Raw genomic sequence first — 457519 nt, 5'->3', positions numbered from 1 at the left:
CGCGCGGCGTGATCGTCGTCATCGAGTGCGAGCACATGTGCATGACAATGCGCGGGGTGCGCAAGCCGGGGGCCAAGACGACCACCTCGGCCGTGCGCGGCCAGCTGCGCGACGCCGCGACGCGTGCCGAGGCGATGAGCCTGATACTCGCCCGCTAGCTCCCTCGCCCGCCGGCTCCTGAGCCGCGGGAAGGCCCGCGGCGCCGGAAACTCCGACGGCCGGGCCCCTGCCACAGAGCAGGGGCCCGGCCGTCGTCGGTGGCACGGGGACGGGCAGCGGCCCGTCAGGCCTTGAGGTGGTTGCCCAGCCACTCCAGGGCGGCGGGGATCTCGCGGCGCCAGGTGTTGAAGTTGTGGCCGCCGCTGTCGAGGATGATCGACGAGACCCGGCTGGGTGACTTCGTCTGCTGGATGAACCGCAGCGTCTGGTGGTAGTTCCCCTCGCCCTGCTTGCTGCTGGTGACCAGCAGGTTCACCGGGGGAGCGGGCAGGTGCCGCTGCCGCCACAGCAGATTGTTCTCCCGCTCCAGCTGCGGGTTGCCGCCGAAGAGGTCACCGGTGGTGGCGTCCCGGGGGGCCTTGTAGGCGCCGGAGAGGGCGACGGCGGTGGAGTACGCGTCGGGGTGGCGCATCGTCATCTTCAGCGCGCAGTAGCCGCCGGTGGAGTCGCCGATGACGCCCCAGCTCTTGGCCTCGCGCCCAATTCGGTAGTGCGCCGTGAGGTCCGTGCGCAGGTCCTTGGTGAAGAACGTCTCGGTCTGCGGGCCGTTCGGTATGTCCATGCACTCGGTGTCGCGCGGCGGGTGCACCGTCGGGCGCATCATGACCAGGACCGTGGGCCGCATCCGGTTCTGCTTGAGGAGGCTGTGCTGGGTCTGCGGGAAATGCAGCTTCTTGTAGAGCGCCTCGGCGGTGCCGGGGTAGCCGGTGAGCACCACGGCCGCCGGGAATGTCTTGTGGGCGTACTTCTTCTGGAAGTACTGCGGCGGCAGATAGACGAACGCGGGGCTGGCGATGCCGGAATGTTCGCCGTTGACCAGCACCTTGTCGATGCGGCCGGCGGACGCCGGCCGGCCCCCGTTCTTGACGCTGATCCGTTCCGTGCCCAGCATCTGGAGCTTTGTGCCGTTCGGGCCGGTCTGGTAATTGGTGACCACGCCCGGCTCCTGCTCCTGGCCGAACAGATCGGCCCAGGACGCGTAGAAACCGAAGGAATTGTTGGCGTACAGGCCGATCGAGGCGAATACGGCGAGCTGGGTCGCCAGCAGGAGCCCGACGCGACCGAGGACGGCCCGCCAGTTCCCCTTGGACAGCCGGGGCCAGAGCCAAATCGTGAGGACGAACAGTGCCACCGCGACGAGGACGGCAAGAAGCAGCACTTTCTTGCTGGTGAGACCCATGTGGTGCTTTCTTCCGGGCGGCCGGGCCATCCGTACCGCTAGTGGAACCCCTAGCCCTGAAACGCCGTCATACAGGGCGCAAAAAGTCCAGATGCTGCGACAAGGCTCGCACGTTCTCTCGACCGGGGCGACGGGAAAGTGATGTCTGACAGGCTAGATGGCGAAAAGTCGGAGACGGTTGCGTGGCGAACGCCACGCTGGCTCCGCGGCCCGCGACCCGAGGCGGTGCCGGGTGTCGTCGGTACCGCCGGCGTGATCGTCGGTCTGTTGAACCTCGCGTCCGGGGTGTTCGCGCGCTTCCGGCACAGCCGGATGCACGCCCTGGCCGAGGTGCTGCCGGGTGCGGTGAGCCCGCTGGCGGCTGCCGCCTCGATCGTCGTCGGCATCCTGCTGCTCCTTTTGGCCCATGGACTCAAGCGGCGTAAGCGACGGGCCTGGATGGCGGCCGTGGCGCTGCTCCCGGTGGGGATCGCGGCGCAGCTGGTGTACCGCCACTCCGTCTGCGGAGCGGCGCTCTCGATGGCGCTCCTGGTGTTCCTGGTACGCCACCGGCGGGAATTCGCGGCCCTGCCCGATCCGCGCAGCCGCTGGAAGGCCCTCGCCAACTTCGTCGTCCTCGGCGGCGCGAGCGTCGGCATCGGCCTGGTCATCGTCAGCTCGCACCCCGCGAAGACCGTCGGCTCGCCCACCTTGTGGGAGCGCGTCCAGCACGTCCTGTGGGGCCTGTTCGGCTTCGAGGGCCCGATCAGCTACACCCACCACGTCGACTACACCGTCGGCTACTCCCTGGGCGCGCTCGGCCTGCTGACCGTCGCCACCACCGCGTTCCTCGCCTTCCGCCCCGAGCACCCGGCAGCCCGGCTGACCGACGACGACGAGCGGCAGCTGCGCGAACTGCTCGCCAAGCACGGCGCCCGCGACTCGCTGGGCTACTTCGCGCTGCGCCGGGACAAGGGCGCGGTCTTCTCCCCGACCGGCAAGGCCGCGGTCTGCTACCGGGTGATCTCCGGGGTGATGCTCGCCAGCGGCGACCCGATAGGCGACGTCGAGGCCTGGCCGGGCGCCATCGAGCGCTTCATGGAGGAGGCCAGGGCGCACTCCTGGACCCCGGCGGTGCACGGTTGCAGCGAGACCGGCGGCCAGGTCTGGACCCGCGAGACCGGCATGGACGCTCTGGAGCTGGGCGACGAGGCGATCGTCGACGTCGCCGACTTCACGCTGTCCGGCCGCGCGATGCGCAACGTGCGCCAGATGGTCAAGCGCATCGAGCGCAACGGATACACCACCCAGGTGCGCCGGGTGCGCGACCTGGAACCGGAGGAGCTGGAGCACGTACAGAAGGCCGCCGACGCCTGGCGTGACACCGACGACGAGCGTGGCTTCTCCATGGCGCTGGGCCGCATCGACGCGGTCAAGGACGGCGACGCGGTGATCGCGACCGCGCATCTGGCCCCGGCGGAGGGCGAGGAGCCGGGCCTGTTCGGCGACCTGAAGGCGTTGCAGTACTTCGTGCCCTGGGGCCCGGACGGCATCTCGCTGGAGCGGATGCGGCGCGACCGCAGCGCCGACCCCGGCATGAACGAGCTGCTGATCGTCGCCGCCCTGCAAACCGCGCCGGACCTGAAGATCAAGCAGCTCTCGCTGAACTTCGCGGTCTTCCGCTCCTACCTGGAGCGCGGCGAGAAGCTGGGCGCGGGGCCGGTGATGCGCATCACGCGCGGGACGCTGCTCTTCCTGTCGCGTTGGTACCAGATCGAGTCGCTCTACAAGTTCAACGACAAGTTCCGCCCGCGCTGGGAGCCGCGCTTCGTGGTCTTCCGCGCCACCCGGGACATCCCGCGCATCGGGCTGGCCACCATGCAGGCCGAGGGGTATCTGGAGCTGCCGCGCGTACTGCGCCGCAGGAAGGCCGCGGAGCCGCAGCCGTGCGCGCATACAGTGGAGCCGGTCCGGGCCGCGGACGTGGTCGAGCGGGCGGCCTGACGGACACCCGGACGGCCATCCGGTCAGGGGCGCCGGGCGTCCCGGTGGTCCGACGCCCGGCCGTTCCCCGCACGCGGTGGCCGCAATCCGGCCAGTCGGCACACGGCCTAGGCTGGTGCCATGAGTACCTTGCGTGGCCGGGTGGCCGGACTGCCGGACTGGGACCGCTGCGCGGTGCTGGGCGTCGTCAATGTGACGCCCGATTCGTTCTCCGACGGCGGCGACTGGTTCGACACCGAACTCGCGGTCAAACACGGCCTCGACCTGGTGGCGCAGGGTGCCGACATGGTGGATGTGGGCGGTGAGTCGACCCGTCCGGGCGCGGCGCGGGTGGACGAGGACGAGGAGCTGCGCCGGGTGGTTCCGGTCGTCCGGGAGCTGGCCGCGGCCGGTGTCGTGGTCTCCGTCGACACCATGCGCGCCTCGGTCGCCGAGCAGGCCGTCGAGGCCGGCGCGCGCCTGGTCAACGACGTCAGCGCTGGCGCGGCCGATCCGGCGATGGTGCCCGTGGTGGCGGCGCACCACGTCCCGTTCGTGGTGATGCACTGGCGCGGCCAGTCCATCGACATGAACAACCGTGCCGTCTACGGGGACGTGGTCGCCGAGGTCGTCGACGAGCTGGCGCGGAGCATGGAGCGCGCGGTCGCCGGCGGGATCGACCCGGACCGGATAGTCATCGACCCCGGCCTGGGCTTCGCCAAGGAGGCCGGGCACGATCTCGCGCTGGTCGCCCACCTGCCGCGGCTGCGCGCGCTGGGCCGTCCGCTGCTGGTGGCCGCATCGAGGAAACGGTTCCTGGGCAGGGTGCTGGCAGGCGGTGCGGGAGCCGCTCCACCGCCGGCCCGGGAGCGGGATGCCGCGACGGCGGCGGTGTCGGCGATCGTGGCGCGAGAGGGGGCCTGGGCGGTGCGGGTGCACGAGGTCAGGGCGAGCGCGGATGCGGTACGGGTGGCCCGTGCCGTGGAGGGCGCGGCGGCAGCGGCGGACGCCGGCGGCATGACGGTGAACACGACGGGAACGGTGTGAGCGGCTTGGGCCCACAGACGGACATCGAGCTGGTCGAGCAGGCGAACACGACCCTGTACGAGACCATCGAGCGCGGAGATCATGAAGCGTTGTCCGAGTTGTGGCTGGACGGCCAGGTGAGCGTGGTCCACCCCGGGTGGCCGGTGCTGCGCGGGCGCGGCGAGGTGCTCCGCTCGTACGCCCTGATCATGGCGAACACCGAGTACATCCAGTTCTTCCTCACGGACGTGGAGATCGATGTCATCGGTGACACCGCGCTGGTGACCTGCACCGAGAACATCCTCAGCGGCGGCCCCGCCGAGGACGACGGCTCGGTGGGCCCGCTGATCGGCCAGCTGGTCGTGGCGACCAATGTCTTCCGGCGGACCGAGGACGGCTGGCGGGTGTGGTCTCACCACGGGTCGCCGGTGCTGGCGGACCGTGACGAGGAGGACGAGGACGAAGAGGGGCCCGGGGGGCCGGACGAGGGCGAGGGCACCGAGGGCGCCCTCTGAGGGCGCTCAGGGAGCGGGCGCCGGGCGCGCGAGCCGGTGCGGGCGACGCGGTGTGAGCCTTGCCATGCCGTGCGCCCTTGCGGGGGCGCTGCGGCTCGCTCCGCCGCCACCGTCGGGCGTCAGCCATCCGGGCGAGGGCGCACCCGTTCGAGCCAAGTGCGGCACGGGTAGGGGTGGGGCGTGGGCAGGGGGGTAAGAGGGCCGCGCGGACGATCTCCCGGCCTGTCGGTCGCTGCCCCACAGGGCGGCGCCTAGCAGGAGGACGGGGTCTTGTCCATAGCCCCCGTGGGCGAGGACTGTCGGTGCTCGAAGGTAGATTCGACGGCGGGGCAGTGTTGCCGGATCGCTCCGGTGGCTGCCCGGAATCCGACGAACAGTGGCGCCTCAGGTGCCGTGGACCAGTGGGAGTGATTCGCGTGGATCGTGTCGCGCTGCGTGGGCTGAGGGCCCGAGGCCACCACGGGGTGTTTCCCCGTGAGCGCGAGGAAGGCCAGACCTTCATCGTCGACCTGGTCATCGGCCTGGACACCCGCGAGGCGGCGGCCAGCGACGATCTCGCGAAGACCGTGCACTACGGCGTTGTGGCCGAGGAGGTGGTGGCTGTCGTGGAAGGCGAGCCGGTCGACCTCATCGAGACCCTGGCCGAGCGCATCGCCGACCAGTGCCTCAAGCACGGGGGTGTGCAGCAGGTGGAGGTGGTGGTGCACAAGCCGGACGCGCCGATCACCGTCCCCTTCGACGACGTGACCATCACTATCACTCGGAGCCGAGTATGAAGCCCACCCGCCACCCGACCATCACCGCCGACGGGACCACGCAGCCGCGCCCGGATTTCGGTGACCCGACCGTGCAGCCGGTGCCCGCCTCGGTGGTGGAGCAGGTGGACGCCGCGGATATGACGCTGTCCAACCCCAAACACGCCGTGATCTCCCTGGGCAGCAACCTCGGCAACCGCCTGGAGATCCTCCAGGGCGCCGTCGATGCGCTGGAGGACACCCCCGGCCTGCGGGTCAAGGCGGTCTCGCCGGTCTACGAGACCGAGCCGTGGGGCGTGGCGCCCGGCTCCCAGCCGACGTACTTCAACGCCGTGGTGCTGATCAAGACGACGCTGCCGCCGGCCTCCCTCCTGGAGCGCGGGCAGGCGATCGAGGAGGCCTTCGAGCGGGTCCGCGACGAGCGCTGGGCCCCGCGCACGATCGACGTCGACATCCTGGCGTACCAGGGCGTGGTCTCCGACGACCCCGGCCTGACACTGCCGCACCCGCGCGCCCATCAGCGCGCCTTCGTGCTGGCGCCGTGGCTCGACATCGACCCGGAGGCGGAGGTCCCCGGGCACGGCGCGGTGGCCGCCCTGCTGTCGGCGGTCGGCCGCGAAGGGGTCGCGCCGCGGGCGGACCTGGAACTGCGGCTGCCCGAGTAGTCGTTAAGGTGGCGGGTCGGTTCCCTGCGGGATGCATCCATACGAAACCGACAAGGCGGCCATATCGTCAGGGGTGGTCGTGACGAGGGATGGTCATGACGGTGCGAAGGGCGAGCGCTCGGTGAAACAGCTGCGAATCAAGGTGCTGGTCGGGCTGTTTCTGGTGGCCGGGGTGCTGGCCTGGGGAGGCGCCCGGCTGTGGGACTCGTTCGGCACCCTGCCCAGCGTGCCGGTGGCCGCGCCGATCGTGCTGGCGCTGCTCGCCTCGGTGCTCGCGGCGACCGCCTTCTCGCTGCGGGTGCGACTGCGCGAGCAGCGCGAGCGCCGGCCGGGCGCGAAGGGCGTCGATCCGCTGGTGGCTGCCCGCGCGGTGGTCTTCGGGCAGGCGAGCGCGCTGGTGTCGTCGCTGGTGGCCGGGCTGTACGGCGGTGTCGGCGTCTTCTTGCTGGCCTCGGGGCTCGATGTCGGACCCCGCCGGGACCAGGCGATCTACGCCGGTCTGTCGGTGCTCGCCGGGGCGGCGGTGGTCGTCGCGGCGCTCTTCCTGGAGCGGGTGTGCAAGCTGCCGGAGGACGACGGCAAGGGCAATGGCGGGGTGAACTCGGTGGTGTGACGCGCCGATGTGCGTCGCAATCCGTTTTTCCAAGATCGTTTATGTTCCCGCTTACCGTGCCCGGGTTCCGCTCCCGGCCCCTCGTGTGCTGCGGGAAACGGCCCTGAAGGTCTGAAGAAGAGCCGGATCGAGGGCGTTGCGGAACCGGATCGAGGGCGTTGCGGAACGGGATCGAGGGTGTTGCGGAACGGGATCGAGGGTGTTGCGGAATTCGCCTCCCTGCGGGCCGAATTCCTTCCGTTGATTCGGTGCGGCAGGGCGGTGGAGCGCTCGCCTCCGGTGGCATCTGCCCGACGGTCATGTGGTGACGGAGCCCGCCGGGCCGCGCGGGGCCCCGGGGTGCTGACGGCGGGCGGGGCGGCGGACCGGAACGCCTGCGGCCACCGCGGAATTCGCTGCCGGGTACCGCCGAAGTTCCCCTCCTGCCTGGTAAATCAACTAAATCGACGCAGCGCACGGGCGCATCGGATGCGGAGTGCGAGACCGGCTGTTTCGCGAGCCGGTGGGGGTGTGCGGGCATATGCAGCGTCCACAGGGCCGGTCAAGAAGTAACCAGCGGGAAACGGATTGGTGAGCGCGGCCCCATAGATCCCGCACGCACGGTAAGTTTCTGGCCATGCCACGAGGACGCCACCGCCAATCACCACCCCTCCACCGGCTGCTTCCTCCCGCGACGGTCGCCGGTGCGTCGATCGCCTGCGCCGCGGGCGCGTGGTTCGTCGGCGACGACCTGGTGCAACGGGTGCTCGCCGCGGGCGCGGCGGCCGCCGCACTCACCGGCGCGGTGCTGCTGCGGACCTGGGACCGCCAAGCCGGCCGACAGGTCGCCGAACTCACCCGCGCCCGGGTGCGCGACGAGTGGCGCACCGAGGAGCGGATCGCCGAACTCGAAACGGACGTCGAGGAATCCCGCGAGCTCCGCGCCGCCCAGGACACCAAACTCCGCGCCAAGCGCGCCGAATTGGCCCGGCTGCGCAGCGAACACGCCGACCTGCTGCGCCGTTACGCCACCGCCGAGACCGAGCGGGCCAGCGCGCTGGAGGGCCGCCGGCTGCTCGCCATCGAAGCCGCTGCCCCCTCCCGCGCCCTGTCGGCCGCCGCCGACCGTCCCCGCGCCTTCGACTCCTTCCGGCCGGTGGGGACCTCGGTCCCGGCACGGCGCGAGCCCGCCGCGGACCCGGACCGCCCGGCGACCTATGCGCAGGCCGATCAGGCGCTCCGCCGGCTCGCCCGGAACGCCGCCCGCCAGCGCACCGCCCAGAAGGCCGCGCGCATCCCGCGGGACGGCGCCCGGAGCGAAGCGGCGTCCCGGCCGGAGCCGTCCGGCCGGGAGGCCCAGGACGGTGAGAACGGCCGGGGGAAGGCCCCGGCGGCCGCCGCACCGCGTACGGGCGGGGCGGCGTCCGACCGCACGGCCGACGCCGCCGGACCCGCGCTCCGTCCGGTTCCGGCCGCCGCCACTGCCATCGCACCGTCCCGCCCGGCCGCGTCCCGCGCCCAGGGCGGCTTCGACTTCTTCGGCAATGCGACCGACGCCGGCCCCCGGGAGCTGGCCGCGCCGCTGGAGGAGGATCTGGCGGACGTCGTCGGGGACGAGGCCGTCGCCGAGCACTCGGCCCGTGAGCAGCCGTCCGCCAGAGGCGCCACGGCCGACGGCGAGCGGGCCGACGGGGACACGACCACCGGCACCGGCGAGGTCATCGATCTGACCGCCCACGACGAGACCGAGCAGCTCGACCTCGGCGGCCTGCGCAGCGCCATCTCCTGACCGCCTGCTGCCGCCGCGCGGCCCCGGAGCCGGACGGCTCCGGGGCCGCGCGGCGTTACGCCACCAGGCCCGGCGCACGTTCTCCTCGGGGCGCCCGCGGCTGTCCACAGGGTGTGGACGGCCCGCGTAGGGCAAGGATGTCGCCCGTGGAGGCGGAAGGAGGGGCACCAAGCTGGGACACCAAGCCCCCCGCCGTATCGCCTACTTGTCGATGTCCCCGACGACGAAGAACAACGAGCCGAGGATGGCGACCATATCGGCGACCAGGGTCCCCGGCAGCAGCTCCACCAGCGCCTGGATGTTGTTGAACGACGCCGAGCGCAGCTTGAGGCGGTAGGGCGTCTTGTCGCCCTTGGAGACGAGGTAGTAGCCGTTGATGCCCAGGGGGTTCTCGGTCCAGGCGTAGGTCGCGCCCTCGGGGGCCTTCAGCACCTTCGGGAGGCGCTGATTGACCGGCCCCGGCGGCAGCTCCGCGATCCGGTCCAGGCAGGCGTCCGCGAGGTCGAGCGCATTGTGGCTCTGCTCCAGCAGGCACTCGAAGCGGGCCAGACAGTCGCCCTCGTCGCGGGTGACGACCTTCAGGGTGGACTGCAGCTCCCCGTACGCCAGATACGGCTCGTCGCGCCGCAGATCGAAGTCCACACCGGAGGCGCGGGCGATCGGCCCGGAGACGCCGTAGCCGTGCACCGTCTCAGGGGTGAGCACGCCGATCCCGCGGGTGCGGCCGCGGAAGATCTCATTGCCCAGGACCAGGTTGTCGAAGACGTCCATCCGGGAGCGCACGTCGGCAACGGCGTGCCGGGCCCGGCCGAGCCAGCCCGCCGGCAGGTCCTCCTTGAGGCCGCCGACGCGGTTGAACATGTAGTGCATCCGGCCGCCGGAGATCTCCTCCATGACGGCCTGGAGCTCCTCCCGCTCGCGGAAGGCGTGGAAGACGGGCGTGATGCCGCCGAGCTCCAGGGGGTACGAGCCGAGGAACATCAGATGGTTCAGCACGCGGTTCAGCTCGGCGAGCAGCGTCCGCAGCCAGACGGCGCGCTCGGGCACCTCCATGCCCAGCATCCGCTCGACCGCCAGCACCACGCCCAGCTCGTTGGAGAACGCCGACAGCCAGTCGTGGCGGTTGGCGAGCATGATGATCTGGCGGTAGTCGCGCGCCTCGAAGAGCTTCTCGGCGCCGCGGTGCATATAGCCGATCACCGGCTCGGCGTGCTGGATGCGCTCGCCGTCCAGGACGAGGCGCAGCCGCAGCACGCCGTGCGTCGAGGGATGCTGCGGGCCGATGTTCAGCACCATGTCGGTGCTCTCCGCCGCGCCGCCGATGCCGACCGTCGTCTCCGTCATGGGAACAGTCTCGCAGGACGCCCGGCCGGCGGACCGCGGAGCCCTAGGGCATCCCACTACCTGAGAAGCCCCGCGCACGCGGTGCCCACCGGCTCCAGGAGCCAGCCGAAGCCGCCGAGGCCGGCCGGATCGGTCAGCTCCGCCGCCGCTCCCGCCGCGCTGAGGGCCCGTACGTACCCGGACGGGTCGGTGGCGGCCAGGGCGAGCGGCGGGCGGCGGCCGTCCACCCCCAGGGCATGCAACGCCTCGCGCTGGGTCAGCCGCTCCGCCGACGGCCCGGCACAGGCGTCCAGCGCCACATGCGCGGTGATGTCGCAGCTGCCGTCCGGCACCGGAGGCACTTCGCGGCCGTCACGGAAGCCGGTGAGGGTGCCGAAGGGCGGACGGTCGCCCCGCTCGTGCGCGTAGTCGGCGGTGACCGCGAGCCCGGCCCGCAGCGTGCCCACGGCCTGCGCCCAGGCCTCGTCCCGGGGGCGGCCGATCTCGGCGCGCAGCCCGGGGGAGGGGGCGGTGCCGCCGGCGGCGTCCCGGGCCGGCGGCGCCCACCACCGGCGCAGCCACTCCGCGTCCGCGCCGTCCACCGGCTCGCCCAGCCGCTCCGTACCGTCGGCGCGCACCAACACCCGGCGCGGCACCCCGTCCGCATCCGTCTCGACCACCTCGACCGGCACGTTGTCGAGCCATTCGTTCGCGAACAGCAGCCCGGTGACCGAGCCCGGCGCGGGCAGCTCGCGCCGCCAGTCGATCCGCGCATCGAGGCCCTCGGGGCGCGCGGCACGCTCGACCGCGTACGGATGGAGCCGTGCGGCCACCTCGCCGGGCAGCGCGGCCAGCACGCCCGTCAGCAGCTCACCGCGGCCCGCGCCCACATCGACCAGCGCCAGCTCCCCGGGATGCCCGAGCGCGGCATCGACCCGGCACAGCAGGGTGGCGACGGCGCCCGCGTAGAGCGGGGAGGCATGCACGGAGGTGCGGAAGTGCCCGGCCGGGCCGGGGCCGCCGGGCCGGGTGTAGAAGCCCTCGTCCGGTCCGTACAGCGCCCGCTCCGTGGCCTCGCGCCACCCGCACCACTCGTTCGTCATCTGCCCCACGGTACGGGCGGAAACCGGCCCGCCCATACGGACAGCGGTGCAGGTCGGGCCGTTGCCCACGCGAGGTCGGGCACAACATCTCCACCTTGGGGAGTAGGCCCGGCGCAACAGGATCGCCCCTCCGGTTGACTCGTACACCTATATGGACTGCCTACGCTGGGTTACGTGCAGCGCCTCTACGACTTCCTCCGCAGGCACCCGACGGGAGTGGACTCCTTCTGGGCGCTCGGGCTCCTCGGGTTCGGCAGCCTGATGGTCGTCTTCGATCGTGCCGGCGCCGTGCACATGGCCGCCGCCGCGGTCTTCGTCGTCGGCCTCAGCCTGGTGGTGGCGCTGCGCCGCAAGGCCCCCGTGCAGATGCTGCTGCTGACGGCCGCCATCGGCGTGGGCCAACTGATCACCGGCGTCCAGCCCAACCCCAGCGACTTCGCGATGCTCGTGATCGCCTACACCGTGGCGTCCGCACCCGCCGTCCCCCGCTGGGCCTCCCGCTGCGCCCTCGCCGGCGCCCTCCTCGGCCCCGCCCTGACGTACTGGCGCTATGCGTACGACGACGAGACCCGGCCGGTGACGGCGAACCTCGTGTTCACCACCCTGATCACCGTGCCGTTCGTCCTGGCCTGGGTGCTCGGCGACTCCATGCGCACCCGCCGCGCCTACTGGGCGCAGCTGGAGGAGCGGGCCGCACGGCTGGAGAAGGAGCGCGAGGCGCAGTCCCGGATCGCGGTCGCGGCCGAGCGCGCCCGTATCGCCCGCGAACTGCACGATGTCGTCGCCCACAACGTCTCGGTGATGGTCGTCCAGGCCGACGGCGCCGCGTACGTCCTCGACGCCGCCCCCGAACAGACCCGGCAGGCCCTGGAGACGATCTCCGGCACCGGGCGCCAGGCGCTGGCCGAGATGCGCCGGCTGCTGGGCGTGCTGCGCACCGGCGAACAGGCCGAGGGCGGTGAATACGTGCCCCAGCCCGGCGTCGAACAGCTCGAGGACCTCATGGACCAGGTGCGCGGCGCGGGGCTGCCGGTCGACTTCACGGTCGAGGGCGAGCCGCGGGAGCTGCCCAGCAGCGTGGCACTGACCGTGTACCGCATCGTCCAGGAAGCCCTCACCAACACCCGCAAACACGGCGGCCCCGACGTCGGCGCGACCGTCCGCGTCTCCTACCGGGACGAGGACCTCGAACTGCTCGTCGAGGACGACGGGCGCGGCGCGCAGCAAGAGCTCTACGAGGAGGGCGGGGCGGACGGCCTCGGCCACGGCCTGATCGGCATGCGGGAGCGGGTCGGCATGGTCGGCGGCAGCCTGACCGCGGGGCCGCGGCCGGGCGGCGGCTTCCGGGTCAGCGCCGTACTCCCGCTCAAACCGGCGCGATGAGCGCCGCCGCGCACCCGCCGCCCCGGTGCGCCCCTGCCCCGATGCCCGCCGACGACCCCACCGCACCACCCCGTACGCTCCGTTCCACCCATGCTCGAAGGGACCCCCTGCCATGACCATCCGCGTGATGCTCGTCGACGACCAGGTGCTGCTGCGCACCGGATTCCGGATGGTGCTGGCCGCGCAGCCCGACATGGAAGTCGTCGCGGAGGCGGGGAACGGAGTGGAGGCGCTGGAGGTGCTGCGCGCCACCCAGGTCGATGTGATCCTCATGGACGTCCGGATGCCGCATCTGGACGGGGTGGAGACCACCCGACGGATCTGCGCGGGCGGCCAGCCGGAAGGCGGCCCGAAGGTGCTCATCCTGACCACCTTCGACCTCGACGAGTACGCCTTCTCCGCGCTGAAGGCCGGGGCCAGCGGCTTCATGCTCAAGGACGTGCCGCCCGGTGACCTGCTCGCGGCGATCCGCGCGGTGCAGAGCGGTGACGCGGTCGTGGCACCGTCCACCACCCGCCGGCTCCTGGACCGCTTCACGCCGTTGCTGCCCGCCACCTCCGCCGAGCCGGCCCGGCCCGAGCTGGGCCGGCTCACGGACCGGGAGCGGGAGGTGCTGCTGCTGGTCGCCCAGGGTCTGTCGAACGGTGAGATCGCGGCGCGGCTGGTCCTCTCCGAGGCCACGGTCAAAACGCATGTGGGCCGCATCCTCACCAAGCTGAACCTCCGGGACCGGGTCCAGGCGGTGGTTCTCGCTTATGAGACGGGGTTGGTGCGGGCGGGGGGAGCGGGGGCGTAGGGGGAGCGGGGCGGCCCTGGTGAGCGGGCTCGTGGGGGAGTGCCGGGGTGGAACTGGCCGGAGCGCCGGGCCGGCCCCGGGGACGGAGCGCCTCACGCCGTACCGGCAACGCGGCATGTCCTCAGGGGAGGATGTTCTCAACGCGGCTTGTGTCCAACGAAGTACGTCCTCTGCGGAGCAGGCCCGCAACGGAGCATGCCGTCAACGGAGCACGCCCTCAAGGAAGTCGCTGCCCAGGCGGGCCACCGTCTGGAGGTCCAGCTGGTGCAGCACATAGCGCCCACGGCGCCGCGTCTGGATCAGCCCGGCCTTCTTCAGCGTGGCGATGTGCCGCGACACCTCGGGCGCGGTGATCCCGAACGCGTTCGCCAGCTCCCCCGTCGTGTGCGGCCCCCGCGACAGCGAGCGGCACAGCTGCATCCGCCTCGGATGGGCCAGGGCCTCCAGCCGCTGCTGTACGAGTTCCAGCGCGGCCGGCGTCGGCAACTCCGGGCCGGCGACCGGGTACTGGAGCACCGGGCGCCATCCCGGGGCATGGCCGAACAGCAGATGCGGCCAGCCGAACGACGTCGGCAGGAAGGTGACGCCCGGATCCGCGGGGTTCGCGAACGCCGTCGTACGTCCCTGGGCGAGCTTGTCGACCAGGATGCGGGTGCCGCCGCTGCCGTCCTGTGCGTCCTCCAGGGAGAGGGCCTGCGAGGTCTCGGACAGCGTCTCGGACAGGCCCTTGCGGCGCAGCAGTTCGGTCTTGTGCCGGGCGTCGGCCGCCAGCTGGATGCCCACCCGCCGCCAGATGTCCCCGAAGAACGCCTCTTCGCAGTCCTCGAACAGCCGGCGCAGCCACTGCCGCAGGCCGTCGGGGTCGGTGAGCATCCGGTCGGTGAAGGCCGCCTGCCGCGGGCCGCGCGCGGCGGCCATCTCTCGTACGCGCGCCCGCTCGTCCCGGTCGACCAGGGGTGAGGGCGTGGGGCGGGTGTAGGACGCCGAGCAGGTGATCTCGAACGCCGCGGCCACGAACCGCTCGTCGTCGATGGTGTCCATCTCGTCCAACTCCTCGGCCAGCGTCGCCCTGGGGTGGGCCGGCAGCAGGATGTCGGAACGGGAGGAGCGCCACAGGAAGTCCGCCTCGCACAGCCGGTCGGCGAGGTCGGTGTGCAGCGCCGCGTGGGTGGCGGTGACCCAGACGTGCAGCCCGGGGTGGTGCCCCGGCTCGGACAGCGCATGCAGCGCGGCGCCCAGCTCCGCCAACGGGGACGGGGAGAAGACGATGTGCTCCGGCGGCAGCCCGGTGATGTCGATGACGTTGGCCATGCGCACATCATGCGCGAGCCTGCCACCTGCACGGACGTCGATTGACGGCTCTGGTCAATCGACGCGCAGCGGGCCGGGGGACCGCCGCACAGTGAGGGACATGAACGCCGCCCAGCAGCACCTCCTCGACACCTATCGCGCCGCCCGACGAGCCGAGGCCGCCCCGCCCGCCCCGGGCACGCACACCGTCCGTACCGCACGGGAGATCCGGGAGTGGTTCCGCTTCCAGGCCGTTGTCACCGAACCCGGCGGCTGGTTGGCCGGCTGGGTGAGGCGATCCGCGGGGCGGGCGGGGCGGAGGGGACGTGCGGTGGTGGGTGTGGCGCGGCGCCTCGTGCGGTTGCTCCAGGTCTAGGGCGCTGACTGGTCCGGCGCGCTGACCTCAGCCTTCGGGCTTATCCCGTTCCCCCGTCCCCCTGCCCTCCCCCCCCCGGGGCCCTCCCCCCCCGGGGCCCTCCCCCCCGGGGCCCTCCCCCCCGGGCCCGCCCCCCGCCTCCCACTCCCGCCGCCCTCCCCGCCCAGCCACCTAACCCCGCCCAGCCACCTCACCCCGTCCCGCCGGCCTCACCGTGTCCCCGCCCAGCTCAGCTCAGCTCAGCCCAGCTCAGCTCAGCCCGCCTGGCCCCGGCGCGGCCTGCACTCCTCGCCCCGCGCGCGGCTTCCCCCGGGGCCCCGGCCCCCGCATGATCTGCCGACCTCACCCCCAGCCCACCCCGCCCGCCTAACCCCCGATGCGCTCCTCCCCGATGCGGTCAACCAACGACACGAACTCCCCGACCGCCGCCCGCACTTCCCCCGCCGTCCAGCGCAGGGCGGACGCGGAGACCGTGACCTCCGTCATCGCCACCCCGGGCGGGCAGGCCGGAGCCGGCTCGGACCACCTGCCGAACAGCGCGGTCCCGGTTTCCTCCGCCTGGCGTACGGCGGCCTCGTTCAGCAGCTCGGGCGGGTGCGGGAGCCACACCTGGAACTGATGGGTGTGCGGCGGCTCCGGATGCACCCGGAACCACGGCACACCGGCATCGGCCAGGCCCTCGCCGAGCGCGCGGGCCACGGTCTGCGCGTGCGCCACATACTCCGGCAGCCGTGGCAGCTCACGGTCCAGGCCGATCAGGGCGGCCAGGGCAGCCGGCCACTGCTGGAACAGCTGGCCGCCGTACCGGTGCCGCCAGGTCCGCGCCTCGGCGATGAAGTCCTCGGCGCCCGCGAGCGCGGCGCCCGATATGCCGTCCAGCGACTTGTAGTAGGAGACGTAGACGCTGTCCGCCAGAGCCGCGATCTCCGCGAGCGAGCGGCCGAAGTGCGGTCCGCACTCCCACAGCCGGGCGCCGTCGAGGTGCACCACCGCCTCACGGTCCCGCGCCGCCGCCACGACCGCGGTCAGCTCGTCCCACGACGGCAGGACGAATCCGGCATCCCGCAGCGGGAGTTCGAGGGCGAGCGTGCCGAACGGCTCGGGGAGGTCGTATATCTCCGCGGCGGTCGCCTGCCGTGCGGCGCTCGTCGGATGCACCATGCGCAGGCCGCTGACCGCCGCATAGGCATCGCGCTCATGGACCTCCAGATGCGACAACGGATGCCCGGCGACCGTGGCGTTGCCCGTACGCCCCGCCCAGCAGCGCAGCGCGACCTGCTGGGCCATCGTGCCGGTGGGGAAGAAGGCGGCGGCCTCGGTGCCCAGGGCTTCGGCGGTGCGGCGCTCCAGCTCGCCGACGATGCCGTCGTCGTTGCCGTAGACGTCGGTCCAGCCGTCCAGGTCGTAGGCGGCCGGAGCATCGGCTCTCAGGCGGTCCATCCGCTCGCGGACGGTCTCGCCTCCGCCCGTGCTGCCGACCAGCACGCGCTGCGAGGCACGGATCGCTGCGAACATCCGCTCCCGCTCGGCCGCGGGGTCACCCACCCCAACCGGAGCGCCGCCCGGGGCGCCGGCCGAACCGTCCCGCGCCGCCCCGCCCGAACCGTCCCGCTCAGCGCCCCGCGAGCCGTCGCCCGCGCTCCCCGCACCGCCTCCGCCTGCGTCTCTCATCTGCCTCACACGCCCCCCTGCCTGCCTTTTTCTCCGCGCTCTCGCTTCGTTCCTTTCGCGCGCCGTTGCACCGATGATTGCCCCGCCCCGCGCAGACCCGCGACCCCTGTGGATAACTCTGGTGGGAGACCCCCGTCTCACCTTGTGCACAGCTCTCAAAGCCGCCGGAAACACTCGCGTAGCATGGCGAGGAATCGTCCGGTACCCCCCGCGGACTGGAACGGAAGGCCGTCGCCGCGTGAATGCAACCCCACCCACCGAGGCCCAGGACCGACCCGCCCGACTGGCCGTCGGAGTCGTCGGCGCGGGCCGTGTCGGGCCCGCCCTCGCCGCTTCGCTGCAGCTCGCAGGGCATCGCCCGGTCGCCGTGTCGGGAGTCTCCGACGCCTCCGTACGCCGGGCCGCCGAGCTGCTGCCCGACGTCCCGCTGGTCACCCCCGCCGAGGTGCTCGCCCGCGCCGACCTCGTCCTGCTGACCGTGCCCGACGACGCCTTGGCCGGCCTGGTGAGCGGCCTCGCCGAGACCGGCGCCGTACGGCCCGGCCAGCTGCTGGTGCACACCTCCGGGCGGTACGGAACCGCCGTGCTGGACCCGGCCACCCGTGCCGGGGCCCTGCCGCTCGCCCTGCATCCGGCGATGACCTTCACCGGCACCTCCGTGGACGTCCAGCGGCTGGCCGGCTGCTCGTTCGGCGTGACCTCGCCCGACGAGCTGCGGATGGCGGCGGAAGCGCTGGTCATCGAGATGGGCGGGGAGCCCGAGTGGATCGCGGAATCAGCCCGTCCGCTCTACCACGCGGCGCTCGCCATCGGCGCGAACCACCTGGTCACGCTCGTCGCCCAGGCCATGGAGCTGCTGCATGACGCGGGCGTGCAGGCCCCCGACCGGATGCTCGGCCCGCTGCTCGGTGCCGCCCTGGACAATGCGCTCCGCTCCGGCGACGCCGCGCTGACCGGCCCGGTCGCCCGGGGCGACGCCGGCACCGTCGCCGTCCATATCGCCGAGCTGCGCCGGCATGCGCCCCAGAGCGTCGCCGGGTATCTCGCGATGGCCCGGATGACCGCGGACCGCGCGCTGTCCCACGGTCTGCTCAAGCCCGAACTCGCCGAGGACCTGCTCGATGTGCTCGCCGGCTCCGACGACGGCCCCGGCGCCGCCCCCGGCTCCTTCGGCCCGGGCCCCGACGCCTCCGGCCCCGAGGGAGGCGACCGATGACCCCCTCGCCGACGAGCCCGGACCGTCCGGAGCAGAACCCGGCTCCGGAGACCGCGACGCCTTCGCGCCCGGCCGCGGCCGCCGCCCCGGCCCAGGACGCACCCACGCACCAGGAACCGCACCAGTCCATGGACCCGACCCTCCCCGCCGAGCCGTCCCGGCCCGGCCCCGGCCACCTCCTCCACACCGCCGCCGCCCTCCGCGAGCTGCCCCGCCGCCCCGGTGGCGAGCGCGCGGTCGTGATGACCATGGGCGCGCTGCACGAGGGCCACGCCACCCTGGTCCGCGCCGCCCGCCGCCGGGTCGGGCCCCAGGGGCAGGTCGTCGTCACGGTCTTCGTCAACCCGCTGCAGTTCGGGGCCGGCGAGGACCTGGACCGCTATCCGCGCACCCTGGAGGCGGATGTCGAGCTGGCGGCCGCGGCCGGTGCGGACGTCGTCTTCGCCCCGTCCGTCGACGAGGTCTACCCCGGCGGGGAACCGCAGATCCGGATTGCCGCGGGCCCCATGGGCAGCCTCCTGGAGGGTGCCAGCCGCCCCGGGCACTTCGACGGCGTGCTGACCGTCGTCGCCAAGCTGCTGCATCTGACCGCGCCGGACCTGGCGTTCTACGGGCAGAAGGACGCCCAGCAGCTCGCCGTCATCACGCGGATGGCCGCCGACCTCAATTTCCCCGTCGAGATCGTCGGTGTCCCCACGGTCCGCGAGGAAGACGGCCTTGCCCTGTCCAGCCGTAACCGCTACCTCTCCGCCCCGGAGCGGCGCACCGCGCTCGCGCTGTCGGCGGCGCTGTTCGCGGCCCGCGACCGGCTCGCCGCCGAGGAGGCGCTGCGCGCCCGCGCCGCCTGCGCCGGCCACCCCGCGCCGGACCGCGCCGCGGCGCTGGCCGCCCTCGGCGAGGACCGCGCGGCCGCCGACGCACACGCCGTCGCCTACGCCGCCGCGGTGCCCCCGCACGGCCCGTCCGTCGCCCGCGCCGCGGCCCGCGCGGTCCTGGAGGACGCCGCCCTGCTCGACCCGCCGCTGGTGCTCGACTATCTGGCGCTGGTCGATCCGTCCGACTTCACCGAGATCCCGGACGCCTACGAGGGCGAGGCCATCCTGGCGGTCGCCGCCAAGGTCGGCACCACCCGGCTTATCGACAACATCCGTCTCCACTTCGGGCCCCAGGGCGCAACGGCCGCCCACCCGGGCGGAGCCACCCCGCACACCCCCGGCTCCGGCCCACCCGCCGCACCCCCGGCCCCCTCCCACCCCCAAGGCCCCCTCGGAGCGACCCGATGACCGCCACCGGAACAGGCACCGGCCCCGGCCCCGTCCCAGGCACCGGCATACGTCTGACGGCCCCCGCCCCCGGCTGGTCCATCGAGGCGGACGTCGTCGTCGTGGGCTCCGGGGTGGCCGGGCTGACCGCCGCGCTGCGCTGCGCCGCGGCCGGCCGCCGGACCGTCGTCGTCACCAAGGCCCGCCTGGACGACGGCTCCACCCGCTGGGCGCAGGGCGGCATCGCGGCCGCGCTCGGTGAGGGCGACACCCCCGAGCAGCATCTGGCCGACACCCTCGTGGCGGGCGCCGGGCTGTGCGACGAGGAAGCCGTCCGCACCCTGGTCACCGAGGGCCCGGACGCCGTCCAGCGGCTCATCCGGAGCGGCGCCCGCTTCGACACCGCACCGGGCAGCGAGGAGATAGCGCTCACCCGGGAAGGCGGCCACCACCGCCGCCGTATTGCGCACGCCGGCGGCGACGCCACCGGGGCGGAGATCTCCCGCGCGCTCGTCGAGGCGGTCCGCGCCGCCGGGCTGCGCACCATCGAGAACGCCCTGGTCCTCGATCTGCTCACGGACGCCGCCGGCCATACGGCGGGGGTCACCCTGCACGTGATGGGGGAGGGCCAGCACGACGGCGTCGGGGCCGTGCACGCCCCGGCGGTGGTGCTCGCCACCGGGGGCATGGGGCAGGTCTTCTCCGCGACCACCAACCCGCCGGTCTCCACCGGCGACGGGGTGGCGCTGGCGCTGCGCGCCGGCGCGGAGGTCTCCGACCTGGAGTTCGTCCAGTTCCACCCCACCGTGCTGTATCTGGGCCCGGAAGCGGAGGGCCAGCAGCCGCTGATCTCCGAGGCCGTACGGGGCGAGGGCGCCCATCTCGTCGACGCCGCCGGAACCCGCTTCATGGTCGGGCAGCACGAACTCGCCGAGCTGGCGCCGCGCGACATCGTCGCCAAGGCGATCATGAGCCGGGCGCACGAACAGGGCGTCGAGCACATGTATCTGGACGGCCGGCACTTCGGCGCGCAGATGTGGGAGAGCCGCTTCCCGACCATCCTCGCCGCCTGCCGCAGCCATGACATCGACCCGGTCACCGAGCCGATACCGGTCGCCCCGGCCGCGCACTACGCCTCCGGCGGCGTACGCACCGATCTGCGCGGGCGCACCACCGTCCCCGGCCTCTACGCCTGCGGCGAGGTCGCCTGCACCGGAGTCCACGGCGCCAACCGTCTCGCCTCCAACTCCCTCCTGGAGGGCCTGGTCTTCGCGGAGCGGATCGCCGCGGACATCGCCGCACGCCCCGCGCCGGGGCCTGCCGCGGCGCGCGCGGCGGGCCCCGCCCCGGCGTCCGCGCCCCGTACGCCCCTCCCCCTGCTCGCCCCCGAGGCCCGTGGTGCCGTGCAGCGGATCATGACCGCCGGCGCCGGGGTGCTGCGCAGCGCCGACAGCCTCGCCCGGGCCGCCGCCGAGCTGGAGAGCATCCGGCGCGAGGCGGCGGAGGCGAGCGCCGCCCGGGCCACGCACAAGGCTCCCGAGCCCGGCGTGGAAGCATGGGAGGCCACCAACCTCCTCTGCGTCGCGCGGGTACTGGTCGCCGCGGCACAGCGCCGTACGGAGACCCGCGGCTGCCATTGGCGCGAGGACCACCCGGAGCGGGACGATGCCTCCTGGCGCCGGCACTTCTGCATCACCCTGGATGCGGAGCGTGCACCGGCCCTCCACACGACGGCGACCGCCGGTTTCCCGCCGACCGCCGACGATGGCCTCCCGGCCCCCGCGAGCCCGTGACCACCGATCGACCGCAACGACAGACCACCGGGGCACCCCACCCCTCCTCCCCGAATACGGAGCCCAGCCCGTGAGCAGCACCCGCGACGACCTCCCCCTCCTCCAGATCGGCGGGCCCACCGGGTCCCCCCGGACAGCGTCCGGGGGAGGCTGCGGCGACGCCTGCGGCTGCAGCGGCGGCGACGACGGCTCGTACGACCTCGACCCGCTGAGCTGCGGCCTCGACCCCGACCTGGCCGCGCTCCTGGTGGCCGCCGGGCTCGACCCCGTGCAGGTCGAGGACATCGCACATCTCGCCGTCGAGGAGGACCTCGACCAGGGCGTGGACGTCACGACCGTGGCGACCGTCCCGGAGGACGCGGTCGCCACCGGCGACTTCACGGCCCGCGAGGCCGGCACGGTCGCCGGGCTGCGGATCGCCGAGGCCGTGCTGTCCTTGGTCTGCACCGACGAGTTCGCCGTCGAGCGGCACGTCGAGGACGGCGACCGGGTCGCGGCCGGCACCCCGCTGCTGAGCGTCACCACCCGCACCCGCGACCTGCTCACCGCCGAGCGCAGCGCGCTGAACCTCCTGTGCCGCCTGTCGGGCATCGCGACCGCGACCCGGGCCTGGGCGGACGTCCTGGAGGGCACGAAGACCAAGGTCCGCGACACCCGCAAGACGACGCCGGGGCTGCGCGCCCTGGAGAAGTTCGCGGTGCGCTGCGGCGGCGGCGTCAACCACCGGATGTCGCTCTCGGACGCGGCGCTGATCAAGGACAACCACGTGGTCGCGGCCGGCGGCGTGGCCGAGGCCTTCCTGGCCGTACGGACCGAGTTCCCCGGCGTGCCGATCGAGGTGGAGGTCGACCGGCTCGACCAGATCCCGCCGATCCTCGCCGAGGGCGCCGATCTGATCCTGCTGGACAATTTCACGCCGGAGCAGACCCGCGAGGCCGTCGAGCTGGTCGCCGGCCGCGCCATGCTGGAGTCGTCGGGCCGGCTGACGCTCGACAACGCCCGCGCCTACGCCGAGACCGGCGTCGACTACCTCGCGGTGGGGGCGCTCACGCACTCCTCCCCGATCCTCGACATCGGCCTCGACCTGCGCGAGGACGAGGGCCGGACGGCGTCCCCGGACGCCGCCGCGCGCGAGGACGGCTGACCGCCATGCTGCTGACCATCGACGTGGGCAACACCCACTCCGTCCTCGGCCTCTTCGACGGCGAGGAGATCGTCGAGCACTGGCGGATCTCCACCGACGCCCGCCGCACCGCCGACGAGCTCGCCGTCCTCCTCCAGGGCCTGATGGGGATGCATCCGCTGCTCGGCGACGACCTGGGCGACGGCATCGAGGGCATCTCCATCTGCTCCACGGTGCCCTCCGTCCTGCACGAGCTGCGCGAGGTCACCCGCCGCTACTACGGCGACGTCCCGGCCGTCCTGGTGGAACCGGGCGTCAAGACCGGCGTGCCGATCCTCATGGACAACCCCAAGGAGGTCGGCGCCGACCGGATCATCAACGCCCTGGCGGCCGTCGAGCTCTACGGCGGACCCGCAGTGGTCGTCGACTTCGGCACGGCCACCACCTTCGACGCGGTCAGCGCGCGCGGCGAGTACGTCGGCGGCGTGATCGCGCCGGGCATCGAGATCTCCGTCGAGGCGCTGGGCGTCAAGGGCGCCCAGCTCCGCAAGATCGAGCTGGCCCGGCCGCGCAGCGTCATCGGCAAGAACACCGTCGAGGCCATGCAGTCCGGCATCCTCTACGGCTTCGCGGGCCAGGTCGACGGTGTGGTGCAGCGGATGGCCCGGGAGCTGGCCGAGGACCCGGACGAGGTGACCGTGATCGCCACCGGCGGGCTGGCCCCGATGGTGCTCGGTGAGTCGTCGGTGATCGACGCGCACGAGCCGTGGCTCACCCTCATCGGTCTGCGGCTGGTCTACGAGCGCAACATCGCCCGCTCGTAGCGGGAGCGGCGCCCGTCCGCCGTGGGGCGCCGGCCGGCGCGTACCGCCCTGCTGGACGCCGGGCACCCGGTGGCGCGGCTCGCTGCCGCGCCACCGTTCACGAATTAAGCGGCTTTTGTCGAAAACGGTCGTAAAGTCGCCATATGCCAATGCCAAACGGAACCCGCGGCGGCATGGCGTTCAGCGCCGATGAGTTGCGTGTGCTCCGTCGCGCCCTCGCCCATGCCCTTGAGACGACGTCCCACCCCGCCCCGCTCGACGCCCTCGGGCCCGAGTGGTCACAGGACATCCAGGAATATCTCCGGCTGGCCGAGGCGGTGGACGAGGCGGTCCGCGAAGGCGGCCGGCTGCGCGCCTTCCTCCTCGCCGACCTCGCCCGCTACCGCGCAGCCCTGCCCGGCTCGGCGGTCGGCTACCTCGCGCAGCTGACCGAGGCGCTGGCCGCCGGCCATGTCCCCGGCCCCGACGACCTCGCCGCCCTGCGCGCCCTGTGCGCCCGGCCGGCCACGATGGCCGAATGCGAGCGCCGCAAAGCCCTGCTGCGGCACTGCGAGCAGCTGGCCGAGCACTCCGTACGGGCCCGTCTGCGCGCGCTCCCAGGCGGCCGCTCGGCCGCTCTCAGCGGGCGCGAGCGCGAGCCCGACCGGGAGCCGGAGCCGGAGCGCAAGCCGGAACCCGCCCCCGCGCCGCAGCCGAAAGAGCCCCGGCCGGGCCGGCCGATCCCGACGCCGGGCGAGGTGTTCCCGCCCCGCCGCAAGCCCGCTCCGCCCCCCGAGAGCCGCACCGCCTGAGCGCTGCGTACCCTCGAAGGGTCACACCCTTAAAGGAGGCCGAACGGCATGGAATACGTCGCAGCGCTGCTCCCGCCCGTGGTGATGGCCGTGGCCTTCACCGCGCTGATCGTGACCATGGTCAAGAGCCAGGGCGGGGCGAACAAGTCCAAGGAGGACGCCGCCGTGGACGCCGTGCTGGCCCGCGCCGAGGCCGCCGCCCAGGAGCCCAAGGCGCACGGCGCCTGACCCCCGCCGCCTTTCGGCGGTCCGCGCGCACACTACGACCCGGGAATGACCATCCCGGGTCGTATGTCCTTTTTCCGGCACAAACGCCACGAGATCAACGGGCATTCACGACATCTCCCACTATTCTTCTTGTGTGCCGAGACGCTTGGGTGATCTGGAAGACGCGGTCATGACGCGGGTCTGGGAGTGGAACCGCCCGGTCACCGTTCGAGAAGTCCTGGAAGATCTCCAGAAGGAACGGTCGATCGCCTACACAACCGTCATGACCGTATTGGACAACCTCCATCAGAAGGGCTGGGTGCGCCGCGAAGCAGAAGGCCGCGCCTATCGATATGAGGCGGTCTCCACTCGCGCCGCCTACGCGGCCGCACTGATGAACGAGGCATGGTCCGCCAGTGACAACCCCGCGGCCGCTCTTGTGGCCTTCTTCGGCATGATGTCGCCGGAACAGCGCCAGGCCTTGCGCGATGCCGTACGGATGGTGGAAGTCGACGAACCTGCGGAAGACGCGGAACAACAGGCGCAAGAGGCCGCGCCGGCCGAAGAAGGCGAAGCGCAAGCGGCAGCGCAAGGGGCCGGGGAAGCCGGATCCGCCGAAGGGGATGAACCCGGGGCGAACGCCACCGGCAAGGGGCGATAGCGTCCCGGCATGCCTCCGCATTCAAAAGGCCTCACCGTGCGCCGCGCCAGGACCAGCGATGTTCCGGCCGTACGCCGCCTCATCGACGCCTACTCACGTGACGGGATCCTGCTCGACAAAGCCACCGTCACGCTTTACGAGGACATCCAGGAGTTCTGGGTCGCCGAGCGCGACGAAGACGCCGAGGTCGTCGGCTGTGGAGCGCTGCATGTCATGTGGGAAGACCTGGCGGAGGTCCGCACGCTGGCCGTGGATCCGCGGCTGAAGGGGTCGGGAGTCGGCCACGAAGTCCTGGACAAGCTGCTGCGCACCGCGAGCTGGCTGGGAGTGCGGCGCATTTTCTGTCTCACCTTCGAAGTCGACTTCTTCACCAAGCACGGCTTCGTGGAGATCGGCGATGCCCCGGTAGACGGTGATGTCTACAGTGAGCTGCTGCGTTCCTATGACGAGGGCGTTGCGGAGTTCCTGGGCCTCGAACGAGTGAAGCCCAACACCCTGGGTAACAGCCGGATGCTTCTGCACCTGTGATGAGTGTTCTATGTCCGAATCGCTCCCCTATCTCATGGCTACGGAAGCATGCGTTCCCCGGTCTGTGGGCAAGTGAACCCTACCCAAGGGTTTGTGTTTTTCCCGGAAAAGCGGTTTGCTTTCCGTCGTAATCCGCATTCGATGAAAGGGAAACCGGTGGCACAGAAGGTTCAGGTTCTTCTTGTCGACGACCTCAACGGTGGCGAGGCGGACGAGACGGTGACGTTCGCTCTCGACGGCAAGTCCTACGAGATCGACCTCTCCGACAGCAACGCCCAGAAGCTTCGCGAGTCGCTTGCCGACTTCGTGAAGGCGGGCCGCCGAACCGGTGGCCGCGCTTCTTCCGGTCGTGGCAAGTCCCGTGCGGCGGCTTCCGGCGGCAGCCAGGACACCGCGAAGATCCGCGCGTGGGCGAAGGAGAACGGCTACAACGTCAATGACCGTGGCCGTGTCCCCGCCGACATTCGCGAGGCATTCGAGAAGGCCAACGGCTGATCGGCGTTCGCGCGTTCCGTTTGGGCATTACGAGCATGCAACAACCGGGCACGGTGGCACTCGGTGGCCGCCGCGCTCACGAGACGTACGAGGTCGGGGGCGCCCCCGACGTCCCCGATTCCTGCTCCCGGCCCCGTGGTGGGCAGGGAATTCTCCGCCTCGTACTCGGGTCGGGGAGGCCGCACCCACCCCGCGGCCTCCCGCGAGCCGAATCCGTATGACAGTGCTGGACCAGTGGGGAACGCCGGTGCGGGCATCCGGTCTCCGGTCCCACGCGCCGTAAGATCCGGCGCGAGCGCACCCCACTCCAGCCATTCCAGGATTCCCGGGAGTTCCTCGGCGCCGCCGGCTGCGATGAAGATGAGCAATTTCGGCCGATTACCCGGCCGATTCCCGTCGCGTCCGGTCCGAAGCAGTGCAACCGGTCCGGTGCACCGCAGCCGGCGCAGTACGGCGTACCCCGCACAGGCGGGCATCTCCAGGACGTCGAAGCGCAGCCCCGTCAGCAGTTCCACCGGTTCCGTTCCGGTGGTCGGCCAGCCCATTTCCTCCTCGTACCACCGGCGGACGGTGGGGAGGGGGCTGCGGGGGCGCGGAAGCACGCGGGCCATGCCCGGTGCAACTCCCGAAAACCCAGGAAGTTACGCTGTGTAGACGTTCGGATACGTTCCGTTTCGGCGCGAGCGGTGTGGCGGCGCGTGCGAGGGCGTGCGGATGTTCGCCCGTAGCGGATGGAAGCGGCGTATGCCGCATGGAGTGTCAGTGGCAGCGGGTAAGACAGTCTCAGTGGGAAGAGACCGTGTGACCGGCGCCCGAGGCGTTTCGCCCCGGCTGGTGGCCGACGGCGGACGGCGTGTCGGTACCCGGCGCGTTCGCCACGGGCGTAGTGGCAGAGGGCGTATATGCCTGGCCTGCGGGAACATCGTCTCGCACCATCGAGTTGGAGCAGATGTCAGCTGTTCGGCAGTAAATTTCCCCGCCGGAGCGGGGGTGATCCGGACGGGTGTCGGCAGTTGGAATGAGCTGTCCCGCCCCGCGGGACTAGCATGCGGAAGGACAGGGAGGGGACCGACCCCTAACTGCCTGACCGCTCTGAGGAGCGATTAACGATGTTCGAGAGGTTCACCGACCGCGCGCGGCGGGTTGTCGTCCTGGCTCAGGAAGAAGCCCGGATGCTCAACCACAACTACATCGGCACCGAGCACATTCTCCTGGGCCTGATCCATGAGGGTGAGGGTGTCGCCGCTAAGGCCCTGGAGAGCCTCGGGATTTCGCTCGAGGCGGTCCGCCAGCAGGTGGAGGAGATCATCGGGCAGGGCCAGCAGGCCCCGTCCGGGCACATTCCCTTCACCCCCCGTGCCAAGAAGGTCCTGGAGCTGTCGCTCCGCGAGGCCCTCCAGCTCGGCCACAACTACATCGGTACGGAGCACATCCTGCTCGGCCTGATCCGCGAGGGCGAGGGCGTCGCCGCCCAGGTCCTGGTGAAGCTGGGCGCCGATCTCAACCGGGTGCGGCAGCAGGTCATCCAGCTGCTCTCCGGTTACCAGGGCAAGGAAGCCGCCACGGCCGGCGGCCCCGCCGAGGGCACGCCCTCGACGTCCCTCGTCCTGGACCAGTTCGGCCGCAACCTGACGCAGGCCGCTCGCGAGACCAAGCTCGACCCGGTCATCGGGCGCGAGAAGGAAATCGAGCGGGTCATGCAGGTGCTGTCCCGCCGTACCAAGAACAACCCGGTCCTCATCGGCGAGCCCGGCGTCGGCAAGACGGCGGTCGTCGAGGGCCTGGCGCAGGCCATCGTCAAGGGCGAGGTGCCCGAGACCCTCAAGGACAAGCACCTCTACACCCTCGACCTCGGTGCCCTGGTCGCCGGCTCCCGCTACAGGGGTGACTTCGAAGAGCGCCTGAAGAAGGTCCTCAAGGAGATCCGCACCCGCGGCGACATCATCCTGTTCATCGACGAGCTCCACACCCTGGTGGGTGCGGGCGCCGCCGAGGGCGCGATCGACGCCGCGAGCATCCTCAAGCCCATGCTGGCGCGAGGCGAGCTGCAGACCATCGGTGCCACCACGCTCGACGAGTACCGCAAGCACCTGGAGAAGGACGCGGCCCTGGAGCGCCGCTTCCAGCCCATCCAGGTCGCGGAGCCGTCGCTGCCGCACACCATCGAGATCCTCAAGGGCCTGCGGGACCGCTACGAGGCGCACCACCGCGTCTCCATTACGGACTCCGCCCTGGTCGCTGCCGCTACCCTGGCCGACCGCTACATCTCCGACCGCTTCCTGCCGGACAAGGCGATCGACCTGATCGACGAGGCCGGCTCCCGGATGCGCATCCGCCGGATGACCGCGCCGCCGGACCTGCGCGAATTCGACGAGAAGATCGCCGATGTGCGCCGGGAGAAGGAGTCCGCGATCGACTCGCAGGACTTCGAGATGGCCGCGGGCCTGCGCGACAAGGAGAAGCAGCTCCTGGCCGCCAAGGCGAAGCGGGAGAAGGAGTGGAAGGCCGGCGACATGGACGTCGTCGCCGAGGTGGACGAGGAGCTGATCGCCGAGGTCCTGGCGACGGCCACCGGCATCCCGGTCTTCAAGCTCACCGAGGAGGAGTCCTCCCGGCTGCTGCGGATGGAAGACGAGCTGCACAAGCGCGTCATCGGCCAGAAGGACGCCATCAAGGCGCTCTCCCAGGCCATCCGCCGTACCCGTGCCGGCCTGAAGGACCCCAAGCGTCCCGGTGGCTCGTTCATCTTCGCCGGCCCGTCCGGTGTCGGTAAGACCGAGCTGTCCAAGACGCTGGCGGAGTTCCTGTTCGGCGACGAGGACGCGCTGATCTCCCTCGACATGTCGGAGTTCAGCGAGAAGCACACGGTCTCCCGGCTGTTCGGCTCGCCCCCCGGCTACGTCGGCTACGAAGAGGGCGGCCAGCTCACCGAGAAGGTGCGCCGCAAGCCGTTCTCCGTCGTGCTCTTCGACGAGGTCGAGAAGGCCCACCCGGACATCTTCAACTCGCTGCTGCAGATCCTGGAGGACGGTCGCCTGACCGACTCCCAGGGCCGGGTCGTGGACTTCAAGAACACGGTCATCATCATGACGACCAACCTCGGCACCCGGGACATCTCCAAGGGCTTCAACCTCGGCTTCGCGGCCCAGGGCGACACCAAGTCCAGCTACGAGCGGATGAAGAACAAGGTCAACGAAGAGCTCAAGCAGCACTTCCGCCCCGAGTTCCTCAACCGTGTGGACGACACGGTCGTCTTCCACCAGCTGACCGAGGAAGACATCATCCAGATCGTCGACCTCATGATCGCCAAGGTGGACGAGCGGCTCAAGGACCGCGACATGGGCATCGAGCTCAGCGGCGAGGCCAAGTCGCTGCTGGCCAAGCGCGGGTACGACCCGGTGCTCGGCGCCCGTCCGCTGCGCCGCACGATCCAGCGTGAGATCGAGGACGCCCTCTCGGAGAAGATCCTCTTCAGCGAGCTGCGTCCGGGCCACATCGTGGTCGTCGATGTCGAGGGCGAGGGTGAGACCGCCAAGTTCACCTTCCGCGGCGAGGAGAAGTCGGCGCTGCCCGACGCCCCGCCGATCGAGTCCGCGACCGGCGGCTCGGGCCCCAACCTGAGCAAGGACGCGTAAGGCACCGCGCGCCGCGCGTACCTCTCGCACACGGCACTGCCCCGGAACCGTTTCTCACGGTTCCGGGGCAGTGCCGTTGCTGTGTGCGGCCCGGAAAGGCAGCGCGCTCTGCAAAAGGCTGTTTTTGGCCAGCGGCGCTGCGGCCGGTGCCCGCCCGCTACATCTGCACGAGGCGAATACCGTCGGGAACGCCGCGCACCGGCGGAATACGACGGCCGATCCGCAGGGTGTCCAGTTCCGGAAAGGCGGACAGCCATTCCATGGAAACGCCCAGGTCGTAGGCGAGCCACAGCCGGGTCAGGCCCTCGGCCGGGGCGATGCCCTCGATCAGCTGGTCGGGGGTGAAAGGCCCGGCGATCTGCAGATGCGGGCGGCCGCCCAGCCGGCGCAGGGCATGCAGTTCCGCCAGGTCGGACACCGGAAAGTACAGCTCGGCCGGATCGAGGTGGGCGATGATCTCGCGGGCGTAGCGGGCGGTGTCATGGCGCCGCCATGCCCCGGCGAGCTGCGCGCGGATATCGTGATGCGCCCGCTCGCGCAGGCCCGTCAGATAGTCGATCGCCATGTCATCGGCGATCGAGGTGGCGGTGATCGCCAGGAGGTAGGCCTCGCTGTCGGGCACGTGGGTGGGGTCGGGGAGCATCTCCAGCACGATCGGCCCGATCCAGCCCAGGGCGCGGGCCGCGGCTGGGGTGCTGGGCCGCACCATGTCGCGGGTGAAGCGCCGCACCCGCGCCCGGACCGCCGGATCCAGCTCGGCGGCATGCTCCAGACAGGCCGCCGCCAGCAGCTTGCGGTGCCGGGCCTCGGCGGCGCGTACGCCCGGATGCGGGGCGAGCAGCCCGTCCAGGAGGGCCGCGCACTCGTCGGGGCGGGCCAGCGCCACGGCCATCCGGATGACGTCCTCCCAGTCGTCGTGGTGGGCATGGTCGAGGAGCAGCCCGAAATCGTGCCGCTGAACGGTCGCGCGGGCGGCGAGATAGTCCTGGAAGGTGCGGTGGACGAAGTCGACGGTGCCGGGGGTGGGCTCGCGCAGCAGCCCGGTGCGGTTGAGCAGGTGCCGGAAGACCTCCTCGGGGCCGCCCTGGCGGGCCGCGTCCGGGATCGCGGGCAGATGCCGGGCGAGCGTCTCGACCGCGGTCGCCCGGTCCATCTCGGAGCGGCCGTTGACCAGCATCCAGTGGGCCAGCTTCTGCAGCAGCTGGATCTTGGGCTGCCGGGTCAGCTCGACACCGTCGGTGGCCACCATCGCCCGCTCCCGGTCCCGGCGCTCCAGCAGCATCGACAGCGCCGCGTCGTAGAGCTCCTTGCGGCCGTTGGGCAGATAGCCGCGGCGGTCGCGGTGCAGGGCGCACAGCAGCCCGCACATCAGCGGATTGGTCGCCAGCCGCCCCAGATCGCGGGTGATCCGTACGGCATTGAGCAGCGTCCGCTCGTAATGGCCGAGCCGGTCGAGGTCGGCCGGGCTCTGCTGGGCCGCGGCACGGTGCCAGCGCTGGATGAACGCGGCGACGTCCTCGCGGTTCATCGGGGCCAGCGCCAGCTCGCTGAACCCCTCGTCGGCGAGCCAGTTGCCGGGCACGGCGGACGGCCGGGAGGTGACGATCCAGACGTTGCCGGGGTAGCGCGCGGTCCATTCGACGAGCTTGCGGCGCACCGCTTCGCGGTCGCTCTCGGGAGCCTCGTCGATCCCGTCGATCAGCAGCAGCGCCCGGCCCGCGCCGAGCACCCGCTCCGTCCAGCCGGCCGGCGCGTTCGCGGCCTCCTGGTAGCCGACGGCGCTGAGGAACGTTCCGGGGGCGGGCAGCCCCGCACGGGCGAAGCGGCGTACGGGCAGCAGGAACGGCACCCGGCCGCGCAGCTCCGCCAGCGCCTCGGGCAGCTCTCCGCGGGCGGTGGCGACGGTCAGCCACTGCAGCAGCGTCGTCTTGCCCGACCCCGCCACCCCACGGACCAGGACCTTGCCGCGGCCGGACAGCGCCTGTTCGGCGGGGACCGGCGGTTCGTCCTGCCCGGCGGCGCCCGGCGCGGCGGCCTCGCCGTCCTGGGGGCCGGGCTCGCACTGGAGCCCCAGGTAGGCGGCGTCCAGCGGCCAGCTGTCGGGGGAGTGGGCGAGATCGATGCCGAAGATCGTGAGGTGGTTGTGGAGGGTGGCGGTGGCCTGGGCGTAGCGCGCCTCGAAGGCGGCGTCCCCGGAGGTGGCGTCCTCCGGGGCGGGCGGCGGGGTGCGCGGGGCGGCGCTGCCCTGGCCGTCGATCAGACCGGCGAGGGTACGGGTCTGCTCGACGAGCGTGTGTGCCACGTACGGCGAGCGCCGGGTGAGGAAGTGGAGGATGTGCAGCGCCGCGGCGTCCAGCAGCAGACCGTGCAGCTGAGCCGCGTCGGAGGGCAGGCCGCGGGTGGCCCCGGGCGCGGCCTCGCACAGCCGGCGGGCGAATGCGGCCGGCAGCAGGCGGACCGCGTCGGCGTCGTCCATCCCGGTGTCGGCCAGGGCCCGCAGGGTGCTGGTCAGGGCGGTGGTGAGGGCCTGGTCCGGGGGGCCGGCCGTGCCTCCCGAGGCCTGTTCGACGAGCGTCGCGGCGACGCCGGCGAGCCCGCGCTCGGTCAGGGCCGGCTTCTCGCCGGTGAAGGAGAGCAGCCGGGAGAGGGGTACGGGCCGGTCGGCAGGCTCGGCGAACGGCCCGTCGGGGAGGAAGAGCCGACGGATCAGCGGATCGAGGGCCTGCGGGCTGAGGCGGGCGAGGATGGGCGTGGGATCCATGGGTTCCCCGTAACTGCGGTGCTGAGAAAGGGAGTTGAGGCACCTGCTCGGGTCAGCCTAGGTGCGCGGGCGGGGGTGGAGGGTGACTTTGAGGTGGGGAGGGAGGGGGCTGCTGGGTGCGGGGCGGAGGTAGGAGAGGTACACCTCCTGGAGCTCGGGCAGCTGTGCCAGGGGCGAGAGGTCGACGGGGGCGTCGTTCGCCCCGTAGAGCTGGAGTTTCCGGACGCCGGGGAACGCCGGAAGGGCCGAGGTCAGCAGGGCGCTCAGGCGGGGTGCGGGCTGGCGTGCACTGTTGAGGATGCCGAGGGTTTTCACCTGGGGGAGCCGGAGGCCGGCAGGGATGCGTAGGGTGACTCCGTCGTCCGCCGGGCCGAAGGAAAACGTCTCCAGTGAGCTCAGTGAGGTCAGTTCGCCCCACTGCTCCTCGACGAAGCCTTCGGTGAGGCGCGAAAGGTAAATGCTCCGCATTTCGGGCCAGCGCGCCAGGCCCGTGAATGCGGCGCCAAGGGGCGCACCGAGGGTCAGGTGTCGTAACGGGACGTTTGCGGGGAGTGCTGCCAAGCCACCCGGTGGGAGTTGGGTGCCCAGCGTCAATTCCCTTATGTGGCGCAGGCGAGCGAGTCCGTGCGGGGTCGACAGTGCTTTGCCGGGCGGCCCGGAGATGCTCAGCGAGTCGAGGTGAAGGTCCGCGAGCGGCGCGACGCTTTCGACCCCGGGGCAGTCCCAGAACGACAGGTCCTCCAGGGCCGGAAAGCCGTGGAGGAAGTCGAGTTCGCTGATCTTCGGGTTCTCCGAGAGGTGCAGGCTTTCGACCGGCCCGGTCACCAATTCGTCGCGGAGTTCACGAGCGGTGAAGGGGCCATTCACCGCGACGTGGGAGCGACCGCCGAGTGCCTTGAGGGCACGCAGCTCGGGGAGTGAGACGGCGGTGACGGGCAAGCCGGTGCCGAGGTACTGCATGATTTCCTGGGCATACCGGTCCGTGTCGAAGTGCGGCCAGGACCAGGCGAGTTGGAATTGCACGCGATTGGTCCGATGCCCCCGGAACCGCTTCATGACCTCCAGCGCCGCGTCCGAAGCAAGGAGTGCGGCAGTGGCCACCACCTCCTGTGCCTCATCGTCCTCCAGCCCCTCCGGCCCCGGCAGCAGTTCCAGCACCAGCGGCCCTACCGCGGCCAGCAGCTGCGACTCCTCGCGACTGCGCGGCGGCAGGATCGCCTGGGCTCGCTGATGCACCTCCTCCCGCACCCGCGGATTCAGCTCGGCCGCATGCTCTAGGCAGGCCGCCGCGAGCAGGTGGATACGCAGTCGGCCGGCATCGTCCGCGAGACGGTCGCCCTTGGCCACCAACTCCCGGAGAATCTCCGCCCGTTCCCGCGGCCGCGCATGCGCCACCGCCATCCGGATCACGTCCTCCCACTGGGCGTCCCCCGCCTGCGCCACCAGCAGCCCGAGATCCCCGTCCTCCACGGCGGCCTTGGCGCCGAGGTAGTCCTGGAAGGTCCGGTGGACGAAGTCGACGGAGCCGGGCGTCGGTTCGCGGAGCAGACCGCTGCGCAGCAGCAGATGGCGGAAGACCGCCGCTGCGTCGCCCTGCTCAGCGGCGGCGGGTACGGCAGGCAGCGCCTCGCCGATGATCCGCTCCGCCCGGTCCCGGTCGAGTTCCGTACGGCCGTTGCGGATCAGCCAGTAGGCCAGCCGCTGGAGAAGCTGGACCTGCGGCTCGTCGCTCAGCTCGATGCCCGTGGGGGCGCGCATGTCGCGTTCGCGGTCGCGGCGGGAGAGCAGCATGCCCAGGGCCGCGTCGTACAGCTCCTTGCGGCCGGTCGGCAGATAGCCGCGGCGGTCCCGGTGCAGTGCGCAGATCAGGCCGCACATGAGGGGGTTGGTGGCGAGGCGGGCGAGGTCCTGCTTGGTGTGGACGGCGGCCAGGAGGGACTGCTCGTAGGCGTCGAGGCGTTCGGGGTCGTCGGCGTCGCAGCGCGCCGCGGCGTGCCAGCGGCCGATGAACGCGGCGACCTCGGCGCGGCTCATGGGAGAGAGCGTCAGCTCGCCGAAGCCGTCGGCGGCGAGCCAGTCGTCGCGTACGGCGGAGGGGCGGGAGGTGAGCATCCACAGGTTGTCCGGGAAGGCGTCGAGCAGATCGCGCAGCCAGCGGCGGGTCAGCTCGCGCTCGCGCTCGGGGATCTCGTCCAGGCCGTCGACCAGTAGCAGCGCCCGCCCGGAGGCCAGCACGCGGTCGGCCCAGCCGTCGGGCTGCGAGCCTGAGACGGGGCAGCCGACGGCCGCGAGGAAGCGGCCGGGGGCGGGCAGGGCAGCGCCCTCGCGGGTGAGGGTGCGCAGCGGGAGGACGAAGGGGATGCGCCCGTAGAGGTGGGGGAGGGCCGTCTCACCGGGGGCCTTGGTGCAGGAGACGGCCAGCCACTGGACGAGGGTGCTCTTGCCGGAGCCGGCGACGCCGCGCAGCAGGACCCGGTCGCGCCCGGCCAGGGCCTGGTCGGCGGGGACGGGAAGGGGGACGGCCGGGCCGGTCCGGGGGCCGCCCTCCGCGTCCCAAGGGGCGCCGGCGGCGACCTCGCGGGCCGGGGCGGCCGTCGCCTCCAGACTCATATATGCCGCATCCAGCGGCCACCGGTCCGGGGAGTGGGCGAGATCGATGCCGTAGATGGTCAGCCGGCCGTGCTTACGGGCGATGTACGCGAGATAGCCGCGCTCGAACGCGGCGTCCGCGGCCCGCGGGGACGGATGCCGTGCGAGGAACTCGTCGATGAGCGTGATCAGGCTGTCCAGGCTCCGGCTCTGCTGGACCAGGGTGCGGGCCACGAAGGTCGACCGCTGGGTGAAGAAGTGCACGATGTGCAGGCAGGCGATGCCGAGCAGGGTGGCGTGCAGCAGTTCGCCGTCCCGGGAGAGGCCGCGGGCGGCGTGGGGGTTCGCCGCCTCCAGGCGTTCGGCGAGGGCGGTGGCGCCCAAGCGGACGGCCTGTACGTCGTCCATGTCGAGGTCGCCCAGGCCGCGCAGCGTGGTGGCCAGGGCGTCGGCCACCGCCCGCTCCTCGTCCCCGGCCACCGGGCGCTCGCCGGGCCCGGCGGTCCGTAAGGCGCGGGCCACCAGCTCCGCCGCGATCTTGTGCAGGTCCTGGTCGGACAGGGTCCGCCGCTCGCCCTTGAAGCTGACCAGCCCGGAGATCCGTACCGGCTTCGCCACCAGGCCGGCGCCCGGCCCCGGCTTGACGAAGAGCTTCCTGACGAGCGGTGCGACCACGCCGGAGGCGAGTCGGACGCCCACTGCTGACGGGTCCATCGTGCGGTCCGCCCTCCCCCGTGGCCGGTGCTGTCGTGCGGCCAGGCTAGAGCGGATGCCGGGGCTCCGGGGCGGGGTTCGCCAGGTTCGTGGGCGCGGCGGCGGTAGGCGCGAAAAGGTGTGGCGCCGGTCACGGAATTCGCCGTCGTAATGCCTTCCGAATTGATTTCCGGCGGGCCGTGAGTAACCCGCGTCACAGCATTCCGAGTAGCCCAGGTCACAGGGAAAAGGCTTTTGATCTTGCCTGCTCGTGACATGGCGCACAGGCGATTTCGGCCCTACTAAAGGAATTAGGGGAAGCCGGGGGCGGCGGATCGGGGGTTGCGGCGGACGCGGACGCGGGGTGGGGGCGAGATAAGCGCCGGGTGAGCTGCCGTCCGTGCGATGAAGGGGTAAAAAGCCAGTTCAGGGGCACTTTTGTGGCCACTGGCAACACCCGAGTTGTCCCATTTTGGGGGTTTCATGCAGGGCTCGGGCGTGGCGTCAAGGCCCGGATTTCCCCGGCCTTTGATACGGGCCGGGTTAGTAGAAAGGCCCCTTGGCGGGGCGGCGCCGGCGGGTTACCAAGGTGTGGCGCTCCCGGTCCGCAGCCGGGAAACCAAATCAATTCTCTGGAGGGAAAACCCGCATGTCCAAGTTCACCGCTCTCCGCAATTCGAAGAAGTCCGCGCTGCGCAATCGCGTCGCCGTTGTGGCCGCCGGTGTCGGCGTGACCGCCGCACTGGGCGCCGGTATCGCCACCGCCGCCGACGCGGGCCTGCAGCACCTCACCTCGGGTGTCGGTTCGGCCGTCACCGCGCAGGCCGACGCGCAGGCCAAGTCCGTCGCCCATGCCAAGGCCGCCGCGGCCAAGGCCAAGAAGGACGCGGCCAAGAAGGCCAACGCCTGGGTCAAGCCGGTCGACAAGTACACGCTGGGCGAGCCCTTCGGCATCCCCGGCAGTCACTGGGCGCACAAGCACAGCGGTCAGGACTTCGTCGTGCCGACCGGCACCGCGGTCAAGGCCGTCCACAAGGGCACCGTCGTCAAGGCCGGCCCCTGGGGTGGCGGCGACGGCCCGGCGTACGGCAACGCCATCGTGATCCAGCACGCGAACGGCACGTACACCCAGTACGCCCACCTGTCACGGATCGAGGTCCAGGTCGGTCAGCAGGTCGGCACCGGCCAGCAGATCGCCAAGTCCGGCAGCACGGGCAACTCCACCGGCCCCCACCTGCACTTCGAGGTCCGCACCGGCCCCAACTACGGGTCGGGCATCGAGCCGACCGGATTCCTGCGGGCTCACGGCGATGCCGTCTGAGCTGAGTCCGGCCGGGCTGGCCGGCGGCTCGGCGGGTTGGCCGCCGTGACCAGTTCTGTGGCGACCTCGAGGATGGCCTTGCGCTTCTCCTCGGGGTCGCCCTTCACGTTCTGCATCGCGAACATGCCCGCGTGCATGGAGAACAGCGCCGTGATGCAGCGCACCTGATCCGTCAGCTCCGATTCGGGCTCGTTCAGGAGGCCGAAGAGCGTCAGCATCCGCTCCTTGAAGCCCTCGCCGATGCTCAGATCGCGCACCGCGGCCTGGTTCTCCTGCAGGAAGCGGAAGAACGGCCCGGCCGACCGCAGCGCCTCGCTGTAGCGGCGGATGACCTCCTGCTTGGTCTCCAGGGTGCGGGGCTGCTCCTCGGCCCAGACGATCAGCTCGTCGATGGGCCTGGACAGGTCCTGGAACAGGCTGATGACGATGTCTTCCTTGGTCTTGAAGTGGTAGTACAGCGCCGCCTTCGTGACCTCCAGCTTCTCGGCGATCTCGCGCAACGAGGTCTTCTCGTAGCCCTGTTCGGAGAACAGCTCCAGAGCGACGTCCTGAATGCGCTGGCGGGTGTTCCCCTTGCGCCCTTGTGTGCTCACGGTGCTCTCCTGCGTCGTCGGTACTGGTCAGAGGGCTGCCCCAGCGGGCCCGGGAGAAACTTACTTGACGCCCGGCAAGTTGGCCCCCTACCTTCAGCACCGTACAGAACTAGCCGGGCGGCAAGTAAGTAGGAGTGGGTAATGGGGAAGTCGCAGTCTGCGACCCCGACGGGGGACGGACGAATATCGGCCTCGGCGGCCAGAGCGGACGCCGGGCCGGGTACGGGGGAGAAGCAGCCGGCCGGCGTACGGGTGGTGCTCTTCGCGCTGATGATCGCGATGCTGCTCGCGATGCTGGACAACATGATCGTCGGCACCGCGATGCCGACGATCGTCGGTGAACTGGGCGGGATGGACCACCTGTCCTGGGTGGTCACCGCCTACACGCTAGCGACCGCGGCCTCGACGCCGATCTGGGGCAAGCTCGGCGACATGTACGGACGCAAGGGCGTCTTCCTGTCGTCCATCGTGCTCTTCCTGATCGGCTCCGCGCTGTCCGGCATGGCGCAGGACATGGGGCAGCTGATCGGCTTCCGCGCGGTGCAGGGTCTGGGCGCGGGCGGGCTGATGGTCGGCGTCATGGCGATCATCGGCGATCTGATTCCGCCGCGGGAGCGCGGCAAGTACCAGGGCATGATGGCCGGGGTCATGGCCGTCGCGATGATCGGCGGACCGCTGGTCGGCGGCAGCATCACCGACCACCTCGGCTGGCGCTGGAGCTTCTACATCAACCTGCCGCTCGGTGCGATCGCGCTGGTCATGGTGACCGCGGTGCTGCATCTGCCGAAGAAGCGGTCGCAGACCCGGATCGACTACGTCGGCGCCGCGCTGCTCACCCTGGGCATCACCTCGCTGGTGCTGATCACCACCTGGGGCGGCACCGAGTACGACTGGCTGTCCGGCCAGATCATCGGCCTCGGGGTGCTCGGCCTCGTGGCGCTCGCCCTCTTCGTGCTGGTGGAGCGCAAGGTCAGCGAGCCGGTGCTGCCGCTGCACATCTTCCGTAACGGCAACTTCTCGCTGGTCACCGTGATCGGCTTCCTGGTCGGCTTCGTGATGTTCGGGTCGATGACGTTCCTGCCGCTGTTCCAGCAGACCGTGCAGGGCGCGTCGGCCACCAACTCCGGTCTGCTGCTGCTGCCGATGCTGCTCGCGATGATGGCGGTGTCGCTGTTCGCCGGGCGGGTGACCACCAAGACCGGCAAGTACAAGATCTTCGTCGTGGTCGGCGGTGGGCTGATCACCGCGGGCCTGGCGCTGCTGTCCCTGATGGACACCGGCACCACCCGCTTCACCTCCGGTGTCTACATGGCGGTGCTCGGCGCCGGTATGGGCTTCCTGATGCAGACCACGATGCTGATCGCGCAGAACAGCGTGGAGATGAAGGACATGGGCGTCGGCTCGTCCTCGGCGACCCTCTTCCGTACGATCGGCGGCTCCTTCGGCGTCGCGATCTTCGGTGCGATCTTCACTCACCAGGTGCAGACCACGATGGTCGAGCGGATCGGCACGGCCGGTGCGAAGGTCACCGGCGCCGGGGCCCAGATGGACCCCAAGGGCCTGGCCAAGCTCCCGCCGATGATCAAGGACGCCTACGACCACGCGGTGGCCGCCGGCACCCACCACGTCTTCCTGTGGGGCGCGGCGGTCAGCATCATCGGCTTCGCCGCGGCGTGGTTCCTCAAGGAGGTGCCGCTGCGCGGCGCCCCGACCCAGGCTGCCGAGAGCCCGGAGGGTGGGGACGCTCCGGTGGAACGGGTGGCGGTGGCAGAGTCCGTCTGACCCGGCCGCAGTTCTCGGCCCGCAGCGGCCCCCGGCATCTCCGTGCCGGGGGCCGCTGCGCTGTTTCCGGGCGGAACCGGGCGGCGCGAGTGCGGCGGCCGACCGCTGAGGCACGGGCACCGGGAAGACCGGCGCCGCCCCCGTCAGCGGTCGGGAAGCTGGATGACGGGGAAGCTGCCCGTATTGGTGGGCGCGTTCTCCGGGAGCCAGAGGACGGAGACGGCGCCGGTCGAGCCGTCGGTGAGTTCATCGGCGTTACGGAAGGTGAGGCGGGCGCCCAGGACGCGGGCCTGGCCGGCCGCGATGGTCAGGCCCAGGCCGTGGCCGCGGCCGGCCCGGTCGCTGCTGCCGGTGCGGAAGCGGCTCGGGCCCTCCCGCAGCAGCGCCTCGGGGAAGCCCGCACCGTGGTCGCGGACCCGCAGGACCCGGCCCTCGACGGTGACCTCGATCGGCGGCCGGCCGTGCCGGGCGGCGTTGGCGATGAGATTGCCCAGGATCCGCTCCAGGCGGCGCGGGTCGGTGGTGACCTCGGCGTCCCGTGCGATCTCGACGTCGATGGCGGGGTCGAGGGCGTGCACCCGGCGGGTGACGAACTCGCCGAGCACGACGTCCTGGAGCTCGGCGCGCTCGGCATGGCCGTCCAGCCGGGCCACTTCCAGGACGTCCTCGACGAGCGTGCGCAGCGCCTGCGCCCGGTCGCGGACCAGCTCGGAGGGGCGGCCGGGCGGCAGCAGTTCGGCGGCGGTGAGCAGTCCGGTGACCGGGGTGCGCAGTTCGTGTGCGATATCGGCGGTGACCCGCCGCTCGGCCTCGATGCGCTCCTGGAGGGCGTCCGACATGGCGTCCACGGCCCAGGCCAGATCGTCGGTCTCGTCGCGCACCCGCCCGCTGCCGACCTCGTCGCGGATGCGGACCGAGGTGTCGCCGTCGGCGAGCTTGCCGGCGGCCGCGGCGGCCTTGCGCAGCCGCTGGGAGAGCCGTCCACCGACCAGTACGCCCAGCGCACAGCCGCCGACCACCACTGCGGTCGAGCCGATGACCAGCGCCTGGTCCAGGTCGTCCAGGACGGTGAAGCGGTCGGGGGACCGCTTGTGGACGGAGAGCACCCGGCCGTTGCTGAGCGGGGCGGCGGCCCACACGTCGGGGGCGGCCTCCCCGGTGTCGTGGAGGTAGGTGGCGCGCTTGTTCTTGGCGACCTCGTCCCGCAGCTGCTCCGGCAGCTCCGGATCGTTGATCTTGGCGCCGAACTGCAGCCGGCTGGTCGACTCGAAGATCCGCTGGGTCAGGTCGAGCAGCTCGATCTGATCATCGCGGCTGCTGTCGAGCATGGAGTGCCGGGCGGCGTTGTGCACGACAAGGCTCAGCGCGACCGCGACCAGTGCTCCGACGAGCGCGATCGCGGCGCTGAGCTTCCATCTCAGCCCCGTTCGCAGGGCCAGCCTGACCACCGGAGGTGTCAGCCTCTCAGCTTGTATCCGAAGCCGCGGACCGTTTCGATCCGGTCCTGGCCGATCTTGCCGCGCAACCGCTGGACATGGACGTCCACGACCCGGGTGTCGCCACCCCAGCCGTAGTCCCAGACCCGCTCCAGCAGCCGGTCGCGCGAGAGGACCGTACCCGGCGCGTGCGAGAACTCCAGCAGCAGCCGCATCTCGGTCGGCGTCAGCGCGACGTTCTCGCCGCCCTTGCGCACCTCCATGCCCTCGGTGTCCACCTCCAGATCGCCGAAGCGCAGCAGCGTCTCGGCGGGGTCCTCCGCCTCCGCCCGGACGGCGGCGGCGCCGTCCGGACCGCTGGCGTGCCCGAAGCGGCGCAGTACGGCGCGGATCCGGGCGACCAGCACCGCGCCGTCGAACGGCTTGGTGACGTAGTCGTCGGCGCCGGCCTCCAGGCCGAGCACCACATCGATGGAGTCGGCGCGCGCCGACAGCATGATCACGGGGACCGTCGACTCATCGCGGATCCGCCGGCACAGGCTGACGCCGTCCAGCCCCGGCACCATCACATCGAGCAGCGCGATGTCGGGCCGGTTGGCGCGGAACGCCTCCAGCCCCGCGAGCCCGTCGGGCATCGCGGTGACCGCGAAGCCGTCCCGCTCCAGTGCGAGCTGGGTGGCTTCGCGGATGACGTCGTCGTCCTCGACGAAGAGCACATGAGTCTCGGCCATGCCGTTGTCTCAACCCTCCGATGCCGTGCCGGCGTCCGGCGTGGCCTTGTTGTAGTCCGTGTGAGAGCTGGTGTGCTGGGTGAAGCGGCCGTTCTTCCAGCGGTAACTGATCACGTCCTCGCCGGAGGGGCAGCACACCTTGTCGCGGGCGGTGTAGGTCTGCCGGGAGACCTCCAGCTCGCCCTTGTTGATGCCGGCGTACACCGACGGCTCCTCATTCCCGTACACCTCGTCGTACCCGCCCTTCGCGCCACTGCGCTGGCGGTAGACGTAGGAGCCGATGCCGACGGAGTCCGCGCAGGTCATGACGTTGACGATGATATCGGGGGACGAGTTGCCGGTCAGGGAGGCGTAGGTCACCTCGATCGGGTACGCGTCGGCGGCGCACGGCTTGTAGAGGCTCTTCTTCACATACGTGCCGACCTTCGGGTCGCCCTTCAGCAGCTGGACCGCGTCGACCTTCTTGCCACGGGGGGTCGAGGTCGGGGTGGGGGTGGTGTTCACCGCACCCTTGGGGGCGGGAGTGGGGCCGGCCGACCCCTCGCTGCGCACGCCCTCGCCCCCCGGATTGCATCCGGCCAGCAAAAGGCCGACGGCGGCCACTCCTGCCGTGGCCGCGCCGCCTCTGGTCAACCCGATCCTGGTCAACCTGTTCCTGGACAATCCGCTCCCGCTCACCGTGCTGCTCGCACAGCTGCCGTTCCCGATGCTGTTCCTGTTGAGATTGTCGCGCGTCGCACTGTGAGCCGTAAGGCGCCTGTCGATGTGTCTGCTTTGTCTGATAAAGACGTGATTTTGCGTGTGTGTGGCGCCGTGCGGTGAGACCTGGGCCGTGCGCCGCCGGTCAGGCCGCGCACCGCTCCTGCTCCTGCCCCCGCTCGCCGCGCTCCAGCATCCGGGCGTCGATGTCACGCATCTGCAGCTCCTGGCGCAGCCGGGCAAGCGCACGGTGCAGGGTGCTCTTCACGGTACCGGTGGACATGCCGAGCGCCGCCGCGGTCTCCTCCGTGCTCATCTGCTCCCAGTGTCGCAGCACGACGACGCTGCGCTGCTTGGGCGCCAGCACCCCGAGGATGTCCATCAGCAGGGCGCGGTCGGCGCGCTGCTCGGTGCCGTCGTCCACGCTCGCGTCCGGGAGCTGCTCGGTGGGCACCTCCTCCAGCTTGCGCGCCCGCCACCACTCGGTCCGCGTGTTGATCATGACGCGGCGGAGGTAGGCGTCGGCCAGCGACTTGTCCGCGATGCCGTCCCAGCGGCCGTAGGTGCGGACCAGTGCCGTCTGCAGGAGGTCCTGGGCGTCGACCGGGTCGGGCACCAGGCGCCGGGCGCTCCGCAGCAGTGCCTCCTGCCGCGTCCGCACGTACTCTTCGAAGTCCAGTACCTTGCCGCCGCTGGTCGCCATCTCGACGCCTCCGATCCGCTTGCGATTCCCCACGTTGACCGTGCTGGCGGTCATCTCCAGCACGAGGGAGACGCTACGGAGGGGGTGTTGCGGCGCAGTGTGCGTCGGCACCACAGCGGATGCACGGAAAACCCTCGGTTGTGTAACAGCCCGCCAGGGCTCATCCCTCGGACGGACGGCGGGTCTCCGGACGTCATACTCCGGGGGGAGAAGCGCCCTACCGAAAGGTCTATGAGGGGTGGTGGGGCGGCGATCGAGGCGTGTGACGGTCTTCTTCGCGTCGTATCGCGGAGCTTTTCGGTCATTGTGCATCGAAAGGTGAAACGGAGTCAGTGAAACGACGAGCGCGGCCACCGAAGCGGCCGCGCCCTGTGGAGTGGAGACCTGCGCGCTACGTCAGCGGCAGCCGGTAGCGGCCACCGCCGAGCGGCTCCACCAGACCGTCCGAGACCAGCCCGTCCAGTGCGCGGGCCCGCTGCACCGGCTCGTCCCACACCGCGTCCAGCACCTGCTGCGGCACCGGTGTGACCGCCTCGCGCAGCACGGCGAGCAGCTTGCCGCGCACCTGCCGGTCGGTCCCGGCGTACGTCTGGATGCGTCGCGGCGGACCGTCGTGCACCGGCGACCCGGCCTGCCGCCAGGCGCACTGCGCGGCGATCGGGCAGCGGCCGCACTCCGGCGAGCGCGCCGTGCACAGCAGCGCACCCAGCTCCATCGTGGCCGCCGCCCAGCGCGCCGCCAGCTTCTCGTCGTCGGGCAGCAGCGCCCGGGCGAGCTTGCGCTCCGCAGCGGTGGTGGCGTTCGGCGGGAACTGGCGGCCGGCCACCGCGCGGGCGAACACCCGGCGCACATTGGTGTCCAGCACCGCGTGCCGCTGCCCGTACGCGAAGGAGGCGACCGCCGCGGCGGTGTACTCGCCGACGCCGGGCAGTGCCAGCAGCTGGGCGTGCTCGCGTGGCACATCGCCGCCGTGCCGCTCCTGTATCGCGGAGGCGGCGGCGTGCAGGCGCAGGGCGCGGCGCGGATAGCCGAGGCGGCCCCAGGCGCGCACCGCTTCGCCGGGCGCCTCGGCGGCCAGGTCGGCGGGGCGCGGCCAGCGGGCCAGCCACTGCTCGTAGACCGGCAGCACTCTGCTGACCGGGGTCTGCTGGAGCATGAACTCGCTCACCATCACGCCCCAGGCGCCCGCCTCGGGGCGGCGCCAGGGCAGATCGCGGGCGTGCTCGTCGAACCAGTCGGTGACCGGGCCGTGCAGCGCGGTCCCGTCGGCGGCTCCCGCGGCCGCGTCGGCGGCGGGGGCGGTCTCGGCGGCGGCGGTCGTGGCAGTGGTGGTGACAGGCGTCGAAGTCATGGCACTGCCGATCCTGGCACGTCCGGGGGTGCCCGGGGAACGCGCCGGGCCCGCACCGCCGCGCGCCCACCCGCACGCAGGACGGCCGGGGGCGCACGGGTGGCGGTTACCGGCGGTATGCGGTAACCGGTGCTGCGCCCGGGGCGGGGGCCCGGCGCGCGCCGGCCGGCCGCGGCGGGCGAGGATGCGGTCATGGCGCAAAAGACCGGTACGGAAAACGGAAACGGTACGGGCGGGTCGCCCTGCCCGGAGACGATCCGGCGGGCACTCGCCGCGCACACGACGATGACGCTGGCGTATACGGACGAGGACGGGCCGCAGGCCTGCGCGGTGCTCTATGCGACCGGCGCGGAGAGCACCGCGGCGCCCGCCGCCGTCCCGGGGCCCGTCCTCTACTTCGTCACCGCGGCCACCACGCGGCACGGCCGGGCGCTGGCCGGGCCCGGCGCCCGGGCCGCGTTCACGGCGCAGCGGGACGGCCAGGAGTGGACCGGGCTGACCGGACTCCAGGGCCGGGGGGACTGCCGCATCCTGACCGGCGCCGACCGGGCCGCCGCCTGGCAGGTCTATCTCGCGCGCTTCCCCTTCGTCGCCGGGAGCGAGCGGCTGCGCGACGCCCTGGAGCGGACCTCGCTGTGGGAGCTGCGCCCCGACTGGCTGCGGCTGATCGACAACGGTCAGGGCTTCGGGCACAAGGAGGAGTGGTCGCGGGGGTGAGGCGGGGCGCCTGCGCCAGTCGGCCCGTACGGGAGGGAAACGCGGCCGGGTTGCCGTCTCCGGGCCGATGATGCGAAAAGTTGGTGCCGGATACGGCGGGTACTGGCCAGTGCGGCTGCCGATCTCTCGTAGAGTTTCCGCGTGGGATCACTGCGCAATCCGATCGGGCCGCTTCCCTCCTCCATCTACTGGCGGCGGAGGGCCGTTGCGCTGGCCATCGTCGTCCTGCTCGCCCTTCTGGTGGTGTGGGCCCTCAACTTGGGCGGGGGCGGCGGCAAGAGCGGCGACGAGGGCAAGGGGTCGCAGGGACAGGGACCCGCGACGTCCATCACGCCCGGCCCCTCCGGCAGCGGTCCGGCGATCGGTGAAAAGCCGGGCGGGCGCGGGGAGTCGGGCAGCGGCGGGGGCTCCGGTTCCGGGGACGGCGGCGGCTCGGCGGGTGGCGACGGCGACGCTTCCGGTGGCGGTGCCGGTTCCGGTGGCCCCGGTGGCGGGCCGATCGGCCAGGGCTCCGGCAAGAATGCCGTCGCGGCCGGTTCCTCCCTCCCCAACTGCGTCTCCGATAAGGCCGAGTTGGTCCTGCACAGCGTCAAGAGCTCCTACGCGCCGGGCGCGAAGCCGACCTTCGAGCTGACGGTCAAGAACGCCGCCGGTGCGGCCTGCAAGGTGGATCTCGGGCAGAAGGCCGCGGTGCTCACGATCACCGACAGCGCGGGCGACGACCGGGTCTGGGCCTCGAACGACTGCCCGTCGGGCACCGCCCCCGCGCTGCTGGAGGTGCCGGCCAAGGGTGAAGTGCAGCGCACCGTTGTCTGGGACCGCCGGGCCAGCGGTCCGCAGTGCGCGACGCCGAGTTCGGCCCTGGTGCCCGCCGGCAAGTACCGGATCCAGGCCGACGTCCCGGGGCTGGAGACGGCCCATACGACCTTCGTGCTGGCCAAGAGCTGAGAGCCCCGGACGGGACGGTGTGACGGGCGGGCTTCCGGAATGATCCGGAGGCCCGCTCTCCGTTTGTTTCGCCCGTGGTGATTCCGCCGAGAGCGTGCGCCGCTGGCCCCGGCCATCGCCGTCCGGCACAGTCGCCGTCATGAAGCTACTGATGCTGGGCGGTACGGAGTTCGTCGGCCGGGCGGTCACCGAGGCGGCGCTGGCGCGGGGTTGGCAGGTGACGGTCTTCCACCGCGGGAACCACGCCCCGCCCGAGGGCGTGACGGCCCTGCACGGCGACCGCGCGGACCCGGCCGGGCTCGCGGCCCTGGAGCAGGGCGCATGGGACGCCGTCGTCGACACCTGGAGCGGTGCCCCGGCGGCGGTACGGGACGCGGCGCGGCTGCTCGCCGGGCGGGCCGGGCGCTACGCCTACGTCTCCAGCCGCTCGGTGTACGCATATCCGGCCCCGTACGGGCTAGACGAGGACGGGCCGCTGGTCGCCGGATCCGCCGAGGCCACGACGGCCGAGGATTATGCGGCGGCCAAGCGGGGCGGCGAACTGGCCGCGACCGAGGCGTTCGGGGACCGGGCGCTGCTGGTCCGCGCGGGGCTGATCCTCGGGCCGTACGAGAACATCGGGCGGCTGCCGTGGTGGCTGGGCCGGATCGCCCGCGGCGGCCCGGTCCTCGCGCCGGGGCCGCGGGAGTTGGCGCTGCAGTACATCGACGTCCGCGATCTCGCCGAGTGGACCCTCGGCGCCCTGGAGTCCGGGCTCGGCGGGGCGTACAACCTGCTGAGCGCGCCCGGGCACGCCACCATGGGCGAGCTGCTGGAGAGCTGTGTGCAGGTCACCGGCGCGGACGCGGAGCTGCGCTGGGCCGCCCCGGAGGACATCCTCGCCGCCGGTATCGAGCCCTGGACCGAACTGCCGGCCTGGCTGCCGCCCGGTGAAACGCGGGACGCGTTCTTCGGCGCCGAGGTGTCCCGGGCCCTGGCGACCGGGCTGCGCTGCCGCCCCGTCGGCGAAACGGTCGCCGACACCTGGGCCTGGCTGCAATCGATCGGCGGCACGGCACCTCAGCGCCCGGACCGGCCGGCGGTCGGCCTGGCCCCGGAGAAGGAGGCGGGGGTGCTGGGGTAGCGGGGCAAGGCCGGAGCCCCTGCCGTCATGCCGGTGGCTCAGGCCCTAGACGTACCGCTCCAGGATCGACGACTCCGCCAGCCGCGACAGGCCCTCGCGGACCGAGCGGGCGCGGGCCTCGCCGACGCCGTCCACCGTCTGGAGGTCGTCGACGCTGGCCGCGAGCAGCTTCTGCAGACCGCCGAAGTGGTCGACGAGGCGCTCGATGACCGTGCCGGGCAGCCGGGGGACCTTCGCCAGCAGGCGGAAGCCGCGCGGCGAGACCGCGGAGTCCAGCGTCTCGGGCGAGCCGCTGTAGCCCAGCGCGCGGGCCACGATGGGGAGTTCGAGCAGCTCGGTGTGGCTGAGGGCGTCCAGCTCGGCGAGCGCCTCGGTGACCGTGCGGGAGCGCTTGGCGGTCGGCTCGGGGACGTAGTCGCGCACGACCAGCTCCCGCTCCGGCTCCACTCCGGCGATCAACTCCTCCAGCTGGAGGGCGAGCAGCCGGCCGTCCGTGCCGAGCTCGACGACGTACTCGGCGATCTCGGTGGCGATCCGGCGGACCATCTCCAGGCGCTGGGCGACCGCGGAGACATCGCGGACCGTGACCAAGTCCTCGATCTCCAGGGCGGAGAGGGTGCCGGCGACCTCGTCCAGCCGGAGCTTGTAGCGTTCCAGGGTCGCCAGCGCCTGGTTGGCGCGGGAGAGGATCGCGGCGGACTCCTCCAGCACGCGGCGTTCGCCGTCGACATAGAGGGCGATCAGCCGCATGGACTGGCTGACCGAGACGACCGGGAAGCCGGCCTGGATCGAGACCCGCTGGGCGGTGCGGTGGCGGGTGCCGGTCTCCTCCGTCGGGATGGAGGCGTCCGGGACCAGCTGCACACCGGCCCGCAGAATTTTGGTGATGTCCTTGTCGAGGACCAGCGCACCGTCGAGCTTGCACAGCTCGCGCAGCCGCGTGGCGGTGAACTCGACATCCAGTACAAATCCGCCCGTACACATGGATTCGACGGTCTTGTCGAAGCCCAGCACGATCAGTCCGCCCGTATTGCCGCGGAGGATGCGCTCCAGGCCGTCACGCAGGGCCCTGCCGGGCGCGACGGCGCTCAGCGAGGCGCGCATCAGGGCCTCGGTGCCGGAACTGCCACCGGCCCTGCCGGGAGTCGATGCCCGGTCGTTGGCTGCCACTGCACTCCTCCGTCGCAAGGTCTGTCGGTCCGCAGGCCGCCCGGCCCATGCTGTGGTTGACGTACCAGCGGAGCGTACGCGGCCGACAGGCAATTCTGCGGTGACGGGCGAGACCAGGGCAAAGTCTACCGGCGTGCGCCCTCTTCCTGTGGGGCCTCCCGGCGGACCCGCTTGGGCAGCACGCTGAGCGCCTCTCCGACGTCGGCGACCTCCAGCACCCGCATGCCGTCGGGGATCTTGCCGGGGTCGCTGGGGACCAGGGCGTGGGTGAAGCCGAGCCGGGCCGCCTCCGACAGCCGGCGCTGGACGCCGGTGACCCTTCTGACCTCGCCCGCGAGCCCGACCTCGCCAATGGCGACGAGGTTCTTCGGCAGTGGGGTGTCACTGGCGGCGCTGGCCAGGGCGAGGGCCACGGCGAGGTCCGCGGCGGGCTCGGTCAGCTTCACCCCGCCGACCGTCGCGCTGTAGATGTCGCGCTTGCCCAGGGCGCTGATCCGGCCGCGCTGCTCCAGGACGGCGAGCATCATCGAGACCCGGGAGGTCTCCAGGCCGGAGGTCGTGCGCCGGGGGGAGGGGATCTGGGAGTCGACGGTCAGCGCCTGGACCTCGGCGACCAGCGGGCGGCGGCCCTCCAGGGTCACCGTCAGGCAGGTGCCGGGCACCGGCTCGGCACGGCGGGTCAGGAACAGGCCCGAGGGGTCGGCGAGGCCGGTGATCCCTTCGTCGTGCAGCTCGAAGCAGCCGACCTCGTCGGTGGTGCCGTAGCGGTTCTTGACGCCGCGGACCAGGCGCAGCCGGGCATGCCGGTCGCCCTCGAAGTGCAGGACGACATCGACGAGATGCTCCAGCAGGCGGGGGCCGGCGATGGCGCCGTCCTTGGTGACATGGCCCACCAGGAGGGTCGACATGCCGCGTTCCTTGGAGGCGCGGATCAGGGCGCCGGCCACCTCACGGACCTGGGCCATGCCGCCGGGCGCCCCCTCGATCTCGGGCGAGGCGACGGTCTGCACCGAGTCCAGGACCAGCAGCGACGGCTTGACCGTGTCCAGATGGCCGAGCACCGCCGACAGATCGGTTTCGGCCGCCAGATACAGATGGTCGTCGAGGGCACCGATGCGGTCGGCCCGCAGCCGCACCTGGCTCGCGGACTCCTCACCCGTGACATACAGCGTGCGGTGCGCGTCGGAGGCGGCCTTGGCGGCGACGTCCAGCAGGAGGGTGGACTTGCCGACGCCGGGCTCGCCGGCCAGCAGCACCACGGCGCCCGGGACCAGCCCGCCGCCCAGGACGCGGTCCAGCTCGTCCACGCCTGTGGAGCGGGCGGTGGCCTGCCGGCCGTCGACCTCGCCGATGGGCACGGCGGCCGTGGTGACCCGGCCGGGCGCGGTCGTGCGCACCGCCGGGGCGCCGCCGAACTCCTCGACCGTGCCCCATGCCTGGCACTCGGGGCAGCGGCCGAGCCACTTCGCGGTGGTCCAGCCGCATTCGGTGCAGCGGTAGGAGGGACGCTCCTTGCCCGACGATTTACGCGTTGCCATGGGGTCACCGTAACGGCGGGGTCCGACAACGCGTTCCCCGAGCGGGCGCGGAGCCGGGCTCCCGTAGCCGCCGGTGGCACCGGAGAGTGGTGTCCGCGGAGTGCGCCAGCCGCGGAATGGCTGATTCGTGTCCTCTTTTGAGGGATCTGGTCACCCGTAAGGGTTAAAAGTGGCCAACGCGAGCAAGCCGGGCTGCATCATCCGCCTACCGTCGCCGGGGTGATGAGCAGGCCCGAGCACCCCACGCACTCCACCGGCGCACACCGGTCGCGCGGCGACGCGCAGCGCCGGAGCCGGCCGCAGCCCTCCCAGCGGCCCGACCCGGACACCCCGGACACCCCGCGCCCCCCGGACCCCCGTGACGGCTACGAGCCCTTCCTGGACGGGCTGTTCACCTACTGCCTCTCCGTGCTGTGCGCACACGACGCGGCGACCGCGGTGCTCGGCGAGGTGCTCGCGCTCGCCGACCGGCACCACAACCGGCGCCCCGCCGACCCGGCACTGCACCGCTGCTGGCTCTACGCACTTGCCCGCTGGGCCTGTCTGCGCCGGCTCGCCGAACGGACCGGGCCGGGCGGCCGGAAACCGGACACCCAGCGGCGCGGTCCCGCGGCGCCGGACGCCGAAGCCGCCCGCGACGCCGAGCACCGGCAGCGTGAACTCGCCGCGCTGGCCTGGCCGGAGGCCGCCGGCACCACCCCCGAGCAGCGGGAGGCGCTGGAGCTCTCGGTGCGCCATCAGCTCTCGGCCGACGAGGTCGCCGCGGTGCTCGGGGCCGATCCGGTCACCACCCGTACGCTGCTGGCCACCGCGTCCTGCGAGGTCGAACGGACCCGCGCGGCGCTGGCAGTTGTGGAGTCCGGCCGCTGCCGCGAGGTCGCGCAGCTGGCCGGCGACACCCAGGTGCTGCTGGGCCCGGCGCTCAGCCGGGAGCTGGTGCGCCATGTCGACCACTGCACGGTGTGCCGGCGCACCGCCGAGCGGGCCACCGCCCCCGGGGCGTGGCCCGGTACCGCGCCGGTGGCGCAGGGCACGCTGCCGCTGGTCCCCGCGCCCCGGGAGGCCGTCTCCGGTGCGCTGGCGGCGGCCCGGCACGCCAAGTCGGGCCGGGCGAAGGGAAAGGGCGGTGCGGGACGCGGCGGCCGGGCGGGTGGGGCAAACGGTTCTCCTCGCTATGACCGCAGCGGATTCCCCGTCGGCCCGCCGCCGGACCGGGTGGCCCGCCGGCGCCGGCTGCGCAGCCGGGCGCTGACCACCACCGTGGTCGCCACGGTCGTCGCGGCGCCGGTGCTGGCCCTGTGGGCGGCGTACCACGGCACGCCGGCCACCGACGAGGCCGCGGACGACTCACCCGCCGTGACGGCCAGCGAAACCCACACCGGAGAGCGGATGGGCGGCCGCCCGTACGAGAACGCCGGCAACGCCCGGACGACGCCCGGGCCCGGCTTCACCACCGGCGACGGGGCGCACGATGTGTCCGTCGAGGTGATCAGCGCGAACGGCACCCCGGAACGGACGGGCGGGCCGGACGGCCGGCCGGAGTCGGCGGGCCGGCTGGCGGTCGCCGCGCAGCCGAGCGGCCGGACCACGGTGATCACGCTCAGCGCCGCGGGCGCCCACCCCGTGCGCTGGCACGCCGCGGCGGGCGCGGCCTGGCTCCAGATGAGTCATACGGCGGGCACGCTGCGGCCGGGGCAGTCCACCACGATCACGGTCTACATCGACCACGACCGGGAGCCCGCGGGCCACTGGCGGGCCCGGATCGCCATCGAGCCCGGCGGCACCGCCGTCACGATGAAGGGCTACGGCACGACCGGCCCCGCGCCCGGGCCGCAGCGTCCGACGCCCGCGCACCCCAGGCCGCGGCCCACGCCGCCGGCCCCGACGCCGACACCCACGCAGACCCCGCCGGCTCCGACGTCCACACCCCCGCCCGGGACGCCGACACCCTCGCCGACCAAGCCCGCACCGGGCTCCACGCCGTCGAACACCACCCACCCCGCCCGCTGAGCGCACCCGGGGACCCGCCGCCTCCCGCGGCGGCCCCGGGGCGCGCTCACTTCTGCCGCTGCGGCTTCGGGTCCGCCGGATGCGGCGCCATCGGCAGCGTCGCCGCCAGCCGCTCCTCGCACAGCTCGACGAGCTTGGCGTAGCCCTCCTTGCCCATCAGCTCGGTCAGCTCCGGCCGGTAGGAGACGTACACCGGGTCGCCCGCGCCGTGCGCCGAGGTCGCCGAGGTGCACCACCAGTGCAGGTCGTGGCCGCCGGGGCCCCAGCCGCGCCGGTCGTACTCCCCGATCGTCACCTGGAGGACCCGGGTGTCGTCGGGCCGGTCGATCCAGTCGTAGGTACGCCGGACCGGCAGCTGCCAGCAGACGTCCGGCTTGGTCTCCAGGGGCTCGCGGCCCTCGCGCAGCGCGAGGATGTGCAGCGAGCAGCCCGCGCCGGCCGGGAAGCCGGGGCGGTTCTGGAAGATGCAGGAGCCCTGCCAGCGGCGGGTCTGCCGGTCGCCGTCCTCGTCCTCCTCGACCCAGCCGGACGTGGTGCCCACGTCGTGGTGCTGCCACAGGTCGGGCGTGAGTCGTGCCACATGCTGCGCGACCCGCTCCTCGTCCTCCTCGTCCGAGAAGTGCGCCCCGAGCGTGCAGCAACCGTCGTCCGCCCGGCCGGCCTGGATGCCCTGGCAGCCGCTGCCGAAGATGCAGGTCCAGCGGGAGGTCAGCCAGGTCAGGTCGCAGCGGAAGATTTGCTCGTCGTCGGCCGGGTCGGGGAAGGTGACCCAGGCGCGGGCGAAGTCGAGGCCGACCTCGTCGGCCCCGGCCCCGCCCGGGGTCCGCGCCTCCTCGGCCGCCTGAGCGCGCCGCTTTTCTTCCTTCTTCAGCGCTTTTTCGTGCTTCGCCTTTTTCGTCTTAGCCACGAGTCCAGCGTAAGGCGAGCGGCGACGGGCACCGCGCCGACAGCACTGCGCACCGGGCGCAGTAGGTTTCCCCGTATGAGACTCGGTGTCCTCGACGTGGGTTCGAATACGGTCCATCTGCTGGTGGTGGACGCACACCCGGGCGCACGCCCGCTGCCCGCCTATTCGCACAAGGCGGAGCTGCGCCTTGCCGAACTCCTCGACGAGCGCGGCGCGATAAGCGATGCCGGGGTGGAGCGGCTGGTGGCCACCGTGCTGGAGGCGCTCCAGGTGGCCGAGGACAAGGGCGTCGAGAGCGTGCTGCCGTTCGCCACCTCCGCGGTCCGCGAGGCCACCAACGGCGACGAGGTGCTGCGCCGGGTCGCCGCGGAGACCGCGGTCGAGCTCCAGGTCCTCGCCGGCGAGGACGAGGCGCGGCTCACCTTCCTCGCCGCCCGCCGCTGGCTGGGCTGGTCCGCGGGCCGGCTGCTGGTGCTGGACATCGGCGGCGGCTCGCTGGAGATCGCCTACGGCCTCGACGAGGACCCGGACGTGGCGGTGTCGCTGCCGCTGGGCGCCGGCCGGCTGACCGCGGGTGATCTGCCCGGTGACCCGCCGGAGGCCGAGGACGTCCGGACGCTGCGCCGCCGGGTGCGCGCCGAGATCGCCAAGGTGGTGAGCGAATTCACCCGCTACGGCACTCCCGACCGCGTCGTCGGCACGTCCAAGACCTTCCGGCAGCTGGCCCGGATCGCGGGCGCCGCCCGCTCCGCCGAGGGGCTGTACGTCCAGCGGGAGCTCACCCGCAAGAAGCTGGAGGAGTGGGTGCCGCGGCTGGCCGGGATGTCCGCGCAGGAGCGGGTCACGCTGCCCGGCGTGTCCGAGGGCCGCTCGCGGCAGCTGCTGGCCGGGGCGCTGGTGGCCGAGGCGGCGATGGATCTGTTCGGGGTCGAGACGCTGGAGATCTGCCCGTGGGCGCTGCGCGAGGGCGTCATTCTGCGGCGGCTGGACCACCTGCCGTAGCCCGGCGCCGGGCCACGGACGTCCGGACCTCCTGCCCCGCGCGCAGCCCCGGCCCGTACGCTGTCCTTCGTGACAGAGCCAGTGGTGCGCATCCCGGATGCGAAGGTCGCGCTGTCCACGGCCTCGGTGTATCCGGAGTCGACGGCGACGGCCTTCGAGATCGCCGCGCGTCTCGGCTACGACGGCGTCGAGGTCATGGTGTGGACCGACCCGGTCAGCCAGGACATCGACGCGCTGCGCCGGCTCTCCGACTACCACGGCGTCCCGGTGCTGGCCGTGCACGCGCCGTGTCTGCTGATCACCCAGCGGGTCTGGTCCACCGACCCGTGGGTCAAGCTCCAGCGCGCCCGCAGCGCCGCGGAGCGGCTGGGCGCCTCGACGGTGGTCGTCCATCCGCCGTTCCGTTGGCAGCGCAACTATGCGCGGGAATTCGTCCGCGGGGTGTGGCGGATGGCGCACGAGACGGACGTGAAGTTCGCCGTCGAGAACATGTACCCGTGGCGCTACCGGGACCGCGAGATGCTGGCGTACGCCCCGGACTGGGACCCCACCAACGACGACTACCGGCACTTCACGGTCGACCTCTCGCACACCGCCACCGCCCGCAACGACGCGGTGGAGATGGTGCAGCGGATGGGCGACCGGCTGGCGCATGTGCATCTCGCCGACGGCAACGGCTCCGCCAAGGACGAGCATCTGGTGCCGGGCCGCGGCAGCCAGCCCTGCGCCCAGGTGCTGGAGCGGCTGGCCGCCACCGGCTTCGACGGCCATGTGGTCGTCGAGGTCAACACCCGCCGGGCGATGTCCGCCGCCGAGCGCGAGGCGGACCTGGCCGAGGCGCTGGCCTTCACCCGCCTCCACCTCGCCTCGCCGACCTGGGTCCCGGGCTCGTGAGCGGCAGCGCGAACGGGCCGGACGACGCGTCCTCGGCGCCCGGTACGCCGCCGCCGGCCCGCCGCCGGGGCCGTCCCGCCCGGGCCGCCGCCCAGGCCGGTCCCGGCGCCCGCGAGCGGATCCTGGCCGCGGCCCGTACGGAGTTCGCCGAGCGCGGCTACGACAAGACCTCGATGCGCCGGATCGCCAAGGCGGCCGAGGTCGACTCGGCGCTGGTGCACCACTACTTCGGTACCAAGGAGCAGGTCTTCGCGGCCGCCATCGAGCTGACCTTCGCCCCCGCGCTGACCATGCCCGACGCCCTCGCGGGCGGCGGCGCGGACGTGGGCGAGCGGATGGCCCGCTTCATGTTCGGCATCTGGGAGAACCCGGTCAGCCGGCAGCCGCTGCTGGCGATCATGCGCTCCGCGCTGACCAACGACACCGCGGCGGCCGTGCTGCGCGGCCTGATCGAGCGCCGGATGCTCCAGCGGGTGGCCGGCGAACTGGACGTCCCCGACCCGGAGTTCCGGGCCCAGCTGGCCGCCTCCCACCTCATCGGGATCGCGATGCTGCGCTATGTGATCAAGATGGACCCGGTCGCCTCCGCGGACACGGAGGAGATCATCGCCATGGTCGCCCCCGCTCTCCAGCGCTATCTGACGCAGCCCTGACAAGCGCTGCGGGACCCGCTACGGGCACCCTCGACACGCCCCTGACCTGCACAAACGCCCCCATGCTCCGCTGTCCGCAGTCCGGGCAGCCGTCTCACATACCGGAGAGGCTGTCCAGATCTTGGATCAGAGGCGTAATCTCGTCCTCAGCTGTTCTATGACGCCACCGCTGCGGGTGCAGGTCTGCACACCGCCGACGGCGGTCGTACGTACCCATCCGAGGGAGTGACCATCGTGCCCGATCTGAGGTCCCGCACCGTTACCCATGGCCGCAACATGGCCGGCGCCCGAGCCCTTATGCAGGCCTCCGGGGTAGCGCGCGAGGACTTCGGCAAGCCGATCATCGCGGTCGCCAACAGCTTCACCGAGTTCGTGCCGGGGCACACCCACCTCCAGCCGGTCGGCCGGATCGTCTCCGAGGCGATCCACGCGGCGGGCGGCATCGCGCGCGAGTTCAACACCATCGCGGTCGACGACGGCATCGCCATGGGCCACGGCGGCATGCTCTACAGCCTGCCCTCCCGCGACCTGATCGCCGACTCCGTCGAGTACATGGTCGAGGCGCACTGCGCGGACGCGCTGATCTGCATCTCCAACTGCGACAAGATCACCCCGGGCATGCTGATGGCCGCCATGCGGCTCAACATCCCGACCGTCTTCGTCTCCGGCGGCCCGATGGAGTCCGGCAAGACGACGCTGGTCGACGGCACCGTCCGCACCCTCGACCTGGTCGACGCGATCTCGGACGCGGTCAACGACAAGATCTCGGACGAGGACATCCTCCGCATCGAGGAGAACGCCTGCCCGACCTGCGGCTCGTGTTCCGGCATGTTCACCGCCAACTCGATGAACTGCCTGACCGAGGCGATCGGCCTCTCGCTGCCCGGCAACGGCTCCGTCCTCGCCACGCACACCGCCCGCAAGGCGCTGTACGAGAACGCCGGCCGGACCGTCGTCGAGATCACCAAGCGCCACTACGACCAGGACGACCACACCGTCCTGCCGCGCAACATCGGCACCCGCGCCGCCTTCGAGAACGCCATGGCCCTGGACATCGCCATGGGCGGCTCGACGAACACGATCCTGCATCTGCTCGCCGCGGCCCAGGAGGCCGGACTCAGCTTCGACCTGGAGGACATCAACGCGGTCTCGCGCCGGGTGCCCTGCCTGGCGAAGGTCGCGCCGAACGTCGCGCCGGGCGGCACGTACTACATGGAGGACGTGCACCGGGCCGGCGGCATCCCCGCCATCCTCGGCGAGCTCTACCGCGCCGGGATGCTCAACGAGGACGTGCACACCGTGCACAGCTCGTCGATCGACGAGTGGCTCAAGACCTGGGACGTGCGCGGCGGTTCCCCGTCCGACGAGGCCGTCGAGCTGTGGCACGCGGCCCCCGGCTGCAAGCGCTCGGCGACCGCCTTCTCCCAGTCCGAGCGCTGGGACAGCCTCGATGTGGACGCCGAGGGCGGCTGCATCCGCGACCTGGCGCACGCCTACTCCGTCGACGGCGGCCTGGCGGTCCTCAAGGGCAATCTGGCCGAGGACGGCTGCGTCGTGAAGACCGCCGGCGTCGACGAGTCCATCTGGACCTTCGAGGGCCCGGCCGTGGTCTGCGAGTCGCAGGAGGAGGCCGTCGACAAGATCCTCAAGAAGCAGGTCAAGGAGGGCGACGTCGTCGTCATCCGCTACGAGGGCCCCAAGGGCGGCCCCGGCATGCAGGAGATGCTCTACCCGACGTCCTTCCTCAAGGGCCGCGGCCTGGGCAAGGCCTGCGCCCTGGTCACCGACGGCCGCTTCTCCGGCGGCACGTCCGGCCTGTCCATCGGCCACGCCTCCCCCGAGGCGGCGTCCGGCGGCACCATCGCCCTCGTCGAGGACGGCGACCGCATCCGCATCGACATCCCGAACCGCTCGATCGAACTCCTCGTCAGCGAGGACGAGCTGACCACCCGCCGCGCAGCCCTCGGCGGCGTCTACGCCCCCAAGCACCGCGAACGCAAGGTATCCCAGGCCCTGCGCGCCTACGCAGCCATGGCCACCAGCGCGGACAAGGGCGCGGTGCGGGATGTGAGCAAGTTGGGCTGAGGCCCGGCAGGCAGTAGCAGTAGTGGAAGGTCCCCGTCGGGTGACGGGGACCTTTTGCTGTGTGCCCGCTTGTGTGCCCGCCGTGCGATCAGCGTGTGGCCTGTGGCGGATCCGCCACTGGACTGGGAGGTCCTGAAATGACGAGTAAGTTCACCGAGCTGGCGATCGGGATCGTCGCCTGCGCTCGGCGTGCGGCGTCGTCTCACCGCAGGACAGCCCCCACCCGTCAGCTAATCCCCCCGAGCTCTGGCGCTGCGTAGCATCCGGGCGGCTTGCCGGGTGATACTGGGGGCATGGCCGTGCAGTCTCCTTCGTTTCCGGTGCCGAACGCGTACGAGGTGTTGTGCGCGCAGTACGCACAGCGGCTGCCTGAGCGGTTGGAGGACCTGACCGGTCCCGCCCGCGGCACGGTCGACCTGCCGCTGCACGTGGTGTGGTCGGGCCGCCGCTCCTACGGCCTGGAGCAGCCGCGCTCGCGGATGAGCCTGTACCGCACCGTCCTGGCCGAAGGGCAGCGCCAGGACCTGATCGACTTCCTGAACCGGGATCTGCTCCTCGCGCAGTGGCCTGTGCTGCGCACACTGATCAGCCGCCCGATCAGAGACGTGTGGGAAGCCGCTTTCCCCGAGCTCGCCACCGCGAGGGCCGCGACGGTCGCGTGAACCTGACAGATCTGCACCGCCGGCTCCTGGCCGACGTCCTCGATATCGGTACCCCCTACCCGCTGGTGATCACCGGCGGGTACGCCGTACAGGCCCACGGCCTGGTCGACCGACTCTCCCAGGACCTGGACGTGGCCACCGAAAACCCGGCACCCATGGACGAGATCGTCCGCACGGTCGGCGACGGCCTGGCCGAGCGTGGCTGGGGCGTGCGGCACATCGAGTCCAGCCCGCTGTCGGGGCGACTCATCGCCACCGACCCCGCCACGGGCGAGGAGTGCGAGATCGACGTCCTGAAAGAGGCGTTCTGGGCGCCGCCCACGGTCACCGAGTACGGTCCGGTCCTCTCCCTGGACGACGTGATCGGCACCAAGGTCCGCGCGCTCGCGGACCGCGGCGCGGTCCGCGACCTCGTCGACGTCCACGCCGCCACTCGGCATCGCTCCACCGCCGACCTCGAAAACCTCGGCCGCCGCCACGCCCGCTTCGAGTTCAGCCTCCACGACCTGCGCGACCGCCTCGCCGGCGCCGAGTGGTGGGATGACCAGGACTTCGCCAACTACGGCCTGAGCCCTGAACAGGTAGCCGGCCTGCGCGCTTGGGCCCTGGCCTGGGCCGGTGACCTCGATACCCGGCTCTACGCCGGGGAGGACACGGACGAGACCTGACCTCCCCGCGCAATGGGTTGCTCTGCCGCCCTGCCGCCGCGATGACAGGGGTACGGTGCTCGGCCCCCGTCGCGGGCGAGCGACGGGGGCCGGTCTGTGGGGCGGCCCTTCTGGGCCGGGGCGGGCGAGTCAGGCGCTGGGGAGCTGCCCGCTCTTCACTGCTGTGACGAAGGACGACCAGGTCGCCGCCTCGAAGGTGAGGGCGGGGCCGTGGGGGTGCTTGCTGTCGCGGACGGGGACGGTGCCGGGGAAGCCGTCGGCTACCTCGACGCAGTTACCCCCGTCTTGGTTGCTGTAGCTGGACTTGCGCCACTGAGCGGCGCTCAGTTCGGGGCGGCGGACGGACATGGGACTTCCTCCAGGAGGCGCAGTATGAACTCCGCGGTCTCGCGCGGGGACAGTGCGTGGTCGCGCAGCCGATCGTAACCGAACTGAAGCCGCTCAACTCCTGCGTTGTCCTGGATGAGTTGTCCGTCGTAACCAGTCTCGACCCAGGCCACAGTTCGCCCCTCAGGCAACCGCAGGAGGGCTGTGTCCGTGTTGGCTAGCTCGCACAGTCCGGCGGTGAACGGGAGGACTTGGAGCGTCACGTTGGGCTGCTCGGAAACTTTGGTGAGGTGCTTCAGCTGTTCCTGCCATTCTTGGCGGTCCAACAATCCGCGACGCAGCACGGTCTCGTCGAGGATCGCCCGGAACTGAGGCGCTCCGTCGCCAGACAGAATCTCGCGGCGGTTCATCCGCGCTTCCACTTGCTGATCGAGTTCGGTGCCGGGAGCCAGGCCGCCACGGAACAGCAGCCTGTGGGCGTACGTTTCCGTCTGGAGCAAGCCAGGCACCACGCCGGGCGAGTATTGCTGAATGCCCGTCGCCGCGGCTTCCAGCGTCATGAAGCGCCGATACCGCTCCTTGAACTGCGTAGGATCCCCCGCCGCCAACTCCCACAGCGTCAGCAGCAGCTCCGCAGTCCCGTAATGCTGGTCCAGGGCCTGCACGACCTCCGGGCTGCCCAGGGTCTGGCCGCTCTCCATCTTTCCGAAAAGGGACCAGTCCCAGCCCAGTACTGCGCCGAGCTGCCGCAGGCTGTCGCCCTTCTGTGCGCGTCGTAATCGCAGCTCTTCGACGAACCGTTGACGCGGCTCCTGGCTCCGACCCGTGATTGCTCGTCGCGGTGGCATGGTGATGACCTCCTCCGTGGAAGGTGTGGAACTAGTCGTGCGGGGCGGTGAAATTTGGCCCGCAAGTGGCATTCGCGCCTTTTTCCGGGTCCATTCTCGTAATGGCCGGAACACACACGGTAGTGGCGCTCCGGAGTCTCTGGCAGGGAAACGGCAGACGGGAGCGGTACTGATGACGAGGGAACGACGGGCGACGGCCGAGACGATGACCGAGGCGGAAGCGGCCTGTGGCGAGCTGGCCGCCGTGCTCAAGGAGACCGGCATCGTGCTGCCGTCGCTGGGCGTCGACCCGGTGACGTACGGCTATGAAACGCCGCGTTCCCTGGTCGAGTTGGGGCGCTGCAACGTGGCGACGACGCGCAAGCTCATCGAGGTGCTGCAGAGGGCGGCGGCCCGGTGAGCGGGTGCGTTCCGTACGTCTCTCCGGCGTGCCATGTCGGCAGGCATCCGGGGTGTACCAAGGGCGCCCCGGGGGGCGAGGGCGCCGCGGCCGTCCCAGGGGTGCGGCGTGAGGCCTGTGTCTGCCCCTGTCATGCGGGCGGCGACCGGGCCCCCGGCCGTCACCAGCCCGCCGGGTCCCCGGCCGCCGCCGAGAAGACGCTGCCGTCCGGCGCCGCCGCGTAGACGCGGCCGCGCCGGCCGTCCACCACGGGGGCCGGCAGCATTTCCACGAATCCGTTGTGGCGGCCGTTCATCCGGGGCGGCGTCTGGCCCAGCAGCTCGCCGGAGCGGGTGTTGACGGCGAGCAGCCGCCCGTCCGCCGCGGTGAAATACAGGCGGTTGCCGCTGACCACCGGTGCCGAGCCACGGCTGACCGACGTCTCGGTGTCCCAGGTCCGTTCGCCGACGGCCTGCAGCGCACCGCCCTCGGCCAGCAGATAGACGGAGTCGCCGTGCACCACGGCGGAGGCCCCGTCCAGCGGTGCGGTCAGCTTGAGGCGCCGGGTGTGCCCGGTGGCCGGGTCGTAACGGAGGACGGCGGTGGCGCGGTACGTGAACGTCCGGTCGGTGACGGTCAGATAGAGCGCTCCGGACGTACCGGGCCCGGCCACGGAGAGCAGGCCGGGCAGCCGGTGTGACCAGCGGACGCTGCCGTGTGCCGGGTCGATGGCGGTGACCTGGGTGCTGGTGCCGTCGGGGGTGTTCTCGGCCGCGTAGGCGGTGTGCGGGTCGCCGAACGCGGTGAAGGCGGGCAGCGCATGGCCCGGGAAGCGCTTGTGCCAGAGCTGCTTGTGGGTCGCGCTGTCCAGCGCGGTGACGGTGCCGTCCGCCGCGGTCAGCAGCACCTGGTTCCCGACGATCCGGGCCCCGCCCTCGTACCCGGAGACGTCCTTGCTCCAGCGGGTGGCGCCCTTGCCGTCGGCCGACGGGTCCAGCGCCATCAGCCGCTTGGCATCGGCGGAGAAGACGTACAACAGGCCGCCGGAGAGCGCCGGCGGGGTCGGGGAGGCGGTGGTCTTGAGGGAGTTCTTGCCGGTGGCGGCGTCGTCCTTGCGCCGCCATGCCACCTGGCCGGTGCCCGGGTCGAGCCGGGCGGCCAATATGCCGGCCCGGCCGCAGAAGACGGCCCCGGAGCCGGTGGTGCAGAACGGCAGCTCGGCGGCGTAGCCCTTGGGGCGCTTGGTGAGGGTGGTGTGCCACGGGCGGAAGTTGGCCTGGTCGGCGCGGGACGGATGGATCTGCAGCGCGGGGTCCTGGCCGTCGCCCGCCGGGGCCAGCGCCCGGATGCCGGCGAATGTGCCCGCCCCGGTGACGACCAGGGCGAGGGCGGCCCACAGGGGCCAGCGGCGGGCGCGGGGGCGGGTGTTGCGGGTGGGGCGGCGTGGCCCGGTGGGGCGGCGTGAACCGGAGGGGCCGTTGGGGGCGGCCGGTTGAGCGGGATCGGAGTCGGAGCCGGGGCCGGGATGGGAGTCGGGGCCGGGGTCGGGGGAGTGGCCGGTGTCGGCGGTCTTCGCCGGGCCGGTGGTGAGCTCGGGCGGTACGGGGGCGCGGACATGCGTGGTCTCGGCGCGCGGGGGCGTGGCCCCGGCCCGTATCGGCTGCCGCTGTCCCGGTATCGGTGCGTCCTGCGCCGCGCTTCCGGGGGCCTCGCCGGGCGGTGCCTCGCTGAATGGCGCTCCGCCGAGTGGCGCTCCGCCGAGTGGCGTCTCGCCGAACGATGCCGTCCGCAGCAGCTCCATCAGCGCGTCCGGCGTCGGGCGGTCCGCGGGGTCCTTCGCCAGGCAGCTCTCGATCAGCGGCGCCAACTCCTCGGGTACGCCCGCCAGATCGGCCTCGTCGTGCACCACCTGATACGCGACGAGATACGGGCTCTCCGAGTCGAACGGCCCCCGCCCGGTCGCGGCGTGCACCAGCACCGAACCCAGCGCGAAGACGTCCGCGGCGGGGCCCACTTCGCGTGGCCGCTGGAACTGCTCCGGCGCCATGAACGGCGGCGTACCGATCAATTTGCCGGTCTCGGTGCGCATTTCACTGTCGGACGGACGCGAGATTCCGAAATCGATGACTTTCGGCCCATCTGCGGCCAGCAGCACATTTCCCGGCTTGAGATCGCGGTGTACGACCCCGGCGCGATGGATGTCGCGCAGCGCCTCGGCGAGCCCCGCGGCCAGTTGCCGCACCTCGCCGGGCACCATCGGGCCATTCCGCTTCACATGGTCCGAGAGGCTCGGGCCGGGAATGTGGAGGGTCGCCATCCAGGGGAGTTCGGCGTCCGGATCGGCGTCGACGACGGGCGCGGTGAAGGCGCCACTGACCCGCCGCGCGGCCGCCACCTCCTGCCGGAAACGCCCGCGGAACTCCGGGTCCTGGGCGAATTCGGCATGCACGACCTTGACCGCCAGGGTCAGCCCGGAGGACGAGCGCGCGAGATGCACCACGCCCATTCCGCCGGAGCCCAGGCGCGCCTCCAGACGGTATTGCCCGGCGTATGCCGGATGCTCCGCTTCCGGGCCCAGCCCGGAATCGCGCAGCGCTGGCATGGATCCACCCCCGTGTCGTTCCCATTGCCATGCGGGTCGCAGGTGCGACGCGCGGAGCTTAGTCGATAACACGTACGAGATGAATGAGGCTTGCTAGCGTGCGCGTTGCACTACCACGGCGAGCATCGCCACCGCAGCTAAAAGATCAGTAGCAAACGGGGGAATGAGAAATGACCACACAGGATCAGCAGAGCGCGCAGGAGCCGGCGGAAGAGCAGGCGCTCGCGGGGGGCCTCACCTATCCCCTCGCGCCCGGCCACCGCGTCAACGTCCGGCAGGGCCCGAGCACCGACTCCCCGGTCGTCCGCCAGCTGGCCGGGGGAGCCCGGGTGCAGATCCGCTGCCAGCGGCACGGCCAGCGGGTGTCCGGCCCGTACGGCACCTCGGACATCTGGGACAACATCGCGCCGGGGCAGTATGTCTCCGACACCTACGTCCATACGGGCAGCAGCGGCATGGTCGCGCCGCGCTGCACGAGCTGAGGCGCGGCGGGCGGGTGCCGACGGGGCGGGGCTGAGGCCGTCGGCCCGGTGCCGCTGTTGCGCCCCGCCGGGCCACCGCGCCCCCGCCCTCCGCGTCCCGCCGGGGATAATCGGGGCATGAGCGATCAGCACACGCCCGCCGGCGGTCCGGAGCCGGGCGGCCGGGAGCCCGGTGGTGCCGGGCACGGCGGCCCGGAACCGGCGCCGATCCGGTTCTTCGGCACCACCTGGGTCCGGCACGACGGCGGCTACGGCCTGCGGCGGGCCGGCGTCGCGGTGGGCTCGCTCGCGCTCGCCGCGGCGGGCGCGGCCCTCCTGCGCTTTGCGTTCCAGGGCCTGGAGGTCGCCGCCGTGGGCTCGTTCGTCGGCACCCTCGTCGTCGTCGGCTTCGCTGTCTGCAGCGCGCTGGCCTTCCGCCACACCTGGGCGGGCCTCACCGGCCGCCCGGGGCCGTCCGTGGCAGACGGCTCCGGGCAGGGCCTGCTGTTCATCGGTTTCGTCGGCTCGCTGCTCGCCTACTTCTGCCGCAGCCTGGTCGAGGCTCCCGGGGAGCAGCGGCACCGCGCCGAGTACGAAGCGGCCCGCGAGCGGTACGAGCGCCGCCGCGGCACCCGCACCGGCAACCCGGCCGCTCGCAAGTCCGGGGCCAAGACAGGAGCCAAGCCCGGGGCCAAGAAGCGCCGTTGACCAGAGGGACGCGGCCGACGCGGCGGGCGGCTCAGCCCTCCGCGCCCCGGGCGTCCTCGGCGTCCGGGGCATCCTGCGGCCCCCGCCCGTCCTCGCGCTCCCGCCCGTCCTCGGCGTCCTCCGCGTACCGGGCCGCCATCGTCCGGAACACCTCCCGCGGCTCCCAGCGGGTCTCGTCGAGCATCCGCACCACCCCGTACGAGCTGAGGTCCGCGCCCTTGCGCGTGTTGAAGGCGGCGAAGGTGAACCACAGCGCGGTGTCCACGCCCTCCTCCTCGAAGATGTCCAGCAGTTCGGTGAGGTAGCGCACCTGCTCGCGCTCGTCCGGCACCGCCCCCTCCGGCGGCTGCCAGGCCAGCCCGCCCCGCTCGCCCGCGCCCCGGTAGGCGCAGGTGCCGAACTCGGTCACCGCGACCGGCTTGCCGTGGCCGCGGTGCGCGCGCAGCTCGTCCCGGAACGTCGTGGCGTTGTACGCGGCCCGGTAGGCGTCCACGCCGACGACGTCGAACGGCCGCCAGTCGACGTCCTCCCAGGGGCCCGCGGCATAGCTGATCCGGCCGCCGAAGCGGGCGCGGGCCGCGGCCGCGACCTCGGCGAGAAAGCCGTTGAGCCGCTCCTGCACCGGGCCCAGCGACCGCCACCAGTCCCTATCGGCGCTGATCATCGCCTGTAGCCGGTCGCCGTAGGTGTCCCCGGGAAGGAAGCCCGCACAGAACGCGGTCAGTTCGCATCCGGCGACGAACACCACCTCCGCCCCGCCCGCCCGTACGGCCTCGGCCCGCTCCGCGCAGTCGGCGAAGTACGGCAGCAGCTCCTCAGGGGTGAGATCCACCGGGAAGGGCGCGAACCACACCTCCAGTCCGGCCTCCGCGGCACACTGCGCGGCGATGCTCAGCCGCTCCGGATCACCGCCCGATATCCGCACGGCATTGCAGTGCAGCTCCTCCGCGATCACCGCGAGGTCCTGCCGCACCGCCTCGACGGTGAAGGTCTTCCGGGAGTGGTCCTCGCCGGGGAGGAACCCGATGTCGTAGTTGATGCCCCGTGCCCGCATGCCGCGTCTCACTGCCCTCTCTGGTCTTCTGCCGGGCTGTGTGCCCCGTCGTGTGTCCGGACTTATGGCTGGCGCTGCGACTTGCCCTGTGCCCGGCCTTGTTCCTTGTCGTGCCGGTCGAGTCCGTGGGACAGCAGGTCGAAGGCGAGCTCGACGTCCTCGCCCAGCTGCCGGCGGGCGTCCTCCAGCGAGGCGCCGTCGGCCAGCTGCCGGAAGAAGCCCTCCTGGAGGGTCACCAGTGAGGCGCTGATCTGAGCCGCCGCCAACTTGGCCGTCCGCTCGCCGAGTTCCGCGGTCAGCGCCTGCGTCAACTGCTGCCGCTGCCGGTAGAGCAGGGCGTTCGTGGCGCCGCTGAGCGCGGGGCTGTCGAAGATCACCCGGACCCGGGCGACCAGCACGTCCGGGTCCAGGCCGGTCATCGGCCCGGCGGCGAGCGCGCGGAAATGCGCCCGGAGCGCGGCCAGGGCCGTCGTGTCGGGTGCTCGTCCGGTGACGATGCCCGCCAGGTCGTCGTCCCCCACGCCCTGGAGGGCGAGCGCTTCCTTGGTCGGGAAATAGGTGAACAGCGTCGCCTTGGCCACCTGTGCCGCCTCGGCGATCTCATTGACCGTGACCGCCTCGAAGCCCCGCTCGGCGAACAGTCGCCAGGCCGTGGCCGCGATCCGCCGCCGGGTCTCTTCCTTCTTCCGCTCACGCAATCCCGCCATGAAGACACCATAGCCATACCGGGTTCAAAATTAAACCGGGTATGGTTTTTTGCTCATGGCCTCCGTGCTCTCCGTGGCCCGGGCAGGATGACGCCCATGCCGGAACGTTCTCAGCAACAACAGCCGCCGCGTTCGCCCCAGGACCAGCCGCCGCGTTCGCCCCAGCATCTGACGCCCCCTTCACCCCAGCACTCGGCGCCCGCTCCGCCACCGGCCCATGCCGCCCTGGCCCGGTCGTTCGACGCGGTGGCCGCCCAGTACGCCGCCGCCCGCCCCGGCTATCCACCGGCCCTCTTCGACACGATCGAGGAGCTGGCCGGGCAGCCGCTGGCCGGGGCGCGGGTGCTGGACGTCGGGGCCGGGACCGGTATCGCCACCGCGCTGCTCACCGCACGCGGTGCCCGGCTCACCGCCGTCGAACCGGGCGCCGCCATGGCCGCCGAGCTGCGCGCCGCCCACCCCGGCACCCCGCTCGTCCGCGCGCTCGGCGACGCGCTGCCGTTCGCCGACGACGCGGGCTTCGACCTCGTCGGCTATGCGCAGGCCTGGCACTGGACCGATCCGGCCCGCTCCGTCCCCGAGGCACTGAGGGTGCTGCGGCCCGGTGGCGCGCTCGCCCTGTGGTGGAACGTGCCCGACCCGGACGTCGGTTGGGCGGTCGAACAGGAGGCGAGAATCGCCCGGCGGCTCCCCGGGTACCACCAGCACGGCGTCGCGCCGGAGGCCCCCGACCTGATCCGCGGCCTCGGCCTGGGACTCGACCCGGTCTGCCGCGTCCTGCACTGGACCCGTCGGGTACCCCTCGACACCCACCTCGCGATGCTGGGCAGCCGCTCGTACTTCTCCGCCATCGGGCCCGAGGCCGCCGCCCCGGTCCTCGCGGACGAGCGGACCGCGCTGCTGGACGTCTTCCCGGACGGCATCGTCGAGGAGGCGTATGCGCTGGACGTGACTGTCACACTCCGGCCCGCCGCCTCGTCCTGAGGGGAGGGGCCGGGAGGACCGGCAGGAACGCACGGCGGTCGACGACCATGTAGGACGGCCGTCGGCGACCGCGTACGACAGCAGAGGAGCGGATGATGGCGCAGCCGGATACGGAGGCGGAGGCGGAGACGGGCGCGGCAACGGGGCCGGAAACGGCCGGAGGCCAGGACACGCAGTACGGCGACCGGCTCGCGCAGTTCGAGGAGCAGCGCGGGCGGCTGTGGGCCATCGCCTACCGGATCATGGGCACGGTCTCCGACGCCGACGACGCCGTCCAGGAGACCTGGCTGCGCTGGCAGGCCGTGCCCGCCGGGACGACGATCGCCAGCCCGCGGGGCTTCCTCACCACGGTCGTCAGCCGCATCTGTTACGACCTGCTGGGTTCGGCCCGCGCCCGCCGCGAGACCTACGTCGGGCCCTGGCTGCCGGAGCCGCTGCTCGACGGCGCCGGCGGCCCGCTGCCCGTCGGCGCCGCGGGCTCCGGCCGGACCGATGGCCCCGAGGACCGGGTCACGCTCGACGAATCGGTGGGGATGGCGCTGCTCACCGTCCTGGAACGGCTCACCCCGGCCGAGCGGATCGCCTTCATCCTCCACGACGTCTTTGCGGTCCCCTTCCCGGAGATCGCCGAGACGGTCGGCCGTACCCCCGATTCCGTACGGCAGTTGGCCTCCCGCGCCCGCAAGCGGGTACGGGCCGAGGCGCCGCGCCGTACCGTCGACCGCGCGGAGCACCGCCGTACCGTCGAGGCCTTTCTGTCCGCCGTCATGGGCGGCGATCTCGATGCGCTGCTGTCGGTGCTCGACCCCGAGGTCATCTGGCGCTCGGACGGCGGCGGCAAGGTGAGCTCCGCCCGCCGGCCGGTGATCGGCCGCGACAAGGTCGCCCGCTTTGTGCGGGGACTGGTCGCCCGCGGCGCCCAAGGAGGCGCGCTGCGGGTCGCGATGGCGGACGTCAACGGCGCCGCCGGGCTGGTCTTCGCCCACCCGGAGAGCGGGCAGGCCGGGGTCTTCGCCTTCACCGTCCACGACGGGCGGATCACGGAGGTGGACGCCGTCACCAACCCCGACAAGCTGGGCCACTTGGACCTCGATCGGCTGTGATCAGGCCGGATGACCGGCTGTGACCCGGCCGGAGCCCGGACGGCGCCGACGGCACCGCCCGGGCTCTCGGGAACCAGGCGGCGGATCGCTACACGTGCTCGACCCGCTCCACAGGTATCCACAACTCCGCGTCCGCCTGCGCCTCGTCCTGCGACAGACGGACCCGCAGCATCTCCGGCCCCGGCCTGCTCTCGTACGGATTCGACGGGAACCACTGGGTGAACACGTCCCGCCACAGGTACTGCAGCGCCTGCGGGAACGGGCCGGAGCTCTCGAAGACGGCCCACGACCCCGCCGGAACGGCGAGGAGGTCCATGTCCTCGGGCGCCTCGGCGCGGGTCACCACGCCGTGGTAGTAGTCGAGTTCGGTCCCCTCCGCCCGGCTCGGATCGAGCTGGTCGCTCACCGCGACGATCCCCTCCGGCTGCTGGTCGGACAGCTCCGTCATACGCCGTAGTGTCTCGGGTCCGATGCCCCGGATGAACTCGGCGATCGCCGGGTTGACCCCCTCGTGGACGAGCGGGACCCGGGCCTTCTTGCCGACCACCCGGAACTCCTCCTTGTCCACAATCCGGTATCGCATACTGCTGCTCCCTTCGATGATGAGTCGGAAGGACATCCGTGGCTGGGAGCGCAGCGCCGCACCGGTCCGCCGGGCCTCGCCCGGACCCACCCCGTGCATGCCGCGGAACGCCCGCGCAAAGGCTTCTCCCGACCCGTAGCCGTAGCGCATCGCGACGTCCAGCAGCGTCCGCTCACCGGCGAGCACCTCGGCGCCCGCCACGGTCAGCCGCCGGCGCCGGATGTACTCCGACAGCGGGATGCCCGCCAGCGCGGAGAACAGCCGACGGAAGTGGTACTCCGACGTCACCGCGATGCGCGCGAGATGAGCCACCTCGACCGGCCGGTCGAGATGCGACTCGATGTGCTCCATGGCCTGGTTCAGCCGCTCCAGCACCCCGGGCCTCCTTCCCTTTCGACGAGCACGTTAGGAAGCAGCGGGCCCGCCGCACCCGACATCCTGTGCCCGGCGCGGTCGGGTCCGGAGCGCGTGTGACCTGGGCGGGAGACTTGGCAGCACCGCTCAGGCTCAGTACCGCCGCTTCGGCTTTCCCTCCCCGTACAGCCAGGCCCGGAACAGTGGCGTCAGATCCACGTCCGTGCGCTCCTGGCAGAAGGCGACGAAGTCCGCCGAATCGGCGGTGCCGTAGCGGTACGTGGCGGGCCACTCCTTGAGGATCCGGAAGAACGTCTTGTCGCCGACGGCGTTCCGCAGCTGCTGGAGCAGCATCGCACCCCGCTCGTAGACGGCCGGGCCGGTCACGTTCTTCGCCGAGCCGGGACGGGCCGGCGGGAAGTCCCAGCGCTTGTTGTGCGGGGCGTCCTTGTAGAGCGCGTCGAACTGCTCCTGCGGGGTCTTGCCGCCCTGGTGCTCCTCCCACAGCCACTCGGCGTAGGTCGCAAAGCTCTCGTTGAGCCAGGTGTCCGCCCAGGTCTTCGGCGTCACCGAGTCACCGAACCACTGGTGGGCCATCTCGTGCACCACGGTCGTGGTGTCCGGCGCCCCGGCGTAGATCGGCTTGGTCTGGGCCTCCAGAGCCCCCCAGGTGATCCGGGGCGGCGTGCGGTCGACGACGGCACCCGCCGAGGCGAAGGGGTACGGGCCGAACAGCCCGCTCTCCCACGCAACGATCTCCGGCAGCTTCGCCAGCGGCCCCCGGCTCGCCCTGATCTCCGCCGGGTCCACCGCGACGTACAGCGGCAGCCCGTCGGGCGTACGGGAGGTGTGGACCTGGAATCTGCCGATGGTGGCGGTGGCGAGATAGCTGGCCATCGGCCGGCCGTTGTGCCACCGGAAGGTGGTGTGGCCCTTGGCGGTCCGCTGCGAGCGCAACTCCCCGTTGGCGACGGCGGTATAGCCCTGCGGCACGGTGATCGTGATGTCGTAGGTCGCCTTGTCCTCGGGGTGGTTGTTGCCGGGGAACCACGTCATGGAGCCGGCGGGCTCGCCGGCGACGAACGCCCCGTCGGGGGTCTTGACCCACCCCTCCGTCGTACCGTCCGGATCCGTCAGCTCCTGCGGACTCCCGGAGTAGTGGACACTCGTACGGAACGAGGCGCCTTTGCGCAGCCCGTCGGCCGGCCGGACGAGCAGCTTGTGCCCCTTGCGGGAGAACGCGGCGTCCGCGCCGTCGACCCGTACGCCGGACACCTTGAGCCCCTGCAGATCGAGCTGGAAGGAGCGCAGGTCCTCGGTGGCCTCGGCGGTGAGGTCGGCGGTCGCGTCCAGCCGCCCCTTCTTCACGTCGTAGTCGAGGTCCAGACCGTAATGGCGCACCTGGTAGCCGCCGTTGCCGAGTGCCGGGAAGAGCGGATCGCCCACTCCGCCGCTGCCCGCCGCCCCCCGCGGGCCACTGCCGGTGCACGAGGAGAGCAGCAGGGCGACGGAGAGGGCGGCGGGCGCACCACAGGAGCGAAGGGGCCGGCGGTTCACGGCACTCCAAGGGTCGACGGTCATCAGCATGCCGACCTTACGGACATTTCGGCCGTCCCGCCGGTCCCCTCCGCACCGGTCGCGTCAGGGGGTGATGGACGGTGCTTTCTGCCGGGTGGGTCCGTCCGGACCGCGCCGCTGCTCCGCCCAGCTGCCGAGGGCGGCCATACAGGCATGGTCGAGATGGCGCAGCCCGGACAGGTCCAGCTCGATCTCCCGGTCCTCGGGCAACGCCTCCAACTGGTCGAGCAGCTTCGGCAGCCGCAGGAAGGTGGCATTGCCGACGGCCCGGACGAGGAGCGGCCGCCGGGGTTGCGAGGCGGCCGGGCCCGGCGCTCCAATGCCCGGCTTCCCCTTGCCTGTTGTGGCACGGCCCGCGGCGTCATGGCCGTTCGTGCCGCGGCCCGCCCCGCCGTCGCCCGCCGCCGGCTCGCTCCGCTCCACGATCTCCAGATGGACGTGCGAGGTCTCCCACGCCGACTTGGCCACCGCCATCAGCAGCCCCAGCAGCACCCCCTCGAACATGTTCGTGGCCACGATCGCCACCGCCGTCGCGGCCAGCACTACGGCCTCGCCCCGGTGCTCCCGCCACAGCGGAGGGAACTGCTTCACCGGGATCAACTTGCCGCCCGCATGGACGAGTACGCCGGCCAGCGCCGCGAGCGGCACCACGCCCAGGGCCGCCGGAAACGCCGCCGCGAAGACCAGCAGCCACACCCCGTGCAGCACCCGCGAGGCCTTCGTCCGCGCCCCGGCGAACACATTCGCGGAGCTGCGCACGATCACCGCGGTCATCGGCAGCGCACCGAGCAGCCCGCACACCGTGTTGCCGGCGCCCTGCGCCATCAGCTCCTTGTCGTAATCGGTCCGCGGCCCGTCGTGCAGCCGGTCCACCGCCGCCGCGCTGAACAGCGACTCCGCCGACGCGATCAGGGCGAACGCCAGCACGGTGCCCAGCACCCCGGCCAGCGCCCCCGGGTCCGCCAGCCGCGCGAAGTCCGCACCGCCCGGCGGCTGGACGACATCCAGCAGCCCCGCCACCTCGACCCGGGCCACCGGCAGATCCAGCACGAAGACCACGGCAGTCGCCAGCGCCACCGCCACCAGCGGCGCCGGCAGCACCCGCGCCGCCCGCCGCCACTTGGGCCACAGCACCAGCAGCGCGATGGTGCCCGCACCCACGGCCAGCGCCGACAGCGCCGGGTCGGAGGCGAGGGTGTCCACCAAGAGCCCCGGCAGCCCGGCCAGATTCGCCGGCCCGTTGCCCGGTGCCTTGGCATCCGCCAGGGCGTACAACTGCCCGGCGATCAGCACCAGTCCGATGCCCGCGAGCATCCCCTGGACCACCGCCACGGAAATCGCCCGGAACCAGCGCCCCAGCCGCAGCGCCCCCATGACCAGCTGCAACACCCCGGCGCACAGCACCAGGGCGCCCAGCGCGCCGAGCCCGTACTCCTGCACCGCCTCGTAGACCAGCACGGTCAGCCCGGCGGCCGGGCCGCTGACCTGCAGGCTGCTGCCGGGCAGCAGCCCGGTGAGCAGCCCGCCGACGATGCCGGTCACCAGCCCCAGTTCGGCCGGCACCCCGGATGCGACGGCCACCCCGACACACAGCGGGACGGCGACGAGAAAGACGACGAGCGAGGCGGTGAAGTCGGCGCGTGCGCGCACCAGCGTCTGACGCGACGGTAAGGCCGGCAGGGACGGGCGGAGCCGGGCAACATGGAACCTACGCATGAGCATGCCTCCAGCGAATAGGAGATGCGACGGCGCGCGCGGACGCCCGGGTACGCAGTGAGGACGCACCGGGACACACGAGCGGAACGCGGCGCGCAACCGGCCGGCGACCGCTGGCCCGAGGGCAGCGCTCACCCGCCGCCGCGCCGTGTCATGAGGCGCACGCCAGGAAAGGGATGACGGCTGGATCCGTCGGTTGCGCGGGCCGGGGGAGGCCCTGGGGGCGGCTCTCTGCTCTCAGCAGCGGATCACGAGGTGCCGTACCGGCAGTTCGCCGGATCTCGACAGCGGAACGGCCCGACGGCCGGTGAGCGGGACGGTCACACTCAGCCCGCTCTCGGTGCGGACCGGGCCGGCGCTCGACACGGTCGTGCGCGGCGGGTGCGGCGCGGAGACCGTGGCCGTGGAGCGCCCGCCATGCCGCGTCCGGCAGCGGTCGGCGCCGGACTCCGGGTGCTCGGAGGTCTTCGACGCCCACTGCACGTCGTCCGGGGAATCACCGTCCGGAGAATCACTGTCCGGGGAAGCGCTGCCCGGGGAAGCACTGTGGGCGGCGCTCTTCGCGGTCGCCGACACGCTCTCCCCGTACGCGCCTCCGGCGATGGCCGGCAGGGCCAGCACGAGCGCCACGACGATCAACAGGAGCCGGCCGATACGGCCGGCCCGGGTCTTCGCCATGTCGCCCCTTCCGGCGCGGCTGGACAGGTCACCCCATTGTGTCCAAGCGAACACGCAGCATGGCCACTCGTAATGTAATCACCCTGTGAATGCGGAGTTATCCGACAGGAATGACGGCTTCCTTTCGCTCCGGCGCGCTTTGGCGTCCACGCCGTTCCGCAATGCGCCGCCTTCGTGCTCCACTCCGCCCCTCCCGCCGCCTTGAACGGCCCGGCCGCCTCCCGGCCCCTTCCCGATAGCGGGCACATTCCTCCTTCCCACCCGCTTGACGCCCCACCCCGCCGGGCGCACTATTCATCACATGATGAATTATGGCCGTGATCCAGCCGTCCCCGCCCAGGACACCGCCGTCCACGCCCACGACCTCACCGTCGTCCGCGGCGGCCGCACCGTCCTCGACGCCCTCCGCTTCGACGTGCTTCCCGGCCGGGTCACCGGCCTCCTCGGCCCCTCCGGCTGCGGCAAAACCACCCTGATGCGCGCCATCGTCGGCACCCAGGCCAAGATCACCGGCACCCTCGACGTCCTCGGCCGGCCCGCGGGCGACCCCGAGCTGCGCCCCCGCATCGGCTACGTCACCCAGGACCCGTCCGTCTACGACGACCTCACCGTCCGGCAGAACCTCGACTACTTCGCCGCCGTCCTCCACCCCGGCCGGGCCGCCCGCACCCGCCGCCGCGAGAGCGTCACCCGCGCCATCGACGACGTCGACCTCACCCGCCACGCCGACGCCCTCGCCGGCAAGCTCTCCGGCGGCCAGCGCAGCCGGGTCTCCCTCGCGGTCGCCCTGCTCGGCGCCCCGGAACTCCTCGTCCTCGACGAGCCCACCGTCGGACTCGACCCCGTCCTCCGCCGCGACCTGTGGAACCTCTTCCACACCCTCGCCGCCGAGCGCGGCACCACCCTCCTCGTCTCCTCCCACGTCATGGACGAGGCCGAGCGCTGCCACCGGCTGCTCCTGATGCGCGAGGGCCGCATCCTGGCCGACGGCGCACCCGACACCCTCCGCGAGCGCACCGGTACCGCCACCGTCGAGGCCGCCTTCCTCCACCTGGTCGACGAGGCCGCGGCCACCACCCGGCCGCCGCAACCGGCCCGCACCACTACAGAGGAGCCCGCGCGATGACCACCGCACCCCTCCCCGCCGACGGACCCCTCCCCGCCACCGCGCCCTGGTCCCCGTCCCGCACGCTGGCCACCGCCGCCCGGGTCCTGCGCCAGCTGCGCCACGACCCGCGCACCATCGCGCTGATGCTGGTCGTCCCGTGCGTGATGATCGCCCTGCTGCGCTACGTCTTCGACGGCCGCCCGCAGACCTTCGACGGCATCGGCGCCTCGCTCCTCGGCATCTTCCCGATGATCACGATGTTCCTGGTGACCTCCATCGCCACCCTGCGCGAACGCACCTCCGGCACCCTGGAACGCCTGCTCGCCATGCCTCTCGGCAAGGCCGACCTGATCAGCGGCTACGCCCTCGCCTTCGGCCTGCTCGCCGTCGTGCAGTCCGCCCTCGCCACCGGCCTGTCCGTCTGGGGCCTCGGCCTGGACGTCATCGGCTCACCCTGGCTGCTGCTCCTGGTGGCCGTGCTCGACGCCCTGCTCGGCACCGCCCTCGGCCTGTTCGTCTCGGCCTTCGCCGCCTCCGAATTCCAGGCCGTCCAGTTCATGCCCGCCGTCCTGATGCCCCAGCTGCTGCTCTGCGGCCTGTTCACCCCGCGCGACACCATGCAGCCCGCGCTCAAGGCGCTCTCCGACGTCCTGCCGATGTCCTACGCCGTCGACGGCATGAACGAGGTCCTCCGGCACCCCGACATCACCGGCGACTTCGTCCGGGACGCCGTCATCGTCACCGGCTGCGCCCTCCTCGTCCTCGCCCTCGGCGCCGCCACCCTCCGCCGCCGTACGGCCTGACGCCGTCCCGGCCGGCGGAACGCCGCCGCGCCGCATGCCCGCCAGGTGCGAGGATGACGGCGTAACCGACCGCTCAACGGGCCGGCCTTCGGGCCACCGCCCGGGCACCACCGGCGAGGTGAACCGCAGCATGACCCAGAAGGTCGCCGTACTCGGCACCGGAAAAATCGGCGAAGCCCTGCTCAGCGGCATGATCCGGGGCGGTTGGGCGCCGTCCGACCTCCTGGTCACCGCCCGTCGCCCCGAACGCGCCGAACAACTCCGCGCCCGCTACGGCGTCGAAGCGGTCAGCAACCCCGAGGCCGCCAAGGCCGCCGACACCCTCATCCTCACCGTCAAGCCCCAGGACATGGGCACCCTCCTGACGGAGCTGGCCCCGCACGTCCCCGCCGACCGCCTGGTCATCAGCGGCGCCGCCGGCATCCCCACCTCCTACTTCGAGGAGCGGCTGGCCACCGGCACCCCGGTCGTACGGGTCATGACGAACACCCCCGCCCTCGTCGACGAGGCGATGTCCGTCATCTCCGCCGGCACCCACGCCACCGGCGCCCACCTCACCCGCGCCGAGGAGATCTTCTCCGGCGTCGGCAAGACCCTCCGCGTCCCGGAGTCCCAGCAGGACGCCTGCACCGCACTCTCCGGCTCCGGCCCGGCGTACTTCTACTTCCTCGTCGAGGCCATGACCGACGCCGGCATCCTCCTTGGCCTGCCCCGCGACAAGGCCCACGACCTCATCGTCCAGGCCGCCATCGGCGCCGCGGTGATGCTCCGCGACAGCGGCGAACACCCCGTCACCCTCCGGGAGAACGTCACCTCCCCGGCCGGCACCACCATCAACGCCATCCGCGAACTGGAGAACCACGGCGTCCGCGCCGCCCTCATCGCCGCCCTGGAAGCCGCCCGCGACCGCAGCCGCGAACTGGCCTCCGGCAACGGCTGACAGGAACGCCGGAAGCCACACCCGACGGCCCGGGGCGAGGGCCTTTCCCCTCACCCCGGGACCGCCCCGCCCGGGGACTGAGCCCTAGGCCAACAGCCCGACCGCCCGATAGGCCGCATCCACCCGCGGCCTGGCCAGCGCCCGCGCCCGCTCGGCCCCCTCGCGCAGCACCCCATCGACATACGCCGGGTCGGCGGCCAGCTCCGCATGCCGCTCCCGCGCCGGCCGCAGCAGCTCCACGACGGCCTCCGCCACATCCCTCTTCAACGCCCCGTACGAGGCGTACCCCTCTGCCAGCCGCGCCGGATCACCACCCGTACACGCGGCCAGCACATCCAGCAGGTTCGCCACCCCCGGCCGCTCGCCCCGCTCGTACACGACATCGCTCGCCGTATCCGTCACGGCCCGCATCACCTTCTTCCGCACCACCTCCGGCTCGTCCAGCAGATAGACGATCCCGGCCGTCTTGGCGTGCGACTTCCCCATCTTCGACGTCGGCTCCTGCAGATCCATCACCCGCGCCGCCACCGCCGGATGCGTCACCTTCGGCATCACGAACGTCGCCCCGTACCGCTCGTTGAACCGTCCCGCCAGATCCCGCGTCAGCTCCAGATGCTGCGCCTGGTCCTCCCCGACCGGCACCTCATGCGTCCCGTAGGCCAGCACGTCCGCCGCCATCAGCGCCGGATACGTCAGCAGCGACAGCCGCACACTCCCGCCCCGAGCCTGCTCCCGCGCGGCCTTCTCCTTGTACTGGATCATGCGCCGCATCTCCCCGTCGGAGGCCGTGCACTCCATCAGGTACGACAGCCGCAGATGCTCATCCACCTGGCTCTGCACGAACAGGGTGCACCGCGCCGGATCCAGCCCCGCGGCCAGCAACAGCGTCGCCGCCTGCCGAGTGAGCCGCCGCACCCGCGCCGGCTCGTGCTCCACGGTCAGCGCATGCAGATCCACCACACAGAACAGCGCATCCGCCCGGTGCTGGTCCTCCTCGACCCACCGCCGCATCGCCCCGAGGTAGTTCCCCAGCGTCAGATGCCCCGTCGGTTTCACACCACTGAAGATCCGCGCTCGCTCCACCATCGCCATCCCGCCCGTCCTTGTCGTCCGCACCCTTGCCGGGCGCCTCGGGACCGCCGACCTCACCGGCCGGCTGCGAAAGGGAGAAACGCGAACGGCCGCCGAAGCGGCGGCCGTGGTCATGCATGCGCTACTGGTCGGCCGCCGTCAGGCGAGCCACCACTGCTGTACGAGCGCATGCGTAGTCATGCGCCCAAGCTACCGCGCCGACCCTGCCCCCGCACGGGTTTGAAGCCCCTCACCCCCTCGTGTAGTGTTCTCCGAGTTGCCCCGGAGCCGACAGGCCCCAGCAGCCATCCCGCCGCTTCGCGGCACACCACTACAGAACGGCCCCTCAACGGGACCTATTTCGGCATGCCGAAATTCGGACCGTGACGTGATTATGCGTCAGCGAGGAATTCCGCTAAAGTAGTGATCACGCCGAAAGGCGCGAACAACCCCCTCCGACGGGGAATCGGAAACAAATTCGGACCGGCAACGGAACGAAACGGATCTGATAGAGTCGGAAAGGCCGAAAAGCGAAAGCCAAACGGCCGAGCCCGCTCCAACAGGGCGCCGGACACGGAAACGGATCTGGTAAGGTTGGAAACGCGAAGAAGCCGAAAGGCCGAAACGCACCGGCGAAAATCGGGCCCGCAAGGATCTGATAGAGTCGGAAACGCAAGACCGAAGGGAAGCGCCCGGAGAGCCTCGTGAAACAGGCACAAAGGAAGCGTCCGTTCCTTGAGAACTCAACAGCGTGCCAAAAGTCAACGCCAGATATGTTGATACCCCGTCTACCGGAAACATCCGGTGACGAGGTTCCTTTGAAAGTCCATCCCGCCCATGTGGTGCGGATGGCACACACAGCGAGGACGCTGTGAACGACCGGACCTATTCCGTCTGGTCGTTCCACTCTTCTCGTGTGTGTTTCACCCGATTACGGGTAAACATTCACGGAGAGTTTGATCCTGGCTCAGGACGAACGCTGGCGGCGTGCTTAACACATGCAAGTCGAACGATGAAGCCCTTCGGGGTGGATTAGTGGCGAACGGGTGAGTAACACGTGGGCAATCTGCCCTTCACTCTGGGACAAGCCCTGGAAACGGGGTCTAATACCGGATACGACACACGACCGCATGGTCTGTGTGTGGAAAGCTCCGGCGGTGAAGGATGAGCCCGCGGCCTATCAGCTTGTTGGTGGGGTGATGGCCTACCAAGGCGACGACGGGTAGCCGGCCTGAGAGGGCGACCGGCCACACTGGGACTGAGACACGGCCCAGACTCCTACGGGAGGCAGCAGTGGGGAATATTGCACAATGGGCGAAAGCCTGATGCAGCGACGCCGCGTGAGGGATGACGGCCTTCGGGTTGTAAACCTCTTTCAGCAGGGAAGAAGCGAAAGTGACGGTACCTGCAGAAGAAGCGCCGGCTAACTACGTGCCAGCAGCCGCGGTAATACGTAGGGCGCAAGCGTTGTCCGGAATTATTGGGCGTAAAGAGCTCGTAGGCGGCTTGTCACGTCGGATGTGAAAGCCCGGGGCTTAACCCCGGGTCTGCATTCGATACGGGCAGGCTAGAGTTCGGTAGGGGAGATCGGAATTCCTGGTGTAGCGGTGAAATGCGCAGATATCAGGAGGAACACCGGTGGCGAAGGCGGATCTCTGGGCCGATACTGACGCTGAGGAGCGAAAGCGTGGGGAGCGAACAGGATTAGATACCCTGGTAGTCCACGCCGTAAACGTTGGGAACTAGGTGTGGGCGACATTCCACGTCGTCCGTGCCGCAGCTAACGCATTAAGTTCCCCGCCTGGGGAGTACGGCCGCAAGGCTAAAACTCAAAGGAATTGACGGGGGCCCGCACAAGCAGCGGAGCATGTGGCTTAATTCGACGCAACGCGAAGAACCTTACCAAGGCTTGACATACACCGGAAAACCCTGGAGACAGGGTCCCCCTTGTGGTCGGTGTACAGGTGGTGCATGGCTGTCGTCAGCTCGTGTCGTGAGATGTTGGGTTAAGTCCCGCAACGAGCGCAACCCTTGTTCTGTGTTGCCAGCATGCCCTTCGGGGTGATGGGGACTCACAGGAGACTGCCGGGGTCAACTCGGAGGAAGGTGGGGACGACGTCAAGTCATCATGCCCCTTATGTCTTGGGCTGCACACGTGCTACAATGGCCGGTACAATGAGCTGCGATACCGCGAGGTGGAGCGAATCTCAAAAAGCCGGTCTCAGTTCGGATTGGGGTCTGCAACTCGACCCCATGAAGTCGGAGTTGCTAGTAATCGCAGATCAGCATTGCTGCGGTGAATACGTTCCCGGGCCTTGTACACACCGCCCGTCACGTCACGAAAGTCGGTAACACCCGAAGCCGGTGGCCCAACCCCTTGTGGGAGGGAATCGTCGAAGGTGGGACTGGCGATTGGGACGAAGTCGTAACAAGGTAGCCGTACCGGAAGGTGCGGCTGGATCACCTCCTTTCTAAGGAGCACTTCTTACTCGGACTTGTCCGGGTCAGAGGCCAGTACATCAGCGAATGTCTGATGCTGGTTGCTCATGGGTGGAACGTTGACTATTCGGCACGATCAGGGTGAGGACTGTTAGTACTGCTTCGGCGTGGAACACAGGACTTGAACTGAACGTGTCGGGCACGTTGTTGGGTATCTGAGGGTACGGACTATGGTCTGGACCTTCGCGATGCCGGCCCCAGTGAACTCAGCCTTCGGGTTGGGGTGGTGGGTGGCTGGTCGTTGCTTGAGAACTGCACAGTGGACGCGAGCATCTGTGGCCAAGTTTTTAAGGGCGCACGGTGGATGCCTTGGCACCAGGAACCGATGAAGGACGTGGGAGGCCACGATAGGCCCCGGGGAGCTGTCAACCAAGCTTTGATCCGGGGGTGTCCGAATGGGGAAACCCGGCAGTCGTCATGGGCTGTCACCCGCTGCTGAACACATAGGCAGTGTGGAGGGAACGCGGGGAAGTGAAACATCTCAGTACCCGCAGGAAGAGAAAACAACCGTGATTCCGGGAGTAGTGGCGAGCGAAACCGGATGAGGCCAAACCAGTCACGTGTGATACCCGGCAGGGGTTGCGTGGTTGGGGTTGTGGGATCTCTCTTCTGTTGTCTGCCGGCAACAGGACGAGTCAGAAACCGTTGATGTAGGCGAAGGACATGCGAAAGGTCCGGCGTAGAGGGTAAGACCCCCGTAGCTGAAACATTAGCGGCTCGTTTGAGAGACACCCAAGTAGCACGGGGCCCGAGAAATCCCGTGTGAATCTGGCGGGACCACCCGTTAAGCCTAAATATTCCCTGGTGACCGATAGCGGATAGTACCGTGAGGGAATGGTGAAAAGTACCGCGGGAGCGGAGTGAAATAGTACCTGAAACCGTGTGCCTACAAGCCGTGGGAGCGTCGCACAAGGAACTTGTTCCTTGTGTCGTGACTGCGTGCCTTTTGAAGAATGAGCCTGCGAGTTTGCGGTATGTTGCGAGGTTAACCCGTGTGGGGAAGCCGTAGCGAAAGCGAGTCCGAATAGGGCGTTGAGTAGCGTGCCCAAGACCCGAAGCGGAGTGATCTAGCCATGGGCAGGTTGAAGCGGAGGTAAGACTTCGTGGAGGACCGAACCCACCAGGGTTGAAAACCTGGGGGATGACCTGTGGTTAGGGGTGAAAGGCCAATCAAACTCCGTGATAGCTGGTTCTCCCCGAAATGCATTTAGGTGCAGCGTCGTGTGTTTCTTGCCGGAGGTAGAGCACTGGATAGGCGATGGGCCCTACCGGGTTACTGACCTTAGCCAAACTCCGAATGCCGGTAAGTGAGAGCGCGGCAGTGAGACTGTGGGGGATAAGCTCCATGGTCGAGAGGGAAACAGCCCAGAGCATCGACTAAGGCCCCTAAGCGTGTGCTAAGTGGGAAAGGATGTGGAGTCGCAGAGACAACCAGGAGGTTGGCTTAGAAGCAGCCACCCTTGAAAGAGTGCGTAATAGCTCACTGGTCAAGTGATTCCGCGCCGACAATGTAGCGGGGCTCAAGCACACCGCCGAAGTCGTGTCATTGCAGTAATACTCCCAACGGAGGCTGTGATGGGTAGGGGAGCGTCGTGTGCCGGGTGAAGCAGCCGTGGAAACGAGTTGTGGACGGTTCACGAGTGAGAATGCAGGCATGAGTAGCGATACACACGTGGGAAACGTGTGCGCCGATTGACTAAGGGTTCCTGGGTCAAGCTGATCTGCCCAGGGTAAGTCGGGACCTAAGGCGAGGCCGACAGGCGTAGTCGATGGACAACCGGTTGATATTCCGGTACCCGCTTTGAAACGCCCAGTATCGAATCCATTAATGCTAAGGCCGTGAAGCCGGCCTGGAGTCTTCGGACAAAGGGACGTGGTGGAGCCGCCGATCCAAGGTGGTAGTAGGTAAGCGATGGGGTGACGCAGGAAGGTAGTCCAGCCCGGGCGGTGGTTGTCCCGGGGTAAGGGTGTAGGCCGTGTGGTAGGTAAATCCGTCACACGTTAAGGCTGAGACCTGATGCCGAGCCGATTGTGGTGAAGTGGATGATCCTATGCTGTCGAGAAAAGCCTCTAGCGAGTTTCATGGCGGCCCGTACCCTAAACCGACTCAGGTGGTCAGGTAGAGAATACCGAGGCGTTCGGGTGAACTATGGTTAAGGAACTCGGCAAAATGCCCCCGTAACTTCGGGAGAAGGGGGGCCATTTCCGGTGATGAGACTTGCTCTCTGAGCTGGGGGTGGCCGCAGAGACCAGCGAGAAGCGACTGTTTACTAAAAACACAGGTCCGTGCGAAGCCGTAAGGCGATGTATACGGACTGACGCCTGCCCGGTGCTGGAACGTTAAGGGGACCGGTTAGTCGACCTTCGGGTCGGCGAAGCTGAGAACTTAAGCGCCAGTAAACGGCGGTGGTAACTATAACCATCCTAAGGTAGCGAAATTCCTTGTCGGGTAAGTTCCGACCTGCACGAATGGCGTAACGACTTCTCGACTGTCTCAACCATAGGCCCGGTGAAATTGCATTACGAGTAAAGATGCTCGTTTCGCGCAGCAGGACGGAAAGACCCCGGGACCTTTACTATAGCTTGATATTGGTGTTCGGTTCGGCTTGTGTAGGATAGGTGGGAGACTTTGAAGCGGCCACGCCAGTGGTTGTGGAGTCATTGTTGAAATACCACTCTGGTCGTGCTGGATGTCTAACCTGGGTCCGTGATCCGGATCAGGGACAGTGTCTGGTGGGTAGTTTAACTGGGGCGGTTGCCTCCTAAAGAGTAACGGAGGCGCCCAAAGGTTCCCTCAGCCTGGTTGGCAATCAGGTGTTGAGTGTAAGTGCACAAGGGAGCTTGACTGTGAGACTGACGGGTCGAGCAGGTACGAAAGTAGGGACTAGTGATCCGGCGGTGGCTTGTGGAAGCGCCGTCGCTCAACGGATAAAAGGTACCCCGGGGATAACAGGCTGATCTTCCCCAAGAGTCCATATCGACGGGATGGTTTGGCACCTCGATGTCGGCTCGTCGCATCCTGGGGCTGGAGTCGGTCCCAAGGGTTGGGCTGTTCGCCCATTAAAGCGGTACGCGAGCTGGGTTTAGAACGTCGTGAGACAGTTCGGTCCCTATCCGCTGTGCGCGTAGGAGTCTTGAGAAGGGCTGTCCCTAGTACGAGAGGACCGGGACGGACGAACCTCTGGTGTGCCAGTTGTCCTGCCAAGGGCATGGCTGGTTGGCTACGTTCGGAAAGGATAACCGCTGAAAGCATCTAAGCGGGAAGCCTGCTTCGAGATGAGGGCTCCCTCCCCCTTGAGGGGTTAAGGCTCCCAGTAGACGACTGGGTTGATAGGCCAGATATGGAAGCGCCGTAAGGTGTGGAGTTGACTGGTACTAATAGGCCGAGGGCTTGTCCTCAGTTGCTCGCGTCCACTGTGTAGGTTCTGAAGTAACGACCTGTGATTGCGCCGGGTTGTCATCTTCATAGTGTTTCGGTGGTCATAGCGTTAGGGAAACGCCCGGTTACATTCCGAACCCGGAAGCTAAGCCTTTCAGCGCCGATGGTACTGCAGGGGGGACCCTGTGGGAGAGTAGGACGCCGCCGAACAATCATTGTGGGAAAGCCCCGCACCGTATGGTGCGGGGCTTTTCTGCGTTCCGGGGCGGTCTCGTACCCGCGGGCTGAATTCTCTGGCCAGTGGGGTCGGGGTGCTGGGATCCTGTGCCGCATGGCGTATGTGATCAGGCCGGTGAAGGCTCAGGAATGGCAGCGGCTCAGGGAGTTGAGGCTGGCGGCCCTGGCGGATCCGGTCGCTCGGGTGGCGTTCAACGAGACCCTGGAGGAGGCCGCCGGCCAGCCGGACGAGCTCTGGCAGAGCCGGGCGGCGCGCAGTGAAGAAGGCGTCGCGCCGATGACGTTCATCGGGGAAGCCGCGGACGGCAGTTGGGGCGGCATGGTGGTGGTCCTGGTCGAAACGGATGAGGAGGTGCCGCAGACGCATCTCGTGGGGGTGTATGTGCGGCCCGAGCATCGGGGGACCGGGTTGGCGCGGGAGTTGTTCCGGGCGGCGATCGGATGGTCGTGGGGGCTGGCCGAGCCGGCGGTCGAGCGGGTGCGGCTGTGGGTGCATGAGGAGAACGGGCGGGCCGAGGCGTTCTATCGGGCGCTGGGGTTCGTGGAGACGGGGCTGACCAGTGCCGATCCGAAGGATCCGGCTGCGCTGGAGCGGGAGTTGGTGCTCAAGCGGGGGGATCGCGTGTGAGGTGGTCTCCGTGCCAGCGGGTGTCAGGCCGACAAGGAGTGGTGGGGCCAGCGGGCGCGGGCCTGTTCCTGGGAGCGCATGGTCGCCAGCGTCAGCAGGCCCTGCTTGGGGCCCGTTTCGAGGAGACCGGGGAGCGCGGGCAGCGGGGCGAGGGCCGCGATGTCGTCCAGGACGAGGGTGAGTGGTGGGTCGAGACGACCGTCAGATGACCGTTCGGCCATGCGGCGGCCGTGCTCGACCACGCTCGAGAGGAGTGCGGTGAGCAGTGGCATCGCACCCGGGTCGGTACGCGGATCCTCGATGGGATCGCCTACCACGTAAAGCGTTCCCCCTTCGTTGATAAATGATTCGAGGAGGGCCGAATCTGCTCGAAGTGGATTGCAGGCGTCCCGGATGTGGATGGAGGACAGCGCGGACAGCGCGCGGCCGGCCAACTGCTGGGCGGCTTCGCGGCGTTCTGCGTAGGCGGTGAGCACGGACTCCAGCTCGCCGGCCTGGCCGCCGGAGGCCTTGGGGCTGGTGCGCAGGATGCGTACGGGTTCCTGTGCGGCGCCAGCGGTATGGGCCCAGCGGTGCAGCTGGCGGAACGGGCGGCCGTCCACTGCGGCGGCGTGCAGCCAGCAGCGCAGCAGGGTCTGAGCGGCGTCCGCCACGGCCGAGTCGGGGGCGCCGGCGGGGCGTACGGGAGCCAGCAGAGCGGTGGCGCGGGCGGCGGCGGTGGTGAGGTCCGTACAGCCGGAGGTCGGCGACCAGCGGAGCCGGGCCGGGGTGTCGAGGCGGTGCGTCGGATCGTAGGTCAGCAGGGGGCCGAGTTTGGCGCGGGCGTCCTTGGTCTCGGACCAGAGGGCGGGGTCCGTAGTGGCGACGATCAGCGCGCCCGGGGCGGTGTGGGCGGCGGCGAGGGTTGTGGGGAGGGCGGCGCCGCGGTGGGCGGAGAACTGGAGGCGGGGGAGGGCGGGTTCGCCGGGGTGCGGGGCAGTGGTGGGGGTGGTCGGGGGTGAGGTGCGCTGTTCCGGGAGGGGGCCGGTGGGCGTGGCCTCGGCGGGCGGGGGAGGCGGCGTGGCCGGGACGGCCGGCGCGGGCCGCGCGTCCTCGGCGGGCGCCGTAGGGGCGGTGCGGGCCGTCTCCTGGAGGGCTTCCCGGGCCTGCCATGCTTCCCGTTCCGCCTGGCGGGCCTGCTCTTCCGGTGAGTGCGCCGCTCGTTCCGGGGACGGGGCCGTGGACGTCCGCGCTTTCGACCGGCGGGCCGCCCGTACGGCGCGATAGCGGGTGATCGTCCCCAGTGTGAAGATCGTCAGGACCAGCAGCACCATCAGCTCGCCGATGAGGATGCCCCAGAAGAGGCCGTAGCCGGAGAGCTGGCCCCGGGGGGTCTCGGGCCAGGCGGCGGCCATGTTGTGCGGTGCGGAGACCAGATGGCGCAGCGCCATCGGGGTGCTGGGGTAGGTGACGCCCGTGGGCCAGGCGCCGTGGGCGAAGAGGCCGGCCAGGCCCGTCGCGCTCCACACCAGCACGGTCAGGCCCAGCAGGAAGGCGAGCAGCCCGATCAGCAGGGAGTCGGGGACGCCGCGCCCCCGGGGAGCGGGCGCGTCGCGGTAGCCGCCGCCCCGTTCGTCGTCGTATCCGCGCCTCACGCCACCGTCTCGCTCGACTCGTCTCTCCACTGCCGCTCCATCGCCATCGCCTCGGCGCGCGCCTCGGCCTCGGCGTCCGCCGCCGCTTGGAGGGCGCGTGCCTCGTCCGTCGGCATCGCGGAGGCCTCGGTCATCGCCCGGTCGGTGTAGACCAGCGGGCGTTCGGCCTCGGTGATGAGGTGTTTGACGACCTGCACGTTGCCGTTGACGTCCCAGACGGCGATGCCGGGGGTGAGGGTCGGGATGATCTCGACGGCCCAGCGGGGCAGGCCGAGCACTCGTCCCGTGGCCCGTGCCTCGTCGGCCTTCTGGGCGTAGATCGTGCGGGTCGAGGCCATCTTGAGGATCGCCGCGGCCTCGCGTGCGGCGGCGCCGTCGACCACATCGCTGAGGTGGTGGACGACGGCCACGAACGACAGGCCGAGCCGGCGGCCGAACTTCAGCAGTCGCTGGAAGAGCTGGGCCACGAAGGGGGAGTTGATGATGTGCCAGGCCTCTTCCACCAGGAAGATGCGCTTCTTGCGGTCGGGGCGGATCCAGGTGTGTTCGAGCCAGACGCCGACGATCGCCATCAGGATCGGCATCGCGATGGAGTTGCGGTCGATGTGCGAGAGGTCGAAGACGATCAGCGGTGCGTCGAGGTCGATGCCCGCCGAGGTCGGGCCGTCGAACATCCCGCGCAGGTCACCGTCGACGAGCCGGTCGAGGACCAGCGCGACGTCCAGGCCCCAGGCCCGGACATCGTCTATGTCGACATTCATCGCCTCCGCCGACTCCGGTTCCGGGTGCCGCAGCTGCTCGACGATGTCGGTCAGGACGGGCTGCCGGTCGGTGATGGTCTCGGTGACGTACGCATGGGCGACCTTGAGGGCGAAGCCGGAGCGTTCGTCCAGGCCATGGCCCATCGCGACCTCGATGATCGTGCGCAGCAGGGCCAGCTGGCCGGTGGTGGTGATCGACGGGTCGAGGGGGTTGAGGCGGATCCCGCCGTTGAGGGCGGCGGTCGGGTCCAGGCGGATGGGGGTTATCCCCAGCTCCTGGGCGATGAGGTTCCACTCGCCGACGCCGTCCTCGCCCTGGGCGTCCAGGACGACGACCTGCCGGTCGCGGAACCGCAGCTGGCGCAGGACGTAGGTCTTCTCCAGCGCGGACTTGCCGTTGCCGGACTCGCCGAGGACCAGCCAGTGCGGGGCCGGCAGTTGCTGGCCGTAGAGCTGGAAGGGGTCGTAGATGTAGCCCTTGCCGCTGTAGACCTCACGGCCGATGATCACGCCGGAGTCGCCGAGACCGGGGGCCGCGGTGGGCAGATAGACCGCCTGGGCCTGGCCGGTGGAGGTGCGTACGGGCAGCCGGGTCGTCTCCACCTTCCCGAACAGGAAGCTGGTGAACGCGTCGGTGAGCGCTCCGAGCGGATCGAGCATGGCCATGACGTACGCGCCTCCCAGCGGCTTTAGCGGCGGATTCCGGTCGCGAACGGCAGCGTGTTGACGAACGCCCGGTGGTGCTCGCGGTCGCACCACTCCAGCTTGAGGTAGGACTTGCCGGCCGAGGCGCGGATGGTGCGCTTGTCGCGGGCCAGCGCCTCGGGCGAGCGGGAGGAGACCGTGAGGTAGCCAACGAGGTTGACGCCGGCGGCGCCGGAGGCCAGATCCTCGCCGCGCTGGTCCACGCGGCCGTGGTGGGCGACGTCCCGCGGGTCGACGACGCGGTTCATCTTGGCGGCCCGGCTGGCCTCGGCGTCGTCGTTGGTCTTCTCCGTCAGCATCCGCTCGATGGCGATCTCGGTGGGCTCCAGGTCCATGCAGACCGCGACCGTACGGATCACGTCCGGGGTGTGCACCAGGAGGGGCGCGAGGAAGTTGACGCCGACCGGGGTCAGCGGCCACTCCTTGACCCAGGCGGTGGCGTGGCACCACGGCGCGCGGGTCGTCGACTCACGCGTCTTGGCCTGCAGATAGGTCGGCTCCATCGCGTCGAGCTCGGCCGGCCAGGCGTTGCGCTTGCTCATCGCCTGGATGTGGTCGATGGGGTGGTCCGGGTCGTACATGGAGTGCACGAGGGAGGCGAGCCGGGCCTGGCCCAGCGGCTGGCGGACGCGGATGTCGGCCTCGGCGAGCCGGGCGCAGATGTCGGTGAGTTCACGGGCCATCACGACCGCGAGACCGGCGTCCCGGTCCAGCTTCTTGCGCAGCAGCCCGCTCTGGTGCATCCGGGCGGCGCGCGCCATGGTCTGCGCCTCGGCGGCCAGCTCGCGGGTGTAGTGCATACAGGCGACGAGGTAGGCGCGGTGCTGCTCGGAGGAGGTGGAGACCATGGACTGGAGCTGGTCGTAGGACTCCTGCAGCCAGGCCGGGGAGGAGCGGTCGCCGCGCTGGGCGACGTCCTTGGCGTGTGCGTCCGGGTCGGCGGGCAGCGTACGGGCGAGCATCTGCAGCCGGGTCACATACCCGTCGCCGTTGGCCACATGCTTCAGCAGCGTCCCGAAGCGGTCGACCAGCGCCTCCTGGTCCTCGCTGTCCCGCAGGCCGACGCCCGGGCCCTCGATCTCGATGGCGGCGGTGACCGTCTTGCGGTCGGCGTGCAGCAGGACGGCGATCTCGTCCGGCCCGAAGGGGGCGGACAGCCAGTTGATCCGGCCGATGCCGGGCGGCGGGCCGATCTCGACCTCCCGGCCGTCCAGCCGGATGCCGGCCTCGGCGGCGCCGGAGCGGTAGGTGGCGCCGCGGCGGACAGTACGGCGGAAGCTGCGCCGGATCTCGAACCACTTGTAGAACGTCCGGCCCTTGTACGGCACGTAGACGAGGGCGAGCCCCAGCATCGGGAAGCCGGTGAGGGACACGATCCGCAGCGGCAGCATGGGCACCAGCAGACCGCACATCATCCCGAGGAACGCGCCCACGATGATCAGCGCGATCTCGCCGGTCTCGCGGTTCTTGCCGACGATCGCGTTGGGCCGGGCGCGGCCGATCAGATAGGTGCGGCGGGGCGCGATCGGGTGGGAGTGCGTGCTCAACGCCCGTCACCTCCTGCTGTCTTGCCGGTGCGGGAGCTGCTGCTCGGGCCGGGGTTCGTACGGGGAGCGGGGGTGGCGGGCGCGGGGGCGCGGCCGCCGGCGGTACGGGAGCTGTGTGCGGCGACCCCGCCGGCCACGGCATCGGCCGGCCGGGACTGGCCGCCCTGTGCGCCCTGCGGCTGTCCGCCGCCGTCCCCGCCGGACCTTCGGGAACTGTGGGTCTTGATGCCCTGGGAGACCAGCGCGGCCGGCGAGGAGATCATCGCGGCGGCCTGGCTGCCGTCGGTGGCCCGGCCCTTGTTCGTACGGGCCGAGACCATCTCGTCGCCGAAACCGGGGACGAAGCGGTAGATCACCGCGCTGGCGAAGATGGCGAGGATGATGATCGCGAGGCCGGAGACGACGGCGGAGAAGGCGTTCGGGCCCTTGTCGTGGGAGAGCGCACCGGCGATTCCGAGCACGATCACGATGACCGGCTTCACCATGATCACCGCGATCATGATGCCCGCCCAGCGGCGCACATGCCCCCACATGTTCTTGTCGACCAGGCCCGCGTAGACGACCGTGCCGAGCAGCGCCCCGACGTAGAGCAGTGCGGCCCGGATCACCAGCTCCAGCCACAGCACACCGGCGGCGAGGACCGACACCAGCGACACCACGATCAGCATGATCGGTCCGCCGCCGATGTCGGTGCCCTTCGTGAGTGCCTGCGAGAAGGCGCCGAAGAAGGTGTCGGTCTGCGCCCCTGTCGCCCTCGCGATGATCTCGGTGACGCCGTCGGTCGCCGACACGATGGTGTAGAGGATGAGCGGGGTGAAGGCGGAGGCGAGCACGGTGAGCCAGAGGAACCCGACCGCCTCACCGATCGCCTCCGTCAGCCGCACCCCGCGCACGGCGCGCTTGGCGACGGCCAGCAGCCACAGGACGAGGGTGAGGATGGTGGAGGCGGCGAAGACGACGGCGTACTGCCGCAGAAAGGCGGCGTTGGTGAAGTCCACCTGGGAGGTTGACTGCACCGCGTCCGACAGCTTGGTGACGATCCATGCGGCAGCCTTGGCGAACCCCTTGGCGAGGGAGCTGAGGGGGTCGAGGGGGTTGTCGTCGGTGAGGCCGCCGGGCGGCTTGGGGGCCCCGGAGCCGGCTTTGTCGCCGGATTGGCAGTAGGCCTTGGCGGGGCCGACGATCAGGTCGCAGTTGTCCTTGGGCGACGGGCTGGGCCCGGGCGCGGCCAGGGCACGGGTGGCCAACAGGAACAGTGTGGTCTGTACGGATGCCAACGCGGCAGTGATGGCGAGGGCGCGCCTGGGGTTACCGCGCATATGTGAACCCTCCGTACTGTTTGACCGCCTGGGCGATCTGGTCTGCACCGGACGTCTTGTGGTCCCCGTTGACCGGGGCGGGGCCATCCTGCTGGGAGAAGCCCTCGACCTTCCAGTCTCCGCTTGCCCACTTCAGCTGGAGCCGCATGGTGAACCAGTCGGTGGTCACTGGGGTGGTGGACTTCACGCCGGCCGTACCGAACAGGCCCGTGCACCACACTTCGAGGTTCGCGGTGTCGCCCTCGAGCTTGACGAGTTTGGTGCCGACGGGGACCGTGCGCGAGATGTAGGTCATGCCCTGGGCTGCGTTGCCGTTCGCGTCGAGCCCGAGCTTCTTGAGGAAGGCGGTCGAGTACGCGGCATCGAGCTTGCTCTGCATCTCGTCGACCTTGGCGGGGGCGAATGCTTGCTTGACGATCGAGTGACGTGCGTCGGCCTTGAGGATGTCGGCGGAAACCAGCGCCACCGCATAATTCGCCCCCGCCGACTCCGCCCCCTGTTCCGTCTTCGGGAAGCCCGTGGCGATGCCGCCGTTCTTGCCGGTGACGGGCTTGGTGCCGGTGGGGGCGGTGGGCTGGGCGGCGCCGGTGTCCTTGGGGGAGTCGTTCGACGGGGATTCGCTGTTGCCGCTTCCGCCGCGGTTGGCGAAGGCGATGGCCGCGAGCAGCAGGACGATCACGCCGACGATCGTGATGAGGTTACGGCTGGTCAGGCCGGTGCGGGAGCGCCGTGCCGAGCCGTAGCCGTAGCCTTCGCCGTCGTTGTCGGGAAGTCTGGTCCGTGTCTGGCCCGTCTCGGGACCGCGGTGGCTGTCGCCGCCGTAGCCGCCGTCGTCGCTGAGACTCATCGCGCCTGTGCCCCCTCTACCGCCGTCGCCGTTCGTGCCGTGGTGTTGCCGCCCTCATATGACCGTAGCCGCGCGGGCGGCGACGCGGGTGCTGTGGTTCGAGTACATCTCACCGTGACGGGTCCTCAGATGCGGTACGGCGGAGGCGAATGGGGGACTCTGGGGCATTTGTGCCCATCGCCCGCTCCGTGGTTGCCGCCGCCTTCTTGCGCCTTCTCACTCCCGGGTCCACCTGTCCCCGCGCAGCCGTCGGCCCAATCGGTCCGCTGGTGGCAGCGGTGGCGAGGGCGCAGGGCGGAGCCGTCGGGCCGGCGTGAGGGGGCGTCAGCATGTGGCCTCGGCAGGGGAGGTGGATCCGGTGGGGGGTGAGTCGGGGCACGGGGAGGCGGAGAGAGGACGGGCGGGGGCGCATGGGGGGCGGCGCGGCGACGGACGCGTGTCAGGGTGCGCCAGCGGGTGCCGCCCGGCTACGGCGTGCCTAGACCGCCATGCCGTAGACGATGGTGAACAGCGTCCCCAGGGAGCCGATGATGAAGACGCCGGTCAGGCCGGCCACGATCAGGCCCTTGCCCTGTTCGGCGCTGAAGGTGTCGCGCAGCGCGGTGGCGCCGATGCGCTGCTTGGCGGCACCCCAGATCGCGATGCCGAGGCATAGCAGGATCGCCACCGCCATGACCACTTCGATCATCACGCGGGCCTCGTTGCCCAGGCTTCCGAACGGCCCCCAGTCCGGGGCGATTCCGCCGATGATGGTGGTGATGTCGCCTTTTTCGGCCGCAATGAACATGTGTGAACTCACCGCCCCTTGATGGGTAGTTGTGCGCCTGGCCGGCGCGGTACAGGTCAGCCTCCATCTTCGCTGACAAACGAGCCGTCAGCTGTCGACTTGGCGCCTTTCTTTGACGGATCCCGTGGGAGTGGCGTGTATGTGTGGGCGCACGCCGTCCATTGAACCGATTAGCCTCACTGTGTGTATCACGGTGGATAACCCTGAGCAATGATCATCGGAAGCGGCGGTGGCCGGTCCGGCGCGCCGCGGGGCCTGGTCCGTTCGGGTGGCGGACGCGGCCCGGGTGCGGCGGTTACTCGGTTGCGTGTGACATGGCGAAGATCATGACGAGCGCCACGAGGTGGATGGCGAACAGGAAATAGGCGACGCGCCACCACAGGTGACGGTTCAGCTGCTTCTGATTGTTCGGGTCCACGGCTCTCGTCCTGTCTCGGGTCTCTGGTGCAGTGTCCCTCATCCGGCGGCGCTCCGGGCGCGTCCGTGAGCGGAATCGCAGGACGGGTGACGTGCCCCCTGCCGCCCCTCGTGCCGCCCCCTGCGCCGTGTCATGCACCGCCGTGCGGCAACTCACGTCGGCGGGCGCGCGGGTGCGGCCGGAAAAAGGCAGTGAACCGCGGCTGGATGAGGGAGGGTTGGAGGGTGCGGAAATTCTGGGTGGCCGGAGGGCTCGGGGCAGGGCTGATGCTCTGTCTGCTCGCTCTGCTTGTGATCGCTACGTACACGGTCGCGGCCGGGCTCGGCGGGGCCGCAGGACGGGCCCTCGGGCTGGCCAAGGGCGCGGTGCCGGCCGCCTACCAGTCGCAGGTGCAGAAGTGGGGGACGCTCTGTTCGGCGATAAGTCCCGCGCTGCTGGCGGCGCAGCTCTACCAGGAGAGCGGATGGAACCCGAAGGCGCAGAGCGCGGCCGCGGCGCAGGGGCTGGCGCAGTTCATCCCGGGGACGTGGCAGACGCACGGCGTCGACGGCAACGGCGACGGCCGCAAGGACGTGTGGGACCCGCAGGACGCGATCGCGTCGGCGGCCTCGTACGACTGCGAGCTGGCGCGCTATGTGAAGGGCGCCTCGGGCGACGCCACGCGCAACATGCTCGCGGCGTACAACGCCGGTGCCTATCGGGTGATCCAGTACAACGGGGTGCCGCCGTACCGCGAGACCCAGAACTATGTGAAGACGATCACGACCCTGGCGAAGAGCTTCGAGGCGCGGACCGGGCCGGTGGCACCGTCGCGGCAGGCCGCGGGGGCCATCTACTTCGCCCAGGGGAGGCTCGGTACGCGCTATCTGTGGGGCGGTACGGGAACGGCGGCGCAGGGCGGCCGGTTCGACTGCTCCGGACTGACCCAGGCCGCGTACCACTCGGTGGGCATCGAGCTGCCACGGGTGGCGAACGACCAGTGGAACGCCGGACCGCACCCGAAGCGCGACGAGCTGCTCCCGGGCGACCTGGTGTTCTTCGCCAACAACCTGAACGACCCGCGGTCGATCCACCATGTGGGGATCTATGTGGGAGGCGGCTACATGATCAACGCGCCGTACACCGGGGCCGTGATCCGGTTCGACAAGATCGATTCGCCGGACTACATCGGTGCGACCCGCGTCACCTCGGATGGCGCAAAAGCGCTGCCCGGTACGAACGCTGCGTGAACATAGCGCCCTGAACTGCGGTGATGAATCAAGCTTCGATAACGTCCTGGTGATCTTCCGGTAGAGAATGGAACGCCAGGGGCGGGCATCGCGTTTCCTTGGCGTGGGGACGTAACAGAGCTCGCAGCAGCACCCGCTCGACGACCACGGGGGCAGGCAGCACACGAAGGCGCTCGCGCGCGCGAAAGATAAGGGGCCGCGGCAGATGGCTGGACTCGCACTCGAAGGGCCGAACCCCGACATCGACGTGCTCGACGGGATCAACGGCCTGGCGAAGGATGCCCCCCACTGGGTCAACAAGGCGATGGAGTACATCGGCGAGTACGGCCTGATCGCCGCCCTCGCGGTGCTGTGCCTGGTCGCCTGGTGGTCCGCGCGCCGCAGGCCCGATGCGCCGTCCGCCGTCGCGGGGCTGGTCTGGGCGCCGCTGGCCGCGGGGATCGCGCTGCTGGCCAACATCCCGATCCGGGCGTTCGTCGAGCGGCCGCGGCCGTTCAAGGACCACGCCGGCCTGGAAGTGCTGATCCCCGGCAAGAGCGACTTCTCGTTCGTCAGCGATCACGCGACGCTCACCATGGCGGTCGGTGTCGGCCTGTTCGTCGCCCATCGCAAATACGGCCTGATCGGGATCGCGCTGGCGCTCGCCGAGGGCTTCTGCCGCGTCTACATGGGCGTGCACTACCCGACCGATGTGATCGGCGGTTTCGCCCTGGGCACCGCCGTCGCGCTGCTGCTCGCGCCGCCCGCGCAGGCGCTCCTGGTGCCGCTGATGACGGCGATCGGCAGGTCGAAGCTGGCGTGGCTGGTGCGGGCGCCGGGCGTCGAGGCGGACGGGGACGGCGGTCCCGGCGAGGGCAGCCGGGTGGTGGCCGCCGGCTCGGGGATGGCGCCCGGCCACAAGGAGCGGGACAAGGATCTGGCGGCCTGACGGCCGCGGCCGGCGGAGCCTGACGGCCCGTCGGCAGGGATGAGACCTGGCGGATGCGGACGGCCCGGCCCCCTCGCGGGGCCGGGCCGTCCGTGTGTCCGCCGGCGGTCTCAGAGCGCCTGCGGGAAGGTGCTGAACAGCCGCTGCGGGTCGTAGGTCCGCTTGACCTGCGTGAGCCGGGTGGTGGCGGCGCCGTAGTAGGCGGACTTCCAGTCGGTGAGGCCCGGGTCGGTGTAGTTCTGGTAGGCGGCGCCCGAGGAGTAGCGGCGCATCGCGTCGTGGAACGAATTCAGCCAGGCTGTCTGCTTGCTGGACGAGCCGTTGGCTCCCCAGGACGTCAAGTACTGGGCGAGGAAGCGCGAGCCGCGGTGGACGAACGCCGTGTCGGTGCGGCCGACGCGGTTGATGGCGCCGCCCAGCGCCGTCATGGCCACGTTCCCGCCGACGCCGTTGCGGCCGCCGCGCTCGATCTGGTCCATCAGGGTGCGGATGCCGGCCGTCGACAGCGAGCGGTCGAAGAAGTGCGAGCGGGCGGCGTAGGTCTCCCGGCCCAGCTTGCCGGCGGCGGTGTGGCCGGGCAGCGAACCCGGCATATGGCACTGCGCGGTGGACTTGGAGGAGCAGCCGGCGTACGACTCCATCGCGTCCAGGTAGCCGATCGGCGTGAGGTGGATGCTCGCGGCGGGGCCGGGGCCGCCCGCCTGGTCGGCGAGCTTGTCGAGGGCGTTCTTCAGGTCGCCGTAGCTCCCCATCGAGAAGGCCGCGACGGAGACGCCCGGGGTGCCGCCGGGGCGGGCGTCGAGATGGCAGGCGGACCATATCTCGTCGGCCTGCGTGGGGCCCCACTTCTGCCAGGACGCCACGACCTTCGCCGCCTTGGACCACGGCCAGGTCATATAGGCCATCACCGAGCGGGGCGCCGGGTGGGTACGGAAGCGGAGCTCGGTGACCACGCCGAAGTTGCCGTTGCCGGCGCCGCGCAGCGCCCAGAAGAGGTCGGCGTGCTGGTTCTTGTCGCAGTCGATGGTCTTGCCGTCGGCCGTCACGAGGGTGGCGCCGACGAGGCTGTCGCAGGTCAGGCCGTAGGCGCGGGAGGCCACGCCGTGGCCGCCGCCGAGCGTGAGCCCGGATATGCCGACGGTGGGGCACGAGCCCCCGGGTATCGTCACGCCGTGCGCGCCCAGGCCCTCGTAGACGTCGATGAGCTTGGCGCCGGCGCCGATGCGGGTGATGCCGCCGGACGGCGCGCCGACCTTGGAGAGCGCGGAGACGTCGATGATGAGCTTGTTGTTGCCGCTTGACCAGCCCGCGTAGGAGTGGCCGCCGCTGCGGATGACGACCGGGGTGTCGTGCCGCCGGGCGAAGGAGAGGCACTCGGCGACGTCCGCCGGGTGCTTGACGTAGGCGATCGCCGACGGCTTCAGCGTGTCGTAGCGGGTGTTGTAGAGACGGCGGGCGGTCGCGTAGGCAGCGTCCGACGCCCGTATCAGCTTGCCGTCCAGGCTCTTGCCGAGCGCGGTCCAGGAGGCCTTGGAGGCCCCGCCGCCGGCGACGGCCGCATTGGTGTTCGCCGCGCCCGTGCCGTTCGCGGCCCCCGTGACGGAAGCGGAGGAGGCCGCGCCCGCCTTGCCGGTCTTGGTGTCGCAGCCGGTGGCCCAGGCGACCGACGTGGCCGCCAGTCCGCCGCCGGCCTGCAGGAGTGTGCGCCGCTTCACTGGGATGGATCCCCCTCGATGTCGTACGGTCCTGCCCCGCCCGCCGAGGGACCGGCAGAGGATGCGGGGCGTGTGCGGGGGAGACGGATCCGGGCGGAGGCGGAGGCGCGCTGCCCCGCGTACCGCTGTGCCCATTCATGTCCTGCGCTGTCCGGTACCGTCCCTGAAGTCCGTTACCGGCGCGGGGTTGTTGCCTCCCCTACTAGGCAGATGCCGTACGGGCGCGGGGGGTTCCCGGAACGGAGTTCCTCATTCCCGCGGGCGCTGCGGTGAGGTCCCCGGCTCGGCATCCACCAGATGGCGCTCGGCGTCCGTACGCGCCTGTGAGCGGGCGCGACGGGCCGGCCCCCGCCAGCCACAGTCGCAGCGGGCGCTGCAGAAGGACCCGCGTTCGGTGGTGGAGGTCGTATGGGGCGTTCGGTCGGGCACGCCGCCACGCTACGCCCCGTCCGCCGGTGCGTGACGAGCCCCCTTGACACTCGTTGAACGGATCGGTCGGCGGAACGCCAGATGCGGCGGTGGCGGAACGTCCGGCCCACCCGAGCGGACCGGCCGGCCCAGGCCGCTCCCGAAGACAGCGGCACGAGGGGGCTCGTACGCGATGGTGGTGCAGGACAGGCGAGGCGGCGGCGCGGCCGCCGTGGCCCTGGCGTGCGGGACGGGGCTGGCGGTCGGGCTGCTGACGACGGGATGTTCCCCGGACGGCGCCGCGGCCGACGACCAGGAGCCGCCCGCCCGGGGCGCCGCCGCTGCCGCCGTGCAGGTCAGGCAGAGCGCCGACGCGCTGGTGCGGGCCCGCTCCGCCCAGGTCCGTACGTCCATGGAGACCATCAGCGGCGGCACCCGCGTCGCCATCCGCGGCACCGGCGGCTACGACTTCGCCACCAGCACCGGGCGGCTGCGCGTCGTCCTGCCCGATCCGGCGGGCCGGACCGGCGGCGGCCATCAGCCGATCACCGAGATCCTCGCGCCGGGTGCGCTGTTCATGAAGAACCGTGGGGCCGGGGTGCCTGCCGACAAATGGGTACGGGTCGCCACCGGCTCGCTCGCCGACGGGAATCTGGTCACCGGCGGTGCGACCGATCCGCTGGCCGCCGCCGAACTCCTGCGTGGCGCACGGAATGTGACATATCAGGGCGAAGAGCGGTTGGACGGCGTCACGGTGCGGCACTATCGAGGAGTGACGGACATCCAGACGGCCGCCCAGGTGGCGTCGCCGCGCACCCGCTCCGCGCTGGTCGCCGCGGAGGAAGGATTCACCACCGACGAGGTGCCGTTCGATGTGTATCTGGACGGGGCCGGACGGCTGCGCAAGGTGCGCCAGTGGTTCCGCTTCGCCAACGGTGCGCCCCAGGGCGCGGCGGTGGTCTCCACCACGGAGCTGTCCGGCTTCGGCACCAAGATCACGGTGCAGCTGCCGGACGAGCGCGACATCTATGCGGGAAAGATCGCTTCGGCCACACCGTAGGACTGGTGCGGCAGCGGGCCATATGACGGGGGCGCATGCGGAATGGCGGAAATGGTCCATCCGTGCCATGCGCGGAGCGTGCGCCGCTCTTTACGCTGACGGTAACCACCGGAGGCGTGGGAAGGCGCTCGAAGGAGGAGGTGTTGTACGTGGCCGGACAGCGCCCTACGACGGTCCAGGACCACATCGCCCTCGTCGAGATCGACCTGACCGGTGAGTTGATGATCGCGGCCGCGGCCGCGAGCGAGGATCGGCTCAGCCCGGACCGTATCGACGAGGTGCTGGACGTCGACGGGGAGGGCGGCGGGCGCGGGTGCCCGGTGCCCCCGTCGCCCTAGGCCCCGATCCACCGGACCGGCCCTGGCTGCGGCGCGCCGGAGGGCCGGCCGGCTCAGGTGCGCAGCATCCGCTCGATCGCCTTCGTCGCCTCCTGGACCTTGGCGTCGATGGCTTCGGGGCCCTTGACGGCCGCGTCGGCGACGCAGTGCCGCAGGTGCTCCTCCAGGAGCTGGAGGCCGAAGGACTGCAGGCCCTTGGTGCTCGCCGAGACCTGGGTGAGTATGTCGATGCAGTACACATCCTCTTCGAGCATCCGCTGCAGGCCGCGGATCTGTCCCTCGATCCTGCGCAGTCGCTTGATGTGTGCGTCCTTCTGCTGTGCGTAGCCGTGTGTGCCGCCTGCGGGAGAAGTCTCTGCGTTATCGGTCACGGTTTGAGCGTCGCCTCGGTGGTCGGAGTCCGGCTGCGGGGTGGCGCGGGCGGCGGTGGGTGCGGTGCCGCCGTTGGTGTCGGCGTCCATGGTCGTCATGGCCGTCTCCCGTGATATCTAGGCGTCCATATACCCCTGGTGGGTATATGGTACCGAACTTTGCGGGCAGGTGTGGTACCCCGTGCAGAGCATGCTGTTCGATGGGCGACACTGATGGAATGCCGGTTAGCAGTGGCTGGATGATGCGCCTAGCATCAACCCGACCGAATCCGATGCACCCCGAGGATTTCACGTGCGCTTTCGTCTGACCCCCAGGGAGACGAGCTTCTATGACATGTTCGCCGCCTCCGCGGACAACATCGTCACGGGCTCCAAGCTCCTGATGGAACTGCTCGGGGCGGACGCCTCGGCCCGGGCAGAGATCGCTGAGCGGATGCGGGCGGCGGAGCATGCGGGAGATGACGCCACCCACGCGATCTTCCACCAGCTGAACTCCTCGTTCATCACGCCGTTCGACCGCGAGGACATCTACAACCTCGCCTCGTCGCTCGACGACATCATGGACTTCATGGAAGAGGCGGTCGACCTGGTCGTCCTCTACAAGGTCGAAGAGCTCCCCAAGGGCGTCGACCAGCAGATCGAGGTGCTGGCGCGGGCGGCCGAGCTGACCGCCGAGGCGATGCCGAATCTGCGCACCATGTCGAACCTCACCGAGTACTGGATCGAGGTCAACCGCCTGGAGAACCAGGCCGACCAGATCCACCGCAAGCTGCTGGCGCACCTCTTCAACGGCAAGTACGACGCCATCGAGGTGCTCAAGCTCAAGCAGATCGTGGACATCCTGGAAGAGGCGGCGGACGCGTTCGAGCACGTCGCCAACACGGTCGAGACCATCGCGGTCAAGGAGTCCTGAGCGCCTCCCATGGACACCTTCGCGCTCGTCGTGACCATTGCGGTCGCGCTCGGATTCACGTACACCAACGGCTTCCATGACTCCGCCAACGCCATTGCGACCTCGGTCTCGACGCGGGCGCTGACCCCGCGGGCGGCGCTGGCGATGGCCGCCGTGATGAACCTCGCCGGTGCCTTCCTGGGCAGCGGGGTCGCCAAGACGGTCAGCGAGGGGCTGATCGCCACTCCCCACGGCAGCAAGGGGATGGGCATTCTCTTCGCCGCGCTGCTCGGCGCGGTGGTCTGGAACCTCGTCACCTGGTACTTCGGCCTGCCGTCGTCGTCCTCGCACGCCCTGTTCGGCGGCATGGTCGGGGCCGCGCTGGCCGGTGGCACCACCGTGATCTGGTCCGGGGTGGTCGAGAAGGTCGTCCTGCCGATGTTCATCTCGCCGGTCGTCGGCCTGGTGCTCGGCTATCTGGTGATGGTCCTGATCCTGTGGGTCTTCCGGAAGGCGAACCCGCACAAGGCCAAGCGCGGCTTCCGCATAGCCCAGACGGTGTCCGCGGCGGGTATGGCGCTCGGCCACGGTCTGCAGGACGCCCAGAAGACCATGGGTGTGGTCGTGATGGCCCTGGTCATCGCGGACGCCGAGGAGCCCAACGCGGCGATCCCGATCTGGGTCAAGCTGGCCTGTGCGCTCACCCTCTCGCTCGGTACGTACGCGGGCGGCTGGCGCATCATGCGCACCCTGGGCCGGCGGATCATCGAGCTGGATCCGCCGCAGGGCTTCGCCGCGGAGACCACGGCCGCCTCGGTCATGTACACCGCGTCGTTCATGTTCCAGGCCCCGATCTCCACGACCCATGTGATCACCTCCGCGATCATGGGTGTGGGCTCGACCAAGCGCCCGCGCGCGGTGCGCTGGGGCGTCGCCAAGAACATCGTGATGGGCTGGTTCATCACGATGCCGGCCGCGGCGCTGGTCGCGGCGGGCGCGTACGGGGTCGTGGCGCTGGCCTTCGGCTGACGGACCTGCTGTCGGCCTGCTCCGACACAAGCAATGGGCCCGCCCCCGGGAAGAGGGGCGGGCCCTTCGTCTTGCGGTGGCACCGCCATGCAGCACCGCAGGACGTGGAGGGGGCGGACCCGGCCGGGTGCGGCCGGGGCGCGCTCGCGGCTCAGCCGAAGCGGCCGGAGATGTAGTCCTCCGTGGCCTGGACCGAGGGGTTGGAGAAGATCCGCTCGGTCTCGTCGATCTCGACCAGCTTGCCGGGCTGGCCGACCGCGGCGAGGTTGAAGAACGCCGTACGGTCCGAGACGCGCGCGGCCTGCTGCATGTTGTGCGTCACGATGACGATCGTGAAGCGCTCCTTCAGCTCGCCGATCAGGTCCTCGATGGCGAGGGTGGAGATCGGGTCGAGGGCGGAGCACGGCTCGTCCATCAGCAGGACCTGGGGCTCGACCGCGATGGCGCGGGCGATGCACAGCCGCTGCTGCTGGCCGCCGGACAGCCCCGAACCGGGCTTGTTCAGCCGGTCCTTGACCTCGTTCCAGAGGTTGGCGCCCTTGAGGGAGCGCTCGACGATGTCCTTGAGCTCGCTCTTCTTGTACGAGCCGTTCAGCCGCAGACCGGCCGCGACATTGTCGAAGATCGACATCGTGGGGAACGGGTTGGGGCGCTGGAAGACCATCCCGACGGTGCGACGGACCGCGACCGGGTCGACCCCGGAGCCGTAGAGGTTCTCGTCGTCCAGCATGACCTTGCCCTCGACCCGGCCGCCGGGGGTGACCTCGTGCATCCGGTTCAGGGTGCGCAGGAAGGTCGACTTGCCGCAGCCGGACGGGCCGATGAAGGCCGTCACGGAGCGCGGCTCGACGGTCATCGAGATGTCGTCGATGGCCTTGTGGCTGCCGTAGTACGCGGAGAGGCCGCTGACGTCGATTCGCTTGGCCATGGAAATCACTGCTTCTTTCTGTCGCCGGGCTTGGTCAGCGGCCGGACTTGGGAGCCTTCCAGCGGGCGATGCCGCGGGCCACCAGGTTGAGGATCATGACGAACGCGATGAGGACCAGGGCCGCGGCCCAGGCGCGGTCGTAGGAGGCCTCGGAACCCTGCTGCCACTGCTGGAAAACGTAGAGCGGAAGCGACTGCTGGGCATCCTGGAAGGGGTTGTTGTTGATCGTCTTCGCACCCCACACCAGGAGGAGCACGGGCGCCGTCTCACCGGTGATACGGGCGATGGCGAGCATCACGCCGGTGGTGATACCGCCGATCGACGTCGGCAGTACGACCTTGAGGATGGTGCGCCACTTCGGCACGCCCAGGGCCAGGGACGCCTCGCGCAGCTCGTTCGGGACGAGCTTGAGCATCTCCTCGGTGGAGCGGACGACGACCGGCATCATCAGGATCGCCAGCGCCATCGCGCCGGCGAATCCGGACGGGCCGAAGCCGAGGATCAGGATCCACACGGAGAGGACGAACAGGCCGGCCACGATCGAGGGGATGCCGGTCATCACGTCCACGAAGAACGTGACCGCCCGTGCGAGCTTGCCGCGTCCGTATTCGACGAGGTAGATCGCGGTGAGCAGACCGAGCGGCGCGGCGATCAGGGTGGCCAGGCCGACCTGCTCCAGGGTGCCGATGATCGCGTGGTAGATGCCGCCGCCGGGCAGGGCGTCCGGGGTGGTGCCCATCGAGTGGGACAGGAAGTAGCCGTCCAGCACCTTGGTGCCGCGGGCCACGGTCTCCCACAGCAGGGAGGCCAGCGGGACGACGGCGATCAGGAAGGCGAGCCAGACCAGGCTGGTGGCCAGCCGGTCCTTGGCCTGCCGGGTGCCCTCGACGCCCGCGGCCAGCGCGAACGTGCCCAGGACGAAGAGCAGGCCGGCGATCAGGCCCCACTGGACCGTGCTGTCCAGGCCGGCGGCCAGTCCGATGCCGCTGCCCGCACCGGCCGCCACCAGGGCGAGCACCGGCGGGGTCCAGCGCGGCAGCCGGGGCTGCTTGAGGGAGACGGGGAGCGGGCTGCCGCCGTCGGAGACCGGTCGGCGGTCGGTCATCACACTCATGCCGTTACCTCGCTTCGCGCGGTATCGCATGCGCGAAACACGCACCTCTGGATGATTCGTTCGCTTCGCTCACTCATGCTGCGGCTCCCGAGTACTCCTTGCGGCGGGCGATGATCAGGCGGGCCGCGCCGTTGACGAGCAGCGTGATCACGAAGAGGACGAGGCCGGAGGCGATCAGCGCGTCCTGGCCGAACTGGTCGGCCTCACTGAACTTGCTGGCGATGTTCTGGGCGAAGGTGCCGCCGCCCGGGTCCAGCAGGCTGGTGCTGATGAGGAAGCTGGGCGAGAGGACCGTGGCGACGGCCATCGTCTCGCCGAGCGCGCGGCCCAGGCCGAGCATGGAGGCGCTGATGATCCCGGAGCGGCCGAAGGGGAGCACCGACATCCGGATGACTTCCCAGCGGGTGGCGCCGAGCGCCAGCGCGGCCTCCTCGTGCATCTTCGGGACCTGCAGGAAGACCTCACGGCTGACGCTGGTGACGATCGGCAGGATCATGATCGCGAGCAGGATGCCGACGGTGAACAGCGAACGGGCCGCCCCGCCGCCGTAACTGAGGATGCCGGTCCAGCCGAGGTAGTCGTCGAACCAGCTGTAGAGGCCGCTCAGATGCGGGACGAGGAACAGCGCGCCCCACAGGCCGTAGATGATGCTGGGCACCGCGGCGAGCAGGTCGATGACGTAGCCGAGCGGCGAGGACAGCTTGCGCGGCGCGTAGTGCGAGATGAACAGCGCGATGCCGACCGCGACAGGCACGGCTATCAGCATCGCGATCAGCGAGCTGACGAGGGTGCCGAAGGCGAGTACCGCGATGCCGAACTTCGGGTCGGTGCCGGTGGCGTTCCAGTCCAGCGTGGTGAAGAAGTTGGCCTTGTCGCCGGAGATGGCGAGCACCGAGCGGTAGGTCAGGAAGACCGCGATGGCGGCCATGATCGCCAGCAGGGCGATGCCGGAGCCCCGGGAGAGCCCGAGGAAGATCCGGTCGCCGGGGCGGACCGCCTTGCCGGAGACGGCGGAGCGGTCGGGGTGTGGTGGGAGGGGCGTATCGGTCGTGGAGGAGGTATTCATCGATTCTCCGGTCTGCGGAGCCGGTGAGGGCTCCTGGCGCGGCGGTGCACCGGACGGGCGGCGGCCCAAAGGGGCCCTTGTGAGGGGGCCCCTTCGGTCCTACGGCGGTTGATGGGCCGCCGCCCGGTAGGTCAGGAGAGCTTGGCGACGGTCGCGCGGACCTTGTCGGCGATCTCGGTGGGCAGCGGGGCGTATCCGAGCGCCTTGAGCGCGGCCTGGCCGTCCTTGCTGGCGGCGTAGGTCAGGAAGGACTTGGTGGCGGGCAGCGTCTCGGCCTTGTTGCCCTTGTCGCAGGCGATCTCGTACGTCACCAGGGTGATCGGGTACGCGCCCTCGGCCTTGCTCGTGTAGTTGAGCTTCAGGGCCAGGTCATCGCCCTTGCCGACCTGCTGGGCCTCGGAGATGGCCTTCGAGGCGTTGTCGACGGTGGCGTCGACCGGCTCCTTGGCGCCGGTGTTCAGCTTGGCCGTGGGGATCTTGCCGGCCGTCGCGTACGACAGCTCGAAGTAGGAGATCGCACCGCTGGTCTGCTTGACCTGCGAGGAGACGCCGGCCGAGCCCGAGGCCGCCTGGCCGCCGGTGCCTTCCCACTTCTTCGCCGGCTCGTGCTTCCAGTCACCCGGGGCGGCGCCCTTGAGGTACTTGGTGAAGTTGTCGGTGGTGCCCGAGTCGTCGGAGCGGTGGAACGCCTGGACCTTGAGGTCCGGGAGCTTGGCGCCCGGGTTCAGCTTCTTGATCGCCGGGTCGTTCCACTTGGTGATCTTCGCGTCGAAGATCTTCGCCAGGGTCGGGGCGTCCAGCACGAGGTTGTCCACGCCGGGCACGTTGTAGCCGACCGCGATCGGGCCGCCGACCATCGGCATGTCGATGGCCTGGCCGCCCTTGCAGACCTTCTTGGACTTGGCGATCTCTTCGGGCTTGAGCGCCGAGTCGGAGCCCGCGAAGGCGGTCTGGCCCTGCAGGAAGGTGGTGACGCCGGCGCCGGAGCCGGTCGGCTGGTAGTTGATCTCGGTGCCCTTGCAGGCGCCGGCGTAGGCCTGCACCCAGACGTCCATGGCGTTCTTCTGCGCGGACGAGCCGGACGCAAGAAGCTTGCCCTTGCCGTCGCACTTGATGTTGGACGTCTTGGCGGCGCCGGCGCTACCGCCGCCGGAGGTGTCGTCCGAGCCGCACGCGGTCAGGGCCAGGGCACCGGAGACGGCGAGAGCGCCAACGGCGAGGGCGCGAACCCGGTTCTTGCGCTGAAGCTTCACTGTCGAGATTTCCTTCCTGGGGCGCGCCGCTTCGTCGGCGAGCGTTGGGTGGTGTCGTGATGACTGCCGCGTTCACGGCGGAAGCCGGCCGTGCTGCGCTTGTGCCGTGGGGGACGCGCACTCGGTAAGGCTGAAATTAGGTAGATCAGGTAAAGCGGCCGATGGAGGAGAGTGAACGCACGGTGAACCTCGGCCATCGGCTGGGTGCGGGCCGATAAGTGCCCTTCGAGGGGTGCAAAACGGCACGTCACCCTGTTGAATTACCGGCCGGTATGGCAGCATCCGCGCCTGAGAAGGCGCGAATCGGTGTGGAACGACCGGAGGTGGCTGGTGGGGAGCCAGGGGGTGCGGCAGGGCGTTCGGGATGCACAGGGGATTCAGGGCAGATGGGGCGCATGGGGCATACGGGGTAGCCGGGTGATGGCCTGCACTGCCGTCGTCCTGTGCGCGACGGGGCTGCTCGGCGGTACGGCCACGGCCGCCACCGCCGATGACCCGAAGAACCCGTCCGCGGACCCGGCGAAGGCCGCGGACGCCGATGCCCGCCACCTCGACGACGTACGCAAGAAGATCGACGCCCTCTACCGCAAGGCCGAACAGGCCACCGACGCCTATAACGCCGCCAAGGAGCAGGTCGACGTCCAGCAGAAGCAGATCGTGCAGCTGGCGCGCACCATCGACGCCACCCAGCAGAAGCTGGCCGCCCTCAAGCGGCAGGCGGGCGCGCTGGCCAGTGCCCAGTACCGCGGCGGCGGGCTGCCCGCCGAGGCGAAACTGGTGCTCAACGCCGACCCGGAACGCTTTCTCGACAACGCCACCCTGGCCCGTAAGGGACAGCTCGCCGCAAAACGAGTGATGAGCCAACTGGCGCATCTCAAAGGTGACTTGCAGCGGTATTCGGCCTCCGCCACGGACCGCTGGGAGAAGCTGGAGGCGAACCGCAAGAAGAAGGAAAGCGCCCAGCGCGACATCAAGAAACAGATCGACGCGGCAAAGGAGCTGGAATCCCGGCTGGCCGCGAAGGAAAAGGACCGGCTGAAGAAGCTGGAGGACGAGCAGGCCTTCAAGCAGCAGCAGAAGTGGCTCGACTCGGGCGTCCTCGACGACATCAGCAACAAAGCATCGGCCGAGGGCAAGAAGGCGATTTCGTACGCCACCGCGCAGATCGGCAAGGACTATGTGTGGGGCGCGGAAGGGCCGGACACCTTCGACTGCTCCGGGCTGACCCTGCGGTCCTGGCAGGCCGCCGGCCGGACGATTCCGCGGACGTCACAGGAGCAGTGGCGGCAGCTTCCCCGGGTGGCCCTCAAGGACATGCGGCCGGGCGATCTGATTATTTATTTCTCCGATGCCAGCCATGTCGGGATGTATCTCGGTGACGGCGCGATTGTGCATGCGCCGCGTCCCGGCCGGCAGGTCACGATCACCGGTGCCGGTTCGATGCCGATTCTCGGCGTCGTCCGCCCCGATGGTGACGCCGGCCACTGATGGCGCGGCTCACACCCGAGATAACTGACCTGATTGTTTCGCTCTCTGAGGGTTGCCGCCGCGTCGCTGAATGCACTCAAGCGGGGTGATGTTCGTCATTCCGTATTCCGCCCTCTCCAGGTCAAATGGCTGATCGGTCGGGGCATATGACGATGGCCGATTGCTGTCGGGCATTCCATCCCACTCCGTACTGACGCTATGGTCGCCTGTCAGTGCCCGTCAGCGCCCCGCTCAATTGACCCACGAGCGGCGGGAGCCGGGCACGTGGAGCGCCGTCGGCGCTCCGTCGCACCCCTCGGGGGGAGGGAAGGAAGCAGACCGATGCCCGTACCCGTACCGCACCAGCGGACGGTCGTGCTGCCGCACCAGGCAGGACCGGTGGATGACGCCTGCGCGGATACCGCGCGGGTCGCCGACGCACCGGGCGCGGGGGACGCGACGGCCCAGGACGTGCGCGCCCCGGGCCAGGAGGCGGCCCAGCCGGCAGTGCAGGGCTTCCTTGAGCCCACCCAGCCGCTGCCGGGCGAACAGCGACTTTCGGCCGACCATGGACCCGCCCCCCAGGGCCTGACCCTGCTCCTCATCGGCGAGGACCCCAACAGTCATGTCCCCGAGATGTGGGACTGGGCGGGCCGCAAGGTGCGCCTGCGTACCGCCCGCAACCTCACCGAGGCCGAGCGGCTGCTCACCGACGATGTGCACTGCATCCTGCTCGACCTGGCCCCGCAGGCCCCCGAGGGCCGCGCGGAACGTGACGCCGGTCACGGCACCCGGGGCGACGAACTGGGCGTCCTGCGCGACGTCCTGCGCCTGGCGCCGTCGCACGCCGTACTGGTGCTCACCTACGAGACGGACGCCGAGCGCGCCGCTGACGCCGTACGCGTCGGCGCCCAGGACTACCTTTTCCGGGACGAATTGGACGGCGCGGTGCTCAGTCGTGCGGTCCGCTACGCCGTCGAACGCAAACGCGCCGACCTCGCCCAGCGCCAGCTCACCGAGTCGCGGATGCTCGCCCAGGAGAACGCCCGGCTGGAGCGGGGCCTGCTGCCCACGCCCCTGCTCGACGGCTCCGATCTGCGCTTCGCGGCCTGCTACCGCCCCGGCCGCAGCCGCGCCCTGCTCGGCGGAGACTTCTACGACACCGTGCGCACCCCGGACGGCGCCGTCCACGCGATGATCGGCGATGTCTGCGGCCACGGCCCCGACGAGGCCGCGCTCGGCGTCGAGCTGCGGATCGCCTGGCGCGCGCTGACCTTCGCCGGCCTGTCCGGTGACGAACTGCTCGCCACCCTCCAGAAGGTGCTGGAGCACGAGCGCGCGGACGACGAGATCTTCGCGACGCTGTGCACCGTCGACATCTCCGCGGACGGCCGCCGCGCCGGGCTGTGCCTGGCCGGCCACCCCGCACCGCTGCTGGCCAAGGCCGGCGAGAGCCCGCAACTGCTGCCCTACGAATTCGGCGGCCCGGCGCTCGGCCTGCTGCCGCACGCCCGCTGGCCGCGCCGGCAGGTCGAACTGGGCGGCTCCTGGAGCCTGATGATGTACACCGACGGGCTGATCGAGGGCCGGATCGGCGTCGGCAACCAGCGTCTCGGCCAGGAGGGTATGACCGAACTGGTCAGCCGCCAGATGGCGGCCGGCCTCAGCGGCGAGGAACTGCTGGACGCCTCGGTCAGGGAAGTACGCGATCTCAACGGCGGCGAGCTGACGGACGATGTGGCCGTGCTCCTGCTGGACCGGCGCTGACACAGCCGCGGGGGAAGCGGCCGAGGTGAAGGGGCCGCGAGTGAATCGGCCGAGGCCCTCCGGGGCCTCGCCGGCCGGGCTCAGCGCCCGCCGTTGAAGGGCCCGTACGGCCCGTCCGAGCTGGAGCCCCCGCGGCGCGGGCCGCTGCCGCCACCGGAGACCTCCCGGAGCGCGGGCCGTACGTCAACGGTGTAGACGATCACTGCGATCACGCCGATGATCGGCAGGAACGACATGATCGGGAGAATGAACAGCAGCGCCGTGGCAAGGGTGAGGAAGATCAGCCACATGCCCTTGGTCTGCTTGCTCGCGGCGCGGTAGGCGTCCTCGCGGCGTACGGCGGCATCGATCAGCATCACGGCGGCGTAGACGCCCAGGGCGAGCTGCACCCAGCTCAGAATGCTCTGGAACCCGTAAATCAGCACGCCATCCACCGCCCGTTCGCCGTTCGTGTTCGTCGGTCCGCCACGGCCGTCTGCCGCCCGTGCGGCCCCACGGTACCCGGACAACGGGCCGGGCACCTGAAGTGTGCCCGGCCCGGCCCCGGAACGGCGCTCTCACGCAAGCGTGAGGGACGTCACATCGCGCTCACTTCGCGGAGGGCGGGGTGCTCTTCTTCGTCGGCGCCGGCGCCGGCTTGCGCTGCGCGACGGGCTTCTTCGGCGCGGCGGGCTTGGGCTGCGCCGCGGGGGTGGCCTTGGTCTGCGCCTTGGCCCCGTTCGCGGTCTGGGGCTTCGGGGAGCTCTTGGCCGACGGCTTCGGCTCCGGCTCGATCGCCACCGCGAGGTCCTCGACCTGGTCGGCGGCCTCGCCGCGCCAGGTCGCCACCGCGCCACGGCCGCGCTCGGCGAGCTCCTCGTAGCCCTCCCGGGCCCGCACGACGGCCTCGGCCGCCCGGCCCACGCCCTGCAGCGCCAGCTCCTGCGCCTGGTCGCGGACCTTCTTGATGTCGCCGTCCAGCGAGCCCAGCAGCTCGGACAGCTTCTCCTGGGCGTCCTTGGCCTGCTTGCTCACCAGGGCCTGGACGTCCTTGGGGTCGGTGCTGCGCACGGATTCGAAGTGCTTGGGGGCCTCGGTCCGGATCTTCTCGACGAGCTGCGGCACCTCGCCGAGCTTCTCGGCCGCCAGGTCGACGGTGCCGGCCAGGGCGTACAGCGGGGTGGCGTCGGTCAGGGTCTTGCGGAGGTCATCGGGGATGGCCATGACGTTCTTCCTCCTGGAAACGGAATCGGTTGCTCAGGTGGCGTGCGGGCCGCCGTCGGCCTCTGTGTCGAGGGTGTCCGTGCCGCGCTCGTTCTCGTGCCCGCTCGCAGTGCTGTCCTTGCCGCCGCTCCCGAGCCCGTTCTCCTTGCGGAAGGACTCGTAGATCTGCAGCAGGACCTGCTTCTGTCTCTCGTTCAGCGCCGGGTCGGTGAGTATCGCGGTCTGCACCTCGACCCCGTCCAGACCGTGCCGCTCGTCCAGGATCCCGGCCTGGACGTACAGCGTCTCCGCGGATATCCGCAGCGCCTTGGCGAGCTGCTGCAGAATCTCCGCGCTCGGCTTGCGCAAGCCGCGCTCGATCTGGCTGAGGTACGGGTTGGACACCCCGGCGGCATCCGCGAGCTGCCGCAGACTCAGCTGCGCGGTGCGCCGCTGCTCCCGCAGGAACTCGCCGAGGTTGCCGACGTTGAGTGATGCCATACCCCGATGGTGCCTCGTAGTGCTAACTTTTGCAAGCAAGGCGCTAGCAGGAGTGCTCTGGTGGGGTGAGGGGCGTGGTGAGCACCGGCGGCGTGATCGGCGCTCTTAGAAGGTGTACCCGGTGAAGTCGGCGACCGGAACGTATCCGATGCGCTGGTAGAGGGCGTTGCTGGTGGGGTTGGCCGGGTCCGTGAACAGGACGATGTCCGTCGCGCCCGCGGTCAGCGCGGCCCTGCTCACCTCGACGGTCACAGCGCCCGCGTAGCCGCGCCCCCGGAGGTGGGCCGGGGTGTAGACGGGGTCCACCCGGATCATGCCGCCGACCATCGCGGTCGAGCCTGCCATGGAGACGGGAGTGCCGTCCGGGGGCTCCCAGAACGTGAAGCGTTTGTCGGCGAAGCGCGAGTCGGCCCAGGAATCGGCGTCGATGGCCGGGGCCTCTCCGACGGCGGCGACGAACTCACCGCACCAGCGGATGAGTTGCTCATGGTCCTGCGCGTCCAGGACACGGCCCCGGCCGTCCGGGCGCGGCTCCGGTGGGGTGAGCGTGCCGAGACGGTAGAGACGGCCCCGCCAGCTGGGTACCGGCGCTGCGCCTGTGTGCCGCTGCCATGCCTCGGCGAAAGCGGTGGCGGTGTCGTGGTCCGCGGTGACGCCGGCGAGGGGGTGGCCGAGGTCGACCAGGTGGGCGGCGAGGTGGTCGGCGTGCTCCGGGGAGAGGGGGGTGAGGGTCAGGCGGTGGGACGGAGGGCGGTAGAAGATGGCGCGGACGTCGCCGCCTGACTCCAGGTGGCCGAAGACGGTGGCTTCGGCGCCGTATGCGCTCGCCCCGCGCGTGCGCAGTCTCTCGATCACTGTCAGCGGCGTGTTGTGCAGGGCGGGGCGCGAGCGCAGGAAGTCACCGGCTCGGGCGAGAAAGTCGTCGACGTCTTCGGTGAGGTGCCAAGCGTCCGGGCGCATGCTTCACGATCTCTCACGGACTCGACTCCGGTGAGTGCATTGCCGGAGATCAGCCGTCGCAATGGCTGATCTCCGAGGCCGGTGGGCAGGCGGTCGCCTCGCCCTGCCCGGGGGCGGGGCGGGTCCCGATGATGACCGTGGCGTAGAGCTCGTCGGAGGTGGCCACCTGGGGGAGGAGCCCGTTGCGGGTGAAGGTTTCGACGGCCTGTGGTGCCTGCCGTTCGCTTGTCTCGACCAGCAGATGCCCCCCTGGTGCCAGCCACTGCGGCGCGGCCGCGGTCACCCGCCGCAGGACGTCCAGCCCGTCCGCGCCGCCGTCCAGCGCGACCCGCGGCTCGTGCTCGCGGGCTTCGGGCGGCAGCAGCCCGACCTCGTGGGTCGGTACGTAGGGAACGTTGGCCACCAGGACATCGATACGGCCCCGGAGGCCGGTGGGCAGAGCCTCGAAGAGATCGCCCTCGTGGACCTCGCCCCCGGCGGCCGTGACGTTGCGGCGGGCGCAGCGCACCGCGGCCGGCTCGATGTCCGCGGCGTACAGCTCGACCCGGTCCAGGGCGGCGGCCAGCGCGGCGCCCACCGCACCGGATCCGCAGCACAGGTCGACGACGACCGTGGGCCGCCCGGTGCGGGCGGAGGTCCGCCGGCCGAGGCCGATGGCCTGGCCCACGAGGAATTCGGTGCGGCGCCGCGGAACGAAGACGCCGGGGTCGACGGTGACCCGCAGCCCGTGGAACTCCGCCCAGCCGACGACGTGTTCCAGGGGAAGGCCGCGTACGCGGCGCTCCACCATGGCGGCGAGTGCGTCCGCCGTATGTGCGGTGGAGATCAGCAACTCCGCCTCGTCCTCGGCGAAGACGCAGCCGGCGGCGCGCAGTGTGCCGATGACGGTGGCGCGGGAGAGCGGCGGGGAGAGTCGCGGGGAGCGGGGTGACGCGCCGTCCGGTCGGTGCGGCGACGGCTGGGACAGCACGTGGGGGGACGGCATATGAGGTGACGACATGTGGGCCTTTCGGGGCGCCGAGGGCGCATCCCGGGTCACGTGTGTCGGGTGGTCACCTGCATCGGGTGGACCTGAGGGGCGTGAGCCGGGAGCGCCTGCCTGGTCTGGCGGGGAATCGGTCTCACCTCCTCGTTCGGTCCACTACTGAGGGGGCAACATTACCTGACCTGGGGCGCGGCGCACAGGTGGGTGGCGTGCGGCGGCCGGTTCCGGTCGTCGGGTTCGGCCGTCGCTGCTCGGGCGTCGCGGTGTCGCCCCGGCGGGCTGTCGTGCCGCTTTGTTGACTTGGAGTGCGCTTCAACTCGTAGCGTCCGGGACGGGATTCCGGCCGTGGCTCAGTGCTCAGGCGCTTCCGGTCCGGGATCCAGATACGTCCGTCGTACGCCACGTCCAGGAGGCAACAGCATCATGACCACGACGAGCATTCCGACCCGTCACCTCGGTGAGCTCGCGGTTTCCGCGCAGGGGCTCGGCTGCATGGGGATGAGCCACGGTTACGGCGCGTCGGACGACGCGCAGTCGATCGCGACCATCAACCGGGCCCTGGACCTCGGCGTCACCCTGCTGGACACCTCCGACTTCTACGGGGCGGGCCACAACGAGGAGTTGATCGGCCGGGCCGTCGCCGGCCGGCGGGACGAGGCGGTACTGGCGACGAAGTTCGGGTTCGCCAACCGGCTCGGCGAGCCGACGGCGATCCGGGGCGACGCCGCCTATGTGCGGGAGGCCTGTGACGCGTCTCTGCGCCGGCTCGGGGTCGACCACATCGACCTGTACTACCAGCACCGCGTCGACCCGAACGTTCCGATCGAGGAGACTGTCGGTGCGATGGCCGAGCTCGTCGCGGCCGGGAAGGTACGGCACCTGGGACTGTCGGAGGCGAGTGCCGCGACCATTCGGCGGGCGCATGCGGTGCACCCGATAGCCGCGCTGCAGAGCGAATGGTCGCTGTGGACCCGCGATCTGGAGCACGAGATCGCTCCGGTGTGCCGTGAACTCGGCATCGGCCTGGTGCCGTTCTCGCCGCTCGGCCGCGGCTTTCTGACCGGGCGCTACACCTCGGTGAAGGGGCTGCCGGAGTCCGATGTGCGCCGCAGCCAGCCGCGCTTCGCCGACGGCAACCTGGAGCAGAACCTGGCCATCGTGGAGAAGCTCGACGAGATCGCCGCCGACAAGGGCGTCAGCGCCGGGCAGCTCGCCCTGGCCTGGGTGCAGCACCGCGGAAACGATGTGGTGCCGATCCCCGGGACCCGTCGGCAGAAGTATCTGGAGGAGAACCTCGGCGCACTCGCCGTCGAGCTGACCGCCGAGGAACTCACCGCGATCGACGCCGCAGCCCCCACCGGCCAGATAGCCGGGACGCGGTACGACGAGGCCAGCATGGCGTTCGTCGAGGGATGAGGCACCGGTCGGTGGTGCAGTGGTCCGGCGGCCCGGCGGCCCGGCGCCCCGTGGCCCGGCTACTCCGGTGACATGACCTCGTAGAGGTTGCCGGAGTCATCGAGGAAGAACAGACCGCGGGCGCAGAGCGGATGGTCGGTCCGGCCGTTGTCCGGCTCGGCGGGATCGTTGCCGTAGGGGACGCCGGCGGCCCGGAGGCGGGCGAGGATTTCGTCAAAGGTCCCGGAGTCCACGTCGAAGGCGAGGTGATGGCCTGCGGCGTCCGGGACGGTCATGAAGTCGAGGGTGAGCGTCTCGTTCACCCGGACCGGGGCGAAGTGTCCCTGGCGGCCGGCCGGCGGGAGTTCCGGCAGGCCCATGACCGACGCGAAGAAGTGTGCGGCCGTGCGGTGGTCGGCGGCCGGGACGATGGTGTGGTTGAGGGTTACCGTCATCGGGCGCTCCCGGGGCGGCAGGGGAGCATGGCCATCAGGCGTTCCCGGGGCGGTGGGGGGATGGTCATCACGCGCTCCCGGGGCCCGCGTCGAGGGTGCCGTGCAGTAGTACGGAGATGAGTTCTTCGGGGGTGAGCGGGGTGTCGCCTTCGCCGGCCGGAGACTGCTGTCGGGTGAAGAGCAGGGCGAGGAACGCGGAGGCGACCTTCTCGGGGCTCAGGCGGAACGCGGCGCGGTCGGGTTCGAGCAGCTCGATGATGGCGTGGCGCAGGGCGGCGAACGATCGGGCCCGGGCGTCCGGCGGCGGGGCGTCACCGGCGTTCCGCGCGGCCGGGCCGGGCGCGCGGCCGCGGAGGTGGCCGGAGGCGTGCAGGGCGCCGATGACGGTGCCCATCCGTTCCAGGTGGGCGCGCAGCGCCTCGGCGGCTTCGGTCAGCCGGGTGGCGATCGGCTCGTCCAGGGAGATCGAGGCGAGCTCGCGCAGCACATGGTCCGTGCCGACGGTCTCGGCGACACAGGCGTCCAGCACCTCGTCCTTGTCCTTGAACGCGCGGAAGATCGTGGCCTCCCCGATACCGGCGGCGCGGGCGATCTGGCCGGTGGTGACGGCCGCGCCGTACTCCGCCACGAGCGGTAGCGCGGCGGCCACGATCATGGCTCGGCGCTGCTCGACGCTCATGCCGGGGGCGCGTCGGCGTGAAGGTGAAGGTGATGAAGTCATGCCTTCACGGTACGGAGTGAGCGCTCACTCCGTCAATGGGTGCGCGCATCCCGCCCCCGCTGCCTAGACTTTTTGCAGCGCGGAGAGCCGGTGCCGACGGCAGTCGTTCCTGGGCCGCCGGCCGAACGGAAGGACGGCGCGCCATGGACTGGAAGCTCGAACTGGTGCCGATTCCGGTTGCCGACGTGGAACGGTCGAAGCGCTTCTACAGCGAGCAGATGGGCTTTGCCGTCGATCACGACATGTGCGTCGGCAGCGACGTCCGCATCGTGCAGCTGACGCCGCCGGGGTCGGGCTGCTCGATCGTCATCGGTGCGGGCACCGATGACCCGGAGGTGAAGCCCGGTTCGGTGCACGGGCTGCAGCTGGTGGTGCCCGATATCACCGCGGCCCGTGCGGAGTTGGCCGAACGGGGGGTGACGGTCGGCCCCGTACAGCATGTCGAGAACGGGGCGATGGTCGACGGTCCCGGCGGCGCGTGGAACTCGTTCGTCTACTTCAGCGACCCGGACGGCAACGGCTGGGCGCTCCAGGAACGCCCATCGGTAGGGTGAACTCCCCAATGAATGTGGGGTGTTGGGTTCGGGGCGCATCAGGGCCGGCGAGGGGCGGGGTCCCTAGGATCGGTGGATGACGACGGACCAGGAAGAGTTTCTGCGGGCCTTTCATGCCGCGCACCCCTCGGTGACCGTGCAGGCCATGGCGCACGGGCGGGCCGAGGGCGGCCGGTCCAGTTACGAGATCCTGCGGGACCGGGTCTCGGCATGCGACCGGGTGCTGGATCTCGGCTGCGGCGACGGGCTGCTGCTCCAACTCCTCGCCGAGCGGGACGGGGGCGCCCGGCGGGAGCTCGCCGGGCTCGATCTGTCCGCCGAGGAGCTGGCGCTGGCGAGCCGCCGGCCGGGCGTCGACCGGGCCGACCTCCGTATAGGGCGAGCGCAACAACTACCCTTCCGAGACGGTCAGTTCGATGGCTGTACGTCCCATATGGCGCTGATGCTGATGGGCGAGGTGGAGCGGGTGGCGGCCGAGCTGGCGCGGGTGCTGGAGCCGGGCGGCACGCTGGCCGTCGTCCTGGGCGGCGGGGTGGGTGGCGGTGAGGCGTGCGAGCTGTTTCTGCGGCTGGCGAAGCCGCTGTTCCTGGCGGCGCCCGCGGAACAGCAGATTCCGCGGCTCGGGGACCCGCGGCTGCGGACCCGCGACGGCTTCGACGCGGTCTTCCGCCCGGCCGGATTCGGCCCGGTGGAGTGGGAGACCGTACGTGTCGATCTGACCGGCCCGCCCTACCGGATCTGGCGCACCGTGAGCGCGTTCTACGATGTCGGGCCGCTCGATGCCTCGGTCACGGCGGATCTGCGGGCCCGCTTCGAGGCGGAGTCGGCGGCGATGGCCCTGCCGGACGGGCGCATTCCGTGCGCGATGCGCATGCATGTCGTGACGGCGGTGCGCTGACTTCTGCCTGGCGCGGCCGGCCGGCCGGTTTCGGCGCTGCTGCATGAGCCACCGGCCGTCCGGAACGGACACGTTCGACCAGCAGCCGCCTCCCCAAGACGGCCGGCCGGGCATTACGGTGGCACACGAAGACCTCCGTGCCGTGGAGTCCTAGACAGCTCCGCCGCACCGGAGGTCTTCGCCATGATCAAGACCCAGCGGTTGTGAACGCCGCTAGTGAGCAATACGCCTAGCCGCCGTAGGGGCGGGTCGCGCGGGCCTCGCGGAGGGTCACCGCCCACCAGGTCAGCTGGTGGAGCAGGGCGTCGGCAGCCTTGGCGGCGGCGGCCGGTTCGTGCAGGTCGCCGGCGTCGTCGAAGAGAGTGCCGGCGAGCGGGAAGCTCACCGTTTCGCGCACCGTGGTGGCGTGCAACTCGGCGAAGATCAGCCGCAGTTGTTCGACGGCGCGGAGGCCGCCGGAGATCCCGCCGTACGAGACGAAGCCGACCGGCTTGGCCTGCCACTGGGCGTGCAGCAGGTCGATGGCGTGCTTGAGCGGGGCGGGGAAGGAGTGGTTGTACTCCGGGGTGATCACGACGAACGCGTCCGCCTCGTCCACGCGCTTGGCGTAGGACTCGTACTCCTCGCTGCCGTAACGGAGTTCGTACGGGCGGACCGCGTCCAGGTCGATGACGTCCACGTCGATGTGCGGGTGGCGTTCGGTCTGCCGGGTGAACCAGTTCGCGATGACGGGTGCGAACCGGCCCTCCCGGGTGCTGCCGATGATCACTGCGAGGCGGTACGGGTGCTCGGACATGCGGGGCCCTTCGTGGCGTGGCGTGACGACGCGTGAGTCGGTGACGGCTGGGGCGCCGTCGGGACTCGACGCTAGGACCTCAAGCGAACTTGAGGTCAAGCGCGGGCGGGGCGCCCCGGGCCGCCCGCCAGCCCGTTTGCCGTGCCCCGCCATGCCGCCCGCCGGTCAGGTCACTCCGCCCCGAAAAGCTTCAGCAGCTCCGCCTTCTCGAACATCCGGGCCGTGTCGATCGCCGAGGGGGTGCCCGCCGACGGGTCCGCGCCGTGTGCCACCAGGACCTTGACGACCTCGTCCTCGGCCTTGAAGACCGCGCCGGCGAGCGGGGTCTGGCCGCGGTCGTTGGGGCGGTCGGCGTCGGCGCCGCGCTGCAACAGGGCCTCCACGGTGGCCGGGTGGCCGTGGTACGCCGCCAGCATCACGAGCGAGTCGCCCTTGTCGTTGGTCAGGTTGGCGGGAACGCCCGCGTCCACGTAGGCGGCGACGGTGTCGGTGTCACCGTTCCGCGCCAGGTCGAACACCTTGGCCGCGAGCTGCAGTACCTCGGGGTCGTGCGCGTGCTCGATCGCCTCGGGCCCCTGCGGCTCGGAATTCGCGTCGCTCATGGTCGCCGGCCTCCTGCTGTGGTGGGTGATGCGTGCGCTGTCATCGCCACCTTATGCAGGCCCACGCCGTTGCGGCAGCGGGCACGGGTGGGGCGGGTGCGCGGTGGCTCGTTCGCGGCCGTACGGGCTCGCGGTGAGGTGCTCGTGGCGCATGGAGCGTGCCGTTGCGGCCGGCAGGGGGCGGTGCAGCCACGGCCCCGCAGCCACGGGCCGAGCCGTCACAGCCCCGCCCGGACCCGTCCGCAGCCACCGCCCGGGGCCGTCAGCCCCCGCCCCGGAGCCCTCGCAACCGCCACCCCGAGCCGCCCCCGTCCCGCCCCTCAGAAACTGGCGCGGATTTCCCCGACCCGGGCGCCGCCGCCGAGGAGCGGGGCGTCTTCGAGGCGGGAGAGCACGGGGTGGTCGATGCCCATGAGGCGCAGGGTGCGGGCGAGGACCGGGCCGAGGGTGCGGGTGGCGCCGTCGTCGATCTTGAAGGCCAGCGCGCGGCCGTCGGGAAGGGCCAGGGCCTGGACGGCCTCGGCGCCCATCTTGGCGAGGGTGCCGGGGAGGGCCTGCATCAGCCAGGTGTCGGGGCGGCGGGTGCCGGCGACGAACTCCGGGTGGGCGCGCATCGCGTCCGCGACCCGCCGCTCAGGCGTGCCGGGGGCGGCCAGGACGAAGTGCCGGAAGGCGCGGGCCAGGCCCGTCAGGGAGAGGGAGAGCAGGGGCGCGCCGCAGCCGTCCGTGCCGATGTGGGCGACGTCCTCGCCGCCGGCGGTGCGGACCCCCTCGGCCACCAGCTGCTGCAGCGGATGGTCCTGGTCGAGGTACGAGGCGAGCGGCCAGCCGTTGCGGGCGGAGGCGGCCAGCATGGCGGCGTGCTTGCCCGAGCAGTTCATGGTGAGACGCTCCCGGGCCCGGCCCGAGGCGAGGTAGGCCTCGGCCTCCTCGGGGTCCAGCGGCAGGTCCGCCGGCGTCTGCAGCTGGTCGGCGGTCAGCCCGTGCTCGGCCAGCATGGTCCGTACGAGCGCGAGGTGGAACGGCTCACCGGAGTGGCTCGCGGCGGCCAGCGCCAGCCGCTCACCGGAGAGGTCCAGGCCCGCCCGCAGCACCGCAGCCGCCTGCATCGGCTTGTTCGTGGAGCGGGGGAAGACCGGCGCGGTGACCTCACCCAGCGCCCAGTCCACGCTGCCGTCGGCCGCGAGGACCACCAGCGAGCCGCGGTGCCGGCCCTCGACGAAGCCGGAGCGGACGACCTCGGCGAGGACGGGGTGCGCCGCGACGGGCACCGCCGCCCCGGAAACCGGGGACGTGGCGGAGCCCGGGGTCGGCGCGGATATCGGAGTGGGCGAGGTCATCGGTGGCCTTCCGGGGAGTGGCCTGCGCCCCCGGAGGCTTGTGGCCGTCAGGACAGCAGGTCGTCTACTTGGGCTTCGCCTTCACGGTACCTGCGGGCGATTTCCGCACTGCAATCGTCCGTGGTGCGCTGCAGGGACTGGCGGCGCCGCGACACCTGCTGCTCGTAGCGGATCAGGCGGCCCATCGCGTCGTGCAGCTCCTGGTCCGTACGCGCGGTGAGGTCGGACAGCTCCACCTCACCGAGCATCTCCTCGGCCAGCCTGCGGTACTCCTCGCTGTGCGGGGTCCCGAGCGTCACGTGCCGCGCCGAGGAGCGGTGCCGCGACGGAAGGTCCGTCAGGATCTCCGGGAGCCGGTCGAGGAGGGGGGAGTGCTGGGTGGTCCGGCGGGCGATCTCGGCCCGCAGAATGTCGATCCGGCCCTGCAACAGCCGCCGCACGTAGCTGAGATCGGCCTCTTCCTGCTGCGAATCACGCCGTACCACCCGCAGCTCGGGCAGCCCCAGACCGGACAGATCGGGGGCCGTCGCCGGACGGCAGTGGTCGCGCTGCTGCGGGGGGCGGGGGTGCTGCGCCTTGCCTGCCGGGAGCATGGGGCCGTCCTCCGTGCCGGGGGCCGTTGCCGCGGTCGTGGTCGTCGTCAGGGCGGTGGGCGGCGGTGGGGTGCCGGGTGCCGGACGGGCTGGGTCTGTCGTGGGGGCGGTGGATGTCGTCCGTCCGGTCGGTGTCGTACGGGCGGTTGGTACGGGACCGGGTGTCTGTCCGGCGCCGAGAGTGCTCATGAATCGTTCCGTCCCCTCGTCCGGTGCCGCGTCCTGGGCATGTTGTCCATGAAACGCACCACGTGCACGCATCGTGCCACTCTGGGCGGTCCTTCTGCAGGGCCATGGCACCCGAACGGCCCCCGTGGGGGCACTGCTGTCCGAAGGCGGCGGGCCGCCCGGCATCATGGCGGGTATGCGAGCTGTGGTGCAGAGGATTGACGGCGCACGCGTCGAGGTGGCGGGCGAGACGGTCGGGGAGATCGTCGGTGAGGGGCTGTGCGTGCTGGTGGGGGTCACGCACGACGACACCCCGCAGAAGGCGGCGCAGCTCGCCCGCAAGCTGTGGTCGGTGCGGCTGCTGCAGGGCGAGAAGTCCTGCTCGGACACCTCGGCGCCGCTCCTGGTGATCAGCCAGTTCACTCTCTACGGTGACGCCCGCAAGGGGCGTCGGCCCACCTGGAACGCCGCGGCCCCGGGGCCGGTCGCCGAGCCGCTGGTCGACGAGGTTGTCGCACAGCTGCGGGCGCTGGGCGCCGCGGTCGAGACCGGCCGCTTCGGGGCCGACATGAAGGTGTCGCTGACCAACGACGGGCCGTTCACGGTACTGATCGAGGTGTAGCCGGGACCGGAGCCCGGGACGAGACCCGGGACCGGAGCTGCCCGCCGCGTCACGGCAGCCGTAGCCGGGGCGGGAACCCTCCGCCGGGGCGGGAGCCCGCTCGCCGCTACGGCTCGACGACGACCTCCTGGGCCGCCGCGGTGCCGCCCGCCATCAGCGGGGCGTCCACCGGCACGTTCCGCTTGACCAGGGCGAGCGCGATCGGGCCGAGCTCATGATGGCGGGCCGAGGTGGTGACGAAGCCGAGCTGACGGCCCTCCTCGCCGTCCGCGGCGAGGCGGATGGGGGTGCCGTGCGGCGGCAGATGGACCTCACTGCCGTCCAGGTGCAGGAAGACCAGCCGGCGCGGCGGCTTGCCGAGGTTGTGGACCCGGGCGACGGTCTCCTGGCCGCGGTAGCAGCCCTTCTGGAGGTGGACGGCGCTGCCGATCCAGCCCACTTCGTGCGGGATGGTGCGGTGGTCGGTCTCCATGCCCAGCCGGGGGCGGTGGGCCTCGACGCGCAGCGCCTCCAGCGCCAGTACGCCGATGGCCGGGCCTCCCCCAGACTTCGTCCGGGAGGTACCCCCAGGGAAACCGAGGGCGAACGCCTCCAGGCCGGTGCGCGGCAGGAACAGATCGCGGCCGTGCGGGGTCTCGCGGACGACGGTGTGCTCGGGCGCCTCGGTGATGGAGCCGGCCGGCAGATGCACGACGGCGATCTCGTCGGTGCGGTCGGCGACCTCGACCCGGTAGAAGAACTTCATGCTCTCCAGGTAGGCGATCAGCGCCTCCTGCATGCCCGGTTCGGTGTGCATCCAGGTCGTCTCGCCGTCGTCGACGAGGGAGACGGCATGCTCGATGTGGCCGTGCGCGGAGAGGATCAGCGCCTCGGTGGCCTGGCCGGGCGGGAGGTCGCTGACGTGCTGGGTGAGCAGCAGATGCAGCCAGCTCAGCCGCTCGGCGCCGGTGACGGTGACCACGCCGCGGTGCGAGAGGTCGACGAAGCCGGAGCCGTCGGCGAGCGCGCGCTGCTCCCGGAAGAGGTCGCCGTAGTGGGCGGCAACGCCTTCGTCGGGGGCCTCGGCGGGGACGGCGCCGGGCAGCGACAGCAGGGGGCTGGCGGGTGATTGTCGCAGCATGCGCCCAGCCTACGACTCGCCGGCAACTGCCTCAGCGTCGCCCGGGGCGGCCTTGCCCCGGCAGGCCGCACAGCGCCCGAAGATCGCGAAGTGCTTCATGTCCGTCTCGAAGCCGAACTGTTCGCGCAGCTGCGCCGTGAACGGTGCGGCCACCGACAGATCCGCCTCGATGACGTCCGTGCAGTCCCGGCACACCAGGTGGATGTGGTGGTGGCGGTCGGCGAGGTGGTACGTGGGGGCGCCGTGGCCGAGGTGGGCATGGCTGACCAGGTCCAGCTCCTCCAGGAGCTCCAGGGTCCGGTAGACGGTGGAGATGTTCACCCCGCCCGCCGTCTTGCGCACCTCGGTGAGGATGTCGTCCGGGGTGGCGTGCTCCAGCCTGTCCACAGCCTCCAGCACGAGCTGACGCTGCGGGGTCAGGCGGTATCCGCGCCTGCGGAGGTCGCTCTGCCAGTCTTTGGTCACCACACCGCCAGTATGAAGTGCTCTCCCCGGGACGGCGAAGATTCCTGCCTGCTGTGCGGTGGTCTTCGGCCGCCGTCCACGGCGCGTGGTGCGGAGCGCTGCGCGCCGCGGGCAACCGGGCGTGCGGGAGGAGACCGTCCGCCCCACAACGGGGGCGGACTCTCCCGGGTGCCTTACGGGTTGTAGGGCGTGCCGTCCGGCCGGAAGAAGGAGACGCCGTCCGGCATGTCGTCGGGGAGGCTCTCCGCCCATTCCTTGAGGTCGGCGACCTTCTTCAGATGCGCCGACATGTAGGGCCGCAGCGGCACGTCCGGGGTGGACTTCTCGCCAACCCACATCAGATCGCTGTTGACGTAGCCGTAGAGCCGCTTGCCGCCGCTGTACGGGCCGGACGCGGCGGTGCGCGCGATGGCGTCGGTGGCCAGGTCGATCTGCGGCTTCTGGTCGGCCAGCTCGCCGTACCAGACCTCCACCACGCCCTGGTCGCGGCACATCACGATCTCGACCTTGCGGTCCGCGTCGATGCGCCAGAAGCCGGTTTCGGTCTCCAGGGGGCGGACCTTCTTGCCCTCGCCGTCGAGCACCCAGCTGTGCGAGGTGTATTCGAGGAAGTCACGGCCGTCGTGGGTGAAGGTGACCGCCTGCCCGAAGTTGCACTTCTCGGTCCCCGGGAAGTCGGCGACGCCGGCGCCCTCCCAGTTGCCGAGGAGGAAGGCGAGCGGCACCAGGGCCGGGTTCAGGTCGGACGGGATCTCGATCATGAGAGCTCAGACGATCTATAGAAGGGGGCGGAAGGGGTGCGCGAGGCGCGCGGCCGGCCGGGGCCGGCGGTCGGTCAGCGCTGTCCCTGGTAGAGCTTCTGCCAGGTCAGAGCGGCGAACCCGAGCACACCGACGGCGACCAGAACCAGCAGGGTGGTGAAGAATGCCTCAAGCACGAGCGCGCTCCTTGGACGGAGTGAGGGTGTAACGGACCGCCTGCGAGTCTAGTCGGCGGCGCTGACAGCGGCGCTGTGAGGTCTTCCCCCAAGCTCTGAAGGAGCAGGGAGGCACCCCCATCCTGCTTCTCCCGCCTACTCTTGCCCCATGGCGAAGAAGCTCGTGATCAAGGTGACGGCGGGTGCGGATGCGCCCGAGCGGTGCTCGCAGGCGTTCACGGTGGCGGCGGTGGCGGTCGCCAGCGGCGTCGAGGTGTCGCTGTGGCTGACCGGGGAGTCGGTGTGGTTCGCGCTGCCGGGACGGGCGGCGGAGTTCGAGCTGCCGCACGCGGCGCCGCTGCCGGAGCTGATCGACGGCATCCGGGCCGGCGGCGGGGCCCTCACGGTCTGCACCCAGTGCGCGGCGCGGCGTGACATCGAGCAGAAGGACCTGATCGAGGGGGCCGGGATCGCCGGCGCCCAGGTGTTCGTCAGCGAGATCATGCCGGACGACGTCCAGGCGCTGGTCTACTGAGGCCCGCGGGCGGCCTACTGGGGGTGCTTGTCGTCCCCCCGGTCGTCCAGCTCGCGCCACCAGCGGTCGGACTCCGGATCGCCGGACTCGTCCCACCAGCGCTCGCCGGGCTCCCGGCGGTTGCCGATGATCGCCGCGACCGGCGGGATCACCATGGCGACGACGCACATCCCCACCGCGGCCGGCACCGACCACAGCCGCACCACGCCCCACGCGAGGACGAACAGCACCAGGCACACGCCCATCAGGACGAAGTACCTGCGATGGCGGCGCTCTACGGGCGACCGGCGGTGCGCGTCCATGTCTCCACGGTAAGTCCGCACGGGGCCGGACAGAAGTCGGGCGGAGCCCCGGCCCCGGCCGCGCAGAGCCCGGGCACGGCCGAAGGGCCGCACCCCCGATCAAGGCGTCCAAACCTCTGGGGTGCGGCCCTTCGGCCATCATTGCCGTCAGACGGCGATGGCAACCTCCGCCAGGCCGCCCTTCTGGGCGACGACGGTGCGGTCCGCGGTGCCGCCCGGGACGAGCGCACGCAGCGTCCAGGTGCCCTCGGCCGCGTAGAAGCGGAACTGTCCGGTCGCGGAGGTGGGGACCTCGGCGGTGAACTCGCCGGTGCTGTCCAGGAGTCGGACGTAACCGGTGACGGGCTCGCCGTCGCGGGTCACGCTGCCCTGGATCGTGGTCTCACCGGGCTTGATGGTCGAGGCGTCCGGGCCGCCTGCCTGTGCTCCACACATAGGGGTACTTCCTTGAGGGGTAACGGAGAAGCGGGGGTGGTTACTTGTTGGCGCCGAGCTCGATCGGCACGCCGACCAGCGAGCCGTACTCGGTCCAGGAGCCGTCGTAGTTCTTGACGTTGGTCTGGCCGAGGAGCTCGTGCAGCACGAACCAGGTCAGCGCGGAGCGCTCGCCGATCCTGCAGTAGGCGATGGTGTCCTTCGCCAGGTCGACGGACTCCTCCTCGTAGAGGGCCTTGAGCTCGTCGTCCGACTTGAAGGTGCCGTCGTCGTTGGCGTTCTTCGACCACGGGATGTTGCGGGCGCTGGGCACGTGGCCGGGGCGCTGCGACTGCTCCTGCGGGAGGTGCGCCGGGGCGAGGAGCTTGCCGCTGAACTCGTCGGGGGAGCGCACGTCGACGAGGTTGAGGTTGTCGATCGCGGCGACGACGTCGTCACGGAAGGCGCGGATGGCCGTGTTCTGGGCCTTGGCCTTGTACTCGGTGGCCGGGCGCTGCGGGACCTCGGAGCCGTCGACCAGGTCGCGCGAGTCCAGCTCCCACTTCTTGCGGCCGCCGTCGAGCAGCTTGACGCTGTCGTGGCCGTAGAGCTTGAAGTACCAGTAGGCGTAGGAGGCGAACCAGTTGTTGTTGCCGCCGTAGAGGACGACCGTGTCGTCGTTGGCGATGCCCTTCGCGGAGAGCAGCTTCTCGAAGCCCGCCTGGTCGACGAAGTCGCGGCGCACCGGGTCCTGGAGGTCCTGCTTCCAGTCGATGCGGACGGCGTTCTTGATGTGGTTCTTGTCGTAGGCCGAGGTGTCCTCGTCGACCTCTACGAGGACGACCTTCGGGTCCTCAAGGTGGCTTTCGACCCAGTCGGCGTCTACGAGGACGTCGCTACGGCTCATGGTGTTCTCCTCCGGGGCAGTTGCGGGGGCGGTTGCAGAGTGGCACGCGGTTCCGCCGGGTGTGCGCGGATGATCTCCGGGCGGGAGGTCCGGGCGGGCGCTGTGCGGGGGCGAGCGGACGGCGGCCCGAGGGGCCGGCCGGGTGAAGACGGGCGGGGATGGCCCGTCAGACAGGGCGACAGAGCATGGCGGCGACGCGGCACAGGTCTACTGCCCGCCGCTTCGTCAGTACCGCACGTCCCCGTGGACGGAGACCGCTCAATGAGCTCTGCATGGCTCCGATCGTAGGGAGACAGAGTGGGGCGTGTCACCGGCGTGTCGAATAGCGAGACGTGATTGTCCGCGATGTGGGACGCGATGCGTTCCCGGGCGCGCCTCCGCAGGTCCGCGGGGCCCGTACGCCGGTGGGGGGTCTGGCGTACGGACCGGGGCGTCTCAGGAAATGGACGGCGGTACGGATCCGGGCGGCGGCGCGGGCCGACCGGGCGGGACGAGCGGCCGACGGAGGTGGCGGAACGGGCGGCGGAGGCGGCGGGCCGGTGGGGCGGCCCGCCGTGGCGGATCGGTCAGTCGTGGTGGCCGGTCGGTCGTGGTGGCCGGTCGACCGTGGCGGTCGGTCAGCCGGGAAGCTTGACGTTCTTGCCGGAGGCGGAGATCGAGATGCCGTCGGGCATCGTCACGACCTTCTCCAGCTTCAGGTTGCCGGGCAGCTGCTCCAGCTTCCAGTCGTGGTCGGTCTGGGCACGGACCTTGGCCTCACAGCCCGGGAGGACCTTGCACATCCCGGGGAGCCCGTCGGCCCGCAGCCGGACGGTGTCGCCGTGCACGATGCTGATGGAGCCGGTCACGTCCAGCTGGCTGAGCAGCGGGACGTTCGGCGATATCTTGACCTGGCTGCGGCCGTTCTTCTGCCCGCCGTAGGTGACCTTGACGTCGGCGCCCGCCGCCTTGGTCAGGTCGGCGTAGTTGATCCGGGCGTTGCCGGTCGCCCAGGCGGCGCTCTCGATGGACGTGTAGTCGCTGTTCAGCGTGACCTCGTGGAACTGTGCGGACAGCTGGTCGATGCGCAGCGTGCGTCCCTGGGCACGGGCCTGGATGCCGCCGAGGTCGGCGTCCACTTCCTGGAGGCTGCGCCCGGCGACCTGGGTCAGGAACGGGAACCCCTTGATCGCGACGTTCGGCGCCTTGTCGAGCCCCTGGCTGCTGCGGATCTTGTCCGCCGCCTTGTCCTCGGCGAGATTCACCGCGACCCGGTCGGCCGCCACGAACAGCCCGCCGAGTATGACCACGACGAACAACAGCACGCGCAGTGCACGCATCGAACCACTTCCCCCACACCTGGGCCGGATACCGGCCGACTCGTCCGGGCAGGCCCCCTGCCTGCGTTCCGGGGGAGCCTAGACGACGGGGTACGGGAAGCGGGAGGCGGCGGCCGCCGGACGGCACAGGGTGCTTTTCCGGCGGCCGCCGCTCCGTTTCGCCGCTGAATCCTGTGGTTCCTGTGGTTCCCGCGGATTCTGCGGCTTCTGTGCGTGCTTCGGTGGCTATCCCGGCGTGGTCATCCCAGCGTCCGCCCCAGGACGTAGACCGCGGGCGCGGCCAGGGCCAGCGGCAGGGCCACCCCGGCCGTCAGATGGACGAAGCGGGACGGGTAGTCGTAACTGGCCACCCGCAGCCCGATCAGGGCGCAGCCGCCGGCCGCCAGGCCCAGCAGCGCACCGGACGCACCGAGGCCGGTGAGCTGTCCGGCCGCGATACCGGCGCCCGCGGCGGCCACCAGGGAGACGCCGACCGAGGCGGGGCCGGGCAGCGGCAGCGCACGGGCGAGGGTGGCCACCGCGGCCCCGGCGGCGCCGACCACCACCGCATGCGGGCTCGCCGCGAGCTGGCCGGCGGCGAGCACCACGAGCGCGGTCGAGGTCAGGCCCGCGGTCAGGGCGTACATCCGCTCGTCGGCGCTGCTGCGGTTGCGCAGCTGGAGGACGAGGACGAGCAGACACCACACGCCGAGCGTGCCGATGCCCACCAGCGGCGCGCTCTCCCGGTCGGTGGCCAGCAACGCGGCATCGGTGGTCAGACCGGCCAGGAAGGCGAGCGCGATGCCCTGCCGGGCCGGCCACATGCCGTTGAGCCGGAACCAGCCGGCGGCGGTGACCGCTTGCAGCAGCGCCACCGGGACGGCGAGCACGGGGCGGCCCAGCGGCGCGGTCAGCGCCAGCAGCAGGGCGAGCCCGGCGGTCAGCGCGGCCGGCTGGATGCCGGGCGGGATGATCGGCGAGCGGCCCTCGGCGCGGGCGCGCTGGTTGGCCGCGAGCGGTGCGCTGGAGACCGGCGGGGTGGGCAGCGGCGGCTTGGCCGCGGGCGTGGCGGGCGCCGGCCTGGCCTGCTGGGGGTGGGCGCGGCCGTAGGTGTCCTCGGCCGGTCGCGCGCTCTGGTGCTGGGGCGGCAGCTGCGAGGGCTCCGCGGACGGGAGGCGGTGGCCATCGTGGCCGTAGGGCGGCTGCGGTGCGGGCTGTTGGGGTTGCTGGGGCTGCTGCGGTTGCTGCCGTGCGTGCTGCGGCCGCTGCCCGTACTGCTGCTGCCCGTACGCCTCCCGCCCGTACTGCTGCTGCCCGTACTGCCGGCCGTACGGGTCCTGCCCCGGCTGCTGCGGGGACGCGGCGTGGGCCGGCCGGCCGTACGGCGCCTGCGCGGACTGCTGCGGCCGGGGGGCGTACGGATCCTGTGGGACGTAGGGCTCCTGCGGGGCGTACGGATCGGGGCGGCCGTACGGGTCCTGTCGTGCGGCGGGATCGTGCGGCTGGTACGGGTTGCGGTGCTGGTTGTCGCTCATGATCGTGTGCTCACCCTCCCGCGAACGGCGGCAGTACCTCGACGGTCCCGCCCTCGGCCAGCGGCACCGCCCCGTGGTCGCGGGTGCCGACCGGATCGCCGTCCACCAGGAAGGAGCAGCGCAGCAGTACGCGCGCGAACTCGGGGTTCGCGGCGTGCGCCGCCCGCGCCGCGTCGAGCGCCTCGGCGAGCGTCGCCGCCGCATACGGCTCCTCTGCCGTGCCGGCGGCGGCCTTGGCCGCTGCCCAGTAGCGCACGGTGCCAGTTGTTGTCACGGCGGCCTCTTCGTCGTGTCGGTCGGTCGGGGGGCTGCCCGTGGTGGCGGGCACCCCGTCGTTGCCGCCTCCATGATGGCGTACGTGGCGGGCGGTCCGGTTCCGGGCAATGTCCGGCAAGGCTGACGGTCCGTGCGATGCCGGCCGCGGAATTTCGGTTGCTGTGGGCACATGTTCGCCTAGGCTCACTGTGTGTTGGTCCGACTTGCATGGGCGCATTTGCGGCCCCACAGACGCGCGATCTCCCTGATCGTGCTGCTCCAGCTGATCCAGACCCTGGCCACGCTCTATCTGCCCACCCTCAACGCCGACATCATCGACAACGGTGTCGTGAAGGGGGACACGGGCTACATCCTCGGCACCGGCGGTTTCATGATCGCCGTCACTGTCCTGCAGATCGTCTGCGCGATCGGTGCGGTCTATTTCGGTGCCCGTACGGCCATGGCGCTCGGCCGGGACGTCCGCGCCGCGGTCTTCGACCGGGTGCTGTCCTTCTCCGCCCGGGAAATGGGCACCTTCGGGGCGCCGTCGCTGATCACCCGCACGACCAATGACGTCCAGCAGGTCCAGATGCTGGTGCTGATGACGTTCACGATGATGGTCTCGGCGCCGATCATGTGCATCGGCGGTGTGCTGATGGCGCTGCGCCAGGACGTGCCGCTGTCCGGCCTGCTGCTGGTCATCGTGCCGGTGCTGGGTTTCCTGATCTCCCTGATCGTGCGCCGGCTGCGGCCGCTCTTCCGTGGGGTGCAGCAGCGCATCGACACCGTCAATCGCGTCCTGCGCGAGCAGATCGCCGGTATCCGCGTCATCCGCGCCTTCGTCCGCGACCGCTACGAGCGCGAGCGCTTCGCCGGGGCCAACACCGATCTGTTCGAGGTGTCGCTGCGCTCCGGCCGGCTGATGTCGATGATGTTCCCGCTGGTCATGCTGATCGTGAACCTCTCCAGCGTGGCCGTCGTCTGGTTCGGCGGGCTGCGGATCGACTCCGGCGAGATGCAGATCGGCGCGCTGACGGCGTTCCTCAGCTACCTGATGTACATCCTGATGTCGATCATGATGGCGACGTTCATGGTGATGATGCTGCCGCGCGCCGAGATCTGCGCCGAGCGCATCCAGGAGGTGCTGTCGACCGACTCCAGCGTCATCCCGCCCGCACACCCGGTCACCGAGCTGCGCCGGCACGGCGAACTGGAGCTGCGCCACGTCGAGTTCCGCTTCCCCGGTGCCGAGCAGCCGGTCCTCAAGGACATCTCGCTGACCGCCCGCCCCGGTGAGACCACCGCCGTCATCGGCTCCACCGGCTCCGGCAAGTCGACCCTGCTCGGGCTCGTCCCGCGGCTGTTCGACGCGACCGGCGGAGCGGTCCTGGTGGACGGCGAGGACGTCCGCACCCTCGACCAGGAGACGCTGGCCCGGACCATCGGCCTGGTCCCGCAGAAGCCGTACCTCTTCTCCGGGACCGTCGCCACCAATCTGCGCTACGGCAATCCGGACGCCACCGACGAGGAGCTGTGGCACGCCCTGGAGACCGCCCAGGCGCGGGAGTTCGTCGAGCGGATGGAGGGCGGTCTGGACGCCCCCGTCGCGCAGGGCGGCGGCAATGTCTCCGGCGGCCAGCGGCAGCGGCTGGCCATCGCGCGGGCGCTGGTGCGCCGGCCCGAGATCTACCTCTTCGACGACTCCTTCTCCGCGCTGGACTATGCGACGGACGCGGCGCTGCGGGCCGCGCTGTCCCGGGAGACCGGCCGCGCGACGGTGCTGATCGTCGCCCAGCGGGTCGCCACGATCCGAGGTGCCGACCGGATCGTCGTCCTCGACGAGGGCCGGGTCGTCGGCACCGGCACGCACACCGAGCTGATGGCCGGCAACGAGACCTACCGGGAGATCGTGCTCTCCCAGCTCACCGAGCAGGAGGCGGCGTGACCACCGCGGACAAGGCGCCGGCCGCCGGGACCCCGTCCGCCGGCGGGGGGAGCGCCCAAGCGGCATCCCGAAGGGGCCCGGCCCCGGCGATCGGGCCCGCCCGGATGATGGGCGGCCAGCCCACCGAGAAGTCGATGGACTTCAAGGGCTCCGGCAAGCGGCTGCTGGCCCAGATGCGGCCCGAGCGCGGGGTGATCGGCCTCGCGCTGGTGCTGACCGCGCTCAGTGTGACGCTGACGGTGGTGGGCCCCAAGGTCCTCGGCCGGGCCACCGACCTGATCATGTCCGGCATCGTCGGCCGCCGGCTGCCCGAGGGGATCACCAAGGCCCAGGCGGTGGCCCAGCTGCGCGCCCACGGCCAGGGCGGGCTCGCCGACATGCTCGGCGCGATGCCGCTCGTCCCCGGCCAGGGCATCGACTTCGGCGCCGTCGGCGGGGTCCTGCTCTGGGCCGCCCTGATCTACGCGGGCGCCTCGGTGTTCGGCTTCGTACAGGCCCGGATCGCCACCCGGGTCGTCCAGCGGACCGTTTTCCGGCTGCGCGAGCAGGTCGAGGAGAAGCTGGCGCGGCTGCCGCTGAGCTACTTCGACCGGCAGCAGCGCGGCGAGGTGCTCTCCCGGGCGACCAACGACATCGACAACATCCAGCAGACGCTGCAGCAGACCCTCAGCCAGATCGTCACCTCGCTGCTGACCATCGCCGGGGTGCTGACGATGATGTTCTGGATCTCGTGGCTGCTGGCGCTGGTCGCCCTGGTCACCGTCCCGGCCTCGATCGTCGTCGCCACCCAGGTCGGCAAGCGCGCCCAGCCGCAGTTCGTCCGGCAGTGGAAGACCACCGGCAAACTCAACGCGCACATCGAGGAGATGTACACCGGCCACAGCCTGGTGAAGGTCTTCGGCCGTCAGCGGGAGTCCGCCGAGCTGTTCCGGCAGCAGAACGAGGCCCTGTACGCCGCCGGGTTCCGGGCCCAGTTCATCTCCGGGATCATCCAGCCCGCGATGATGTTCATCGGCAATCTGAACTACGTCATGGTGGCGGTCGTCGGCGGTCTGCGGGTCGCCTCCGGGGCGCTGTCCATCGGTGACGTCCAGGCCTTCATCCAGTACTCCCGGCAGTTCAGCCAGCCGCTCACCCAGGTCGCCTCGATGGCCAACCTCGTCCAGTCCGGCGTCGCCTCCGCCGAGCGGGTCTTCGAACTCCTCGACGCCGCCGAGCAGGAGCCCGACGCCGCCCGGCCGGCCCGGCCCGAACGGGTCGAGGGACGCGTCGGGTTCGAGGACGTCACCTTCCACTACTCGGCCGACAAGCCGCTCATCGAGGGGCTGTCGCTGGCCGTCCACCCCGGGCAGACGGTGGCGATCGTCGGCCCGACGGGCGCCGGAAAGACCACGCTGGTCAATCTGCTGATGCGCTTCTACGAGGTGCGCGGCGGCCGGATCACCCTCGACGGCACGGACATCGCCGCCATGTCGCGCGAGGAGCTGCGGTCCCACATCGGCATGGTCCTCCAGGACACCTGGCTCTTCGGCGGCACGGTCGCGGAGAACATCGCCTACGGAGCACCCGCGGGCACCTCGATGGACAAGATCGTGGCGGCGGCCAGGGCCACCCACGTCGACCGCTTCGTGCGCACCCTGCCGGACGGCTACGACACCGTGCTCGACGACGAGGGCGGCAACGTCTCGGCCGGTGAGAAGCAGCTGATCACCATCGCCCGGGCCTTCCTCGCCGAACCGGCCATCCTCGTCCTGGACGAGGCCACCAGCTCGGTCGACACCCGCACCGAGGTGCTCATCCAGCACGCGATGGCCCAGCTCCGCAGCGGCCGCACCAGCTTCGTCATCGCCCACCGGCTCTCCACCATCCGCGACGCCGACGTCATCCTGGTGATGGAGAACGGCGCGATCGTCGAGCAGGGCCCCCATGACGCCCTGCTGGCGACGGGCGGCGCCTATGCCCGCCTGTATGCGGCGCAGTTCGCGGAGGCGGTGGCCGAGACGGAGTGAGCGGCGTAGCGGGCGGCCGATGCCCTACGCCGGCGTGTGCGCCGTGATCCACTCCCCGATCCGCCCCAGCAGCTCCGGCGCGGCCGCGTTCTCGGCGTGGCCGAAGCCGCGCTCGATCCACAGCTCCGCCGTCGCGGGGTCGGCGGCCGACATCAGCATCCGGGGATGGTCGAGGGGGAAGTACGGGTCGCGGTCGCCGTGGACCAGCAGCAGCGGGGTGGGCGCGATCAGCCCGGCGGCCTCGGTGGGGGAGAGCGGGACCGGGTCCCAGTCCTCGGGGTGGATTCTGGTGCGCAGCCCGAGCCGGGAGACGAGCCGCCCGGTGGGGCGGGTGATCACCCAGTGGAGGCGGCGCATGGCCGCGGTCCCGCGGTAGTACCAGCGTGCGGGGGCGCTCACCGCGACGACCGTGTCGGGGTGCGCATCCGTGCGCTCCCCGTGCTCCCCCGGGCCGTGCAGGGCCGCGTGCCGCAGGACGACCGAGCCGCCCATGGAGAAGCCGACGGTGGCGACCCGGCGGTGGCCCAGGGCGCGGGCCCAGCGGACCGCGGCGGCCAGATCCTCGACCTCGCGGTCGCCGACCGTGGAACGCCCGCCGGAGCCGCCATGTCCACGGAAAGAAAACGTGATCACGTCCGCATGCTGGGAAAATGCGGCAGCTGCCCGACGAAGTGCGGGGCGTTCCAGGGCCCCGGTGAAGCCGTGCGCCAGGACGATCGCCGGGGTGTCGGCGCAGGCCGCCGGATCCGCTTCAGATGGGGCCCGACGGGGGGTGTTGGCGGCCTCGATCCGGACCCCGTCGGCGGTCAACAGGCACACCCGATGACCACTCGAAGTGATCGAGGAAACACAAGAGGCTGCACATTCGGCCTCGGGTCCGGGAGTCATGTGAGCTATTCTGCTGGGCAAGAAGGATCCGGGCAGCGTTGCCCCCGGGTCCTTTTGTGCTTTCAGCCACGTTCACGCGCGGCTGCGAGGACCCGTACGAAGCAGTGCCGCAGACACCCCGGCCGAGGCCGGGAGGTGCCCCCGTCGCAGGGACCGAGGAGGAACCAGACGTCATGGGCGAGCGAAGCAGGCAGGACCGCACACAGCAAGGGGCGGAACACCCCGGCAACCGGGCAGGTGGTCGCGCGTGAGTTCACTCCTGCTGCTGACCAACGCACTCCAGCCGTCGACGGAGGTGCTCCCGGCGCTCGGCCTGTTGCTGCACAGCGTGCGGGTGGCCCCTGCCGAGGGACCGGCACTCATCGACACCCCCGGGGCCGACGTCATACTGATCGACGGCCGCCGCGACCTGCCCCACGTACGGTCCCTGTGCCAGCTGCTGCGGTCCACCGGACCCGGCTGTCCGCTGGTGCTGGTCGTCACCGAGGGCGGGCTGGCCGCCGTCACCGCCGACTGGGGCGTGGACGACGTCCTGCTGGACACGGCGGGCCCCGCCGAGGTCGAGGCGCGGCTGCGGCTGGCCATGGGCCGCCAGCAGATCACCACCGACGACGGTCCGATGGAGATCCGCAGCGGCGATCTCTCGGTCGACGAGGCGACCTACAGCGCGAAGCTCAAGGGCCGGGTCCTGGACCTGACCTTCAAGGAGTTCGAGCTGCTGAAGTATCTGGCGCAGCACCCGGGCCGGGTCTTCACCCGCGCCCAGCTCCTCCAGGAGGTGTGGGGCTACGACTACTTCGGCGGTACGCGGACGGTCGACGTCCACGTCCGGCGGCTGCGCGCCAAGCTCGGCCCCGAGCACGAGTCGCTGATCGGCACGGTCCGCAACGTCGGCTACCGCTTCGTGGTGCCGGAGAAGCCGGAGCGGTCGGGGGAGAGCAAGGGCAAGGGCGACGCCGCGAAGGCGGCGGAGTCTTCGGCCCCGGGAACGGCGCAGCGGGACGGCCGCGGCGCACCGGACGGTGACGGCTCCGGGAGGGCGGTCACCGCGGGCGCGGACTCCCCTGATGCGCAGCCTGCCCGCCGGTAGCACCACCCGCGTAGACTGCCGCGCGTGGCCAAGGTGACGCGGGATGATGTGGCAAGACTGGCGGGTACGTCCACCGCCGTTGTCAGTTACGTCATCAACAACGGACCACGGCCGGTTGCCCCGGCCACGCGCGAGCGGGTACTCGCCGCCATCAAGGAGCTCGGCTACCGGCCGGACCGGGTGGCGCAGGCGATGGCGTCCCGCCGTACCGACCTCATAGGGCTGATCGTGCCGGACACCCGGCAGCCGTTCTTCGCGGAGATGGCGCACGCCGTCGAACAGGCCGCCGCCGAGCGCGGAAAGATGGTCCTGGTCGGCAACGCCAACTACCTCGACGAGCGCGAGGTGCACTATCTGCGGGCCTTCCTCGGGATGCGGGTGTCCGGGCTGATCCTGATCAGCCAGGGCCCCAGCGAGCACGCGGCCGCCGAGATCGACGCCTGGGACGCCCGGGTGGTGCTGCTGCACCGCCGGCCGGACGCCATCGACGATGTCGCGGTGATGACGGACGACGTCTGGGGTGCGCAGCTGGCGACCCGGCATCTGCTGGAGCACGGCCATCCCTACGTCGCCTTCCTCGGCGGTACGGAGGAGACCCCGAAGTCCGGCGACCCGGTCACCGACCACGTCGAGGGCTGGCGGCGGGCCATGCAGGAGTCCGGGAAGTCCGCGGAGGGGCGCTACTTCCAGGCCCCGTACAACCGCTACGACGCCTACCAGGTCGCGCTGAAGCTGCTGGCCGGGCCGGAGCGGCCGCCGGCCATCATGTGCGCCACCGACGACCAGGCGATCGGCGTGCTGCGGGCCGCCCGCGAGCTGCGCATCGATGTGCCCGGTGGGCTGGCGGTCGCGGGCTTCGACGACGTGAAGGAAGCCGCGCTGACCGATCCGCCGCTGACCACGGTCGCCTCGGACCGCGAGGCGATGGCGCGCGCTGCGGTCGATCTGGTGCTGGACGACGGGCTGCGGGTGGTCGGCTCCCGGCGGGAGCGGCTGCGGCAGTTCCCCTCGCGGCTGGTGGTCCGGCGGTCCTGCGGCTGCGGCGGTTGAGGCTGCGGGCGGGGCCCTGAACCCGGCGTCTTTATATCGGGCATACCCACTTCTGTCGGGTTCCTCAGGACGCTCTCAGCCTGTTCTCATGTACCGGGCACAGAGTTTTCGACATGACCGAGAGCTACCGCCGAAGCGGCGATGAGACGCCCCAGGACCGGACGTCCGCGGACGGCAACGACTACGCCTCCGCGGACCGCAACGATTACGCCTCCGCGTACGGGTACGGCAGCCAGTACGCCCAGAGCGCCCATGACGGCGTCCCGGGCGGCGCCGGGCAGGAGGTGCCACCGCCACCCTCGTACGCCCCCTCGTCACGGCGCCGGCCCCGCCGGCCGGTCGCGCTGATCGCGGCCGTGGCGCTCATCTCCGGTCTCATCGGCGGCGGCAGCGCAGCGCTGATCTCCGACGCCACCGACCGGGCGACGCAGAACACCTCCTCCACCCCACTGGTCAATGCGGGCGACAAGCCCAGCGGCAGCGGGGTCTCCGCGGTGGCCAAGGCGGTCAGCCCGGCGATCGTGGAGATCAAGGCCCGGACCGCGAACGGGGAGTCCACCGGCTCGGGCGTGGTCGTCACCAGCAGCGGCGAGATCGTCACCAACAACCACGTGGTGGCCGGCGCGCGCACGGTGACCGTGACCTTCAGCGACGGCAGCCGCAAGACGGCCAAGGTCGTCGGCACCGACCCCGACAAGGACCTGGCGATGGTCAAGGTCAGCGGCGCCAAGAACCTGACCGCGGCCCAGCTCGGCGACTCCGACAAGATCGCGGTCGGCGACCAGGTGGTGGCGATCGGCTCGCCCGAGGGCCTGACCGGCTCGGTGACCAGCGGAATCGTCTCGGCGCTCAACCGGGATGTGACCGTGCCCAAGGAGGAGAGCCAGGGGCAGCAGGGCAACGGGGGCGACGACGGCGGCTGGCCGTTCGAGTTCGGCGGCCGGCAGTTCAACGGCGACACCGGCTCCTCGAAGACCTCGTACAAGGCGATACAGACCGACGCCTCGCTCAACCCGGGCAACTCCGGCGGCGCCCTGATCAATATGCAGGGCCAGATCATCGGCATCAACTCCGCGATGTACGCGCCGAGTTCGGGGGCCGGCGGCTCGTCGGGCGGCTCGGCGGGCAGCATCGGCCTGGGCTTCGCCATCCCGATCAACACCGTCAAGGCCGACCTCGACTCGCTGCGCGGCGGCGGGAGCGGAGGCAGCAACAGCGGCGTCTGATCTCCCACCCTCCCCGGCTACCCCCGGCCGATGCCCCCGGCCCGCCACCACCCCGGCACGAGACCCCTCGCGCCACCCCCGCTGGATTCCCGTCGTCGTGCAAGGCTGAAGAGCAGCCGTTCCTGATCCCACCCGAGGTAGCCACACCCATGAGCCCTGCCGAGCACGGTGACCACCCCGCCCGCATCCTGATCGTCGACGACGAGCCCGCGGTCCGGGAGGCCCTGCAGCGCTCACTGGTCTTCGAGGGGTACGTGACCGAGCAGGCGGTCGACGGCCTGGACGCGGTCGAGAAGGTCGCGTCCGGCGACCCCGAACTGATCGTGCTGGACGTCCTCATGCCCCGGATGGACGGGCTGACCGCCGCCCGCCGGCTGCGGGCGAACGGGGTCACCGTGCCGATCCTGATGCTGACCGCCCGTGACACGGTCGGCGACCGGGTCACCGGGCTGGACGCCGGCGCCGACGACTACCTCGTCAAGCCCTTCGAGCTGGACGAGCTGCTGGCCCGGATCCGCGCCCTGCTGCGCCGCAGCTCGTACGCGGCCGGCGGGGGCGCCCCCCAGGAGGGCGAGACGCTGAGCTTCGCCGATCTGCGGATGGACCTGGCGACCCGCGAGGTGACCCGGGGCGGCCGGCCGGTCGAGCTGACCCGTACCGAATTCACCCTGCTGGAGATGTTCCTCGCCCATCCGCGGCAGGTGCTGACCCGGGAGCAGATCCTCAAGGCCGTATGGGGCTTCGACTTCGAACCCACCTCCAACTCCCTCGACGTGTACGTGATGTACCTGCGCCGCAAGACGGAAGCGGGCGGCGAGCCGCGGCTGGTGCACACCGTCCGCGGAGTCGGCTACGTCCTGCGGGCGGACGGCGGCGCGGAATGAGCGAAGGCACCGGCGCACACGCGGAGGGCGGCACGGGCCCGAGGACGAGCAGGCTCGGCGCACGCTTCGCGCGGCTGCCGCTGCGCTCGCGGCTGACCCTGCTCACCGCGGCCGCGGTGGCGGTGGCGGTGGCGGTCTCCGCGCTGGCCTGCTGGCTGCTCACCCGCGCCCAGCTGCGCGAGGAGGTGGACAACACGCTGCAGAACACCCTCGTGACGACCGGCTACCTCCAGGTGACCTATGCCAACTGCCAGTCCACCGAGCCGCCGGAGAGCAAGAACGCCCCGCCGTCGGACTACAACATCCAGATCGTGCAGGTCGACGGCTCGCGGTGCGTCGGACCCAACTCCCAGCCGGTGAAGGTGCAGCGCGCGGACGTCGGGGTGGCGCAGGGTGTGCAGCAGGACACCCTGCACGACGCCGTCACCACGAGCGGAGCGGACGTCCGGGTGCTGACCAAGCACATCGGTGTCCAGGGCGAGCAGTTCGCGGTGTCCATCGCGCGCCCGCTGACCGAGACCAACAGGTCGCTGGACCGCCTCGCGCTGCTGCTGGCGGCCGTCGCGGGGCTGGGCGTCGTCGGCGCGGGCACGGCCGGACTGGGCATCGCCCGCTCCGGCCTCAAGCCCGTGGACCGGCTGACCGACGCCGTCGAGCACGTCGCCCGCACCGAGGACCTGGCCATCCGGATCCCGGCCGACGGCGAGGACGAGATCGCCCGGCTCTCGCGCTCCTTCAACTCCATGACCGCGGCGCTGGCCGCGTCCCGCGATCTCCAGCAGCAGCTGATCGCGGACGCCGGCCATGAGCTGCGCACGCCGCTGACCTCCCTGCGGACCAATATCGATCTGCTGGTGCGCAGCGAGCAGTCCGGCCGGCCGATCCCGCCCGCCGACAAGGAGGCCCTGCTGGCCTCGGTGAAGGCACAGATGGGAGAGCTGGCGGCGCTGATCGGCGATCTGCAGGAGCTGTCCCGGCCCCCGGAGCCGGGGCAGAGCGCCATCGCGGTCGTCGCGCTGCACGACATCGTCGGCGCGGCGCTGGAGCGGGCCCGGCTGCGCGGCCCGACGCTGACCTTCGCGGCGGACCTGCACCCCTGGTACGTACGGGCCGAGCCGGCCGCGCTGGAGCGGGCGGTGGTCAATCTGCTCGACAACGCGGTGAAGTTCAGCCCGCCCGGCGGCACCGTCGAGGTCCGGCTGGCCGGCGGGGAGCTGACCGTACGCGATCACGGCCCCGGCATTCCGCAGGACGAACTGCCGCACGTCTTCGAGCGGTTCTGGCGCTCCCCGTCCGCCCGCAGCCTGCCGGGCAGCGGCCTGGGGCTGTCGATCGTGGCGCGGACGGCACAGCAGGCGGGCGGTGCCGTACGGCTGCGGTCCGCGGATGTCGGCGGCACCGAGGCGGTGCTGACGCTGCCGGGCGCCGCGACACCACCGCCGGGCGCGCCGGGCCCGCAACAGGCTTAGGAGCCGCCGCGACAGCCCGACGGCCCCGGACCCGTCGGGCTACTTCTTCTCCTGCTTCTTCGCGTCCCCGAACGGCAGATCCGACCCCGCGATGTCGGCGCGGATGCCGTCCCGCTCGACGGAGATGTGCTGGAGCCGGACGTTCCCGGGCGCCTTGGGGAGCTGGAAGGACAGCGACAGCCGGTCGGCGAGCTGCGGCTTGGTCAGGCCGGTCAGCGTGCCGAGGATCTTCGGGTCGATGCCGACCTTCTGCAGCAGCCAGGGGTGGTCCGCGACCACATCGACCAGATTGACCTTCATCAGCTGCTGGATGAAGCGCGGCGAGCCGGTCAGCTCGTGCAGCTTCTCCTCGCTGCGCAGGGCGTCCTGGATGTAGGCCTTGGGGATGCCGATCCGGTCGGCGATCGCCGGGATGCTCAGCATCTGCTTGACCTTGGCGGCCTGCCGGCTGAGCTCGGCGGCGGTCTTGCGGGTCAGCCGCAGGCCCTCCTCCTTGCCGGTGCCGGGGCGGTAGACGGCGATGTCGCCGATGTCCAGGCGCATCCGGCTGATGTCGGTGGAGATGCCGCGGTCGCCGGACCGGTGGATGCGGGCCTCCGCCCGGACGCGCAAGTCATGGCCGGCGATCGGCAGTTGCCCGACCGCGCGGACCGCGTTGGGCCCCATCTCGCTGAACTTGACCTGCGAGGCGCCCAGTTCGCGGTTCATGTCGTCGAACGCGAGCAGCACGCTGCCGTGCATCGTGCCGATCGTGGCGCCCTTGATGGAGCTGGGCAGGTCGCCGTCGAGCTCCACGTCGTTCGCGGTGGCCTCGAATTTGGCCAGCGAAACCCGGTCGGCGGCCAGGTCGGGAACGGTCACCTTGACCTGGTCGACGCGCTTGTCCGCGATCTGGGTCAGGAACGGGAAGCCCTTGATGTCGACTTCCGGGGTGGCGTTCAGATGCAGCGAGTCCTTCAGTTTCTTCGCGGCCGCATTCTGCGCGTACAGCACCGCGAACCGGTCCCCGAGCGCCAGGAACGAGGTGCCGACCAGGACGGCGACCAGCAGTTTCAGGGTGATCCCCATGGCCGCGAAGCGGCCGAAGCCACGCTTCCTGCGGCTCTTGCGGCGGTGGTTCGGCGGCTTCCATGCCTGGTCCACCTCGTCGTCCGAGCGCAGCCCCAGGCCCAGCGGGTCGTCGCTGTCGTCGCGCTCGTTGAGGTAGGTGCGGCGCCGCGGCACCCCGTCGGCATCGAACGAGAATTCCGACTCGGGCTCCGGCTCCGGGTCGGCGAGGGCCGCCAGGTCCGCATACGGGTTGGCCGGGGTGACCGGGGTGAGCTTTCTGGTCTCGCCGGCGGGGTCGTCCTGGGTGCCCGCCGCAAAGGACTCAGCGCGGTGCGGCGCGGCGGGCGAGGGCGAGGGTATGCGTGTGGGGGTGCGCATCCGTACATCCCACCATGAGCGGGCCCCTCGAACGCAAGTTGCCCCGGAAGTACGTCTGTTATGTGCCAGTTGTGGCCTCGGCCTTGAGCAAAAATTGCCTTGCGTGTGGGACGAACTGAACTAGCGTCACACCCCTTGGTGACCTGAGCGACGGGCGCCAACGTGTCCGAGGCCGTTGACCGATACCGGCCCGGCCCACCCCTTCCAGCCTGAACGAGCCCGTACGATCCGCGCTCTCGTCGCTCCTCGGTACGCCATGACTGCCTGCATTCCACACGCAGAGCATTGCTCCTTGCCCAACGACCCTTGCTCCTTTTGCCGTTGCTCTCTGGCCCCACCCACTTAGCGACCCACCAAGCCATCATCGACCCGACAACCCGAAGACGGACGTCATCCCATGAACTCTCCTGACCGCGCCCCCGCCCCCTTGATCGTAGTGACCGGGGCAACCGGCAACATCGGCCGCTGCCTTGTCGACCGGCTCCTCGCGGACGGCGCCGCCGTACGCGCGCTGACCCGCGATCCGGCCCGCGCCGCCCTGCCGGCCGGTGCCGAGACGGTCCGCGCCGACCTCACCGGTGCGCAGGACCTCGCACCGCTGCTGGCCGGCGCCGATGCGCTGTTCCTCAATCTGGCGGCCGGCGGCGGCCAGGCCGTGACCGCGCTGGTCGACGCCGCCGTCGCGGCCGGTGTCCGCCGGATCGTCCTCAACTCCTCGATGGCGGTGACCGATACGGCTGCCGACGACTCGAACCACATCGCCCGCATGCACGCCGACGTGGAGCGCACGGTGCGCGACTCCGGCCTGGAGTGGACCTTCGTCCGCGGCAGCAACTACTCCACCAACACCCTCGCCTGGGCCCCGTCGATCCGTGCGTCCGGTGTCGTGCGCGAGGCACACCCCGGCGCCCAGGGCTCGCCCGTGCACGAGGCCGACCTCGCCGATGTCGCCGCGGTGGCCCTGCTGGACCGCAGCGGCGCGCATCTGGGCCAGGCGTATCGCGTCACCGGCCCGGAGGTGCTGACCGTGGCGCAGCAGGTCGCCGAGATCGGACGGGCGACCGGGCGGCAGACGCAGGTCGAGCAGATCTCCGAGGAGGCGGCGGCCGAGGCGATGGCCGGGCCGCATCTGCCGCTGGAGGCCGCGCGGGAACTGGTCCGGCTGTTCGGCACGATGGTCCACGCGCCGTCGTTCCCCGTCTCGGACGCCGTCGAACGGGTCACCGGCCGCCCGGGCCGTACGTACGCCGAGTGGGCCCGGGACCACGCGGCCGACTTCTCCTGAAGGGGTGGGGGCGCCCCTTCTCCTGAGGGGGCGCCTTCGATCTCGGGGCGGCGGGTCGTCGCGGACGGGGCGGCGGCGCCTCAGAACCGCCGGGCCGACTCCTCCGCGTGGGCCATGCGCCGCAGGCTCAGCAGCACCGGTTCGTACAGCACCGTCAGCGCGACGGCCGCCTCGATCTGCCCGGTCGGGGTCGGCTGCTCCTCGACCATGTCCAGGTCGGTGACCGCCAGTTGCGCTGCCAGCTGCCCGTACGGCAGCAATTGCTCGGTGTCGCAGGGGTAGCCGAGCCGGACCAGCGCGGCGACCGAGTCGATGAGCTGCCGGCAGGCGGGGTTGAGCATGTCCAGGCCGGGACCGTAGGACCAGCCCAGCCGCTCCAGCAGCGCCTCCACCGAGCGGCGGGCGGTCTGCACCGCCGGGTCGTCCTCGGCCGGCTCCTCGGGGCAGGGCAGCGCCCAGGTCGCCGCGCCCAGCCGCATGTGGTGGTCCAGCGACTCGTCCTCCGCGGCAGCGATCACCCCGCGCGCGGCGGCCACCGAAACCCCGCCGATCTGGATCAGCGCCCGCACCAGGCGCAGCCGCCGCAGGTGGTCCTCCCCGTACTCGGCCTGGGTGGCGGAGACCCGGCGCCCGGGCTGGAGCAGCCCTTCGCGCAGGTAGTACTTGATCGTGGCGGTGGACACACCACTGCGCTCGCTCAGCTCCGCCAGCCGCATGCTCTTGCACCTTCCCCTTGGATAGTGGCACTACTCAAGCAGGTTCGTACGAGTCGGTCTACATCGACATGCCGCCGGCCGGTCTGGCTGCGGCATGGGGAGTCGAGCCCGTGGGCCGGCGCGGGGAGCGGGCGGCGCAGCGGCTGGCGAGCGGTCAGCGTGCCTTACGCAGTTCTTGACAGACTTCTGCGCTGCTCGGTCGGTCGGCCGGGTTGCGGCTCATCATCTGCTCAATGAGCTTGCCTTGCCTGCCCGGCACATTGACCGGCCGGTGTGGCTTGTCCACGATGGCTTGCCGCTGGTCTTTCCGGCTGGCGTCGTCCGGGTAGGAGACGTGCCTCCAGCCGGTGGCGGAGATGAACAGGGAGGCGCCCAGCGCGTAGACGTCGGCCTCCTTCGTCGGCACGGCGGTGCCCCTCTCCAAGATGCTCCGCGAGATCTCCGGCGCTTCGTAATGGACCAGGCAGCCCCGGTATCGGAAGTCGTAGCTCTCGGGTACCTCGCCGCCGTGCGCCAGAGCGAGATCGATGAGGAAGGTTTCGGTAGGCCCGATGACGAAGTGGTTGGGCTGGACGTCGCCGTGCGCCCATCCGCGATGGTGCAGCTTTGCCAGCGCAGCGGCACATGACAGCGCTTCATCGGGATGGGGGGTTACGGGCTCCTTGGCGTGTCGATGGGGCTCCCACAAGTTGTAGAGAGACACGCCATCACGCCATGGCTGCGCGCTCCACGTGCCTTCCTCCCATTCTCCGAACCGCACCTCCTCGGAGATGAGTTGGCGAAGGATGAGGGCTTCTCGGGCGGGGGCCCAGGCCGTCCACGCGTGTGTCTGACTGGGGTAGCCCAGCTTGACAGCGAAGCGGCCATCGGGCGTTCGTACGTCCCAGACGGTGGAGCCGCGTCGGTTGATGACGAGTCGTTGGCTCAGGGGCGTGAGAACACTCTGCACGTGGCCAGGGAGAGCGAATGGTCCTTGGCTGGGCATGGCTGAGTCCTCTCGGCGGTGGGGGCCGACCTCCTGGATAAGGGGATCGGCCCCACAGGTCAGGGGAGACTACTGCCGGTCAGTGCAGGTAGTCGCGCCCGTCGTCGGAGTCGCCCGTCGGCGGGTTGCCACCCCCGCCATCGTCGTCGTCCTCACCACCGCCGCGAACGGTTCCTGCGCGCTTCAGCGATTCCTTGAGAGTCAAGGCTGTTACCTCCTCACATCGTCCGGTTCGGGGGCTCTCCCCGATCCGTTGTGCATGTGCTGACCCGCCCGGGGGAGGTGGACGGGCTGTCGCCCTCGGTTTGCGGCCGCCGAGGCGCTCAGGTGGTGATGTGGTGGGTGTTGGGCCCGCAGCGACGGTCACGCGAGGCCCTGCGTTCGGGCGCACTGTGCGTGCACGCGGACGGTGTCACTGGAGAGCTGCTGCAAGGAGCTGCGCGGGAGAACGACTCGTACACCGTCCTCGGCCCACAGGGGCTCGGGGCACAGCTCGCAGCGCTGTGCCGGCTGCCCGAGGTGCATGAGCGTGCAGACGGCGAGGTCTTCCACGAGCCACTCATCAGCGAGGTGGCCGCCGCCCCACCCCTCCGGATACGCCCAGTGCGGTCCGGGCCCGTCGGTGAGGTCGGTTCCCGGTATGCCGAGCTCCTCAAGGCTTGTGAGTACCCGGACGTAACGGGAGATGCGAGCCCAGGGCCAGGGGCGACGGTGGGCGGCGCCGCGCGGGAGCAGCCAGTGCACCGTGGCGTCATCCGGGGTGACCATGTGTGGGACGGGAGTGGTCCCCATGGCCAGCATTGCCTTGCCGACGATGTCGGGGGCCTCGACTACGTCCAGGATCTTGCCTATCCGCACGGGGATCACCTGGGTGCCCGCGGGCGGGCTCCAAGGCGCTTGTGGCGTTCGCTGCTTCCGACCAGGGGCGACCTTCGGCAGGCTTGTCCTTAACGCGTCTGTCATTGCTGCTGCCCCTGGTGATCGATGAGCCATTGGCAGTCTTTTGCTAGCTGCTGCACTTGTACGTGCGCCGAGAGCACACCCGTGCCCAAGCCCTGTCCGACCTGGCGCTCGATGCCATCCAAACGGGAAATCCGCTGATGCCATGCGATGCCGCCGTGCCACAGCTTGTCGACGGCCCCTTTGGCGGACGGCAGCAACCGGTCGATGTAGCCGCAGAGTTCGGATTCCAGCTCGGTCAGCTCGCCGTAGTGCAGCGGCACATTGCTCTGACCTCGTGCGCGGCTGATCGTGAACCGCACGGTGTCGAGGTCGATTCCGTTGAGGTTTGTTGCGGTTGCCTCGCCTGCCGACTCCAGCTGTTGCGGCTTCACTGTGGAGCCTTCAGCCGTCGATCGCGCGTCAGCGCCGGAATGTGACGGCACTCGGCAGCTTTCCGGAGCAGGTTCGGGAGGACTGGGCAGCGGCGCGCGCGGGGTGCCGATGCTTGGAGGCGTCCACATAGGTGCAGTGCTGACGTTTCGTGACGGCATGTCTTCAGTTAACTGCCGTCGCTCATTTGGGTCGGGAGCCCGCAAGGGGGCCAATTGGGGGGCCAATATGGGGGGGCCGGTACAGACGTGCTTGGGGGGCGGCATGAACGAGTCAGGTATCGGGGAGTTGCTCGTTCGGCTGCGCCATGCTCGCGGATCGGTGACGCAGGCGAAGATCGCAGCGGAGTTCAACGAGGTCGAGGGCAGTTCAGCGTCCACGATGACAGGGAAGGAAATCGGCAGGTACGAGCGCGAGGTGCGTCTGCCCTCCGAGAGAACGCGCGGCTTCTTGGCGCGCGTGTTCGGTGTCGACCCCGCGCTGTTGGACCAGGCCCATGCTGTCAGTCGGCGGCGCAAGGCAGAGGAGCCCGGGAAGGCGTCCCCGTCAGCCCCGACGGCTGCAATGGTCACTGCCGGGCGAGCAGCTGTGCCTCCGTCCGCCTGCGCGCTCGCCGCGGACGCAGCCCAGTCGGCGAGGTTCGCGCAATTCATCGCGTCGACGAACTCAAATGAGACCACGATCGAGCAGCTCGAAGCGGATGTTGCCCGGCTTGCTCGGCACTTCGTCAGCCGTCCGCTGAAAGAGCTGTACGCCGAGATTCGCGAGCTGCGTGACGAGACGTTCGAACTGCTGCGGGGTCGGCAACGGCCACAGCAGACGTCCGACCTGTTAGTGGCCGCGAGCAGGCTGTGCGGCCTGTCGGCCCACGTCTGCCTCGACGCGGGCGACTACGACTCCGCCAGCAGTCATGCGCGTACCGCTTGGTCCTGCGCGGAGGCTGCCGGACACCACGAGATGCAAGCATGGGTCAGGTCGATTGAGTCGCTCATTGCCTTTTGGAACGACAACCCGCAGCGAGCGGCGGACCTCGCCCAGCACGGTCAGCGCTACTCGGCCGCCGGGAGCGTGGGAGTTCGGCTCGCGAGCCTTGAGGCGAGGGCTCTCGCCGTCGCCGGTGACGCTCAAGGCGCCGTCGCGGCGCTGGTGACAGCTGAGCAGGCCAGGGATGCGATGCAGGGGCCAGAGGCGATGCCTGGCGTTTTCAGCTTCCCGACGGCCAAGCAACTTACGTACGCCGGGACCACGCACTTGGCCATCGGTGGGCCCAGCCATGTGCAGCAGGCGATCGACTGCGCTGCGACGGCAGTCGACCTGTACCGCGTGGCCGCAGCCGACGACCGCTCGACATTCGACGTGCTTGCCGCAAACCTCGACCTCGCTCGTGGGCACATGCTCGCGGGTGAAACCGACGCAGCCGAGGTGCTGCTCGGCGCCGTCCTGGACTCCGGTCCGGCGCAGCTTTCCGCCAGCATCCTCAACCGGCTCGGAGCTTTGGCCGGCGAGCTGGGAGCCGCGCAGTACCGTGGCTCACCACGCATCGCCCACCTGCGCGAACGCCTCATGAACGCCGCTACGCCCGCGGCACTGCCCGCCGCTGACTGATCGGAGCCGCTGCCGTGACCGACCCTTTCGCCGAGCACCACGCCGCCGTGACCGATCGCGCAATCCTTACCGGTAGTGCCTACAACACCGGGCAGGACCTTTCCGCTCGGCAGTCGATCTATCAGTGGCAAACGCCGCGCTATGACCTGCCGGGCATCGTCGTCGAGCAGTTGCAGGGGACGCGAGGCACGGTCGTCGACGTGGGATGCGGCAACGGAAGGTTCATCGCGCGCCTGCGGCGTGACCGGCCCGACATGCGGCTGCTCGGCCTCGATGTCTCGCTCGGGATCCTCGCCGGAGTGCCGCGTCCCGTGGCTGTTGCCGACGCCGCGCAGCTCCCCTTGGCGTCGGCAAGCGTCGACGGTGCGCTGGCCCTTCATATGCTTTACCACGTCGAGGACATTCCGACGGCGATCGAAGAACTCGCCCGCGTCGTCAAGCCGGGCGGAGTCGTGATGGCGTCCACCAACAGCGCCCGTGACAAAGCGGAACTCGATCAGTTGTGGGAGCGCTCTGCGGGCGACGTGCTCGGCGTGGACAAGGGGCCGGCCCGGATTTCCCTCAGTGCCCGCTTCTCCTTGGAGCAGGCATCAGGGCTGCTCAGCGAGGTGTTCGACAAGGTCGAGACGATCGAGCTACCGGGGACCATCGCCGTGCGCAGTCCCGAGCCGGTCATCGCTCACATGACGTCGTACCGCGCGTGGGCCGCTCAGCATGCCGTCCCGTTCGAGGAAACGGTGGAGCGGGCCCGGGAGATCGTGTCTGAGCGCATCGAGCGGAATGGCGTCTTCGAGATCGGGTGTCTTGGCGGAATGCTCGTCTGTACCGGGTGAGTCTCGCCGACGACCGCGTCCCCGCCCCGGCACGCAGGCGGAGCGGGGACGCGGTGTGCGAGGGGAGCCGAGTCGGCGCCCGACGGCGTCGAGAGGCGCCGATCGGCTGTCGGGGCTACTTCACGACCGTGATCCGGTCCGCCTTGGGCGGCGTGAGCGGGTTGGAGGCCGAGGAGTGGGCGGTCAGGTAGGCGGTGAGGGCTTCCAGGTCGGACTGGCCGACGTACTTGTTCTTGGCTTCCTTGAGGACGGGGAAGCCGTCGCCGCCGCCGGCGAGGAATTCGTTCAGTGCGACGCGGTAGGTCTTGGCGGGGTCGAGGGCGGCGCCGTTCAGCTTCACCGAGTCCTTGACGATGCGGTCGGCGCCCGACTGCTTCATGTCCAGGGTGTAGGTGAGGCCCTTGGAGACCTGGAGGATCTTCGGGGAGGCCTCATTGGGGCCGCTGACCTGCTGCTGGAGGGCGGTCAGGAGCTGGGCGCCGGTGAGGTCGACGACGTTCATCATGTTGGTGAAGGGCTGGACGGTGAACGCCTCGCCGTAGGTGACCACCCCGTCGCCCTCCGAGCCGGACGACTTGAAGGCGAGGTCGGAGCGGATGCCGCCGGGGTTCATCAGGGCGAGCTGGGCGCCGCCCTTGTCGGCCGCCTTGGTGGCCTCCAGCTGGGCGTCGGAGATGACGTCGCCGAGCGGTGACTCGGGTGCGTCGGCGCCGCGGCCCGCGATGTCGGCGGAGATATGGCCGACGGGACGGTTCGCGACCGGCGCGGCCAGCTTGTTCCAGCGGGCGATCAGCGACGTGAGGTCCGCGGCCTTGGGCTGGGTGCGGTTGACGACGTGGTTGACCGCACCGGGCGCCTTGACCTTGGTCCGCACGATGTCACGGGTGCGGCGGTCGTAGGTCAGCGTGGTGTCGGTGTAGAGCTTGCCGTAGGACGCGGCGGAGGTGACGGTGCGCGGCCGCCCGGACGGGTCCGGGATGGTGCAGGCGTAGGCCTGGTGGGTGTGGCCGGTGACCAGCGCGTCGACCTTCGGCGTGACGTGCTTGGCGATCTCGGTGATCGGGCCGGAGATGCCGGCGCCGGGGCCGGGGCTGTCGCAGTTGAAGTTGTAGGAAGTGGAGGCGGGCAGGCCGCCTTCGTGGATGAGCGCGACGATCGCTTTTACGCCCTGCCGGTCGAGGACCTTGGCGTACTTGTCGATCGTCTCGACCTCGTCATGGAACTTCAGGCCCTTGACGCCGTTGGCGCTGACGACGTTCGGGGTGCCCTCCAGCGTCACGCCGATGAAGCCGATCTTGACGCCCTTGTGCTGCCAGACGCTGTACGGCTTGAGCAGCGTCTTACCGCTCTTCTCGTCCGTGACGTTGGCGGTGAGGTACGGGAAGTCGGCGCCCCGGAACTTCCTGCCCTTCTCGTAGCAGCCGTCCTTCGGGTGGCAGCCGCCGTTCTGCAGGCGCGTCAGTTCCGCCCGGCCCTCGTCGAATTCGTGGTTGCCGACGGAGGTGACGTCGAGGCCCAGCTTGTTCATCGCCTCGATGGTCGGCTCGTCGTGGAACAGCCCCGACAACAGCGGGCTGGCCCCGACCAGGTCGCCGGCCGCCGCGGTGACCGAGTAGGGGTGTCCCTTACGGGCCGTGCGCAGCGACTGGGCGAGGTACTCGACACCGCCCGCCGCGACGCTCTTCTTGCTGCCGTCCGGCTGGAGCTCCTCGACGGTGCCGGAGGAGCCCTGCGGCGGTTCGAGGTTGCCGTGGAAGTCGTTGAAGGAGAGCAGCTGCACATCGACGGTGCGGCCGGCGCGGGCGCCGTGGCGGGTGTCGGCGCCGGCCGGCTGGGCGGCGGCGGTGACCGTGGCGGCCGTGGCCAGTACGGCGGCGCCGATCGTCAATCTGCTGATGGTGCGGCGCCGTTGTGGTCTCGCTGGCATGTGTTCCCCTCCTGGATGGTCCTGAGCGGACGGAAGCTTATTGTCGACGCGCGTAGCGCAACAGAGGGAAACGGTGACGAGCTGGTGGCCGGTCAGGGGCCGGGAGCGCGGGTGCTACCCCGCACCGCACCCGGCCGGGTCGTACCCTTCACGCATGACTGACGCTGCACAGGAGATGGGCCGGGTCGGCCGCAGGATCCAGGTGGTCGACGAGATCGCGCCGGAGACGGCCGCGGCCGTGGTCGATCTGATCGAGCGGGCCGCGCGGACGGACGGGCAGCCCGCCGTGTCCGAGCAGGGCCGGCTGCAGCTGCGCGGGGGCCGGCGCCCCGGCGTGCGCCATGTGCTGGTGTACGCGCACGGCGCCGAGGCCGAGGAGCTGGTCGCGTACGGGCAGCTGGAGGACACCGATCCGGTGGAGGCGCCGGCCGCCGAGCTGGTGGTGCACCCCGGGCACCGCGGCCGCGGGCACGGCCGGGCGCTGGGCGGCGAGCTGCTGGAGCAGTCCGGGCGCCGGCTGCGGGTCTGGGCCCACGGCGGGCACCCGGCCGCCCGGCACCTCGCCCAGACCCTGGGGCTGACGATGTTCCGCGAGCTGCGGCAGATGCGGCGCCCGCTGACGGATCTGGAGCTGCCGGAGCCGGTGCTCCCCGAGGGGGTGTCCGTACGGGCCTTCCAGCCGGGGACCGATGACGCGGCCTGGCTGGAGGTGAACGCGGAGGCCTTTGCGCACCACCCCGAGCAGGGCGCGCTGACCCAGCGCGATCTGGACGACCGCAAGGCCGAGGCGTGGTTCGACCCCAAGGGGTTCTTCCTGGCGGAGAAGGAAGGCCGGCTGGTCGGCTTCCACTGGACCAAGGTGCACGCCGACGAGGGCCTCGGTGAGGTCTATGTGCTCGGGGTGCGGCCGGGCGCCCAGGGCGGTGGCCTGGGCAAGGCGCTGACCTCGATCGGACTGCGTCATCTGGCCGCCGAGGGGCTGCCGACGGCGATGCTCTACGTGGACGCGGACAACGCCGCGGCGGTGAGTGTGTACGAGCGGATGGGGTTCGCCACCCATGAGACGGATCTGATGTACCGCTCGGAGACGTGAGTCCGATGTACCGCTCGGAGACCTGAGCGCCGGGCCCGCGGGGCGGGCGCGGAGGGGCGTACGGCGGGGCGGGCCCGGGGCGGCCCGCCCCGCTCCTCATTGCCGGGGTGCGGGGTGCTGCTGCGCCCGCCACTCGCGCGCCAGCATCGCGTAGATGACCTCGTCGGCCCACCCCCCGTCGAGGAACTCGTTCTCCCGCAGATGGCCCTCCCGGCGCATCCCCAGCCGCTCCAGGAGCCGGGCCGAGGCGGTGTTGCGGCCGTCCAGTTCCGCCTGGATGCGGTGGAGTTGCAGCTCCTCGAAGCCGAGCTGCAGCAGCGCCCGGCTCGCCTCGGTGGCGTAGCCGTGCCCCGCGTGGTCGGGGTGGAAGACATAGCCGATCCCGCCCTGGCGGTGTGCGCTGCTCTTCCAGACGAAGGTGACATCGCCGACCAGGGTGCCGCTGTCGCGGACGACGACGGCGAGCTGGAGGCCGTCGCCGGACTCGCGCAGCGTCGTGCGGGTGGACCTGGAGGCGACGAATTCCCGGGACGCGGCCTCGTCGAAGGGGTCCGAGTAGAGGTAGCGGCTGACCTCGGGGCGGCGTCGGTAGGCGTGGATCGCGGCGAAGTCGTCGTCGGCGACGGGGCGCAGGTCCAGCCGTTCGGTGCGTATCGGGTAGTCGGGGGTGTACGGCAGCGGCGGCGTCTGGGGCGCGGGAGGCAGGGGCACGCGGGCAGCGTACGCAGTGGAGGTTGACAGGTGCAGCCCACTTCCCTCACCCTTTCACTACTTAATTAGTGGAATGCATCAGAGGGGGGACGGCGATGCGGCCGACGGTCAGGGGTGAGGTGGACGGCCGGGCCTCGGGGCGCACCGCCATCGAGGCGATCGGCCTCGGCAAGCGCTACCGCCGCCGCTGGGCGCTGCGCGACTGCACCTTCCGGCTGCCGGCCGGCCGTATCTGCGCCCTGGTCGGGCCGAACGGCGCCGGCAAGAGCACCCTGCTCTCGCTGGCGTCCGGGCTGACCCGCCCCAGCGAGGGGTCGGTACGGGTGTGCGGCAACGCCCCCGCCACCGCCGCGGGCCGCCCCGTCCTCGCCCATCTCGCCCAGGACAAGCCGCTCTACCCCGCCCTGACGGTCGCCGAGACGCTGCGGCTGGGCCGCGCGCTCAACCCCGGCCGCTGGAGCGGGCGGTGCGCCGAGCGGATCCTCCACGACGGCCGGATCCCCCTCGACGCCCGGGTCGCCGCCCTCTCCGGCGGACAGCGCACCCGCCTCGCCCTCGCCCTCGCCTTCGCCAAGCGCCCCGAACTCCTGCTGCTCGACGAGCCGTTGGCCGGTCTCGACCCGCTCGTACGGCACCGGATCGCCGCCCTGCTGCTGGCCGAGGCGGCCGCGCACGGCACCACCGTCGTACTGTCGTCGGATCTGCTCGCCGAGCTGGACGGGGTCTGCGACTACCTGCTGGTGCTGGGCGGCGGCCGGGTACGGCTCGCGGGCGAGGTCGATGACGTCATCGGGGCGCACGCCCTGGTGATGGGGGTGCACCGGGGCGAGGGGCTGCCGCCGGAGGTCGCCGCGCACCCGGTCGTCGAGGCACAGCGGTCCGGGCGGCGCTTCACCGCGGTCGTACGGCGCAACGGCACGGTGGCCACCGGGCCCTGGGAGACCGCGGAACCCTCCCTGGAGGAACTTCTGCTCGCCTATCTCCGCGCGCCCGACGCACCCGAGCTGATCGCACCGAGCGCGGAGCCGGTCTCGGCACCGCTGCGCCGGCGGCCCGGCAACAAGCCCGGCATCCCCGGCATGCCGCGCAACGGACCGCCCCGGCCGACGGCACTGCCGGGCGGCCGGGCGGACCCGCCGCGCGGCGCGCAGGGCACACGGCACGACCACCACAGCGGCAAGGGAGCGGCGGCATGACCAGCACGGCACATCTCGGGGCGAGCGGGCGCGGGCCCGCCGCGGACATACCGGAGCGCTCCCGCACGGCCGGCGGCCGCGGGCCGCTGGGCGGCCTCGTCTGGCTGGTGTGGCGCCAGCACCGGCTGGCCCTCGGGGTACTGCTCACCGCGGCGGTCGGCGGCACGGTCTGGTGCGCGGTGCTGCGCGGCCGGATGGCCGGGTTCATCGACGCCCACCACATCGCCGGCTGTTCGCAGATCTCCCTCGTCGCCCGCTGCTCGGACACCCAGGACGCGGTCACCGCCTTCCGCGAGGCCTATGGCTCGTCCCTGAGCCTCGCCGAATCGGGCCTGGTGCTGCTGCCCCCGCTGATCGGCCTGTTCCTCGGTGCCCCGCTGATCGCCCGTGAGCTGGAGGCCGGCACCCACCAGCTCGTGCTGACCCAGTCGGTCGGCCCGGTGCGCTGGCTGGCGGCGAAGGTCGCGCTGCCCGCGGCGCTCGTGCTCGCCGCCACCACGCTGCTGTCGGCGGCCTTCGCCTGGCTCTGGCAGGTCGGCGGCGACGAGGTGTCCGGCTCCTACTGGTACTCGACCCTCGGCTTCAACTCGCTCGGCCCGGTGCCCGTCGCGTACTCCCTGCTCGGCCTGGCGATCGGCCTGCTGGCCGGTCTGCTGCTGCGCCGCACGGTGGCGTCGATGGGCGTCACGCTGACCGTCACGGCCCTGGTCCAGTTCGCGTTCACCCAGCTCAGGCCGTATCTGATGCCGATCGTCACGACCGAGTTCGGGCCGCGTCAGCCCGCTCAGCTGCCGGACAACGCCTGGCAGGTGGGCCAGGGGTACTACACCTCCTCCGGCGCCCATCTGCCCGACGTGCCGTGCCGGCCCGACCAGGACTTCGACGGCTGCCTGCGCCGGCAGCACGTGGTCGGCCAGTACATGGACCAGCACCCGGTGACGCACCACTGGCCGCTGGCGTGGATCGAGGCCGGGATCGTGGTGGCGCTGGCGGCGGTGCTGACCGTGATCGCCTTCCGGGTGGTGCGGCGGCGGTACGGGTGAGGGGGGCGGGGGCGCTGGGATTTCCCCACTCGTCCCTGCACGCATTCCCCTCTCCGGCACATTCCGCCCGGCGTTCCTTTCTCCCGGGAGAAATCCCGGACGCGGGACGACGACGGAGCAGCCCGGCGGCCAAATGCCAGAAGGCGAGGACCTGTTCAGCGCGCGTCGTGCAGAACGGGGCGGCGGGGGAGCGGTCACCCGTAAGGCCTCCTGGGCCCCGCAAGTCGGGTATCCGGCCTCCCGCCAAGCCTCCCCGCCCGCACCGGAGAATGCGCGCAGCCAAAAAAGCCGGAATCCACATGCGTAATAACCGGGGAAATCAAGGCGGCCACACCTCATTCCTGTACACCACCCCTTGATCAAAAAGGGCGGGCAATACCCCGTCTATAATCGGGCGTGTGGCAACGCCTGCGTCGGGGCAGACACAAAAGGCGCGCGGCACCGCAGAGCCCGGCGCCGGGGACCGAACTCCGGGTGCCGTCGTCCCGTACACACCGACCGGGCCCCGGCCGACGGCACCGGAACGGACGTACACACACAGAGTCACGGGCGCACACGCGCACCCCCGACGGCCCTTGGCCGGCACCCCCGGAATACCCCGGGGAGTAGCACCCCGCTTGCCTGGCCGTAATATCCGCGTTACCAGCGATTCAATGTCGCTTGCGAGCATCACTGAATGCAGCCCGCTGTGCCGAACGCCCCGACTCCCAGGCTCCATGTCGCGCCGCCACTCCTTCCTGACGCGCCTGGAACCCCGGGGACGCGGAAGAATAAGGACATGAACCAGCAGCCCGGCGCTCAGGCACAGGTCCAGCCCGAGACGTCGACCACCAAGCCCCCCAAGGCCGCGGCCCCCGCGGCCCAGCCGTCCGTGGGCTCCATCGCCGCGCACCGCCCGCAGGCGGTCCGCGGGACGGTGCCCGGGCTGGAGCCCGACCTCGACGCCGATCCCGATGCGTACGAGGACCGCGGCGTGGTGGGCGTGGACGGCGAGGAACTGCCCAGTGACCGGTTCCTGGACCGCGAGCGCAGCTGGCTGGCCTTCAACGAGCGGGTGCTGGAGCTGGCCGAAGATCCGGCCACCCCCCTCCTCGAACGGGCCAACTTCCTGGCGATTTTCGCCAGCAACCTGGACGAGTTCTTCATGGTCCGGGTCGCCGGACTCAAGCGACGGATAGCCACCGGCGTCGCCACCCGCTCCGCGTCCGGACTCCAGCCCCGTGAGGTGCTGGATCTGATCTGGACCCGCTCGCGCGAACTCATGGCCCGGCATGCCGCCTGCTTCCAGCAGGACATCGCCCCCGAGCTCGCCGACCAGGGCATCCATCTGATCCGCTGGCCCGATCTGAGCGAGAAGGAGCAGGCCCGCCTGTTCACCCTCTTCCGCCAGCAGATCTTCCCGGTGCTCACCCCGCTGGCCGTGGACCCTGCGCACCCGTTCCCGTACATCTCCGGGCTCTCGCTGAACCTGGCCGTCGTCGTACGCAACCCGGTCAGCGGCCACGACCACTTCGCGCGGGTCAAGGTGCCGCCGCTGCTCTCCCGCTTCCTGGAGGCCTCCCCGCAGCGCTACGTCCCCATCGAGGACGTCATCGCCGCCCACCTGGAGGAGCTGTTCCCGGGGATGGAGGTGCGCGCCCACCACATGTTCCGGGTCACCCGCAACGAAGACCTGGAGGTCGAGGAGGACGACGCGGAGAACCTCCTCCAGGCCCTGGAGAAGGAGCTGATGCGGCGGCGCTTCGGACCGCCGGTCCGCCTGGAGGTCGAGGAGTCCATCGACCCGGCCGTGCTCGATCTGCTCGTCCAGGAGCTGAAGATCTCCGACGCCGAGGTCTACCCGCTGCCCGGCCCGCTGGACCTCACCGGGCTCTTCGGGATCGGCGCGCTGGACCGGCCCGAGCTGAAGTACCCGAAGTTCGTGGCCGGCACCCACCGCGACCTCGCCGAGGTGGAGTCCGCCTCCGCCCCGGACATCTTCGCCGCCCTGCGCGCCCGCGACGTCCTCCTCCACCACCCCTACGACTCCTTCTCCACCTCCGTGCAGGCGTTCCTGGAGCAGGCCGCGGCCGACCCGGACGTCCTCGCGATCAAGCAGACGCTCTACCGCACCTCCGGCGACTCCCCGATCGTCGACGCCCTGATAGACGCCGCGGAGTCCGGCAAGCAGGTCCTCGTCCTGGTCGAGATCAAGGCCCGGTTCGACGAACAGGCCAACATCAAGTGGGCGCGGAAGCTGGAGGAGTCCGGCTGCCATGTCGTCTACGGCCTGGTCGGCCTCAAGACGCACTGCAAGCTCTCCCTCGTCGTCCGCCAGGAAGGCGAGATGCTGCGCCGCTATTCCCATGTGGGGACCGGCAATTACCACCCCAAGACGGCCCGGCTCTACGAGGATCTGGGGCTGCTGACCGCCGACCCGCAGGTCGGCGCCGACCTCTCGGATCTGTTCAACCGGCTCTCCGGCTACTCCCGCCGGGAGACCTACCGCCGCCTCCTGGTCGCGCCCAAGTCCCTGCGGGACGGCCTGATACAGCGCATCACCAAGGAGATCGACCAGCAGCGCGCGGGCCGGGCGGCCTACGTCCGCATCAAGGTCAACTCGATGGTCGACGAGGCCGTCATCGACGCGCTCTACCGCGCCTCGCAGGCCGGCGTGCCGGTCGACATCCTGGTACGCGGCATCTGCGCGCTGCGCCCGGGCGTCCCCGGCCTGAGCGAGAACATCCGCGTCCGCAGCATCCTCGGCCGCTTCCTGGAACACTCCCGGATCTTCGCCTTCGGCAACGGCGGCGAGCCCGAAGTGTGGCTGGGCAGCGCCGACATGATGCACCGCAATCTCGACCGGCGGATCGAAGCCCTGGTGCGGGTCGCCGACCCGGCACACCGCGCCGCACTCAACCGGCTGCTGGAGACCGGGACGTCGGACTCCACGTCCTCCTGGCACCTGGGCCCGGACGGCGACTGGACCCGGCACGCGGCGGACGCGGACGGCGCGCCGCTGCGCAACATACAAGAAATGCTCATTGACGCCCGGAGGCGCCGGCGTGGCCCAGCGACATGACCAGCAGACCGGAGGGCCGGCGGGTCTTATCGGCATCGGATACGAGCGCGGCGGGGCGCCCGGAGCCCGCTCCGCAGTGGTGGACGGACCCTACGCGGAAGACGGCAGCCCCCATGGCACCTCGCACGGACCGCTGATGACCTACGCCTCCGGGGACGACGGCACCCGCGCCGGGCCCGACCTCGGCACCGGTCTCACCGCCCGCACGGCCGAGGAGGTCCTGGCCGGCTATCTGCACCAGCAGGCCGCGGACTTCCTGCGCAGCCTGCGGCTGCACCGCGAGAGCGGCTCGGACGCGGAGGGCGCCGGCGATGCGGCCCGCCAGCTGCGCCGCGCCGCCCGCCGGATCAGCGCCACCCTGCACACCTTCCGGCCGCTGACCGAGGAGGAGTGGGCCGACCAGCTCCGCTCCGAACTCGGCTGGCTGTCCGGCACGCTGGCCCGCGAACAGGCCTGCGCGGCCCGCCGCGACCGGCTGATGGCGGCCCTGCAACGGCTGACGGGCCGGGGGGAACGGCTCGAGCGGTCCGAGCGCGGCGGCCCGGACGACCGGGGGGACCAGGCACCACGCGAGAAGCGGGACAGCCGGGGAAACCGGCGGGACCGCCCGGCACCGAGCCGCTCCACCACGGCGGCCGCCTCCCAGCCCGCCGCCTCCGCCACCACTACCACCACCGAGACCGACCCCGACGGCGCACTCGCGGCCGGTGCCGCGCGGGCCGGCGCACTGCTCGACCGCCAGCTCACCCTCGCCCGCACCCGTGCCCACTCCGCCGCCCTCCAGGCCCTGGGCTCCGCCCGCTTCCACGCCGTCGCCGACTCCGTGGCGGTGCTCGCCTCCGAGGCCCCGCTGGCCGGTAAGAACGCTGAACTGCCCGCCGCCGAGGCGCTGCCGCCGCTCGCCGACCAGGCGTACCGGCGGCTGGTGGAGGCGGTGGCCGCGCTGCCGCTGTCCCGCGCCGGCTACCCGTACAACGCCGCCGCGCTCGCCGCCGACCAGCGCCAGGACGCGCCCTGGCACCAGGTCCGGATGCTGGTGCGGCTGAGCCGCTACGCCCGCGAGGTCCTCGCGCTGGACGACACCGATCACCGGCTGGCGGAAGCCGGCCGGGCGCTGGAGTGGCACCGCGACGCCGCGGAGGCCGCCGCCGCGGCCGCCGCCGCGGCCCGTACCCCCCGCATCGCCCCGGCCACCGCGTACGCCCTCGGCGTGCTGCACGCCGACCAGCGGCACGAGGTGGAGGCGGCCCGCTTCGCCTTCGGCCGGGTGTGGCTGCCGCGCGCGGGGGCAGGAACGCACGACCTGCCCGGAGGGATGCCGTGACCGGCCGGAAGGGGCTGAGGACGTGACGGTGGTGCAGCGGCCGGTACGCGCCGCGGGTTGTGTCCTGTGGCGCCGCGCGGCCTCCGAGGACGGCCTGGAGATCGCGCTCGTCCACCGCCCCAAGTACGACGACTGGTCGCACCCCAAAGGCAAGTTGAAGCGCGGCGAGAGCGCCCTGGCCGGCGCGGTGCGCGAGGTCGCGGAGGAGACCGGCATGGACTGCCGTCCCGGCGCGCCCCTGCCCACCTCCTACTACGTGGCCAACGGCCGCCCCAAACAGGTCCGTTACTGGGCAGCCGAGGCCCTCGCCGGCGCCTTCACCCCGAACACCGAGGTCGACCGCCTGGAGTGGCTCTCCCCGGACGAAGCCCGCCATCGCCTCACCCAGGAACGGGACCGGCCCCTGGTGGATGCTTTGCTCGCGGCGCTGCATGTGGCGTGAGGGTGGGGGCGGTTGCCGGCTGCCTCAGGTCACGCTCGAATATGTGGTGGCCCGACGAGACGATCGCCGGACAGCAGCGTGCCGGCCTGCTTGACGTAGTGCAGTACAGGTGAGACCTCCATGCTCTGCAGGCCGGCCAAGGACCCGATGCGATCCGAAGTGAATTCGAAGAGCTCGTCGAGGTCGCGGCAGTGTGCGACGGCGTGGATGTTGTAAGGCCCGGAGACGGCTGCGGCGAAGGCGATCTCGGGTTCCTGCGCAAGCGTGCGTCCCACATTCTTCACCGCTGACGGATGCACCCGCAGCCACAGGCCCGCCCGAGCGTGATAGCCCAGAGCGGCTGCGGCGATCTCGACGTCGATGTGGACGACGCGGCGCAGGAGCAAGCCGTGCAGGCGACGTGAGACGCGCCCCGGAGTGGAGTCCGCCGCCGCGGCGAGGTCGACGAGACTGGCGCGCCCGTCTGCAGCGAGAGCCTGGAGAATCTTCTCGTCCTCAGCGGTGGGGTGCACGGGATCGCGGGTGACGACCGGGGACTCGGTGAAAGGGGAACCGTTGCTCCCGAGCATGGCCTCCTGCTCCGGGGACAGCGCGCCTTGCAGGGCGGCCCAGTAGTGGCCGCGGCCTCCCATGAACTGACGGAGCATGGCGAAGGCGTTGATGTCGAGCACCGCCGCGGTGCGCGGAAGTCGTTGGCCGAGCAGGTCTTCGCGCTGTTCTCGACTCCGTGACTGGGTCGCGCAGGTGACTTCGCAGCCCGCTGCGCTCAGGGCTACCCAGTTGACATCGTCGCGCTTGGCGAGTGCGCCGGCGATCGCTGCGACGCTGCCGGGGCGGCAGCGGAGTCGCACCAGCCACCTGCTCTGTCCCAGCGCCCCCGGGTTGATCACGCCGGCGACGCGGATGACGCCGTCGGCGCGCAGGCGACGATACCGGCGGTTGACGGCGCCTTCGGTGAGGCCACACGCGACCGCGATCGAGGCGAAGGAAGCCCGCGGGGCGATCTGCAGTGCACGAATGATTCGCACGTCATCGGGCTGGACAGCGACGGACTCAGACATTGATGCACCTGCCATGGGGGGAATCCTACGAACAGGCCGCCTCGACTCGCTCCGGCGACGGCACGGTGGACAGACTTGCCACGCACAAAGGCGCAGATGAAGCGCCACAGCGGCACCGACCGCCGCCACCCCGGGTCACGGTGACGGACGCAGGAAGTGAGCTCACCACGTCAAGAACGGAGATGACGCCGGATGTCATCGACTGTCACAGGTCGGCACACGCCGACCGCTCTCATCATCGGGGCCTCGCGCGGCCTCGGCCACGCGATGGCGGCCGAATTCCTCGACAGGGGGTGGCGCGTCATCGGCACGGTCCGCGACACCGCTGCCCGCACGCCCCTGCACGATCTCGCAGACCGAGCCGACGGGCACGTCACCATCGAGCATCTCGACATCAATGAGCCCCACCACCTGGCGCCCCTGCACGAGCGTCTCGCGCAACGCCGGCTCGACCTGCTCTTCGTCAATGCAGGCACCACGAACAACGAGCAGACACCGATCGGCGCGGTTCCCACAGCCGATTTCGTCGAGATGATGATCACCAACGCGCTCAGCCCCATGCGCGTCATCGAAGCGCTCGAAGACCTCGTATCCCCCACCGGACTCATCGGAGCGATGTCGTCCGGGCAAGGCAGCATCACGAACAACACGACCGCAGGCCGTGAGGTCTACCGGGGCAGCAAAGCGGCCTTGAACATGTTCCTGCGCAGCTTCGCGATCCGGCAGGCCGAGTCGCAGCGTGCCATTGTCCTCATGGCCCCGGGCTGGATTCGCACCGCACTCGGTGGGCCGGACGCACCGTTCACCATCGAGGAGAGCGTCCCGCTGTTGGTGGACGTCCTGCTGTCCAAGCTGGGCACGCCCGGTCTGGCGTATCTGGACCGCTCGGGTCGGACCGTGCCCTGGTGAGCCCTGCCCACCGACCACTGGGGACCATGCCTCTCATCGCTGTCGAAGAACACTGGATCATGCCGGACTTGACGTCCGCACTCCGCGCTGCGCCGCACCACGACGAAAGCCTTGTCTTCCACGAGATGGGCGACCATCAGGAACGCCTGGAGGACCTGGGGGCCGGCCGCATCGCAGCCATGGACGCTCAGGGCATCGACGTGTCGGTCCTCGCCCTGACGCCGCCGGGAGCCCAGCCGCTGCCGCCCAAGGAGGCCCTGGCGCTGAGCCGCGCCGCGAACGACGTGGCCACGGCGGCCGTCGCCCGGAATCCGGCCCGTTTCCGATCGTTGTCCACTCTGCCCATGTCGTCGCCGAAGGACGTTGCGGGCGAGCTTGCAAGAGCCGCGGACATGGGGCACGTAGGCACCATGGTCTACGGCCGCTCAGGAGACCTGTACCTCGACGACCTCGCCTATGACGACTTCTTCTCCGCCGCGTCAGAACTCGGCCAGCCGGTGTTCATCCACCCCCAACTGCCCTCGGCTGCCGTCCGTGACGCCTCCTATCGCGGATTCGACCCCATGACGGATCTCGCCCTCGCCACCTTCGGGTGGGGGTGGCACATGGACGCCGCAACAGCGGCACTGCGGCTGATTCTGCGAGGTACGTTCGACCGTCATCCCGACCTTCAGGTCGTGCTCGGCCACTGGGGGGAGATGCTGCTGTTCTGGCTGGACCGAGCCGACAGCCTCTCCCGCATCGCCGGCTTGCAGCGATCGGTATCGGACTACATCCGGTCCAATTTCTTTATCACCACTTCCGGCATGCTCAACCCGGCTCTCCTGCAGCATGCCCTGTCCGTCACCTCCGTCGACCGGTTGATTTTCTCCACCGACTACCCCTTCCAACGGCCTACCAGAGAAGAAATCGATTCGTTCCTGAACCACTTCTCCTCAGACGCGGAACGGCAACAGTTCTCGTCGGTCAACGCGGCATCCTTGTACGGCATCGACCTCTTGGCTCAATGCCCGTGACAGAGCGCCCCGTTCGACCGTTCGGTCACGGGGTGCCGCATATGGCGTGAGGGTGGGGGCCGTGGCCCGCTGCCCGGCCCGGCCTTGGCGGGCCTCGCCCCGAAGTGCAACGGGAGTATCAGAGGCGGTTGCCCCACAGCGAGGGGCTGTTGACGTTTCGCTTGGTCACCATCGGAGCGGGGAGCTGGTCCTCAAGCAGTCCGTTGGGCAACCGGACAATGGTGCTGCCGTGGTCCGTCGGCCCTGGTGAGAAGGTCTGCCCGCGCATGGCCTTCTTGATGTAGCTCATGGCGTATTTCGCATACAGATCGACGGGCTGAGAGACGGTGGCGTCGATCTCTCCCTTGCGGATCGCATCGAGTTCCTGCGGGATACCGTCGTTGGCGACGATGGTGATGTGCCTGGGGTCGCCGACGGGGAACAGGGCGTTGTGGCGTTCGAGGATCGACAGGGTCGGCACCAGATATGCGCCGCCTGCCTGCAGGTAGATGCCTTTGATTTCCGGATTGACGTTGTACAGCGCCTCCAGGCCGGCCCCGGCCTTGCCGGCCTGCCAGGCCGCGGGGATGTTCAGCACCTTGATGCGGGGGTAGTTCTTGGCCATACAGGTGCTGAAGGAGTCCGTGCGCTCCCGGCCGTTGACCGATGCCAGGTCACCCTGGATCTGTACGACCTTGCCGGTCTTGACGGCGTTGCCGAGGTAATGGCATGCCTTCCGGCCGAAGGCACGGTTGTCCGCGCGGACCGCCATGGCGATCTTGCCGCTGTCCGGTACGGCGTCCACTGCGACCACCGGAACCCCCTCCTCCTCGGCCGCGCGCAAGCCGGGCCGGATCGCCGCCGAATCCACCGGCGCGACGACGAGGCCCTTGACGCGCTGGACCAGCAAGGTGTGGATATCGGAGAGCTGCTTGTCGATGTCGGAATTGGAATTCACCGTGGGCAGCGCCTTGACGCCGTGCGCCTTGGCCTGCGGAGGGATGGCAGCGTCGTAGGCCCGCCAGAACGGCGTGGTCGTCGGAAGGACTACACCGACCGCCCCCACCCCCGCGCCGGCCCTGGGACCGCCTTCGGACGCGACGCCGCCGCAGCCCGTTGCCGCAAGGCCGCAGACGAGGGCGAGGGCGGCCGCGGCAGTGGCCATGCGCCTCGTGAGGCCCGGCCCCGGTCGGGTCGAGGCGGGCCGGCTGGGGGCACGGAGTGCCGATCGCCTCCAGAGCTCTCGCCCGTGAGGTGTGCCCATGCAGCCGCTCCCTCGGGAAAGACGTCTCAGCGTGGCGGCAAACCCAGACGGGCCGTTCTCGGGGCCCGCTTCACAACATGCATATTCTTACCCAATCTGTCACATTCTCCCTCGCTTGCGTTGCTGCAGATCTTGCGTCACCGGGATCCGCATCCGAAGAGATCTCTCTTATCGGCCGCTCTCGCTCGGGCCACACGACCTCCAGCTCTCTCGTGCAGACCGCTGCCTCGTCCGGACCTCTTCGGCCCGGCACCGGTGTACACCGCAACGAGGGCCCTCCCCGGTATGCGGGGGAGAGCCCTCGGCTGTGACTGTCGGGTTCAGACGGACTGCCCCTTGGCGTACGCCACGAAGTGCGCCCACTGCGGGGTGGGGAAGAGGAGAGCAGGTCCCTGAGGGTTCTTGCTGTCCCTGACGGGGACGGCACCGTGGGTGTTCGCGTGCTCCGGTGCCCACTCGATGCACTGTCCGCCGTTGTCGCTGTACGAGGATTTGACCCATCGGAGGGGTTCGGTCACGGCGTGCCCTTTCGTAAGTCATTGATCATGGCTACTGACGCCGCTTGGGAGGGGGCGTCGGCCTGTAGTTGATGGTAGGCCGTCAGTATGGGCAGCACCGAGGTACTTTCCCGCTCAAGATGGCCCCGTTGAGCGGACTCGGCATACGACATGAGCGAGCGGTCCGGCAGCGTCAGCACGGTGATCGGCAGGCGGAACGTGCGGCGTTCCCCCATGTCGAACGGGGCGACGTGGAGCACCGTGTTCGGCAGCTCGGCGAACTCGATCAGCCGTGCCAACTGGGCCTCCATGACAGCCGGTCCGCCGATGGGCCGGCGGATGCAGCTCTCGTCCAGCACCACGAACACCAGCGGTGGGGGCGTACGGACGAGCGCCGCTTGCCGTTCCGCGACGAGCGACACCCGTTCGTCCGCCTGCTCGGGCGTGATCGCTCCGCGCTTGACGGCACTCCCCGCGAGCACGGACGCATACTCCGGGGTCTGCAACAGGCCCGGAATGATCCCCACTTCGTACAGCCGGATTTCCGCTGCCCGGCCCTCATGGCCGACGTATTCCGGGAAGCCCTCCAACAGGCTGCCGTGCCGGATCTCGCGCCACTGACGCTCGAACGTGTCCACGGTGCCTTCGGTGCCGAAGGTGCGGTCGGCACTGCGCGAAAAGCGCAAGGTCGGGGGCTTCCGACCAGTTTCGACCGCGGAAATGTGCGTACTGGAATACCCCATTCGTTCGGCAAGCTCATCTTGGGTCCAGCCGCGGGCCTCTCGCGAGCTGCGTAAACGCGCACCGAAGGCTTCCCGAGGGCTTCTCTCCGGCGTCAACTCCTTGCGATTCAACGGGCTTTCACCAACGCTTCCCCCTCCTCTGACAAGTTGAAAGGACTTCTGACTCTAGGTCACGCTGAACCGCCCCGGTAGTGGAACCACTACAGAGAGGAGCGGACGTTGCCCCGGAAGCACACTCCCCCCACACGCCCCACTGCTCAGCAACGCGACGACGCGGACGAGCCGACAGGCGCAACAGCCGGTGCCGGCGACCATCCGGAGCACGAGCGGACCGCCGACAACGACAGCGAGGCTTTGACGCGCCTTCGCGCACGGGTGCATCAGGACTACGCGCGGCGGCAGCAGTACGGACCGCTGGGGCGGTCGCTGTGAGCTGTGCCAAGTGCCGGACGCTGCGAGCCGAACTGGCGGATGCCGAACGGAGCGGTGACAAGACGAAGGCCGTTGACTGCCGCGTGTTGCTGCGACGGCATCCGCAGCATGACGGGGTTCCGGTGGAGAGGGAGGGGGAGCAGTGGATTACGCAGCCCTAGCCAAGACCGCCGTTGCCCCGCGGTCACGCCCACGGGAGCACTACTCTCCTGGGGACGGTGCCGCCGAATCGTGGGGAAGCGAGATGGACGACGAGTCGCTGTCCGAATGGGCGGAGCGCCGGGACTCGAAGATCGGACGGAAGTTGCGGGGCGTGCCCCGCTGCCCGATGCCCGCAAGGGCCTGCGGGTCGGGGCGCATGTCCGGGGGCGCGAAGGAGCACGGCAAGCACGGCAGCCAGGCGACGCCGAAAGCGCTAATGCGCGCGCCCCGCAATATTCTCCGCACGGATCCGAAACTGGCCTGCCGGATCCGTGATGCTGCGATTTCACCGGCGGGACGTAAAATCGCGGCATGGCACAGAAAGTAATCACCATCTACGCGGATGACCTCACGGGTGAAGAGACCGCCGAGGTCAGCACGCACACCTTGGCTCTTGACGGCGTCACTTACGAGATCGACCTGGGCCCGGACAGCTACGACAAGCTGCTGGAGGCCGTCGCGCCGTTCACGCGGGTGGGCCGCAAGACGCGTAAGTCCAAAAAGCCGCGGCAGGCGGCGCCGAGCGGCGAGGACACCGCCGCCATCAGGGCCTGGGCGAAGTCGAAGGGGTACGAGGTCAGCGAGCGCGGCCGGGTGCCCGCCTCCATTCGTGAGGCCTACGGGAAGGCCAAGAAATAGCCAGTAAAGCCGGAAAAGCCGCCGGGGTCGCCGTTGTCGGGGGCCTCGGCGGGCGCCCCGGATGATTGAGTCGGCCACTTCTCGAAAATGGGGGAGTGTTCGTCATCGTCCCGAGGCGGTCCCCGCCGGTCCGCGGGTTCACCGGATTCGGCCGGCAATCGAAGGGCAATCGAGCAGCATATCGCCGGATCGTGGCTCTGCGGTGACCGGCGAATTAAATGGGACAATCAAGAAGCCATTTTTCTTCGAGGTCCGAGGAAGCGCCGGTGGCCGTTCCTGGTCCTGGTGTCGCTCTCCCGGGGAGAGCGGGGAGCGGGCGGGCCTGGGCGCCGTAGCGGTGAAGGCATCGGCTCCGCGCGCACCGAAACGTTCCGTCACCACTCGCTCACGTTCGGTGATTTCACGCCGCGCGAGAGGGCTTCCGGCCAACTCGGTCAGGCGTGGTTGTGCCGCCCGCCGCATACCGGACACAGTGGGCGAGGCGCCGGGTATGTGATGTTCCTGCCGCCGGGCCTTGTCTGGTCTGTCTATCCCTTCTGCGTGGTTCGGGGGCTGGAAGCTGTGACGGTACGTGTGGGCGACATCCGGGACATCCTTGAAGAGGCGGCGCCGGGTGCAGCCATCGAGATCCCGGCATCCTTTCTGGGCGACGGCGCCGTGAGCCTGGTGTTCCACGGCAGCGTGCTGCGCGTCGACGGCGCGCTGTGCGACGCCAAGGAGCTGTGGGTCACCGGGCGGACCGTCACCACCGCGTCCCCGGTGCCGGTGCCGGTCCGCATGGAGTTCACCGCCGAGGACGGGCTGGTGACCGGAGCACTGGCCGCCGCCGATCTGGGCGGCGGCCGTGCGCTGATGCTCGTCGAGGGTGTCCCGGCCGGCAACGTCGAACTCCTGCCCGGTGCCTGGGTGGTGAGGGACGGCCACTACCTTCCGCTGACCGGCAGGCGCCCGGCACCGCGGGCCGACCCGGGACGGCTGGACGGCCTGGGCCGGGCGCTGCCCCCGGCCCGCCTCCGGACCGCTGCCGAGCGCGAACGGGACCGCGCCCCACGGGCGTTGCTCACCGAACACGGCATCCTCACCCCCCGCCCTCCGGTGCGCCGCCGCCAGGGCGTGCGCCTGCTCGACTCCCCGACGGTGCGCGGCTGGTCGCCGATCGGTACGCCCGGCGGGGAGAACGGTCTGAGCGTCGACTATGTGAACCCGCCGCTGCGGATCGCCGGGGCGCTGACCGCGCTGCCGGCCTCCCCGCCGTACAAGACCGTGGTCGGCGGGGTGCTCCTGGTGGACACCGGGGCGTTCAACGGCTCCGCCACGGGTGCGTACGTGGTGCCCGACGGCAGCGGGGCCCAGCCGTCCCTGTTCGCGTACGGGTCGCTGGGCAGCGAGACCGGGTTCGGCCCGCCGATGTTCCAGGTGCGCGGCATCTCCGCCGGGTTCGGCTGGAACAGCCGGGTGCGGGTGCCGTCGGCCGATGCGCTGGGAAGCTTCCCGTTCCTGATCGCCCTCGACAATCCGGGTGAGATCGGCGCCGATGACGAAGAGGTCGATCCGCTCAAGGTGCTGAGTGAGCTGATCGGCGGCTCCGCTCCGTGGGTGCGGCCGCAGGAGGGTGATCTGTGGTTCGCCGCCGGTCTGGCCTTCGACTGCTTCGAGACCCTGCGCGGCCATGCGATGGCGCTGGTGCAGACCGGCTCGGACCTGACGATCAGTCTGCTCGGGGTGGCCGGCGCCCACCTGCCCACCAAGAGCGAGAAGAAAATCGCCCGGGTGGAGATCGGCATCGAGGCCACGCTGCGGCCCACCGCGGGCGAACTGAGCATCAGCGCGGGCTTCACCGAGAAGACCTTCCTCATCGACCCGAACTGCAAGCTGCGCGGCGGCGTCGGGATGAAGTTCTGGTTCGGGGAGCACGCGCACGCCGGTGACTTCGCGCTGATCCTCGGTGCGCTGCCGCGCGGACGGGAGCTGCCCGCCCGCTATCCCAAACAGCAGCCCGCCGGCATCACCTGGGGCGTCGGCTCCACGGTCAACATCACGGGCAGCGCGTACGCCGCCTTCACCCCGAAGTCGCTGATGGCCGGCGGCGGACTGGACGTGGTCTTCCAGTCGGGGATGCTGCGCGCCTGGCTCAGCGCCCGGTTCGACGCCCTGCTGGAGTGGAACCCCTTCTACTTCGATGTGGGCCTCGGGATCAGGGTCGGGGTCTCCGCCACCATCAAGGTGTGGTTCGTCAAGGTCCGGATCTCCATCGAGGTGGGGGTCAGCCTGCGGGTGTGGGGACCCGCGGTCGGCGGCGAGGCCACCGTCCACCTGTGGTTCATCTCCTTCACCATCGGCTTCGGGGCCGACCGCCGCAGCGGGGAACCCGCCCTGGGCTGGGGCGGCTTCCAGGGCATGCTGCCCCCGCCCGAGAACATGGTCCGCACCACCCCGGTCACCGGCTACGTCGGTGAAGGCGCCCCGTCCACCCGCGAGGGGAGCGCACCGTGGCTCGTCGACAGCGGCGGTTTCACCTTCACCGCCGATACCCAGGCGCCGGTCAGCAGGCTGTACCTGGACCGCGACAGCACCACCCCGGTCGAGACCGACGACACGCTGGACATCCTCCCCATGCGGCTCAAGGACCGGCAGAGCGAGCTGCGGGTGTGGCTCAGTTACAACGGCGGGGCGGAGAGCCTGACGGACTGGGCTCGTACGCCGCTTCGCGGCAGTGTGCCCAACGGCCTGTGGGGGGAGAAGGCGGACGCCCCCGGTGAGGGGCTGATCCCGGGGCGGATTCTCGGGGTCCGGCTGGTGTCGCCGCCGGTGGACCACGGCACCTCCACCGGATTCATCGACGAGAAGGGCCTCTCCTTCGACCCCATCGCCCCCGACGGCAACCAGCCGTTGTCCGCGGACGAGGAGGCGGCGGGGCCCGTGCCGGAGCGGCCCGGCGGGGTCATCGGCCTGATCGCGGGCGGGATCGACACCGACGGCACCCGCGGCCAGCGCGCCGCGCTGGCCGAGGCGCTCACCGAGCTCGGCGCCGGTCCGCTCGCCCTCGACGACGACCTGAGCGGGTACGCCCACGCGGCGGGCACCGCCTTCACCGCCGAACCGATGCTGGTGCCGGCCGGCTGAGCCGCCCCGCGCGGCCCGTACGGACGGATCCGCCCCGCCGGTCTGTCCGTACGGACCGCCCTGGCGCCGCACCTCCCCGCCCGCGCCCGCCACGGCGCCTTCCACCACCGCGTCCTGTCGAACACCGCGCCCTGTCGAAAGGCACGTCCGTGACCACCACCCCCGATTCCGGCCCCCGACCTCGCACCAGCACCCCCGCCGCCCGGCACCGCACCCGGTTCTTCGACCACCGCATCCCCTCCCTCTACGCCGGCCGGTACCGGATCGACAACCGGCAGACCCTCCGGGCCGTCGACGGCGCCGACCGCGTCATCGACGCCACGCCGCAGCCGTTCGACGTCGTCCAGCCGCGCTTCGGCATCGCCCCGGCCGCCATCAACGCACGCTTCCCCGTGCCGGACGCCGTCGGCATGTACGGCCAGACCCTCCCGCACCTCAACCTCGACGCGCCCGGCCTGCCGTGGAGCCGCCCGCTCGGACCGGACCACCCGGACGAAGTGCCCTGGATGGCCCTGTTGTTGTTCCGGGAGGACGAACTGCCCGAGGACCGGGACGCCGTCGGCGCCGTCGCCGCCGGGACCGTGCGGGAGTACCTCGACGGTGGGCTGGGCCCGGGCAAGACCCCCGTCCTGCCACCGGAGAGCATGCGGCCCGAGGAGTACGACGAGCACTGTGCGACGGTCCTGGTCCCCGCGGCGCTCTTCGACGCGGTCGCCCCGCTGCCCGTGGAGATGGGCTACCTCGCCCACGTACGGGAGGGCGGCCCGCCCGACGCGACCCGCGCCGGGGACGACCCGGAACCGGACGAGAAGGAACTCAATGCGGTCGTGGTGGCGAACCGGTTCCCTGCCGCCACCGGTGGCCGGCACGTCGTGCACCTCGTCTCCCTCGAAGGCTTCGATACGTATCTGACCGACCCGGCTCCGTCCGAAGGTGTCCGGCTGGTGTCTCTCACCTGCTGGTCCTTCACCAGCGAGGTGGACTCCGGCACCGGCTTCGGCGATGTCTGCCAGAACCTGGCCACCACCGACGGCAGCACCCCGCGCCCGGAGGCGGAGCTGCGGCTGCGGGTGCCGGCCGCCGCACCGGACCGGCCGACGGCTCCGCAGCAAGAAGCCCTCGACCGGATGGCAGGCGGCGCCGTCGCGCTGCCGCAGCGACTGGAGACCGGGGAGCGGACCGTCGCGTTCCACCGCGGCCCCCTCACCGCCCGGCCCGCCGCCGAGTTGCCCGGCCCGGCGGCGACCCGGCTGGAATCCCCCGGCGAAGCGCTGATCTACCTGGAGAAGTACGGGGTCTTCGACACCGCCTACGCCGCCGCCTTCACCGCCGGGCGGGTCCTCGCGCTGGCCGATGACCGGTTCCGCAGCGCGCTGATGGCGTTCCGGTCCGCCGCCCGCACCGCCGTGCGCCGCCTGGCGTCCCACCCCGAACTGGCCGGCCGGGTCGTGTCCGCCCGTCAGCTCACCGCGCCGCTGGCCTGCGAATCCTTCGACCGGATGCTGCTGGACGGCGACGGCACCCGCTTCACACAGGCGGTGGACGGGGCCGGGCCGGATCTGCGGGCCGGCCGGCGCCGGTCCGTCGCCCCCGGCGCCCGCCGCACCCCTGCGGATCCGCGGGCCCTGCTCGCCGATCCGGGCGTCGCCGCCGTCCTGACCCGTGCCGCCGCGGAAGAGTTCACGACCGTCACCGACTGGCTCGACCGGCTGCGACGGCTGGAGATGCTCGGGCTGGAGCACCTGGTGCCCGACGACCGGGCCCTGCCGCCGGAGAGCATCCGTTTTGCCTACGCCGACCCCTGCTGGATCCGGGCCGCGGTGGACGGGGCCCTCAGCATCGGCGTCGGCCACGCGCTGGACGCCGATCTCAACGCCCTGGCCACCACCGGCGGACCGGTCCCGGCCTGCGCGGTGCTGCTCCACTCCCAACTGGTCCCTAACTGGCCACGGACCATCGTCACCGCCTACGCCGGCGGCACGCCCGTCGAGCCGCTGCGCAGCGCCGTCTACGGCACCGACATCCAACTGCTGCTCTACCCGCGCCTGATCGACCGCTTCGAGCTGGCCGAACCGCCGCGCGGGATCTGTTTCGGCATCGGCGACGTCGGCACCATCGAGCTCCGCGAGATCAGCGGAGACTGCATCGGCCACCCCAAGGGCGAGTTCCCGCGGCCGGCCGGCTTCGGCCGCTTTCTGCGTCCCGGCGGCCGCGATGTCCTCAATGTCCACGGCAGCGGCGACGCCCTGGTGCCCGCCCTGTCCGTGGCGCACGGGGTGCCGCGGATCTCGTCCGCGCAATTCGCCCTGCAGTTGATCAACGCCCCGCAGGTGCAGACCTTCTCCCGGCCGTGACCGCCACCCGCTGAGCGACGAACGAAAGGACCCACCGGACCATGTCCGTGGACACCACCCTGGTCGTACCGGTCGAGGTCGCCGCGCTGGCCGTCAACCGGCAGACCCGCGACACCGGCACCGAGCATGTGATCAACCGCTGGATCACCAACTTCAAGGACATCGGCGACGGCGTGCCGCCCGAGCCGGAGCCCTTCTCCAGCCCCGAGGAATGGACCGGCCGCGAGGACCGGCTCGGCGTCTACCTCCAGTGGGAACTGCCCGCCGCGCTCACCCGCGGCCGGCACGACGAGGAGGAAGGCGTCGGCGACTTCGCGCTCGTGCCCAACCGGTGGCTCGTCGTCCGCCACACCGACACCACCCGCGCACTGACGGCCTGGGTCGTCGAGAGCGACTATCTCGACCCGATGGACGGCACCGTCTCCTTCCAGGACCCGGACAGCGACGAACCGGCCGCCACGCTGATCGGCAAGTGCCACGAACTCACCGGCCCCTGGCGCGAACCGGCCACCCCGCATGCGCCCTTCCTCACCGCGATCGGCCCCGGTCTGCTCACCTTCTCCGTCTTCCAGCCGTACAACACGAACGTGTTCTCCCTGCACGACACGCTGGAGGGGGTAGCGGACACGGAGCGGCTGAGCTACTTCGTCGCCGGCTGGTACGCCGATCCGGACAGCGACATCCTGGCCGGCACCGAGGACCTCGCGACCCTCCTGGACCGCCTGCAGTGGACCAGGCCCCCCGGTTCCGGAAGCGGCATCCGCACCTCCGTCTACACCGGGACCGTGCTCGGCCTGGACTGGGACCTCACCGGTCCGGTCCCGGAATCCGACTGCCCCCGCCGGGAGGACGTCACCGCCATCGTCGCCAACAGCGTCGCCGAGGCCGCCGCCGAGCTCGGCTCCCAGGCCGACGGCGCCGGAGCCTTCGACGCCCAGGAGGCGGAGCTCTTCCGCGCCTTCCTCCTCGGCGGCATCGACGCCCTCGACGAACGCGACCGTCCCGAGGCCGACATCCTCACCGACCGCCGCGCCCATGACACCGGCTTCGGCCCGGTCCCGGGCGGCTACCGCTGGTTCATCGGCGAACGCGACCCCGACCCGGACGCCGACCCCACCCCGCCGGCCGCCCGCGCCGCAGAGGCGGACACCGTCGCCGAACTCAACCGCAAACAGGCCGAGCACGATGCCACCGAGGCCGCCCTCGACGCCGCCCGGGAACGCCTCTACCACCTGTGGTGGCTCAGCCAACTCCCGCGCCAGTCCGACGAATTCCGCGACCGGATCGAGGCCGAACTCGACCTCGCCTACCCCGAGGGCGCCGCCGGCCAGGTCACCGCCCTCGCCCGCCGGCTCGCCGAACAGCGCCGTACCGTGCCCTGGGGCAGGACCGAGGACGAGCTGGACGCGCGGACGGCCGCCCTCTACCCCGCCCACGGTCCGCGCACCGCCCGCCGGCTGCTCCGCGTCCCCGCCCAGGACTACGACTACAGCGCCGACCCGGTCCTCGCCCTCGACGGCGCCCACCTGCACGCCCCGCTCACCCGGGACACCCCCCTGCCGTGCCGCACCCCCGAGCGGCTGGTCACCCGCGCCTCGGGCATCACCACCGCCGACGTCGCCGCCGTCGCCCGCCAGCTCGACCTCACCCACCAGCCCGCCTGCTTCCCGGCCCTGCTCAGCGAGTTCCTCATCCTCGACCGGGCCCTGAGGACCGGCGCGATCAGCGAGGTCACCGGCACCCTGCCCGCATATGGCACCACCGCCTGGCGCATGCCGTGGCAACCGCTGTACCTGCTGTGGAAGGCCGAGTACTTCCCGCTGCCGTTCCGCGAAGACGACACCGACCACTGGGCGTTCATCGAACGCTCCCGCTACCAATGGCAGGGCACCGGCGAACCCGGCACCCCCCTGGTCGTCTCCGGACGGCAGATGCTCGCCCCCGCCGCCGGGCACTGTCTCGACGGTGCCCTGGAGAGCTACGCCCGCCTGCGCACCGGCCTCCCCGCCGACACGATGCGGCGGCTGCGCACCGGCGCCCGGGAACGTGACCTGCTCTCCCAGACCCTCGACGGGTTCGGCGCCGCCCTCGCCCAACGCCGGCCGCTCTCCGGCCTCCAGCCCACCGGGGAGGCCGCCGCGCTCATCGGCAACGGCGACTATCCGCCACCGGACCCCGGCGGTCTGCCCGCCAGCGACTGGGACGAGTGGCCCCCCTCGACGTTCCAGGAACTGCGCGCCGGCCAGCTGGCCTTCCTCGACCTGGCCGTCGTCGACCGGTTCGGCCGCGCCGTCAACCTGATCGACAACCCCAGCCACTTCCGGCCCGAGATGTCCCGCACCATGCGCCCGGCCCACCCGGTCAGCGGCTACGACAGCGACCGCCTCGTCGAACTCGGCCCGCGCCTGCTCCAGCCCGCCCGGCTGCGCTTCGACTTCCTGTCCGCCGCCGAGGACGACGACGTCGACCTGACCCCCGGCGCCAACCCCGTCTGCGCATGGGTGCTGCACAACCGCCTCGACCGCTCCCTGGTCGTGTACGCGGCCGACGGCGCCGCACTCGGCGAACTGCGGGTGACGCTGAACGACGCCGGCCGGCGCGAGGTCTCCTGGTCGGTGCTGCCCGGCTCGGAGGTGACCGACTTCGACCAGCTGCGGGACCGCTCGCGGCACGCGCACGACCTGCTGCACGCGGTCCGGAGCCGTGGCCCGCAGACCTTCGACGCCTTCCGGGCCACGGTCGACCGCACCCTGGAGACCATCGACCCGGACGGCCCCGCCGACCCGGGCCTCGGCTTCTTCCTCGGCCGGCCGCTCGCCCTCGTACGCACCCGGCTGACCATGGACCTGCACGGCCCGCTGCGTACCGATGTCAGCTGGCAGGCCCTGTTCGACCCGCCGCAGCCGGAACTGCCGGACTACCCCTGGGCGATCCGCCTCGGCGAGGCCGCGCAGACCGACGACGGCCTCGTCGGATACGTCCTCGACGACGACTACGACCACTTCGAGACGGTGATCGACCCGGCCGCCGGCAGCGGCAGTTATCTGCGGCCGATCGGCGACAACCCCAGCCTGCACCTGAACTTCGGCGACCACCGCACCGCCGTCGCCACCGTGCTGCTGGATCCGCGCGCCGCCGTGCACGCCACCACCGACATCCTCGCCACCAAGCGCGTCTTCGTCCCCCAGGAATTCACCGACCAGGCCATCGCCCGGATGACCGTGAACTTCCGTACCGGCCCCCTACTGGCCGCCACCACCGAACTGCGGGGTGCCCGGGACGAGGTCGAGGAGACCGTGCTCATGCCCACCCCGGCCGGAGTCGTGGGCAGCTGGACCTGGACCGAGCAGCGCGGCGACGCCTGGGAGCAGCTCCCCATCCTCAGCCAGGACCAGTACGACCTGCCCCTGGCCCGGCCCGAACTCCGCTCCGGCTTCCTCACGCTCGACGACGCCGCCGCGCACAGCCGCACCGACCGCTGAGACCGCATCACCACGTAGGCCGCGCCGCTGCGCTCCTCGGCAGCGGACGGCGCGGTCCCTGACGGTTGAAGGAGCACCCGATGGCCCTGGTTTCCCCGACCCGCACCGTAGACACCACCGCCAACGAACCCCTGCTGGCGTACACCCTCACCACCAGCCCGGACCCGTTGAAGGCCTCGCCGGAGAATCCCCAGGCGCCGGAGGAGCCGGGCGAGCTCCAGATCGTCGGGTCACGGCACAGCGGTACGCCGGCGGATGTGCAATGGATCAAGGTCAAGGTCCCGGCCGGCCCGATGTCGCCGGACCTCGCCGCGGACCTGGCCAAGGTCACCCCGCGGATCAGCCTGTCCGGCTGGACGGCCCGACTGGACTCCGCCGCGAAGGAATTCGTCTTCACCCCGTCGGCCGGCCATGCGCCGATCGGCCCGGACACCGGATTCACCATCCAGCTGTCCGATATCCCGGTCAACCGGAAGGTCGGTACGTCCCCGATCACCATCACCGAGAGTTCCCGCACCGGGTCGAGCGCTTTCCAGCCCAGGGCCACCACGTTCAACGTGGGCAAATTCCCGGCGGACTTCTACCTGCGCAATCTCATCTGCACGCCCCTCGTCATCAACAACGGCGGCGACGTCACGTTGACGTGGGAGCGCTCCGCCAACGCCACCTATGAGCTGCTGTACGGCGACACCAATCTGGATGTCACCAACGACACCAGCAAGCGCATCACCAACGTCAAGTCGGACACCACGTTCTACCTGCGGGGCACCACCGGCGATGCCTCGAATCCCGTCGTGCGGATCCTGTCCGCCCAGGTGTCCGTCATCAAACCGGACCTGGAGGTCGGCAACCTCATCGTCCACGGCACCACCCAGCTCAACGGTGCCACCAGCACCAGGAACCTCACCGTCGGCGGCACCGCCAGCCTCAACGGCGCCACCACCACCAAGGACCTCACGGTCAATACCGCAAACACCCTGCACGTCCGGACCATTGAAGGCAGCGGTTCCTACGGTGCGCTCGCGATCGGGGGGCGGCTGACGCTCTCCACCGAGGGCCGCGAGGTCAATGTCCTGAGCAAATTCACCGTCGCCGGCACCACCCAGCTCAACGGCGCCGCCACCACCAAGAACCTCACCGTCGATCCCGGGGCCGACGGATATCTCTGGCTCAAGACGGGCCGCCTCGACACCGCCGCGGGAACGAACCTCAACGCCTACGGCACTGTCGGAATCTTCAAGAACAGCTCGCAGACGCTCCATTCCAACTACATCACGTCTGGTTTTCGAGAAACGACGTACCGGGCGGATGGTGCCGGGTTCCTCACCGTCGTCATGACATGTCTGTACTTCACGTCCAGCACCGGCTGGCGAGAGCTCAACGCATACTTCACCGCGCAGGCGACCACGGCCGGCGTGACACATTCCATCTCCGTACCGCAAGTGACGTTCAGCGGTTCACCGCAGTCGAAGAACCAGATGTCCGTTCCCGTCGCAAAGGGTGGCACCGTCAAGGTGTCCCTCGACAACACCAGGCTCTCCGGTGGCCAAGGGAACGGCTACTTCTCCGTGTACTGGACCCCGCTCGGTGGTGGCCCCAACCTGACGCAGGTGGCGGCCGCCGATCTTCCGGAGCCGGACGAGGAAGAGGTCCTGGAGACCTTCTCGTCGGAGGAGCCGGCGGACGCCGGGGCGGAGCCGTCGGCGGGGTGACGGGAGGCTCTCGGAGCCGGGCCCGGTCCGCGGGACCGGGCCCGGCTCCCGCCGCGCCACGCATACTGGACCGATGCTGTACGCGGAAATCGAGATCGGCTCGTTCCTCAAGGCGCGCCGCGCGGCGCTCGACCCGGCCGAGCTCGGCCTGCCCGACGGGGTGAGCCGGCGCCGGGTGCGCGGGCTGCGGCGCGAGGAGGTCGCCCAGCTCGCCGGCATCAGCGTCGACTACTACACCCGCATCGAACAGGGCCGGGCGCACGCCATCTCCGACTCCGTCCTGGACGCCATCGCCCGGGCGCTGCGGCTGTCCGGCGGCGAGGTGACGTATCTGCGCAACGTCGCGGTGCCCCGGCGCCCGGCTGCCGACGACTGTCTTCCCGCCGCCTCCGGCCCCGCGCAGACCGTGCGCCCGGAGATCCAGCAACTGCTGGACGCGATGGACACCACCGTCCCGGCCATGGTCATCGGCCGCGGTCTGGACATCCTGGCCTGGAACACGCTCGGCGGCCGCTTCGCCTTCGACCTGGAGGCGCTCGCCCCGGACCGGCGGAACACCGCGCTGCTGGTCTTCCTCGACCCGGTGGCGCGGGCCCTGCACCCGGACTGGGAGGCGAAGGCCGTGGAGGTGGTCGGCAATCTGCGCGCCGACAGCGGCCGGCACCCCGACGACCCGCGGATCTGTGCAGTGGTCAATGAACTCCTCGACCACAGCGCGGACTTCCGGCGGCTCTGGGAGACCCAGGCGGTGTACGAGTGCCTGCGCGGCACCAAGCGCCTGCTGCATCCGCACGTCGGCGAGCTCGTGATCACCTTCGAGAGCTTCCGGCTGAGCACCGACCCCGACCAGGCACTGGTGACGTACACGGCCCCGCGCGGGTCGGAGACGGAGCGCCGGCTGCGGGAGCTCGGGGCGCGGGCGGCGGACGAGCGGCGGGCCATGGCGGCCGCGGGGGCGGACGGGTAGCTGCCGCGCGAGGGGGCGGGTGGCTCAGCCCCTAGGGGCCGGATGGCTCAGCCCCTGGGGGCCAGGGCCTCCCACCGCACCGTGATCTCCCCCTGGCGGCGGCGCCGGGGGTCGCCGGCCAGCGGCCAGTCCGTGGCCAGGGCCTGGACGGCGGCGCGCCACCGCTGGCGTGCGCCCAGCGCGCCCAGGGGGGCGGCCGCGGCCCAGGCGCGGTCGAAGTCCCGGAGGAAGGCATGGACCGCCTCGCCCGGGACATTGCGGTGTATCAGCGCCTTCGGGAGGCGTTCGGCCAGGTCGGAGGGGGTCCGCAGGGAGCCGAGCCGGGTGGCGAAGGTGACCGTGCGCGGCCCCTCGGGGCCCAGCGCGACCCATACGTGCCGCCGTCCGATCTCGTCGCAGGTGCCCTCGACCAGCAGCCCGCCGGGCGCCAGCCGGGCGCACAGCCGCTGCCACACGGCGGCCACCTCGTCCTCGTCGTACTGCCGCAGCACATTCGCGGCCCGTATGAGGACCGGCGCCCCGGTACGCGGCCCCGGCAGCGGCACCTCGAAGCCGCCGTGGACGAAGTCCAGCCCGGGCCGCTCGTAGGACCGGGCGGCCTCGACCCGCGCCGGATCTATCTCTATGCCGACGACCCGGGCGTCCGGCCGGACCGTCCGCAGCCGGCCGAGCAGCTCGACCGCGGTCCAGGGCGCCGCGCCGTAGCCCAGGTCGACCGCGACGGGGTCGGCGGCGCGGCGCAGCACGGCGCCGTGTTCGGCCGCTATCCAGCGGTCCATACGGCGCAGACGGTTGGGGTTGGTGGTCCCGCGGGTGGCGGTTCCGACGGGTCGGGACGGTGCGGATGCCGGGGCGGCGAAGACGGAGGGGCGGCGGGCCATGCCGTCGAGAGTATGGGGTGGCCGGGGGCGGGCCGGCAGCCGCGGTACCGCCGGCCACTCCGGCAGGCCGCCCGCCGAGGTGCCGCCCGGCCATTCCGCCCGGCCATTACGCCGAGCCGCTCCCCACCGCCGTACCCCCACCCCACCCTTGGTCACGCTTTGGCAAAGTGTGGGTGGAGCGCTCCGGACGGAAATGGATGACCGGGGTCTGTTGTTGGACGGGGTCGGAGGCGCGCCGCCCGCCCCGCCTAGGAGGTAGCTCGACGTGAGCCCATACGTGTCCCGGCTCCGCAGCCGACCCCATGGCCAGTTCGCGGGCCAGCCCCGGCTGCGCCTGCCGGGCAGCCCCCGCCGCCCCCGCCGGGTGGCCATGCTCAGCGTCCACACCTCCCCGTTGCACCAGCCCGGTACCGGCGACGCCGGCGGCATGAACGTCTACATCGTCGAGCTGGCCAGGAAGCTCGCCTCGATCAACATCGAGGTGGAGATCTTCACCCGCGCCACCACCGGCACCCTCCCGCCCGCCGTCGAGCTCGCCCCCGGCGTCCTCGTACGGCATGTGGACGCCGGTCCGTACGAGGGCCTGGCCAAGGAGGAGCTGCCCGCGCAGCTGTGTGCCTTCACCCATGGCGTGATGCAGGCCTGGGCCGGCCAGCGCCCCGGCCATTACGACCTGGTCCACTCCCACTACTGGCTGTCCGGCCACGTCGGCTGGCTGGCCGCCGAGCGCTGGGGCGCCCCGCTGGTACACGCCATGCACACCATGGCCAAGGTCAAGAACGCCGCCCTGGCCGCCGGTGACACCCCCGAGCCGGCCGCCCGGGTCATCGGCGAGACGCAGATCGTGCGCGCCGCGGACCGGCTGATAGCCAACACCGCCGAGGAGTCGGACGAGCTCGTACGGCATTACGAGGCCGAGCCCGGCAAGGTCGCGGTGGTCCACCCCGGCGTCAACCTCGACCGCTTCCGGCCCACCGGCGGTGCGGTCACCGAGAGCCGGGCCGCGGCCCGGGCCCGCCTCGGCCTGCCCCAGGACGCGGTCATCCCGCTCTTCGCCGGCCGCATACAGCCGCTGAAGGCCCCCGACGTCCTGCTGCGGGCGGTTGCCGCCCTGGTGAACGAGGACCCCTCGCTGCGCTCCCGTCTGGTGGTGCCCGTCGTGGGCGGCCCCAGCGGCAGCGGGCTGGCCAAGCCCGAGGGCCTGCAGAAGCTGGCCGCCCGGCTCGGCATCGCCGATCTGGTGCAGTTCCGCCCGCCGGTCGGCCAGGAGCAGCTCGCCGACTGGTACCGCGCCGCATCCGTGCTGGTCATGCCCTCGTACAGCGAGTCCTTCGGCCTGGTCGCCATCGAGGCCCAGGCCTGTGGCACCCCGGTGATCGCGGCCGCGGTCGGCGGTCTGCCGGTGGCCGTGCGCGACGGCGTCAGCGGCTTCCTCGTCGCCGGCCACGACCCCGCCGACTACGCCCGCGCGCTGGGCCGTTTCGTCGCCGACCCGGCGCTGCCCGCCCGGATGGGTACCGACGCCGCCCGCCACGCCCAGTCCTTCGGCTGGGACACGGCCGCCGCGGCGACCGCCGAGGTGTACACCGCCGCGATGCAGGAGCGGCGCCGTCACCTACGATCACCCCATGGCTGACGACGCGCGACAGGTGATCGAGGCGGCGCTGGACGACGCCGGCCTGGAATGGGAGAGCCCCACCGACGGCACCTTTGTCGTCAAGCTTCCCGGCACCCGCAAGCTCTCCACGACCTGCTCGCTCATCGTCGGCAAGCACTCCCTCTCCATCAACGCCTTCGTCGTCCGCCATCCCGACGAGAACGACGCAGCCGTGCACCGCTGGCTGCTGGAGCGCAACACCCGCCTGTACGGCGTCGGTTACGCCATCGACAAGCTCGGCGACATCTACCTCGTCGGCAAACTCCCGCTCGCCGCCGTCACCCCCGACGAGCTCGACCGCATCCTCGGCACCGTCCTGGAGAACGCCGACGGCAGCTTCAACACCCTGCTCGAAATGGGCTTCGCCACCGCCATCCGCAAGGAGTACGAGTGGCGGGTCTCCCGCGGCGAATCCACCCGCAATCTCGACGCCTTCGCGCATCTGACCCAGGGGCGTGGGCGGCCGGAGGCGTAGGGGGCGGGCTCTTCCGGGCCGGCATGGCGGGCGAGCTCACCCCAGGTCGTAGCCGAAGGCATAGGGCACGGACGGTTCGCCGGCTGTAGTGGTGAAGCTGCCGGTGCCGCGCAGACCGGTCAGCTCTCCGGTGCCCGTGCCGGGCACGACCTCGAAGGCGCAGCGCACGGTGCCGTCCGCCTCGAACGAGCCGCGCTCCTCGACGACGAAGGTGCCCTCGCGCCCGTCGAGCCGGCCGGTCAGCAGCTCCATGCCGGTGAACGTACCGGTCTTCTCCGTGACGTAGACGAGGGTGTATTCGCAGGTGGTGCCGGTCGCCTCGATGCCGCCGGAGAAGGTGTTGACGACGGAGGCGTGGGCGAGCTTCGGGCCTGCTCCGCCCGGACCGACCGGGTGTTCCGTCCAGTCGGCGAAGGTGAAATGGCCGGTGGTCTGCGTGTGCGTGGGCATGGCTGTCCTCTCGATCGGCCGCACGGTTCCGTGGTGCGGTGTGTGAGCAGCCTGACCGCCGTACCTGACACCGTCTGTCAGGTACGGCAGGACAATGACCCCATGCGTGCCGACCGGCTTCTGTCCGTGCTGTTGCTGCTCCAGAACCGTGGGCGGATGACCGCTCCTGAACTCGCCGCCGAGCTGGAGGTGTCGGTCCGTACGGTCTACCGGGACATCGAGGCGCTCGGTGCGTCGGGCGTCCCGGTCTGCGCCGACCGCGGGCCCGCCGGCGGCTACCGCCTGATGGACGGCTACCGCACGCGGCTGACCGGGCTCACCGACGCCGAGGCCGGCGCGCTCTTCCTCGCCGGAGTGCCCGGACCGGCACGTGAGCTGGGCCTCGGAGCGGTGCTGACGACCGCCCAGCAAAAGCTGCAAGCCGTGCTCCCGGCCGAACGGGCCGAGCGGGCCCGGCGTATTCAGGACCGGTTCCACCTGGATGCGCCGGCCTGGTTCCGGGACGCCGACCCGGTGGGGTGGCTGGCGCCGGTCGCGCAGGCGGTGTGGGAACAGCGGGTGCTGCGTGCGCATTACCGCCGCTGGGCCGGCGAGGTGCACCGGGAGCTGCACCCGCTCGGCCTCGTCCTCAAGGGCGGCATCTGGTACCTGGTGGCGCGGGCGGACCAGGCCGTACGGACCTACCGGATATCGCGGTTCCTGGCCGTGGACCTCACCGAAGAGGTCTTCGAGCGGCCGGCCGGATTCGAGCTGGCCGCCTACTGGGCGGAAGCGTCCCGGCGCCTGGAGGCCGCTCTGCACCAGGGAGTTGCCCGCCTGCGGATCTCCCCGCAGGCGCAGCGGCTGCTGCCCGTGCAGTTCGGCGCGGTGGGTGCGCGAGCCCTGGAGAGCGCCGGGCCACCCGACCACGAGGGCTGGGTGCAGGTGGAGATGCCGGTGGAGGCGCCGGAGGTCGCGGTCGGTGACCTGCTCAGGCTCGGCACGGAGGCAGAGGTGCTCGGCCCGCCCGCACTACGGGAGGCCATCGCCCGGGCCGTCTCCGTATTGGCCCAGCGCTACACCACCACAACATCCTGAACTCCACGTGCACCGCCCCCGAGCGACCCGGAGTCAGCGATTCAGCGGGCCAAACACCACCCCGGCGTGCCGTTCGGCCTGACGGGTCAATTACGCATGCAGTCCACCCGGAAAGCTCAGCTCTTCGCTCGTGGGTGACGTGCTCGCGGGAGGAAACGTGACATAAAGGCTGACTGTGGGTCATATCACTACGGTGATTCGGATGGCCGACGCTGTGTCTCCCTTCGCAGTAGGCAGAAAGGAACATCTCCTATGCGCACTGCCCGTACCTTGTTCGCCTCAGCCGTCATCACCGCGGTGCTCGCGGTGACGCCCGCCGCGTTCGCCTCGTCCGCGGTCGAGGGCCCCGCCACGGACAGTGGAACCTCGGTGGCAAGCTCCCGCCACGACGATGGCCGGAGAGGCGACGAGGACCACCGCTGGGGTCGCCACCACGACAAGTGCAAGCACCACCACCACCGGCGTCACCACCACCGTCACCACCGCCACCACCGGCCGGTGGGCGGTATCCACACCGGCGGTGGATGGATGGCGCACTCCTTCCGCTGAGCCGATGCCCTCCTGCTCGTGACCGACTGAGGCGGGAGAACGCCGTGCAGGACGCCGCCGGGGCCCGTGAAAAGGGCCCCGGCGGCGTCCTCATGAGCGGGCCCGGCGGCCGGCCCCGTCGGCGGCTACGGGATCTCGTGCCGCACCAGTGCGCGGGCGAACGGCTCGCCGGTGGCCTTCGCGTACGCCCGCCGCTCGCGGACCTCGGCGAGCGTGCGGGGGCGGTAACCCGGCCCGCCGCAGCAGCTCTTGTGGAAGCGGATGCCCGCGTTCAGCAGTACCGAGAGCACCCGCCAGCCGGCGGTGTCGCGGCGCCGCGGCGGTGCGAAGGCGGAGCCGACGTGGATCAGCGGCTCCGCACAGCGCGGGCAGCGTCGTTCGTGGGCACCGGTGTAGGGCTCGGGGTAGGGCTGCTTGTACGAGGCCCGGCAGGGCAGGCAGACGAAGGACGTTTTCCCGGGGGGCATGCCGGGAGCGTAGCCGCGGCGGGGGCGGGGTTCGACGGGTTTTCGGCGGGCGCGCTGACGCGCCGGGCGGTGTGCGGTTCCTGTCCGGGCAGCCTCCGCAGCAGCAGCCCGTAGCCCGCCGCGGCCACCGTGCCGACGGCCGCGCAGCCGGCCCACAGCGCATCGGCTCCGTAGTGGTCGATGACCGTGCCGCCGAGCAGAGGTGCCGTCAGGGAGGCGATGGACCAGGACAGCGAGTACATCCCCTGGTAGCGGCCGCGGCCGTGCACCGGCGAGAGGCGGACCACCAGGCCCATCTGGGTGGGGGAGTTGATGATCTCGCCGAGGGTCCAGACGGCGACGGCGACCGCGTACATGGCGACCGAGCCCGCCAGCGCGGTGAGCCCGAAGCCGTAACCGGCCAGCAGGGCCGAGCCGACCAGGAGCATCGCCGGACTGCGGTGCTCGATGAACCGCGTGACGGGGATCTGCAGCAGGACGATCAGGATGCCGTTGACGGCGATGACCATGCCGAAGTCGGCGCTGGAGAAGCCGTCCTGGCCCATCGACACCGGCATCGACACATACGCCTGCTGGAAGAGCAGGGCGAGCAGCAGATTGAGGCCGACGACGGTCATGAAGCGGCCGTCGCGCAGGACGGTGCGCAGGGAGACGGCCTCGGGCGCGGGGGTACCGGCCGCTTCATGACTGTCGCCGGGCCGGGTCTCCGGCAGCTTCCGGAAGACGACCAGGGCGCAGGCCAGGACGAGCGTGGCCTCGCCGAGGAAGAGGGCCAGATAGCCGTGCTGGGCGATGAGTCCGGCGGCGGTGGAGGAGACGGCGAAGCCGAGGTTGATCGCCCAGTAGTTGAGGGCGAAGGCGCGGACGCGGTCCTCGGGGGCGACGATGTCCGCCATCATCGCCTGCACGGCGGGGCGGGAGGCGTTGGACGCCATCCCGACCACGCACGCCACCGCCGCGATGGCCACCGGGTCCGTCATGAAGCCGAGCAGCGCGACCGAGGCCGCCGTCGACAGCTGCGCGATCAGCATCGTCGGCCGGCGGCCGAGCCGGTCGGTGAGCACGCCGGCGCCCACGGAGGAGAGCACCCCGCCGAGTCCGTAGAGCGCGCCGACCAGGCCCGCGTACGAGGCGGAGTAGCCGCGCTCGACCGTCAGATAGAGGGCGAGGAAGGTGGCGACGAAGGCGCCCAGCCGGTTGATCAGGGTGCTGGTCCACAGCCACCAGAACTGCCGGGGGAGTCCGGAGACGCTCTCCACGGCGGCGCGGCGCAGCCGGGCCGGCAGGGTCGGCCGAGGCGGCGGTATAGGCGTGGGCATGACAGTTCCCCCGAGGAATGGTGCGGCGCGGCGTGGTCGTGAAAGCGGTGTGGTCGTGAAGAGGCGGGTGGCGGCTGCGCGGCGGCGGGATGGGCGTAAGTGGTGCAGCCGACGACCGCAACCTACTTTCGGGGCGGTGCGCCTCGCCACTCAATTGATCGGAAGCGTCAAACGTCGCCGGGAAGCCCAGGTTCTGGACCCCCGGAGGGCCCTCCCCGGGATTCGATTACGCTCGACGCCATGGCCGACGCACCGTACAAGCTGATCCTCCTCCGCCATGGCGAGAGCGAATGGAACGCGAAGAACCTGTTCACCGGCTGGGTGGACGTCAATCTCAACGAGAAGGGCGAGAAGGAGGCAGTCCGCGGCGGAGAGCTGCTCAAGGACGCCGGCCTGCTCCCCGACGTAGTGCACACCTCCCTCCAGAAGCGCGCCATCCGCACCGCGCAGCTGGCCCTGGAGTCCGCCGACCGCCACTGGATCCCGGTCCGCCGCAGCTGGCGGCTGAACGAGCGCCACTACGGTGCGCTCCAGGGGAAGGACAAGGCGCAGACGCTGGCCGAGTTCGGCGAGGAGCAGTTCATGCTCTGGCGCCGCTCGTACGACACCCCGCCGCCCGCCCTTGAGGACGGCACCGAGTTCTCCCAGAGCGATGACCCGCGCTACGCCGACATCCCCAGCGAGTTGCGCCCGCGCACGGAGTGCCTCAAGGACGTCGTCACGCGCATGCTGCCGTACTGGTACGACGGCATCGTCCCGGACCTCCTTGCCGGCCGTACGGTCCTGGTCGCCGCGCACGGCAACAGCCTGCGCGCCCTGGTCAAGCACCTCGACGGCATCTCCGACGAGGACATCGCCGGCCTGAACATCCCCACCGGCATCCCGCTCGCCTACGAGCTGGACGCCGACTTCCGCCCGGTCAAGGCCGGCGGCACCTACCTCGACCCGGAGGCCGCCAAGGCCGCCATCGAGGCAGTGAAGAACCAGGGGAAGAAGAAGTAGCAGGACCCCGCAGTCGAGCCCCCTGCCCGCGGTTTTTCCGCAGGTGGGGGGCTCGCTGCTGTGCGGGGGCGGGTGGCCGCCCGGGGTGCGGCTCGATCCGGCGGGCCGCGGCGTGCGGGGGCAGCATGGAAGAGGGGCACATGTCCGCAACCTGGAGGATGAGACAGATGCCCAAGTTCATGGACATCCACCGCGGTATGGAGGGCCTCACGGCCGACCAGCTGAAGGCGGCGCACCAGGCCGACCTCGCCATCGAGGCCCAGGAGGGCGTGCACTTCGAGCACGCCTGGGCCGACCCCGACTCCGGCGACGTCTTCTGCCTGTCGGAGGCGCCCTCGGCGGGCGCCGTGCAGCGGGTCCACGAGCGCGCCGGCCACAAGGCGGACGAGATCCATCCGGTGCCGCTCAGCCTGTGACGCGGACGTACGGCCGCGGCCCGCGGGCCGCGGCCACCCCGGGACGACCGGACTGAGACGCCGGCAACGGCAGCGGCCCCGACCGGAAGATCAACCGGTCGGGGCCGCCGTCGCGCTGTGCCGTCGAGCTCGCTAGCAGCCGCCGCCGCACTGGCACGGTCCGCCCGACTGGCAGCCGCAGCTGCAGCCGGGGCCGCAGCTACAGGCGCCGAGCACCGGGAGCCGTGGGCGCTCGACGACCGTCGGGGCGCCGTGGGACGCGGGGTAGTGGGAGTCCGCCATGGGTGCCATGCATTGCCTCCTAGGGGTCACCTGGTGCCCATTGCATGCCCGGGCGACCAGGCGCGTCAACGGCGCGCGGAGGCATACGTCAACCGCGCCCGGTGGCACAGGAAACGGACTCCTGCCCTTCGCCCGCCGCCGCGGTCAGGCGCCCTCCACCGCCGTCGACGAGGAGGCGATCTCGTCGGCGTGCTCGCCGGTGACGAGGTAGACGACCCGCTTGGCGACGGAGACCGCGTGGTCCGCGAAGCGCTCGTAGTAGCGGCCCAGCAGGGTCACGTCCACGGCCGTCTCGATGCCGTGCTTCCAGCGGTCGTCCATCAGGTGCTGGAAGAGGGTGCGGTGCAGCATGTCCATCGCGTCGTCGTCCTGCTCCAGCTGGAGCGCGAGGTCGACGTCCTTGGTGATGATGACCTCGGCGGCCTTGGCCATCAGGCGCTGCGCCAGCTGCCCCATCTCCAGGATGGTGGCGTGCAGATCGCGCGGTACGGCCGTCTCCGGGAAGCGCAGCCGGGACAGCTTGGCCACGTGCTGGGCCAGGTCGCCGGAGCGCTCCAGGTCGGCGCTCATCCGCAGCGAGGTGACGACGATCCGCAGGTCGGTGGCGACCGGCTGCTGGCGCGCCAGCAGGGCGATCGCCCGGGCCTCCAGGTCGCGCTGGAGGTCGTCGACCTTCTCGTCGCCGGCGATGACGTTCTCGGCCAGCTTGAGGTCCGCGTCGAGAATCGCCGTGGTGGCGCGCCCGATCGCGGAGCCGACGAGCCGGGCCATCTCGACCAGGCCCTCGCCGATCGAATCAAGCTCCTCGTGGTACGCGTCCCGCATCTGTGACCTTCTCTCGCATCGAGTGGTGGTGTGGGAGGTGGCACGGGGTACAGGTGACCTCTGCCCACGCTCTCACGGTCAGTGCCCGCACGAGCCGGATCCCAGGAGGGCGATGGCCCACGGAGCGCTCACTCCGCGGTGCCGTGTGCCGGCGGGGCCGACGCCCCGCGGTCACTCCGGGTGCCCGGTCGCGCGACGGTGCGGAATTGCTCCGGCACCCGCACCGTCACCCTGCGGGCGCCGCGCGACCTGCGGTGCCACCGGGGGTGAACCGGCACCGACGTGAAGGTGAATTCTGGGCGACGCATCGCCTGCCGCGGGGCCGGCCGCGCGGTTCACCTGGCCACCCTCCGGCCGGGCGGGGCTCGCGCGGCGTATCCCCAAGGGACATCCGGCCGGCAGCCGCCCGCCCGCGTCCGGTTGCCGGAGTGAACCAGCGCGGACGCCACGGTGAATTCTGGGCGACGTGTGATAGGGCAGCGCCTCGCAACCCTGGGGAAGTGTCCGACCCGGCGCATAACCTGGAGTCATGAACGTGGACGCGGCCGTCGCCGCAGTGGCAGCGATCGCCGGGCTGTGCACCGGCGTCTTCGCCATGCTGGCGTTCCGCTGGAGCGAACGCGACCAGGCCAAACCCACCCGTACCTCGCTGCACACGGACGCCGTGCTGCCGCCCGGGGTCGACACCGTGCTGTCGGTCCTCCGCTCCTCCGCCGTGGTGCTGGACGAGGCCGACGCCGTCGTCAAGGCCAGCTCCGCCGCGTACGCCCTCGGGCTGGTCCGCGGCGGCAAGCTCGCCGTCGAGCCGATGATGCAGATGGCCCGGGACACCCGCCGGGACGGCGAGATACGCCAGGTCGAGCTGGATCTGCCGCGCCGCGGCACCGGCCGCGGCGAGGCGCTCGCGGTCTCCGCCAGAGTCGCCCCGCTCGGCTCCCGGCTCGTCCTGCTGCTGGTCGAGGACCTCACGGAGGCCCGCCGCATAGAGGCGGTCCGCCGCGACTTCGTGGCCAACGTCAGCCATGAGCTCAAGACACCCGTCGGCGCGCTCTCGCTGCTCTCCGAGGCCGTGATGGACGCCAGCGACGACCCCGAGGCCGTCGAGCGCTTCGCCGGCCGGATGCAGAACGAGGCCACCCGCCTGACCAACCTCGTCCAGGAGCTCATCGACCTCTCCCGGGTGCAGAACGACGACCCGCTGGAGGACGCCGAGCCGGTCCGGGTCGACGAACTGGTCGCCGAGGCGATCGACCGCTGCCGCCAGCAGGCCGGCGCGAAGCAGATCACCATGGCCACGTCGATCGGCGGGCCCGAAGGCTCCGCCGCCCGGGGTGGCGGCGGGCGGCGCGAGGACGGCCCCGGCGACCTGAGCATCTGGGGCAACCGCGGCCAGCTCGCGGCGGCCCTGGGCAACCTCGTCGAGAACGCCGTCAACTACTCCCCGTCGCGCACCCGCGTCGGGATCGCCGGGCGGCGGGTCTCCGCCCCCGGTGGCGACCTGATCGAGATCGCGGTGACCGACCAGGGCATCGGGATATCCGAGAGGGATCGGGAGCGCATCTTCGAGCGCTTCTACCGTGTGGACCCGGCGCGCTCGCGCGCCACCGGCGGGACCGGCCTCGGTCTCGCCATCGTCAAGCATGTGGCCGCCTCGCACGGCGGGGAGGTCACGGTGTGGAGCGCTGAGGGACAAGGCTCCACCTTCACCCTGCGTCTCCCGGAAGCCGGGGCCGTACGCGACCGCGAACGGCCCGCCGACCTCTCCGCGGAGGGCCTCGACGACGAGGACCGCCCGTACGAGACCTTCAACGATCCACTCCCTGCACACCCAGCCCCGGAGGTCCTTCCGTGACCCGAGTGCTCGTCGTCGAGGACGAGGAATCGTTCAGCGACGCACTGTCTTACATGCTCCGTAAGGAGGGCTTCGAGGTCGCCATCGCGGCTACGGGCCCTGACGGACTGGACGAATTCGAGCGCAACGGCGCCGACCTCGTCCTGCTCGACCTGATGCTGCCGGGCCTGCCCGGTACCGAGGTCTGCCGCCAGTTGCGTGGCCGCTCCAACGTCCCGGTCATCATGGTGACCGCCAAGGACAGCGAGATCGACAAGGTCGTCGGCCTGGAGATAGGAGCCGATGACTACGTCACCAAGCCCTTCTCCTCCCGCGAGCTCGTCGCCCGCATCCGCGCCGTGCTCCGCCGCCGCGGCGAGCCGGAGGAGGTCACCCCGCAGGCCCTGGAGGCCGGCCCGGTCCGGATGGACGTGGACCGCCATGTCGTCACGGTCTCCGGCGGCAAGGTCGATCTGCCCCTCAAGGAGTTCGACCTCCTGGAAATGCTGCTGCGCAACGCCGGCCGGGTGCTGACCCGGATGCAGCTCATCGACCGGGTCTGGGGCGCCGACTACGTGGGCGACACCAAGACCCTGGACGTGCACGTCAAGCGGCTGCGCGCCAAGATCGAGCCCGACCCGGGCGCGCCGCGCTACCTCGTCACGGTCCGCGGCCTGGGGTACAAGTTCGAGCCGTAAACGCGGCCTGAGCAGCTCAGCGGCCGCCGCCCGGGTGGCGAGCCGCAGTACGCGTCAGGGCGCCCCTCCGAGCCGGAGGGGCGCCCTGACGCCTTGCTGTGACGGGCCGGGGTCAGTGACCGCCGTGCGCCGATCCCGAGGGCTTCGCGGAGCCGGACGGGCTGGCCGAACCGGACGGCTTGCCCGACGCCGAGGGCTTGGCGGAGCCCGACGGGGACGCCGAACCGGACGGCTGCGGCAGCTGGGAGGGCCCGTAGCCCGCGAAGTAGCTCGTCGCCGGGACGACATACGCGTTGATCTTGACCTTGCCGGCCGAGCTCAAGGTGAACGTCAGCGGCTGGGCGTTCCCGTCCTTGACGGCCTCCCGGCCGCTGGCCAGGACGGCCGAGGCGTCGCCCTTGCCGCCGATCACGATGGAGCCGCCGGCGGGCACGATGACCGGGCCCGAGCCGGCGGTCGGCGAGAGCTTGGCCGACTGGCCGGTGCCGTCGACGGAGATCGCGGTCAGCTTCTGGTCCTTGGCGCCGTTGTTGAACACCGTCGCGGAGATCACCGCCGGGCCCTTGGCGTTCACATCGGGCTGGGTGACGACGGACGCGTTCTGGATCTTGATGTCGCCGACGGAGGTCGCGGCGTTGTCCGGCTTGACCTGCAGCGTCTGGGCGTCGTTCCCGGCCCCGCACGCGGACAGCGTGGCGATCGAGAGCGAAAGGACGGTGGCGGCGAGGACGCCGCGTCGAAGGCTGCGGCTCACGGCGGCGGCATCTCCTTGACGAGCTACGGCGGCCGAACTTCGTGCCCGGTCGCGGATGGACGGCTGGGGCGGCACTGCGTACGCGTCATGACGACGGGTGCGTAAAGCCGCCCTAAGGGTGTGTCAGCGCCGCTAGGTTACCGAGCCGTCCTCACGCCGCCGCACCCGACCCGCCCCCAGCGCCCTCAGGGCCCGCCACCACCGCTCACGACCGGTTTCCGGCCCCCGCACGAGGACCTCCGGAGAAACCCGCCACCGGCCACGGAACGGAACACAGAACGAGCCACGGAGTGGACCGGAGAGCAGCCCACGGAACAGGACACAGATCGCTCACCCCGAGGACACACAGTTCGACGCGCAGTTCGGCAAGCAGTTCGGCGCGCACATCCGGACGTACAGATCCGGACGCACCACGAGAACGCGCACCGAGAACGTGGCGGGAATTCGACGAGCGGCCGTTCGGGTGAGAGCAGGCAGGATCCCCCGGTGAAAAGCAGTATTCGCAGAGAATGTGAAGGCCTCGCGGAATTGATCACACTCCTCGGCCGCCGGATGGTGATCAATTCAGGAATCGCTCGGGAGAGGTCCCTGAGCAGCCGAACGGAGTAGCGGAACTCGCTCATGCGGATCTGCGCAAAACGGGACGTTCGACCTCCCGAACCCCGCCTTCCCGGTACGTGACGGGCATGTTTCCACTCACCCGTGCAGCCCCTCCGACCTGCGAATACCCGCCTTCCGCGACCCCTCGCAGCACGTTCCGGTTACTGTTGTCAAGCCCCGAGATATGCCCTGACCTGCGAAAACGCCATTCAGAACGGCCCGTTCCCGTGTTAGCATGGATAGCCACGGAAGGGGTACCTGTCACATGACGTTCAAGGTTGGCGACACCGTGGTCTATCCCCATCACGGGGCCGCGCTGATCGAGGCCATCGAAACTCGCCAGATCAAAGGCGTGGACAAGACCTACTTGGTGCTGAAGGTCGCCCAGGGCGACTTGACTGTTCGTGTGCCAGCGGACAATGCGGAGTTCGTCGGCGTACGCGACGTGGTTGGTCAGGACGGGCTGGACCGGGTCTTCGAGGTGCTTCGCGCACCGTATGCCGAAGAGCCGACGAACTGGTCCCGTCGCTACAAGGCAAATCTTGAGAAGCTCGCTTCCGGCGATGTGATCAAGGTTGCCGAAGTGGTGCGCGACCTGTGGCGGCGTGAGCGTGAGCGCGGGCTTTCCGCCGGTGAGAAGAGGATGCTCGCGAAGGCGCGCCAGATTCTGGTGAGCGAGCTCGCCCTCGCGGAGAACACCAACGAGGACAAGGCCGAGGCCCTGCTCGACGAGGTCCTCGCGTCCTGACGACGCTGTGTGTTGGTCAAGCGCGTGGTGGTCAAGCGTGTGCGGATCATGCGTGCGTGGGTCACGCGTCCGCCGACGACGCGTCCGGCGCAGCCACGACAGCGCCGACATAGCAATGCCGACGTAGTAATGCCGCGGTGCCCGAGTGACGACCACTTCCCAGGTGGAGTGGTCCGTTGCCGGGCGCTGCGGCATATCTGCCGGCGGATCGGCGATTCGCTGAGATCGCCGACGGACCGCCGACTCAGTGTGGCGTGCCGGGCCCGGGCGGCTTTCTCGACCGTGTCACGGAAGGGTCCGGTCGAGGCGTCGCGCCCGGCACTCCCCCAAGCTCTATGAGCTGGGGGCACTCCCAGGCCATACCCACCTCGCCCGAGGAAACAAACCTGTCTGCGTCAATTCCGGGCTTGCCCCGGACTCCGGAGCCATCGATGTCAGATCCCTCCCGCCCGGTCCGCACCGCCGCGGTGATTCCCGCCGCCGGCCGCGGTGTCCGGCTCGGTCCCGGCACCCCCAAGGCGCTGCGCACACTGGGCGGCACCCCCATGCTGGTGCACGCCGTCCGTGCGATGGCCGCCTCCCGTGCCGTCTCCCTCATCGTGGTGGTCGCCCCACCCGACGGCGCCGCCGAGGTCAGCCGCCTGCTGCACGAGCATCCGCTCGCCGAGCGCACCGACCTCGTGGTCGTCCCCGGCGGACAGACCCGCCAGGAGTCCGTACAGCTCGGTCTGGCGGCGCTCCCGGACACCATCGAGGTCGTGCTGGTGCATGACGCCGCGCGGCCGCTGGTGCCGGCCGACACGGTCGATGCGGTGGTCGCCGCCGTACGGGCCGGTGCGCCCGCCGTCGTCCCCGCGCTGCCGCTGGCGGACACCGTCAAGCAGGTCGAGCCGCAGCCGCCGGGCACGCCCGAGCCGGTGGTCGGCACCCCGGAGCGGGCCCTGCTGCGTGCCGTGCAGACCCCGCAGGGCTTCGATCTGGCGACCCTGCGCAAGGCGCACGACACCGTCGTCGAGGGCGAGGGCGCCACGGACGACGCCGGGCTGGTCGAGCGGCTCGGATCGCCGGTCGTGGTCGTCCCCGGCCACGAGGAGGCATTCAAGGTGACCCGGCCGCTGGACCTGGTCCTGGCCGAGGCCGTACTCGCCCGCAGGAGGGCCACCGATGGCTATGTCTGAGCCGCTTCCCACCGGGGCCCCCGCCGCCCCGCTGCTGCCGCTCGTCGGTATCGGCACGGACGTGCACGCCTTCGAGCAGGGCCGGGAGCTCTGGTGCGCCGGGCTGCTCTGGGACGCCGCGGAGAGCGACGGCTACGGCCTGGCCGGCCACAGCGACGGCGATGTGGTCGCACACGCCGCCTGTGACGCGCTGTTCTCGGCGGCCGGCGTCGGCGACCTGGGCGCACACTTCGGCACCGGCCGCCCCGAGTGGTCCGGCGCCTCCGGTGTGACGCTGCTGGCCGAGGCCGCGCGGATCGTCCGGGCCGAGGGCTTCACCATCGGCAATGTCGCGGTGCAGGTCATCGGCGTACGCCCCAAGGTCGGCAAGCGGCGGGACGAGGCGCAGAAGGCGCTGTCGGCGGCCGTCGGCGCGCCGGTCTCGGTCTCCGGTACGACCTCGGACGGACTGGGGCTGACCGGCCGCGCCGAGGGCCTGGCCGCGGTCGCCACGGCGATCGTCTTCCGTACGGCCTGACGGCACGGCCTGACCCGACGTTCTGGCACCGCGCTCCGGCACGAGGTGCGCTGCGGCGCCCGGCATTCCCCCGTATGGCGCGGGAATTCCGGGCGCCGCACGGGTGTTGGAGGAGGATCGGAGTGTTCGTGTCCATCGGAACGGCCCGCAGGAAGGACCCCTCGTGACTGCCACCCTGTCCGACGACCTCAAGAAGCTCCTGGACTCCCCGGTCTTCGTGACCGTGGCCACGATCCAGCCCGACGGCAGCCCGCAGCTCTCCCCGGTCTGGGTGAAGCGGGACGGCGACGATCTGCTGTTCTCGACGACCGTCGGCCGCCGCAAGGAGGCCAACATCCGGCGCGACCCCCGTGTCTCGGTCCTCATCCAGCCCTTCGACGCGCCGTACACCTACGCCGAGGTGCGCGGCTCCGCCTCGCTCACCACCGAGGGCGGGCCGCAGCTGATCGACGAGCTGTCGCAGAAGTACACCGGCAAGCCGTACGCCGACTTCAATCCCGCCGCGGCCGACGACGCCCCGCGGCTCGTGGTCCGGATCACCCCGCGCAAGGTGGTCGGCAGCATCTGAACCGGCGCCGGACCGCCATGAGTGCCGGGCATTTACGGCGAATCGGACGGTTGGCGCGGATCCCTTCCCCCGTGGCTCAATGGGTCGCGGGGCACTGCCTCGTTCCGACTACCCTGGTTCCGTGACGATTCGCCTGTACGACACCAGCGCCCGGCAGATTCGCGACTTCACCCCGCTCGTGCCGGGCTGTGTCTCGATCTACCTGTGTGGTGCCACCGTGCAGGCCGCCCCGCACATCGGGCACATCAGGTCGGGGCTGAACTTCGACATCATGCGCCGCTGGTTCGCCCACCGCGGCTACGACGTGACGTTCGTGCGCAATATCACGGACATCGACGACAAGATCATCAAGAAGTCGGCCGAGCAGGGCCGCCCGTGGTGGGCGGTCGGCTACGCGAACGAGGTCGCCTTCAACACGGCCTACGACGCCCTCGGCTGCCTGCGTCCGACCTACGAGCCGCGCGCCACCGGCCACATCCCCGAGATGATCGAGATGATGCGCGGCCTGATCGAGCGCGGCCACGCCTACGCCGTGGACGGCAACGTCTACTTCGACGTGAAGTCGTTCCCGGGGTATCTCCAGCTGTCCAACCAGGAGTTGGACAACCTCCTCCAGCCCTCCGGCGAGGGGGAGACCGGCAAGCGGGACCCGCGCGACTTCGCGATGTGGAAGGCGGCCAAGGAGGGCGAGCCCAGCTGGGAGACCCCCTGGGGCCGCGGCCGCCCCGGCTGGCACCTGGAGTGCTCGGCGATGGCCCACAAGTACCTGGGCGAAGCCTTCGACATCCACGGCGGCGGCATCGACCTGATCTTCCCCCACCACGAGAACGAGATCGCGCAGGCCAAGGCCTTCGGCGACGACTTCGCCGCGTACTGGACGCACAACGCCTGGGTGACCATGAGCGGCGAGAAGATGTCCAAGTCGCTGGGCAACTCCCTGCTGGTCTCCGAGATGGTCAAGCGCTGGCGCCCGATCGTGCTGCGCTACTACCTGGGCACCCCGCACTACCGCTCGATGATCGAGTACAGCGAGGACGCGCTGCGCGAGGCCGAGTCCGCGTTCGCGCGGATCGAGGGCTTCGTGCAGCGGGTCGTGGAGAAGGCCGGGCCCGTCGAGCCGGCCCCCGAGGTGCCGCCGGCCTTCGCCGAGGCGATGGACGACGACCTGGGCGTCCCGCAGGCGCTGGCGATCGTGCACACCACCGTCCGGCAGGGCAATGCCGCGCTGACCGCCGACGACAAGGAAGCCGCGGTGGCCCGGCTGGCCGAGCTGCGGGCGATGCTCGGGGTACTCGGCCTGGACCCGCTCGACGAGGCCTGGTCGTGCGACACGGACCGCGGTACGGACCTGCACGGCGTGGTCGACTCCCTGGTCCGCCTGGTCCTCGACCAGCGCCAGGCCGCCCGGTCCCGCAAGGACTACGCCACCGCCGACGCCATCCGCGACCAGCTCCAGCAGTCCGGACTCGCCATCGAGGACACCCCCTCGGGCCCCCGGTGGTCGCTGTCCTGACCCCCGTCCCGCGCTCCGCCGGCCACCCGGATTCGACCGCCCCGGTGGCCGCGAGCGACACTCAATCCATACGTACGTACCCACTCCACGTCGCGAGACGTCGAGAGCAGTGAAGAAACAGGTGACCCATGGCCGGCAACAGCCAGCGCAGGAACCGCCGCACGTCCAACAAGAAGGGCGCGCAGGTCGGCAGCGGCGGCAAGCGGCGCCGGAGCCTGGAGGGCAAGGGCCCGACCCCGCCCGCGTCCGCCCGTAAGGGACACGTCAAGAACCGCGTCGCCAACGCCAAGGCGAAGCAGGCCGCGGCGCGCCGTCCGGCGCCGCGCCGCGGTGGTGCCAAGGGCACCGCCGAGCTGGTCGTCGGCCGTAACCCGGTCTTCGAGGCGCTGCGCGACGGCGTGCCCGCGACCAACCTCTACGTCCAGCAGTTCATCGACACCGACGAGCGGGTGCGCGCCGCACTCCAGCTCGCCTCGGAGCGCGGCGACGTCAATCTGATGGAGGCGCCGCGCCCCGAGCTGGACCGGATGACCAACGGTCTCAACCACCAGGGCCTGGTCCTCCAGGTCCCGCCGTACGACTACGCCCACCCCGAGGACCTGGCCGCGGCCGCCTTCGACGACGGCGACGACCCGCTGATCGTCGCGCTCGACGGCGTCACCGACCCGCGCAACCTCGGTGCGGTCGTCCGCTCGGTGTGCGCCTTCGGCGGCCACGGCGTGGTCGTGCCGGAGCGCCGCGCGGCCGGTATGACGGCCGGTGCGTGGAAGACCTCGGCGGGCACCGCGGCCCGGACGCCGGTCGCCCGCGCCACCAACCTGACCCGGACCCTGGAGTCGTACCAGAAGGCCGGTCTGACGGTCGTCGGTCTGGCCGCGGACGGCGAGCTGGAGCTTCAGGACGTCGAGGCGCTGGACGGCCCGGTCGTCATCGTGGTCGGCAGCGAGGGCAAGGGCCTGTCGCGGCTGGTCGGCGAGACCTGTGACGTCCGGGTGCGGATCCCGATGCCGGGCGGCGCCGAGTCGCTGAACGCCGGTGTCGCGGCCGGTGTCGTCCTGTGGGAGGCGGCGCGCCGCCGCGGCTGAGTCCGGGCGCCCCGGGGTGGCCGGTGCGGACCCGCGCCACACCCTGGGGCAAGACCTGACCCACCGTAGGTCTTTGCGCTATCCCGTGATCTTTTGACGGGTCTCGGACAGATCGACCCGGTCAAGGCAGTGTCTTAAGCGCGGGTCACTCGGTTAGATGAGCGTGGACACCAGAACACCCCGCACGCCTACGGGGGGACGCTCGCCGGGCTTCGATGACGAGCCGGGCCTGAGCTCGGTCAAGGTGCCGTGCGATCCCGCGCAGGTCATCGTCAACCACGCCAGCTTCCGCGTACAGCTCGCCGCGCCCGCGGCGCGCCACGCCGTGGCCGACACCGCGCACATCCCCGCCCTCAGCAGTTCGGCCGCCGGTGCCAGACGCCGGGCACCGGTGGTGTGGAGCGGCCGCACCGCACCGGGCGGCACGGCCGGCGCCACCACCCAACTCCTGCACGCGGTGCGCGATTCGGGCATCGGCCTCGACGGCGGCCAGGGTGAGGACGTCGGCACGACCCAGGTCCTGCCCCGGATCCGTTTCGGCGACGGCGCCCCCGCCCAGACCGTGATCGGCCAGCGCGGCCCCGCCGACTCCGACTCCCTGCTGCGCGGCGTACGCCCCGTGGGCAGCGCATACGACAGCGACCACCCCTACCGGAATCCTCCCTACCGCGACGGCGACCGGTTCGACGACGGCTACGACGACGACCGGTTCGAGGCACCGGACGGCTACGACCCCGGCGCCAAGCGGCGCGGCGCCGACTCCGTACGGCATGCGTACTACCCCGGCCGCCGGATGAACCTCGGCGTCGTCCTTCTCCCGCTGCGGATCTTCCTCGGCCTGATCTCCGTCTACGCCGGCATGGGCAAGCTCTGCGACCCGGTCTACTTCGACGGCGGCGAGCGGGGCTCGATGGTCAAGTGGCTGCAGTCGCTCGACCCCTGGGCACTGGCCGTGCCGCTGCGGGACTTCGCGGTCTCGCACCCGGTCGGCGCCGGTCTGACCGTCGCCTTCCTCCAGGTCGTCGTCGGCGTCCTGACCATCTGCGGGCTGTGGCAGCGCGTCGCCGCATCGATCGGCACCCTGCTGTCCGCGGCGCTGCTGATGACCGTCAGCTGGCGCACCGTCCCCGCCTACGACGCCCCCGACATCATCTACCTCGCCGCCTGGAGCCCGCTGATCATCGCGGGCGCCCCGGTCTACTCCATGGACAGCCGGCTGGCCGGCGAGGCCTGGCGGCGGCTCGGCCCCCGCGTCGAGGTTGCCGACCTGCGGCGCCGGGTGCTGCGCCGCGGCGCCATGATGACCGCGATGGTGGCCGGACTGACCCTGCTCATCGGCTCGCTGCTCGGCGGGGCCGTACGGTCCGCGACGGTGGCGACCGTCCCGCGGCCCGGAGAGCCCGCGATCAACAACCTGCCCGGCTCCCCGCTGCCCCGCCCGGACAAGCACACCGCCCGGCCCGGCAAGCGGCACCCCGGCAGCGCCGCACCCCGCCACGGCACGCCCTCCGCGGACGCCTCGCGCAAGGCCCACAAGCCCGGCACCCCGTCCGCGTCGGCACCCGGCACCGGCCGGTCGTCCGGCAGCACCAGCGGCCTCTCCCAGCAGCCGGGGGCGACCACCAGCGCACCCCAGCAGAACCCGCCGACCCGCCACGCCCCGGTACCGAGCCGGGTGCCCACCAGCGCGGGCGGCACCGGCGGCGGCACCACCGGCACCGGAAGCTCCGGAAACGGCGGCTCCGGGGGCGACTCCGGCCGCGACGCCCTGGGCGGCCTCCTGGGCTGACCGTCCCCCTGCCACTGTCCCCGATCGCCTCGCTCGCTCCGTACGGCCCGTATCCACCGGCCACTACGGGGAGGGTGGAGCGGTCGGGGACAGGCATGTACGGGCGTGTAGAGGCATGTACGGGGCGGCGGAAGGCGGTGGAGAACGCGGCGACGGAGAACGTAGCGGCGGGGGAGTGGCGAGGTCGGGGAGCGCGGCGACGGGCCGGCCGCGACGGTACGGGGGCGTAAGGAAGGCCCCGTAGGCCCGTGGGCGAACGCCCCCAACGCCCCCAACGCCTCAACGCCCCTGCGCGCTCAGCTCCTTGGCGGCCTCGATGAGGTCCTTGGCGGTGTCGATGGCACGCCAGTAGGCGCCCTGCGGGAGCGGGAAGCCGGCCAGCCGGCGTTCGCGGGCGAGGCGCGGGAACGTGGTGCGCTCGTGGTCGCCGCGGGTGGGGAGCAGGTCCGCGAAGGCAGCGGAGAAGACGTACACGCCGGCGTTGATGAGATACGGCGACGGCGGCGACTCGATGAAGTCCAGGACGTGCCCGAACGCGTCGGTCTCCACGGCGCCCCAGGGAATGTGCGGGCGGGCCAGCGCGAGGGTGGCCTCGGCATCGCGTTCGTGATGGAAGGCGGCCATGTCACGGAGCGGGAAGCGGGTCCAGATGTCGCCGTTGGTGGCGTACCAGGGCTCGTCCGGGCGGGGCAGCGAGCCGGCCGCGTACTTGAGCCCGCCGCCGCGGCCCAGCGGCTCGGTCTCGACAACGGTCGTGACGCGCATGGGGAGTGGGGCGTCGGCCAGCCAGTCCTGGAGGACGCCGGCGAGGTGCCCGCAGGAGACCACCACGTCCGTGACGCCTTCCTCGGCCAGCCAGTTCAGCTGATGGCCGATGATCGGGGTCCCGGTACCGGGAATCTCGACCATCGGCTTGGGGCGGTCGTCGGTGTACGGGCGGAGACGTGAGCCCTGGCCGCCGGCCAGGACCACGGCCTGCGTGGGGTGAGGATGCTGGGCACCTGTCATGGTGCGCACCCTATGCGGTGCGTGCGGGGGTCACTGGGCGCCGGCGACGCCGGTGGCGAAGGAGGTGTCGCAGACCGGGCGGGAGAAGGCCTGGGCGCGGTGTGCGGCGCCGTACTTGGCGACCGCGGCACGGCCGAGGTCACGGGCGATCGAAGCGCAGTGCTTGGCCAGCGAGGGGCGCTTGGTGGTCGCCTCCTGGAGGTGGGTCAGGGCGATGCCCGGATCCTTCTCCTGGAGCTCGACCAGGAGGCGCTGGCGCAGGGCCTCCTCGGGGGTGCTGTGCGCGGCCTTGGTGGCGGCGCTTCCGGAGGACGCGGTCAGTACCTGTGAGTCGGTGGCCGTCGATGCCCAGGGGACGCGGGTGACCGCGAGGGTCCCGGACAGCACGAGGACGACGGGAAGGACCAGGGCGAGAGTTCTGCCGATGCGGCGGGCTGCGGAGTTCACGGTCGAGATGGTAGCGAGGAGTGATGATTTGGCGACATTTGGTCACCGTATCGAGGGATGCAATGGCCCGTCGGTGCAGTACCGATGTTGACGCACTGGTAGGAAAAGCCCGGTTATGTCCCTGTAGTGGCACTGCCGCGCAGCCGGACAGCACAGCGGCGGCGGTACCGAGTACTACCCCGGACCGCCGCCGCTCTCACTCGATGCCCGTCCCGATGTCAGTCGGTGAGGCGCTCCCCGGACGACGTCGAGAAGACGTGCGTCTCGCCCGGCCGCGGCACGACGTGCAGCCGGCTGCCCTTGTCCGGGACCTGGCGGCCGTGGACCCGTACGACCAGGTCCTTGAGCTCGCCGCCGACCTCCGCGGTGCCGTACACATAGCCGTCGGCGCCGAGCTCCTCGACGACATTGACGGTGATGGCCAGACCGGCCGGTGCGTCCGCGCTCTCCTTGGACAGCGACTGCGCGGCGGCGCCGTTCTGCTCGACGATGTCGAAGTGCTCGGGTCGCACGCCCACCGTCACCGTCCGGTCACCCTTGTCGGCGGCCGCGGCCAGCGCCTCGCGGTTGACCGGCACCACGCTGTTGCCGAACTTCACACCGCCGTCGGTGATCGGCACCTCCACCAGGTTCATCGCGGGCGACCCGATGAACCCCGCCACGAACAGGTTCGCCGGCCGGTCGTACATGTTCCGCGGCGAATCGATCTGCTGCAGCAGACCGTCCTTGAGCACGGCGACCCGGTCGCCCATCGTCATGGCCTCGACCTGGTCGTGCGTGACGTACACCGTGGTGATGCCGAGCCGGCGCTGAAGCCCCGCGATCTGCGTACGCGTCTGCACCCGTAGCTTGGCGTCCAGGTTGGACAGCGGCTCGTCCATCAGGAAGACCTGCGGCTCCCGGACGATCGCCCGGCCCATCGCGACACGCTGCCGCTGGCCGCCGGACAGCGCCTTGGGCTTGCGCCCCAGGTACTCGGTCAGGTCCAGGATCTTGGCCGCGTCCTCGACCTTCTGCCGGATCTCGGCCTTCGGCACACCGGCGATCTTGAGCGCAAAGCCCATGTTGTCCGCGACCGTCATATGCGGGTAGAGCGCATAGTTCTGGAACACCATGGCGATGTCCCGGTCCTTGGGCGGAAGGTGGGTGACATCGCGGTCCCCGATGCGGATGGCGCCTCCGTCGACGTCCTCCAGCCCCGCGAGCATGCGCAGAGAGGTGGACTTGCCGCATCCGGAGGGGCCGACCAGGACCAGAAACTCGCCGTCCTCGATGGCGATGTCCAGTTTGTCGACGGCGGGCTTGTCGGAACCCGGGTAGATACGGGTTGCCTGGTCATACGTGACCGTAGCCATGGTGAAAAGTCCCTTCACCGGCAGGAACGTGCCGGACGATCCGAGTAAAAGGAGTGGTGTAGTCCACTGATATGGACTCTCCGTGACGTTACCCGCGCCCGGCCCCGGTGTCAGTAGCCCAGCAGTCACGAATTGGGGACGGGCATCCGGCGAGCCTGGGTACACTGCTTCACGCACGCCTCCTTAGCTCAGCTGGCCAGAGCACCGCTCTTGTAAAGCGAAGGTCGTCGGTTCGAATCCGACAGGGGGCTCTGAGAAGTCCAGGTCAGCTAGTCCCTGACCTGGGCTTTCTTTATGCGCGGACCCTGCGGGACGGGAACGGGCGATGATCTTCGTGCCCCCATGTGTGGCCATTGTGTGGCCATCGCGCTCGACAGCAGCCTCGGCGATCCGCGAGGGCCTTGTCGACAACGAGCTCGGCGGTCTGGTCGAGGACGGGTTGCTCGCCGGGGTGGCTGGGTGACCCGTCGGGCAGAGTGAACATGAGCCCGGAGTCGACCCACGCCTCGCCCCATTCGAGGCGCTCGGCCTCTTGTCGCAGCTCTTGATCGTCGAGAACTTCGTCGGTGTAGTCGTCGAGGGCGACAATGCGCTCGCCGTTGTCGGTCTTGGGCGTGTTCTCGATGACCTCCCAGCCGTCGAGGACGAGTTGCGTGGCGATGGTCAGAATCTCCTGTGCGCGGTTCCGGTCGGTCTTGCGGAGGCCGCACGCCTCGCCGCGGCGCAGTCCGCGGAAGGTGATCAGGTGAAAGAGGCCGTACAGGCGCTCCTTGGCGTCGGCGAGGAAGTCGCTCTCGACGGTGGGCTGCTCGCCCTGCCCGCCGGTGTCGGCGGCGGGGGCGTTGGGGGTCTCTGGCATGGCGGATCGGCCCTCCGGACATGGGGGCGGGCGTGAAAAAAGGGCCCGCCACGATCGGCGGACCCTTGAAAGGGGTGGAGCTGGCGAACTGCTAGGGCTTGTCCGACGGGTCCGTAGCTCGAATCGTCGGACAGGCTGTAGGGGCGAGACCCTCTTCCTTAGCGACGTAGAAGCAAGCCTGTGCGGCGGTTGTCATACCCAGGCGGTCCAGCACCTCAACGGACTCCAGAAGGAGCTTCGCGTCCATCTTCGCCATGGCTTGGCCGAAGCGATCGCGGTCGGCCAAGTCCTCCGGGGACACCGCGGTACGAAACGCCGCTACCCGCTCGGCCAGCTTCTCGCGCTCGGCCTGCATCGCAGCGAACTCGCGTACGGCGCGGACGATCTCCTCATCAGTCATGCGGCTCATCGGGCCAGCGTGGACTGGGTTTCAGCCATTCGTCAACGTTCCGCACGATCAGCAGCTACACACCAGCCCCAGGCCCAAGGACTGTCCGGCGGATCATGAGCGGAGCCAGAGCCGAACCCCGGCCGCATTTACGGTGCCGTGAAAGCGTTGATCACCCTGCGACGGCTCTTCCAACGCCCGGCTCTCCGCACGTTCTTCTACCCAGAGGCGTTGAAGCACCTCACGTGACATCCACGCCTGACATCAACGGCGGCGAACGCCAGTGCCTTCTCACGGCCAAGCGCAGCCGATACGGCTACACCGATTCGCGCCATGGATAGGCTCGGATCGAATTTGTAAAGCGAAGGTCGTCGGTTCGAATCCGACAGGGGGCTCTGAGTTTGAACAGGGACGAAGCCCCGGGCCGGTGGTTGGCCTGGGGCTTCTGGCGTGTCCGTCCGGGCTTCGCGGACCCTCACGCGTGGTCGGGTCTTCTAGGCGTGGTCTGCCATGTGTCTCCCTCGCGGGCGGCGGCGTATATGCGCTCGATGTCGGGCGGGGTGAGGACGGGGGAGAGTCCGGAGAGTTCGCGGGCTGCGTGGGTTCCGTCGATCAGGCGGACCGAGGGGGCCGCGGTCCGGACGGTCACGATGGCGGCGCCGACCACGGCCAGTACGGGGTGGACCGTCACCGGGAAGCCGCAGGTGTGGGTCAGTAATCGTGCTGCTCTCTGCGCCTCGAAGAGGCTGTTCCGGACGTAGGGGGTCGACTGGCCGTTGACCATGGCGGCGTGATCGCCCAGCCAGATCTTGCTGCCTCTGTGGTGCTTGGTGTTGATGGTGAAGACACCGGGTGGGCCGATGGCCACGTGGTCGATGTCGGCGCCGCTCGGTAGTTCCACCGAGTGCAGGACGTACCAGCCGTCCCGCCGTAGCCGGTTCAGGCTCTTGCCCGCGATGCGCTCGCCCTGGAGGCCGGTCTCCCATGGGCGTAATTCGGCGTCCAGCTTGAACCACCGCTTGAGCGTGCGCAGGAGGGGGCTCGGTTCGACCTCTTCGATCCGGCGTCGTAGCGAGGCTCCCGGCTCGTTCGTGGCCAGGTCTTGGCTCGATGACGGAGCGGCGGTCGCGGGCGGGGCCGGGAGGCTTCGTGGGTCCGCTGCGGGTGTGACATCCGGCTCGGATGCCAGGAACGGTGTCAGGGCTGACAAGGCTTCGTCGCGATAGCTCTCGTCCAGGATGTTGATCTTTCCTGTTCTGCAGTCGTACCAGGCCACTGCAGCCGAGTCCGCTACGCGGTTCACGTACACACGATCGTGTCCGTAGCGGCGCCACCGTTCCGTGCGTAAGTCCCCCACGCGGCCCCCAACCTGATGGTCCAACTCACTTTCAGGGGAGCACAGTTGGCGACGGTCGGCAAGGTGGTGTGGAGAGCGAAGGCCTTCTCTGGCGTTCAAGGCTTGCTGCGCTCGCTACCCGGCGCCGGCGCCGGCGGTCAGCGGCTCGGGCGTGGCGGGGGCGTGTGCCGGGTCGCCGGGGGCGTAGCGGCGCTAAGTTCACCGGCATGGTGACTTCGATGACGCATGAGGACTACGAGCGGCGGATGGCGCGGGCCGGGCGGGCCGCCGCCGATGCCGGGCTGACCGGGCTGATCGTGACTCCGGGGCCGGATCTGACGTGGCTGTGCGGCTACCGGCCGACCGCGATCACCGAGCGGCTGACCGCCCTGGTGATCGAGCCGGGGCGGCGCTCGCGGCTGCTGGTGCCCGTATTGGAGTATCCGGATGCGGAGCGTTCCGTAGGGGCCCCGGTGCTGGAGGTGTCGGGGTGGACCGACGGTGCGGACCCGTATGCCGCGGTCGCCAAGTGGGTGGACCCGCGGGGGCGTTACGGGTTGTCCGACTCGACCTGGGCGATGCATCTGCTGGGGCTCCAACGGTCGCTGCCGGGTAGTGCCTACGCGGCGCTGACGGAGGTGCTGCCGATGCTGCGGGCGGTCAAGGACGCCCATGAGGTGTCGCGGCTGGCCGCGGCCGGAGCCGCCGCGGATGCGACGTACGAGGAGATCCTGCGGCGGCCCTTCGGCGGGCGGCGGGAGTCCGAGGTGGCGGCGGATCTGGCACGGCTGCTGGTCGAGCACGGTCACAGCCAGGTGGACTTCACGATCGTCGGCTCGGGCCCGAACGGCGCCAATCCGCACCACGAGGCCGGGGAGCGGGTCATCGAGGACGGCGACATGGTCGTGCTCGACTTCGGTGGCCTCAAGGACGGCTACGGCTCGGATACGACCCGGACCGTGCACGTCGGGCAGCCGGGCACCGAGGAGCGCAAGGTGCACGACATCGTGCGGGAGGCGCAGCAGGCGGCGTTCGAGGCGGTGCGGCCGGGCGTCGCGTGCCAGGACATCGACCGGGTGGCCCGGAAGGTGATCAAGGCCGCGGGGTACGGCGAGTACTTCATCCACCGGACCGGGCACGGCATCGGGGTGACCACCCACGAGCCGCCGTATTTGGTGGAGGGCGAGCATCTGACCCTGGTGCCCGGGATGTGCTTCTCGATCGAGCCGGGGATCTATCTGCCGGGGCGGTTCGGGGTGCGGATCGAGGACATCGTGACGTGTACGGAGTCGGGCGGGCGGCGACTGAATGAGACCGGGCGGGAGATGGCGGTGGTGCGGTAGTTAGGGGAGGGGGAAGGAAGGGCGGGCGGGAGCCTGGCGGGAGGGGGCGCTCTGGCGCTGCCCAGCCGGCCTGACCTGTCCGCCCTCTTCTTGTTTGCGCTGGCGGCTCAGCCCCTGGGTCCACGGGGCTTCGGCGGGAGGCGTCGTGGCGATCAGTGGCGAAGTCGCAGGTCAGCGTGCGTTGTCAGTGGGGTGGTTCACGATGGGTTGTGCAGGTGCGGAAAGTCGTGGATCGGCACGGGGCGGCGCGGCGCGGCGGGACGGAAGGCGGTGAGCGCGTGGCAGGGCAGCGCGGCAAGGGGACGGTGCGGGCGGTGCGGCGGCCGGAGGTGCGGTTGCCGGAGCTGACCGCGTACGACGGGGGCGAGCTGGAGGAGGAAGGGGATTACGACGGGCTGGAGTTCGCGGACGCCGACTGGGGCGGGCAGTCGGCGCGCGGCGCCCGGTTCATGGACTGCGCGGTCAGGAGGTGCACGCTCGACGAGACGGGGCTCGGCCGGGCGCGGATCATCGACAGTGTGCTGAGCGGGGTGCGCGGGGTCGGCACGGACCTGTCCCAGGCATCGCTGCGCGATGTGGAGGTGTCGGACCCCCGGCTCGGTGGGACGCAGCTGCACGGTGCGGTGCTGGAGCGGGTGGTGGTGCGTGGCGGGAAGATCGACTTCCCGAATCTGCGGACGGCCAAGCTGCGGGACGTCGCCTTCGAGGGGTGTGTGCTGATCGAGGCGGACTTCGCGGGGGCGGTGCTGGAACGGGTGACGTTCGACGACTGCACCCTGGCGCGGGTGGACTTCTCCGAGGCGCGGATGAAGGACGTCGATCTGCGGGGTGCGGCCGCGGTGGACATCGCGCGGGGGATCGACCGCCTGTCGGGCGCGGTGATCAGCGCTGCCCAACTGCTCGATCTCGCCCCGGCGTTCGCGGCGCAGATCGGAGTACGGGTGGAGTGAGGGGGGAGTGGAGCGGGAGGGGCGCGCCAGGGGGAGTTAGGGGGAGTTGAGTGGTGGGTCAGGGGGACCCGGGAGGGCGCCAGGAGGGGCTCGGGATGGGGGCAGGGCGTGGCCGGTCCGGTGGCAGGGTGAGGGGCAAGGCGGCCGGTCCGGTGGCCGGATGCGAGGGAGCTGGGACGGGCCCGGGTGCGCGGGAAGGGGGTCAGATGCGCGGGAAGCGGGCCTGGAGGTCCCAGATGGCGGGGTTGTCGCCGAGGCCGTCGTGCATATCGGTGAGGTCGGCGATCAGGTCGTGCAGGAAGTCGCGGGCCTCGCGGCGCAGTGCGGAGTGATTGAAGGTGAGCGGGGCTTCGTCGGCCGCCATCCAGTCGGCGTCCACGTCCACCCATCCGAAGCGGCGCTCGAAGAAAATCCGGTCGGCCGACTCGGTGAAGTCCAGCTCGGCGTGGATCGGGCGGGCGGAGCGGTTGCCGCGGGGGTCGGTGTCGAGCTGCTCGACGATGTCGCACAGCGCCCAGGCGAAGTCGAGGACGGGCACCCAGCCCCAGGCCGTGGACAGCTCGCGGTCCGTCTTCGTGTCGGCGAGGTAGACGTCGCCGCAGAAGAGGTCATGGCGCAGGGTGCGCACGTCCGCGGTCCGGTAGTCCATCTGCGGCGGGTCCGGAAAGCGGCGGGAGAGGGAGTAGCCGAGGTCGATCACGCCCTGATGGTGTCACGCCGGGGTGGCGGGCTACCGGCCGCGTCGGTTGTCGCGGTCGCCGCCCCGCAGCCGCTGGCTGGGGTTGCCCGATTGGCCATCGCAGCCGCTGGCCGGGTTGCCCGATTGACCCTCGTGGCTGCTGGTCGGGTTGCCCGCTTGGCCATCGTGGCTGTCGGCCGGGGGTGCCGCGGCCGCCCCCGCCGGCGCTCCCCCCACGCCCCCTGCCACTCGCCACGACCCCGATCCCGCACCGCCCCACACCCTGCCCCTACACCCCCGTAAGAACCCGCGGCCCCTCCTCCGTCACCGCCACCGTGTGTTCGAAGTGGGCGGCGCGGGAGGCGTCCGTGGTGCGCAAGGTCCAGCCGTCGTCGGCTGCGTAGTAGGTGTCCTTGCCGCCGGCGAGGAACATCGGCTCGATGGCGAGGACCAGGCCGTGGCGGAGGACGAGGCCGCGGCCGGGGCGGCCCTCGTTGGGGACCGCGGGGTCCTCGTGCATCCGGCGGCCGATGCCGTGACCGCCGAAGTCCTCGGGGATGCCGTAGCCGGCGGCGCGTCCGACGGTGCCGATCGCGTGGGAGATGTCGCCGATCCGGGCGCCGACGACGGCTGCCGCGATGCCCGCCTCCAGGGCCTGCCGGGTGGTGTCCATGAGCTGCTGGTCCTCCCGGCGGGGCGTGCCGACCGTGAAGCTGAGGGCCGCGTCGCCGGCCCAGCCGTCCAGGAGGGCACCGCAGTCGATGCTCACCAGGTCGCCGTCGCGCAGTCGGGAGCCCTCCGGGACGCCGTGCACGATCGCGTCATTGACGGAGATGCAGAGGACGGCGGGGAACGGGGTGGGGGCGAAGGACGGGCGGTAGCTGAGGAACGGTGAGGTGGCGCCGGCCTCGCGCAGGACCGTACGGGCGACCTCGTCCAGGTCCAGCAGCCGCACGCCCGGGGCGGCCGCCGCGCGCACCGCGGCCAGCGCGTCGGCCACGACCCGGCCGGCCGCCCGCATCGCGTCGAGTTCGGCATCCGTCTTGATCTCCACCATGGGTACGACCTCCCGAGCGCGCCGGCCGACCCCGCGGCAGGCGTTATTTCTTTACCGGTATTTGTTTACCGGTATTAGTATCACGGGCATGGTGCGAACTCCACTGACCCCCTGGGAACGTGAACGCGGTGAGCGGCTCGGCGCGCTGCTGCGTGCGGCACGTGGCGCGCGGAGCATGGTCGAGGTCGCGGCGGCGGCGGGACTGTCCGCCGAGACGCTGCGGAAGATCGAGACCGGCCGGGCGCCGACGCCGGCGTTCTTCACGGTCGCCGCGCTGGCCGGCACGCTCGGGCTGTCCCTGGACGAGGTGGCGACGCTGGCCGCCCCGTCCGAGGCGGCCGCCGAGGACGCGGTCGCCTGACGGGGCGTCGTACACCCGCCCGCCCCGCCGCGCCCCCGAAAACGCCGAGGGCCGGCTCCCCTAGGGGGAACCGGCCCTCCGCTGCGCGCTGTGCGCCGGAATGCGGGCGGACGTCTCAGACGTTGACGCCGAAGTCCTGGGCGATGCCGACGAGGCCCGACGCGTAACCCTGGCCCACGGCGCGGAACTTCCACTCCGCGCCGTTGCGGTAGAGCTCGCCGAAGACCATGGCGGTCTCGGTGGCGGCGTCCTCGCTGAGGTCGTAGCGGGCGATTTCGGTGCCGCCGGCCTGGTTGACGATGCGGATGAAGGCGTTGCGCACCTGGCCGAAGTTCTGGCTGCGGTTCTCGGCGTCGTAGATGGAGACCGGGAAGACGATCTTGTCGATGTCGGCCGGCAGCGCCGCCAGGTTGACGTTGATCTGCTCGTCGTCGCCCTCGCCCTGGCCGGTGACGTTGTCGCCCGTGTGGACGATCGACTGGTCCGGCGTGGCCTTGTTGTTGAAGAAGACGAAGTGCTGGTCCGAGTAGACCTTGCCGTTGCCGTTCACCGCGATGGCGCTCGCGTCGAGGTCGAAGTCCGTGCCGGTGGTGGTGCGGACGTCCCAGCCGAGGCCGACCGTGACGGCGGTCAGGCCTGGTGCCTCCTTGGTGAGCGAGACGTTGCCACCCTTGGACAGGCTTACAGCCATGGGATGTCCCTTTCCTTGTCGACTCGTCGAAGCGTCGGGCTCCGTACTGCGGACGAAGCTACCGTCACCCTCCACAACGCCATCAGGGGACCAGGAGGTTCCAGCACTCTTTACTTTCTTTGCCGAATCCTGAGGGCGGATGTGCTGCGATGGACAGGAAAAGCGGATGACGGGGTCCGTGGCGCGCGGGATCATAGGACTCATGTCCGGGCCCTATGTCATCCGCGGTTCGGTCGTCCTTCCGGAGGCCGAGCTCGTATGGCGATTCTCGCGGTCCTCCGGTCCGGGCGGCCAGCACGTCAACACCAGTGACAGCCAGGTCGAGCTGCGCTTCGACCTCGACAAGACGCAGGCGCTGCCGCCCGTGTGGAAGGAGCGCGCCCTGGAACGGCTGGCGGGCCGGCTGGTCGACGGCGTGCTGTCGGTACGCGCCTCCGAGCACCGCTCCCAGTGGCGCAACCGCGAGACCGCCGCCGTCCGGCTGGCCGCGCTGCTCGCCGAGGCCACCGCGCCGCCGCCGAAGCCGCGCCGTAAGTCGCGGATCCCGCGGGGCATCAACGAGCGGCGGCTGCGCGAGAAGAAGCAGCGCGGCGACACCAAGCGCGGCCGCTCGGGCCGCGACTGGACCTGACCAGCGCCGGAGGGAGACCGGCACGGCGGCGTGCCCCGGCCCCCGTGGGCGGCCCGTCCCGCCGGCAGTCGGCCCGTCCTCACCGTCGACCGACGCCTCCCGACGCCTCCCCACCGCCTCCCGACGCCTCCCCACCGCCTGCCGACACCTCCTCGCCGCAGGCCGACCCCGCCTCACCCCAACTGGCGGTACTTCCCCCGGAAGTACGTCAGCGGCCCGTCGTCCTCGCTCGAGACCGAGCTGGCCAGGACGCGGGCGATGACGAGGGTGTGGTCGCCGGCCACGACCCGCTGCTCGGTGCGGCACTCCAGGGTCGCCAGGGCGCCGTCGATGAGCGGAGCGCCGGACACTTCGCCCCGTACGAACGGGATGTCCGCGAAGAGGAGCCTGTCGCTGATACGGCCCTTCATCGCGAATCGTCCGGCAATCTGCCGCTGATGCCCCGAGAGCACCGAAACGGCCCACCGCGGCTGCAGCTCCAGCAGGTCGTCCATCCGCGAGTCGTTGCGAACGCTCACCATCACGAGTGGCGGATCGAGGGAGACGGACAGGAACGCCGTGGCGGTCATGCCGACGTCCTCGCCCTGGGGTCCGTCGTCCGGGTCATGGGCGGTGATCAGCACCACGCCGGCGGCGAGGCGGGACAGGGCGGCACGGAACTCGTCGTCACTCACCCCAACAGAATGCGGGATCGGGGCGTCGTCCGGCACGGATGCGAGGGCGACGGTCGGCGTGGAAAGGGCGGCGGGCCCGGCGGTCGTCGAATCGGCTGGGGTTTTCGTGAACACGCCATGAACGCTAACTTCGGCCGGCCCCGGCGCGCATCGGGCCCTCGCACCACTTGCGTCCTAGGTCTGACGACCGAAGTCCGGAACGCTCGGAATTTGCGTTCAGGAAGTGTAGAAAGGGTGAAGGCGAGCTCCCGTTGCGGGTTATATGGAAGATCGCCAACCGTCCTTCACGGTCTGTGACTTGAGTCACAGCAGGCCCTAATTGTTGACCCTGTGTACCGAGTGAACAGCTCACTGTGATTCAGTGAGCGTGGAATCGGACGACAAAGAATCGTGGAGTTTGCTGTCGAGGTCTCAGGGAGAGCGAACGATGGAGACCGAGTCGGAGCCATACGTCCGCCTTGCGACCCTGCGGCAGCTTCATCAAGTGGTCGCGGAGCTGAATACCGCACGTAGCCTCGCGGACACGTTGCAGACCGTCGCCGATGGCGCGATCACCGGACTCGGCTTCGAGCTGGCCGCCGTCAATCTCGTCCGCCCCGACGGCGATCTCGTCGTCGCCGCGGTCGCCGGCAGCGCGGGCGCCGAGGCGCTGATGGCCGGACGCGTCGGCTCCCGGGCCGCCTGGGACCGCCGGCTGTCCATGGGCGAGCGCTGGGGCGACCTCATCTTCATCCCGCACACCGAGGGCTGGGTGCTCGATGACGACGACGTACCGCAATGGCACACGGCCGGACCCGCGCCCCGGTTCCCCGACGAGTGGCACTCCATGGACCGCCTCTTCGCGCCCATGTACACCGCGGCCAACGGCGGCGGCGAGCTGCTCGGGGTGATCTCCGTCGACCGGCCGCGCAACGGCCGGCGGCCCGGCGCCTGGGGCCAGGAAGCCCTGCAGATGTACGCCTTCCAGTCCGCGATCGCCATCAGCAACGCCCGGCTGCGGGCGAACATGCAGCGGGCGCTGGTCCGGCTGGAGCGCGAGCAGCAGGCGCTGCGGGCCAGCGAGGAGAGCTTCCGGCAGGCGTTCGAGTATGCGCCGAGCGGGATGGCCGTCGCCGAAATGGGCGGTGACCAGCACGGACGGCTGCTGCGCACCAATGACGCGCTGTGCCGGCTGCTGGGCCGCCCGGCGTCCGGGATGCGCCGCTACTCCTTCTCCGACCTCGTCCACCCCGAGGACATCGGCACCCTGCTGCGCACCTCCGCCGAGGGCGGCCGCGCCGAGCTGCGGCTGGCCCGCCGGGACGGCACCTATGTGTGGGTCTCGCTGCGCAACTCCGTCGTCGCCGACACCGCCGACGGCCCCCGGTTCCTGCTCACCCACGTCGAGGACATCGAGGAGCGCAAGCGGCACGAGCTGCAGCTCGCCCACCGCGCCAGCCACGATTCGCTGACCGGGCTGCCCAACAGCGCCGAGCTGCGGGCCCGGCTCGGCGCCAGGCTGTGCTCCCGCCCGCCGGGCTCGATGGCCGACGCCTACGCCTCCGCGGGCGGCCCCGGCTCCGATCCGCACGGCTTCCGGACCGACGGCAAGGAGCCGTTCGAGGGGATCGACGGTTTCGAGGGCAACGCCCCGGCGCCGTTCGACCACCATGTCCATCTCGTCGCCCCCGCGGACGGGCCGGCCGACGACGGCTCCAAGGGGCTCGCGGTGCTCTTCTGCGACCTCGACGGCTTCAAATCGATCAACGACCGCTTCGGCCACAACACCGGCGACGCCGTGCTGATAGAGGTCGCCCGCCGGCTGACCAGCGGCGTCCGGGACGGCGATACGGTCGCCCGGCTCGGCGGCGATGAATTCGTGGTGCTCGCCGACGGCCTCGGCACGGCCGATGCCCAGGACCTCGCGGTGCGGCTGCGCAACGCGATCATCCCGCCGATCCGGGTGGAGGGCCGGGCGGTGCGGGTGGGCGCCAGTTTCGGCATCGGCTGGGCGAGCTGCGGGATGACGGCTGAGGAAGTGCTGGAGTCGGCCGACCAGCGGATGTACGTCGAGAAGCGCTCGCGCTCGAAGACGAACCGGCGCGCCGCGGGCTGAGCGGCGCCCGCCGCCGGGCGCGTACCGCGTCGGCCGGGCCGGATGCCGCGTATCTCACACCCGCCGCGCTCGGCGTCTGCACCAGCTATTCACCGATCCGTAGCGATCTTGTGCCCCTCCGGGCCCGGTGTGCGGGCGTGTCGACGGGGTAGGCTGCGCCGATGCGGCGCGGCGCCGCCGGGGGCCCTGAAGACAGTTCACGCAGCAGATGCCTGCGGACGCGTAGACACGCATGACAGACGCGCACACAGACCGCTTGGGAGTGACACGGAATGACGGCCGGCAACAACGGCGCGGACACGCCGGAGAACGACGACCCGTTCGCCTATCTCTACCGCTCGGAAGGCGGCGAGGGCGGCGCACCGGGCTCGGCGGGCACCGGTGCGCCGACGCGGCAGCCGGGCATTCCGCGGACGTCCTACAACCAGGTGCGCGCGGTCGGCGAGCGCCAGTACGGCCAGCAGCCGCAGCAGCCGACGACGTACGGGCAGCAGAACGCCCACTACGCCGCGCCGGAGACCCTCCCCGGCGGCGACCGCACGCGCAGCGCCCCGGCCCCGGACGGCCCCGAGCCGCGCCGCAACCGCAACGGCCTGCTGATAGGCGCGGTTTCGGTGGTCGCGGTGGTCTGCATAGGCATCGGCGTGGCGATGCTCAACAACGGCAACGAATCCAAGGCCGGCGAGGCCGGCAAGCAGGGCCCCACGGCCGGTGATTCGGTCAAGCCCAACGGTAAGAAGACCGGCAAGACGAAGCCGGGTGCGCTGCCCAAGGAAGATGCGGCCAGCTTGCGTCTGGACGGCGGGGCAGGGGCCGCCACGGACATTCAGGGCTCCCATTCGGCGAGCGGTACGTACGTCGCCGGTTTCAATCAGGTCGGGGCGAAGGTGCAGTGGAAGGCGGATGCGCCGCAAGCGGGCGATTACCGGCTGTACGTGCGCTACGGCATCCCGGGCGAGGACGCCAATGCGACGCTGGCGGTCAATGGCAAGCCCAACGCTCAGCCGCTCGGCCTGAAGAACTTCATCCACTCGCCGAAGGGTGACTGGGAGAAGGGCTGGCAGACCACCTGGGCACCCGTCACCCTGAACAAGGGCACCAACACCATCGAGATTTCCTGCGGGCAGGGCAACCAGTGCAACGCCAACCTGGATCAGGTGTGGCTGCAGCGGGGCGGGGCCAAGCCGTAGGCGGCGACTGCCACTTCGGAGGCCAGGGGGGTTCGTCCCCGCCCGAATGTTGGTTGCCGTGCTCCCCTTGATCATGGTCGACTGATCACAAACGTCCACCTGTTCAGGGGAGATTACGTATGAAGATGCGCGCCTTAGCGCTGACCGGTGCCGCACTGCTGGCCGTTCTGCCGCTCACTGCGGGAACCGCCGACGCCGCTGCCAAGTGCCCGAAGGGCAACATCTGCGGGTGGTCGCAGCCGAACTTCGGGGGCCACGGGTACTCAGTGATCAGCCCCACGTCGGGGTGCAACGGATTCGATGGCGATGTGCGGTCGGTGTCCAATCAGAACAGGCACCGGGTGACCTTCTACAGCGATACAGGGTGCTACGGCAAGCGATTCGACCTGACCGAGGGGCACTACTCGGCCAAGACCCCGTGGCCGGTCAAGAGCATCGCCGTCTGGGGGCCGTGACGCCGCTGCCGGGCTGCAGCGCCCGTAGAGGACCGGCCGCCCTCCCCACTCACGCTGCCGCCGGATGGTCCGTCACCACCACGCGCGGCAGCAGCTCTTCGTAGGTAGCCGCATCGAACTCGCCCGCTGCCGGGGCCCGGACGGTTGCGGCGGACAGGGCCACCGCGCGGGTCAGGCGCTCCGGCCAGGACAGTTCTTCCACCAGCCCCGAGAGCAGGCCGGCCACCGCTGAGTCGCCGGCGCCGGTCGGGTTGCCGGCGATCTGCCGGGGCGGGGCGGCCTGCCAGGCGCCGGCGGCGGTCACCGCGAGCATGCCGGCCGGGCCGAGCGAGGCGGCGACCGCATGGGCGCCGCGTCGGCGGGCGTCACGGGCGGCGCGCAGCGGTTCGGTGCTGCCGGTCAGGGCGGCGAGTTCATCGGCGTTGGGCTTGGCGAGGTCGGGCCGGGCGGCCAGGCCCCGGCGCAGCGGTTCGCCGCTGGTGTCCAGCAGGACCGGGACGCCGGCGCTGCGCGCGGCCCGGGTGAGCCGGGCGTAGACGTCCACCGGGACGCCCGGCGGCAGGCTGCCGCACAGCGCCACCGCCTGTGCCTCGCCCAGAAGTTCGCGGTAGGTGCCGAGGAAGGCGTCCCATTCGGCGGGGGTGACGACCGGGCCTGGCTCGTTGAGCTGGGTGGTGTCCCCGGTGGCCGTGTCGGCGACGGCGACGGTGCGGCGGGTGGCGCCGCCGACCGGGACCAGCGCGTCGGTGACCGCGGTCTCCGCGAGCAGGGCGCGCAGCGCCTCGCCGGTGCCGCCGCCCGCGAAGCCGGTGGCGACCGTACGGTGGCCGAGCGCGGCCAGCACCCGGGCGACGTTCAGGCCCTTGCCGCCGGGGCGTTCGGACACCTCGGTGATCCGGTTCGTGGCGTGCGGACGGAGCCGGGGAACGCGGTAGGTGATGTCCAGGGCGGCGTTCAGCGTGACCGTAAGGATCATGGTCGCCCCTCCGGGCAGTCATGGCCGGGCGGCCGGGCGTCGGGCGACCGCGCGCGGCGGTGCATACGGACAAGTGCGCGAGCGATCATGCCATCGCCGGTGGCGGTTGGCCCAGACCCGGTCCGGCCGACCTGCTCTGGGGCGGTCTTGAACCGTCCCGCCGGCGGTACTCAGTGACAAGGAAATCGTGGACTCGGTGCGCATCCTCGTAGAGGCCCCGGATGGCACGCTGGCGGCGGTCCGGCGCTGAACGGAGCGCCGGTGCCGAGAATTTAGTGGCAACCGTCCTGGAACTGGGGAGGTGCGCGTCTGGCCCGCGACCTTCGATCCGGCCTAATTCCGGCGGACGCCCGCGCTGATCCGCCGGCAGCGCCCCGAAGGCGCCCGCCGGGACCTCACCGATCCGGCGCTGCACGGCAAGCCGGTCCACGCCATCGCCGCCCGCTGGGGCTACCACCGGGCGACGGACTTCAGTCGTGCCTACCGTGCCGCGTACGGGATCGCGCCCAAGGAGCACCGGCGCCGGGCTGTGGCCGCCCGGCCGGAAACTGCGCTCACCCCTTCTGCGGGTGCACCAGCCACTCACCCCGGCGCATGACCCCCACCACGGCGTAGGCCGCGTCCAGCACGACCAGGTCGGCGTCCTTGCCGTAACTCAGGGAGCCGGTCCGGTCGTCGATGCCCAGGAGGCGGGCCGGAGTGGCCGAAAGTGCCTGGACGGCCTGGTCGACCGTCAGGCCGTCGACGGTGACGGCGCGCCGGAAAGCGCGGTCCAGGGTGAGGGTGGAACCGGCGATCGAACCGGCCGTGGGGCCCCCGCTGATGCGCGCGACGCCGTCCGTGACCTCGACCTGCATCGGGCCGAGCGGATACATCCCGTCGCTCATACCGGCCGCGCCCATGGCGTCGGTGATGAACGCGACCCGCCCGTCGCCCGCCTGCCGGACCGCCAGTTGCAGGACCGAGGGGTGCAGATGGGTGCCGTCGTTGATCAGCTCGACGGTGATCCGCTCGTCCTCCAGGAGCGCGGCGACCGGGCCGGGCGCGCGGTGGCCCAGTGCGGGCATCGCGTTGAAGAGGTGGGTGGCGACGGTGGCGCCCGCGTCGATGGCCCGGCGGGTGGCGTCGTAGGAGGAGTCTGTGTGGCCGACGGCGGCGATCACCCCGGCGTCGGCCAGCAGGCGTACGGAGTCCAGGCCGCCGGGGAGTTCGGGCGCGACGGTCATCATGGCCGCGGTGCCGTGCGCGGCGTCGAGCAGCCGGCGGACCTCGGCCGGGTCCGGGTCGCGCAGCAGCTCCGGCTGGTGGGCGCCGCAGCGGTGCGGGGAGATGAACGGGCCCTCGAAGTGGATGCCGGCCAGCTCGCCCTGCTGGACCAGTTCGGCGAGCACCGCGGCCTGCCGGGCCAGGTCGGCCAGCTCGCCGGTGACGGTGGAGGCGACCATCGACGTGGTGCCGTGCCGGCGGTGGGTGCCGATCACCGCGAGGCACTCCTCGGGGTCGGCGGACGAGAAGGAGCCGCCGCCTCCGCCGTGGACGTGCATGTCCACGAAGCCGGGGACGATGAGATGGCCCGAGAGGTCCATGGTCTCGCCCGCGGCGCCCTCGTCCCCTTCCTGGCCGCGGTCGGCGTCACGGCTGCGGACCGCGGCGATCCGGCCGCCCTCGACGGCGATCCGGCCGCGCTCGACGACGCCGGACGGCCGGGCGATACGGGCACCGGCCAGGACGGTACGCCCGGCGTCCGAGGGCCGCTGCACGGACTGTTGCTGAGCCATCAGGCGGTTACCTCCGTGGAGAGAAGATCCCGGGCGAGAAGCCCTGCGCCCAGGCACCCGGCGGCGTCCCCCAGGGCCGCCGGAACGATCGAGGGGAGCCGCTGGAACGTCACGCGCCGGCGGACGGCCTCCCGCAGCGGGGCGAACAGGGTGTCGCCGGCCTCGGCGAGCCCGCCGCCGATGATCAGAGTCTGCGGGTCGAGCAGGGTGAGCGCGGTGACCAGACCGTCGGCGAGGGCGTCGACGGCGCGCTGCCACACGGCGCGGGCCTGCTCGTCGCCGGACGCCACGGCCTTGGCCGCGTCCGCCGCGCCGGCCAGCGGATCCCCGCAGGCCGCCGCCCAGTCCCGGCCCACCGCGGCGGCCGAGGCCACCGTCTCCAGACAGCCGCGCTGACCGCAGCCGCACTCCAGCCCGCCGGGCCGTACGACGATGTGGCCGATCTCGCCCGCGCTGCCGTGCGCCCCGGCCTCGATCCGCCCGCCGATGCCGATGGCGCCCGCGATCCCGGTGCCCAGCGGGACGAACAGGAACCGGTCGGCGTCCCGGCCGGCCCCGATCCGGCCCTCGGCCAGCCCGCCGCAGCGGACGTCATGGCCCAGGGCGACCGGCACCCCGCCCAGCCGTTCGGACAGCAGCGCCCGCAGCGGGACGTCCCGCCAGCCGAGGTTCGAGGCGTAGACGGCCTGGCCGGCCCGCTCGTCGACGATGCCGGGCACCGCGACGCCGGCGGCCGCGGCGGGGGCGCCGTAACGGGCCGTGCCCAGGTCACGGAGCTCGGCGGCGAAGCCGAGGATGGTCTCGACGACCGCGTCGGGGCCGCGCTCGCGGCCGGTGGGGCGCCGTGCCTCGTGGAGCAGCACGGGCCGGCCGGCGGAGGTCTCCCCGCTGGTCGCCGTGTCCACCCCCACGAGGGCGGCCTTCATCCCGGTGCCGCCCACATCAAGGGCGATGACGTGTCTCACGGGAACAGTTTCGCGCGATCCGACGTGAAAGGTCTAGTCCACTCGCCGGACGGATCGCACCCGGCCGGATCGCGCCCGGCCGCCCGCCCGGAAGCCGGCGTGGAAGGAGAAGGAGGGGGGTGGTGTAGACCTTGTAAAGGGCTCGGGAGAGACTCGTACTTCATGCCGTATGAGGGACACCCCTCCGGCAAACGGGCGAGGGCCCGGCAAGCGCGGAATTCAGAACAAAAGGCGGAACAGCAGTGCAGCGGCGGTACTTGGGCCTGACGGCAGCGGCAATCGCCACCACCATGACGATGACACTCACCGGATGCGGCAGCGGCTCCGGCGGCGACGTCACCCTCCAACTGGTCGCGGCGGACTACGGCCACGGCAAGTCCAACGGCTCCCAGCAGTACTGGGACCAGCTCGCCCGCGGCTTCGAGAAGAAGCACCCCGGGATCAAGATCGACGTCCACGTCTACAGCTGGACGGACGTCGACAAGAAGGTCGCGGACATGGTCGACTCCGGCCACGCCCCGGACCTCGCACAGATCGGCGCCTACGCCGACTACGCCGCCAAGGGCAAGCTCTACAGCGCCGACCAGCTGCTCTCCATCCCCACCCAGGCCAACTTCACCCCCTCCCTGGAGGAGGCCGGCGAATACAAGCGCGTCCAGTACGGCCTGCCGTTCGGCGCCAGCACCCGGCGGCTCTTCTACAACAAGAAGCTGTTCGCCCAGGCCGGCATCACCGCCCCGCCGCAGAACTGGAACGACATCGCCCACGATGCCCAGTTGCTGAAGGCACACGGCGTCAAGATGCCGTTCGCGCTGCCGCTCGGCCCGGAGGAGACCCAGGCCGAGACCCTGATATGGATGCTCAGCGGGGGCGGCGGCTACACCGACAGCATCGGCAAGTACACGATCGATTCGCCGGAGAACGTCCGGACCCTCACCTGGCTCAAGGACAACCTCGTCGGCAAGGGCCTGACCGGCGCCGACCCCGCCAAGCTCAACCGCGCGGCGGCGTTCCAGGGATTCGCCGACGGCGACGTCGGCATGCTCAACGGCCACCCCACGCTGATGAAGCAGGCCGAGGCCAAGGGCATCGACTACGGCACCGTCGAGCTGCCCGGCACCAAGGGCAAGGCCAAGGCCACCATGGGCGTCGCCGACTGGATGATGGCGTTCAAGCGGAACGGCCACCGCGCCGAGGCCGGCAAGTTCCTGGACTACGTCTACAGCGACAAGAACGTCGAGAAGTTCTCCGGCGAATACGGCCTGCTGCCCGTCACCACCTCCGCCTCCCAGGCGATGCAGAACGACGACAAGTACGCCAAGCTGCACGGCTTCCTCAAGCAGCTCGCCAACGCCGAGTTCTACCCGGCGAACAAGACCTCCTGGCCGCTGATCTCCAAGACCGTCAAGGCGAAGATGGGCGCCGCGGTCCACCCGAACGGCAACCCGTCCGGGGTGCTCACCGACATCCAGAACACCGCGGACGCGGCCGACAGCGCCGCCGAATGACCAGGCGCGGGCGGCGCCGGCAGCCGTCCCCCGCGGCGGCGGGCCGGGCGTTGTCCGACGGTGCGCTTATCGTGGGAGCGTGATGACGGGCGCCACGGCGGAGACGGGCGGCCCGGGCGGCGAGCGAGAGCCCGTCGGGCCCGGGCCCGACGAGGGCTCCCCGCAGCTCACCGCCCGGGACGAAGCGGTACTCGCCGTCGAGCGCCGCTCCTGGCCGGGCCCCGGCCCCAAGGAGCGCGCCATCCGCGAACAGCTCGGCATCTCCCCGACCCGCTACTACCAGCTCCTCAACGCCCTGCTGGACGACCCCCGCGCGCTCGCCCACGACCCCGTCACGGTCAACCGCCTGCGCCGCATACGCGACGCCCGTCGCACGCGCCGCTGACGGGGACGACTGCCGCTGACGGCGATGCCTGCCGCGGGGGGCGAGGCCTTCCGCGCCCGCCGCCGCGGTGCCCCCGTACGCCCTCCCCAGCTCTCGTCGCGAGGTACCCCCGGCGCCCGCCGCACGCCGGTAAGGTCGGCGCATGGGCAGCCCCCCGAACGCCGCGCCGCACTCCCAGCCGACCCCCGAACCGGGGTCCGTGCCGACCCCGCACACCCCCGCCGGCCGCGACGGCCTCGCCGCGCTGCTGGCCCACCCGGAACGCGCCGTCATCGCCCTCGACTTCGACGGCACCCTCGCCGAGATCGTCCCCGACCCGGAGAAGGCCCGGGCCCATGCCGGTGCCGTCGCGGCGCTGGGCCGTCTGGTGCCCCGGCTGCGCGCCGCCGTGGTGATCACCGGCCGCCCGGCCACCGTCGCGGTCCGCCTCGGGGGCTTCGCGGACGTCCCCGGCCTGGACCACCTCACCGTCCTCGGCCACTACGGCGCCGAGCGCTGGGAGGCGGCCACCGGCACCGTCCACGCCCCGCCGCCACACCCCGGCGTCGCCGCCATACAGGCCGAACTCCCCGGCGTCCTGGACTCCTCCGGGGTCTGGCACGGCACCTGGGTCGAGACCGCCATCGAGCGCAAGGGCGGCCGCGCCATCGCCGTCCACACCCGCCGCGCCACCGACCCGCAGGGCGCCTTCGACCGGCTGCGCGCCCCGCTCGCCGCCCTCGCCGAACGCCACGGCCTGATCGTCGAACCCGGCCGGCTGGTCCTGGAACTCCGCCCGCCGGGCATGGACAAGGGCGTCGCGCTCGCCGACTGGGTCCGGGAGACCGGCGCCGCCACCGTCCTCTACGCCGGCGACGACCTCGGCGACCTGGCCGCCTTCGCGGCCGTCGAGAAACTCCGCTCCGACGGGCTGACCGGCGTCCTGGTCTGCAGCGGCAGCAACGAGGTCGCCGAACTGGCCGAGCGCGCCGACCTGGTGGTCGACGGCCCGGCCGGAGTCGTCGGCCTGCTCGGCGCCCTGGCGGCCCGGCTTGACGCGGGCGGGGCGGACAGCCCGTAGTGGCGGGCGCCCCCTAGCGGCGGGCGCGCCGTTCACCGGCGCTGACACGGCGCCCGGATCCCGCGGATCAGCCACACCAAGCCCACGGACCAGCCACCCGAAGCCCGCGGATCAGTCGCCCGAACTCCCCGGATCAGCCGCCCAGTTCCCGCAGCTGGTCCAGGAACCACCGGGCGGGCGGCAGCGCGGTGGCCGCCGCGGCCAGTCGTTCGGTGCGCGCCGCGCGCTCGGCGTCGTCCATCGACAGCGCCTCGTGCAGCGCCTCGGCGGTCCCCATGACGTCGTACGGATTGACGGTCAGCGCATGCGCGCCGAGTTCCTCGTGCGCGCCCGCCTCCCGCGACAGCACCAGCGCGCAGCCGGCGTCCGACACCACCGGGATCTCCTTGGCGACCAGGTTCATCCCGTCCCTGATCGGGTTGACGAGCGCCACGTCCGCGAGCCGGTAGGCGGCCAGCGAGCGGGCGAAATCGTCCTTGACGTGCAGCACGACGGGCTGCCAATCCGCCGTCCCGAACTCGGCGTTGACGGCCCCGGCCACCTGCTCGACCTCCGCGGTGTACTCGCGGTAGACGGCGAGATCCTGCCGCGAGGGATAGGCGAAGGCGATGTGCACGACCCGCTCGCGCCACTCGGGGCGGTCGGCGAGAAGCTGCCGGTAGGCGAGCAGGCCCCGCACGATGTTCTTGGAGAGCTCCGTACGGTCCACGCGGACCACGGTCTTGCGGTCCCGCCCGCCGATCTGTGCGCGCAGCGCCGTCATCCGCTCCTCGACGTCGGGGCGGTGCGCGCGCTCCCGCAGGAAATCGGCGTCGGCGCCGAGCCCGTGGACGCCGATCCACGTCGTGTGCGCCTTGCGCTCCGGGACGAGCGCGACGAGGCCGGGCGGCCCGTCCTCCGGCCGTACGCGCTCGCACTGCCCGCCGAGCCCGGTCTCGGCGCAGGCCAGGAAGTTCTCGGCCCACCGGTGGGTGAGGAAGTTCGCCCGGTCCGCACCGAGGATGCCCAGCGCCAGCTGCCGCTGGATGTCGTCGGGGAGCATCGCGAAGTACTCGGCGGGGGCCCACGGCGTGTGCGAGAAGTGCGCGATGCGCAGGTCGGGGCGGCGCTCGCGGAGCATGCCGGGCACCAGCGCCAGGTGGTAGTCCTGGACGAGAACGGCCGCGCCGGGAGCCGCGCCGTCGGCCAGCGCGTCGGCGAAGGCCGCGTTGTACGTCTCGTACGCCGCCCACTGTGCCCGGAACTCCGCACCGAAGACCGGTTCCAGCGGTGTCTGGTAGAGCATGTGGTGGACGAACCACAGCACGGAGTTCGCGACGCCGTTGTAGGCGGCGGCATACACCTCGGCCGGGATGTCCAGCATCCGGACACGCTGTCCACCGGTGTCGCCCGGCTCCAGCGCACCACCCGTCCGCCGCACGGCCTCCCGGTCACCGCCGCCGAGCGCCGCACACACCCACACCGCATCCGTCTCGGGCCCGATCGCCGACAACCCCGACACCAGCCCGCCCCCACCCCGCTTGGCGGTGAGCGTCCCGTCCTCCCCCAGGCTGTAGGAGACCGGCCCACGATTGGACGCGACAAGAACCTCGGCACCTGCTTGCACCGCACTGCGCTCGGACACCATGTCGCGACAGTAACCCGCCACAGATCCCCGCAAACGCATGGAAGCGGCCAAGGGCTCGGGGAGCGGGGCGGGTCCCTCAGCCGTCTCCGGGCGCGCTCAACGGTTCGCGGAGCGTCCATGCGGTCTCTAGAGATGTTGGAGGGCAGAGAGGCCTCGTGGCACTCGAACAGATCTCTAGGATGTCTAGAGATCGCCAGGAGGGATGCGTCGCCATGGCCGCACAGGAGAGCTCGTCGCCCAAGTACCGCCGGATCGCCGACGCGCTGAAGTAGGCGATCGCGGCGGGGGAGTACCGGCCCGGTGACCGGCTGCCCGGAGAGAACGAGCTGATGGACCGGCACGGCGTGGCGCGGATGACGGCGCGTCAGGCGCTCGGCGTCCTCACCTCCGAGGGGCTCGCCGAGGCACGCAAGGGCGCCGGCGTTTTCGTGCGGGACTTCCAGCCGGTCCGGCGCCGCGGAGTGCCGCGCCTGGCTCGGGAACAGTGGGGTGACGGGCGGTCCGTCTGGGCGGCCGACGTCGCGGACCGTGATCTGGTGGTGGACGGGGTCACCGTCGGCGAGGAGCCGGCGACGGACGCCGTCGCGGCGCGGCTGGATCTCGCGCCCGGAGACGCGGTCACCGTGCGGCGCCGCCGGTTCGTGCTCGACGGCAAGCCGGTGCTGCTCTCCACCTCCTACCTCCCCGCTGATCTGGTCGCGGGCTCGGCGATCACGCAGCCGGGCACCGGGGCCGGCGGCGTGTACGCCCGGCTCGCCGAGCTGGGTGCGGCTCCCGCTCGTTTCCGCGAGGAGGTGCGCTCGCGCATGCCGGCGCCGGAGGAAGCCGACCGGCTGCGCCTTCCGGCGGGCACGCCCGTCATCCTCATCAGCCGCACGGCCATGGCTCACGACGGACGCACGGTGGAGGTCAACGAGATGATCCTGGACGCCTCGGCCTACGTGCTGGAGTACGACTTCGACGCCTGAGCCCTCACGCCGCCCGGCGCGCCGCGTACTCCGGGATTTCGGTCATCGGGGGGCGTTCCTCGGTGTCCACGTCCGTGGTGCGTGGGATGAAGCCCTGGTCGCCGCGGTCGAACTGGGTGAGGCGGGGGCGGACCAAGTGGCCGCGGGTCAGGCGTAGTTGGGCGGTGCGGTAGATCGCGGCGGCCATTCGGCCCAGGGCCTGGCCGTCCTGGTGGCGGTGCTTGCGGACGCCGACGTCCACCTGGGCCAGGGCGTCGAGGCCGACGGTGTGCAGGGCGTCGACGAGCAGGCCGAGTTCGACGCCGTAGCCGACGGGGAAGGGGAGGCGTTCCAGGAGGGAGCGGCGGGCCGCGTACTCGCCGCCGAGGGGCTGGACGAAGCCGGCCAGCTGGGGCCAGTGGAGGTTGAGGAGCGGGCGGGCGACCAGCTCGGTGACCCGGCCGCCCTGGCCGGCGTCGATGCCGCCGGGGCCGGTCTCCAGGGGGCGGTCGTACATCGCCTTGACGAACTGGATGTCCGGGTCGGTCAGCAGCGGGCCGACGATCCCGGAGACGAAGGTGGCGGAGAATTCGCGCAGGTCGGCGTCGATGAAGCAGATGATGTCGCCGGTCGTGGCCAGGAGGGAACGCCACAGCACCTCGCCCTTGCCGGGGAGGGCGGGCAGTCGCGGGAGGATGCTGTCGCGGTGCACCACCCGGGCGCCGGCCGCCGCCGCGACCTCGGCGGTGCGGTCGGTGGAGCCGGAGTCCAGCACCACCAGCTCGTCGACCAGCCCGGCCGCGTCCGTCATCAGCGTGTCACGGATCGTGGTCACAATCGCGCCGACCGTGGCCTCCTCGTCGAGCGCGGGCAGGACGACGCTGACCGTCCGGCCCGTCTGGCGCTTGGCCTCCAGCAGCTGCTCCAGCGGGCGGTCCGCGGCGGACCAGGAACGGCCGCGCAGCCAGCGCTCCACCTCTTCCAGCACGTCTACGACTCCTCGGTCGCCGCCGGAGGGCGGCCCTTGTGATCCATCTCGCGGTTCGGACGACTATCTCAACTGTCAGTGCCGTCGGTTACAGTCTTGAACAACGCGGATGACCGTCGCATGTCGGGGTCCGTGCCACAAACGCCTGGGTTTCGGCCCAGCGCCATACCGCTCATCCAGAGGGGCAGAGGGATACGGCCCGTTGAAGCCCCGGCAACCCTCCAGCCGGTCTTGCCGCAAGGACGCTCGATACGTCCCGCGCGCGAGGCTCCCGGCTAGGGAAGGTGCCAAATCCGTCTCGTGGCGAGATTCGTCGCGAGGAAGATGAGGAGAAAGGGCCTCGCCTCCATGGCTGTGCAAGTCACCGAAAACACCCCCACCGTCGCTCTGGGCCCCGCCGCAGCGCTGTCCTGCCGTGAGTGCGGACAGCGCTTTTCGCTCGGCCCGATCTTCGCGTGCCAGGAATGTTTCGGGCCGCTCGAAGTCGCGTACGACCTGCCGAGCGGCGACCCCGAGGGGCTGCGGAAGCAGATCGAGGCCGGGCCGGACAACATCTGGCGCTACGCCCCGCTGCTGCCCGTCCCCGCCGACGTGGCCGACAAGCCCAATCTCAACCCCGGCTTCACCAAGCTCGTCCAGGCCGACCGGCTCGCCGCCGAGCTGGGCGTCACCGGCGGGCTGTACGTCAAGGACGACTCCGGCAACCCGACGCACTCCTTCAAGGACCGCGTCGTGGCGATCGCCGTCGAGGCCGCCCGCGCCTTCGGCTTCACCACCCTCTCCTGCTCCTCCACCGGCAACCTCGCCGGTGCGGTCGGCGCTGCGGCCCGCCGCGCCGGTTTCAAGTCCTGCGTCTTCATCCCGCACGACCTGGAGGCCGGCAAGGTCGTCATGGCCGCGGTCTACGGCGGTGACCTGGTCGGCATCGAGGGCAACTACGACGACGTCAACCGCTTCTGCTCGGAGCTCATCGGCGACCCGCTGGGCGAGGGCTGGGGCTTCGTCAACGTCAATCTGCGTCCGTACTACGGCGAGGGTTCCAAGACCCTCGCGTACGAGATCTGCGAGCAGCTGGGCTGGCAGCTCCCGGACCAGCTCGTCATCCCGATCGCGTCCGGCTCGCAGCTGACGAAGATCGACAAGGGGCTCAAGGAGCTGATCGCCCTCGGCCTGGTCGAGGACAAGCCCTACAAGATCTTCGGCGCCCAGGCGGAGGGCTGCTCGCCGGTGTCCACGGCCTTCAAGGCCGGGCACGACGTCGTACGCCCGCAGAAGCCGAAGACCATCGCCAAGTCGCTGGCGATCGGCAACCCGGCCGACGGTCCGTACGTGCTCGACATCGCGCGCCGGACCGGCGGTGCGGTGGAGGATGTCAACGACGAGCAGATCGTGGACGCGATCAAGCTGCTGGCCCGGACCGAGGGGATCTTCGCGGAGACCGCGGGCGGGGTGACCGTCGGCGTGACCAAGAAGCTGATCGAGGACGGCCTGCTCGACCCGTCCCTGACCACCGTCGTCCTCAACACCGGTGACGGCCTCAAGACCCTGGACGCGGTCGCCCCGACCTCCGGGCCCACGGCCACGATCCGCCCGGACCTGGACGCGTTCCGCGCGGCCGGCCTGGCCGGCTGAGGCCGTCGGCCCGTCCGCGGACGGGCCCCGCCCCCGCCCCCGAACTCGTACTCCGCACCACCCGGAAGGCAGAACCATGAGCGTCAAGGTCCGCATCCCCACCATCCTCCGCACCTACACCGGCGGCCAGGCCGAGGTCCCCGCCGAGGGCGCGACCCTCTCCGAGGTGATCGCCGACCTGGAGCGGAACCACCAGGGCATCGCGGCCCGTGTGCTGGACGACGCCGGCAAGCTGCGACGCTTCGTGAACGTGTACGTGAACGACGACGATGTGCGCTTCGAGCAGGGTCTGGAGACGCCGACGCCGGACGGTGCGGGCATCTCGATCATTCCGGCGGTCGCCGGCGGCTGCTGATTTGCGCCAACTCTTCTCCTGCTTGACCGGAATTGCCCCGTCCGCCAGAAAGCGGACGGGGCAATTCCATGTTGTGAAAGGAGATACTATTGGGGTGATCCCCCTCCGGATATCACCGTGCGCGTGCCGAACGCATATGAGACAGCGATCAGTTGTGCTCGAAGTGTGAGCGATATTTGTCGCTTATGTGTGCTACGCCCGGCCCGACTTGCCCTGGAGAACCGGGATTTCACCTCATATTGCCGATTCTCCGGCCCCAGAATTCTCGTCCGATTGACCTGTTGCTCTGGGCATCTGTGCAGATACATTCAGCGGCGGTCGACGCGTTCCGGCGCACACCCCACGGGCCATTCGCGGGGTGAGGTCTGACCCGGGTCCGCGAAGTGCGGTCCTGCGCAAGGGCCAGTAATAGGGGAGTTAGGCATGGCTCAGGGCACCGTCAAGTGGTTCAACGCGGAGAAGGGGTACGGCTTCATCGCGGTCGACGGTGGTGCGGATGTTTTCGTCCACTACAGCGCGATCCAGATGGACGGCTACCGCACCCTTGAGGAGGGCCAGCGGGTCGAGTTCGAGATCTCGCAGGGCCAGAAGGGGCCGCAGGCGGACATGGTCCGGGTGGCCGGCTGAGGCGCCGACCGACTGCTGCGTTGTGAAGGCCCGTGCCCCTGAGGGGGTACGGGCCTTCTGCTGTCTGCCCCGTAGGGGGTATCCCTCGATGGGCGCTTGCACTCGCACCCTGCGAGTGCTAATCATTGGCGTTAGCACTCTCCGAGTGAGAGTGACAATGAAGGACCGGGTCGGTGAGGCCCGCAGGCCGGGTGGGGCAAGGAACCGCCGCGGGTCTGCAGGTCGTCCGTCGCGGGCGCCAGCGCGGTCCGGAGCAATCCACCCCAGTCCGGGAGGACCACTTCACATGGCCAAGATCATCGCGTTCGACGAGGAGGCACGGCGCGGTCTCGAGCGCGGGATGAACCAGCTCGCCGACGCCGTCAAGGTCACCCTCGGCCCCAAGGGCCGCAACGTCGTCCTCGAGAAGAAGTGGGGCGCCCCCACGATCACCAACGATGGTGTGTCCATCGCCAAGGAGATCGAGCTCGAGGACCCGTACGAGAAGATCGGCGCCGAGCTGGTCAAGGAGGTCGCGAAGAAGACGGACGACGTCGCCGGTGACGGCACGACGACCGCGACCGTCCTGGCCCAGGCCCTGGTCCGCGAGGGCCTGCGCAACGTCGCCGCCGGCGCCAACCCGATGGCCCTCAAGCGCGGTATCGAGAAGGCCGTCGAGGCCGTCTCCGCTGCCCTGCTGGAGCAGGCCAAGGACGTGGAGACCAAGGAGCAGATCGCTTCGACCGCCTCCATCTCCGCCGCCGACACCCAGATCGGCGAGCTGATCGCCGAGGCCATGGACAAGGTCGGCAAGGAAGGCGTCATCACCGTCGAGGAGTCCCAGACCTTCGGTCTGGAGCTGGAGCTCACCGAGGGTATGCGCTTCGACAAGGGCTACATCTCGGCGTACTTCGCGACCGACATGGAGCGCATGGAAGCCGCGCTCGACGACCCGTACATCCTCATCGTCAACTCCAAGATCAGCAGCGTGAAGGACCTGCTGCCGCTCCTGGAGAAGGTCATGCAGTCCGGCAAGCCGCTGCTGATCATCGCCGAGGACGTCGAGGGCGAGGCCCTGTCGACCCTGGTCGTCAACAAGATCCGTGGCACCTTCAAGTCCGTCGCCGTCAAGGCCCCGGGCTTCGGTGACCGCCGCAAGGCCATGCTCGGCGACATCGCCATCCTCACCGGTGGCACCGTCATCTCCGAGGAGGTCGGCCTCAAGCTGGAGAACGCCGGTCTCGAACTGCTCGGCCGCGCCCGCAAGGTCGTCATCACCAAGGACGAGACCACCATCGTCGACGGTGCCGGTGACAGCGAGCAGGTCCAGGGCCGCGTCAACCAGATCCGCGCCGAGATCGAGAACAGCGACTCGGACTACGACCGCGAGAAGCTCCAGGAGCGTCTGGCGAAGCTGGCCGGCGGCGTGGCCGTCATCAAGGCCGGTGCCGCCACCGAGGTCGAGCTCAAGGAGCGCAAGCACCGCATCGAGGACGCCGTTCGCAACGCGAAGGCGGCCGTCGAGGAGGGCATCGTCGCCGGCGGTGGCGTCGCCCTGCTCCAGGCTTCCTCGGTCTTCGAGAAGCTGGACCTCGACGGTGACGAGGCCACCGGTGCCAACGCTGTGAAGCTGGCCCTGGAGGCCCCGCTGAAGCAGATCTCCGTCAACGGTGGCCTTGAGGGCGGCGTTGTCGTGGAGAAGGTGCGCAACCTGGCCGTCGGCCACGGCCTGAACGCCGCGACCGGTGAGTACGTCGACATGATCGCCGAAGGCATCATCGACCCGGCCAAGGTCACCCGTTCCGCGCTGCAGAACGCCGCCTCCATCGCGGCGCTGTTCCTCACCACCGAGGCCGTCATCGCCGACAAGCCGGAGAAGGCCGCCGCGGCGGGTGCTCCGGGCGGCATGCCGGGCGGTGACATGGACTTCTGATCCTCGCGGATCAGACGCTGGTCCTCCCGGACCGCACGTCCAGACGTACGTCGGGGCGGCACCCTCCTCCCAGGGGGTGCCGCCCTGGCGGCGTTTTGGGGGTGGGGTGGTGGGGGCGTTGGCTGGTCCGTTGTGTGCGGGGCCGGGTGGGGCGCGTTTCCCGGTCTTCGCTCGGCCGGTTGTGCGTCGGCGGTGTTATCGGCGGCGGGCGATCAGGCAGCCCGCGAGGGAGAGGGCCCCGGCCAGGGACAGCATTACGGCGCCGCAGAGGGTGGCCGGTGCGGGCGGGGCGTCGCGGTTGAGGGTGGTTTCGAAGGCGACCAGGATCCTCACATTGCCGTGTGCGGCGGGCAGATGGGGCAGCGGCCGGTACGAGGGCGGCGTCTCGCCCCACAGAATCAGCGCCACTCCGCCGACGGCCAGCAGGAGAACGGTGAGCGCCACGAGCAGCCGGGCGCGCCAGGGTCGGCGTAATCGGATCAGCATGGCGTGACCCTACTGCCGGGGTCCGACGGCGCACTGCGGTTCGGTGGGCTCAGGGGCGACTGGCGGTGGTGGGGCCGGTGGTCGGATCGGTGGTGGGATCGGTGGCGGGGTCGGTTGGGGGACCGGTGGTGGGGCCGCTTCTTGCCGGGGCGGGGTTCGCGGGGTCGGCGGCCTCCGTAGCGTCTGCGGGGTCCGTGCCCGTGAGGCTGCCCGGATCGACGCCGGCGGTGGGGTGCTGATCGGCGTTCAGCTCCGCCCGCATGTGCTTGCTGAAGCCGAAGAAGTAGGTGGCGAGGAAACCGGCGAGGTAGCCGGCGGCCAGGCCCAGGGCGTAGACGGCGAGGGTGGTGGTGAGGCTTTGGTTGCCCCTGACCAGGGGGAACAGGGCCCAGCCGGAGGGGCCGATGGCGGTGGAGCCGACGGTGTCGCCTAGTTGGTTGAACAGGCCGATGCAGCCGCCGCCGAACGCGCCGCCGATGCAGGCGGTGATGAAGGGGCGGCCCAGGGGGAGCGAGACCCCGTAGATCAACGGCTCGCCGACGCCCAGGAAGCCTGCGGGGAGGGCGGACTTGATGGTCGTACGGATCGAGCGGTTGCCCGGGAGGCGGAGGTAGACGGCGAGGGCGGCGCCGACCTGGCCCGCGCCGGCCATCGCGAGGATCGGGAGCAGGACCGTGTAGCCCTGCTGCTCGATGAGGGTGGTGTGGAGCGGGATCAGGGCCTGGTGGAGGCCCAGCATCACGAGGGGGAGGAAGAGGCCGCCCAGGACGAATCCGGCGAGGGCGCCGCCGTGGGCCAGCAGCCAGGTGGCGGCGGTGCCGGTGGCGGTGGAGACCGCGCCCGCGGCGTACATCAGGCCGAACAGCGTGACCAGGCCCGTGACCAGGACCGTCAGGGTGGGGGTGACCAGGACGTCCAGCGCCTCGGGGACCCTGCCCCACGCTCTCGACCGCGCTCGGCCGGGGAAGATCCCATGCCGGCAGCGCTTCTCCACCTGGACGGCGAGCAGCGCCGCACCCAGCGCGCCGAGCACCCCGCCCTGGCCGGGGGCGAGCTGCTGGCCGAAGGCGGTGACATGGGTGACGCCCGGGAAGACGATGACGGCTGCGACCGCGCCGCCGAGGATCGGTGTGCCGCCGAACTCCTTGGCGGTGTGGTAGCCGACGAAGACGGCGATGAGGGACATGAAGCCGGAGGCGAGGGCGGCGAGTGCCGGGACGAGGGAGGGCAGCCAGCCGAGGTTGGCCAGCAGACCGTTGATGCCGGCGATGATGCCGCAGCCGATCAGGGCCGGGATCAGCGGCACGAAGACCTGGGCGATCCGGCGGAGGAACAGCTTCGCCGGGGTGGCGTTCCGGGATTTCTGCCGGGCCTTGAGGGCGGCACCCTGGGCGGCGAGTTCGTCGGCGGCGGTGGGAGGGGCGCCGGCCGGGCCCGGTGGTGGGGCCGGTGCGGTGGGCCGGGGTGTGGATGCCGGGTCGGCGGGCGATGTGGCGGTTTCGGGGCCACGGGGCGGCTCGCCGGGCGTGGGGGCGATGGGCTCCTCCGCGGCCGCGGGACCGGTGGTCGGTGTGGTGGCGGCCGGTTCTGCGGCCGGCCGTCCGGCGCGGTTCCGCTCCACCAGGCGCTCGAACTCGGGGGTGACGCGGGCGACCGTCCCGGGGCCCAGCACGATCTGGTACGTGTCGTCCTCGACCACGCCCAGGACGGCCGGGAGCGCCCTGAGGGCCTCGTGCCGGACGAGGGCGGGGTCCCGGATGCCGAGGCGGAGCCGGGTCATGCAGTGGGCGATGGAGGTGACGTTCCCGGCGCCGCCGACCAGGGGGAGCAGCGCGGCGGCGGTGGCGCGGTTCTTGTCTTCGGACATGGGCGGTGCCTTGCTGTGGTGACAAATCCGGCGGAGGGGTCGGCGGTTCGGCAGGGCGGGGTGCTGCGGGGTGGGCGGCCTCAGTGGGGCCGGGCGGCTTCGAGGGCGGCGCGGAGATGGCCGTCGGCGGCGTCGAGCAGACGGGCGGCGGTGGGGGCGTCGACTCCGCCGAGGAGGGTCAGGATGGCGTTCTTCACCTCGCCGTCCGTGCTGCTCAGGGCCGTCTCGATCTCCCGGTCACCGGCGCCGGTGGCGAGCGCGACGATCCGGCGCGAGCGGGCCCGCAGTTTTTCGTTGGAGGCGCGGACGTCGACCATCAGATTCCCGTAGGTCTTGCCCAGGCGGATCATGGTGAGGGTCGAGATCATGTTGAGTACCAGCTTCTGGGCGGTGCCCGCCTTGAGCCGGGTGGAGCCGGTCAGCAGCTCGGGGCCGACCACGATCTCGATGCCGTGCTCGGCGGCCGCCGCCAGGGCCGAACCGGCGTTGCAGGACAGGCCGATGGTCAGCGCACCCAGCGAGCGGGCATGCTCGACGGCCCCGATGGCGTAAGGGGTGCGGCCGGAAGCGGAGATGCCGACGACGGTGTCCTCGTCGGTCAGCTTCACCGCGGTCAGGTCCTCGGCCGCGAGCTCCTTGCTGTCCTCGGCGCCCTCGACGGCGGTGACCATCGCGGTGGGGCCGCCGGCGATCAGCCCCAGCACCTCGGACGGGTCGGTGTTGAACGTCGGCGGGCATTCGCTGGCGTCCAGCACGCCGAGGCGGCCGGCCGTGCCCGCGCCCGCGTAGATCAGCCGGCCGCCGTGGGCCATACGGGTGGCGAGGGCGTCGATGGCGGCGGCGATCTCCGGGAGCCGCTCGGCGACGGCCGCGGGGACGGTGGCGTCCTCGGCGTTCATCGTGCGGGCGATGTCCAGGGTGGAGCGGCGGTCGATCTCGGCGAGTTCGGGCCGGAAGGCCTCGGTGGTGAGGCTGTCCAGCTCGGCACGCAGATGTGCGTAGTCGGTGGGGGAGGTCATGGCGTGGCGGCTCTTTCCGGGACGGATGGGCAAGGGCGGCGGCCGGCCGTCCGGGGCGCGGACGGTGGCCGGAGGGACCGCTTCGGGCCGCTGTGGCGAGCGGCTGCCGCGGTGCCCGTCCGGGCCGTCCGGCGGCATACCGGCCCCCAGCGGTGCGAGCGGTGTCAGCGCTGGTGGCTGCGGGGGGAGTGGCGGTGGGCGAGGGCCTCGTAGGAGGCGGAGAGCGCCGGGGCCGCGGTCTCGTACGTACGCTGCGCGACGCCTATGAACAGGCAGTCCACGACCAGCAGCTGGCTGGTCCTGGACGACATCGCGGCCGGCCGCAGCTCGCTCTCGCGGGCGCTGGACGTGGTCAGGATGTGGTCGGCGTAGGAGGCGATCGCGCCGTCCGGGCGGCCGGTGATGGCGATCGTGGTGGCGCCGTGGTCGAAGGCCACCCGCAGGGGCTCTATGACGTCGGTGGTCCGTCCGGAGTGGGTGATGGCGAGCGCGACGTCACCGGTTTTCAGCTGTACGGCGTTCGTCACGGCCAGATGCGGGTCCGCATGCGCGTGCGCGATCAGCCCGATGCGCAGCAGCTTCTGGGCGAGGTCCTGGCCGACGAGATGGGAGGCCCCGATGCCGTACACATCGATACGGCGGGCGCCGACGAGCGCGGTGACGGCGGCTTCGAGCTGGGTGACGTCCAGCCCGGCCGCGGTGTCGGCCAGGCACTGCTGCTCTTCCTGCGCCAGCTTCGTCACGACATCGGCGAGGGAGTCGTCGACCGCTATGTCGGCGGTCACCGCGGGGGCGCCGCCGGCCGCCTGCTGGGCGGCGAGCGCGGCGAGCGCGAGGCGCAGATCCCGGTAGCCGGGGTAGCCGAGGAGCCGGGACGTCCGGACGACCGTTGCCTCGCTGGTGCCCGTGCGCTCCGCGAGGCCGGTGACGGTGAGGGCGGCACAGCCGGCCGGGTCGCTCGCGACGGCCTCGGCGACCCGCTGCATGGAGCGGGTCATCGTCGGGGCGAGGGTGCGGACCTTGGCGGCCAGCGCCGCGGGGGCGGGTGGGGCCGGTGCCGGTCGGGGCTCGACGGGCAGGTCCTTGAAAGTTTCCTTCACGCTGCTACTCACTCTTGAAAAGTAATTTCATCGAGCGCCGGCGTCAATACCCTCTGTGAGTGCTGTGGACAGCGCGCATGATCCGCCCGAGGGCTGTGGACAACTCCGCTCGCCGGCGAGCCGTCGGGAGACAATGGGGGGCATGGAGATGGAACAGGCATTGCATGCCGCGCGGGCGCTGGTGCTCGCCGACCTGATGGCGGACAAGGTGGCCGACGCCGACATCGTCTCGCTCGTGGAGGACGCGGTCGTCCATCGCCGGTGGTGGGTGGAGCAATGGCCTGAGGGCGCGGCATTCGTCGCAGGACTCATAGCGCAGGACGTCCAGGACGCCCTCCTGGACCGGTACGGCCGCTGGCCGCTGTGCCCCGTGTGCACGGAGTCGGGCGATCCTCATGCGCTCGACGTCGAACCGGAGTTGGGGCCCGACCCGCATTGGGTCTGCCCCAAGACGGCCGTGGCGGTGGCCCGGGTCGGGCGGCTCGGCGTTCCTCTGGAGGGCTGAGGCGGCCGATGGTGCGGCGGGCTGACACGGCGATCCGGCCGGAGAACTGACGTGGCGATCTATATCGATCCGCCCACGTGGCCGGGGCACGGCCGGATGTGGTCGCATCTGGTCAGCGACCATTCCTTCGGCGAACTGCATGAGTTCGCGGCGGGCATCGGCGCGCCCCGGCGGGCGTTCGAGCGTGACCACTACGACCTGCCGGCGGAGCGGTACGCCGATGCGCTGCGGGCCGGAGCCGTGGCGGTCGGCAGTAAGGAGTTGCTGCGCCGGCTGACGGATGCGGGATTGCGCCGCCCCAAGCACCGGCCCGCGCCCCCGGAGTAGGGCGCGGCCCCGGTCGGCTGGGACCCGCACCCCGCCGCACGTAGCCGCAGTGCCTGCTGCCCGGTCCCGTTGCGGCGCGTCGTAGCGCCGTCCGCCCGGTCCCGTTGCGGCGCGTGGCAGTCCCGGTCCTCCCGGCCCGTTGCGGTACGTCGCAGTCCCCGGTCCGTCCGGTCCCGTTGCGGCGCGTCGCAGCGGCGGCAGGGTGGCGCGCCTGCGCACGATGGGCCTGAGCGCGTGCCGTACCGAAAGGGGAAGCCATGCCAGCCGTCGAACCGGGCAAAGAGCCGGCCACCGATCTCGCCCCGGACTACAGCAGTGAGGGGGCCACGGCGACCGGCTGGTCCGCGGCCGTCGGCGGAATGACCGAGGCGGACATCTTCTGGCTCACCACCGTCCGCCCCGACGGCCGCCCCCATGTCACCCCGCTGCTCGCCGTCTGGGCGGACGATGCGCTCCACTTCTGCACCGGCCCCGGCGAACGCAAGGCCAAGAACCTCGCGGCCAACGCCCACTGCGTGCTGACGACCTCGACCGCCGGCGGCAACGACCTGCATGCGGGCCTCGATGTGGTCGTCGAGGGCGAGGCCGTGCAGCTCCAGGACGAGGCGGAGCTGCGCCGGCTGGCCGAGCTGTACGTCGAGAAGTACGGCAGCGACTGGCACTTCGACGTCCGCGACGGCGCCTTCCACGGACAGGGCGGCCGGGCCCTGGTGTTCCGGGTCGAGCCGGTCACGGCCTTCGGATTCGGACGGGGCGAGACCTACAGCCAGACCCGATGGCGGTTCGACGGCGGGACGTGACCGGCAGGTTCATGAGCGGCCGGTTTCATGACCGGCAGGGGCGTGACCGGTAGGGGCGTGACCGGCCGGGGTCGGGCACCCCGGGCCGTCCGGTCACGCCCCGCGTGGCTCAATGCCGGTCCGCTGCCCCGGCCGCTTCAGCTGTCGCCTCCACAGCCCCCGCGCTCTGCGCCTTCTGCGACGCGTGGGCGGTGGCCGACGAGGAGGCGATCAGCCGGGAGGTGTTCGTCGCGCGGTGCAGCCGGAAGGCGAAGGCGGTGAGGACGACGGCCGCCGCCGCCAGCGCGGCGCCGGTCCAGGCCACGGACGGATAGCCCCAGCCCGCCCCGATGGTCAGCCCGCCGAGCCAGGGGCCGATGGTGTTGCCGATGTTGAAGGCGGCAGTAGTGGTCGCCCCGGCCAGCGTCGGTGCGGCGTTCGCCACATTGAACATCCGGGCGTTGAGGGCCGGGGCCGTGGTGAACGCGGTGACCCCGAGCAGCAGCGAGAGCGCGACCGCGGCGGCCGGACTGTGCGCGGTCAGCGCCAGCACGGCCAGTACGAGGGCGGAGGCGGCGATACCGCCGAAGAGCGTGCCGAAGAGATGGGCATCGGCGATCCGGCCGCCGATGAACGTACCGATCAGCGCGCCGACGCCGAAGAGCGCCAGCACCGTCGGCACCCAGCTCTCGGCGAGGCCGGCGGTGTCGGTCAGCAGCGGCGAGAGGTACGAGAAGAGGGCGAAGACCGCGGCGGCGTTCAGCGCCGTGGCGGACAGCGCCAGCCAGACCTGCTTGTCCTTGTAGATGGCCAGCTCACGGCTGAGCTGCGGGCGGTCCTCGCCGGTCGGCACGGCCGTGTGCGGCACCGCCGCGATCACTCCGAGCAGGCCGAGCGCGGCCAGACCGGCCACGGCCCAGAAGGCGGCACGCCAGCCGGCATGCTCGCCGAGCAGTGCGCCGGCCGGGACGCCCGCGATATTGGCGATGCTCAGGCCGCCGACCATTACGGCCATCGCCCGGGCCCGCGCGGTGACCGGCACCAGCGAGACCGCGACCGCCGCGCCGACCGCCCAGAAACCGGCGCAGGCCAGCGCGCTCAGCACGCGCGAGACGAACAGCACGCCGTAGGACGGTGCGAGTGCGCCGGCCACCTGTCCCACGCCGAAGAGGGCGAGCAGCGCGATCAGCGTCGTCCGGCGTGGGAGCCGGAGCGTGGCCGCGGCGAGCACGGGCGCGCCGACCACCATGCCGATCGCGAAGGCGGAGACCAGCAGCCCGGCCTGCGGGATGGAGACGCGCAGATCGCGGGCGAGCGGCTGGAGGATGCCGGAGAGCATGAATTCGGAGGTGCCGAGGGCAAAGACGGACAGGCCGAGGACGTAGACGGCGAGGGGCAGGCGGGTGCGGTCGGGCGGTGCGGGCATATCAGCTACTAACCACGGTAGGACCCCGTGCATTCCCGCAGGCGGGCCCGCGTTTCGCGGCGAGCCGCCCCTACGGCCCCGCGTTACGCGCCGGCCGCCTACGGGCCCGCGTTTCGCGCCGGGTCGCTCCTACGGACCCGCGTTACACGCCGGGCCGCTCACGCCCCCCGTTACGCGCCGCCCAGCAGATCCAGCTCCGTGGCGAGGTTGCGGCGGGCGGTGTGTTCCCAGAGGTCGTAGCCGCGGGGGGTGCGGAACAGGCGTGGCAGGGCCAGGAGTTGGGTGAGTACGGCGGAGCGGCCGGCCGTGAAATCGGCGTCGGGGACGAAGGAGTACTCCTCGCGGACCGCGGCGGCGTAGGCGGCGTAGCGGTCGGGGGAGCCGGCCAGTACGGCGAGGTCGGCATCGCACAGCACCTCGCCGTCGGGGTCGTCGGGCGCCGGGTCATGGGTGACGGTGAGCCGCACCAGGCGGGCGACCTCGGCCGTGCGGGCCGCGCCGACGCCGAGTTCGGGCAGTGCGCGCTCGGCGAGGGCCGCGCTGCGCTCCTCGTTCTCGGAGCGGTCCGGGCGGTAGACCGCGTCGTGGAACCATGCCGCCAGCTGAACGACGGCCAGGTCATCGGCGTGCTCGGCCAGTTCGTCGATCCGGTGGAGGACCGCGGCAAGATGCTCGACGGTGTGGTAGCGGCGCTGTGGTTCGCTCCAACGGGACAGCAGGTTGTCCGCATACGGGGCGGGGTCGGGGGCCGTGGGGTGCCTGCGGCCGCGGGCCTCGGCGATGGTGAGCGTCCAGCGCTGCCGCAGCTCCGGCGTCGGGTCGGTGGTGTCTGCCGTACGGGACACGGGAGTCATGCGAGCCATTGTGCCCCGTGCGGGGTGATCCGGAACGGGGGCGGGGCGCCCGGATGCGAGCCCGCGGTGCGCCCGGCGGGGCGAGCGGTCAGGGCGATAGGGGCGGACGGTCCGGACGGCCCGGGCGGTGGCCGGCGCTCCGGGCAGGTGCAGGCGGCGTTCGGGCGGATTCCGGTCGCGCCGGTGGCGATCCGGTCCCCCGGAGGCCGGACGGCCCGTACCCTGGGATATTGGACTAGACCTCTTGAGGGGCGTCCCGTCATGCCGTCATCGAAGGATTGGGTCATATGAGCAAGCGCGCGCTGCTGGAGGTGATCGCGCTCGGCCCGCAGGACGCGGTCGCCGCCCAGGCCGGTGGGGCCGACCGCCTGGAGCTGGTCACCGACATGGCGGCCGACGGGCTCACCCCGCCGCGGGCCACCTTCGCGGCGGTCCGGGCGGCCGTCGGCCTTCCGCTGCGGGTGATGCTGCGCGCCACGGACGGCTTCGCGGCCGGCGCGGTGGGGGCGCTGTGCGAGGAGGCCGAGGCGCTCCGGGCGGAGGGCGCCGAGGAGTTCGTCCTTGGATTCCTGACGCCGGACGGGCGGCCGGACCTCGCCGCATTGGCGGCGCTGACCGAGGTGATCGACGGCTGCCGGTGGACCTTCCACCGGGCCATCGACCGGGCCGCCGACCGGGACGCGCTGCGCAAGGAGCTGGCGGCGGCGCCGGGGGCCACGGGGCTCGACACCTATCTGACGGCCGGCTCCGCGCAGGGCGTGGACGAGGGGCTGCCGACGCTGCTGGCCGAGCAGGCGCGTACGGCGGCGGGCGAGCCCGGGTACGCGCCCCGGATCCTGGTCGGCGGCGGCCTCGGCCTCGGCCATCTGCCGGCGCTGCGCGCGGCCGGCCTCGACGCCTTCCACATCGGGGGTGCCGCCCGGCCTGCCGGCTGGTCCGCGCCGGTGGACGCGGCGGCGGTGGCGCAGTGGCGGGAGGCGCTGGACCGCGCAATGGGCTAGGCGTGCTTTCCGGACAGCACCTGACAGCACACCCAACAGCCCAGCTAGGGGCTTTCGTTTGGATCATCGGGCTGACCAGAGGAAGATGCCTGCGATGTGGAGTCCGGCCAGGTAGATGGTTGCGGTCTTCTCGTAACGGGTGGCGATGCCTCGCCACTGCTTGAGTCGGTTGATGCACCTCTCGACGGTGTTGCGCTGCTTGTAGGTCTCACGGTCGAAGGCCGGCGGCCTGCCGCCCCGGCTGCCCCGTCGCCGCCGGTGGCCGCGCTGATCCGCCGGAACTGGGATTACCGTCCGGATGCCGCGTTTGCGCAGGTGGTCGCGGATGGCGCGGCAGGAGTATGCCTAATGGGAGGCGAAGGCCGGTGGGAGTTGACCTTCGTGGGCGCGAGCCGAGCCTTTGAGTATGCCCGGGCCTGCGAGCCCTGTTGACAAGACGAGGCCGGCTCGCGTCCGGCACTCCGGGCAGGAGTGTTCGGAATCAGGTGGGGTTCGTTCTGCTTGAGTCCCGAAGAGGTCCTGTTACTGCGGGACGGCCCGCCTGCGGTTCTCGGGCACTTGGCTGTTCGTAGTCCGAGCCGGTTGCGCGGATCACCTCTCAGCTCTGCCTTGAGCTTTCAGCTCTGACGCGGACCGAGGGCCGTGCGACTCGCTGGGGTTGCGAACGGCTGGTGGGATGACGTGCCTTGAGCACTTCCATTAGGGAACACGCGCACCCTGCACAGGCTCTGACCTGGGAAGAAAGTCGTCACGAAGGAGGACCGGATGGAGATCACCGGGTTACCGACACCAGTGTTCTGCGGGGTGGACTGGGCCGAAGATCACCACGACATCGCACTGGTCGATGCGGGTGGGCAACAGCTCGCAAAGGAGCGGATCAGCGACAATGCCGCAGGGTTTGCCCAGCTCATGGCTCTGCTGGCCGAGCACGGTGATGACGAGGACACCCCGATTCCGGTGGCGATCGAGACGTCACGCGGACTGCTCGTCGCGTGTCTGCGGGCCACCGGCCGACCGGTCTTCGCGATCAACCCGCTGGCGGTCGCCCGCTACCGGGACCGCCACTCCGTCGCCCGCAAGAAGTCAGACGCTGTCGACGCCGCGGCCCTGGCCAACATCCTGCGAACCGACATGGCCGCCCACCGGCCGCTGCCGACGGACTCCGAACTCGTTCAGGCCATCGCCGTGCTCGCCCGGGCCCAGCAGGACGCCGTCTGGGCTCGCGGCCAGGCCCACAACAAGCTTCGTTCCCAGCTCAGAGAGTTCTACCCGTCGATCCTCGACGCCTTCGCGAGCCACAAGCACGGCCTGTGCTCGAGGGAAGCCCGCAGCATCCTGGCCGCAGCACCGACCCGACATCGGCTGCGAAGCTGACACGGCGGCGCCTGCAGTCGCTGCTCAGGCAGGCCGGCCGCATCCGCGGCATCCAGGCCGAAGCCGAACGTCTCCACGAGGTCTTCAAACGCGACTACCTCCACCAGCTCCCGCAGGTCGAGGCGGCTCTCGGGCATCAGACGTCCGCTCTGCTCAGGCAGCTGAACGCCGCCTGCGACAACGCTGAACAGCTCGAGGAAGCCGCTACGCAGGCCTTCGAGGAGCATCCGGATGCACCGGTCATCCGGAGCTTTCCAGGTCTCGCCGCACTGACCGGCGCCCGGGTCCTGGCGGAGATCGGCGATGACCGGTCCCGGTTCGCCAACGCCGGATCATTGAAGGCATACGCGGGAAGCGCCCCGGTCACCAGAGCCAGCGGCAAGAGCTGCAAGGTCATGAGCCGGAAGGTCAAGAACCAGCGACTGGCTGCCGTCGGCTACGTCTGGGCCTTCGTCTCACTCACCAGGTCACCAGGCGCCAGAGCTCACTACGACCGCCGCAGAGCAGCCGGCGACCGCCATGTCGCAGCACAGCGGAACCTCTTCAACCGTTTCATGGGCATGCTGTTCCACTGCCTCCAGAACGGTCACACCTACGACGAAGCAATCGCCTTCCCACAGCCCTCAACCAGCCACACCTCAGCGGCAGCTTGACGCTTATCCGCGTGGGATGTCTTGTCCGCCAGGACCACGTCCGGCCGGGTCCGCGGCCTTCCGCGGCGGCGGGGAACGCGTAAGCGGGCCATCACGTCCGTGAAAGCGGGTGCATCGCCGGCCTGGCCGGCGGTGAGAACGAACGCGAGGGGCCGGCAGCGGGCGTCTGCCGCCAGGTGGATTTTCGTGCTCAGCCCGCCGCGGGACCGGCCGATGGCATGGTCGGCCGGCTCTGCGGCCGGGGCCCTTTTTTGCAGGCCCCGGCCGCGTGCTGGTGAGCTCGCACGATCGTTGAATCCACCGACACGGCCCAGGTCAGGTCCTCGTCCGCGTCGGCCTGGGCCATCAGCGCGGTGAACACTCGCTCCCAGGTGCCGTCCAGGGCCCACATCCGCAACCGGTTGTAGACACCTCTCCAGTTGCCGTATTTCTCCGGCAGGTGGACCCACTGCGTTCCGGTCTGGAACTTGAAGGCGATCGCATCGATCACCTCCGGTGGTCACGCCAGCGTCCACCCCGCTTCAGCGTCCGGTCCGGAAGCAACGGCTCAATTCGCGCCCACTGCACATCTGTTAACGGCACACCCGGACCAACGACCGACTGATCCAAACGAAACTGCCTAGGGGCTGAGCGGCTTCAGTCGCATCCCGTCAATCCCCTTTCCCTGGCTGGGCAGGCAGGTGTATTCGCGTTGCCTTGAGGACCTCGCCAGGTCGTAGAATTCCCTCAGGCACTTTCCCAGAACCTTCTGGCCGTAGGAGTTGGGGTGGAAGGACTCCTCGACCTGCCCTTGTGAGTGGGCCGCTCCGTGGGACAGGTAACGCATCCACTCCGCTTCCCGGGTGGGAATGGGAGAGCTCAGCGTGTCACCGCTCCTGGCCTGGCGGACCCCCCTGGCGCAGACCTCATGACGGTCGAAACTCCACTGGAGGTCCAGGTAGTGAATTCTTTTCTCCGCCGCGACTCCCTCCAGCATGTCGGCGATGCCCGTCACCAGGTCCAGCCGCGCCCAGTTGGTGTCCTGGTTGTAGAAGGGGCATCCGCCCGGACTGTAGCGCTGGGAAGAAACGCTGACGCCCTCCGAGTAGCGGTATGCAGCGGACAGCGGAACCGGCGAAGGGTACGACTGGAGTGCCAGTACGTAGGAGGAGTCCGGGTGACCCGTTTCCCGCATGACCCTGCGGATCTGGTCGATCACGTTTTTCACCTTGTCCGGGACTTCCCTCCTCAGCTTCTCCTTGACCTCCCAGTCGTATTCATGCCAGCAGTATTTCCCGAACGGGCCGTGGATGAATCCCCAGACGCAGCTCTTGATGATGTCGCTGAACCCCAGATCATTTCCGCTGATGGAGACCTGGATCAGCTTGAAGTCATGGGTATTCGCGAGGGCCCTCAGCTGGTCCGCCTGGGGTGCTTCCCCCTTGAACCGCCTGCCGCCGGACGCCGCAGGCAGGAGGTTGTCCGTGACCGCACCTGAGCAGGCGAGGTTGAATTTTTGATCCACCGGGATGTGCGACTCGATGATCTCGGCGACGTCTGATCTGTGGCAGCCGTTTTCTTTCCCCGTGGTCGGATCCAGATAGGAATCACCCACATAGACCCGGTTCGGATCTTTCCGGCATCCGGAGGGTCCGCAGACGGTGGCCCGGTCCGTGCCGAACATGCTGTCCGTCTCGCTGTACCGCATGTCGACGTTCCCTTGCCATCTGCCGCCCTCGCCCGAGATGAAGCTGTCGCCGAGCGACACGATTGCCGTGGGCTTTGCCGCGCGTCCGCCGGGTAATTTCGGTGCCGCTGAGGAATGGCTCGGCGATACCGCCAGGGCGGTTGAGAGGATTGCGGTGATCGCCGCCGCCGTCATCGTCCTGCGCCGGATGCGGAATCCGGGGCCAGCATGCCGGGAGCGGCCGGAGCTCGTGGCGGGCATGACTTCTCCTCGTCCAGGAGTGCTTTTAGCCGAATCACCCTTTTCGGTGTCCGGTGGGCAGGCCGGGTGTCGCTGCCCCCGGTGGCCGCAGGCAGGGACACCCGCACTCGGCTCAGCCCAAGGAGACCCGGGCGTACTGGTAGAACGTCTGGCCGTTCTCGTCCCCGTTGTGCTGACGCCCGGTCATGACCTCTCCGGCGCCGCCCCTCGAGTGGCTGGAGCTCTCCCGCTGGCCCGGGGTCCATCGGTACGAGGTCAGTGTCACCGGCCGCCCCTGCCAGGTCATCGAGGCGGTCGCATACCTCGTGGGGCCGTTCTCGTCGCCGGAGTGGACCCGGCCGACCATCGCCTTGTGGGGCGCGGCCGTGAAGAACGAGTTGCTCTCCCGCATCGAACCGCTCCAGGCGGGCGGGCCGACGTGGACAAGCTCACCGAAGATGAGGATGAAGCCGCAGTAGTACGTCGTGTTGCCGTTCTCGTCGCCGGAGTGACTCCGGCCGATCAGAACCTGATACGCCGGGCACTCGACGGCGATGCCGGCCGATTCCCGCACCGTCCGGGTGTAGCCCTCGACGATTTCGACGTCGGCGGCCGGGGCCGCACTCACCTCGGCGGCTGTTGCCGTGCCCAGCCCGAGGGACAGGAGAGTGGCGGCCGCGAGGGCCAGGGCACGTCTACCGTTTCGCGAAAAATAGCGCACGAATTCCCTTTCACACGTATCTGCTGGGAATGCGCCTGGACAGCATCATTCATGGTGTCATAGGCGCACAGAGAGCAGGATGTCGGGCACATCTCCGTAGCGCCAGCGCGCTCAAGGGGCGTACGGGAAGCAGGCCAGGGCGCTCGAACAAGCGCCCGCCCCGGATCGGACCGCGGGCGCCGGAGTCGAGCGGATGATCCCAACCTGTCCGGACAACACACCTAGGCCGTTGCCTTCGCCTCATCGGGCGGCCCGAGGAAGACGCCTGCGAGGTGAGCCGGCTCAAGCAGCTGGGCACGGGCGGGCCTTCTTACATCCCTCTCATAACTGCGCCGCAGCGTAGGGATCATGATGACCAAACGCATCGCTGTCGGTGTCGGAATTCTCGTGACGATGGGCCTGACGGGCGCGGCCGCCGTGGCCTCCGGGGCTCCCGTTCCGGAGGCCGGCAAGGCCTCCGCCGCCGCACCCGGCAAAAAGACGGCGAAGAACTACCTGTACTCCTCCATCGGGGATTTCGACGCCAAGGTCAAGCCGCTGATCGATCGCCCGGACGTCGCCGGTGTGCAGCTGGTGGTGCCGTGGAAGGCGATGGAACGGAAGAAGAATCAGTACGACTTCTCGGAGATCGACCGGGCGCTGACATATGTGCAGGCCCGCCACAAGAAGCTGTTCATCCAGGTCCAGGACCGGTTCTTCGCGCCGCCGACCAGGCTCCCGGACTATCTGCTGAAGGATCCGGAGTACAAGGGAGGCGCGGCGCCGACCAAGAACGAGAACGGCCTTGGTCCCGGTGAGCCCGGGGCGGTCGCGGCGCAGTGGAATCCGCAGGTGCGGGGCCGTTTCCAGCAGCTGCTGAAGGCGATGTCGCAGCGGTTCGACGGTCGACTCGCCGGGGTGAACCTGCCGGAGACCGCCACCGAGGTGGACACCAAGAAGGACCACACCGGATACAGCAACGACGCCTACTTCAAGGCCGAGCTCGACAACATGGCCTACGGCAAGAAGGTCTTCACCAAGACGCCGTTCATCCAGTACGTCAATTTCTGGCCCGGTGAATGGAACAACAGCCGCACGTACATGAGCCGCACGTTCGAGTTTGCCAAGAAGCACGGAATCGGCCTGGGCGGGCCTGACGTCCTGCCGAACCGCCAGGCGCAGATGGAGAACTCGTACCCCTTCTTCAAGAAGTACCGGGGACAGCTCCCCATGGTGGCCATGGCCGTCCAGGAACCCGACTTCCAGTACAAGAACCCCAAGACGAAGAAGCCGTACACCCGGCAGGAGTTCAGCGACTTCGGCTCGCAGACCCTCGGAGCCGACGCCATGTTCTGGGCCACCAGTGCGCCCTGGCTCCACCAGCCCGCGGCACGATAGCGCCCCGTCCCCCCCGGCCGGCGGCGGACCTGGCCTCAGCCGTCCGCCAGCCGGTCCGGCAGCGCCGCCGCATGCACCACCGTCAACCCGGACACCGCCCGGGTCAGGCACACGTACAGCCGGCGCAGCCCGGTCCGTTCGTCCGGTTCGCCGTCGACGATCGCGGCCGGTTCGTCCAGGACCACGTAGTCGTACTCCAGGCCCTTGGCGAGGGTGGCCGGCACCAGGGTCAGCCGGGCGGCGGCCGAGGTCTCCTCGCCCGGTGCCAGACAGGTCACGCCGGCCTCCTCCAGGGCCGTACGCAGCGCCGGAATACGGGCCTCCGCGGCGATCAGGCCGATCGAGCCCTCCTTCCGCAACGCGTCGTCGCAGGCCGCGAGGCTGGCGGAGTCCAGGTCCGCCGGCTCGACGGTGCGGATCTCGAAGTCGCCCGCCGACTCGCGGATCGAGGTGGCCTCCGTCAGGTCGGGGGCGATGGCGGGCAGCAGCCGCGACGCATAGGCGATGACCTCACGCGGCACGCGGAAGCCCAGGGTGAGCTCCTCGACGGCCGCACCGGGCTTGCCCAGATGGGCCAGCGCCTCCTCCCAGGTGTCGGTCGCCCAGGGAGTGGTGCCCTGGGCGATGTCCCCCAGGATCGTCGCCGAACCCGTGCTGCAGCGGCGGCCGACCGCGCGGTACTGCATGGGGGAGAGGTCCTGCGCCTCGTCCAGCACCACATGGCCCAGCGAGTGCGTACGAGAGACCACGTCCATGGCTTCGTCGATCAACACCGCGTCCGCGGAGGACCACTTGGCGCTCTTCACGCTGCGGGCCGGTTTGGTCCACAGGATCGTCTTCTGCTCCTCGGGCGTGAGGATCCCCTCGGCCTGTGCGGCCAGGAACTCCGCGTCGCCCAGCAGCCGCAGCACCAGCTTCGCCGGGTCGACCGGCGGCCAGACGGCCTTGACCGTGGCCTTCACCGCGGCGTTGCGGGCCACCGCGTCCTGCACCCGGTCGTCCGGGGCCTCGCCGGCCTGCTCCATGCGGACGAGTACGGCGTGCGCGATCCGCTGCGGCAGCGCCTCGCGGGCCGCGCCGTAGCGGATGTCGCGGTCCATCAACTCCCGGACGATCTCCTCGATTTCGTACGCCGGCACCCGCCAGCGCCGGGAACCGCGCACGACCACGCACGGCTCCTGAGGCAGCGTGATGTGCGAGCGGACCGCCCTGCGCAGCACCTCGGCCATCCGTGCGTCGCCCTTGACCGTCGCGGCGGCCGCCTCGTCCGTGCCGCGCACCTCCACATGCCCGACCAGGTCGTCGACCGTGGCCTGTTTGACCTCCAGTTCGCCCAGGGCCGGCAGCACCTGCTCGATGTAGTGGAGGAACGAGCGGTTCGGGCCGATGACGAGGGTGCCGGAGCGGGCCAGCCGCTCGCGGTGCGCGTACAGCAGATAGGCGACCCGGTGCAGGCCGACCGCCGTCTTACCGGTGCCCGGCGCGCCCTGGACGCAGACCGAGCCGCCGATGCCGGCACGCACGATCTCGTCCTGCTCCGGCTGGATGGTGGCGACGATGTCCCGCATCGGGCCGACGCGCGGGCGCTCGATCTCCGTCTGGAGGAGGCGACTGGTCTGCTCCGCCTCGGCCGGGTCGGTGAGGTGCTCGTCCTCGTAGGCGGTCAACTCGCCCGCTGTGTAACCGAAACGGCGGCGCAGCCGGAGGTCCATCGGGTCCTTCTTGGAGGCCCGGTAGAACGGCTGGGAGACGGGGGCGCGCCAGTCGATGACCATGGGGTCGCCGTCGGCGTCGTGGACATGGCGGCGGCCGATGTAGAAGTTCTCTCCCGCCGCACCCTCGGCCAGGTCGAGGCCGGGCGCGTGGAGGTAGTCGAGGCGGCCGAAGAAGAGCGGGGTGTGGGCCAGGTCGGCGAGCGCCTTGATCCGGGCGTCGATCTCGCCCTGGAGCACCTCGGCGTTGACCCAGTTCGCGGTCACATCGGCGATGTTCAGCGCCTCGGCGTCCGCGCGCATGGCCCGCAGCGCGGAGCGCGAGGCGGCGAGGTGGGCCTTTTCGCGCTGCAGCGGGTCCTCGGACGCCGGGTCGGGGCGCTCGGCGCGCGGCGGTTGTGGTGCGGGACGGTGGGCGTGCGAGGGCACGGCGTTGCCTCCGGTGGCGATACGTCGGCGGGCGCGCGCCGGGGTGCACGGGCGCGGCGGGCCGGTGGCGGTGCGTAGCGCAGGTCCTGCGGTGCGCGGGTCAGCGGCGTGAAGCGAAGAGCCGGCCGGTTTCCGACCGGGCGGCGGCACTCCTCGGCGGGAGGCAGGCAGACGCGCGAGTGTAGTGGGCGGCTCAGGACGGCGCCAACGGATTAAATCGGGGCCCTTGGCGGCAGAGCCGGGGACGAGTGGCCCTTACGGCGGGTAGATCTCCCGTAGGGGGCCGGATGGGCCTGGAGTCTGACTTCCGGCCCCCCAGGGATGGGCCTATGGACCGATGTGCTGCAATCGCGTGAATTTCATCATGGAGGCATGAGCAGCGCAGCGATTCCCCCAGCCTCTGTCCACCCCGCCTCCCTGCACCCGGTCAAGGGCGCCACGGCCCTCGGCGACGACCCCGGGCACGGTGCGGCGTCCGTCCATCCGCACCGCCACGTCGTGGGCAACGCCCTCCGTGCGATCAAGGTCTTCGCCACGGCCGCCTTCGGCGTCGTCGTCATGGGTGAGTACGCGGACGATTGACCCCGCGGCCGCCGGATGGAGCCGAGCGCGTCATCATTCCGCCCTCCATCGGACAAACCGCGCACAATCGCGGACGGGAAACCGGCGCACCCCACCGGCACGCGAGGTGCGCGCTCACCCATGAGCGGCCGACCCGTGTCGACATCCAAATGACCGGAAACCGTTACGGCCGGTCGGCCTCGATCCACTAGCGTCGCCGGCGAGCGCGGGCTCAGCGCAACGGGGAGGGGTCAACGGGTGTCTGCCGCCGACGGATCGGGGTCGTGGAGACGGACCTGGGCACAGAGCATCGCCCGCCCCCGCCGCCTGCTGCTCGCAGCGGCATTGCTCATGGTGTCGGCCGCCGGATTCTGGGCGCTGTACCAGGTCCAGCAGATGCCGATGTCCGACATAGTCGTCTACCGCGCCGAGGGCGAGGCTGCCGCGGCCGGTGGTGATCTCTACGGCTTCACGGTCAGCAAGTGGGACCTTCCGGCCACCTATCCGCCGTTCGCCGCCGTGCTGTTCATACCCACCACCTGGCTCTCGCTCGGCGTCCTGAAGATCCTCGGCGTGCTGGCCAACGCGGCCCTCCTCGCACTGCTCGGGCATCTCTCCGCCAAGGCCGCCGGCCTGCACAAGGCCGCGTACAGCGCGCCCTTCCTGCTCGCCGTCATTGCCCTCGGCCTCTGGCTGGAGCCGGTCTTCCAGACCTTCGTCTTCGGCCAGGTCAACCTCGCCCTGGCCTGCCTGGTCCTGTGGGACCTCTCGCGTCCCGACGGCGCCCGCCTCAAGGGGTTCGCCACCGGCATCGCGGCCGGCATCAAACTCACCCCCGCGCTCTTCGCCGTCTACCTGCTGGTCACCGGCCGGGTGAAGGCCGCCTGCGCCACCCTCGCCGGGTTCCTGTGCTCGGTGGTGCTGGGGTGGCTGGCCCTGCCCGATGCCAGCGTCGAGTACTGGACCCGCCGGGTGTTCGAGACCGGCCGGGTCGGCAAGGCCTGGATCGTCGACAACCAGTCCCTCCAGGGCCTGATCACGCGCGTGCTGCACGACCCCGACCCCGGTCTCCTGTGGGCGGTGCCCGCACTGCTGACCGCCGCGGCCGGGCTCTACGCGGCCCGCCGGGTGTATGTGCGGCGCGGCCTGGACCACTGGGGTGTGCTGTGTACGGCCGTCACGGCGCTGCTGGTCTCGCCGATCAGCTGGTCCCACCACTGGGTCTGGTGCGTGCCGCTGCTCATCACGCTCGCCGCGCACACCAGGGGCATCCGGTGGCGCCAGGCGCTGCTGGCCGCCGTCACCCTCGCCTTCGCCGCCCGCACGATGTGGATCACTCCGCACGCCGGCGATCTGGATCTCCATCTGCCCTGGTGGCAGCAGCCGTTCGCGGCGCCGTACCCGGTGCTCGGGCTGGCCCTGCTGGCGGCGGTGATCTGGTGGACGCGCCGCTCGGCCGGCGTCCCCGCCGCCCTGCACGGCGGCCGCCTCCCCGCGCCGCGCGCCGCGCAGGAACTGTCCGACCGCTCCCCGGCGCCGTAAACCGGGGCCCGCCGGGGCCGCCGCCTCAGACGTCCTCGTCCGCCGCCAGCAGCTCGTCCGCGTCCACGATCCGGTACGCATAGCCCTGCTCGGCCAGGAAGCGCTGGCGGTGCGCCGCGAAGTCCTGGTCGATGGTGTCGCGGGCGACGACCGAGTAGAACCGCGCCTCGTGCCCGTCCGCCTTGGGACGCAGCACCCGCCCCAGCCGCTGGGCCTCCTCCTGGCGGGAGCCGAAGGTGCCGGACACCTGGATCGCCACCGTCGCCTCGGGCAGATCGATCGAGAAGTTCGCGACCTTGGAGACGACGAGCACCGAGATCTCGCCCTCCCGGAAAGCGTCGAAGAGCTTCTCGCGCTGCGCGTTGGTGGTCTCGCCCTTGATCACCGGTGCGTCCAGATGCTCACCCAGCTCGTCCAGCTGGTCGATGTACTGCCCGATGACCAGGGTCTGCTCGCCCTCGTGCCGGCGGACCAGCGCCTCGGTCACGTACTGCTTGCTCGCGGTCGTCGCGCAGTAGCGGTACTTCTCCTCGGTCTCGGCCGTCGCGTACGCCAGCCGCTCCGTCTCGGTCAGATTGACCCGCACCTCGACGCAGTCGGCCGGGGCGATGTACCCCTGCGACTCGATCTCCTTCCACGGGGCGTCGAACCGCTTCGGCCCGATGAGCGAGAAGACGTCCGACTCCCGCCCGTCCTCGCGCACCAGCGTCGCGGTCAGCCCCAGCCGCCGCCTGGCCTGCAGATCGGCGGTGAACTTGAAGACCGGCGCGGGCAGCAGATGCACCTCGTCGTAGACGACCAGGCCCCAGTCCCGGGAGTCGAACAGCTCCAGGTGCGGGTAGACGCCCTTCCGCTTGGTCGTCAGCACCTGGTAGGTGGCGATGGTGACCGGCCGGATCTCCTTCTTCGTCCCGCTGTACTCGCCGATCTCGTCCTCGGTCAGCGAGGTCCGCTTCACCAGCTCGTGCTTCCACTGCCGGGCCGAGACCGTGTTCGTCACCAGGATCAGCGTGGTGGCCTTGGCCTGGGCCATCGCACCGGCGCCCACCAGCGTCTTTCCCGCACCACAGGGCAGTACGACGACACCCGAGCCGCCGTGCCAGAAGCCCTCCACGGCCTGCTGCTGATAGGGCCGCAGCGCCCAGCCGTGCTCGTGCAGCTCGATCGGGTGCGCCTCACCGTCGACATAGCCGGCCAGGTCCTCGGCCGGCCAGCCCAGCTTGAGCAGCGTCTGCTTGATCTGCCCGCGCTCGGAGGGGTGGACGACGACGGTGTCGGGGTCCAGCCGCGCCCCGACCAGCGGCTGTACCTTCTTCGACCGCAGGATCTCCTCCAGTACGGGGCGGTCCGTGCAGGTCAGCACCAGCCCGTGGGCGGGGTGCTTGGTGAGCGTGAGCCGCCCGTAGCGGGACATCGTCTCCGCGATGTCGACCAGCAGCGCGTGCGGCACCGGATACCGCGAGAACTGCACCAGCGCATCGACGACCTGCTCGGCGTCGTGCCCGGCGGCCCGCGCATTCCACAGTCCCAGCGGCGTCACCCGGTAGGTATGGATGTGCTCGGGCGCCCGCTCCAGCTCGGCAAAGGGCGCGATGGCCCGCCGGCAGGCATCCGCCAGCTCGTGGTCCACCTCCAGGAGCAGCGTTTTGTCGCTCTGGACGATGAGGGGTCCGTTCACGCGCCTCGCCTTTCGCTTCCCGGCCGTCGGGGAGCGGCCGCAGACATCGGCCACATACGGCCAAACGTCCAGTGTGCCGCATCGGCGCGCGGCACCGATAGCGATGGGGCGACGGCCCAGGTGCGGCAAGGGGCGGGAGCCGGTGACGGCGCCACCGGGACCTGCGGGACGGACACCCGGCCGCCGCCCGTCCTCGGGCCGCTCAGACCGAGTCGTCCGCCAGCTCCGCCACCCCCGTGATCCGGTGCAGCGGATACGTCCGGACCTCGTCGGCGGTGTGGTCGTAGGCGGTCACGAAGCCGCCCTCGACCCGCACCGGGGCGATCACCCGCTGACTGGCGGCGCCGTCGGCGTTGACGTAGCCGATCCAGAGCGCGGAGTGGGTCAGGACCGCGGCCTGCATGGTGGCGAGGGTCTCCGCGGAGGTGGTGCGGGGGAGCGAGCCGGGGGCCGGAGCCGGGGCGTGCACCGGCTTGCGTTCCGCGGTGGCGGCGAGATCGCCGGCGCGGATGGCGCGTACCGCCGCCGCGAGGAGGGTGGGGTCGGGGGACGGTGGGCCGTCGGGGACCGGCGTGGGGGCGGTGCGCGGCGGGGTGCGGTACGAGTCGGCGCGGGCGATCAATACGTCACCGGCGGCGGACTCGGCGGCCGGGGCGTAGCCCATCGCCCGCAGCCCGTCGAGGAGTTGGTCGGGGGCGGTCTGGGCGGCGAGCACGGTGGGGGCGAGCCGGCGCAGCCGGAGGGGGGCGGCGCGGCGGTCGGCGAGGATCTCGGAGAGCAGGGCGTCGTCATCGCAGCGGACGTAGGCGGAGGCCGCGCCGATCCGCAGATGGCCGTGCCGGCGGGCCACGTCGTCGATGAGGTAGGCGAGCGGCTGGGGGACCGGGGTGCGGGAGTGGGCGGTGAGGAACTCCTGGAGTTCGGCGGCGGAGCGGCCGGCGTCCAGGGCGCGGCGTACGGAGCCGGGCGTGAAGCGGTAGACCGTCGCGCCGCCCTTGGACTCGATGTCGGCGAGGACGCCCAGGGCCTCGGCGAGCGGGCGGTGCAGCGGGCCCGGGGCGACGGCGGTCAGATCCGCCTGGAGGAGTACGTGGTCGAGGGGTTCGGGCAGCAGGGGGGCGAGCCGGGCGGCGGCGCGGGCCGCTGCCGCGTCGGTCTCGGCGGGGGTGGGGGCGGTGGTGTCCGCCGGGAGGTCGAGCAGGCTGCGGCCGTGGGAGGAGAGTGCACCGCGCCCGGTCACCCCGAGCAACTCGGCCTCGGTCAGGGCCCATTGGGCCAGTCGCGAGCGGAGGTCGTCGGCCGGGGCGGGGGTGCCGCCGGGGCCCGCGGCGTCGCCGGTGCCGTCCGTGGACACCTGGCCCGCGGCCGGTCGGCCGCCGCGCAGCGGACGCTCCCACTGCAGCCGGGCGAGCACCGCCGCGGCCGGTACGGACGTGCCGGGCGGCAGGCCGGCAAGGAGGGCGAGGGCGCGGCGGCGGACCTCGGGGGCCGGGGAGCGGTCGAGGTGCGGGCCGAGGGCGGCCAGCGCGCGGCCCTTGGCGTCTGCGGTGCCGACCACCCCCGGGGTACGGGTCGCGCGCAGCCAGCCCGCCACCAGCGCCGCCCAGCGCTCGGGGTCGGGCAGCTGGAGCCACTCCTCGGCGGCCGGGGTGGCCGCGAACCGCTCGTCGGCCTCGCCGTCCGAGGCGATCAGCCCGGCCCCGTAGGAGAGTTCGAGCCAGAAGGCGGCGAGCTGCTCGGTGGTGTCCAGGGCGGTGGCGGTCCGCTTGAGGTCGCGGACGCTCATCCCGCCGGCCCGGAGCACGGCCGGGCCGCCCAGGTCCCACTCCTTGAGCAGCTCCTCGACGGTCGCGAGCGCGGTGAACGCCTGGCTCGCGGCGGCGTTGTCCACAAGCTGTGGATCACGTTCCGTGGTGGGCGAGAGCGGGGGCGGGGCCGGCTCGGTGGTGTGATGGGCGCGCCCGCCGCGCAGTTGCAGCGCCACTTCCCGGGGCAGGACGACATTGCGCGCGCCCGCCGGGAGCAGCAGGCCCCGGTCCAGCAACCACTGGAGATGCGGGGCCGGGCGGTCGGTGACGCCGCCGTACGGCGGGCCCCACAGCAGCTTGTCGAGGACGGCGACGGATTCGGCGGGCGCGGTGTCCAGCAGCGCCGCCATCCGGTCGCGGTCACGGAAGAGCGCGGTGAGCGCGGCGGCCGCGGTGACCGGGTCATGGGTGGTGGGCAGGCCGGCCGCGGCGATGATCTCCTGCAGCCGCCCCGGCGACATCCCCGCCACGGCCTCGGTGACGGTCGGGCCCAGGCCGGTCGGCGAGGGGTGCGCGGCGCTGGGCGCGAGCAGTTCCCGGGCCGTACGCACCAGCCGCAGCCGGTCGTCCGGGCCCCACACCAGCGCCTGCGCCCGCAGCTCCGCCACCGCCCGGGGCAGCTCGGCGGCGACCGCCCGGTCCCCGGCGTCCCCGCCCATCAGCGCGCCCAGCGTGTCGTACGGGCACGGGTCGGGCGCCACCGCCAGCGCCTCCGCGGTCTGCAGCACGAACCGGTCCAGCCGCTCCACCGCGCGCACCACCGACGCCCGCGTCCCGGCGCGGGTCGCGAGCTGGGTGACATCGCCCGGCACCGGATTGAGCAGATCGGGCCGGGCCCGCAGCAGCCCGACGAGCCCGCCGTCCGGGCGGGTCCTGAGCTCCTCGGCGAGGGTGCGGGGTGTACCGGTCATTCGTCCTACGTTAGCGGGGCGGGGGAGGGCAGGGGACCGGGTGGCGGCGCGGTTTCGTGGCACACCGCCCCGGCACCGCCCCCGCGCCACCCACCTCGGCGCCGCGCCCTCCGGCCCGGCCGCCGCCCGACGGGGTACCGTCGAGGGAGCAACCAGCGGACGCCGCAGGGGATTTCGTGGGGATCGAGAGTGATCAGCTCGTCTTTGACTATTTGAGCCGGGTCGGCGACCTGGCTCAGCAGCGGGGCCTGCCCTCCGGCACGCGGATGCGGCTGGTGAGCGGGCTGCGGGCCGAGCTCGACGGCCAGCGGGCCGACTCGGTCTCCGGTGTGAAGCGGATCCTGGCGCGGCTGGGCACCCCGGAAGCGGTGGTCGAGGCCGCGGGGGGCGCCGGCGACCGGACGCCGGGGGCTCCGGGGGCGGCGCCGGGCCCGTCGGCCCACACCGCCGCGGGTGCCGACGGGCCCGCCGTGCCGCTCGGCCCGCTGTCCGGCCGGCCGTCGCAGCCGGAGCCGTCGCGCCCCACCGCCCGCGAGCGGCTCACCGGCCTGGCCCGGCGCAGCGGGCTGACCGGCAAAAGCCCCCTGACCGGCACATACCCCCTGAACGACAAGGCGTCCGCCGGCGGCACGGTGCCCGGCCCGCGGGACGGCGCGCCGGACCCCCCGCCGGCCGTCGGCCTGCCGCCGCATCTGGCCGGCGCGGACGAGCTGGGGGACGGCGCGGCGCCCGACTGGTGGCGGGTGGAGCCGGGGCCGTTCGGTCCCGGGGAGACCGTGCCGGGGTTCGTCGGCGGGATCGAGATCCCCGAGATGTGGGACCGGCCGGAGAGCGAACGCCCGCTGTCGCTCCGGAAGGACGGCGCGCCGGCGGCCGACGGGGACGAGGCGCCGGACGCGGACGGCACCGGCGCCGTACAGCGCGGCCGCCCGCTGCCCCGGCTGCTGCGGCGGGCGCTCGGCCGGCCCCCCGCCCCGGTCGTCGCACCGGCCGGAGCCGAGGAACAGGAAGAGGTGCCGGCCGCCCCGGCCCGCCCGCCGCTCAGCCCGGCCCTGACGCTGGCCGTGCTGCTGCTGGTGGCCGGGGCGGCGCTGGGGTCGTGGCTGGCGTTGGCGGGCGGCTGGGGGCTGGCCTACGCCTCGCGTCGGCTGAGCCGTCCCGAGGCCAAGTTCGCGGCGCTCGGCGTGCCGGGGGCCGTCGTGGGCGGGATGGTGGTGTGGCTGTGGGGCCGGTTCGAGGGGCGCTGGGGCGCCCCGATCGCCCACGGCCGGCTGGGGCAGGAGATGCTCGACGGGCTGCCGGGGATGGTCCGGGTGGCGGCCGTCGCCTCGGCGCTGTTCCTGGTGTGGCGGATGCGGCGCGTGCCGCGCTGAGCGCCTCCAGCCGCGGGGGACGCACAGCCGGCCGGGCCCCGGCCACGTACGGCCCGGGCGCTGGCCACTACAGCCCGCCCGGACGAGGCACCGGCCACCTCCGGCCCCCCTTGCCCCCGCAGGCACAATGGCAGGCATGGCTGCGCACCCCCTGACGGTCGGATTCGACCTCGACATGACGCTGATCGACTCCCGACCCGGCATCAAGGCCGCCTATCAGGAGCTGTCCGCCAGGACCGGCACCTTCGTCGACGCCGAGGCCGCGGTGACCCGGCTGGGCCCGCCGCTGGAGCAGGAGATCAGCCGGTGGTTCCCCGAGGAGCGGGTGGCGGAGATCAGCGCGCTCTACCGCGCGCTGTACCCGGCCCACGCGATCACGGCCACCACGGCCATGCCCGGCGCCCGGGAGGCCCTCGACGCGGTGCATGCGGCAGGGGGGCGGGCGATCGTGGTGACCGCCAAATACGAGCCGAACGCCAAGCTGCACCTGACCCACCTGGGCCTCGCGGCGGACGCCGTCATCGGCGACCTGTGGGCGGAGGCCAAGGCCGAGGCGCTGCGCGCCCACGAGGCACAGATCTACGTCGGCGACCACACCGGCGACGTCCGGGGCGCGCACACCGCGGGTGCGCTGTCCGTGGCCGTCGCCACCGGCCCGTGCGCCGCGGACGAGCTGCGGGCGGCCGGCGCCGAGGTGCTGCTCGCCGATCTGACGGACTTCCCGTCGTGGCTGAAGCGCTACGTGGCGGAAGGGGCCGAGGGGGCGGACGGGGCGGATGCCTCGGAAGTGGCCTCGGCCTGACGGCGCTGCGCGGCAGCGGAGCGGATCACTCCGGCTGCGGCGACCAGAAATCCGGCGCCCATCAGCATGCACAGCCAGTAGAAAACGGACGGCAGCGGTTCGGTTCCGAGGAACAGCGGCGTCACCGTGGCGAGAGTGGCCACTGCGCCAACTAGGAACATGATCGCGCCGATTCGGACCAGTAGATCCCCGGCCTGGGGAGTTTCGTCAGACACCTGACCAGGGTAAGTCCGGGCCAGAAGCACCGAGGATCCACCCGGCGGCGTCTTGTCACCGGCCTTGGGACCATTAGCCTTGGTGGTGGCGGGTCCTGCGGCCCGCTGCATTGCTATCCGGACCGTTTTCTGCCGCAGAATTTCCCAGTATCTCCCGCCCATTTTTTTCCCACGAGTACGAGGACGAGGACAGACGTGCCTACCGGCAAGGTCAAGTGGTTCAACAGTGAGAAGGGCTTCGGCTTTCTCTCCCGCGATGACGGCGGTGACGTCTTCGTACACTCGTCGGTGCTGCCCGACGGCGTGGACGCACTCAAGCCTGGCCAGCGCGTCGAATTCGGCGTCGTTGCCGGCCAGCGCGGCGACCAGGCGCTTACCGTGACCCTCCTCGACCCCGCACCCTCGCTGGCCGCCGCCCAGCGCCGCAAGCCCGATGAACTCGCCTCGATCGTCCAGGACCTCACCACCCTCCTGGAGAACGTCACCCAGCAGCTGGAGCGCGGGCGTTACCCCGACAAGGTGCACGGCGCGAAGATCGCCGGCATGCTGCGCGCCGTTGCCGACCAGCTGGACGTCTGAGGCGAGCGGCCCCGCACCCGCCGGCCCGCCCGGCACCGTTCAGACGAAGCTCAGCGCATCGCGGCCGAGGGGCGGTACGAGCCCCTCGGCCGCGGCGCGGGTGAGCAGCCCGCGCACCGCGGCGTAACCGTCCTCGCCGAGGTCTGCGGTGAACTCGTTGACGTACAGCCCGATGTGCTGGTCGGCGACCTTCGGGTCCATCTCCTGGGCGTGCTCCAGGACGTACGGCCGGGACGCCTCGGGATCGTCCCAGGCCATCAGGACCGAGCTGCGGATCGCCGCCGCGAGCGCGCGCAGCGTCGGCGCGCCCAGCGACCGCTTGGCGATGATCGCGCCGAGCGGGATCGGCAGGCCGGTGGTGAGCTCCCAGTGCTCGCCCATGTCGGCCAGGCAGAACAGACCGTAGTTCTGGTACGTGAAGCGCGCCTCGTGAATGACCAGGCCCGCATCGACCTTGCCGTCGCGCACCGCCGGCATGATCTCGTGGAACGGCAGCACCACGATCTCCCCGACGCCGCCCGGCACCTCGGCCGCCGCCCACAGCCGGAACAGCAGATAGGCGGTGGAGCGCTCACTGGGCACCGCGACCGTCTTGCCGGCCAGATCCGCGGCCGTGCCCTGCCGCCGGGTCAGCACCAGCGGGCCGCACCCGCGCCCCAGCGCCCCGCCGCAGGGCAGCAGCGCATACTCTTCGAGCACCCACGGCAGCACCGCGTACGACACCTTCAGCACATCGAACTCACCGCGCTCGGCCATGCCGTTGGTGACGTCGATGTCGGCGAAGGTGACCGCCAGCTCCGGCGCGTCCGGGACGCGGCCGTGCGCCAGCGCATCGAAGACGAAGGTGTCGTTCGGGCACGGCGAGTACGCGATGTTCAGCGGCCGGGTCACGGGATCCTCCTCAGGGACGGTGCGACTCCCCGGCCGCCCGGGTGGCGGACGTCAGGGCTCCGGGAAGCGTACGGAAGACGTCGGTCAGGGCGGCCAGGGCGGCGCCGATGCGCCAGGCGCCGCGGTCCCGGGGGCCGACGGCGTTGGAGATCGTACGGATCTCCAGCACCGGCACCCCGTGCGCGGCGGCCGCCTCGGCGACCCCGAACCCCTCCATCGCCTCGGCCAGCACACCCGGGTGACGCTCCGCCAGCTCGGCGGTACGGGCCGCGCTGCCGGTGACCGTCGAGACGGTGACGACGGGGCCGGTGGCCGCACCGGCGGCCGCGGCGACGGCCTTCACCAGCGCCTCATCGGGACGGTGCAGCACCCTGCCGAAGCCGAGTTCGGTGACCGGCGCGAAGCCGTCGGGGGTCTCCGCGCCCAGATCGGCCGCGACGATCGCGTCCGCGACCACCACCGACCCCACGGGCGCACCGGAGGGGGCTCCCCCCGGTTGAGCATCGCCGGGACCGGGCGGGAAACCGCCGCCGATACCGGCCGAGACGACCAGGTCGTACGGCGCTCCGGTGAGCGCGGCGGCGGTCAGCGCGGTGGCCGTGCCGGCGGCCGCGGCGGCCGGGCCGACACCGGCGGCCAGCACATCGAGCGCCACCGGCCGGCCGGGCACCCGCCGCAGCGGGTATCCGCCCGGCAGCGTCGCCTCGTCGCAGGACTCCGCCGCGGCACACACCGCGTCGCGTTCGGCGGCCACCGCCGTGACGACCAGGACCCGCATCAGACGGCCCTCCGGCTCAGTTCTCCTGCTTCAGCGTGAAGTGCCACATGGCCTTGGGGCCGTCGCCCGCGTTCAGCTCCGCGACCTGGAGCGTCACGTCCTTGCTGTACGTGGTCTGCCCGGTCTGCGGGTTCTGCTGCATGAAGAGCGTGTCCGCGTCGAAGCTGCGGTACGTCTGCTTGCTGGGCTCGCGCATGACGGGGCCGGCGCCGATGACGATCCAGCCGGACTTGGCGATCTGCGGGTCGACGCCGACGCGCACCTTCTCACCGGGGTGCACGGTGATCGTCTTCTCGCCCTTCTTGGTCAGGCAGGCGGAGATGGCCTTCTTGGAGAGGACCTTGCCGTCTCCGTTGCAGCCGGGGGTGGCTTCGGCCTGCACCGTCGTCGACCCGACGGTCACGGTCGAGAGCGCGGTCGGCTTCTCGCAGGCGGAGAGGGTGATGACACCCAGGGACACGGCACCGATGGCGGCAGCGGCACGGCGGCCCTTGCCCCAGGAGATCAACGCAGCGGTCATACGGGCAGGCTATCGGGCGCCCCGGCACACGCCACGCCCGGGTACGGCGTGCCGCGTGCCCGCGGGAAGTCAGGCCACCCGGGGGGTCGGCGTACCGCCGCGCCGGGCCGCGCTCAGCAGTCCCCGTACGGCCAGCGCCACCCCCAGCATCACCAGCCCCGCGGCCACCGCCATCCCCACCGTGCCGATCAGCGGCAGCGAGATCCCGATCGCCCCGCCCACCACCCACGACATCTGCAGCGCCGTCTCGGACCGGGCGAACGCGGAGGTCCGTACCTCCTCCGGCACATCGCGCTGGATCATCGCGTCCAGCGACAGCTTCGCCAGCGCCTGGCACAGCCCCGCGACGGCCGCCGCGGCGGTGACCACGACCACCGCCACCACCTGGTAGAAGACCGCCGCCAGCACCGTCGCGCTCAGCGCCAGCCCCAGCATCGCCGCGACGATCGCCTCCGGCGCGCGGGCCTTCAGCCAGGCACCGACCGCCGTCCCCAGCGCATTGCCGGTACCGGCCGCCACCGCCACCAGCCCGAGCGAGGCAGCCGCCCCCAGCCCGCCCAGCGGATGCTCCCGCAACAGGAAGGCCAGGAAGAACGTCAGGAAACCGGAGAGCGCCCGCAGACAGGCGTTGGCCTGCAGCCCGTGCAGCACCGACGGCCCGACGGTGCGCAGCCCGGGCTTCCGCCCGCCGCCCGCCGCGGCCCGCACCGATGCCTCCCGGGACGTCAGCCGGGCCCGGCCCTCGCCCTTCGCCGAGTCGACCTTGTGCGGCAGCGAGAACGACAGGAACGTACCGGTGGCAAACACGACGAACGCCCCGTACAGCGGCCAGGCCGGCCCGAGCAGATGCAGCCCGGCACCTATCGGCGCCGCCACCCCGGTCGCCAGCAACCCCGCCAGCGTCACCCGCGAATTGGCCTTGACCAGCGAAATCCGTGGCGGCAGCAGCCGCGGCACCACCGCACTGCGGATCACGCCGTACGCCTTCGACGACACCAGCACCCCCAGCGCCGCCGGATACAGCTGCAGGCCGCCGGTCGCCACCGCGCCCGACATCGTCAGCGCCAGCAGCGCCCGCGCCAGCATCGCGCCCGCCATCGCCGCCCGCCGGCCGTGCGGCACCCGGTCCAGCAGCGGCCCGATCACCGGCGCGAGCAGCGCGAACGGAGCCATGGTCACCGCCAGATACAGCGCCACCCGGCCCCGCGCCTCGTTCGTCGGCACCGAGAAGAACACCGTCGAGGCCAGCGCGACCGTGATCATCATGTCGCCGGCGGAGTTCACCGCATGCAGCTCGATCAGCTTGCCCAGACCCGATTCGCCCGCGCCGTGCGCATGTGTGGCCCGCCGCAGGCCGCGCGCCGCGCCCGTGAACGGACGGTGCAGCGCCCGGCCCAGAGCCCGGCCGGCGCGGCGTGCCCGGCCGCCCCCGTATCCGCTCCGCGTCGAGGCGCGCGACCCCCCGGACGACGTTCGTGCTGACTTCCGTGAGGCCCTCGACACCTTCGACACCCTGGCGGCAGTCACCCGGCCATAGTGCCCCAACTCGCCCACGAGGGGGCACTTTCTCGGCACGGCCGCGCGGGGCGCACCGGTCCGTGATCGTCGCTGCGGACATTTGCCACTCCCGCCGAGGGGTCGTACACCGCTGAAGGGGTAGCGTGTGTAGCGCGCCACCGGCGGTCGTTTTTGGCCGCGTGCCTCCTCGCGATCCCGCAGAATGGGATGTGAGAGGTGCGCTCGACCGAAACGACCGGGCGCGGACGTCGACGCGGTCCCCAGGTCCGCTCCGCCCGCCCCGGTACCGCCGGTCGTCCGGACAGGACAAGGACAGCTCCGGCTGGCGCGCTCGTGAGACTGGCGTAGAAGAGAGAATCGATTCTTGTGAGTGCTGCGATGCGAAGCCGTACCCCCGACCGCCTGTGCGCCGAGGCGGTCGACCTTGCACGGGCGGCAGCGGAGGAAGCCGCGCTGCCCGGAATGGTCGGCGACCACATCGATGCCGTCGCCGACGGAGACCGCGTCGTCACCCACCTCTTCGCCTGCAACGAGCCGGGCTACCGCGGCTGGCGCTGGGCCGTGACGGTCGCCCGGGCCTCCCGTGCCAAGATCGTCACGCTCGACGAGACGGTCCTGCTGCCCGGCCCCGACGCGCTGCTCGCGCCGGAGTGGGTGCCGTGGAGCGAGCGGCTGCGCCCCGGCGACATGGGCCCCGGCGACCTGCTGCCCACCGAGGCCGACGACCTGCGGCTGGAGGCCGGCTTCTCCGGTGACGACATCCCGCCGCCGAACTCCGCCGTCGCGGAGGGCATGGCCGCCGAGGTCGCGGACACCGAGGAAGCCACCGTCCTGCCCGGCTCGCCCGCGATCCAGCCCGCCCCCGACCGCGGCGGCATCGCGGCCGTCGCCGAGGAACTGGGCATGCGCCGCGCCCGGGTCCTGTCCCGCTACGGCCTGCACATCGCCGCCGACCGCTGGGAAGAGGCCTACGGCGCCAAGACCCCCATGGCCCAGGCGGCCCCCGCCACCTGCATGACCTGCGGTTTCCTCACCCCGCTCACCGGCTCCCTGCGCCAGGCCTTCGGCGTCTGCGCCAATGAGTTCGCCCCCGCCGACGGCCGGGTCGTCTCCCTCGCCTACGGCTGCGGGGCGCACTCCGAGGCCGCCGTCATGCCGAAGCCGCCGCGGCCGGCCGCGCCGGTGGTGGACGAGACCGTGGTCGAGCCGTTGGCGTTGCGGCCGGAGCGGGACGGTGGGTCGGTGGAGGAGACGGGGCCGGCGGAGGAGCTTGGTCACAGCTGAGTGTGACGGTGTCGCCGAACGTATTCGGCTGCGGCGCCGTGCCTCGTCTGTTGTTTTCGCCTTCGGCGGGGTGCGGTGTTTGGGCGGGGGCTGCTGAGTGTGTGTGGTGGGTGCCGGTGGTAGGCCTCCGGGGCCTGTGTTGTGGACTGCTTCGCTTTACGTCCACAACACAGGCCCCTCCGGCCCACCACCTCCCGTCCGGGAAAGCGACCCCCGCCCGGTGGGGGGAATGGTCAAAAAGCCAGAAGCTCGGCCGCGTCGTACTCCGCCCAGCTTCTGGCTTTGTTTTTCTTCTGCACCCTCCACCGGGGTGGGGCCCACAACGGCGGGAGGGGGCAGGGGCGGAGGGGTGGGTGTGTGGACGTAAAGCGAAGCAGTCCACACACCCACCCCTCCGCCCCTGCCCCCGCCACCCACCACCCACGGGCCGGGGCCCCACCCCACAACCACCCCCGCTCCCGCCGAAGGCGGGGAACGAACCACAGAACAGCCACGGCGGGAAACCCGGCAACGTGGGGCGATACCGTCAGGGCCACGGACACACATAGGGAGACGGACAGTGACAGCTACGTCCTGGGTGCGAGGCGCAGCCGGAGATCCGTTCGGGACGGGGCGGCTCCGGCGTGGGGTGCTGGATGCCTGGGCCGCGTCGCCCGCCCGGTTCCGGGAGGATGCCAATGCCGAGGAGGACCTCGCGCTCGGCGGCTACCGCGACCGGCTCGTCGTGGAGCTGGCGCAGAACGCGGCGGACGCGGCGGCCCGGGCCGGTGTCCCCGGCCGGCTCCGGCTGACCCTGCACGCGGCCGACCGCGACGCGCCCGCCGTGCTCGTCTCGTCCAACACCGGTGCCCCGCTGGACGCGACCGGCGTCGAGTCGCTGTCGACGCTGCGGGCCTCCGCGAAGCGGGAGCCCAGTGTGGCGGCCGGTGCGGTCGGCCGGTTCGGTGTGGGCTTCGCCGCGGTGCTGTCCGTGAGTGACGAGCCCGCGCTGGTGGGCCGTACCGGAGGCGTGCGCTGGTCGCTGGCCGAGGCCCGGGCGATGGCCGAAGAGGTGGCGGCGCACAGCCCCGGCCTCGGCGGGGAGCTGCGCCGCCGGGACGGGCACGTACCGCTGCTGCGGCTGCCGCTGCCGGCGGAGGGCGGGGCGCCCGAGGGGTACGACACCGCCGTCGTACTGCCGCTGCGGGACGTCGCGGCGCAGGATCTGGCCGAGCGGCTGCTGGCGGGGATCGATGCGGCGCTGCTGCTGACGCTGCCGGGGCTGGCGGAGGTCGTGGTCGAGACGCCCGAGGGCGTACGGGAGTTGCGGCGCCGGCAGGACGGTCCGTACGTCCTGATCGAGGACAGCGAGCGGGGCGCCACCCGGTGGCGGGTGGCGAGCGACGGCGGTCCGCTGGACCCGGCGCTGCTGGCGGACCGGCCGGTCGAGGAGCGGCTGCGGCCGGTCTGGTCGGTGACCTGGGCGGTGCCGGTGGACGACGCGGGCGCACCGGCCCGGCCGGGGACGGCGCCGGTCGTCCATGCGCCGACGCCGACGGATGAGCCGCTGGGCCTGCCCGCGCTGCTGATCGCCTCGTTCCCGCTGGAGCCGACCCGGCGGCACGTCGCCCCGGGCCCGCTGGCGGACTTCCTGGTGGGTCGGGCGGCCGCGGCCTATGCGTCGCTGCTGGGCGAGTGGCAGCCGGTGTCGGTCGGCACCCTCGACCTGGTGCCGGGGCCGCTGGGCAAGGGCGGCCTGGACGGTGAGCTGCGCCGCCAGGTGCTGGAGCTGCTGCCGCGGGTGCGGTTCCTGCCGAGTGCGGGCGCGCCGGGCGACGGTGCGCAGGCCGAGCCCGAGGCGCCGGGCGAGTGGGACGAGGGCGACGGCGGCGTGGACCGCTATGTGCTGCGGCCGGTGGACGCCGAGCTGGTGGAGGGCGCGGGCGCGGCGACGGTCGGGGTGCTGGCCGAGCTGTTCCCGAGCCTGCTGCCGGCCGGCCTCGAACGCCGCCCGGAGCTGCGGGCGTTGGGCGTGGCCCGGGTGCCGCTCGGTGAGATGGTCGACCGGCTGGCGGGCGTCGAACGGTCGCCCGGCTGGTGGTGGCGGCTCTACGACGCGCTGGCCGGCACCGACCCGGACCGGCTCAGCGGGCTCCCGGTGCCGCTGGCGGGCACGGCGGGCCAGGGCCCCGGCGGGGCGAAGGGCACCGTACGGACCACGATCGGGCCGCGTCAGGTGCTGCTGCCGCAGCCCGCCGCCGGCCCCGAGGAGGACGCCGCGGCACGGCACCGCACCCTGGCCCGGCTGGGGCTGAAGGTTGCTCACCCCGACGCGGTGCACCCGCTGCTGGAGAAGCTGGGCGCCACCCCGGCCGCCCCGCGCGCCGTGCTGACCACGCCCCAGGTGCGGGCGGCCGTGGCGAACTCGCTGGACGCGGACGAGGACGCGTACGACGTCTTCGCCGACGAGCTGGGCGGGGCCTCGCTGGGCGCCGAGGAGCTGGCCGAGACGGTGCTCGGCCTGGTCCGGGACGCCGACCTCGCGCCGGGCGACGAGCCCTGGCTGGGGGCGCTCGCGCTGCCCGACGAGGACGGTGAGCTGGCGCCCGCCGGCGAACTGGTGTACCCGGGCAGCGACTTCGAGCGGGTCATCCGGGAAGACGAACTCGCCGCTTGTGACGGGGAGTTGGCCGACCGGTGGGGCGAGCAGCCGCTGACGGCCGTGGGTGTCATGGCCGCCTTCGCGCTCGTCCGGGCCACCGATGTCGTACTCGACCCGGACGAAATGGACCCGCGGGACGGGGATTTCGCCGAGCCGGACGACGTCGGCCTGCTGGACGCGGTGGACGTCTGGTGCGAGGACATCCTCGACGCACTGCCGGAGACCCCCGTCCCGCCGGTGGTGACCGAACTCGTCGCGGTCCGCGACCTCGACCTCGTCGACGACGACGCCTGGCCCCAGGTCCTGGCAATGCTGTCCCAGCCGCCGCTGCGCGACGCCCTGACCGCGCCCGTCCGGGTCCTGCTCCCGGACGGCACCACCGAGTCCGTCCGCCCGTACACCGCCTGGTGGCTGCGCGGACACCCGGTGCTCGACGGGCGCCGCCCCGCCGGTCTGCGGTCCGCCGGCGGTGACCCGCTGCTGGCCGGGCTGTACGAGTCCGCGGACGCGGGGGAGGTCGACGCGCAGGTCCTGCGGGCGCTCGGCGTCCGCACCTCGGTCTCCGCGCTCCTGGACGAGCCGGGCGGCGCGGCGGAGCTGCTCTCCCGGCTCGCCGACCCCGACCTGCCCGTAGGCGCCGCCCAACTGCACGCCCTCTACGGCATGCTGGCCGGCCTGGACCCCGATCAGGTGACCCTGCCCGACGAGCTGCGCGCCGTGATCGACCGTACGGTCCGGGTGGTGGACGCGGCCGATGCCGTGGTCGCCGACGCCCCGGACCTGATGCCGCTCGCCCGTGACCTGGCCCTGCTGCCGGTACGCCCGGGCCGCGCCGCCGCACTGGCGGAACTCCTCCAGGTACCGCGACTGAGCGAGGCGCTCACCGCCGAGGTCCGCTCCGAGGGCGTACGCCACGAGGTGCCGGACGCCGTACGCGTCCTGCTCGGCGCCACCACCCCCGAGGCATACCTGGAACACGAGGAGTTGCTCGTCGACGGCCCCGACGGCACCACCGAGCTGGACTGGCGCCGGACCCCGGACGGCACCGTGCACGCCGCAACCCTGGAGGGCGTCGCAGCGGGCCTGGCCTGGGCTGCCGGCCAATGGCCCCGCCGCTTCGAGGTAGCCGCCCTGCTGGAGGACCCGGAGCGGGGGGAGGAGCTGGCGCGGGCGCGGTGGTTCGACTGATGGAGGGGGCTGGTCCCGGTCGCGGTGGTGCGACGGGGGCCGGCCCCGCGTCATGCGCCAGGAATCGTCGTCATCCTCGTACTGTCTCAGCTATCTGAGCCAGGCAGGGAGATGATGCCGCCCATGCCCCTCGCGATCACGCCTGCCCTCCCCGCCGGAACCCTCTCGGCCGCCCCTCAGCCTTCTCTCCCTTCCACGGGCGGCGAGTTGCTGTTGCGCCCCTGGGAGACGGCCGACGCCCCCGTCCTCCAAGCCGCCTACCAGGACCAGGGGATCCGGCGCTGGCACATGCACCATGTGACGTCCCCGGCCGAAGCGCAGGAGTGGATCGCGGCCGCCCATCGTTCCTGGCGGCAGGAGCGGGACGCCCAGTGGGCCATCACCCGGGCCGACGGCGGCGAGATCCTCGGCCGGGCGGGCCTGCGCCGGATGGATCTGGACCATGGCGAAGCCGAGTGCGCGTACTGGGTCCTGCCGCACGCCCGCGGCACCGGCGTCGCCCCGCGCGCCCTCGCCACGCTGGCCGCCTGGGCGCTGGACGAGATCGGCTTCCACCGCCTCGAACTCGCCCACTCGACCGCCAACGAGCCCTCCTGCCGGGTCGCCGCCAAGTCCGGCTTCACCCTGGAGGGCACCCGCCGCAGCGCCCATCTGCAACAGGACGGCTGGCATGACATGCATCTTCATGCCCGGGTCCAGGGCGACGCTTGACCGGGCGCGGTCGGCCCCCGTCGCGGCGGTGCGGCGGGGGCCGGTTTTGCGTCGTGCGTTGGCGCTGTGCCTCAGGTGCCGAACTGGCCGTCCTTGAGGGCGGCGACGAAGGTGGACCAGCCTGCCTGGGAGAAGACACAGGCAGGTCCGTGCGGGTTCTTGGAGTCGCGTACCGGTACGGCACCGGGGTAGCCGTCGGCCACCTCGATGCACTCGGCTCCCTGGCCGTTGCTGTAGCTGGACTTGCGCCAGTGGGGCAGAGTGGACGCGTCAGGAATCTTCTTCATCCTCGTACCTTCTCAGGTAACCGCGAATCAGGTCGAGAGATTCTCGCTCCGGCAGGGCCTTGGAGCGGGCGATGTCAAACATGTGCGTGAGCTCAAGAACCTTTTCCGGCGCTTGCACTGGCTCCCCCGAAAAGAAGCTCTCGACGTATCCGATCGTAGCCCCGTTGTGGAGGGTGAGCAGGCTCAGGCTGCCGCCCAGCATGGGGTGTTCTCCCTGCGTAAAGGGCAGCACCTGGACTGCAATCTGGGATGATTCAACTACCGTGAGAACATGACGGAGTTGAAGGCACATGCACGCTGGGCCCCCGATCGGGCGCCTTAACGCCGCTTCATCCATGATTGCCCAGTAGTAGGGCACTTGCTCCTTCTCGAAGACACGCTTACGGCGCATTCGCGTGGCGACCCGCTCGTTTATGCGTTCCTCGGATTCGCCGGGAAGTGACTCACGGAACAGTGCGTGCGCATAGTCCTCGGTCTGCAAAAGCCCCGGGATCAAGCTGCTGCCGAATACCTGAATGCGCGCCGCCTTGCTCTCGCCGTCGACAACGACCCGGCCGTAGTCGGGAATCGAGGCGTCCTGTGCCATGGCCAGCAACTCCACGAAGAGGCCGTCCGTGACGAAATACGTGTCCAGGTCCTCGGCGAGCGCCTCCGACGGCAACTGCTCGCCCCGCTCCACCCGACTGAGGTACGTATGCGGGTAACCGACCTTGTCGGCGAGCGCCCGTTGCGACAGGTCCGCGGCTTCCCGCAGGCGGCGCAGACGCCGTCCCAGCACCGTACGCGGGGTGGCCCTGCCGTCGTCCTCGTTGTTCAGCTCCATTGCTCGAACACACCTTCAACTCGCTGTCCACTGACGGACTTTGGTGACACGCACAGCGTGCACCCAGCGTATTTCGTCGGCAATGCTGAGTAACGACGGAAAGACCCCCGCGACCGCTGCAACGGTCCGGGGGCGTGGTCATCACCCCATGAAGGTCGACGACATGAATCACGCTATCGCGAAACATTTCGAGCCCCCGTCCGAAGGCGACGGGGCGGCCGAACATCCCGAACCGGCACGCCTGCTGCCATGGTCCGGCCCCGGCGGAAAACCCTGCTACCTGGTGGGAGACGGCACCGGCTACGTCTCCCGTATCGCCGACGAAATTGAGCGGACGCAGCTCGACATGGCCGACGGCCTCCTCGGGCACGCCGAGGACATGCTCGGCTGTGAGCGGGTGACGGTCCCGGAGCTGCGCTTTCTCGCCCGCGGGTTGACCGACGTGCTGCGGGACGTACGGCGCATCGCGGAGAGCCGGGGTGCGCGGCTCCCGGCAACGGCTCAGGGTCTCGATGAGTGCGAGGGCTAGGGGGTGTCCGACGGGAGGGTGACGGTGGCGACGGCGCCCCCCTCGGGCGGGTTGAGCCAGCTCAGATGGGCACCGATCACTCCAGCCTGCCCGGTGACAATGGCCAGGCCGAGGCCGAGGCCGCCGTTGCCGCCGGTACGGAACCGCTGGGGGCCGTGGGCGATCAGCTCGGGCGGGAAGCCGGGGCCGTGGTCACGGACCCGCAGTTCGGGGCCGTCGACCTCCACCACCACCGGCTCCGCGCCGTGCCGCAGCGCGTTTGTCACCAGGTTGGTGAGGACACGATCGAGGCGGCGCGGGTCCGTCTCCCGCACGGTGTCGTGGATGACCTCCACGGCCACCTCCGCCTGCGGTCGGTCAGCCCGCACGCCCGCGACCACGCGCCGGGCGAGCGTGGCGAGTTGCACCTCCCTCGGCTCGGCACGCTCGCCCCCGTTGTCGATCCGAGCCACCTCTAGGACGTCCTCTATCAGGTCCCGCAGCCGTACGGCGCGCTCGCGGACCATCGCGGTTGGACGGTCGTCCCCGGTGAGCAGGCTCGATGCAGTCAGCAGTCCCGCAACCGGGGTGCGCAACTCGTGCGCGATGTTCGCCGTCACGGCGCGTTCGGACTCGATCCGGGCGGTGAGGGCCTGCGCCATTGCATTGACGGCCGCGGAGAGCTGGGCGATCTCGTCCCGTCCGCGCTGGGGCAGGCGGCTGCCCAGCTCCCCGTCCTTGATCCGGTTTGCCTGGCGGGTGGACCGCCGGAGCCGACGGACTATCGAGGCCGCCAGCCCGAGGCCCACGACGCTCGCGCCGAGCGCGCCGATGACGGCGGCGAACAGCGTGGCCCGTTCCAGATCCTCGAAGAGGTTCTGGGGAAAGTGGCGGCGGAGGGCCAGCAGTTCACCGTCTTCACCGCGGCCCGCGGCCCAGATGGTGGTTCCCGTCTCGTCCTCGTCCAGATAGGTAGCTACCCTGTCCCCGCTGGGAACGAGGTGGCTGCGGAGGGCCTCTGGCACTTCCGCCGGGTCAACTGTGAGACCGGCCGTGACCTGGCCCCAGGCCCAGTATCGCCGTGCGGCCTCCCGGTACTCGGCGGAGACGCTGTCGCGGCGGTCGTCCTGGACGATCTGCGGGACGAACGTGCCAGTCAACGTTGCCGACACCGCAGCCGTTGCAGCGATCGTCATCCCGATCTTGAAACGAAGGCCCATCCGCAGGCCCGTCCATATACGTGTGCCCACATGCATACCCACGCGCACGTTCTACGGCATGCCCGTCCGGGCCCAACCAGCGGGGCCTTCATCCCGCGGCGGTGCACGCGGCGCGGGGTCAGTTCGAGCGGAAGCGCTTGACGAGGCTCCAGATGACGACGATCGCGGAGAGGGCGAGGAGGGGCCACACCCACCAGTCGATAGCGCCGTCACCGGTGCCGCCGCTGTAGTGGTGGTAGTGGTGATGCGAGCGTGCCAGCACCCTGTAGGTCAGGTCCCCCGAGTGGAATGTCATGGGGCCGGAGTGTAGTGGGCAAGGCTGAGGTCGGGCCGTCGCGGTCCGCCGTCAGCGGGAGCCGAACTTCCGCTTGGCGAAAACCCAGATGAAGGCGATGACGGCGCCGACCACGATCATCCACCAGCCGCCGAAGCTGACGCCGGAGGAGTGGGAGTGGCCGGTCGAGTAGTGGCTGACATGGCTGGAGTGGTGGTGCGAGCGCGCCAGCAGTTCGTACGCGCGGTCCCCCGGGTGGAATGTCATGTACACAGCCTAGGGGGAGTGGGGCCGGCGCCGACATGGGGCCCCTCAAGCCGGGAACCGTCTCCCCACCCACCGCCAAGCGATCTCCAGCAGCCCCGCCGCGACCAGCGCGATGGCGACGGCCGCCCAGGGCATCGTCGTCCCGACCAGGCGCAGCGCGAAGAAGTGTTGCAGCCCGGGGGTGACGAGGACGAGGACGAAGGCCAGGCCCATGGCCAGGACGAGGGCGATCCGCCACCAGGTGTAGGGGCGGGCGATGATCGCCAGGACCCAGAGGGCGGCGAGGAAGAGGGTCAGGGTCGCGGTGCTGGTCTCGGCGGAGAGGGAGCCGGGGCCGGTGTAGTAGCTGCGGGCCAGGAGGTAGGTGGCGAAGGCGGCGAGGCCGGTGATCAGGCCGGAGGGGATCGCGTAGCGCATCACCCGGCGGACGAAGTGCGGGCGGGCGCGCTCCTTGTTGGGGGCCAGTGCCAGGAAGAACGCGGGGATGCCGATGGTCAGGGTGGAGAGCAGCGTCAGATGCCGCGGCAGGTACGGGTAGGGGATCTGGCAGCAGGCCACCAGGATCGCCAGGAGGACCGAGTAGACGGTCTTGGTGAGGAAGAGGGTGGCGACCCGGGTGATGTTGCCGATCACCCGGCGGCCCTCGGCGACGACCGAAGGCAGCGTGGCGAAGCTGTTGTTGAGCAGGACGATCTGGGCGACGGCGCGGGTCGCCTCGGAGCCGGAGCCCATGGCGACGCCGATGTCGGCGTCCTTGAGGGCGAGGACGTCGTTGACGCCGTCACCGGTCATCGCGACGGTGTGGCTGCGCAGCTGGAGGCCGGCGACCATGTCCCGCTTCTGCTGCGGGGTGACGCGGCCGAAGACCGCGGCCTGGTCGAGTACGGACGCCATCTCGGCCTTGTCGGAGGGCAGTTCGCGCGCGTCCACCGGGGCCTCGGCGCCCGGCAGTCCCAGGTGGGCGGCCACTGCGCCGACCGATACGGCGTTGTCGCCGGAGAGGACCTTCGCCTGGACGCCCTGGTCCGCGAAGTAGCGCAGGGTGTCGGGGGCGTCGGGGCGCAGCCGCTGCTCCAGGACGACCAGCGCGACGGGCCGTACGCCCCGGGCGACCTCGGGATCGTCCAGCTCCCGTGCGGCCCGGGCCAGCAGCAGTACCCGCAGGCCCTGTGCGTTGAGGTCGTCGACGTCGGTGAGGTGCTGGTCGCCGGGCGGCAGCAGCACATCGGGGGCGCCGAGCAGCCAGCCGGCGCGCTCGCCGTCCGGGCCGCTGAGGGTCGCGCCGCTGTATTTGCGGGCGGAGGAGAACGGCAGCGACCGGGTGCAGCGCCAGGTGCCGTCCGCCGGATAGGCGTCGATGACCGCCTGGAGGGAGGCGTTGGGGCGCGGATCGGAGGCGCCCAGCGCGCCCAGGACCTGGGCGGCGTACGCCTCGTCGCCGTCGAGGACCCGCAGCGCCTTGACGTCCATCCCGCCCTCGGTCAGCGTGCCGGTCTTGTCCAGGCAGACCACATCGACCCGGGCCAGCCCTTCGATCGCGGGCAGCTCCTGGACCAGGCACTTCTTACGGCCGAGCCGGATCACGCCGATCGCGAAGGCGACGGAGGTGAGCAGCACCAGGCCCTCGGGGATCATCGGCACGATGCCGGCGACCATGCGGCGGATCGCCGCGTCGCCGGGCAGCCCGAGGGTGAGCAGATGGCTGAGGATGAGGCCGATCGCGGTCGGGATCATCATCCAGGTCACGTACTTGAGGATCTGGCTGATGCCGGTGCGCAGTTCGGAGTGGACCAGGGTGAACCGGCTGGCCTCCTCGGCGAGCTGGGCCGCGTACGCCTGCCGGCCGACCTTGGTCGCGGTGAAGGCGCCGACGCCGGCCACCACGAAGCTGCCCGACATCACCGGCTCGCCCGGCTTCTTGAGGACCGGGTCGGCCTCGCCGGTCAGCAGCGATTCGTCGATCTCCAGGCCGTCGGACTCCAGGGTCTCGCCGTCGACGATGACCTTGTCGCCGGGCCCGAGTTCGATGAGGTCGCCGAGGACGACCTCGGCGGTGGGGATCTGCCCGGCGGTGCCGTCGCGCCGCACGGTCGGCCGGGCCTCGCTGATGACCGCCAGGTTGTCCAGCGTCTTCTTGGCGCGCAGCTCCTGGACGATGCCGATGCCGGTGTTGGCGACGATGACGAAGCCGAACAGGCCGTCCTGGAGCGGCCCGACGATCAGGATGATCACGAACAGCACGCCGATGATCGCGTTGAAGCGGGTGAAGACATTGGCGCGGACGATCTCGACGGCCGAGCGGGAGGACCGTACGGGGACGTCATTGACCTCGCCCCGGGCGACCCGCTCCGCGACCTCGGCGGCGGTCAGCCCGCGGTTGACCGGTTGCCGGACCGGCCGGCCGGCCGGCTCACCGCCGGGGCCGGGGTGCTCGGCGTCGGCCCGCGCCCGCTCCGTCATGCCCTCGACGTTACGGGCGGAAGGTGCACTTCACCCGCTGGATGGGCGGGTGCGGGGGTGGTCCGGGCGAGCGGCGCTCAGGATTCGGCGTCGGCCGCCGCGGCGGCCCGCTTGATCGCGGCGTCGCGCTTGCGGACGTACCAGATGCCCACCAGTCCCAGGCCGCCGCCGGCCAGACAGCTCCAGACCCACCAGGCGTGGCCGTGGTCGGCGTACCAGCCGTAGAAGGGGAGCTGCCCGAGGAAGAGCACGAACCAGATGATGGTGCCGCCGATGACCGTGCCGACGACGGGGCCCTCCAGAGGCGCCGGGGCCTCGCGCAGTTCGGACTTCTTCCACATGGTGCTCAGCTTACGGGGAGGGGGTGCGGGGGCCGCGGGCGGCGTGCGGGGAGGGGGCGGTGCGGGGACGCGGCGCATACGGGGACAGGTGCGCCAAGGGTCTACGCGCGGAGATAGCGATCAACGAATTGTTTATTCATACTGAACCTTTCTGGGACTGGCCGGATTGGGTCGTCGATTCATCCAAGCTGATCCCTCAGCTTCTGCATCCGTACGTGTTCCGGGCCCTCGGGCCCCCGCGCCTGCCCAGGCCCGTCCTACTGAGGTCCCCGCATGCCCCCCTCGGCCACCACGCCGGTCGACACCCTTGAGAACCCCGGTCCGAAGCCGCCCAAGAACGCCGTGGACCGCTTCTTCAAGATCTCCGAGCGGGGGTCGACAGTCAGCCGCGAACTGCGCGGCGGACTGGCGACGTTCTTCGCGATGGCCTACATCATCGTGCTGAACCCGATCATCCTCGGCTCCGGTGTCGACAAGTTCGGCCATCATCTCGACAACGCCCAGCTGGTCACCGCCACCGCGCTGATGGCCGGTCTGAGCACGGTCCTGATGGGCGTCATCGGCAATGTTCCGATCGCCATCGCGGCGGGCCTGGGCATCAACGCCGTGGTCGCGCTGCAGCTCGCGCCCAAGATGAGCTGGCCGGACGCGATGGGCATGGTCGTGCTCGCCGGTCTGGTGCTGATGATCCTGGTCGCCTCGGGTCTGCGGCAGCGGGTGATGGATGCCATCCCCAACGGCCTGCGGCGCGCCATCGCCATCGGTATCGGCCTGTTCATCTCGCTGATCGGCCTGGTCGACGCGGGCTTTGTGACCCGGAACCCGGACGCCGCGCACACCACCGTCCCGATGGGGCTCGGTCAGGGCGGACAGCTCCAGGGCTGGCCGGTGCTGGTCTTCGTGATCGGCCTGGTGCTGATGTTCGTGCTGGTCGTCCGCAAGACCAAGGGCGCCATCCTGATCGGCATGGTCAGCATGGCCGTCCTCGCGATCGTCATCAACGCCGTCGCGAACATCCCGGACGCGGCCTGGGGCCTGGCGGTCCCGAACGTCCCGAGCAAGATCGTCGACACCCCCGACTTCGGGCTGATCGGGCAGATCAGCCTGTTCGGCGGCTTCAAGGAAGTCGGCGTGCTGACCGGCTGCCTGTTCGTCTTCACCGTGCTGCTGTCCGGCTTCTTCGACGCGATGGGCACCATCATCGGCGTCGGCGAGGAGGCCGGTCTGCTGAACAACGAGACCGGCCAGCTGCCGAACATGGGCAAGATCCTCATGGTCGACGGCCTTGCGGTCGCCGGCGGCGGCTTCGGCTCCGCCTCCGCCAACACCTGCTTCGTGGAGTCCACCGCCGGTGTCGGTGAGGGCGCCCGCACGGGTCTGGCGAACCTGATGACCGGCGGCCTCTTCCTGCTCGCGCTGATCTTCACGCCGCTGGCGACCGTCGTCCCCTCGCAGGCCGCGACGCCCGCGCTGGTGGTCGTCGGCTTCCTGATCATGGCCTCGAACGTGCAGGCCATCGACTGGGGCGACTTCACCATCGGCATCCCGGCGTTCCTGACGCTGATCTCGATGCCGTTCTCGTACAGCATCACCAACGGCATCGGCATCGGCGTCCTGGCCTTCATCCTGCTGCGCGCGGCGACCGGGCGGGTCAAGGAGATCCCCTGGCTGCTGAACGTCGTCGGGTTGTTCTTCCTGGTCTACTTCCTGCTCCACCCGATCGAGCAGGCGCTCGGGGTCAAGTAACCGGCTACTGGAACCCCAGCTTCTGCGACTTGTCGAGCGAGGAGTGGAACCGCTCGTCGAAGTCCTCGCGAATGAGCGTCCGGACCACATAGTCCTGGACGCTCATTCCGCGTTTTGCGGCGTGCTGCCGTATGCGCTCCAGCAGTTCCCCGTCCACCCGCACGCTGAGCACTTGCGATCCCATGCGGACACGGTCCCGTCCTCCTGCTGTCAGGCGCGTCACTTTCCCCCGCGCCCTCACTCGTTCGGGTGATTTGCGCGGGGGTTCCGGCTTTCCTTAGATAAGGTAATGAGTTACGCTAAGGAACATGCCGGAACTGTCCCGCCCCGAGCCTGACGGCCGCGAGGTGCCCCCAGACGACGCAGCCGCGGTGAATGCGCTGCGGTCCGCCGTGATGCGCCTGTCGCGCCGGCTCAAGCACCAGCGGGTCGATGAATCGCTGAGCCCCACCGAGATGTCGGTGCTCGGCACCCTGTTCCGCTGCGGCCACGCCACCCCCGGGGAGCTGGCCCGCAAGGAGCATGTGCAGCCGCCGTCGATGACCCGCATCGTGGCCATGCTGGAGGCCAAGGGGCTGGTCCGGCTCGAACCGCACCCCGACGACCGCCGCCAGAAGGTCGTCACCCAGACCGAACAGGCCGAGGCGATGCTCGAAGAGAGCCGCCGCAAGCGCAACGCCTGGCTCGCCGAGCTGGCCTCCGGGCTGGACGAGGACGAGTGGGCGAAGGTGCGCGCCGCCGCGCCGGTACTGGAGAAGCTCGCCCAGTTGTAGACACCAAGCCCGAGGAGGCGAACCCACTTTGAGTACGGGATCCGGAGCACCTTCCGCCCCCGCACCGAACTCCCACCACGACACGGTTTCCGACGACGCGACCGCGACCGCCCCGGGCACTGCCCCGGCGCTCGCCGCCGGCCCCGCCGCCACGCCGCGCAAGGGCACGTTCAGCTCGCTCCGTATACGTAATTACCGCCTTTTCGCCACCGGCCAGATGGTGTCCAACACGGGCACCTGGATGCAGCGCATCGCCCAGGACTGGCTGGTGCTCAGCCTCACCGGCTCCTCCGCCGCGGTCGGTATCACCACCGCGCTGCAGTTCCTGCCGATGCTGCTCTTCGGCCTCTACGGCGGCGTCATCGCCGACCGCTTCGCCAAGCGCACGCTGCTGTTCCTGACCCAGTCCGCCATGGGCCTGACCGGCCTGGCCCTCGCCGTGCTCACGCTCAGCGGAGAGGTGCAGGTCTGGCACGTCTACCTGGTCGCCTTCGCCCTCGGTATGGTCACCGTCGTCGACAACCCCTGCCGGCAGGCGTTCGTCTCCGAGATGGTCGGCCAGGACGAGCTGAGCAACGCCGTCAGCCTCAACTCCGCCAACTTCCAGTCCGCGCGGCTGATCGGGCCCGCCGTCGCCGGTGTGCTGATCACCGCGTTCGGCAGCGGCTGGGCCTTTCTGTTCAACGGTCTGTCGTTCCTCGCCCCGATCGCCGGACTGCTGATGATGCGTACCTCCGAGCTCCACGAGGTCGAGCGGGCCCCGCGCAGCAAGGGGCAGTTGCGGGAGGGCCTGCGGTACGTCTCCGGGCGCCCCGACCTGATCTGGCCGATCGTGCTGGTCGGCTTCATCGGGACCTTCGGCTTCAACTTCCCGATCTGGCTGACCGCGTTCGCCCACCACGTCTACCACCAGGGCGCCGGCACCTACTCCCTGTTCAACGGGCTGATGGCGGCCGGTTCGCTGATCGGCGCGCTGCTCGCGGCCCGCCGGGCCGGCTCCCGGCTGCGGCTGCTGGTCGGCGCGGCGCTGCTCTTCGGTGCCCTGGAGATCGCCGCCGCGCTCGCCCCGTCGTTCTGGGTCTTCGCGGCGCTGCTCGCCCCGATCGGCATGGTCGGCCTGACGATCAACGTCACCGCCAATTCGAGCATCCAGATGGCCACCGATCCGCTGATGCGGGGCCGGGTGATGAGCCTGTTCATGATGGTCTTCGTGGGTGGCACCCCGCTCGGCGCCCCGGTCGTCGGCTGGGTCACCGACACCTTCGGCCCCCGGACCGGCTTCGTGGCGGGCGGCGCGATCTCCATGGGCGCCGCGGTCGTCATCGGTCTGATCCTCGCGCGGGTGGGCGGTCTGCGCCTCAAGATCGACCTGCGTCGCGGCCGACAGCACGTCGCCTTCGTCCCCCGGAGCTGCCCGACCACCTCGTCCGCGGAGAAGGATTTGGCCCCGGCCGCCTAGCAGGGCTTCCCGCCCTGGGCGGCCTAGCAGGGCTTTCCGCCCTGGTGGAGGACGACCGGCCGGCGCCCGTCTGATGGGGCGCCGGCCGGTGGTGGCTAGGCGAACGGCCCCTCGGTGATAAAGCGCCGGAGGTGGCGCGCGAAAGTCTTGGCTTCGCCGGCCGGCCAGGAGGCGAGGCTGGCCTCGATATGGGCGGACAGCCGCCGGCGCAGGCTTTCCACCGTGCGTTCGCCCTCTTCTGTGAGGGCGAGCAGCGTCGCGCGCCGGTCCGCGGGATCCGGTTCGCGCCGTACGAGCCCGGCTTCCTCCAGTCTGGAGGCGCGGCGGGTGACGCCGGAGCGGTCGAGTCCCACGTCGGGGGCCAGGTGGGCGGCGCTGCGCGGCCCGGTCCTGGCCAGCCCGCTGAGGACCGGGTAGGTCAGCTCGTCCACGGCTTCCCCCATGCCGTCGGTCAGCGTGCGGTACAGCTCCGTGCGGGTGCTGCGCCTGAGCAGCACGCCCAGGGCGTCGGCGATCTCGTCTCCAACATCTGCATCGGTCTTCATCCCTCCAGATTAGCGTGCGCGACGCACGTATATGGGTTATGGTGAGGAAGAAGCGTGCGCCGCGCACGCATTTCCGTGAGGGACGCTCGAAAGGATCGCGCCATGAACCGCACCGGTATCGCCGCCGCACTCACCGACCTGCTCTTCACTCCCGCTCTCGACCTCGACGAAGCCGCCGACCGGCACTTCGCCCCCGACTACCGCCAGCGCACCGACGGTGAGTGGGCCGACCGCAACGAATTCCTCCAGCACATCGCCCATCTCCGCACGGTCGTGGCCGATGGCTCCATCGAGGTCCACGACGAGCTGTCCGACGGCCTCCGCTACGCCGACCGGCATACGGTCCGCGTCACGAAGAAGGACGGCTCTGCTGTGCGCACGGAGGTCTATGTGTTCGCGGAATTCGCAGCCGACGGCCGCTTCCGCCGCATCGAGGAGACCACCCTCATGCTCGAAGGGTCCGACGCGGACCGGGACCTGGGCAGCGCCCGCTGAGGCGGGATGACGAGCCGCATGCGGGCGCGGCCGGCCGTGCTGCCCAACACGGCCGTCCGTGGCGCCAGGTCAGTCCGGCATCCGCTGGACGGGCGGTGTGCTGCGCCACACTGGCCGCATGAGACTCTTCGCCGCCGTCCTGCCCTCCGCTCGCGCGCTGGAAGAACTGGCCGCCGAGGTCGCGCAGTTGAAGGCGCTCCCGGCCGCCGACCGGCTGCGGTGGACCGGCCGCGACGGCTGGCACTTCACGCTGGCCTTCTACGGCGAGGTGCCCGAGGACCTGGTCCCCGGGCTCCGGGAGCGCCTGGCCCGCGCCGCCCATCGCCGTGACCCGTACGAGCTGCGGATCGCCGGCGGCGGCCGCTTCTCGGACCGGGTGGTGTGGGCCGGGGCCGACGGCGACCGCCCCGCCATGCGCCGGCTCGCCGACTCGGCGTCGGCGGCGGGCCGCCGGGCCGGCCTCGCCATGGACGACGAGCACCGCCCGTACACACCCCACCTCACCCTGGCCCGGAACCGGGTTCCCCACCTGGACCTGCGTCCGTACGCGCACGCGCTCAAGGAGTTCGCCGGCACCACCTGGACCGTCGACACCCTCTCGCTGATGCACAGCCGTCTCCCCGCGCCCGGCGAGGCGGGCCGCCGGCCCAGGTACGAGGAGGTGGGGTCCTGGCCGCTCGGCCACTGAGCGGCCGGGGCCGGCCGGCTGCTCGTCCACGGCCGGGCCCATCCGGCTGCTTGTCCATGGAGGGGTTCGGACCCGGGCCGCTGAATCGTTCGGATCTGCCCCGGTTACGCTCAGAGGGTGGATCCCAAGACCCGTAACCGGATCATGTCCGGACTTCTCGCCGTGCTGCTCATCGTCGTGATCGTGGCGGCGGCGTTGCGCTGAGCACCGCCGTGCCCGCCGACGGGCGCCCGGCGTCCGGCCGGTGCCGGCTCCGGGCGCCCGCCCTGCTCACCAGGCGAAGGCCTCCGGGCTCGGCCCGGGGCCGGGGAAGATCTCGTCGAGCGAGGCGAGGAGCTCGTCCGTCAGGGTCAGCTCGACGGCGCGCAGTGCGGAGGCGAGCTGGTCCGCGGTGCGCGGGCCGACGATCGGGCCGGTGACGCCGGGACGGGTGAGCAGCCAGGCCAGCGCGACCTCACCGGGCTCCAGACCGTGCTTGTCGAGCAGATCCTCGTAGGACTGGATCTGGGCGCGGATCGCGGAGTTGGCGAGGGCGTCGGCCGAGCGTCCGACGGTCGAGCGGCCCCCGCCGCCCTCGCGCTCCTTGCGCAGCGCGCCGCCCAGCAGCCCGCCGTGCAGCGGCGACCAGGGGATGACGCCCAGGCCGTAACCCTCGGCGGCCGGGATGACCTCCATCTCGGCGCGCCGCTCGGCGAGGTTGTACAGGCACTGCTCGCTGACCAGGCCGTACGAACCGCGACGGGCGGCCGTCTCGTTGGCGCGGGCGATATGCCAGCCGGCGTGGTTGGAGGAGCCGACGTAGAGGATCTTGCCCTGCTGGACGAGGACGTCCATGGCCTGCCAGATCTCGTCCCAGGGCGTGTCCCGGTCGACATGGTGGAACTGGTAGAGGTCGATGTAGTCGGTGCCCAGCCGCTTGAGGCTGGCGTCCACCGAGCGCCGGATGTTGAGCGCGGAGAGCTTGTCGTGGTTGGGCCAGACCTTGCCGCCCTCCGGCGCCATGTTGGCGTAGCCCTTGGTGGCCAGCACGGTCTTGTCCCGCCGGTCGCCGCCCTTGGCGAACCAGGAGCCGATGATCTCCTCGGTGCGGCCCTTGTCGGCGCCGAAACCGTAGACATTGGCGGTGTCGAAGAAGTTGATGCCCGCGGTCTGCGCCGCGTCCATGATCGTGTGGCTGTGGGCCTCGTCCGTCTGGGGTCCGAAGTTCATCGTGCCGAGGACGAGTCGGCTGACCTTGAGTCCGGTGCGTCCGAGCTGCGTGTACTTCATGGTTGCTCAGCCAACGCCTTGAAGCGCGCTCGAAGCAAGGACCCGGGGGAGCGCCGCCGGGTGTTCGATGCGGAGGGCATGGTCTCCCGCTCGAATTCTGACTGGCCGTCATGTCATCTGTGGGTGTGGGAATACGCCTCAGCCGGGCGATGCTGCTGGTCCGGAGGGTGACGGTACGGGGCGTCAGGGCGCAGAGCGAGGGAGGAAGGTGACGCCTCTGCGGCTGGCGGACGCACCGGCAGGCCGTTGCCGCAACGTCTGTTTCCTTAATTAAGGTAGGTGGTGGGTCCGCGCAGCGTCCGTGCAGCTCGCAGTGCCCGGAGGGCCCCACGCCCGCCCAGCGATCCCCGCCTCACGAGGAGTCCGACCGATGGCCAGGCCCCGCGACCCCCACCGCCGTACCGAGATCCTCGATGCGGCCATCGGCCATCTCGCCGAGACCGGGCTCGTCAACCTCTCCCTGCGGCCGCTGGCCCGGGCGCTCGGGCACAGCACCCGGGTGCTCACCCACCACTTCGCGGACAAGGACGATCTGCTCACCGCCGTCCTGGCACGGCTGGACGAGATCCAGCACGCCCAGCTCCGGGCCGCCGAGGGCTGGGACGACACCTCGCGCGGTATCGGTGCGCTCATACGGGACTCCTGGCGGCGCCACCTGGAGCCCGAACACCTCGGCGCGACCAGGCTCCTGCACGAGATCGAGGGGCTGGCGGCGGCCGGCCGGCTCGGCGGCCGGGTCCCGAAGTTCCTTGCGGACCGCGCCGACTTCGTCGCCGGCGCCCTGCGCGCCCGCGGCCTCGCCCCCGGCCCGGCGCGGGTGCACGCCACGTTTCTGAACAGCGCCTACGCGGGCCTGCGCACCGACTTCCTGGTCCACGGCGACCGTGCGCGGACGGAGGCGGCGCTGGCGGAGCTGTGTGCGCTGGCCGACTCGTGGACGGCGCCGGCCGCCTCCTGAGCGGCGCCGGGCCGTACCGGCGACCGACCTCACGGTGCGGGCAGGGCCTCCTGGAGCCCGGCGGCGGAGTACGGGCCGCCGACGCCCCACGCCTGATGCATCGCCTGGGCGAACGCCCCCGTCAGCAAGTGCTCGCCGTACTCCGACGGATGCGTCCCGTCGTAGGTGGCGCGCTCGATGTCCCACCCGTCCGGTACGGAGGCCAGCAGCAACGGCGAGCCGGGGACGGAGAGATCGGCGACGGCCTTGGCCAGCAGCTCGTTGAGGCGCGCGCACTGCGCACCGAACGCGGCGTCCGTCGCTGCCCGCACATTGGGTATCACCGGCATCAGCACCGCCCGGACGTGCGGCGCGGCCTGCCGTGCCGCGGCCACGAAGCGCCGGACGTTCTCCGCGGTCTGCTCGGCGTTCGTGTAGAAGCCGAGGTCTATCAGGCCGAGCGAGACCAGCAGGGTGTCGGCCTCGTACCGGCGCACCGCGTCGCCGATCAGCGGGGCCATGTGCAGCCAGCCTTCACCCCAGCCGGCGAGATGGCACCGGGCCTCCTCGGGGAAGCCCGGGTCGGCGTAGGCGGACGAGGAGGCGGTGCCGGTGGCGGGGTCATGGAGCGCGCGGCGCGGGCCGACGATGCGGTACGGGTCGCCGGACGTCGCGTCCAGGTGCTGCCACATCCGGTAGCGCCAGGTGAAATCGCCGGTGCTCCCTATCGTCATCGAGTCACCGACGAACATGATCCTCATCCGGTCATGATGGCCGAGAACCCCTACTCCCCGGTACGTGACGCTGGCCACGCCCCGCCCGTCCGGTCCCGCGACGACCGCCGTCGGCCCGCCTGCCGCCGTCCGGGATGGCAGTCTGTGCCCATGCGTTCGCTTCTGTGCGCGGCCGGTGCCGCGGGAATCCTGTGGTCGGCGTCCATGGTGCCCGCCGCCGCCGACGAGCCCGACGGCTTCACCATCAGCGACCCCCGGATCACCGAGTCCAGCGGCCTGGCCGCCAGCCGGGCGCACCCCGGGATCTACTGGACCCACAACGACAGCAACGACGGCCCGTACCTCTACGCCGTCGACGCACGATCGGGCCGCACGGTCGCCAGGATCACGCTGCGCGGCATCGGCTCGCCCCGCGACGTCGAGGCGATCTCGGTCGGCCCGGACGGCAACCTCTACGTCGGCGACATCGGCGACAACCTCGGCGGCTCGTGGGACCACGTATGGATCTACCGCCTCCCCGAGCCGAAGACGCTGCGCGATGCCACCGTCACCGCCACCCAGTTCACCGTGAAGTACGCGGACGGCCCGCGGGACGCCGAGGCGCTGATGGTGCACCCCAAGACGGGCCGGGTCTACATCGCCAGCAAGAAGCAGGACGGCGGCGGCGCGCTCTACGCGGGCCCGCAGCACCTGACCGCCGGTGCCACCAACACCTTCCGCAAGGTCGCCCCGATCGACCTGTGGGTGACCGACGGTGCGTTCTCCCCCGACGGCACCCGGCTGGTGCTGCGCAGCTACTTCGGCGCCCGGATCTACCGCTGGCAGAACGACCGCCCCAAGGACCTCGGCAGCGTGGGCGTACCGGTCCAGCAGCAGGGCGAATCGGTCACCTTCACCCCCGACGGCCGCACCCTGATGTACGGCTCCGAGGGCGAGTCCAGCGAGGTCAAGCCGGTCGGCCTGAGTGATGGGCAGCTGCCGGACTCGGTGAAGGACGACCCGGCGAACGGGGACGGCGCCAACGGGCGGGACGGGAAGGGGGGTTCGGGAACCGGCGACATGGACCCGTCCTTCATCAAGGGGGCCATGGTCCTCGCCGTGGCGACGGCGCTGGTGGTCGGGGTGCGGAGGCTGCTGCGGCGGCGGTAGGCCGGCGGGAGCCGGGGACAGGCCCTGGCCCCTACCCCTCGCCCGTTCTCCCCGCCCCCTCGGTCAGCCGCAGCTCGTAATGGAGCGTCGGCTCCTTCTTCAGCCGGTGGGCCAGGGGTACCAGCAGTCCGTGGATCAGCGGGTACTTGCGGGTCAGTGAGCGCTCCGCGCGGCGGTACTCCCGGGTCTGCGGATCCAGTAGCCGCACCCGCGCCCGGACGGGGGGCCCGGTGGGTCGCCCCCGCCAGGTGGACGCGCAGATCTCCACCTCCGGGAAGTTCCGCATCCGCTTGACCTTCCAGGCGCTGCCGTACGTCCGCAGATAGGCGTGATCGCCGTCGACGGCGATATTCATGGGTGTGCCGACGCCGGTGCCGTCCCGCTTGTACGTGGTCAGCAGGATCGTGCCTTGCCGTTCGAAGGGTGCGAGGCCGGGCACCGGGGGATTCGTCATGGCACCCATACAGGCATATCCGGCCCGTCCGGTCACAATGCGGTGCGTCCGTTCGGGGGAGTCCGGCGGTGCGGGCCGCCCGACGGCACAGGCCCCGGCGGGAAGCCCGCCGGGGCCTGTGGTGCCTGTCCGGCCGGGCCGGACCTGCCGCTACAGCTTGCCGATCACGTAGTCGACGCAGGCCGTCAGGGCCTCGACGTCCGCCGGGTCGATCGCCGGGAACATCGCGATCCGCAGCTGGTTGCGGCCGAGCTTGCGGTAGGGCTCGGTGTCGACGATGCCGTTGGCGCGCAGGGCCTTGGCGACGGCGGCGGCGTCGATGCCCTCGTCGAAGTCGATGGTGCCGATGACCTGCGAGCGCTTGGCCGGGTCGACGACGAACGGGGTGGCGTACTTGGAGTCCTCGGCCCAGCCGTAGAGGGTGCGCGAGGAGGTGGCGGTGCGGCGCACCGCCCAGTCCAGACCGCCCTGGCCGTTGATCCACTCCAGCTGCTCGTTGAGCAGGAAGAGGGTCGACAGCGCCGGGGTGTTGTACGTCTGGTTCTTCAGGGAGTTGTCGATCGCCGTCGGCAGCGAGAAGAACTCCGGGATGTGACGGCCGGACGCGTGGATGGCGCGGGCGCGCTCCAGCGCGGCGGGGGAGAAGGCCGCCAGCCACAGACCGCCGTCGGAGGCGAAGGACTTCTGCGGGGCGAAGTAGTAGACGTCCGTCTCGGTGATGTCCACGGGCAGGCCGCCGGCGCCGGAGGTGGCGTCGACCAGCACCAGCGCGCCCTCGTCGGCGCCCGCGACGCGCTTGAGGGGCGCGGCGACACCGGTCGAGGTCTCGTTGTGGGTGAAGCCGTAGACGTCCACGCCCGCCTCCGCCTCCGGCTCCGGGTGGCTGCCCGGGTCGGCGGAGATGACGGTGGGCTCGTCCAGCCACGGGGCCAGCTTGGCGGCCTTGGCGAACTTCGAGGAGAACTCGCCGAAGGAGAGGTGCTGGGACTTGCGCTCGATCAGACCGTGCGTCGCGATGTCCCAGAACGCGGTGGAACCGCCGTTGCCGAGGACGACCTCGTAACCCTCGGGGAGCTGGAAGAGGTCGCGTACGCCGTCGCGCACCTTGCCGACCAGGTTCTTGACCGGGGCCTGGCGGTGGGACGTGCCGAGAAGGGAGCTACCGGTGGCGGCCAGGGCGCCGAGCGCCTCCGTACGCACCTTGGAGGGGCCCGCGCCGAAGCGTCCGTCGGCGGGCTTGATGTCAGCGGGGATCTGGATATCAGCCACGGGGGAAGCCTAATCCGTCGCGCTGCGGGGTTCGGCGGCGCGTCCAGCGGGTGAGATGCGGCCCGCCCATACGGCGGACGGCCGGGCGGCGGCCCGTCCCCGCCCTCCGCGCCGTCCCCGCCGTCACCCGTATGGGGCGCCCCGGCCAGCGCCCCGCCCAAGGTCCGTACCGCCAGGTCGACGGCCACGGGGACCGGCCGGGGACGCTTCGTGGCCGGGGACCGACTGCCGACCGCCGTCCGAAAAATAGCCCCCGCCGTCTCCAATTAACGGCCCCGTCGACGGGCCACGACCCCGCCCCAGTGGGCAGGCTGGGGACATGGCTGATCGCACGGAGACGGAGAAGCGGAATCTGGCGGAGGAGTTGGCGGCCGCGGTGCGGGGGGAGGTCTCGTTCGCCGCGGCCGACCGGGCGCTGGTGACGATGGACGCCTCGAATTACCGGCGGGTGCCCATGGCGGTCGTCGCGCCGCGGGACGCCGAGGACGTCGCGGCGGCGCTGCGGGTGTGCCGGGAGCATGCGGTGCCGGTGGTGCCGCGCGGTGGCGGCACCAGCATCGCCGGGCAGGCGACCGGGGTGGGCGTGGTGCTGGACTTCACCCGGCACCTGAACCGCATCGTGTCGCTGGACCCCGCCGCCCGCACCGCCGTCGTCCAGCCCGGCGTCATCCTCGACGACCTGCGGGCGGCGGCCGGCGCCCACGGCCTGACCTTCGGCCCCGACCCCTCCACCCACAGCCGCTGCACCCTCGGCGGCATGATCGGCAACAACTCCTGCGGCTCGCACTCGGTGGCCTGGGGCACCACCGCCGACAGCGTCCGCGAGCTGGAGCTGCTCACCTACGGCGGCGAGCAGGTACGGGCCGGCCGGGGCACGGGCCCCACCGGCGCCCCCACCGGCCTTCCGCCGCGGCTGCGGGACGGCGTGAAAGCGCTGGTGGACGCGGAGTTGGCGCTGCTGCGCACCGGCTATCCCGACCTCCCCCGCCGGATCTCCGGATACGCCCTGGACGCGCTGCTCCCGGAAGCGGGCACCGACCTCGCCCGCGCCCTCACCGGCAGCGAGGGCACCCTCGGGGTGCTGACCGAGGCGACCGTACGCCTGGTGGAGACTCCCGCCGCCCGGGCCCTCGCCGTCCTCGGCTACCCCGACGAGAGCGCCGCCGCCGAGGCCGCGCACACCCTCCTCCCGCACGGCCCGATGACCGTCGAGGGGATGGCCGCCGACCTGGTGGGCGGCGCGGCCGGGCTGCCCAAGGGCGGCGCCTGGCTGTTCGTGGAGATGGGCGGCGCGAGCCCCGGCGAGGCGGCGGCCCGTGCCGAGGCGCTGTGCCGGGCGGCGGCCGCGGACGGCACCACCGACCACGCCCTCGTCACCGACCCGGCCGGACAGCGCGCCCTCTGGCGGATCCGCGAGGACGCGTCCGGCACCGCGACCCGGTTGTCGGATGGCAGCGAAGCCTGGCCCGGCTGGGAGGACTGCGCCGTCCCCCCGGCCCGACTCGGCCCGTATCTGCGGGACTTCCGTGCCCTGCTGGCCCAGCACGGCCTGCGCGGCACCCCGTACGGCCACTTCGGCGACGGCTGCATCCACATCCGTATCGACTTCGACCTGCTGACCCCGCCGGGCATCCGCCGCTTCCGGGAGTTCTCCTACGACCTGGGCGAGCTGGTCGTCGCGCACGGCGGCTCGCTCTCCGGCGAACACGGCGACGGCCAGGCCCGCGCCGAGCTCCTCCCGAAGATGTACGGCCCGGAGCTGGTCGGCCTCTTCGAGCGGTTCAAGTCGCTCTGGGACCCGGCCGCCGGCCTCAACCCCGGCATGCTGGTCCGTCCCGCCCGGCTCGACGAGAACCTCCGCTTCGAGCTGCTGCCCAAGCGCCCGGTCCCGGTCGAGTTCGGCTACCCGCACGACAACGGGGACTTCTCCGCGGCCGTCCGCCGCTGCGTGGGCGTCGCCAAATGCCGCAACACCACCACCGGTCCGGGCTCGGCGGACGTCATGTGCCCGTCCTTCCGCGCCACCGGCGAGGAGCAGCACTCCACCCGGGGCCGGGCCCGGCTGCTGCACGAGATGCTCGCCGGTGAGGTGATCACGGACGGCTGGCAGTCGCCGGAGGTACGCGACGCCCTCGACCTCTGCCTCTCCTGCAAGGGCTGCCGCAGCGACTGCCCCGTGGGCGTCGACATGGCCACCTACAAGGCGGAGTTCCTCCACCACCACTACGAGGGCCGGCTGCGCCCCGCCGCCCACTACTCCATGGGCCGCCTCCCTCAATGGCTGCACGCCGCCGCCCCGTTGGCCCCGGCCCTCAACGCCCTGGCCCGTACGCCCCTGGCCGCCCTCGGCAAACGCCTCGGCGGGATCGCCCCCGAGCGGCCGATCCCCACCCTGGCCACCGAGACCTTCACCCACTGGTGGTGGCACCGGCGCCGGACCACCGGAGCCCCCGCCCCCGCCGCCGGCCGTACGGTCGTCCTCTGGCCCGACACCTTCACCAACCACCTCTCCCCCCAGGTCGGCCGCTCCGCCGTCCGCGTCCTGGAAGCGGCCGGCCTGCGCCCGCTCCTCCCGCCGACCGCGCCCCTGCGCACGGGCGCTGCCCCCCTCCCGCGCCGCCACCGCCCGCTGTGCTGCGGCCTGACCTACGTCTCCACCGGCCAGCTCGACCAGGCCCGCGCCGTCATGCGCCGCACGGTGGACGTGCTCGGCCCCGTCCTCCAGGACGGCCGCCCCCTGATCGTCCTCGAACCCAGCTGCGCCGCCGCCCTCCGCACGGACCTGCCCGAACTGCTCTCCGACGACCCCCGGGCGGCCCAACTGGCCACCTCCGTACGGACCTTCGCCGAGGCCCTGGAGGAACTGGCCCCCGACTGGCACCCTCCGCGCCTCGACCGCCCCGTCGCCGGCCAGACCCACTGCCACCAGCACGCGGTCCTGGGCGACGCCGCCGACCGCCGGCTGCGCGAACGCGCCGGCCTCACCGGCTCGCTGACCGGCGGCTGCTGCGGCCTGGCCGGCAACTTCGGCTTCGAACGCGGCCACTACGACGTCTCGGTCTCCTGCGCCGAGGACCAACTCCTCCCGGCCGTCCGGGAAGCCACCGCCGACACGGAAATCCTCGCCGACGGCTTCTCCTGCCGCATGCAGCTGGAGCAGCTGGGCGATCGCCCCGGCCGGCATCTGGCGGAGGTGCTGGCGGAGGCGTTGGGGGAGGGGGACTAAGGCGGGGCGGGCGGGCCGGGCGTGCCGGGGGAGCCCCGGGCGTGCCGCACGCACCCTCAGCGCCCCTTAGGGAACGCAGCGCGCAGCCCGGCCCCATTGAGGGGAAGGGCGGCTGCGCCAATGGCGAGGGCGCAGGTGGCCTGGAGCAGGATGAACCACGTCGGGAGGGTGCCGGGGAACACGTCGATGGCGATGATCGCGACCGGCATGACGAGCGAGATGATGCGCATGCGCACGTAGGCCCATCGGGCTCCGTGCGCGGCGCGGGCGGTCAGCCAGTAGGTGACGGCGGCGCTCGCGAGCACCCCGGCCGAGCGGCCCCACATGAACGAGGTCACCGGGTGCTCGTTCATCGCGAGGACGGCGACCGTGGCGAGGACGGCGACGCTGAGTGCGCCGTAGACGGCGACGAGGGTCTGCACCGTCCCGAAGGCCTGCCGGGTGTGCGGGTGGTCGAGGCGGCCGGCCCCGGCCGTGGTGATGTGCGTGTGGGTTTCCATGCTCAGCGACGCTACGAAGCGCTCGACCGGCGCGGTATCGGCCTGGACCCACGGGTGGGTGGGGCCAGCCCCACTCCCCGGCCGACCAGGGCAGTTGCGTGCTCCTCGCGGTGCACAGTGGACGCACCGAACGGCAAGCGGAGGAAGAGACATGAGACAGCTGGGTTCGTGGCCGGCGCGCGTCGGCGTGGGGTTCATACGGGCATGCCTCGTGGCGCTCGTCAGCATGCTGGTCCCGGCCGTGTGGGCCGCCGCCGTGACGCTGGGGATCTGGTGGGGTGCGGGAAACCCGTGGTCGTGGGTGGCCCCGTGCGTGCTGGTCTGCGTGGGCACCCTCACCCTCTCCCGCCCGGTCTGCCGGCTGGTCCGCTTCCTCGTCGCGAGGTGGACGGGCACCGTCCTCCCCGCCGGCTATCGGCAGGCCGGGCCGGTGACGCGGATGTCCACGGGCTACTGGTGGAACGGCTTCAGCTACGAACGGACCAGCCGTGACGCCCTCCTGGACCAGAAGTGGCGGATCCGGTGGCGCGACCCCGCCAACTGGCGCGACCTGCGGTTCACGGCGATCGCGCCGCTCACCGCGGGCGTGGTCGCCGCCCTCCCGCCGGCCGCGGTGGCCGCGGCGGTTGTGGGGCTCACCCGGCCGGAGCCGGTCGCGCGTGTCGTCGTCGCGGCGCTCGGCCTGGCCGTGGCCGTCGCCTCCGCCCCGTACGCCTGGCGGCCCCTCCAGCCGCTGACCGTCCGCTTCCTGCGCCCGTCGCCCGCCATGGAACTGGCCGACCGGGTGGACGAGTTGACCGCCCAGCGCGCGGACACGACGGTCGCGCAGGCCGCCGAGATCCGCCGGATCGAGCGGGACCTGCACGACGGGGCGCAGGCCCGCCTGGTGGCGCTCGGGCTCTCCCTGGCGACCGCGGAGAAGCTGATGCAGACCGACCCCGACCAGGCCAGGGCACTGCTGCGGGACGCGCGGGCCGGCGCCGCCGCCTCGCTGTCCGAGATGCGCGAGCTGGTCCGGGGTATCAGCCCGCCGGTGCTGAACGAGCGGGGCCTCGTCGACGCCGTCCGCGCCCTCGCCCTCGACAGCCCGCTCGACGTGGCCGTCACCGCCGACGCCCCACTCCACCTGGACCCGCCGATCGAGTCCGCCGTCTACTTCGGCGTCGCCGAGCTGCTGACCAACGCGGTCCGGCACGCCCACGCTTCCCGGGCACGCATCTCCCTCACGCGGGACGACGCCGGCCTCGTCGCCGAGGTCGAGGACGACGGCCGGGGCGGGGCCGACGTCCGGCCCGGCGGCGGACTCGACGGGCTGCGCCGCCGCCTCACGGTCTTCGACGGCACGGTGGAGATCACCAGCCCGCCGGGCGGCCCGACCCGTGTGAGGATGACGGTGCCATGCGAATCGTTGTAGCCGAAGACCTCTACCTCCTGCGCGACGGGATGGTCCGCCTGATCGAGGCGTGCGGGCACCAGGTGGTGGCGACGGCGGCCACCGGACCCGAGACGCTGGAGGCGCTGCGGACATGGCGCCCGGATGTGTCCGTCATCGACGTCCGCATGCCGCCGAACCAGTCGGACGAGGGCCTGCGGGCGGCCCTCGCCGCCCGCAGCGAGATGCCCGGGCTGCCGGTCCTCATCCTCTCCCAGCACGTCGAGCAGCTCTACGCCCGCGAGCTCCTGGCCGACGGCTCCGGCGGCGTCGGCTACCTCCTCAAGGAGAGCGTGTTCGACGCCGACCAGTTCCTCGACGCCCTGGAACGCGTCGCGGGCGGCGGGACCGCCATGGACCCGGCTGTCATCGCGAAACTGCTGTCCACCGGCTCCCCGAACCAGGCACTCGACCGGCTCACCGAACGCGAGCACTCCGTACTGGCCCTCATGGCCGAGGGCCTGTCCAACCAGGCCATCGGCCGCCGCCTCTTCCTCAGCGAAGGCACCGTCAGCAAATACACCACCTCCATGTTCGGCAAGCTCGGCCTCACCGACGACGACAACAGCAACCGCCGCGTCCGCGCCGTCCTCACTTACCTGAACAAGCCGTAGCGCAGTCAGGCGTGTTTGGGCAGGGCAAGCCAGTCCTGCCAGGAGAGGTCACGGCCGAGGTAGCGGGGCTGCCGAAACGGCCAGTCGGCGGCGATCCACTGCGGCACCAGCGCGTCCAGCGCGCGCTCCACCTCGCTGCCGAGCAGGTCGTCCACGACCCACCAGGAGATCTCGCCGTCCGCGCCGACCCGCTCGGGCGGGTCGATGTAGACGCAGCCGAGGAGAGCGGTCTCCGCCGCGTCGAACAGCGCGTAGTTGAAGGACTGGTGGGCAGCTATCTCCTTCTCGTGCCGAAGGAGGTCCACCCGGTCCTCCTCGTAGGACATCGTCTCCGCGGGCCAACCCCAGGCGGGCCCGAAGATGCCCCACAGCCGCTCGCGGGAGCCCATCACAGCCGGGTAGTCGAGCGCGGTATCGGCCTCCTTGATCGGCCGCAGGTGATGTGCGCCGCCGGGCAGCGGAACGTGGATCGGATGGACGAAGTCGTCGGGAAGCCAGCTCATGAGACCTGAAGCTACCGAACCTGCTGCTCTACGGGTACGGGATTGCGAGGACCCCGTCGGGCCCCTCGGGCCTCGTCTGGTCTTCGGTGCAGGTGCGTGGAAGGCCAAGCGGTTGGTTTCAGGGGCACCTGTCGTCATTCGCAGCCTCAGCGCAAGGCGTCAAGCGCCTTCAGGATGAGCGTCCGCGCCTCGGTGCCGTACACGGCCATGCTGCGCAGCTGCTCGAACGCCTTCAGGTAGAGGGCGATTTCGGAAGGCTGGGTGATGTTCACCTGTGCGGACACCAGCTCGACTGACACGAGGTTGTCGTCGTACATGTGCAACGTCTCACGCGGCCACTGCACCCGGTCGCGTGTGTTCCTCGGGATGATCCCGAGCGACACGGACGTCAGGGCATCGGTTGTCAGCAGGTATTCCAGCTGGTCAGCCATCACCTCCGTGTCTCCGAGCTGGTGGTGCAGCACCGCCTCTTCGACGAGCAGATCGAAGCGACGCCCTGGCTCGTGGATGACGCGCGAGCGCTCGACGCGGGCACACGCGGCCTCCGCACTGTCGTCGAAGGGGAGTTCCTGAAAATCGGCGACCGTGCACAGCACTGCGGCCGCGTAACCCTCCGTCTGCAACAGGCCGGGCATGAGGGTGGAGGAGTAGATGCGGAACAGTTGGGTCTCTTGGAATAACTGAACCAAACTGTTCTGGAGTGGCTTCAGCCCGTCGCGTACCTTGTGGCTCCACTCGGTGTATGTCGACTCGGAATTCGGTGACTGCGGCATAATGTGCATCCTTGTGTATCCAGTAGCGGGCGTCATGGGGAACAGAGCGACCGCCGGGCTCTGTTGATCACGTTCTGTGCCTCGGTGCCGTAGACGGCAGATTCTCGGAGTGTGTTCCAGACCTTCAAGTACGTTGCGATGTTGTGTGCATCGTCCAACCACAATTCCGCGTGCCAGTCCTCAGTGATGGCCAGTCGTTCGTCCAGGACGCAGAATCCGTTGGCTGGGGGGAGCTTCAGTGGTGCCCTGAGGGGGACGATGCCCAGCGAGATGCTGTCCATGCCGATGACTCCGGCGAGTCGGTCGAGCTGGGCAGCGAGTACGGAAGGTGGGCAGATGAGAGCGTGTAGGGCCGCTTCCCACATCAGGACGTGGAGCTTCTTTCCCGATTCGTAAAGCCATTCCTGTCGCTTCATCCTTGCTCTCACCGCTTCGTCTGCATCCGGCTTCGATTGCTGGAAATCCGCGTAACGGATGAAGACGTGACGTGCGTAATCGGCGGTCTGCAACATGCCTGCGATGACGGCCTCCTCCCATATGTGGAGGACCTTTGACCGTGCTACTTCCGCGTTCCAGCTCTGCTGAACCGGAAGGTGCCCAGACGCCAATTGCCGACGCCATGAACGGATGTGGGATTCGAAACTCGCAAGCCGAGCGAGTAGTTCGGCCGTAGCCTCCGGATGACCTGTCGCCTCGGCCCACGCTCGCACGTCTTCGGCGGTGGCCGTCTGATTTCCGTTCTCCAGCTTGTAGATCTTGGAGTGGACGCAGCCGAGGCGGGCGGCCAACTGCGGACCGGTGAGCTTGCCTGTCGGGCAGAGTTCCCGTAGTTCCCGGAGTCTGGCTCCCAGGGCGATCCGGGCTTGCTGATAGTCGGTGCTCACCGGTTCACACTCACTACTCTGCGGCAGACACCTCCGCCGCGAACGTCTCGTAGGGGATGGCGTGATGCCATGCGGCGTCACGTACCTGGCAGTATCGGACGACCTCGGCCGGTTCGGTGATCAGCTCGACGTTCACAAGGACGTCGGCATCGTCGAAGTTCAGCAGGGCAACCAACCGGGAGTCAAAGATCCAGAAGTCTTCGGCGGGAAGGTGCAGTTGGTCTGCGTCGGTGCGCCACAGATTGCGTACGTCCTCGCCCGTGGCGGCGTTGCACTGTGAGTAGCCGAGGAGGTAGAGCTGACCGCTCGTCGGGGGGTTGTCGACAATGCGCACCCGTCCGATGTGTTTGCCGGCTGCCGTCTGTGCACGGATGTTCTTGCACCACGCGTCATCGAGGTCCCACGTCACGGTGCCCGTATCGAGGAACGTCTGGTAGCCCTCGTCCTCCTGGTCGGAGGCGTAGCCGCGGCGGGATTCGAAGTGCCATGCCGAATGCTCGAAGGCTTCGAAGAGCTGGCGGAACTCCCCCTGGTCGATGATTTCAGGCACGCGATCGATCTCCTTCGGGCCCCAGTTCACAAGCAGTTCGCGAGGAACGACGACTGCGGATTCCCCCGGACTGAAGTGCTGGAGCTGTTCAAGGTCTAAGGCGTCGCTGAGCGGCGCTCCCTGGACGATGATCTCGCCCGTTTCCATGTCCTCGTGCAGAGCGGGACAGCTGCCTTGCTTGCTGTCCGTGCCCCTGAAACGCAGTCGCCGTGCCATGACCGTCTCCCTCGTTGCGGAGCTGTGAGCCTCCAGCATCACTGGGTCTCGGAGCCCCGCACCACAGCTTGCACTCGCTCGTGTGAGAACAAGCAAGAACATTCGGCCATTCTTCGAGAACATCAGAGAACATTGCGTGGTGGCGTCTTCTCCCGCTTCCTAGCGTCCTGCTCATGACCGCATCAGCAGACGCAGCAGCGACGGACCGTCGAGGCGACCGAATGAGCACAGCCACGAGCGCCTCCACGACGCATAGGTGTCCCGAGTGCGACGACCTGGAGCGCGGCCGGAAGCTGGCAGTGGCGGCCCGGGATCTCAGCAGGGTGACCGACTTCAACGTCCTCATCGCACGGCATCGCGCGCGGCACCAGCCGGAGTAGTGACGAGGCAGAGAGCTGCCTCGCATGTACGGGCTTGAACGAGCCGCGGCTCCTGATGCCCCGTAGCGATTCCTGAACCGGGCCCGTCGGCAGGACGGCGTTCCGTCAGACCCGCGGCGGACCTACGAAAACCCCCGCCCCGGCCGTCATTCCCTGGCAGGACACGGCCGGAGCGGGTGGGCCCACAGGGGGCCCTCGCACGTGCACGACGACGCGTGGACCGACCGCGCGTCGACTCAGCACCCGAGGAGATGACCATGCGCTACCGCCTCGACCCGGTCAAGTACGGCGGCGATGAGGACGACAACCAGGGCGGCAACCCCAACGGCGGCTGCGGCGACGGTCAGGGGTGTGGCCGCCAGTAGGCCGTGTCCGTAAGCCGTGGATCGGGCGGGCCTCATCCCGTACCCCGGGCGGGGGCCGCCCAATCGGACGAGTTCACGGAACAGAGCGTGCGACACCAGGGAGCGAGATGGCCGGACCTCACCACCACGCCTACGTCTGGCTCGGCAGCGGCGATGTCCTCGTGAAGCCGGGGGACGCGCACCGGCGGCCGGATCACCCGGAGTTCCGCTCCGCCCAGGTGATGCCGCTGGCGTGCGCGGACTGGCTGCTGAAGCCGGCTGCCCGGATCGAGGCGACGTTCGAGGAGCCGAAGGGAGGGGCCGAGTGGTATGCGGCGCAACTCGCGCGGTACGGCGAACTCTTCGTGGGGTCGTCGGTGCCGGACCCGGCGTACGAGGAGACCGTGCGGGCCCTGGCCGCCGGTGAGGATCGGGTCGGGGGGTGGTGGGTGAGCGGGGGGCGGTTTCTCTCGGTCAATCTGATCGCCTGTAGTCCGCATCGGGTGCGTCCGGATTACGCCTGCCCGCAGCGGTAGCCCGGCAGGGTGGGGCCCGATTGCGCCTGCCCGCCGGGGTAGTCAGGCGGGCCGTCGCCGGCAGGGGAGGGAAGAGGAGCGGAGCGACTCTCCCCACGTGCAGCCGCTCCGCTGAGCTCCTCCGTCGGACCGGGCCGTGGCGCTGCCGGTCCGCAACCTCTTGATCTTCGGTGTTCGGGACGGTGAGGGGAACCCGGATCCTCATGACGATGTGTGACCGATTGATAACCTCCGTGCATGACGGAAGAGGGGCGCAGCGGGGGCGACTTGGGCGAGTTGGGGATGGTTTCCCGGCATGCGCCGAGCGTTCAGCAGCTGGAATCGTTCCTGGCGCTGGCGGAGGAGCTGCACTTCGGCCGGGCGGCCGCGCGGCTGTTTCTGACGCAGCCTGCGCTCAGCCGTCAACTGCAGGCGCTCGAAGAGCGGTTGGATGTGTTGTTGGTGCAGCGCTCGCGTCGGCATGTCGAGATCACCGCGGCAGGGGAGGCGTTGCTGCCGAAGGCGCGTGCCGTGGTGGAGGCGATGGCCGGTCTGTGCCGGGCGGCCGGCGCCCATGCCCGTCAGGTCGACGGGCGGCTGGTGATCGGTTCCATCGGTGCCGAGGCCGCGATGCCGTACACCAGGGCCATCCTCGACGAGCTGCACACCCGCCATCCACGGCTGCGGACCAGCGTCCGCGGCCTCGATCTCGCCTCCCACTTCGACGCGTTGGAGCGCGGCGAGGTCGATGTGATGTTTCTGCGTCCGCCGGTGCCGGCCGGTGTCGAGACGCTGCTGCTGGCCAGTGAGCCGCGGGTGGCGTGTCTGCCGGCCGACGACCCGCTGGCCGGGCGGGACGAGGTGCGGCTGGCGGAGCTGGCCGGACGCACCGTGGTGGACATTCCGCCGCCGTGCCCCCGGGTGTGGTGGCGGTTCTGGGCGGCCGACCCGCGTCCAGACGGCTCGGTCGTGCGGTACGGGCCGATGGTGCCGGACATGGAAGCGCTGCTGCTCGCCGTCTCCCGGGGCGAGGCCATGGCCTTCCTGCCGGCCGCCGCCCGGCACTTCTTCCCCCGGCCCGGCGTCGGTTACGTGGCGGTGCCGGATCTGCCGCCGGGCACCGCCGCCCTGGCGTGGACCGCCAGGAACCGCGCCCTGCCCACGATCGTCGCCATCCGGCAGGCGGCCGCTGCCGTGCTGCGCCGTACACCCACGGCCCGCTAGGGCCTGTCGTTTGGATCGGGTCGGATCAGGGAGCGATCCAAACGACAGGCCCTAAGGCCCCTCAAGGCAACGATGCCGCGTCACGACCTCTCGCCCGGCCGCCCCATGACCTCGTGCGCCAGTCCGATCAGGTCCCCGATGCCGGGGTGACCCGGGCCGTCGCGCCAGGCGATGACGACCGGGACCGGTGGTGCGTCGGTCAGCGGGACGTACGCCATGGCGGGGTGCGGGTGCATCTCGGCGGTGGCGGAGGTGGTGACGCCCACCGCGCGGCCGCCGGTGATGGCGGCGAGCCAGTCGTCGGTGTTGCCGATGGTGATCGACGTGGCGGGGCGGGCTCCGGCGGGCCACAGGTCGAGGCTGGTGATGCCGGAGACGGTGTTGACGGCGATGGTGCGGTCGGTCAGGTCCGTGAGGGAGAGGGCGGTGCGGCCGGCGAGGGGGTCGTCGGCGGGGAGGCCGGCGACCCGGGGCTCGGTGGTGAGCTGCTCGGTGACCAGACCGGGGGCCTGTACCTCGCCGCGCAGCAGGGCGGCGTCCACGTCACCGCGGGCCAGGCCGGCGGTGCGGTCGTCGATGCGCAGGAGTTCGAGCGGGGTCTCGGGGTGCTCCTCGCGCCAGCGGCGCAGCAGCGCGGTGGTGTCGGTCCCGGCGGCCGACCACGCATGGCCCAGGCGCAGCGGCCATTCGGTGTGGTGGGCGGTGGCGAGCGCCCGGTCGAAGGCGCTGACCGCGATCCGGGCCCGGTCGCGGAACGCCCGGCCGTCCGGGGTGAGCGCGAGATGGTGCGTGGAGCGGTCGACGAGCCGGATGCCCAGCTCTTGCTCCAGCCGGCTCAACGTGCGGGAGACGGCGGGCTGGGTCAGATGCAGCCGCTCGGCGGCGCGGGTGATGCTCAGGGTGTCGGCGATGGCGAGAAAGCAGCGGAAATGACGCAGCTCGATGCTCATGCGTGCGGAGCATAACAACAGGGAAAACGGCATTTCACGGACCGGAAGCGCGGGCCGTAGCGTGGTGGCGTGAACGCTTCGTCCGAGAGCCCCGAGGGCCGTGTGCCCGCCACTGATGCCCCCACCGTGCCCGCCGCCGGTGCGGGCATTCCGTACCCCGTACCGCCCTCGCCCGAGGTGCTGACGGCGGAGGCGCAGGCCGGGACCGCCGGGGCGGCGGGCGCGCGGGGGCGGATCGGGTCGGTGGCACTGGTCATCGGCGGGATCGTCTCGCTGCAGTTCGGCTCGTCGGTGGCGGTGCTGCTCTTCCCGCGGGCCGGTGCGCTGGGGGTGGTCACGCTGCGGCTGGTGGTCGCCGCGCTGGTGCTGGTGGTGGTCTGCCGCCCGAAGGTGCGTGGTCACACCCGGGGCGACTGGGCGACGGTGCTGGCCTTCGGCGTGGCACTGGCCGGGATGAACTCGCTCTTCTACCAGGCGATCGACCGCATACCGCTGGGCGCCGCGGTCACCCTTGAGTTCCTCGGGCCGCTGATTCTCTCGGTGGCCACCTCGCGCCGGATGCTGAGCCTGGTGTGGGCGGCGCTGGCGTTGGGTGGTGTGGTGCTGCTGGGGCGTGAGGGCTTCGACGGGCTGAACCTCGCCGGGGCGGCGTTCGCCCTGGCAGCGGGTGGGCTGTGGGCCGCGTACATCCTGCTCTCCGCCCGTACGGGACAGCGCTTCCCGCAGGCGGACGGGCTGGCGCTGGCGATGACCGTCGCGGCGCTGCTCAGCCTGCCGCTCGGCGTCGTCAGTGCGGGTGGCGCCCTGCTGGACCCGGTCACCCTGGGGCTGGGCGCGGCGGTCGCCCTGATGTCGTCCGTGCTGCCCTACACCCTGGAACTGCTCGCCCTGCGCAAGCTCCCGGCCTCCGGTTTCGCCGTCATGATGAGCCTGGAGCCGGCCGCCGCGGCCACCGCCGGTTTCCTCGTGCTGCACCAGGCGCTGGGCTGGGCCGAGGTACTGGCGATCGGGCTGGTCGTGGTGGCGAGCGTGGGCGCGGTACGGAGTGCGGGGAAGGGCGCGCACTGACCTGTGGCCGGTCGGCCGGTTGCGGCGTGGAAGCGAAGGAAAGGGGCGCGGCCCCTATCCTGGAAAGGAACCGCCGGCGCCAGGGGGTGATCGGGAATGACCACACCGCGGGATCTGCTGATCGTGGCCATGGACGCGGCCCCCGTACGCTCCGTGGAGCGCGGCGATCTGTCGCTCGCGCTGGCGGGGGCCGAGGCGATCGATCTCCTGGAGGCCCAGGCCATCGCGCTCGACGGGGAGCTCATCGTGCCGGGCTACCGGCCGGCCCTCACCGACCGGCTGCTGGACGAGGCCGCGGCGTCGGTGGTCCAGCAGATGCCGTACGAGCCGGTCGGCGAGTGGCTGTGGCGCAGGGGCCGCGGGCTGTCCGCGGCGTATCTGGCCGGCCTGGAGGCGGACGGGCAGCTGACCCGGGAACGCCGCCGTCGCTGGCTGCTGCTCAGGACCAGTGACGTGGTGCTGGTCGATACGCCCGCCCGGCGCGAGGCGGCGAACCGCTGGGCCTCGGGCGAACCCGTCCTGGCCGCCCTTGCCACGGCCGCCGGCCTCGGCGAGGACCGGGCCGCGGACGCCTCGGACGTGACCGATGAAGCGGTGGCGACCGTGATCGGCGCCGTCGAGGACGCGATCCAGGAGCTGGCGGCCGAGCGGCAGCGGCGCGACCGACGGCGCGATGAGGCGGCCGTGGACAACGTGCGACGAGGCTACTGACCGCTGCTCGGATTCCCTGTTGGGATGCCCCTCACCGCGTCGGCCAGAAAATCATGCAGGCGTGCTTGATTGTTTCCGGTGGCGCTGCCACGCTCGGAGCGCACCCGCACCACACCGCACCCGCACGGCCGCAGCAGTGGCCGTCGCTGCCTGCCAACCTGCCCCGCTGTCATGGCAGTTGGGACGATGAGGGGAGTGTCGCGTGTCCGATCCCGGCGCCGTACTGGCCGATCTCAGGGCGGAGAGCGAGGAGTTGGACGCGCTGGTCGCCGGGCTGCCGGCCGAGCGCTGGGCGGCCCCGACGCCCGCCGAGGGGTGGACCATCACCCATCAGATCGCCCATCTGGCCTGGACCGACCGGCAGGCGCTGCTCTCGGCCACCGACCCGGAGGGCTTTGCGCGCGCCGCGCAGGAGGCGTTCGCCGCGCCGCTGACCTTCGTCGACGAGGCCGCCGAGGCCGGGGCCCGGACGCCGCCGGCTCAGCTGCTCGACGACTGGCGGGCCGGCCGCGCGCAGTTGCTGAGGGCGCTCGCCGAGCGGCCGACGGGCGAGAAGCTGCCGTGGTACGGGCCGCCGATGAGCGTGGCGTCGATGGCGACCGCACGGCTGATGGAGACCTGGGCGCACGGCCAGGACGTGGCCGACGCGCTCGGCGTCACCCGGGCCCCCACCGAGCGGCTCCGGCACATCGCCCGGATCGGGGTGCGGACCCGGGATTTCGCCTACGTGACGCATCAACTCACCCCGCCCGACGAGGAGTTCCGGGTCGAGCTGCGGGCGCCGGACGGCAGTGTGTGGGAGTACGGGCCGGCGGAGGCGGCGCAGCGGGTGACCGGGGAGGCGCTGGAGTTCTGTCTGCTGGTGACCCAGCGGGCGCACCGCCGCGATCTGCCGTCCCTGCGGGCCGAAGGAGCCGATGCGGAACGGTGGCTGGGCATCGCACAGGCCTTCGCGGGGCCACCGGGCAAGGGGCGCGCACCGTCGGGGAAGGGAACCACGGCGTGAGCGCCGCCCCCGAGTACGGGAATGACGGCATGAGGGGCGCCCCCGTAGACGGGAGCCACGGCATGAGTGCCGCCCCCGCGCACGGCGCCGGCCCCGTGCGCCCCATAGGCGCGGACCCCGCCCTGCTCCGCATCGGCAACGCCTCCGGCTTCTACGGCGACCGCTTCGACGCCCTCCGCGAGATGCTCACCGGTGGCCCCCTGGACGTGCTGACCGGCGACTATCTCGCCGAGCTGACCATGCTGATCCTCGGCCGGGACCGGCTGAAGGACCCCACGCGCGGCTACGCCAAGACCTTTCTGCGGCAGTTGGAGGACGGGCTCGGGCTGGCCGTCGAGCGCGGGGTGCGGATCGTCGCCAATGCGGGCGGGCTGAATCCGTCCGGACTGGCCGATGCCGTACGGGAGTTGGCCGACAAGGTCGGGGTGTCCGTCCGGGTGGCGCATGTCGAGGGTGACGACCTGCTGGGCCGCGGGGGGTGGGGCGAGGGGGTGCTGACCGCCAATGCCTACCTGGGCGGCGGCGGGATCGCCGCGTGTCTGCGGGCCGGTGCCGATGTGGTGGTGACCGGGCGGGTCACCGACGCCGCGCTGGTCAGCGGCGCGGCCCAGGCGCACTTCGGCTGGCGGCCGCAGGGCCTCGACCAGCTGGCCGGGGCGGTGGTCGCCGGGCATGTGCTGGAGTGCGGCACCCAGGCCACCGGCGGCAACTACTCGTTCTTCGGGGACCATGACCTGCTGCGGCCCGGCTTCCCGCTCGCCGAGATCGCCGCCGACGGCAGCTCGGTGATCACCAAGCACCCCGGCACCGGCGGCGCGGTCACCCTCGGCACGGTCACCGCCCAGCTGCTGTACGAGACCTCCGGCGCCCGCTACGCCGGGCCGGACGTGACGGCGCGGCTGGACACCGTACGGCTGACCGAGGAGGGGCCGGACCGGGTCCGGATCGACGCGGTGCGCGGCGAGGCGCCGCCGCCGACGCTCAAGGCCGGGCTGACCCGCCTCGGCGGCTGGCGCAACGAGGTCACCTTCGTGCTGACCGGGCTGGACATCCCGGCCAAGGCCGCGCTGGTCCGGCGGCAGATGGAGGCCGCCCTCGATGCCGCGGAGCACCGCCCGGCCGAGGTGCGCTGGACGCTGGCCCGTACCGACCGGGACGACGCGGACGTCCAGGAGGAGGCGAGCGCCCTGCTGCGGCTGGTGGTGCGGGACGCCGACCAGGACGCGGTGGGGCGGGTGGTCAGCGGCGCCGCCGTCGAGCTGGCGCTGGCCAGCTACCCCGGCTTTCACGTCACCGCGCCGCCCGGCAAGGGCACCCCGTACGGGGTCTTCGAGGCGGTCGCGGTGGACGCGGCGGAGGTGCCGCACCGGGCCGTACTGCCGGACGGCACCCGTATCCACACCCAACCAGCCCCCGATTCCCAGGAGGTGGTGCGGTTGCCCGACCCGCCGCTCCCCGAGCCGCTGACCGCCGGGGCCACCCGGCGCGGGCCGCTCGGCCTGGTCGCCGGCGCCCGCAGCGGGGACAAGGGCGGCTCGGCGAACGTCGGGGTGTGGGCCCGCACCGAGCAGGGCTGGCGCTGGCTGGCCCACGAGCTGACCGTCGAACGGTTCCGGCAGCTGCTGCCGGAGACCGCCGGCCTGCCGGTCGACCGGCACGTACTGCCGAATCTGCGCGCGCTCAACTTCGTCGTCGACGGGCTGCTCGGCGAGGGCGTCGCCGCCCAGGCCCGGTTCGATCCGCAGGCCAAGGCCGTGGGGGAGTGGCTGCGCGCGCGGCACATGGACATACCGGAGGTGTTGTGGTGACCGTGCTCGCAACCGGGCTCGACCCGGCGGGCGCCGAATACGCCGAGCGTCGTACGGCGATGCTCGCCAAGCTCGCGGAGGTCGAGGCCGCACACGCCGAGGCGACCGCGGGCGGCGGGGAGAAGTACGTCGCCCGGCACCGCAAGCGCGGCAAACTGCTCGCCCGGGAGCGGATCGAGCTGCTGCTCGACCCCGACACCCCGTTCCTGGAGCTGTCCCCGCTCGCGGCCTGGGGCAGCGACTACCCCGTCGGCGCCTCGGTGGTCACCGGCATCGGCACCGTCGAGGGCGTGGAGTGCCTGATCACCGCCAACGACCCGACGGTGCGCGGCGGCGCCAGCAACCCCTGGTCGCTGAAGAAGGCGCTGCGGGCCAACGAGATCGCCTTCGCCAACCGGCTGCCGCTGATCTCGCTGGTCGAGTCCGGCGGCGCCGACCTGCCCAGCCAGAAGGAGATCTTCATCCCGGGCGGCGCGCTGTTCCGGGACCTCACCCGGCTGTCGGCGGCCGGCATCCCCACCATCGCCGTGGTGTTCGGCAACTCGACCGCGGGCGGTGCCTACGTCCCCGGGATGTCCGACCACGTCATCATGGTCAAGGAACGCGCCAAGGTGTTCCTGGGCGGACCGCCGCTGGTGAAGATGGCGACCGGCGAGGAGAGCGACGACGAGTCGCTGGGCGGCGCCGAGATGCACGCCCGTACCTCCGGCCTTGCGGACTACTTCGCCCTGGACGAGCCGGATGCGCTGCGCCAGGCCCGGCGGGTGGTCGCCCGCCTCAACTGGCGTAAGGCACAACCCGATCCAGGACCGGCCGCACCGCCGAAGTACGACGAGGACGAGCTGCTCGGCATCGTCCCCGGTGACCTCAAGGCCCCGTTCGACCCCCGTGAGGTCATCGCCCGGATCGTGGACGGCTCGGACTTCGACGAGTTCAAGCCGCTCTACGGGACGAGCCTGGCCACCGGCTGGGCGCAGCTGCACGGCTATCCCGTCGGCATCCTCGCCAACGCCCAGGGCGTGCTCTTCAGCGCGGAGTCCCAGAAGGCCGCCCAGTTCATCCAGCTGGCCAACCAGCGCGACATCCCCCTCCTCTTCCTCCACAACACCACCGGCTACATGGTCGGCAAGGAGTACGAGCAGGGCGGCATCATCAAACACGGCGCGATGATGATCAACGCGGTGTCGAACTCGAAGGTCCCGCATCTGTCCGTCCTCATGGGCGCCTCCTACGGCGCCGGCCACTACGGCATGTGCGGCCGCGCCTACGACCCCCGCTTCCTGTTCGCCTGGCCGAGCGCCAAGTCCGCCGTCATGGGGCCGCAGCAGCTGGCCGGCGTGCTCTCCCTCGTCGCCCGCGCCTCGGCAGCGGCCAAGGGGCAGCCGTACGACGAGGAGGCGGACGCCGGGCTGCGCGCCATGGTCGAGCAGCAGATCGAGTCGGAGTCGCTGCCGATGTTCCTGTCCGGGCGGCTCTACGACGACGGGGTCATCGACCCGCGCGACACCCGAACCGTCCTCGGCCTGTGCCTGTCCGCCCTCCACACCGCCCCGGTCGAGGGCGCGCGGGGCGGCTTCGGCGTCTTCCGGATGTGAGGCAGCAGTGATCCGTTCCGTCCTCGTCGCCAACCGCGGCGAAATAGCCCGCCGCGTCTTCCGCACCTGCCGCGAACTGGGCATCTCCACCGTCGCCGTGCACTCGGACGCGGATGCCGGCGCACGCTTCGTCCAGGAGGCCGACACCGCCGTACGGCTCCCGGGCGACGCCCCGGCCGACACCTACCTCCGCGGCGATCTGCTCGTGGCGGCCGCCCGGGCCGCCGGCGCGGATGCCGTCCACCCCGGCTACGGCTTCCTCTCCGAGAACGCCGCCTTCGCCGCGGCGGTGGCCGAGGCGGGCCTGACCTGGATCGGGCCGCCGCCCGCCGCCATCGAGGCGATGGCCTCCAAGACGCGGGCCAAGGAGCTGATGGCGGCGGCCGGGGTGCCGCTGCTGGCGCCCGTGGACCCCGGCTCGGCCACCGCGGCCGACCTGCCGCTGCTGGTGAAGGCGGCGTCCGGCGGTGGCGGCCGCGGCATGCGCCTGATCACCGAACTAGCCTTTCTCGAAGAGGAGTTGACCGCCGCCAAGGCCGAAGCGGCGGCCGCCTTCGGCGACGGCGAGGTGTTCGTCGAGCCGTACGTCGTGGGCGGGCGCCATGTCGAGGTGCAGATCCTCGCCGACGCACACGGCACGGTCTGGACGCTCGGCACCCGCGACTGCTCCCTCCAGCGCCGCCACCAGAAGGTCATCGAGGAGGCCCCGGCCCCCGCACTGCCGCAGGGGCTGCGGGACACCCTGCACCGGGCCGCGGACCGGGCCGCCCGCGCCATCGGCTACCGGGGCGCGGGCACCGTGGAGTTCCTGGTCTCCGCGGACGGCCGGGCGTACTTCCTGGAGATGAACACCCGCCTCCAGGTAGAACACCCGGTCACCGAGGCGGTCCACGGCCTCGACCTCGTCGCCCTCCAACTACGGGTCGCCGAGGACCGGCCCCTGGACGGCGATCCGCCGCCCCCGCACGGGCACGCCGTGGAGGCCCGGCTGTACGCGGAGGACCCCGCCGCCGGCTGGCAGCCGCAGACCGGCATCCTGCACCGGCTCGCACTGCCCGACGGCGTCCGGCTGGACTCCGGGGTGAGCGACGGCGACACCATCGGCGTCCACTACGACCCGATGCTCGCCAAGGTCATCGCCTGGGCGCCGAGCCGGGACGAGGCGGTACGCAAGCTGGCGAACGCCCTGCAACGGGCCACCCTCCACGGCCCGGCCACCAACCTCGACCTGCTCGTACGGTCCCTGCGCCACCCGGAGTTCACCGACCCCGGCGCGCTGGACACCGGCTTCTACGACCGCAACCTCGCCGCGCTGACCGCGGCCGACGCGGACGGCGGGGGCGTCTTCGCGCTCGCCGCCGCCCTCGCCGACGCGGCCGGCCGCTCCCGCTTCGGCGGCTTCCGCAACGTCCCCTCTGGCCCGCAGGTCAAGACCTACGCCTCCGGGGACACCGAGTACCCGATCCGCTACCGCCTCGGCCGCGACGGGCTGTCGGCCGAGGACTTCCCCGGCGTACGGCTGCTCACCCACGGCCCGGACGAGGTGGTGCTCGAAGTCGACGGCGTACGGCGGCGGTTCGCGGTCACCCGCTACGGCGACCGCGTCCACGTCGACGCACCCCCGCGGGCCGGCGCGGCCGCCGCCGTCCCCTGCTCGTGGTCGTTCACCGCCCTGCCCCGCTTCCCCGACCCCGCCGCCCGCACCGAGCCCGGCTCGCTGCTGGCCCCGATGCCCGGCACGGTCGTACGGATCGCGCCCGGCCTCACCGAGGGCGACCGGGTCACGGCCGGCCAGCCGCTCCTGTGGCTGGAGGCGATGAAGATGGAACACAAGATCACGGCCCCCGCCGCCGGCACCCTCACCTCGCTTCCCGTCCAGACCGGACGGCAGGTCGAAGTGGGGGCACTGCTGGCCGTCGTGGACGCGGGCTGATTCCCGCCACCGCCCCCGCTCCTCCCTCGTACGGGCACCACCTCACCCACCGCACACATGGAGCCGTCATGAGCAACCCTGTGATCGAGTCCGAGGAACACCGCGCCCTGCGCAAAGCGGTCGCCGCCCTAGGCAAACGCTACGGCCGGGAGTACATCGCGCAGACCGTCGCCGAGGGCGGGCACGCCGACGCGCTCTGGGCGGAGGCCGCCAAACTCGGCTACCTCGGCGTCAACCTCCCCCAGGAGTACGGCGGCGGAGGCGGCGGCATCGCCGAACTCTCCCTCGTACTGGAGGAGTTGGGGGCGGCCGGCTGCCCGCTGCTGATGCTGGTCGTCTCGCCCGCGATCTGCGGCACCGTCATCGCCCGGTTCGGCACCGAGGAGCAGAAGCGGACCTGGCTCCCGGGCCTCGCCGACGGCACCCGCACCATGGCCTTCGGCATCACCGAGCCGGACGCCGGTTCCAACTCCCACCGCATCACGACCACGGCCCGCCGAGACGGCGACGGGGGGTGGGTCCTCAACGGCCGGAAGGTCTTCATCTCCGGCGTCGACATCGCCGACGCGACCCTGATCGTCGGCCGCACCGAGGACGCCGGGACCGGGCGGCTCAAGCCTTGCCTGTTCATCGTCCCGCGCGAGACCCCCGGCTTCGGCCGCCGCCCGATCGACATGGAACTGGCCGCCGCGGAGAAACAGTTCGAGCTGACCCTGGACGAGGTGTGGCTGCCCGCCGACGCGCTGGTCGGCGACGAGGACGCCGGCCTGCTGCAACTGTTCGCCGGGCTCAACCCGGAGCGCATCATGACCGCCGCGTTCGCCCTGGGGATGGGCCGCTACGCGCTGGGCCGGGCCCTCGACTACGCCCGCACCCGGCAGGTGTGGAAGGAGCCCATCGGCGCCCACCAGGCCATCGCCCACCCCCTCGCCCAGGCCCATATCGAGCTGGAACTCGCCCGGCTGATGATGCAGAAGGCCGCGCACCTCTACGACGCCGGCGACGACATGGGCGCCGGCGAGGCCGCCAACATGGCCAAGTACGCGGCGGCCGAGGCCGCCGTCCACGCGGTCGACCAGGCCGTACACACCCTCGGCGGCAACGGCCTCACCCGGGAGTACGGCCTCGCCTCGATGATCACGGCGGCCCGGGTGGCCCGGATCGCCCCGGTCAGCCGGGAGATGATCCTCAACTTTGTCTCACACCAGTCGCTGGGGCTGCCCAAGTCGTACTGAGGGCGCGATGCTGCGCGTGCCGGCCGGGCCGACCCGGCGGGCCGGGCGGCCGTCTCCGCCCGTCGTCCGCCCGCCGCCGAAGGGAAAGGCCCAGGCATGGTGTCCCATGTGTTCCGCAGCGAGTACGCCGACATCGCGCCCGTGGAGCTGCCGATCCACGAGGCGGTCCTCGGGCGGGCGGCGGAGTACGGCGACCGGCCCGCCCTCGTCGACGGCCTCGACGGCAGCACCCTCAGCTACGCCCGGCTCGACCACCTCAGCCGCCGGATCGCCGCCGCGCTCGCGGCCTCCGGGCTCCGCAAGGGCGAGGTGCTGGCGCTGCACAGCCCCAACAGTGTGCTCTTCCCGGCCGTGTTCTACGCCGCCACCCGCTGCGGGGCGGCGGTCACCACCGTCCATCCGCTGGCCACCGAGGACGAGTTCGCCAAGCAGCTGGGGGACTCCGGGGCCCGCTGGATCGTCACCGTGTCGGCGCTGCTGGACACCGCCCGCGGCGCGGCACGGCGGGCCGGCGGCATCGCCGAGATCCTCGTCTGCGACCGGGCTCCGGGCCACCGCGGCGTCCAGGACCTGGCCGCCTGCACCGGGCCGGAACCCTCCGTCGCCCTCGACCCGGCCGCCGACCTCGCCGTCCTGCCGTACTCCTCCGGCACCACCGGCGCCCCCAAGGGCGTGATGCTCACCCACCGCAGCATCGCCACCAACCTCGCCCAGCTCGCCCCGCTGATCTCCAGCGGACCCGACGACCGGGTGCTGGCCGTGCTGCCGTTCTTCCACATCTACGGGCTGACCGCGCTGATGAACGCCCCGCTGCGGCAGGGCGCCACCGTCGTCGTGCTGCCCCGCTTCGACCTGCGGCAGTTCCTCGCCGCGATCGAGCAACACCGCATCACGGCCGTCTACGTGGCCCCGCCGATCGTGCTGGCCCTGGCCAAACACCCCCTGGTCGCCGACTACGACCTGTCCTCCCTGCGCTACCTCGTCAGCGCCGCCGCGCCGCTGGACGCCGAGCTGGCCGCGGCCTGCTCCCGGCGGCTCGGCCTGCCGCCGGTCCGCCAGGCGTACGGGATGACCGAACTCTCGCCGGGTACGCACGTCGTCCCCCTCGACGCGCCGAACCCGCCCCCGGGCGCCGTCGGCAAGCTCATCCCCAACACGGAGATGCGGCTGGTGTCCCTGGCGACCGGCGCGGACGTGCCGCCGGGGGAGAGCGGCGAGATCCTCATCCGCGGCCCCCAGGTCATGAAGGGCTATCTGGGGCGGCCCGCCGACACCGCCGCGATGATCGACCCCGAGGGCTGGCTGCACACCGGCGACATCGGGCGGGCGGACGGCGACGGCTGGCTCCATGTCGTCGACCGTGTCAAGGAGTTGATCAAATACAAGGGGTACCAGGTCGCCCCCGCCGACCTCGAAGCGCTGCTGCTCGGGCACGAGGCGATCGCCGACGCCGCGGTCATCGGCATCACGGACCCGGACGGCAACGAGGTACCCAAGGCGTTCGTCGTCCGTCAGCAGGGGGCCCAGCTCACCGAGCACGAGGTCATCGCGTACGTTGCCTCGCAGGTCGCCCCGTACAAAAAAGTGCGGCGAGTGGAGTTCCTGGACAGCGTGCCGCGCGCCGCCACCGGAAAGATCCTGCGGCGCGAACTGCGCGCCAGGGAAAGGAGTTCGACGCCCCGATGACCGACGCCGCCGCGACACCCCTGGTGCTGCGCTCCCACGAGCGCGGCATCACCACCCTCACCCTGGACTCCCCGCACAACCGCAACGCCCTCTCCACCCGCCTGGTGTCCGCACTGCACCAGGCCCTCGCGGACGCCGCGGCCGACGACGACACCCGCGCCGTCGTCCTCACCCACACCGGCGGCACGTTCTGCGCCGGCGCGGACCTCTCCGAGGCCACCTCGGGCACCGCGAAGGACGGCCCGCTGGGCCTGGCCCGGCTGCTGCGCGCCATCGTCGCGCTGCCCAAACCGGTCGTCGCCCGCATCACCGGACACGTCCGGGCCGGCGGCCTGGGTCTGCTCGGCGCCTGCGACATCTCCGCGGCCGGCCCGGACGCCACCTTCGCCTTCACCGAGGCCCGCCTCGGCCTCGCCCCCGCCGTCATCTCCCTGCCGCTGCTGCCCCGGCTGGACCCGCGCGCCGCGGGCCGCTACTACCTGACCGGCGAGAAGTTCGACGCGCCCGAGGCGGCTCGGATCGGCCTGGTCACCCTCGCCGCCGACGACGTCGACACCGGCCTCGCGCCCGTACTGGACGGCCTGCGCAAGGGCTCCCCGCAGGGCCTGGCCGAGTCGAAGAAGCTGGTCACCGCCCAGGTGCTGGACACCTTCGACCGCGACACCGACGCGCTCGCCGCACAGTCCGCCCGGCTCTTCGGCTCCGCCGAGGCCCGCGAGGGCATGACCGCCTTCCTGGAGCGACGGGCCCCGGCATGGGCGCGCTGACCCCCGCCCGCGGCCCCAAGCAGCCCCAGCAGGAACGCAGTCGCGCCACCCGCCTCAAACTGCTGGAGGCCGCCGTCTCCTGCCTCGCCGAGCGCGGCTGGAGCGGCAGCACCGTCTCGGTGGTCGCCGAGCGCGCCGGCGTCTCCCGTGGCGCCGCCCAGCACCACTTCCGCACCCGCGAGGACCTCTTCACCGCGGCCGTCGAACACGTCGCCGAGAAGCGCCGAGGCGCAGTCAAGGCCGTCGCCCACAACCTCCCGCCGGCCGGCTCCATCGCCCGCACCTGGGTCATCGTCGAGGAACTCGTCGGCCTCTACACGGGGCCTCTGTTCCGCGCCGCGCTGCACCTGTGGGTGGCCGCCTCCGACGAGGAACAACTGCGCGAGCGGGTCACCGCACTGGAGGCGAGGGTGGGCCGGGAGGCGCACCGCACGGCGGTCGCGCTCCTGGACGCCGACGAAGCGGTGCCCGGCGTCCGGGAGACGGTCCAGGGCCTGCTCGACATGGCCCGCGGCCTGGGCCTCGCCAATCTCCTGACCGATGACTCGGCCCGCCGCGACCGGGTCGTCGAGCAATGGGCGAAAATCATCGACGGCGTGCTGAACCCGGCGGATCAGAGCCGGTCGGGAAAGCACCGATAAAACACAAGCGCTGATAAAGCACAAGCGCCGATAAAGCACAATCACCGACAAGGCGCAAAGCACCGGCAAGGCGCAAAGCACCGGCAAGGCGCAAAGCACCGGTGAAGCACCAGCGATTTCAGGAATCCTGTTCCCTGAGCGCCGAGGTTCAACTGCCGGCGGTCACCGGCGTGCAGGTGCGGTTTCGGACCCAGGCGGCGCCGGCTGCGACGGTGCCGACCATTCCGGCCAGCGCCATGGGGACGGTGAAGAAGAGCTGGAAATACCCGATCGCAAAGTCCCCGAAGTAGCCGATCGCGACGGCCAGTACGGCCGCTACCGCGAAAATGACGGGAAGCGCCTTGGCCAGGGTCTGCACGGTCGCTTCGATCATGGAGGCGCGATGATGCCGGAGCGTCTCGCGGACGGCGCGTCGGATCAAGAAGAAAGCGGCAACCACGCAGAGGGGCAAGCCCACCCACATCAAAGGGACGCCGACATTGGGGGACCGACGAATCTCCCGCACCACATGCCCGTCGAGCGTGGTCGTCATGGCTTCGCCGCTGGGGTCCAGGAGGTGGGACCAGTTCACATACCAAAAGGCGAGGGCGGCAAGGGCGGGCAGCACGGCGCCCTGGGCCGCCGCGACGGCGGTCTCCTTCAGGTGCCGGCGCACCGGCACCAGACCGCGTTCGTCCGCCCAGGAAGTGGCCAGCGCCTCGACGTCCCCGCCCATGTAGTCGGCGACCGACCGGCCGTCCGCGGACGCGGCGGCCAGGTCCGCGGCGAGCTCCTCAGCCATCTCATCGGCCGCCGCCTGTTCGACGCCGAGGCGGCGCCACGTCTCCGTGGCCGTGAGTATCGCGTCGTCGACCGTCAGTGTCATGATTCCTCCCGCGCAGGTGGGCCGATGATGGTGTGGATGCTCGTGGCGAATTCGCCCCAGTCGCGGCTCCACGACCGAAGCATCCGCATCCCGGCTTCGCTGGGCATGTAGTACGTACGGGCGGGGCCCCCGCCCCCGCTGCGGCGTTCGACCGTGACCAGCTCGCGTTTACGCAGGCGCGCCAGCGCCGGGTAGATCGAACCGTCCGCGACGTCGAGCCCGGCCTTGGCCAGCTGGACGGTCATCTCGTAGCCGTAGACCGGGGCCTCCGCCATCAGCGCCAGCAGGCACATATCCAGTACCCCTCGCAGCCACTGGGCGCGGGGGGTGGACGTCTCTTCCATGGCCAGTACGTTACACAGCATGAGTCATGCACTACAAGCTAGTGCAGTGCAAGGTAGTGGGGGGGCGAGGTGGTGCGATCTCCAGGGGTGGGCCCCTGGTGATCTCGGCGAGGAAAGGAAGTCCCGCGAACTCCCGCCAACTGCCGCCAACTCCCGCGAATACTTGGGAACTTGACCCACCCGCAAGTAGCATCCGGCCGGCAGCACGCCGCCCGAGCAGCCACCCGCGAAAGGGTCTCCTGCATGCGCCTGACCTCCCGCGTCGCCCCCGCCGCCCTCGCCGTGGCCGCCCTCCTGCTCGGCGTCCTCCCCGCCCAGGCCCAGGCCCACCCCGACCGCGTCCCCGACCGGGTTACGGTCGGTGACCGCACCTTCATCGCCGACGGCCGGGGCCGCGCGCTGCAGTGGCGCGGCTTCAACCTGGCGGATAAGAGCGGCCGGGGCGCCAACGCGTTCGCCGGCATCCACGAGGGCGACCTCGAAGAGATGGCCGCCCGGGGCTTCAACCTCGCGCGTCTCGCGTTCTTCTGGGACGACCTCGAACCCACCCCCGGGCACTACGACCGCGGCTACCTGACCAAGATGCGCCGCATCCTCGACTGGGCCGGCCGCTACCACATCAAGGTCATCCTCGACGCCCACCAGGACGTATACGGACCCCACTTCGGCTCCCGCGGCGTCCCCGACTGGGCCGCCCGCGACGAGGGGCTGCCGTTCGAGCCGGTACCCGACGACTGGTTCTCCGAGTACTTCGAGCCCTCCGTACAGACCGCCTTTGACCACCTGTACAAGGACGCCGACCTGCGCGTCGCGCACGCTCGCATGTGGATGACGGTCGCCTCCGCCCTGGGCAGGCACCCGGCGCTGCTCGGCTACGACCTGATGAATGAGCCGTTCGCGAAGTTCCTCGAAGGCGAAGACCTCCCCGCCGCCGCGGCCCGCTTCGAGGCCACCGAGCTCACCGAGCTGTGGAACCGCCTTGCCCGCGCGATCCGCCTGGTCGACCACAGGTCGTGGGTCTTCGTCGAACCAACCGTCATCGTCGGTACCGGCGTCCCCACCCAGCTGGGCCACATCGACGACCCGCACGCCGGCTACGCGCCGCACTTCTACGAAACCGCGATGGAAACCGGCGCCGACTACGACCCCAACGGCACCTTCATCCCCGCCTACGAGGCCGCGATCAGCCACTACCCGACCCGTCACCGCATGCCGGTGATCGTGGGGGAGTGGGGCGGCAACCCCTACGTTGCGCACGCAGGCCAGTTCGTCACCGACATGACGGCCTCCCTGGACCGCTTCTCCAGCGGCTGGACGTGGTGGCAGTGGTGCCGGGGCGGCGGCTACTGCTTCCTCGACCACACGGGCACAGCGAAGCCCCACGCCCAACTGCTCGTCCAGCCGTACGCGCAGGCCGTCGCGGGCGACCCGCTCACGTTCACGTACGACCCGGCCACCCGCACCTACACACTCACCTTCCGCACCCGCGACAACGCCCAGGGGCCCACCCGGATCACCGTGCCCAGGGACATCTACCCAGGCGGCTACCGCGTCGATATCCAAGGCAGCAAAGCCAGTTGGGACGACCACGGCCAGACCGTCACCGTGACCACCCACGGCAGGGCCGAAGCCACCTACCGGGTCACGATCAGCCCGAGGCAGCTCACCCGATTCCCTCGGGGGCTGCGGCCCGCGGCCCGTCACTGAGACGAGTCACGGACCAGAGGAGCGCTTCCCACGTTGTTGGCTGTCCCGCCGTGGGTGTTGCTCGCCGTTGCGCTTTGCGGCGCGGCGCACGTTGTCGGCTTTCCCGCCGTGGTGGCGTCTCGCCGTTGCGCCTGCGGCGGGCGTGGTGTGTCGGGTGCGGTGCCGCTCCTCCGGACTTCGTCCTGCGGCGCGACCCCTCCCGTGAGTGGGTGGGAACAGGCCGGTGGGGGCGGGCCCCGGCCCTCGTCTGCGTGCAGTCGAGGGATGAGGCCCGCCCCCACCGGTCTTCTTCCACCCCCAACGGGAGGGGCCGGACCGCAGGACGGAGTCCGGAGGGCCGGTCCCGCAGCCGAACAGCCAGTGCAGCGGCAACCAGCCCGCCGCAGGCGAGCCCCTACGGCGGGGAAGCCGACAACGTGCGGGGGCGCCGCAAAGCGCAACGGCGAGAAACCCCTACGGCGGGGAAGCCGACAACGTGCGGGGGCGCCGCAAAGCGCAACGGCGAGAAACCCCCACGGCGGGCCAGCCAACAACGTGGGAAGCCAAGCCAAGCGCTCAAGCGTTTAGCGGGGCGCGATGTCCGCAAACCCCTCGATCTCCCGCGGGCTGCGCGCCCCGGGCCCCACATACCGGGCCGACGGCCGAACCAGTCGGCCCGTCCGCTTCTGCTCCAGGATGTGCGCGCTCCAGCCCGCCGTCCGGGCACAGGTGAACATCGAGGTGAACATGTGCGCCGGGACCTCGGCGAAGTCCAGGACGATGGCCGCCCAGAACTCGACGTTGGTGGCCAGCACCCGGTCCGGGCGGCGGTTGTGCAGCTCCTCCAGGGCGGCCTTCTCCAGCGCCTCGGCGACCTCGAAGCGCGGGGCGGCCAGCTCCTTCGCGGTGCGCCGCAGCACCCGCGCCCGCGGGTCCTCGGCGCGGTAGACGCGGTGGCCGAAGCCCATCAGCCGCTCGCCCTGGTCCAGCGCCTTACGGACGTAGGCGGAGGCGTCGCCGGTCCGCTCGATCTCCTCGATCATGCCGAGGACGCGCGAGGGCGCACCGCCGTGCAGCGGCCCGGACATGGCGCCGACGGCACCGGACAGCGCGGCCGCCACATCCGCACCCGTGGAGGCGATGACGCGCGCCGTGAACGTGGAGGCGTTCATGCCGTGCTCGGCGGCCGAGGTCCAGTAGGCGTCGACGGCCTTGACGTGCTTGGGGTCCGGCTCGCCGCGCCAGCGCTTCATGAAGCGCTCGACGACGGTCTCCGCCTTGTCGATCTCCTTCTGCGGCACCATCGGCAGGCCCTGCCCGCGCGCCGACTGGGCGACGTACGACAGCGCCATCACCGCGGCGCGGGCGAGGTTGTCACGGGCCGTCGCCTCGTCGATGTCCAGCAGCGGTTTGAGGCCCCATACGGGAGCGAGCATGGCGAGCGCGGACTGCACATCGACCCGGATGTCCCCGGAGTGCACCGGGATCGGGAAGGGTTCGGCGGGCGGGAGACCGGGGTTGAACGCCCCGTCGACCAGCAGCCCCCAGACGTTCCCGAAGGACACCTGACCGACGAGCTCTTCGATGTCGACCCCGCGATAGCGAAGGGCACCGCCTTCCTTGTCGGGTTCGGCGATCTCCGTCTCGAACGCGACGATTCCCTCGAGTCCGGGTACGAAGTCGGACATCAGGCGGCTCCTCAAGCTGGGGCCGGCAGACGCTCCTGAGCGGCTGCCGTGCGGTCGTGGTGTGCGGCGCCAGTACGGTTACGCGGCTGCTGGCAGCTCGCGGTCCGAACCGGTCACCCCGGTGTGATGCCCTGCCAGGGCACGGGTCACGCGGGGGTCCTGCCCGCAGTGGTCGGCCACGGGCGGGCGGTGCGGTGCGGCGGTGTGGTGCGTCAATACAGCCGGACGGACACGATAGCTCTCCCTGTCCGGAGCCCACAGTGGGCCGGGCCATGATTTTGGCGGGTCCCTCACCTGCGGGGAAGCGTGAGATCCGGCACAGTGGTCGATTTGCCGTCGGGAGGGTTACGGCGCGCGGCCAGGGGCAGACTTCCGCCCCTCCCAGCTGACCGGGCCGAGCGCGATGTTGCAAGATGAGGCCGTGCACCCAGCCGACGCGCCTCACAACGAGAACCCCGACCCTTCCTCCATGCGTGCGCACTACCGCGCCGAGGGACTCGCCGAGTCCGATCTCGCCGCCGACCCCCATGACCAGTTCGCCCGCTGGTTCAAGGACGCGACCGTGGCCGGGCTGCACGAGCCGAACGCGATGGTCGTCTCGACCGCGGATGCCGCGGGCCGGCCGAGCTCACGGACCGTGCTCCTCAAGGCGTTCGACGACCGCGGCTTTGTGTTCTTCACCAACTACAACAGCCGCAAGGGCCGTGAACTGGCCGAAAATCCGGCCATTTCGCTGCTGTTCCCCTGGCACCCGCTCGCCCGCCAGGTCGTGGTGACCGGCACCGCACAGCGCATCGGCCGGGACGAGACCGCCGCCTACTTCCGCACCCGCCCGCACGGCTCCCAGCTGGGCGCCTGGGCCAGCGACCAGTCCGCCCCGGTCGCCTCGCGCGCGGAACTGGAGGACGCCTACGAGGAATTGGCGGCCCGCTACCCGGAGGGCGAGCAGGTGCCGGCGCCGCCACACTGGGGCGGCTACCGGATCGCCGCCGAGACGGTCGAATTCTGGCAGGGCCGGCTCAACCGGCTGCACGACCGGCTGCGGTACGTCCGCGAGTCCGGGGGCGGCTGGCGAGTGGAGCGGCTGGCGCCCTGAAACGGGCGCGCCCGGCGGAGACGGCTGGGCATGCCCCTCGGCCCGTACCGGCTCTCCGGCCGTACCGGCTCTCCGCCGCCCTGGCCGCACACGCAGACGACCCGCGGGCTGCCTCCTCCGCGCTCGGTGGCGCGAAGGGCCGGTCGGACGAACCGGCAGCCCGCGGGTCGGGTGACTGCTTGGGATTGGCCGGCTGCGCATCTGCAGTATGCGCTGGTCCGGCGCTGCACTTCGGTGAAGCGACGGGCCGCTAGCCCGCAGCCACCTCACGCGTCCGGTGCGAAATCATCTGCCGAACCACCTCCCTTCTCGTGTGCTCCACACATTAGGAAGCCGGTCCGCCCGACACAACCACATTTTCCGGAAGCAACGATTTCCGTGAATCGCGGGTGCTCTGTATGACGGTCCAGTTGAATGTTCCCAGGTGGAGCATGTGTGGCCGCGTTCGTGAGGGGTGCCAGTGACTGCTTCGTCAGCTTCTTCCGACCTTTCCGGGGTCTCCGGTCTTCCCGGCCCTCCCGGCACGGTGGCCCCGGCCCGCCGCGCCACCGAGCAGACCGATGTATCCGGTGACTCCGGTCTGCTCGCCGCGCTCCTGGACGGCATGGACGCCGCCCTCGCCGCCTTCTCCGCGGACGGCACGGTCACCCACTGGAACCACGAAGCGGAACGCATCCTGGGCTGGACCACCGCCGAGGCCGTCGGCCGTACGGGACTGACCGGCTGGGCGGTCCGCAAGGAGGACGCCGACGGGATCGAGGCCGCCCTCGCCGCCGCGATGCGCTCCCCGGGCCGCCAGGTGCATGAATTCGCCCTGCTGACCAAAGACGGCCGCCGCGTGCTCCTGCGCACCCAGTCCTCCGCAGTCCGCGGCCCCGGCGGCCGGGTCGTGGGCGTGTACTGCGCCTTCAGCGAGGTGCACACCCAGCTGGACCTGGAGCGGTCCGTCGCGCTGGCCGAGGCGCTGTTCGAGGACGCGTCGTGGGGGGTGGTGCTGATCGACGCCGATCTGCGGCCCGCCGTCGTCAACGCCCACGCCGGCCGCATCCTGGGCGTGGGGCGCACGGCCCTGCTGGGGCGCCCCTTGGGCGAGCTGCTGGCGCAGGGCGTGGAGGAGCTGGAGTGCGCTCTGCAGCACGTCCTCGCCGAGGGCGCCCCGCCGGCCACCGCCGAACTGTGGGTGACGCTGCGCTCCGAGGGGGCCGAACTCCCGCGCCGGTGCTGGCGCAGCGGCTTTGTCCGGCTGGCCTCCCCGTTGGCCGAGGAGCCGGTGCCGCTGGGCGTGGCCTGGCTCTTCCAGGACGTCACGGACACCAAGCGCGCCGAGCAGGAGAGCTCCCTGCTGCGGTTCCGCGCCCGTCAGCTCCACCGGGCGGGACGGGCGGCCGCGGAGTGCCCGGACCCGGCCGAGGCCGCCGCCGTCCACCTCGACTTCGCCCTGGCGGGCTTCGCCGACCACGGCCTGGTCGACCTCGCCACGACGTCGCCCGCGCCGTACGGGGCGGTCGCCGAGGACGAGGCGTACGACGCCGGCGACGCGGGTGACGGGGCGGCCGCGGCGGGCGGCACCGGCATGCCACCGGGCAGCGCACCCGGCGCGGACGCCGGGCACGGCACGCGCCACGGCAGGCCCCGGCTGGTACGGACGCTGGCCTCCCCGGCCGGTGCGCCCGGCCCGGCCGAGCGCCTTCCAGCGACCGGCATCCCCGTGCCGTACGCGCCGCGCCATCCCGTCTTCCAGGCGTACGAGCGGCGCGGCTCGGTGCGTACCGGCGCCGGACCCGCCTCACCCGAGGGCTGGGCGGCCGCCCGTCACTGGCCGGACGGCACCGTGCACGGCCTGTGTGTGGCGCTGCGCAGCCGCGGCCGCACCCTGGGCGTTGCGACCTTCCTGCGGACCCCGGCGCGCCGCCCCTTCGACCGCGCGGACGCGGACTACGCGGAGGAGGTGGCGGCGCGGATCGCCGCGGCCCTCGACCTCGCGGGCGCCGCGGCGTTCGGCGGCGCGCCGTCCGCTCACTGCCGGTAGAAGATCCGGTCCGCGTACGCGCCCATCACCCGGGCGTTCCAGTCGTGGCCGCCGTCGACGTTCCCCGAGCGCAGCAGCGGCGGGTCGATGCCCCGCTCGGCGAGGGTGCCCGCGGCCGTCGCCACCATGGCCTGCATGATCGCGCTGGTGACGACCGTGGAGGCGGGGGCGAACGGCGCGTCGATGCCGGGCAGCGTCAGCTCCGCGTCGCCGACCGGGATCCGGCTGTCCAGTACGAGGTCGCAGTGATCCTTCAGGAAGCCGCCGGAGGCGTGCCGGGACCTGGTGGCCTCCGCGTACGCCACCGACGTCACGCCGATGACCTTGATCCCCAGGGCGCGGGCGTTGACCGCCATCTCCACGGGCAGCGGGTTGCGCCCGGACAGCGAGATGATCACCAGCACATCGCCCGCCTCCAGGGGGCTGGTGTCCAGGACCGCCGCGGCCAGCCCGTCGACCCGCTCCAGCGCGCTGCCGAGCGTCGCCGGCCGTACGTCCACGCCCACCACACCCGGGACCGACAGCAGATTCATCACCGCCAGGCCGCCCGCGCGGTAGACCGTGTCCTGCGCGGGGAGCGAGGAGTGGCCGGCGCCGAAGGAGAAGATCCGGGCGCCCGCCGCGACGGCGTCCGCGATCAGCTCCCCGGCCGCGGTGATCCGGTCGCCCTCCGCGTCGCGGACCTGTCGCAGCAGGTCGATCGCGGCGTCGAAGTAGTTCCCGGCCAGCCGGTCGCTCCGGTCGCTCTCAGCCATTGCCGCGGGCCCCTCTCGTCGGATCTCGCCGGAATCTCGGCGTCTGTGATCAGTGGCGCGGATCACGTTGCGCTCTGGACCAGTGACCTGTCAACACGGCGACGAGGCTCCGCGGGCGCGGACGAGGCGGCACCGATGTCAGCGGGATGCGTCAGAATTGGAGCAGGGCCACCGCACCACACATCGAGGGGCACGCATGTCAGGACTGATCGACACCACGGAGATGTATCTCCGCACCGTCCTCGAGCTGGAAGAGGAAGGTGTGGTCCCCATGCGCGCACGCATCGCGGAGCGCCTCGAACAGAGCGGCCCGACGGTGAGCCAGACCGTGGCGCGCATGGAGCGGGACGGGCTGCTGACGGTCGCCGGCGACCGTCATCTGGAGCTCACGGAAGAGGGCCGGCAGCTGGCGACCCGGGTGATGCGCAAGCACCGCCTCGCCGAGTGCCTGCTCGTCGACGTCATCGGCCTCGAATGGGAGCAGGTGCACGCCGAGGCCTGCCGCTGGGAGCACGTCATGAGCCAGGCGGTCGAGCGCCGCGTCCTGGAGCTCCTGCGGCACCCGACGGAGTCCCCGTACGGCAACCCCATCCCCGGGCTGGCCGAGCTGGGCGAGAAGTCCGAGGTCGACCCGTTCCTCGACGCCGGCATGGTGAGTCTGATGGACCTGGACGCCGGGGCCGACGGCAAGACGGCCGTGGTGCGCCGGATCGGCGAGCCGATCCAGGCCGACGCCCAGCTGATGTACACCCTGCGCCGGGCCGGTGTGCAGCCGGGCGCGGTGGTGAGCGTGACGGAGTCACCGGCCGGGGTGCTGGTCGGCAGCAGCGGTGAGGCCGCCGAGCTGGGCTCCGAGATCGCCTCGCATGTCTTCGTAGCCAAGCGTTGAAAGCAGTTTCAGACTCTTTCCTTCTCGCACTCCCGCCCGCATTTCCCGCACGAGCCCGCTGAGCTGCGCTGACGCGCCGTTCGGCGGGCTCGGCAAGTTCTTGCCTCTTGAACGGACTTGTGCGAATCCGTGCGATACGGCCGGTCTCGTGTCACGCTGACGCATGGCCGTGCAGCGGCTTGTCCTGGCCGGGAGGGGGCTCGGATGCATCCACTCGTGGTGGGAACAGTCAGGGCCCCGGCGCTGCGAGCAGCCGGGGCCCTGCCTCCCCATGTCCCCCACCCAAGACCCGGAGCCCCGAGCTCTCAGGGTCTTTCCCCACGGGCCCCCTTCCCGGTAGGGCCCGCCTCCCGGCAGATGTCTCCCCGTGGCGGGCGCGGCCAATCCCCGAGTGAGGTCACTCGAACGAGGGGTATTCCGCGCCAACGCGGTGCGTTCGAATAGGGGTTCGATAGTGTGGAAGTGCTCACGGGACGATTGGGGGTGCCAGGGCACATGGTGCGACGCATCGATGTAGCAGGGGCAGGCGGCGTGCGTCTCGCCGCCTGGGAATTCACCGACCCGCCCAAGAGCGGCGGCGGACTGGAGGAGCCCGAGCAGCGTCCGGGTGTGCTGCTGCTCCATGGCCTGATGGGGCGCGCCTCGCACTGGGCGGCCACCGCCCGCCGGCTGAGCGCCCGGCACCGCCCGGTCGCGCTGGATCAGCGGGGCCACGGCCGCAGCGAGAAGCCCGCCGTGGGGCCGTACGACCGCGAGGCGTATGTCGATGACGCCATCGCCGCCGTCGAGCAGCTCGGCCTCGCCCCCGTCGCCCTTGTGGGGCATGCCATGGGCGCCCTGACGGCGTGGCAGTTAGCGTCCCGGCGACCGGATCTGGTGAGTGCGCTGGTGATCTGCGACATGCGGGCGTCGGCGCTGGGTGCGGCCTCGCAGCGCGAATGGACCGAGTGGTTCCGGTCCTGGCCGGTGCCGTTCGCGACGCTCGCCGATGTCCGCAAATGGTTCGGTGAGGACGATCCGACCCTGGAGCGGCCCCGGCCGGCCCGTGGCGAGTATTTCGCCGAGGTGATGGCCGAGCGCGCCGACGGCTGGCGCCCCGTCTTCTCCCGCCGGCAGATGCTCACCGCCCGTGAGACCTGGGTCCATGACGCCCATTGGGAGGAGCTCGCCCAGGTGTCCTGCCCGGCCCTCGTCGTCCGCGGACTCGATGCCGAACTCGGCCGTGCCGAAGCCCAGGAGATGGTCCGGGTGCTGCCGCGCGGCGCCTACGCCGAAATCCCCGACGCCGGCCATCTGCTCCCCTGGGAACAACCCGACGCCTGGTGCGCTGCCATCGAACCGTTTCTCCATGCGGCGACGTTGCCCGGGTGAGTGCCTCTGGCCGGGGCTCTCGGGCCACGGCTCCCCGTGGGGCCGCGTCGCACGGCGTACGTCGCACGGTCCGCGTCGCACACCCGCCTGTGCGGGGCCGTGGCTCCTCGCCTCGCCCCACACCGCCCCATGACGGGCCGATCAGATCCCGCCAGGCCCTGCCAGCTCCCGGCCGGATGGACCAGGGGGGACGTCCCCCCTGGTCCAAGGACCGTCACCGTGCGGCGGCTTGGGGCAGCCCGCGGACCAGGCCTCGTCCGCACGGCACCACTCCCCACCAACCGGCCGGGGCCGCACCCTCACCCCTTGCTGACCGCCCCCAGGATTTCCGGCAGTCGGGCCGCCACCCGGGGCGCCGCCACCCGCAGGCCCGCCTCGGCGAGTCCCAGGCCGTAGACCGCTCCGGCCGGCAGCAGCATCCACAACAGCTGGTGCAGACCCGCCACATGCAGCCAGATGGTCAGCCCCAGCAGCGGGCTGCACAGCACCGCGGCGACCAGGACCCCGCCGAAGAGGCTGAACCAGGCGATCGCGCCCTGTCCCGGTGCGACGTTCTTGTTGCCCTCCGAGGGGATCGAATACGGGAACAGCGCCGACGACATCGCGCCGGTGGCCAGCAGTGCGCCCAGGACGGCCAGCGAGAGGCCGTACACCTCCATGAAGTCCGACCACGGCCCGATGAGTGCCGCGGAGCCGACGACGACCAGCGTGACGTAGGGGGCGGCCACCAGCGCCAGCGTCAACGCGCGGGCCCGCAGCTCCTGATAGGCGTCGCGCGCGGTGGCGAGCGTCGAGGCGACCATCCAGAACGCCGAGGTGTCCTGGCCGAACTGGTTGTACATCATCGATCCGAGCAGCGCGGAGGCCCAGAACGCCATGTACATGCTGCCGTTGCCCTGCGCGGAGGTGGCGATCGGGAGCAGCAGGCCGACGCCGAGCGCGGTGGCCCAGGCCATCTTCGACTTGGGGTCGCGCCAGGCGTAGCGCAGCGAGCGGAGCATGACGGTGCCGGTACGGCCGTCCGGCAGCAGCCGTGCGAGCCCGCGTGCCCCGGTGCCGGACCGGCGGGCGCCGTCCTTCTCCAGCGCCTGGAGGGTGGAGGAGTCCGGGGAGGTCATCAGGGCGGTCAGCGTGCGCTGCCACCACCACAGCAGCAGCGCGAGGGCCAGCGCCGTCAGCGCCAGACCGGCCAGCGCCCGCCCGTACGCCCCGTGCCCGGCGTCGTCGACGGCGCCGAGCGCGGAGGCCGGCGGCACCCAGCGCAGCACCTCGCCCAGCGGTTCCAGTACGGACAGGCCGTCCGGCCGCCCCAGCCGCTGGGCGGCGAAGTTGACGCCCTGCCCGCCGAGCGCGATGAACAGCCCGCCCAGCACGGCGAGATCGCGGCCGCGGCGGCTGGTCAGCAGCCGGACCGAGGCGGTGGCGATGGCCCGCGCCAGCGCCACGCACACCAACAGCACCAGGACGGCGGCCACGACACCCACGACCACGGCGACCGGGCCGTCGGCGACCGCGATCACCGCGCCGGCCACCAGCATGAGGGTGACCACCGGGCCGATGCCGACGAGCGAGGCCGTCAGCAGCGAGACGATCAGCGGCCGCGGCCGCAGCGGCAGCATGACCAGCCGGGTCGGATCGAGCGTCTCGTCGCTCCCGGGGAAGAACAGCGGCATCACCGCCCAGCCCACGGTGAGGATCCCGGTGAGCAGGACGGTCAGCGCACCGGCGTGCGCATTGCCGCGCAGCGCGGTCAGCCCCAGCACGACTGCGGCGGCGAACAGCAGGCCGACGACGATGGAGGCGACATACGCCAGGGTGCGCCCGGTCGACTGGCGCAGCCCGTTGCGCAGCAGCGACAGCTTCAGCCGGACGAAGACGCCGGTCAGGGAGGGTGCGGCGGCGGGGCGGGCGGCCGCGGCGGATGCGGTGCTCATCGGGCGCGGCCCCCGCCCAGCCAGTCGAGGTTCGCGCCCGCGCCGCGGTCCTGCGCGCCGACGAGTTCGAGGAAGGCGTCCTGCAGCGAGGGCGCCGCGCCGCGTACCTCGGCGAGCGGTCCGTCGGCCCGGATCCGCCCGGCGGCCAGCACCGCGACCCAGTCGCACAGCGACTCGACCAGCTCCATCACATGGCTGGAGAAGATCACGGTGGCGCCGGAGGCGGTGTAGCGCTCCAGGACGCCGCGGATGGTCTGTGCCGACACCGGGTCGACGCCCTCGAAGGGCTCGTCGAGGAAGAGGATTTCGGGGTTGTGCAGCAGGGCGGCCGCCAGCCCGATCTTCTTGCGCATACCGGTGGAGTAGTCCACCACCAGCTTGTGCTGGGCGCCCGACAGGCCGAGCACGTCCAGCAGCTGCGCGGCACGCGTGTCGACCTCGTCGCCCGGCAGACCGCGCAACCGGCCTATGTAGCTGAGGAGTTCGCTTCCCGACAGCCGCTCGAAGAGCCGCAGCCCCTCGGGCAGTACCCCGATCCGGGACTTGACCGACACCGGGTCCTGCCAGACGTCGTGCCCGCCGATCTCGACCGTCCCCGCGTCCGGCCGCAGCAGGCCGGTCACCATGGACAGGGTGGTGGTCTTGCCTGCGCCGTTGGGGCCGACCAGTCCGATGAAGCGGCCGGCCGGGAGCGTCAGATCGATGCCGTGGACGGCGGTCTGCTCGCCGAACTTCTTCCACAGGCCCTGGATGCGGACGGCGGGCGGACCGGCCATGACCTCCCCGGGGGCCGTGGCCGGCCCGCCCGGAGCGGTGGTGCTGTGCTGCGGCGGTGCCGTCTCGGCCCGCCCCTCGATGTGTTCCGGCTCGTTCGCCACCGGTCCTGCCCTTCGACGTCCCCGCAGGGGCCGGTCCCGACCCCCGTCCGGCGTCCCACGATACGGCCGGGTTGCCGGACGGAGCCGTTCCGCGGGGGCGTCAGCGGCACGCGCCTGCCAGTCAGCGTGCGCGGGCCGCGACCGCCTCCCGGGCGCAGGCGTAGCCGAGCGGGCTGATCAGCTCCTCCGCGTCCGGCAGCCAGCGGTTGGCGGCGGTGGGGCGGCGGGCCCACTGCACGACGCCGTGCGCGCCCACCCGGGTCGGCGGCGCGGCGATGTACTCGCCCTCGCCGCGGCAGATCAGATCGAGCACCGCCGGCACCCACCCCAGGCCCCGGATGAGGGCGGGCACCTTCGCCGAGGCGCCGGGCAGGACGAGGAAGAGCATCCGGCGGTCGGGGGTGCGCAGGACGGGGCCGGGCGGCAGCTCCATCCGCTCCATGCGGGCCAGCGCCAGACAGCCCGCGGTCTCGGGCACCTCCAGCGCCTCGAAGGTCCGGCCGGTCGGCAGCAGGATCGAGGCCCGCGGTCGGCTGCTCCACAGCCGGCGGACGGCGCTCGCGCTGCCGGTGGCCTCGCCGGCCCAGCCGGGCGCGGTGGGATGCGCGCCGGGCGCAGCGCAGTCGTGGGCGCGGCACGAGCAGCGCGGCGTCCTGCCGTCGTGCTCCAGCCATGCGCCGGGGAACACGTCCCAGTGGCGCTCCTCCGCATAACGCACCGCAGTGTCCAGCAGCTGCTCGCCGCGCTGCGTGGGGAGCTGCGGGGCCCCTGTGACTCCGATGGTCTTTTCCACGCTCAGGACAACTCCCTTTGTGACCAAGGGTTACGCCCAAATGGCTGACGTCCGGGGCGCATCGTTCCCGCATGTGGGGCGCATGGGAGCACCGGTGGGGGCGCGTGTGCGGGCGGGGCCCGGCGAACGGGTAGCCACCTGCCTGACGGGCGGAGAGGCCGCCCGGCGGCAGGCCGGCGTGGATCCCGGGGAGCCCGGCACGGCGGCGCCGCGAACTGCGTACGGACACCGCGCACCAGCCCATTCGTGAACGAGCGCCACGCACCGAGGACGCACCACACCGGATCCACCCCGCTCACCAACCGCGCACAACCGCGCATCCTCGGAACGGTGCGTACCGCTCTGATCCCACTTATCGCGCATATCACGGAACTCTCGGATATCCGGTATATGCCTGGGGAATCGATCACGGGGAACGGCGTTCGTCGGTGAACGCGCGCAGCAGTACTCAGGGGGTACCAGCATGGCCGCCAGGCCACTCGTCGCACGGCAGCCCAACGAACGGCTCCAGTCGCTGATCCAGGAAGCCGCCTGCTCCAACGCGGGCCTCGCCCGCCGCGTCAACATGTGCGGTGCGGAGCACGGTCTCGACCTCCGCTACGACAAGACCTCCGTGGCCCGGTGGCTGCGCGGACAGCAGCCGCGGGGGCGGGCTCCGGCCGTCATCGCCGAGGCGCTGGGCCGCAAGCTGGGGCGCACGGTCACCATCGACGAGATCGGGATGGCCGACGGCAAGAACCTCGCGTCCGGGGTGGGGCTGCAGTTCTCGCCGACCGTCCTCGGGGCGATCGAGCAGGTCTGCGAGCTGTGGCGCAGCGATGTCGGGCGGCGCGACTTCCTCAGCGGCTCCACGGTCGCGGCCTCGGCGCTGGTGGAGCCCAGCCGCGACTGGCTGATCACCGGCGCCGATGTCCAGGTCGCCCGGAACGCCGGGGCGCGCGTGGGGATCTCGGATGTCGAGGCGGTCCGCGCGATGACCTCGGCGCTCAGCGAACTCGACCACCGCTTCGGCGCCGGGCATGTCAGGCCGGTCGTCGTGCACTACCTCAACAGCGTCGTCTCGGGGCTGCTGGCCGGCTCCTACCGCGAGTCGGTGGGGCGGGAACTCTTCGCCGCCGTCGCACGGTTGACGGAGCTGGGCGGCTACATGGCCGTCGACACCGGCCAGCCGGGCCTGGCCCAGCGCTACTACATCCAGGCGCTGCGGCTCGCCCAGGCGGCCGGTGACCGCGGCTACGGCGGCTACGTCCTGGCCGCGAGCATGAGCCATCTCGCCGCCTCACTCGGCAACCCGCGCGAGATCGCCCAGCTCGCCCGCGCCGCCCAGGAAGGCGCCCGCGGCCATGTCACCCCGCGTGCGGAGGCGATGTTCTGCGCGGCGGAGGCGCGCGGACATGCGCTGCTGGGCGACGGCCGGGCCTTCCAGGCGGTGGCCGGCCGGGCGGTCGCCGCGATGGAGCGGGCCGAGGCGGCCGCCGACGCGGGCGACGACCCGGTGTGGATCGCCCACTTCGACCCGGCCTATCTGGCCGATGAACTCGCCCACTGCCACCGGGACCTGGGGCAGCCGGGGCCCGCCGGACAGCGTGCGCAGGAGGCGCTGGACGGGCATCCGGAGAGCCGGGCGCGGCGCCGGGCCATCGGCCTGCTGCTGCTGGCCGGCGCCCAGGCGCAGCAGCGCGAGGTGGAACAGGCCTGCCATACGGGCACGCAGGCGGTGGAGCTGCTCGGCGAGCTGCGCTCGGACCGGGGCGCGGAGTATCTGGAGGACTTCCAGGTGCGGTTGGAGCCGTACCGCGACGAACCCGTGGTCAGGGAGTTCAGCGCACGGCTGGAACTGCGGGCCGCCGCGGCGTGAGCAACCTCTCGCGCGGGGCCGGAGGCGGTATTTGTCGTGCGGCGTCGGGTTTGTCGTACGGCGTGGGCGGGCCGGTGCGTACGGTCCGCCCACCGAGTTCCGAGGTGGGCGGGGGTGTGACCAGGCGACGTGTCGAACGTTGCTGCGACCCGGTAGCGTGCAGCCGTCGATTCGGTAAGTCTGCACGTTGGTAGGAGTCACGGTGACGCAGAGCGGACAGGGTCACGACCCGCAGAATTCTGCGGCCGGTCCCGCCCGGGAGGGCGTTGTGCTGCCCGCCAACGGTGAGCAGTGGGTGCCCGACCAGCAGGCCGCGCCGGCGGCCGGCCAGCCGTGGGGCCAGCCCTGGGGGCCCGGTCAGCAGAACGCCCCCGCCCCGTACGGCCAGGCGCCCGCCCAGGGCCAGCCGCAGGCGTACGGACAGGAGCAGCCGCAGGGTTACGGCCAGGACCAACAGCAGGGATTCGGCCAAGATCCGCAGCAGGGATACGGCGCACCGCAGGGGCAGCCGCAGAACCCGCAGGCCCCGATGCCGCCGCAGCCGCAGGGCGGCCAGGGCTTCCCGGCGCCGCCCCAAGGGCAGCCGCCCGTACCGCCCCCGCCGCCGGCCCCGCCCGCGATGCCGCAGCAGCCGGCGCCCCGGCACGGTGCACCGCTGCCGCCGGCCGGCCCGGCAGGCCAGTCCACGCCGTCGTACGGCGGCCAGAACGCGCCCGGTGCCCTGCCGCCCGCGGGGCAGCAGCCCTACGACGCCGGACAGCAGCCGCCCCAGCAGGGCTACGGCCAGCAGCCCCAACAGGGCCAGCAGCCCCAGCAGTCGTACGGACAGCCCCAGGGCCCGTCCGGAGCGCTGGTGAAGGCGACCCCGCAGACCGGTGCACCGCTGCCGCCCGCCGCCTCGGGCGACGCGGAGGCCACCGCGCTGATTCCCCCCGTGGGCGGGCAGCCGGGCGGCGCCGTGCCGCTGCCGCCGGAGGCGCACTCCCGGCCCGAGACGCCCGACGAATCCACCACTATGCTGCGCGCGATCAAGCCGAAGCACGGCGGCCCCCAGGGCGCTGCCCAGCCGATGCCCGGCGCTCAGGGTGCGGGCGACAGCGAGGCCACCCAGCTCATCCCGCCGGTGGGCGCCGGCGCACCGCCCCCGCCGCCCGGCGCCCCGTACGGCGTGCGCCCCGGCGCGCCCGGTGACCGCCCCACGCCCGCCGAGTTCGAGGGCCTCTTCCGCGACGGTCCGGGGACGCCCGGAACCGGGTCACCGGACTCCACGGCGCAGCTGCCGCGCTTCGAGGACCCGGGTCGCCCGCCGTACGGGCAGGGCCAGCCGCCCCAGCAGCAGTACGGGCAGCAGTTCCCGCCGGCCGGCGGCTACGACCAGCAGGCCAGGTACGACGAGGACGGCGGCGGGCGCCGCCGGCTCCCCACGGCCGCGCTCATCGGCATCGGCATCGTGGTGCTCGCCGGTGTCGGCCTCGGCATCGGCTGGGCGCTGAGCGGCGACAGCAGCGACGACAGTGCCAAGAAGCAGGACACCGGGGCCGGGGCGGCCAAGACGGCGAAGGAGTCGGACCAGCCGAAGCCGTCCACCGACCCCGCCCAGGCGCAGGCCAAGGACCTGGACGCGCTGCTGGGTGACAGCAACAACAGCCGCTCCTCGGTGATCGGTGCCGTCAACAGCATCAAGACGTGCAGCAACCTCGGCGGCGCGGCCAAGGACCTGCGGGCCGCGGCCGGGCAGCGCAACGACCTGGTGAAGCGGCTGCAGCAGCTCTCCGTCGACAAGATCCCCGACCACGCCCGGCTGACCGCGGCGCTCACCAAGGCCTGGCAGTCCTCGGCCGCCGCGGACAACCACTACGCGGCCTGGGCCGGCCAGGTCGGCGGCAAGAAGGGCTGTCACAAGGGCCGGGCCAAGGGCACCGGGCAGGCAGCCGCGGGCAATGTGGCCAGCGGCCAGGCGACCCAGGCCAAGCGGCAGGCGGCCCAGATCTGGAACCCGCTCGCGCAGAAGTACGGGCTGACGGAGCGCCGTCCCGAGCAGCTCTGAACCACCGAGGGGGCGGGCGCCGCCGGGCGGCCCGCCCCGTCCCGCTCAGCTGTCGGGTCCGCTCAGTCGTCGGAGGGCCGCCGCTCCAGCGTGCTGGTGACGTTCACAAAGCCCTGCCGGGCGGCGGCCAACTCGCCGTCCCGTACGACCTGGTAGGTCACCGTCCCGTTCACGATGCGCGGGAAGTCCTGGACGGCGAGCATGTCCTCGTCGCGCCAGCGCAGCTTGGGGGTCAGCCCGCCGGTGTCGACGGCGCGGTCCCCGCGGTCCAGCGCCTTCTGCAGGGCGTGCGAGGTGATGTCCTCGGTGCCCTGGTCGTCGAGCTGCTCGATGAGCGAGCGCAGCACGGTGTAGGCGATCCAGGTGGTCTGGACGCCCTGGTCGGCCGGGTCGATGCGGTTGTCGTCGAAGGCGAAGTCGGTGATGACCTTGCGCATCGGGTCCCAGCGGTGATCACTGGCGACCGGGTACCAGCCGGTGATGTCCGCGCCCTCCAGCGGCCCGGCCGAGCCGCCCGTACGGTTCACCAGCGACTGGCCGACGCTGCCGAGGACGGAGGCGACCCGCACCCGGAGGTTGTCCTCCTGGAGCCGCCGGAACGAGTCGAAGAACGCATCGGTGTGGTCGCCGAGCGAGGCGCTCACGCAGGAGCCGTCCGCCGTGCCGCCGGCCTTGGCCGTGCCGTAGACGACCGGGTCGGCGTGCACCCCGTCCAGCGCGCGGTTCACCTCGGACGTGTAGTCGGTGCCGTCCTCGGGCGCCTTGATGTCCTTGGCCGGGTGCCGATGGCCGCTCGTCAGGCCGGAGTTGAGCAGCGAGGGCATCTTGTCGCCCTGGATGGTGTCCGGGCGGACCAGCGCGACGCGCCGGCAGTCGCCGGCCAGCTGGCGGCCGTTCCCGGCGAGCAGGGACGCCTGGCCCCCGTTGACCGGGTAGGACAGCGGGCTCTCGAACTCCTCGTCCGAGGCGCCGTAGCCGCCGATGAAGGGGACGCCCTTGACCTCCAGCGGCGACATGAACGAGCGGCCGAACTGGCTGTACGAGCCGACCACGGCGACCGCACCCTCGTCCACCGCGCGCTGCGCGCACTGCGCGGCGTACACCGAGTCGTTGCGCTCGTTGCAGGTCAGCACCCGCAGATGGTGGCCCCGGATGCCGCCGCGGGAGTTGACCCAGCGGGCGTAGGCCTGCGCCATGGCCGGCATACCCGGCATATTGGTCGCCTTGGTGTCCTCGGGGGCCCAGGTCATCACCGTGATCGGGTCCTTCTCCCCGGGATCCGCTCCTGGGAGCGAGCCGCAGCCCGAGAGCAGGGATGCTATGACCGCCGTACATGCCGCCGCCGAAGCGATCGGGACCACACGCGCACGGGAAAGGGGGCGGGGGATAAGGCATCGCCGTCCGGTCATGACACCGCAGCCTTCCGTCCTACCCGGAACGGGCGAGTGACGATAAGGCAAGGGATGGTGACGCTGAGGTGAACTCCAGGGGGCTGCTTGAGATCACCTGACCGGAACGTACGATCCAATACTGTGCAAGGTTCGGAGAAGTCTTCCCGTCGTGGCCGTCGCTCCCCCACCATGGGCGGCATGCCGCTCAACGACATGCCGTGGTGGCGCTGGCGCAGCAATGTGCGCTCCGCGCTGCACATGCTCTCCGACCCCGCCTTCCAGCAGGAGGCCTGGCTCGCCGGCCGGCCCGGCTACGGCGATGTCACCGACGCCGTCTACCGGCTCGTCGAGGACACCTGGCTGGACAACTGGTCCGCCGAGAAGTACGTCGGCACGATCTTCCGGGACAGCCAGGAGGCCCAGCTCGTCGACGCCGCCGTGCTGCGGGTGCTGCGGATCATGCACCAGGTCGGCGCGGACGCTCCGGTCGCCGCGTACATGGAGCACCAGGGCTGGCCGGAGGCCGTCCGTGCGGCCCGGGAGGCCCATGTGCAGCTGGCGACCGCGGACGGCGAGGACCCCGATGCGGTGCCCCGCTCGCTGGAGGTGCTGGCCATCATGACCGGTCAGGCGGACGCCCCGGCCTGACCCGCTCCGCGGGTGTGCGACCCTATGAGGTCATGAACGAGTCGCAGCCCACCCAGCCCGGTCCGCACGATCGGAACGAACAGTACGTCCTCACCCTGTCCTGCCCGGACAAGCAGGGGATCGTGCACGCCGTGTCCAGCTACCTCTTCATCACCGGCTGCAACATCGAGGACAGCCAGCAGTTCGGCGACCGGGACACCGGGCTGTTCTTCATGCGGGTCCACTTCAGCGCGGACACCTCGGTGAGCGTCGACAAGCTGCGGGCCAGCTTCGCGGCGGTGGGCGACTCCTTCGGCATGGACTGGCAGATCCACCGGGCCGACGAGAAGATGCGGATCATCCTGATGGTGTCCAAGTTCGGGCACTGCCTCAACGACCTGCTCTTCCGCTCCCGGATCGGGGCGCTGCCGGTCGAGATCGCGGCCGTGGTCTCCAACCACACGGACTTCGCCGAGCTGGTCGGCTCGTACAACATCCCCTTCCACCACATTCCGGTCACCCGCGACACCAAGGCCGAGGCCGAGGCGCGGCTGCTGGAGCTGGTCGAGGCCGAGCAGGTCGAGCTGGTGGTCCTGGCCCGCTATATGCAGGTGCTCTCCGACGATCTGTGCAAGGCGCTGTCCGGCCGGATCATCAACATCCACCACTCCTTCCTCCCGAGCTTCAAGGGCGCCAAGCCGTACCACCAGGCCCACGCCCGCGGCGTCAAGCTCATCGGGGCCACCGCGCACTACGTCACCGCGGACCTCGACGAGGGCCCGATCATCGAGCAGGAGGTCGAGCGGGTCGGCCACGAGGTCACCCCGGACCAGCTCGTGGCGATCGGCCGGGACGTCGAGTGTCAGGCACTGGCCCGCGCCGTGAAGTGGCACAGCGAACGCCGGGTGCTGCTGAACGGCAGCCGGACGGTCGTCTTCGCGTAGCGGCTCGTCTTCGCGTGACGGCTCGTCTTCGCGTGACGGCCGGCATGCCTTTAACGGCCGGAATGCCTTCCGCACCGCTCACGTTGCGAATGCCTTCCGCACCGCTCACGTTCGGAGTGCCTTCCGCACCGGTTCGGAATACCTTCCGCACCGCTTACGTTGTGGCCCCGAGGGGGCGCTCGGACCCCCTACGGGACATGTTCGACCGCCCCCTACTGGCAGGACTTTGCGCCCCCGACCTAGAGCCGGGAGAGCGACGCCGTCGCGAAGAGGACGTCGCGGATCGCGTCGCGTTCGCCGCGCTGGCCCGCGGCGGCCTCCTCGGGGGAGATGTGGCCGGCGGCCAGCTGGCAGAACTCGGCGCTGTCCAGGGCGATGTGGGCGACGGTGTGCTCGGGGGTGCCCAGGGCGGCCGGTGAGTCCAGCGGTATGTACCAGTGGCCGCCGCCGTTGCCCTCGACCTCCAGATGGAGGGTGCGGCCCGGGGCGCCCGCCTCGACCAGCCGCTGCGGCGGCGCGGCGAGCCCGGCCCGTCTGCGGTCGGCCAGCGCGCTGGGCAGCAGCCGGGCGGCGAGGTCGACCAGCTGGTGGAGGTGCGCGGCGGCCGGGGGCTCGTACGGATAGTCCACCGCCTCGGCGATGTCGCCGGCGTGCACCCAGCACTCGAAGGCGCGGTCCAGGAACGAGTCGCGCAGCGGGAGCCGGAAGTCGCCGTAGGGTACGGCGAGTTCGGCGACCTTGGTGCCGGCGAACGACACCTGGCGGATCAGCGCGCTGCTCTGGTCGCGCCACGGGGCGTGGGTGGCGAGCGGGCTCTGCTTCTCGTCCGCCGCTCGCCAGAACGTTTCCGTACGGATGAGGGGATCCGGGGCGCCCGGCGGGGCGGCGGTGCCGAGCGGGTCGGTCAGCCCGAGGGCCGTCGCGACCAGGCCGTCCACCGCCATCAGATGTCCCATGACACCGGCGACGGTGGTCTCCCGCTCGACCGGGCGCTCGCCCTCGAACCAGCGCAGCCGCACCGGGGCGCGCCACTCCGCCGCGCCCATGTCCCGCAGCAGTGCGTCCAGCTTGGCGGTCTCCGCGTCGTACGGCGTCGCCCACTCGGGCACCGGGATACGGGCCGGCCGCCGGCCCAGGCAGCCCTCCAGCACACGGGAGCGCAACAGCGGATCGAGATCGAGGCTGTCGGCGGGGTGCAGCAGTCCGACGGCCTCGCGCAGCCGCAGTGCTTCGTCCGCGCAGGAGGCGCAGTCGGTCAGATGCGCCTCGACGGCGGCCGTCTCCTCGGCGGAGCAGGCCGCCAGCGCCCAGGCGCCGAGCAGCGACTTGAGGATCCGGTGCGGCGGGGCGCCGGCCGGCGCCGGAAGGATCACGGGTGCGATGGGTGCCACGGGCGGCTCGGTCCCGTCGAGGCCGTCCGGCTCGGTGACGGGCGCCGGAGGGGCGTCCGGGAGCGGGCCGCGGTCCTCGGCGGCGGCGCGCGGTGATGGTATCCGCGGCCGTTCGCCGGGGCTGCCGGGCAGTTCGCGGCCGTCCCACTCATCCGGGCCGTTCACAGTGACCGTCCGTGGCCCGGGCCGGGCGGCGCGGCGGTCCCCGGGCCGGTGTACGGGGAGTGCGGCGGGCGCGGGCCACGGGGAGCGTGCGGGGTGCGGGCGGTGGGGGCCGGGTGCGCGGCGCGGTGGGCCGGCGGCAGGGCCTGGTGGTTGCGGGCGGTGGACAGCAGCTGCAGTCCCAGACGGAGCCGGCGCCGGGCCTCGTCCTCCGTGACGCCCAGGTCGGCGGCGGTCTGGCGGTAGTCCCGGCGCTGGAAGTACGCCAGCTCCAGGGCGGCCCGCAGGGGCGCGGGCATGGACGTGACGATGTAGTCGGCGCGGGCTGCGGTGGAGGCTTCGTGAATCTTCTGCTCTATCTCGGCGGGCTCGGGGGCCTCGGCTCCGCCGTCGCGCGCCGAGGCGGCCTCGGTCTGGCGCAGCCGCTGGACGGCCTGATGGCGGGTGACCGCGGCGACCCAGGAACGCAGGGTGCCCTGCTTGGGGTCGTAGGAATCCGGGTGCTCCCAGACGTAGGCGAACACTTCGCGGGTGACGCGGTCGGCGGCGTCCTCGTCGTCCAGGACGCGGTGGGCGAGGCTGTGTACGAGAGAGGCGAAGCGGTCGTAGACCTCGCCGAGCGCAGCGGCTTCGCCGTGGGTGAGCCGCTGTTGCATCCGCCTGTCCCAACGCGGTGACGCGTCGTGTCCCATCGGGTCCTCATCCCTGCCCGCCGCCTCCGGGCTCACACCTCAGCCGTCACACCTGCACCCGCTCCGGGCCTGTGTGCACCCTCACAGGCCCGCCGTGCCCTCGAATGTAATGCGCGGGTCCGACAACGCACGCTCCTTTGCGGCAAACCGAGCCCGGGGTGGGACGGGAATGGTAAGAGCCGGATGCTGGAAGCCCTCGCTTTGTGGCGATACCACCTGATGCTTTGTGGCGATACCGTCTGTTGCTTTGTGGCGATACTGCCCGATCGAAGCGGATCGATGCCGATCGTTCTTGTCCGCTCAGAGGTATGTGTTATCCGTGTGTGACCGGATGTCGGCGAAAGGCAGGGGGCGCCTGGGCATAGCCTTGGGCGGGACGGCCCGTTGCGCCAAGGGTTCCCAGGTGTTTCAGGGGAGAGAGGCCGGGCAGTCGAGGCGGGGAAGGGTGAGTTCCGGACACCACCGGGATCATCCGGTACGAAAGCGAGCGAAAGGCTTCGAGCGCGTGTCGTTGAAGGTGGCAGAAGACGAAAAGGGCCCATGGGCCGTCCTGCAGGTCTCCGGTGAGATGGACCTGGTCACGTCGCCTGCGGTGCGCCAGCATGTGCACGACGCGGTGGCCGACGGCCGGCGCTCCCTCGTGCTCGATCTCTCCGAGGTGAGGTTCTGCGATTCCAGCGGCGTCGGGGTGCTGATCGCCGCCCGCCGGCTGATGCGCTCCTGTCAGGGGCGGCTGCGGCTGATCCTCCCGGCGCAGGGCGCCGTGGACGGTTCGCACGTCAACCGGGTGCTGGCCGCACTCGGCGTCCGCCGCCTCTTCGAGGTCTACCCCGACCTGCTCACCGCCGTCGACGAGGCGGCCGCACCGCTCACCGCCTGACGCGCTCCCTCACTGACGCGGCCCGCCGCCCGAGGCGGATCGCCGCCCGAGGCGGATCGCCACCTGAAGCGGATCGCCACCTGAAGCGCGGGCTTCGACTCACCGGCCCGCACTCACCCGCCCTCACCTTCACCCGGCCCCGTACTCACCCGGCCCCGAGTTCACCCGGATCGGAGCCCACCCGCCCGTACGGCAGCTCCGCCCGTACGACGAAGCCGCCGTCGGAGGTGCGCCGCGCCTCCAGCGTTCCGCCGAGGCTCTGGGCGCGCTCGCGCAGCCCGACCAGCCCGTGTCCGCCGCCGGGCAGCGCAGGGACCGTGGCCGTCGCATCCGGCGGCCCGTTGCGGATCTCCACCCGCAGTCCGTGCCCCGCACGGCTCTCGTCGGCACCCCCGGACCTGCCCGCGCCTTCTCCCTTCCCCTGCACCGCGTCGTCCAGCGGATCCACGCGTATCCGGACCCGTGCCCCCGGCGCATGTTTGCGGACGTTGGTGAGCGCCTCCTGGACCGTACGGAAGGCCGCCCGCTCCACCGTCTTCGCGCCCTGCGCACCGGCCACCACGCCGCCCTCGTACGTCACATCCAGCGCGCTCATCTCGATCAGCCGCGGCAGCTCCTCCAGATCGGGCTGCGGCGCGAGATCCTGGGCCGCCCCGGCGTCGCCGCCGTCCGCCCGCAGTACACCCACCATGTGCCGCAGCTCCTCCAGCGTCCGTACGGACAGCTCCCGTATCGTCCGGGCCCCGGCGCGCGCCGCCGCGTCCTCCGTACTGACCTGCACCGCCCCCGCCTGCAGGCTGATCAGGCTGACCTGGTGGGCCACCACATCGTGCATCTCCCGGGCGAGCCGGGCGCGTTCGGTGGTCTTGACCCGGTCCGCGAGCAGCCGGTCCTCGCGGCGCAGACTGCGGGTCAGATCCTCGACGCGGGAGGCGAGTTCCCGCCGGGTGCGCATCAGCAGGCCCAGGGCGATCGGTGCGGCCGAGGTGACGGTGGCGTCGATCAGCACCAGGGTGTTCTCGCGGTAGTCGGTGAGTTCGAAGTCGGAGATCGGATACGGGAAGAAGTGCGCGGCGATCAGCAGCAGCGCACAGATGACCAGCCGCGCGCGGCCGGGCCGGCGGGCGGCCAGGGTGTAGAGCCCGATCATCGGCGCGAACCAGATGTAGCCGATGTAGAGGCCGGGGAGGGTGAGGAGGAAGACCAGCAGGGGGAAGCGCCGGCGCAGCAGCAGCACTACCGCGGCACCGACCGAGACGCCCAGCTCCAGGCCCAGTCCGACGCCGTTGACCAGCATCGCGTCGGCGATCGCGAGCAGCACCGGGACCGTCACCGGCGTGATCCGGCGCAGCAGCCGTCCCGGGGCCCCGTGCGCCGCCGCGCGCCACGCGGCCGCCAGCGGCCCGGCGGGCCCCCGACGACGCTCCCGCCCCCCGCCGGTGCTCACCACGACCCCCGCGGAGCGCCCGTCACCAGGCCCGCGCGGTCAGCGACGATGGCCGCCTGGACGCGGTTGATGCCGCCCAATTTGCCCAGCAGGGCGCGCACATGGTCCTTGACCGTACTGGGGGCCAGCCCCATCCGGTCGGCTATCTGGGCGTTGCCCAGGCCCTCGCCGAGCAGGGCGAGCACCTCCGACTCCCGCGGCGTCAGCCCGCGCACCGCCCGTGCCGCCGCGCTCTGGTCCTCGGCGGTCAGATAGCCGCCGATCACCGCACGCGTCACCCCCGGGTCCAGCACGCTGCCGCCGTCCGCCAGCGTCCGTACGGCGCGGACGAGTTGCTCCGGGTCGGAGTCCTTGAGCAGGAACCCGGCCGCGCCCTCGCGCAGCGCCGCGGTCAGGTACTCCTGGGCGTCGAAGGTGGTCAGCATCGCCACCGCGGGCGGTTCGGGGGCGGCGAGCAGCCGGCGCAGTACGGTCAGCCCGTCCACGTCCGGCATCCGGATGTCGAGCAGCACGACCTCGGCCGCGCACCCCAGGACGGTCTCCACGGCCTCTGCCCCACTACAGTCCGCGACCATCTCGATGTCCGGGGCGGTCCCCAGGATCATCCGCAGTCCGGATCTGACCAGCCGCTCGTCGTCCACCACAGCGACACGGATCACCGGCCGCCCCTTTCTCCTACGCACCCGTTCCGAGCCCGCGGAACCGCCCGGCGCTGCGCGACTCCGTCCCCCGCCGTACGGGCCCGCCCTGCGACGGACCCACACCCCCGCCGAGCGGCGGGGGTCAGCCCGCGACCTCTGGAGGATGTCCCGGGGCAGGCCCCGTTGGCAGAGTGGTCCTTATGCTGCACCACTGAAGAGGCCACAAGCCCAGGACGCGTTGCAGTTCACATCGGCGGCCGCCGCGACCCCCACACGCGACGGCCGTCTTTGGTTGTGCGGGGGCGGTCCGGAGGGGGATCTCCCCCGCACAACCAGGGCGTTTGCGGCGGTCCTACGCGGACGGGGCATCCTTCGCCCCCAGGCGCGCACCACAACTCTCCGCGACCCCGTTACGCATCCCCGAGCGCAGTGGTGAGCTGCGCCGCCCGATACCGCAACTCCCGTGCGCCCGCCCCCGGTCCGTGCCCGTTATCCCGGAGCCGTCGCCCCTACACCCCGCCGTTGCGCCCCACCGCCGGCGTCCGGAAGCCCTCCGCCCGCACCTCGCCGTACGGTCCGAAGCCGCGCCCGGTGGCCAGGACGACCACGGAGGTCATGGCCGCCAGGCCGTATGCCGTCGTGGCCATGGACAGCGCGCCCGCGGGCGTCTCGACGGACTGGTTGAAGAAGTCCGTGACGGTCAGCCAGACCACGGTGCGCACGGTGAGATACAGCTCCATCGCGGCGAAGACCAGGAGTGCGCCGCGGACTTCCCGCCGGCCGCGGAAGGCCAGTACGCCCAGGACCAGCAGGACGAGCACCGACCCCAGGGTGGTGAACTCGGCGGACGCCGTCATGTCGAGGGTGCCCAGCACCGAGCCGTCGACCGCATCGCGCAGATAGCGCAGCGCGTCCGCCTCGGTGGCCGTCAGATCGGCCACCACCCAGCCGAGCCGGGCCAGGCCCATCAGCAGGAACAGCACGCCGCAGATCCGCGACGAGCGGCGCCAGTCGGCCTCCGGGGCGGGCGCGCTCCGGCCGGCCGGCCGGGCGGAGCGCCACCGCTCGCTCGCCGGGAACATCACGCACAGCACGACCAGCGCCACCACCAGCCCCAGACCGCGGGTGGCCAGCGCCCAGCTGCCCAGCGGGTCGTTGCTGTACTCATGGCGGTAGGCGGCGTGGCACAGGCCCACGCCCTCCCGTAACGAGGCGGCGAGCAGCAGGAAGCCCGACATCAGGGCGGCGGAGCGGGCCAGCCGCCGCTGCGCCAGCGCCAGCCCCGCGATCACCAGGAACGCGGCGGTGAAGGCCCATTCGTACGGGCCGAGCAGCGAGGGCGCGGCGGCGGAAGCCGGATTGAACAGGCCCTCGATGAAGTCCCAGGCGCTGCCGTCGCCTTGGACGATGCCGCAGACCGTCCAGGCGAGCAGCGCGCCCGCGTAGAGGGCCAGGCACAGACCGGTCAGGAGATAGGCGTCGCGGTGCTCCGGGGCGGCCCGGCCCGGGTCGGGGCCAGGGCGGACATCCACCGTTCCTCCGTCCTGCATCACCATGACCGACCCCCGCTCCGCCTCTCGCAGCTGTCGCACCGGCAGTTCCCGTACAACAGCCTCACTGTGTCAAGGACGGCGGGAGAGCCGGTGGAGGTTCCACCCCGTGTGTCGGGTGGTTCCCCTGTCGCATGATCAGCGCACATGGCGGGCGGTGGCCGCGATGTAGTCCCGGATGCCCTGACGGGTGGTGGCCCGCAGCGCGGTGAGGGCCTCGCGGTCCGCGGCCCAGTGCAGCTCGGTCACCGCCGACATCACCTCCTCGCTGCGGCCGAGTATCTCCGGATCCTCGGTCACCATCTGCGCCCGGAACATGGCCTCTTGGGCCGCATAGCGGTTCTTGTAGATCTCCTCGCGCAGCTCCGGGGTGTCCTCGGCGCAGCGCTCGCCCTCGTGCAGCACGAACCAGCGGTGGACGAGGACCCGCCGGTAGTCCAGCAGCGCGCCCGCGTAGGCGCAGTACGCGTCGATCCGCTCCTGCCGCAGCCGCTCCGCGCGGGCGAACCGCTCGCTGCGGTCGGTCGCCCGGCTCTGGAAGAGATGGGTGATGCCGGAACCCAGCAGGGTGCCGACGACGGCCACCACGCTTGCCAAAACTGCTTCCATGGCGGCAGTTGATCACAGCGGGCCGGGCCGGCGGCAGGGTGTGCGCGACCATGGCCGGTCCGTGCGGCGTGACCCCTGGCGGCCGGGAGGTGGTGCGGCAAGATGGGGGCCATGGGGATCGTCTCCGGCGAGGGCAGACTGATCGGCGGCCGCTACCGGCTGGAGGTCCGGCTGGGCCGGGGCGGAATGGGGACCGTCTGGCGCGCCCAGGACGAGCTGTTGGGCCGCCAAGTCGCCGTGAAGGAACTGCACGTGGGGGAGGGACCGGACGCGCCCGAGGCGCGGGTGCAGCGCGGACGGGCGATGCGCGAGGCGCGGACCGTCGCGCGGATCAAGCACCCCAATGTGATCGTCGTGCACGATGTCGTCGAGCAGGACGGCCGGCCGTGGATCGTGATGGAGCTGGTCGAGGGGCCGTCGCTGGCCGACCGGCTGCAGAGCGGGGGACCGGTCGCGCCCCGCGAGGCGGCCCGGATCGGCATCGCGCTGCTGGGCGCGCTGCGGGCCGCGCACACCCGCGGGGTGCTGCACCGCGACCTCAAGCCCGCCAACGTCCTGATGGAGCCGGGCACCGGCCGGGTCGTGCTCACCGACTTCGGCGTCGCCCAGGTCTCCGGTGTCACGACGCTGACGGATACGGGCGGCTTCGTCGGTTCGCCGGAGTACACCGCGCCGGAGCGGATGGCCGGCCGCGGTACGGGGCCCGAGGCCGACCTCTGGTCGCTGGGGGCGCTGCTGTGTGCCGCGCTCAGCGGCGCCTCCCCGTTCCGTCGCGACTCGCTGGGCGCCGTGCTGCAGGCCGTCGTGTACGAGGAGATCGAACTCCCCGAAGCCGCCCGCCCGTTACGTGCCGTCGTCGACGGCCTCCTGGAGCGCGATCCGGCGCGCCGGCTCGGCGTCGCCGAGACGGAGCAGCTGCTGCGCGGCTATCTGCGGTCGGGGCGCGCCCCCGAGCGTGGTCCGGGCGGATCCGGCCGGGGGCATGGCCATGGTGCCGGGCCCGGCCGCGGTCATGGCCATGGCGCCGGGCGCGCGGCCGAGGCCGTGGCGGAGGCGCGCGGGCCGGCGGGTCCCGGCGGGCCGCGCGCCGGTGGTCCCAAGGACCCTTACGATCCCGGCGCCGACGCCCATGCCGCCCTGCGCGACGGGGCCGACGGCAGCCGGCCCGGTGAACACCCGCCCAGCGAGGACCCGTTGGCCGCCGATGTGGGGCCCGCTGCCCGGCCTGGCCCGGGTCCTGCCCCTGCCGCGGACGGCGCCGGGCGCACCGACGGCCGGGCCCCGGGCGCACCGGTCCGGGCGGCGGCGTTCGACGACCGGGCGCTGGCCGCGGCCGCCCGCCCGCACACCGGCCGTACCCGCACCGCCCTGCTGGTCGCGCTGGCGGCGGTGGTGATCGGCGGTACGGGCGTGGGCCTGGCCGTACTGCTGACGCACCGCAGCGGGGCCGACGACGGCACCGGCCGGCCCGGCCGTTCCCCGCAGACCGCGGGCCCGGGGCCGACGCGGAGCACCGGCGGTGCGACGCCCACCGTTACGCCCACCGTCACGGTCACCGCGCCGCCCTCGCCGGCCCCCACCGGCACGCTCCCGGCCGGCTACCGGCTCGTCCGCGACCCGGTCGGCTTCGTGATCGCCGTACCGGCCGGCTTCCGCCGCGCGTACGAGCACGACCGGGTCTACTACTCCTCCCGGGGCAGACGCTTCCGGATCGGCGTCCAGCTGCAAGAGCAGGTGCCCCAGGGGCCGCTGGGCGCGATGCGGACGGCGGACGCGCAGGGCCCCGCCGACTACTCCGGCTACCGAGGGGGGCGCGTCACCGAGACCACCCACAACGGACTGCGGGCCGGGCTCTGGGAGTTCGTCTGGGACGGCGGTGCGCACGACGGCGGCCCCCGGTACACCTATGACCTCAGCTGGGACGAGGGCGGCCGGATGATCGACGTGTGGATCTCCGCCCCGCTCGGCTCGCGCGGCGAGGCCAGGCGCCACCTCGGCACCGCGCTCGACGCCTTCCGGCTGCCGGGGGCGTGAGCCGGGCTCCCGGTTGTCCCAGACCAGCGCCCTTACGGCCAGCAGGCGCTGGCGCGATTGTGCGTGCGCCGTGAAAACTCATTACTCCCGGGTACACAAAGCGTCCGGGGAGGCATACCCTCGCCGACATGACGGACTCGCAGGACACCGGAACAGCCCCCTCCGCCGCCGAGGCCCCCGACGACGCTCCCGTAACGACGGCGCCCGCCCCCGCGCCTGCCGAGGCCGCCACCGACGAGGCCGCCCCGGCGCCCGCCGACGGCAACCCGGTCGCCCCCACCCCGGCAGGCGCCCGTACCGCGGCCGACGTGGTCACTCCGGAGCTCGCCGCCCGGCTCACCCGCGGCGTCGTGGGCACCGGCCGGACCGCCAACCACACCCCGTTCACCGGGGAGAAGCTGGCCGACCTGCCCGAGTCCACCCCGGAGGACGTCGCGACCGCCTTCGAGCGGGCCCGCGCCGCCCAGGAAAGCTGGGCCAAGGTCCCGGTTCGGCAGCGTGCGGCGGTTCTGCTCCGCTTCCACGACCTGGTGCTCAGCCGCCAGGCCGAGGTGCTCGACCTGATCCAGCTGGAGACCGGCAAGGCGCGGCTGCACGCCCACGAGGAGGTGCTGGCGGTCGCCGTCACCGCCCGCCACTACGGCCGCAAGGCCCCCGCCTACCTCCGGCCCAAGCGGCACACCGGCGTCGTACCGACCCTCACCAAGGTCACCGAACTCCGCCAGCCCCGGGGCGTCATCGGTCAGATAGCCCCCTGGAACTACCCCTTCGAGCTGTCCGTCGGCGACGCCCTGCCGGCCTTCGTCGCGGGCAACGCCGTCGTCATGAAGCCCGACACGGAGACCGCGCTGACCGCGCTGTGGGCCCGTGAGCAGCTCATCGAGGCCGGGCTGCCGGAGGAGCTGTGGCAGGTCGTGCTCGGCGAGGGCCCGGTCGTCGGCCCCGCCGTTGTGGAGCACGCCGACTACGTCTCCTTCACCGGCTCGACCCGTACGGGCCGCGAGGTCGCCCAGGGCGCCGCCGCCCGGCTGGTCGGCGTCAGCCTCGAACTCGGCGGCAAGAACGCCATGATGGTCCTCGCGGACGCCGATGTGGAGAAGGCCGCCGCCGGCGCCGTCCGCGGCTGCTTCTCCTCCGCCGGCCAGCTGTGCATCTCCATCGAGCGGCTGTACGTCCACGAGTCGATCGCCGACGAGTTCGTCCAGCGGTTCGCCGCCCGGACGAAGGCGATGCGGCTGGGCAACGCCCTCGCCTACGGCGCCGACATGGGCTCGCTGGTCGGCGAGCGCCAGCTGGAGACCGTCACCCGCCATGTCGAGGAGGCCGTCGCCAAGGGCGCCGAGCTGGTCGCCGGCGGCCGCCCCCGCCCCGACATCGGCCCGCTCTTCTACGAGCCCACCATCCTCGACGGCGTCCAGGCCCCGATGGCCGTCTGCAGCGAGGAGACCTTCGGTCCGGTCGTCTCGATCTACCGCTTCCGCGACGAGGACGAGGCGGTGGCGCTCGCCAACGCCACGCCGTACGGCCTGAATTCCAGCGTCTGGACCAAGGACGGCCGCCGCGGCCGCGCCCTCGCCGCCCGGCTGCGGACCGGCACGGTCAACGTCAACGAGTCCTACGCCGCCGGCTACGGCAGCGTGCAGTCGCCGATGGGCGGCATGGGGGACTCGGGCCTGGGCCGCCGGCACGGCTCCGAGGGCATCCTGAAGTACACCGAGGCACAGACCGTCGCCCAGCAGCGGCTGATGCCGATCGCTCCGTCCTTCGGGCTGACCGATGAGAAGTACGCACAGCTGATGACCCGCAGCCTGCGCGCGATGAAGGCGTTCCGCCTGCGCTGAGGCCGCCCGCGGCAGGTCAGCCGGCCCCGCCGCTCCGCCAGAACCAGCAGGGAGAGCCAGTGCCCCAGGAGAACTCTGCCCGCCCCCAGGAACCGGACGGCGCCGGGACGGACGGTTACGACTACGACGTGCTCGTCATCGGCTCCGGCTTCGGCGGCGCGGTCTCCGCACTGCGGCTGACCGAGAAGGGCTACCGCGTCGGCGTCCTCGAAGCCGGCCGCCGCTTCACCCGGCAGACGCTGCCGAAGAACTCCTGGGACCTGCGCAACTATCTGTGGGCCCCGGCGCTCGGTTGCTACGGCATCCAGCGCATCCACCTCCTGGGCAACGTCATGGTCCTGGCGGGCGCCGGCGTCGGCGGCGGCTCGCTCAACTACGCCAACACCCTCTACGTCCCGCCGAAGCCGTTCTTCGACGACCCGCAGTGGAAGGACATCACCGACTGGCAGGAGGAGTTGACGCCGTACTACGACCAGGCACAGCGGATGCTGGGCGTACGGCTCAACCCGACGATGACGCCCTCCGACGTGCATCTGAAGGCGGCCGCACACGCCATGGGCGTCGGCGACTCCTTCCACATGGCGCCGGTCGGGGTGTTCTTCGGGGACGGCGAGGACGCGGACGGCGGCGCGCGGGGGAAGCCGGGGGCGGAGGTGCCTGACCCGTACTTCGGCGGCGCCGGCCCGGCCCGCAGGGCGTGCACCGAATGCGGGGAGTGCATGACGGGCTGCCGCCACGGCGCCAAGAACACCCTCAACGAGAACTACCTCCACCTCGCCGAACGGGCCGGTGCGGTCATCCACCCGATGACCTCGGTCGTCTCGCTGACCGAGGACTCCCGTGGCGGCTTCGCCGTCGGCACCCTCCCGACGGACAACAAGAAGAAGGGCGCGGGCCGGACGTTCACCGCCCGCCGCGTCGTCCTCGCGGCCGGCACCTACGGCACGCAGACCCTGCTGCACCGGATGAAGGACAGCGGCCTGCTTCCGTACGTCTCCGGCCGGCTCGGTGCGCTGACCCGCACCAACTCCGAGGCGCTGGTCGGCGCGCAGACCGACAACCGCCGCTACCGCAAGCGGCACGGCGCGAAGGCCGACTTCACCCGGGGCGTGGCGATCACCTCGTCGATCCACCCCAACGAGAACACCCACATCGAGCCGGTCCGCTACGGCCGGGGCTCCAACGCGATGGGCGGCCTGACCATCCTCCAGGTGCCCTACCGCCCCGCCGGGCGGGTCGCGGGCTGGCTGGCGAACGTGGCCCGCCACCCGCTGCTGGCCGTGCGGTCGCTGTCCAACCGCCGCTGGTCGGAGCGGACCATCATCGGTCTGGTCATGCAGTCCCTCGACAACTCGCTGACGACGTACCGGAAGCCGAAGGGACTCGGCAAGGGCCTGCTCACGGCGCGGCAGGGCCACGGCGCGCCCAACCCCGAGCAGATCCCCGAGGCCACCGAGGCGGCCACGCTGCTCGCCCAGGAGATCAACGGCTTCGCGGGCAGCAATGTCGGCGAGCTGATGGGGACCCCGCTGACCGCGCACTTCCTGGGCGGCTGCCCGATCGGTGCGGACGCCGACCAGGGCGTCATCGACCCGTACCACCGCCTCTACGGCCACCCCGGCATCTCGGTCGTCGACGGCGCCGCGGTCTCCGCCAACCTGGGCGTCAACCCGTCGCTGACCATCACCGCGCAGGCCGAGCGGGCGATGTCGCTGTGGCCCAACAAGGGCGAGCCGGACCCGCGCCCCGCCCAGGGCCGCGGCTACCGGCGGCTGACACCGGTCGAGCCGGTCCGCCCGGCCGTCCCCGCGAAGGCCTTCGGCGCCCTGCACCTGCCGCTCCTGGCCGTCCCGCCGGTACCGCCGAAGAAGTCCGAGTCCGCCGGCTAGGACGCGCCTTCGGCCCGCCCGGGGCCGTACACCTGCTCGTGACGAGGGGCCGCACCCGCTCCGGGACGCTGTTGGTTCATGCGTCCCGGTCCGGATGCGGCCCCACTGCACTGCGTCCGCCGTTACGCGGCGGCGCCACCGTCCGTCTTACGGCGGCGGACGGCGAAGACCGCGCCCGCGCCGACGACCATGGCGACCCCACCCACGAGGGCGAGGGTGGGCAGCGCGGAGGACGCACCGGTCTCGGCGAGGTTGCCGGTCACCGGCAGCTTGTCCATGCCGGCCTTCGGCTTGGCGGTGCCGACCGGCTTCCCGCCGCCCTGCGGACCGGGCTTGTTGCCGGGCTTGCCGGGCTTGGCCGGCGGGATCTTGCCGGGGTTGCTGCCGGCGGTCAGGATCGTGAAGTCGTACCACTGCTCCTCGGACCAGCCGCAGGAGCCGTCCTTGTTCTGGTAGTCGCCCGCGACCAGCGCGAAGCCGTCACCGGCCTTGGCGCCCTTGTCGGCGCGGATGCGCATCTTGAGCTCGGCGGTCTGGTGCCCGTCGAGCTGGAACCAGCCGAAGTACTGGCCGTCGGTCCACTCGTCGAACGAGGTCCACTTGCCGGTGTCCGGGTTCTGGTACTCCAGGTCGAGCTGGGACTTGGGGTGGTCCATGTTCTCGGTCGGCACCGCGTAGATGACCGGGTAGACCTCGTCGAGCGTGTGGTTGGTGGTGTTGGCCAGGTGCACGCTGAAGCCCTTCCAGCCGCCGCCCGCAACGAGCTTGGAGGGCAGATGGGCGACGGTCACCTTGATCGCGGCGTCGTCGACGGTGCAGTCGGACTCGTCCCCGTCGTCGCCCGGCTCGGTGGGCTCGGCGGAGACGGAGGCGGAGGGCTTGGCCGGGCTGCCGGTCTTCGTGCCGGCGCCGGGGGTGGCCGGCGCGGACGGCTTGGCGCCGTCCCCGGTCTGCTCACCGGTCGTGCCGTCGTCGCCCGGAGTGGTGTCGCCCGGCGCGCTCGCGTCACCGGCGCCCGGCGTCGCCGGCTGGGTGGTGGTGTCGCCGGTCTGCTCGGCACCGGGGGTGCCCGGCGTCGGCTCGGCGCTCGCGCCGGCCTCGGTCTCGGGACCGGTCGTCGCGAACGCGGCGGGGGCCGCCATCAGGGCGGCGGGCGCTATGACGGCCGTCGCGGCGGCGGCCGTCAGGGCACGGCGAAGCTTCATCAAGACCTCTCGGGGTCCAGCGTGCCGAAAGCCGGCACAAGTGAGGTGCGGGCCGTCGCGGTGGGGGCGCGGTATGGCCGTGCGATTGCAGGTACATGACCGGCCATGGCCGAAAAAGGTTGTTCGCTCAACCAGGATTGCCGTCGTGATGCCCGTCACATCCGTCACAGCTGTCTCACAGGCTTCTCAAGGGAAACCCACAGGCCCAGGCCCGGCGGAGGCCGTGCGCCCGGCGCGCGCCCCCCACAGCGAAGGGCCCCGGATGCCGTCCGCGAGGGGGGTGCGGACGGCCACGGGGCCCTTGGCTTTCGGTGCCGGCGTCAGGGCAGCGCCGGTACCGATGGCGGCGCTGGGGGGGGGGTAGCGCCGCTGGCTCTTCGGGGTGGTGCTCGATGCTGCGGATCCCGGCGGTGGCCGGATCCATGGCGTGGCAGAGGTCCCTGCCGGAAGCGGAGTGTGGTGCGTCAAGCATCGTCCTGGATGCGCCTCACCTGGCGCAACCGTTTCGACCGGATGCGGTCGGTCCCGGGCGTCCCCAGGACCGACCACCCCATCGGATGTGACCGGGCTGCTGTCCCCTGCTGACCGGTCACTGCACCGGAGCGAGGTCCCACGACGCGGACCGCGGCTGGCGGTCGGCGTCTCATCGCTCCGGGGTTCCGCCCGTGGGGCGGCGTCTACGCGTAGTCCTGCAGGCCGCGCCTGGCTGGCGTGGCACCGGGAACAACGAAGCCTCGCGGCGGCCGGTCACGCGCCGTACGGGTGAGTCGGCAACCGAACGCAGATCCGGCAGTTGCGCCGGGGCGCGCCCGCTCTGCCACGCGCTCCGCCCCTACCGGAAGCTGCCCGCGCACCGTCGGGAACCAGCCATGCCGCGGGCCCCGGATGCCTCAGATCTGGCCCCGGGACAGCTCCAGCAGGGTCATCGCCAGCGCGGTGCCCGGCTTGCCGAGCTGGTCGCGGTAGTGGGCGAGGATCTCCATCTCGCGGGAGAGGTTCACCCGCCGCCCGCCCGAGGTGAGGCGCTCGCGCTGGATGACGGCCGAGACGGCCATCCGTTCTTGGACGAGGCCGATGATCCGGCCGTCGAGATCGTCGATCCGCTGCCGTGCGTCGGTGATGAGCCCGGCGGCCTCCGGGGTGCGTGCGCCGGTGTCCGCGGCAGTGCCTGCGGCGGTGGGAGTCGTGCCGGGGGCGGTGGGGGTCTCGGTCCTCATGTGCGTCTCCTGGGGTGTGTGGCCCCGGAGCCGACGGCCGGTCCTGACAGACGCAGACGCCCCGGACCTTGTCGGCCCGGGGCGCCTGGGAAGTTGCTCGTCAGTGGATCAAGCAGCACGACCATGGCAGCCGGTTGGGCCGGTGCCATAGGTAAAGACGAAGGTCAGCTGCTTGTTCATGGGGCTCAGTATGAGCCCGTTAGAATCGAAAGTCCAACCCTGCTCCACACCGCCGGAAGGCCGCCGAAGTGCCATCAGCGCCCCCTGCCGCTGCCCCGGACGTCGTCCTCGTAGTCGACTTCGGCGCACAGTACGCCCAGCTCATCGCCCGCCGAGTCCGTGAGGCCCGGGTCTACAGCGAGATCGTGCCGTCCACCATGCCGGTGACCGAGATGCTCGCCAAGAACCCCAAGGCGATCATCCTCTCCGGCGGTCCCTCGTCCGTTTATGCCGAGGACGCCCCCAGCCTGGACCGTTCGCTGTTCGAGGCCGGTGTCCCCGTCTTCGGCATGTGCTACGGCTTCCAGCTCATGGCCACCACCCTCGGTGGCACCGTCGACAACACCGGCGCCCGCGAGTACGGCCGTACCCCGCTGACCGTCACCCGCCCGGGATCCACCCTCTTCGAGGGCACCCCCGCCGAGCAGTCGGTGTGGATGTCCCACGGCGACGCCTGCTCCGCCGCCCCCGAGGGCTTCACGGTCACCGCGTCCACCGACGTGGTCCCGGTCGCCGCCTTCGAGAACGACGAGAAGAAGCTCTACGGCGTCCAGTACCACCCCGAGGTCATGCACTCCACGCACGGCCAGCAGGTCCTGGAGCACTTCCTCTACCGCGGCGCGGGCATCGAGCCGAACTGGACCACCACCAGCGTGGTCGAGGAGCAGGTCGCCGCGATCCGCGCGCAGGTCGGCACCAAGCGTGCGATCTGCGGGCTGTCCGGCGGCGTGGACTCCTCGGTGGCCGCCGCCATCGTGCAGAAGGCCATCGGCGACCAGCTGACCTGCGTCTACGTCGACCACGGTCTCCAGCGCAAGGGCGAGTCCGAGCAGGTCGAGAAGGACTTCGTGGCCGCCACCGGCGTCCAGCTGAAGGTCGTCGACGCCGAGGAGCGCTTCCTGACCGCACTGGCCGGGGTCAGCGACCCCGAGCAGAAGCGGAAGATCATCGGCCGCGAGTTCATCCGCGTCTTCGAGCAGGCCCAGGCCGAGCTGGTCGCCGACGCCGGCGCCGAGGGCGAGGAAGTCGCCTTCCTGGTCCAGGGCACGCTCTACCCGGACATCGTCGAGTCCGGCGGCGGTACGGGCACCGCCAACATCAAGTCGCACCACAACGTCGGCGGCCTCCCCGACGACATCGAGTTCCAGCTCGTCGAGCCGCTGCGCCAGCTGTTCAAGGACGAGGTCCGGATGGTCGGCACCGAGCTCGGCCTGCCCGACCAGATCGTCCAGCGCCAGCCGTTCCCCGGCCCCGGCCTGGGCATCCGCATCGTCGGCGAGGTCACCAAGGAGCGCCTGGACCTGCTGCGCGAGGCCGACGCCATCGCCCGCGAGGAGCTGACCGCGGCCGGTCTGGACCGCGAGATCTGGCAGTGCCCGGTGGTCCTGCTCGCCGACGTCCGCTCGGTCGGCGTCCAGGGCGACGGCCGGACGTACGGTCACCCGATCGTGCTGCGCCCGGTGTCCTCCGAGGACGCGATGACCGCGGACTGGACGCGGATGCCGTACGAGGTGCTGGCCCGCATCTCCACCCGCATCACCAACGAGGTCGCCGACGTCAACCGCGTCGTCCTCGACGTCACCAGCAAGCCGCCGGGCACCATCGAGTGGGAGTGATCCCACTCGCCGCCTGACCCACGCCGCCGTCCGGGCCACCGGGCGGCGGCGTGGTGCGTTGTCGGGGCGGCCGCGCCCCGGTTCACCGCCGGGCGGGCCGCGTCCTCAGCCCCGTACGGCCGAGGCCAGGCGCTCCAACGTCGCGGCCATCGCCGGGGCCATCCGCCGCGGGAAGCCGGGGAGTTCGACGACGAGGCGGGGGAGCCGGGCGCGCGACCAGTCATAGGTGTGGGTGACCCGGGTGACCCCTGCGGCCTCGGTGCCGTCCCTGCGCTCCGTGCCGTCCACGGGCGTCAGCTCGTAGCGCCAGCGCTGCCCGCCGACCAGCCGTCGGCCGCCGACCTCGCCCCAGGTCTCCCAGGCCAGCAGCCGGTCCTCCTCGTACTCCACCACGATGTTCACCGACCGGTAGGCGAGGCGCCCCTGCGCCATGCCCATGCTGAACCGGTCGCCGGGCGCCAGCTGCGACGGCCCCTCCGGGCGGCCGCGCAGCATGCCCGAGCCGTCCAGCTCGGTATGCCGGGCCGGGTCCCGGAGGACGGCGAAGAGCTGCCCCGGTGTGGCGCTGATGTCCTTGCTGACCGATACGGCCCTCATGATGTGCCCCTCCGCTGCCGTTTCTGGTGCGTTCATGATGCAGGCCGACCGATCTGTGTCCGCCTTGGCCCTGGTTACCTGCGGTAGTGAAAGGTAGCTTCCGCTTCGAGCATCAAGAGCCGTACGTGCCAGGAGGAGAGCCGCGATGCCCGAGCCGACGCCCATACCCACCGAACAGCTGCATTTCGCGATGCCGCCGACGCACGAGACCGTCGAGGGCGAACGGCGCCACCGCAAGGAACGCCTGGTCGCGGCGCTGCGCCTCTTCGGGCGCTGCGGCTTCGAGGAGGGCGTCGCGGGCCACATCACCGCCCGCGACCCGGAGTTCCCGCACTGCTTCTGGGTCAACCCCTTCGGGATGTCGTTCCGGCACATCACGGTCAGTGATCTGATCCTGGTGAACGCGGAGGGCAAGGTCGTCGAGGGCCGCTACCACGTCAACCAGGCCGCGTTCGCCATCCATGCCCAGGTCCACCGGGCGCGCCCGGACGTGGTCGCCGCGGCGCACAGCCACTCCACGTACGGCCGGGCGCTGTCCGCGCTGGGTGAGCTGCTGGAGCCGATCACCCAGGACGTCTGCGCCTTCTACGAGGACCATGCGCTCTTCGACGACTACACGGGCGTGGTCGTGGACGAGGAGGAGGGCCGCCGGATCGCGGCCGCCCTCGGCCCGCACAAGGCCGTGATCCTGCGCAACCACGGGCTGTTGACGGTCGGCGACTCGGTCGATGCGGCGGCGTGGTGGTTCCTCACGATGGAGCGCTCCTGCCAGGTCCAGCTCACCGCGAAGGCGGCCGGCAAGCCGGTGCTGATCGACCACCACAGCGCCGTCCACACCCGCGAACAGCTGGGCAACGACCTGGTCGCCTGGATCAACTACCAGCCGCTGTACCAGCAGATCGCCCGCAGTGAGCCGGACCTCTTCGACTGAGGGCGGCCTTGAGGGGGCCTGAGGGGTCTTGGGGGGTGGGGCCTGCGGGACGTCCGTCCGCCCCGCAGGCCCCGGTGTCACGAGGGCGGCAACAGCTCACGCAGCGGCGCCACGGTCGCCGAGATGCCGTGGCTGAACGGCGCGTTGAAGTCCCAGACGAGGAACAGCAGGAAGGCGATCAGCGCGCTGAAGAGCCCGGCCATCAGCAACTCCCGCCCCGAACGCCGGATCTGCAGGGTGAACATCACGCCGATGGAGATGGCGCCCCCGGCGATCAGCCCGAACCACACCACGCCCGGCAGCGTCGAACCGGCGGCGTCCGCACGGGCGGCGCGGGCCCCGTCGGCCGCCGCGACCTGATCGATCAGGGGCTGGTAGGACTGCCCTTCGAAGTCGTTGCGCGGGTGGTAGTCGGTGACGTCCGCCCGGACCTTCGTCAGCAGATCGCTGCCGCGCTGGGTCAGTTCCCCCTGCTCGGCCATGACCGGCCACTCCTTGTGCACCACATACGTCACATAGGCCCCGACATCGGAGCGGATCCGGTCCCGCACCGGCGCGGGATAGGCCCGGGCCCGCGCACTGACCTCGTGCAGCGCCTGGGCCTCGGTCCGTACGGTGTCCTCGGCCGCACTTCTCGCCTCCCAGACGCCGGCGATGGCCAGGCCCAGCACGATCGCGTAGACCACCCCCACCATCATCGTCAGATACTCGATCACATCCGGCGTTTCGGTCGGGTCGTCGTCCTCGGTGATCCGCCGCTCCTTGAGGACGGTGATGGTCAGGACGACGCCGCAGACCGCGGCCATGGCGATGGTCAGCACCAGCCATTGCGACATGGAGACCTCCTACGAGGAACGGCGTCCGGCGGAACCGGACGAGGAGCTCGAACGGGGACGGAGGGCGGCCCCGGCCAGCACGGCCGGAGCGGTGAGCAGCAGGACCGTGGTCACCATCGAGCGCCTGCCGTGCGGCTTGTGGGACACCTGGGCATGGCTGCGGGGCAGGACGGGCGGCGGGGAGAAGGGACGGCGGGTCGGCGCGTGCGTCGGCGCGTGGGTGGGCCGGGGCGCGGGGGGCGGGGGTACGGCGGGGCGGGCACGGTGAGTGGGCCGTGGCGTCGGGGGCGGCGGAGGTGGGGTCGGAGGCGGCGTTGGCCGGGCCCGGGGAGGGGGCGGCGGCGCCGGCCTGGGGGTGTGCGGACGAGGGGCCGGCGGGCGGGGCGGCGGCGGGGCCGGCGGTGTCGTCCGGGTGCAGGGGAAGTGCCAGCCGTGCGGCATGGGAAAGCCGGTCGGCACGTCCACCGGCGGTGCGGTCCCGGCGTACGCGCAGTTGTCGCCGGCGACCGGGCGGCCGTAGGGGGCAGCGGCGGCTGCCGCCGGCGCGGTGGCGAGCAGCGCGGCGGCCCCGGTCAGCAGCAGACATACGGCGGCGGCCGCCAGCAGCCTGGGCGCCAGGCGTCCCAGAGCGCGCAGGAGTTGCGGGAGACGGGCGCTCCGCCGGTCGCCGGGCCGGCGCGGCGGTGGTCCCGCCGGCCGGGGCGCTCTGAGTGACCTGTGCGGTCCGGGTACGTGGCACACGGCGAGAGCTTGCGCAGCACACGGACGGCTCAGCCGTCGCCGTACCCCGGTTCGCCCAAATAGGGGACATGGCTGTATTTCCCGGCGCGCGGCCGGTCGGATGTGCGGACGGATACGTACGCCGGTACGGAAATGCCGGGGCGCACACGGCTCCCCGGCGCTCCCGATGCCGTACGTCAACGCGCCGATGCGCCCCACCACCCGCCGCCAGCTGGATGTTTGATATCGGCCCCGGCTTTCTACGGCACAATTCCCCCTTGTACGGGACAAGTTGATGACGGTGGCGGGGCGGTATCGGACGTGGCGGTGGATGCGGCGGGCGGGATGACCGGTGCGGGTGAGCCGGGGGAGGGCGCGGAAGGCGCCGACGGCGGCGAGTGCCGGTGCGGGCAGTGTCCGCACGGCGCCCGCGTGGGGCACCGGCAGGCGGTGGCGGCGTTCGTCGCGCTGCGGGAGGACTTCGCCGCCGGGCGTGGGGTGCCGGCCGGGCTCGCCCGCTCCGCCGGCGCCTCCCGGCAGTGGGTCTCGGACGAACTCACCCTCTCGGCACAGGAATTGACCAAGCGACGTGCGGCCGAGCGGGTCACCTGGCTGACGACGGTACGGCGGCGCACCCTGCTCGGCGTCTGGGGCGCGGTGGTGGCCGTGCTGCTCGGGCAGGCGCTGACCGCCCTCGCCCATGGCTGGACGGCGACCCGGACGGCGGGGCTGCTCGCCGCCGTCGTCCTCGCGCTGGGGGTGACGGCGGCGGCCTGGTGGCACCGGGCGCACGGCGGGGCGCTGGCACCGCTGATCGGGGAGGACGGGCGGCTGTCCACCTCACGCACGGTGGCGGCCGGCTGGGCGGGTGCGGTGCTGTACGCCGTCCTGACGCTCGCGGTGCAACTGGCGCTGGCCGGCACCCCGGAGGCGCGGCGCACCCTGCTCCAGGGCCTGGCGCTCGCACGGTCCGGCTCCCTGCTGGCGATGCTTGGCGTCGCCTGCGGTGTGGCCGTGCTGGCGTACGGGCTGGTCGGCGCGCGGGTGCGGTCCGGGTGGCTGCAGAAGGTTCCCGCGGAGCGGCCGCGCGCCGCCGATCTGCTGACGGACGACGCGGGGCGCGGCAGCTTCCTGGACGTGCAGTACGTCCTGGTGAACGCCGCCGTCCTGGGCTGTGCACTGGTACGGCTGGCGCGGCAGGCGAACGAACTGCCGCAGCTGCCCTGGGGCCTGGTGCTTCTGGCGGGGCTCTCCGGGACGACCTCCCTGATGGGGAAGCTGGTGACGGGCGGCCGCCCGGTGATCCTCTCCGTTGTGCGCTCCCGTGAGCTGGGCGACCTCGCCGCACCGGTCCGCACCGGTGACGACATCGAGATCCGCGGCGCCGGCTTCGTCCCGCCGGGCGCCGGCACGCCCGACCGGCTCGCCCGGACCGTGGTGCGGATCGGCGACGTCCATGTCCCCGTCCCCCTGGTCCCGGTGGCCGGCGGCTTCGCCAATCCCACGGACGGGGTGCTGACGGTTCCGGTGCCGGTCGATGTCGAGCCGGGCCGGGTGAAGGTCCGGGTGATCACGGCCGCTGGTGTGGAGACGGCTGGGTATCCGCTGGACATTTTGGACTGAGGGGTGGGGTGTGCTCCGGAGTTTCGGGGCTGCGGGCTTCGGATCTGCGGATCTTCGGGGCGGCGGTGGAGCTGGTCCGGGTGGCGTGTCTTGGAGCTGGTGGGGGCGGTTGTGGGCGGCTGCTGCCGGGCGTTGGCGGTCGGGCGGCCGGCGGCGGGCGTCGGGGGCCGGGGGTCGGGTTGTCTCCTCTGCCGGGCCGTCTCCTCTGGCGGCCACCGTCGGCAGGGCCGTCCGCGGTGGTGTGACGGTCGGGGCGTGACCTTTCCGTGTGCCCCAGCGGCCGGAAGTGCATCCATCCGTTGAACCTCTTGCGCATGTGCGTACGTATCTCCCCACGAGGCGCGGGCGCGGGCACAATCGTGTGCGCCCGGTGGTAACGGAGAGGCGGACGTCATGGTTCATGCGAATCGCACGATGGGTGCCGAATTCGGAGGTGCGAGCCTGGACGGCCCCGCCACCGGAATGCGGGGACAGTGGGCGCGCCATGCGCTGCTCCCCTTGCGGCTCTTCCTGGGCGCCACTTTCCTTTACGCAGGCATCGACAAGCTGACGGACCCGGCGTTCCTGTCCGCCTCCGGTGCGGGGTCACTGGGTGAAACACTGCGCCAAGTCCATGACGCGGCGGCGTTTCCGCAGCTCATCGACCTTGCGCAGCAGAATCCGGTGATCTTCGGCTATGCCATCGCGGCCGGTGAACTGGCGGTCGGCCTGGGGGCCTTGGTGGGTCTGCTGGGGCGGCTGGCGGCGTTCGGCGGTGCGCTGATCTCGCTGATGCTGTGGCTCACCGTGAGCTGGGCGACCACGCCGTACTACTACGGCAACGACCTGGCCTACCTGATGGCCTGGGTCCCGCTCGTACTGGCCGGAACACCGAGGTTCTCCCTGGACTCCGCCCTCTCGAACCGCCGCAAGCGGCACGGTGCGCAGCTGTACGGCTAGGCGGGCGGGGGCTGCTGGGCGGGCGGTTGCTGGGTGGCGGGGCGGCCGGGTGGCCGGGTGCGGCGTCCATCAGGGCGGGAGGGCGGCGCCGGGTCAGGTGCGTGTGCCGGGCCAGGAGGATGTGCGCCTGGTCAAGAGGGCGTGACGGGCGGTGGGTCTGCGGGCGGGGTGCGGTGGCGGCGGGCCGAGGTCCAGGCGGCGGCGATGCCGGAGAGGGCGAGGCCGACGGGGAGGGCAAGGAGCAGCCAGAGGCCGGGGGCCTGCCAGAGGTCGAGGGCATCGAGGCCGTAGCCCGCGCCGACGGTGAGGGCGGCGAGTCCCGAGATGAGGCGGGCCGGCTCGAAGGGGTGGCGGTTCACCGGGAGGCTCCCTGGGGGCTCGGGGCGGTCGGCGCGACGGGGGACGGCGGGGCGGAGTCCGGCGCGAGGCGTTCGATGGCGACCTGCCCGGCGCCGATATGGAGGTTCAGATCCACCGAACCGCGCGGCTTCTCGCCCTTCTTGAGGCCGTTGGCGGGCAGGGTGATGGTCCGCTGCCGGTCGCCCGCCGACAGGTCCACGTCGTGGGGTGACTCACCGGGAAGCTGGACATCGCCGATCCCGAGCGAGACATGGAGGCGGGCGCTGACTCCCTGCGGCAGCCGCACCTCCAGGCGGCCGAAGGCCACGTCCACGCTGCTGTGGACCGTACGGCCGTCCTTGAGGGGGAGGTCACCGAGGTCCAGCATGCCTTCCCCCGCCCCGACCTCGTAGTGCGGCCGGACGGCACCGACGCTGGTGGGCGTCCAGGTGCGCTTCTGCCAGTCGGTGGTGAGGTTGCGGGGCATCGCCGCCGCCCCCGTCAGTAGCAGGGCGGTGACTACCACCAGGAAGACCGTGCCGCCGCCGGTCCGTCCGTACCAGGTGCTGAGGACGAGCCCGAGGCCGAAGACGGCCAGCGCACACGCCAGCCCGGCCTGGAGGGACGGGACGAGGCCGTCATGCCGGGAGACGGCGAGCGCGGTGCCGCCGCCGACGAGCAGCGCGAGCAGGAAGGTCCAGCCACCGATCGACCGGCCGCTGTGGCGAGTTCGGCGCGGGGCGGGAGGGGCGCCGTGCGGCGGCGTGGAAGGGTCGCCGGGCGGACGGCTCCCGCCGGTCCAGGAGCCGTACGGGGCGGTGGGCGCGCCGGTGCCGTGCTCATACCGGTAGTTGAGGTCGAGCGGGAGCGGGGCGTTGTCCGGCCCCCACAGATAGGCCGGACCGGTCGCCTCCCTGGAGCGCGGGTCGCGCCACCAGGAGGGGTAGGCCGGCACCGGGGGCGCCTTGGTCTCGGGCGGGGCATCGGCGACGGCATGCGCGGTGGCGGAGTCCAGCGACTCCGGGCCCTGCGCCCCCACCTGCCGGCGCCGACGCGACCAATAGGCGGAGCCGGCCACCGCCAGCATCAGCATGATGGCGAACGGCATCGTGCTGCCCTTGCCGAGCGTGGTCAGGAACAGCCCGCAGCCGACCAGCGCGAACAGCAGGGCCGTCAGCGCCGATCCCTCGACCCGGCCGGAGAGCAGCCGGCGGCCCTCGTTCTCCTCCTCGCCGTCGAGGGGGATGAGCAGCCAGGCGAAGCCGTAGACGATGAGGCCGAGGCCGCCGACGGAGAGCACGGCGAGCACGATCCGGAAGATCACCGGATCGAGATCCCACTGCCGGCCCAGGCCGGCGCACACCCCGCCGATCACCTTGTGCCGCCGGCTGCGGCGCAGCGGGGCAGGCGCCGGGGCGGGAACGGCGGGGCCGGCAGGGTTGCCGGGCGCCGGTTCCTCGACGGGGGCTGTATCGCTCATGGGCCCATGGTGACAAGGAACACCGGGCCGCGGCATCGGTGAAAACCCTGGCGGACCCCTGAGATCTGCGGCCGGTGGCCCCGAGACTCCCCAGGGGGGTGGTGAAATCCCTCGTGCGTTCGCATATGACCCCGGGCTGTTGTCGCGGCTTGAAAGAAGGGCGTGTACGTGTGGTGGCCAAAGGTCTGTCCGCCCGCAGTGGCGACTATCGTTGCGCCCTGGATACGTACGGGGCTCCGGAGGGGCGTGCGGTGACGGAGGCGGCGTCGGTGAACGAGGGGCGACTGGTCGCCGGGCGATATCGCCTGGTTGAACGGATAGGCCAGGGCGGTATGGGGACCGTCTGGCGGGCCCGGGACGAACTCCTCGGGCGCCAGGTGGCGGTCAAACGACTGCATGTCTCGCCGCAGCTCGAAGAGGACGAACTGGCAACGCGTCATGAGCGCACCACCCGCGAGGCGCAGGCCGCGGCGCGCATCAACCATCCCAACGTGGTGGGGGTGCACGATGTCGTGGACGACGCCGGGCTGCCCTGCATCGTCATGGAATACGTCCCCTCCACGACACTCGGCGATGCCATCAAGGAAGCCGCGCGGGCCGACAGTTCGCTCACCCCGCGCGAGGTCGCCCGTATCGGACGCGGCATGATCGCGGCGCTGCGTGCCGCACACTCCGCCGGTGTGCTGCACCGGGACGTCAAGCCGGGCAATGTCCTGCTCGGTGAGGACGGCCGGGTCGTGCTCACCGACTTCGGTATCGCGGTCGCCAGCGGTGCCTCCACGCTCACCAAGACCGGTGAGCTGGTGGGCTCCATCGACTTCTTGGCGCCGGAGCGGGTCAAGGGCGGAACCCCGGGGCCCGCCTCCGATCTGTGGGCGCTGGGCGCGACGCTCTATCAGGCGGTCGAGGGGCGTCCCCCGTTCCGGAAGAACACCGCGGTCGAGACGGCCTACGCGATTGCCATGGACCCGCACGAGCCGCCGAGCAACGCCGGTTCGCTGGGTCCGCTGATCGAGGCGCTGCTGGCCAAGGAGCCGCAGGACCGGCCGTCGGCCGAGGTCGTCGAGCAGGCGCTGCGGGCCTCCGAGGCCGAGGTGGACACGGCGATGCTCGGCTGGCCGACGCTCGCGCTGGGCACGGTCGGGCGCGGCGCCCCGGACTCGGCCACGACGAACGGGCAGACGGATGCGCCGACCCGGGCGGTGGCGCCCACGGGCGGGGACGGCACCGCCCCGGAGTACGCCACGAACGGAACCGGCACATGGAACGGCACGGGTACCGGGACGCGGAACGGTACCGCTGCCGGTACGGCCGCGGACGCTGGCGGCGAGGCCAAGACCGGCCCGGTGGCCGTGCCCTCCGGCGGCAAGAAGCCCCGTAAGCGAAGGGGTGCCCGGGTCGCGGTCTGGACCGCCGTCGGGGTGCTGGTCGCCGGCGGCGGGGCGGGCACGGCCTGGTACCTGACGCAGCGCGACGACACCGGCGTGACCAACGAGGCCGCGGACAAGGACGCCCCGGCGCGTCCCCGTGTCCCGGACAACAGCCTCGGACCGCCGCCGGCTCTCCCCGACGGCTACCGCAAGATCACGGAGTCCGCGCTCGGTGTGACCTTCCCGCTGCCCGACGGCTGGAAGCGGCAGGCCAGGGACAGCGGACGGGAGATCATCTACTCCTCCGACGCCGACCGCGCCCAGATGACTCTCAGCGTCCTGGACTTCTCCTCGCCCGACCAGGTGCAACACCTCACGGACGTCGAGGGGTCCTTCAAGAAGTTGTACCCCGTCTACTCGCGGCTGCGGATGCAGCGCACGGTCTACCAGGGCGACCCCGCCGCGATCTGGGAGTTCACCTTCCAGGGTCGGGCCCGCGCCTTCCGGGGCGTCGACCTCGGGTTCGGCCGCGAGGGCGCCAAGGAGTACGCGATCTGCGTGACCGCGCCGAAGGACAACTGGACCAAGTTCGCGAAGCTCTTCACGCACATCAAGGACGGCTTCCGCAGGTCCGATCCGACCAGCTGACGGCCGGCACCGGGCCCGGGGCAGCGGCCCGCTTCGGCTCCGGCCGCCATGTCCGGCCCCGGGGCTCCCGATCCGCCCCCGGGCCCACCCGGTGAAAGTTCAGGGACGGCTTCAGGGTCGTCCCTGATGCCCCGCGCCGCGGCGTCGTGTGACGATCGGGGACATGACCACCGCCCCACCCCGCGCCGAGACGGGATACGCCCCGGCGCCGGACCCGGATGACCCGCCCGTGCGAAAGCTGTACCGCAGCGCCGACGGGCGGCTGCTCGGCGGTGTCGCGCGCGGTCTGGCGGGGCATCTCGGGCTGCCGGTCTCCTGGGTGCGGATCGTGTTCGTGGCCCTGTTCATGGCCGACGGCATGGGCGCCCTGCTGTATGCCGCGTTCTGGTTCTTCGTCCCGCTGGGCGTCGGCGGCGTGGAGCACCGGCACCCCGCCGCGGCCGACGGGAAGCGCCGCCTGCCGCGGCACAAGCCCGACCGGGGCCAGGTCTTCGCGCTGATCGCGCTGCTCATCGGCGCCTCGATCGTCGCCTCCCGGTTCCAGCTGGGCCGGGCCGACGGCTATGTCTGGCCGGTGCTGCTGATCGGCGCCGGCGTCGCCCTGGTGTGGCGTCAGGCGGACAACTCCCGCCGCGCCCAGTGGCTGGAGCTGGGCCGCCGCAAGGGCGTGCTGCCCGTGCTGCGCGGCGCGGCCGGTGTGCTGCTGGTCTGCGTCGGGGTGACCATCATCGTCGTGCTGCAGGGATCGGTGCGCCATCTCGGCTCGGTGCTGCAGGCCTCCCTCGCCGTCGTCGTCGGCATCGCGCTGCTGGCGGGCCCCTATCTCGTCCGGATGACCCAGGACCTCTCCGAGGAGCGGCTGATGCGCATCCGTGCCCAGGAGCGCGCCGAAGTGGCCGCCCATGTCCATGACTCGGTCCTGCACACCCTCACCCTGATCCAGCGCAACGCCGACGACCCCCGGGAGGTGGCGCGGCTGGCCCGTGCCCAGGAGCGCGAACTGCGCGCCTGGCTCTACAAGCCCGAGGGCCGCGGCAAGGAGGAGGACGAGGAGCCGGCCACGGTGGCGGAGGCGGTCCGCAAGGCCGCCGCCGAGGTCGAGGACCACCACGGCGTCCCCATCGAGGTCGTGGTCGTCGGTGACTGCCCGCTGGACGAGGCGCTCGGCGCCCAGATGCAGGCCGCACGCGAGGCGATGGTCAATGCCGCCAAGTACGGTGGCGAGGGCGGCGCGGTGCAGGTGTTCGCCGAGGTGGAGGGCCGCACGGTCTTCGTCTCGGTACGCGACCGCGGCCCCGGATTCGACCTGGACGCGGTCCCCGAGGACCGGATGGGCGTACGGGAGTCCATCATCGGACGGATGGAGCGCAACGGCGGGACGGCCCGGCTGCGCTCCGCTCCGGAGGGCGGCACGGTCGTCGAGCTGGAAATGGAACGCGCGGCCGAGGAGCACGACGCATGACGGCGCCGGGCCGGGGGCGGCCGGTGGCGACACCGCGGGCCGGCGCACGGGATGATGACGGGGCAGACACCGAGGGACGGGCGGAAGAGATGACCAGCGAGGGCGCACAGCAGGACGGGACCGGCCGCGAGGCGGCCGGCGACCGGACCGTACGGGTCGTGCTGGTCGACGACCACCGGATGTTCCGTACGGGCGTCCAGGCGGAGATCGGTGAGACGGGGCGCACCGGCGTCGAGGTGGTCGGCGAGGCCGCCGATGTCGACCAGGCGGTCACGGTCATCACCACCACCCGCCCCGAGGTCGTCCTCCTGGACGTCCATCTCCCCGGGGGCGGCGGCGTCGAGGTGCTGCGCCGCAGCGCCGCGCTGATGGCCGACGCCGAGCGCCCGGTCCGCTTCCTCGCGCTCTCCGTCTCCGATGCGGCCGAGGACGTCATCGGCGTCATCCGCGGCGGAGCCCGCGGCTATGTCACCAAGACGATCACGGGTACGGACCTGGTCGACGCGGTCTTCCGGGTCGCCGACGGCGATGCGGTCTTCTCGCCACGGCTGGCCGGCTTCGTCCTGGACGCCTTCGCCTCGACGGACGCCCCGCCGATCGACGAGGACCTCGACCGTCTCACCCAGCGCGAGCGGGAGGTCCTCCGGCTGATCGCCCGCGGCTATGCGTACAAGGAGATCGCCAAGCAGCTGTTCATCTCCGTGAAGACGGTCGAGTCCCATGTCTCCGCGGTGCTGCGCAAGCTCCAGCTCTCCAACCGCCATGAGCTGACGCGCTGGGCGGCGGCCCGGCGACTGGTCTGACCTGCGGTCCCCGGCGCGGGAGCCGGGGAGCGGCGGGTATTTGATGAGGGGATGACGAGGGTGTAAAGAAGCACCAAAGACGGGCAACCAGGACTGCGCGGATCACCATCTAAGGGCGCGGAGAGGCTCACTGCCGAAGGCGGGGCCGGAACCATCCCCATCCTTCGCGTAGCTGTCCTGGAAGCGAGACCCGATGAGCCTGACGGGCACGCCCTTCTTTCTCACCTCGATCACGCTGTTGATTGTCGCCGTCGTGCTGCCGCTCGCCCTGTGGGGCCGGATAGCCGGGCCGCCCCTGGTGCGCGGCCTCGCGCGGCTGCTGATGCTGCTGTTCGCCCAGGTCACCGCCATCACCGTGGTCTTCGTCCTGGTCAACAACGCCAACAATCTCTATGACACCTGGGGCGATCTGCTCGGCACCGACAGCCATGTCGCGGCCGCGAAGGACCTCGGCCCCGACGGTATGGGCGGCCAGCAGATCAAGAACGAGCCCAAGCAGCTCCAGCGGTTCCGCCCGGCCGACGACCCCAGGGTGGGCCCCGGTGTGCAGATGACCGACCTCAAGGGCCGGATATCCGGGGTCATCGGCGAGGTGTACGTCTGGCTTCCGCCGCAGTACAACGACCCGGCCTACCGGAACAAGAAGTTCCCGGTGGTCGAGCTGCTGCCCGGCTACCCCGGCTCGGCGAAGTCCTGGTTCGGCTCGATCCACGCGGCCGAACAGCTCCAGCCGCTGATGCAGCGCGGCCTGGTCAAACCGGCCATCCTGGTGGCGCCGCGCACCGATCTCCTCGCCGGCGCGGACACCGGATGCGTCAACGTCCCCGGGCAGGTCAACGCCGACAGCTGGCTGACCGTCGACGTGCGCAAGATGGTCATCGACAACTTCCGGGCCGGCGACAAGCCGGACTCCTGGGCCCTGGCCGGCTACTCGGCCGGCGCGCACTGCGCCGCCAAGCTCGCGCTGTCCCACCCGGACCGCTACCGCGCCGGCGTCGCCATGTCCGGCTACAACGACCCGGCGCTGGAACGCGATTCGCTCGCCGGCAAGGACCCCAAGCTGCGCATCGAGTCCAACCCGATGCACATCCTGAAGTCCGCCAACGCGGCAGGGAAGCCGCCGCGGACCGCGCTGTACGTGTCGGGCGCGGCGGGCGACGGCTACCAGGCCGGCATCGGTCTGCGCGGGCTCGCGAAGCGTCCGACGACGGTGACCGTCCAGCTGATCCCGGCGAACGCGGGCGGTCACACCATGGTCGTATGGCGCCACCAGGTACCGGAGATCTTCCGCTGGCTGGGGATGTACCTCCGGGCGTAATGCTCCGCCCGGCCCGCGCCCAAGCCCCTGCGCCGGGCGGGCCGCCGCCGGCAGTCCCGAGCCGGCCAGGCCGGCGCGGGCAACCTGAGCCCGGCAGCCCCCCGGCCGGGTCCTAACCCGGCCGGGTCGCCGCCGCGAACGGCATCTGGTCGATCGGCGCGATCCGTACCGGCGCCCCCGGATGCGGTGCGTGGATCATCTTGCCGCCCCCGATGTAGAGCCCCACATGGCTGATGCCGGAGTAGAAGAACACCAGGTCACCGGGGGCGAGTTGGGACCGGTCGATGCGCGGCCCGGAGCTGATCTGGGTGTAGGTGGTCCGCGGCAGCGCGACGCCGCCGGACTTCCAGGCGGCCTGGGTCAGCCCCGAGCAGTCGTACGCGGAGGGGCCCGTCGCGCCCCAGACGTACGGCTTGCCCAGCGCGGCGTAGGCGAAGGAAACGGCCCGCGCGGCACGGGGGTTGGGGGCGGCGGCCGCGGCGGCCCCTGAGCCGTGGAGGATCCCGTCGAGAGGGCCGTCCCCGCGCGCCCCCCGGTCCGCACGAGCCGTACCGGCACCGTCCCGTCCCGCCATCCGCTGCCGCTGCTCGGCGGTCAGCCGGCTCAGCAACTGCTCGGCGGCGTCCAGCTTGTGGACGACCGTGACCCGGTGCTTCTTCAGCGTGGCCTCGGTGGCCGCCAGCCGCTCCGCGGTCTCCTCGGCCCGCTGCCGGACCTGCCGTACGCTGCCGAGCCGGCGCGCGTAACCGGCCACCGCGGTCGCCTGATGACTGCCCGCACGCTCCAGCACCGCGGCGCCGTCCAGATAGCGCTGCGGGTCCGCGGAGAGCAGCAGCCGTACGGTCGGGTCCACCCCGCCGGAGCGGTACTGGCTCGCGGCCAGGGCGCCCAGCTCGGTGCGGGCGGCGTTGAGCTTCTGGGTCCGGCGGGCGGCCTCGTCCTGCAGCCTGCTCAGCTCCTGGCGTGCGGTGCCGGCGGCTTCCTTCGCACCGTTGTAGTTCTGGGTGGCCACCTCTGCCTCCTGGTACAGCGCGTTGATCCGGCCCTTGACCTGGGCGGGGGTGGGCGGGGATGCGGCCTGGCCGGTGCCGTCGAAGACGGTGGCGGTGGCGGCACCGGCGAGTGCCAGTGTGGCGGCGGTACGGGCGGTGCGGGTGCCGCCGGTCAGCGAGGCGAGCGGATGCTGCCTGGGCTTGCGGTGCGAGGCCACGGTGGCCGTCACTTCCTTCCCTTCGAGCCGGGGGCCGGCGGCGGTCCGTCACGGGGGCAACGAACCGCCGCCGCACCTCGCGGCGAGGCGGCCGACAGGACGCCGGTGGGGGGCCGGCGAAGGCGGGGAGTCGACCGCCTGGAGGAGGACGCTAAGCCTGGGTGTCGCGCCGGGGAGTCCGATTGCCCGGCATTGTTCGCTTTCGACCGGTGCCGGTGTGCGGATGACCGTGCCGTCGGCGGCTGCACGGCCGGTACCGGTCCGGCCTGACCGAAGCGACGATTGTGGGCGCCCTGCCCGCAGGGCCGTGCTATGCGGCGGCTACGATCCCGCACTATGGACGTAGTAATCAATCTCTTCGTCGGCCTGCACATCATCGGCATCGCCGCCCTGCTCGGCGGCTTCATGACCCAGATGAAGGCGATGGGCGCGGGCACCGCCCGCTTCGTGCCGGCCATGCTGCACGGCGCGCTGACGATGCTGGTCACCGGCGTCGCGCTGGTCGGCCTCAACGAGGCCCAGGGCCACCACGTCAACACCCTCAAGATCGGCATCAAGATGGCCGTGCTGGTGGTGATCCTCGCGCTGGTCTACGTCAAGCGGGACGAGGAGACGATCGCCAAGCCGCTCTTCGGCGCGGTCGGTGCGCTGACGATGGCCAACATCTTCATCGCGGTGCTCTGGACCTGAGCGGCGCCCCGGTTCGAGTCTGAGCGGCGCCCCGGTCCGGACCTGCCCGGCGCCCCGGTCCGGACCTGCCCGGCGTCCCGGTCCGGACCTGAGCGGCGCCCCGGGATTCCGGGCAAGCGGACCACCGCCCCACAACAGCACACCGCGCGGTCCTCGCACTCCGTATTCGGAGGCGACGGCCGCGCGGTGGCGTGTGGGGGGTGACCGTGGGGGGTGGTTCCGTGGGGGAGCGCAGGGCACTGGGCCTCAGCCCGGGCGGACGCTCCCGTAGATCGGCATGTAGTAGATCGATTCCTCCCGGACGCTGGCGCCCGGGTGCGGCGCGTGGATCATCTTGCCGCCGCCTATGTACATCCCGACGTGGCTGATGTCGTCGAAGAAGAAGACCAGGTCACCGGGTTGCAGATCCTTGGTGGCCACTCGCTGGCCGACCTTGACCTGGTCCCAGGTGGTCCGCGGCAGCGTGACGCCGGCCGCCTTCCACGCCGCCTGCGTCAGGCCCGAGCAGTCGTAGGAGCTGGGGCCGGTGGCGCCCCAGACGTACGGCTTGCCGATCTGCGCGCGGGCGAAGGCGAGCGCCTGCTCGGCCTTGGTGGAGGACGAGTCGCCGGTCGAGCTGCCGGTCCCGCCACCGGTCTGGCCGCCCGTCGAACCGCCGCCGTCCTGCTGCCGCTGGCGCTCGCGCTCCTGCTGCCTGCGCGCCTCCTCCTCGGCCTTGCGCTTGGCGGCCGCCTCCTTCTGGCGCTCCAGCGCGGCCAGCCGCGCCTTCTCCTGGGCGGTCAGCCGGGACAGCAGCTGACGGGCCTCGGACAGCTTGTCCTGGACGGAGCGCTTGGACTCCTTGAGGGAGGCCTGGGACTTCTGCAGCTGCTCCAGGCTGTCGGTCGCCTTGACCCGCTGGTGCGCCGCGGCGGCCGCCTGCTCCTGGTAGTCGGTGACGGCCTGCTTCTGCCGGCCGGTCAGCCGCTCCATGAGGTGGCTGCGGTCGAAGAACTGCTGCGGGTCCTTGGCGAGCATCAGCTGCGCCGTCGGGTTCATCCCACCGGTGCGGTACTGCGCCGAGGCGAACATGCCCAGCTGGTGCCGGGACCGGTTCATCTGCTCGGCACGCTTGGCGGCGGCATTGAGCAGCCCGTCGACGGTGTGGCGCTGTGCGTCGGCGCGCTCCTTGGCCCCGTTGTACTTCTCGGTGGCCAGCTCGGCCTGGTGGTAGAGGTCGTCGACCTTCTTCTTGACCTCTTCGATGGTGGGCTTGGGCGCTCGGGGGGCCGCGTCGGCGGACTGCGAGAGCAGGGTGACCGACGCGAGGGCCGCGGTGGTGAGCCCGGCAGCCGTACGGCGGCCTCCGGGCGAGGCGAGGACGCTGGTGCGCGGCTTGCGATGGGACGCCAAGGCCGGCAACTCCTTCCGTGGACCGCCTACCGGGTTAGCTGTCGGGTTCGGGCGGTGTCGATGACGGAAGGCTTGCCCTACGGTCCTGACGTCCGCCTGAGACGGCCGTACGGATCGATTCACCCCGGTGGTGCTGGTGGGTCCCCGGCTCCGGGTGCCGTGAGGCAGGGCCGGACTCGGCGCGGCGGCCCGTGCGGACGCTGTCGTACGCGGGGAGGCGGGCTGCCTGAGCGAGGACGTTAGCCAACTCGTGTGGCTCCTGTGAAGGCTGATGTTCGATATGCCCGAAACCTTTTTGTGACCTGAACGCGATCCGGGGGTTGTTGTGGCAGATGTCGGATTCGGGTAGACGACGCGCGCCCGGGCTGCCCCGGACCCGGCCCCCCGACCCGCGGACCGCCCCGCGAGCCCCGAATTCCGCCGACAATCGGCACTCCGCGGCGGGCTGTCAGTGCGGCGGCCTAGACTCGGTGGGCGATGAGCAGCCTCTTTGACGACAGCTTCCTGGCGGACCTCGGCCACAAGGGCGAGGAGCCCCCGCCGCCTCCCGAGGACGAGCACGAGCCGGCCCCCGAGGAGATCCCCGACGACCTCTTCGGCGGGAAATACGACGCGCCCGGCCCCCGGGAGACGTACTACCGCGACGGCGCCGCCCGCCCCGCCGTCGACCCCGCCGCGCTGCTCGAAGGCCTCAACGACGAGCAGAAGGCCGCCGTGGTGCACACCGGCGGCCCGCTGCTGATCGTCGCCGGCGCCGGCTCCGGCAAGACCCGGGTGCTCACCCACCGCATCGCTCATCTGCTGGCCGAGCGCCATGTCCACCCCGGCCAGATCCTCGCGATCACCTTCACCAACAAGGCCGCGGGCGAGATGAAGGAGCGCGTCGAGGAGCTCGTCGGCCCCCGGGCGAACGCCATGTGGGTCTCCACCTTCCACAGCGCCTGCGTCCGCATCCTGCGCCGCGAGTCCAAGAAACTGGGCTTCACCTCGTCCTTCTCGATCTACGACGCCGCCGACTCCAAGCGCCTGATGGCCCTGGTCTGCCGCGATCTGGATCTGGACCCCAAGCGCTACCCGCCCAAGTCCTTCAGCGCGAAGATCTCCAACCTCAAGAACGAGCTCATCGACGAGGAGACCTTCGCCGGGACGGCGTCCGACGGTTTTGAGAAGACGCTGGCCGAGGCGTACGCGATGTACCAGTCGCGGCTGCGCGAGGCCAACGCCCTGGACTTCGACGACATCATCATGACGACGGTCCATCTGCTCCAGGCCTTCCCCGATGTCGCCGAGCACTACCGCCGCCGCTTCCGCCATGTCCTCGTCGACGAGTACCAGGACACCAACCACGCCCAGTACACCCTCGTCCGCGAGCTGGTCGGCCCCGCCGAATCCGCGGCCGAGCTGTGCGTCGTCGGTGACGCCGACCAGTCGATCTACGCCTTCCGCGGCGCCACCATCCGCAACATCCTCCAGTTCGAGGAGGACTACCCCGACGCGACCACGATCCTGCTGGAGCAGAACTACCGCTCCTCGCAGACGATCCTGTCCGCCGCCAACGCCGTCATCGAGCGCAACGAGAACCGCCGCCCCAAGAACCTCTGGACGGACGCCGGCAGCGGCCCCGGGATCACCGGCTACGTCGCCGACACCGAGCACGACGAGGCGCAGTTCGTCGCCGACGAGATCGACCGCCTGACGGACGCCGGGGACGCCAGGGCCGGCGATGTCGCCGTCTTCTACCGCACCAACGCCCAGTCCCGGGTCTTCGAGGAGATCTTCATCCGGGTCGGGCTGCCCTACAAGGTCGTCGGCGGCGTGCGCTTCTACGAGCGCAAGGAGGTCCGCGACGTCCTCGCCTATCTGCGGGTGCTCGCCAACCCCGAGGACACCGTCCCGCTGCGCCGCATCCTGAACGTCCCCAAGCGCGGCATCGGCGACCGCGCCGAGGCGATGATCGACGCCCTGTCGCTCCGCGAGAAGATCACCTTCCCGCAGGCGCTGCGCCGGGTCGACGAGGCGTACGGCATGGCGGCCCGCTCCGCCAACGCCGTCAAGCGCTTCAACGTCCTCATGGAGGAGCTGCGCACCATCGTCGAGTCCGGCGCCGGTCCCGCCACCGTCCTGGAAGCGGTCCTGGAGCGTACGGGCTACCTCGCCGAGCTCCAGGCCTCCACCGACCCGCAGGACGAGACCCGGATCGAGAACCTTCAGGAACTCGCCGCCGTGGCCCTGGAATTCGAGCAGGACCGCGGCGAAGAGAACCCTGGCACCCTCGCCGACTTCCTGGAGCAGGTCGCACTGGTCGCCGACTCCGACCAGATCCCGGACGAGGACGAGGAGGGCAGCGGCGTCATCACCCTCATGACGCTGCACACCGCCAAGGGCCTGGAATTCCCGGTGGTCTTCCTGACCGGCATGGAGGACGGCGTCTTCCCGCACATGCGCGCGCTGGGCCAGACCAAGGAGCTGGAGGAGGAGCGCCGGCTGGCCTACGTCGGCATCACCCGCGCCCGCGAGCGCCTCTATGTCACCCGCTCGACGATGCGCAGCGCCTGGGGCCAGCCCTCGTACAACCCGCCCTCCCGGTTCCTGGAGGAGATCCCGGGCGAGTACGTCGAGTGGAAGCGGACCGGCCAGGCGACGCCGTCCGCGTCGATGGGCGCGCTGTCGGGCGGTGGCGGCCTCGGCTCCGCCCTGTCGTCGCGCGGCAAGGGCCCGAGCGGCTTCGCCACCCGCCGCACCAAGGACCGCCCGGTGGTCGCGCTGGCCATCGGCGACCGCGTCACCCACGACAGCTTCGGGCTCGGCACGGTCGTGGGCGTCAAGGGCAGCGGCGACAACGCCGAGGCGACCATCGACTTCGGCGGCGAGAAGCCCAAGCGGCTGCTGCTGCGGTATGCGCCGGTGGAGAAGCTGTAACGCAGGCCGTGCGGGGGGCGGTCAGTTCGGGTTGAGGCCGTGGTCGCGCAGCCACGGCTGCGGGTCCACCGCCGCGCCGCCGCCCGGGCGCACCTCGAAGTGCAGATGCGGTCCGGTGGAGTTGCCGGAGTTGCCCGAATAGGCAATCCGGTCACCGGCCTTGACCTGCCCGGAGCGGATCTTGGTGCTGCTCAGATGGCAGTACCACGTCTCGGTGCCGTCGGGCGCCGTCACGATCGCCATGTTGCCGTAGGCGGAGTTCCACTGGGTGCGGATGGTGCCGTCGGTCGCGGACATGACCGGAGTGCCGTAGCTGACCGGGAAGTCGATGCCGGTGTGCACGGACATCCAGTTGACGCCGGCCTGGCCGAAGGTGGCGCTCAGCCCGTGCTGGGTCACCGGCAGCACGTACTTGGGGCGCATGGCCTCCTTGCGGGCCGCCGCCTCCGCCTTGCGCTTGCGGTCCAGCGCCTGGCGCTCCTTGAGGTCGATCCGCTCCTGGGTACGGCTGGCCCGGTCGCGGAAGTCGTCCGCGCTGGCGCTGAGTCCGGCGAGCTGGGTGTCGAGCTTGCTGTTGGCCGCGGACGGTTTGACGGCCCCCGCGTCGGACGCGGCCTGCGCGGTCGCCTCGGCCTTGTCGTCCCCGCCGAAGTGGGCGACGGACGCGGCGGCCACGGCGCAGACGCCCATGGCGGCGACCGAGGGGACGGCGACGGTCAGCAGCGCCGACCGCTTCACCGGGCGCCGCCGGCCCCGGCCGCGGGCGGCCTTCCCGGCTTCCGGCCCGGCGGCCCGGCGGCCGGCGGGGGCGTCGGCCGGGACGGGGATCGGCATGGCCTGTGTCATGGCGTCCGCCACGGCGGCGGCGTCGCCCAGCTCGCCGTGCTCCTCGGTGTCACCGGCGCCGACGGGGGAATTGCCGTCCGTGCCGTGGCGTCCGGTGTCGTACCCGTCGTAGCCGTCGGACTCGTACGGGCCGCTGCCGTGCCGGTCGCTCCCAGGGTGTGCGGCCTCGAAGGGCGCTGTGTCGAAGGGCGCGGTTTCGTCCCACGGGGTGTTGTCCCAGGGGGCGGTCTCGGCCGCGGGCGGGCCGGCCTGCGCCGGGATGCCGGCGATCAGGCCCTGGTCGGTGGTCGACCAGATCGCCGTGGCCTCGTAGCTCGCGGTCTCCTGGAGCGCGGTGGCCTGCCGGCTGAGGGCGTCGAAGCCGCCGGTGCTCTCGAAGGTCTCGGCCGTCTCGTAAGCGCCGGTGGCGTAACTGCCGGTGTCGTAACTACCGCTGTCATAACTGCCGGTCGCGTAACTGCCGGTGTCGCAGCCGCCGGTGGAAAAGCTTCCGGTGTCGAACCCGCCGTACCCGTAAGAGGTGGCTTCGTACGCCGTCGTCTCGTATCCGGCGGTTTCGTACCCGCCCGTGTCGTACGCGGACGAGGAGGAGTAACCGGTGGTGTCCTGCGCCGGCTGCTCGTAGGCGGTGTGCGCGTACGGGTCGTAGCCCCCGGCGGCCGCCTGCGGGTCGGCGACGGCATAGGCGCCGGTGTCATAGGAGCCGGTGTCCCACTGCATCGTGGGGTACGCGCCGGTGCCGTAGGCGTCGCCGGCCTGGCCGCCGTCCGTGGAACAGGCCCCGCCGCCATAAGCGCCGGTGTGGAAGGTGCCCGTGCCGTACGCACTCATCCCGTACGCACCCGTGTCGTAGGCGCCGGTGTCGTACATCCCGGTGCCATAGGTGCCGGTGTCGTACATGCCGGTTTCGTACGAGCCGGGGAGCGAGCCGAAGAGCGGGTCGCCGTCGCCGTATTGGGCGGTGCCGGCCGGGGACTGCTGCGCGTAGGAGTCGTAGGCCGGATAGTGCGCATACGAGGCGTCGGAAGCAGAGCCGGTCGAAGGCTGAGCCTCCGATGGGTGACGGTCGTTCACCAACTTCTCTTTCGCCTCGGCAGCAGGAGAATTAGCGGCGACTGTACCCGGCGGTATGCGATGGCGACAATCTTCAACTGGTTTTACGCTCGGCCAGACCGGGCATTTGGCCGCCTTTCGGCGGTCCCATGCCAGCTCTTGGCGCCTCGTTCGAGGTTTGTTCGACAACACGACAAGATCGTGTCGCCCGCGGGACGCCGCTGATGCGTCGCACGAGGCGGCAGTGGGGACTCTCGGTACGGGCTCGGGTCAGGCCACCGAAATGGTGTCCGCCGCTCCTTCTCCTTCCGCCTCCTCCGCCGATGCCAGTGCCGTGCGTATTCCGGCGGCGACGGTGGCGTTGACCGGCAGGGCGAGATGTCCGACACCGGCGACATGCACATTGTCGGCGATCACATCCGGGTGATCGATTCTGGCCGTCGTGGCCGGAATCATCACCTGGTCCGCCTCACTCCAGAAGGCCACGAATCGGGTGCGGCAATTCGGTGCCGGAAGCGACAACTCCGCGATCACCTCGGAATCGGGCCGCATCTGCCGGACGATCGGGTGCGCCGACATCAGGGGCGCGATACGGGTGCCGGAGTGCGGGGTGCCGAGCGTGACCAGCGTGCGGACATGGGCATCGCCGCCGAGCCGCTGGACGTAATAGCGGGCGATGAGGCCGCCGAGGCTGTGGCCCACGATGTCCACCCGGCGGTGACCGGTCCGCGCGCACACCTCCGCCACATGACGGCCGAGCAACTCGGCGGCCTTGCGGAGATCGCAGGTCAGCGGGGAGTAGTTGAGCGCCTCGACATGGCACCAGCCGTGCCGGTGCAGTGAGCGGCGCAGCAGGACGAAGACGGAGCGGTTGTCGATGAAGCCATGGAGCAGGAGGACCGGCGGATGCGCGCGGCCCTCGGTCGGCAGCAGCGTGGGCGCGGCGACGGCAGGCTGCGGGACCTTCGATGTCAGGCGCCCGTCTGTCCGGAGCCCGTCGGGAGGTTCGGCGGCCGGGGGTGGTGCGGGGCGTTCCTGGGACATACCGGTCGGATAGAGCAGCAGATGGGCGGCGAGCACCGCCAGGTCGACGACCGTGCTGCGGAGAAGAAGAGGAGAGGTGCGGGTGGGGAGCCGGCGCGCGTACTGGAGCGGTGCGGCAAGAAGGCGCGCGAGCAGAAGGGGTGCGGAGAGAAAGGGCAGGGCCTGCATGCCGACCTCCCGAACGGCACGCGGGAGGCGACTGTGACCCCCGTATGCCCTCGTGGGAAGCCATGCGCAGCGACGGCGGGCCTGCGGCGTGGCCCGCCCTGATGCGCGCCCGGCGGCGCGGTGGTTCGGCTGCGGCTCCCCGTGCGCCCGGCCCGCGTGCGCTGCGCCACGAGGCCGTGGCGTAACGACACGTGGAACGCGGCGCATAGCGAACGTGTCCCAGGTGTGATTTCCCCCTCCCCGGATGTCACGAAACGGCTGGGTACGGGATGCTGGCGATAACGTTCGTTCACGCTCGTGGCCGCCGGATCGCGGTCGCGCGATCGATTGTCGGCTCGGCGGCACCACAGTGCCGTGCATGGCTTGGAGGCAGTGATGGGTGTGGCTCGGCAGGACGGGGCGCAAGCGGGGAGCCAGGGCGCGATGGGGGTACCTCCCGGGCCGTTCAGGCACGGGGGAAGGTCGGGGCCGATCCGTGTGGTGGTGGCCAAGCCGGGCCTGGACGGGCACGACCGGGGTGCCAAGGTCATCGCGCGGGCGCTGCGCGACGCCGGTATGGAGGTGATCTACACCGGGCTGCACCAGACCCCGGAGCAGATCGTCGACACCGCGATCCAGGAGGACGCCGACGCGATCGGGCTGTCCATCCTCTCCGGCGCCCACAACACCCTCTTCGCGAAGGTCATCGCCCTCCTGGAGGAACGTGACGCGGCGGACATCAAGGTCTTCGGCGGTGGCATCATCCCCGAGGCCGACATCCCGCCGCTCAAGGCACAGGGCGTCGCGGAGATCTTCACGCCGGGCGCGACGACCGCCTCGATCGTGGAGTGGGTCCAGGCGAACGTGCGCTCGCTGGCGGTCTGAGGCGGCGCCGGGCACGTGCACCACGCGGACACCCTCTGGGGCGGCCGGGGCGCGGCGGGTCATGGCGTCCTCCGGCCGGTCTCCCCGGCTTCCCCGGTCTCCCCGGCCGGCGCGGGGGCGGCGGGCGGCGGCGTGAGTCCGGGCGGCGGCGTGAGTTCGGCACGCATCGTGGCGCGCAGGCGCAGGGTGCCGACCAGGCGCTGGAAGGCCTCGGACCAGTAGCCGCCGGAGCCCGGTGAGGCGCCCTCCGGCTCGTCCGTGACGGCGGTGAGCATGTCGAGACGGTCTGCGGCCGCCGGGTCCAGACAGCGCTCGGCCAGGCCCATCACCCCGCTGAAGCTCCAGGGGTAGCTGCCCGCGTCCCGGGCGATGTCCAGCGCATCGACGACGGCGCGGCCCAGCGGCTCCGCCCAGGGGACCGCGCACACCCCGAGCATCCGGAAGGCGTCCGACAAACCGTGCGCCGCGATGAACTCCGCCACCCACCGGGCCCGTTCGTCCGCGGGCAGCACGGCCAGCAGCTTCGTCAGATCCCGCGACGAGCCGGCCGGTGAGACCTCGGCGGCCTGGGGCGGCGCGCCCGGCGCACCCAGCAGGGCCCGCGCCCAGTCGGCGCTCTGCTGGCGCACCGCGGCCCGGCACCAGCCATCGTGCAGTTCCGTCCGCCAGTCGTCCGCCACCGGCAGCGCGACGATCGCCGCCGGCTCCCGGCCCCCGAAGCGCTCGCGCCAGCTGTCCAGCGGCGTTGCCTCCACCAACTGGCCCAGCCACCAGGACCGTTCGCCCCGCCCGGAGGGCGGCTTGGGAGCCACGCCGTCCCGTTGCATCGCCGCGTCGCACTCGTGCGGCGCCTCCACCGCGATTCTCGTGCTGCCCGACGTACGGTCCAGGCCGATGCAGGCGTGCGCACGCTTGGCCATACGGGCCGCGAACGCGGAGGCCGGCAGGGTGGAGAGGAACTCGGCGGCCGTGGCGCGGACATTGCGGCTGCGGTCGGACAGCGCCCGTTCGAGGAAGGGCTCATCTGCCGCCGAGAGGTCCTCGCGCAGCGAGTCGAGGAACATCAGGCGGTCCTCGGCCCGCTCCGTGGACCAGGTCGTGGCCAGCAGCGCCAGGCCGGCCGGCGGGTCGTGCCGGCGCAGCGCGGTCAACAGGGCGACCCGCTCCGCGAACAGGCCCTCCTCCCACTGCTGCCGTACGCCCTCGGGACCGTCACCGAGGGGGAACCCGGCCGGGCCGCCGATCCCGCGGAGCGCGAACTTCCATTCGTCGTTGAGCCGCGCCAGCCACAGGGCGCGCGGTCCCGCCAGCGCCAGCGCGGCGGGCCGCAGATCCGTACGGGCCCGGGCGGCGTCGAGCAGCTCCGGAAGCAGTGCCTCCGGGGCGCGATAGCCGTATCCGTCGGCGGCGGCCAGCCACTGGGGGAGCAGTTCGGTGAGGTCGGGGGCCGTCCCCCGGCGGCTGCTGCCTCCGGCGCCGCCGCGGTCGGCGAGCAGCAGGGAGAGCCGGCGACGGGCCGCGGGCGGCAGCGGGGGCCGCGGATCGGCCGGGGCCGGGGCGGGCCGCTCGCCGGCCGGCGCGGGGCGTAGCGCGGCGCGGCGGCGCACCGTGCTCACCGCGGCCGCATCCAGGAGCGCGGCCGCACCGCCCTGCCCGGACCGCATCGCCACCGGCGGGGACCGGCGCTCGGTCCCGAGGAGCGCGGCGCTCACGAGGGCGGACCAGTCGGCCGGGGTGGCCGGGCCGGGGGAGGCGGCTGCGGAGGAGGCGGATGTGGGGGAGGTGGATGTGGGCGGTGGGGCGGACGAAGCAGGCGGGGCGGGCGAAGGGAGCGGGGTGGGTGAAGTGGGCGAGGTGCTGCTGGTGCCGCTCATGTCGCTCGTGCCGCTGGTGCCGCTCGTGCTGCTGGTGTTGCTCATGATGGTCGTGGTGCTCGTCATGCTCGTCATCCCCCTCTTTCAGGCCTTTCAGGTCTTCCAGGCGTCGGTGGTGGGCGGCTTGCGCGGAGGGCGGGGAGCCGGGGCGGGCGAAGCCGGGGGCCGGGTCACAGGGACACCGGGGTGGGGTCCCAGACGGTCAGCGGCAGAAAGCCGCGGTGACCGCATTCGCCGAAGACCGTGACCGGCGCCCCGCCCGATATGGCGGCCAGCTGCCACCGGCTCGCCCGGCCGGAAGAGCGCGGGTCCAGCGGCAGCGCCGACTCCCCGTCCGCATCGGCCAGTTGCCAGGGCGCCCCGTCGCGGCCCGGTATGGACGTGACGTCGGTGAGCACCACCGGCCAGGAATCCAGCCAGGGGTCGTCGCGCAGTGCATCGCCGTACGCGGTCAGCGCGGCATCGATGCCGCAGCCGGGTGGCACCGGTCCGGGGGCCGCCGGGGCGTGCCGCTCGCCCAGGGCCGCACGCAGCGGGCGGGCGCCGGGGTAGTAGGCGAGGTCCGCGTCGAGGACCAGACCGGGCGGCAGGGCCAGGTCCAGCGGGCGGTGGGAGCCTCCGAACGACAGATGCAGGGCCATCCGGCCGGTGCGCTCGCCCCGGAGAAAGATTCTGCGGGTGAGCAACTTCCCGTCGTTGCTGTCCTGTTGAGCGAGCACCAGCCAGCGGTCCCGGACCGTTGCCGCATCGGGGCCGGTCAGCAGTTCCGCCGCCTCGGTGGTGAGTCCGACACGGGAGCGGACCGTCGCCGCGAGCGGGGCCGGAAGCCGGTCGAGGCCCAGGAACCCCTGATCGAGGAGGTGCAGCAGCGCGCACTCCTCCAGCAGCCGGGCCGGCCAGTCGGCGCCGGACGCGACCACCGAGCCCAACTCCCGTACCCGCGCGGCGAGGCCGGGTGCCTGGGCGTCGACCATACGGGCGGCCGTCTCGTCCCAGGAGCCGCCCGCGCTCCCGGATCCGCCCGGATGAGAATCACCCCCACCGGTACGTCCGGCCGAGGCCAGGCCGGACTGGAGAAGATCCTCCAGGCGCTGCTCCAGTTCCATGGCTCCGGCGCCGATCCGCTGCATCCGGCGGGCGGCCCGCCGCTCGGCGGCCTCCGGGTCGGCGGGCGCACGCGACGCCGCGCCCCCGCCCGGGGGCGCACCCGCTGTCCGCCCGGCGCGCTCGCGGCGCCCGGCCAGCCACTCGACCGCCCACGGGGCAGGCTCCCCGGCCGTCACCGCCCGATCGCCGTCGCCGCCCGCCCAGAGCAGCAACAGCCCGAGCGCGTGCTTGCACGGAAATTTACGGCTCGGGCAACTGCACGTGAAGGCCGGGCCGTTGAGGTCGATCACGGTCTGGTACGGCTTCTTGCCGCTGCCCTTGCACTGTCCCCACACCGCGGCCCCGTCCGCGCCCGTTTCCGACCACGGCCCGGGCGCCGCGAGCTTGCCGCCCGCCTTGCATGATGCCTCGTCAGGCGCCAGCGCGAGCACCTGATCCGTCGTCCAGCGTTCCCCCTGCGGATTCATGTCTCCGACGCTACGACGCGCCACTGACAATCTCGCCAGGCCGTGCCGAACTCGCAGGCCAGCGCCGGTTTTCGGGGCTTTGTCAGTGGTCTGGTGCAGGCTTGATTCCGCAAGCGGCCGCAGCGGGTTTCGCGGTGCCGGCCGCAGACGTGAGGACGAGGGGGAAACATGTCCGGGAACAGCTTCAGGACGGCGGACGATACGAAGAGTCCGGCGGGCGGGACGACCCTGGAAGCCGCGGGCGGCGTGGTGCTGCGGCCGCATGCCGAGGACAGCTTCGCGGCGGAGCTCGCGGCCCTCGCGGCGGCCGACGACCGGCCGCGGCCGGAGCGCTGGCGGCTCTCGCCGTGGGCCGTCGCCACCTATCTGCTCGGCGGCACACTCGCGGACGGCACGGTCATCACACCGAAATACGTCGGCCCGCGCCGGATCGTCGAGGTCGCCGTGACCACTCTCGCCACGGACCGCGCACTGCTCCTGCTCGGCGTGCCCGGCACCGCGAAGACCTGGGTGTCCGAGCATCTGGCGGCGGCCGTCAGCGGCGATTCCACCCTGCTGGTCCAGGGCACGGCCGGCACTCCTGAGGAGGCGATCCGCTACGGCTGGAACTACGCCCAGCTGCTCGCGAACGGCCCCAGCCGCGAGGCGCTGGTGCCCAGCCCGGTGATGCGCGCGATGGCGCAGGGCATGACCGCGCGGGTCGAGGAGCTGACCCGGATCCCCGCCGACGTACAGGACACGCTCATCACGGTCCTGTCGGAAAAGGCCCTGCCGATCCCCGAGTTGGGGCAGGAGGTACAGGCCGTCCGCGGCTTCAATCTGATCGCCACCGCCAACGACCGCGACCGCGGGGTCAACGAACTCTCCAGTGCCCTGCGCCGCCGCTTCAACACCGTCGTGCTGCCGCTGCCCGCGACCCCCGACGAAGAGGTGGACATCGTCTCGCGCCGGGTCGAGCAGATCGGACGCTCGCTGGACCTCCCGGCCGGGCCGGAGGGGCTGGACGAGATCCGCCGGGTCGTCACGGTCTTCCGTGAGCTGCGCTCCGGCACCACCGCCGACGGCCGGACCAAGCTCAAGTCACCCTCCGGCACCCTCTCCACGGCCGAGGCCATCTCGGTGGTGACCAACGGCCTGGCGCTGGCCACCCACTTCGGGGACGGCGTGCTGCGCTCCGGGGACGTGGCCGCGGGCATCCTGGGCGCTGTGGTCCGCGACCCGGCCGCGGACCGGGTCGTATGGCAGGAGTACCTCGAAACGGTGGTGCGTGAGCGCGACGGGTGGAAGGACTTCTACCGCGCCTGCCGTGAGGTGAGCGCATGACCGGGCCGCTGCTGCTCGGGGTGCGGCACCACGGCCCCGGATCGGCACGGGCGGTGCGCGCCGCCCTGGAGCAGTACACCCCCGCCGCGGTCCTGATCGAGGGACCGCCGGAGGCGGACGAGCTGGTCCCGTTCGCCGCCCGGGAGGAGATGAGGCCGCCGGTCGCGCTGCTCGCCCATGCGCAGGACGACCCCAGCCGCGCGGCGTTCTGGCCGCTGGCCGAGTTCTCCCCGGAGTGGGTCGCGATGCGCTGGGCTCTGGAGCGTGGCGTCCCCGTCCGCTTCATCGATCTGCCCGCGGCCCACTCCCTGGCTATGGGGGAGGACGGGGAGCAGCCGGAAGGGCAGACGTCCGGCGGGGAGGAGCCCGAGGGGGAGCAGCCGGGCGCGGAGAAGTCCGGCGGTGAGCAGCCCGAGGGGGAGCAGGCGGAAGGGGAGACGCCCGGCGGCGACGGACCTGAGAAGGAACCGGGCACCCCGGCCGATGTGCGGGTCGATCCGGTCCGGGTGCTGGCCGAGGCGGCCGGGTACGACGATCCCGAGCGCTGGTGGGAGGACGTGGTCGAGCACCGCGGGGGCGGGGGGACCTCCTCCCGACGGAGCGGCGCCGAGAGCGGGGGAGGGCCCGATGCGGACGCCGCCGCCCCGTTCGCGGCGCTAGCCGAGGCAATGGGCGCGCTGCGGGAGACCTACGGCGACGGCGGCCATGACCGTGATCCGGTGCGCGAGGCCCATATGCGGCTGCGGCTGCGGGCCGCGCGCAAGGAGTTCGGGGACCACATCGCCGTGGTGTGCGGAGCCTGGCACGTCCCGGCCCTGGCACAGCGCACCACCATGGCCGCCGACCGGCAGCTGCTCAAGGGCCTGCCGAAGGTGAAGGCGACGGTCACCTGGGTGCCCTGGACACACCGGCGGCTGTCCCGGCACAGCGGTTACGGCGCCGGCATCGCCTCGCCCGGCTGGTACGGCCATCTCTTCAGCGCCCCCGACCGCCCCGTGGAACGCTGGCTGACCAAGGTCGCCGGGCTGCTCCGGGAGGAGGACTACGCCGTCTCGTCGGCGCATGTCATCGAGGCGGTGCGGCTCGCCGAGGGGCTGGCCACGGTGCGCGGCCGCCCGCTGGCCGGCCTGACGGAGCTGGACGACGCGATCCGGGCCGTCATGGGCGACGGCTCCGACGCCCCGTCCTCGCTGATCCACGACCGGCTGGTGGTCGGTGAGGTGCTGGGCGAGGTCCCGGAGGACGCCCCCGCGGTGCCGCTGCAACGGGACCTCGCCCGCACCCGGCGCACGCTCCGGCTCACACCGGAGGCCTTGGAACGGGAATTGGAGCTGGATCTGCGCAAGGAGACCGACGCCGCGCGCAGCCGCCTGCTGCACCGGCTGCGACTGCTCGGCATCCCCTGGGGAGAGCCCGCCCACTCCCGAAGCAGCACCGGCACCTTCCGGGAGACCTGGCGGCTGCGCTGGGAACCCGAACTCTCGGTGCGGGTCGCGGAGGCCGGCATCTGGGGTACGACGGTGCTCTCGGCCGCCACCGCCAAGGCGGTTGCCGAGGCGTCGGAGGCGTCCGAGGCCTCCGGGGCGGCCACGCTCGCCGGGGTGACGGCGCTCGCCGAGCGCTGTCTGCTCGCCGGACTCCCCGACGCCCTCCCGGTGGTGATGCAGGCACTGTCCGACCGTGCGGCGCTCGACGCGGACGTGGGCCATCTCGCCCAGGCGCTGCCCGCCCTCGTCCGGTCCGTGCGCTACGGCGATGTCCGGGGCACGGAGTCCGCGGCGCTCCGCGAGGTGGCCATGGGCCTGGCCGAGCGGGTCTTCGTCGGACTGCCGCCGGCGTGCGCTGGCCTGGACGCCGAAGGTGCCGCCGCCATGCGCGGCCATCTCGACGCCACCCATCAGGCCGTCGGCCTCCTCGGCCGGCCGGAGCCCGGAGAGCGGCCCGCCCCCAACAGCCTGCGGGCGCGGTGGGCCGCAGTGCTGCACACGGTGAGTGAACGGGACGCCGTACCGGGGCTGATCCGCGGCCGCGCCGTCAGACTGCTGCTGGACGACGGCGAGTTGGGCGAGGAAGGAGCCGAGCGGCTGATGGGGCTGGCCCTCTCGCCGGGCACCCCGCCCGTCGATGCCGCCGGGTGGGTCGAGGGCTTCGTCGGCGGCGGGGACGGCGGCATGCTGCTGGTCCACGACGAACGGCTGCTCGCGCTGGTCGACGGCTGGCTGACCGGGGTGCCGGACGCGGCGTTCACGGACGTGCTGCCGCTGCTGCGCAGAACCTTCGCCGAGTACGAGCCCGGAGTGCGGCGCACCCTCGGTGAACTGATCCGCCGCGGCCCCACGGCAACGCCCCGCCGCCCGCCCGGCGACGCGGCCCCCGCCGCACCCGGCTTCGGCCCCGGCCTGGACCGCGACCGGGCCGCCGCCGTACTCCCCACGCTGCGCCTGCTCCTGGGGATCGAAGAGCAGGGCTTCGCCAGCGAGCCGAGTGGAGCGGCAGGGCCGGCTGGTCCGGCCGAGTCGACCGGAGCGACGGGTCCGACCTTCCTCTCGCCCTCGCCCCCGCCCCCCGTCTCCGAGGAAGAACGACTACGCCGCTGGCGGCTGGTGCTCGGTGGGGGTGGCGCGGACGGTACGGGGTGTGAGCTGCGGGGGCGGGATGCGGCGATGGACGGGGCGCTGGCCTCGCTCTACGGCCGGGAGAGCGGCGACGGAGGCAAGAGGGCCGGCGGCGGCAGGCGTTCGGCTGGGCTCGGGGCCTCGGCGCCCGGAGTGGCGCGCTGGCTCGGCGACATCCGGACGTACTTCCCGTCCTCCGTGGTGCAGGTGATGCAGCGTGACGCCATCGACCGGCTGGGGCTGTCCGCGCTGCTGCTGGAGCCGGAGATGCTGGAGGCCGTCGAGGCGGACGTCCATCTGGTGGGGACCCTGCTCTCGCTCAACCGGCTGATGCCGGAGACGGCCAAGGAATCCGCACGCGCCGTCGTCCGCAAGGTCGTCGAAGAGCTGGAGAAGAAGCTGGCGAACCGCACCCGCGCCGCCCTCACCGGGGCGCTGGACCGCTCCGCGCGGATCAGCCGGCCGCGCCACCGCGACATCGACTGGGACCGCACGATCCGGGCGAACCTCAAGAACTACCTCCCCGAATACCGCACGGTCGTCCCCGAGCGCCTGATCGGCTATGGCCGGGCCGCGCAGTCGATGAAGAAGGAAGTGGTGCTCTGCATCGACCAGTCCGGTTCGATGGCCGCCTCGGTCGTCTACGCCTCGGTGTTCGGCGCGGTGCTGGCCTCCATGCGGGCCATCGACACCCGGCTGGTCGTCTTCGACACCGCGGTGGTCGATCTGACGGACCAACTCGACGACCCGGTCGACGTGCTCTTCGGCACCCAGCTCGGCGGCGGCACGGACATCAACCGCGCGCTCGCCTACTGCCAGTCCCGGATCACCCGCCCCGCCGAAACCGTCGTCGTCCTCATCAGCGACCTCTACGAGGGCGGTATCCGCGACGAGATGCTCAAACGGGTCGCCGCGATGAAGGCGTCCGGGGTGCAGTTCGTGACGTTGCTCGCGCTGTCCGACGAGGGGGCACCGGCCTACGACCGTGAGCACGCCGCGGCTCTCGCGGCCCTGGATGCACCGGCGTTCGCCTGTACGCCCGATCTGTTCCCCGACGTGATGGCGGCCGCCCTGGAGAAACGGCCGCTGCCCATACCGGACATGGCGGAGCAACGGTGACAGGTAGCCCGGGGGGACTTGCGTGGCACCTGGCTGCTCATGCAAGGATCAGGGCATCGCTCGATCGCCCGCGACGCGCGTGACGCCGAGGCTTGTGCCCGGTTGTCCCCGTCCGTATGGGAAGGTCCCCTCCTTGTCCGCTGTGCTCGCCCTGCCTGCTGCCGTGCGCCTGCCGCGCACGGTGGCCGTGCGGCGTGCGCTGCTGGCCGGGCTCTTCCTGGTGGGCTTTGCCGCCCTCGGCTTCGCCTTCGGCCCCGGCGCCCATGCCGCCGACCGGACAGCGGACCTGCCCGGGGTCACGGCCCCGGCCAAGGCCCCGGCCGAGGCGTCCACTCCGGACCGGGCCGCCACCCGGGACGGGGCGGCGGACCAGGCGGGCCGGGCGGATCAACTCTCCGGCTCCGGAGCCGCGTTGGCGCCGCAGGGCAAGGGTTCCGAAGCCAAGCTGGCCGAGCGCGCCCACGACGCGTCCGACGCGGTGAGCGACGCCGTACGGCCCGCCGCCGACAAGGCCGCATCGGCCACCGGCAGGGTCACCCAGCCGGTGAGCCGCGTCGTGCGGGAGCTCGGGGACTCGGCCGGTGCCGCGCTGCCCGTACACCTCCCGTCCGGTGAGCACGCCGGTCGCCCCGGAGACGGCGGTGCGCAGCAGCACGGCCGTACGCCGGGCGGTGACCGGCCGGCAGATTCGTGCACGGCCGGCGCAACGGCCCACGCGGGCGCGGCCCGGTCGGGGCTCATCGACGGCCTGCGCACGCCGGCCGCCGAGCACCCCTCGGCCACCGTCCACGAGCAGCGGGACCCGGGCCACCACGGCCTTCCGGGGAACTTCCCGCAGGGCCCGGTGGCGCCGGCCTCGCACAACGCGGGTGACGGCCACGGCCCCCGTGGCGGGGACCAGCACGCCGCCGATCCGGCGAACTCCCTGCGCTTCCGGCTGATTCCCGGTGGCGTCCGCACGGCCGATGGCGCTCCGACGCGTCGGCGTGCCGAAGAAATCCTCGAATTCCCGGGCTAGGGCAGACCGCTCCGCGTCTGTAACTGGACCTGCCGCGCGGGGGCGGGACAGGTCTGCCCTTTCACCCCTTTTGAATTCGAAGGACTTCACCTCCATGCGCTCCAACATCCGCCGTTCCATCGTCGTTGCCGCTGCCGCCACCGGACTGTGGGCCCTGGGCTCCGTCGCTGCCAACGCCGCCGAGCTGCCCACCGCCGGTGACCTGCCGTCCGCCGGCACGGTGACCGACACCGCCAAGCAGCTGCCCACCGGCGACGTGACCGGCACCGCGACGAAGACCACCCAGAAGGTCACCGACACCGTCGAGCAGACGGCGGGCAAGGCCACCGGTGTCCTCGGCGGCGGTGTGCCGACCCAGAACCTGCCCTCGACGGACGGCGTGCAGAAGCTGACCCACGGCCTCGGCCTGCCGGACACCGGTGCGGTCCGCAAGACCGCCGACGTGAAGAAGGCGAAGAAGGCCGTCAAGGCCGTCAAGAAGACCGCGAAGGCCGCCGACCTGGGCAAGGCCGGCCGACTCACCAACGGCACGCTGCCCGCCGTCCCGGCGCTGCCCGCCACGGGCATCCCCTCCGCCCAGCTCCCCGGCGGCCTGCCCAAGGGCCTGCCCGCCACTCCGGCGCTGCCCAAGGCCCCCGCGCTGCCCAAGGCGCCCGGTTCGGTCGACAACCTGCTGGCCGGTCTCGCCGGTGCGGGTGTCCGCCCCGAGCAGCTGACGAACCAGGCCAAGAACGGTCTGGCCACCGCCCGTCCGGTCGTCGACAACGCGGCCTCCGACGTGCTGCCGCCCGTCGCCCGCCGGGCCGTGGTCAAGGTCGTCCCGGTCGCCCAGGGCGCGGTCGGCAACGCCGGTCAGCTCGCCGGTGACGCGGCCGGCCAGGCGACCCCGTTCGTGATCACGGTCGCCGGCCACGCGCAGCTGTTCGTGCAGGGTGCCGCCGGCGAGGTGGTGCCGGCCGCCAAGGGCGTCGCGGCCCACGCCGCCCCGTTCGCGCAGGGTGTGGCCGGTGACGCCACTCCGTTCGCGAAGGGCCTGACCACCGTTGTCGCCACCGACGCCCAGGGCACCGCCGGCCAGGCCGTCGCCGGCGCGAAGGGCCTGACGCCGGTGAAGTCCGTGCCGTCGGTTCCGTCCGTGCCTTCGGTCCCGGCCGTTCCGTCCGTGCCCTCGGTGCCGTCCGTGCCGGCCGTGCCCGCGGTTCCGGGCAACGTGACCGACGCGGTGGCCGTCCCGGCCGTCCCGTCCGTGCCCGCCGTCCCCGCCGTTCCGGGCAACCTGACCGACGCGGTCGCCGTCCCGTCCGTGCCCGCCGTGCCCGGCAACGTGGCCGACGCCGTTCCGGCCGGCCTGGCCAACGCCGTCGCCGTCCCGGCCGTGCCGGCCGAGCTGTCCGACCTCACCAACGCCGCCAACATCCCGGCGCTGCCCGCCCTCCCGGTCCAGGGCATCTGAGACTCGCGGGACCAGTAGCACCGGTTCATCGGCTGCGGCGGCAGCCGATGCCGGAACACCCGTGAACAGCCGGGCGGACCTCTGTGGGGGAGGACCGCCCGGCTTTGGTGTTTCCCCGGCCCTGGCAACAGGCCACCGACGCAACGGAGTTGAGCCCCGGCCCCCGGCCCCCGGCCCCCGGTCCGGCTCCTACTCCCTGCCCCGCCCCGGACCTGGCCCCCGCTCCCGCACGGCCTCCCTCACCACGCCGCCCGCCCCCCCGGCTGCCCCCATCACCCAGCCCCCCGCCTCCCGCATGGCCACTCACCAGCGCACATCCCCCACGAAGCCACAGCCCAGTCGCGTAACAGCACGGCGCATAAGAGCCCCGCCGATCAGCCCCCCTTCGCCGCCGACATGCGGAAATCCCGAGGAGGCGTAACTTGGCCAAAAGATCTGTGATGGTAATCACCGCTGGAGTGTGATCTGTGATTTAGGGGCTCACGGCCCGCGGCGATAACCTGCGGGACGGACATGCCGCGTATCCGGTCACCGTGTACGCCTCCCCTGTGACAGCGCCGTCACGTTGCCCTTCGCGGCACGCCCATCGCAGACAACGATCCGCGATCACTACGGCGATTCTGAAAAGACAAGGGACGGACGCGCGTGGACCTGTTCGAGTACCAGGCGAGGGACCTCTTCGCCAAGCACGGTGTACCGGTGCTGGCCGGTGAAGTCATCGACACGCCTGAGGCAGCCCGCGAGGCGACCGAGCGGCTGGGCGGCAAGTCTGTCGTCAAGGCGCAGGTGAAGGTCGGTGGCCGTGGCAAGGCCGGCGGCGTCAAGCTTGCCGCGACCCCGGACGAGGCCGTCGCCCGCGCGACGGACATCCTCGGCATGGACATCAAGGGCCACACGGTCCACAAGGTGATGATCGCCGAGACCGCTCCGGAGATCGCCGAGGAGTACTACGTCTCGTACCTCCTCGACCGCACCAACCGCACCTTCCTGGCCATGGCCTCCGTCGCCGGCGGCATGGACATCGAAGAGGTCGCGGAGAAGACCCCCGAGAAGCTCGCCAAGATCCCGGTGGACGCCAACGAGGGCGTCTCCAAGGAGAAGGCCCAGGAGATCGTCGCCGCGGCGAAGTTCCCGGCCGAGGTTGCCGACCAGGTCGCCGACGTTCTGGTCACCCTGTGGAAGACCTTCATCGCCGAGGACGCGCTCCTCGTCGAGGTCAACCCGCTCGCCAAGGTCGCCAACGGCGATGTCCTCGCCCTCGACGGCAAGGTCTCCCTCGACGAGAACGCCGAGTTCCGTCAGCCGGACCACGAGGCGCTGGAGGACAAGGACGCAGCCAACCCGCTCGAGGCTGCGGCCAAGGCCAAGGGCCTGAACTACGTCAAGCTCGACGGCCAGGTCGGCATCATCGGCAACGGCGCGGGCCTCGTCATGAGCACCCTGGACGTCGTCGCCTACGCCGGCGAGAAGCACAACAACGTCAAGCCCGCCAACTTCCTCGACATCGGTGGCGGCGCCTCCGCCGAGGTCATGGCGAACGGCCTGGAGATCATCCTCGGCGACCCGGACGTCAAGTCCGTCTTCGTCAACGTCTTCGGCGGCATCACCGCCTGTGACGAGGTCGCCAACGGCATCGTGCAGGCGCTGGAGCTGCTCAAGTCCAAGGGTGAGGACGTCAACAAGCCCCTGGTTGTGCGCCTCGACGGCAACAACGCCGAGCTGGGTCGCCAGATCCTGTCGGAGGCCAACCACCCGCTGGTGCAGCGCGTGGACACCATGGACGGCGCGGCCGACAAGGCCGCCGAGCTGGCTGCTAAGTAAAGGACGAGGACACAACAACCATGGCTATCTTTCTGACCAAGGAAAGCAAGGTCATCGTCCAGGGCATGACCGGTGCCACTGGCATGAAGCACACCAAGCTGATGCTCGGTGACGGCACCAACATCGTCGGCGGTGTGAACCCCCGCAAGGCCGGCACCAGCGTCGACTTCGACGGCACCGACGTGCCCGTCTTCGGCTCGGTCGCCGAGGCGATGGAGAAGACCGGCGCCGACGTGTCCGTGCTCTTCGTGCCGCCGGCCTTCGCCAAGGCCGCCGTCGTCGAGGCGATCGACGCCGAGATCCCGCTGGCCGTCGTGATCACCGAGGGCATCGCGGTGCACGACTCCGCCGCCTTCTGGGCGTACGCGAAGTCCAAGGGCAACAAGACCCGGATCATCGGCCCGAACTGCCCCGGCCTGATCACCCCCGGCCAGTCCAACGCCGGCATCATCCCGGGCGACATCACCAAGCCCGGCCGCATCGGTCTGGTGTCCAAGTCGGGCACGCTGACCTACCAGATGATGTACGAGCTCCGTGACATCGGCTTCTCCTCGGCCGTCGGCATCGGTGGCGACCCGGTCATCGGCACCACGCACATCGACGCCCTCGCGGCGTTCGAGGCGGACCCCGACACCGACCTGATCGTGATGATCGGCGAGATCGGCGGCGACGCCGAGGAGCGTGCGGCCGACTTCATCAAGGCCAACGTCTCCAAGCCGGTCGTCGGCTACGTCGCGGGCTTCACCGCGCCCGAGGGCAAGACCATGGGCCACGCCGGCGCCATCGTCTCCGGCTCCTCCGGCACCGCCCAGGCGAAGAAGGAGGCCCTGGAGGCCGCCGGCGTCAAGGTCGGCAAGACCCCGTCCGAGACCGCGCGGCTCGCCCGCGAGATCCTCGGCGGCTGATTGCGCCACGGATGGACGTCCTCGCGGCGTCCGTCATCGACACCGCCGGACCCTCGCTCCGGTGACCCCGCACCGTCGCGGCGGAAGCTCCTTCCGCCGTGCCGGGGCCGGTCACCGGGGGAGGGTCCGGCGGTGCGTTGGGCCGGAACGGACGGATCAGCACGGCCGCCCGGCGCCCCCGCTCGGGCCCCTGCCGCTAACGGCTCTCGGGCCTCAGCCGGGCCTGCCGGAGCCGCTTCCGTACGGCCTCGTTCCCGTGCCGGTGTGCACCCCTTGCCTTGTGTGCACTCCCTGCCCTGTGTGCACCCCTGGCCTTGTGTGCGCTCTCGTCACGGTGCCGGTGCCGTTCCGGTGCCACCGGGGCCTGCGGCACCCGCGACATCGACTGCCCCGGCGGTGTGTGGTGATCCGGCGTGACGATCACCGTCAACAGCGTGACCAGCGCGAACAGCCCGATCAGCCCGAAGACGGCCCGCGTGGTCCGCTCGGCGCTGCGCTCGCTGCCGGACCGTACGAACTCCGCCGAGGGCGGCGGCATCTGCTCCGCGGCCGCCAGCCTGGCGAGCCGGGCCCGCAGGATCTCGCCCTGCCGTGCCGGCGGGCGCCCGCCGAGCCCCAACTCCGGCAGCCGCTCGGCGATCTGCTCGCGCGCATGGGCCAGCCGCCCGGCCGCGGCCGGGGTGCTCGCCTCGATCTCCGCCGCGGTCTCGCCCAGCCCGAGCCCCACCCCGTCGTGCAGCACCAGCGTCCGCCGGTACGGCGCCGGCAGGCTCAGCAGCGTCACCAGCAGCGCCTGGTCCGACGGCTCGGCCGGCGCGGCGAGCCGGTCCGGCATACGGGCGGTGCGCAGCCCGGGGCACAGCCGGTGCCACGGCGCCAGCGCGTACTCATAGGTGGCCGCCCGCACCCACCCGGCCGGGTCCGGATCCACCGCGACCTGCGGCCAGCGTTGCCAGGCCAGCCGGAACCCGCGCTCCACCGCCCGCTGCGCCAGCCGTGGCCGGCCGGTGAGCAGAAACGCCTGCTGGGTCAGCGCGGCTGCGTGCCGGGTGTGGAGTGCGTCGAAGGCGGTGGCGGCCTGCTCGCGCTGGGTCATACACGGCTGGGTCATACACAGCAGTGTGGAAAACCCGCAGAAGCATATGTACCGCGACACGTCGGGCATTTCGTCAGTCCATGGAGGAAACGCCACTTGTTGGCAGCATGGCGGCGTGAGCCAGTTCACCGATCGTGGCCCCGCGTTGTCCTCGCACGGCCGCACCGCCGCCGAGCGCTCGTCGGCGATCGGCGCGGCCTTCCTCGGCGGTGTGACGGCCGCCGGCCTCGGGCTCGGCGCGCTGACGGTCGCCGTGCTGCTGCTCTGGGTCGCTTCCCCCTCGCCCGACAGCGGCCCGTCCCGGGCCCTGCATCTCGCCGCCGACCTGTGGCTGCTGGCGCACGGCGGTGATCTGGTGCGCACCGGGACCCACTCCGGCGTCCCGGCCCCGGTCGCGGTGACCCCGCTGCTGCTCGTGGTCCTTCCGGTCTGGCTGCTGCACCGGGCCGCCCGCCATGCCCTGGCGACCGCGGCCGACAGCCGTCCGGCCCCCGGCGACGGTCCCGGCGCCGTCTCCGTGGTCGCGCCGCGCACCCTGCTCGGGGCGCTGCTCACCGGCTATCTGTGCATCGCGGCCGGCGCGCTGCTCTACGCCTGCGCCGGCGGGCTGAGCGCCGAGCCCCTCAGCGTGCTGGTGTACGTCCCGGCCACCGCGGTCGCCACGCTCGCCGCCACGGCCTGGCGCCTGCTGCGCCACCCCGGCGCCGATCTGCTGCCCGACCGGGCGCTGCGCGCCTGCGCCCGGGTCCCGGACGGCCTGCGCACCTTCTTCAGCGGCGCGCGGTGTGCCGCCGCCGGCCGGGCCGCCGGCTACGCCCTCGCCGCCCTGCTCGGCTCCGGCGCCCTGCTCACCCTCCTCGGCCTCGGCCTGCACGCCGGCCGGGTGGGCCACGACCTCCTCCAGCTGGCGCCCGACTGGGCCAGCCGTGCCACGGTGCTGCTGCTGTGCCTGGTGCTGCTCCCCAACGCGGCCGTGTGGGGCACCGCGTACGGCCTGGGGCCCGGCTTCACGGTCGGCGCGGGCAGCACGGTCGGCCCGCTGGGCACCTCGGCCCATCCCGTGCTGCCACAGCTGCCGCTGCTCGGCGGGGTGCCGGACGCCGGCCCGGGAGGCCCGCTGACCTGGGCGGTGGCCGTCCTGCCGCTGGTCGCGGGGGCGCTGCTCGCCCGCTCGGTGGCCCGTACCGCGGAGCCGTCCGGCGCCCCGGGCGGGCCCTGGTCATGGTGGGTGACGGCCTGTGTGGCGGCCCTGGGCGCCGGCTTCTGCGGCGTCGCCATGGCCCTGCTCGCCGGCCTCTCCGGTGGCGCACTGGGCACCGGCGCCCTCGCCGCCTTCGGCCCGAGCTGGTGGCGTACGGGCCTGGCGGCGGCGGGCTGGACCGCCCTCACCGGCATCCCCGGCGCGGTCGTGCTACGGGCCTGGCGGCGGCATAGGGGACGGCGGGCGGACCCGGAGGGCCGGGGCGAGCCTGCGGCTGCGGAGAACCAGGAGAGCGCGGAGGGCGCGGAGAGTGCGAATGGCGGACGGACGGGCGCGAAGGGCTTGACGGCCGCCAAGGCCGCCAAGGCCGCGACGGCCGCAAAGGTCGCCAGGGCCCTGCAAGGCGCCAAGGGCGCGTGGAACGGGAGCGGGAGAGACGACGCGGGCGAGGAGGAGGGCGAAGGGAAGCGGGACGCCGCGGCCGGAACCGCCCCCGTCACCGCCCCCGAATCCGTCGCCTGACCCCGCCCGCCCAACTGGGCACCAACGGGACGCGCCCCGCCCCTACTCCCGATTGCTCAGCAACGGCCGCAGCTCCTTCGGCAGCAGCTTCTCGCAAGACTTGCCGGAGGACTGGGTCAGGGCGTCGTTCACGCAGGTGAAGTAGTCGCGGTAGACGATCTGCACGGTGAAGGTCGCGGCCACCATCATCAGCGCCAGCGACGCAGTCACCAGGCCCGCGATCGCCGCCGTGACCTGCGGGCGGGTGCTGCCCTGGGAGGACGTCGCGCCCGGCTGCCCGCCCGGGGCCGGCTCGGTGGCGGGGGCGGGGCGGCCCTCCATGGCGGCGGTGGTCGCCGCGGCGGTGGCCTTCGAGGAGTCCGGCTTGGCGCGCAGGGCGCTGACGCCCCAGTAGAGCGCCAGCGCAGCCAGCAGCAGCGCGACCTCCGGCAGGCTGAAGAGCACGCAGAAGAACGCCCACATACCGGCGAGCAGCGCATAGCGCGCCCGGCGCTGGGCCGGGTCGGTGGGGTCCCAGCGCAGCCCGCCGCCGGAGCCACCGGGGCCGCCGCTCTGCGGGCCGCCGCGGCCGCCCGGCCGGGTGCCGAAGCCGCCGTTCTGCCGGCCCGGCTGCCGCGGGCTCCACTGGTTGCCCCAGCTCGGCGCCGCATCGTCCTTCGACGGCGCCCCGTCCTCGTCCTGCCCGTCCTGTCCGTCCTGACCGTCCGGGCCGGCGGGGTGGCGCGGGCGCCACTCCTGGTCGGGGGCGTCGGCCGGCGGCGGCGCGAAGGGGTTGTCGCGGTCGGAGCCCGCGGAGTCCGGCGTGCCAGGGTCCGGGGAAGCCGACGACGGCTTGCGCTCACGCGGCAGCAGCACCGTCCCGGGGGCGGTGGCGGGCAGCGAAAGCAGGAGGGCCGCGCGGCGGCGTCGGTCCGTCATCTGGTGTGCGTCTTCCCCTTGTCTCGTCCGTACGCGGGCCTTCGCGACCGGCGCCCGGTTACCACGAACTGCATGCAGTCTTACGCCTGACGCTACCTCCCGTGCCCGCCCCCGTCCCGTGGGGGCCGCGCGGTGTGCCGGTATCGTTGCTGACGGTCGGCGCCTTCGTAGGGTTCCCCGGATCTGCGGTACCCGCAGTCTTGTACGACCACACAAAGCACGCGAGATCGGAAAAGAGAGCCCCGCCGTGGCTTCCTCCCCAGCCCCCGCCCCGTCCGCCCGACCCGGCCGTCCGGCCCGCCTCGTCGTGCTCGTCTCGGGTTCCGGCACGAACCTGCAGGCGCTGCTGGACGCCATCGCCGAGCAAGGCCCCGAGGTCTACGGGGCCGAGATCGTGGCCGTCGGCGCCGACCGTGGCGAGATCAAGGGGCTGGAGCGTGCCGAGTCCGCGCAGCTGCCGACGTTCGTCTGCCGGGTCAAGGACTACGACAGCCGCACGGACTGGGACGCGGCCCTGACCGAGGCGACCGCCGCGTACGAGCCCGATCTGGTGGTCTCGGCCGGCTTCATGAAGATCCTGGGCAAGGAGTTCCTCGCCCGCTTCGGCGGCCGGATCGTCAACACCCACCCGGCGCTGCTGCCGAGTTTTCCCGGTGCCCATGGCGTACGCGATGCGCTCGCGTACGGCGCGAAGGTCACCGGATGCACCGTCCACTTCGTCGACGACGGGGTCGACACCGGCCCGATCATCGCCCAGGGCGTGGTCGAGGTCCGGGACGAGGACGAGGAATCCGCGCTGCATGAGCGCATCAAGGAAGTCGAGCGATCGCTGCTCGTCGAGGTCGTGGGGCAACTGGCCCGGCACGGCTACCGCATTGAGGGACGAAAGGTACGTATCTCGTGACCGCCACCGAAGGTACGCAGCGGCCCATCCGCCGCGCGCTGGTCAGCGTCTATGACAAGTCCGGGCTGGAGGACCTGGCCCAGGGGCTGCACGCGGCGGGCGTCCAGCTCGTCTCGACCGGATCGACGGCCGCGAAGATCGCCGCGGCCGGGGTGCCGGTCACCAAGGTCGAGGAGCTGACGGGCTTCCCCGAGTGCCTCGACGGCCGGGTCAAGACCCTCCACCCCAAGGTGCACGCCGGCATCCTGGCCGACCTGCGCCTGGAGGACCACCGCCGGCAGCTGACCGAGCTCGGCGTCGAGCCCTTCGACCTGGTGATCGTCAACCTCTACCCGTTCCGGGAGACCGTCGCCTCCGGTGCCACGCCCGACGAGTGCGTGGAGCAGATCGACATCGGCGGCCCCTCGATGGTCCGTGCCGCCGCCAAGAACCACCCGTCGGTCGCCGTCGTCGTCAACCCCGCGCGTTACGGAGAGGTCCTCACGGCCGTCGAGGCCGGCGGCTTCGGGCTCGCCGAGCGCCGGCGGCTGGCGGCGGAGGCCTTCCAGCACACGGCGGCGTACGACACCGCCGTCGCCTCCTGGTTCACCGACCTCTACGCCCCCGAGGACGACTACAACGGCCTCCCGGAGTTCGTCGGCACGACCCTGGAGCGCAAGGGCAGCCTGCGGTACGGCGAGAACCCGCACCAGGCCGCCGCCCTCTACACGGACGGTGAGCCGGGCGGCATCGCCAACGCCGAGCAGCTGCACGGCAAGGAGATGTCCTTCAACAACTACATCGACACCGAGGCTGCGCGCCGGGCCGCCTTCGACCACGACGAGCCCTGTGTCGCGATCATCAAGCACGCGAACCCCTGCGGCATCGCGGTCGGCGCGGACATCGCCGAGGCCCACCGCAAGGCGCACGCCTGCGACCCGCTCTCGGCGTACGGCGGCGTGATCGCCGTCAACCGCCCGGTGACGGTCGAGCTGGCCGAGCAGGTCGCGGAGATCTTCACCGAGGTCATCGCGGCCCCGGCGTACGAGCCCGGCGCGGTCGAGGTGCTCGCCAAGAAGAAGAACATCCGCGTCCTGAAGGTCGAGGGCCTGCCGACGCAGCCGGGCGACGTGAAGTTCCTCTCCGGTGGCGCGGTCATCCAGCACACCGATGTGTTCCAGGCGGCGGGCGACGACCCGGCCAACTGGACGCTGGCCACCGGCGAGGCGCTGCCCGCCGCCGAGCTCGCGGAGCTGGCCTTCGCCTGGCGGGCCTGTCGCGCCGTCAAGTCCAACGCGATCCTGCTCGCCAAGGACGGTGCCTCGGTCGGCGTCGGCATGGGCCAGGTCAACCGCGTCGACTCCGCGAAGCTCGCGGTCGAGCGGGCCGGCGAGGAGCGCGCGCGGGGCTCGTACGCCGCCTCGGACGCGTTCTTCCCGTTCCCGGACGGCCTGGAGATCCTCACGGCGGCCGGCATCAAGGCCGTGGTCCAGCCGGGCGGTTCGGTGCGTGACGAACTCGTCGTAGAGGCCGCCAAGAAGGCCGGCGTGACGATGTACTTCACCGGCACCCGGCACTTCTTCCACTGACAGCTGACAACGCCGAAGGGCCGCACCCCGACCGGGGTGCGGCCCTTCGCCGTGTGCGCGCAGCGGTCAGTAACGCGGCCGGACGAACCAGCGGTTGCTCTCGTCCTTCGCCATGAACGCGATGACCAGAATGCCGAGGACGGTGTGCACCAGCCCGAACGGAAAGGTCATCAGGCTCACGAGGGTGTTGGCGACTCCGAAGACGATGGCGCCGACCCGGACGCCCTTGCCGCCGTTGCCGAACTGCAGGGCCAGCGTGATCGCGACCACCGTGAAGATCACGATCAGCGCGATGACGAAGATCAGGAGGCCCTTGCCGACGTTCAGCGCGGAGGTGGTGTCCGCGCTGTCGTACGGCGAGGTGTTGTGTGCGGCCTTGCTGACGCTGCCCAGGCCGATCACGGCGATGATCAGGCCGATGACGTTCAGTCCGGCGAGCACGAACATGATCACCCGCGCGGCCTTGACCCCGCCGGGCATCACCACCGGGTACTGCGGCTGCATACCGGGCATCTGACCGCCCGGGTAGGGGCCGTACGGCGACGGCTGCTGCTGGGGATAGCCGTAACCGGGCTGCTGACCCGGCGGCGGACCGTAAGGGTTCTGAGGGGGATAACTCACAAGCGGTGTCCTTCAAGCGATGTGAACGGAGCCGCGAAGGCCCCGATCGCCCAGTGGCGAGGGGGCCTTCGCGGAGTGGTGCACCTCGGGCCGGGGCGTGGCCCGAACCGCTTACTGGGTCTTGACGACCACCGAGCCGACGGCCTTGTCGGCGAAGGTCTGGCCCTTGTCGTCCCACAGCGGCCACAGCCAGCCGATGTAGCAGGCGATGCTGTCGAGGAAGTGCGCCAGGCGGCGGACGAAGGCCATACCGAAGCCGAGCGGCTGACCGGTGTCCTCGCGGACCAGCCGGATGCTCATGGCCTTCTTGCCCACGGTCTGGCCGGTGTTGCCTTCCTTGACGAGCATGAAGATGCCGCCCGCCATGGCGGCCAGGGCGGCCAGGCCGATCAGGACGAAGGCGAAGGCCGGCGGGCCGGCCGAGGCCGCGTCCGCCCGGCACTGGTAGTCGTCGTAGGCGCAGCTGTCGTAGTCGCTCACGGAGGACGCCGCCATGATGGCCGCGATGCCGTACAGGATGCCGGGCACCAGACCCACGATCAGACCGTCGATGAGCAGCGCGCACAGCCGCGCACCCCAGCTCGCGTACCCCGTGGGCATCCCCATGCCCGGCATGCCCGGCTGGCCGTAGGGGGCCGCCTGCTGCGGGTAGCCGTACCCCTGCTGCGGCGGGACGGGCTGCTGCTGGGGGTAGCCGTACGGCTGCTGCGGGGCCTGCTGGGGGTAACCGTAGCCGGGCTGTCCCTGGGGCGGGACGGGCGGCTGCTGGCCGTACGGGGCCTGCGGCGGCTGCTGGCTGTACGGGTTGTTCGGGTCACCGAAACTCATCTGCGGTTTTCCTCCGTTGGGTCCATCTGTACGGCGTGGCGCGACGCGGAGGAAAAACAGGTTTCACTGGCGACCCCCCGACGATGCCTGCGGCACTGCGCGTCAATCCTTCTAGTTGCGCATTCACTCTGTCCAGTTGGGGTCGGTGGCCGTTGTGCAAGTGCAATGATCAATTCCGGCCACGGACGTCCCAGGGTGCCCTGATTGGAAGGCAGCCGCCCTCATCCGGGAGGATGGGGGCATGACTGCCCAGATTCTGGATGGCAAGGCCACCGCAGCCGCTATCAAGTCCGAGCTCACCGCCCGCGTCGAGGCCCTGAAGGCCAAGGGCGTGCAGCCCGGCCTGGGCACCCTCCTGGTCGGCGACGACCCGGGCAGCCGCTGGTACGTCAACGGCAAGCACCGCGACTGCGCCCAGGTCGGCATCGCCTCGATCCAGCGCGAGCTGCCGGCGACCGCCACCCAGGAGGAGATCGAGGCGGTCGTACGGGAGCTGAACGAGGACCCGGCCTGCACCGGCTACATCGTCCAACTCCCGCTCCCCAAGGGCATCGACGCGAACCGGGTCCTGGAGCTGATGGATCCGGCCAAGGACGCCGACGGGCTGCACCCGATGAGCCTGGGCCGCCTGGTCCTGGGCATCGAGGGCCCGCTGCCCTGTACCCCGTACGGCATCGTCCAGCTGCTGCGGCGGCACGAGGTCGAGATCAAGGGCGCGCATGTCGTGGTCGTCGGCCGCGGGATCACCATCGGCCGCCCGATGCCGCTGGTGCTGACCCGCAAGTCGGAGAACGCCACGGTCACCCAGTGTCACACCGGCACCCGTGATCTGTCGTCGCACCTCAAGCAGGCCGACATCATCGTCGCCGCGGCCGGTGTGCCGCACATCATCAAGCCCGAGGACGTCAAGCCCGGTGCGGCCGTCCTGGATGTCGGCGTCAGCCGCGACGAGGCGGGCAAGATCGTCGGCGATGTGCACCCGGGCGTGGCCGAGGTGGCCGGCTGGGTCGCCCCCAACCCGGGCGGTGTCGGGCCGATGACCCGCGCCCAGCTGCTGGTCAACGTCGTCGAGGCCGCCGAGCGCGCGGCCGGCTGACGGCGTCGGGCCGAGGACCTGAGACCCTGTCCTTGACAGACGGATCCGGACACCGGAAGGGATTGCCCGCCATGGCTGCCGAAGCGCATTCGGAGGGGGCCTCCGAGCCGCAGCGCTCACGCCGCTTTCCGACGCTGACCCGTGACACCGCCCGGCCCGAGGGCGGTGGGCGGGCCACCTCGGGCGGCTACCCCGCGCCCGCCCGGCAGTGGCCGCTGCTCAGCGTGATGAGCGGGGTCGCGGTCGGGCTGCTGCTCGTGGCGCTCGACGCGTTCCGTATCGGGGCGCTGGTGATCGGGCTCTCCCTGCTGGCCGGCGCGGTGCTGCGGTGGGCGCTGCCGTCGGTGGGGATGCTCGCCGTGCGCTCCCGCTTCACCGACATGCTGACGTACGGGGTGCTCGGCTTCGTGATCGTGATGCTGTCGCTGATGGTGCAGCCCAAGCCGTGGATCCACATCCCGTTCCTGGACGACATCGTCCATTTCACCGTGCGCTGACCTGCATGCGCCCCCGCGGGGCGCCGGCCCGCCCGGTACCGCGAGGACGACGGCCCGTCCCCTCCTGACGTGAGGGGGCGGGCCGCCGTCGTGTGGTGGCGCGAAGGGTGCGGTACGCATGTCCAGATAGCGTGCGGAAAGAGTAAAAGGGGGAAACGGAGGGGGTGTCCGCGCCATCATCGGCGGCACAGGGGGCCGCGGCCTCGGGGGAGAACGAACGCGTATGGGGTGGAACATGTCGCGTTGGAAAGGGCTGCCCGACTCGCTGGACCATCGGGTGGTGCGGCTCGTCGTGCAGTTACGCAGGCTGAAGGACCACAGCGGGCTGAGCCTGGCCTCGCTCGCCGCCGGCACCTCCTACAGCAAGTCTTCCTGGGAGCGTTATCTCAACGGCAAGAAACTGCCGCCGCGGGACGCCGTGCAGGAGCTGGCGCGGGTCTGCGGCGGCGATGCCACCCGCCTGCTGGCGCTGCACGAGGTCGCCCTCCAGGTATGGCAGGCGGAACGGGCGGAGCCGGACGTCCCGGCGGTGCCGCAGCCGGAGCCGGAGCCGCCGGTGGTCCCGGGGCCGGCAGCCCCTGAGCCGGCAGCGGGGGCGGTGCCCGCCGCAGCGGCTGCTCCCGAGGCGGCCGCTCCCGCGGCAGGCCGCCGGATACCCCTCGGGCCGCTGCTCCTGGGCGCGCTGGCGGTGCTCGTCGTGGCCGGTGTGACGCTGCTGACCACCCGGACCTGGCAGGACGGCCCGGCGGCCGGGCGCGGCGGGGACTCCTTGCCGGCCGGCGGGACCCCCACCGCCGCACCGGCGTTCACCCACCGGCTGGGGGAGACCTTCGAGTGCCGGGTCCGGCGCCGGGCGGGTGTGCTGTCCGCCGGGCGCAGCCGTACGGACACCGCGCTGCTGGGCAGCGGCGCCACCGGCTGGGACGTCGTCGAGGCGCAGTGTCTGCTGCACCACCAAGGGTGCGACCCGGGCGCGGTGGACGGCATCGTCGGCGGAAAGACCATCCGCGCCGTCAAACGGCTCCAGGCCCGGGCGGGGCTGCCCACGGACGGGATCATCGGTCCCGACACCTGGAAGGTGCTGCGCCGGTGAGCGGGCCCGGCAGCGAACTGCGCGAAGGCGTCGGGAGCTCCCCGCTGGCCGCGGGGCTGCGGGAGCTGCGGGGGCGGACGGGGCTGAGCCTGGCCGGGCTCGCCGCGCGCACGCCGTACAGCAAGTCCTCCTGGGAGCGCTATCTCAACGGGAAGAAGCTGCCGCCGCGGGACGCGGTCGAGGCGCTGTGCCGGCTGGCGGAGGAGCCGGCCGGACGGCTGCTGGCGCTGTGGGAGCTGGCGGATGCGGACTGGAGCGGACGCGGCCGGTCGGGCACGGGCCGGGGCCGGGGCGCGGCTGATACGGGTCGGAGGGGGTCTGCCGGGGGGACGGTAAGTGCCCCGGGCGCGGCGGTGATTGCCGAGACCGTGCCCCGGGCGGAGGCCGTACCTCGGGCGGAGGGCGGTGGGCCACAGGTCGTGCCGGGGAGGAAGCGGCCGCCGCGGCGGGGAGTCGCCGTGCTGGCCGGGGCCTGCGTAGGCGTACTGGCGGTCGTGATGGTGCTGGCCTTCCGGGAGGCGGAGGGAAGCCCGTTCGAGGGCGTCGCGCCCGGGGCGTCCGAGACGACCGGCTGCCGGGGCGCGGCGTGCGACGGCAAGGACCCGGAGTCGATGTACTGCGACCGACCGGAGCAGCTGGTGACGCCGGCGGAGCGAACAGCCGCCGGGGGAGAGCACCTTCAGATCCGCTACGGCACGGTGTGCGGCGCGGTCTGGGGCCGGCTCCGCAACGGCCGGGTCGGGGACCGGATCGAGGTGACGGCTCCGGGGGCGCGGCCGCGGTCGGTGCGGGTACGGGACCGGTTCGACGCCGAGGGCTATCTCGTCACGCCGATGGCGGCGGCCCACCGGCCCGACGGCACCCGGCTGTGCCTCTATCCGGCGGGCGGCGGCGCCGGCGAGTGCTTCACGGGGTAACTCCCGGGCCGGGCACTGCAATCGGGGTGCGCTGCTCCCGATAGCGCGTAGGGCCGGGCCCCTGCCCTTTTTTATTCGCCCCTGGCCGATTCTTGTCGAAATTCGTACGGAACTCGTAGGGTCTCGTCCGGAAATGCCACACTGCACGGGCACGAAGTGTGTTCGGGCGAGAGGTACATGTCCGGATACTTCCGTGTGCCCGGAAACGGAGGCGGCCGTCCTGACCAGGAGGCCGCCCCGGGGGCAGCAAGGAGGGCGGGCCGGGGGAGCCGCGCATGGGCACGTACGCGGGGGGATAGGGGGAGGCAATGCCTCGCTGGAAGGCGCTGCCGGAGGAGCTCGATCCGCAGGTGCGGGAGTTCACCGGGCAGCTGCGCAGGCTCATCGACCGCAACGGGCTCAGCGTGGCCGCCGTCGCGGACAGCACGGGCTTCAGCAAGACGTCCTGGGAGCGCTATCTCAACGGCCGGCTGCTGCCGCCGCTGCGCGCCGTGCTCGCGCTCGCCGAGCAGACCGGCGCGCACCCCTCGCACCTCACCACCCTCTGGGAGCTGGCCGAACGCGCCTGGAGCCGGGCGGAGATGCGCCAGGACGTGACCATGGAGGCGATCCGGGTGGCGCAGGCGCGCGCCGCGCTGGGGGAGTTGGACCCCGAGCCGGCCGGGGCCGAGCCGCCCGCGACCGGTGCCAGGTCCGAGAAGGCCGGGAAGTTCGGGAAAGCCGAAAAGGGCGGGACGCCCGGGGAGCCCGGGCCGGCGCCGCTGTCACAGCTGCCGTCGAGCGCGGACTTTCCCCAGTGGGGCTCGGCGGCCCCGGCCGCGGACGTGACGCCCGCCGAGGGGAAGACCGGCCGACGTGGCGGCCGTTACCGGACGCCGATGATCGTCGCCGGTGCGGCCGGCGCCGTGCTGGTGGCCGTCGCGGCCGTCCTGCTGCTGAACCCGGGCGCCGAGGCGACGAAGAAGGCGGCGGCGCCCAAGCCGCAGGCCGCCCCGCAGCCGAACGTGCAGCCGGCGCTGCCGGACGGGGTGCGCTGCACCGGCGACGACTGTGCCGGCAAGGACCCGGAGAAGATGGGGTGCGGCGGGCGGCATGCCGTCACCCCGTCCCGCGGAATGGCGGGCCGCATGCTGATCGAGGTTCGCTACAGCAGCGTCTGCCACACGGCCTGGGCCCGGCTCAGCCGTGCGGCACAGGGTGATCAAGCCACCATCAGCGCCGGCGGTCACCGCGCCACGGCGCGGGCCGAGCGGGCCGGTGACGCCTACACGATGATGGTCGCGGTGTCCGGGGACCCGGCGAAGGTCGCGGCCTGCGGGACGACGGTGGCGGGCGTGAAGGGCTGCTCACGGCCCCTTCCGGCGACGGCGGCCGGTGTCACGGCCCCCTCCGGCGCCCCCTCCGGCACGGCCGGGTAGCGCGTACGGTGACCGGCCCGGCGGACGCCCGCCGGGCCCGCTCCGGCCAGGTGTCACCGCCCCCGGAGGTTGTCCGAAATACGGGGGGCATGCCCTCCGGTATCCCGGGCAGACGACGGTTATCCCCCCACGGGTGTGGCACCACTGGGCGGCCGCCCGCACTCCCCCCTCCATGGCGCGGGCGGCCGCCGCCCCTTCGGGAATTCCCAGGCAGCGCACACCCCGCACAGCCGTCTGCGGACCGCCGTACGGACGCCGCGGGGCACCCGGTGAGGTGTTCCACACCGGCCCGGCGCCTTGGGCGGGCGGGGGTCCGATAGCCTGACGGCCGGGTCTCTCGATACCAAGAGACCTCGATAGCTGGGCAGGGACACCCACCGCCACCCATGGTGGTCCAGGGGCTTGCCCCCGGAAAACACCGCGCAGGAGATCGCCATGACCCGCACTCCCGTCAATGTGACCGTGACCGGCGCCGCCGGCCAGATCGGTTACGCACTCCTCTTCCGCATCGCTTCCGGTCATCTGCTCGGCGCGGACGTGCCGGTCAAGCTGCGCCTGCTGGAGATCCCGCAGGGTCTGAAGGCCGCCGAGGGCACCGCCATGGAGCTCGACGACTGCGCCTTCCCGCTGCTGCAGGGCATCGACATCTCGGACGACCCGAACGCCGCCTTCGACGGTGCGAACGTCGCCCTGCTCGTCGGCGCCCGCCCCCGTACCAAGGGCATGGAGCGCGGCGACCTCCTGGAGGCCAACGGCGGCATCTTCAAGCCGCAGGGCAAGGCCATCAACGACCACGCCGCGGACGACATCAAGGTCCTGGTCGTCGGCAACCCGGCCAACACCAACGCCCTGATCGCCCAGGCCGCCGCGCCGGACGTACCCGCCGAGCGCTTCACCGCGATGACGCGTCTGGACCACAACCGCGCGCTCTCGCAGCTCTCGAAGAAGACCGGTACCCCGGTCTCCGAGATCAAGAAGCTGACGATCTGGGGCAACCACTCCGCCACCCAGTACCCCGACATCTTCCACGCCACGGTCGCCGGCAAGAGCGCCGCCGAGACCGTCAACGACGAGAAGTGGCTGGCCGAGGACTTCATCCCGACCGTCGCCAAGCGCGGTGCGGCGATCATCGAGGCCCGTGGCGCGTCCTCGGCCGCCTCCGCCGCCAACGCCGCCATCGACCACGTCCACACCTGGGTCAACGGCACCGCCGCCGGCGACTGGACCTCGATGGGTATCCCCTCGGACGGCTCCTACGGCGTCCCAGAGGGCCTGATCTCCTCGTTCCCCGTCACCACCAAGGACGGCACGTACGAGATCGTCCAGGGCCTGGAGATCAACGACTTCTCCCGCGAGCGCATCAACGCCTCCGTCAAGGAGCTGGAGGAGGAGCGCGAGGCCGTCCGCGGTCTCGGCCTCCTCGGCTGACCCACCGCCGCGGCCGCCCCGCTCGGGCGGCGCCGCAGCACCGACGAGCCCGCACGGCCACAACGGCCGTGCGGGCTCGGTCATATGGGCCCGCTCATACGGGCCTGCTCATACGGGCACGGGCAGGCGAGCGCCCCGGCTGTCGGCGACGCGCAGCACATCCGAGAAGGACTGCGTGGTCGCCCGCAGCGCCAGCCGCACCGCATGCTCCCCGGCCTTGCCGTCGTTCAGTACGGCCACCGCGCCCTTGAGGACCTCGGCACCGTCACACAGCTGCTCCGCCTCGATCTCATCGGCCAGCCGGGACAGCACACCCCCGGCGTCGTCCGCGGACAAGTAGCACGGCTTCCCGCCCTCGCCCTCCCACGGCAGCAGGCGCAGCCCCGGCACGGGGGCGGGGACGGCATCCCGGTCATAACTCATGCTCATTGACTCCCAGCAGTTGGTTGCGCAAGAAGGCGGCACAGTCGGCCGAACGACCCATTACGTTGGGTATGTTCAGCGTTGCGCCCCGTAGTGCCGGACCGCAACGTCGGACCCGTGACACTCACCATCTGGCACCAAGGAGGATGCGGTGAGCCGACGACGAAGCAGCACCACGAAGGGGCCGGCAGCCACCAATGCGGCCGTGTTCGGGGAGGTGCTGCGGCACTTCCGGGAGGCGGCGGGGTTCACGCAGGAAAGACTGTCGAAGGAGATCCCGTGCGACCGCTCGCAGGTGGCCCGCGTCGAGGCGGGCACGCGCGTCCCGCAGGAGACGTTCGCCAAGCAGTGCGATGACATCCTGGGTACGGGCGGAGTGCTGCTGCGGTTATGGGGGCGGATCGACTGGTATCCCGAGGTGCAGCATCCGGACTGGTTCGAGCGGCGGGCTGAGATGGATGCGGTGGCGGTGGCTCTTCGGGAGTATCAAGCGCAGGTAATGCCCGGGCTGTTGCAGTCGGAGGAGTACGCGTGGGGGCTGTTCTCCGACCTCGCGAGCGGCGAGAGGGTCGAAGAACGCGTCAGGGCTCGGCTCAGTCGACAGCGGCGCTTCGTCTGTGACGGCGGTCCGCTGTATGTCGCAGTCCTGGACGAGAGCTGCCTACGCAACGTGGTGGGGAGTGCGGCTGTCATGCGCGGCCAGTGCGCACATCTGCTGGCCATGGGTCGACGCCCCAACATCCGTATCCAGGTCGCCCCGGCCCATCGTCCTGGACTCATCCGGCCCAAAACCTCAATGACGCTGATCACCCTGCCGAAGGGGGAGCAGTGGGTCTACTCGGAGTCGCTGGACCGTGGGCATTTCAACGACGATCCGGCCGTCTTCGCCCGCCATAGCGAGACCTATGATGTGCTCAGGGCGGATGCTCTGTCAGCCCCCGAATCCGCCGCTCTGATCGGCGACTTCATGGAAGGGTACGGGGACCATGGACAAGCACCAGCTCAGCACAGCGATATGGATCAAGAGCAGCTACAGCGGCAACAACGGCGGCGACTGCATCGAAGTGGCGCTCACCTGGATGAAGAGCAGCTACAGCGACCGCGACGGCGGCAACTGCATCGAAGTAGCCCCCGGTATCCCCGACGCCGTCCCCGTCCGTGACAGCAAGGACCCGCACGGCCCCGTGCTGGTCTTCCCGACGGAAGGCTGGTCGTCCTTCGTCGGCGCCCTCAAGAGCGGGGAGTTCCCCGCGGCTGTCTGACCCGTCAGCGACCTTGGGTTATCGCGCTGACACGGAGTGCTCGGTTCCCTTATGCTGCGGCTTCCGTAACTTCCCCGCGTCCGGACGCCGTCTCGCGTTCGTCAAACAGGGCGCGGGGGCGGTCAGTTGGGATTTCGGGGGAGAACGATGACTCGGACGGATGTGCCCGCGCAGCCCGAAGGCCCGGACGGTCCGCCATCGTTACGGAAGACGACCGGGAGCGCCGCCGGGCCCCCGCCCCTGCTCCCCGTCCCGCCGGGAGCCAGCGAGGCCACCCGGCTGCTGTGCGCCGGCACGTACCTGGACGACACCTTCCGTGACGCGGTCATCGACGAGCTGTACGTCCACGAGGAGCGGTTCGCCGCGCCCTCGCTGGGCATCGACGCAGCCCGGGTCCTGGCCCACGCGCTGCGTGCCCGGCGGCTCGAACTGGGCTGGGCGGCGGCGATCCTGGGGGTGTGGATCGTGGCGGTCCCGCTGTCCTTCGGTCTCGCGGCGCTCTATCTCCTCCCCGTCGTCCTCATGGCGCTGGGCCGCGCCGTCCGCAGGGCGCCCGTCCCGCAGTGGCTGGCCCGTTCGCTCTCCGCCGGCCTGCGCTGGTACGGCCGGCTGGCGCTGGCGCTGCTGTGGCTGTCGCTGCTGGTGACGGCGTTCGGCGGCACGGTCGGCATCATGAGCGCGGGCTGGCCGTTCTCCTCGCTGCTCCCGGACGGGCTGAGCTCCCTGACGAGCGACGCGCCAGACGCCTACAGCTCGTTGGGCAGTTCCTACAGCGGCGGGACGAGCACTGCGTACGTGGGCGTCGTCGCCGTACTGGGCGTGTGGATCGCGCTGCTGCTGCCGCTGATGCTGGCCCTGCTGGTCGCCCTGCAGCGCGGACAGTTCGCCCGGGCGCTGGCGCGCGAACTGTCCAGGGAGCGCTTCCCCGACGTCATGTCCGACCCCGCCGAGCGGGCCCAGGGTTTCCGCTTCCAGCGGCTGCGGGAGCGGGTGCGCATCGAGCAGCACGGGCCGCTGGTGATGTACCGGGCCGCCGACCCGTTCTGCGGCGCCGGTGACTCCTACCGGACCTGGTCGCTGTCGGTGGAGCTGAACCCGCGGTCCGACCGCACTCCCGAGCCGCTGGACAACAGCGCCATCCTGGCCCGGATCGTCCCGCTGGTGGAGGCGCTGCGGGTGCCGTCACCGCACGGTTCGCCGGAGGTGGCGGCCGCGGTGCGCGACCGGCTGCGCGCGCTGGAGATCGACGAGTGCGTCTTCCTGCCGGCCGAGGGGCTGCCGACCCGGGCGGCCGCGCCGTACGCGCCCGAGGCGTTCGAGGCACACCGGCGGGACGCGGTCGAGGAGGGCGGCGAGACCCGGCGGCACTTCCTGCGCATCCGGGTCGGCGGCTGGAACGAGGGCATCGTCACCACGGTGTTCGTCCGGGTCCACACCCAGGGCGGGATGCTGATGATGGAGGTCGCACCGCATGTGCTGTGGCCGCTGCGGCAGCTCTTCCAGGACGCCGACCGGCTCGCCCACCAGTACCGGCACCACCACCACTTCGGCAAGGCGGTGTGGGCGCTGTCCCGTACGCCTCGGTCGGCCGGGGACGCCGTACTGACGCTGCTGCGGGGCCTGTTGTCGGCCTGGCGGCTGGCCACCGCGGGGCACGGCGCGGCGCTGCCCGAGGGCCCCGCTGCCGCCGTACGCGAGCTGGGCTCCTTCGGCGACTCCTCGCTCTTCCAGGACATGGACGTGGCCCGCTACCTGAAGACGATTCAGCAGCGGGTGGCGGCCGGGGTGACCACGGCACTGCGCGAGGCCGGCTACCAGACCGACGAGTTCGAGCGGCGGATCGTGCATGTCGCCGAGGGCGGCGTCTACGTCGAGTCCGCCCAGGGCGCCGTCGGCATCGGCGACCACAACACGATCACCCACACCACCACCGGACAGGGCTCCGCGGAGAAGGGAAGTGCCCAGCGTGGCAACGGCTGACGAGCGCGGCAACGGCATCCACATCGGCAGTGTCCGGGGTGCCTTCGCCATCGGCGACCACAACACCGTGACGAACAACGAGGGCGGGTCCGGCCCCGCGGCGGATCCGGCGCAGGAGGAACTGCTGCGCGCCGTCCGGGCGCTGCGCGACGATCTGTCCCGGGTGGTGCAGAGCCCGCAGGTCACGGCGCTGAGCGGGGAACTCGCCGAGACCGAAACGGAGATCGCGGACACCGGTGCGGCCGGCCCCGGCCGGGTGGCCCGGCTCCGTACGGCGCTGGCCGACGCCGGCGCCGTGGTGGGCCTGCTGGCCTCCGGTGCCGCGGTCGGCCAGGCCGTCGCGGCCTTGGTGGGAGGCTGACGATGAAGCGCGGCGGGCAGGCCCGCTGGAACAACGAGACCCAGCGCTGGGAGGACGGCACCCCGCCGCCCGCGCCGTACACCGGTCCGCCGCCGCCGCGGCCGTCCTTCACCCCGTCGGCGGGCGGCGCTGCGGCGGGTACCCCTCCGTCGGGTACGCATGCGACCGACGCGCCCCCGACCGACACACCCCCGGCAACTGCCGCCCCACGCACCACCTACCCCTACCCGCACCCCAGCGCGCAGGCCGGTGCCTTACGGGACCCGGCCCACGCTGACCCGTACACCACCGACCGCTACACCACCGACCCGTACTTCACCCCCACCCCCGAATCAGGCGTCGGCTACGCCTCCGGCGCCCGGCGCCGCATGGGGCTGATCGCCGGTGCGGCGGTGGCGGTGATCGTGGCGGCCGTCGGTGGCGGCTATCTGCTCTGGGGCCACGGCGACGATCCGGCCGCCGCCCGCCCAGCGGCCCGCGCCACGTCATCCGCCCCGTCCGGCACGGCCACCGGGCCGTCCACCGGAGCCCCGGACAGCCCCACACCCGCCCCGACCCTCAGCGACCTGCCGGACGGCTACCGCCTCGCCCACGACAAGAAGGGCTTCACCCTCGCGCTGCCCGGTACCTGGACGCGCAGCGAGCGCAAGACCGGGGTGTTCTACACCGCCCCGGACGACCGCGGTCTGGTGCAGATCTTCGAGATCACCGATCCGGAGATCACCCCGCGCGAGGCGCTCCAGCAGGCGTCACAGGGGTTGTCCGGCAATCCCGGATACGAGGAGATAAGCCTGCAGCCGCTGGGCTTCCCGGGACCGGGCATAGACGCCAACCAACTGGTCTACGCCTATGACAGCAAACGTCTCGGGACGCGGGTCAAGGTCGTCGACTGCGCCTTCACCGCCACCGACGGCCGCCAGTTCGCCGTCCTCGTCCTGGGCCCCGAGGAGGACTGGCCGCAGCAGGAGCGGACCCAGGAGATCGCACTTCGGACCTTCGTTCCCCACACCTGAGCGGTGCGCACGGCGCGCGGAGCGTCGCTATCCGGGCAGCTCCGTGCGCTCCCACCACTCGTAGACGGGGAGCGCCCCCTCGGTGGTGTCCTGCTGTCGGCCGGTGGCCCGGAAGTGCTCATAGCCGTTACGGAACGGGATCTTCAGGTCGGACCCGGGCGTCTCGATCGGCACGATCCGCGCGGGGAGCTCTTCGGGCCCGCCTTGGAGCACTGCTTTCGCCGCTGTGTCAGCCATGCCTGCATTGTCGTCCGGGCTGTCGGCGGGGGCCCCTTTGGTTCGGCAGCGCGGGTGACGGCTCGGCCGGGGGCGGACGTGGTCGGGTGGCTCCGGGAGCCGACAACGGTCCGGGTCAGGCCTTGGGGAACTCTTCGGTGGAGAAGGTGATTCCGACGACCGTGTGAGTGAGGTCTACAGGCGTTCCGTAAGCGAGATTGACGTCGAACTTGTAATCGCCGTCCTGCGGGTCGGTGAAGACGCGGCACCTGCCCAGGTAAGGGTCGACGATCAGGTAGACCGGCACCTCGGCGAGAGCGTAAGCCGTCTTCTTCGGGCCGTAGTCGTTCTTGCCGGTGCTCTCGGAAATTACCTCGGCGACGAACTCGATGTCCTGATAACGCGGGTGGCCTTTATCGTTCTTGATGGCGTTTTCGGCCAGCGCCACCACATCGGGGGCGAACCCGTTCAGATAGCCGGGAAAGTCGATTCGCACGTCGGACAGCACGCACTTCCTCGGATACCGCGTGCGGAGCTGTTCGTAGATGTCAGCGATGGTCTCCCAGTGCGTGCCCCGCTGCGGCGCCATGTAGATGGTCCCCTCGACGATCTCAGCCTTGTAGCCCTCGGGGATGTGCATCTGCTCGAACATGTCGTCCAGCTCGCTGCTACTGGCCATCTCGGTCCTGTCGGTCAGTTCGATGGTCACCGTGCCGCTCCTCCCCGCTGCCGCGTGGTACGGGCAGCCGCACGGTTCAACGATACGTATGTACGAACAGTTACGTACCGCACGCAAGAGTCATGCGCTCTCGCTCTGGGTTCCCCGCATCAGGTCTTCCAGGGCCGAGATGTCCGCCGTACTGCCGGGGGCGGGGGTCTTGGAGGACACCGGGGTGCCGTAGTTGCTCAGCAGGATCGTGGCGCTCTGGTGGTCGGCCTCGGCGGTGAGCTTGACGGGGTAGTGCTTGCCGTCGATGGCCACGTAGAGGGTCTGGACCGCGCCGTCGGCCTTCTTGATGACGGGCAGCACGCGGGCGCCTTCATGGGTGGTCGGCCTGCCCTTGGAGAGTGTGGGGGTCACGGAGGGTGACGGGGCGCCGGGCGGGGGCTGCTCCTCGTCGGGGCCCGCGGCGGACTTCTGGAACGCCTTGAGGTCACAGGCCTCGGACAGGCCCCGCAGGAAGGCGTCCCGGGTGGTGCCGTGCAGGAAGGTGTCCTTGTACTTCGCGGCGGCCTCCGCGCCCTTGCTGCCGGGCAGCTGGCTCTTCCAGAAGGCCGCGTCGGGCTTCATCCAGACCTGGTTCCCGCGTTTGACGAGCTCGACGCGGCCGAGCTCGCCCTTGCTGACGGCGCCGGTGCAGTTGCCGGCGCGGTCGAGGGTGAGGTCGAGCTTCGTGGGGTCGGCGCTGGTGCTGGTGCGCAGCCGCAGGGACTGCGCGCCGACCAGCTGGTGGAGTGCCTCGTCGGAGATCTGCTGGGCCGATTTGTGCGCGAGGTCTCCCTCGCCGCCGTCGGATGCGCCGGCCGTCGCTGCGGACCCGGTGCAGGCGATCCCCACGAGGAGGACTGCGCCGCAGGTCAGAGCGGTGGGGGCGGTGGCTGCGTGCCGTCTGCTGGTCATCTGGCCACCTCCGGTCCCCAGGGGGACGAAGAGTCATGGACATCGCCATGGACATACGGCTATTCAGGTTAGGTTCCCGGACATTACGCTGCACCTTGAGTGAGTCGGCTCACTTTCCATGAATGTTTGGGCATAGGTCCGACGCTTCCGGGGAGGGGTCATCGTTGCTGGTGACACCAGTGGTTGCACCAGTGGGAACAATCGGTAACCGGAAGGCAGTAACGACGTGTCGTCAATCGAGACCATTCACGTAGACGGGGTGTGGCTCGCCGCCGCATCCGGCGAAACGCGGGAGGTCCTCGACCCCGCCGACGCGACGACGCTCCAGCTGGTGTCCGAGGGCGGTGCCGAGGACGCCGACGCGGCCGTGGCCGCCGCCCGCCGGGCCTTCGACGAGGGCGACTGGCCCCGTACGGCCGTCGCCGAGCGCTCCGCGCTGCTGCGCCGCGTCGCCGATCTGCTCCAGCGCGACCGTGAGGTGATCGCCCTCATCGAGAGCCGCGACACCGGCAAGACGCTGGAGGAGGGCCGGGTCGACGTCGACGACGTCACCAACGCCTTCCGGTACTTCGCCGATGTCGTGATGAACGAGAGCGGCGGCCGGGTCGTCGACGCCGGATCGCCCGATGTGCACAGCGTGGTCGTGCACGAGCCGGTCGGCGTCTGTTCCCTCATCACGCCCTGGAACTACCCGCTGCTCCAGGCCAGCTGGAAGATCGCGCCGGCCCTCGCGGCCGGCAACACTTTTGTGATCAAGCCCAGCGAGGTCACCCCGCTGTCGACCGTGCACCTGATCAAGCTGCTGGTCGAGGCCGGGCTGCCGGCCGGGGTCGCCAACATCGTCACCGGCGCGGGCCTGCCGGTCGGCCAGCGGCTGGCCGAGCACCCCGACGTCGACCTGTTCTCCTTCACCGGCGGCCTGGTCAGCGGGACGAAGGCGGGCGCGGCCGCGGTCTCCGGTGCCAAGAAGATCGCGCTGGAGCTCGGCGGCAAGAACCCCAATGTGGTCTTCGCCGACGCCTGTGCCACCGACGAGGGCTTCGACACCGCCGTCGACCAGGCACTGAACGCGGCCTTCATCCACAGCGGGCAGGTCTGCTCGGCCGGTGCCCGGCTGATCATCGAGGAGTCGGTGCGCGACCGCTTCGTCGCGGAACTCGCCCGCCGCGCCGAGAAGATCAAGCTCGGCCGGGGTACCGAGGACGGCGTCGAGTGCGGCCCGCTGGTCTCCCAGCAGCAGCTCGACAAGGTCGAGGCGTACGTCGCCTCCGCGCTGGCCGAGGGTGCCCAGCTGCGCTGCGGCGGCGCCCGGCCCGAGCCGTCCGCCGTCCGCCCGGCCACCGGCTACTTCTACGCGCCCACCGTGCTCGACGGCTGCCACCGCGAGATGAAGGTCGTCCGCGAGGAGACCTTCGGCCCGATCCTGACGGTGGAGACCTTCACCACCGAGGACGAGGCCGTCGCGCTCGCCAACGACACCGAGTACGGCCTGGCCGGTGCGGTCTTCTCGGGCGACACCGCCCGCGCCCGCCGGGTCGCCGCCCGGCTGCGGCACGGCACGGTCTGGATCAACGACTACCACCCCTACCTCCCGCAGGCGGAGTGGGGCGGCTTCGGCAAGTCCGGCATCGGACGGGAACTTGGTCCCACGGGTCTGGACGAGTACCGCGAGAGCAAGCACATTTACGAAAACCTCCGGCCGGAGCCGGTGCGCTGGTTCGCGGGCTGAACCCCGGGAATCACTTGGCAACACCCGCACCACGCACTTTGCAAGAAGGAGCACCCCATGCCTGTGTATGACTATGTCGTGGTCGGCGGTGGTACCGCCGGTTCCGTCATCGCCTCCCGCCTCACCGAGGATCCGAACGTCACCGTCGCCGTCATCGAGGGCGGTCCCTCCGACCTCGACCGCGACGAGGTGCTGACGCTGCGCCGCTGGCTCGGCCTGCTCGGCGGCGAGCTGGACTACGAGTACACGACCACCGAGCAGCCCCGCGGCAACTCGCACATCCTGCACAGCCGCGCCAAGGTCCTCGGCGGCTGCTCCTCCCACAACACCCTGATCTCCTTCAAGCCGCTGCCGTCCGACTGGGACGAGTGGGCGGCGGCGGGCGCGGCCGGCTGGGGCGCCAAGGAGATGGACCCGTACTTCGGCAAGCTGCGCAACAACATCGTGCGGGTGGCGAAGAAGGACCAGAACCAGATCGCCACGGACTGGATCGAGGCGACGAAGACCGCGCTCGGCGTCCCCGAGGTCGTCGGCTTCAACGACCAGCCCTTCGAGGAGGGCGTCGGCTTCTTCGACCTCTCCTACCACCCGGAGAACAACAAGCGCTCCTCCGCGTCCGTCGCCTACCTCCACCCGCACATGGAGGCCGGCGACCGCCCGAACCTCACGCTGATGCTGGAGACCTGGGCGCACAAGCTGGAGCTGGACGGCACCGCCGCCAAGGGCGTCCACGTCCGCACCAAGGACGGCGAAGAGGTCTACGTCGAGGCCGCGCGCGAGGTGCTGGTCTGCGCCGGCGCCGTCGACACCCCGCGGCTGCTGATGCACTCCGGCATCGGTCCGAAGCAGGACCTGGAGGCGCTGGGCATTGACTGCGTGCTCGATCTGCCGGGCGTCGGGGAGAACCTGCTCGACCACCCGGAGTCGGTGATCGTCTGGGAGACCGACGGACCGATCCCGGACAACTCCGCGATGGACTCCGACGCGGGTCTGTTCGTCAAGCGGGACCCGGAGCACAAGGGCCCCGACCTGATGTTCCACTTCTACCAGATCCCGTTCACCGACAACCCCGAGCGACTGGGCTACGAGCGTCCCGAGCACGGGGTCTCGATGACCCCCAACATCCCCAAGTCCCGCTCCCGCGGCCGTCTCTACCTCACCTCCGCCGACCCCGAGGTCAAGCCCGCGCTCGACTTCCGGTACTTCGAGCAGGACGAGAACGGGGTCGACTACGACGGCGACACCCTCGTCGACGGCATCAAGCTGGCCCGCAAGATCGCGCAGGCCGAGCCGTTCGCCAAGTGGCTCAAGCGGGAGGTCTTCCCCGGCCCCGACGTCACCGACGACGCGGAGATCAGCGAGCTGGTGCGCAAGGCGGCCCACACCGTCTACCACCCGGCCGGCACCTGCAAGATGGGCGCCGCCGATGACCAACTCGCCGTTGTCGACCCTGAGTTGAAGATCCGAGGGCTGTCCGGCATCCGTATCGCCGACGCCTCCGTCTTCCCGACGATGCCGGCCGTCAACCCGATGCTGGGCGTGCTGATGGTGGGGGAGAAGTGCGCCGACCTGCTCCATAAGGCTCCGACCCAAGGAGGTGATGCGTGATGGCTACCACCTCCGCCGGCGCATCCGAGATACCCAACGCCCGCACGTCCAAGGACGCTTCCACCGCAGCGGAGTCCGACGGCCGTGAGGTCGTCTTCTCCGTCCGTCACCTCTGGAAGGTCTTCGGCCCCAAGGCCGACCGCATCCCCGACGACGCCTCGGTCACCGACCTGAGCGCCCAGGAGCTGCGTGAGAAGACCGGTTGTGTGGCCGCCGTCCGCGACGTCTCCTTCGACGTCCACAAGGGCGAGGTCTTCGTCGTGATGGGGCTGTCCGGCTCCGGCAAGTCCACCCTCGTCCGGTGCCTGACCCGGCTGATCGAGCCGACCAGCGGCGAGCTGGAGATGGACGGCGAGGACGTCCGCGCCATGGACCGCAGCACGCTGCGCGAACTGCGCCGCCGCCGCGCCGCCATGGTCTTCCAGCACTTCGGCCTGCTGCCGCACCGCAGCGTCGTCGACAACGTCGCCTACGGCCTGGAGATCCAGGGCGTCAGCAAGGCGGAGCGCCGCGAGAAGGCCGGCGAGATCGTCGACAAGGTCGGCCTGGCCGGAATGGAGAAGCGCCGCCCCGGCCAGCTCTCCGGCGGTCAGCAGCAGCGCGTCGGACTGGCCCGCGCGCTCGCCGTCGACCCCGAGGTGCTGCTCTTCGACGAGCCGTTCAGCGCGCTCGACCCGCTCATCCGCCGCGACATGCAGGAAGAGGTCGTCCGCCTGCACCGCGAGGAGGGCCGGACGATGGTCTTCATCACCCACGACCTCGCCGAGGCGCTGCGGGTCGGTGACCGGATCGCCCTGATGCGCGACGGACAGATCGTCCAGCTCGGTACCCCCGAGGAGATCGTCGGTTCCCCGGCCGACGACTACGTCCGCGACTTCGTCCGCGACGTCCCGCGCGAGCAGGTCCTCACCGTGCGCCGCGCGATGCGCCCCGTCGAGGACGGCGAGGCCGACCAGGGCCCCGCGCTGGGCCCCGACACCCTGATCTCCGACGCCATCGAGGCGGTCGCCCGCTCCGGCGGCGCGGTCCGCATCGTCGACGACGGCCGCTGCGTGGGCATCGTCGACCACGCCTGTCTGCTGAACGTGGTCGCCCGCGTCGACGGTCCGCAGCACGGTGAGGTGGCAGCCTGATGTACGCCGCCACCACCCGCGGCGGCGCGCTGCGCGCCGTCGGCTCCAGAGCTCCCGCGGCCACCCCGCGGGCCCGGCTGCGCGCCACCCTGCTGCGCCACTGGCGCGAGGCCCAGCGCTGCGCCGCCCTGAACTTCCCGGCCGGCACCGTGAAGAGGGGGCGAGTATGAGCACTGTCTCCGCACCGCCGGCTTCGCAGCGCGGCCTCGGCGCCGACGCCCCCAAGTCCGGCCCGGCCCAGGCCCTGCTGCACCGCCGTGGCCTCGCCAAGCTCCTGCTGCTCGTCGTCGCCGCGGCCGTGCTCGCTCCGCTGCTGCAGGCCAAGTACGGCGCAGCCTGGCCGTCCGCCCTCACCGTCGATGTCTCCGGCCCGCTCGGCAAGACCAGCGACTGGATCATCAACAACCGTGACAGCCACTGGCTGTTCGTCTACTTCCTCGGTCACCTCAGCAACGCCGTGGTGATCTCCGTCCGCGCCGTCTACCTGCTGCTGCTCGCGCTCGGCTGGACGGGTGTGACGGCCGGTGTGACGCTGCTCGCCTGGCGCGTCGCCGGACTGCGCATCGCCGCGACGGCACTGATCTCCCTCGTGGTCAGCGGCCTGCTGGGGATGTGGGTCCCGACCATGCAGACGCTCGCCCTGATGGTCGTGGCGGTGGCCTTCTCGGTCATCGTCGGCGCCCTGCTGGGCCTGGCCGCCGGACTGTCCGAGCGGCTGTTCCGGATCCTGCGCCCGGTGCTCGACACCATGCAGGTCCTGCCCGCCTTCGCCTACCTGCTGCCCGTGGTGCTGGTCTTCGGCATCGGCGTCCCCGCCGCGCTGCTGGCCACCGTCATCTACGCGGCACCGCCGATGGCCCGGCTGACCGCGCTCGGTCTGCGCGGCGCCGACCCCAACGTCCTGGAAGCCGTCTCCTCGCTCGGCGCCACCGGCCGGCAGCGGCTGCTGACCGCCCGGCTCCCGCTGGCCCGCAAGGAGCTGCTGCTCGGCGTCAACCAGACGATCATGATGGCGCTGTCCATGGTCGTCATCGCCTCGATGATCGGCGCGGCCGGTCTCGGTGACCGCGTCTACCAGGCACTCGCCTCGGTCGACGTCGGCGCCGCGCTCGCCGCCGCCATCCCGATCGTGCTGCTGGCCATCGTCATGGACCGCACCACCGCGGCGGCCGGTGAACGGCTCGGCGCGGACACCCCCGTCACCGGCCCGGCGTGGCTGCGCGGCTGGCTGCCCTGGGCAGGCGTCGCCGTGGTCACCGCAGTCTTCGCCGGTCTCGGCCGGCTGAGCGGCTCCCTGGTCTGGCCGGACGCCTGGGCCGTGGACATCGCCCACCCGGTCAACCAGTTCAAGGAGTGGATGGTCAACCACCTCTACTCCGGCGTCCCCGTCATCGGCGGCACCGCCGACTGGGCCGCGCACTTCACCGACTGGGTGCTCAACCCGCTGCGGGACGGCCTGACCGCGCTGCCCTGGTACGGCACGCTGCTCATCGTCGCCGCGCTGGCCTGGCTCATCGGCACCTGGCGCACCGCCCTGACCGCCGTCCTCGCGATGGCCGCCATCGGTGTGCTGGGCGTGTGGAAGCCGTCCATGAACACCCTCTCCCAGGTGCTCGCCGCCCTGGTGGTGACCCTGGTGCTGGGCTTCGGCATCGGCATCCTCGCGGCCGGCAGCAAGCGGCTGGAGTCCGTCCTGCGTCCGGTCCTGGACGTCATGCAGACCATGCCGCAGTTCGTCTACCTCATCCCGGTGGTCGCGCTGTTCGCCGTGGGCCGCGCCCCGGCTGCCGCCGCGGCCGTGGTCTACGCCCTGCCGGCCGTCATCCGCATCACCACCCAGGGCCTGCGCCAGGTCGACCCGGCCGCCATGGAGTCCGCCCGTTCCCTGGGCGCCACCCGCTGGCAGATGCTGCGCCAGGTCCAGCTCCCGCTGGCCCGGCCCGCCCTGCTGCTGGCGGTCAACCAGGGCGTGGTTCTCGTCCTCGCCGTCGTCATCATCGGCGGTCTGGTCGGCGGCGGTGCCCTCGGCTACGACGTCGTCACCGGCCTCGCCACCGGCGACCTGGGCCTCGGCCTGGTCGCGGGTGTGGCGATCGTGTGCCTGGGCCTGATGCTCGACCGGGTGACCCAGCCCACGGAACGCCGCACGACGGGGAAGGGAGCCTGACCATGTCCCGTAAGCGCACCATGATCATCGGGACGGCCGCGCTGGCCGGCACGGCGGTCCTCTCCTTCTCCCTGTCGGCCTGCGGCAAGGCCGACATGACCAAGCAGACCTCGCCGTTCGCCGCGGCCAAGGGCTCCAAGTCGGTCACCCTGTCCGTACAGACCTGGGTCGGCGCGCAGTCCAACGTCGCGGTGGCGAAGTACCTGCTCGAACACGAGCTGGGCTACCACGTCGACACCGTCCAGGTGGACGAGATCCCCGCCTGGGACGCCCTCAGCCAGGGCCGGGTCGACGCGATCCTGGAGGACTGGGGCCACCCGGACCAGGAAAAGCGGTACGTCAAGGACAAGAAGACGATCACCGCTGGCGGCGGCAACGGCGTCACCGGCCACATCGGCTGGTATGTCCCCAAGTACTGGGCCGACAAGCACCCCGAGGTCACCAACTGGAAGAACCTCAACAAGGTCGCCAACCAGCTCCGCACCTCGGAGAGCGGCAACAAGGGCCAGCTGATGGACGGTTCGCCGTCCTACGTCACCAACGACAAGGCGCTGGTGAAGAACCTCAAGCTCAACTATGAGGTCGTCTTCGCGGGCTCCGAGGCGGCGCAGATCACCCAGATCCAGCAGTTCGCCAAGGAGAAGAAGCCCTTCCTGACGTACTGGTACGAGCCGCAGTGGCTCTTCAACCAGGTGCCGATGGTGGAGGTCAAGCTCCCCAAGTACACCGACGCCTGCGCGGAGAAGGGCACGAAGGACCCCACGTCCATCGACTGCGCCTATCCGACCACTCCGCTCCAGAAGTTCTTCAACACCGAGTTCGCCAAGAAGGGCGGCAGCGCCGCGGCCTTCCTGAAGAACTTCAAGTGGACCAAGGACGACCAGAACGAGGTCTCCGAGGACATCGCCTCGAAGGGGCTGACCGCCGACGAGGCGGCCAAGCAATGGGTGAACAAGCACCCGGAGGTCTGGAAGAAGTGGCTCCCCAAGAAGTAGCCGTAAGGGGAGAGCACAGGGCCGCGGGCGGTCGCACCATGGGGTGCGGCCGCCCGCGGCTGTGTGGTGGTCGCCCGCCCCGCTTCCCTCGCTCGTTCGGGTGACGGCCTCGTGTTGCCCCGCCGCGCCCCCACGGGCGCAGCACGCTGGGGAACCGTTGCCGAGGGAAGGCCCCCCATGCCGCTGCCGCCGAAGTGCCCCACCACCGACTGCCACGACTGGCTGTGGAAGGACACCGCCACCACCGACACCGACTGGGACAACTGGCGCTGGTGGTGCTGCCGCTGCGACAAGAAGTGGTACCCGACGGCGGAACAGCTCGCGGAGTTCCGCCACGGGGCGTCGGCGGGGGCGCCGCACTCCGCGTACCGGGACCCCAGGGCCGGGGCGGGGCGGTAGCGGCCGACCCACGCCCGGCCACGCCTTACGTGCGGTCTGTCCGCGCGCGGCCCGTCGTTTCCGCCCGCAAGTCCTCCGCCATCTCCCGCACCGCCGCCATCGCCCTCCACTGGAGCCCCGGCCCGAAGGTGACCCGGGAGGCACCGAGGGCGCCGAGTTCGCGGGGGGCGGGCCCGTCCGGCAGGACCACGGCGTTGACGGGGAGGCCGATGGCGTCGGCCAGGCGGGCCAGTTGGGCGGGTGGGGCGCAGAAGGGGTAGACGCAGTCGGCGCCCGCCTCGGCGTACAGGCGGCCGCGGCGGATCGTCTCGTCCTCGTCCGGGACGCCCCGCAGATAGGTGTCGATCCGGGCGTTGATCACCAGGGCATCGCCCGCCTCGGCCCGTACCTGCGCCAGCCAGTCCGCCTGTTCCTGCGGGTCGCGGAGGGCACCGGTGGCATGGTCGGTGTCCTCCAGGTTGCAGCCGACCGCGCCGGCGTCCATGAGCCGGGCCACCAACTCCCGTGCGGCGAGCCCGTATCCGGCCTCCACGTCCGCCGTGACCGGGATGTCCACCGCCCGTACGATCCGGGTGACGGCGGCGAACATCTCGTCGGCCGGGGTCTGCCCGTCCTCGTAGCCGAGGCTGGCGGCGACGCCCGCGCTGGGCGTGGCCAGCGCCGGGAAACCGGCGTCCGCGAACACCTTGGCGCTGGCCGCGTCCCAGGGGCCGGGGAGGACCAGCGGATCGCCCGGCTTCCGGCCGTGGTGCAGTTCCCGCAGTGCCGCAGCGGTGGCGCTCATAGTTCTTCTCCCGGAGGCTGGCGGACGGTGACGTTGACGCGGTTCCAGTTGTTGATGGCGATGATCACTGCGATCAGGTGGGCGAGTTCCGTCTCGTCGAAGTGGGCGGCCGCCTGTGCGTAGACCTCGTCGAGGAAGAAGCCGTCGGTGAGGACGGTGATCGCCTCGGTGAGGGCGAGGGCGGCCCGCTCGCGCGCGGTGTAGAGGTCGCCGGACTCCTCCCATGCGGGCAGCAGATCGATCCGCCGCGGGCTGACCCCCGCCTCCCGCAGGTTCGTCACATGCATGTCGATGCAGAACGCACAGCGGTTGAGCTGTGAGGCGCGCAGGACGACCAGTTCGGCCAGTACCGGATCCCCCAGCCCCTCCTTGGCGGCCGTGGTCAGCCGGAGCTGGGCCCGGCCGAACGCGGACATCTGTCCCCAGAACTTCATGCGCTGGCTCATCGCGGTCACGCCTTCCCCGGGGTCATGCGGGTGCTCACACCGAACCGGTTCCAGGCGTTGATGGTGGTGATCAGGGCGATCAGGTGGGCGAGTTCCGTCTCGTCGAACTGGGCCGCCGCCTGCGCGTAGATCTCGTCGGGGACGAAGCCGTCGGTGAGGACGGTGATCGCCTCGGTGAGCGCGAGCGCCGCCCGCTCCTTCGGGGTGTAGAGGTCCGGCGCCTCCGCCCAGGCGAGGAGGAGGTGGAGCCGCTCCTCGCTCTCGCCGGCCTTGCGGGCGTCGGTGAGGTGCATATCGAGGCAGAACGCGCACTTGTTGAGCTGCGAGGCGCGGATCTTGACCAGCTCGGCCAGGGCCGGGTCGACGTCCTTTCTGGCCGCCGCGTCCAGCGCGATCATGGCTCGGTAGACCTCGGGGGCACGCTGTGCCCAGCGCAGTCGGGGCCCGTGGTCGTGCGCCGGTGCCGTGCCGGAGGCGCCGGGCGCCGGTGTGTTGTCGGTCGTCATGGATACGACGCTACGGGGGAAATGGCGCAGCGGTATGGTCCACTTCCATGGAGGATTCCTGGGCCACTTTCGGTCGTGATCTGCATCTGGACCTCAGTGGCCCCGGCGGCCTGCGGGCCGCCCTGTTGCGCGCGCTGCGTGAAGCCGTACGGTCCGGGCGGCTGGCCCCCGGCACCCGGCTGCCGTCCTCCCGCTCCCTCGCCGCCGACCTCGGCATCGCCCGTAACACCGTCGCCGACGCCTACGCCGAGCTGGTCGCGGAGGGCTGGCTCAGCGCCCGTCAGGGCTCCGGCACCCGGGTCGCCGAAAGGGTGCTGCCGCGTACGGCGCCCGCCGCCCGCCGCACCCCCGGCCCCTCGCATCGCGCCGGCCGGCCGCGCTTCGACCTCACCGCCGGCACCCCCGACGTCGCCGCCTTCCCCCGCACCGCCTGGCTCGCCGCCGCCCGCCGCGCGCTGACCGCCGCGCCCAGCGAGGCCTTCGGCTACGGCACCCCGGCCGGCCGCCCCGAACTGCGCGCGGTCCTCGCCGACTACCTGGCCCGCGCCCGCGGCGTCCGCACCGACCCCGACCACATCGTGCTCTGCACCGGTTTCATGCAGGGGCTGGCCCTGCTCAGCCGCACGCTGGGCGCCGGCCGGCTGGCCACCGAGTCGTACGGCCTCGGCTTCCACCGGGACGTGATCGAACGCGCCGGTCTGCGCACCGTGCCCCTCGGCGTCGATGAACACGGCGCCCGTACCGAGGAGCTGGCCGCCCTCGACGACCTGCGGGCCGCCCTCCTCACCCCCGCCCACCAGTTCCCCACCGGCGTTCCGCTGCACCCCGACCGCCGGGCCGCCGCCGTCAACTGGGCGCGCGCCACCGGTGGTTACGTCCTGGAGGACGACTACGACGGGGAGTTCCGCTACGACCGCCAGCCGGTCGGCGCGCTCCAGGGGCTGGACCCCGACCACGTCGTGTACCTGGGGACCGCGAGCAAGAGTCTGGCCCCCGCACTGCGGCTGGCCTGGATGGTGCTGCCGGACCGCCTCGTCGATCCGCTGCTCGCCGTCAAGGGCACCGGCGAATGGCAGTCCGGGCAACTGGAGCAGCTCACCCTCGCCGAGTTCATCTCCTCGGGCGCCTACGACCGGCATCTGCGCGGGATGCGGCTGCGCTACCGGCGCCGCCGCGACCAGTTGGTGGCCGCCCTGGCCGACCGCGCGCCGCACGTCCATGTCTCCGGCATCGCCGCCGGACTCCACGCCGTACTGGAACTCCCGCCCGGCACCGAACAGTCCATCGTCCAGGCCGCCCGCTGGCAGGGCCTCGCCCTGGAAGGCCTCAGCGAATTCCACGACCCCGCCGCCCCCACACCGCCCCGCGACGCCCTGGTCGTCGCCTACGGCACCCCGCCCGACCACTCCTTCGCGGGCGTCCTGGACGCGCTGATCAGGGCGCTGCCGCCGGGGGAGTGACGGACGTCCGTGCGCGGGCGCTCGCTGCCGGACGACCATGTGCCGGGCGCGCCGTTGCCGTACGACCGTGCGCCGGCGCCCCGCCGCCGGGGGAGCGCCCCGCCCTACAACTCCCGTACGAACGCAACCCGGTCCAGCCCCGGCCCGTCGTAATCCGTCTGCACCGGCACCCCGTCCTCCTCCCGGTCGCCCGGCTCCACACGGAAGCCCATACGGGAGTGGTACGCGAGGGAGTCACGGTTGTTGGGGCTGGTGATGCAGCGGACCTGACGGCGGCCGGCCTCCCTGGCCAGCGCGAAGAACCGCTCGTAGAGCGCCCTGCCGACGCCGTCCCGTTTGCCGTCCGGGCACACGCCCACGAAGTGGATGTATGCGGTCCGTGGATCCGTCTGGGACAGAAAGCCGATCAGGAACGCGTGCAAGGACCCGTCCGGGCGCTCGACGAGAAAGCTGGTGCCGGCGAAGTGCTGCAGAAACAGCCGCGGCACCAGCAACTGCCGCTGCAGCGCGCCCGCTTCACCACCCAGCCCGCCCCACCAGTCGGCCAGCGCCTCCTGGAGGCGTGGATGGTCCGACGGCCGGGGACGGCGCAGCGTCAGATCGCCCCGTATCGCGCCGGGCGCGGGCACCGGAGTGCTGTCGGTCATGGCGTTACCCTTCCCGCCGTGGCCGGCCCTCGTGGCCGGCTCCAGGGGCCGTTGAGCCGCCGGGCCGCCGGGCCGACGACGGTCCGGCAACGGCCCAGGGGCGGCCCCGGCAACGCAATGTACCGACCGGCCGTCTGTGCCCCCGGCGCCGGTCTGCGCAATCCGTACGCCTGCGGTGTGCGCCTTGCGTGCCCCTGGGGCCGCCGAGCGCTGCGCCATCCGGAGGGAACACCGGGGCAGCTATGGCGCGTACGGGTGAAGGGCGCGCCTACTGATGCCAACGGTCGGCGGGTTGCTCACCTGTCAGGGGACATCGGTACGCCGCAGGCCCGGCACCGCCGGCTGCCCTCACCGCCCCACCCTCATACAGGAAGTTGTCGTCTCTCCGCAGCCCTTCGGGCTCGGGCGGGGCGCACGGCCCGCTGCCCTCCACACACCCATCGAAGGGCACCGCACCATGGCATTGACCCTCACGTTGGCGTCCGCAGCACCGAATCCGGCGGTGTTCGGACAGCCCGTGACCTTAACTGCAACTGTTATCCCCCTCGGGCTGGGCACGCCCACCGGCACCGTCACCTTCTCCGTCTCCGGCGGGCCCACCGTGACGGCGCCGCTCGTCGGCGGCACCGCGACCGCCACCATCAACAACGTCAACGTCGGTTTCCACACCATCACGGCCAACTACAACGGCAGTTTCCACTTCTCCCCCTCCAGCGGTCTGGCCACGCTGACCGTGCTGCAGGCGGCCACGACCACCACGGTCACCTCGTCCCCCGACCCCTCGGCCTTTGGTCAGCCGGTCACCCTCACCGCCCATGTCGCGCCGGTCGCGCCGGGCAGCGGTACCCCCACCGGCACGGTCACCTTCGTCATCGGGGGCAGCGGGGGCGGCACCCTGACGGCACCGCTCATCGGCGGCAACGCCAGCGTCACCACCAGCACCCTCGGCGTCGGCACTCACCCCATCACCGCCACGTACAGCGGCAGTGCCAACTACGCGGCGTCCTCCGGGACCGACACCCAGACCGTGCAGGGCCTGGCGCCGACGATCACCACGGTCACGTCCTCGCCCGACCCTTCGGTGTTCGGCCAGCCGGTCACCTTCACCGCCACGGTCAACCCGCTCCTGCCCGGTCCCACCCCGACCGGCACGGTCACCTTCGTCATCGCCGGCGGTCCGACGCTGACGGCGCCGCTCGTGGCCGGTACGGCGAGCGTGACCACCAGCAGCCTCAGCGTCGGCTCGCACGCGGTCACCGCCACGTACAGCGGCAACGCCAACTACAGCAGCTCCACCGGCACCGACACCCAACTCGTCAACAAGGCCTCGACGACCACCACGGTCACCTCGTTCCCGGACCCCTCGGTGTTCGGGCAGCCGGTGACGTTCACGGCCACGGTCGCGCCGGTCCCGCCCGGTGCGGGCACCCCGACCGGGACCGTCACCTTCGTCATCGCCGGTGGTCCGACCGTGACGGTGCCGCTCGTGGGCAGTACGGCGACCGCGACGATCAGCAGCCTCAGCGTCGGCTCCCACGCGGTCACCGCCACCTACAGCGGTGACGGCAACTTCAACGGCTCCACCGGCACCGACTCCCAGCTCGTCAACCAGGCCTCGACGACCACGACGGTCACCTCGTCCCCGGACCCGTCCTTCGTCGGGCAGCCGGTGACGTTCACCGCCACCGTCGCGCCGGTGTCCCCGGGCGCGGGCACCCCGACCGGCACGGTCACCTTCGTCATCGGCGGGACCGGGGGCGGCACCCTGACGGGGACCCTCTCGGGCGGTACGGCGACCGTCACGACCAGCTCACTCGGAACCGGCACCCATACCGTCACCGCGACGTACAGCGGTGACGCCAACTTCACCGGCTCCAGCGGCACCGACACCCAGACCGTGGGCCAGACGTCGACGACCACCACGGTCACCTCGTCCCCCGACCCCTCGGCCTTCGGGCAGCCGGTGACGTTCACCGCCACCGTCGCGCCGGTGTCCCCGGGCATGGGCACGCCGACCGGCACCGTCACCTTCGTCATCAGCGGCGGCGGGGGCGGCACCCTGACGGGGACCCTCTCGGGCGGTACGGCGACCGTCACGACCAGCTCACTCGGAACCGGCACCCATACCGTCACCGCGACGTACAGCGGTGACGCCAACTTCACCGGCTCCAGCGGCACCGACACCCAGACCGTCAACCAGTCGGCGACCAACACCACGGTCACCTCCTTCCCCGACCCCTCCGTGACCGGGCAGACGGTCATCTTCACTGCTTTCGTGGACCCGGTCGCCCCCGGCGGCGGCATCCCGACGGGCACCGTCACGTTCTCCGTCACCAACGGGGTCACCACGGTGAACCTCACCGGGACCCTGGACGGCGACGGCATCGCGGCCGTCAGCACCAACGGCCTGGTGACGGCCGGGGTTTACACCGTCACCGCGACCTACAGCGGGGACGCCAACTTCACCGGCTCCAGCGACACCGACACCGAGACGGTCCTCCCGGCGGCGACGACCACGACGGTCACCTCCTCCCCGGACCCGTCCCTGGTCGGCCAGTCGGTGACCTTCACGGCCACGGTCGCCCCGGTGTCTCCGGGCGCGGGCACCCCGACCGGCACGGTCACCTTCGTCATCAGCGGCGGTCCGACACTCACCGGCACCCTGGTCGGCGGCACGGCGACCGTCAGCACGAGCGCCCTCACCGCCGGCGTGCACACCGTCACCGCGACCTACGGCGGCGACGGCAACTTCGCCGGTTCCGTCGGCACGGACACCCAGACCGTGGGCCAGTCGTCGACGACCACCGTGGTCACGACGTCTCCCGACCCGTCGGTCTTCGGTGAGTCCGTGACGCTGTCGGCCACCGTCTCGCCGGTCTCTCCCGGTGCGGGCACTCCCACCGGCACGGTGACGTTCGTCGTTTCCGGTGGTCCGACGCTGACGGCGACGCTCGTGGGCGGCACGGCGACCGTCAGCACGACCGCCATCCCCGTCGGCACCAGTACCGTCACCGCCACGTACAGCGGCGACGCCAACTTCACGGGCTCCAGTGGCTCGGACACCCAGACGGTGACACAGGCGTCGACGACCACTACGGTCACGACGTCGCCCGACCCGTCCGTGGTGGGCGAGACGGTGACGTTCACGGCGACCGTCGCCCCGGTGTCTCCGGGCGCGGGTACGCCCACCGGCACGGTGACGTTCGTCGCGACGGACGGTGTGACCACGGTGAGCCTCACCGGCACCCTCAGCGGCGGCACGACCAGCGTCAGCACCAACGGCCTGGTGACCGCGGGGCTCTACACCGTCACGGCGACGTACAGCGGCGACGGCAACTTCACCGGCTCCAGCGGCACGGACACCCAGACGGTGGGCCAGGCGTCGACGACGACGTCCGTGACCTCCGCTCCGGACCCGTCGCTGTTCGGAGAGCCGGTGACCTTCACGGCCACGGTCGCGCCGGTATCGCCCGGTGCGGGCACTCCCACCGGCACGGTGACGTTCGTCGTCACCGGCGGCCCGACGCTGACCGGCACCCTGTCCGGCGGCACGGCGAGCGTCACGACCGACGCGGTGCCGGTCGGTACCAGCACTGTCACGGCGACGTACAGCGGGGACGCCAACTTCACGGGCTCCAGCGGCACCGACACCCAGACGGTGGCCCTCGCGGCGACGACCACGACGGTCTCCTCGTCGCCCGACCCGTCCGTGGTCGGTGAGACGGTGACGTTCAGCGCCACGGTCGCGCCGGTGGCTCCGGGTGCGGGTACGCCGACCGGTACGGTCACCTTCCTCGTGACCGACGGTGTGACCACCGTGAGCCTGACCGGCACGCTGAGTGGTGGCACGACCAGCGTCAGCACCAACGGCCTGGTCACGGCCGGGGTTTACTCCGTGACGGCGACGTACAGCGGTGACGGCAACTTCCTCGGCTCGGTCGGCGCGGACACCCAGACGGTGGCCCCGGCGACGACGGCCATGGTGGTCAGCTCGTCGCCCGACCCGTCCGTGGTGGGCGAGACGGTGACGTTCACGGCGACCGTCACCCCGGTGCTCCCGGGCGCCGGCACCCCCACCGGCACCGTCAACTTCCTCGTGACCGACGGTGTGACCACCGTGAGCCTGACCGGCACGCTGAGCGGCGGCACCACCAGCGTCAGCACCAACGGCCTGGTGACCGCGGGGGTCTACAGCGTCACCGCGACCTACGGCGGTGACGCGAACTTCACCGGTTCGGTCGGCGTGGACACCCAGACGGTGGCGCCGGCGTTGACGACCACGACGGTCTCGTCGTCTCCGGACCCGTCCGTGGTGGGTGAGACGGTGACGTTCAGTGCCACGGTCGCTCCGGTGCTTCCGGGCGTGGGTACGCCTACGGGTACCGTCACCTTCCTCGTGACCGATGGTGTGACCACGGTGAGTCTGGTCGGCACGCTGAGTGGGGGCACGGTCAGCGTCAGTACCAACGGGTTGGTGACGGCCGGGGTTTACGCCGTGACGGCGACGTACAGCGGTGACGGCAACTTCACCGGTTCGGTCGGCGTGGACACTCAGACGGTGGCCCTCGCAGCGACGACCACGACGGTCTCGTCGTCTCCGGACCCGTCCGTGGTGGGTGAGACGGTGACGTTCAGCGCCACGGTCGCTCCCGTGGCTCCGGGGGTGGGTACGCCTACGGGTACGGTCACCTTCCTCGTGACCGACGGTGTGACGACGGTGAGCCTGGTCGGCACGCTGAGCGGTGGTTCGACCAGCGTCAGCACCAACGGGTTGGTGACGGCCGGGGTTTACACCGTGACGGCGACGTACAGCGGTGACGGCAACTTCACCGGTTCCGCCGGCGCGGACACCCAGACCGTGGGCGTGGCGTCGACGACTACTGAGGTGACGACGTCGCCGGACCCGTCTGTGGTCGGTGAGACGGTGACGTTCACGGCGACGGTCGCGCCGGTGTCTCCGGGTGCGGGTACGCCCACTGGCACGGTGACGTTCGTGGCGACGGATGGTGTCACGACCGTGAGCCTGACCGGCACGCTGAGCGGTGGCACGGTCAGCGTCAGCACCAACGGGTTGGTGACGGCCGGGACGTACACGGTCACGGCGACGTACGCCGGTGACGGGAACTTCACCGGTTCCGTCGGGTCGGACACGCAGACGGTGAACCAGGCGTCGACGACCACTGAGGTCACGACGTCGCCGGACCCGTCCGTGGTCGGTGAGACGGTGACCTTCAGCGCGACGGTTGCGCCGGTGTCTCCGGGTGCGGGTACGCCCACTGGCACGGTGACGTTCGTGGCGACGGATGGTGTCACGACCGTGAGCCTGACCGGCACGCTGAGTGGTGGCACGACCAGCGTCAGCACCAACGGGTTGGTGACGGCCGGGACGTACACGGTCACGGCGACGTACAGCGGTGACGGCAACTTCACCGGTTCCGCCGGCGCGGACACCCAGACCGTGACGCAGGCGTCGACGACCACTGAGGTCACGACGTCGCCGGACCCGTCGGTGGTCGGTGAGTCGGTGACGTTGTCGGCCACGGTTGCGCCGGTGTCTCCGGGTGCGGGTACTCCGACCGGGACGGTGACGTTCGTGGTGACGGGTGGTCCGACGCTGACGGCGACGCTTTCGGGCGGTACGGCCAGTGTGAGCACGACGGCGATTCCGGTGGGTACCAGTAACGTCACGGCGACGTACAGCGGTGACGGCGACTTCACGGGCTCCAGTGGCTCGGACACGCAGACGGTGACGCAGGCGTCGACGACCACTGAGGTGACGACGTCGCCGGACCCGTCCGTGGTCGGTGAGACGGTGACGTTCACGGCGACCGTTTCGCCGGTGTCTCCGGGTGCGGGTACTCCGACCGGGACGGTGACGTTCGTGGCGACGGATGGTGTCACGACCGTGAGCCTGACCGGCACGCTGAGTGGTGGCACGACCAGCGTCACCACCAACGGATTGGTGACCGCCGGGACTTACTCCGTCACGGCGACATACAGCGGTGACAGCAACTTCACCGGCTCCGTCGGGTCCGGCACTCACACGGTGACTCCGGCCGCGACGACCACCGCGGTCGTCTCGGCTCCGGAGCCGTCCGTGGTCGGTGAGACGGTGACGTTCACGGCGACCGTTTCGCCGGTGCCTCCGGGCGCGGGAACTCCCACCGGGACGGTCACCTTCGTCGCCACCGATGGCGCCACCACCGTGACCTTGACCGGCACCCTTAGTGGCGGCACGGCCAGCGTCACCACGAACGGCCTGGTGACGGCCGGGGTGTACACCGTCACGGCGGCGTACGGCGGTGACGGGAACTTCACCGGCTCCAGCGGGTCGGACACCCACACGGTGAACCAGGCGTCGACGGCCACTGCGGTCACCTCGTCGCCGGACCCGTCGGTGGTCGGTGAGTCGGTGTCCTTCACGGCCACCGTCGCCCCGGTCTCACCCGGTGCCGGCACCCCGACCGGGACCGTCACGTTCGTGATCGATGGTGGCGGGGGTGGCACGCTGACCGGCACTCTCTCCGGGGGTACGACCACCGTCAGCACCAGCACGCTCGATGCGGGGACGCACAATGTCACCGCGACCTACAGCGGTGACGCCGACTTCAGTGCTTCCAGCGGGTCGGACACCCAGACGGTGAACCAGGCGTCGACGACCACTGCCGTGGCCTCCGCGCCCGACCCGTCGGCGTTCGGGGAGGCGGTGACCTTCACGGCGACCGTGGCGGTCACCTCGCCCGGTGCCGGCAGTCCGACCGGGACCGTCACGTTCGTCATCGACGGCGCCGGCGGTGGCACGCTGACCGGCACCGTCACCGGCGGCACGGCCAGCGTCACCACCAACACCCTGGAACCCGGAACGCACAACGTCACCGCGACCTACAGCGGTGACGCCAACTTCGCCGGCTCCGTCGGGACGGACACCCAGACGGTCAACCAGTCCACGACCACCACTGCGGTGGCGTCGGCTCCGGACCCGTCGGTGGTCGGTGAGTCGGTGTCCTTCACGGCCACCGTCGCCCCGGTCTCACCCGGTGCCGGCACCCCGACCGGGACCGTCACGTTCGTCATCGATGGTGGCGGGGGCGGCACGCTGACCGGCACCCTCGCCGGGGGTACGACCACCGTCAGCACCAGCACGCTCGATGCGGGGACGCACAATGTCACCGCCACCTACAGCGGTGACGCCGACTTCAGCGCCTCCGTCGGCAGTGACACCCAGACGGTGAACCAGGCGTCGACGACCACTGCCGTGGCCTCCGCGCCCGACCCGTCGGCGTTCGGGGAGGCGGTGACCTTCACGGCGACCGTGGCGGTCACCTCGCCCGGTGCCGGCAGTCCGACCGGGACCGTCACGTTCGTCATCGACGGCGCCGGCGGCGGCACGCTGACCGGCACCGTCACCGGCGGCACGGCCAGCGTCACCACCAACACCCTGGAACCCGGAACGCACAACGTCACCGCGACCTACAGCGGTGACGCCAACTTCGCCGGCTCCGTCGGGACGGACACCCAGACGGTCAACCAGTCCACGACCACCACTGCGGTGGCGTCGGCTCCGGACCCGTCGGTGGTCGGTGAGTCGGTGTCCTTCACGGCCACCGTCGCCCCGGTCTCACCCGGTGCCGGCACCCCGACCGGGACCGTCACGTTCGTCATCGATGGTGGCGGGGGTGGCACGCTGACCGGCACCCTCGCCGGGGGTACGACCACCGTCAGCACCAGCACGCTCGATGCGGGGACGCACAATGTCACCGCGACCTACAGCGGTGACGCCGACTTCAGCGCCTCCGTCGGCAGTGACACCCAGACGGTGAACCAGGCGTCGACGACCACTGCCGTGGCCTCCGCGCCCGACCCGTCGGCGTTCGGGGAGGCGGTGACCTTCACGGCGACCGTGGCGGTCACCTCGCCCGGTGCCGGCAGTCCGACCGGGACCGTCACGTTCGTCATCGACGGCGCCGGCGGCGGCACGCTGACCGGCACCGTCACCGGCGGCACGGCCAGCGTCACCACCAACACCCTGGAACCCGGTACGCACAACGTCACCGCGACCTACAGCGGTGACGCCAACTTCGCCGGCTCCAGCGGGACGGACACCCAGACGGTCAACCAGTCCACGACCACCACCAGCGTCTCCTCGGCCCCCGACCCGTCGGCAAACGGGGAGACGGTCACCTTCACCGCCGTCGTCGCGGCGGTGGCACCCGGCAGCGGCATCCCGACGGGCACGGTCAACTTCGTCGTCACCGACGGTGTGACCACCGTGAACCTCACCGGAACCCTGGACGGCCTCGGTGTCGCCACGGCCAGCACCCCGCTGGCCACCGGCAACTACACCGTCACGGGGACCTACGCGGGTGACGCCGACTTCACCGGTTCCGTCGGGACCGACACCCAGACCGTCCTGTAACCCTCCACTCCGATCCATATCCACCACACAGCGCCGGGCCGTCCGAGGGGGCGGTCCGGCGCCTTCCTGTGCCACCCCTAAGCTTGCTGCCCGTTCATACATATGTCCGATCACGGGGGATGCAGAAAATGGCGGAGAAGGCACGGCGGCGACTGCGGTCGAGCACGGTGATCCTGGGCGGGATGGGCGCGCTGGCCGCCGCCCTGACGTCCTGCGGCTCCGAGCCCGACAAGCGCTGCGTGGACCGCAACAGCTACGACGCGCTCAAGGGCTACCGCATCGTCGAGGCCAAGAACTGCTCGGTGGGCAGCGGCTCGTCCTCCGGCAGCGGCAGTACCAGCAGTGGCACGACCGGTGGGTACGGCAAGAACGGGCGCGGCGGCGCGCCGGGCCGGCAGCCGGTGGACGCCCAGTGGTACTACGACCCGAGCAACTCCGGCGGGAAGTACGCCGACGAGGGCACTTTCAGCCGGACCACGGCCGTCAACCGCGGCGGTTTCGGCTGTTCGGGCTCCGGCTCGCACGGCCGGCACGGCTCCTTCGGCGGCTGAGCGGACGCCGCGGCGCCATGGAACGCCACACCATCGAGCCCCGCCCCGGCTGGCAGCAGACCGTGGAGGCGCAGGGGCTGATCTACCCGCTCACCCGCTACCCGGACGATTCGCTGCGTCCGTACTGGGACGAGAGCGCGTACTACGAGTTCACCCTCCCCGAGGTCGAGGCCCTGGAGGAGGTCGTCGAAGAGCTGCACGGCATGTGCCTGACCGCGGCCGCGCACCTCGTCGAACACGACCGCCTCGCCGACCTCGGCATCGAAGACCCCCGCCTGGCCGCCCTGATCGCCGAGTCCTGGCGTAGGCGCACCGAACTCCCCTCCCTCTACGGTCGGTTCGACCTGCACTACGACGGGACCGGCCCGGCCAAGATGCTGGAGTACAACGCCGACACCCCGACCTCGCTGGTCGAGGCCGCCAGCCCCCAGTGGTTCTGGATGGAGGAGCGCTTCCCCGGCGCCGACCAGTGGAACTCGCTGCACGAGCGGCTGGTGGCGGCCTGGAAGCGGCAGGCCCCGCTGCTGCCGCCCGGTGCGCCGCTGCACTTCGCGCACTCCGCGGGCGACGAGCTCGGCGAGGACCTGATGACCGTCGCGTATCTGGAGGAGACGGCACAGCAGGCGGGCCTGGAAACGGTCGCCATCCCGGTGGAGGACATCGGCTGGGACCGGCTCTCCGGCCGCTTCGTCGACCAGCGGCTGCGCTTCATACGGGCCTGCTTCAAGCTCTACCCGTGGGAGTGGCTGGCCACCGACGACTTCGGCCCGTACGTCCTGGACACCCTCGACAACGGTGGCGGCACCGGCTCCACCCTCTGGATCGAGCCCGCCTGGAAGATGCTGCTCTCCAACAAGGCGCTGCTGGCGGTCCTGTGGGAGCTGTTCCCGGGCCACCCGAATCTGCTGCCCGCCTACCTCGACGGCCCGCGCGAACTGGCCCGCACCCGCGGCTACGCCGCCAAGCCGCTGCTGGGCCGCGAGGGCGCCGGAGTCACCCTGCACGAGCCGGGCGCCGCCCCGGTACTGCGCGGCCCCGAGGACCCCTGCTGCTACCAGGAGCTGGCCCCCCTCCCGGACTTCGACGGCAACCGTGTCGTCCTCGGCGCCTGGGTCGTCGAGAACGAGGCAGCCGGACTCGGCATCCGCGAGTCGGCGGGTCCGGTCACCGACGAGTACGCGCGGTTCGTGCCGCATGTGATCCGCTGAATCCGCCGAGGGGGCTGCTCGGGCGCCCCTGCGGGGGTACAGCAGGAAGCCCCGTCCGGTGCACCGGACGGGGCCTTGCGAGACCGGCCCACTAAGGGGAAAGCCTCGGCATTCGCGACTACTTGTTGTCGCTGTCCCCACCACTGGGCTGCGGGTCGCGGGGTGCCTCCGGGGGCATGGGCCCGCCGTCGTGCTTGCCGCCGTCCGTCTCCGACCACACCCGCAGGTCATCGTCGGACGGCCCGGTGCGGCCGTTCTCGATGCGGCTGCACTTGCTCTCATGCCAGCCGGCCCGAGCGGCCAATTCCCGCGCTGTCAGACCCGAATCTTTCCGAATCTCGCGCAGGCGCTTGCCGAGAGCCTCTCGGGCCTGCCGGATGCTGGACGACGACGTCACGTTCGAGCGTTCCGAGTGGGTACTGTCAGACCGGCCGGTACTCCTCGTGGGGAGTCGCCCGTTCCCAGATCGCTTCAAACGCGGATACGCAGGCGTGGGCCACACCGGGGTCGGTCACCAGCTCTTCGCCGGTCATCTCCCCGTCACCGTTGAAGTGGTTGAACAGCACTGACGCACGGTCGAAGATCCAGCAGTCGTTTCCCGGCAACAGCAAGGAAGAGGCTTGCCGACGGGGGAGCCAGCGCACCGACTCTCCGGCCTTGACGTTGTGACCACAGGTGAGCGCGTGTTCGTACCGGATGTAGGCGGATACGGGTTCCGAGACGACCCGCGCTCGGCGCACGTCGACGCCACGGGCCACCGAAGCGGAGACCAGGTCGATCCACCACGGCCATCGCTCGGCGGGGTCGAAGTGGTTGCCGGCGATCCACTCCTGGTAGTCCTCGTCCAGCGCGTATGCGTCCCTGGCCTCGAAGTGCCACGCGCTGTGCTGGGCCGACCGGAACAGCTCCTCAAACGTCGGCTTCGTCGTCGCCACCGCTCACCTCCGGGAAGAACTGCATCATGCGCTTCGGGAACTCGATCACGGTCTCATGGCTGGGAACGTCCATCTGCGCCAGACGCTCGGGGTCCGTGGCCCGCCACCCTTGCAGGACGTAGTTTCCGCTCTCGTCGTCCAGGTACACAGTCGGGGAGCCGTTGTTCGGGCTCTCGGGGTCCTTGCCCAGGCGGTGTAAAGCCATGGTGTCCTCCGTCGCCTCGGACGATCAACAAGTGCGAGCTTGCGCCTGAGTCGCCGCAGCGCGCCAACGACTTGCACGAACTTGTACGCCCGCCTCATCCGAACGCCTCCGCCGGAAGCCGGGGCCCTTCGCCGACGGCATCGTCCGCATCGTCCGGGGCGTCGTGGCCGAGTAATGCGTCCAAGCGCCCGCCCCGGCTCTCGGCCACCCGGCGCACATCGGCAAGCGATGCGGTCAATTCGACGGCCAGCAGGTGCAGTTCCCCGGGTGTCCACGTCCGTGCGTCAAGCACTTGGCAGGCTTCGTCGATGAGATCGGCGGCGGAGCTGAGCTGCTCTGTCTCCATCCGGTCGGCGATGCGGGCGACGTATCCGGTCCCGTCGCCTACCAGGAAGCACGGTTTCCCGTCCGCGCTGGTCCACGGCAGCAGCCGGACCGAGGCCCTCGCTGTAGCGTCGGGCATGTCGTCAACTCCCTTGTAGTTGAGGGCCACGCCCCCGGGCCGTCCACCACGGTCGGGGGGTCCTCTTGTTGTCTCGCGAGAAGGGCCTTCCTCGCTCTGGGCAACCGCTCTGCTACACCCAGCGGTACGGTGGCATTGGAAGCGGCTTTTAAGAGCTTTAAGCGCTCGTGCACACCGGGGAGTTGAGGGCCAGTGAGCACTCGGGAACCGAACCGGCACCTCGAACGGCTCTATCGGCAGACCGGCTGGACGCTGCGGCAGTTCGTCCAGGCCGTGAACCGGCTCGGCACCGAGCGAGGAACCCCGCTCAAGTACCGCGAGCCGTCGGCCCATCAGTGGCGTCAAGGACACCTGCCGAAGGAGCAGGTCAGACCGCTGATCGTGGAGGCCTTGGCGCGGAAGCTGGGACGTCCGGTGACGCAGGCCGAGGCCGGGTTCCCGGCGCCGGTCAATAGCTCCGGTGCCACTCGGGGCACGGTTGAAAGGTTGATCGATCTCGGCACGGGCGATATGGACCCCTCACGCCGCGCCGTCCTCGGTATAAGTCTCTTTTCCGTTGCGCTGAGCGTGCCCAATTGGCCAGATGTGGTAGGCAGAATGGAAGCCGTTCAATCCGGCAGGCCCCGGCGCATTGGCATGCCAGAGGTCGACATGGTCATCGCGATGACCGAGCGAGTGTCAGATCTGGATGACCAATTTGGTGGACGCCATGCTCGCCCGATGGCTGCGGCCTTCTTGGTGAACACAGTAGCCCCGTATCTAACGGCTGACGCCTCCGAGCCGGTACGCAAAGCGATGATGTCGGCTGCTGCTGATTTGTGCTATCTCACGGGATACATGGCGGTAGACGAAGGCGTTCACGGCCTTGCGCAACAGTATTACCTCAAGGCGTTGGAACTTGCCGGAGCGGCAGAGGATCACTTGACATACTGCACAACGCTTCGGGGGATGAGCGTTCAGGCTGTTGATCTAAGGCATGGCAGGCAGGCAATGCGGCTCGCTGCCGCTGCCGCTGCCGCTGCCGCGTCTCCGCAAGCAGGTCCGCGAATGCGAGCATTTCTTGCCGGGCAGCAGGCGCACGCCTCCGCGCAAATCGGCGACCACAGTAATGCGCTGATGTACCTAAGAGAGGCCGAGGTGGCCATGGATAAGGCTGAAGCCAGAGGGAAGGCATTTGGCTCGTATGATCCAGCAGCCCTGAACTACCACATCAGCCAGGTCCGGTACGAACTCGGCGATGTTCCCGGCTCCATCAAAGCCATGCAGGAATCGGACAAGGTGCGTTACGGCGTCTACCGTCGCGCTCGCGTACGCCACCGCGCCACCTTGGCCGAGCGGCAACTGGAAATCGGCCACCTCGAAGCAGCATGCGCGACATGGCATCTCGCCCTGGATGATTACCCTTTGGTGCAGTCTGGACGGGCAGATCAGCGCATGCAAACAATGTTCACGCTCATCCGCCCCCACCTCAAGAACCCCGCCGCCCGCGAACTCCACGAACGTGCCCGGCTCGTCACCCCGGCCTCACTCCTGGCTTGAGCTCCGTCGGAGTGCCTCAGTGGACCTGCCACGAGTCTTTGCGGATGCCCAGGTCTTCTCGGGCTCGTTCGTGATACGTGTTCAGGAGCTTGTGAAAGTCGCCCACAAAAACCACGGAGGGAGGGTCGTGCCTGCGCGCCTGTTTCAGCCCCTCCCACAGAGCCACGTTGATGTCATGGGCTGCCTCAATAGCTGGAGGAGCCGCCAGCAGTACGAGTTCCTCGAAGAGCGCCGAACGTCTGCGCTCGCCGTCCTCCATCGCGGATATGAACTCCTTGTGGGCGTCTGAGCCTTCCTCGACCAGACGAGAGCGTTTCGCAGCGTCAGCCACTTCCTTCACGCACGTGGCGTACTCGATGTATGCGTTGAGCTTCCGTTCATCCCAGCGGGTTGCCATCGAGCGCCGATGCCTGGCCCGTTCGGCCACGCTGACGGAGAGGTACGAAGTCAGCGCTCCGACAAGCACGCCCACCAGTGTCACGATCTGACTGATCATGGCAGTGACCGTATCGCCGGGAACTGAGCCACAGACGACCCGGACTACCGCCCGCTGCGCCCGCCCCCCATCTCACCCCTCCAGAACACCCCGCAGCTGGTCAAGCCCCCAGTCCAGGTCCTCCTTGCTGATCATCAGCGGCGGGGCGAGCCGGATCGTTGCGCCGTGGGTGTCCTTGACCAGGACGCCGCGCTTCATCAGCTGCTCGGAGACGGAGCGGCCGGTGCCGCGGGACGGGTTGATGTCCACGCCCGCCCACAGGCCGCGGCCGCGGACCGCGTCGATCGCGCCGTCGCCCACCAGCAGCCCCAGCTCGCTGTGCAGATGTTCGCCCAACTCCGTTGCGCGCTGCTGGAATTCGCCGGTGCGCAGCATCGCGATGACCTCCAGGGCCACCGCGCAGGCGAGCGGGTTGCCGCCGAACGTCGAGCCGTGCTCGCCGGGTGCGAAGACGCCCAGCACCTCGCGCGAGGAGATCACCGCCGAGACCGGTACCACCCCGCCGCCCAGCGCCTTGCCCAGGACGTACATGTCCGGGACCACGTCCTCGTGCTCACAGGCGAAGGTCCGGCCCGTACGGCCGAGGCCGGACTGGATCTCGTCGGCGATGAACAGCACATTCCGGCTGCGGGTCAGCTCCCGTACGCCCGCCAGGTAGCCCGGCGGCGGTACGAGTACGCCTGCCTCGCCCTGGATCGGCTCCAGGAGGACGGCGACGGTGTCGGCGTCGACGGCGGCCTCCAGTGCGGCCAGGTCGCCGTAGGGGACGATCTCGAAGCCGGGGGTGTACGGGCCGAAGTCTGCGCGCGCCTCGGGGTCGGTGGAGAAGGAGACGAGGGTCGTGGTGCGGCCGTGGAAGTTGTTGTCGGCGACGATGATCTTCGCCCGGCCGTCCGGGACGCCCTTGACCTGGTAGCCCCACTTGCGGGCCGTCTTGATCGCGGTCTCGACCGCCTCGGCGCCGGTGTTCATCGGCAGGACGAGTTCCATGCCGCACAGCTCGGCCAGCTGGGTACAGAACTCCGCGAACCGGTCGTGGTGGAAGGCGCGGGACGTGAGCGTGACCCGCTCCAGCTGGGCCTTGGCCGCGTCGAGCAGGCGGCGGTTGCCGTGCCCGAAATTCAGCGCGGAGTAGCCGGCGAGCATGTCCAGATAGCGTCGGCCTTCCACGTCGGTCATCCAGGCACCCTCGGCGGAGGCCACGACGACGGGCAGCGGGTGGTAGTTGTGCGCGCTGTGGGCCTCGGCGGCGGCGAGCAAGCGTTCCGTGGACGTCACCGGTGACTCCGTTCGGTAGACCGTGCGGGGCGCGGGCGCTGCCGCGTCCCCCTCCATTGTTGCGCCCGGCGGGACCGACCGGACCTGCGACGTTCCGCCGACCAGGGGGCCGGGGGTGTCCTACACTCTGCGGTGCACATCGCGACTGGCGTACGGGGAAACAACCTCGAGGAAGCGGTGTGCGGGAAACCTCACGAGGTGCCGCCCCGCCTGGGCACCCCGGGACCACGACCGGACCACCGATCGACCGCCCCGGAGGACACCATGTCAATGCACCCCTTGTCGCAGCCCCTTTCGCATCCCGCGCTGAGCGTCGCCGACCCCGAACTGGCCGCGCTGGTCGGCGCCGAGGAGCAGCTCCAGGCCGACACCCTGCGGCTGATCCCCAGCGAGAACTACGTCTCCGCCGCCGTCCTGGAAGCCACCGGCACCGTCCTTCAGAACAAGTACAGCGAGGGGTACGCGGGCCGTCGCTACTACGAAGGCCAGCAGAACATCGACCAGGTGGAGACGCTGGCCGTCGAGCGCGCCAAGGCCGTCTTCGGCGTCGAGCACGCCAACGTCCAGCCGTACTCCGGCTCGCCCGCCAACCTCGCCGCCTACCTTGCCTTCGCCGAGCCCGGCGACACCGTGCTGGGCATGGCGCTGCCGATGGGCGGCCACCTCACCCACGGCTGGGGCGTCTCGGCGACCGGCCGGTGGTTCCGCGGGGTGCAGTACGGCGTCCGGCCCGGCAGCGCGCTGATCGACTTCGACGAGGTGCGCGACCTCGCCCGCAAGGAACGCCCGAAGATCATCTTCTGTGGCGGTACCGCCGTGCCGCGCACCATCGACTTCGCCGCCTTCGGCGAGATCGCCCGCGAGGTCGGTGCCGTACTCGTCGCCGACATCGCCCATATCGCCGGTCTGGTCGCGGGCGGCGCCCACCCGTCGCCGGTGCCGCACGCCGATGTCATCTCCACCACGACGCACAAGACCCTGCGCGGGCCGCGCGGCGCGATGCTGATGTCCCGGGCGAGCCACGCCAAGGCCGTCGACAAGGCCGTCTTCCCCGGTCTGCAGGGCGGTCCGCACAACCACACCACCGCCGCCATCGCGGTCGCCCTGCGCGAGGCGGCCGCCCCGTCCTTCCGGGACTACGCCCATGCCGTCGTCGCCAACGCCAAGGCGCTCGCCGAGGCGCTGCTGGCCCGCGGCTACGACCTGGTCTCCGGCGGCACCGACAACCACCTGGTGCTGATCGACCTCACCTCCAAGGACGTCCCGGGCAAGGTCGCCGCCAAGGCCCTGGACCGGGCCGGCATCGTCGTCAACTACAACACCGTCCCCTTCGACCCCCGCAAGCCCTTCGACCCCTCCGGCATCCGCATCGGCACCCCGTCCCTCACCTCCCGCGGACTGGGCACGGACCGGATGCCGCTGGTCGCCGAGTGGATCGACCGGAGCGTTCAGGCCGCGGCCAAGGGCGACGAGGACGCGCTGGCGGTGATCCGCGGCGAGGTCGCGGAGTTGCTGGCCGGCTACCCGGCGCCGGGTCTGCCGACGGACTGACGCCGCGGTTCCACGGCACCCCCGGCTCACCGGCCGTGCTCAGCCGGTGAGCCGGACCGGCAGGACGTGGGTGCTGTTGCTGACGAAGCTCGGGTGCGCCGGGAGCTCGGTGTCCGGGACGGCGAGGTCCAGCGCCGGATACCGGGTGAACAGCGCCTGGAGGGCCACGGTCGCCTCCAGCCGGGCCAGTGGCGCGCCCAGGCAGTAGTGCGGGCCGTGGCCGAAGGAGAGGTGCCGGGCGGCGGGCCGCCGGGTGACGTCGAACCGGTCCGCGTCCGCCCCGTAGGCGTCCGGATCGCGGCCGGCCGCCGCATAGGAGGCCAGCATCGGGGTGCCGCGCGGGACGAGGGTGCCGCCGATCTCCAGGTCCCGGACCGGGTAGCGGAACGGGAAGTGGGCGACGGGGCTGTCGTAGCGCAGCGTCTCCTCGACCACGTCGTCCCAGCTCGCCCGCCCGGCCAGGACCAGCTCCAGCTGGCCGCGGTCGGTGCACAGCGCCCGGACCGCGTTGGTGATCAGGTTCAGCGTGGTCTCGTGCCCGGCGATGATCAGCGACAGCAGGGTGCCGACCAGCTCCGGTGCGCTGAGCCGGTCGCCGTCCTCCTCCCTGGCGGCGAGCAGCGCGCTGGTCAGATCGTCACCGGGGTCCGCCCGCCGGGCCTCGGCGACCTCCGTGAGGAGGGCGGTGATCTCACGGTTGGCGGCCAGCACCTGGGCCGCGGTGCCGGCCGTGCCCACGATCAGGTTCGACAGCTCGTGCAGCCGGTCGCGTAACGCGGGTTTCACGCCCAGCAGTTCGCAGATCACGCCCATCGGCAGCGGATAGGCGAAGTGCCGGCGCAGATCCACCGTGCCGTCGGCGTCCGCGGCCCGCGGCAGCGCGTCCAGCAGCCCGGCCGTCAGCTCCGCGATCCGCGGTCGCAGCGCCGCCACCCGCCGCCCGGTGAACGCCTGCGTCACCAGGCCGCGCAGCCGCCGGTGGTCCGCCCCGTCGGCGGTCGTCATCCCCTCGATGGCGGCGAAGAGGGTCAGCGGCCAGCCGGGCGGCACCGTGCCGTCGTGCAGGGCGGTGAAGTGGCAGGCGTTCTTGGCGACTTCGGGGTGCGTCAGCATCTCGCGCAGCACCTCGTGGCGGGTGACGGCGACCGCGGGCACCTCCCCGGGCAGCAGCACCGGCACCACCGCCCCGTCCTCCCGCAGCCGTGCGTCGGCCGCGGCCCGGGCGGCGCCTCCGGGGGCGAGCCGGTGCGGCTCCCGGCCGGAGTGTGCGGGGCAGGCGGCGGCCGGGGGCACGGGGCGGATGGCGTCGGTCATCGGCGGTCCTCACAGATCGGGGCGGAGATCCGGGGCGGTGCACAGGCCCGCACGGCGCGGACCACGACTGCACGGCCCACGATTCCAGCTGCCGGCCACCCCGAACAGGCCGCCACGGCGCGGCGCCGGGCCGTCCGCCGCCCCGTCCGCGCGGCCGGAACCGCGGCCGCGCCGCCGCTTGTGCCACCATGCGCCTCGGCCCTCTTGCGGACCTGAGACAATCGGTGCCATGGCTCTCGATCGCCCACGTGTACTCTCCGGTATCCAGCCCACGGCCGGCTCCTTCCACCTCGGCAATTACCTCGGTGCGGTGCGCCAGTGGGTGGCCCTGCAGGAGTCCCACGACGCCTTCTACATGGTGGTCGACCTGCATGCGATCACGGTCCCGCAGGACCCGGCGGAGCTGCGCCGCAACACCCGGGTCGCGGCCGCCCAGCTGCTCGCCGCCGGCCTCGACCCGGAGCGCTGCACGCTCTTCGTCCAGAGCCATGTGCCCGAGCACGCCCAGCTCGCCTGGGTCATGAACTGCGTCACCGGCTTCGGTGAGGCCTCGCGGATGACCCAGTTCAAGGACAAGTCGGCCAAGCAGGGCGCGGACCGTACGACGGTGGGCCTGTTCACCTACCCCGTGCTGATGGTCGCCGACATCCTCCTCTACCAGGCCGATCAGGTCCCGGTCGGCGAGGACCAGCGCCAGCATCTGGAGCTGACCCGCGATCTCGCGGACCGCTTCAACACCCGCTTCGGCGACACCTTCACGATCCCGAACCCGTACATCGTCAAGGAGACGGCGAAGATCTTCGATCTTCAGGACCCGTCGATCAAGATGAGCAAGTCCGCCTCCTCGCCCAAGGGCATCATCGACCTGCTCGACGACCCCAAGGTCACCGCGAAGAAGGTCAAGAGCGCGGTCACCGACACCGACACGGTCATCCGCTTCGACCGCGAGGCCAAGCCGGGCGTCAGCAACCTCCTGACGATCCTCTCCACGCTCACCGGCACCTCCGTCCCGGACCTGGAGCGGTCCTACGAGGGCAAGATGTACGGCGCTCTCAAGACGGATCTCGCCGAGGTGATGGTCGATTTCGTCACACCGTTCCGCAACCGCACGCAGGAATACCTCGACGATCCCGAGACCCTGGACGCGATCCTGGCCAAGGGTGCGGAGAAGGCCCGCGCGGTCGCCGCCGAGACCCTCGCCACCACCTATGACCGGCTCGGATTGCTGCCGGCGAAGCACTGAAGGGACCGTCCGCGAGACGGCTCGGCTCCGGCCGCGCGGGGCGGCCGGAGCCCGGGAAATCCACCCCGCGAAGCCCGGGAGTCCGCTTGTCACAGGAGCAGGGGACGCTCCCCGCAAACGGCGCCCACCCGGCACACTAAGAGGGTGCGCGAGAGCGCCGCACACACGTCAGGAGGGAGAACACAGTGGGGACCGTAACGCTGGGCGTTTCGATCGCGGTCCCGGAGCCTTACGGCAGCTTCCTCCAGAGGCAGCGCGAGGGCTTCGGGGACCCTGCCGCACCGGGTATCCCCACGCACATCACCCTCCTCCCCCCGACGGAGGTCTCCGCCGGGGCGCTGCCCGGCATCGAACGCCACCTCGCCGAGGTCGCAGCCGGCTTCCGCCCCTTCCCGCTCCGCCTGGAGGGCACCGGCACCTTCCGCCCGCTCTCCCCGGTGGTCTACGTGAAGGTCACCGAGGGCGAGGCGGGCTGCACCGCGCTCCAGGCCCGCATCCGCGCCGCCTCCGGCCCGTGCGCCCGCGAGCTGCAGTTCCCGTACCACCCGCACGTCACCGTCGCCCACAACATCGCCGACGCCGACATGGACCGCGCCCAGGCCGGCCTCCGGGACTTCTGCGCGACCTGGACCATCGGCGGCTTCGCGCTCTACGAGCAGGGCGCGGACGAGGTGTGGCGCCTGGAGCGGGAGTTCCCCTTCCCGCCGCAGACGGCCGGCGTCCCGCGCCAGGCCGCCGATCTCTCCCGGCCGCCCGCGCCGTCCTGCTGACGCCCGCCGTCGGCGCTCGGCGCGTCACCGCTGGGACCAGGCCTGCCTTGCTCGCCCCGTAGTGGAAGTCCGTACGGCGGCCGCGTTCACGGGCCGGACGGGCGGTGCCGTACCCGATGGCCGACCGGGACGTATGGGAAACGGCATGTCCGGGGTACCCGGACGTTAGTGTTCCGGTCAGCCGGGGCACCGGCCGGAACATCCAGCCCGGGCCGGCGGGCGCGTGGGCACGAGGGGAATGCCATGGACTGGTTGCGCACACTGCCGGTGATCGGACCGCTCATCGGCCGGCTGATGACCACTCACCTGTGGCGCGCCTACGAGCGGATGCTCCGGGTGCACTGGACCCGGCTCGCCGCCGCGATCACCTTCACCAGCTTCGTGGCCCTCTTCCCGCTGCTCACCGTCGCCGCCGCGATCGGCGCCGCACTGCTCAGCGACGAGCGGCTGCACACGCTGGAGCACAAGCTCGCCGAACAGCTCCCCGGCCTCTCGGACCAGCTCGACATCGCCGGCCTCGTCGCCCACGCCACCACCGTCGGCCTGGTCGCCGGTGCCGCGCTGCTGCTCACCGGCATCGGCTGGGTCGACTCGCTGCGCGACTGCCTGCGCGCCGTATGGGAGAAGCCCGACGAGGACACCAACTTCTTCCTCGGCAAGCTCCGGGACGGCGCGCTGCTGCTCGGGGTCGGCGGTGTCGCCGTGCTCTCCCTGGCCTGCTCGACCTTCGCGTCCGCCGCGGTGGGCAAGGTGGCCGAGGTGATCGGCCTGCCGGAGGGCGGCGTCGGCAGCATCCTGCTGTCGGCCGCGGGGTTCGTGATCGCCGTCCTCGCGGACTTCCTGCTGCTCGCCTACATACTGACCCGGCTCGCCGGCGTCCATCCGCCCCGGCGCTCCGTCGTGGTCGCCGGACTCCTCGGCGCGATCGGCTTCGAAGCCCTGAAACTGCTGCTCAGCGGCTATCTCCAGGGCGTCGCCGCCCGGAGCATGTACGGCGCCTTCGGCACCCCGGTCGCGCTCCTGCTGTGGATCAACTTCACCGCGAAGCTGCTGGTGTACTGCGCGTCCTGGACGGCCACGGAGGGGGAGAAGCGCACGGTGGGCGAGGAGCTGAAGGTGCCGGGGGAGGGGCCGGACGAGACCCCGGGACGGGAACGGCCGGACGGGACGGAACGGCCGGAGGGCAAGGAGGGACCGGAGGGCAAGGAGGGGCCGCAGCGCCCCCGGGCGGCCTGACGCCACCCGGCCCGCTCCGGCCCCGCGCGCCGCCGGCCCGGCCCCGGACCGCCCCCGTCACCCGGCCCGCTCCGTACTACCCGCCGCCGCTCACTTCCCGGCCCGGCGCCCCCGTACCCGCTCCGGCAGCGGACGGCGGCGGTGCACGGCGTACGCCACCGCGCCCAGCAGCGCCAGGGTCCCGCCGGCGACGCCCACCGCGGTCCAGGCGCCGCCCGAACCGCCGGAGTTGTCCAGCGCGGCCTGGGTGTTGTCGTGCGCGCCCTTCTTGTCCTTGGGGCCCACGGCGCCCGTGCCGTCGTCCTCGCTGCGGGGGCCGACGAGCCGGCCGACCGGTTCCACCTTGTCGGCCGCCGCGAAGCCCCAGTCGAGCAGCTTGGCGGCCTCCCGGTAGCCCTCGTTGTGCTCCCGCTTCTCCGGGTGCATGACCGTGACCAGCAGCTTGCGGTCACCGCGCTGGGCGACCCCGGTGAAGGTGGAGCCGGCGTTGGTGGTCGAGCCGTTCTTCACCCCCGCGATGCCCGGGTACGGCTTCATGTCGAAGTCGCCGCTGAGCAGCCGGTTGGTGTTCTGGATGCCGAACGAGGCGCGCTTGCCGTCCTTGCCCTTGTCCCCGGGGAACTGGGCACTGGCCGTCGAGCAGTACTCGCGGAAGTCGGCGTTCTGCAGTCCCGCCCGGGCGAACAGGCTCAGGTCGTACGCGCTGGAGACCTGGCCCGGCGCGTCATAGCCGTCCGGCGTCACCACATGCGTATCGGTGGCGTTCAGCTCCTTCGCCCGCTGCTGCATCTGGGCGACGGTGGTCTTCGTCCCGCCGTTCATCGCCGACAGCGTGTGCACCGCGTCGTTGCCGGACCGCAGGAAGACCCCCAGCCACAGGTCATGGACCGTGTAGCTCAGGTTCTCCTTTATCCCCACCAGGCTGCTGCCGATGCCCATGCCCGCCAGGTCGGCGGGCTTGACCGTGTGCTTCTGGTTCTTCGGGAACTTCGGGAGCACGGTGTCGGCGAACAGCATCTTCAGCGTGCTGGCCGGCGCGAGCCGCCAGTGCGGGTTCTTGGCGGCCAGCACCTTGCCGGTCTCCGCGTCGGACACGATCCAGGACCGGGCCGTCAGCGCGTCCGGCCCCGGCAGCTTCGGGGCACCGGGCTTCGGCGCCACCTGGACGCCGGGTGCACCCAGCCGGTCCCCGCCGATCTGCGACATCTTCGCCGGCGGCGCGGGAGCCTTGGGATCGGCGTACGCGGTGCCGGCCAGCAGCGGCGAGGCCACCAGCCCGGAGACGGCCAGCGCGGCGGCGGTACGCAGGCGGAAGCCCGGACGCGCCGCGTGCCCGGCGGTGGCGGACGGAACGGCCGAGGCAGTCGGCGCGGCCGAAGCGGTCAGGTCGGTCGGATCGGGGGAAGCCGTGGAGGCACAGGAGGTCGTCGGCACGTCGGTGAACGTACCCGGCTTTTCCCGTGACGCCGACAGCACCCCACGGAAGAGTGCCCCTGTCGCCCGCCGGATGGAGCCGCTGCCCATACTGGGATCTATGAAGCTCTCTCGCCCCGTGTCCTGGTTCCTGCTCGCCTTCGGGGTGTGGAGCTGGTTCATCTGGATCACTTTCGTCAAAAACCTCTGGAAGGACGGGAGCGGTCTCGCCTTCGACGACGCGGGTGACCCGACCGCCTACTTCTGGGTCCATCTGCTGCTCGCGGTGGCGTCCTTTCTCTTGGGGACGGTGATTGGTGTGATCGGGTTCCGCGGAGTCCGCGCACTGCGCCGCGAGGCCGCCGACCGCACCGCTGACCAGCCCGTCTCTCCTTCCTCGTCCGCCTCCTGACCGACGGGAACGGGGAGCCGCCGTGATCTTCGCGCTGATCGTGGTCCCGGTCCTCGGACTGTTCTTCGGCGTGCACCGCTATCTGTGGTGCCGGCTGGTCCGTGACACCACGAAACCCGGCAGCCGGCCCCGCAGCGTGGGCACCGCCGCCGCCTTCGCCCTCCCGCTGATCGCCCTCGGCGCCGTGCTGTCCGGCCCGGCCGGCCTTCCCTTCCCCGTCAAGCAGACCCTGGCCTGGCCCGGCTACCTATGGCTGGCCATGGTGCTCTATCTCACACTGGCGCTGCTGGCGGGCGAGCTCGTCCGGGCGGCGGGGCTGTGGGCCCTCCGTCGCCGCAAGGCCGCGGAACCCGACCCGCCGGCCACCGCCCCCGCACCGCCCGCCGGCCCTCCCGGCCCCGCGCCCCCTTCGCCTTCCGCGGCCCCCACCCTCCTCCCGCCCGGCACCCCCGCCCTGCCGCCGCCCGCCACCCCGCCCCGCCGGCTCTTCCTCGCCCGGGCGGTCGCCGCCGGCGCCTCCCTGGCCGCCACGGCCGCCGTCGGATACGGCACCGCGACGACCCTGCGCGGCCCGATGGTGAAGCGCGTGACGATCCCGCTGGCCAAACTGCCGCGCGCCGCCCACGGCTTCCGGATCGCCGTCGTCAGCGACATCCACCTCGGCCCGATCCTCGGCCGCGCCCACACCCGGCGCGTCGTCGAGGCCGTCAACAGCACCTCCCCCGACCTGGTGGCCATCGTCGGCGACCTGGTCGACGGCAGCGTCGCCGACCTCGGCCCGGCCGCCGAACCGCTGCGCGAGCTGCACTCCCGGCACGGCGCGTTCTTTGTCACCGGAAACCACGAGTACTACTCGGGCGCCGAGCAATGGGTCGACCACGTAAGCGAGTTGGGCATCCATCCGCTGGAGAACGCGCGGACCGCGCTCCCCGGCTTCGACCTCGCCGGCGTCAACGACCTCACCGGCCAGACCGAACAGGCCGGCCCGGACTACGACCGGGCGCTCAGCGGCCGGGACCCGGCCCGCGCCGTCGTGCTGATGGCCCACCAGCCGGTGACCATCCACGACACCGTCCGGTTCGGCGTGGACCTCCAGCTCTCCGGCCACACCCACGGCGGCCAGATGTGGCCCTTCACGTACGTCGCCGCGGCCACCAACCCCACCGTCGCCGGGCTGCAGCGCTACGGCGACACCCAGCTCTACGTCACCCGCGGCGCGGGCGCCTGGGGGCCGCCGGTGCGGCTGGGGGCGCCGCCGGACGTCACGGTGGTCGAACTCGCCTCGCTGCGGGCCTGATCGCCAAGGTGATCAGCGAACGCATCGGTTGCGCCAAGAAGGTAACAACCCCTCTACAAACTACGGCCTCATCCTGCGCCAATCCGGACAGATCCCGACATTCGATCTTGCAGTAGTAGGGGCCAACTCCCTAGTATTTATTGACTTCATATTGTCCTTGGCGTGACGGCTTTGCGGGCGGTGCGAGCAGGACGAGCGGGGAACGGGGAGAGCGGTAATGAGCGAGCGGTTCAAGGTCGACCTCGACGAACTGGACGGCGTGGTACGCCAGCTCCGGCGCCTTCGGGCCGATATGGATGAACCCAGCCAGAAGGTGAAATACAGCACGACGATCCCGGCGTCGGCATTCGGCGTCGATTTCCTTGAGGCCGGAAAACTCGCCAAGGCCCATGACGGCATGCAGGAGTACATGTCGCAGGTCATCAATGCCCTCCAGGACCTCATCCACCGGTTCGGCGAGAAGACGGAAGCCAGCCGGGGCGCGTACGAGGACCAGGAGCACGAGACCAAGACGTCGATGAACGGCTGAGCGGCCCGCGGGATGCACGGACGAGAGACGGAGCTGGAAATGAAGGGGGGCCTGCATGGTTGACGCCAAGCAGGAGTACGACAACGCCAAGGCGATGGAGCAACAGCGCAAGAACCACGAGCGGGAGGAGCGGCTCAAGTCGTTCAAGGGTCAGCACCTGACCCCCCGTTCGCCGTCCGACTTCCATCACCACGGCATCGACGCACTCCGCGCGATGATCGCCAACGCCAACCCTGAGGCGATCGAGACCTCCGGCCACCACTGGCGCGCCTCCGCCGACCGGCTCGGCGGCGAGGACGGCCAGGGCGGTATCCGCAAGTCCTTCATGGACGCCGTCGAGCACGCCACGGCGCACTGGGAGGGCTCGGCGGCCCAGGCGTTCCGCAGGGAAGCCGGCAAGGTCCTGGAGAAGATCGACCGGACCTACCAGCACTCCCGCAACGTCGAGTCCACGCTGATCGGTTCGCGCTCCTCCGGGCCGGAGGTCGGCGTCGCGCACAACCTGCGCGAGGCCAAGGCGACCATGTCCAAGATCCATGACCCGGGCCTCGTGGACCGGGCCAAGGACGACAGCGGCGACGACAGCCAGTTCAAGCAGGACATGCAGAACCCGAAGATGGACACCCGCATGGCGCTGGAGCTCAACCGGGACAACCTGTCCCTGAGCAAGGAGCGCCAGGTCGAGGCGGTCATCGTGATGGATGAGCTGGCGGCGCATTACGACGGGCAGGGCAAGCGGCTCAACGACGGGATCGAGCCGGGCGGTCCCGGCGACGACTGGCCGAAGCCCCCGTCCTCCCACCCGGCGCCGCCTCCGGTGCGGATGCCCGTGATAGGTGGCACCCACCCGAAGGACTCGTCGTCGGGCTCGGACGCGCCCAACGGCGCGGGTGGCCACGCCGTCCCGAAGGGCTTCGACAGCCCGCACCACGTGGCGCGGCCCGAGGTGCCGGTGACGACCGGGCTGGACAGCGTGCAGGGCGGCACTCTTACTCCGCCGTCGGTCGGCGGCGGCGGTATCAGTGGCGGCACGGCGGGCGGCGCTCACGGCATGCCCGGCGGTGCGGGCGGTGGCTTCCCCGGTGGTGCGTTCGCGTCCGGGGCCATCGGCGCGGCGGGTGCCCTCGGTGCCGGCGGGATGCGCGGCGGCATGCCGGGCGCCGGCCTCGGTGCGGGCAAGGCGGGCGCGGCCGGTGCGGCCGGACGCGGTGGCCCGCAGGCGCGTACCCGTGGCGGTCTGGTCGGCAAGCCGGGCGGCCCGGCGGGCGGCGCCAAGCAGGGCGGCTCGGGGCTGCACCGCAGCCGCGGCGGCAAGCAGGCAGGCATGGCGGGCGCGGCCGGAGCCAAGGGCAAGGGCAAGGGGGACAACAAGGAGCGCGGACAGCGCCCCGACTACCTCGTCGAGGACGAGGAGACCTGGACCCCCGAACGTCAGGTGGCCCCTCGCGTCATCGAGTAGCCCGACGATAACGTCGCATGCGGCCAATGAGGCATGGCCCCGCACCCGAGTGTGCGGGGCCTTTCCTCAGGCGGGACAATGCCGCCCGGAGCACAGCAAGAAGGAGCGAGGATGAGGGTCACCCGAACACTGCGCGCGACGGCGGGTGCTGCGCTGGCCGGAGCGCTGCTGCTGGCTGCGAGCGGTACCGCCTCCGCGGATCAAGTACGCAAGGATCTGTGGCCGCTGGAGGCGTTCGGGTCCCAGCAGCTCTGGAAGGAAGCCACCGGCAAGGGCGTGACGGTGGCCGTGCTCGACAGCGGCTTCCGGGAGACCCATCAGGACCTGACGGGGCAGTTCCTTCCCGGGCCGGACTTCGGAAAGGCAACGGAAGCCGAGGGGGCCAAGCACCTTTCCGCCGGTCAGGACATCCGGGACCACGGCACCGCCATGGCCGGAATCATCGCGGGGCACGGACACGGCCCGAACGGCTCCCAGGGCGTCAAGGGCCTGGCGCCGGACGCGAAGATCCTCCCCGTCCCGGAGTACAAGAACAGCGGACAGGCCACCCGATGGGCCGTGGACCACGGCGCGGACGTCATCAACATGTCCTATGGCGGGGACCTGGCGGGTGACGACTGCGAATCCATCCAATACGCCCTGAAGAAGGGCGTCGTGGTCGTGGCGGCTGTCGGCAACGACGGCTGGTCCCAGAAGAGCTACCCGGTGGGCTGCAAGGGGGCGATCGGCGTCGGCGCGGTCGACCAGTACGGCGAGGCCTCCGACGCCAACAACTACAACTCGGACATGGATCTGCTCGCGCCCGGAGTGAAGGTTCCGGTCGCGATGGGCAAGAGCGATTCCGACTACCGCACGTCCGCAGACGGCAGTTCGGCCGCGTCCGCTTATGCCTCCGCCGCGGCGGCCCTCGTCAAGCAGAAGTTCCCGGACCTCACTCCCGGCCAGATCGCCAACCGTCTGGTGAAGACCGCCGGACTCGCGCAGGCCGAGAAGGACAAGCATCTCAAGCTCCCCGACGCGCACTACGGCTACGGCTTCATCCAGCCCGGCCCGGCCCTGCGCCGCCACATCGAGGCGGGCCCGGCACAGGGCCCGCTGCCGATGCCGGACGACAAGGCGTCCCAGAACGCCGCGGGCAAGGGCTTCGACCCCGACCCGCCCATGAGCGGCAAAAAGGCCGTCATGCTCTACGGCGGCATCGCCCTCGGCGTCCTCGTCGTCGCCGGCATCATCATCGCCATCGTGGTCTCCGTCCGCCGCCGCAACAACCCCCGCCCCCAGGCCTGGGGCTGACCCGCACGGCAACTCCGGGCGGCCGGATCCGTCCCCTCCGGCGGGAAAAAAAATCAGGCGACGCGGCCCCGGCCGTCCGGCTAGCTTCCCTGGTCATGGACCCCGTAGGTGACAAAGCAATACGTGCCTCCTTCGTCAACTGCTCGAAGGGGGAGGCGAGCAGGCTCCCGCTGCCGCCGGGGCTGGCCGGGCTCCGCTGGGACGACCTGGACTTTCTCGGGTGGCGTGATCAGGGGGCGCCGGACCGCAGCTATCTGGTCGCGCCGCGGGGCGACGCGCTCGTCGGGGTGACGCTCCGGGTGCCGCAGGGCGTCCGGCGGAGCTTCACCAAGACGACGGTGTGTTCGGTCTGTGTGACCGGGCATCCGGGCTCCGGTGTCAGCCTGCTCGCCGCGCGCCGGGCCGGCCCGTTGGGACGGCAGGGAAACACCGTCGGCACCTATCTGTGCGCCGACCTCGCCTGCTCCCTCTACGTCCGCGGACGCAAGCGGTCCCAGCTCGCCGGGCGGCACGAGGAGACGCTGCCGCTGGAGGAGCGGATCGCCCGTACCGTGCGGAACCTGGACGCCTTCCTGGACAAGGTGCTGGAGGGCGAGCGCTGACGGCAGTGGGGGAGCGGGCAGTTGCTCCCCCACTGCCGCAGGACCTTCAGGTCCGGGACGCCGGCCCCCGGCGCTCCCGGTCCGCGGATTCCTCAGGCGCGAGTGCCCGGCCCGACGTCCTTGGGCCCGGCGTCCTTGGACCCGCCGTCCTTCGCCCCGCCCCGCTTCGCCGCCCGCCCCGACAGCAGGAACTCGCCCAGCACCGACGATATTTCGCGCACCAGGGGCCGTACGACGCGGAAGCGGGAGACGGCCACGGCGCGGGCGACGAGGGGGGCGCTGCGCTCCACCAGGGCGCGGGTGCGGGCGCAGCCCGGTGAGCGGTCGTACACCCAGTACAGGACGATGCCCATCTGCTGCAGCCACAGCAACTGCGGCAGCTGCTCGGCGAGTTCGGGCGCGTACTTGATGTCCGACCCGGCCAGCGTCCGCCGGTGGAGCTCGATGGCGGCCTCCCGCGCCCCCTGGGACTGTGCGGAGAACGGGCTGAGCGGACTCTCGGGGTCCGCGGCGTTCTTGAAGAACTGGGTCGCGAACTCGTGATACGGATCCGCGACGTCCAGCCAGGCGAGCAGGACGCCGCGGATCCGCCGGCCCAGGTCCTTCTCCCGGTCCAGCACGTCCCGGACGGCCTCGGCGTGCTGCTCGCCGATACGGTCGTAGAACCCCTGGACGAGGTGTTCCTTGGACGCGAAGTAGTAGTAGGCGTTGCCGACGGAGACCCCGGCCTCCTGGGCGATGGCCCGCATGGTGGTCTTGTCGTAGCCGCGGTCCTGGAAGAGGCGCAGGGCCGTCTCCAGGATCATCGTCCGGGTCCGCTCGCTCTTGGTGCCCGACGCGGGGCGTCGCTGCGGGCCGGTCCCCTCGGCCGCGCCCTCGGCGCCCGTCGCGTCCGTTGTTGCTTCGTCCACACCCCGACCCTAGCCGGAGCCGGCCGTGCACCCGCCGAGGCCCTCGGGGCTCTCGTCCGGGTCCCGGGTCCTGGCCCGGTAGCGCGCGGCGGCGAGGACGGCGGCGCGGGCCAGCGGGGCGCCCGCCGGGCCGACGAACCGATGGGACATGGGCCGGTATGCGGCCAGTGCCCATAGGCACACCACCCAGGCCGCGTGGCCGGTGTAGAGCTGTCCGCCGTCCCCGATCACGGTGATCTCCCGCAGCGTGGCCTCGTGGTCGAGGCCGGGGAAGCGGGCGCGGGTCTCGGGGGTAGCCACCGGCAGCAGCTCCAGGGGGACCAACTGCCGCTGCCGGACCAGCCAGTCGTGCACCCGTGTGCACAGCGGGCAGTGGGGGTCGTACAGCACGGTGAGCCGGCGGACCGGGACGGCGCTGCCGCTCCGGTCCGCCGGGTGGCCGGCCACCTCGCTCACACCCCTGTCGCGGGCGAGGTCTCGGTCCAGCCCTGCGGTGCGACCGGCGGCAGTTGCTCGCGCTCCATCACCCCGCGCCGGCGGATCTTGTTCAGGACGAAGACATTGGCCAGGTGCAGCGCCCCGAGCACCAGCAGGACGACACCGAGCTTGACCGACAGTGCCTCGACGAGCCGGCGGGTGTCGGCGACGGCGTCCGCGGCCTTCAGATACAGCGCCACAAAGCCGAGGTTGACGAGGTAGAAGCCCACCACCAGCAGGTGGTTGACGGCTTCGGCGAGCTGTTCGTTGCCCTTGAGTACATCGGCCAGGAAGACCCGTCCGTTCCGGCTCAGCGTGCGGGCGACCCAGACGGTGAGTCCCACGCTGATGACCAGGTACGTGACGTACGTGGTGACTGTGAGGTCCATACCCCACCCCCTTTGAACGTGTTCAAAAAGTAGGTTCAGCAGGAACTGTAGACCTGTTTTTGAACGCGTTCAAGTGAGCGGGCGACTGCTTCTCGGCGCAGGGATATCCGCTCAAGTCCGTCGACTCCTGCGGGCGTTCGGCCACGGCGGGACGTCCGGAGGTGCGCGGCGGCCCGGAGGCTACCCGCCGGTTCCGGTTGCGGCTGCCCGTCCCCGCACAGATCCTCGTGACCACACCGCTCGGACAGTGCCGCAGAAGCAGGGGGACAGGTGCTCAGAGTGCATTTCACGGCGCAGGATCTGGCGCGTACGCGGGTGGCCGACGGGGCCGACCCGCTCTGGGAGACGGCGCTGAGCCTGCACAGCCTGCGGGTCAGCCGGACCGAGCCGGCGCTGGCGGCCTGGCGGCAGCACGCCGTGCGGCACGGGCCGGGGCCGCTGCCGACGCTGTTCGCGCTGGTCCCGCTGACCGGCTACTTCCCCGATTTCCTCACCCCGTTCGCGTCCCAGTACGGGGTCGAGCCCGGTCTGGAGGCCGTGATGAGCACCCCGCGGCAGCGGCTGCGGGCCGAGCTGACGCGGCTGTCCGGGCACCGGGCGCTGCCGGGGTGGGCGCGCGGTATCGCCGAGGGGGAGCCGGCCGCGCTGCGGCGGCTCGCGCGCGGCCTGCGGACGTACCACCATCTGGCGGTGGCGCCGGCCTGGCCGCGGATCGCACAACGGGTCGGGGCGGACCGGGAGTTGCGCAGGCATGCCCTGGCGCAGTCCGGGATGGAGGCGATGCTGCGGACGTTCGGCGCATCGATGCGCTGGCGGCGTCCGGTGCTGGAGGTCGACTATCCGTTGGAGCGGGAGCTGCACCTCCAGGGACGGGGCCTGGTCCTCGTCCCCTCGTACTTCTCCTGTGGCCACCCGCTGGCGCTGGTGGACGAGGCGCTGCCGCCGGTGCTCGTGTACCCGGCGCAGGCGGACGGGCAGGCCGAAGGGCCTCGCCTCCGGATGTACGGAGGCGAGGCCCTTCGGGACGTGCCGGCGCTGCTCGGCGGCCGGGTCGGAACCCGGATCGCCGCCGGGATCAGAAGCGGCGGGTGATCAGCGCGCGCTTCACTTCCTGGATGGCCTTGGTGACCTCGATACCGCGCGGGCAGGCGTCCGTGCAGTTGAAGGTCGTCCGGCAGCGCCAGACGCCGTCCTTGTCGTTGAGGATCTCCAGGCGCTGCTCGCCGCCCTCGTCGCGCGAGTCGAAGATGAAGCGGTGCGCGTTGACGATCGCCGCCGGGCCGAAGTACTGGCCGTCGTTCCAGAACACCGGGCACGAGGACGTGCAGGCGGCGCACAGGATGCACTTGGTGGTGTCGTCGAAGCGCTCGCGGTCCTCGGCGGACTGCCGGCGCTCACGGGTCGGCTCGTTGCCGGTCGTGATGAGGAAGGGCATCACATCGCGGTAGGCCTGGAAGAAGGGCTCCATGTCGACGACAAGGTCCTTCATCACCGTGAGGCCCTTGATGGCCTCGACGGTGATCGGCTTCTCCGGGTTGATGTCCTTGATCAGCGTCTTGCAGGCGAGGCGGTTACGGCCGTTGATCCGCATGGCGTCCGAGCCGCAGATGCCGTGCGCGCAGGAACGGCGGAAGGTCAGCGACCCGTCCAGCTCCCACTTGATCTTGTGGAGGGCGTCCAGGACGCGCTCCTTCGGGTCGATCTCCAGCTGGAAGTCCTCCCAGCTGGCGTCCTCCGAGATCTCCGGGTTGAACCGGCGGATCCGGAAGGTGACCGTGATCAGATGCGAGGCACCGTCCTCGGCCGCATCCAGCGCGGCGGAGTGCTTGTCGAGAGTCGGGGTGCTCATCAGTACTTACGCTCCATCGGCTGGTAGCGGGTCTGCACGACCGGCTTGTAGTCGAGGCGGATCGACTCGGTGCCGTCTGCGCCCACCTCGCGGTACGCCATGGTGTGCCGCATGAAGTTGACGTCGTCGCGGTTGGGGAAGTCCTCGCGGTAGTGACCGCCACGGGACTCCTTGCGGGCCAGCGCGGACACCGCCATGACCTCGGCCAGGTCGAGCAGGTTGCCCAGCTCGACGGCCTCCAGCAGGTCGGTGTTGAACCGCTTGCCCTTGTCCTGGATGGACACGTTCAGGTAGCGCTCGCGCAGCTCGCCGATCTTCTCGACCGCGGTCTTGATCGTCTGCTCGGTGCGGAACACCATCACGTTGGCGTCCATGCACTCCTGGAGCTCCTTGCGGATCTCGGTGACCCGCTCGCTGCCCGTGGAGTTGCGCAGCCGCTCGACCTGGTCGAGGACCTGCTTCGCCGGGTCGTCGGGGAGCTCGACGAACTCGGCGGTGGCCGAGTACTCCGCCGCCGCGATGCCGGCCCGGCGGCCGAAGACGTTGATGTCCAGCAGCGAGTTGGTGCCCAGGCGGTTGGCGCCGTGCACGGAGACACAGGCCACCTCGCCGGCGGCGTACAGGCCCGGCACGACGGTGGTGTTGTCGGCCAGCACCTCACCCTCGACGTTCGTCGGGATGCCGCCCATGGCGTAGTGCGCGGTCGGCTGGATCGGGATCGGGTCCGTGTACGGCTCGATACCGAGGTAGGTCCGCGCGAACTCGGTGATGTCCGGGAGCTTGGCGTCCAGCTGCTCCGGCGGCAGGTGGGTCAGGTCCAGGTAGACGTGGTCGCCGTCCGGACCGCAGCCGCGGCCCTCGCGGATCTCCGTGTAGATGGAGCGCGAGACGACGTCACGCGAGGCGAGGTCCTTCATGACGGGCGCGTACTTCTCCATGAAGCGCTCGCCGTCCTTGTTGCGGAGGATGCCGCCCTCACCACGGGCGCCCTCCGTCAGCAGGATGCCCATCCGCCAGATGCCCGTCGGGTGGAACTGGAAGAACTCCATGTCCTCCAGCGGCAGCCCGCGGCGGTAGGCGGCGGCCTGGCCGTCACCGGTCAGGGTGTGCGCGTTGGAGGTCACCTTGAAGAACTTGCCGGTGCCGCCGGACGCGAAGATGATCGACTTCGCCTGGAAGACGTGCACCTCGCCGGTGGCCAGCTCGTACGCGACCACGCCCGCGGACTTCTTGACGCCGTCGACGTCCTGGAGCAGCAGGTCGAGCACGTAGAACTCGTTGAAGAACTCCACGCCCTCCTTGACGCAGTTCTGGTACAGCGTCTGGAGGATCATGTGGCCGGTGCGGTCCGAGGCGTAGCAGGACCGGCGGACCGGGGCCTCACCGTGGTTACGGGAGTGGCCGCCGAAGCGGCGCTGGTCGATCGTGCCGTCCGGCGTGCGGTTGAACGGCAGGCCCATCTTCTCCAGGTCGAGGACCGAGTCGATGGCCTCCTTCGCCAGGATCTCGGCGGCGTCCTGGTCGACCAGGTAGTCGCCACCCTTGATCGTGTCGAAGGTGTGCCACTCCCAGTTGTCCTCCTCGACGTTCGCGAGGGCGGCGGCCATACCGCCCTGGGCGGCGCCGGTGTGGGAGCGGGTCGGGTAGAGCTTCGTCAGGACCGCGGTGCGGCTGCGCTTGGTCGACTCGATGGCCGCGCGCATGCCCGCGCCGCCGGCGCCGACGATGACGGTGTCGTACTTGTGGATCTTCATGGTTCCAGTCAGCCCCGGCTTCAGGAGATGTTCGGGTCGAAGGTGAAGATCACCAGCGTGCCCAGAAGGACGGTGAACACCGTCGCGGTGTACAGCAGCATCTTCAGCCAGAAGCGGGTGTTGTCCCGCTGCGCGTAGTCGTTGATGACCGTACGCAGGCCGTTGGCGCCGTGCAGCATGGCCAGCCACAGCATCAGCAGGTCCCAGACCTGCCAGAACGGGGAGGCCCAGCGGCCGGCCACGAACGCGAAGCCGATCTTGGAGACACCGCCGTCGAGGACCAGCTGGATCAGCAGGTGACCCAGGACCAGGACGACCAGCACGATGCCGGACAGCCGCATGAACAGCCAGGCCTGCATCTCGAAGTTGCCGCGGGAAGCGCTCCCGGTCTTCTTGGTGCGCTTGCGCGGCGGCTCGATGACCGGAGCGGGGTTGTCCACGTCGTAGAGCGAGACGCCGTCCGTCGCGCCCGCCGCCGTGGCCTCTGCGGAGGTGGTTTCAGCAGACATCACGCGTCAGCTCCCGAACAGCGTGCGCAGGGTGTGCTGCAGCACGGGGTAGAAGGCACCGGCCATCAGCACGACCCAGACACCGACAACGGTCCACAGCATCTGCTTCTGGTACTTCGGGCCCTTCGCCCAGAAGTCCACCGCGATGACCCGCAGGCCGTTGAGCGCGTGGAAGAGGATGGCGGCCACCAGGCCGTACTCCATCACGTTGACGAGAGGCGTCTTGTATGTCGCAACGACGTTGTCGTACGCCTCGGGGGAGACGCGTACGAGAGCGGTGTCGAGGACGTGTACGAACAGGAAGAAGAAGATGAGGACGCCGGTGACTCGGTGAGCCACCCAGGACCACATGCCTTCCCGGCCGCGGTACAGCGTTCCAGCCGGCACGGAAATACCCTCCGGGAGCGGGGATTGGGGCGCCAGCCGGCTTCTCTGTCGGTCGGGCCCGGCCGGGTACGGTCCTCCGGCCGCTGGTCATCGTATCGACGAGCTGTCGGTTCCTCGCGTGGGGGTCCTTAGGTGTGATCAAACAGGCACCCAACGGGCTATCACACCAGTGAGAACCAGGGCGTTCCCGGACACGGGCGGCGAATCGCTACCCTACGTCGGCCATCAGCCGCCTCAGCCGGCCGCGGGCCAGCCGGCGCAGCTCGTCCGCGGTGACCGCCCGCTCCTCGTCCGCTTCGTTGTTCAGCCGGGTGCGGAGGGCGGACAGCACCTGGTCGAGCAGCTCGTCGTCGCGATAGCCGTCCAGGCAGATGACGAAGACATGACGAAAGCGCCGTTCGTATTCGGCGTGCGCGGCGCGCAGCGCGGTGTGGGCGGCAAGCGTGCCGGGGCCGCGGGCGCCGACGAGGGGCTGCGGGGAGAGCGACTCCTCGGCGAGCGCCTCGTCCAGCTCGGCCGGGTTCAGGTCGTAACAGGCCTCGTCGGAGGCGGCGAGCAGGGACTCCAGATCCGGGTACGGGCGGTGCGCGGCGACCCGCTCGGCCCAACGGCGGCTGCCGCAGCAGCGCAGGAGCACGGCGAGGTTGTCGTCCCGGGCCAGGGCGTTGAAGCGGGCGAGTCCGAGGCCCTCGGGGCGGGGGCGCGGCAGCGCGGTGCCGCGGACCCACGACGATATGCCGCCCCAGGGCGTGTGCGGCGGGGGCAGCGTCGGCGGCCGGGCGGCCGGGGTGTCACCGGACAGCGTGGGCTCCTCGGACGGATGCGAATGGATGGTTTCGACGGGTGCGGGGCGGGCTGCTGAAGGAAGCTGGGGAGAAGCGGACCGAAGCCGGGACGCGGACGAAGCGGCGGAGGGTGTGACGGTGGTGCGTGGGACACGACACCCCGGCGGTATCCGGCGGTTCCTGGAGAGCCCTGTGAAGGGGGTGACCGCTGGAGACGCCACGCTAACGACGCTTGTCGACCACTGTCCGACGGATGCGCGAATTTCACCCGGATGAGAGAGCTCTCGCGCGTGCGGTGGACGACCGACTCCGCACACCTGGCAATGCCTTCGCCCCGAAAAGTGAGGATTGCACGATGTCGAATCCGATGCGGCCGCCGCGCACCCCGCGGCCCTCGGCCTCCCCCTGCCCCCGGACGACGATCCGGAGCGGCACCGCCCGGTCCGCCCTGCCGGCCGTCGCACTCACCGGTGCGCTGCTGCTCGCCGGCTGCTCCGGCACCGCGGACACCGAGCCGCCCGGCAGCACCAGCGCCAAGATGAACCCCTCCCCGGCGACCACCCCCACCTGGGCGCCGGTGACCGGATCACCGCAGGTCATCCCGGCCGTCCGCAGCTTCCGCCGGGCCGATGGGCGCGGCTGGCGCCCGTCCTCGGGGGCCCGTGTGGTGGTACCGGCCGGCGCGAAGAGCAATGTCGCCGACGAGGCCCAGCGGCTGGCCAAGGAACTCGGCGGGATGACCGTCGTCTACGGCGACCAGACGGTGCGGCCGGGCGACATCGAGGTGAAGCTGAGCGGAAAGAACGGGGCCGACAACGTGCCCGTGCAGAGCACCGCCGACGAGGCGTACACGCTCACCGCCAGCGGTACCCGGCTCACCCTCACGGCCCCCACCGACGCCGGAATTTTCTACGGCACCCGCACCGTCAAGCAGGCCGTCCGCGCCGCCGGCGGCCTTCCCGAGGGCACCATCGAGGACCGGCCGGACCGCCCGCAGCGCGGCATGTCGCTGGACAACGCCCGCAAGCCGTACACCCAGGACTGGATCGAGGCCCGGCTGCGGGAGATCGCCGACCTCAAGCTCAACCAGTTCCAGCTGCACTTCTCCGACGACCAGGGCTTCCGCATCCAGAGCGACACCCACCCCGAGGTCGTCTCCGCCGACCATCTGACCAAGGCCCAGGTCCGCCAGATCATCGCGCTGGCGCGCAGCCTGCACATCTCCGTCGTCCCGGAGCTGGACTCGCCCGGCCATCTGGGCGCCGTGCTGGACCACTATCCGGATCTGCGGCTGCGCAACGCCCAGGGCCGGGTGATCCCCGGCGCGATCGACATCTCCAACCCCAAGGCGGCCCCGCTGATCGACTCGCTGCTGAAGGAAATGAGCGAGCTGTTCACCAACCCCAAGGGCGCTCCGGCCTACTGGCACCTGGGCGGGGACGAGTACCAGGCGCTGATGTCGTCCTCCCCGTCCACCTCGTATCCGCAGCTGGCCCGGGCCGCACGGCAGAAGTACGGGTCGGGCGGCACCGTCGAGGACCTGACGACCGGCTGGCTCAACGACCGGCAGAAGACGGTGGAGGCCAAGGGCAAGAACCGCATCGAGGCCTGGAACGACGGCTTCTTCGCGAGCCCCCGGGTGTCCGCCGACAAGAACCGGATGGTCGACTACTGGACCGGCAAGGAGACCGGCAAGCGTGACCCCGCGTCGTTCCTGCGCGAGGGCCGCAACGTCATGAACTTCAACGACGAGTACCTCTACTACGTCCTCGGCGAGCCCAACCAGTTCACCTATCCGACCGGCCAGCGGATCTACCAGAGCTGGACCCCGATGGTGCTCCGCGGCACCCAGCCGGTGGCGGTGGCCGCGAGCATGACCGGCCCGGGCCGGATCCCCGGGGCGCGCTTCGCGATCTGGAGCGACCGGGCGCAGGCACAGACCCAGCAGCAGGTGGCCGCCGGAATCCGGCTGCCGCTGGCGGCGCTGGCGCAGAAGACCTGGGACCCGCGGACGCCCGCCCTGTCCTGGGCGGCCTTCCAGGCGCTGGCGAACCGGGTGTGAATCAGGTGAGAGAACGAGGACGGCCGGGGCCGCCACCCCCCACAGGAGAGGCCCCGGCCGTCGTTCGCGAAGGGCCATGACGGCCCCCTATCCGGTACAGCGCCGAACGGCCCGAAAGCGTCACACGGCGTACGGACAGAAGAACCGCCAGTGCTCTGGACGCGGGCCGGGGCAGGGCCGTAACGTGCGGATCTGTGCAGGTGAGCGCGGTGTTCGTGGCGTTTTCCGGCGGCGGAGGAGAAGGCCTCCGTCCCGGGGTCAGGGGCGGGTGCCGGTGCGCTTTCGGCCGGGGCTCCGGCCCCTGCGTGCTCCCCGGTTTCCGGCGCCGCCGGGCCGGCGGCGCCTCCCCTCCCGGGTTCGGCGCCGGGCGGGCGCACACGTTACGGTCTGCGGGAACATCCCGGTTACCGGGGGTTCCCGGCCGGCGGCAGCAGCAGTCGGCAGTGCAGCCACGGTGCCCGGTGGTTGTGGCCGGGCGGAGCAACAATGCAGCAAGGACCGGGCGGCGGACATTCCGCGTGCGACAGGATGGACCCGTGCGAGGGGACGACATTCAGCCGGACGACCGTCGGCTGACGGTGGCCGTGCAGGCGGCACAGGCCGGAGACGAGGCGGCGTTCCGTACCGTCTACCGCGCCGTACACCCCCGACTATTGGGATATGTACGGACTTTGGTGAGCGAACCGGACGTCGAGGACGTCACGTCGGAAGCCTGGCTCCAGATCACCCGCGACCTCGCGCGCTTCAGCGGCGACGCCGACCGCTTCCGCGGCTGGGCCGCCCGTATCGCCCGCAACCGCGCCCTGGACCACATCCGGATGCGCGGCCGCCGCCCGGCGATCGGCGGCGACGAAAGCGAACTGGCCGACACCCCCGCCGCCTCCGACACCGCAGGCGAAGCGATGGAAGCCCTCGGCACCGGCCGCACCATGCAGCTGATAGCCCGGCTGCCGCAGGACCAGGCCGAGGCCGTGGTGCTCCGGGTGGTGGTCGGACTCGACGCCAAGAGCGCCGCGCAGGTGCTCGGCAAACGGCCCGGCGCGGTGCGCACCGCCGCACACCGCGGGCTACGGCGGCTCGCCGAGCTGATCGGCGACGCACCGGACGGCAGCCGGGACACCCAGCAGGACAGCAGCAGGGACGAGAGCCACGACGGCGGCGACGAAGGCGCCGAGCAAGGCGAAAGTGCCCCCACCGGTCGGGCCGCGCGACGGCCCCGGGGAGGGGGCGGAACGGTGAGTGGGGTGCCCGTACAGGGTCGAAGACGCCGCGACGGCGTGGCGGAATCGTACGTACCAGGTGTGACGGAAACGGCCGCACGAACGCAGAAGGACATGTGATGGCCGACGACCGGTACAACTGGCTCGACAAGGACACCGCGGAGCGGTTGCTGCGCGGTGAACCGGTCGGTGCCCGGCACGGCGACGGCGCACGCGAACTCGAACAGCTCCTCCAGGCCGCCGCCGCGGTCGGCGCCAAGGTGCCGGAAACGGTCGAGCTGCCCGGCGAGGAAGCCGCCATGGCCGCGTTCCGCCGGACCGCCGGCTCCGCGGCCCACACCCGCAGCCGCGGCGCCGACGAGGTGTTCGGGGGCGGGCGCAGCACCGCCGTCGCCGAACGCACCCGGCTCGGCCGCCCCGTACGGCGCGGCTTCGCGGTCGCGCTCGCCGCCTGCGCCATCGGCGGCGTCGCCGTCGCGGCCGGCACCGGCGTGCTGCCCACCCCCTTCCGGGGCGGCGAACCCGACCCCGCCTCCAGCGTCTCGGCCCCCGAGACCCCCGGCCCGCTCGACACCCGTGAGCCCGGCGCCCAGACCGACGGCACCACGGAGAGCACCCCCGACCCCACCTCCAGCGGGCAGGCGGCCGGCCCCGGCACCCCCGCACCCGGCAGCAGCCCCGGCGCCACCACGCCCGGCGGCACCCCCGGCACCGGACACCAGGGCACCGGCGGCACCGGCGGGAACTCCGGGCACGGCGACAAGAAGAACCTCCTGCTCGCGCTCTGCCAGAGCTACGACTCCGGAAAGCGCGACGCCATGGACCGCGACGCCCTCCACCGCCTCGAACAGAAGGCCGGCGGAGCGGACAAGGTCCTCGCCTTCTGCCGCGCCTACCTGGCCCGGTACCAGCACCTCGGCAACTCCGGCGGCGGCAGCGGCCTCGGCGGCGCCACCGGCGGCACCGGATCCACCAGCGGCGTCACCGGCGGCGACGAAGACGACGAGGGCCACCCCTCCCAGTCGCCCGGCGCCACCCCGCCCGCCGGCACGTCCACCCCGGCCCCCGCCCCGTCGGCGACCGCCACGGATCCCGGAAACGCGACGCCCAGCACCACCCCCGCCACGTAGGTGTGACGTTTTTCGAGCGGGTGACGCAGTACTGAATGAAGCCGACTGGTCATCGGCTGCGCGAGGAGCCGGGGTTCCCCCCGTACCCACGGCTCAGCGCATCTGGCGCGGGCGGGGCACGTTCCCCCGGCCCTGCCCGCGCCCCATCTTTGCGCCTAAGCCGGCGCTCGCTCTCGCGGATGTGGTCCCCGGTGTGGGGGTTGCTCAATTTTCGCTTCGGTCAGGGAATTCAGGGGCGGGCCCGTGGTGGATGTGCGGGTTGGTGGGGGCTAGTGGGAAATCACGACCTTGGTGCCCTTCCTCGCTGCGTCGAATAGTGCGGCGAGCTTTTCCTTGTCTCGGACGTTGACGCAGCCGTGTGAGGCGCCTTGGTAGCCGCGGGCGGCGAAGTCTGCGGAGTAGTGGACGGCCTGGCCGCCGCTGAAGAACATCGCGTAGGGCATGGCCGTGTGGTAGAGCGTCGAGACGTGGTGGCGGCTTTTGAAGGTGAGGGCGAAGGTGCCCTCGCGGGTGGGGGTGTACTGCGAACCGAAGCGGACATCCATCGCCGAGACGACCCGGCCGTCGACCACCCACGCGAGGGTGTTGCTCCGCTTGCTGATGCAGATCACCCGGCCCCGCATGCAGCGCGGATCCAGCGCGCCGACCGGACGGGTCGTGGGCGGATACAGCTCCGCATGCGAGGGCCGGCGGGTCTGTGAGCGCAGGGCGAGCCAGACCGCGGGCTGGACGGCGCCCGTCCGGGGCAGGCCCTGCCGGTGCTGGAAGGCACGCACCGCGGACGTGGTGACGGCGGCGTACGAGCCCGTCGGGGAGTGGTCGAAGAGACCCAGCTGGGCCAGTCGCGCCTGGAGTTCGCGGACCCGTGCGCCATGTGAGCCGGGCGCCATCAGCGGCCCGGCGGCCCGCGGCGCATGGTGCGGGGCGCGCGGCGCCGTGTGGTGGGGGCGCGACGGGGTGGAGTGCGAAGGAGTGGGCGGACCGTGCCGGCCGAGCGGCGGGGGAGCGGGTGTGGTGGGGGCGTAGCGGGCGCCCTTGCCGTCCGGTGTGTCGGCGCCGGTGACCGTCACCGGGCGGCAGCCCACCGCGAGCGCCGCCACCACCAGCACCGCGGCCATCGCCGGTGCCGTACGTCGTCCACTGCTGCGCTGCATGCGCCACCCCCGGATCTCGGTGGGCCGACCGGCCACCGGTGACTCTGCCCAGTGCTGCGGCGTGGCGAACCTGCGGGCATGCTGTGGACAAAGAACCACACACCGGATATCGGTTACCCAGTGGGAGGCATGCACCCATGGCGCACGAGTCGGGCACTGTCCGGTACAGCGAGAGCGGCCTGCCCATCGAGCCGGTGTACGGGCCGGAGGCACTGGAGGGCTGGGATCCGGAGCGCCGGCTCGGCGCGCCCGGCGGCTACCCCTTCACCCGCGGGGTCTACTCGTCGATGTACACCGGACGGCCCTGGACGATGCGGCAGTACGCCGGCTTCGGCACCGCGCGCGAATCCAACGCCCGCTACCGGCAGCTGATCGCCCACGGCACCACGGGCCTGTCGGTCGCCTTCGACCTGCCGACGCAGATGGGCCACGACTCGGACACCCCGATCGCCTCGGGCGAGGTCGGCAAGGTCGGGGTGGCCATCGACTCCGTCGAGGACATGCGGGTGCTGTTCGGCGGGATCCCGCTGGACAAGGTGTCGACCTCGATGACGATCAACGCGCCCGCCGCGCTGCTGCTGCTCCTCTACCAACTGGTGGGGGAGGAGGAAGGGGTGCGGGCCGACCAGTTGAACGGGACCATCCAGAACGACGTGCTCAAGGAGTACATCGCCCGGGGCACGTACATCTTCCCGCCGCAGCCGTCTCTGCGGCTGACCGCGGACATCTTCCAGTACTGCCGGGCCGAGATCCCCCGCTGGAACACCATCTCCATCTCCGGCTACCACATGGCCGAGGCCGGCGCCTCGCCCGCGCAGGAGATCGCCTTCACGCTCGCCAACGGCATCGCCTATGTGCGCACCGCCGTGGCCGCCGGCATGGACGTCGACGACTTCGCGCCCCGGCTGTCCTTCTTCTTCGTCTCCCGGACGACGCTGCTCGAAGAGGTCGCCAAGTTCCGTGCCGCGCGCAGGATCTGGGCCCGGGTGATGCGGGAGGAATTCGGCGCGCGCAACCCCAAGTCGATGATGCTGCGGTTCCACACCCAGACCGCGGGGGTGCAGCTCACCGCCCAGCAGCCGGAGGTGAACCTCGCCCGGGTCACCGTCCAGGGGCTCGCCGCCGTCCTCGGCGGCACCCAGTCCCTGCACACCAATTCCTTCGACGAGGCCATCGCCCTGCCCACGGACAAGGCGGCCCGGCTCGCGCTGCGCACCCAGCAGGTGCTGGCGTACGAGACCGATGTGACCGCCACCGTCGACCCGTTCGCCGGTTCCTACGCCGTGGAGTCGATGACCGACGACGTGGAGGAGGAGGCCGTCGCGCTGATGCGGAGGGTGGAGGACATGGGCGGGGCGGTGGCCGCCATCGAACGGGGCTTCCAGAAGGAGGAGATCGAGCGCAACGCCTATCGCCTCGCCCAGGAGACCGACGCCGGCGAGCGGATCGTCGTCGGCGTCAACCGCTTCCAACTCGACGAGGAGGAGCCCTACGAGCCGCTGCGCGTCGACCCGGCGATCGAGGCCCGGCAGGTCGAACGGCTGGCCCTGCTCCGCCACCGTCGCAGCGCCCGCGCCGTGACCGCGGCCCTCGACGACCTCCGAAAGGCCGCCGAGGGCACGGACAACGTCCTCCCGCCGATGCGCGAGGCCCTGCGGGCGAGGACAACGGTGGGCGAGGTGTGCGAGGCGCTGCGGGGGGTGTGGGGGACTTATGTCCCTACGGATGCGTTCTGAGCGGCTTGGCAAGGAGGGGCGGCCCGGGAACAGGCCGGGCTGGTGAAGCGCGCACAGCCCGCCCGGAGGCGGCAGGTCAGGGGACGAGGAGACGGCTGGTGAAGCCGTCGTGGATGAGAGATGCGTAGGCGGCATGCACGTCCTTGGGGACGTCCTGCTCGATGGCGAACCCGAGAAGTGGATACTCGATCACCCGCTGAAGGTCGCCGACGAGCTGATGGACGACGAGGTGCTCGTCGCCGATCGTCTTGAGGTAGTCATCGAACTCCAGTCGGACCGAGGCACAGATCACGTCGACCTCGGGCCACACCTTGCGGGCCGTGGCATAGGCGCGTCGCTCCATATAGGGCATGGAGACCAGCAGCACGGTCTTCGGCGTGATCCCGGCGACGGTCAGGACCTCGCGGGAGAGGGTGATGTTCTGCCCGGTGTTCCTTGCGCCGGTCTCCAGCAAAACCGCGTCCGCAGGCACTCCGAGAGCAAGTGCATGCTCGCGGAAGTGCACCGCCTCGCCGCGGGGGAAGCGTTCGGGGGCCGTGGGGTTGGAGCCGCCGGAGAACACCAGGGTCGGGAACAGGCCCGCCCGGTACAGCTCGGCGCAGAAGGCCGGGACGCCAAGGTCGTGACTGCCCAGGCCGATGGCGACGTCGGTAGGCCCCACGTCGTGGTTCATCTGGTGGTAGTCCCAGATCAGCTTGGCCTGCTGTCGCTGGTCTTCGGTGATGGCCCGCTCGTCGTCCGTCACTCGCGTCTCTCCTTGGTCACCGTCGCCGGAGGCCCAAGGCCCCCTCGCTCGTCATCCGGATGCCCTCGATGCTGCGGAGCTGGTGGCGCAGACCGAACTTGGCGGCCACGTTCGCGGCGTCGTTGAGGACGTGGAGTCCATCATCCCGGGTGGCGGGGTCGGACAGCAGGATGTGACCGTGGGCGGTGTCCAGCCGGACATGCTGCATGGGTGAGTCGGTCGTTCCGGTGCTGCGGGCGATGTCGATGAAGTGCAGGGCCTGGGTGAGGTCACCGACGCCGCGGTGTGCGAGGGCGAGTTTTTGGTGGGCGACGGACCAGTCGTCGGGCTCGGCCAGGTCCTCGAACTCGCGCGTCGCGGCGAGCATGACCCGGGCGGCATAGTCGTTGTTGCCGTCCTTGCTCAGCGCGGTGCCCACCCACAGCCGGGCTCTGGCCCGGTCGCGGCGGGAGAGCCTGTCGTCGACGGCCAGGTTCTCGTAGTGGCGGGCGGCTGTCTCCAGCTTGCCGGACATCTCGGCGATCACGGCGAGGGACAGGTCGAGCTGGGCGACGCGGCGGGGGACGCCGAGCTGGGTGAACAGCGCGCGGGCGCCGGCATAGGAGTGCTGGGCCGACAGCGGGCCGAGGACGGCTCCTTGGTCGCGTTGGAGATCACCCATCAGCACCGTTGAGCGGGCGAACAAGTACCTGCCCTTGTCGTCCAGCTCGGTCGGTTTGAAGCGTGTCAGCCACCGTTTCAGCAGGTTGTCGGCGAAGGCGAAGTTCTGACGGGAGAGGGCGACGACGGTCCGGTCCAGGTCGTCGGCCCACGTTTCGTACTCCCAGACCCTGGGGCCACTGCTGGTGATGCGCCTGCCGCTGCCCTGGCCGGGCCGGCCAGCCTCGGACAGGAAGGTCTCGAAGCGCAGGTGCACGGCGGCGTCCGAGCGGGCCAGGGCGGTGTCCAGGATGGCCTGGGTGTCCTGCCGTGGTTCCGTTGCGGCCAGCAGCTTCTCCCACTTGGAGATGGTGCGGATGGCGACGCCCAGGTGCTGGGCGAAGGCGCGGACGCTCAGCCGCAGTGCGAGACGTAATGCCCGGGCTTCCAAGCCGGTCCAGTGGTGCACGGTCGTCACGCGTCGCTCCCTTCCGTTCGCCATCGAAGCACGATGCGTGCAGGCGGGGGGACACAAGTGCAACGGAAGTACAACAGAGGGTCATTGGCCGCTGAAGGAGGGCGAGGCCACGCTACGAGTGCTGCCACTTCCCGAGCATTGGACGGTCATCGATGGAATCCCTCACCGAGCATCGCCGGGTCAGCGGTCCGGTCGTTTACGGCTTTCTGCGGCTGCTGCGGGTATCGGCGGCCCGGCAGGGGGCCCTGATGGCGTCGCTGGCCGAGTACTGCCGCAGCCACGAGCTACTGCTGTCCGGCGTGTTCACCGAACGGTCTGCCGCGACCGGTTCGGCGGCGTTCACCGGGCTGCTGGACGTCCTCGCCCTGCCCGACACCTATGGCGTCGTTGCACCGGCTGCCTCCCATCTGGGCACGAAGCCGATAGCCGGTGAACGGCAGAAACGGATCGAGACGGCCGGGGCACGGCTGCTTCTGGTCCGCGGGCTCCGCGGCCCCCGCCCTTCCGGTCATGGGCCGACCAGCCCGCCTTCCGCAGGCCGTCGGCGCGGAAGCCTGGGACCGGCCCCCGCCCTGGACGCAGAGACGTGAGGCTCGCTATGCCTGATGCGACACAGAAATTCTTCGATCCGAAGCCCGAATCCGTCAGGCTGGCCCGCGACTTTGCCGCCACGACTCTGAAGACATGGGGACTGGAGGCCCCGGCGGACGAAGTCTGTGTGTCTCCGAACTGGCCTCCAACGCACTCCTCCACGGCACCAAGCGCGGACACGGCTTTCTGGTGAGGCTGCACGCCGACGACGACTTCGTACGTCTGGAAGTGCATGACAGCCGCGACCACCACGACGGCCGCGAACCGCAGCCGGCAGTCCAGCATCCGGCGGACACCGACACCACTGGACGGGGCCTGTTGATCGTGGACATGCTCGCCGACTGCTGGGGTGT

404 protein-coding genes, 1 tRNA gene, 3 rRNA genes, 9 pseudogenes and 3 riboswitches (2 of these 420 running past the window's edge) are annotated in these 457519 nt (G+C 71.4%); of the genes and pseudogenes, 227 read left to right on the top strand and 190 right to left on the bottom strand.

Annotation, left to right across the window (positions count from 1 at the left end):
- On the top strand, positions 1-158 hold the end of the coding sequence (gene folE, locus CPH93_RS14830; protein ID WP_006604042.1) for a GTP cyclohydrolase I FolE. Its footprint begins 448 nt before the window's first position; 158 of the gene's 606 nt are visible here — the last part of the coding sequence; the start codon falls outside the window, past its left edge; the stop codon is at positions 156-158.
- Positions 159-283: 125 nt separating this feature from the next.
- Here folE and CPH93_RS14825 read toward each other — a convergent pair whose 3' ends face one another.
- Positions 284-1399 (bottom strand): alpha/beta hydrolase, encoded by a 1116-nt coding sequence (locus CPH93_RS14825; protein ID WP_096213121.1) that lies wholly within the window; start codon positions 1397-1399, stop codon positions 284-286.
- Between the two features lie 141 nt (positions 1400-1540).
- Between CPH93_RS14825 and CPH93_RS14820 the strand changes: the two genes are divergently transcribed.
- The 7 genes from CPH93_RS14820 to CPH93_RS14790 all read left to right on the top strand — a co-directional run bounded on the left by CPH93_RS14820 (position 1541) and on the right by CPH93_RS14790 (position 8703).
- The gene (locus tag CPH93_RS14820; protein WP_173909815.1) at positions 1541-3382 is read left to right on the top strand and encodes a phosphatidylglycerol lysyltransferase domain-containing protein; all 1842 of its coding nucleotides are present in this window, start codon (positions 1541-1543) and stop codon (positions 3380-3382) included.
- Between the two features lie 120 nt (positions 3383-3502).
- Positions 3503-4408, top strand: a complete 906-nt coding sequence (gene folP, locus CPH93_RS14815) for a dihydropteroate synthase (protein ID WP_231977339.1) — start codon at positions 3503-3505, stop codon at positions 4406-4408.
- A 5-nt stretch (positions 4409-4413) separates the two neighbouring features.
- Positions 4414-4902, top strand: coding sequence for a nuclear transport factor 2 family protein (locus CPH93_RS14810; protein WP_093488974.1), 489 nt, complete (start codon positions 4414-4416; stop codon positions 4900-4902).
- A gap of 416 nt (positions 4903-5318) precedes the next feature.
- Positions 5319-5678: a dihydroneopterin aldolase gene (gene folB / locus CPH93_RS14805; RefSeq protein WP_006604037.1), complete on the top strand. Its 360-nt coding sequence runs from the start codon at positions 5319-5321 to the stop codon at positions 5676-5678.
- Positions 5675-6322 carry a 2-amino-4-hydroxy-6-hydroxymethyldihydropteridine diphosphokinase gene (gene folK, locus CPH93_RS14800; protein WP_231977338.1) on the top strand — a complete coding sequence of 216 codons (648 nt, stop codon included), beginning with the start codon at positions 5675-5677 and terminating at the stop codon, positions 6320-6322. Before folB ends, folK begins: the two co-directional genes overlap by 4 nt.
- A 121-nt stretch (positions 6323-6443) precedes the next feature.
- Positions 6444-6935: a DUF3180 domain-containing protein gene (locus CPH93_RS14795; RefSeq protein WP_006604035.1), complete on the top strand. Its 492-nt coding sequence runs from the start codon at positions 6444-6446 to the stop codon at positions 6933-6935.
- A gap of 742 nt (positions 6936-7677) precedes the next feature.
- Complete coding sequence (locus CPH93_RS14790; protein ID WP_096215442.1) at positions 7678-8703, top strand: hypothetical protein; 1026 nt, start codon at positions 7678-7680, stop codon at positions 8701-8703.
- Between the two features lie 201 nt (positions 8704-8904).
- Here the strand turns inward: CPH93_RS14790 and CPH93_RS14785 are convergent, their stop codons facing one another.
- Both CPH93_RS14785 and CPH93_RS14780 read right to left on the bottom strand, forming a co-directional pair.
- The gene (locus tag CPH93_RS14785) at positions 8905-10047 is read right to left on the bottom strand and encodes an NADH-quinone oxidoreductase subunit D (RefSeq protein ID WP_096213118.1); all 1143 of its coding nucleotides are present in this window, start codon (positions 10045-10047) and stop codon (positions 8905-8907) included.
- A gap of 56 nt (positions 10048-10103) precedes the next feature.
- Positions 10104-11129 carry an SAM-dependent methyltransferase gene (locus tag CPH93_RS14780; protein WP_096215441.1) on the bottom strand — a complete coding sequence of 342 codons (1026 nt, stop codon included), beginning with the start codon at positions 11127-11129 and terminating at the stop codon, positions 10104-10106.
- Between the two features lie 174 nt (positions 11130-11303).
- Here CPH93_RS14780 and CPH93_RS14775 point away from each other — a divergent pair, with 174 nt between their 5' ends.
- Positions 11304-12512 carry a sensor histidine kinase gene (locus CPH93_RS14775; protein WP_093484469.1) on the top strand — a complete coding sequence of 403 codons (1209 nt, stop codon included), beginning with the start codon at positions 11304-11306 and terminating at the stop codon, positions 12510-12512.
- A 112-nt stretch (positions 12513-12624) separates the two neighbouring features.
- A complete protein-coding gene (locus tag CPH93_RS14770; RefSeq protein ID WP_093484470.1) occupies positions 12625-13308 on the top strand; it encodes a response regulator in 684 nt (227 codons plus the stop codon).
- 201 nt (positions 13309-13509) lie between these two features.
- Here the strand turns inward: CPH93_RS14770 and CPH93_RS14765 are convergent, their stop codons facing one another.
- Positions 13510-14619 carry a DUF5937 family protein gene (locus tag CPH93_RS14765; RefSeq protein WP_093484471.1) on the bottom strand — a complete coding sequence of 370 codons (1110 nt, stop codon included), beginning with the start codon at positions 14617-14619 and terminating at the stop codon, positions 13510-13512.
- A gap of 100 nt (positions 14620-14719) precedes the next feature.
- Here CPH93_RS14765 and CPH93_RS14760 point away from each other — a divergent pair, with 100 nt between their 5' ends.
- Positions 14720-14974 carry a hypothetical protein gene (locus CPH93_RS14760; protein WP_093649068.1) on the top strand — a complete coding sequence of 85 codons (255 nt, stop codon included), beginning with the start codon at positions 14720-14722 and terminating at the stop codon, positions 14972-14974.
- Positions 14975-15340: 366 nt separating this feature from the next.
- Here the strand turns inward: CPH93_RS14760 and CPH93_RS14755 are convergent, their stop codons facing one another.
- Entirely contained in the window at positions 15341-16645 is a 1305-nt protein-coding gene (locus CPH93_RS14755) for a threonine aldolase family protein (RefSeq protein ID WP_443031467.1), read from the bottom strand.
- Between the two features lie 238 nt (positions 16646-16883).
- Here CPH93_RS14755 and CPH93_RS14750 point away from each other — a divergent pair, with 238 nt between their 5' ends.
- The 10 genes from CPH93_RS14750 to CPH93_RS14705 all read left to right on the top strand — a co-directional run bounded on the left by CPH93_RS14750 (position 16884) and on the right by CPH93_RS14705 (position 25545).
- A complete protein-coding gene (locus CPH93_RS14750; RefSeq protein WP_096213117.1) occupies positions 16884-17861 on the top strand; it encodes a Rossmann-like and DUF2520 domain-containing protein in 978 nt (325 codons plus the stop codon).
- A gap of 128 nt (positions 17862-17989) precedes the next feature.
- On the top strand, positions 17990-19144 hold the full coding sequence (panC, locus tag CPH93_RS14745) for a pantoate--beta-alanine ligase (protein ID WP_231977432.1): 1155 nt from the start codon (positions 17990-17992) through the stop codon (positions 19142-19144).
- Complete coding sequence (locus CPH93_RS14740) at positions 19141-20916, top strand: L-aspartate oxidase (RefSeq protein ID WP_093648945.1); 1776 nt, start codon at positions 19141-19143, stop codon at positions 20914-20916. Before panC ends, CPH93_RS14740 begins: the two co-directional genes overlap by 4 nt.
- Positions 20917-20986: 70 nt before the next feature.
- Positions 20987-22060 carry a carboxylating nicotinate-nucleotide diphosphorylase gene (nadC, locus tag CPH93_RS14735; RefSeq protein ID WP_093648944.1) on the top strand — a complete coding sequence of 358 codons (1074 nt, stop codon included), beginning with the start codon at positions 20987-20989 and terminating at the stop codon, positions 22058-22060.
- A gap of 5 nt (positions 22061-22065) precedes the next feature.
- The gene (locus CPH93_RS14730; RefSeq protein ID WP_093484477.1) at positions 22066-22863 is read left to right on the top strand and encodes a type III pantothenate kinase; all 798 of its coding nucleotides are present in this window, start codon (positions 22066-22068) and stop codon (positions 22861-22863) included.
- A 173-nt stretch (positions 22864-23036) separates the two neighbouring features.
- Positions 23037-23654 carry a hypothetical protein gene (locus tag CPH93_RS14725; protein WP_093484478.1) on the top strand — a complete coding sequence of 206 codons (618 nt, stop codon included), beginning with the start codon at positions 23037-23039 and terminating at the stop codon, positions 23652-23654.
- A 48-nt stretch (positions 23655-23702) separates the two neighbouring features.
- On the top strand, positions 23703-23882 hold the full coding sequence (locus CPH93_RS14720; RefSeq protein WP_006604020.1) for a hypothetical protein: 180 nt from the start codon (positions 23703-23705) through the stop codon (positions 23880-23882).
- A 169-nt stretch (positions 23883-24051) separates the two neighbouring features.
- On the top strand, positions 24052-24522 hold the full coding sequence (locus tag CPH93_RS14715) for a BlaI/MecI/CopY family transcriptional regulator (protein ID WP_231977431.1): 471 nt from the start codon (positions 24052-24054) through the stop codon (positions 24520-24522).
- 9 nt (positions 24523-24531) lie between these two features.
- Complete coding sequence (locus tag CPH93_RS14710) at positions 24532-25050, top strand: amino-acid N-acetyltransferase (RefSeq protein WP_093484480.1); 519 nt, start codon at positions 24532-24534, stop codon at positions 25048-25050.
- A gap of 156 nt (positions 25051-25206) precedes the next feature.
- A complete protein-coding gene (locus CPH93_RS14705; RefSeq protein WP_006604017.1) occupies positions 25207-25545 on the top strand; it encodes a histone-like nucleoid-structuring protein Lsr2 in 339 nt (112 codons plus the stop codon).
- On the opposite strand, the gene CPH93_RS36770 is transcribed toward CPH93_RS14705, so the two are convergent.
- Positions 25476-26156, bottom strand: a complete 681-nt coding sequence (locus tag CPH93_RS36770; RefSeq protein WP_093484481.1) for an SCO3374 family protein — start codon at positions 26154-26156, stop codon at positions 25476-25478. The two genes, CPH93_RS14705 and CPH93_RS36770, sit on opposite strands and share 70 nt — an antisense overlap.
- Positions 26157-26654: 498 nt before the next feature.
- Between CPH93_RS36770 and CPH93_RS14690 the strand changes: the two genes are divergently transcribed.
- Positions 26655-29180 (top strand): ATP-dependent Clp protease ATP-binding subunit, encoded by a 2526-nt coding sequence (locus CPH93_RS14690; protein WP_093484482.1) that lies wholly within the window; start codon positions 26655-26657, stop codon positions 29178-29180.
- 157 nt (positions 29181-29337) lie between these two features.
- Here the strand turns inward: CPH93_RS14690 and CPH93_RS14685 are convergent, their stop codons facing one another.
- Together CPH93_RS14685 and CPH93_RS14680 are read right to left on the bottom strand one after the other, a co-directional pair.
- On the bottom strand, positions 29338-31941 hold the full coding sequence (locus tag CPH93_RS14685) for an NACHT domain-containing protein (RefSeq protein WP_096213114.1): 2604 nt from the start codon (positions 31939-31941) through the stop codon (positions 29338-29340).
- Positions 31942-31998: 57 nt separating this feature from the next.
- Positions 31999-35244: an NACHT domain-containing protein gene (locus CPH93_RS14680; protein WP_096213113.1), complete on the bottom strand. Its 3246-nt coding sequence runs from the start codon at positions 35242-35244 to the stop codon at positions 31999-32001.
- Between the two features lie 628 nt (positions 35245-35872).
- Between CPH93_RS14680 and CPH93_RS14675 the strand changes: the two genes are divergently transcribed.
- Positions 35873-36544, top strand: a complete 672-nt coding sequence (locus tag CPH93_RS14675; RefSeq protein ID WP_096213112.1) for a M23 family metallopeptidase — start codon at positions 35873-35875, stop codon at positions 36542-36544.
- Here the strand turns inward: CPH93_RS14675 and CPH93_RS14670 are convergent.
- Entirely contained in the window at positions 36526-37137 is a 612-nt protein-coding gene (locus CPH93_RS14670; RefSeq protein WP_096213111.1) for a TetR/AcrR family transcriptional regulator, read from the bottom strand. The two genes, CPH93_RS14675 and CPH93_RS14670, sit on opposite strands and share 19 nt — an antisense overlap.
- Before the next feature lie 141 nt (positions 37138-37278).
- Between CPH93_RS14670 and CPH93_RS14665 the strand changes: the two genes are divergently transcribed.
- A complete protein-coding gene (locus CPH93_RS14665; protein ID WP_256331965.1) occupies positions 37279-38919 on the top strand; it encodes an MDR family MFS transporter in 1641 nt (546 codons plus the stop codon).
- Positions 38920-39062: 143 nt separating this feature from the next.
- Here CPH93_RS14665 and cseC read toward each other — a convergent pair whose 3' ends face one another.
- The 3 genes from cseC to CPH93_RS14650 are packed head-to-tail and all read right to left on the bottom strand — an operon-like array spanning position 39063 to position 41590.
- On the bottom strand, positions 39063-40367 hold the full coding sequence (cseC, locus tag CPH93_RS14660; RefSeq protein WP_093484487.1) for a two-component system sensor histidine kinase CseC: 1305 nt from the start codon (positions 40365-40367) through the stop codon (positions 39063-39065).
- A gap of 8 nt (positions 40368-40375) precedes the next feature.
- A complete protein-coding gene (cseB, locus tag CPH93_RS14655) occupies positions 40376-41086 on the bottom strand; it encodes a two-component system response regulator CseB (RefSeq protein WP_093484488.1) in 711 nt (236 codons plus the stop codon).
- Between the two features lie 9 nt (positions 41087-41095).
- Positions 41096-41590, bottom strand: coding sequence for a hypothetical protein (locus tag CPH93_RS14650; RefSeq protein ID WP_231977336.1), 495 nt, complete (start codon positions 41588-41590; stop codon positions 41096-41098).
- On the opposite strand from CPH93_RS14650, the gene CPH93_RS36765 reads away from it, so the two are divergent.
- Positions 41583-41831, top strand: a complete 249-nt coding sequence (locus CPH93_RS36765) for a hypothetical protein (protein ID WP_162501004.1) — start codon at positions 41583-41585, stop codon at positions 41829-41831. The genes CPH93_RS14650 and CPH93_RS36765 overlap by 8 nt on opposite strands.
- A gap of 99 nt (positions 41832-41930) precedes the next feature.
- Here the strand turns inward: CPH93_RS36765 and CPH93_RS14645 are convergent, their stop codons facing one another.
- Together CPH93_RS14645 and CPH93_RS14640 are read right to left on the bottom strand one after the other, a co-directional pair.
- A complete protein-coding gene (locus CPH93_RS14645; RefSeq protein WP_371126808.1) occupies positions 41931-42542 on the bottom strand; it encodes a SigE family RNA polymerase sigma factor in 612 nt (203 codons plus the stop codon).
- Positions 42543-42879: 337 nt separating this feature from the next.
- Entirely contained in the window at positions 42880-43839 is a 960-nt protein-coding gene (locus tag CPH93_RS14640; protein WP_093484489.1) for an A/G-specific adenine glycosylase, read from the bottom strand.
- A 192-nt stretch (positions 43840-44031) separates the two neighbouring features.
- On the opposite strand from CPH93_RS14640, the gene CPH93_RS14635 reads away from it, so the two are divergent.
- The 3 genes from CPH93_RS14635 (at position 44032) to CPH93_RS14625 (ending at position 46627) form a co-directional block, all read left to right on the top strand.
- A complete protein-coding gene (locus tag CPH93_RS14635) occupies positions 44032-44556 on the top strand; it encodes a pyridoxamine 5'-phosphate oxidase family protein (protein ID WP_096213110.1) in 525 nt (174 codons plus the stop codon).
- A gap of 141 nt (positions 44557-44697) precedes the next feature.
- Complete coding sequence (locus CPH93_RS35765) at positions 44698-45504, top strand: hypothetical protein (protein WP_096213109.1); 807 nt, start codon at positions 44698-44700, stop codon at positions 45502-45504.
- Positions 45505-45643: 139 nt separating this feature from the next.
- On the top strand, positions 45644-46627 hold the full coding sequence (locus tag CPH93_RS14625) for an NAD-dependent epimerase/dehydratase family protein (protein ID WP_096213108.1): 984 nt from the start codon (positions 45644-45646) through the stop codon (positions 46625-46627).
- A 45-nt stretch (positions 46628-46672) separates the two neighbouring features.
- Here CPH93_RS14625 and disA read toward each other — a convergent pair whose 3' ends face one another.
- Positions 46673-47797 (bottom strand): DNA integrity scanning diadenylate cyclase DisA, encoded by a 1125-nt coding sequence (gene disA, locus CPH93_RS14620; RefSeq protein ID WP_093484493.1) that lies wholly within the window; start codon positions 47795-47797, stop codon positions 46673-46675.
- A gap of 125 nt (positions 47798-47922) precedes the next feature.
- Positions 47923-49335, bottom strand: coding sequence for a DNA repair protein RadA (gene radA, locus CPH93_RS14615; protein WP_006604001.1), 1413 nt, complete (start codon positions 49333-49335; stop codon positions 47923-47925).
- A 222-nt stretch (positions 49336-49557) separates the two neighbouring features.
- Between radA and CPH93_RS14610 the strand changes: the two genes are divergently transcribed.
- On the top strand, positions 49558-51345 hold the full coding sequence (locus tag CPH93_RS14610; RefSeq protein ID WP_331716990.1) for a BACON domain-containing protein: 1788 nt from the start codon (positions 49558-49560) through the stop codon (positions 51343-51345).
- Between the two features lie 46 nt (positions 51346-51391).
- Here the strand turns inward: CPH93_RS14610 and CPH93_RS14605 are convergent, their stop codons facing one another.
- The gene (locus CPH93_RS14605; RefSeq protein ID WP_093484495.1) at positions 51392-52252 is read right to left on the bottom strand and encodes a hypothetical protein; all 861 of its coding nucleotides are present in this window, start codon (positions 52250-52252) and stop codon (positions 51392-51394) included.
- A gap of 75 nt (positions 52253-52327) precedes the next feature.
- Here CPH93_RS14605 and CPH93_RS14600 point away from each other — a divergent pair, with 75 nt between their 5' ends.
- The 6 genes from CPH93_RS14600 (at position 52328) to CPH93_RS14575 (ending at position 58216) form a co-directional block, all read left to right on the top strand.
- On the top strand, positions 52328-53254 hold the full coding sequence (locus CPH93_RS14600) for a Ppx/GppA phosphatase family protein (protein ID WP_093484496.1): 927 nt from the start codon (positions 52328-52330) through the stop codon (positions 53252-53254).
- Between the two features lie 81 nt (positions 53255-53335).
- Complete coding sequence (locus tag CPH93_RS14595) at positions 53336-54148, top strand: sugar phosphate isomerase/epimerase family protein (RefSeq protein WP_096213106.1); 813 nt, start codon at positions 53336-53338, stop codon at positions 54146-54148.
- Positions 54145-54801 carry a TetR/AcrR family transcriptional regulator gene (locus tag CPH93_RS14590; protein WP_093484498.1) on the top strand — a complete coding sequence of 219 codons (657 nt, stop codon included), beginning with the start codon at positions 54145-54147 and terminating at the stop codon, positions 54799-54801. Before CPH93_RS14595 ends, CPH93_RS14590 begins: the two co-directional genes overlap by 4 nt.
- A 234-nt stretch (positions 54802-55035) precedes the next feature.
- On the top strand, positions 55036-56886 hold the full coding sequence (ilvD, locus tag CPH93_RS14585; protein ID WP_093484499.1) for a dihydroxy-acid dehydratase: 1851 nt from the start codon (positions 55036-55038) through the stop codon (positions 56884-56886).
- 293 nt (positions 56887-57179) lie between these two features.
- Entirely contained in the window at positions 57180-57548 is a 369-nt protein-coding gene (locus tag CPH93_RS14580) for a hypothetical protein (protein WP_093484500.1), read from the top strand.
- Positions 57545-58216: a nucleotidyl transferase AbiEii/AbiGii toxin family protein gene (locus CPH93_RS14575; protein ID WP_096213105.1), complete on the top strand. Its 672-nt coding sequence runs from the start codon at positions 57545-57547 to the stop codon at positions 58214-58216. The genes CPH93_RS14580 and CPH93_RS14575 overlap by 4 nt, the downstream gene beginning before the upstream one ends.
- Before the next feature lie 129 nt (positions 58217-58345).
- On the opposite strand, the gene CPH93_RS14570 is transcribed toward CPH93_RS14575, so the two are convergent.
- Both CPH93_RS14570 and CPH93_RS14565 read right to left on the bottom strand, forming a co-directional pair.
- Complete coding sequence (locus CPH93_RS14570) at positions 58346-58564, bottom strand: DUF397 domain-containing protein (protein WP_096213104.1); 219 nt, start codon at positions 58562-58564, stop codon at positions 58346-58348.
- Positions 58540-59391, bottom strand: a complete 852-nt coding sequence (locus CPH93_RS14565) for a helix-turn-helix domain-containing protein (protein WP_096213103.1) — start codon at positions 59389-59391, stop codon at positions 58540-58542. The genes CPH93_RS14570 and CPH93_RS14565 overlap by 25 nt, the downstream gene beginning before the upstream one ends.
- A 172-nt stretch (positions 59392-59563) precedes the next feature.
- On the opposite strand from CPH93_RS14565, the gene CPH93_RS14560 reads away from it, so the two are divergent.
- Entirely contained in the window at positions 59564-59791 is a 228-nt protein-coding gene (locus tag CPH93_RS14560; RefSeq protein ID WP_443031448.1) for a hypothetical protein, read from the top strand.
- A gap of 160 nt (positions 59792-59951) precedes the next feature.
- On the opposite strand, the gene CPH93_RS14555 is transcribed toward CPH93_RS14560, so the two are convergent.
- Positions 59952-62372: a protein kinase domain-containing protein gene (locus CPH93_RS14555; RefSeq protein ID WP_096213101.1), complete on the bottom strand. Its 2421-nt coding sequence runs from the start codon at positions 62370-62372 to the stop codon at positions 59952-59954.
- A 170-nt stretch (positions 62373-62542) separates the two neighbouring features.
- Here CPH93_RS14555 and CPH93_RS14550 point away from each other — a divergent pair, with 170 nt between their 5' ends.
- Both CPH93_RS14550 and CPH93_RS14545 read left to right on the top strand, forming a co-directional pair.
- On the top strand, positions 62543-62854 hold the full coding sequence (locus CPH93_RS14550; RefSeq protein ID WP_093484505.1) for an SH3 domain-containing protein: 312 nt from the start codon (positions 62543-62545) through the stop codon (positions 62852-62854).
- A 117-nt stretch (positions 62855-62971) separates the two neighbouring features.
- The gene (locus tag CPH93_RS14545) at positions 62972-63541 is read left to right on the top strand and encodes a hypothetical protein (RefSeq protein ID WP_096213100.1); all 570 of its coding nucleotides are present in this window, start codon (positions 62972-62974) and stop codon (positions 63539-63541) included.
- 31 nt (positions 63542-63572) lie between these two features.
- Here CPH93_RS14545 and CPH93_RS14540 read toward each other — a convergent pair whose 3' ends face one another.
- Positions 63573-64595, bottom strand: coding sequence for a hypothetical protein (locus tag CPH93_RS14540; protein WP_096213099.1), 1023 nt, complete (start codon positions 64593-64595; stop codon positions 63573-63575).
- 62 nt (positions 64596-64657) lie between these two features.
- Complete coding sequence (locus CPH93_RS14535) at positions 64658-65302, bottom strand: TetR/AcrR family transcriptional regulator (protein ID WP_096213098.1); 645 nt, start codon at positions 65300-65302, stop codon at positions 64658-64660.
- Between the two features lie 87 nt (positions 65303-65389).
- On the opposite strand from CPH93_RS14535, the gene CPH93_RS14530 reads away from it, so the two are divergent.
- Both CPH93_RS14530 and sigJ read left to right on the top strand, forming a co-directional pair.
- On the top strand, positions 65390-66286 hold the full coding sequence (locus tag CPH93_RS14530) for a class I SAM-dependent methyltransferase (protein WP_096213097.1): 897 nt from the start codon (positions 65390-65392) through the stop codon (positions 66284-66286).
- Positions 66287-66378: 92 nt separating this feature from the next.
- Complete coding sequence (gene sigJ, locus CPH93_RS14525; RefSeq protein WP_096213096.1) at positions 66379-67389, top strand: RNA polymerase sigma factor SigJ; 1011 nt, start codon at positions 66379-66381, stop codon at positions 67387-67389.
- A gap of 88 nt (positions 67390-67477) precedes the next feature.
- Here the strand turns inward: sigJ and CPH93_RS14520 are convergent, their stop codons facing one another.
- The 4 genes from CPH93_RS14520 to CPH93_RS14505 all read right to left on the bottom strand — a co-directional run bounded on the left by CPH93_RS14520 (position 67478) and on the right by CPH93_RS14505 (position 72298).
- Entirely contained in the window at positions 67478-68347 is an 870-nt protein-coding gene (locus CPH93_RS14520; protein WP_096213095.1) for an AraC family transcriptional regulator, read from the bottom strand.
- 132 nt (positions 68348-68479) lie between these two features.
- Entirely contained in the window at positions 68480-69913 is a 1434-nt protein-coding gene (locus CPH93_RS14515) for a M1 family metallopeptidase (protein WP_096213094.1), read from the bottom strand.
- A gap of 54 nt (positions 69914-69967) precedes the next feature.
- Positions 69968-71554 (bottom strand): SulP family inorganic anion transporter, encoded by a 1587-nt coding sequence (locus CPH93_RS14510; RefSeq protein ID WP_096215438.1) that lies wholly within the window; start codon positions 71552-71554, stop codon positions 69968-69970.
- Between the two features lie 303 nt (positions 71555-71857).
- Entirely contained in the window at positions 71858-72298 is a 441-nt protein-coding gene (locus CPH93_RS14505; protein ID WP_096213093.1) for a hypothetical protein, read from the bottom strand.
- A gap of 301 nt (positions 72299-72599) precedes the next feature.
- Here CPH93_RS14505 and CPH93_RS14500 point away from each other — a divergent pair, with 301 nt between their 5' ends.
- The 3 genes from CPH93_RS14500 to proC all read left to right on the top strand — a co-directional run bounded on the left by CPH93_RS14500 (position 72600) and on the right by proC (position 75149).
- The gene (locus tag CPH93_RS14500) at positions 72600-73424 is read left to right on the top strand and encodes an ABC transporter ATP-binding protein (protein ID WP_096213092.1); all 825 of its coding nucleotides are present in this window, start codon (positions 72600-72602) and stop codon (positions 73422-73424) included.
- Positions 73421-74209 (top strand): ABC transporter permease, encoded by a 789-nt coding sequence (locus CPH93_RS14495; RefSeq protein ID WP_096213091.1) that lies wholly within the window; start codon positions 73421-73423, stop codon positions 74207-74209. Before CPH93_RS14500 ends, CPH93_RS14495 begins: the two co-directional genes overlap by 4 nt.
- A gap of 130 nt (positions 74210-74339) precedes the next feature.
- Positions 74340-75149 carry a pyrroline-5-carboxylate reductase gene (gene proC / locus CPH93_RS14490; RefSeq protein ID WP_096213090.1) on the top strand — a complete coding sequence of 270 codons (810 nt, stop codon included), beginning with the start codon at positions 74340-74342 and terminating at the stop codon, positions 75147-75149.
- 84 nt (positions 75150-75233) lie between these two features.
- Here the strand turns inward: proC and trpS (CPH93_RS14485) are convergent, their stop codons facing one another.
- On the bottom strand, positions 75234-76241 hold the full coding sequence (gene trpS / locus CPH93_RS14485) for a tryptophan--tRNA ligase (protein WP_096213089.1): 1008 nt from the start codon (positions 76239-76241) through the stop codon (positions 75234-75236).
- 923 nt (positions 76242-77164) lie between these two features.
- On the opposite strand from trpS (CPH93_RS14485), the gene CPH93_RS14475 reads away from it, so the two are divergent.
- From CPH93_RS14475 to CPH93_RS14460, 4 genes are all read left to right on the top strand, one after another.
- Positions 77165-78691 (top strand): 16S ribosomal RNA (locus CPH93_RS14475).
- A gap of 305 nt (positions 78692-78996) precedes the next feature.
- A 23S ribosomal RNA gene (locus CPH93_RS14470) occupies positions 78997-82118 on the top strand.
- Positions 82119-82191: 73 nt separating this feature from the next.
- Positions 82192-82308 (top strand): 5S ribosomal RNA (rrf, locus tag CPH93_RS14465).
- The 16S, 23S and 5S rRNA genes sit together here, the layout of an rRNA operon.
- A gap of 121 nt (positions 82309-82429) precedes the next feature.
- Positions 82430-82963, top strand: a complete 534-nt coding sequence (locus CPH93_RS14460) for a GNAT family N-acetyltransferase (RefSeq protein WP_096213088.1) — start codon at positions 82430-82432, stop codon at positions 82961-82963.
- Positions 82964-82986: 23 nt separating this feature from the next.
- Here the strand turns inward: CPH93_RS14460 and CPH93_RS14455 are convergent, their stop codons facing one another.
- The 7 genes from CPH93_RS14455 to CPH93_RS37270 all read right to left on the bottom strand — a co-directional run bounded on the left by CPH93_RS14455 (position 82987) and on the right by CPH93_RS37270 (position 90981).
- Positions 82987-84597 (bottom strand): type VI secretion protein, encoded by a 1611-nt coding sequence (locus CPH93_RS14455; RefSeq protein ID WP_096213087.1) that lies wholly within the window; start codon positions 84595-84597, stop codon positions 82987-82989.
- Positions 84594-86018, bottom strand: coding sequence for an ATP-binding protein (locus tag CPH93_RS14450; RefSeq protein WP_040900263.1), 1425 nt, complete (start codon positions 86016-86018; stop codon positions 84594-84596). The genes CPH93_RS14455 and CPH93_RS14450 overlap by 4 nt, the downstream gene beginning before the upstream one ends.
- Before the next feature lie 29 nt (positions 86019-86047).
- The gene (locus CPH93_RS14445) at positions 86048-87610 is read right to left on the bottom strand and encodes an SCO6880 family protein (protein ID WP_096213086.1); all 1563 of its coding nucleotides are present in this window, start codon (positions 87608-87610) and stop codon (positions 86048-86050) included.
- Positions 87607-88929, bottom strand: coding sequence for a hypothetical protein (locus CPH93_RS14440; protein WP_096213085.1), 1323 nt, complete (start codon positions 88927-88929; stop codon positions 87607-87609). The genes CPH93_RS14445 and CPH93_RS14440 overlap by 4 nt, the downstream gene beginning before the upstream one ends.
- On the bottom strand, positions 88919-89776 hold the full coding sequence (locus CPH93_RS14435; RefSeq protein WP_096213084.1) for a hypothetical protein: 858 nt from the start codon (positions 89774-89776) through the stop codon (positions 88919-88921). Before CPH93_RS14435 ends, CPH93_RS14440 begins: the two co-directional genes overlap by 11 nt.
- A gap of 478 nt (positions 89777-90254) precedes the next feature.
- The gene (locus CPH93_RS14430; protein ID WP_006603970.1) at positions 90255-90563 is read right to left on the bottom strand and encodes a hypothetical protein; all 309 of its coding nucleotides are present in this window, start codon (positions 90561-90563) and stop codon (positions 90255-90257) included.
- A 295-nt stretch (positions 90564-90858) separates the two neighbouring features.
- Positions 90859-90981 (bottom strand): hypothetical protein, encoded by a 123-nt coding sequence (locus tag CPH93_RS37270; protein ID WP_256332003.1) that lies wholly within the window; start codon positions 90979-90981, stop codon positions 90859-90861.
- Between the two features lie 224 nt (positions 90982-91205).
- Here CPH93_RS37270 and CPH93_RS14425 point away from each other — a divergent pair, with 224 nt between their 5' ends.
- Positions 91206-92210 carry a C40 family peptidase gene (locus tag CPH93_RS14425; RefSeq protein WP_093649073.1) on the top strand — a complete coding sequence of 335 codons (1005 nt, stop codon included), beginning with the start codon at positions 91206-91208 and terminating at the stop codon, positions 92208-92210.
- A gap of 205 nt (positions 92211-92415) precedes the next feature.
- Positions 92416-93138, top strand: a complete 723-nt coding sequence (locus CPH93_RS14420) for a phosphatase PAP2 family protein (RefSeq protein ID WP_096213083.1) — start codon at positions 92416-92418, stop codon at positions 93136-93138.
- Positions 93139-93248: 110 nt separating this feature from the next.
- Here the strand turns inward: CPH93_RS14420 and CPH93_RS14415 are convergent, their stop codons facing one another.
- Together CPH93_RS14415 and CPH93_RS14410 are read right to left on the bottom strand one after the other, a co-directional pair.
- A complete protein-coding gene (locus CPH93_RS14415) occupies positions 93249-94853 on the bottom strand; it encodes an FAD-binding oxidoreductase (RefSeq protein WP_093484523.1) in 1605 nt (534 codons plus the stop codon).
- Between the two features lie 249 nt (positions 94854-95102).
- Complete coding sequence (locus CPH93_RS14410) at positions 95103-95282, bottom strand: hypothetical protein (protein ID WP_093484524.1); 180 nt, start codon at positions 95280-95282, stop codon at positions 95103-95105.
- A gap of 172 nt (positions 95283-95454) precedes the next feature.
- Between CPH93_RS14410 and CPH93_RS14405 the strand changes: the two genes are divergently transcribed.
- Together CPH93_RS14405 and CPH93_RS14400 are read left to right on the top strand one after the other, a co-directional pair.
- Positions 95455-96321: a hypothetical protein gene (locus tag CPH93_RS14405; protein WP_096213082.1), complete on the top strand. Its 867-nt coding sequence runs from the start codon at positions 95455-95457 to the stop codon at positions 96319-96321.
- A 140-nt stretch (positions 96322-96461) separates the two neighbouring features.
- Entirely contained in the window at positions 96462-96659 is a 198-nt protein-coding gene (locus CPH93_RS14400) for a hypothetical protein (RefSeq protein ID WP_173909982.1), read from the top strand.
- 53 nt (positions 96660-96712) lie between these two features.
- On the opposite strand, the gene CPH93_RS14395 is transcribed toward CPH93_RS14400, so the two are convergent.
- Positions 96713-97129 carry a metal-sensitive transcriptional regulator gene (locus CPH93_RS14395; RefSeq protein ID WP_093484526.1) on the bottom strand — a complete coding sequence of 139 codons (417 nt, stop codon included), beginning with the start codon at positions 97127-97129 and terminating at the stop codon, positions 96713-96715.
- 193 nt (positions 97130-97322) lie between these two features.
- Here CPH93_RS14395 and CPH93_RS14390 point away from each other — a divergent pair, with 193 nt between their 5' ends.
- Both CPH93_RS14390 and CPH93_RS14385 read left to right on the top strand, forming a co-directional pair.
- Positions 97323-97943, top strand: coding sequence for a DUF47 domain-containing protein (locus CPH93_RS14390; RefSeq protein WP_006603963.1), 621 nt, complete (start codon positions 97323-97325; stop codon positions 97941-97943).
- 9 nt (positions 97944-97952) lie between these two features.
- Positions 97953-98951 carry an inorganic phosphate transporter gene (locus CPH93_RS14385; protein ID WP_096213081.1) on the top strand — a complete coding sequence of 333 codons (999 nt, stop codon included), beginning with the start codon at positions 97953-97955 and terminating at the stop codon, positions 98949-98951.
- A 151-nt stretch (positions 98952-99102) separates the two neighbouring features.
- Here the strand turns inward: CPH93_RS14385 and pstB are convergent, their stop codons facing one another.
- The 4 genes from pstB to pstS all read right to left on the bottom strand — a co-directional run bounded on the left by pstB (position 99103) and on the right by pstS (position 103312).
- Positions 99103-99879: a phosphate ABC transporter ATP-binding protein PstB gene (pstB, locus tag CPH93_RS14380; protein ID WP_093484528.1), complete on the bottom strand. Its 777-nt coding sequence runs from the start codon at positions 99877-99879 to the stop codon at positions 99103-99105.
- A 34-nt stretch (positions 99880-99913) separates the two neighbouring features.
- Positions 99914-100984: a phosphate ABC transporter permease PstA gene (pstA, locus tag CPH93_RS14375; RefSeq protein WP_443031466.1), complete on the bottom strand. Its 1071-nt coding sequence runs from the start codon at positions 100982-100984 to the stop codon at positions 99914-99916.
- Between the two features lie 82 nt (positions 100985-101066).
- A complete protein-coding gene (gene pstC, locus CPH93_RS14370) occupies positions 101067-102059 on the bottom strand; it encodes a phosphate ABC transporter permease subunit PstC (RefSeq protein WP_096213079.1) in 993 nt (330 codons plus the stop codon).
- Between the two features lie 131 nt (positions 102060-102190).
- Positions 102191-103312 (bottom strand): phosphate ABC transporter substrate-binding protein PstS, encoded by a 1122-nt coding sequence (pstS, locus tag CPH93_RS14365; RefSeq protein WP_096213078.1) that lies wholly within the window; start codon positions 103310-103312, stop codon positions 102191-102193.
- Between the two features lie 420 nt (positions 103313-103732).
- Here pstS and CPH93_RS14360 point away from each other — a divergent pair, with 420 nt between their 5' ends.
- Both CPH93_RS14360 and CPH93_RS14355 read left to right on the top strand, forming a co-directional pair.
- Positions 103733-104800: a C40 family peptidase gene (locus tag CPH93_RS14360; protein ID WP_096213077.1), complete on the top strand. Its 1068-nt coding sequence runs from the start codon at positions 103733-103735 to the stop codon at positions 104798-104800.
- A gap of 321 nt (positions 104801-105121) precedes the next feature.
- The gene (locus tag CPH93_RS14355; RefSeq protein WP_096213076.1) at positions 105122-106546 is read left to right on the top strand and encodes a PP2C family protein-serine/threonine phosphatase; all 1425 of its coding nucleotides are present in this window, start codon (positions 105122-105124) and stop codon (positions 106544-106546) included.
- A gap of 80 nt (positions 106547-106626) precedes the next feature.
- On the opposite strand, the gene CPH93_RS14350 is transcribed toward CPH93_RS14355, so the two are convergent.
- The 5 genes from CPH93_RS14350 to CPH93_RS14330 form a co-directional block, all read right to left on the bottom strand.
- Positions 106627-106971: a DUF2516 family protein gene (locus CPH93_RS14350; RefSeq protein WP_173909812.1), complete on the bottom strand. Its 345-nt coding sequence runs from the start codon at positions 106969-106971 to the stop codon at positions 106627-106629.
- A 163-nt stretch (positions 106972-107134) separates the two neighbouring features.
- A complete protein-coding gene (locus CPH93_RS14345; RefSeq protein ID WP_096213075.1) occupies positions 107135-107749 on the bottom strand; it encodes a hypothetical protein in 615 nt (204 codons plus the stop codon).
- A gap of 33 nt (positions 107750-107782) precedes the next feature.
- On the bottom strand, positions 107783-108229 hold the full coding sequence (locus tag CPH93_RS14340) for a helix-turn-helix domain-containing protein (protein ID WP_096213074.1): 447 nt from the start codon (positions 108227-108229) through the stop codon (positions 107783-107785).
- Positions 108230-108334: 105 nt separating this feature from the next.
- Positions 108335-109189, bottom strand: a complete 855-nt coding sequence (locus CPH93_RS14335; RefSeq protein ID WP_096213073.1) for a GNAT family N-acetyltransferase — start codon at positions 109187-109189, stop codon at positions 108335-108337.
- 49 nt (positions 109190-109238) lie between these two features.
- Entirely contained in the window at positions 109239-110174 is a 936-nt protein-coding gene (locus CPH93_RS14330) for a putative protein N(5)-glutamine methyltransferase (RefSeq protein ID WP_231977335.1), read from the bottom strand.
- A gap of 423 nt (positions 110175-110597) precedes the next feature.
- Between CPH93_RS14330 and CPH93_RS14325 the strand changes: the two genes are divergently transcribed.
- The gene (locus CPH93_RS14325; protein WP_096213072.1) at positions 110598-111590 is read left to right on the top strand and encodes an aldo/keto reductase; all 993 of its coding nucleotides are present in this window, start codon (positions 110598-110600) and stop codon (positions 111588-111590) included.
- Between the two features lie 59 nt (positions 111591-111649).
- Here the strand turns inward: CPH93_RS14325 and CPH93_RS14320 are convergent, their stop codons facing one another.
- Together CPH93_RS14320 and CPH93_RS14315 are read right to left on the bottom strand one after the other, a co-directional pair.
- The gene (locus CPH93_RS14320; protein WP_096213071.1) at positions 111650-112024 is read right to left on the bottom strand and encodes a VOC family protein; all 375 of its coding nucleotides are present in this window, start codon (positions 112022-112024) and stop codon (positions 111650-111652) included.
- A 67-nt stretch (positions 112025-112091) separates the two neighbouring features.
- The gene (locus tag CPH93_RS14315) at positions 112092-112679 is read right to left on the bottom strand and encodes a TetR/AcrR family transcriptional regulator (RefSeq protein WP_173909981.1); all 588 of its coding nucleotides are present in this window, start codon (positions 112677-112679) and stop codon (positions 112092-112094) included.
- 209 nt (positions 112680-112888) lie between these two features.
- Here CPH93_RS14315 and CPH93_RS14310 point away from each other — a divergent pair, with 209 nt between their 5' ends.
- Both CPH93_RS14310 and CPH93_RS14305 read left to right on the top strand, forming a co-directional pair.
- Entirely contained in the window at positions 112889-113299 is a 411-nt protein-coding gene (locus CPH93_RS14310) for a VOC family protein (protein ID WP_096213070.1), read from the top strand.
- A 76-nt stretch (positions 113300-113375) separates the two neighbouring features.
- A complete protein-coding gene (locus CPH93_RS14305; protein ID WP_096213069.1) occupies positions 113376-114197 on the top strand; it encodes a class I SAM-dependent methyltransferase in 822 nt (273 codons plus the stop codon).
- 229 nt (positions 114198-114426) lie between these two features.
- Here CPH93_RS14305 and CPH93_RS14295 read toward each other — a convergent pair whose 3' ends face one another.
- From CPH93_RS14295 to CPH93_RS14280, 4 genes are all read right to left on the bottom strand, one after another.
- A complete protein-coding gene (locus tag CPH93_RS14295; RefSeq protein ID WP_093484544.1) occupies positions 114427-114993 on the bottom strand; it encodes an NADPH-dependent FMN reductase in 567 nt (188 codons plus the stop codon).
- Between the two features lie 170 nt (positions 114994-115163).
- Positions 115164-115595 carry an ankyrin repeat domain-containing protein gene (locus CPH93_RS14290; protein WP_006603943.1) on the bottom strand — a complete coding sequence of 144 codons (432 nt, stop codon included), beginning with the start codon at positions 115593-115595 and terminating at the stop codon, positions 115164-115166.
- A gap of 320 nt (positions 115596-115915) precedes the next feature.
- Positions 115916-116935 (bottom strand): asparaginase, encoded by a 1020-nt coding sequence (locus CPH93_RS14285; protein WP_231977334.1) that lies wholly within the window; start codon positions 116933-116935, stop codon positions 115916-115918.
- A 47-nt stretch (positions 116936-116982) separates the two neighbouring features.
- On the bottom strand, positions 116983-117528 hold the full coding sequence (locus tag CPH93_RS14280) for an RsiG family protein (protein WP_324844929.1): 546 nt from the start codon (positions 117526-117528) through the stop codon (positions 116983-116985).
- Between the two features lie 364 nt (positions 117529-117892).
- On the opposite strand from CPH93_RS14280, the gene dtd reads away from it, so the two are divergent.
- On the top strand, positions 117893-118318 hold the full coding sequence (gene dtd / locus CPH93_RS14275) for a D-aminoacyl-tRNA deacylase (protein ID WP_093489002.1): 426 nt from the start codon (positions 117893-117895) through the stop codon (positions 118316-118318).
- Positions 118319-118424: 106 nt separating this feature from the next.
- Here the strand turns inward: dtd and ygfZ are convergent, their stop codons facing one another.
- From ygfZ to CPH93_RS14260, 3 genes are all read right to left on the bottom strand, one after another.
- Entirely contained in the window at positions 118425-119438 is a 1014-nt protein-coding gene (ygfZ, locus tag CPH93_RS14270) for a CAF17-like 4Fe-4S cluster assembly/insertion protein YgfZ (protein ID WP_096213068.1), read from the bottom strand.
- Between the two features lie 9 nt (positions 119439-119447).
- Positions 119448-119906, bottom strand: coding sequence for a Fur family transcriptional regulator (locus CPH93_RS14265; RefSeq protein ID WP_096213067.1), 459 nt, complete (start codon positions 119904-119906; stop codon positions 119448-119450).
- A 170-nt stretch (positions 119907-120076) separates the two neighbouring features.
- Positions 120077-120664: an FABP family protein gene (locus CPH93_RS14260; protein ID WP_096213066.1), complete on the bottom strand. Its 588-nt coding sequence runs from the start codon at positions 120662-120664 to the stop codon at positions 120077-120079.
- A gap of 324 nt (positions 120665-120988) precedes the next feature.
- On the opposite strand from CPH93_RS14260, the gene CPH93_RS14255 reads away from it, so the two are divergent.
- Positions 120989-121354, top strand: a complete 366-nt coding sequence (locus CPH93_RS14255; RefSeq protein ID WP_006603935.1) for a DsrE family protein — start codon at positions 120989-120991, stop codon at positions 121352-121354.
- A 14-nt stretch (positions 121355-121368) separates the two neighbouring features.
- Here the strand turns inward: CPH93_RS14255 and CPH93_RS14250 are convergent, their stop codons facing one another.
- From CPH93_RS14250 to CPH93_RS14225, 7 genes are all read right to left on the bottom strand, one after another.
- On the bottom strand, positions 121369-121656 hold the full coding sequence (locus CPH93_RS14250; protein ID WP_078568648.1) for a DUF3099 domain-containing protein: 288 nt from the start codon (positions 121654-121656) through the stop codon (positions 121369-121371).
- A 147-nt stretch (positions 121657-121803) separates the two neighbouring features.
- The gene (locus CPH93_RS14245; protein ID WP_006603933.1) at positions 121804-122091 is read right to left on the bottom strand and encodes a DUF1416 domain-containing protein; all 288 of its coding nucleotides are present in this window, start codon (positions 122089-122091) and stop codon (positions 121804-121806) included.
- A gap of 40 nt (positions 122092-122131) precedes the next feature.
- Positions 122132-122977, bottom strand: a complete 846-nt coding sequence (locus CPH93_RS14240; protein ID WP_093484550.1) for a sulfurtransferase — start codon at positions 122975-122977, stop codon at positions 122132-122134.
- A 166-nt stretch (positions 122978-123143) separates the two neighbouring features.
- Positions 123144-123251: a putative leader peptide gene (locus CPH93_RS37590; RefSeq protein ID WP_350252853.1), complete on the bottom strand. Its 108-nt coding sequence runs from the start codon at positions 123249-123251 to the stop codon at positions 123144-123146.
- A 343-nt stretch (positions 123252-123594) separates the two neighbouring features.
- Positions 123595-124296: an LmeA family phospholipid-binding protein gene (locus CPH93_RS14235; protein WP_173909811.1), complete on the bottom strand. Its 702-nt coding sequence runs from the start codon at positions 124294-124296 to the stop codon at positions 123595-123597.
- Positions 124297-124535: 239 nt separating this feature from the next.
- Complete coding sequence (locus CPH93_RS14230) at positions 124536-125810, bottom strand: hypothetical protein (RefSeq protein ID WP_096213065.1); 1275 nt, start codon at positions 125808-125810, stop codon at positions 124536-124538.
- Between the two features lie 10 nt (positions 125811-125820).
- Positions 125821-126066 carry a MoaD/ThiS family protein gene (locus tag CPH93_RS14225; RefSeq protein WP_093484552.1) on the bottom strand — a complete coding sequence of 82 codons (246 nt, stop codon included), beginning with the start codon at positions 126064-126066 and terminating at the stop codon, positions 125821-125823.
- A gap of 210 nt (positions 126067-126276) precedes the next feature.
- Here CPH93_RS14225 and CPH93_RS14220 point away from each other — a divergent pair, with 210 nt between their 5' ends.
- Complete coding sequence (locus CPH93_RS14220) at positions 126277-128010, top strand: ABC transporter ATP-binding protein (protein ID WP_093484553.1); 1734 nt, start codon at positions 126277-126279, stop codon at positions 128008-128010.
- Between the two features lie 107 nt (positions 128011-128117).
- Positions 128118-130019: an ABC transporter ATP-binding protein gene (locus tag CPH93_RS14215; protein ID WP_173909980.1), complete on the top strand. Its 1902-nt coding sequence runs from the start codon at positions 128118-128120 to the stop codon at positions 130017-130019.
- A gap of 24 nt (positions 130020-130043) precedes the next feature.
- On the opposite strand, the gene CPH93_RS14210 is transcribed toward CPH93_RS14215, so the two are convergent.
- Positions 130044-130907 carry an alpha/beta hydrolase family protein gene (locus CPH93_RS14210; RefSeq protein WP_443031447.1) on the bottom strand — a complete coding sequence of 288 codons (864 nt, stop codon included), beginning with the start codon at positions 130905-130907 and terminating at the stop codon, positions 130044-130046.
- Positions 130908-131154: 247 nt separating this feature from the next.
- Here CPH93_RS14210 and CPH93_RS14205 point away from each other — a divergent pair, with 247 nt between their 5' ends.
- The 5 genes from CPH93_RS14205 to CPH93_RS14185 all read left to right on the top strand — a co-directional run bounded on the left by CPH93_RS14205 (position 131155) and on the right by CPH93_RS14185 (position 136626).
- A complete protein-coding gene (locus tag CPH93_RS14205) occupies positions 131155-131997 on the top strand; it encodes a response regulator transcription factor (RefSeq protein ID WP_093484556.1) in 843 nt (280 codons plus the stop codon).
- Between the two features lie 24 nt (positions 131998-132021).
- Positions 132022-133047: a LacI family DNA-binding transcriptional regulator gene (locus tag CPH93_RS14200; protein WP_093484557.1), complete on the top strand. Its 1026-nt coding sequence runs from the start codon at positions 132022-132024 to the stop codon at positions 133045-133047.
- Between the two features lie 113 nt (positions 133048-133160).
- Positions 133161-134273, top strand: a complete 1113-nt coding sequence (locus CPH93_RS14195) for a S1C family serine protease (protein ID WP_096213063.1) — start codon at positions 133161-133163, stop codon at positions 134271-134273.
- A gap of 149 nt (positions 134274-134422) precedes the next feature.
- The gene (locus CPH93_RS14190) at positions 134423-135157 is read left to right on the top strand and encodes a response regulator transcription factor (protein WP_093484559.1); all 735 of its coding nucleotides are present in this window, start codon (positions 134423-134425) and stop codon (positions 135155-135157) included.
- Positions 135154-136626, top strand: a complete 1473-nt coding sequence (locus CPH93_RS14185) for a HAMP domain-containing sensor histidine kinase (RefSeq protein WP_093484560.1) — start codon at positions 135154-135156, stop codon at positions 136624-136626. The genes CPH93_RS14190 and CPH93_RS14185 overlap by 4 nt, the downstream gene beginning before the upstream one ends.
- 39 nt (positions 136627-136665) lie before the next feature.
- Here CPH93_RS14185 and CPH93_RS14180 read toward each other — a convergent pair whose 3' ends face one another.
- Positions 136666-138054: an LmeA family phospholipid-binding protein gene (locus CPH93_RS14180; RefSeq protein WP_096213062.1), complete on the bottom strand. Its 1389-nt coding sequence runs from the start codon at positions 138052-138054 to the stop codon at positions 136666-136668.
- Between the two features lie 397 nt (positions 138055-138451).
- Here CPH93_RS14180 and CPH93_RS14175 point away from each other — a divergent pair, with 397 nt between their 5' ends.
- The gene (locus CPH93_RS14175; protein ID WP_096213061.1) at positions 138452-139339 is read left to right on the top strand and encodes an SDR family oxidoreductase; all 888 of its coding nucleotides are present in this window, start codon (positions 138452-138454) and stop codon (positions 139337-139339) included.
- 80 nt (positions 139340-139419) lie between these two features.
- Here CPH93_RS14175 and CPH93_RS14170 read toward each other — a convergent pair whose 3' ends face one another.
- The 5 genes from CPH93_RS14170 to CPH93_RS14155 all read right to left on the bottom strand — a co-directional run bounded on the left by CPH93_RS14170 (position 139420) and on the right by CPH93_RS14155 (position 142374).
- Positions 139420-140055 (bottom strand): MerR family transcriptional regulator, encoded by a 636-nt coding sequence (locus tag CPH93_RS14170; protein WP_096213060.1) that lies wholly within the window; start codon positions 140053-140055, stop codon positions 139420-139422.
- 154 nt (positions 140056-140209) lie between these two features.
- Complete coding sequence (locus CPH93_RS14165) at positions 140210-140758, bottom strand: protein kinase domain-containing protein (RefSeq protein WP_331716989.1); 549 nt, start codon at positions 140756-140758, stop codon at positions 140210-140212.
- Between the two features lie 361 nt (positions 140759-141119).
- Positions 141120-141245, bottom strand: coding sequence for a hypothetical protein (locus CPH93_RS37265; protein ID WP_256332004.1), 126 nt, complete (start codon positions 141243-141245; stop codon positions 141120-141122).
- A 158-nt stretch (positions 141246-141403) separates the two neighbouring features.
- On the bottom strand, positions 141404-141898 hold the full coding sequence (locus CPH93_RS14160) for a hypothetical protein (protein WP_096213058.1): 495 nt from the start codon (positions 141896-141898) through the stop codon (positions 141404-141406).
- 101 nt (positions 141899-141999) lie between these two features.
- Positions 142000-142374, bottom strand: coding sequence for a DUF6415 family natural product biosynthesis protein (locus CPH93_RS14155; protein WP_093484565.1), 375 nt, complete (start codon positions 142372-142374; stop codon positions 142000-142002).
- 262 nt (positions 142375-142636) lie between these two features.
- On the opposite strand from CPH93_RS14155, the gene CPH93_RS14150 reads away from it, so the two are divergent.
- Positions 142637-143977 carry a helix-turn-helix domain-containing protein gene (locus CPH93_RS14150; protein ID WP_096215436.1) on the top strand — a complete coding sequence of 447 codons (1341 nt, stop codon included), beginning with the start codon at positions 142637-142639 and terminating at the stop codon, positions 143975-143977.
- A 14-nt stretch (positions 143978-143991) separates the two neighbouring features.
- Complete coding sequence (locus CPH93_RS14145) at positions 143992-144810, top strand: class I SAM-dependent methyltransferase (protein WP_096213057.1); 819 nt, start codon at positions 143992-143994, stop codon at positions 144808-144810.
- 115 nt (positions 144811-144925) lie between these two features.
- On the opposite strand, the gene CPH93_RS14140 is transcribed toward CPH93_RS14145, so the two are convergent.
- The gene (locus CPH93_RS14140) at positions 144926-146737 is read right to left on the bottom strand and encodes a bifunctional metallophosphatase/5'-nucleotidase (RefSeq protein WP_096213056.1); all 1812 of its coding nucleotides are present in this window, start codon (positions 146735-146737) and stop codon (positions 144926-144928) included.
- Positions 146738-146912: 175 nt separating this feature from the next.
- Here CPH93_RS14140 and mshD point away from each other — a divergent pair, with 175 nt between their 5' ends.
- The gene (gene mshD, locus CPH93_RS14135; RefSeq protein WP_093484568.1) at positions 146913-147830 is read left to right on the top strand and encodes a mycothiol synthase; all 918 of its coding nucleotides are present in this window, start codon (positions 146913-146915) and stop codon (positions 147828-147830) included.
- 96 nt (positions 147831-147926) lie between these two features.
- Here mshD and CPH93_RS14130 read toward each other — a convergent pair whose 3' ends face one another.
- Positions 147927-148541 carry a GNAT family N-acetyltransferase gene (locus CPH93_RS14130; protein ID WP_096213055.1) on the bottom strand — a complete coding sequence of 205 codons (615 nt, stop codon included), beginning with the start codon at positions 148539-148541 and terminating at the stop codon, positions 147927-147929.
- A gap of 95 nt (positions 148542-148636) precedes the next feature.
- On the opposite strand from CPH93_RS14130, the gene CPH93_RS14125 reads away from it, so the two are divergent.
- The 5 genes from CPH93_RS14125 to CPH93_RS14105 all read left to right on the top strand — a co-directional run bounded on the left by CPH93_RS14125 (position 148637) and on the right by CPH93_RS14105 (position 155607).
- The gene (locus CPH93_RS14125) at positions 148637-149737 is read left to right on the top strand and encodes an ATP-binding cassette domain-containing protein (RefSeq protein ID WP_096213054.1); all 1101 of its coding nucleotides are present in this window, start codon (positions 148637-148639) and stop codon (positions 149735-149737) included.
- Positions 149734-150780 (top strand): ABC transporter permease, encoded by a 1047-nt coding sequence (locus tag CPH93_RS14120; protein ID WP_096213053.1) that lies wholly within the window; start codon positions 149734-149736, stop codon positions 150778-150780. The genes CPH93_RS14125 and CPH93_RS14120 overlap by 4 nt, the downstream gene beginning before the upstream one ends.
- Positions 150781-151558: 778 nt before the next feature.
- The gene (locus tag CPH93_RS14115; protein WP_093484572.1) at positions 151559-153841 is read left to right on the top strand and encodes an RNA degradosome polyphosphate kinase; all 2283 of its coding nucleotides are present in this window, start codon (positions 151559-151561) and stop codon (positions 153839-153841) included.
- Positions 153804-155165, top strand: a complete 1362-nt coding sequence (locus tag CPH93_RS14110) for a CHAD domain-containing protein (protein ID WP_096213052.1) — start codon at positions 153804-153806, stop codon at positions 155163-155165. The genes CPH93_RS14115 and CPH93_RS14110 overlap by 38 nt, the downstream gene beginning before the upstream one ends.
- A 22-nt stretch (positions 155166-155187) precedes the next feature.
- Positions 155188-155607: an NUDIX hydrolase gene (locus CPH93_RS14105; protein ID WP_093484574.1), complete on the top strand. Its 420-nt coding sequence runs from the start codon at positions 155188-155190 to the stop codon at positions 155605-155607.
- Positions 155608-155636: 29 nt separating this feature from the next.
- Here the strand turns inward: CPH93_RS14105 and CPH93_RS14100 are convergent, their stop codons facing one another.
- Entirely contained in the window at positions 155637-156668 is a 1032-nt protein-coding gene (locus tag CPH93_RS14100; protein ID WP_231977329.1) for an Lrp/AsnC family transcriptional regulator, read from the bottom strand.
- Between the two features lie 192 nt (positions 156669-156860).
- Here CPH93_RS14100 and CPH93_RS14095 point away from each other — a divergent pair, with 192 nt between their 5' ends.
- Both CPH93_RS14095 and CPH93_RS14090 read left to right on the top strand, forming a co-directional pair.
- Entirely contained in the window at positions 156861-157577 is a 717-nt protein-coding gene (locus tag CPH93_RS14095) for an SDR family oxidoreductase (RefSeq protein ID WP_096213050.1), read from the top strand.
- A gap of 26 nt (positions 157578-157603) precedes the next feature.
- Positions 157604-158593, top strand: coding sequence for an amidohydrolase family protein (locus tag CPH93_RS14090; RefSeq protein WP_096213049.1), 990 nt, complete (start codon positions 157604-157606; stop codon positions 158591-158593).
- A 118-nt stretch (positions 158594-158711) separates the two neighbouring features.
- Here CPH93_RS14090 and CPH93_RS14085 read toward each other — a convergent pair whose 3' ends face one another.
- From CPH93_RS14085 to CPH93_RS14075, 3 genes are all read right to left on the bottom strand, one after another.
- The gene (locus tag CPH93_RS14085; RefSeq protein WP_231977327.1) at positions 158712-159737 is read right to left on the bottom strand and encodes a sugar ABC transporter substrate-binding protein; all 1026 of its coding nucleotides are present in this window, start codon (positions 159735-159737) and stop codon (positions 158712-158714) included.
- Positions 159738-160156: 419 nt separating this feature from the next.
- On the bottom strand, positions 160157-160354 hold the full coding sequence (locus CPH93_RS14080) for a DUF397 domain-containing protein (protein WP_093484576.1): 198 nt from the start codon (positions 160352-160354) through the stop codon (positions 160157-160159).
- Positions 160351-161187 (bottom strand): helix-turn-helix domain-containing protein, encoded by an 837-nt coding sequence (locus CPH93_RS14075; protein WP_096213047.1) that lies wholly within the window; start codon positions 161185-161187, stop codon positions 160351-160353. Before CPH93_RS14075 ends, CPH93_RS14080 begins: the two co-directional genes overlap by 4 nt.
- A 565-nt stretch (positions 161188-161752) precedes the next feature.
- On the opposite strand from CPH93_RS14075, the gene CPH93_RS35760 reads away from it, so the two are divergent.
- The 7 genes from CPH93_RS35760 (at position 161753) to CPH93_RS14045 (ending at position 173986) form a co-directional block, all read left to right on the top strand.
- Positions 161753-162037 (top strand): hypothetical protein, encoded by a 285-nt coding sequence (locus tag CPH93_RS35760; RefSeq protein WP_143048076.1) that lies wholly within the window; start codon positions 161753-161755, stop codon positions 162035-162037.
- A complete protein-coding gene (locus CPH93_RS14070) occupies positions 162022-162348 on the top strand; it encodes a histone-like nucleoid-structuring protein Lsr2 (protein WP_006603908.1) in 327 nt (108 codons plus the stop codon). The genes CPH93_RS35760 and CPH93_RS14070 overlap by 16 nt, the downstream gene beginning before the upstream one ends.
- A gap of 561 nt (positions 162349-162909) precedes the next feature.
- Complete coding sequence (locus CPH93_RS36755) at positions 162910-165471, top strand: DUF6603 domain-containing protein (protein ID WP_159394998.1); 2562 nt, start codon at positions 162910-162912, stop codon at positions 165469-165471.
- A gap of 149 nt (positions 165472-165620) precedes the next feature.
- Entirely contained in the window at positions 165621-167825 is a 2205-nt protein-coding gene (locus CPH93_RS14060) for a hypothetical protein (RefSeq protein ID WP_173909810.1), read from the top strand.
- 41 nt (positions 167826-167866) lie between these two features.
- Entirely contained in the window at positions 167867-171307 is a 3441-nt protein-coding gene (locus CPH93_RS36750; protein WP_231977326.1) for a hypothetical protein, read from the top strand.
- Positions 171308-171387: 80 nt separating this feature from the next.
- Positions 171388-173019 carry a hypothetical protein gene (locus CPH93_RS14050; protein ID WP_093649083.1) on the top strand — a complete coding sequence of 544 codons (1632 nt, stop codon included), beginning with the start codon at positions 171388-171390 and terminating at the stop codon, positions 173017-173019.
- 73 nt (positions 173020-173092) lie between these two features.
- A complete protein-coding gene (locus tag CPH93_RS14045; RefSeq protein WP_096213045.1) occupies positions 173093-173986 on the top strand; it encodes a helix-turn-helix domain-containing protein in 894 nt (297 codons plus the stop codon).
- A 47-nt stretch (positions 173987-174033) separates the two neighbouring features.
- Here the strand turns inward: CPH93_RS14045 and CPH93_RS14040 are convergent, their stop codons facing one another.
- Positions 174034-174867, bottom strand: a complete 834-nt coding sequence (locus CPH93_RS14040; protein ID WP_096213044.1) for a class I SAM-dependent methyltransferase — start codon at positions 174865-174867, stop codon at positions 174034-174036.
- A gap of 265 nt (positions 174868-175132) precedes the next feature.
- Between CPH93_RS14040 and mshA the strand changes: the two genes are divergently transcribed.
- Positions 175133-176503 (top strand): D-inositol-3-phosphate glycosyltransferase, encoded by a 1371-nt coding sequence (gene mshA / locus CPH93_RS14035; RefSeq protein ID WP_093484583.1) that lies wholly within the window; start codon positions 175133-175135, stop codon positions 176501-176503.
- Entirely contained in the window at positions 176496-176999 is a 504-nt protein-coding gene (locus tag CPH93_RS14030; RefSeq protein ID WP_096213043.1) for a YbjN domain-containing protein, read from the top strand. Before mshA ends, CPH93_RS14030 begins: the two co-directional genes overlap by 8 nt.
- A 36-nt stretch (positions 177000-177035) precedes the next feature.
- On the opposite strand, the gene CPH93_RS14025 is transcribed toward CPH93_RS14030, so the two are convergent.
- The gene (locus tag CPH93_RS14025) at positions 177036-177449 is read right to left on the bottom strand and encodes a DUF3224 domain-containing protein (protein ID WP_093484585.1); all 414 of its coding nucleotides are present in this window, start codon (positions 177447-177449) and stop codon (positions 177036-177038) included.
- 102 nt (positions 177450-177551) lie between these two features.
- Here CPH93_RS14025 and CPH93_RS14020 point away from each other — a divergent pair, with 102 nt between their 5' ends.
- Together CPH93_RS14020 and CPH93_RS14015 are read left to right on the top strand one after the other, a co-directional pair.
- A complete protein-coding gene (locus tag CPH93_RS14020) occupies positions 177552-178526 on the top strand; it encodes a helix-turn-helix transcriptional regulator (protein WP_096213042.1) in 975 nt (324 codons plus the stop codon).
- Between the two features lie 252 nt (positions 178527-178778).
- The gene (locus CPH93_RS14015; protein ID WP_093649088.1) at positions 178779-179075 is read left to right on the top strand and encodes a hypothetical protein; all 297 of its coding nucleotides are present in this window, start codon (positions 178779-178781) and stop codon (positions 179073-179075) included.
- Between the two features lie 125 nt (positions 179076-179200).
- Here the strand turns inward: CPH93_RS14015 and CPH93_RS36745 are convergent, their stop codons facing one another.
- Complete coding sequence (locus CPH93_RS36745) at positions 179201-179512, bottom strand: deoxyxylulose-5-phosphate synthase (RefSeq protein ID WP_231977429.1); 312 nt, start codon at positions 179510-179512, stop codon at positions 179201-179203.
- On the bottom strand, positions 179422-180861 hold the full coding sequence (locus CPH93_RS14010) for an MDR family MFS transporter (protein ID WP_231977324.1): 1440 nt from the start codon (positions 180859-180861) through the stop codon (positions 179422-179424). The genes CPH93_RS36745 and CPH93_RS14010 overlap by 91 nt, the downstream gene beginning before the upstream one ends.
- 240 nt (positions 180862-181101) lie before the next feature.
- Between CPH93_RS14010 and CPH93_RS14005 the strand changes: the two genes are divergently transcribed.
- A complete protein-coding gene (locus CPH93_RS14005; protein ID WP_093484588.1) occupies positions 181102-181863 on the top strand; it encodes a phosphoglyceromutase in 762 nt (253 codons plus the stop codon).
- Between the two features lie 167 nt (positions 181864-182030).
- Positions 182031-182279 carry an SCO4226 family nickel-binding protein gene (locus CPH93_RS14000; protein ID WP_093484589.1) on the top strand — a complete coding sequence of 83 codons (249 nt, stop codon included), beginning with the start codon at positions 182031-182033 and terminating at the stop codon, positions 182277-182279.
- A 426-nt stretch (positions 182280-182705) separates the two neighbouring features.
- Here CPH93_RS14000 and phoU read toward each other — a convergent pair whose 3' ends face one another.
- Complete coding sequence (gene phoU, locus CPH93_RS13995; RefSeq protein ID WP_093484590.1) at positions 182706-183386, bottom strand: phosphate signaling complex protein PhoU; 681 nt, start codon at positions 183384-183386, stop codon at positions 182706-182708.
- A gap of 529 nt (positions 183387-183915) precedes the next feature.
- Between phoU and CPH93_RS13990 the strand changes: the two genes are divergently transcribed.
- A complete protein-coding gene (locus CPH93_RS13990; RefSeq protein WP_093484591.1) occupies positions 183916-185238 on the top strand; it encodes a sensor histidine kinase in 1323 nt (440 codons plus the stop codon).
- Entirely contained in the window at positions 185235-185915 is a 681-nt protein-coding gene (locus tag CPH93_RS13985; RefSeq protein WP_006603892.1) for a response regulator transcription factor, read from the top strand. The genes CPH93_RS13990 and CPH93_RS13985 overlap by 4 nt, the downstream gene beginning before the upstream one ends.
- A 112-nt stretch (positions 185916-186027) precedes the next feature.
- Here CPH93_RS13985 and CPH93_RS13980 read toward each other — a convergent pair whose 3' ends face one another.
- On the bottom strand, positions 186028-186669 hold the full coding sequence (locus tag CPH93_RS13980; protein ID WP_096213041.1) for a DUF461 domain-containing protein: 642 nt from the start codon (positions 186667-186669) through the stop codon (positions 186028-186030).
- An 865-nt stretch (positions 186670-187534) separates the two neighbouring features.
- Here CPH93_RS13980 and CPH93_RS13970 point away from each other — a divergent pair.
- From CPH93_RS13970 to CPH93_RS13940, 7 genes are all read left to right on the top strand, one after another.
- Positions 187535-188017, top strand: coding sequence for a CarD family transcriptional regulator (locus CPH93_RS13970; RefSeq protein WP_003953493.1), 483 nt, complete (start codon positions 187535-187537; stop codon positions 188015-188017).
- 431 nt (positions 188018-188448) lie between these two features.
- Entirely contained in the window at positions 188449-189195 is a 747-nt protein-coding gene (ispD, locus tag CPH93_RS13965; protein ID WP_093484593.1) for a 2-C-methyl-D-erythritol 4-phosphate cytidylyltransferase, read from the top strand.
- On the top strand, positions 189188-189712 hold the full coding sequence (ispF, locus tag CPH93_RS13960; protein WP_093484594.1) for a 2-C-methyl-D-erythritol 2,4-cyclodiphosphate synthase: 525 nt from the start codon (positions 189188-189190) through the stop codon (positions 189710-189712). The genes ispD and ispF overlap by 8 nt, the downstream gene beginning before the upstream one ends.
- A 163-nt stretch (positions 189713-189875) precedes the next feature.
- Complete coding sequence (locus CPH93_RS13955; RefSeq protein WP_093484595.1) at positions 189876-190280, top strand: PPOX class F420-dependent oxidoreductase; 405 nt, start codon at positions 189876-189878, stop codon at positions 190278-190280.
- A 121-nt stretch (positions 190281-190401) separates the two neighbouring features.
- Positions 190402-191793 (top strand): cysteine--tRNA ligase, encoded by a 1392-nt coding sequence (gene cysS / locus CPH93_RS13950; protein ID WP_096213039.1) that lies wholly within the window; start codon positions 190402-190404, stop codon positions 191791-191793.
- Positions 191794-191921: 128 nt separating this feature from the next.
- A complete protein-coding gene (gene rlmB, locus CPH93_RS13945; RefSeq protein WP_093484597.1) occupies positions 191922-192878 on the top strand; it encodes a 23S rRNA (guanosine(2251)-2'-O)-methyltransferase RlmB in 957 nt (318 codons plus the stop codon).
- A 157-nt stretch (positions 192879-193035) separates the two neighbouring features.
- Positions 193036-194667, top strand: a complete 1632-nt coding sequence (locus CPH93_RS13940; protein WP_231977323.1) for a DoxX family protein — start codon at positions 193036-193038, stop codon at positions 194665-194667.
- Positions 194668-194946: 279 nt separating this feature from the next.
- Here the strand turns inward: CPH93_RS13940 and CPH93_RS13935 are convergent, their stop codons facing one another.
- From CPH93_RS13935 to CPH93_RS13925, 3 genes are all read right to left on the bottom strand, one after another.
- Positions 194947-195675: a nucleotidyltransferase family protein gene (locus CPH93_RS13935; protein WP_096213037.1), complete on the bottom strand. Its 729-nt coding sequence runs from the start codon at positions 195673-195675 to the stop codon at positions 194947-194949.
- Between the two features lie 30 nt (positions 195676-195705).
- Positions 195706-196122 carry a hypothetical protein gene (locus tag CPH93_RS13930; RefSeq protein WP_006603883.1) on the bottom strand — a complete coding sequence of 139 codons (417 nt, stop codon included), beginning with the start codon at positions 196120-196122 and terminating at the stop codon, positions 195706-195708.
- Between the two features lie 218 nt (positions 196123-196340).
- Complete coding sequence (locus CPH93_RS13925) at positions 196341-197477, bottom strand: ABC transporter ATP-binding protein (protein WP_093484600.1); 1137 nt, start codon at positions 197475-197477, stop codon at positions 196341-196343.
- A gap of 177 nt (positions 197478-197654) precedes the next feature.
- Between CPH93_RS13925 and CPH93_RS13920 the strand changes: the two genes are divergently transcribed.
- A tRNA-Thr gene (locus tag CPH93_RS13920) sits at positions 197655-197728 on the top strand.
- 41 nt (positions 197729-197769) lie between these two features.
- Here the strand turns inward: CPH93_RS13920 and CPH93_RS36410 are convergent.
- The 3 genes from CPH93_RS36410 to CPH93_RS13905 form a co-directional block, all read right to left on the bottom strand.
- Entirely contained in the window at positions 197770-198336 is a 567-nt protein-coding gene (locus CPH93_RS36410; RefSeq protein ID WP_197708751.1) for a hypothetical protein, read from the bottom strand.
- Between the two features lie 91 nt (positions 198337-198427).
- Positions 198428-198745: a hypothetical protein gene (locus tag CPH93_RS13910; protein ID WP_159394995.1), complete on the bottom strand. Its 318-nt coding sequence runs from the start codon at positions 198743-198745 to the stop codon at positions 198428-198430.
- Positions 198746-199199: 454 nt separating this feature from the next.
- On the bottom strand, positions 199200-200027 hold the full coding sequence (locus CPH93_RS13905; RefSeq protein ID WP_159394994.1) for a nuclease-related domain-containing protein: 828 nt from the start codon (positions 200025-200027) through the stop codon (positions 199200-199202).
- 272 nt (positions 200028-200299) lie between these two features.
- On the opposite strand from CPH93_RS13905, the gene CPH93_RS13900 reads away from it, so the two are divergent.
- Both CPH93_RS13900 and CPH93_RS13895 read left to right on the top strand, forming a co-directional pair.
- Entirely contained in the window at positions 200300-201403 is a 1104-nt protein-coding gene (locus CPH93_RS13900; RefSeq protein WP_096213034.1) for an aminopeptidase P family protein, read from the top strand.
- A 305-nt stretch (positions 201404-201708) separates the two neighbouring features.
- The gene (locus CPH93_RS13895; protein ID WP_096215433.1) at positions 201709-202353 is read left to right on the top strand and encodes a pentapeptide repeat-containing protein; all 645 of its coding nucleotides are present in this window, start codon (positions 201709-201711) and stop codon (positions 202351-202353) included.
- 202 nt (positions 202354-202555) lie between these two features.
- On the opposite strand, the gene CPH93_RS13890 is transcribed toward CPH93_RS13895, so the two are convergent.
- On the bottom strand, positions 202556-203053 hold the full coding sequence (locus CPH93_RS13890) for a hypothetical protein (protein WP_096213033.1): 498 nt from the start codon (positions 203051-203053) through the stop codon (positions 202556-202558).
- Between the two features lie 268 nt (positions 203054-203321).
- Positions 203322-204089, bottom strand: a complete 768-nt coding sequence (map, locus tag CPH93_RS13885) for a type I methionyl aminopeptidase (RefSeq protein ID WP_096213032.1) — start codon at positions 204087-204089, stop codon at positions 203322-203324.
- A gap of 88 nt (positions 204090-204177) precedes the next feature.
- Here map and CPH93_RS13880 point away from each other — a divergent pair, with 88 nt between their 5' ends.
- Positions 204178-204450 carry a helix-turn-helix domain-containing protein gene (locus tag CPH93_RS13880; protein WP_096213031.1) on the top strand — a complete coding sequence of 91 codons (273 nt, stop codon included), beginning with the start codon at positions 204178-204180 and terminating at the stop codon, positions 204448-204450.
- A gap of 115 nt (positions 204451-204565) precedes the next feature.
- On the opposite strand, the gene CPH93_RS13875 is transcribed toward CPH93_RS13880, so the two are convergent.
- Entirely contained in the window at positions 204566-205141 is a 576-nt protein-coding gene (locus CPH93_RS13875; RefSeq protein WP_006603875.1) for a TerD family protein, read from the bottom strand.
- A gap of 202 nt (positions 205142-205343) precedes the next feature.
- On the opposite strand from CPH93_RS13875, the gene arfB reads away from it, so the two are divergent.
- Positions 205344-205772: an alternative ribosome rescue aminoacyl-tRNA hydrolase ArfB gene (arfB, locus tag CPH93_RS13870; RefSeq protein WP_093484619.1), complete on the top strand. Its 429-nt coding sequence runs from the start codon at positions 205344-205346 to the stop codon at positions 205770-205772.
- 173 nt (positions 205773-205945) lie between these two features.
- On the opposite strand, the gene CPH93_RS13865 is transcribed toward arfB, so the two are convergent.
- Positions 205946-206446 (bottom strand): flavin reductase family protein, encoded by a 501-nt coding sequence (locus CPH93_RS13865; RefSeq protein WP_040898661.1) that lies wholly within the window; start codon positions 206444-206446, stop codon positions 205946-205948.
- Positions 206447-206873: 427 nt separating this feature from the next.
- On the opposite strand from CPH93_RS13865, the gene cdgB reads away from it, so the two are divergent.
- The 3 genes from cdgB to CPH93_RS13850 all read left to right on the top strand — a co-directional run bounded on the left by cdgB (position 206874) and on the right by CPH93_RS13850 (position 210186).
- On the top strand, positions 206874-208541 hold the full coding sequence (gene cdgB, locus CPH93_RS13860) for a diguanylate cyclase CdgB (RefSeq protein ID WP_093484620.1): 1668 nt from the start codon (positions 206874-206876) through the stop codon (positions 208539-208541).
- 272 nt (positions 208542-208813) lie between these two features.
- Positions 208814-209731, top strand: coding sequence for a CBM35 domain-containing protein (locus CPH93_RS13855; protein ID WP_096213030.1), 918 nt, complete (start codon positions 208814-208816; stop codon positions 209729-209731).
- 119 nt (positions 209732-209850) lie between these two features.
- Complete coding sequence (locus CPH93_RS13850; protein WP_096213029.1) at positions 209851-210186, top strand: peptidase inhibitor family I36 protein; 336 nt, start codon at positions 209851-209853, stop codon at positions 210184-210186.
- Between the two features lie 49 nt (positions 210187-210235).
- Here CPH93_RS13850 and CPH93_RS13845 read toward each other — a convergent pair whose 3' ends face one another.
- Positions 210236-211162: a 1-phosphofructokinase family hexose kinase gene (locus CPH93_RS13845; protein ID WP_096213028.1), complete on the bottom strand. Its 927-nt coding sequence runs from the start codon at positions 211160-211162 to the stop codon at positions 210236-210238.
- Between the two features lie 352 nt (positions 211163-211514).
- Between CPH93_RS13845 and CPH93_RS13840 the strand changes: the two are divergent.
- Positions 211515-211760: pseudogene (locus CPH93_RS13840) on the top strand (helix-turn-helix domain-containing protein); the annotation flags it as partial.
- On the opposite strand, the gene nagA reads toward CPH93_RS13840, so the two are convergent.
- Positions 211717-212940, bottom strand: coding sequence for an N-acetylglucosamine-6-phosphate deacetylase (gene nagA, locus CPH93_RS13835; RefSeq protein ID WP_093484624.1), 1224 nt, complete (start codon positions 212938-212940; stop codon positions 211717-211719). The pseudogene CPH93_RS13840 and the gene nagA sit on opposite strands and share 44 nt — an antisense overlap.
- Complete coding sequence (locus tag CPH93_RS13830) at positions 212940-213905, bottom strand: ROK family protein (protein WP_093484625.1); 966 nt, start codon at positions 213903-213905, stop codon at positions 212940-212942. The genes nagA and CPH93_RS13830 overlap by 1 nt, the downstream gene beginning before the upstream one ends.
- Before the next feature lie 242 nt (positions 213906-214147).
- Here CPH93_RS13830 and CPH93_RS13825 point away from each other — a divergent pair, with 242 nt between their 5' ends.
- The 3 genes from CPH93_RS13825 to otsB all read left to right on the top strand — a co-directional run bounded on the left by CPH93_RS13825 (position 214148) and on the right by otsB (position 216858).
- Positions 214148-215413, top strand: a complete 1266-nt coding sequence (locus CPH93_RS13825; protein WP_173909809.1) for an ABC transporter substrate-binding protein — start codon at positions 214148-214150, stop codon at positions 215411-215413.
- A gap of 82 nt (positions 215414-215495) precedes the next feature.
- Positions 215496-215798 (top strand): DUF3263 domain-containing protein, encoded by a 303-nt coding sequence (locus CPH93_RS13820; protein WP_096213027.1) that lies wholly within the window; start codon positions 215496-215498, stop codon positions 215796-215798.
- A gap of 142 nt (positions 215799-215940) precedes the next feature.
- The gene (gene otsB / locus CPH93_RS13815) at positions 215941-216858 is read left to right on the top strand and encodes a trehalose-phosphatase (RefSeq protein ID WP_096213026.1); all 918 of its coding nucleotides are present in this window, start codon (positions 215941-215943) and stop codon (positions 216856-216858) included.
- Between the two features lie 133 nt (positions 216859-216991).
- Here the strand turns inward: otsB and CPH93_RS13810 are convergent, their stop codons facing one another.
- Positions 216992-218485, bottom strand: a complete 1494-nt coding sequence (locus CPH93_RS13810) for an alpha,alpha-trehalose-phosphate synthase (UDP-forming) (protein ID WP_093649095.1) — start codon at positions 218483-218485, stop codon at positions 216992-216994.
- Between the two features lie 212 nt (positions 218486-218697).
- Here CPH93_RS13810 and CPH93_RS13805 point away from each other — a divergent pair.
- Positions 218698-219453: pseudogene (locus tag CPH93_RS13805) on the top strand (GntR family transcriptional regulator).
- Between the two features lie 4 nt (positions 219454-219457).
- Here the strand turns inward: CPH93_RS13805 and CPH93_RS13800 are convergent.
- A complete protein-coding gene (locus CPH93_RS13800) occupies positions 219458-220420 on the bottom strand; it encodes a glucosyl-3-phosphoglycerate synthase (RefSeq protein ID WP_096213025.1) in 963 nt (320 codons plus the stop codon).
- A 169-nt stretch (positions 220421-220589) separates the two neighbouring features.
- Positions 220590-220751, top strand: a riboswitch (SAM riboswitch).
- Positions 220752-220768: 17 nt separating this feature from the next.
- Here CPH93_RS13800 and thrC point away from each other — a divergent pair.
- From thrC to groL, 4 genes are all read left to right on the top strand, one after another.
- Positions 220769-222052, top strand: coding sequence for a threonine synthase (thrC, locus tag CPH93_RS13795; protein ID WP_006603860.1), 1284 nt, complete (start codon positions 220769-220771; stop codon positions 222050-222052).
- Positions 222053-222128: 76 nt separating this feature from the next.
- Positions 222129-222407: a MoaD/ThiS family protein gene (locus tag CPH93_RS13790; RefSeq protein ID WP_093484629.1), complete on the top strand. Its 279-nt coding sequence runs from the start codon at positions 222129-222131 to the stop codon at positions 222405-222407.
- Positions 222408-222830: 423 nt separating this feature from the next.
- Positions 222831-223034, top strand: coding sequence for a cold-shock protein (locus CPH93_RS13785; protein ID WP_003986833.1), 204 nt, complete (start codon positions 222831-222833; stop codon positions 223032-223034).
- A 286-nt stretch (positions 223035-223320) separates the two neighbouring features.
- Entirely contained in the window at positions 223321-224946 is a 1626-nt protein-coding gene (gene groL / locus CPH93_RS13780) for a chaperonin GroEL (RefSeq protein ID WP_006603858.1), read from the top strand.
- Positions 224947-225141: 195 nt separating this feature from the next.
- On the opposite strand, the gene CPH93_RS13775 is transcribed toward groL, so the two are convergent.
- From CPH93_RS13775 to CPH93_RS13760, 4 genes are all read right to left on the bottom strand, one after another.
- Positions 225142-225432: a hypothetical protein gene (locus CPH93_RS13775; RefSeq protein ID WP_096213024.1), complete on the bottom strand. Its 291-nt coding sequence runs from the start codon at positions 225430-225432 to the stop codon at positions 225142-225144.
- Between the two features lie 49 nt (positions 225433-225481).
- The gene (locus CPH93_RS13770; protein WP_096213023.1) at positions 225482-227299 is read right to left on the bottom strand and encodes a PTS transporter subunit EIIC; all 1818 of its coding nucleotides are present in this window, start codon (positions 227297-227299) and stop codon (positions 225482-225484) included.
- An 80-nt stretch (positions 227300-227379) separates the two neighbouring features.
- Positions 227380-228318, bottom strand: coding sequence for an N-acetylmuramic acid 6-phosphate etherase (gene murQ, locus CPH93_RS13765; protein WP_093484631.1), 939 nt, complete (start codon positions 228316-228318; stop codon positions 227380-227382).
- 164 nt (positions 228319-228482) lie between these two features.
- Positions 228483-229430 carry a MurR/RpiR family transcriptional regulator gene (locus tag CPH93_RS13760; RefSeq protein ID WP_371126818.1) on the bottom strand — a complete coding sequence of 316 codons (948 nt, stop codon included), beginning with the start codon at positions 229428-229430 and terminating at the stop codon, positions 228483-228485.
- A 130-nt stretch (positions 229431-229560) separates the two neighbouring features.
- Between CPH93_RS13760 and CPH93_RS13755 the strand changes: the two genes are divergently transcribed.
- The 3 genes from CPH93_RS13755 (at position 229561) to CPH93_RS13745 (ending at position 231050) form a co-directional block, all read left to right on the top strand.
- A complete protein-coding gene (locus tag CPH93_RS13755; protein WP_093489024.1) occupies positions 229561-229923 on the top strand; it encodes a hypothetical protein in 363 nt (120 codons plus the stop codon).
- A gap of 51 nt (positions 229924-229974) precedes the next feature.
- Positions 229975-230250 carry a DUF4031 domain-containing protein gene (locus CPH93_RS13750; protein ID WP_093484632.1) on the top strand — a complete coding sequence of 92 codons (276 nt, stop codon included), beginning with the start codon at positions 229975-229977 and terminating at the stop codon, positions 230248-230250.
- A gap of 257 nt (positions 230251-230507) precedes the next feature.
- Complete coding sequence (locus tag CPH93_RS13745) at positions 230508-231050, top strand: pyridoxamine 5'-phosphate oxidase family protein (RefSeq protein WP_096213022.1); 543 nt, start codon at positions 230508-230510, stop codon at positions 231048-231050.
- A 109-nt stretch (positions 231051-231159) separates the two neighbouring features.
- On the opposite strand, the gene CPH93_RS13740 is transcribed toward CPH93_RS13745, so the two are convergent.
- Together CPH93_RS13740 and CPH93_RS13735 are read right to left on the bottom strand one after the other, a co-directional pair.
- Positions 231160-232455 carry a Cmx/CmrA family chloramphenicol efflux MFS transporter gene (locus tag CPH93_RS13740; protein ID WP_096213021.1) on the bottom strand — a complete coding sequence of 432 codons (1296 nt, stop codon included), beginning with the start codon at positions 232453-232455 and terminating at the stop codon, positions 231160-231162.
- A gap of 170 nt (positions 232456-232625) precedes the next feature.
- Complete coding sequence (locus CPH93_RS13735) at positions 232626-233309, bottom strand: HD domain-containing protein (protein WP_159394993.1); 684 nt, start codon at positions 233307-233309, stop codon at positions 232626-232628.
- A 287-nt stretch (positions 233310-233596) separates the two neighbouring features.
- Here CPH93_RS13735 and CPH93_RS13730 point away from each other — a divergent pair, with 287 nt between their 5' ends.
- The gene (locus tag CPH93_RS13730; RefSeq protein WP_093484636.1) at positions 233597-234310 is read left to right on the top strand and encodes a copper homeostasis protein CutC; all 714 of its coding nucleotides are present in this window, start codon (positions 233597-233599) and stop codon (positions 234308-234310) included.
- Between the two features lie 63 nt (positions 234311-234373).
- Here the strand turns inward: CPH93_RS13730 and CPH93_RS13725 are convergent.
- Positions 234374-234655, bottom strand: a pseudogene (locus CPH93_RS13725) (transposase); the annotation flags it as partial.
- Between the two features lie 420 nt (positions 234656-235075).
- On the opposite strand from CPH93_RS13725, the pseudogene CPH93_RS13720 reads away from it, so the two are divergent.
- Positions 235076-236337 (top strand): annotated as a pseudogene (locus CPH93_RS13720) (IS110 family transposase).
- A gap of 20 nt (positions 236338-236357) precedes the next feature.
- Here the strand turns inward: CPH93_RS13720 and CPH93_RS35385 are convergent.
- The 3 genes and pseudogenes from CPH93_RS35385 to CPH93_RS13705 all read right to left on the bottom strand — a co-directional run.
- Positions 236358-236919: pseudogene (locus CPH93_RS35385) on the bottom strand (IS5 family transposase); the annotation flags it as partial.
- A gap of 37 nt (positions 236920-236956) precedes the next feature.
- Positions 236957-238264: a GDSL-type esterase/lipase family protein gene (locus tag CPH93_RS13710; RefSeq protein WP_096213018.1), complete on the bottom strand. Its 1308-nt coding sequence runs from the start codon at positions 238262-238264 to the stop codon at positions 236957-236959.
- A gap of 112 nt (positions 238265-238376) precedes the next feature.
- Positions 238377-238871, bottom strand: coding sequence for a hypothetical protein (locus CPH93_RS13705; protein WP_231977318.1), 495 nt, complete (start codon positions 238869-238871; stop codon positions 238377-238379).
- A 441-nt stretch (positions 238872-239312) separates the two neighbouring features.
- Here CPH93_RS13705 and CPH93_RS13700 point away from each other — a divergent pair, with 441 nt between their 5' ends.
- Complete coding sequence (locus CPH93_RS13700; protein WP_231977317.1) at positions 239313-240341, top strand: hypothetical protein; 1029 nt, start codon at positions 239313-239315, stop codon at positions 240339-240341.
- A gap of 35 nt (positions 240342-240376) precedes the next feature.
- Here the strand turns inward: CPH93_RS13700 and CPH93_RS13695 are convergent, their stop codons facing one another.
- Entirely contained in the window at positions 240377-242482 is a 2106-nt protein-coding gene (locus CPH93_RS13695; protein ID WP_096213016.1) for a HelD family protein, read from the bottom strand.
- A 372-nt stretch (positions 242483-242854) separates the two neighbouring features.
- On the opposite strand from CPH93_RS13695, the gene CPH93_RS13690 reads away from it, so the two are divergent.
- Positions 242855-243064, top strand: a complete 210-nt coding sequence (locus CPH93_RS13690) for a hypothetical protein (RefSeq protein WP_093484640.1) — start codon at positions 242855-242857, stop codon at positions 243062-243064.
- Between the two features lie 237 nt (positions 243065-243301).
- Positions 243302-244585 (top strand): glycosyltransferase 87 family protein, encoded by a 1284-nt coding sequence (locus tag CPH93_RS13685; protein ID WP_173909807.1) that lies wholly within the window; start codon positions 243302-243304, stop codon positions 244583-244585.
- Positions 244586-244610: 25 nt separating this feature from the next.
- On the opposite strand, the gene CPH93_RS13680 is transcribed toward CPH93_RS13685, so the two are convergent.
- On the bottom strand, positions 244611-246263 hold the full coding sequence (locus CPH93_RS13680) for a DNA repair helicase XPB (protein WP_093484641.1): 1653 nt from the start codon (positions 246261-246263) through the stop codon (positions 244611-244613).
- Between the two features lie 202 nt (positions 246264-246465).
- A complete protein-coding gene (locus CPH93_RS13675; protein WP_096213014.1) occupies positions 246466-248982 on the bottom strand; it encodes a helicase-associated domain-containing protein in 2517 nt (838 codons plus the stop codon).
- Positions 248983-249158: 176 nt separating this feature from the next.
- Here CPH93_RS13675 and CPH93_RS13670 point away from each other — a divergent pair, with 176 nt between their 5' ends.
- On the top strand, positions 249159-250355 hold the full coding sequence (locus tag CPH93_RS13670) for a hypothetical protein (protein ID WP_096213013.1): 1197 nt from the start codon (positions 249159-249161) through the stop codon (positions 250353-250355).
- A gap of 136 nt (positions 250356-250491) precedes the next feature.
- Entirely contained in the window at positions 250492-251157 is a 666-nt protein-coding gene (locus CPH93_RS13665; protein WP_096213012.1) for an HAD family hydrolase, read from the top strand.
- On the opposite strand, the gene CPH93_RS13660 is transcribed toward CPH93_RS13665, so the two are convergent.
- Positions 251094-251372, bottom strand: coding sequence for a hypothetical protein (locus CPH93_RS13660; RefSeq protein WP_093489032.1), 279 nt, complete (start codon positions 251370-251372; stop codon positions 251094-251096). The two genes, CPH93_RS13665 and CPH93_RS13660, sit on opposite strands and share 64 nt — an antisense overlap.
- Before the next feature lie 195 nt (positions 251373-251567).
- On the opposite strand from CPH93_RS13660, the gene CPH93_RS37260 reads away from it, so the two are divergent.
- Entirely contained in the window at positions 251568-251951 is a 384-nt protein-coding gene (locus CPH93_RS37260) for a cold-shock protein (protein ID WP_006603835.1), read from the top strand.
- Positions 251952-251990: 39 nt separating this feature from the next.
- Here the strand turns inward: CPH93_RS37260 and CPH93_RS13650 are convergent, their stop codons facing one another.
- The 4 genes from CPH93_RS13650 to CPH93_RS13635 all read right to left on the bottom strand — a co-directional run bounded on the left by CPH93_RS13650 (position 251991) and on the right by CPH93_RS13635 (position 255643).
- Positions 251991-252842 carry a 1,4-dihydroxy-6-naphthoate synthase gene (locus CPH93_RS13650; protein WP_093484645.1) on the bottom strand — a complete coding sequence of 284 codons (852 nt, stop codon included), beginning with the start codon at positions 252840-252842 and terminating at the stop codon, positions 251991-251993.
- A gap of 10 nt (positions 252843-252852) precedes the next feature.
- Positions 252853-253620 carry a futalosine hydrolase gene (locus tag CPH93_RS13645; protein ID WP_093484646.1) on the bottom strand — a complete coding sequence of 256 codons (768 nt, stop codon included), beginning with the start codon at positions 253618-253620 and terminating at the stop codon, positions 252853-252855.
- A 16-nt stretch (positions 253621-253636) separates the two neighbouring features.
- A complete protein-coding gene (locus tag CPH93_RS13640) occupies positions 253637-254140 on the bottom strand; it encodes a hypothetical protein (protein ID WP_093484647.1) in 504 nt (167 codons plus the stop codon).
- A 69-nt stretch (positions 254141-254209) separates the two neighbouring features.
- Positions 254210-255643, bottom strand: a complete 1434-nt coding sequence (locus tag CPH93_RS13635; RefSeq protein ID WP_443031465.1) for an MFS transporter — start codon at positions 255641-255643, stop codon at positions 254210-254212.
- Positions 255644-256036: 393 nt separating this feature from the next.
- On the opposite strand from CPH93_RS13635, the gene CPH93_RS13630 reads away from it, so the two are divergent.
- The 3 genes from CPH93_RS13630 (at position 256037) to CPH93_RS13620 (ending at position 261482) form a co-directional block, all read left to right on the top strand.
- Positions 256037-256942, top strand: coding sequence for a DUF3027 domain-containing protein (locus CPH93_RS13630; RefSeq protein ID WP_096213011.1), 906 nt, complete (start codon positions 256037-256039; stop codon positions 256940-256942).
- 628 nt (positions 256943-257570) lie between these two features.
- On the top strand, positions 257571-260771 hold the full coding sequence (locus CPH93_RS13625; protein WP_443031464.1) for a sacsin N-terminal ATP-binding-like domain-containing protein: 3201 nt from the start codon (positions 257571-257573) through the stop codon (positions 260769-260771).
- Positions 260772-260894: 123 nt separating this feature from the next.
- Positions 260895-261482: a GNAT family N-acetyltransferase gene (locus CPH93_RS13620; RefSeq protein ID WP_096213009.1), complete on the top strand. Its 588-nt coding sequence runs from the start codon at positions 260895-260897 to the stop codon at positions 261480-261482.
- A 71-nt stretch (positions 261483-261553) separates the two neighbouring features.
- On the opposite strand, the gene CPH93_RS13615 is transcribed toward CPH93_RS13620, so the two are convergent.
- Both CPH93_RS13615 and CPH93_RS13610 read right to left on the bottom strand, forming a co-directional pair.
- On the bottom strand, positions 261554-261769 hold the full coding sequence (locus CPH93_RS13615; RefSeq protein WP_096213008.1) for a DUF397 domain-containing protein: 216 nt from the start codon (positions 261767-261769) through the stop codon (positions 261554-261556).
- Entirely contained in the window at positions 261753-262592 is an 840-nt protein-coding gene (locus CPH93_RS13610) for a helix-turn-helix domain-containing protein (RefSeq protein WP_096213007.1), read from the bottom strand. The genes CPH93_RS13615 and CPH93_RS13610 overlap by 17 nt, the downstream gene beginning before the upstream one ends.
- A 148-nt stretch (positions 262593-262740) precedes the next feature.
- On the opposite strand from CPH93_RS13610, the gene CPH93_RS13605 reads away from it, so the two are divergent.
- On the top strand, positions 262741-263121 hold the full coding sequence (locus CPH93_RS13605) for a hypothetical protein (RefSeq protein WP_096213006.1): 381 nt from the start codon (positions 262741-262743) through the stop codon (positions 263119-263121).
- Here the strand turns inward: CPH93_RS13605 and CPH93_RS13600 are convergent.
- The 5 genes from CPH93_RS13600 to CPH93_RS13585 all read right to left on the bottom strand — a co-directional run bounded on the left by CPH93_RS13600 (position 263118) and on the right by CPH93_RS13585 (position 267662).
- Entirely contained in the window at positions 263118-264260 is a 1143-nt protein-coding gene (locus CPH93_RS13600) for a HAMP domain-containing sensor histidine kinase (protein ID WP_231977313.1), read from the bottom strand. The two genes, CPH93_RS13605 and CPH93_RS13600, sit on opposite strands and share 4 nt — an antisense overlap.
- 178 nt (positions 264261-264438) lie before the next feature.
- The gene (locus tag CPH93_RS36045) at positions 264439-264615 is read right to left on the bottom strand and encodes a DUF4175 domain-containing protein (RefSeq protein WP_143048080.1); all 177 of its coding nucleotides are present in this window, start codon (positions 264613-264615) and stop codon (positions 264439-264441) included.
- 51 nt (positions 264616-264666) lie between these two features.
- Positions 264667-264861, bottom strand: coding sequence for a hypothetical protein (locus tag CPH93_RS13595; RefSeq protein ID WP_093484655.1), 195 nt, complete (start codon positions 264859-264861; stop codon positions 264667-264669).
- A gap of 45 nt (positions 264862-264906) precedes the next feature.
- On the bottom strand, positions 264907-267321 hold the full coding sequence (locus tag CPH93_RS13590; RefSeq protein ID WP_096213005.1) for an HAD-IC family P-type ATPase: 2415 nt from the start codon (positions 267319-267321) through the stop codon (positions 264907-264909).
- Between the two features lie 77 nt (positions 267322-267398).
- Complete coding sequence (locus CPH93_RS13585) at positions 267399-267662, bottom strand: DUF2530 domain-containing protein (RefSeq protein ID WP_093484657.1); 264 nt, start codon at positions 267660-267662, stop codon at positions 267399-267401.
- Positions 267663-267935: 273 nt separating this feature from the next.
- Here CPH93_RS13585 and CPH93_RS13580 point away from each other — a divergent pair, with 273 nt between their 5' ends.
- Positions 267936-269408: an NCS2 family permease gene (locus tag CPH93_RS13580; protein ID WP_096213004.1), complete on the top strand. Its 1473-nt coding sequence runs from the start codon at positions 267936-267938 to the stop codon at positions 269406-269408.
- Between the two features lie 4 nt (positions 269409-269412).
- On the opposite strand, the gene CPH93_RS13575 is transcribed toward CPH93_RS13580, so the two are convergent.
- Positions 269413-269592: a ribbon-helix-helix protein, CopG family gene (locus tag CPH93_RS13575; RefSeq protein ID WP_093484659.1), complete on the bottom strand. Its 180-nt coding sequence runs from the start codon at positions 269590-269592 to the stop codon at positions 269413-269415.
- A gap of 124 nt (positions 269593-269716) precedes the next feature.
- Between CPH93_RS13575 and CPH93_RS13570 the strand changes: the two genes are divergently transcribed.
- The gene (locus tag CPH93_RS13570; protein ID WP_006603817.1) at positions 269717-270181 is read left to right on the top strand and encodes a MarR family winged helix-turn-helix transcriptional regulator; all 465 of its coding nucleotides are present in this window, start codon (positions 269717-269719) and stop codon (positions 270179-270181) included.
- A gap of 28 nt (positions 270182-270209) precedes the next feature.
- Positions 270210-271640 (top strand): MFS transporter, encoded by a 1431-nt coding sequence (locus CPH93_RS13565; protein ID WP_093484660.1) that lies wholly within the window; start codon positions 270210-270212, stop codon positions 271638-271640.
- A 95-nt stretch (positions 271641-271735) separates the two neighbouring features.
- On the opposite strand, the gene CPH93_RS13560 is transcribed toward CPH93_RS13565, so the two are convergent.
- Positions 271736-272185, bottom strand: a complete 450-nt coding sequence (locus CPH93_RS13560; protein WP_093484661.1) for a MarR family winged helix-turn-helix transcriptional regulator — start codon at positions 272183-272185, stop codon at positions 271736-271738.
- A gap of 102 nt (positions 272186-272287) precedes the next feature.
- On the opposite strand from CPH93_RS13560, the gene CPH93_RS13555 reads away from it, so the two are divergent.
- Together CPH93_RS13555 and thpR are read left to right on the top strand one after the other, a co-directional pair.
- Positions 272288-272680, top strand: a complete 393-nt coding sequence (locus CPH93_RS13555) for a nuclear transport factor 2 family protein (RefSeq protein ID WP_093484662.1) — start codon at positions 272288-272290, stop codon at positions 272678-272680.
- 118 nt (positions 272681-272798) lie between these two features.
- Positions 272799-273368: an RNA 2',3'-cyclic phosphodiesterase gene (thpR, locus tag CPH93_RS13550; RefSeq protein ID WP_096213003.1), complete on the top strand. Its 570-nt coding sequence runs from the start codon at positions 272799-272801 to the stop codon at positions 273366-273368.
- A gap of 270 nt (positions 273369-273638) precedes the next feature.
- On the opposite strand, the gene CPH93_RS13545 is transcribed toward thpR, so the two are convergent.
- Positions 273639-274637: an aldo/keto reductase gene (locus CPH93_RS13545; protein WP_093484664.1), complete on the bottom strand. Its 999-nt coding sequence runs from the start codon at positions 274635-274637 to the stop codon at positions 273639-273641.
- Between the two features lie 370 nt (positions 274638-275007).
- Between CPH93_RS13545 and CPH93_RS13540 the strand changes: the two genes are divergently transcribed.
- Positions 275008-275595 (top strand): TetR/AcrR family transcriptional regulator, encoded by a 588-nt coding sequence (locus CPH93_RS13540; protein WP_096213002.1) that lies wholly within the window; start codon positions 275008-275010, stop codon positions 275593-275595.
- A gap of 29 nt (positions 275596-275624) precedes the next feature.
- On the opposite strand, the gene CPH93_RS13535 is transcribed toward CPH93_RS13540, so the two are convergent.
- Positions 275625-276326 (bottom strand): GDSL-type esterase/lipase family protein, encoded by a 702-nt coding sequence (locus CPH93_RS13535; RefSeq protein WP_096213001.1) that lies wholly within the window; start codon positions 276324-276326, stop codon positions 275625-275627.
- A 132-nt stretch (positions 276327-276458) separates the two neighbouring features.
- Between CPH93_RS13535 and CPH93_RS13530 the strand changes: the two genes are divergently transcribed.
- Complete coding sequence (locus tag CPH93_RS13530) at positions 276459-277457, top strand: hypothetical protein (RefSeq protein ID WP_096213000.1); 999 nt, start codon at positions 276459-276461, stop codon at positions 277455-277457.
- Between the two features lie 31 nt (positions 277458-277488).
- Here CPH93_RS13530 and CPH93_RS13525 read toward each other — a convergent pair whose 3' ends face one another.
- Together CPH93_RS13525 and serC are read right to left on the bottom strand one after the other, a co-directional pair.
- Positions 277489-277911 (bottom strand): PPOX class F420-dependent oxidoreductase, encoded by a 423-nt coding sequence (locus tag CPH93_RS13525; RefSeq protein WP_096215428.1) that lies wholly within the window; start codon positions 277909-277911, stop codon positions 277489-277491.
- Positions 277912-278061: 150 nt separating this feature from the next.
- Positions 278062-279180, bottom strand: a complete 1119-nt coding sequence (serC, locus tag CPH93_RS13520; RefSeq protein ID WP_096212999.1) for a phosphoserine transaminase — start codon at positions 279178-279180, stop codon at positions 278062-278064.
- 319 nt (positions 279181-279499) lie between these two features.
- Between serC and CPH93_RS13515 the strand changes: the two genes are divergently transcribed.
- Complete coding sequence (locus tag CPH93_RS13515; protein ID WP_096212998.1) at positions 279500-282406, top strand: FAD-binding and (Fe-S)-binding domain-containing protein; 2907 nt, start codon at positions 279500-279502, stop codon at positions 282404-282406.
- 56 nt (positions 282407-282462) lie between these two features.
- Here the strand turns inward: CPH93_RS13515 and CPH93_RS13510 are convergent, their stop codons facing one another.
- On the bottom strand, positions 282463-282906 hold the full coding sequence (locus tag CPH93_RS13510) for a hypothetical protein (RefSeq protein ID WP_096212997.1): 444 nt from the start codon (positions 282904-282906) through the stop codon (positions 282463-282465).
- 151 nt (positions 282907-283057) lie between these two features.
- Between CPH93_RS13510 and CPH93_RS13505 the strand changes: the two genes are divergently transcribed.
- Positions 283058-284320 (top strand): sensor histidine kinase, encoded by a 1263-nt coding sequence (locus CPH93_RS13505; RefSeq protein WP_096212996.1) that lies wholly within the window; start codon positions 283058-283060, stop codon positions 284318-284320.
- Positions 284305-284952, top strand: a complete 648-nt coding sequence (locus tag CPH93_RS13500) for a response regulator transcription factor (protein WP_096212995.1) — start codon at positions 284305-284307, stop codon at positions 284950-284952. The genes CPH93_RS13505 and CPH93_RS13500 overlap by 16 nt, the downstream gene beginning before the upstream one ends.
- Positions 284953-284957: 5 nt before the next feature.
- On the opposite strand, the gene CPH93_RS13495 is transcribed toward CPH93_RS13500, so the two are convergent.
- From CPH93_RS13495 to CPH93_RS13480, 4 genes are all read right to left on the bottom strand, one after another.
- On the bottom strand, positions 284958-285455 hold the full coding sequence (locus tag CPH93_RS13495) for a GNAT family N-acetyltransferase (protein WP_096212994.1): 498 nt from the start codon (positions 285453-285455) through the stop codon (positions 284958-284960).
- A gap of 146 nt (positions 285456-285601) precedes the next feature.
- On the bottom strand, positions 285602-286228 hold the full coding sequence (locus tag CPH93_RS13490) for a DUF5753 domain-containing protein (protein WP_096212993.1): 627 nt from the start codon (positions 286226-286228) through the stop codon (positions 285602-285604).
- A gap of 32 nt (positions 286229-286260) precedes the next feature.
- Positions 286261-287112 carry a helix-turn-helix domain-containing protein gene (locus tag CPH93_RS13485; RefSeq protein WP_093484675.1) on the bottom strand — a complete coding sequence of 284 codons (852 nt, stop codon included), beginning with the start codon at positions 287110-287112 and terminating at the stop codon, positions 286261-286263.
- A 13-nt stretch (positions 287113-287125) separates the two neighbouring features.
- Positions 287126-287878, bottom strand: a complete 753-nt coding sequence (locus tag CPH93_RS13480) for a DUF6879 family protein (RefSeq protein WP_096212992.1) — start codon at positions 287876-287878, stop codon at positions 287126-287128.
- 852 nt (positions 287879-288730) lie between these two features.
- Here CPH93_RS13480 and CPH93_RS13475 point away from each other — a divergent pair.
- Together CPH93_RS13475 and CPH93_RS13470 are read left to right on the top strand one after the other, a co-directional pair.
- Positions 288731-289138 (top strand): hypothetical protein, encoded by a 408-nt coding sequence (locus tag CPH93_RS13475; protein WP_096212991.1) that lies wholly within the window; start codon positions 288731-288733, stop codon positions 289136-289138.
- Positions 289139-289420: 282 nt separating this feature from the next.
- On the top strand, positions 289421-290341 hold the full coding sequence (locus tag CPH93_RS13470) for a LysR family transcriptional regulator (protein WP_096212990.1): 921 nt from the start codon (positions 289421-289423) through the stop codon (positions 290339-290341).
- A gap of 80 nt (positions 290342-290421) precedes the next feature.
- Here the strand turns inward: CPH93_RS13470 and CPH93_RS13465 are convergent, their stop codons facing one another.
- Positions 290422-291291 carry a LysR family transcriptional regulator gene (locus tag CPH93_RS13465; protein ID WP_096212989.1) on the bottom strand — a complete coding sequence of 290 codons (870 nt, stop codon included), beginning with the start codon at positions 291289-291291 and terminating at the stop codon, positions 290422-290424.
- A gap of 180 nt (positions 291292-291471) precedes the next feature.
- On the opposite strand from CPH93_RS13465, the gene CPH93_RS13460 reads away from it, so the two are divergent.
- The 10 genes from CPH93_RS13460 to CPH93_RS13415 all read left to right on the top strand — a co-directional run bounded on the left by CPH93_RS13460 (position 291472) and on the right by CPH93_RS13415 (position 303741).
- On the top strand, positions 291472-292359 hold the full coding sequence (locus CPH93_RS13460; protein WP_443031463.1) for an EamA family transporter: 888 nt from the start codon (positions 291472-291474) through the stop codon (positions 292357-292359).
- Positions 292360-292455: 96 nt separating this feature from the next.
- Positions 292456-293070 carry a GPP34 family phosphoprotein gene (locus tag CPH93_RS13455; RefSeq protein WP_096212988.1) on the top strand — a complete coding sequence of 205 codons (615 nt, stop codon included), beginning with the start codon at positions 292456-292458 and terminating at the stop codon, positions 293068-293070.
- Positions 293071-293272: 202 nt separating this feature from the next.
- A complete protein-coding gene (locus tag CPH93_RS13450; RefSeq protein WP_096212987.1) occupies positions 293273-294076 on the top strand; it encodes a TIGR03084 family metal-binding protein in 804 nt (267 codons plus the stop codon).
- A gap of 62 nt (positions 294077-294138) precedes the next feature.
- Entirely contained in the window at positions 294139-295884 is a 1746-nt protein-coding gene (locus CPH93_RS13445; RefSeq protein ID WP_096212986.1) for an acyclic terpene utilization AtuA family protein, read from the top strand.
- Positions 295881-297479 (top strand): acyl-CoA carboxylase subunit beta, encoded by a 1599-nt coding sequence (locus tag CPH93_RS13440; protein ID WP_093484683.1) that lies wholly within the window; start codon positions 295881-295883, stop codon positions 297477-297479. The genes CPH93_RS13445 and CPH93_RS13440 overlap by 4 nt, the downstream gene beginning before the upstream one ends.
- Before the next feature lie 7 nt (positions 297480-297486).
- Positions 297487-299412: an acetyl/propionyl/methylcrotonyl-CoA carboxylase subunit alpha gene (locus CPH93_RS13435; protein ID WP_096212985.1), complete on the top strand. Its 1926-nt coding sequence runs from the start codon at positions 297487-297489 to the stop codon at positions 299410-299412.
- 68 nt (positions 299413-299480) lie between these two features.
- A complete protein-coding gene (locus CPH93_RS13430; RefSeq protein WP_096212984.1) occupies positions 299481-300647 on the top strand; it encodes an acyl-CoA dehydrogenase family protein in 1167 nt (388 codons plus the stop codon).
- A 96-nt stretch (positions 300648-300743) separates the two neighbouring features.
- Positions 300744-302333 (top strand): 4-coumarate--CoA ligase family protein, encoded by a 1590-nt coding sequence (locus CPH93_RS13425; RefSeq protein ID WP_173909806.1) that lies wholly within the window; start codon positions 300744-300746, stop codon positions 302331-302333.
- On the top strand, positions 302330-303100 hold the full coding sequence (locus tag CPH93_RS13420) for an enoyl-CoA hydratase family protein (RefSeq protein ID WP_096212983.1): 771 nt from the start codon (positions 302330-302332) through the stop codon (positions 303098-303100). Before CPH93_RS13425 ends, CPH93_RS13420 begins: the two co-directional genes overlap by 4 nt.
- Positions 303088-303741, top strand: coding sequence for a TetR/AcrR family transcriptional regulator (locus CPH93_RS13415; protein WP_096212982.1), 654 nt, complete (start codon positions 303088-303090; stop codon positions 303739-303741). Before CPH93_RS13420 ends, CPH93_RS13415 begins: the two co-directional genes overlap by 13 nt.
- A 148-nt stretch (positions 303742-303889) precedes the next feature.
- On the opposite strand, the gene CPH93_RS13410 is transcribed toward CPH93_RS13415, so the two are convergent.
- Both CPH93_RS13410 and CPH93_RS13405 read right to left on the bottom strand, forming a co-directional pair.
- Entirely contained in the window at positions 303890-304606 is a 717-nt protein-coding gene (locus tag CPH93_RS13410) for a hypothetical protein (protein WP_096212981.1), read from the bottom strand.
- The gene (locus CPH93_RS13405) at positions 304603-304950 is read right to left on the bottom strand and encodes a PadR family transcriptional regulator (protein ID WP_093489046.1); all 348 of its coding nucleotides are present in this window, start codon (positions 304948-304950) and stop codon (positions 304603-304605) included. The genes CPH93_RS13410 and CPH93_RS13405 overlap by 4 nt, the downstream gene beginning before the upstream one ends.
- 243 nt (positions 304951-305193) lie before the next feature.
- Between CPH93_RS13405 and CPH93_RS13400 the strand changes: the two genes are divergently transcribed.
- Positions 305194-306657, top strand: a complete 1464-nt coding sequence (locus CPH93_RS13400) for a cellulase family glycosylhydrolase (protein WP_096212980.1) — start codon at positions 305194-305196, stop codon at positions 306655-306657.
- Between the two features lie 563 nt (positions 306658-307220).
- Here the strand turns inward: CPH93_RS13400 and CPH93_RS13395 are convergent.
- Positions 307221-308324: a citrate synthase 2 gene (locus tag CPH93_RS13395; protein ID WP_093484691.1), complete on the bottom strand. Its 1104-nt coding sequence runs from the start codon at positions 308322-308324 to the stop codon at positions 307221-307223.
- Between the two features lie 469 nt (positions 308325-308793).
- Here CPH93_RS13395 and pdxH point away from each other — a divergent pair, with 469 nt between their 5' ends.
- Positions 308794-309420 (top strand): pyridoxamine 5'-phosphate oxidase, encoded by a 627-nt coding sequence (gene pdxH, locus CPH93_RS13390; RefSeq protein WP_093484692.1) that lies wholly within the window; start codon positions 308794-308796, stop codon positions 309418-309420.
- 526 nt (positions 309421-309946) lie between these two features.
- Positions 309947-311449, top strand: a complete 1503-nt coding sequence (locus CPH93_RS13385; RefSeq protein WP_096212979.1) for a PAS domain-containing protein — start codon at positions 309947-309949, stop codon at positions 311447-311449.
- Here the strand turns inward: CPH93_RS13385 and CPH93_RS13380 are convergent.
- Positions 311437-312204 carry an SIS domain-containing protein gene (locus CPH93_RS13380; protein ID WP_096212978.1) on the bottom strand — a complete coding sequence of 256 codons (768 nt, stop codon included), beginning with the start codon at positions 312202-312204 and terminating at the stop codon, positions 311437-311439. The two genes, CPH93_RS13385 and CPH93_RS13380, sit on opposite strands and share 13 nt — an antisense overlap.
- A 196-nt stretch (positions 312205-312400) precedes the next feature.
- Here CPH93_RS13380 and CPH93_RS13375 point away from each other — a divergent pair, with 196 nt between their 5' ends.
- A complete protein-coding gene (locus CPH93_RS13375) occupies positions 312401-313093 on the top strand; it encodes a metal-dependent transcriptional regulator (protein ID WP_096212977.1) in 693 nt (230 codons plus the stop codon).
- Between the two features lie 495 nt (positions 313094-313588).
- A complete protein-coding gene (locus tag CPH93_RS13370; protein WP_093484696.1) occupies positions 313589-314464 on the top strand; it encodes an alpha/beta fold hydrolase in 876 nt (291 codons plus the stop codon).
- A 299-nt stretch (positions 314465-314763) separates the two neighbouring features.
- Here the strand turns inward: CPH93_RS13370 and CPH93_RS13365 are convergent, their stop codons facing one another.
- From CPH93_RS13365 to CPH93_RS13355, 3 genes are all read right to left on the bottom strand, one after another.
- Complete coding sequence (locus tag CPH93_RS13365) at positions 314764-316398, bottom strand: transporter (protein ID WP_096212976.1); 1635 nt, start codon at positions 316396-316398, stop codon at positions 314764-314766.
- Positions 316395-317174 carry an ABC transporter ATP-binding protein gene (locus CPH93_RS13360; RefSeq protein ID WP_173909977.1) on the bottom strand — a complete coding sequence of 260 codons (780 nt, stop codon included), beginning with the start codon at positions 317172-317174 and terminating at the stop codon, positions 316395-316397. Before CPH93_RS13360 ends, CPH93_RS13365 begins: the two co-directional genes overlap by 4 nt.
- A gap of 223 nt (positions 317175-317397) precedes the next feature.
- Entirely contained in the window at positions 317398-318069 is a 672-nt protein-coding gene (locus CPH93_RS13355) for a bifunctional DNA primase/polymerase (protein WP_096212974.1), read from the bottom strand.
- A gap of 463 nt (positions 318070-318532) precedes the next feature.
- Between CPH93_RS13355 and CPH93_RS13350 the strand changes: the two genes are divergently transcribed.
- Together CPH93_RS13350 and CPH93_RS13345 are read left to right on the top strand one after the other, a co-directional pair.
- Complete coding sequence (locus CPH93_RS13350) at positions 318533-319927, top strand: hypothetical protein (protein WP_006603776.1); 1395 nt, start codon at positions 318533-318535, stop codon at positions 319925-319927.
- A gap of 202 nt (positions 319928-320129) precedes the next feature.
- Positions 320130-321974, top strand: a complete 1845-nt coding sequence (locus CPH93_RS13345; protein WP_443031446.1) for a hypothetical protein — start codon at positions 320130-320132, stop codon at positions 321972-321974.
- Positions 321975-322036: 62 nt separating this feature from the next.
- Here the strand turns inward: CPH93_RS13345 and CPH93_RS13340 are convergent, their stop codons facing one another.
- Positions 322037-323383 (bottom strand): ABC transporter substrate-binding protein, encoded by a 1347-nt coding sequence (locus CPH93_RS13340; protein WP_443031445.1) that lies wholly within the window; start codon positions 323381-323383, stop codon positions 322037-322039.
- 171 nt (positions 323384-323554) lie between these two features.
- Between CPH93_RS13340 and CPH93_RS13335 the strand changes: the two genes are divergently transcribed.
- Together CPH93_RS13335 and purU are read left to right on the top strand one after the other, a co-directional pair.
- The gene (locus CPH93_RS13335) at positions 323555-324013 is read left to right on the top strand and encodes an SCO4402 family protein (protein ID WP_093484703.1); all 459 of its coding nucleotides are present in this window, start codon (positions 323555-323557) and stop codon (positions 324011-324013) included.
- A 32-nt stretch (positions 324014-324045) separates the two neighbouring features.
- Positions 324046-324936 (top strand): formyltetrahydrofolate deformylase, encoded by an 891-nt coding sequence (gene purU, locus CPH93_RS13330; RefSeq protein WP_096212972.1) that lies wholly within the window; start codon positions 324046-324048, stop codon positions 324934-324936.
- A gap of 239 nt (positions 324937-325175) precedes the next feature.
- On the opposite strand, the gene CPH93_RS13325 is transcribed toward purU, so the two are convergent.
- The gene (locus CPH93_RS13325) at positions 325176-326492 is read right to left on the bottom strand and encodes a zf-HC2 domain-containing protein (RefSeq protein ID WP_096212971.1); all 1317 of its coding nucleotides are present in this window, start codon (positions 326490-326492) and stop codon (positions 325176-325178) included.
- A gap of 116 nt (positions 326493-326608) precedes the next feature.
- Positions 326609-327181: pseudogene (locus CPH93_RS13320) on the bottom strand (sigma-70 family RNA polymerase sigma factor); the annotation flags it as partial.
- 505 nt (positions 327182-327686) lie between these two features.
- On the opposite strand from CPH93_RS13320, the gene CPH93_RS13315 reads away from it, so the two are divergent.
- On the top strand, positions 327687-328061 hold the full coding sequence (locus CPH93_RS13315) for an STAS domain-containing protein (protein ID WP_093484706.1): 375 nt from the start codon (positions 327687-327689) through the stop codon (positions 328059-328061).
- Positions 328062-328206: 145 nt separating this feature from the next.
- On the opposite strand, the gene CPH93_RS13310 is transcribed toward CPH93_RS13315, so the two are convergent.
- From CPH93_RS13310 to CPH93_RS13295, 4 genes are all read right to left on the bottom strand, one after another.
- A complete protein-coding gene (locus tag CPH93_RS13310; RefSeq protein WP_443031444.1) occupies positions 328207-329508 on the bottom strand; it encodes a sensor histidine kinase in 1302 nt (433 codons plus the stop codon).
- Positions 329505-330167 (bottom strand): response regulator, encoded by a 663-nt coding sequence (locus CPH93_RS13305; RefSeq protein WP_093484707.1) that lies wholly within the window; start codon positions 330165-330167, stop codon positions 329505-329507. The genes CPH93_RS13310 and CPH93_RS13305 overlap by 4 nt, the downstream gene beginning before the upstream one ends.
- 491 nt (positions 330168-330658) lie before the next feature.
- A complete protein-coding gene (locus CPH93_RS13300; RefSeq protein ID WP_231977311.1) occupies positions 330659-331741 on the bottom strand; it encodes a hypothetical protein in 1083 nt (360 codons plus the stop codon).
- 96 nt (positions 331742-331837) lie between these two features.
- Positions 331838-332308, bottom strand: coding sequence for a hypothetical protein (locus tag CPH93_RS13295; RefSeq protein WP_093484709.1), 471 nt, complete (start codon positions 332306-332308; stop codon positions 331838-331840).
- Between the two features lie 111 nt (positions 332309-332419).
- Between CPH93_RS13295 and CPH93_RS13290 the strand changes: the two genes are divergently transcribed.
- From CPH93_RS13290 to CPH93_RS13280, 3 genes are all read left to right on the top strand, one after another.
- Positions 332420-334342 carry a protein kinase domain-containing protein gene (locus CPH93_RS13290; protein WP_443031443.1) on the top strand — a complete coding sequence of 641 codons (1923 nt, stop codon included), beginning with the start codon at positions 332420-332422 and terminating at the stop codon, positions 334340-334342.
- Between the two features lie 128 nt (positions 334343-334470).
- A complete protein-coding gene (locus tag CPH93_RS13285; protein ID WP_096212968.1) occupies positions 334471-336183 on the top strand; it encodes a succinic semialdehyde dehydrogenase in 1713 nt (570 codons plus the stop codon).
- Positions 336184-336242: 59 nt separating this feature from the next.
- Positions 336243-338072 carry a GMC oxidoreductase gene (locus CPH93_RS13280; protein ID WP_096212967.1) on the top strand — a complete coding sequence of 610 codons (1830 nt, stop codon included), beginning with the start codon at positions 336243-336245 and terminating at the stop codon, positions 338070-338072.
- Positions 338073-338194: 122 nt separating this feature from the next.
- On the opposite strand, the gene CPH93_RS13275 is transcribed toward CPH93_RS13280, so the two are convergent.
- Complete coding sequence (locus tag CPH93_RS13275; protein WP_093484713.1) at positions 338195-339277, bottom strand: LAETG motif-containing sortase-dependent surface protein; 1083 nt, start codon at positions 339275-339277, stop codon at positions 338195-338197.
- An 890-nt stretch (positions 339278-340167) separates the two neighbouring features.
- Complete coding sequence (locus CPH93_RS13270) at positions 340168-340494, bottom strand: chorismate mutase (protein WP_093649100.1); 327 nt, start codon at positions 340492-340494, stop codon at positions 340168-340170.
- 248 nt (positions 340495-340742) lie between these two features.
- Between CPH93_RS13270 and guaA the strand changes: the two genes are divergently transcribed.
- Positions 340743-342329 (top strand): glutamine-hydrolyzing GMP synthase, encoded by a 1587-nt coding sequence (gene guaA / locus CPH93_RS13265; RefSeq protein WP_096212966.1) that lies wholly within the window; start codon positions 340743-340745, stop codon positions 342327-342329.
- A 105-nt stretch (positions 342330-342434) separates the two neighbouring features.
- Here the strand turns inward: guaA and CPH93_RS13260 are convergent, their stop codons facing one another.
- Positions 342435-342926 (bottom strand): SRPBCC family protein, encoded by a 492-nt coding sequence (locus CPH93_RS13260; RefSeq protein ID WP_096212965.1) that lies wholly within the window; start codon positions 342924-342926, stop codon positions 342435-342437.
- A 139-nt stretch (positions 342927-343065) separates the two neighbouring features.
- Between CPH93_RS13260 and CPH93_RS13255 the strand changes: the two are divergent.
- A pseudogene (locus CPH93_RS13255) lies at positions 343066-343857 on the top strand (class II aldolase/adducin family protein); the annotation flags it as partial.
- A gap of 77 nt (positions 343858-343934) precedes the next feature.
- On the opposite strand, the gene CPH93_RS13250 reads toward CPH93_RS13255, so the two are convergent.
- Positions 343935-344693, bottom strand: a complete 759-nt coding sequence (locus CPH93_RS13250) for a bestrophin-like domain (RefSeq protein ID WP_093649103.1) — start codon at positions 344691-344693, stop codon at positions 343935-343937.
- A 1065-nt stretch (positions 344694-345758) separates the two neighbouring features.
- Between CPH93_RS13250 and CPH93_RS13235 the strand changes: the two genes are divergently transcribed.
- A complete protein-coding gene (locus CPH93_RS13235) occupies positions 345759-347036 on the top strand; it encodes a hypothetical protein (protein ID WP_096215423.1) in 1278 nt (425 codons plus the stop codon).
- Between the two features lie 393 nt (positions 347037-347429).
- A complete protein-coding gene (locus CPH93_RS13230) occupies positions 347430-347975 on the top strand; it encodes a TQO small subunit DoxD (protein ID WP_096212962.1) in 546 nt (181 codons plus the stop codon).
- A 131-nt stretch (positions 347976-348106) separates the two neighbouring features.
- Here CPH93_RS13230 and CPH93_RS13225 read toward each other — a convergent pair whose 3' ends face one another.
- Together CPH93_RS13225 and CPH93_RS13220 are read right to left on the bottom strand one after the other, a co-directional pair.
- Positions 348107-348334 carry a hypothetical protein gene (locus CPH93_RS13225; protein ID WP_096212961.1) on the bottom strand — a complete coding sequence of 76 codons (228 nt, stop codon included), beginning with the start codon at positions 348332-348334 and terminating at the stop codon, positions 348107-348109.
- Positions 348331-349794 (bottom strand): PspC domain-containing protein, encoded by a 1464-nt coding sequence (locus CPH93_RS13220; protein ID WP_096212960.1) that lies wholly within the window; start codon positions 349792-349794, stop codon positions 348331-348333. Before CPH93_RS13220 ends, CPH93_RS13225 begins: the two co-directional genes overlap by 4 nt.
- Before the next feature lie 332 nt (positions 349795-350126).
- Between CPH93_RS13220 and CPH93_RS13215 the strand changes: the two genes are divergently transcribed.
- The 4 genes from CPH93_RS13215 to CPH93_RS13200 all read left to right on the top strand — a co-directional run bounded on the left by CPH93_RS13215 (position 350127) and on the right by CPH93_RS13200 (position 355395).
- Positions 350127-351812, top strand: a complete 1686-nt coding sequence (locus tag CPH93_RS13215; protein WP_231977426.1) for a serine/threonine-protein kinase — start codon at positions 350127-350129, stop codon at positions 351810-351812.
- Between the two features lie 163 nt (positions 351813-351975).
- The gene (locus tag CPH93_RS13210; RefSeq protein WP_093484724.1) at positions 351976-353274 is read left to right on the top strand and encodes an ATP-binding protein; all 1299 of its coding nucleotides are present in this window, start codon (positions 351976-351978) and stop codon (positions 353272-353274) included.
- An 89-nt stretch (positions 353275-353363) separates the two neighbouring features.
- Complete coding sequence (locus CPH93_RS13205) at positions 353364-354077, top strand: LuxR C-terminal-related transcriptional regulator (RefSeq protein ID WP_093489054.1); 714 nt, start codon at positions 353364-353366, stop codon at positions 354075-354077.
- Between the two features lie 193 nt (positions 354078-354270).
- A complete protein-coding gene (locus CPH93_RS13200) occupies positions 354271-355395 on the top strand; it encodes an alpha/beta hydrolase (RefSeq protein ID WP_093649108.1) in 1125 nt (374 codons plus the stop codon).
- 112 nt (positions 355396-355507) lie between these two features.
- Here CPH93_RS13200 and CPH93_RS13195 read toward each other — a convergent pair whose 3' ends face one another.
- Complete coding sequence (locus CPH93_RS13195) at positions 355508-356617, bottom strand: C40 family peptidase (RefSeq protein WP_231977309.1); 1110 nt, start codon at positions 356615-356617, stop codon at positions 355508-355510.
- Between the two features lie 324 nt (positions 356618-356941).
- Here CPH93_RS13195 and CPH93_RS13190 point away from each other — a divergent pair, with 324 nt between their 5' ends.
- On the top strand, positions 356942-357295 hold the full coding sequence (locus CPH93_RS13190; protein ID WP_096212958.1) for a hypothetical protein: 354 nt from the start codon (positions 356942-356944) through the stop codon (positions 357293-357295).
- 246 nt (positions 357296-357541) lie between these two features.
- Here CPH93_RS13190 and CPH93_RS13185 read toward each other — a convergent pair whose 3' ends face one another.
- Positions 357542-358687: a C40 family peptidase gene (locus CPH93_RS13185; RefSeq protein ID WP_173909805.1), complete on the bottom strand. Its 1146-nt coding sequence runs from the start codon at positions 358685-358687 to the stop codon at positions 357542-357544.
- A 7-nt stretch (positions 358688-358694) separates the two neighbouring features.
- Positions 358695-358864, bottom strand: a riboswitch (cyclic di-AMP (ydaO/yuaA leader).
- Between the two features lie 300 nt (positions 358865-359164).
- Here CPH93_RS13185 and pcrA point away from each other — a divergent pair.
- Positions 359165-361606, top strand: coding sequence for a DNA helicase PcrA (gene pcrA, locus CPH93_RS13180; RefSeq protein WP_096212956.1), 2442 nt, complete (start codon positions 359165-359167; stop codon positions 361604-361606).
- Positions 361607-361627: 21 nt separating this feature from the next.
- On the opposite strand, the gene CPH93_RS13175 is transcribed toward pcrA, so the two are convergent.
- Positions 361628-363526, bottom strand: coding sequence for a M23 family metallopeptidase (locus CPH93_RS13175; RefSeq protein WP_096212955.1), 1899 nt, complete (start codon positions 363524-363526; stop codon positions 361628-361630).
- A gap of 249 nt (positions 363527-363775) precedes the next feature.
- Positions 363776-364717, bottom strand: coding sequence for an esterase/lipase family protein (locus CPH93_RS13170; RefSeq protein ID WP_096212954.1), 942 nt, complete (start codon positions 364715-364717; stop codon positions 363776-363778).
- 423 nt (positions 364718-365140) lie between these two features.
- On the opposite strand from CPH93_RS13170, the gene CPH93_RS13165 reads away from it, so the two are divergent.
- Positions 365141-365581: a cobalamin B12-binding domain-containing protein gene (locus tag CPH93_RS13165; RefSeq protein WP_093484732.1), complete on the top strand. Its 441-nt coding sequence runs from the start codon at positions 365141-365143 to the stop codon at positions 365579-365581.
- A gap of 59 nt (positions 365582-365640) precedes the next feature.
- On the opposite strand, the gene CPH93_RS13160 is transcribed toward CPH93_RS13165, so the two are convergent.
- Positions 365641-367455 (bottom strand): DUF5691 domain-containing protein, encoded by a 1815-nt coding sequence (locus CPH93_RS13160; RefSeq protein ID WP_443031462.1) that lies wholly within the window; start codon positions 367453-367455, stop codon positions 365641-365643.
- Between the two features lie 170 nt (positions 367456-367625).
- Positions 367626-369029 (bottom strand): SWIM zinc finger family protein, encoded by a 1404-nt coding sequence (locus CPH93_RS13155; protein ID WP_096212953.1) that lies wholly within the window; start codon positions 369027-369029, stop codon positions 367626-367628.
- Between the two features lie 168 nt (positions 369030-369197).
- Here CPH93_RS13155 and CPH93_RS13150 point away from each other — a divergent pair, with 168 nt between their 5' ends.
- The 6 genes from CPH93_RS13150 (at position 369198) to sucD (ending at position 379283) form a co-directional block, all read left to right on the top strand.
- Positions 369198-370352 carry an ATP-binding protein gene (locus CPH93_RS13150; protein WP_096212952.1) on the top strand — a complete coding sequence of 385 codons (1155 nt, stop codon included), beginning with the start codon at positions 369198-369200 and terminating at the stop codon, positions 370350-370352.
- Positions 370349-374086: a DUF5682 family protein gene (locus CPH93_RS13145; protein ID WP_096212951.1), complete on the top strand. Its 3738-nt coding sequence runs from the start codon at positions 370349-370351 to the stop codon at positions 374084-374086. Before CPH93_RS13150 ends, CPH93_RS13145 begins: the two co-directional genes overlap by 4 nt.
- A gap of 133 nt (positions 374087-374219) precedes the next feature.
- Complete coding sequence (locus CPH93_RS35740; protein WP_159394991.1) at positions 374220-375104, top strand: hypothetical protein; 885 nt, start codon at positions 374220-374222, stop codon at positions 375102-375104.
- A gap of 94 nt (positions 375105-375198) precedes the next feature.
- Positions 375199-376557, top strand: a complete 1359-nt coding sequence (locus CPH93_RS13135; RefSeq protein ID WP_096212949.1) for a hypothetical protein — start codon at positions 375199-375201, stop codon at positions 376555-376557.
- A gap of 645 nt (positions 376558-377202) precedes the next feature.
- On the top strand, positions 377203-378378 hold the full coding sequence (gene sucC, locus CPH93_RS13130) for an ADP-forming succinate--CoA ligase subunit beta (RefSeq protein ID WP_093484740.1): 1176 nt from the start codon (positions 377203-377205) through the stop codon (positions 378376-378378).
- A gap of 20 nt (positions 378379-378398) precedes the next feature.
- Entirely contained in the window at positions 378399-379283 is an 885-nt protein-coding gene (gene sucD / locus CPH93_RS13125; protein ID WP_006603733.1) for a succinate--CoA ligase subunit alpha, read from the top strand.
- 196 nt (positions 379284-379479) lie between these two features.
- Here the strand turns inward: sucD and CPH93_RS13120 are convergent, their stop codons facing one another.
- Positions 379480-380394: a hypothetical protein gene (locus CPH93_RS13120; protein ID WP_143053690.1), complete on the bottom strand. Its 915-nt coding sequence runs from the start codon at positions 380392-380394 to the stop codon at positions 379480-379482.
- Between the two features lie 100 nt (positions 380395-380494).
- Here CPH93_RS13120 and CPH93_RS13115 point away from each other — a divergent pair, with 100 nt between their 5' ends.
- Positions 380495-382102: a cell division protein PerM gene (locus CPH93_RS13115; protein ID WP_096212948.1), complete on the top strand. Its 1608-nt coding sequence runs from the start codon at positions 380495-380497 to the stop codon at positions 382100-382102.
- A gap of 42 nt (positions 382103-382144) precedes the next feature.
- Here the strand turns inward: CPH93_RS13115 and CPH93_RS13110 are convergent, their stop codons facing one another.
- A complete protein-coding gene (locus CPH93_RS13110; protein WP_173909804.1) occupies positions 382145-383020 on the bottom strand; it encodes a hypothetical protein in 876 nt (291 codons plus the stop codon).
- 247 nt (positions 383021-383267) lie between these two features.
- On the opposite strand from CPH93_RS13110, the gene purN reads away from it, so the two are divergent.
- A complete protein-coding gene (gene purN / locus CPH93_RS13105) occupies positions 383268-383924 on the top strand; it encodes a phosphoribosylglycinamide formyltransferase (protein ID WP_093484743.1) in 657 nt (218 codons plus the stop codon).
- A complete protein-coding gene (gene purH, locus CPH93_RS13100) occupies positions 383921-385492 on the top strand; it encodes a bifunctional phosphoribosylaminoimidazolecarboxamide formyltransferase/IMP cyclohydrolase (RefSeq protein WP_093484744.1) in 1572 nt (523 codons plus the stop codon). The genes purN and purH overlap by 4 nt, the downstream gene beginning before the upstream one ends.
- A 66-nt stretch (positions 385493-385558) precedes the next feature.
- Here the strand turns inward: purH and CPH93_RS13095 are convergent, their stop codons facing one another.
- Entirely contained in the window at positions 385559-386113 is a 555-nt protein-coding gene (locus CPH93_RS13095) for a hypothetical protein (RefSeq protein ID WP_093484745.1), read from the bottom strand.
- A 111-nt stretch (positions 386114-386224) separates the two neighbouring features.
- Entirely contained in the window at positions 386225-386941 is a 717-nt protein-coding gene (locus CPH93_RS13090; protein ID WP_093484746.1) for an RDD family protein, read from the bottom strand.
- 241 nt (positions 386942-387182) lie between these two features.
- Between CPH93_RS13090 and CPH93_RS13085 the strand changes: the two genes are divergently transcribed.
- The 6 genes from CPH93_RS13085 to CPH93_RS13060 all read left to right on the top strand — a co-directional run bounded on the left by CPH93_RS13085 (position 387183) and on the right by CPH93_RS13060 (position 393390).
- A complete protein-coding gene (locus CPH93_RS13085) occupies positions 387183-388037 on the top strand; it encodes a bifunctional methylenetetrahydrofolate dehydrogenase/methenyltetrahydrofolate cyclohydrolase (protein ID WP_096212947.1) in 855 nt (284 codons plus the stop codon).
- 71 nt (positions 388038-388108) lie between these two features.
- On the top strand, positions 388109-388534 hold the full coding sequence (locus tag CPH93_RS13080) for a DUF3017 domain-containing protein (RefSeq protein WP_093484748.1): 426 nt from the start codon (positions 388109-388111) through the stop codon (positions 388532-388534).
- Between the two features lie 235 nt (positions 388535-388769).
- On the top strand, positions 388770-389627 hold the full coding sequence (locus tag CPH93_RS13075) for a peptidoglycan-binding protein (protein ID WP_096215420.1): 858 nt from the start codon (positions 388770-388772) through the stop codon (positions 389625-389627).
- Positions 389624-390544 (top strand): helix-turn-helix domain-containing protein, encoded by a 921-nt coding sequence (locus CPH93_RS13070; protein ID WP_231977307.1) that lies wholly within the window; start codon positions 389624-389626, stop codon positions 390542-390544. Before CPH93_RS13075 ends, CPH93_RS13070 begins: the two co-directional genes overlap by 4 nt.
- 308 nt (positions 390545-390852) lie before the next feature.
- Positions 390853-391962 (top strand): helix-turn-helix domain-containing protein, encoded by a 1110-nt coding sequence (locus CPH93_RS13065; RefSeq protein WP_096212946.1) that lies wholly within the window; start codon positions 390853-390855, stop codon positions 391960-391962.
- A gap of 435 nt (positions 391963-392397) precedes the next feature.
- Complete coding sequence (locus tag CPH93_RS13060; RefSeq protein WP_096212945.1) at positions 392398-393390, top strand: malate dehydrogenase; 993 nt, start codon at positions 392398-392400, stop codon at positions 393388-393390.
- 108 nt (positions 393391-393498) lie between these two features.
- Here CPH93_RS13060 and CPH93_RS13055 read toward each other — a convergent pair whose 3' ends face one another.
- A complete protein-coding gene (locus CPH93_RS13055; RefSeq protein WP_096212944.1) occupies positions 393499-393813 on the bottom strand; it encodes a hypothetical protein in 315 nt (104 codons plus the stop codon).
- A gap of 151 nt (positions 393814-393964) precedes the next feature.
- On the opposite strand from CPH93_RS13055, the pseudogene CPH93_RS13050 reads away from it, so the two are divergent.
- The 5 genes and pseudogenes from CPH93_RS13050 to CPH93_RS13030 form a co-directional block, all read left to right on the top strand.
- A pseudogene (locus CPH93_RS13050) lies at positions 393965-394711 on the top strand (helix-turn-helix domain-containing protein); the annotation flags it as partial.
- A gap of 88 nt (positions 394712-394799) precedes the next feature.
- Positions 394800-395075: a DUF397 domain-containing protein gene (locus CPH93_RS13045; RefSeq protein ID WP_231977306.1), complete on the top strand. Its 276-nt coding sequence runs from the start codon at positions 394800-394802 to the stop codon at positions 395073-395075.
- Between the two features lie 147 nt (positions 395076-395222).
- Positions 395223-397055 (top strand): hypothetical protein, encoded by a 1833-nt coding sequence (locus CPH93_RS13040; RefSeq protein WP_173909803.1) that lies wholly within the window; start codon positions 395223-395225, stop codon positions 397053-397055.
- The gene (locus CPH93_RS13035; protein ID WP_173909802.1) at positions 397042-397416 is read left to right on the top strand and encodes a hypothetical protein; all 375 of its coding nucleotides are present in this window, start codon (positions 397042-397044) and stop codon (positions 397414-397416) included. The genes CPH93_RS13040 and CPH93_RS13035 overlap by 14 nt, the downstream gene beginning before the upstream one ends.
- Before the next feature lie 2 nt (positions 397417-397418).
- On the top strand, positions 397419-398429 hold the full coding sequence (locus CPH93_RS13030; RefSeq protein ID WP_096212939.1) for a hypothetical protein: 1011 nt from the start codon (positions 397419-397421) through the stop codon (positions 398427-398429).
- Between the two features lie 27 nt (positions 398430-398456).
- Here CPH93_RS13030 and CPH93_RS13025 read toward each other — a convergent pair whose 3' ends face one another.
- The 3 genes from CPH93_RS13025 to CPH93_RS13015 form a co-directional block, all read right to left on the bottom strand.
- A complete protein-coding gene (locus tag CPH93_RS13025) occupies positions 398457-398666 on the bottom strand; it encodes a DUF5988 family protein (RefSeq protein ID WP_173909801.1) in 210 nt (69 codons plus the stop codon).
- A 115-nt stretch (positions 398667-398781) separates the two neighbouring features.
- Positions 398782-399324, bottom strand: a complete 543-nt coding sequence (locus CPH93_RS13020; RefSeq protein WP_096215419.1) for a Uma2 family endonuclease — start codon at positions 399322-399324, stop codon at positions 398782-398784.
- 120 nt (positions 399325-399444) lie between these two features.
- Positions 399445-400266, bottom strand: a complete 822-nt coding sequence (locus CPH93_RS13015) for a hypothetical protein (RefSeq protein ID WP_096212938.1) — start codon at positions 400264-400266, stop codon at positions 399445-399447.
- 226 nt (positions 400267-400492) lie between these two features.
- Between CPH93_RS13015 and CPH93_RS13010 the strand changes: the two genes are divergently transcribed.
- From CPH93_RS13010 to CPH93_RS12985, 7 genes are all read left to right on the top strand, one after another.
- Positions 400493-401995: an aldehyde dehydrogenase family protein gene (locus CPH93_RS13010; protein ID WP_096212937.1), complete on the top strand. Its 1503-nt coding sequence runs from the start codon at positions 400493-400495 to the stop codon at positions 401993-401995.
- Between the two features lie 57 nt (positions 401996-402052).
- On the top strand, positions 402053-403603 hold the full coding sequence (locus CPH93_RS13005) for a GMC family oxidoreductase (RefSeq protein ID WP_096212936.1): 1551 nt from the start codon (positions 402053-402055) through the stop codon (positions 403601-403603).
- Positions 403603-404736, top strand: coding sequence for a quaternary amine ABC transporter ATP-binding protein (locus CPH93_RS13000; RefSeq protein ID WP_093484765.1), 1134 nt, complete (start codon positions 403603-403605; stop codon positions 404734-404736). Before CPH93_RS13005 ends, CPH93_RS13000 begins: the two co-directional genes overlap by 1 nt.
- Positions 404736-404906: a hypothetical protein gene (locus CPH93_RS36150; RefSeq protein ID WP_173909800.1), complete on the top strand. Its 171-nt coding sequence runs from the start codon at positions 404736-404738 to the stop codon at positions 404904-404906. Before CPH93_RS13000 ends, CPH93_RS36150 begins: the two co-directional genes overlap by 1 nt.
- Positions 404903-406903: an ABC transporter permease gene (locus CPH93_RS12995; protein ID WP_096212935.1), complete on the top strand. Its 2001-nt coding sequence runs from the start codon at positions 404903-404905 to the stop codon at positions 406901-406903. Before CPH93_RS36150 ends, CPH93_RS12995 begins: the two co-directional genes overlap by 4 nt.
- A gap of 2 nt (positions 406904-406905) precedes the next feature.
- The gene (locus tag CPH93_RS12990) at positions 406906-407898 is read left to right on the top strand and encodes an ABC transporter substrate-binding protein (RefSeq protein WP_096212934.1); all 993 of its coding nucleotides are present in this window, start codon (positions 406906-406908) and stop codon (positions 407896-407898) included.
- Between the two features lie 177 nt (positions 407899-408075).
- Positions 408076-408297: a hypothetical protein gene (locus tag CPH93_RS12985; RefSeq protein ID WP_006603704.1), complete on the top strand. Its 222-nt coding sequence runs from the start codon at positions 408076-408078 to the stop codon at positions 408295-408297.
- Between the two features lie 25 nt (positions 408298-408322).
- Here CPH93_RS12985 and CPH93_RS12980 read toward each other — a convergent pair whose 3' ends face one another.
- From CPH93_RS12980 to CPH93_RS12970, 3 genes are read right to left on the bottom strand one after another with little or no spacing between them, the layout of a single operon-like run.
- On the bottom strand, positions 408323-409081 hold the full coding sequence (locus CPH93_RS12980) for an isocitrate lyase/PEP mutase family protein (RefSeq protein WP_096212933.1): 759 nt from the start codon (positions 409079-409081) through the stop codon (positions 408323-408325).
- Entirely contained in the window at positions 409078-409527 is a 450-nt protein-coding gene (locus CPH93_RS12975) for a carboxymuconolactone decarboxylase family protein (RefSeq protein WP_093489062.1), read from the bottom strand. The genes CPH93_RS12980 and CPH93_RS12975 overlap by 4 nt, the downstream gene beginning before the upstream one ends.
- A 5-nt stretch (positions 409528-409532) precedes the next feature.
- On the bottom strand, positions 409533-410033 hold the full coding sequence (locus tag CPH93_RS12970) for a carboxymuconolactone decarboxylase family protein (RefSeq protein ID WP_093484769.1): 501 nt from the start codon (positions 410031-410033) through the stop codon (positions 409533-409535).
- Between the two features lie 47 nt (positions 410034-410080).
- On the opposite strand from CPH93_RS12970, the gene pdxR reads away from it, so the two are divergent.
- A complete protein-coding gene (gene pdxR, locus CPH93_RS12965; RefSeq protein WP_096212932.1) occupies positions 410081-411493 on the top strand; it encodes a MocR-like pyridoxine biosynthesis transcription factor PdxR in 1413 nt (470 codons plus the stop codon).
- A gap of 104 nt (positions 411494-411597) precedes the next feature.
- On the opposite strand, the gene CPH93_RS12960 is transcribed toward pdxR, so the two are convergent.
- Entirely contained in the window at positions 411598-412140 is a 543-nt protein-coding gene (locus tag CPH93_RS12960) for a GNAT family N-acetyltransferase (RefSeq protein ID WP_096212931.1), read from the bottom strand.
- A 457-nt stretch (positions 412141-412597) separates the two neighbouring features.
- Between CPH93_RS12960 and CPH93_RS36730 the strand changes: the two genes are divergently transcribed.
- The 3 genes from CPH93_RS36730 (at position 412598) to CPH93_RS12945 (ending at position 422315) form a co-directional block, all read left to right on the top strand.
- Positions 412598-420556 carry an Ig-like domain-containing protein gene (locus CPH93_RS36730; RefSeq protein ID WP_159394990.1) on the top strand — a complete coding sequence of 2653 codons (7959 nt, stop codon included), beginning with the start codon at positions 412598-412600 and terminating at the stop codon, positions 420554-420556.
- Positions 420557-420684: 128 nt separating this feature from the next.
- Positions 420685-421107, top strand: coding sequence for a hypothetical protein (locus tag CPH93_RS12950; protein WP_096212929.1), 423 nt, complete (start codon positions 420685-420687; stop codon positions 421105-421107).
- A 17-nt stretch (positions 421108-421124) separates the two neighbouring features.
- Positions 421125-422315 carry a glutathionylspermidine synthase family protein gene (locus CPH93_RS12945; RefSeq protein ID WP_093484774.1) on the top strand — a complete coding sequence of 397 codons (1191 nt, stop codon included), beginning with the start codon at positions 421125-421127 and terminating at the stop codon, positions 422313-422315.
- A 211-nt stretch (positions 422316-422526) separates the two neighbouring features.
- On the opposite strand, the pseudogene CPH93_RS12940 reads toward CPH93_RS12945, so the two are convergent.
- The 4 genes and pseudogenes from CPH93_RS12940 to CPH93_RS12925 form a co-directional block, all read right to left on the bottom strand.
- Positions 422527-422712 (bottom strand): annotated as a pseudogene (locus CPH93_RS12940) (helix-turn-helix domain-containing protein); the annotation flags it as partial.
- Between the two features lie 25 nt (positions 422713-422737).
- Positions 422738-423250 carry a DUF6879 family protein gene (locus CPH93_RS12935; RefSeq protein WP_096212928.1) on the bottom strand — a complete coding sequence of 171 codons (513 nt, stop codon included), beginning with the start codon at positions 423248-423250 and terminating at the stop codon, positions 422738-422740.
- Positions 423225-423455 (bottom strand): hypothetical protein, encoded by a 231-nt coding sequence (locus tag CPH93_RS12930; RefSeq protein WP_096212927.1) that lies wholly within the window; start codon positions 423453-423455, stop codon positions 423225-423227. The genes CPH93_RS12935 and CPH93_RS12930 overlap by 26 nt, the downstream gene beginning before the upstream one ends.
- 94 nt (positions 423456-423549) lie before the next feature.
- On the bottom strand, positions 423550-423918 hold the full coding sequence (locus CPH93_RS12925; protein WP_231977304.1) for a hypothetical protein: 369 nt from the start codon (positions 423916-423918) through the stop codon (positions 423550-423552).
- 192 nt (positions 423919-424110) lie between these two features.
- Between CPH93_RS12925 and CPH93_RS12920 the strand changes: the two genes are divergently transcribed.
- On the top strand, positions 424111-425457 hold the full coding sequence (locus CPH93_RS12920) for a transcriptional regulator (protein WP_096212925.1): 1347 nt from the start codon (positions 424111-424113) through the stop codon (positions 425455-425457).
- 16 nt (positions 425458-425473) lie between these two features.
- On the opposite strand, the gene CPH93_RS12915 is transcribed toward CPH93_RS12920, so the two are convergent.
- Together CPH93_RS12915 and rocD are read right to left on the bottom strand one after the other, a co-directional pair.
- Positions 425474-425953: a hypothetical protein gene (locus tag CPH93_RS12915; RefSeq protein WP_096212924.1), complete on the bottom strand. Its 480-nt coding sequence runs from the start codon at positions 425951-425953 to the stop codon at positions 425474-425476.
- Positions 425954-426025: 72 nt separating this feature from the next.
- On the bottom strand, positions 426026-427231 hold the full coding sequence (gene rocD / locus CPH93_RS12910; protein ID WP_096212923.1) for an ornithine--oxo-acid transaminase: 1206 nt from the start codon (positions 427229-427231) through the stop codon (positions 426026-426028).
- 131 nt (positions 427232-427362) lie between these two features.
- A riboswitch (ZMP/ZTP riboswitch) is annotated at positions 427363-427454 on the top strand.
- Between the two features lie 47 nt (positions 427455-427501).
- Here rocD and glyA point away from each other — a divergent pair.
- Positions 427502-428782 carry a serine hydroxymethyltransferase gene (glyA, locus tag CPH93_RS12905; protein WP_391258780.1) on the top strand — a complete coding sequence of 427 codons (1281 nt, stop codon included), beginning with the start codon at positions 427502-427504 and terminating at the stop codon, positions 428780-428782.
- A gap of 39 nt (positions 428783-428821) precedes the next feature.
- On the opposite strand, the gene CPH93_RS12900 is transcribed toward glyA, so the two are convergent.
- The gene (locus CPH93_RS12900; RefSeq protein WP_096212921.1) at positions 428822-430096 is read right to left on the bottom strand and encodes a cytochrome P450 family protein; all 1275 of its coding nucleotides are present in this window, start codon (positions 430094-430096) and stop codon (positions 428822-428824) included.
- Between the two features lie 229 nt (positions 430097-430325).
- On the opposite strand from CPH93_RS12900, the gene trpS (CPH93_RS12895) reads away from it, so the two are divergent.
- From trpS (CPH93_RS12895) to CPH93_RS12885, 3 genes are all read left to right on the top strand, one after another.
- Positions 430326-431339: a tryptophan--tRNA ligase gene (gene trpS, locus CPH93_RS12895; RefSeq protein ID WP_093649119.1), complete on the top strand. Its 1014-nt coding sequence runs from the start codon at positions 430326-430328 to the stop codon at positions 431337-431339.
- A gap of 185 nt (positions 431340-431524) precedes the next feature.
- Positions 431525-432109, top strand: coding sequence for a 2'-5' RNA ligase family protein (locus CPH93_RS12890; RefSeq protein WP_093484786.1), 585 nt, complete (start codon positions 431525-431527; stop codon positions 432107-432109).
- 243 nt (positions 432110-432352) lie between these two features.
- Positions 432353-433345, top strand: coding sequence for a YihY/virulence factor BrkB family protein (locus tag CPH93_RS12885; protein WP_096212920.1), 993 nt, complete (start codon positions 432353-432355; stop codon positions 433343-433345).
- A gap of 90 nt (positions 433346-433435) precedes the next feature.
- On the opposite strand, the gene CPH93_RS12880 is transcribed toward CPH93_RS12885, so the two are convergent.
- On the bottom strand, positions 433436-434869 hold the full coding sequence (locus CPH93_RS12880; RefSeq protein WP_096212919.1) for a D-alanyl-D-alanine carboxypeptidase family protein: 1434 nt from the start codon (positions 434867-434869) through the stop codon (positions 433436-433438).
- A gap of 10 nt (positions 434870-434879) precedes the next feature.
- On the opposite strand from CPH93_RS12880, the gene CPH93_RS12875 reads away from it, so the two are divergent.
- From CPH93_RS12875 to CPH93_RS12850, 6 genes are all read left to right on the top strand, one after another.
- Positions 434880-435170, top strand: a complete 291-nt coding sequence (locus CPH93_RS12875; RefSeq protein ID WP_093489064.1) for an SCO4848 family membrane protein — start codon at positions 434880-434882, stop codon at positions 435168-435170.
- A 22-nt stretch (positions 435171-435192) separates the two neighbouring features.
- Positions 435193-436467, top strand: a complete 1275-nt coding sequence (locus tag CPH93_RS12870) for a metallophosphoesterase (protein WP_096212918.1) — start codon at positions 435193-435195, stop codon at positions 436465-436467.
- Between the two features lie 217 nt (positions 436468-436684).
- On the top strand, positions 436685-436996 hold the full coding sequence (locus CPH93_RS12865; RefSeq protein WP_093484790.1) for a hypothetical protein: 312 nt from the start codon (positions 436685-436687) through the stop codon (positions 436994-436996).
- A gap of 55 nt (positions 436997-437051) precedes the next feature.
- A complete protein-coding gene (locus CPH93_RS12860; protein ID WP_096212917.1) occupies positions 437052-438455 on the top strand; it encodes a hypothetical protein in 1404 nt (467 codons plus the stop codon).
- A gap of 111 nt (positions 438456-438566) precedes the next feature.
- Positions 438567-439748, top strand: a complete 1182-nt coding sequence (locus tag CPH93_RS12855) for a S8 family serine peptidase (protein ID WP_096212916.1) — start codon at positions 438567-438569, stop codon at positions 439746-439748.
- A gap of 95 nt (positions 439749-439843) precedes the next feature.
- Positions 439844-440350 carry an FBP domain-containing protein gene (locus CPH93_RS12850; RefSeq protein WP_096212915.1) on the top strand — a complete coding sequence of 169 codons (507 nt, stop codon included), beginning with the start codon at positions 439844-439846 and terminating at the stop codon, positions 440348-440350.
- A gap of 92 nt (positions 440351-440442) precedes the next feature.
- Here the strand turns inward: CPH93_RS12850 and CPH93_RS12845 are convergent, their stop codons facing one another.
- The 3 genes from CPH93_RS12845 to CPH93_RS12835 are packed head-to-tail and all read right to left on the bottom strand — an operon-like array spanning position 440443 to position 442127.
- The gene (locus tag CPH93_RS12845) at positions 440443-441261 is read right to left on the bottom strand and encodes a TetR/AcrR family transcriptional regulator (protein ID WP_096212914.1); all 819 of its coding nucleotides are present in this window, start codon (positions 441259-441261) and stop codon (positions 440443-440445) included.
- 9 nt (positions 441262-441270) lie between these two features.
- A complete protein-coding gene (locus CPH93_RS12840) occupies positions 441271-441717 on the bottom strand; it encodes a thiol-disulfide oxidoreductase DCC family protein (RefSeq protein ID WP_093484794.1) in 447 nt (148 codons plus the stop codon).
- Positions 441714-442127 carry a hypothetical protein gene (locus CPH93_RS12835; RefSeq protein ID WP_093484795.1) on the bottom strand — a complete coding sequence of 138 codons (414 nt, stop codon included), beginning with the start codon at positions 442125-442127 and terminating at the stop codon, positions 441714-441716. Before CPH93_RS12835 ends, CPH93_RS12840 begins: the two co-directional genes overlap by 4 nt.
- 270 nt (positions 442128-442397) lie before the next feature.
- Here CPH93_RS12835 and CPH93_RS12830 point away from each other — a divergent pair, with 270 nt between their 5' ends.
- Positions 442398-443219: a DUF5937 family protein gene (locus tag CPH93_RS12830; protein ID WP_231977302.1), complete on the top strand. Its 822-nt coding sequence runs from the start codon at positions 442398-442400 to the stop codon at positions 443217-443219.
- Here the strand turns inward: CPH93_RS12830 and CPH93_RS12825 are convergent.
- The 5 genes from CPH93_RS12825 to CPH93_RS12805 form a co-directional block, all read right to left on the bottom strand.
- Positions 443203-443976 (bottom strand): succinate dehydrogenase iron-sulfur subunit, encoded by a 774-nt coding sequence (locus CPH93_RS12825; RefSeq protein WP_093484797.1) that lies wholly within the window; start codon positions 443974-443976, stop codon positions 443203-443205. The genes CPH93_RS12830 and CPH93_RS12825 overlap by 17 nt on opposite strands.
- Positions 443976-445730 carry a succinate dehydrogenase flavoprotein subunit gene (gene sdhA / locus CPH93_RS12820; protein ID WP_093484798.1) on the bottom strand — a complete coding sequence of 585 codons (1755 nt, stop codon included), beginning with the start codon at positions 445728-445730 and terminating at the stop codon, positions 443976-443978. The genes CPH93_RS12825 and sdhA overlap by 1 nt, the downstream gene beginning before the upstream one ends.
- A 20-nt stretch (positions 445731-445750) precedes the next feature.
- Positions 445751-446239, bottom strand: coding sequence for a succinate dehydrogenase hydrophobic membrane anchor subunit (locus CPH93_RS12815; protein WP_006603618.1), 489 nt, complete (start codon positions 446237-446239; stop codon positions 445751-445753).
- A 6-nt stretch (positions 446240-446245) separates the two neighbouring features.
- Entirely contained in the window at positions 446246-446626 is a 381-nt protein-coding gene (gene sdhC / locus CPH93_RS12810) for a succinate dehydrogenase, cytochrome b556 subunit (protein ID WP_006603617.1), read from the bottom strand.
- Between the two features lie 208 nt (positions 446627-446834).
- Positions 446835-447362, bottom strand: a complete 528-nt coding sequence (locus CPH93_RS12805) for a 2-oxo-4-hydroxy-4-carboxy-5-ureidoimidazoline decarboxylase (protein WP_096215418.1) — start codon at positions 447360-447362, stop codon at positions 446835-446837.
- Positions 447363-447766: 404 nt separating this feature from the next.
- On the opposite strand from CPH93_RS12805, the gene CPH93_RS12800 reads away from it, so the two are divergent.
- The 3 genes from CPH93_RS12800 to CPH93_RS12790 all read left to right on the top strand — a co-directional run bounded on the left by CPH93_RS12800 (position 447767) and on the right by CPH93_RS12790 (position 451823).
- Positions 447767-449473 carry a beta-N-acetylhexosaminidase gene (locus tag CPH93_RS12800; protein ID WP_173909798.1) on the top strand — a complete coding sequence of 569 codons (1707 nt, stop codon included), beginning with the start codon at positions 447767-447769 and terminating at the stop codon, positions 449471-449473.
- 536 nt (positions 449474-450009) lie between these two features.
- Positions 450010-450813 carry an RNA polymerase sigma factor gene (locus tag CPH93_RS12795; RefSeq protein ID WP_371126825.1) on the top strand — a complete coding sequence of 268 codons (804 nt, stop codon included), beginning with the start codon at positions 450010-450012 and terminating at the stop codon, positions 450811-450813.
- Positions 450813-451823: a hypothetical protein gene (locus CPH93_RS12790; protein ID WP_096212912.1), complete on the top strand. Its 1011-nt coding sequence runs from the start codon at positions 450813-450815 to the stop codon at positions 451821-451823. Before CPH93_RS12795 ends, CPH93_RS12790 begins: the two co-directional genes overlap by 1 nt.
- A 269-nt stretch (positions 451824-452092) precedes the next feature.
- Here the strand turns inward: CPH93_RS12790 and CPH93_RS12785 are convergent, their stop codons facing one another.
- Complete coding sequence (locus CPH93_RS12785; RefSeq protein ID WP_096212911.1) at positions 452093-452941, bottom strand: L,D-transpeptidase family protein; 849 nt, start codon at positions 452939-452941, stop codon at positions 452093-452095.
- Positions 452942-453114: 173 nt separating this feature from the next.
- Here CPH93_RS12785 and CPH93_RS12780 point away from each other — a divergent pair, with 173 nt between their 5' ends.
- Entirely contained in the window at positions 453115-454713 is a 1599-nt protein-coding gene (locus CPH93_RS12780; RefSeq protein WP_096212910.1) for an acyl-CoA mutase large subunit family protein, read from the top strand.
- Positions 454714-454789: 76 nt separating this feature from the next.
- Here the strand turns inward: CPH93_RS12780 and CPH93_RS12775 are convergent, their stop codons facing one another.
- Both CPH93_RS12775 and CPH93_RS12770 read right to left on the bottom strand, forming a co-directional pair.
- Entirely contained in the window at positions 454790-455458 is a 669-nt protein-coding gene (locus tag CPH93_RS12775; protein WP_173909797.1) for a YdcF family protein, read from the bottom strand.
- A gap of 16 nt (positions 455459-455474) precedes the next feature.
- The gene (locus tag CPH93_RS12770) at positions 455475-456575 is read right to left on the bottom strand and encodes a hypothetical protein (RefSeq protein ID WP_096212909.1); all 1101 of its coding nucleotides are present in this window, start codon (positions 456573-456575) and stop codon (positions 455475-455477) included.
- A 152-nt stretch (positions 456576-456727) separates the two neighbouring features.
- On the opposite strand from CPH93_RS12770, the gene CPH93_RS12765 reads away from it, so the two are divergent.
- On the top strand, positions 456728-457165 hold the full coding sequence (locus CPH93_RS12765; RefSeq protein WP_231977301.1) for a hypothetical protein: 438 nt from the start codon (positions 456728-456730) through the stop codon (positions 457163-457165).
- Between the two features lie 94 nt (positions 457166-457259).
- On the top strand, positions 457260-457519 hold the 5' portion of the coding sequence (locus CPH93_RS12760) for an ATP-binding protein (RefSeq protein WP_331716988.1). The gene runs 82 nt beyond the window's last position; 260 of the gene's 342 nt are visible here — the first part of the coding sequence; its start codon is at positions 457260-457262; the stop codon falls past the right edge of the window.

The organism is Streptomyces sp. 2323.1, assembly GCF_900221035.1.
GTDB lineage: Bacteria > Actinomycetota > Actinomycetes > Streptomycetales > Streptomycetaceae > Streptomyces > Streptomyces sioyaensis.
The sequence above is the reverse complement of the archived record's forward strand: the minus strand, read 5'-3'. Positions and strand labels throughout refer to the sequence as shown.

Coding starts and splice junctions, on each gene's coding strand:
- CPH93_RS14825 (WP_096213121.1), bottom strand. CDS start 1,399: ATGGGTCTCACCAGCAAGAAAGTGCTGCTTCTTGCCGTCCTCGTCGCG.
- CPH93_RS14820 (WP_173909815.1), top strand. CDS start 1,541: ATGTCTGACAGGCTAGATGGCGAAAAGTCGGAGACGGTTGCGTGGCGA.
- folP (WP_231977339.1), top strand. CDS start 3,503: ATGAGTACCTTGCGTGGCCGGGTGGCCGGACTGCCGGACTGGGACCGC.
- folK (WP_231977338.1), top strand. CDS start 5,675: ATGAAGCCCACCCGCCACCCGACCATCACCGCCGACGGGACCACGCAG.
- CPH93_RS14785 (WP_096213118.1), bottom strand. CDS start 10,047: ATGACGGAGACGACGGTCGGCATCGGCGGCGCGGCGGAGAGCACCGAC.
- CPH93_RS14780 (WP_096215441.1), bottom strand. CDS start 11,129: ATGACGAACGAGTGGTGCGGGTGGCGCGAGGCCACGGAGCGGGCGCTG.
- CPH93_RS14770 (WP_093484470.1), top strand. CDS start 12,625: ATGACCATCCGCGTGATGCTCGTCGACGACCAGGTGCTGCTGCGCACC.
- CPH93_RS14765 (WP_093484471.1), bottom strand. CDS start 14,619: ATGGCCAACGTCATCGACATCACCGGGCTGCCGCCGGAGCACATCGTC.
- CPH93_RS14760 (WP_093649068.1), top strand. CDS start 14,720: ATGAACGCCGCCCAGCAGCACCTCCTCGACACCTATCGCGCCGCCCGA.
- CPH93_RS14755 (WP_443031467.1), bottom strand. CDS start 16,645: ATGAGAGACGCAGGCGGAGGCGGTGCGGGGAGCGCGGGCGACGGCTCG.
- panC (WP_231977432.1), top strand. CDS start 17,990: ATGGACCCGACCCTCCCCGCCGAGCCGTCCCGGCCCGGCCCCGGCCAC.
- CPH93_RS14740 (WP_093648945.1), top strand. CDS start 19,141: ATGACCGCCACCGGAACAGGCACCGGCCCCGGCCCCGTCCCAGGCACC.
- CPH93_RS14730 (WP_093484477.1), top strand. CDS start 22,066: ATGCTGCTGACCATCGACGTGGGCAACACCCACTCCGTCCTCGGCCTC.
- CPH93_RS14725 (WP_093484478.1), top strand. CDS start 23,037: ATGGCGTTCAGCGCCGATGAGTTGCGTGTGCTCCGTCGCGCCCTCGCC.
- CPH93_RS14720 (WP_006604020.1), top strand. CDS start 23,703: ATGGAATACGTCGCAGCGCTGCTCCCGCCCGTGGTGATGGCCGTGGCC.
- CPH93_RS14715 (WP_231977431.1), top strand. CDS start 24,052: ATGACGCGGGTCTGGGAGTGGAACCGCCCGGTCACCGTTCGAGAAGTC.
- CPH93_RS14710 (WP_093484480.1), top strand. CDS start 24,532: ATGCCTCCGCATTCAAAAGGCCTCACCGTGCGCCGCGCCAGGACCAGC.
- CPH93_RS36770 (WP_093484481.1), bottom strand. CDS start 26,156: ATGGCCCGCGTGCTTCCGCGCCCCCGCAGCCCCCTCCCCACCGTCCGC.
- CPH93_RS14690 (WP_093484482.1), top strand. CDS start 26,655: ATGTTCGAGAGGTTCACCGACCGCGCGCGGCGGGTTGTCGTCCTGGCT.
- CPH93_RS14685 (WP_096213114.1), bottom strand. CDS start 31,941: ATGGATCCCACGCCCATCCTCGCCCGCCTCAGCCCGCAGGCCCTCGAT.
- CPH93_RS14680 (WP_096213113.1), bottom strand. CDS start 35,244: ATGGACCCGTCAGCAGTGGGCGTCCGACTCGCCTCCGGCGTGGTCGCA.
- CPH93_RS14675 (WP_096213112.1), top strand. CDS start 35,873: ATGTCCAAGTTCACCGCTCTCCGCAATTCGAAGAAGTCCGCGCTGCGC.
- CPH93_RS14665 (WP_256331965.1), top strand. CDS start 37,279: ATGGGGAAGTCGCAGTCTGCGACCCCGACGGGGGACGGACGAATATCG.
- cseB (WP_093484488.1), bottom strand. CDS start 41,086: ATGGCCGAGACTCATGTGCTCTTCGTCGAGGACGACGACGTCATCCGC.
- CPH93_RS14645 (WP_371126808.1), bottom strand. CDS start 42,542: ATGACCGCCAGCACGGTCAACGTGGGGAATCGCAAGCGGATCGGAGGC.
- CPH93_RS14640 (WP_093484489.1), bottom strand. CDS start 43,839: ATGACTTCGACGCCTGTCACCACCACTGCCACGACCGCCGCCGCCGAG.
- CPH93_RS14635 (WP_096213110.1), top strand. CDS start 44,032: ATGGCGCAAAAGACCGGTACGGAAAACGGAAACGGTACGGGCGGGTCG.
- CPH93_RS14625 (WP_096213108.1), top strand. CDS start 45,644: ATGAAGCTACTGATGCTGGGCGGTACGGAGTTCGTCGGCCGGGCGGTC.
- radA (WP_006604001.1), bottom strand. CDS start 49,335: ATGGCAACGCGTAAATCGTCGGGCAAGGAGCGTCCCTCCTACCGCTGC.
- CPH93_RS14610 (WP_331716990.1), top strand. CDS start 49,558: ATGAGCAGGCCCGAGCACCCCACGCACTCCACCGGCGCACACCGGTCG.
- CPH93_RS14600 (WP_093484496.1), top strand. CDS start 52,328: ATGAGACTCGGTGTCCTCGACGTGGGTTCGAATACGGTCCATCTGCTG.
- CPH93_RS14580 (WP_093484500.1), top strand. CDS start 57,180: ATGGCCGTGCAGTCTCCTTCGTTTCCGGTGCCGAACGCGTACGAGGTG.
- CPH93_RS14570 (WP_096213104.1), bottom strand. CDS start 58,564: ATGTCCGTCCGCCGCCCCGAACTGAGCGCCGCTCAGTGGCGCAAGTCC.
- CPH93_RS14565 (WP_096213103.1), bottom strand. CDS start 59,391: ATGCCACCGCGACGAGCAATCACGGGTCGGAGCCAGGAGCCGCGTCAA.
- CPH93_RS14560 (WP_443031448.1), top strand. CDS start 59,564: ATGACGAGGGAACGACGGGCGACGGCCGAGACGATGACCGAGGCGGAA.
- CPH93_RS14555 (WP_096213101.1), bottom strand. CDS start 62,372: ATGCCAGCGCTGCGCGATTCCGGGCTGGGCCCGGAAGCGGAGCATCCG.
- CPH93_RS14550 (WP_093484505.1), top strand. CDS start 62,543: ATGACCACACAGGATCAGCAGAGCGCGCAGGAGCCGGCGGAAGAGCAG.
- CPH93_RS14545 (WP_096213100.1), top strand. CDS start 62,972: ATGAGCGATCAGCACACGCCCGCCGGCGGTCCGGAGCCGGGCGGCCGG.
- CPH93_RS14540 (WP_096213099.1), bottom strand. CDS start 64,595: ATGCGGGCACGGGGCATCAACTACGACATCGGGTTCCTCCCCGGCGAG.
- CPH93_RS14535 (WP_096213098.1), bottom strand. CDS start 65,302: ATGGCGGGATTGCGTGAGCGGAAGAAGGAAGAGACCCGGCGGCGGATC.
- CPH93_RS14530 (WP_096213097.1), top strand. CDS start 65,390: ATGACGCCCATGCCGGAACGTTCTCAGCAACAACAGCCGCCGCGTTCG.
- sigJ (WP_096213096.1), top strand. CDS start 66,379: ATGATGGCGCAGCCGGATACGGAGGCGGAGGCGGAGACGGGCGCGGCA.
- CPH93_RS14515 (WP_096213094.1), bottom strand. CDS start 69,913: ATGCTGATGACCGTCGACCCTTGGAGTGCCGTGAACCGCCGGCCCCTT.
- CPH93_RS14505 (WP_096213093.1), bottom strand. CDS start 72,298: ATGGCGAAGACCCGGGCCGGCCGTATCGGCCGGCTCCTGTTGATCGTC.
- CPH93_RS14500 (WP_096213092.1), top strand. CDS start 72,600: ATGATGAATTATGGCCGTGATCCAGCCGTCCCCGCCCAGGACACCGCC.
- CPH93_RS14495 (WP_096213091.1), top strand. CDS start 73,421: ATGACCACCGCACCCCTCCCCGCCGACGGACCCCTCCCCGCCACCGCG.
- proC (WP_096213090.1), top strand. CDS start 74,340: ATGACCCAGAAGGTCGCCGTACTCGGCACCGGAAAAATCGGCGAAGCC.
- trpS (WP_096213089.1), bottom strand. CDS start 76,241: ATGGCGATGGTGGAGCGAGCGCGGATCTTCAGTGGTGTGAAACCGACG.
- CPH93_RS14460 (WP_096213088.1), top strand. CDS start 82,430: ATGGCGTATGTGATCAGGCCGGTGAAGGCTCAGGAATGGCAGCGGCTC.
- CPH93_RS14450 (WP_040900263.1), bottom strand. CDS start 86,018: ATGCTCGATCCGCTCGGAGCGCTCACCGACGCGTTCACCAGCTTCCTG.
- CPH93_RS14440 (WP_096213085.1), bottom strand. CDS start 88,929: ATGCGCGGTAACCCCAGGCGCGCCCTCGCCATCACTGCCGCGTTGGCA.
- CPH93_RS14435 (WP_096213084.1), bottom strand. CDS start 89,776: ATGAGTCTCAGCGACGACGGCGGCTACGGCGGCGACAGCCACCGCGGT.
- CPH93_RS14430 (WP_006603970.1), bottom strand. CDS start 90,563: ATGTTCATTGCGGCCGAAAAAGGCGACATCACCACCATCATCGGCGGA.
- CPH93_RS14420 (WP_096213083.1), top strand. CDS start 92,416: ATGGCTGGACTCGCACTCGAAGGGCCGAACCCCGACATCGACGTGCTC.
- CPH93_RS14405 (WP_096213082.1), top strand. CDS start 95,455: ATGGTGGTGCAGGACAGGCGAGGCGGCGGCGCGGCCGCCGTGGCCCTG.
- CPH93_RS14395 (WP_093484526.1), bottom strand. CDS start 97,129: ATGACGACCATGGACGCCGACACCAACGGCGGCACCGCACCCACCGCC.
- CPH93_RS14385 (WP_096213081.1), top strand. CDS start 97,953: ATGGACACCTTCGCGCTCGTCGTGACCATTGCGGTCGCGCTCGGATTC.
- pstB (WP_093484528.1), bottom strand. CDS start 99,879: ATGGCCAAGCGAATCGACGTCAGCGGCCTCTCCGCGTACTACGGCAGC.
- pstA (WP_443031466.1), bottom strand. CDS start 100,984: ATGACCGACCGCCGACCGGTCTCCGACGGCGGCAGCCCGCTCCCCGTC.
- pstC (WP_096213079.1), bottom strand. CDS start 102,059: ATGAATACCTCCTCCACGACCGATACGCCCCTCCCACCACACCCCGAC.
- CPH93_RS14360 (WP_096213077.1), top strand. CDS start 103,733: ATGGCCTGCACTGCCGTCGTCCTGTGCGCGACGGGGCTGCTCGGCGGT.
- CPH93_RS14355 (WP_096213076.1), top strand. CDS start 105,122: ATGCCCGTACCCGTACCGCACCAGCGGACGGTCGTGCTGCCGCACCAG.
- CPH93_RS14345 (WP_096213075.1), bottom strand. CDS start 107,749: ATGGCCATCCCCGATGACCTCCGCAAGACCCTGACCGACGCCACCCCG.
- CPH93_RS14340 (WP_096213074.1), bottom strand. CDS start 108,229: ATGGCATCACTCAACGTCGGCAACCTCGGCGAGTTCCTGCGGGAGCAG.
- CPH93_RS14335 (WP_096213073.1), bottom strand. CDS start 109,189: ATGCGCCCGGACGCTTGGCACCTCACCGAAGACGTCGACGACTTTCTC.
- CPH93_RS14330 (WP_231977335.1), bottom strand. CDS start 110,174: ATGCCGTCCCCCCACGTGCTGTCCCAGCCGTCGCCGCACCGACCGGAC.
- CPH93_RS14325 (WP_096213072.1), top strand. CDS start 110,598: ATGACCACGACGAGCATTCCGACCCGTCACCTCGGTGAGCTCGCGGTT.
- CPH93_RS14320 (WP_096213071.1), bottom strand. CDS start 112,024: ATGACGGTAACCCTCAACCACACCATCGTCCCGGCCGCCGACCACCGC.
- CPH93_RS14315 (WP_173909981.1), bottom strand. CDS start 112,679: ATGATCGTGGCCGCCGCGCTACCGCTCGTGGCGGAGTACGGCGCGGCC.
- CPH93_RS14310 (WP_096213070.1), top strand. CDS start 112,889: ATGGACTGGAAGCTCGAACTGGTGCCGATTCCGGTTGCCGACGTGGAA.
- CPH93_RS14305 (WP_096213069.1), top strand. CDS start 113,376: ATGACGACGGACCAGGAAGAGTTTCTGCGGGCCTTTCATGCCGCGCAC.
- CPH93_RS14295 (WP_093484544.1), bottom strand. CDS start 114,993: ATGTCCGAGCACCCGTACCGCCTCGCAGTGATCATCGGCAGCACCCGG.
- CPH93_RS14290 (WP_006603943.1), bottom strand. CDS start 115,595: ATGAGCGACGCGAATTCCGAGCCGCAGGGGCCCGAGGCGATCGAGCAC.
- CPH93_RS14285 (WP_231977334.1), bottom strand. CDS start 116,935: ATGACCTCGCCCACTCCGATATCCGCGCCGACCCCGGGCTCCGCCACG.
- CPH93_RS14280 (WP_324844929.1), bottom strand. CDS start 117,528: ATGCTCCCGGCAGGCAAGGCGCAGCACCCCCGCCCCCCGCAGCAGCGC.
- dtd (WP_093489002.1), top strand. CDS start 117,893: ATGCGAGCTGTGGTGCAGAGGATTGACGGCGCACGCGTCGAGGTGGCG.
- ygfZ (WP_096213068.1), bottom strand. CDS start 119,438: ATGCTGCGACAATCACCCGCCAGCCCCCTGCTGTCGCTGCCCGGCGCC.
- CPH93_RS14260 (WP_096213066.1), bottom strand. CDS start 120,664: ATGATCGAGATCCCGTCCGACCTGAACCCGGCCCTGGTGCCGCTCGCC.
- CPH93_RS14255 (WP_006603935.1), top strand. CDS start 120,989: ATGGCGAAGAAGCTCGTGATCAAGGTGACGGCGGGTGCGGATGCGCCC.
- CPH93_RS14250 (WP_078568648.1), bottom strand. CDS start 121,656: ATGGACGCGCACCGCCGGTCGCCCGTAGAGCGCCGCCATCGCAGGTAC.
- CPH93_RS14245 (WP_006603933.1), bottom strand. CDS start 122,091: ATGTGTGGAGCACAGGCAGGCGGCCCGGACGCCTCGACCATCAAGCCC.
- CPH93_RS14240 (WP_093484550.1), bottom strand. CDS start 122,977: ATGAGCCGTAGCGACGTCCTCGTAGACGCCGACTGGGTCGAAAGCCAC.
- CPH93_RS37590 (WP_350252853.1), bottom strand. CDS start 123,251: ATGCAGAGCTCATTGAGCGGTCTCCGTCCACGGGGACGTGCGGTACTG.
- CPH93_RS14235 (WP_173909811.1), bottom strand. CDS start 124,296: ATGCGTGCACTGCGCGTGCTGTTGTTCGTCGTGGTCATACTCGGCGGG.
- CPH93_RS14230 (WP_096213065.1), bottom strand. CDS start 125,810: ATGAGCGACAACCAGCACCGCAACCCGTACCAGCCGCACGATCCCGCC.
- CPH93_RS14215 (WP_173909980.1), top strand. CDS start 128,118: ATGGGCGGCCAGCCCACCGAGAAGTCGATGGACTTCAAGGGCTCCGGC.
- CPH93_RS14210 (WP_443031447.1), bottom strand. CDS start 130,907: ATGACTCCCGGACCCGAGGCCGAATGTGCAGCCTCTTGTGTTTCCTCG.
- CPH93_RS14195 (WP_096213063.1), top strand. CDS start 133,161: ATGACCGAGAGCTACCGCCGAAGCGGCGATGAGACGCCCCAGGACCGG.
- CPH93_RS14190 (WP_093484559.1), top strand. CDS start 134,423: ATGAGCCCTGCCGAGCACGGTGACCACCCCGCCCGCATCCTGATCGTC.
- CPH93_RS14185 (WP_093484560.1), top strand. CDS start 135,154: ATGAGCGAAGGCACCGGCGCACACGCGGAGGGCGGCACGGGCCCGAGG.
- CPH93_RS14180 (WP_096213062.1), bottom strand. CDS start 138,054: ATGCGCACCCCCACACGCATACCCTCGCCCTCGCCCGCCGCGCCGCAC.
- CPH93_RS14175 (WP_096213061.1), top strand. CDS start 138,452: ATGAACTCTCCTGACCGCGCCCCCGCCCCCTTGATCGTAGTGACCGGG.
- CPH93_RS14170 (WP_096213060.1), bottom strand. CDS start 140,055: ATGCGGCTGGCGGAGCTGAGCGAGCGCAGTGGTGTGTCCACCGCCACG.
- CPH93_RS14150 (WP_096215436.1), top strand. CDS start 142,637: ATGAACGAGTCAGGTATCGGGGAGTTGCTCGTTCGGCTGCGCCATGCT.
- CPH93_RS14140 (WP_096213056.1), bottom strand. CDS start 146,737: ATGCCAGCGAGACCACAACGGCGCCGCACCATCAGCAGATTGACGATC.
- mshD (WP_093484568.1), top strand. CDS start 146,913: ATGGGCCGGGTCGGCCGCAGGATCCAGGTGGTCGACGAGATCGCGCCG.
- CPH93_RS14125 (WP_096213054.1), top strand. CDS start 148,637: ATGCGGCCGACGGTCAGGGGTGAGGTGGACGGCCGGGCCTCGGGGCGC.
- CPH93_RS14120 (WP_096213053.1), top strand. CDS start 149,734: ATGACCAGCACGGCACATCTCGGGGCGAGCGGGCGCGGGCCCGCCGCG.
- CPH93_RS14115 (WP_093484572.1), top strand. CDS start 151,559: ATGAACCAGCAGCCCGGCGCTCAGGCACAGGTCCAGCCCGAGACGTCG.
- CPH93_RS14100 (WP_231977329.1), bottom strand. CDS start 156,668: ATGTCTGAGTCCGTCGCTGTCCAGCCCGATGACGTGCGAATCATTCGT.
- CPH93_RS14095 (WP_096213050.1), top strand. CDS start 156,861: ATGTCATCGACTGTCACAGGTCGGCACACGCCGACCGCTCTCATCATC.
- CPH93_RS14090 (WP_096213049.1), top strand. CDS start 157,604: ATGCCTCTCATCGCTGTCGAAGAACACTGGATCATGCCGGACTTGACG.
- CPH93_RS14085 (WP_231977327.1), bottom strand. CDS start 159,737: ATGGCCACTGCCGCGGCCGCCCTCGCCCTCGTCTGCGGCCTTGCGGCA.
- CPH93_RS35760 (WP_143048076.1), top strand. CDS start 161,753: ATGGACGACGAGTCGCTGTCCGAATGGGCGGAGCGCCGGGACTCGAAG.
- CPH93_RS14070 (WP_006603908.1), top strand. CDS start 162,022: ATGGCACAGAAAGTAATCACCATCTACGCGGATGACCTCACGGGTGAA.
- CPH93_RS36750 (WP_231977326.1), top strand. CDS start 167,867: ATGTCCGTGGACACCACCCTGGTCGTACCGGTCGAGGTCGCCGCGCTG.
- CPH93_RS14050 (WP_093649083.1), top strand. CDS start 171,388: ATGGCCCTGGTTTCCCCGACCCGCACCGTAGACACCACCGCCAACGAA.
- CPH93_RS14045 (WP_096213045.1), top strand. CDS start 173,093: ATGCTGTACGCGGAAATCGAGATCGGCTCGTTCCTCAAGGCGCGCCGC.
- CPH93_RS14040 (WP_096213044.1), bottom strand. CDS start 174,867: ATGGCCCGCCGCCCCTCCGTCTTCGCCGCCCCGGCATCCGCACCGTCC.
- CPH93_RS14030 (WP_096213043.1), top strand. CDS start 176,496: ATGGCTGACGACGCGCGACAGGTGATCGAGGCGGCGCTGGACGACGCC.
- CPH93_RS14025 (WP_093484585.1), bottom strand. CDS start 177,449: ATGCCCACGCACACGCAGACCACCGGCCATTTCACCTTCGCCGACTGG.
- CPH93_RS14020 (WP_096213042.1), top strand. CDS start 177,552: ATGCGTGCCGACCGGCTTCTGTCCGTGCTGTTGCTGCTCCAGAACCGT.
- CPH93_RS14015 (WP_093649088.1), top strand. CDS start 178,779: ATGCGCACTGCCCGTACCTTGTTCGCCTCAGCCGTCATCACCGCGGTG.
- CPH93_RS14010 (WP_231977324.1), bottom strand. CDS start 180,861: ATGCCCACGCCTATACCGCCGCCTCGGCCGACCCTGCCGGCCCGGCTG.
- CPH93_RS14005 (WP_093484588.1), top strand. CDS start 181,102: ATGGCCGACGCACCGTACAAGCTGATCCTCCTCCGCCATGGCGAGAGC.
- CPH93_RS14000 (WP_093484589.1), top strand. CDS start 182,031: ATGCCCAAGTTCATGGACATCCACCGCGGTATGGAGGGCCTCACGGCC.
- phoU (WP_093484590.1), bottom strand. CDS start 183,386: ATGCGGGACGCGTACCACGAGGAGCTTGATTCGATCGGCGAGGGCCTG.
- CPH93_RS13990 (WP_093484591.1), top strand. CDS start 183,916: ATGAACGTGGACGCGGCCGTCGCCGCAGTGGCAGCGATCGCCGGGCTG.
- CPH93_RS13970 (WP_003953493.1), top strand. CDS start 187,535: ATGACGTTCAAGGTTGGCGACACCGTGGTCTATCCCCATCACGGGGCC.
- ispD (WP_093484593.1), top strand. CDS start 188,449: ATGTCAGATCCCTCCCGCCCGGTCCGCACCGCCGCGGTGATTCCCGCC.
- ispF (WP_093484594.1), top strand. CDS start 189,188: ATGTCTGAGCCGCTTCCCACCGGGGCCCCCGCCGCCCCGCTGCTGCCG.
- rlmB (WP_093484597.1), top strand. CDS start 191,922: ATGGCCGGCAACAGCCAGCGCAGGAACCGCCGCACGTCCAACAAGAAG.
- CPH93_RS13940 (WP_231977323.1), top strand. CDS start 193,036: ATGAGCGTGGACACCAGAACACCCCGCACGCCTACGGGGGGACGCTCG.
- CPH93_RS13935 (WP_096213037.1), bottom strand. CDS start 195,675: ATGACAGGTGCCCAGCATCCTCACCCCACGCAGGCCGTGGTCCTGGCC.
- CPH93_RS13925 (WP_093484600.1), bottom strand. CDS start 197,477: ATGGCTACGGTCACGTATGACCAGGCAACCCGTATCTACCCGGGTTCC.
- CPH93_RS36410 (WP_197708751.1), bottom strand. CDS start 198,336: ATGCCAGAGACCCCCAACGCCCCCGCCGCCGACACCGGCGGGCAGGGC.
- CPH93_RS13910 (WP_159394995.1), bottom strand. CDS start 198,745: ATGAGCCGCATGACTGATGAGGAGATCGTCCGCGCCGTACGCGAGTTC.
- CPH93_RS13900 (WP_096213034.1), top strand. CDS start 200,300: ATGACGCATGAGGACTACGAGCGGCGGATGGCGCGGGCCGGGCGGGCC.
- map (WP_096213032.1), bottom strand. CDS start 204,089: ATGGTGGAGATCAAGACGGATGCCGAACTCGACGCGATGCGGGCGGCC.
- CPH93_RS13880 (WP_096213031.1), top strand. CDS start 204,178: ATGGTGCGAACTCCACTGACCCCCTGGGAACGTGAACGCGGTGAGCGG.
- CPH93_RS13875 (WP_006603875.1), bottom strand. CDS start 205,141: ATGGCTGTAAGCCTGTCCAAGGGTGGCAACGTCTCGCTCACCAAGGAG.
- arfB (WP_093484619.1), top strand. CDS start 205,344: ATGTCCGGGCCCTATGTCATCCGCGGTTCGGTCGTCCTTCCGGAGGCC.
- cdgB (WP_093484620.1), top strand. CDS start 206,874: ATGGAGACCGAGTCGGAGCCATACGTCCGCCTTGCGACCCTGCGGCAG.
- CPH93_RS13855 (WP_096213030.1), top strand. CDS start 208,814: ATGACGGCCGGCAACAACGGCGCGGACACGCCGGAGAACGACGACCCG.
- CPH93_RS13850 (WP_096213029.1), top strand. CDS start 209,851: ATGAAGATGCGCGCCTTAGCGCTGACCGGTGCCGCACTGCTGGCCGTT.
- CPH93_RS13845 (WP_096213028.1), bottom strand. CDS start 211,162: ATGATCCTTACGGTCACGCTGAACGCCGCCCTGGACATCACCTACCGC.
- nagA (WP_093484624.1), bottom strand. CDS start 212,940: ATGGCTCAGCAACAGTCCGTGCAGCGGCCCTCGGACGCCGGGCGTACC.
- CPH93_RS13820 (WP_096213027.1), top strand. CDS start 215,496: ATGACGGGCGCCACGGCGGAGACGGGCGGCCCGGGCGGCGAGCGAGAG.
- otsB (WP_096213026.1), top strand. CDS start 215,941: ATGGGCAGCCCCCCGAACGCCGCGCCGCACTCCCAGCCGACCCCCGAA.
- CPH93_RS13810 (WP_093649095.1), bottom strand. CDS start 218,485: ATGGTGTCCGAGCGCAGTGCGGTGCAAGCAGGTGCCGAGGTTCTTGTC.
- thrC (WP_006603860.1), top strand. CDS start 220,769: ATGGCTGTGCAAGTCACCGAAAACACCCCCACCGTCGCTCTGGGCCCC.
- CPH93_RS13790 (WP_093484629.1), top strand. CDS start 222,129: ATGAGCGTCAAGGTCCGCATCCCCACCATCCTCCGCACCTACACCGGC.
- CPH93_RS13785 (WP_003986833.1), top strand. CDS start 222,831: ATGGCTCAGGGCACCGTCAAGTGGTTCAACGCGGAGAAGGGGTACGGC.
- groL (WP_006603858.1), top strand. CDS start 223,321: ATGGCCAAGATCATCGCGTTCGACGAGGAGGCACGGCGCGGTCTCGAG.
- CPH93_RS13775 (WP_096213024.1), bottom strand. CDS start 225,432: ATGCTGATCCGATTACGCCGACCCTGGCGCGCCCGGCTGCTCGTGGCG.
- CPH93_RS13770 (WP_096213023.1), bottom strand. CDS start 227,299: ATGTCCGAAGACAAGAACCGCGCCACCGCCGCCGCGCTGCTCCCCCTG.
- murQ (WP_093484631.1), bottom strand. CDS start 228,318: ATGACCTCCCCCACCGACTACGCACATCTGCGTGCCGAGCTGGACAGC.
- CPH93_RS13755 (WP_093489024.1), top strand. CDS start 229,561: ATGGAGATGGAACAGGCATTGCATGCCGCGCGGGCGCTGGTGCTCGCC.
- CPH93_RS13745 (WP_096213022.1), top strand. CDS start 230,508: ATGCCAGCCGTCGAACCGGGCAAAGAGCCGGCCACCGATCTCGCCCCG.
- CPH93_RS13740 (WP_096213021.1), bottom strand. CDS start 232,455: ATGCCCGCACCGCCCGACCGCACCCGCCTGCCCCTCGCCGTCTACGTC.
- CPH93_RS13735 (WP_159394993.1), bottom strand. CDS start 233,309: ATGACTCCCGTGTCCCGTACGGCAGACACCACCGACCCGACGCCGGAG.
- CPH93_RS13730 (WP_093484636.1), top strand. CDS start 233,597: ATGAGCAAGCGCGCGCTGCTGGAGGTGATCGCGCTCGGCCCGCAGGAC.
- CPH93_RS13710 (WP_096213018.1), bottom strand. CDS start 238,264: ATGCCCGCCACGAGCTCCGGCCGCTCCCGGCATGCTGGCCCCGGATTC.
- CPH93_RS13700 (WP_231977317.1), top strand. CDS start 239,313: ATGATGACCAAACGCATCGCTGTCGGTGTCGGAATTCTCGTGACGATG.
- CPH93_RS13690 (WP_093484640.1), top strand. CDS start 242,855: ATGAGCAGCGCAGCGATTCCCCCAGCCTCTGTCCACCCCGCCTCCCTG.
- CPH93_RS13675 (WP_096213014.1), bottom strand. CDS start 248,982: ATGACCGGTACACCCCGCACCCTCGCCGAGGAGCTCAGGACCCGCCCG.
- CPH93_RS13665 (WP_096213012.1), top strand. CDS start 250,492: ATGGCTGCGCACCCCCTGACGGTCGGATTCGACCTCGACATGACGCTG.
- CPH93_RS13645 (WP_093484646.1), bottom strand. CDS start 253,620: ATGCGGGTCCTGGTCGTCACGGCGGTGGCCGCCGAACGCGACGCGGTG.
- CPH93_RS13640 (WP_093484647.1), bottom strand. CDS start 254,140: ATGACCGCTGCGTTGATCTCCTGGGGCAAGGGCCGCCGTGCCGCTGCC.
- CPH93_RS13630 (WP_096213011.1), top strand. CDS start 256,037: ATGCGAAGCCGTACCCCCGACCGCCTGTGCGCCGAGGCGGTCGACCTT.
- CPH93_RS13620 (WP_096213009.1), top strand. CDS start 260,895: ATGCCCCTCGCGATCACGCCTGCCCTCCCCGCCGGAACCCTCTCGGCC.
- CPH93_RS13615 (WP_096213008.1), bottom strand. CDS start 261,769: ATGAAGAAGATTCCTGACGCGTCCACTCTGCCCCACTGGCGCAAGTCC.
- CPH93_RS13610 (WP_096213007.1), bottom strand. CDS start 262,592: ATGGAGCTGAACAACGAGGACGACGGCAGGGCCACCCCGCGTACGGTG.
- CPH93_RS13605 (WP_096213006.1), top strand. CDS start 262,741: ATGAAGGTCGACGACATGAATCACGCTATCGCGAAACATTTCGAGCCC.
- CPH93_RS36045 (WP_143048080.1), bottom strand. CDS start 264,615: ATGACATTCCACTCGGGGGACCTGACCTACAGGGTGCTGGCACGCTCG.
- CPH93_RS13595 (WP_093484655.1), bottom strand. CDS start 264,861: ATGACATTCCACCCGGGGGACCGCGCGTACGAACTGCTGGCGCGCTCG.
- CPH93_RS13590 (WP_096213005.1), bottom strand. CDS start 267,321: ATGACGGAGCGGGCGCGGGCCGACGCCGAGCACCCCGGCCCCGGCGGT.
- CPH93_RS13585 (WP_093484657.1), bottom strand. CDS start 267,662: ATGTGGAAGAAGTCCGAACTGCGCGAGGCCCCGGCGCCTCTGGAGGGC.
- CPH93_RS13580 (WP_096213004.1), top strand. CDS start 267,936: ATGCCCCCCTCGGCCACCACGCCGGTCGACACCCTTGAGAACCCCGGT.
- CPH93_RS13575 (WP_093484659.1), bottom strand. CDS start 269,592: ATGGGATCGCAAGTGCTCAGCGTGCGGGTGGACGGGGAACTGCTGGAG.
- CPH93_RS13570 (WP_006603817.1), top strand. CDS start 269,717: ATGCCGGAACTGTCCCGCCCCGAGCCTGACGGCCGCGAGGTGCCCCCA.
- CPH93_RS13560 (WP_093484661.1), bottom strand. CDS start 272,185: ATGAAGACCGATGCAGATGTTGGAGACGAGATCGCCGACGCCCTGGGC.
- CPH93_RS13555 (WP_093484662.1), top strand. CDS start 272,288: ATGAACCGCACCGGTATCGCCGCCGCACTCACCGACCTGCTCTTCACT.
- thpR (WP_096213003.1), top strand. CDS start 272,799: ATGAGACTCTTCGCCGCCGTCCTGCCCTCCGCTCGCGCGCTGGAAGAA.
- CPH93_RS13545 (WP_093484664.1), bottom strand. CDS start 274,637: ATGAAGTACACGCAGCTCGGACGCACCGGACTCAAGGTCAGCCGACTC.
- CPH93_RS13540 (WP_096213002.1), top strand. CDS start 275,008: ATGGCCAGGCCCCGCGACCCCCACCGCCGTACCGAGATCCTCGATGCG.
- CPH93_RS13535 (WP_096213001.1), bottom strand. CDS start 276,326: ATGTTCGTCGGTGACTCGATGACGATAGGGAGCACCGGCGATTTCACC.
- CPH93_RS13530 (WP_096213000.1), top strand. CDS start 276,459: ATGCGTTCGCTTCTGTGCGCGGCCGGTGCCGCGGGAATCCTGTGGTCG.
- CPH93_RS13525 (WP_096215428.1), bottom strand. CDS start 277,911: ATGACGAATCCCCCGGTGCCCGGCCTCGCACCCTTCGAACGGCAAGGC.
- CPH93_RS13515 (WP_096212998.1), top strand. CDS start 279,500: ATGGCTGATCGCACGGAGACGGAGAAGCGGAATCTGGCGGAGGAGTTG.
- CPH93_RS13510 (WP_096212997.1), bottom strand. CDS start 282,906: ATGGAAACCCACACGCACATCACCACGGCCGGGGCCGGCCGCCTCGAC.
- CPH93_RS13505 (WP_096212996.1), top strand. CDS start 283,058: ATGAGACAGCTGGGTTCGTGGCCGGCGCGCGTCGGCGTGGGGTTCATA.
- CPH93_RS13500 (WP_096212995.1), top strand. CDS start 284,305: ATGCGAATCGTTGTAGCCGAAGACCTCTACCTCCTGCGCGACGGGATG.
- CPH93_RS13495 (WP_096212994.1), bottom strand. CDS start 285,455: ATGAGCTGGCTTCCCGACGACTTCGTCCATCCGATCCACGTTCCGCTG.
- CPH93_RS13490 (WP_096212993.1), bottom strand. CDS start 286,228: ATGCCGCAGTCACCGAATTCCGAGTCGACATACACCGAGTGGAGCCAC.
- CPH93_RS13480 (WP_096212992.1), bottom strand. CDS start 287,878: ATGGCACGGCGACTGCGTTTCAGGGGCACGGACAGCAAGCAAGGCAGC.
- CPH93_RS13475 (WP_096212991.1), top strand. CDS start 288,731: ATGGCCGGACCTCACCACCACGCCTACGTCTGGCTCGGCAGCGGCGAT.
- CPH93_RS13470 (WP_096212990.1), top strand. CDS start 289,421: ATGGTTTCCCGGCATGCGCCGAGCGTTCAGCAGCTGGAATCGTTCCTG.
- CPH93_RS13465 (WP_096212989.1), bottom strand. CDS start 291,291: ATGAGCATCGAGCTGCGTCATTTCCGCTGCTTTCTCGCCATCGCCGAC.
- CPH93_RS13455 (WP_096212988.1), top strand. CDS start 292,456: ATGACCACACCGCGGGATCTGCTGATCGTGGCCATGGACGCGGCCCCC.
- CPH93_RS13445 (WP_096212986.1), top strand. CDS start 294,139: ATGAGTGCCGCCCCCGCGCACGGCGCCGGCCCCGTGCGCCCCATAGGC.
- CPH93_RS13430 (WP_096212984.1), top strand. CDS start 299,481: ATGAGCAACCCTGTGATCGAGTCCGAGGAACACCGCGCCCTGCGCAAA.
- CPH93_RS13425 (WP_173909806.1), top strand. CDS start 300,744: ATGGTGTCCCATGTGTTCCGCAGCGAGTACGCCGACATCGCGCCCGTG.
- CPH93_RS13420 (WP_096212983.1), top strand. CDS start 302,330: ATGACCGACGCCGCCGCGACACCCCTGGTGCTGCGCTCCCACGAGCGC.
- CPH93_RS13415 (WP_096212982.1), top strand. CDS start 303,088: ATGGGCGCGCTGACCCCCGCCCGCGGCCCCAAGCAGCCCCAGCAGGAA.
- CPH93_RS13410 (WP_096212981.1), bottom strand. CDS start 304,606: ATGACACTGACGGTCGACGACGCGATACTCACGGCCACGGAGACGTGG.
- CPH93_RS13405 (WP_093489046.1), bottom strand. CDS start 304,950: ATGGAAGAGACGTCCACCCCCCGCGCCCAGTGGCTGCGAGGGGTACTG.
- CPH93_RS13400 (WP_096212980.1), top strand. CDS start 305,194: ATGCGCCTGACCTCCCGCGTCGCCCCCGCCGCCCTCGCCGTGGCCGCC.
- CPH93_RS13395 (WP_093484691.1), bottom strand. CDS start 308,324: ATGTCCGACTTCGTACCCGGACTCGAGGGAATCGTCGCGTTCGAGACG.
- pdxH (WP_093484692.1), top strand. CDS start 308,794: ATGCGTGCGCACTACCGCGCCGAGGGACTCGCCGAGTCCGATCTCGCC.
- CPH93_RS13380 (WP_096212978.1), bottom strand. CDS start 312,204: ATGGCTGAGAGCGACCGGAGCGACCGGCTGGCCGGGAACTACTTCGAC.
- CPH93_RS13375 (WP_096212977.1), top strand. CDS start 312,401: ATGTCAGGACTGATCGACACCACGGAGATGTATCTCCGCACCGTCCTC.
- CPH93_RS13370 (WP_093484696.1), top strand. CDS start 313,589: ATGGTGCGACGCATCGATGTAGCAGGGGCAGGCGGCGTGCGTCTCGCC.
- CPH93_RS13365 (WP_096212976.1), bottom strand. CDS start 316,398: ATGAGCACCGCATCCGCCGCGGCCGCCCGCCCCGCCGCCGCACCCTCC.
- CPH93_RS13360 (WP_173909977.1), bottom strand. CDS start 317,174: ATGGCCGGTCCGCCCGCCGTCCGCATCCAGGGCCTGTGGAAGAAGTTC.
- CPH93_RS13350 (WP_006603776.1), top strand. CDS start 318,533: ATGGCCGCCAGGCCACTCGTCGCACGGCAGCCCAACGAACGGCTCCAG.
- CPH93_RS13340 (WP_443031445.1), bottom strand. CDS start 323,383: ATGACCGGACGGCGATGCCTTATCCCCCGCCCCCTTTCCCGTGCGCGT.
- CPH93_RS13335 (WP_093484703.1), top strand. CDS start 323,555: ATGGGCGGCATGCCGCTCAACGACATGCCGTGGTGGCGCTGGCGCAGC.
- purU (WP_096212972.1), top strand. CDS start 324,046: ATGAACGAGTCGCAGCCCACCCAGCCCGGTCCGCACGATCGGAACGAA.
- CPH93_RS13295 (WP_093484709.1), bottom strand. CDS start 332,308: ATGGAAGCAGTTTTGGCAAGCGTGGTGGCCGTCGTCGGCACCCTGCTG.
- CPH93_RS13290 (WP_443031443.1), top strand. CDS start 332,420: ATGGGGATCGTCTCCGGCGAGGGCAGACTGATCGGCGGCCGCTACCGG.
- CPH93_RS13285 (WP_096212968.1), top strand. CDS start 334,471: ATGACGGACTCGCAGGACACCGGAACAGCCCCCTCCGCCGCCGAGGCC.
- CPH93_RS13275 (WP_093484713.1), bottom strand. CDS start 339,277: ATGAAGCTTCGCCGTGCCCTGACGGCCGCCGCCGCGACGGCCGTCATA.
- CPH93_RS13270 (WP_093649100.1), bottom strand. CDS start 340,494: ATGAGGACCGAGACCCCCACCGCCCCCGGCACGACTCCCACCGCCGCA.
- CPH93_RS13260 (WP_096212965.1), bottom strand. CDS start 342,926: ATGAGGGCCGTATCGGTCAGCAAGGACATCAGCGCCACACCGGGGCAG.
- CPH93_RS13250 (WP_093649103.1), bottom strand. CDS start 344,693: ATGTCGCAATGGCTGGTGCTGACCATCGCCATGGCCGCGGTCTGCGGC.
- CPH93_RS13235 (WP_096215423.1), top strand. CDS start 345,759: ATGACCGGTGCGGGTGAGCCGGGGGAGGGCGCGGAAGGCGCCGACGGC.
- CPH93_RS13230 (WP_096212962.1), top strand. CDS start 347,430: ATGGTTCATGCGAATCGCACGATGGGTGCCGAATTCGGAGGTGCGAGC.
- CPH93_RS13220 (WP_096212960.1), bottom strand. CDS start 349,794: ATGAGCGATACAGCCCCCGTCGAGGAACCGGCGCCCGGCAACCCTGCC.
- CPH93_RS13215 (WP_231977426.1), top strand. CDS start 350,127: ATGGGGACCGTCTGGCGGGCCCGGGACGAACTCCTCGGGCGCCAGGTG.
- CPH93_RS13210 (WP_093484724.1), top strand. CDS start 351,976: ATGACCACCGCCCCACCCCGCGCCGAGACGGGATACGCCCCGGCGCCG.
- CPH93_RS13205 (WP_093489054.1), top strand. CDS start 353,364: ATGACCAGCGAGGGCGCACAGCAGGACGGGACCGGCCGCGAGGCGGCC.
- CPH93_RS13200 (WP_093649108.1), top strand. CDS start 354,271: ATGAGCCTGACGGGCACGCCCTTCTTTCTCACCTCGATCACGCTGTTG.
- CPH93_RS13190 (WP_096212958.1), top strand. CDS start 356,942: ATGGACGTAGTAATCAATCTCTTCGTCGGCCTGCACATCATCGGCATC.
- pcrA (WP_096212956.1), top strand. CDS start 359,165: ATGAGCAGCCTCTTTGACGACAGCTTCCTGGCGGACCTCGGCCACAAG.
- CPH93_RS13170 (WP_096212954.1), bottom strand. CDS start 364,717: ATGCAGGCCCTGCCCTTTCTCTCCGCACCCCTTCTGCTCGCGCGCCTT.
- CPH93_RS13165 (WP_093484732.1), top strand. CDS start 365,141: ATGGGGGTACCTCCCGGGCCGTTCAGGCACGGGGGAAGGTCGGGGCCG.
- CPH93_RS13160 (WP_443031462.1), bottom strand. CDS start 367,455: ATGAGCGGCACCAGCAGCACCTCGCCCACTTCACCCACCCCGCTCCCT.
- CPH93_RS13155 (WP_096212953.1), bottom strand. CDS start 369,029: ATGAATCCGCAGGGGGAACGCTGGACGACGGATCAGGTGCTCGCGCTG.
- CPH93_RS13150 (WP_096212952.1), top strand. CDS start 369,198: ATGTCCGGGAACAGCTTCAGGACGGCGGACGATACGAAGAGTCCGGCG.
- CPH93_RS13145 (WP_096212951.1), top strand. CDS start 370,349: ATGACCGGGCCGCTGCTGCTCGGGGTGCGGCACCACGGCCCCGGATCG.
- CPH93_RS13135 (WP_096212949.1), top strand. CDS start 375,199: ATGCGCTCCAACATCCGCCGTTCCATCGTCGTTGCCGCTGCCGCCACC.
- sucD (WP_006603733.1), top strand. CDS start 378,399: ATGGCTATCTTTCTGACCAAGGAAAGCAAGGTCATCGTCCAGGGCATG.
- CPH93_RS13120 (WP_143053690.1), bottom strand. CDS start 380,394: ATGACCCAGCCGTGTATGACCCAGCGCGAGCAGGCCGCCACCGCCTTC.
- CPH93_RS13110 (WP_173909804.1), bottom strand. CDS start 383,020: ATGACGGACCGACGCCGCCGCGCGGCCCTCCTGCTTTCGCTGCCCGCC.
- CPH93_RS13090 (WP_093484746.1), bottom strand. CDS start 386,941: ATGAGTTTCGGTGACCCGAACAACCCGTACAGCCAGCAGCCGCCGCAG.
- CPH93_RS13085 (WP_096212947.1), top strand. CDS start 387,183: ATGACTGCCCAGATTCTGGATGGCAAGGCCACCGCAGCCGCTATCAAG.
- CPH93_RS13080 (WP_093484748.1), top strand. CDS start 388,109: ATGGCTGCCGAAGCGCATTCGGAGGGGGCCTCCGAGCCGCAGCGCTCA.
- CPH93_RS13075 (WP_096215420.1), top strand. CDS start 388,770: ATGTCGCGTTGGAAAGGGCTGCCCGACTCGCTGGACCATCGGGTGGTG.
- CPH93_RS13065 (WP_096212946.1), top strand. CDS start 390,853: ATGCCTCGCTGGAAGGCGCTGCCGGAGGAGCTCGATCCGCAGGTGCGG.
- CPH93_RS13060 (WP_096212945.1), top strand. CDS start 392,398: ATGACCCGCACTCCCGTCAATGTGACCGTGACCGGCGCCGCCGGCCAG.
- CPH93_RS13055 (WP_096212944.1), bottom strand. CDS start 393,813: ATGAGTTATGACCGGGATGCCGTCCCCGCCCCCGTGCCGGGGCTGCGC.
- CPH93_RS13045 (WP_231977306.1), top strand. CDS start 394,800: ATGGACAAGCACCAGCTCAGCACAGCGATATGGATCAAGAGCAGCTAC.
- CPH93_RS13040 (WP_173909803.1), top strand. CDS start 395,223: ATGACTCGGACGGATGTGCCCGCGCAGCCCGAAGGCCCGGACGGTCCG.
- CPH93_RS13030 (WP_096212939.1), top strand. CDS start 397,419: ATGAAGCGCGGCGGGCAGGCCCGCTGGAACAACGAGACCCAGCGCTGG.
- CPH93_RS13025 (WP_173909801.1), bottom strand. CDS start 398,666: ATGGCTGACACAGCGGCGAAAGCAGTGCTCCAAGGCGGGCCCGAAGAG.
- CPH93_RS13020 (WP_096215419.1), bottom strand. CDS start 399,324: ATGGCCAGTAGCAGCGAGCTGGACGACATGTTCGAGCAGATGCACATC.
- CPH93_RS13015 (WP_096212938.1), bottom strand. CDS start 400,266: ATGACCAGCAGACGGCACGCAGCCACCGCCCCCACCGCTCTGACCTGC.
- CPH93_RS13005 (WP_096212936.1), top strand. CDS start 402,053: ATGCCTGTGTATGACTATGTCGTGGTCGGCGGTGGTACCGCCGGTTCC.
- CPH93_RS13000 (WP_093484765.1), top strand. CDS start 403,603: ATGGCTACCACCTCCGCCGGCGCATCCGAGATACCCAACGCCCGCACG.
- CPH93_RS36150 (WP_173909800.1), top strand. CDS start 404,736: ATGTACGCCGCCACCACCCGCGGCGGCGCGCTGCGCGCCGTCGGCTCC.
- CPH93_RS12995 (WP_096212935.1), top strand. CDS start 404,903: ATGAGCACTGTCTCCGCACCGCCGGCTTCGCAGCGCGGCCTCGGCGCC.
- CPH93_RS12990 (WP_096212934.1), top strand. CDS start 406,906: ATGTCCCGTAAGCGCACCATGATCATCGGGACGGCCGCGCTGGCCGGC.
- CPH93_RS12985 (WP_006603704.1), top strand. CDS start 408,076: ATGCCGCTGCCGCCGAAGTGCCCCACCACCGACTGCCACGACTGGCTG.
- CPH93_RS12980 (WP_096212933.1), bottom strand. CDS start 409,081: ATGAGCGCCACCGCTGCGGCACTGCGGGAACTGCACCACGGCCGGAAG.
- CPH93_RS12975 (WP_093489062.1), bottom strand. CDS start 409,527: ATGAGCCAGCGCATGAAGTTCTGGGGACAGATGTCCGCGTTCGGCCGG.
- CPH93_RS12970 (WP_093484769.1), bottom strand. CDS start 410,033: ATGACGACCGACAACACACCGGCGCCCGGCGCCTCCGGCACGGCACCG.
- pdxR (WP_096212932.1), top strand. CDS start 410,081: ATGGAGGATTCCTGGGCCACTTTCGGTCGTGATCTGCATCTGGACCTC.
- CPH93_RS12960 (WP_096212931.1), bottom strand. CDS start 412,140: ATGACCGACAGCACTCCGGTGCCCGCGCCCGGCGCGATACGGGGCGAT.
- CPH93_RS36730 (WP_159394990.1), top strand. CDS start 412,598: ATGGCATTGACCCTCACGTTGGCGTCCGCAGCACCGAATCCGGCGGTG.
- CPH93_RS12950 (WP_096212929.1), top strand. CDS start 420,685: ATGGCGGAGAAGGCACGGCGGCGACTGCGGTCGAGCACGGTGATCCTG.
- CPH93_RS12945 (WP_093484774.1), top strand. CDS start 421,125: ATGGAACGCCACACCATCGAGCCCCGCCCCGGCTGGCAGCAGACCGTG.
- CPH93_RS12930 (WP_096212927.1), bottom strand. CDS start 423,455: ATGGCTTTACACCGCCTGGGCAAGGACCCCGAGAGCCCGAACAACGGC.
- CPH93_RS12925 (WP_231977304.1), bottom strand. CDS start 423,918: ATGCCCGACGCTACAGCGAGGGCCTCGGTCCGGCTGCTGCCGTGGACC.
- CPH93_RS12915 (WP_096212924.1), bottom strand. CDS start 425,953: ATGATCAGTCAGATCGTGACACTGGTGGGCGTGCTTGTCGGAGCGCTG.
- glyA (WP_391258780.1), top strand. CDS start 427,502: ATGCACCCCTTGTCGCAGCCCCTTTCGCATCCCGCGCTGAGCGTCGCC.
- CPH93_RS12900 (WP_096212921.1), bottom strand. CDS start 430,096: ATGACCGACGCCATCCGCCCCGTGCCCCCGGCCGCCGCCTGCCCCGCA.
- trpS (WP_093649119.1), top strand. CDS start 430,326: ATGGCTCTCGATCGCCCACGTGTACTCTCCGGTATCCAGCCCACGGCC.
- CPH93_RS12885 (WP_096212920.1), top strand. CDS start 432,353: ATGGACTGGTTGCGCACACTGCCGGTGATCGGACCGCTCATCGGCCGG.
- CPH93_RS12880 (WP_096212919.1), bottom strand. CDS start 434,869: ATGGGCAGCGGCTCCATCCGGCGGGCGACAGGGGCACTCTTCCGTGGG.
- CPH93_RS12875 (WP_093489064.1), top strand. CDS start 434,880: ATGAAGCTCTCTCGCCCCGTGTCCTGGTTCCTGCTCGCCTTCGGGGTG.
- CPH93_RS12865 (WP_093484790.1), top strand. CDS start 436,685: ATGAGCGAGCGGTTCAAGGTCGACCTCGACGAACTGGACGGCGTGGTA.
- CPH93_RS12860 (WP_096212917.1), top strand. CDS start 437,052: ATGGTTGACGCCAAGCAGGAGTACGACAACGCCAAGGCGATGGAGCAA.
- CPH93_RS12855 (WP_096212916.1), top strand. CDS start 438,567: ATGAGGGTCACCCGAACACTGCGCGCGACGGCGGGTGCTGCGCTGGCC.
- CPH93_RS12850 (WP_096212915.1), top strand. CDS start 439,844: ATGGACCCCGTAGGTGACAAAGCAATACGTGCCTCCTTCGTCAACTGC.
- CPH93_RS12835 (WP_093484795.1), bottom strand. CDS start 442,127: ATGGACCTCACAGTCACCACGTACGTCACGTACCTGGTCATCAGCGTG.
- CPH93_RS12825 (WP_093484797.1), bottom strand. CDS start 443,976: ATGAGCACCCCGACTCTCGACAAGCACTCCGCCGCGCTGGATGCGGCC.
- sdhA (WP_093484798.1), bottom strand. CDS start 445,730: ATGAAGATCCACAAGTACGACACCGTCATCGTCGGCGCCGGCGGCGCG.
- CPH93_RS12815 (WP_006603618.1), bottom strand. CDS start 446,239: ATGTCTGCTGAAACCACCTCCGCAGAGGCCACGGCGGCGGGCGCGACG.
- CPH93_RS12800 (WP_173909798.1), top strand. CDS start 447,767: ATGTCGAATCCGATGCGGCCGCCGCGCACCCCGCGGCCCTCGGCCTCC.
- CPH93_RS12790 (WP_096212912.1), top strand. CDS start 450,813: ATGGCCGACGACCGGTACAACTGGCTCGACAAGGACACCGCGGAGCGG.
- CPH93_RS12785 (WP_096212911.1), bottom strand. CDS start 452,941: ATGGCCGCGGTGCTGGTGGTGGCGGCGCTCGCGGTGGGCTGCCGCCCG.
- CPH93_RS12780 (WP_096212910.1), top strand. CDS start 453,115: ATGGCGCACGAGTCGGGCACTGTCCGGTACAGCGAGAGCGGCCTGCCC.
- CPH93_RS12765 (WP_231977301.1), top strand. CDS start 456,728: ATGGAATCCCTCACCGAGCATCGCCGGGTCAGCGGTCCGGTCGTTTAC.